We start from the raw sequence: 455,619 nt of genomic DNA, 5'->3' as shown, positions 1-455,619 counted from the left end.
AGAAGGTCGTCCCGGGTCTGACCGAGAAGTTCGGCTACAAGTCCGTGATGGAAGTGCCGCGCATCACCAAAATCACGCTGAACATGGGCGTGAGCGAGGCGGTCGCCGACAAGAAGGTCATGGACCACGCCGTGGGCGACCTGACCAAGATCGCCGGCCAGAAGCCTGTCGTCACCAAGTCGAAGAAGGCGATCGCCGGCTTCAAGATCCGTGACGGCGTGCCCATCGGCTGCATGGTGACCCTGCGTGGCGCCACGATGTACGAATTCCTGGACCGTTTCGTCACCGTGGCCCTGCCGCGCGTGCGTGACTTCCGCGGTATCTCCGGTCGTTCGTTCGACGGTCGCGGCAACTACAACATCGGCGTCAAGGAACAGATCATCTTCCCCGAAATCGAATACGACAAGGTGGATGCTCTGCGTGGTCTGAACATCAGCATCACGACGACGGCCAAGACGGACGACGAAGCCAAGGCTCTGCTGGCTGCGTTCAAGTTCCCGTTCAAGAACTGAGGTGACCCGTGGCAAAACTCTCGATCAAGCAACGTGAGCTGAAGCGCGCCCAACTGGTCGCCAAGTACGCCAAGAAGTACGCGGAACTGAAGGCCATCATCGACGACAGCAAGAAGTCGGACGAAGAGCGCTATCTGGCCCGCCTGGAGCTGCAGAAGCTGCCCCGGAACGCCAACCCGACCCGCCAGCGCAACCGCTGCGAACTGACCGGCCGCCCCCGTGGCACGTTCCGCAAGTTCGGCTTGGCTCGTAACAAGATTCGTGAGCTGGCCTTCAAGGGCGACATCCCCGGTGTCGTCAAGGCCAGCTGGTAATCGGCAGGTTTAGGAGATTTCGTATGAGCATGAGTGATCCTATCGCCGATATGCTGACCCGCATTCGCAACGCCCAGAGCGTTGAGAAGGCCAGCGTCGTGATGCCTTCGTCGAAGCTGAAGGTCGCGATCGCCAAGGTCCTGAAGGATGAAGGCTATATCGACGATTTCGCGGTGCGTGGCGATGCTGCCCGCCCCGAGCTCGAGATCGCGCTGAAGTATTACGCCGGTCGTCCGGTGATCGAGCGCATCGAGCGCGTGAGCCGTCCCGGCCTGCGCATCTACAAGGGCCGCCACGACATTCCCCAGGTCATGAATGGCCTGGGCGTGGCGATCGTCACGACCCCGAAGGGCGTGATGACCGACCGCAAGGCACGTCAAGCCGGTGTCGGCGGCGAAGTGCTTTGCTACGTCGCCTAAGCCAAGGAGAGACAGACAATGTCCCGCGTTGGAAAAATGCCGGTCGTCCTCCCGCAAGGCGTGGAAGCGACGATCGCCGCTGAGAAGATCAGCGTCAAGGGCGCCCAGGGCACCCTGTTCGTGGCCGCGAATCCTCTGGTCACGGTCAAGCTGGAAGGCGGCAAGCTGACTTTCGTCCCGGTCAACGAATCGGCTGAAGCCGATGCGATGAGCGGCACGATGCGCGCGCTGCTGAACAACATGGTCAACGGCGTCAGCAAGGGCTTCGAGAAGAAGCTGAACCTGGTTGGCGTGGGCTTCCGTGCCCAGGCTCAAGGCCAGAAGCTGAACCTGCAGATCGGTTTCTCGCATCCCGTGGTCAAGGACATGCCGGCTGGTATCAAGGTCGAGTGCCCGACCCAGACGGAAATCCTGATCAAGGGTGCAGATCGCCAGGTCGTCGGCCAGATCGCTGCCGAAGTGCGCGCGATCCGTCCGCCGGAGCCCTACAAGGGCAAGGGCATCCGTTACGCCGACGAGAAGGTCTCCCTCAAAGAGACCAAGAAGAAGTAAGGAGCCGCGCCATGCTGAACAAGAAGGAACAACGCCTGCGTCGTTCGCGTCAAACGCGTGCCCGCATCGCCCTGCAGCGTGTGGCCCGTCTGACGGTCTTCCGCTCGAACCTGCACATCTACGCCTCGGTCATCTCCGAAGACGGTCAGCGCGTGCTGGCTTCCGCTTCGACCGCCGAGAAGGAAGTGCGCACGCAGCTGTCCGGCAAGGGTGGCAACGTGGCCGCCGCGAGCCTGATCGGCAAGCGCATCGCCGAGAAGGCGAAGGCCGCTGGCGTCGAGAAGGTGGCTTTCGACCGTTCGGGCTTCGCCTACCACGGCCGTGTCAAGGCCCTGGCTGAAGCCGCTCGCGAAGCCGGCCTGCAGTTCTGACGCTCAAAGGATTAGGAAATGGCAAAGTTTCAACCCCGCGCTCAGACCGAAGGCAACGACGACGGCCTGAAGGAAAAGATGATCGCGGTCAACCGCGTCACGAAGGTTGTGAAGGGCGGCCGCACGCTGTCCTTCGCTGCGCTGACCGTGGTCGGTGACGGCGACGGCCGCATCGGCATGGGCAAGGGCAAGGCCAAGGAAGTGCCCGTCGCCGTGCAGAAGGCGATGGAATCGGCCCGCCGCAACATGATCAAGGTCGCCCTGAAGAACGGCACCATCCAGCACAACGTGGTGGGTGAGCACGGCGCGGCGCACGTGATCATGGCTCCGGCTCCCGCCGGTACCGGCGTGATCGCTGGCGGCCCGATGCGCGCTGTCTTCGAAGTGATGGGCGTGACCGACATCGTGACCAAGAGCCACGGTTCGACCAACCCCTACAACATGGTTCGTGCCACGCTGGACGCGCTCAAGCGCTGCTCCACGCCCGCCCAAGTGGCGGCCAAGCGCGGCAAGACGGTTGAAGAAATCTTCAACTGAGCGCCAGGAGATCGAGATGTCTGACAAGAAAACGCTCACGGTCAAGCTGGTCCGCAGCCCGATCGGCTGCCGCGCCGACCATCGCGCGACGGTCGTCGGCCTGGGTCTTCGCAAGCTGAACAGCACGAAGACGCTGGAAGACACGCCCGCGGTGCGCGGCATGATCAACAAGATCGCCTACCTGGTGCAGGTGCTGTAAGCACAGCATCGACGAGGAATAGAAGATGCAACTCAATACCATCAAGCCCGCCGCTGGTGCCAAGCACGCCAAGCGTCGCGTGGGCCGTGGCATCGGCTCGGGTCTGGGTAAGACCGCCGGCCGTGGTCACAAGGGTCAGAAGTCGCGCGCCGGTGGCTTCCACAAGGTCGGCTTCGAAGGCGGCCAGATGCCGCTGCAGCGTCGCCTGCCCAAGCGTGGTTTCAAGTCCCTGGCTCGTCCGTTCAACGCGGAAGTGACGCTGTCGGAACTGAACCAGCTGACCGGCGATGAAATCGACCTGCTGACGCTGAAGGCTGTCGGCCTGGTGTCGGAGCTGGCGAAGTCGGTGAAGGTCATCAAGTCCGGCGAGATCACCCGCAAGGTGTCGATCAAGGGTCTGGGCGTGACGGCCGGCGCGAAGGCGGCAATCGAAGCCGCCGGCGGCTCCGTCGCTTAATCAGCCAAGCACAGGACTAGGCGGCAGTGGCAAGCAACGCATCCCAGTTGGCCAAGAGCGGCAAGTTCGGCGACCTGCGTCGCCGGCTGGTGTTCCTGGTCCTCGCGCTGGTGGTTTACCGCATCGGGGCGCACATCCCCGTGCCCGGTATCGATCCGGCGCAGCTTCAGCAGCTGTTCAAGGGCCAGCAGGGCGGGATCCTGAGCCTGTTCAACATGTTCTCGGGCGGTGCGTTGTCGCGCTTCACCGTCTTCGCGCTGGGCATCATGCCCTACATCTCGGCCTCGATCGTCATGCAGCTCATGACCTACGTGGTGCCGAGCCTGGAAGCGCTGAAGAAGGAAGGCGAGGCGGGGCGTCGCAAGATCACGCAGTACACGCGCTATGGCACGCTGGGCTTGGCGATCTTCCAGAGCCTGAGCATCGCGTTCGCGCTGGAGAGCTCTCCGGGGCTGGTGTTGAGCCCGGGCTTCGGGTTCCGCATCACTGCGGTGACCAGTCTGGTGGCCGGCACGATGTTCCTGATGTGGCTGGGTGAGCAGATCACCGAACGCGGTCTGGGCAACGGCATCTCGATCCTGATCTTCGGCGGCATCGCCGCTGGTCTGCCGGGAGCGATCGGTGGCCTGCTCGAGCTGGTTCGTACCGGTGCGATGAGCGTGTTCTCGTGCCTGATCGTGATCGTGATCGTGGCCGCGGTGACTTACCTGGTTGTGTTCGTCGAACGTGGCCAGCGCAAGATCCTGGTGAACTACGCGAAGCGTCAGGTCGGGAACAAGGTCTACGGTGGCCAGAGCTCGCATCTGCCGCTGAAGCTGAACATGTCGGGTGTGATTCCGCCGATCTTCGCGTCGTCGATCATCTTGCTGCCCACCACGCTGGTGAGCTGGTTCGCGACTGGCGACAGCATGCGCTGGCTGAAGGACATCGCCGATGCGCTGCGTCCGGGACAACCGATCTATGTGCTGCTGTATTCGGCTGCGATCGTGTTCTTCTGCTTCTTCTACACGGCGCTGGTGTTCAACAGCCGTGAGACCGCAGACAACCTGAAGAAGAGCGGTGCGTTCATCCCCGGGATCCGTCCCGGTGACCAGACGGCTCGGCACATCGACAAGATCCTGTCCCGGCTGACGCTGGCCGGGGCGGTGTACATCACCGGCGTGTGCCTGCTGCCTGAGTTCCTGACGCTGAAGTACAACGTCCCGTTCTATTTCGGTGGCACGTCGCTGTTGATCATCGTGGTCGTCACGATGGACTTCTGGGCCCAGGTCCAGTCCTATGTGATGAGCCAGCAGTATGAGTCCCTGCTGAAGAAGGCCAGCTTCAAGGCCAACTGATGCACCAGGCTAGGTAAATATTCAGACCCAATTCGGCAAGTATCGAAGGTATGGCGAAAGACGACGTCATTCAGATGCAAGGCGAGATTCTCGAGAACCTCCCGAATGCAACCTTCCGAGTCAAGCTGGAGAACGGTCACGTCGTTCTCGGTCACATTTCCGGGAAGATGCGGATGCACTACATCCGAATCCTCCCGGGCGACAAGGTGACTGTGGAATTGACGCCGTACGATTTGAGTCGTGCTCGCATCGTGTTCCGGGCGAAGTGAGCTTTTTAGCAACCCCCGGATTAACGCTGATTGAGCGAACAGAGTAGGTCAAGGAGCAGACCATGAAAGTTTCGGCATCCGTCAAGAAGATGTGCCGCAATTGCAAGATCATCCGTCGTAATGGCGTGGTGCGTGTGATCTGTACCGATCCCCGCCACAAGCAGCGCCAAGGCTGATTGGCCTCACGACTGCAAGCGAATTAGAGGACGCACATGGCACGTATTGCTGGTATCAACATTCCGCCGCACAAGCACACCGAGATCGGTCTGACCTCGATCTACGGCATTGGCCGTACGACCGCGCAGAAGATCTGCAACAGCTGCGGCATTCCGCTGGACAAGAAGGTCAAGGACCTGACCGACTCCGATCTGGAAAAGATCCGTGAGGAAGTGGGCCGCCTGACCATCGAAGGCGACCTGCGTCGCGAGATGTCCATCAACATCAAGCGCCTGATGGACCTGGGTTGCTATCGTGGCTTCCGCCATCGCCGTGGCCTGCCGGTGCGCGGCCAGCGTACCCGCACGAATGCCCGTACCCGCAAGGGTCCGCGCAAGTCGGCGGCGACCGGCAAGAAGTAATCGGCGGCATCTGAAGAAAGCAAACCATGGCAAAAGCACCCAATAACTCGGCTGCCCAGCGCGTTCGCAAGAAGGTTCGGAAGAACGTTGCCGACGGCATCGCCCACGTGCACGCGTCGTTCAACAACACCATCATCACGATCACCGATCGTCAAGGTGGTGCGCTGTCCTGGGCCTCCTCGGGCGGCCAGGGCTTCAAGGGCTCGCGCAAGTCGACCCCCTTCGCGGCTCAGGTGGCTGCTGAAGTGGCCGGCCGTGCCGCTCAGGAGCAAGGCATCAAGAACCTGGACGTCAAGATCAAGGGCCCCGGCCCGGGTCGCGAATCCTCGGTGCGTGCCTTGGCCGCGCTGGGCATCCGCATCAACTCGATCTCCGACGTGACGCCGGTGCCGCACAACGGCTGCCGTCCGCAGAAGCGTCGTCGCATCTAAGCGCTTGCGCAGAGCGGTCGGAATCAGTGCGATAATCGCTGATTCGATCAGATCCAGCCGGCTGGCGCGTCAGTGCCAGCCGGCCGTTTTGCTGAGGATGGTGGAAACGCCCCTCAGCCGAAGTCTTCGACTTCTTGAAGCCCACCGTCCGAGCCTACAAAAACACTGGCCGGACTCGCGCGCAGCCTGGAATGTCTCCGGGCGCGCGTCAGATTGATGAAGGACACGCAAAGTGGCACGTTACCTCGGCCCGAAGGCCAAACTTTCCCGCCGTGAAGGCACCGACCTGTTCCTGAAGAGCGCCCGCCGCGCCATCAGCGACAAAGCGAAGTTCGACACCAAGCCCGGCCAGCACGGCCGTACTTCGGGCCAGCGCACCTCCGACTTCGGTCTGCAGCTGCGCGAGAAGCAGAAGGTCAAGCGCATGTACGGCGTGCTTGAGCGCCAGTTCCGCCGCTATTTCGCCGAAGCCGAGCGCCGCAAGGGCTCGACCGGTGTGAACCTGCTGGTCCTGCTGGAATCGCGCCTGGACAACGTCGTCTATCGCATGGGCTTCGGCTCGACGCGCGCGGAAGCCCGCCAGCTGGTCTCGCACAAGAGCATCACGGTGAACGGCGAGGTCGTGAACATCGCTTCCTACCTGGTGAAGGCCGGCGACGTCGTCGCCGTGCGCGAGAAGGCCAAGAAGCAGCTGCGCATCGCCGACAGCCTGAAGCTGGCCGAGTCGATCGGCCTGCCGGCCTGGGTGGCCGTCGACGCCACCAAGATGGAAGGCGTCTTCAAGAAGACGCCGGATCGCGACGAGTTCGGCGCCGAGATCAACGAATCGCTGATCGTTGAGTTGTACTCGCGTTAATTCTTTCGTGCCTGCCGAGCGGCCCCGCAGGGGCCTGCTCGGCTTTTCCTCGTCCGGGCGTCGTCAGCTGTATTGGGCGCGCCTGGTTGGTCCCTCAGCCTTATCGGTGTAACGAACCGAGGGTATTGAAAGAAAGACCTCATGCAAACGAATCTGCTCAAACCCAAATCCATCACTGTGGAGCCCCTGGGCGGTCATCGCGCCAAGGTGATCCTGGAGCCGTTCGAACGCGGCTATGGCCACACCCTGGGCAACGCCCTGCGCCGTGTGCTGCTGTCCTCGATGGTGGGTTATGCGCCGACGGAAGTGACGATCGCGGGCGTGCTGCACGAGTACTCCGCCATCGACGGCGTTCAGGAAGATGTGGTCCACATCATGCTGAACCTGAAGGGCGTGGTGTTCCGCCTGCACAACCGTGAGGAAGTGACGCTGGTCCTGCGCAAGGAAGGCGAAGGCCCCGTCACCGCCGCTGACATCCAGACCCCGCACGACGTCGAGATCATCAACCCCGAGCACGTCATCGCCCACCTGTCGCAAGGCGGCAAGCTGGACATGCAGATCAAGGTCGAGAAGGGCCGCGGCTACGTGCCTGGCAACATGCGCCGCTATGGCGACGAGCCGACCAAGGCCATCGGTCGCATCGTGCTGGACGCCTCGTTCAGCCCGGTGAAGCGCGTCAGCTATGCCGTCGAGAACGCCCGCGTCGAGCAGCGTACCGACCTGGACAAGCTGGTCATGGAGATCGAGACCAACGGCGCGATCAGCCCGGAAGAAGCGATCCGTGCCTCGGCCAAGATCCTGGTCGAGCAGATGGCCGTCTTCGCCCAGCTGCAAGGCACCGATCTGGTCGACGTCTTCGACCAAGCCCCGGCCGCCCGTTCCAGCAGCTTCGATCCGATCCTGCTGCGTCCGGTCGACGAGCTCGAACTGACCGTGCGCTCGGCCAACTGCCTGAAGGCCGAGAACATCTATTACATCGGTGACCTGATCCAGCGCACCGAGACCGAGCTGCTGAAGACCCCGAACCTGGGTCGCAAGTCGCTCAACGAGATCAAGGAAGTGCTCGCCTCGCGCGGCCTGACCCTGGGCTCGCGTCTCGAGAACTGGCCGCCCCAAGGTCTCGACAAGCGTTGATTTTTTGAAAGAGGGCGGGTCTGAAGACCCGTCCGGTGCCCCCGGCAGTACCTGATCCGGCTGCCGGCAATAACTGAAGGAAAGGAAAGCACCATGCGCCACCGTAACGGCCTCCGCAAACTGAACCGCACCAGCGAACACCGCGCCGCGATGTTCCGCAACATGGCGGTCTCGCTGCTGCAACACGAAGCGATCAAGACCACGCTGCCCAAGGCGAAGGAACTGCGTCGCATCGTCGAGCCGCTGATCACCTTGGCCAAGGAGCCGACCGTCGCCAACCGTCGCCTGGCGTTCAACCGCCTGCGTGACCGCGACATCGTCGTCAAGCTGTTCAACGAACTGGGCCCCCGTTTCGCCACCCGTCCGGGCGGCTACACCCGCATCCTGAAGATGGGCTTCCGTGTCGGCGACAACGCTCCGATGGCGTACGTCGAACTGGTTGATCGTCCGGAAGCGGCTGAAGGCGACGCCGCTGAATAATCAGCGACCCGCTCAAGCGCATGAAGGCCAGCAGCAATGCTGGCCTTTTTTCTTGTGTATCCGCGATACGCGCAGCGCAGACCGGGCATGGCGCCAGTCCAACGACAGGCCGTGCCGCTTGGCGCTAAGCTTCGCGCCTTTCCGATCTCTCGACGACGCGGTCCACGAAGCCGCACGCGTCCCGCGTTCATGACCCCTCTTGCCTTGATGCGACGCCTGATGCCGGCGCTGGTCCTGTTGCTGACCCTGGCCTCGGCGCTGCTGGCCGTCCCGGCTCGCGCCGACGATTTCCTCGACCCGGACCAGGCCTTCAAGGTCGACGTGCAGTTGACCGGCGATCGCGAGTTCCAGCTGAACTTCACGATCGCGCCCGGCTATTACATGTACCGCGACCAGTTCAAGCTGGAACCGGCGGGCGCGACGCTGGGCGACATCGCCTGGCCGACGCCCAAGCGCAAGTTCGACGAGACCTTCCAGAAGGAAGTCGAGACCTACCGCGACCGGCTGAGCATCAAGGTGCCGGTGACGGCGCTGCAGGCGGCGCCGCTGAAGCTGGTGCTGACCGGCCAAGGCTGCGCGGACAAGGGCTTGTGCTATCCGCCGATGAAGAGCGAGCTGACGCTGGGCCTGAAGGGCTTCGGCGGCGATGGCGGGGTGAAGATCGGTGCGGCGCCGGACGCGCTGAGCGGTTTCGGCGTATCGAACGCGGTGGCGTCGACGCCGGCAGCCGCGGCGACCGGCAACGCCGAAGGCGCGGTCGCAGGCGCCGCGGCGTCTCGTTCGAGCTCGCCGCTGGACGAGGTGCTGGCTTCCGGCCGCCTGTGGCTGGTCATCGGCGCGTTCTTCGCGGCCGGCGTGCTGTTGTCGCTGACGCCGTGCGTGCTGCCGATGCTCCCCATCCTGTCGTCGATCATCGTCGGCCAGGGCGGCACGCCGTCGCGGGCGCGCGGCTTCTTCCTGGCCTTCAGCTACTCGCTGGGCATGGCGCTGCTGTACACGGCGCTGGGCGTCGCGGCGGGTCTCGCGGGCGGCGGCCTGGCGGCCTACCTCCAGAAGCCCTGGGTGCTGGCGCTGTTCGCGCTGCTCCTGATCGGCTTCTCGCTGTCGATGTTCGGCGTCTACGAGATCCAGTTGCCGAGCCGCTTCACCGGCGGCGTGTCCGATGCGACCCAGCGCTTGCCCGCCGGTAAGTTCTTCAGCGTCTTCGTGATGGGGGCGCTGTCCGCGCTGATCGTGAGCCCCTGCGTCGCGGCGCCGCTGGCCGGCGCGCTGCTCTACATCAGCCAGACCGGCAATGTGGCGGTCGGCGGCCTGGCGCTGTTCGCGCTGGCCTGGGGCATGAGCGTCCCGCTGCTGCTGCTCGGCCTGTCGGCGGGCACGCTCCTGCCGCGCGCCGGGCCCTGGATGGAGACGGTCAAGTATTTCTTCGGGCTGCTGCTGCTGTCGGTCGCGCTGTGGATCGTGCAACCGGTGCTGCCGGCGGTCGTCGCGCAGCTGCTCTGGGGGGCGCTGTTGATCGCGCTGGCCGCGCTGCTGGGGCTTTTCCAGCGCGTCGAGGCCAACACGCCTCGCGTGTGGCTGCGCAAGAGCGCCGCCGTCGCGGCGATGGTGTTCGGCGTGTCGCAGTTCATTGGCGTCGCCGCTGGAGGCACCGACACGCTGAAGCCCTTGGCGGGTGTCGTTGGCGCGGGCAAGGGCCCAGCGGCGGCGGTGTCCGCTGGCGAGCCGGTCGCGGTGAACTTCCGCAAGGTCAAGAGCGTCGCCGAGCTCGACGAGGCGCTGCGCACCGCCGGCAAGCCGGTGATGCTGGACTTCTACGCCGACTGGTGTGTGTCCTGCAAGGAGATGGAGCGCTTCACCTTCACCGATGCGCGCGTGCAGGCGAAGCTCGCCGGCGCGCTGTTGCTGAAGGCTGATGTCACGGCGAACAACGCCGAAGACCGCGAACTGCTCAAGCGCTTCAAGCTGTTCGGCCCTCCCGGCACGATCTTTTTCGACCCCAAGGGGGCGGAACTGGCTGGCGCGCGAGTCATCGGCTTCCAGGACGCTGATCGCTTTCTCCAGTCGTTGCAGGCGGCCGGCCTTTGAATCTTGCGAAGACCGTCGCCAGAAGTTGAGACGACGGTAGATTCCGTGCTACACTCTCTTTCTTCGATCGCGGGGTGGAGCAGTCTGGTAGCTCGTTGGGCTCATAACCCAAAGGTCGTAGGTTCAAATCCTGCCCCCGCAACCAGCACATCGAATGCTGTCCATGGACAGTGTTGTTGAGCGGATCGACACGAAGACCACGAGGTCGCGTGCGATGCGATCAACCAAATGGTGATTCGGCGCCCGCCGATCACCGCACATCACAGCCGCGGGGTGGAGCAGTCTGGTAGCTCGTTGGGCTCATAACCCAAAGGTCGTAGGTTCAAATCCTGCCCCCGCAACCAATCGAACAAGGGCCCTCATGCGAGGGCCCTTTGTTCTTTTCAGCGCCGCTCAGATCACGCGCAGCTTCGGACCTTCTCCCGATGCCGTGACGCGGCCGATGACCGCCGCCGCGTCGAACCCGTGACGCGTGAAGATGGCGAGTACCGCGTCCACCGCAGCCGGCGCGCACGACACGAGCAGGCCACCGCTGGTCTGCGGATCGCTCAGGAGCGCTTGGGCCTGCGAGGGCAGCGAGCCGGCCAAGGCCACCTCCGCGCCGTAGGCGGCCCAATTGCGGCCCGATGCGCCGGTCACGAAGCCATCGCGCGCCAGCGATGGCACGCCTTCGAGCAGCGGTACCGCCCGCCAATCGATCTCCACCGCGCAGCCCGATCCGCGCGCGATCTCCAAGGCATGCCCTGCCAGACCAAAGCCGGTGACGTCGGTGAGCGCATGGACGCCGTCGAGCGCAGCCAGCTCCGGACCGGGCGTGTTCAGCTTGGTCGTGGTCGCGAGCATCCGCTGATAGGCCGCGTCGTCGAGCTTCCCCTTCTTGAGCGCCGCCGACATCACACCAACGCCCAGTGCCTTGCCCAGTACCAGCACATCGCCGGCGCGGGCATCCGCGTTGCGCTTCACCCGGGAGGGATGCACCAGTCCCAAAGCCACCAAGCCATAGATCGGTTCGACCGAATCGATCGTGTGTCCGCCCGCGATCGGGATGCCCGCCTCGCGACAGACCGACGCGCCGCCTTCGAGGATCCTGCCGATGGTCGCCGTGCTCAGGACCGCCACCGGCATGCCGACCAGGGCCAGCGCCATGATGGGCTTGCCGCCCATGGCATAGACGTCGCTGATCGCGTTGGTCGCGGCGATGCGGCCGAAGTCATGCGGGTCGTCGACGATCGGCATGAAGAAGTCGGTCGTGGCGATCAGCGCCTGTTCGTCGTTGAGCCGATAGACGGCGGCGTCATCCGCCGTCTCTATCCCGACGAGCAGTTCGCGGGGGACGGGGAGGGCACTCGTCCCCTGGAGGATTTCCGAGAGCACACCGGGCGCGATCTTGCAGCCGCAGCCGCCGCCGTGCGACAGCGAGGTGAGTCGGGGCTCGGAAGGGGGATTGGCGGGGGAGGAAGGATTCATGGCCGGGCAGCTTACCGCGCGCCGGCTCCACCGACCGAGGGAGCGCGGTCAGCCAGACCCTGCTGAAGGGCGATGAACGCGTCCATGGCTGCCCAGAGGGGCGCGTAGCGCGACTCGTCGCCCTCGAGCTGTGCCAGCGCGAGGGCGCAGGCCTCGAGCGTGCTGCGTTGCGACTCCGCGTGCGCGCGCCGGATCGCGTAGCGGGAAGGCGGCGGCGCATCGAGCGCCATCCGCGGGAGCGCCTGCAGCCAGGGGTTCTCATGCAGCAACCGTCGACTGCGGCGCCAGGTCCCGTCCAGGACAACCAGGGTGGTGAGCGGCGGCGTACCAGCGAGCGGATTCCCATGGCGCGCTTCACCGCGGCGCGCCGGCGCTGGTTCCGCGGTCGCGGCGTTGCCGGGCGTCGCCGGATAAAGCAACACGAGCCCGGCGGTCGAGGCCGGCGGATCGAATCGTTCGCCGATACGCAGCTCGACGCGAGCGAGGCAGCGCGCCAGCAGGCCGGCCGTGCCCTTGGCCTGTCCGGCCTCGTCGCGGTCTTGGAGGATCAGCAGCGGGGTGAGGTTGTCGACCGGCCGCACGCAAGCGCACCAGCAGCCGACCGACGGTCGGCCGCAGCCATCGCAATGCGCGCGGCGCCCGGCGCGTTCACTGCGCGGCGGGCGCTCGTCGGCAACCATGGTGGGAGCGCGTCGGCGCGCGGTCAGCCGATCAGCGCGGCTGGCGCGGCGGCTTGCGGCCTTCGTTCGGACGGCCATCACGGCGGGGTCCATCGCCGCGCGGTGCCTGGCCGGGACCGCCAGGTCGTCCTTCGCCACGAGGGGCACCACGACGATGCTCCTGGCCTCTGGGCGGCCGGTCATGGCGCTCCTGACGCGGCGGCTGTTGCGCCTCCTCCTCGCGCGCCAGCTTCAGCTGGGCATCGAGCTGTTCCTGCGTCAGGCCCTTGAGCGCGCAGAAGTTGGCCGGCGTCAGCGTGGTGCGCGAGAAGTCGCGCAGCAATTGCGCGCGTTCCTGGCGTCCGCGGTCTTCCTCGGCGCGACGCGCCTCGGTGATGCCACGTCGGCGAGTCAGCTCTTCCTGGGCGGCGTTGCGGTGCTCGTCGCTCAGCTCGCCGGCGGGCTGGCCGTCCAGGTCGAAGCGGGTCTTGGCCCGCGTCAGCGCGATCAGATAGCCGGTGCCGCCGGTATAGCGGCGCAGGAAGGCCGAGAGCTGGGCCTTCGTGAACTGGCCCGGGGCGCGCTGCTGGATGTCGGACTGGACCCGCAACTTCAGCGGCTTCGCACCGCCGCCGAACAGGGCCGGGAAGAGCTCCTTCAGCTTGGCGGCGACCGCCTGGACGTCGACGCGTCCGCCCTCGGCCGGCTTGGCCGGATTCGGCGCGGTGCTCGCGTCGGGCGGGCTGGCCTCGCCGGCGGCATCTCCCGCTTCCGGGGCGGGCGCGGCGTCGGCTTGCGGCGCCGTCAGCGCGGCGTCAGTCGTCTCGGCGACGGGGGCCTTCGGGTCCGGGACTTCGGGGGAGGTCACTTCGCCTTGCGGCGGGGTGCTGGAGGACATGCATCAAGCGGCGCGGGGCCGGCCTTCGGGAAAAAGGGGGATTGTGCCCATAGCCGCGCGGGCGTGGCAATTCGCGCCGATCGACGGCGGCCGTCCGTCCTGCCTGAAGACGGCCGCCGGGAAGGGGGATCAGGTCTTGGGTTCGCAGGCGGGCTTGCAGACCAGTTCGGTCCGGCCCAGGATGCGCTTGGACTGCAGGCTGCTCGGAGGACGGTGCCGACCGCACTTGAAGCAGGAACGGGTCTGGCCGCTGCCCTGGAACGGCGACCCGCCCAGCTTGGAGGCGTAGCGCAGGCCGTCTTCCCGAACGGCGGTGCTGGTGTCTTTGCTCATGGTCTCGCTTCGCTTGGCGCTCTTGTTCGCACCGGCGGGGTCGTGTCCCGGCGGTGCATCGATTCCCTCGCAATCCATATTAGGTGGGGCGTATGACGCCCCGCTACATCGCTTGCCCGGGGGTGAAAGCACCGGCCGACGAACGGTCGCAATTACGCCGACAATCGCCCGCTGCCCGGCAGGACCGGGCGTGCAAGGACCATGGCCAAACTGTTTTTTCGCTACGCCGCGATGAATGCCGGCAAGTCCACCGCATTGCTGCAGGTGGCGCACAACTACGAGGAGCGCGGCCATGCGGTGCGCCTGTTCACCTCCGGGGTCGACGACCGCTATGGCAAGGGATTCATCACCTCGCGGCTGGGGCCGCAGCGCGTGGCGGAGGTGTTCACCGCCGAGACGGACTTCCGCGCGCTGATCACGCAGTCGCCGGGCATCGCCTGCATCCTGCTGGACGAGGCGCAGTTCCTCACGCAGGACCAGGTCTGGTCGCTCCACGAGATTGCGCACATGCGCCATGTGCCCGTGATCTGCTACGGGCTGCGGACCGACTTCCGCGGCGCCTTGTTCACCGGTTCGGCGGCGCTGCTGGCGCTGGCCGACGAGATGGACGAGATGAAGACCATCTGCGACTGCGGCCGCAAGGCGACGATGAACATGCGCGTCGACGCCGCCGGCCGAAAGCTGACCGAAGGCGCGCAGGTCGAGATCGGCGGCAACTCCCGTTACCGCGCGGTCTGTGGACGCTGCTTCAGGGCGTCGTGAGGACGCCCGGTAAGCCTGGGCTTACTTCTTGGTTGCCAGCTGCTCCTCCAGTTCCTTGCAGGACGGAGCGCAGACGGGTTGGGACTTGCCCAGCAGCTTGCGGGACTTCAGCAGCGCGCGGGGGCGATGCTTGCCGCAAAGGAAGCACGACATGGTTGCCGCGCCAAACGAAGAGGTCGCCGCGAAGGGCGAGCCGGGAGCTTTAGAGCGATAGCGCAGACCATCGGCTTCGATGGTCGTCTTGGTCGTATCCTTGGCCACGCTGATCCTGATCCTGATAAGAGTTTGAAATGCCGCGCCGACCACCCCAAGTTCCCCCCAGGGGCGGACGGCGAAACCCGTATTTTCCTATAAGCCGGACCCTCCCCGTACCGGGGCATCGCTAATGACCTCGCGCGAAGGTCGCCCGAATCGGTTGCAAGAGACATTCGTCGCACGGATGGGCCGGTAACACAGCCTCCCGGCGGCTTGGCAGCGTTTAGGGAAAACACCTAGAATGCCGCCCGCGCCGTTCACCGTGGCGTCAATGACAAGGACACATGAGGGAGCGAGCGCAACGATGGAAAGGATCGAGGGCCTGTTCGCCGCCATGCGGGCGGCCAGTCAGGAACTGGAATGGCCGGCGACCGAGGCCCGCGACAGCGGCCTGGACACCGCCGGCGAACTGGCCGAGCGCTACGCGCAGGCCATCAGCGAGGCCCTGTGCGGCCACTTCCGCAGTTCGCACGCCAGCCTGTGGCTGCTGGACGGCGAACCGGGCGCCTACCGCCTGCGCTGCCTCGGCGCCCATGCGGTCGACGGACCGAGCCGCCAACCGCCGGTTTGCGAGCAGCGCGCCTATCCCGGTTATTTCGACGCCTTGCTGTCCGAAGGCGTCTTCAACTGCGCCGATGCGCGCACCGATCCCCGCCTGAGCACCCTGCAGCCGCCGCCCACCTGGCGCGCGATGCTGGACGTCAGCGGCCAGATCAATGGCAGGACCTTTGGCGTGATCGCGCTGGGAGAGCGTGACCAGGCCCGCGTGTGGACCAAACGCGAGGAACTCGACCTGCGCCGCGCCACCGCGAAGGCTTGTCTGCACCTGCATGCCTGGCGCCACGAGCTGGAAGCCGTCTGACCACCGCCTGACCTCGCCGGCGGCGGCCGTCCCCCTCATTCCCCGTTATTTCCCCCGTCGTTCCCCCTTCAGGGTGCGGATCAGCGGCCGTTGAACCTGGGCGCGCGTTTTTCCTGCCAGGCGCGAACGCCCTCCGCCAGATCCTCCGACGCGTTCGACACCGCGATGTCCGCGCGCAGCGCCTCGATGTCGAGCCGGCCGTTGGCGATCGCGTTCAGATGGCGCTTCATGCCGGCGAGCGCCAGCGGCGCGAAACCGCAGAGCCGCTCGCACAGGGCCTGCGCCGCCGCCTGGAGCGCCTCGCTGTCGTCGAGCAGGTGATCCAGGAAGCCGCTGGCGTGCATCGCGTCGGCGTCCAGGGTCTCGCCGGCCAGCAGCACCCGCTTGGCCATCGACAGCCCCAGCCGGTTCACGTACCGCTCCATGCCGCCGCGATAGAAGTGCAGCCCCAATCGCGCGGCGGGCACGAACATCTCGCACTGCCGAACGCCGAGCCGGAAATCGCAGGCCAGCGCGAGGTCGGTGGCGCCGCCGTAGACGCCGCCCTGAAGGGCCGCGACCGTCACCGGCCGGGCCTGTTCCCAGGCGTCGGTGAGCGACTCGAACAAGGCGCCCGCGTCCACGCCGGGCACCGCGTCGATGTTGAAGCCGCTGCAGAAATGTCGGCCCTCGGCGCGGAGCAACAGCACGCGGACCGAGGTCGTGGCCTCGACCTCGCGCAGGTGCGCCTGCAGCGTCTGCAGGTCGATCAGCTCGAGGCGGTTGGCGACATGTGGCCGCCGCAGCGTCACGCGGGCGAGCGGTCCGTCGATCTCCAGCGCGGGGATGTATTGAGGCATGGCGGCGCAGTCTAGCGAAGCGGCGCGTAGCACAAACCGTCCCACCGAGCCTCAACTTCGACCGACCGGTCGGATTAATCAATTGAGAAATGTCAATGCGGCATCCACTGACGGAGCGCCGAGGGCTTCCCGCTAGAGTCGGTCGCCACACGTCGCATGAACGACCAACCCCGGGCGATGGCCTTCGGAGCGTTCGCGACGCCGCCGGCACGCATCGGCGGCGCGCGATCAACGGCCCCGCCCGGCACCACGACAGGAGACAAGGTGGACGGGGCGATTGCAAGCATCCTGGTGCTGGACGGGGTGACCAACGGCGCGATCTACGCGCTGCTGGCACTGGCCCTGGTCCTCGTGTTCGCGGTCACGCGGGTGATCTTCATTCCTCAGGGGGAGTTCGTCGCTTTCGGCGCGCTGACGCTGGCGGGGCTGCAGCTCGGCCACACGCCGCTGACGATCCACTTCCTGATCGCGATGGCGTTGCTGGCCGCGGTGCTGGACCTGATCGCCGCCGCGCGCGCCGGACGCCTCGCGGCGGAACTGGCGCCGATCGCGCTGCGCGCCTTGCCCGGCGTCGCGATCGGGCTGTGCGCGCTCTGGCTGGCGCCGATGAAGCTGCCGCTGGTGGCGCAGGCGCTGCTGACGCTGGCGGTGGTCACGCCGATGGGCGGGCTGCTGTACCGCCTGGCCTACCAGTCACTGGCCGACGCCTCGGTGCTGGTGCTGCTGATCGTCTCGGTCGGCGTGCACTTCGCGCTGACCGGGCTGGGCCTGGTGTTCTTCGGCGCGGAGGGCTCGCGCAATCCGAGCTTCTGGGACGCGAGCTACACGGCCGGGCCGCTGATGTTCTCGGGCCAGACGCTGATCATCGTGATGGCCTCGGCCGCGCTGATCGTGGCGCTCTGGCTGTTCTTCGAGAAAAGCCTCTACGGCAAGGCGCTGCGCGCGACCGCGGTGAACCGGCTCGGCGCGCGGCTGATGGGCATCTCCAGCACCTCGGCCGGGCGGCTCTCGTTCACGCTGGCGGCCTTCATCGGCGCGCTGTCCGGCATCCTGATCAGCCCGACCACGACGATCTTCTACGACAGCGGCTTCCTCATCGGCCTGAAGGGTTTCGTGGCCGCGGTCTTCGCCGGGCTCTCCAGCTACCCCGGCGCGGCGCTGGGCGCGCTGCTCGTCGGCCTGATCGAGTCCTTCAGCTCCTTCTGGGCCAGCGCCTTCAAGGAGGTCATCGTCTTCACCACCATCCTGCCGGTGCTGCTGTGGCGCAGCTGGCGCGACCCGCACCATGAAGAGCATTGACGTGAGCTCCGACCGAGCCGCCATGAAGGCCTCGCCCCCCGTGCCCGCCGCGGCGCGCCCATGGTCGCGCCGCCTCGCGCCGGTGCTGCTGCTGGCGGTGCTCGCGGTACTGCCGCTGCTGCCGGTGCCCGAGTTCTGGATCACGCAGCTGAACTACATCGGCATGTTCGCGCTGGTCGCGCTCGGCCTGGTGCTGCTGACCGGCGTCGGTGGCCTGACGTCCTTCGGCCAGGCCGCCTTCGTCGGGGTGGGGGCGTACACGACGGCGCTGCTCAGCGCGCGCTACGGCCTGTCGCCGTGGCTGGGCCTGGCCGCGGGCCTGGCGATCACGCTGGCGATCGCGCTGGTGCTGGCGCTGATCACGCTGCGCATGTCCGGCCATTACCTGCCGCTGGCCACCATCGCCTGGGCGCTGAGCCTGAATTTCTCGATCGCCAACATGGAGTCGCTGGGCAAGTACGACGGCCTGCTCGGCGTGCCGGCCATCGAGCTTTTCGGCATCAGCCTGGCCGACGGCCGCGCCATCTACTACCTGATCTGGCTGTTCGCGATCGTCGGCGCGATCGCCGTGCGCAACCTGCTGGACTCGAGGCCCGGGCGGGCGATCCGGGCGCTCGGCGGCGCGACGGTGATGGCCGAGGCCATGGGCGTCTCCACCTTCCGCTACAAGGTCGTGATCTTCCTGATCGCGGCGCTGCTGGCCTCGGTGTCGGGCTGGCTGTTCGCGCATGTCCAGCGCACGGTGAACCCCAGTCCCTTCGGCCTGAAGATGGGCATCGAATACCTGTTCATGGCCGTCGTCGGCGGGGTGTCCAGCGTCTGGGGCGCCTTCGTGGGCGCCGGGGTGTTCAAGATCATCGAGGACCAGCTCAAGGAGCTGCTGCCCGCGCTGCTGGGCAGCAACGGCAACTTCGAGATCATCGTGCTCGGCATCGTGCTGGTGCTCATGCTGAAGTACGCGCCCAAGGGGCTGTGGCCGTCGCTGCAGGGGCTGCTGTCGCGCTGGTGGCCGGCGGCCCCTCGGGAATGGGACTGGGAGGGCGCGGCCGCGCTCGCGTCGCGTCCCAAGCCGCCGGCCGGCTCGGTGCTGCTGCGGGTCGACAGGCTGCGCAAGCAGTTCGGCGGCCTGGTGGCGGTGAACGACGTCAGCTTCGAACTGCGCGCCGGCGAGATCATGGGCTTGATCGGCCCCAACGGCGCCGGCAAGTCCACGACCTTCAACCTGGTCTCCGGCGTGCTGCCGGCGACCAGCGGCGAGCTGCGTTTCGCCGGCGAATCCATCACCGGGCTGCCTGCGCGCCAGATCGCGCGTCGCGGCCTCTCGCGCACCTTCCAGCACGTGAAGATGATCGCGGACATGACGGTGCTGGAGAACGTCGCGCTGGGCGGCTACCTTCGCTCGCACAGCGGCACGGCGAAGGCGATGCTGCGGCTGGACCGCGCCGAGGAGCGGCGCCTGTTCGCCGAGGCCGAATCGCAGCTGCGCCGCATCGGCATGCAGGACCACCTGCACGAGCTGGCCGGCAACCTGGCGCTGGGGCCGCAGCGGCTGATGGAGATCGCCCGGGCGCTGTGTGCCGACCCGTCGCTGCTGCTGCTCGACGAGCCGGCCGCCGGGCTGCGCCACAAGGAGAAGCAGGCGCTGGCCGCGGTGCTGCGGCAGTTGCGGGCCGAGGGCATGAGCATCCTGCTGGTCGAGCACGACATGGACTTCGTGATGGGCCTGACCGACCGCATCGTCGTGATGGAGTTCGGCACCAAGCTGATCGAGGGCACGCCCGCCGAGGTGCAGGCCAGCCCCGAGGTGCGCGCGGCCTACCTGGGAACGGAACACTGACATGAGCGAGTTGTTGAAGGTCAGCGGCCTGCACGCCGGCTACGGGCGCGCGGAGGTGCTCACCGGGCTGGACCTGCGGCTGCGCCAGGGCGAGGTGGTCACGGTGATCGGTCCCAACGGCGCCGGCAAGAGCACCACGCTCAATGCGCTGATGGGCGTGCTGCCCGCGCGCGGCCAGGTGCTGTTCGATGGCGAGGACGTCAACGGCCTGGGCCTGGAGGAGCGCGTGATGAAGGGCCTCGCGCTGGTGCCGGAGAAGCGCGAGCTGTTCACGACGATGTCGGTCGAGGACAACCTGGTGCTCGGTGGCTTCCGGCCGATGCGCCTGGGCCTGAAGGACTGGCGCGATGAACTGGAGCGCGTCTACGCGCTGTTCCCCCGCCTGAAGGAACGCCGCGCGCAGCTGGCGGGCACGCTGTCCGGCGGCGAGCGGCAGATGCTGGCCGTCGGGCGCGCGCTGATGGCGCGGCCCAAGCTGCTGATGCTCGACGAGCCCAGCCTCGGCCTGGCGCCGCTGATCGTCAAGGAGGTGTTCCGCATCGTCGCGCAGCTGCGCGAGGCCGGCGTGTCCATCCTCCTCATCGAGCAGAACGCCCGCGCGGCGCTCGAGGTCGCCGACTACGGGTACGTGCTGGAGACCGGCGAGATCGCGCTCGAAGGCAAGGCCGCGGACCTGGCCAAGGATCCGCGGGTCATCGAGACCTACCTGGGCGCGAGCCGCCAGGCGCACTGAGCCAGTTGAACCGAGCCAGCCGCATTGGGCCGGCACCGCGCGAGGCCGGTCGCGGCGCACGCCGGCGGGGCGTCAGCCCGGCTGGCCCTCGGCGAACATCCGGGCCATGCGCGCCTTGAGCTCGGCCTCGGAGACATCCTCCTTGTGGGTGGCCAGCATCCACTTGTGGCCGAACGGATCCGCGATCACCCCCATGCGGTCGCCCCAGAACTGGTCGGCCACCGGCATCTCCACCTTGGCGCCGGCGCCCTCGGCGGTCTTCACCGTCGCGTCGACGTCGGGCACGTAGATCACCACCGTCGTGGCGCTGCCGTTCAGGCTCAAGGGGCTGAGCGCGCCGCAGTGCGAGCGCTCCTCGGTCAACATGAACTTCGCGCCGCCCACGCTCAGTTCGGCATGCATCACGCCGTCCGGCGCGTCGAGCCGCAACTCGAGCTTGGCGCCGAAGGCGCGCTGGTAGAAATCGATCGCCGCGGCGGCGCCACGGATGGTGAGGTAGGGCGTCGCGCCGGTCGCGGCGGGGACGGCGGGTACGGAAGCGGTCATCGCAATCTCCTTCGGTCAAGGGTGGGTCACCTGCAGACGACGAACGGCGCCAGCCGGAATCGACACGCGTCGCGAAGCCGTCGTCACCGCCGCGCCCACCCCGAATCGGGGGAGTGACGCCGGCTGGCCGGAACGCGCGCGGGCGGTGCCCACCATAATCCGCCGACTTCCCACCATGGCGCTGCTGTCCTCCCTCCGCAAACTGCTGTCCGGCTCCGGCGATGCCCCGTCGGCCGGCCGGCCTGCTTCCTCCGCCGACCCGACCGCGCGGCCGGCGGCCCCGTCCGCCGCACCGGCGGGACCGGGCGCGGCCGCCTCACCGCCGTCGCAGCCGTTCGCGTCGGCACACTCGCACGGGCCCAGCCAGGTGTCGACCCAGACGGCGGTCTACACCGGCGGCGAGATCGTCTTCCCCGCGCTCGAGGCCTCGCCGGAGTGGTTGCAGTTCAGCGCGCGGCTGCTGGGGCTGTCGCGGCTCAAGGACGTGCCGCCGTCCGCCGGCGAGCAGGGGCTGATGCAGCGCCTGCAGGGGCAGCGCGGCTCGCAGTGGGCCGACCAGCTGCCGCGCCTGCCGGCGGTGCTGCCGCAGCTGATGCGGCTGGCGCGCCGGCCGGATGTCGGGCGGGCGGAGCTGGTGCAGCTGCTGTCGCGCGATCCCAGCCTGGTCGGCGAGCTGATGCGGCTGGCCAACTCGCCGCGCTACCGGCCCGAGCGCGAGATCACCGACCTGTCGGGCGCGGTGACGGTGCTGGGTCAGCAGGGTCTGGATCAACTGGTGATGGGCGCCGCGATGCGGCCCATCTTCCATCAGGGCAAGGGCCGCTACGGCAGTCGGGCCGGCACGCTGCTCTGGGACCTGAGCGAACGCACCGCCTTCGCCACGCGGCGGCTGGCCAACGCCGGGGACGACGAGTTCGCCGCCTACCTGGCCGGGCTCAGCTCGCAGCTCGGCCTGATGGCCCTGCTGCGCGTGCTGGATGCGATGTCGGCGCCCTCGGTGCCGCCGCTGGATCGGGAGGGTCTGCATCGCCAGCTGCTGCCGCTGACGGCCACCTGGTCGGCGCAGATCGTCGAGCACTGGGGCTTCCCGCCGCAGGTCGCCGAGGCGCTCGCGCCTCGCCCCGGGCGCGGCGCGGCGTCGGCGGTCCTGGCGGTGCTGGTGCGGCAGGCTCAGGCCGTCGCGCTGCGCCAGCTGATGCAGCCGGGGCTGCAGCCCGCGCAGCTGGGCGACTGGTCCGCCGCGCAGCAGCGCTGTTATGCGGCCATGGACAGCGAATTCGGCGCCGGCTCACCCGCCTGAGCGCTCGGCCTCCAGGCCATGCCGCCGACGGCGTCAGCCGCGCCGGCGTCTCGCCAGCCACCAGCCCATCAGGCCGAACGCGGCCTCGAGCGCCAGCGCCAGTGCCGCCGCGGGCAGCGCGCCGGCGAGCAGCAGCGCCTGGTCGTTCAGCGCCAGGCCGGTGACGATGCGCTCGCCGTAGCCGCCGGCGCCGATGAAGGCCGCCATCGTTGCGGTACCGACGGAGAGGCTGGTGGCAGTGCGCAGGCCCGCCAGCATGACGGGCAGCGCGAGCGGCAGCTGGATCGAGCGCAGCACCTGGCCGCGCGTGAGGCCCAGCGCCCGCCCCGCGGTGGTGAGCCCCTGCGGCACCTCGCTGAGCCCGACGGTGCAGTTGCGCAGCACCGGCAGCAGCGCGTAGAGCGTCAGCGCGACCAGCGCCGGCACCGGCCCGACCCGGTCCATCGCCCAGATCAGCAGCGCGAGCATCGCCAGCGACGGCACCGTCTGCAGCAGCGCGCAGGCGGCCAGCAGCGCCTCGCGCCAGCGCGGCCACGGATGCAGCGCGACGGCGAGCGGCACGCCGACCAGCGCCGCCAGTCCGACCGCGCCCAGCACCAGCGTCAGATGCTGCGCGGTGAGCCGGCCGAGGTCGGGTCCCGCGATGCGAGCCCACAGGCCGGACGTCGAGCGCCCGACGCCCGGCTCGAGCCTGGGCGAGGACGCCGATGCGGGCGTTGATGCCGATGCCGACGCAGCGGCAAGCGCGCCGCCCGCCTGACTGCGCGGCTTGGCGAGGAAAGCTCGCGCGATCGCGTCGAACGGCTGCCGCTGGATCTCCGCCTGCGCGTTCATCGCGATCATCGCGGCCTCGTCGATGCGCCCGCGCAGCGTCTGCAGCGCTGCCCAGGCGCGCGGGTGCCGGCGCGGCAGGTCGACGCGATACAGCAGCACGGCGTCGTAGCGCGGGAAGAAACCGGCATCGTCGGCGAGCACCGTCAGGTCGAGCGCCGCGATCTGCGCATCGGTCGTGTAGACGTCCGTGACATCGATCTGGTCGTCGGCGAGCGCGCGGTACGCCAGGCCGTGATCGAGTCCGGTCGGCGTCTGCGGCAACGCATAGCGCCGCGAGAGCCCCGGCCAGCCGTCGGCACGCCCCAGGAACTCGTTGCTGAGCCCCAGCCGCAGCGCCGGCTGCCCCTTCAGCTGCGACACCGCCGTGAGCCCGAGCGCACGCGCCCGCGCCGACCGCATCGCCAGCGCGTAGCCGTTGTTGAAGCCCAGCGGCACGTCGATCGCCAACCCCAGCGGCCGCAGCTCGGCCTGCAGCTGCGCCAGCGGCGCGCCGGTCGTCGCATGACCGAGGATCTCGCGCTCGATCGTGCCGAGGTATTCGGCGTAGACATCGATGCTGCCGGCCTTCAGCGCCGCATGGACGATGGCCGTGTTGCCCAGCCCCTGCTTCAGCTCGACCGCGGCGGCGGGGTCGCCGGCCCGCGCCGTCTGCGCGAGGATCTCGGCCAGGATGTAGCTTTCGGTGAAGCGCTTCGAGCCGATCCTCAGCGGCTCGGCGGCCCAGGCCTGAGTCCCGGTCGCCAGCGCGACGCCGGCCAGCAGCAGGAAGAGGAGCGGCCGCAGCCCGCGGAGCAGCATCATCGGCGCAGCATAGTCGAGCCGCTGCGGCTGCGCGCCAGCGTGCGCAAGACCTGGCCCGCGAAGGCGTCCGCCGCCGCCGACCCGGCCGAGGCCTTGCTCCGCATCAGCACCACCGACATCGCCGGCAGCGAGGTGGCCGGCGGCATGCCATGGCGCTCGTCCAGCAGCTCCATGCCGTCCGGCACGCTGCAGCGCGTGAACAGCGCGATCGCCAGGCCGCTTTCGACCGCCGCCAGCATGCCGGCGGGGCTCGCGCTGTCGCAGACGATGCGGTAGGGCCGCTTCAACGCGGCCAGCGCCGCCAGGGCCGCCTTGCGCGCGAGGCTGCCCGATTCGTAGACGGCCACCGGCAGCGGCGTCTGGCGCCAGGCCTCGAAGCGCGGTGCGCCGAACCATGCGAGCGGCTCCTCGAACAGCGGCTGCCCGCGTCCGGCGCGATCGCGCGTGACCACGGCGACATCGACTTCGCCGCGCGTGAGCCGCGGGATCAGCACCGTCGACTGCTGGCAGACCAGCGTCAGTTCCACCGCGGTGTGGCGCCCGGCGAAGTCGCGTAGCACCGGCGTGAGGTAGGGCACCGCGTAGTCCTCCGGCACGCCGATGGTGAGCCGTCCGTGCAGCGTCTCGCGCCGCAGCGCCTGCACCGCCTCGTCGTGCTGCGCGATCAGGCGCCGTGCATGGCCCAGCAGCTCGCGGCCTGCGGGCGTGAGGTCGAGCCGGCGCGGCGTGCGCACCAGCACGGGCTGTCCGACCGCGCGCTCCAGCTTCGCGATCTGCATGCTGAGCGCCGACTGCGAGCGATGCACCCACTGCCCGGCCGCCGTCAGCGAGCCCGCATCCACCGCGGCGACGAAGGCGCGCAGCCAGTCCAGTTGAAGGTCGGTCGACGACATCCCATCCTCCGCCGCCCGGGCGAGCATTCGAATCCGTGATGCTAAGCGTGAAAAGGATTCGCTTTGCTGCCGGTCGTCCTAGCCGCAGACTCGCCGCATGACTTCATTCGTCCCATCCCGTGTCGCCGTGACACCGGCCGGTGCCGACGCCGCCAGGCCCCTGTACGACTCCACGCCCGGCGTGACGCCGACGCCTACCGTGGCGTCCGCGATGGCACCTGCGATGACGCCTGCGATGGCGCTCGCAATGGAGTCCGCGATGACGCCCGGCACTGTCGCGAACCCCGGACTGGGCGCGCCCGTCAGACGGTTGCGCGAAGGCCAACTGCTCATGATCGGCGGCGGCCTGCTGCTCGGCACCATCGGCGTCTTCGTCGAAGAGGCGGCGCAGGACCCGGCCACGACCGTGTGGTTCCGCTGCGTGTTCGGGCTGGCCGCGTTGCTGCTCTGGGGCGCCGCGCGCGGCCGGCTGGGGGAGCTCTTCCGGCTGCGGGGGCGGCCGCTGGTCGCGGTGATCGCCGTCGGCGCGCTGACGGTGCTGAACTGGGGCTTGTTCTTCGCGGCCATTCCGCGCTGCTCGATCGCCGTGTCCACCGTGGTCTTCCACGTGCAGCCCTTCTGGCTGATGGCGATGGGCGCGTTCTGGCTGCGCGAGCGCGTGGACCGCGCCCAGTGGCTCGCCGCGGCGGTGGCGCTGTGCGGGCTGGCGTTGGCCACCGGCATCGCGGACGAGGCCTTCGGCGCCACCGCCGGCGGGCGCGCGAGCGAGCTGCCCGGCTACCTCTCCGGCGTGCTGATGTGCCTGCTCGGATCGATCAGCTATGCGGCCGCCAGCTTCATCGCCAAGGTCGAGGCCGATCGCGCCGGCTCGTTCGCCTTGTCGGCGGGGCAGTGCGTCGTCGGCGCGCTGGTGGTGCTGCCGTGGCCGCTGATGCACGGCTGGCCGGCCTGGGGCGCCGCCTGGGGGTGGCTGGCGGGGCTGGGCGTGCTGCACACCGGGCTGGCCTATGTCGTGCTCTATGCCGGCATGGCGCGCCTGGGCACGGGCCGCATCGCGGTGCTGCAGTTCGTCTATCCGGGCACGGCGGTGCTGGTCGACTGGCTCGTCTACGGCCGCGCGCTGGGGCCGGCGCAGCTGGCGGGCGTCGGACTCATCGCCGCGGCGCTGTGGACGCTGCGCCGGCGCGGCTGAGTTCCGGCTGAGTTCCGGCGGCGTGATGCGGGCCTCGCGTGGGCCTCACGTGGACCCTCATGTGAACTTCATGCGGGCTTTCCTTCAGGGCTGCGCTTCGTCCCGCCGGTCATGCAGTCCGTCGCCGCGGGGACGCCGCGCGTCGCGTCGATTCGTAGAGTGCGCCGCATTCAGCGAACCACGGAGCGCCCGATGTCCACCTCTTCCGACCGCCACGCCGCGCCCGGCCCCGCCGGCCGGCATCGTCGCAACGCGCTGCTGCTGTCGGCGATCACGCTGGCGCTCGGCGCCTGCGCCCAACCGGCGCCGCCACCGCCGCCGCCCTCGGAGGGCTTCAGCGCCGGCATCACCTTCGACGCGAAGGCCGATGGCGTCGACCTCGAGACGCCGCTGTATCCGGGCGCCGTGCCCTACAAGGATCGCGACGAGGACAAGTCCGGCGTGCGGATGAGCCTGTGGGGCGGCCTCTTCGGCATGCGCCTGGCAGCGGGCAAGTTCCAGAGCCAGGACGACGTCGACCGCGTCGGCCGCTTCTACCGCCGCGCGCTCGCGCGCTACGGCACGCCACTCGACTGCGGCGCGGCCGATGCGCCTCGCGGCAAGCCCAGGGACGGCGGTCCGCTCACCTGCGACGACGACAAGCCCGACGCCGGCGGCCGGCTCTACAAGGTCGGCCTGCCGAAGGACTTCCGCGTCGTGGCGGTGAAGCCGCTGCCCGATGGCACGACGCAGATCAGCGTCGCCCGGTTGAGCCTGCGATGAGCCGCCCCGGCAAGACCGCCATCCGTCGCGGCCCGGGCCAGCTGTCCCACCGGGTCCGGCCGCGGCCGGTTCAATCGCCGCCGACCGCGGCCGCGCCCGGCGACGCCGCCGCCGGCGCGCCCCAGGCCAGCGGGTCGTCCGGCTCCGCGACCAGGGTGCCGTCGATGAGGATGTGACCGCGGCCCTCGGGCGCCTCGAGCGCCGGATCGTCGAAGCGCACGCTGCCGTCCAGCGCGAAGCTCGCGGCGATCGTGCCCTCGGGCGTGTCCAGCCGCACCGGGCCCGGCCGCAGGCGTCCCACATGCGCCAGCGCGGCGAGCACCGCGACCAGGCCATCGGGCGTCGGCGCCACCGGGCCGGTGGCCGCCAGGAACAGCACGCCCACTAGGCTGCCGGGCCGCTCGGGCTCGGTCAGCAACGCGGCCTGCGTGCCGGGCGCGCTGCGCGGCGCACCGGTCAGCGCGCGCCGCCAGGCATCGTGGCCGGCGTTGAAGGTCGCCAGCCGCTCGGTCATCGACGTGCCGGCCAGCGCGGGACCGCCGCTGACGACGATGCGGGTCAGCACGCCGCCGACATGCGCGTCGACGAGCCGGGCCGGGGTGGGCAGGACATTCATGCGATCACCTGTTGCGTGAAGTTGCGCAAGTGCGCCATCAGGGCGTCGGAGGCCTCGGCGGCCGCCTCGCCGTCCCCGCTGGCGATGGTCTCGGCCAGGCGCTGGTGGGCCCGGGCGCCGCTGGCGACGTCACCCAGGTGCCGGTACGCGTACCAGAAGCGCCGGCACTGGATGATCATGGGCAGCACCGCCGCCACCGCGTAGCGGTTGCGGCAGGCCGCATGGTTGACGCGGTCGAGCTGCTGGTCGACCCGCATGTAGGCCTCCAGGTCCTGGCGCTCGGCCGCCTCGGCCATGCGCCCGGCGCAGGCCAGCAGCGCCGAGCGCTGTGCCGGCGAGGCCCGTCGCGCCGAACAGCACGCGATCAGCCGCTCCAGCGGCCGGCGTGCCTCCAGCAGGTCCAGGTGCTCGGCCAGCGGGATGTCGCTCACCAGCAGGCCGCGGCGCGGCTGCTGCGCGATCAGGCCGCTGGCGACCAGCCGCATCAGCGCCTCGCGCGTGGGCGTGCGCCCCAGGCCGATGCGGGAGATCAGCTCCGACTCCACCACCGGCGCCCCCGGGCGCAACTGCAGCGTCGCGATCAGGGTCTCGATCGCGTCATAGGCCTGGTCCGCCTGGCGGCGTTTCTCGACGTCCTGCAGTTCGAGGGTGTCCGAAGTCATGGGTGCGGATCATCGCAGGTCCACCCGGCGGGCTTCCCGGGACGGTATTGGATTGACTTTGCGCAGGTCAACCCCAGTTAAATCCGCGTCCGGCGGGCGCCGGGCCGGCCGGACGGGCCGCATACAATCACCGGTTCTTCCGTACGTCCGGGCCTCGCGCCCGGCGGCGCTCCGGCTTCCGGGCTCGCGCCAACGCCTTTCCTGAGGGATATCGACGTGTTTATTTCCAACGCTTTTGCCCAGACCGCGGGCGCCGCCTCGGCCGACCCGACCAGCGGCTTCCTGCAGATGCTGCCCCTGGTGGCCGTGTTCGTCGTCATGTACTTCGTGATGATCCGTCCCCAGATGAAGCGCCAGAAGGAGCACAAGGCGATGGTCGAGGCCCTGTCCAAGGGCGACGAGGTCATCACCGCCGGCGGCATGCTCGGCAAGGTCAGCAAGATCGGCGAGCAGTACCTGAGCGTCGAGATCGCCTCCGGCGTCGAGATCCAGGTCCAGCGCACCTCGGTCGTGCAGGTCCTGCCCAAGGGCACCGTCTCGAAGTAATCCGACAACCCGACCCGGGGCGGCCCGCGCGATCCGCTCGATCCGCGTGACCGCTCCCTGACGACCCGGCCCGTGCCCCGCACCGGCCGGGTCCGCTTTCAGTGGCGCCCGCCGGCCCGACGCCGAGCGCGGAAGGGCGAGGCGCCTGGTTTTCAGAGGATCTCCTCATGAACCGTTATCCGCTGTGGAAGTACGCGCTGCTCGTCGTGGCGCTGCTCGTGGGCCTGATCTACACGCTGCCCAACCTGTTCGGCGAAGCGCCGGCGGTGCAGGTGTCCAGCGCCAAGGTCACCGTCAAGGTCGACGACGCCGTCCGGCAGCGCGTCGAGCAGGCGATCCAGCAGGTCGGCGTCACGCCCGACTTCGTGCATCTGGAAGCCGGCTCCGTGCGCGCCCGCTTCCATGACACCGACGCCCAGATCAAGGCCAAGGACGCGATCGCCAAGGCCCTCAACGGCAACGAGACCTCCGACCCGACCTTCATCGTCGCGCTCAACCTGGTCTCGCGCAGCCCCGACTGGCTGACCTCGCTGCATGCGTTCCCGATGTACCTGGGCCTGGACCTGCGCGGCGGCGTGCACTTCCTGATGCAGGTCGACATGAAGGCCGCGCTGACGAAGAAGGCCGAGTCGATGGCCTCCGACGTCCGCACCATGCTGCGCGACAAGAACATCCGCCACGCCGGCATCACCCGCGAAGGCAACGACGTCGCCATCAACTTCCGCGACGAGGCCACCCGCACGCAGGCGCTGAACCTGCTGCGCGAGCAGGTGCCCGACTTCGCCTGGACCGCCACCGGCGCCGGCACCGAGCTGCGCCTGAGCGGCTCGCTCACGCCCAAGGCCGAGATCGCCGTCCAGGACGCCGCGATCAAGCAGAACATCACCACGCTGCACAACCGGGTCAACGAACTAGGCGTGGCCGAGCCGGTGATCCTGCAGCAGGGCCGCGACCGCGTCGTCGTGCAGCTGCCGGGCGTGCAGGACACGGCCAAGGCCAAGGACATCATCGGCCGCACCGCGACGCTGGAGCTGCGCATGGTCGACGACAGCGCCGAGGCGCAGGCCGCGCTGGCCGGCACCGGCCCGGTGCCCTTCGGCACCGAGCGCTTCACCGAAAGAGATGGCGCCCCGATCATCGTCAAGCGCCAGGTGGTGCTGACCGGCGACAACCTCAACGACGCCCAGCCCGGCTTCGACGAGAACCACCAGCCCTCCGTCAATCTGAAGGTGGACGCCAAGGGCGCCCGCATCATGAAGGACGTGTCGCGCGAGAGCATCGGCAAGCGCATGGCCATCATCCTGTTCGAGAAGGGCAAGGGCCAGGTCGTGACCGCGCCGGTCATCCGCGGCGAGCTGGGCAACAGCTTCTCGATCACCGGCGGCAACATGTCCGCGCAGGAAGCCAGCGACAGCGCGCTGCTGCTGCGCGCCGGCTCGCTGGCCGCGCCGATGGAGATCATCGAGGAACGCACCATCGGCCCGTCGCTGGGCAAGGACAACATCGACAAGGGCATCGCGTCGGTCACCTGGGGCTTCGTCGCCGTGGCGATCTTCATGTGCCTGTACTACATGATGTTCGGCGTGTTCTCGGCGGTGGCGCTGGGCTTCAACCTGCTGCTGCTGCTGGCGGTGCTGTCGATGCTGCAGGCCACGCTGAGCCTGCCCGGCATCGCCGCCATCGCGCTGGTGCTGGGCATGGCCATCGACGCCAACGTGCTGATCAACGAGCGGGTGCGCGAGGAACTGCGCGCCGGCATGGCGCCGCAGCAGGCGATCCACGCCGGCTACGAGCGCGCCTGGGCCACCATCCTGGACTCCAACGTCACGACGCTGATCGCGGGCCTGGCGCTGCTGGCCTTCGGCTCCGGCCCGATCAAGGGCTTCGCGGTCGTGCACTGCCTGGGCATCATCACCTCGATGATCTCGTCGGTGATGTTCTCGCGTGCGCTGGTCAACCTCTGGTACGGGCGTCGCAAGCGCCTGAAGTCCGTGTCCATCGGCACCGTCTGGAAGCCGGACGCCACCCCCGGCACGCCGGACGGCGACGCCCCGGCCGCCGAGGCGCGCTGAGCGCCGGCCCCCCGCAGAGAAGAGAGCGCACAACGCCATGGAATTCTTCCGAATCAAACGGGACATCCCGTTCATGAAGCACGCGTTGATCCTCAACGCCGTGTCCTTCCTCACCTTCGTCGCCGCGGTGTTCTTCCTGGTCACCAAGGGCCTGCACTTCTCGATCGAGTTCACCGGCGGCACGGTGATCCAGGTCCAGTACGCGCAGGCGGCGGACGTCAACCGGACCCGTCACATCGTCGAGCAGATGGGCTTCGGCGAGATCCAGGTGACCAACTTCGGCACCTCGCGCGATGTGCTGATCCGCCTGCCGGTGAAGCCCGACGTCAAGCAGACCGAGCTGGTCGACCGCGTCTTCGGCGAGCTGTGCAAGGCGGAGCAGGGCAAGGTCGTGGCCCACCAGGAAGTCACCCCGCAAGGGGAGTCGGTGAGCAAGCAGGCCTGCGCGGTCAACGGCGCCGAGCCGCTGAAGCTGACCAGCAGCGAGGTCGTCGGCCCGTCCGTCGGCGCGGAGCTGGCCCACGACGCCGCGATGGCGCTGGGCTTCACCGTGATCGGCATCATGCTGTACCTGGCCTTCCGCTTCGAGTGGAAGTTCGCCGTGGCCGGCATCATCGCCAACCTGCACGACGTGGTGATCATCCTGGGCTTCTTCGCCTACTTCCAGTGGGAGTTCTCGCTGGCGGTGCTGGCGGCGATCCTGGCGGTGCTGGGGTACTCGGTGAACGAGTCGGTGGTCATCTTCGACCGGATCCGCGAGGCCTTCCGCAAGTACCGCAAGCTCAACACGCACGAGGTCATCGACCACGCGATCACGTCCACGATCAGCCGCACGATCATCACGCACGGCTCGACGCAGATGATGGTGCTGTCGATGCTGCTGTTCGGCGGCCCGACGCTGCACTACTTCGCGGTCGCGCTGACCATCGGCATCCTGTTCGGCATCTACTCGTCGGTCTTCGTCGCGGCGGCGATCGCGATGTGGCTGGGCGTCAAGCGTGAGGACCTGGTCAAGGCCGGCCCCGCCAAGCAGGGCGATCCGGACGACCCCAACGCCGGCGCGGTCGTGTAGTAGAGTCGTCCGCACTCCTCAACCTCACGCTCGATGACCGCCGCCGACGCAAGATCCCAGGCCCTGGCTTCGCAAGCGCGGCGCGTCCACACGGAGGTGCTGCTGCGAGGGCTGCCCGCCATGGTGGCGGTCCTGACCACGGCGGTGCAGGACCTGCTCTCGCAGCCGGCCGAGCACTCGCTGCAGATGGCCCGCCGCGATGCCTACGACGCCTGGCAGCGCGCCTCGACGCCCTGGCATGCGCGGCTGGGCAAGTCGCTGCGGCATGCCTACCACCACGGCGCCGGCGATTCGCGCTCGGCGTCGCTCTCCTCCCGCCCCCAGAACCTGTCCCTGGTCAGCGACGACACGATCGAGCGCGAGATCATCGCCTCGCGGCTCGCGCTGGCCATGATGGACAAGGCCAGCTGGGAATTCAGCGATCTGCGCAATCGCATGCAGTCGCTGGAGCGCGTCGAGGACCTGGCCCAGCAGGACCTGCTGCGCGCGCAGGTGCTGTCGCGGCTGGTGCTCGACGCCTGGTTCGAGGCGGGGCTGAGCAGTTCCGTCTGGCAGATGCTGCAGCGCTGGCTGCACCACGAGTTCTCCCAGCTGCTGAACGAGGCCTATCACGAAGCCAACCACTGGCTGATCCAGCAGGGCGTGATGCCCGAGGTGGACCTGCGCCCCTTCATCCGGCGCAACGCGCCGGCCGGCGGGATGACGCAGGCCGCGCCGCTGGGGCCGGCCACCGCGCATGGCGGCATCGCGCCGCAGGCGACGGCCCATGGCGCCCCGCTGGGCGCGCAGGCCGGCGGCCCGGCGGTGCCTGTCGGCACCCCGGCCAGCCAGTCGGCCCAGCAGGTGATGGCGCAGCTGCAGCGGGTGCTGGCGCGCCATGTGCCGGAGCTCGCGCAGGCGCCGGCGCGGTCCGGCATGCCCATGCCCGGACCGGCGACCCGCAGCGGCCTGCCGGCGGCGCCGGTCGGTGCGTCGGGCATGTCGGGCGCCGGCCCGGTCACTCGGGGCGGTTCACCGCGCCTGAGCGCCGCAATCAATCATGCCCAGGAAGCGGTGCAGCGCCGCGCCGACCAGGTCGCCACGGTGGACCAGCAACTGACGGCGCCGCAGGCGCTCGACGAGATCCGCCATCGCAACCAGGCGCTGAAGCAGGTCCTCAAGAGCGCCGCCGACACGCCGGCCGAGCGCGCGACCATCGAGCTGGTCGCCTTGCTCTTCCAGGCCATCCTGCAGGAAGAGCGCATCCCGCCGGCGATCCGGGTCTGGTTCGCGCGGCTGCAGATGCCGGTGCTGCGCGTGGCCGTGGGCGAGCCGGACTTCTTCGCTACCGACGACCATCCCGCGCGGCGCCTGATCGACCGGATGGGCTCCTGCGTCATGGGCTTCAGCACGTCCACCGCCGAGATCGGCGACGCGCTGGAGCGCGAGATCAAGCGCGTCGTGCAGGTCGTCGAGGCCTATCCCGACACCGGCCGGCGCGTGTTCCAGACGGTGCTGACCGAGTTCGAGAAATTCCTCGACCACTACTTCGAGCAGGAGAACGAGGTCTCGAAGAAGGGCGTGTCGCTGGCGCAGCAGGTCGAGCAGCGCGAAACGCTGGCGATCCAGTACACGATCGAGCTGCGCAAGATGCTGTCCGAGGTGCCGGTGCAGGACGGCGTGCGCGACTTCCTGTTCCAGGTCTGGGCCGACGTGCTGGCGGTGACCGGCGTGCGCTACGGGCCGCAGGCCGAGCAGACCAAGGCGATGAAGCGCGCCGCGGCTGACCTGATCTGGTCGGCCAGCGCGAAGGTGTCGCGCGAGGACCGGGCCGAGGTGATCCGGCGCCTGCCGCCGCTGCTCAAGACGCTGCGCGACGGCATGGGCCACGCGGGCATGGGCCATGAGCGGCAGGATGAGCACATCCGTTCGCTGAACAATGCGCTGGCGGCGGCCTTCACCGCCAAGACCGCGGCGATCCCGCGCGAGCGCCTGGACGACCTGATGAGCCAGCTCGAGACGCTGGAGGCGATGCTGCCGTCGCCCGAGGCGGGCGAGATCAACGAGACGCTGGTGCGCGACCTGTCCAGCCACGAGTGCGACGGACTGGAAGTGGTGGCCGAAGGCGGCGCCGCGCCGACGCCGGCGATGCTGGCCTGGGCGCGCGAGCTGCAGGTGGGCAGCTGGTACATGCTGGACTACCGGGGCCGGGTGGAGCCGGTCCAGCTGGTCTGGCGCGGGCTGCGGCACCACTTGATCCTGTTCGTATCGCCGCAGGGGCGGGGCGTGCTGTTCCAGCTGAGCCGCCTGGCGGCTTTCCTGCAGGCCGGGCTGATGCTGCCCGCCCAGGACGAATCGCTGACCGTCAAGGCGACGCGCAACGCGCTGGCCAAGCTCGAGGTCGATCCGAGCCGGCTGCTCGCCTGAGGGCGGGTGAGGGCGGGGTGGGGGCGGGGCGCTGTTGCCGGCGCCCTAATGAAAAAAACCGGCGCCGCGAGATGCGGGGCCGGTTTCTTTTTGAGCGCTGGCGCCCGGTTCAGTGGATCAGGCGCTCTTCGGGCGCGACGAACAGTTCGTCGAGGATCAGCGCGTCGGGCTCCTCGCCCAGGCTCCAGAACACCATCAGCACGATGATCTTCAGGTCCTCGAGGTCCAGCGGGCCGCCGGGGATCGCCATCGCGCGGTCGATCACCATTTCCCGCATCGCGGTCGGCAGCACGCCGGCCGAGGCCAGGAAGCTGATGAAGCCGACGGAGCTTTCGCCCAGGTGCTCCTGCTCCTCGCGGGTGTAGATGCGCAGGCTGCGCTCGCCGGGCTCGCCGTGGTGCGACTGGGCCGAGGCGGCCAGGCCGTCCAGCCAGGACAGCGCGTCGCGGATTTCGTCATCCTCGAAGCCGACTGCCGACAATTTCCGGGTCAGCTGGGCGTGATCCGGGCAGGCGTCGGGCCGCCAGTAGGTTTCGTACAGATAGACGAGCACGTCGAACATGGCGGGCACTATAACCGACCGCCCGAAAGCCCTTCCGGCCGAAATGAGCCCCGGCGGAGGTCGACATCCACGGATGCTTCAGGCCCGGCGACGGCGCTGGAACAGCGCGCCGGGGAGGCGGGCGACGAGGCCGTCGAGCTCCAGGTCCAGCAGGGTGGCGTTCAGCTCGTCCTGCGGCCAGCCGCTGCGCTGCGACAGCTGCTCGAGCGAGACGGTGTCCCGGCCGATGGCCCGGAGCAGCGGGTGGTCGTCCTGGGCTGCGGAGGATTCGGGCGTTGCCTCGGCGTCCACTTCGGGCTCGGGATCAATCGCTGCCTCCCGTAGCGAACCCCGCGCCGGCAGCTCGGCGAGCAGGTCGTCCAGTTCCTGGACCAGGCAGGCGCCCTGCTTGAGCAGGTGGTGGCAGCCCTTGGACTGGGGAGCATGGATCGGTCCGGGGATCGCGAACACCTCGCGGCCCGCTTCCGAGGCCTGCCGCGCGGTGATCAGCGAGCCGGACTTCAGCGCCGCCTCCACGACCAGGCAGCCTTCCGACAGGCCCGCGATGATGCGATTGCGTTGCGGGAAATTCGGCGCCATTGGCGGCGTGCCGACGAAATACTCGCTGACCAGCAGTCCGCGGCGGGCAATGTGGCGGGAAAGTTCAGCGTGACCGAGCGGGTAGACCTGGTCCGGACCGGTGCCGAGCACGGCGATCGTGCCGCCGGGCGTGTGCAGCGCCGCCTCATGGGCCGCGCCATCGATGCCCTGCGCGAGGCCGGACACGACGCAGAACCCGGCTTCTCCCAGGCCCGCGGCGAAGTGGCGTGCGTTCTCGTCGCCCTGGGGGCTGGGCCGGCGGCTCCCGACCACGGCGACGCAGCGCTGCCCCAGCAGCTCGCGTCGGCCGTCGAGGTACAGCATCAGCGGCGGATCCGCCGTGTTCAGCAGCGCGAAGGGGTAATCGGTGTCGCTGAGCAGCAGGATCGAGCGCCGCTCGCCGCCGGAGAGCCACGCCTGGGTCCGGCGCACGAGGCGGTCCAACTCGGTGGGCGGGCTGCGTAGCCGCTCAGCTTCCTCGGCCGAGAGCGCCTGCCCCCAGCCGGCTTGACCGGCCGCCAGGGCGGCACCGGGACCGCCATGGCGCGCCAGCAGCCGGCGAGCGGCGCCGCGCGAGACGCAGGACAGCAGCCGGAGCCAGTCGCGCAGATCGTCTGGGCTCATCCGTTCGGTCCTGACTGCGACCTGGTCCGGAGAGCCGCTCGATCACGGCTGGGTGAAGCGGTCGCCCGGGACGACCGGTTCCTGGACCGACAGGATCAGCGCGTACGACACCCGGTCGAAGACCTGGAAGACGAACAGCTGGCCGTGACGCTCGTCAGGGAGCTTCACTTCCTCGCGGCGGGGCGTCGTCGGGTCGCGCACGACACGGCCGCTGTGCCAGAGCGCCAGCACATGGCCGCGCTCCAGGCCGTCGCGGCTGCCCTTGTTGAGCGCGACGATCTGGTTCTGGCCCGCGGTGATCGCGTCGCCGTAGATGGAAACGATGTAGCCATCGATCGCCCCAGCGGGCGCGTGCGGCACATAGCTCGTGTAGGAGCGCGGCGGAATCGGCGCGATCCGGTCGCCGGGCTGCGCTTCCAGGCGGTTCAGCGTCAGCGTGAGCGTCGCGGGGACTTCCTTGGTGCTGGCCGTCGCGGGCGTGCCGGCGCGGGTCAGGTCAGCGGTGCCGACATAGACGGCCTCGTAGCCCAGCACTTCCTTGGACACCGGGTCGCGCAGCGGGCGCGGCTCGCGGAACACGCGGTAGGCATCGATATCGGGCGTCAGGTTGCCTCGCACATAGGCCCGGTCGCCCTTGGTCATCCAGACGCGGTTTTCCTGCGCCGAGACGATGCGGGGGGCCGTCGCCAGTTCGTTGCCGTTCAGGACGACCGCCTCGTTGAGGAAGGGCTCGATCAGGTGCTGCGGGATCGCGGCGATGGAGCCGTCGTACAGCGACTCGGCGCGCACGCGCGGCGAGAGCTTGACCGTGCCGCCGGCCGCGCCGCCGACATCGCGACCCACCTGCAGCCGCGCGCGGCCGTCGGACTTGATCAGCATCAGCACCTGACCCGGGTAGATCAGGTGGGGGTTGCGGATCTGGTCGGTGTTCATGCCCCAGAGCTCGGGCCAGCGCCACGGGCTCTTCAGGAACAGGCCGGAGATGGCCCACAGCGTGTCGCCCGACTTGACGGTGTAGGTGTCGGGCGCGTTGGGCGCCAGCTCCGACAACGGCACACCGGCCTGCGCGACCTGCTGGGCGGTCTGGCGCTGGTCGGGCGTGATGGGGTAGTTGCCTGCCGCGAAGGACGTCGTGGCGGCAGAGGCCGCCAGCAGGGCTGCAGAAATTGTCGTCAAGCCCAGCGGCCGCCTTTGCGTCATTACTTGTTCTCCCGCGCCGAGATCGAAGGCCCCTCGTGGCCAATGGCGCTTTTGTGACGAGGGCCGTGCAGTCCGCCAAATCGGCGAAAATCGACCTTCTCGCTGGCGGCGATTCTGCCCCGGTTCAGGGGCACCCGCAATGAAGGTGCCCGCCGTCCCTTGCAAGCCCTTACAAACAGGCGTTGTGCGCCGTCCACAGCGGTCCACCACCCTCCGCGTCCCCACCATGGCGAAACTTTCCATTCTTCGATACCCCGATCCGCGCCTGCACACCGTCGCCAAGCCGATCACCGCCGTCGACGACCGCATCCGCGCGCTGGCTGACGACATGCTGGAGACGATGTACGACGCTGACGGCGTCGGCCTCGCCGCCACGCAGGTGGACGTGCACGAGCGCCTGCTGGTGATGGACGTCTCCGAGGAACGCAACCAGCCGCTGGTGCTGATCAACCCGGAACTGGTCGCGCGCAGCGAGGAAATGATGGAAGGCGAGGAGGGCTGCCTCTCGGTGCCGACCATCTACGACAAGGTCATGCGTCACAAGAAGGTCACCGTGCAGGCGCTGGACCGCGACGGCCACACCTTCCAGTTCGACGCCGAGGGCCTGCTGGCCGTCTGCGTGCAGCACGAGATGGACCACCTGGCCGGCAAGGTGTTCGTCGAATACCTGAGCCCGCTCAAGCGCGAGCGCATCAAGACCAAGCTGGTGAAGAAGGCCCGCGAGGACGCCAAGCGCTGATGGCCGACGCCCCGACTCCCGGCGGCCTGCGCGTCGCCTTCGCCGGCACGCCCGAGTTCGCGGCCGTCGCGCTGCAGGCGCTGCTCGACGCCCGCTTCGAGGTGCCGCTGGTGCTGAGCCAGCCCGACCGCCCCGCCGGTCGCGGCATGAAGCTGCAGGCCTCGCCGGTGAAGCAGCTGGCGGTGGCGCACGGCCTGGCGGTCGCGCAGCCGCGCAGCCTGCGGCTGGACGGCAAGTTTCCCGACGAAGCTCAGGCCGGCCGCGAGGCCTTGCTGGCGGCCCGGCCCGACGTGCTGGTGGTGGCCGCCTACGGGCTCATCCTGCCGCGGTGGGTGCTGGACCTGCCGCGCCTGGGCTGCCTGAACATCCACGGCTCGATCCTGCCGCGCTGGCGCGGCGCGGCGCCCATCCACCGCGCGATCGAGGCCGGCGACACCGAGACCGGCATCACCATCATGCAGATGGACGAGGGCCTGGATACCGGCGACATGCTGCTGATCGAGCGGCTGCCGATCGCCGCGGCGGACACGACCGCCACGCTGCACGACAAGCTGGCGACGCTCGGCGGCCGCATGATCGTCGAGGCGCTGGAACTCGCCGCCTGCGGCGGTTTCCACCCGGTGAAGCAGCCCGAGGCCGGCGTCACCTACGCCCACAAGATCGAGAAGGCCGAGAGCCAGATCCGCTGGTCCGACGACGCCGCGCAGATCGCGCGGCGGCTGCGCGCCTTCGATCCGTTCCCCGGCGGCGTCGCCCAGCTGGACAGTGAGCCGCTCAAGGTCTGGCGCGCCGAGGTCGTCGACACCGACGGCGTGCGCGGCGAACCGGGGCGGGTGCTGGCGGTGTCGGTCGATGGGCCGGTCGTGGCGTGTGGGCGCGGCAGCGTTCGCTTGACGGAGCTCCAGCGCGCCGGCGGCAAGCGGCTGCCCGCGGCAGCCTTCCTCCAGGCGCGACCGCTCCAGGTGGGTGAATCGCTCGGGTGAGCTTCGCCCCTGCGGCGACCGAGCAACTCGCGGGCAATGCCCATGCCCCTTTCCGCTCAATCGCCTCCGCACGCTCGGCATTCGCTTCAAGGGGCATGGGCATCGCCCGCGAGCGAGACACCGAGCCGGGGCTGGCGGTGGGGCGGGGCGGTTCGCTTATTTCTGGCTGAAGGCGTGGGGAAACCGGCTTGAATGCGCCGACCCCGCCGTCAGGTGGGACGACCTGGACGGTGTACCGTTCAGACTGATTTCCGATCGCGGCTCCGGCCGCAGTTCTCCGAGGAGTGATTGCATGTTCAACCTGATGAAGACCGCCATCCTGATGGCCGCCATCACCGCGCTGTTCATGGCGATCGGCTCCGTGCTGGGCGGCCAGACGGGCATGCTGATCGCGCTGGTGGTCGCGGTGGGCATGAATTTCTTCAGCTACTGGTTCTCCGACAAGCTGGTGCTGAAGATGTACAACGCCCAGGAAGTCGACGAGCGCAGCGCGCCGCAGTTCTACAACATGGTCAAGGAGCTGGCCCAGCGCGCCCAGCTGCCCATGCCCAAGGTCTACCTGATCCAGGAAGACGCACCCAACGCCTTCGCCACCGGCCGCAACCCGGACCACGCCGCGGTCGCCGCGACGACCGGCATCCTGCGCGTGCTGTCGGAACGCGAGCTGCGCGGCGTGATGGCCCACGAGCTGGCCCACGTGAAGCACCGCGACATCCTGATCTCCACGATCAGCGCGACGATGGCCGGCGCGATCTCGATGCTGGCCAACTTCGCGATGTTCTTCAGCCCGCGCGACAGCGAAGGCCGGCCCGCCAACCCGATCGTCGGACTGCTGGTGGCGATCCTGGCGCCGATCGCGGCCTCGCTGATCCAGATGGCGATCAGCCGCGCCCGTGAATTCGAGGCGGACCGCGGCGGCGCGGAGATCTCCGGCGACCCGCAGGCGCTGGCCTCGGCGCTGGACAAGATCCACCGCTACGCCCAGGGCATCCCGCTGGAGACGGCGGAGCGCCATCCGGAGACGGCCCAGATGATGATCATGAACCCGCTGTCCGGCGGTGGCCTGCGCGGCCTGTTCAGCACCCATCCGTCGACCGAGGAACGCATTGAGCGCCTGATGGCGATGTCCCGCCGCTGAACGCGGGACCCGCGGCCCGGCCGGGCGATCCGGCGCGCCGGCCAGACGAAACACCGCCTCCGGGCGGTGTTTTTCATTCGACCGGGGCGGGCGGAGGCGACGGCACAATGGCCCGTTCCGCCGGCCTGCCTGATTCAAGCGTTCGCCCCGGCGGCCGATAAAGGACAGCATGAAGGCTTCCCTCCGCTCCCTGACCGCCTCGGCGGCGCTGCTCGGCGCCGTCGCGCTGCTGGCCGGCTGCGACCAGCTCGGCATCGAGGACCCCGCCAAGGTGGCGGCGGCCAAGCAGGCCGAGGGCAAGGCCATCGGCGGCGCCTGCCGCAACGCGCTGCGCGCCATCGAGGACTGCTACGCCCTGAACCCCAAGGCCCAGAAGGCCGCGGTGTACGACGGCTGGCGCGAGATGGACGAGTACATGCGCGAGAACAAGCTCGAGGGCACCCGCCCGCTGGTGGCGAATCCGCAGGCCAGCCGGCCGGCCGCCGCCGAGGAGGAGGAGCCGTCGCCGCGCTCCGCGAAGGGGCAGGTGGGCTCGTCGGACAAGGCGGCGGAGAAGGGCGCCGAGAAGGGCTCGGACAAGGACAAGGCCGGCGAGAAGGGTGGCCACTGAGCCTGGCTCGGTTCGGTCGGGCCATCGGACCGCCGCGCAGTTGATCCCCCGGAGGGGGCAGTTCGTCTTGCGCCGGTCGCCGGCGCGGGTCGTCGCGACGAAGATGCGATCATCCGAAAGATCAGGAGATCGTCCATGACCACTTCGTCCTTCCGTGCTTCCCGTCGTCTGTTTGCCGTCGCCGCGCTGGGCCTGGCCGCCGCCGCGACGGTCGGCACCGCCCACGCCTGGTCGCTGAGCTTCGGCAGCTCGCAGCGCATCGAGGGCAACGGCGAGGTCGCCGCCGAGGCGCGCGACGTCGGCGCCTTCGACGCGGTGGCGCTGTCGGGCGATTTCAAGGTCTTCGTGCGGTCGGGCGCGTCCGACAAGGTCGAGGTGAAGACCGACCGCAACCTGCTCGCCTACATCGAGACCAAGGTGGTCGACGGCAGCAAGGGCCGCACGCTGGAGATCTCGCCCAAGCGCGGCTACAGCCTGAACGCCAAGGGCTCGCCGGTGATCACGCTGGACATGCGCCAGCTGCGCGGCCTGTCGATCGCCGGCTCCGGCGACATCCGCGTCGAGCCGATGAAGACGAGCAACCTGGAGGCCAGCATCGCCGGCAGCGGTGACCTGCGCATGCAGGGACTGGAGGCCGACCATGTGACGCTGCGCGTGGCCGGCAGCGGCGACATGCAGGTGCAAGGCAAGGCCAATGCGCTGTCCGTGTCGGTGGCCGGCAGCGGCGACGTCAAGACGCGTGAGCTGGTCGTCGACGAGGCCAAGGTCAGCATCTCCGGCAGCGGCGACGTCACCGTGGCGCCGACCCGCAAGCTGGACGTGCGGATCGCCGGCTCCGGCGACGTCGGCTACGTCGGCAGCCCCGAGATCAGCCTGTCCAACGCCGGATCGGGCTCGGTCCGCAAGCTGAAGTAAGCCCCCCGGGCGCCGGCTGCGCCGGGCGCTCTGTGGACGCCCCTCGCCGCGACAGCGGCCGAGGGGCGCTTCGTTTCCGGACCACGCCGACGACAATTGCGGCCATGGTGGAAGGACTCGCGGCGCTGGTGCGCCATCCGGAATTCAAACGCGGCTCGCGCGACATGCTCGGCATCACGCTGGGCATCTCGGCCTGGGGGCTGGTGACCGGCGTGGCCATGGTCAAGAGCGGCTTGGGCGTGGGGCTGTCGCTGCTGATGAGCCTGGTGGTCTTCGCCGGCAGCTCGCAGCTGGCGTCGCTGCCGCTGCTGGCCAGCGGCGCGCCGCTGTGGGTGCTGTGGGCCACCGCCTTCTGCGTGAACCTGCGCTTCGTCATCTTCAGCGCCCAGTGGCGCCTGTACTTCGAGCCGCTGCCGCGCGCGCAGCGGCTGTTCATCGGCTACTTCGCCGCCGACCTGAACTACGTCGCCTTCCTCAAGCGCTTCCCGGACCTGAAACCCGATCCCGCGAACCAGCTGCCGTACTTCTGGGGCGGCGTCGCGACCAACTGGGTCGCCTGGCAGGCGCCGGCCATCGCCGGCATCCTGCTGGCCGACACCATTCCCACCACCTGGGGCCTGGGTTTCGCCGGCGTGCTGGCGCTGCTGGGGCTGAGCTACTCGCTGCTGAAGGACCGCAACACCTGGGTCTCGGGCGCGGTGGCCGGCTGCGCGGCCGTGGCCGCGTATGCGCTGCCGCTGCGGCTCAACATCCTGGTGGCGATCGCCGCCGCGGTGGCCGTGGGCCTGCTGATGGAGAAATGGCTGCCGCCTCCGACCCCGGCCGCCGGCGGGAGGTCGGCATGAGCCTCTGGGAAGCGGTGCTGGGCATCCTTGGCATGGGCGCGATCACGGTGATCACGCGCAGCTTCTTCATGATCCCGGACCGCGAGATCCCGCTGCCCCAGTGGGTGCGCGACGGCCTGCGCTACGCGCCGCTGGCCGCGCTCGCGGCGGTGATCGCGCCGGAGATCGTCATGACGCAGGGCGAGCTGATCCACACCTGGAAGGACGCCCGGCTGTATGCGACGGCCGTCGGCACCGCCTATTTCTTCTGGCGGCGCGGCATCCTGGGCACCATCGTCAGCGGCACGGCGGTGATGCTGGCGCTGCGGGTCGGCCTGGGCTGGTAGGCCCGGCCGGGCCCGTCCTGACGCCGGTTCCAGCGGCGTTTCGTAACCGTCCCGGACAGGGCCGCGCCCGGCCGGCTGGTAAGCTGCGCCCCGATTCGCCGGGCCCGTCCGCCGTGCCCGGACCACCGCTTTCCAACTACTCGAAGCTCATCCCATGAACGTCCTGCGATTCGCCGATCTGATCGCCGCCGGCAAGGTGGCCGACCAGCGCGTGTTCATCCGCGCCGACCTGAACGTGCCGCTCAACGACGCCGGCCAGATCACCGAGGACACGCGCGTGCGCGCCTCGATCCCCGCGATCGAGATGGCGCTGAAGGCCGGCGCCGCGGTGATGGTGACCTCGCACCTGGGCCGCCCGACCGAGGGCGAGTTCAAGCCCGAGGACTCGCTGGCCCCGGTGGCCCGGCGCATGGGCGAGCTGCTGGGCCGCGAGGTGCCGCTGGTCGCGAACTGGGTCGACGGCGTCGACGTGAAGCCGGGCCAGGTGGTGCTGCTCGAGAACTGCCGCGTCAACAAGGGCGAGAAGAAGAACAGCGAGGAGCTGGCGAAGAAGATGGCCGCGCTGTGCGACATCTTCGTGCACGACGCCTTCGGCACCGCGCACCGGGCCGAGGCCTCGACCTATGGCATCGCGCAGTTCGCCAAGGTCGCCTGCGCCGGTCCGCTGCTGGCGGCCGAGATCGATGCCATCAGCAAGGCGCTGGCCAACCCGAAGCGCCCGCTGGTGGCGATCGTGGCGGGCTCCAAGGTGTCGACCAAGCTGACCATCCTGCAGTCGCTGTCCAGGAACGTCGATGGCCTGATCGTCGGCGGCGGCATTGCCAACACCTTCATGCTGGCGGCCGGCCTGAAGATCGGCAAGTCGCTGGCGGAGCCGGACCTGCTCGGCGAAGCCAAGGCGGTGATCGAGTCGATGAAGGCGCGCGGCGCCGCGGTGCCGATCCCGGTGGACGTGGTAACGGCCAAGGCCTTCGCGGCCGACTCGCCGGCGACGGTGAAGGCCGCCACCGAGGTGGCCGATGACGACCTGATCCTGGACATCGGCCCGAAGACCGCGGCGCTGCTGGCCGAGCAGCTGAAGGCGGCCGGCACCATCGTCTGGAACGGCCCGGTGGGCGTGTTCGAGTTCGACGCCTTCGCGCACGGCACCGAGACCATCGCCCGCGCGATCGCCGCGTCGGACGCGTTCTCGATCGCCGGCGGCGGCGACACGCTGGCCGCGATCGCCAAGTACGGCATCGAGCAGGACGTGGGCTACATCTCCACCGGCGGCGGCGCCTTCCTGGAAGTGCTGGAAGGCAAGACCCTGCCGGCCTTCGAGATCCTGTCCAAGCGCGCGCAGGGCTGAACGCCGCGCCTCAAGAAAGAAACGCGCCCTCGGGCGCGTTTTTTGTTGCAGGCGAGAGGTCGCTAGTGAGCGCGTTCCTCGCACGCCGCGAGCGCGGCGGCCTGAAGTGCAATTGGGCACGGTTCTCGGATGAAGGCTCTAACTTGCGGGCAAATCCCGATGCGGACCCTCATCGCGCGCATGAGCGATTGCCATCTTTGCATGGCAGTTAAAGCTGAATTCATCACGCCGCGCGAGCCGGAGGATTAAGCTTTGCGCCCCCCGGGCCCCTGTTACCGGGCGATTACGGCACCGGTTCGTCGCCGCGATCGCATGCCGGAAATGGCGCCGGGCCCCCTTCATCGCGACGGAGATTTGCATGACCGACAAGAACGACGGCCTCGGCCTGAGCCCCGCCGAAGCCGCCCTGCGCGAGGCGGCGCTGGACTATCACCGCACCCCGACGCGCGGCAAGATCGCCGTCACCCCGACCAAGCCGCTGGCCAACCAGCGCGACCTGTCGCTCGCCTACTCGCCGGGCGTGGCCTATCCCTGCCTCGACATCGAGAAGGACCCGACGCTGGCCGCCGAGTACACCTCGCGCGGCAATCTGGTCGGCGTGGTCACGAACGGTACCGCGGTGCTGGGCCTGGGCGACATCGGCCCGCTGGCCGCCAAGCCGGTGATGGAAGGCAAGGGCTGCCTGTTCAAGAAGTTCGCCGGCATCGACGTCTTCGACATCGAGCTGGCCGAGCGCGATCCCGACAAGCTGGTCGAGATCATCGCGGCGATGGAGCCCACGCTGGGCGGCGTGAACCTCGAGGACATCAAGGCGCCCGAGTGCTTCTACATCGAGAAGCAGCTGAGCGCGCGGATGAACATCCCCGTCTTCCACGACGACCAGCACGGCACCGCGATCATCTCCAGCGCCGCGCTGCTCAACGGGCTGGAACTGGTCGGCAAGGACATCGGCGCGGTGAAGGTCGCCGTGTCGGGCGCCGGCGCCGCCGCCATCGCCTGCCTGGACGTGATGGTCGGCCTGGGCGTGAAGCGCGAGAACGTCTTCGTCGTCGACTCCAAGGGCGTGGTCCAGAGCGAGCGCGCCGATGCCGCCAAGCTCGACGAGTCCAAGCGCCGCTACTGCCAGATCACCCCGGCCCGCACGCTGGCCGACGTGGTCAAGGACGCGGACGTGTTCTTGGGTTGCTCCGCCGCCGGCGTGCTGACCGGTGAGATGGTCAAGACCATGGCGCGCCAGCCCATCATCCTGGCGCTGGCCAACCCCGAGCCGGAGATCCGTCCCGAGCTCGCCAAGGAAGCGCGCCCGGACTGCATCGTCGCCACCGGCCGCTCGGACTATCCGAACCAGGTCAACAACGTCCTGTGCTTCCCCTACATCTTCCGCGGCGCGCTGGACTGCGGCGCGACCAAGATCACCGAGGCGATGAAGCTGGCCTGCGTGCGCGAGATCGCCGCGCTGGCCAAGGCCGAGACGCCGCCGGAAGTCGCCGCGGCCTATCCGGGCCAGGACCTGGCCTTCGGCCCGGACTACCTGATCCCCAAGCCCTTCGACAACCGGCTGATCCTGCGCATCGCGCCCGCGGTCGCAAAGGCGGCGGAGGACTCCGGCGTCGCGACGCGTCCGATCACCGACATGGCCGCGTACCGCGAGCAGCTCTCGCGTTTCGTCTACCAGACCGGCATGTTCATGCGCCCGGTCTTCGCCGAGGCCAAGGCCCATCCGGCCCGCGTGATCTACGCCGAGGGCGAGGACGAGCGCGTGCTGCGCGCGGTGCAGGTGGCGCTCGATGAAGGCCTGGCCAAGCCCACGCTGATCGGCCGCCCCGAGGTCATCGCGATGCGCCTGAAGCGCGCCGGCCTGCGGCTGAAGCTGGGCGAGGACGTGGCCGTCATCGACCCCGAGAACGACCACCGCTTCCGCCAGTACTGGGAGGCCTACCACCAGGCGATGGGCCGCAACGGCTTCACGCCGGAGATGGCCAAGTCGGCGGTGCGCCGCTCCAACACGACGATCGGCGCGCTCGCGATCCAGCTCGGCGACGCCGACGCGATGATCTGCGGCATGGTCGGCCGCTTCGACTCCCACCTGGAGCACATCCAGAACCTCATCGGCCTGAAGGCGAACGTCTCCAACTTCGCGACGATGAACGCGCTGATGCTGGAGCAGCGCACGCTGTTCATCGCCGACACCTTCGTCAACGAAGACCCCAGCGCCGAACAGCTCGCCGACATCGCCTGGCAGGCCGCCGAGGAACTGCAGCGCTTCGGCCTGCCGCCGAAGGTGGCCTTCCTCTCGCACTCGATGTTCGGCAGCAGCAAGCGGGCCTCGGCGGTCAAGATGCGCAAGGCGCGCGACCTGTTCGCGGCCGCCCATCCCGAGGTCGAATGCGACGGCGAGATGCATGGCGACGCGGCGCTGTCGGAGGACGTGCGCAACAACTTCCTGCCCGACTCGACGCTGTCCGGCTCCGCCAACCTGCTGGTGCTGCCGACGCTGGATGCCGCCAACATCCTGTTCAACGTGCTGAAGGTCGTGGGCGGGCAGGGCGTGACCGTGGGGCCGATCCTGCTGGGCGCCCAGCGGCCGGTGCACATCCTCACGCCGTCGGCGACCGTGCGCCGTATCGTCAACATGACCGCGCTCGCCAGCGCGGACGTGAAGGCCTCGCAAGGCTGATCGGACGCTCCGGGAGTCGCGGCGTTGGAAACTTCGCCGTAACTCCCGGAAACTGTGCCGAGGCCCCGAGAGCCCCTCATAATCGACGGCTGTAACTAAATTTCAGACAGAGACAAGTCATGTCCCGTGCCACCAAGATCGTCGCCACCCTCGGTCCCGCTTCTTCGTCGCCGGAGGTGCTGGAGCAGATGATCCAGGCCGGCGTCGACGTGGTGCGGTTGAACTTCTCGCACGGCAAGGCGCAGGATCACATCGACCGGGCCCGCATGGTCCGCGAGGCCGCGGCCCGCGCCGGCAAGCAGGTGGCCATCATGGCCGACCTGCAGGGCCCCAAGATCCGCGTCGGCAAGTTCGAGAACGGCAAGATCGAACTGGTGAACGGCACGCCCTTCGTGCTGGACGCCGACCGCACCGAGCCCGGCAACGAGATGGTCGTGGGCCTGGACTACAAGGAACTGCCCCGTGACGTGAAGCCCGGCGACACGCTGCTGCTCAACGACGGCCTGCTGGTGCTGACGGTCGAGGCGGTGCGCGGCTCGCAGGTCCACACGATCGTGAAGCAGGGCGGCGAGCTGTCCAACAACAAGGGCATCAACAAGCAGGGCGGTGGCCTGACCGCCCCCGCGCTGACCGGCAAGGACATGGAGGACATCAAGACGGCGATGTCCTTCCAGTGCGAATACCTGGCGGTGAGCTTCCCCAAGAACGCCACCGACATGGAAATGGCCCGCCAGCTGGCCAACGTCGCCGGCGAGCCCTACCGTCACAAGCCGGGGATGATCGCCAAGATCGAGCGCTACGAGGCCATCCCCCACCTGGAGGCGATCCTCAAGGCCTCCGACGGCATCATGGTCGCCCGCGGTGACCTGGCCGTCGAAGTCGGCAACGCGGCGGTGCCCGCGCTGCAGAAGCGCATGATCAAGATGGCGCTGGAGCTCGACAAGGTCTGCATCACCGCGACGCAGATGATGGAGTCGATGATCGTGAACCCGGTGCCGACCCGCGCCGAGGTGTCGGACGTCGCCAACGCGGTGCTCGACGGCACCGACGCGGTGATGCTGAGCGCCGAGACCGCCGCGGGCCGCTTCCCGGTCGAGACCATCCAGCAGATGGCCGCGATCGCGCGGGAGGCCGAGAACGCCGAGTTCGTGACGCTGGACACCGACTTCGCCAACCGCCAGTTCGGCCGCATCGACCAGTCGATCGCGATGGGCGCGCTGTTCACCGCGCACCACCTGGGCTGCAAGGCGATCGTGGCGCTGACCGAGTCCGGCTCGACCGCGCTGTGGATGAGCCGCCACCGCATCCATGTGCCGATCTTCGCGCTGACCTCGCAGACGCTGACGCACCGCAAGATGGCGCTGTACCGCAACGTGACGCCGCTGCTGATGCCCAACTTCAGCGATCGCGACCAGGCGCTGCAGGCCGCCGAGGACCTGTTGATCGAGCGCGGCGTGCTGATGCCGGGCGACACCTATGCCATCACCTGCGGCGAGCCGATGGGCTACCCGGGCGGCACCAACATGCTGAAGGTCTGCCGGGTCGCCTGAACCCCGGTCCGTTCGCATGAAGCCGCTGCGCCGCCGTGAGCTGCTGATGGGCGTGACGGGCGGCGTGGGCCTGGCGACGGTCGCCGGCGGCGCGCTGGCCGAGCCCGACGCTGCCGCGGTCGGTGCACCGGGGCCGATCCGGCTGGCCATCAGCGAACAGACGCACAAGCCCTTCATCCTGCCGCTGCTGCGGCTGATCGCTGAGGCAGCCGGCCTGCAGTGGCAACTGCAGCTGCTGCCCTGGCCGCGCGCGCTGCTGGGCGCGGAACTCGGCCAGCACCTGACCTTCGGACTGTCGCGCAACCCGGCGCGGGACAAGGTCTTCGCCTACAGCCAGCCGGCCTTCGTCAGCCGCGGCTGGCTGGTCGTGCCCAAGGCGCGGCCGATCGCCTTCGAGCGGCTCGAGGACCTGCGCGGCCTGACGTTGTGCGTGTCGCGCGGTGCGACCTATGGCGCCGCCTTCGAGGACGCCCGCCGGCGGCTGTTCCGCGTCGAGCACGGCGGCAATGACCTCGAGGGCCGCGCGCGCATGCTGGTGGCGGGACGCTGCGATGCGATGCTCGCCACCCACCGCGGCAGCGCGGCCGCCCTGGAGCGGCGCCTGCGCCCGCTGCGGGATGGCGCCCAGCTGCAGGTGCTGCCCCGGCCGCTGGTGGAGGAGGGCATCCTGTTCGCCGCCGCCAAGGGCAGCGAGCCCGCCTTGCTGCTGCCGCGGCTGGACGAAGCCATCCAGCGCAGCCGCGCCGCGATCCAGGCGCTGGTCGACAGCGATCTCTGACGGGGCCAGCGACGGGCCGGGCCTCAGGCGTTGCGCGCGGCCTGCACCAGCGCGGCGATGCGCGGCGTCATGTTCAGGGGCACGAGTTCCACGTCCTGGTGCGCGCGCGCGAAGACCCGGAACAGCTCGTCGGCAAAGGCGTGGCCGACATCGGTGACGCCGGCGAAGTCGACTTCCGCCCGCTTGAACTGCGGCAGGCGCGCCGCCACCCGACGCGCCTGCGCCCGCGAGTCCAGCATCTGCCCCGCGCCGACGACCAGGTTGAGCATCACCCGCGTCTGGTCGAAGGCAATGCCGCTGCCGTCCACGCTCCACTGCTCCAGCACCTGCTCCAGCGTGCGGGTGCTTTCCAGCGCCATGGCCATGTAGATCGAGCTGCCCTGGCGCGGCAGGCCCTTGCCGTCCTTCCACGCATTGCCTTCCCAGGCCCGGCGCTGGAAGGCCTTGCCGTTGGCGTGGATGTCGAACACGTCCGCCAGCTGCGAGCTGAAGAACAGCCCGCGTCCGGTATGCGCCTGCGGCTGCGTCGTCAGCCGGCCCTTGCTCAGCTCCAGCATCGCGTGGCGGGCGTCGGTCAGCTCGTAGGTGTCGCAGATCTTGTCGAAGACGCCGCAGCCGTCGTCGGAGACCAGCAACTGCGCGTGGGTCGGCGTCTGGCGCAGCGACACGGTGACGCTGGTGCCGCCGCTGTGGTCGATGGCGTTGTTCACCAGCTCGGTGAAGCCGTGCTGGACCATGCGCGCGACATGCCGCGGCAGCTGGAAGTGGGGCGCGAAGTCGCGTTGCCAGACCACGTCCTCCATCAGCCCGTGCAGCGTGTAGCTGCGCGCCACCTGCCGCAGCGCGCCCGGCCCGAAGACCGGCCGGCGCGTGGTGCCCGACCGGGTCAGCCACTGGGCGTCGACCAGTCGGCGCAGCGCCGCCAGCGTCGCGCGATGGCTGGCGCCGGTGCGTTCCTCGACGTAGGCGGGCAGGTCCAGCGAATGCTCGTTGGCGGCGGCGGTGATCCACAGCGTCAGCTGGTCGATCGCGAGACGGGTCATGAAGGTCCTGGCGGGCGCGACGCGTCGCGCGAAGGGAAGTCGCGGGCGATCCGCGCCGGTGGCGACCGGACAAGGCACGAGGCTTGCTCCCACCGGAGCCGGGCCGCCCGGGCAAGAGCCTACCGGCCGCTTCCGCCGCCGCGCAAGCGCATTCACCCCTGTCCGAGGGGGCGAGGCGGCCTGCCCGGGTTCCGGCGGGGACGTCCCTCCGACGGGTGCTGGTATGGCACCAGTTCGGGGGGAGCCCCAGGTTGGTTACAGAGCCGGTCATGGGGGCTGGCTAGAATCCCGCCCAGTTACGGCGCGGTTACGGCATGGTGTTGGCGCCGGTCCGCGGCCCAAGGATTTTTCACTTCCTCGGAGAACTCTCATGGCACTCGTCTCGATGCGCCAGCTGCTGGACCACGCGGCCGAACAGGGCTACGGCATTCCAGCGTTCAACGTCAACAACCTGGAGCAGGTGCAGGCCGTGATGGCCGCGGCCGACGAGGTCGGCGCCCCGGTCATCCTGCAGGCCAGCGCCGGCGCCCGGAAATACGCCGGCGAGCCCTTCATCAAGCACCTGATCCAGGCCGCGGTCGAGGCCTACCCGCACATCCCGCTGGTGATGCACCAGGACCACGGCACCAGCCCCAAGGTCTGCGAGGGCGCGATCAACCTGGGCTTCGGCTCGGTGATGATGGACGGCTCGCTGATGGACGACGGCAAGACGCCCGCCAGCTTCGACTACAACGTGGACGTGACCCGCCGCGTCGTCGAGATGGCGCACAAGGTCGGCGTCACCGTCGAGGGCGAACTGGGTTGCCTGGGCAACCTGGAAACCGGTGACGCGGGCGAGGAGGACGGCATCGGCGCCGCCGGCAAGCTGGACCACAGCCAGATGCTGACCGACCCCGAGGAAGCCGCGGTCTTCGTGAAGGCCACGCAGCTGGACGCGCTGGCCATCGCCATCGGCACCAGCCACGGCGCCTACAAGTTCTCGCGCAAGCCCACCGGCGACATCCTGGCGATCTCCCGCGTCAAGGAGATCCACAAGCGCATCCCCAACACCCACCTGGTGATGCACGGTTCGTCGAGCGTGCCGCAGGAACTGCTGGCGATCATCAACCAGTACGGCGGCAAGATGAAGGAGACCTTCGGCGTGCCGGTCGAGGAGATCCAGGAAGCCATCAAGCACGGCGTGCGCAAGATCAACATCGACACCGACATCCGCCTGGCGATGACCGGCGCGGTGCGCAAGTTCCTGGCCGAGAACCCCGACAAGTTCGATGCCCGCGAATGGCTCAAGCCGGCGCGTGAAGCGGCCAAGCTGGTCTGCAAGGCGCGTTACCTGGAATTCGGCTGCGAAGGTCAGGCCTCGAAGATCAAGCCGCGTCCGCTGACCGAGGTGGCCGCCGCCTACGCGCGCGGCGAGCTGGCGCAAGTCGTCCAGTGATCGATCCGGACCGGCCTCGCGCCGGTCCTTTTCCGTCCGCTTTCCCATCCGGATGCCATGGCCCATCTCTTCACCTACGGCACGCTGATGTGGCCCGACATCATGGCCCGCGTCTGCGGTCCGGCCCGCGCGCCGCTGGCGACGCCGGAGGCTGCGACGCTGGCCGGCCATGCGCGCCGTCCGGTGCGCGGGCAGGACTACCCGGCGATGGTGCCGGCGGATGGGCATCAGGTCGTCGGCCGCCTCTACCTCGACCTGCCCGAGGCCGCCTGGGCGCGGCTCGACCTGTTCGAGGGCGACGAGTACGAGCGCCACGAGGTGCTGGTCACCCTGGCCGACGGTCGCTGGGAGCGGGCCTGGACCTACCTGCTCAAGCCGGGCCTGGCGGGGCGTCTCGACGCCGGTGACTGGGACGAGGCCGCCTTCGAGCGCGAAGGCAAGGCGCGTTTCGTGGCGCGCTACGTCGGGTTCGACGCGATCTGAAGCGACCGGCGCCGCGCCGGCACGGCGTGAAGCGGATCGCGGGGGCGCTCCTGGAGGGGTGATTTCCCCTGCCGCCTCTAGAATCCCCGCTTTGCCGTTCCGTCCGACCGCACGCCCATGACCGCCGCCCTGCACACCTCGTCGATCACCTCCCTTCCCCTCATCGCGCGCGGCAAGGTGCGCGAGAACTACGCGGTCGGCGAGGATCGCATCCTGATGATCGCCTCGGACCGCATCTCGGCCTTCGACGTCATCATGAGCGAGCCGATTCCGGGCAAGGGCGCGCTGCTGACGAAGATGGCGCTGTTCTGGTTCGACAAGCTCGACGGCATCGTCCCCAACCACCTGACCGGCGACGATCCGTTGTCCGTGGTGAGCGATGCGGAGAAGGACCAGGTGCGCGACCGCGCGATGCTGGTCAAGCGCCTGAAGCCGCTGCCGATCGAGGCGGTGGTGCGCGGTTACCTGGCCGGCAGTGGCTGGTCCGAGTACAAGGCCGGCGGCAAGGTCTGCGGCGTGGAACTGCCGGCGGGCCTGCAGAACGCCAGCAAGCTGCCGCAGCCGATCTTCACGCCCGCCACCAAGGCCGAGATGGGCGACCACGACGAGAACATCGACTTCGAGCGCTGCGCGCAGATCATTGGCCGCGAGCTGGCCGAACAGGTCCGCGACATCGCCATCCGCCTCTATCAGCGCGCGGCGGACTATGCGCTGACCAAGGGCATCATCATCGCGGACACCAAGTTCGAGTTCGGCCTCGATGCCGACGGCACGCTGACGCTGATGGACGAGGTGCTGACGCCCGATTCCTCGCGCTACTGGCCGGCCGAGAGCTACGCGGTCGGCAGCAATCCGCCGAGCTATGACAAGCAGTTCCTGCGCGACTGGCTGGAGCAGGCCACCGTCGACGGCCAGCCCTGGGGCAAGGTCGCGCCGGCGCCGACGCTGCCTGCGGACGTGATCGCCAACACGGCGGCGAAGTACCAGGAAGCGCTGGACCGCCTGACGCGCTGAGGCCGGCATGCAGGACGCCTCGCCCGACGCGACGCCTTCCCCGGCAATCAAGTCGCGTCTGCTCAAGCAGCTCGAGAAGGAGATCGCCGCCGCCGCGTCGCCGATGGCCTCCGCCGGCGCGCGGGCCAAGCGCGCGATGCTGCTGGCGCGGCACGGCGCGGTGGGCGAGGCCCGCGAGGCGCTGACCGCGCTGCACCAGCTCTCCTTCCAGCATCCGCATCCGGAGATCGGTGCCTGGCTGCACATGGCCGAAGGCCTGATGAGCTACTACAACGGCTTCGTCGCGCAGCAGGCCTGGGACCGCATCCAGCGCGCGCAGGCGATCGCTGGCAGCGCGCCCGCGCTGGTCGAGGTGCGCGTGCTGGCCGCGGCCTGGCTGGCGCAACTGGCTTTCATCCGGCACGACCCGGCGGCGCTGGTCGAGCACGCGCGGCGCTGCCTCGACGAAGCGCGACCCGACCAACACGTCGCGCTGGCGCGCGTGGCGATGGCGATGGGCGTGGGCTGGCACTACGCCGGCGATGTCGAATCCGCGCAGCGCTGGTACATCCGCGCGCGGCACCATGCCGCGGTGGAGGGCGACGATGCGTCGCTGTCGGCGCTGATGTTCAACATGGCGGGGATGCGCGCGTCGCAGCTGCGGCGCGAGAGCCTGTGGGCCCATGCGGCCCGCGGGCCCGAGCTGCTGCTGACCGTCGACTCGATGCATCACTTCGACGAGGCCGTCGGCGCGCAGATGATGGGCGAGCTGAGGCCGGTGCTGCGCGCGCAGGTGCTGACGATGCAGGGCGGCTTCGACGAGGCGCGCCAGCTCTACGAGGAGCACCTGCCGCAGGCGATGTCGCTCGGGCTGGAGCGGCTGGGGAGCAGCCTGCTGTCGGACCTGGCCTGGTGCCGGGCCAACCTCGGCCAGCACGAGCATGCGCTGCATCAGGCGCGCGAGGCCGAGATCGAGCTCGATCCCGATTGCGAGCTCGACGACCGGGCGATCACCCACAGCCGGCTGGCGCAGACCTTCCGCCTGCTGGGCGAGATCGCCGACGCCGACCGTCACCAGGCTCTGGCCGACGAGGCCTGGCAACAGTTCGCCGACCAGCAGCGCCAGTGGCGCGATCTGCTGGGGGCCAGCGGGCTCACGCCTTGAGGGCCAGGCGCTTCGCGACGAAGCGCCAGATCATCGCCGTCGCGTCCGGCCCGGCCGGGTCGCTGAAGGGTTCCTTCGCCGCGCCGCCGCTCCAGGCATGCGCCAGGCCGTCGATCTCGACAAGCGTGGCCGCGACCGCGCGGCCACGCTTGAAGTCGACGATCGTCATCGGCCAGCGACGGCCGCGTTGCACGACGCGCGCGGGCGCCGCCTTGGCGCCTGCCGCCTCGGCCCATTGCCGCGCCGCCTCGTAGGCATTCGACGCGCCGACCACGCGATCCCGCGTGCCGTGGATCACCAGCAGCGGTGGCCAGGCGCCGGTCGGGTTTGGCGTTGACGTCGATGTCGGCGCCGATGCCGATGCCGATGCCGAGGGCAGCGCCGAGCCGCGCATCGCGCGCAGGGCATTCGTCGCCGACGTGGCCATGCCCGGCGGGACGCCGGAATGCATCGCGATGGCCTTGAAGCGCGAGGGGTGCATCGTCGCGAGCAGCGCGGCCATGCCCGCGCCCGCGGAGAGTCCGACCAGGGCGACGCGTTCGCGGTCGGCGCCGTGGAGCAGGCAGACTTGATCGACGGCGGCGAGGATCAGCGCGGCCTCCGCCTGCGCGCGACCGGACTCGGTGTCGAACCAGTTCCAGCAGCGCTGCGGGTTGGCCAGGCGGCTCTGTTCCGGATAAAGCACCAGGAAGCCCTCGCGCGCGGCGAGCCGGTTCATCCGCGTGCTGCGCGCGAAGCCGGCGGGATCCTGCCCGCAGCCGTGCAGCATCACCACCAGCGGCAGGCGCTCGCCCACCGCAAGCCCCGACGGACGGAAGAGCCGGAATCGACGCATGCCCGCGCGGCCCGAGGCGATCCCCGCGACCCAGTCGCCGAGTCCGGGCGAGGGATGCGCCGGCGTCTTGCGCATCCCGTGCACCAGGCCGGGCATCAGATCGGAGGAACCGGTGCGCCTGGCTTGGTGCGCCGCGTCGCGGGCGCTGCGCAAGACCTGGCCCGTGACGGCGCTCAGGCCCTTGCGCCAGGCCCGGCGCAAGGAGGCGGCAGCGGACGGACGTTTCGGCATCACGCCAGCCTAACGGGCTTTGATGGCAGGCGTACGACCGCGTGTCCATCGTGTGTTTTACGCGTGAAGGACACCGACGAGGGGGCAGACGACGAACCTCCCTCCGCACACCGATTGCCGCGACTCGCGGCATGATCGCCACCATGTCCCCGACGCCCTGGTCGCTCTCCGACCTCCAGCTGTCCCGCATCGACACCAAGCTCGTGCGCGAGCACGACGCGCTGTTCCTGCTCGTGTGCAGTGCCTCCTTCATCGAAAGCGGCAGCGACACCTACACCCGCAACCTGATCGAGCGTTTCGACGATGACCCCGAGGTCGCCGCCTGGCTGCGCGACCACTGGGAGCCGGAGGAACTGCAGCATGGCGCCGCGCTGCGGGCCTACGTGGAGGCGGTGTGGCCGGGCTTCGACTGGGCGAGCGCCTACGCCGGCTTCTTCGAGGAGTATTCGCGGCTGTGCACGATGGACCAGCTGGAGCCGACGCGCGGCCAGGAGATGGTGGCGCGCTGCATCGTCGAGATGGGGACGACGACGTACTACCAGGCGCTGCACGAGGCCTGCGACGAGCCGGTGCTGCGCGACCTGTTCTGGCGCATCCGCTGCGACGAGGTGCGGCATTACAAGCACTTCCTGTCCTACTTCATGAAGTACCGCGGGATCGAGGGCCTGCATCGCGGCCGCGTGCTCACCGCGCTGGTGCGGCGCGCGCTCGAGCTGCGCAAGGAGGACGCGTCGATCGCGCTGCGGCACGCGGTGAACGGACGCCTGCGCAGCGGCGCGCCGGATGGCGGCCCGGCACCGATCGCGCAGGCCGATGCGCTCGCGCGCGAAGCGATCGCACTGGTCGGCGCGCACCTGCCGATGGACCTCGCGGTGCGCATGACGCTCAAGCCGCTGATGCTGGGACCGGCGCTGCAGCGCGCGGTGGAGCGGCCGCTCGCCGCGCTCGGGCGGCGCGTGCTGCTGACCTGAGGCGGCGTCGCGCGGGGCGATTCAGATCTCCGAATCCCACGGCCGCGAGAGCCGCATCGCGCCGTTGATGATCCCCACCATCGAGTAGGTCTGCGGGAAGTTGCCCCACAGCTCGCCGGTGACCGGATGGGTGTCCTCGGACAGCAGGCCCAGATGGTTGCGCGAGGCGAGCAGCGCCTCGAAGAGCTCGCGCGCCTGGCCGTAGCGGCCGATGCGGGCGAGGGCATCGATGCGCCAGAACGCGCAGATGTTGAACGAGGTCTCGGGCTTGCCGAAATCGTCGGGCGCCTCGTAGCGGCGCATGTAGGGGCCGTCGCACAGCGAGGCCTCGAGCGCGTCGACGGTCTTCACGAAGCGCGGGTCGCGCGGGTCGATGAAGCCCACCTCCGTCATCAGCAGCACGCTGGCGTCCAGGTCCTTGCCGCCGAAGCTCTCGACGAAGGCCTGGCGGTGCTCGCTCCAGGCGTGGTCCAGGATCTTGCGCTTGATCAGGTCGGCCCGCTCCTGCCAGAGCGCCACGCGCTGCGGCAGGCCGAGCACGCGCGCGATCTTGGCCAGGCGGTCGCAGGCGGCCCAGTTCATCAGCACCGACGAGGTGTGGACGCGGGCGCGCGTGCGCAGCTCCCACATGCTGGCATCGGGCTTGTCGTGGATCGCGAAGGCCTGCTCGCCGGCGCGCTCGAGCAGCGCGAACTCGTCGATGCCGGCGCGCTGGTGCAGGCGGTGATCGAAGAAGGCCTGCGCCGAGCCCAGCACGATGTTGCCGTAGACGTCGTGCTGGAAGTGCTCGAAGGCCTGGTTGCCCGCGCGCACCGGGCCCATGCCGCGGTAGCCGCGCAGGTGCGGCACCAGGTACTCGGTGAGCTTGGCCTCCAGCCCGATGCCGTAGAGCGGCTGCACGTGGCCGTCCTGGGACTGGCCGATGATGTTGCGCATCCAGCGCAGGTAGTCCTCCATCGTGCCGGTTTCGGACAGGCTGTTGAGCGCGCGCACGACGAAGAAGGCATCGCGCAGCCAGCAGTAGCGGTAGTCCCAGTTGCGCTGCGTGTGGGGCGCCTCCGGCACGCTGGTCGTCATCGCGGCGACGATGGCGCCGGTCTCCTCGTAAAGGCACATTTTCAGCGTGATCGCTGCGCGGATCACCGCCTCCTGCCACTCGAGCGGGATGGCCAGGCGGCGCGTCCAGTCGCGCCAGTAGCTGATGGTCTTTTCCTCGAGCAGCCGCGCGGTGTCCTCGACGGCGCGGTCCAGCGTCTCGTCGGGGCCGAAGATGAAGCTCATCGGCATGTCCAGCGCGAAGGCGGTCTCTTGCTGGACGTAGGTGAGCGGCGCGTTGGTCGTCAGGCGGATGGTGCCTTCCGGGCCGACGAAGCGCAGGTGGTTGCTGCCGCGCGTGCGCGCCGGATGCGCCGAGCCCCACTGGATGACCGGCCGCAGGACGACGCGGATGCGCGGATGGCCCTGCAGCGGCCGCATCCGGCGCACCAGCATCATCGGCCGGTAGGGTCGGTCGTTGAGGAAGAAGCGCGGCATGAAATCGGTGATCTCGATCGCATTGCCGTGGGTGTCGTACAGCCGGGTGCGCAGGACCGCGGTGCCATGGTCGTAGGCCTGCTCGCTGCGGGCGAAGTCCTCGAGCACGACCTGGAAGGTGCCGTCCAGGCCGATGCCGTCGGGCGAGTCGATCAGTGCATGGAACACCGGATCGCCGTCAAAGCGTGGTGCGCAGCACCACACGACGCGGGCGCGGTCGTCGATCAGCGCGCTGACGGCGCAATTGCCGACGAGACCGAGTTTGAGCGAGGCGGCGTCCATCGAGTCCTCCTTCTTCGTCGTTCTGGCGATGTTGCTCGGGACGGGGTCAGGGCTCAAGGCAAAACCCGTTCCCGAGGCGGGGTGCTCGCGGGGGCGAACCGCTTCGTTGCGATGGGACGAGATGGCAACAGAATGTGGGTCTGCTCACTGCACCGCCTTCGCTCCATATGACCGCATCGGACCTGCGCGCCCACGCGCTCGATCAACTGAACCGCTACCTGGAGGTGCATCCGCAGGAGCGTGAGGCGAGTCGCACGCGATCCGCGCCAACCCCGCGAAGGGCGAGGGCGACCATGTCCACCACGACTTCATCTATCTTTTCGCGGCCGATTCCACGCAGCCGGTGCAGCCGGAATTGGCGGAGGTGAAGGGCGTGCGGTGGATGCCGCGCGCGGAATTCGCGGCGCTGCCGAGCGCGCGTTTCGCGCGGATGGGCGAGAAGCTGCTGGCTTTGGCACCGGCCCGGACTCCGGCGGACCTGGCGCCGTCAAGCTGATCTCCAGGCGCCCGTCCGTGGCCGACGGCGGGAGCGAATCGCAAAGGGCGGCCGCCTGTCCAGGCGCTTGCGAGGTGAGGCGAATGCCCGCCGACTAGTCGTCGATCCAGCGCAGCGCCGCCTCGGCGATGGTGAGCCGGACTTCGCCGCCGGGCGCGAGGTCGGGGTCCTCATGCCGGCGCCACAGCGTCAGCCCCTGGCCGCCCGGGCCTTCGAGCTCGCAGGTGACACGCTGCTGCCCCGGGTAACTCGCGCGCACGGACGCGCGCAAGTGCAGCCCATCGCGGCGCGGATCCTCGGGATGGGCATTGGTCGCTTCCGACAACATGAGCGCGTCCACCGGCGCGATCCAGTGGCCGCTGTCGCGCCGCCAGGCGCCATCGAGCGTCCGCGCGTCCAGGCGGTTGAACAAGCCGAGGAAATCGGCGACGCGCCGATTGACCGGCGCGCGGCGCAGCTCGCGCGGCGATGCGCATTGCGCGATGACGCCGTCGACCATGACCGCGACGCGGTCGGCGATCTCGAACGCTTCCTCGCGGTCGTGGGTCACGATCACGCAGCTCTGGCCGAGCGTCCGCTGCAGCTGCCGGAACTGCCGCCGCAGCGGCAGGCGGAAATGCTCGTCGAGCGCGGAGAAGGGCTCGTCCATCAGCAGCAGCATGGGCTGCGTCGCCAGCGCCCGCGCCAGGGCCACGCGTTGCCGCTGGCCGCCCGAGAGGGCCGGCGGCAGCCGGTCGGCGAGCGCCTGCAGCTCGACCAGCGCCAGCAGTTCCTCGGCGCGGGCATCGGCCACCGCGGGCTCCTCGCCCCGGGCGAGCGGACCGAAGCGGATGTTCTCGCGCACCGTCAGGTTGGGGAACAGCGCGTAATGCTGGAAGACCATGCCGATGTCGCGTTGCTGCGGCGGCAGCGACTGCACCTGCTGCCCGCTCATCGTGAGCGTGCCGGCATCGAGTCGCTGCAGCCCGGCGATCGCGCGCAGCAGCGTCGTCTTGCCGCAGCCCGAGGCGCCCAGCAGCGCGACCACCTCGCCGCGCGCCAGCGACAGATCGATGCCGCGCAGCACCGGCCGGCCGCCCAGGGCCAGGCGCGCATCACGAATGGAAAGTTGGGGCATCAGGTCCATCGGCGAGAGAGTCTTGAAATGGCCACCACGACCGCGCCGACGCCGGCGAAGGTCATCACCATCAGCGCCGCGGCCTGATGACCGTTGGCATTGCGCAGGCTGTTCATCAGGGGCTGCAGCAGTTCCAGCTGACCGCCCAGCAGCAGGTTGGCGATCGCGAATTCCATCGCGGCCGTCACCCAGGCCAGCAGGAAGGCGGCCAGCAGCGCGGGCGCCAGCATCGGCAGCAGCACGCGGCGCAGCGTGTGGCCGTCGCTGGCGCCGAGCGTGCGGCCGGCCTCGATCAGCGCCGCGGCCTGGAGCTGCGCGAGCGCCGATTGCAAGGTCTTGTGCACCAGCGGAAACAGCGTCGGCGCCACGACCGCGACGTACACCAGCGGCAGCGGCAGCCAGCCGCCCCATTGACCGACGAACAGTTCCAGCGCGCTGATCGCGATCACCACCGGCGCGATCGCGAAGGGCAGCAGCGCGAGCAGGTCCAGCAGCTGCGTCAGCCGGGCCGTGCGCGCGGCGCCGTCGACGGCGTCGAGCTTGTCGAGTTGCGCGGCGATGGCCGTCGGGATCGTCGCCATCGCGCCGCAGACCAGGGCGAGCGCGGCGCTGGCCAGCGCGAGCACCGCGGTCCGCAGCAGCGCGGCCTGCACGCGAGGGTCGAGAGCCGCCTCGGCCATCCAGCGCAGCGTAGGCCCCTCCGGCCACCAGTGACGATCCCAGCGCGTGCTCGCGCCGTAGAGCAGCAGCGCGAGGATCGGCATCAGCACCACGACGAGCAGCGCCGCGAGTGCGAGGCCCGGGAAGGTCGGGCGAAGCGATCGTAGCCGTGAGCGTGAGGGCACGCGGTCCGGCGAGTGCCCTGGTCTCGCGGCGCTCATGCCGATCCTCCGGGCACGGCTGGACGTGAGGGATCGCCGGGCGCGCGGCGCAGGTGGGCGGCGATGCCGCGCGTGAGCCCGATCACGACGGCGAGCATTGCGAAGAGCAGCAGCGCGAGCAGCGCGGACAACTCCGGCTGCGCGAAGATGTCGCCGCTGACCAGCGCGGCGATGCGCACCGCCAGCACATGCGCCGCCGTGCCGCTGAGCGCGAAGGGCGTGGCGAAGGCCGCGGCCGCGTTGGCGAAGAGCAGGCCGAAGACCTCGACCAGGCTGGGGAGCAGCAACGGCAGGCCGACACGCCGCCAGTACAGCGCCGGGCTGGCGCCCAGGGTGGCCGCCGCGTCGGCCAGTGTCGCGTCGAGCATCCGCACCGGCGCGACGAGCAGCAGGGCCGCCAGCGGTGCCTGGAAGCAGACGTAGGCGAGCAGCAGCCCGCCCAGTCCCTGCAGGTCGATCCAGGGCGACAGCCCCAGCGCCTGCAACGAGCCGGTCACCACGCCCTGCGCGCCGAAGAGCAGCAGCAAGGCCACCGACAGCGGCACGCCCGAGAAGTTGGAGCCCAGGCTGGCCAGCAGCGTCACGGGGCGCTCCAGCCGCGGCAGGCGCAGCAGCGCGATCGCCGCGCCCGTGCCGATGACCAGCCCGATCAACGCCGACGCGCTGCTCAGCCACCAGGTGTTCCAGGCGGCCTCGAGGTAATAGCTGTCGGCGGTCAGCTCGCCGAGGGCGCAGCCGTCGCCGCGGCCCAGGCAGGCACCGAGCACCGACACCGCGCGCCAGCCGAAGGGCAGCACCAGCGCCGCGGCGGTCAACAGCAGCAGCGGCAGGGCCGAGCGCCAGGCGGTGCGCGCGTTCAGCGCCATGCGTCCACGTTGAGGCGCGGCGAAGCCCGCCGCACAACGCGCTTGCGCCGCGCGAGGACTCGTGTCGCTCCGTGCGTGCCGCCCTTTACTGCGGTCGGTGCCGTGCCACCCCGCACGTCGGCGGCGGCGATCGTCATCGGCCCGCTCCGAGCACGTCGCGCTGCCAGGCGCGAGGCAGCTTCTTGACCTCCTCGGTCCACACCGCCGGCTTGAGCGCGCGGGCCTTGGCGTACTGCGCCTCGGGCACCAGGCGGTCCTTCAGCTCTGGCGGCAGCGGCAGCCTGGCGATGCGGATCGGCCGCGCATGGCCGCGCGCGAGGTTCATCTGGCCGGCGTCGCTGAAGATGTATTCGCGCGCCAGCATCGCCGCGTTCGGATGCGGCGCCCAGCGGTTGAGGATGGTCGTGTAGCCGCTGGTGATCGAGCCATCGGACGGGATCAGCACCTCGTAGTCCGACGCGTTGGGCAGCTTCGCGCGGTAGGACAGCGCGTTGAAGTCCCACAGCAGGAAGACGTCGGCCTCGGCGCGCTCCATCAGCGCGGGCGTCGCGTTGGTAGCGATGAGGCGCTTGTCCCTGGCCAGGCGCGCGAAGGCCGCCAGCGCCGGCTGCAGTCGCGTCTCGTCGCCGCCCAGTGCCACCGCCGCCGCGAGCACCGCCGCGTTGGACTGCGCCGCGCGGCCGACCTCGCCGATCATCACGCGGGCCGGCGACGCGAACAGCGCCTGCCAGCTGCGCGGCACCTCCTTCAGGCGCTTGCGGTTCACCGCGAACGCGATCGTGCCGGTGTAGGCCAGCGCCCAATGCCCCTCGGCATCCTTGGCCCAGTCGGGCACGTCGGCCCAGGTCGTCGGCCGGTAGGGCTGCGTGATGCCGCGCGCCTTGGCGATCGCGCCGAACTCGAAACCCACGTCGCCGATGTCGGCGCTGGCGTTGGATTTTTCGGCCTCGATCTTGGCGATCTCCTCGGCGCTGCTCATGTCGGTGTCGACATGCGCCAGCCCGTAGAGCCGCTGCAGGTCGGCCCAGGTCGCGCGCCAGTTGGCCCAGTCGTCGGGCATGCCCAGACTGTGCACGCGGCCTTCCTTGCGCGCGGCGGTCATCAGCGCGTCCAGCGCCACCGACGCCGGCTGGCCGCCCTGCGCGGCGGCCGGGAACGGAGCGAGCCCGCCGACGGCGGGCAGGGTGAGCGGCACGGCCTGGAGCAGCGTGCGTCGGGTCAGCGTCATCAGGTGTTCTCCTCGGCGGCGGGCCTTGCCATCGAGGCGGCCGCGGCCTTCGCGCGGTCCGGCCAGCGCAGGTCGGACAGGCGCAGTTCCTTCGTGATCCTCGCGCGGCCGTTCACGTCGCACAGCGCGAAGCGCAGGCGCAGATCATGCTCTCCTTCGCCGTCGACGGGCGCGGGGTTGGCCATCGCGCCGTCGGGCGCGACGACGTGCATCGCGCCGTCGGCCGTGGCGGCGGGCATCGCGCCGTGGCGAGCGACGGGCTCGATGTCCAGCAGGCCGAAGTTGAGTTCCGCCATCACTGCCGAACGCCGGTTGCGGTTGGGCGTGGGGATGTCCCAGACCTCGGTCAGCCCGCTGGAGGTCGCGTCCCAGAGCGGGTAGCCGCCGTCGACATCCACCGAGGACAGCTCCGCGTAGTGCATGTCGCCGCTGAGGAACACGACGCCCTCGGCGCGCGTCGTGCGCAGCAGCTCGACCAGGCGGGTCCGCTCGCGCGGGAAGTTGGCCCAGCATTCCCAGCCGCTGCCGTCGGCCGCGAACTGCACGCTGGAGCCGATCAGCCGCACGTCCGCCGGCACGCGCAGCTGCGCTTCCAGCCATTGCCATTGCGCCTCGCCGAGGATCGTCGCCTCCGGCCGCGGGTCGGGCACGTACCAGCCGGTCATCGGCTGGCCGCTGAGCTTGGCCCGCAGCACCATCGCGGCGTAGCTCGACTTCAGCGAGGGATCGGCCGTCAGCATCGTGCGGTTGAAGCGCAGGTCCGGCAGGATCACCTGGATGCGCCGGCCGAAGGCCTCGAAGACCTGGCTCGTGTAGATGCCGTCGGCGCGCCGGCGCGGCGAGTCCGCCGGCTCGCCCCAGGCATCGCAGAACAGCTGCTGCGACAGCTGCTTGAGCGGATAGTCGGCGCCTTCGTCGTCATCGCCGAAGTCGTGGTCGTCCCAGATCGCCAGGTGCGGCGTCGAGCGCCGGAAGGCCTGCAGCGGCTCCACCGCCATGAACTCGGCGTAGCGCTGGCGCAGCGTGGCCTCGTCGCGGGCGTCGGCATAGAGGTTGTCGCCGAGGAAGACGAACAGGTCGGGCCTCGCCTCGCCGATGGCGCGCCAGATCGGTTGCGGCTTGGACTGCTTCGCGCAGGAGCCGAAGGCGACGCGAAAACGCGGCGGCGTCGTCGCATCGGCTGGGGCGCCCGCGGAGGCGGAGGCCTGCGGGCGCGCGACCTCGGTCGCGCAGCCGGCCAGCGGACCGCTCACCAGCGGCGCCGCGATCGGCGCCGCCAGCGAGCCCGCCAGCGACCTCGCGAGCAGGCGGCGGCGCGTCAGCCGCGCGGCGCCGGCCGCGCCGGCCTTCAGCACATCGTCGTCATGCGGCATGGCGTCAGAACTTGCCGGTCAGCGTCAGGGAGAACTGCCGCGGCGCGCCCGGCAGCAGCGTGGCGTAGGTGCCGGTCGGGTCGCTGTTGGTGAAGCCGTTGGAGCCGATGGTCGAGATGTAGTGCTTGTCGAAGACGTTGCTCACGCTGGCCTGCAGGCTCAGTTCGCGCAGCATCGGGACGTTCTTCATCTTGTAGCCGGCGCTGACGTTGACCAGCGTGCGGTCCGGCACCGAGGCGTCGTTGGTGTACGAGTAGTAGCGCTTGGACATGTAGTCCACGCCGATCGTGCCGAACAGCGCGCCGTCGTCGTAGCCGAGCTGCGACTTGAGCATCGTGTCCGGCGCATCGGCCACGCGCTTGCCGCGGGTCGGCACGACGACCTGCGTCGCGCCGGCGCCGGTGACGACGTCGTCGCGATAGGTCGACTTGGACAGGCTGACGCTGTTGTACCAAGTCAGCGCCGACGCGATCCGGAAGGAGATCGCGCCTTCGATGCCGGTGGCGCGCACGTCGCCGACGTTGGACAGCACCACCGGGTTGCCCTGGATGCCGCTGCCCTGCTGCACGCTCAGCAGGCGGTCCTTGAAGTTGACGAGGTAGGCGCTGACCGAGCCCTCGTAGCCGCGCCCGCTGGTGCGCCAGCCCGCTTCGAGGGTGTCGGAGGTCTCCGGCTTCAGGCTGCCCTTGATGGCGTCGAAACCGGCGGCCGAGGTCGCGAACGGCGAGGTGCCGGTGGCGGCGCCCTGGTAGGCGCGCATGTTGCGCGCGAGCGTGCCGTAGAGCTCGTTGTTGGCCGAGAGCCGGTAGTTGATGCCCAGCTGCGGCAGGAAGCCCTTCTCGGCGGTGATCGAGCCGGACGGCATGTCGTTGCCGACCTCGCGCTGGCCGTCGATCTTGACCTTCAGCGCCTTGAAGCCGGCGCCGACGGTGAGGTCCTTGCTCAGCGACCAGGTGTCCGACAGCGAGAACTGCGACGTCTTGGTGTTGAACGCGTACTGCCACTGGGTCAGGAAGGGGTTGCTGGGGAAGCGGTAGACGCTGGTCGACGGCGATGCGGCGTAGAAGCGGCGGGCCTGGTCGAAGTCGTTGTCCTCGAACCAGACGCCGGCCTTGACCAGGTGGTCGCCGAGGTCGAATTCGGCGTTGGAGACCACGCCCCAGCGATGGATGCCGTATTCGGTGGTGCGCACCGAGATCGGCGTGCCGTCCGGCGAGGCCTGGTAGGGCGTGAACCACAGGCCCATGCCCTTGTTGCGGTGGTAGTAGGCGGTGGTCTTCCAGGTGATGTTGCCGGCCAGGCGCAGGTCGGCCGTCGCGCCGGCGAGGTCGTCGTTGCGCAGGCCGGCGCCGGCGTAGTACTGGTCGTCGCAGGCGGCGACGTAGGTGCTGCCGTTGGCGCCGCACAGCGTGTTGGCCGCGTTGACCGCAGCGGCGAAGTCCGGATAGAAGTTGTCCAGCGTGTCGCCGCGGCGCTTGATCAGGTCCAGCGACAGGTCCTGGTAGTCCACCTCCTTGCGGCGCGAGGTGTTGACGAAGGCCGACAGCCGGCTGTCGCCGATGGCCTTGACCCACTTGAGGTTCCACTGTTCCTGCTTCTGCTGGCCGTGGCCCTTCCACTTGTCGGCGTCCTGGTCGGCATAGCTGATGGCGAACTCGCCCAGCGCCGAGCGGCCGCTGTCCACGCGCAGGAAGCTGCGGGCGGCGGAGTCGCTGCCGATCGTCTGCGAGGCGCGCAAGCCGAAGCGCTCCAGCGGATCGCTCGAGTAGAACTGCAGCGTGCCGCCCAGGTTGCTCGACGAGGCCGCTTCCAGCGCGCCGGCGCCCTGCGACAGCGAGGCGCGGCCGACGTTCTCGCTGGCGATCGCGCGGCTGATGTGCAGGCCGTTGAAATTGCCGTAGGACATGTCGCCCAGCGGCACGTCGTCGAGGGTGAAGCCGAGCTGGTTCTGCGAGAAGCCGCGCACGGTGAAGCGCGTGGACCACTCGTAGTTGCCCAGGCCGTCGGCGGACTGGAAGTTCACGCCCGGCAGACGCGCGACCGTCGCCAGCGGGCTGCTGCCGGCCAGGGCGTTGTCGAACTCGGCCTGGGTCAGGCTCTGCACGGAGCGCAGCTGGCCGCGGCCGACCGAGACGGTGACGCGTTCGAGCTCGGAGCGCTCGCCGCCGGTGGAGGTGGTGGTGGCGGTGGCGGTGGCCTCGGTCCTGGCGGTGTCGGCCGGCAGCGGGGCGGGGGTGGACGTCGCGGTCTGGGCGGCGGCGGGGACGGCATGGGCCAGGCTCAGGGCCAGGACCAGGGCGGTGGGCATCGGGTGCTTCATCGGTCGCGTGCGGTGAGGGGAGGAATCGGGAAATCCGAAAGCCCCGCACTGTCACCAGCAAGCGCGACAGAACGACGACAAGCAGCGACCACCCGCAGCGCCGGCACGCGCGCCGCAGGCGATCCGCCACATCACAAATGAATCTTCAAACCGTCATAAAAAAAACGCCCCGGACTTCTCCGGGGCGTTGTCGCGGACGGGCGGGTCGCTGCTCAGAACAGCGCCATGCTCAGCTTGCGGCGGTACTGGTCCACCAGCGGATCCGCCGGCGCCACGACGCTCGGGCCGGACAGCTGCAGGCCGCCCGCGCCGGCCTGCGGGGCCGCGGCGCCATGCGCCGGCTGGGCGGGCTTGGTCATGATCTCGAGGATCGCGACATAGGTCTTGCGCGCGAGCTGCTCGTTCCAGGTCTTGTCGCGCATGATGATTTCCAGCAGCTCGTCCATCGCGCCGGTGAAGTCGCGGCCGGCGAAGAGCCCCTGGGCCAGCGCGAAGCGCGCCTCGAAATCGCGCTTGTTGGCGGCGATGGCCGACTGCAGCGCCGCCGGGTCCAGGCCCTGCTCGGCGCGTTCCGCTGCCGCGATCCAGGCGGCCAGCGCCTGGAAGCGCGCATGCGGAGTGATCGTGTCCGCGGCCAGGTGCGCCACCGGCGCGAAGGCGGCCTTGGCGTGGGCCAACTGGTCGTCCTCGAGCAGCGCGCGGATCAGGTCGAAACGCGCCACCTCGTTCGAGGGATCGGCCTGCACCGCCGCCTGCAGCTTCTGCAGCGCGCCGTCGGCATCGCCTTCCTCCAGCAGCGCCTGCGCCTCGGCCAGGTCCTCCTCGGCCTCGAGGGCCTCGCCGGTGGGCACGTGGCGGTCCAGGAACTCGCGGATCTGCGCCTCGGGGATCGCGCCGACGAAACCGTCCACCGGCTGGCCGCCGACGAACATCACGCAGAACGGGATCGAGCGCACGCCGAAGGCCTGGCTCAGCTGCGTCGCGATCTCGGGCTGGTCGTCGCTGTTGAGCTTGGCCAGCTTCCAGCGGCCGGCATAGGCCACCTCCAGCTTCTCCAGCATCGGGCCGAGCGTGCGGCAGGGGCCGCACCACGGCGCCCAGATGTCCAGCAGCACCGGTTGCTGCATGGACGCCTGCAGCAGGTCGGCTTCGAAGTTTTGGAGGGTGATGTCGGTCATGGTGGGGGAGGACGGGACAGGCCGGCGACGCTCGCCAGGCGGCAAGAACGGCACCTGAGGCTGCCCGCCTACAATTCAAGGTTTCACGATTTGACAGATCGAGGACCGACCCGTGAGCAGCGCCACCACTCCCGACATCGCCCCCGTCATCGGCGTGGTCATGGGCTCCAGCAGTGACTGGGAGACCATGAAACACGCCGCCGACATTCTCACCGAGTTCGGCGTGCCGTTCGAGGCGCGGGTGGTTTCGGCCCATCGCATGCCCGACGAGATGTTCCGCTATGCCGAGCAGGCCGAGGCCCGCGGCCTGAAGGCCATCATCGCGGGCGCCGGCGGCGCCGCCCACCTGCCGGGCATGCTGGCGGCCAAGACGCTGGTGCCGGTGCTGGGCGTGCCGGTGGCGAGCCGCCACCTGCAGGGCGTGGACTCGCTGCATTCGATCGTGCAGATGCCCAAGGGCATCCCGGTGGCGACCTTCGCGATCGGCACCGCGGGCGCCGGCAACGCGGCCCTGTTCGCCGTGGCCGTGCTGGCCCGGGACAACCCCGCGCTGCGCGACCGGCTCGACGCGTTCCGCCAGCGGCAGACCGCCGCCGCGACCGCGATGACCGAGGAGCTGCGCTGATGCCGCTGCTGCCGGGCGCCGCCACGCTGGGCGTGCTGGGAGGCGGCCAGCTGGGCCGCATGTTCGTCCATGCCGCGCAGGCGCTGGGCTACCGCTGCGTCGTGCTGGACCCGGACGCGGCCAGCCCCGCTGGCGCGGTCGCGCAGGACCATCTGAAGGCGGACTACCTGGACGCCGCCGCGCTCGAGGAACTGGCCCGCCGCTGCGACGCGATCACCACGGAATTCGAGAACGTCCCGGCCCGCGCGCTGGAGCAGCTGGCGCGCACCCGCGTGGTCGCGCCGGGCGCTGCGGCGGTGGCGATCTGCCAGGACCGGGCGCGCGAAAAGGCCCACTTCGACGCCAGCGGCGTCGCCTGCGCGCCCTATGCGGTGCTGCGCGCGCCGGCCGACCTGGCCGCCGTGCCGGACGCGCTGCTGCCGGGCATCCTGAAGACCGCCCGCCTGGGCTACGACGGCAAGGGCCAGCGCCGCGTGGCCGACCGCGCGCAACTGGCCGCCGCCTTCGACGAGCTCGGCCGCGTCGACTGCGTGCTGGAGCAGATGCTGCCGCTGGCGCTGGAGCTGAGCGTGCTGGTCGTGCGCGGCGCGGGTGGCGAGGTCGTCACCTATCCGGTCCAGCAGAACCTGCACCGCGACGGCATCCTGGCGGTGACCGAGGTGCCGGCGCCGGACGTCGATGCCGCGCTGCAGGCGCAGGCGCGCCGCTCCGCCGCCGCGATCGCGACCGGCATGGGCTACGTCGGCGTGCTGTGCGTCGAGTTCTTCGTCTTGAAGGACGGTCGCTTGGTAGTCAACGAGATGGCGCCGCGGCCGCACAACTCCGGCCATTACACGATGAACGCCTGCGACCTGTCGCAGTTCGAGATGCAGGTCCGCGCGATGGCCGGCCTGCCGCTGCGCGAGCCGCGCCTGCATTCGCCGGTGGTCATGCTGAACCTGCTGGGCGACCTGTGGTTCGACGCCGCCGGCCGTGAACGCGCGCCCGACTGGGCCGGCGTGCTGGCGCTGCCCGGCGCCGAGCTGCACCTGTACGGCAAGGCGCAGGCGCGCCCGGGCCGCAAGATGGGCCACCTCAATGTGATCGGCGCCACCGCCGAGGAAGCGCGCGAGCACGCGCGCCGCGCCTGCGCGCTCCTCGGCCTGCCGGACACGTGGTGACGGAGGCCGGCGTGACGGTGCTCGACGGCCAGTCGCCCGAGGCGGTGCGCGAGACGGCGCGGGTGCTCACTGCCGGCGAGCTGGCCGGCGTGCCGACCGAGACCGTCTACGGCCTGGCCGCGCGCGCTGACCGCGACGAGGCGGTGGCGAAGATCTTCGCGGCCAAGGGCCGTCCCAGCGACCATCCGCTGATCGTCCATGTGCTCGACGAGCAGGGCGCCCGCGTGTTCGCGCAGGACCTGCCCCCGGTCGCGCACCGGCTGATCGAGGCCTTCTGGCCCGGTCCGCTGACGCTGATCGTGCGGCGCGTCCCCGGCATCGCCGCGGCGGCGGCCGGCGGGCAGGAGTCGGTCGGGCTGCGCTGCCCGTCGCATCCGGTCTTCCGCGCGCTGATGGCGCAGTGCCGCGCGCTGGGCGTCGAAGGCCTGGCCGCGCCCAGCGCCAACCGTTTCGGCCGCGTCAGCCCCACCACCGCCGCGCATGTCGCCGGTGAATTCGAGCCGGGCCTGACCGTGCTCGACGGCGGGCCCTGCGAGGTCGGCATCGAATCGACCATCGTCGACGTCAGCCGTGGCGGCCTGGTGCTGCTGCGGCCCGGCGTGCTGACGCCGGCGCAGCTGGAGACCGCGGCCGGCATGGCTTTACACGCGCCCGACGCCCAGGCGCCACGGGCCTCGGGCACACTCGCGGCGCACTATGCGCCGCACGCGACGGTGCGGCTGATGTCGACCGACGCGCTGCGCGACGCGCTGGCGGGCGGGTGTCCGGCGGGGCTGGCGGTATATTCCCGCACGTCCTTCGCAGGGACGGACGTGGCGCCGGCGCTGCAGCGGGCGATGCCCGCGCAGGCGCGGGCCGCGGCGCGGCAGCTGTTCGCCATCCTGCGCGAGCTGGACGCGGCCGGCGCGACCGAGATCTGGATCGAGGCGCCTCCGCAGGAGGCTGCCTGGGATGGGGTGCGGGACCGCTTGTCCCGCGCGGCGGCGGCTTTTTCGCCCCGCTGAGTTTTCGAGATTTGGAGAGTTCATGAAGAGTCTGAAGCGCCACCTGGCCGTGCTGCTGGGTGCGACCGCGATGCTGGCGGCCTGCGGCGGCGGCGGCCAGCAGATCGACCCCTTCCGTCCGACGCGGATCATTGCCTTCGGTGACGAGGCCAGCGCGCTGCGCAGCGATGGCAGCAAGTACTCCATCAACGGCACCGACACGACCACCGGCGCGGTCACCTGCGGCCTGAATCCGGTCTGGACCCAGTCGCTGGCCACCTTCTTCGGCCTGGTGTTCGGCGAGTGCAACGCCGACAAGCTCGCCACGCCGACCGGCCGCATGTATGCCGCGGCGGGCGCCAAGGTCGCCGACGTCGCCGCGCAGATCGATCGCCAGTTCGCGCTCGATGGCTTCAACAGCAAGGACCTGGTGACCGTGCTGGCCGGCGCCAACGACGTGCTGGAGCTCTACGCGCAGTACCCGGCGCAGGACGCCGGCACGCTGGGCAACGCGGCGCAGGCCCGCGGCGAGCAACTGGCCGCGCAGGTCAACCGCATCGTCGACGCCAACGGCCGCATCATCCTGTCGACCACGCAGGACATGGGGCTGTCGCCGTTCGCGCTCAAGGAGAAGGCCGCCAACGCCGACACCGACCGCGCCGCGCTGCTGACCGAGCTCTCGCGCCGCTTCAACGCCGGCCTGCGCCTGAAGATCCGCAACGACGGGCACTACATCGGCCTCATCCTGACCGACGAGCTGATGGGCACGATGAGCCGGTTCCCGTCGATCTACGGTGCGTCCAACTCGACCGACGCCGCCTGCCTGGCGACCTCGCTGCCGCCGGTGTGCACCGACAAGACGCTGGTCGCCAACGCCACGGCCACCTCCCACATGTGGGCGAGCGACCGGCTGATCGGGCCGCTGATGCATTCGCAGATGGGCTCGCAGGCCGCCACGCGCGCGTCGAACAACCCGTTCTGACGCCGTGCCGCGCCGGCGGGATGCCGGCGCTTTCCATGCTTCACGCCACGTTCACCCGGCCCTGACGCGCGATTCGCGCGGAGCGCCGGGTGATCCTCGGCCAGGGCGCCGATGGCGACCGGCTCCAACGCCGGCCATCCGACCCAGTGCGTCGTACCGCGCCGCGCACGCACCCTTCGACAGCCGCCTCAAGACCTGGCCCCACGCCAGCGCCGCGCACGGTTCGCATCGCGTCGACCTCGGCAATTCCGATGCCTGTTGCCCTGCGTGAACAGGCGGCCACGCTTTCGCACAGCCATGACACAAGTGTTGCGGCCGCGCCGCGCCCAGGGGCAGGTTGTGCGTCCCGCAGCGTCGTGACGCTGGCATGCTGGCACCTGTCAGGGTTTTCCTTTTGCGTTCGCCTCGTATCGAGCGCTTACAGTGATCCCTGAGAAAAACGAACGACCGTTCGATTTAATGCCGACCGCGATCGCCGGGACGGTGTGAACGACGGAGACAACCCCTGGAGAAGTCCGAATGAACAGCCAATTCAAACTGGCCAGCCTGACCCTGGCCGCCGCGGCCATGCTGAGCGCCTGCGGTGGCGGCAGCTCCGCTGCGAGCGACGATCCCCCGCCCGCGCGCGGCGCGGTGCAACTGGGCGTCGTTGCCTCGACGACCCCGGTGACCAAGGCGCAGATCGACGCGGGCACCGCGGCCAAGGGCATCGGCGCGCTGGCCGGCGCGGCGCAGTGCGACGTCGAGATCCGCTACGTCTACTACTCGACGCGTGATCCGCAGGGCGTGATCGCGATGGCCTCGACCGCCGTGTTCGTGCCGACCGGCAGCGGCGCCGCCTGCTCGGGCAACCGCCCGGTGGTGCTGTATGCCCACGGCACGACGACCGACCAGACCTTCAACATGGCCCAGGTCGACAAGAACGCCGAGGGCTCGCTGGTGATGGCCTTCTACGCCGCCCAGGGCTTCATCGTCGTGGCGCCGAACTACCTCGGCTACGACCGCTCCGGCCTGCAGTACACGACCTACCTGAACGCCGAGCAGTCGGCGATCGAGATGGTCGACGGCCTGCGCGCCGCCAAGACCTACCTGAACGCCGACAGCGCGGTGAAGCCGTCGGCCAAGCTGCTGATCGCCGGCTACTCGCAGGGCGGCCACGTGGCGATGGCCACGCAGAAGGCGATCGAGCGCGACTACGCGTCCGAGTTCACCGTCACCGCCGCGGCGCCGATGTCCGGCCCGTACAACCTGGTGAAGTTCGGCGACGTGATCACCACCACCGGCCCGATCAACGCCGGCGCGACGCTGTTCCTGCCGCTGATGCTGACCAGCTACCAGAAGGCCTACGGCAACATCTACGCGTCGCCGTCCGACGTGTACCAGTCGCCGTATGACAAGACCGCGGAGACGCTGTTCCCGACGAAGTCGACCCTCACGCAGCTGATCCAGGACGGCAAGCTGCCGAACGACCCGACCTTCACCAAGCTGTTCGGCACCGGCGGCCTGCTGACGGACTCGTTCCGCGCCGGCTACGCGACCTCCAACTACCGCAAGGCGCTGCAGACCAACACGCTGCTGGGCTGGACGCCGAAGGCGCCGGTGGCGCTGTGCGGTGGCGCCAACGACCCGACGGTGTTCTTCTTCAACACCACCGACGCGCAGGCCGACTTCGCCTCGCGCGGCAAGGCTGTCCCGGCCTCCAACCTGGAGAGCGCGGCCTCGATGCAGTGGGCCGGCGCCACGACGGCGGCCACGATCGCCGGTGGCTTCGCGCAGGCCAAGGCGGCGACGTCCGCCGCTGCCGGCGGCGGTGCGGCTGGCGCGGCCGCGGTCCAGGGCGCCTACCACGGCACGCTGGTCCCGCCGTTCTGCAATGCGCTGGCACGCGGCTTCTTCCAATCGGTCCTGGCTGCCCAGCCGTAATTCCCGGCGACCAGAACGGAGACACCATCCATGAACAAGAAAATCACCCTGATCCTGGCCGCCTCGCTGATGGCGCTGGCGGGCGCCGCGAGCGCCGAGACGGCCGTGGGCACCCACACGGTCTACCTGGGCCTGGCCCACATCGACGTGAACAGCAAGGCCGCTCCGCTGGAAGGCGGTACCAAGCAGTTCCCCGCTCCGGGCGCGCAGATCCGCGTCGGTGACGCCACCACCACCGGCTTCGGCTACACCTACCGCTTCGCGCCGCGCTGGAGCGGCGAGATCGCGCTGGGCATCCCGCCCTCGCACAAGATCTACGGCAACGGCGTCATCAAGAACGCCGGCCAGATCGCGGTCGTGCGCCAGATGCCGCCGACGGTGTTCATCAACTACCACCTGGGCGAGTACTTCACCAAGGTGGAGCCCTTCGTCGGCGTGGGCGTGAACTACACCTACTTCGAGAAGAAGCGCAGCACCCCGACCGGCGACGCGATCAGCGGCGGCCCGACCCGGATCACGCTGGAGAACTCCTGGGGCGCCGCGGCGCACGTGGGTTTCACCGTGCACTACACCAAGCAGTGGTCGCTGACCGCGACCGCGGCCTACGCGGACGTGCGCAGCCAGATGCGCTCGTACACGACGACGAACAACGGCACGGAAGAGCTTCACACGAAGATCAACTTCCGCCCGATGGTCTACACGATGTCGCTGGGCTACTCGTTCTGACGGCCGGCCGCTCGACCGCGTGCACCCACGCGGTCGGGGGCTTGCCCCGCCCCGGGCGGTCCGGGGCCGATACACTTGCCGCATGAGCGTGTTGCTGGCCCTGGATAGCTCGACCGAACACATGGCTCTGGCCCTCATGGGCCAGGGCCATGCTGCTTTTGTGGACGCCGATGGCGGGGCGCTGGCCTCCCAGCGGATGGTCCCCGAGGCGATGGCGCTGCTGAAGCAGGCCGGCGTCGCGCTGGCCCAGGTCGACGCGATCGGCTTCGGGCGCGGCCCCGGCGCCTTCACCGGGCTGCGCACCGCGTGCTCGGTGGCGCAGGGCCTGGCCTTCGGCGCCGGCAAGCCGGTGCTGGCCCTGGACAGCCTGATGCTGGTGGCCGAGGACGCGCGCCAGCAGCTCGCCGCCCGCCCGCAGGTCGGCGACGCGGCCGCGCTCGAGATGTGGGTCGCGATGGATGCCCGCATGAACCAGATCTACCTCGGACGTTATCGCTGGGAGGGCGCGCGCTGGTCGGTGCAGCTCGAGCCGGCGTTGGTCGACCTCGAACCGCTGCGCGCGCTCTGGCGCGAGACGCCGCCGGCGATCGTCGCCGGCACCGCACTGGAAGCCTTCGAACTCGACACCGGCGCGGCGCTGCGCGTGCCGGGGACCGTCTCGCGGGCTCGCGCGCTGGGCGCGCTGGCGCAACAGGCCTTCGAGGCCGGGTTGGCCGAGGACGCCGACCACGCGCTGCCGCTCTACGTGCGCGACAAGGTCGCGCTGACGACCGCCGAGCGCGAGGCCGCCAAGGCCGAGGCGCAGGGACTGGTGCCGCGATGAGCGCCCAGCCCAAGGACCTGGCCTGGCCGCCGTCGCTGCAATCGCTGCAGCCGCTGCGCGCGGTCGACCTGGACGAGGTGATGGCCATCGAGGCCGTCGCCTACAGCCACCCGTGGACGCGGGGCAACTTCATCGATTCGATGGCCGCGGGCTATGCCGGCTTCGTCATGCGCGACGAGCAGGCGCGGCTGTGCGGCTATTTCCTCGCGATGCAGGTGATCGACGAGATGCACCTGCTCAACATCACCGTGCCGCCGGAACGCCAGGGCCAGGGCTTGGCGCGCCGCATGCTCGACGCGCTGGGGCTGCTGGCGCGGGCGCGCGGCTGCCACCAGGTCTGGCTGGAAGTGCGCGAGAGCAATGTCCGCGCGCGCCGGCTGTACGAACGCTACGGCTTCGTGCAGAGCGGCCTGCGCCGAGGCTATTACCCGAGCGCCGACGGCCGCGAGGACGCGCTGCTGATGACGCTGCGCCTGACGGAGCACCCCGCATGAGCTGGACCGATCGTCAACGCGCGATGCTGGAGGCGATGGGCCTCAAGCTGTGGACGCCGCCAGCGGCCGAGGCAGGCTCGCCGGCCAAGGTAGCGGCTGATGCGACAGCGGCTCCTGCTGCCGCCGCGCCGCCGCGCGCCGTGCCGGTCAGCGCACCCGTCGCCGGTCCGGCGACGCGCGTGCCGCCTGCGGACGCCGAGGTCGCGGTCGCGGAACCGCCAGCGCGCCGTGCGCCGGAGCCGTCGCCTCGCACCGCGCCGGTGGCCGCCCCCGTGCTGGCCGCGGCCGCCGCCGACGCGGCGCTGGCGCGGGCCCGCGGCCTGGCGCGCGAGACGATCGCCCGGCTTGACTGGCCCGGCCTGCGCGACGAGGTCGCGCAATGCCGCGCCTGCGCGCTGTGCGAGTCCCGCAAGCACACCGTCTTCGGCGTCGGCAACGAGCGCGCGCACTGGATGGTGGTCGGCGAGGCGCCCGGCGAGAAGGAGGACCTGCAAGGCGAGCCCTTCGTCGGCGCGGCCGGCCAGCTGCTGGACAGCATGCTGCGCGCGGTCGGCCTGGGGCGCGGCGAGGGCCCGCCGGAGCGGCAGGTCTACATCGCCAACACGTTGAAGTGCCGGCCGCCGCGCAACCGCAATCCGGACCCCGCGGAGCTGGCGCAGTGCGAGCCCTTCCTGCAGCGGCAGATCGAGCTGATCCAGCCGCGCATCATCCTGGCGATGGGGCGCTTCGCGGTGCAGCAGCTGCTGCGCAGCCAGGAGCCGATCGGGCGCCTGCGCGGCCGCGTCCATCGCTACCAGGGCGTGCCGCTGATCGTCACCTACCACCCGGCCTACCTGCTGCGCAACCTGCCCGACAAGGCGCGCGCCTGGGAAGACCTCTGCCTGGCGCTGAAGACGCTGGACGAGTCACCGGCTCGTCCGGAGGCCGGCGGCGGGAGCGCCTGAATGGTCGCGCCGGTGCCGCCCGTGCCGCCGGCAGGCCCGGCTTCCTCCGCCGAGGACCAGGCGGCGCAGTTCCGGCTGCTCGCCGACAACGTGCCGGTGCTGATCGCGGTCTTCGACGCCGCCACGCGCACCTGCCGTTTCGCCAACCGCCAGTACGCGCGCAGCTTCGGGCTGGACGAGGGCAGCGTGCTGGGCCGCACCTTCGCGCAGATCATCGGCGAGGACGCGGCGCAGGAGATCGAGCCCCACGTGCGCCGGGTGCTCGACGAGCGCGTCAGCGTCAGCTACGAACGGCGCCTGGAGCGCCGCGACGGCCGGCCGCACTGGATCGAGGTCAATCTGATCCCCTACCTGCCGCCCGGCGCGGAAGCGGTGCAGTCGACCTTCGTGCTGATCTCCGACATCACCCGCTTCCGCGAGGCCGAACTGGCGGTGCGCGAATCCGAGGACCGGCTGGCCAAGTTCATGGAAGCCTCGATGGAGGGCATCGTCTTCCACCGCGATGGCGTCATGACCGACGTGAACCCGCCGCTGTGCGAGCTGGTGGGTTACTCGCTCGACGAACTGGTCGGGCGGCCGGCGCTGTCGATGATCGCCGGCGACCAGATCGACACGGTGCGCGCGGTCATGGCGGCCGGCCAGGAGACCCGCTATCCGACCGCGATCCTGCATCGCAGCGGCGCGCGCATCGACGTCGAATTCATCGTCCGCACGCTGTGGCGCAACGGCGAGCGGCTGCGCATGACGATCGTGCGCGACCTGCGTCCCCACCTCGAGGCGCTGGCGCGCATCCAGCACCTGGCGCAGCACGACCCGCTGACCGGCCTGCTGAACCGCTCGACCTTCATGGAACGGCTGCGCGAGCGCCTGTCGCAGGGCTCGGCGCGGCGGGCGGCGCTGCTGTTCATCGACCTGGACAACTTCAAGCGGGTCAACGACTCGCTCGGCCACCTGGAGGGCGACCGCGTGCTGCGCACCGTGTCCGAGCGCCTGCGCGGCGGGCTGCGCGGCAGCGACCTGGTGGCGCGCTTCGGCGGCGACGAGTTCGTCGTGCTGCTGGAGGACGTGCATCAGCGCAAGGACGTGCAGACGGTGCTGAACGCCTTGCTGAGCGTCGTCGAGGTGCCGGTGCAGGCGGACGGCCGCGACCTGTCGGTGACGCCGTCGATCGGCGTGGCGATGTATCCGGAGCACGGCGAGTCGCCCGAGGACCTGCTGCAGCATGCCGACACCGCGATGTACCTGGCCAAGACCGCCGGCCGCGCGACCTACCGCTTCTTCGAGCCGGCGATGGCCGAGAACGCCTATGCCGACCTGGTGCTGGAGAGCGAGCTCGCCCAGGCGCTGACGGCCGACGAGTTCGTGCTCTTCTACCAACCGCAGGTCGACGCGCGCAGCGGAGAACTGGTGGGCGCCGAGGCGCTGCTGCGCTGGCGGCATCCGCAACGCGGGCTGCTGACGCCGGACGCCTTCATCGTCGTGGCCGAGCGGCATCGGCTGATGCTGCCGCTGGGCGAGTGGGTGATGTACGAGGCCGCCCGGCAGGCGCGCGCCTGGCACGAGCGCGGCGTCGCGCCGGTGCCCATCGCCGTCAACCTGTCCAGCATGCAGTTCCGGCTGGCCAGCTTCTCCAAGTCGGTCGCCCATGTCCTGAAGACGGCCGGCGTGCCCGGCGAGTGGCTGGAGCTCGAGCTGACCGAGCGCATGCTGACCGACGAGATCGACCGCCTGCCCGAACTGCTGCAGACGCTGCGCTCGCAGGGGCTGGCGATCTCGATCGACGACTTCGGCACCGGCTACACCGCGCTCAACCAGCTGACGCGGCTGCCGCTGGACAAGCTGAAGATCGACCAGAGCTTCGTCGCCGTGCTGCCGGACGACGCCGGCGCGGCGGCGATCACCCGCGCGGTGGTGCAGATGGCCAAGGGCCTGGGCCTGCGCATCGGCGCCGAGGGCGTGCGCAACGCGCGGCAATGGCATCTGCTGGCCGAATGGGGCTGCGACGAGCTGCAGGGCGAGGTCATCGCCACCGCGATGCCGGCCGACGAATTCGAAGCATGGCTGGCCCAGCGCGGCGAACCCCGGCTTCCCAGGATCGACACATGACTTCCAAGACTCCCGACTCCGCCGGCCTGAATGGCGCGGCGTCCGCGGCGCATGGCGCGCCGGCGTCCCCGGCGGCCCCGGCGTCCCACGCAACGGATCCGGACATGACCGCCCTGCTGCGCGACGAGATCGCCGCCGCCGGCGGCTGGCTGCCCTTCGACCGCTACATGAGCCTGGCGCTGTACGCGCCAGGGCTGGGCTACTACGCCAACGCGCGCCGCAAGTTCGGCACGATGCCGCAGCAGGGCTCGGACTTCGTGACGGCGCCGGAGCTGTCGCCGCTGTTCGGCCGCGCGCTGGCGCGGCAGGTCGCGCAGGCGCTGGCGGTCAGCGGCACCGACACGGTGATCGAGTTCGGCGCCGGCAGCGGCGCGCTGGCCGAGCAACTGCTGGAGGCGCTGGACGCCCTGGGGCAGCCGGTGACGAAGTACTTCATCGTCGACCTGTCCGGCAGCCTGCGCGAGCGCCAGGCCGAGCGGCTGGCGCGCTTCGCGCCGTGGGTCGAATGGCTGGACCGCTGGCCCGACGAGATCCACGGCGTGATGGTGGCCAACGAGCTGCTGGACGCGATCCCGGTCGACCTGGTGCGCTGGGACGGCCGGCAGTGGCTGCGGCGCGGCGTGGGCCTGGACGGGCAGGGCGGGCTGGTGTTCGTCGACCGTGCCGGCGACGCGCGCCCGCCGCTCCCGCCCGAGGAGGATGCCGGCTTCCTGCCGGACACGGTCACCGAGATCCACCCGCAGGCCGAGGCCTTCGTGCGCACGCTGGCGGAGCGCCTCAAGCGCGGCGCGGCGTTCTTCATCGACTACGGTTTCCCGGAGTCGGAGTACTACCACCCGCAGCGCACCGGCGGCACGCTGATGTGCCACCACCTGCACCGGGCCGATCCCGATCCGCTGGCGCTGCCGGGGCAGAAGGACATCACCGCGCATGTGAACTTCACCGGCATCGCGCTGGCGGGCCAGGACGCGGGGCTGACGGTGCTGGGCTACACGAGCCAGGCCAACTTCCTGATCAACTGCGGCCTGGTCGACCTGATGGGCCAGGCCACGCTGGCGCAGCGCGGCATGGCCCACCGGCTGATCGCCGAGCACGAGATGGGCGAGCTGTTCAAGGTGATCGGCTTCGCGCCGGGCGACGGCTTCGACGCGCTGGGGTTCAGCGCGGGCGATCGGTCTCACACGCTCTGAGCGCGGGTCGCCTGCGAACCGCGCCTGCCTTGACGCTCAGGCAGGCGTCGGCGCCAGGTGCTCGCCGAGGAAGGCCAGCAAGCGCTGGTAGTAGTTGCGCCGCACGCTGGAGCCCGCCGCAGGGAATCCATGGCCGGTCGCCAACGGCATCCACTCGACGGACTTGCCGCGCTGTTTCATGGCGCGCACCATCGCCTCGCTCTGATCCGGCAGCACCCGCTGGTCGTAGCGCCCATGCGCCAGCAGCAGCGGCACCTCGATGCGGTCGACATGCCGGATCGGCGACACGGCCTCGAGCTGTGCCTTCGCCGTCGCCGGATCGCCGACCAGCCGTCGCCGCAGCCGCCGCGATTCGGCGGTGCTGTCGTCGGTCCAACTCGTGGTGAGGAAGTCGGCGAGGTCGCTGATGCCCGCGAAGCTCACACCGCAGCGGTACAGCCGTGGCGTTTTCACCAGGCCCCACATCGCGGCGTAACCGCCATAGCTGGCGCCGACGATCGCGACCCGCGTCGGGTCCGCGATGCCCCGGGCGACGAGGTCCTGGACGCCGTCGGTGATGTCGTCCTGCATGGCGAGGCCCCATTGACGGTAGCCGGCCTCCAGGTACGCCTGGCCAAACCCATAGGAGCCGCGGAATTGCGGCTGGAAAACGGCATACCCCTGTGCCGCCAGCAACTGGACCTCCGGATCCCAGGCCCAGTCGTCGCGCGCCCACGGACCGCCGTGGATCAGCACGATCGTCGGCGCCGGACCCGGGGTCGCCGGACGGGTCAGATAGGCCGGCACGCGCAGGCCATCGCGCGCCGCGTAGCGGTAGGCCGCCATCGGGCGCATCTTCGCCGGATCGATGTTCGGCCTCGCGACGCCGACCTCGGCCATGCGCATCGTCGCGGTGTCCAGCGCGTACCAACGGCCGGGGTCCACGTCGCTGCGGCTGTGGACCAGTACGTGGCCCTCGGGCTTGGCGCCGGACAAGCTGTTCAGGCTGTCGGGCAGCGACGCGTCGACGGCGCTTTGCAGTCGCGCCCACCGAGCGTCGAACCAGTACTCCTTGCGCTTGAGGCCTCCGGTCACGACGGATTCGAAGAACGCCGCGTCCAGGCCCGCCGCGCCGACGATGTCGTCGGTTTCGTGGCCGGCCATCAGTTCGCCGAACTGGCGCTTGGCCGGGTCGTAGCGGAATACCGCCAGCGTGTCCCGCCCGGCCCGGGCACGAACGGCGATCTGCCCGTCCGCCAGCACCCGCAGCGGCTGCCAGACCTGGTCGGCGTCTTCGGTCTTCTCCAGCGCCTGCCACCGGGACCCCGGCGCGGCGGCCCGATGCCATTGCGTCCAGACCGTGCGTCCGGTCCAGCGCGACGTGTCCTTGGTGGTCGCCGCGCGCAGGCGGCCCTGGGCGTCGAAGGCCCAGTACACCCCGTCGTCGGGCAGGTCGACCGATTCCTTGACCCGCTCGCCGGTGCGCAGGTTCACCACATGGAGCGCGTTCTCCGACGCCAGCAGCACACGTTCCGCACCGTCCGCGGCGTCGGGCAGTTGCTCGAGGAAGCTGCCGTCCAGGCGGCGCAGCAGCGTGCCGTCGGGGCGCATGACCATCGAGACGGCCCCGGTCATCCGGAGGATCAGCAGCTCGGGGCTGATCCACCGCATGTCCAAGACCTGACCGTCGATTCCTTCGCGCCAGCGGTCGGCCGCCGTCAGGTTGGGTGTCACCGAACGCGCTTCCTGGGTCGTCAAGTCCACGATCAGCGCGATGGGCCGGCCGCGCGCGTCCCCCACCGCGGCCAGATGGCGTCCATCCGGCGACAGGCTGGCGCGCGCGAGCATCGGCGCGGCCAGCAGATGCTCGATGGGCGTCGCGGTCGAGCTCGCGGCGGCATCGGACGCCGGTGGAGACGCAGCGGAGGCGGCTTCCGCGGGCGCGTCCGCCGCGTCGGCGATCGACGGCAGCCCGGGCAGCGCGAAGCCGAGGGTCGCGGCCAGGCACCAGCGGCGGCGCTCCCGTGACGAGAGATCCGCAGCGGCGGCGACGCCCGCATCGGAGTCGGAACCGGCGAGCGGACCAGATGGGCCGAGTGGACCGGACGGGCTGCGACGGCCCTGGAAAGCATGCTTCGCGTGTGACATGGGCGCGCACTGTAGGGCGCCGATCCAGCGGTCCAGGCGCGCGGCCCTTGTCGTTTTCCCGGGCCTCCCTCTTCAGAGCGAGTGCGGCTCGCTCAGCGCAAGGGACGCAACGCAGCCAGCCGCGCGGCGTGGATCGCCTGCCCGATCGCCGGCCCTTGCTTGCCGGCCGCCAGCGCCGCCGCTGAAATCGCCGACTGGTCGACCGACTGCACCGCCTTCAGGTCGTGCAGCAGCGCGGTGCGCTGCGGGTAGGCGCGGTCCTGCAGGCCGGCACGGCCGCGCGCGTCGCACTCGCAGGCCAGCAGCAGCTGCGCGAAGCGCTCCGGCCGGCGCAGCGCATCGCAGCGCTCGATCAGGCGCAGGCGCGCCTCGGCGCTGAAGTCCAGGCTCTGGTGGACATGCGTGTGCTCGCGCGCCACCAGCTCGGCCAGTTCCTTGCAGTCCGACGGCACGCGCCAGCGCTGCGAGAGCGCGGCCGCCAGGGCCACGCCGCGCGCCTCGTGCTTCAGGTGGCGGGGCCACTCGGCCTCGGGCGTCGTGCCCTTGCCCAGGTCGTGGCACAGCGAGGCGTAACGCACCGGCAGCGGTGCGTCGACGCGCGCGCATTCCGCCAGCACCAGCAGCAGGTGGGCGCCGGTGTCGATCTCCGGGTGATGCGCCTCGGGCTGCGGGACCCCGAACAGCCGCGCCAGCTCCGGCGCGATGCGCGCCAGCGCGCCGCAATCGCGCAGGATCTCGATCATCCGCGCTGGATGCCGCTCCATCAGCCCCCGGGAGACTTCCTGCCAGACGCGTTCGGCGACCAGCGCGTCGGCCTCGCCGGCGTCCACCATGCGGCGCATCAGCGCCATGGTTTCAGGCGCGACCGAGAAGTCTCCGAAGCGCGCCGCGAAGCGGGCCAGGCGCAGGATCCGCACCGGATCCTCGGCGAAGGCCGGCGACACGTGGCGCAGGATCCGCGCCGCCAGATCCCGCTGGCCGCCATAGGGGTCGATGAGCGAACCGTCCTCGGCCCGGGCCATCGCGTTGATGGTCAGGTCCCGGCGCGCCAGGTCCTGTTCGAGGGTGACGTCGGGGTCGGTGTGGAACTGGAAACCGTGGTATCCGGATCCGGTCTTGCGCTCGGTCCGGGCCAGTGCCACCTCTTCATGGGTCACGGGGTGCAGGAACACCGGGAAATCCTTGCCGACGGGCTGAAATCCCTTGTCGATCAAGGACTTGGGTGTGGCTCCGACCACTACCCAATCACGGTCCTGGACCGGCAGGCCCAGCAGGGCGTCCCGGACGGCACCCCCGACGAGATACATCTGATCACTCATGTTGCGGCGCAGCATCCCCAAGGTGTGGGGTGCTCATTTAGGCTGTGTCTCCGTATATTCACCAATGCCACCTGCACACCAGTGTCTGTTCAAACAGACCAGCTACCGAGAGAGACAGTTGTAGCCAGGCAGGTCGGGCAAGCAGTCGGGAGTTTATGAATGAAGTCTGTTCTCCTCCTCTTGCTGGGCGGAATTGGTCTGGCCGCTCAAGCGCAGGAATCCCCAGTCACGGACGCGAAGGCCGTCCATGTGGCCGCCGAGACGAGTTTCGTCTCGCAAAGCCAGTCGGCACCGGCCCAGCTGCCGGATGTCAATGAACAGGACGGCGCGGACCAGGTGCTGCCGTCGTTCGTGTCCGAGTCCCAGAACCAGGCCATGATGCTCGGCGGCTTGCTGGCCGCCGGCTTCCTGGTCCGCCGCCGCCGCGATCACTGACCCCGGCGGTCCACCTCGCCGCTTCCCGCCGCCTGCCCGCACAGGTGACCGGAAGCGGTTTTTCATGGGGCGGGCGGGTCGGCGGGCGTCTCAGCCCTTGAGCACCGGCACCGGCCCGCTGACGTCGCGATAGGGCTCCTCGAAGTCCAGGAAATCCTTCTCCGCGATCGCGTCGGCGATCCACTCGCGCACGCCGGGGGCCGCTTCCACGCGCGCCAGGTAGCCCTTGAGCGCCTCGGGCACCGGCAAGGCGTAGCGCGTCACCCGCATCACGACCGGCGCGAAGAACGCATCCGCCGCGCCGAACGCGCCGAACAGGAAGGGCCCGCCGCTTTGCGCGAGCGCTTCCGTCCACAGCTCGACGATGCGCGCCAGATCCTTGCGCAGGCCGGCCTCGGAGGCCAGCAGCCGCGGCCCCACCGAGCTCAGGTCGGCGTCGATGTTCATCACGCACAGGCCGCGCAGCTGGCCGAAGCCGCTGTGCATCTCGGCGCAGAGGCTCCGCGCGCGGGCGCGCTGGCGGGGATCGCTCGGCCAGATGCCTTTGTCGGGGAAGCGCTCGGCCAGGTACTCGACGATGGCCAGCGAATCCCACACCGCCAAACCTTCGTCGACCAGCACCGGCACCTTGCCGGTCGGCGTCGCCGCGCCGACCTCGCGGTAGAAGGCCGAATCCGGCGTGAAGTCGAAGCGCAGCACGCGCTCCTGGAAATCGATGCCCAGGCCCTTCATCAGCACCCAGGGGCGCATCGACCAGGACGAGTAGTTCTTGTTGCCGACGATCAATTGCATGCGGGAGTCCCTTCGCGTGGAGGAGGACGGCGCCGGCGGGGAGCCGGCGCCGCGGGGTCAGTTGGTGCCGGCGGGCGCGCCCGCCGTGGTGCCGTTGGCCGGGATGTCCGGCGCCGACGCCGCCGCCGGGCCGATGACGCGCCCGAGCCGGTCGCGCAGTTGCGTGCCGCCCTCGCGGCCCATCAGCTGGGCATAGATCGTCGCGTTGGACAGCACCTTGCGCACATAGTCACGGGTCTCCCAGATGGGAATGTTCTCGGTCCAGATGGCGGCGTCGAGCTGCGGCCCCTCGCGCCAGCGCCGGGGGCGGTTCGGTCCGGCGTTGTAGGCGGCGGCCGCCATCGCCTGCGAACCGTCGAAGCTGTCCATCACCAGCTTGAGGTAGCCGGTGCCCAGGCGCAGGTTGGTGTCGCGGTCGTGCAGCATGTCGGGCCGGAATTCGACGCCCAGTTTCCTGGCCGTCCACTTGGCGGTCGCCGGCATCACCTGCATCAGGCCGCCGGCGCCGACATGCGAGCGCGCGTCCATCATGAAGCGCGACTCCTGGCGGATCAGCCCGTAGACATAGGCCGGGTCCAGGCCCACCGCGGTGGACTGCCGGAGCACGTCGGCGCGATAGGGCATGGGGAAGCGCTGGGCGAGGTCGATCTCGGTGCGCGTGCGTTCGCTGGTCTGGATGCAGCGTTCCCAGAGCTCGCGCTCGCAGGCGGTCTGCGCGACGGCGAGCAGTTCGCGGTCGGACAGGCCGCGCAGGCTGAAGTTCCACTCGCGCTGGCCCTCGCTGCGCAGGCCCACCGCCAGCAGCTGCAGCGCGCGCTGGATGCCGGGATTGGCCAGCGCCTGCGCCCGCTCCTGCGCGCTCAGCTCGGCCGGCGAGGGCGGCAGCGGCAGGCGCAGCTTGAGCTCGTCCGCGGCGAGCTTGCCGTAGAAGCTCAGCGGCGACGCGATCGCGCGCAGCGCCTCCAGGGCCTCGCGACGCTGGGCGTCGCCAGCGGGGCCGTTCGCCGCGAGCTGCTGCTGGGCCTTGGCGCGCCAGTACTGCCAGGTGATGTCCTTCTGGTCCGACGGCTTCATCAGCGCGATCGCCGCCACCAGCTGCTCCGGCCGGCTGGCGCCGGCATCGCCGCGCAGCGCGGCGCGGGCGATCCAGTTCACCGTGTCGTCGCTCCATTCGAGCGGCCCGCCCAGCCGCGCCTGCAGCTTCAGCGCGCGTTCGAAGTGGTCGTTGGCCTCGTCCTTCAGCCGCAGCGCGGCCTGCCGGCCGTACTGGGCCCACAGCCAGGCGGACAGGTCATTGGGCAGCTTCGGCGCCCAGCGGCGAACGTCGTCTTCGGCCTTGTCGTAGTCGGTGGCGAGCAGCCGCATCAGCGCCAGCAGCGTCAGCTCCGCTTTGGCGCGCGGGGACGCGGCGGCCTTGCGCTGGAGGTAGCGGTCGGGCTTGTCCATCAGCTCGGCGATCGCGTCCTGGTCCGCCTTGGACAGCAGCGCCGCGGCCTGCTTCACGGCGCGCGGCTTGTTGGTCTCGACGACCAGCCGCAGCTTGCGCCAGACATCCGAGTCCTTGAACTGGCCGTTCTCGTGCAGCGTCGCGGCCAGCATGTTGCAGCCCTCGTCCGCATCGCGCTGCGCCAGCCAGGCGGTGCGCGCCGCCTCGCGGAGCTCGCGCGCCGGCGGGTCGGCCAGCAGCGTGTAGCAGACGACCTCGCGGTCGTCCTGCATCTTGTAGCCGGCCAGGTCGCGACGGAAGTTGGCCCAGTCGCGCCGGTGGCCCAGTTCGAGCAGCCAGTCGTTGCGCAGGCGGTCCTCGACGTAGCTGCCGGGCCAGCGGGCGTAGAAGGCGGTGATCTCGGGTTGCTGCGCGTCGGCCAGCCGGGCGTTCAGCTCCCAGTAGTCGAACCAGGGCGCGAGCGGGTGCTGCTGGTCGAAGGCGACCTGCCGCATCGCGGCCAGCCGCGAGCGGTCGCGGGTGCGCCAGGCCTCGCGGGCGTCGGTCACCAGGTCCGGCAGCGGCGGTGGCGGATTGGGCACGACGGCGAAGGGCATCGTCGACTGGGCGGCGGCGGGGAGCGCCGTCCAGGCGCAGAGCGCGCCCAGGGCGGCGGCGGCGAGGGCGGTTACAGTGATTCGAGCGAACTTCATGACCGACTGCGATGAATGATTCCCCCACGGCCCCCGACGCCGCCGGCATCGCCGGCAAGACCTGGCCCCATGAGCGAAGCGAATTGCGCCGCGCCTTGCTGGCGCGCCGCCGCGAATGGTCGGCCGGCGCCGAGGCCCGTCTCGCCGCCGACAAGCTGGGCGAGCAGCTGCTTCCGCTGCTGCGCCAGCTCGAGCCGCTGAGCCTCGGCCTGTACTGGCCGCTGGAGGGTGAATTTAACGCAGCGGCCTGGGCCGCGACGCACAAGCTCGGCGGGGCGATGCAACTGGCGTTGCCGTTCGCCCGCAAGGCCGGCGACCGCGGGCCGGCGGCGATGGAGTTCCGGCGCTGGGACGGCACCCCGCCCACGCTCAAGGACGAATGCGGCATCCCCAGCGCCACCGGCCCGGTGCTGGTGCCCGAAGTACTGCTGGTGCCCTGTCTGGGCTACACGCGCGAGGGGTTCCGGCTCGGCTATGGCGGCGGTTATTTCGACCGCTGGCTGGAAGCGCATCTCGGCGTCACAACGATCGGCCTGGCCTGGAGCTGCTGCGAAGCCAGCTTCGAGGTCCAGCCGCACGACCAGGCGATGACCGTCGTGGTGACCGAGCGCGAGGTGCTCGCGCCCTGAGGCGGCGAGGCGCTCAGCCCGAGTGCTCGTCCACGGGAGGATCGGGCTCGCCGATCGCGCGCCGGGTGAGCGCCGACTGCTCGCCGATCCAGCGCGCGAACTCGACGACCTCGGGCCGCTGCCGCCCGTGCGCCGACATCATGAGCCAGTAGACCGTCGGGCAGTCGGTCCGGCCGGCCGCGCCGAAAGGCTCCACCAGCTCACCGCGCTCCAGCGCCTCGTAGATCAGCGGCAGCCGCGCCAGCGCGACGGCCTGGCCCGAGACCGCCGCCTGGATCTGCTGGTAGGTGAAGTTCAGGTACATCCAGCGCCGCGGCTGCAGGTCGGGCGCGCCGTGCAGCGCCAGCCAGCGCCGCCAGCTCAGGAACAGGCCGCTGGGGCGCTGGTCGTCCTCCTCGGCCAGCGTGTACTGGCGCAGGTCGGCCGCCTCGCCCAGCGGCGGGCCCTGGCCCTCCTGCGCCTGCTTCGCGACCCAGGGGTTGACCACCGGCGTGAGCATCTCGCCGAACATCCGCTGCGCCGACGGCGCCACCCGGTTGGGCGCGGCATAACGCAGCGCGACGTCGAACTCGCTGTCGTCGATCTCGACCAGCTGGTCGAGCGCGGACACGCGGATGTCCATGTCCGGATGCTCGCGCTGGAAGGCCTCCAGGCGCGGGATCAGCCACAGCGACGCGAACGAGGCGAAAGTGGTGACGTTGACCACGCGTCGGCCGCGCGTCGAGCGGATCTGGCGCACGGTGCTGTCCAGCCGTTCCAGCATCGGCTCGACCGCCGCCAGCAGCAGCTTGCCGTCCGGCGCCAGCTCGACGTGGCGGGTGCCGCGCAGGAAGAGCGTCGCCCCGAGTTCCTCCTCCAGCGACCGGATCTGGCGGCTGATGGCGGACTGGGTCAGGTAGAGCTCGTCGGCGGCGGCGCTGAAGCTCAGGCGCCGGGCCACCGCCTCGAAGGCGCGCAGCGGACCGACGGCGAGCGGGCGATGGCGAGGCGGATTCATGCGCGGATGGTATCAATCGACGCGCGAAGACTCATTGGACCGGCATGCGGGGCAACCCTAATATCCCTCCATGTCCACGAGGAACGCCGCCAAGTGCGCGGGCCGCCCGGCGGACGGGGAGCCGATCATGAACGTCATGCAAAAGTCATCAATCCAGGTCAGCCGCGACGATGCCGCGTGGGCCTTGTCCGCGGGCGAGGCGATGAGCCTGCCGATCGGCCCGGGCCGCCGCGAGCTGCATGTGCTCGACGGGCGCGTCTGGGTGACGCAGCGCGGCGACCTGAACCTGCCGGCCCAGGACTTCTGGCTGTCGGCCGGGGAGACCCTGGAAGTGGCCAGCGGCACCGAACTGGTCGTGGAAGCCTGGCCGACCGCCCGCTTCCAGCTGATGGTGCCGCCGCAGGCCTGCGCCGCCCAGCGCGCGCGGCGCGTCAGCCGGCTGCCTTCTTTCGGGCAGCTGTTCGGCCAGCGCCTGGCGAACGCTTGAGCGCCGGAGCCGTGGCCTTGACTGGTTTCAGCTTCCTGTCGGTGCTGGGCTCGGCGGTGGTGCCGGCGCTCTTCTTCGGCGTGCTGGCCTTCGGCTTCGCATTGGCCGAGCGCAAGGCCGACTCCATCGCCAGCCGCCCCCAGGGCAGCATCAGCGCCGGCGACTCCAGCGTCTCCTCCGGCGGCCGGAAGTAATTCAGGCTGGCGACCTCCTGTCGCCCGTCCTTGCCGGTCTTCGCGTACCGGAAGGGCTCGCAGCCGGCCTCGAGGTAGCGCGGCTGGCTGACGGCGTCCGCCTTCAGGTAGAGCTCGTCGCGGCTGATGATGGCCAGGAACAGGTCGTCGACATACAGCCCGAAGCCCCCGAACATCCGCCGCGCCAGCACCGGCCCGAGCGGCGCCAGCAGCTCCATGCAGTGGTTGGCGAAATCGCTGCCCGCGCCGGCGACGCGCCGGACGGTTCCCGTGGTGGTGGTGCCTCGTGCCATGGCGGCGACTCTAGCAACCCGCGTCCGGCGCGGCCACAATGGCCGGCTCCGGGGCCCGTCGGTCCCGCTGGGCAACGTGAAGGGGCCGGATGGATCCGAACGACAAGCTGCCGATTTCCGAAGACCGCCAGGCGCTGCGCGAGCGCCTGATCCGCGAGCGCCTGGACTTGCCGGGCCGCCTGGAACTCGCGGACCTGGTGCAGGGCGTGCTGCGCGTGTGGCTGGTGGGACGCAAGGAAAAGCGCATCGCGGCGTACTGGCCGATCAAGGGCGAATTCGATCCGCTGCCGGCGCTGTACCGCTGGAGCGAGGTCGATCCCGAACGTCGCATCGGCCTACCCGTCGTCGATCGCGAGCAGGGGCGCCTGCGCTTCCACGTCTGGTATCCCGGCTGCCCGATGGAAGAGGACGCGACCGGCATCACCAAGCCCAAGGACACCGAGGCCTTCGAGCCTGAACTCCTGCTGCTGCCCTGCCTGGGCTACGGCCCGGGCGGCATCCGCATGGGCTACGGCGGCGGCTTCATGCTGCGCACCATCGCGCAGATCCAGCCCCGGCCGCAGGCCGTGGGCGTCGGTTTCAGCCACGGCTTCCAGCCGACGCTGACCGCCCAGCCGAACGACGTGCGGCTGGACGCGATGCTGACCGAGATGGGGGTGGTCTGGGAGAATCCGCGCGCATGAATGCCGTCGATTCCCCCGTCCGCCCGACCGCCGACACGCTGGATGCGCTGTATGTGGCCCACCTCGCCGAGCAGCAGCGTCGCACCGAACACGCGCTCCAGCGCGGTGGCTACGACGCGCTGCTGATCGCGTCCGGTGTCGAGAAGTTCGCCTTCCTCGACGACCGGCCCTACGTCTTTCAGCCCAACCCCCACTTCAAACTGTGGGTGCCGCTGATCCGCCATCCGGACAGCTGGCTGGTGATCCGCCCCGGCCACCGGCCCCGACTGGTCTACGTCCAGCCCGAGGACTACTGGCATGTGCCGCCCGAGGCGCCGAGCGGCTTCTGGGTGGAGCACTTCGAACTGATCGTGGTGCGCACCCCGGGTGAGGCGCTGCCCTACCTGCAGCTGCCGGGCGAGCTGGCGATCGTCGGCGAGGCCGACGCGGCGCTGGGCGACATCGTCCCGAACAACCCGCCCGAGGTGCTGAACCCGCTGCACCACGCGCGCGCGGTGAAGACCGGCTACGAGCTGCTGCGCCTGCGCGAGGCATCGGCGCTGGGCGCGACGGCGCACCTGGCCGCGCAGCGCGCCTTCCGCGACGGCCGGTCGGAGGCGGCGATCCATGCCGCCTACCTCCAGGCCTGCGGCCTGGCCGAGCGCGACCTGCCCTACGGCAACATCGTCGCCCTGAACGAGCACGCCGCGGTGCTGCATTACCAGTATCAGGACCAGCAAGCGCCGGCGCAGTCGCTGTCGCTGCTGATCGACGCGGGCGCGCACAGCTGCGGTTATGCCTCGGACATCACCCGCACCACCGGCAACGGCGACGCCAGCTTCCAGGCGCTGGTCGACGCGATGGAGGCCGCGCAGCTGCGCCTGGTCGATCGCGTGCGCGCGGGCGTCGACTACCGCGACATCCACCTGGCCTCGCACCGCGAGATCGCCGGCGTGCTGCGGCAGCTGGGCATCGTGCGGATGGACGAGGACGCGATGCTCGCGCAGGGCGTGACCTCGACCTTCCTGCCGCATGGCATCGGCCACCTGCTCGGCCTGCAGGTGCACGACATCGGCGGCTTCATGGCCGGCGAGGACGGCGGCACGATCCCCAAGCCCGACGGTCACCCCTACTTGCGGCTGACGCGCGTGCTGCAGCCCGGCATGGTGGTGACGATCGAGCCGGGGCTGTACTTCATCCCGATGCTGCTGGACAAGCTGCGCGCGACGCCCGCGGCGGCGCAGGTGGACTGGGCGCTGGTCAAGCACCTCAGCGCCTTCGGCGGCGTGCGCATCGAAGACGATGTCGCCTGCCGCGACAGCGGCGCGCCGGAGAACCTGACGCGGGACGCGTTCGCGGCGCTGGGCTGAGCGCTGGCGCCCTCGGCGCCCACCCCGTCACGCATTCATCGTTCCGGTCGTCGAGCGGCGCCCGATGACGGTCGCTGGCGGGCGCTCGCCCGCCGGCCTCAGGCCTTGCGGCGGCGCGCCATGCCCAGGCCGACCAGCGCCAGCCCGGCCAGCGCCAGCGAACCCGGCTCCGGCACGGTCGTCAGCTGCACGTTCCAGTTGTTGATCACGCCGACGTCGGCGCCGGCCAGGTCGGCCACGCGCAGCGTCCAGGTGCCGAAGGCGTCCTGGCCGTTGAAGGCCGACAGCAGTTCTTCCGCGCGGAAGCTGCCGGTGAACGGCGCGGCGCCATTGGCGACGGCGGTGGTCGCCGCATCGTCGAAGACGGTGTTGAAGAAGTTGTCGGCCGATCCGCCGCGGCGGTTGAACAGCTGGACGGTGGTGCCGGTCGGCGCGATCAGCCAGATCGCCAGGTCGGCGTCATAGGTGTGGCGCAGGTCGACGATCGAGACGTTCACGTCGCTCAGCGTGCCGCGGGTGTCGACGTTCAGCGTGGAGGTCACGACGCAGCGGTCGCAGATGGCGGTCGGCGTGGTGCTGGAGGCGGTCACGACCGCGGCTTGGGCGGTGAAGGCGGTGGTCAGGGAGGCGGCGCAGACGGCCAGCAGACGCTTGAAGTTCATGGAGTCAGGGTCACAAAAAAGGTGGCTTGTGACTCCATGTAAGCAGTGTTCATGCCAATGAATTAGGGATGGCGTTCGAATCCCTTCTGGCATAGGCACTTGGCGCTGTTTCCGTGAACAATTCCCGGCGCTCCGCGCGTGCGGTTTTAACGAACTGTCAAGAATCCCGACGTTTGGCTGCTTGCGCCGTCCCCTCAGCCGATGCGAGGGCCGAGGGGATGAAACGGATTTCTGGGACTCAGAACCGATAGCCGGCGCCGACGCCGATCAGCAGCGGATCGATCTTGAACTTGCCGACCGACGCGCCCTTGGAGCGCACCTCGGTGTCCATCTTGAGCTTCTTGATGTCGAGGTTGATCGACCACCTCGGATCCAGCATCACGTCGAAACCGGCCTGCAGGGCCAGGCCGACGCTCTGCTTCTCGATGCTGGGCGTCAGCGCCGCCTGCACGGCCGGCTCGAAGCGGGCGCTGGAGAAGCGCGTGTAGTTGAGGCCGGCGCCAAGGTAGGGGCGGAACTGCCCGTCCGGGTTGAAGTGGTACTGCAGCGTCAGCGTCGGCGGCAGGTGCTTCACGGTCCCGATGCGCACGCCGTTGCTGCGCAGCGTGTGCCGTTGCGGCACGGTGAGGACCAGCTCGGTCGCCAGGTTCGGCGTGATGAAGTAGCTGATGTCGACTTCGGGAATCGTCTTGCGGCTCAGCGACAGGCCGAGGCCGGTCCGGTCCTTGTCCGCCGGGTCGATGTTCACCGCGCGGGCGCGGATCACCCAGGGGCCGCCCTGCGCGTGCGCGGGCAGCGCGGTGGTCGTCATCAGCGCCGTGAGCGCCATGAGCGCCGCGGCGCCGAGGGACAAGCGGGATCGGGTGGGGATGCGGGACATGCGTTCACTCCTGGTCAATGGGTGACCGGCATTGAACGTGGGCCTCGGGCCGCTGGCCTTGACCGTTCACAAGGAACGGCGGCGCGGCATGAAGACCGCCCGCGGCGGCGCGGACCGCTTGCGCGGTGTCAAGCTTGGGCGGCGAGACCGAGGCGTTTGCACAACTCCAGCGTCAGCGCGCTCTGGTTGAGCGTGTAGAAGTGCAGCCCCGGCACGCCGCCGGCGATCAGGCGCTCGCACAGTCGCGTGACGACGTCCAGGCCGAAGGCGCGCACGGAGGCGGCGTCATCCATGTAGCCCTCCATCTTTAGCGCGACCCAGCGCGGGATCTCGATGCCGTCGCGCTGCGCGAACTGCGCGATGCGCGCGTAGTTGTTGATCGGCATGACGCCCGGCACGATCGGCACCTCCACGCCCAGGGCGCGGGAGGCCTCGACGAAGTGGAAGTAGGCATCGGGGTTGTAGAAGAACTGCGTGATCGCGCCGCTGGCGCCGGCGCGCACCTTGTCGGCGAAGAACTGCAGGTCGCGCGCCGCGTAGCGCTGCTGCGGGTGGTACTCGGGATAGGCGGCGACCTCGATGTCCCAGTCCTCGCCCTGTGTCTCGCGGATGAAGCGCACCAGCTCGGCGGCGTAGCGGAACTCGCCCGCCGTGGCCGTGCCGCTGGGCAGGTCGCCGCGCAGCGCGACGACGCGGCGGATGTCCTGCGCGCGGTAGGTCGCCAGGATCTCGGCGATGTTCTCGCGCGTGGAGCCGACGCAGGACAGGTGCGGCGCGGCATCGAAGCCTTGCGACGCGATGTCGGCGACGGTCGACAGCGTCTTCTCGCGCGTGGAGCCGCCGGCGCCGTAGGTGACGCTGAAGTACTGCGGATTCACCGCGCGCAGTTCCTGCACGACGGTCTTGAGCTTCTCGGTGCCGACGGGCGTGTTGGGCGGGAAGAATTCGATGCTGACCGGCGTCGTCATGGTTGTTGGATCCAGATGAAGAATTCGGTGTTGCCGTCGCCACCGGTGACGGGGCTTTCGAACCAGCCCTTGACGACGAGGTCGCGCTTCTCGGCGGCGGCCACGGCCTGTTCCTTGACCACGGCGTACTGCGACTTGTCCTTGACGATGCCGTTCTTGTTCAAGGCCTTGGGGCCGAGCTCGAACTGCGGCTTGATCAGCAGCAGCGCCTGGCCTTGCGGCTTGAGCCAGCCGGCCACGTGCTTGATCGTGCCGATCATCGAGATGAAGCTCAGGTCGCCCACGACGAGGTCGAAAGGCTCGGCGGGCACATAGTCCTTCACGTGCATGCCTTCGAGGGCCGTCACGCGCGGGTCGGCCTTCAAGGTCTCGTGCAGCTGGCCGTGGCCGACGTCGATGCCGGTCACGTGCGCCGCGCCGGCCTTGAGCAGCACGTCGGTGAAGCCGCCCGCGCTCTGGCCCATGTCCAGGGCCGAGAAGCCGGTCACCGACACGCCGACCTTGGCCAGCGCACCCTCGAGCTTGAGCCCGCCGCGCGAGACGTAACGCAGTTCGGCGTCGTTCGTCACGCGCATGGGGGTGGTCTCGGGCAGGTCCTCGCCGCACTTGCGCACGACGGTCCAGCCCTTGGGGCCTTCCCACTCGACCGCGCGTGCGTCGATCAGCCGCTGGGCAGCCGAGCGCGTGGGCGCCAGGCCAAGGGAAAGAAGCCGCTGATCAGCACGCATGGTCGGGTCTCGGTTCAGTCGACGGTCAGTCGATCAATAGCGGTAGGTGTCGGGCTTGTAGGGGCCGGACTTGGACACGCCGATGTAGGCGGCCTGCTCGTCGGTCAGCTCGCTCAGCTGCGCGTTCAGCGTCTTGAGTTGCAGGCGCGCGACGTGCTCGTCCAGGTGCTTGGGCAGCACGTAGACCTGGCCCACGGCATACGCGTCCTTGTGCGCGAACAGCTCGATCTGCGCGATGGTCTGGTTGGCGAAGCTCGACGACATCACGTAGCTCGGGTGGCCGGTGCCGCAGCCCAGGTTCACGAGGCGGCCCTTGGCCAGCAGGATGATGCGCTTGCCGTCCGGGAAGATCACGTGGTCCACCTGCGGCTTGATCTCTTCCCACTCGTACTTCTCGAGCGAAGCGACGTCGATCTCGTTGTCGAAGTGGCCGATGTTGCAGACGATCGCGTTGTGCTTCATCGCGGCCATGTGCTCGTGGCGGATCACGTTCTTGTTGCCGGTCGTGGTCACGAAGATGTCGGCCTTGTCGGCGGCGTATTCCATCGTCACGACGCGGAAGCCCTCCATCGCGGCCTGCAGCGCGCAGATCGGATCGATCTCGGTGACCCAGACCTGGGCCGACAGCGCGCGCATCGCCTGCGCCGAGCCCTTGCCCACGTCGCCGTAGCCGGCGATCACGGCGATCTTGCCGGCGACCATGACGTCGGTGGCGCGCTTGATGCCGTCCACCAGCGACTCGCGGCAGCCGTAGAGGTTGTCGAACTTGCTCTTGGTGACCGAGTCGTTGACGTTGATCGCGCGGAACAGCAGCGTGCCCTTGGCCGACATCTCCTTCAGGCGATGCACGCCGGTGGTCGTTTCCTCGGTCACGCCGATGATCTCGGCGCTCTTGCGGGTGTACCAGGTCGCGTCTTCGGCGATCTTCTTCCTGATCGCGGCGAACAGGATGCGCTCTTCCTCGCTACCCGGATTGGCCAGGACCGACAGGTCCTTCTCGGCCTTCTGGCCCAGGTGCATCAGCAGCGTCGCGTCGCCGCCGTCGTCCAGGATCATGTTGGGGCCTTCGCCCGCCTGGCCCTTGGCGCCGAACTCGAAGATGCGGTGGGTGTAGTCCCAGTAGTCTTCCAGCGTCTCGCCCTTGTAGGCGAAGACGGGGGTGCCGACGGCGACCAGCGCGGCGGCGGCGTGGTCCTGCGTCGAGAAGATGTTGCACGAGGCCCAGCGGACTTCGGCGCCCAGCGCCTGCAGCGTCTCGACCAGCACGGCGGTCTGGATCGTCATGTGCAGCGAGCCGGTGATGCGCGCGCCCTTGAGCGGCTGGGCCGCGGCGTATTCCTCACGGATCGCCATCAGCGCGGGCATCTCGCTCTCGGCGATCTTGATCTCCTTGCGGCCCCAGTCGGCCAGCGACAGGTCTTTGATCAGGTACTGGTCTTGGGCCAGCGGCTTCAGTTGGGCGTTCATGCGGACTCCTGCGAGGAAGGGCCGTCGACGCCAGCGATCAGGACATGGGGAGAAGTGGGGAGGGCACTTGCCGCTCGGTCCTCACCCGGCCTGCGAAGGGTCGACGGGTGAGCGCGGTTGCCATGGCCGCGGGCACGTCGCCGCGCGGCGGTTCCGAGCCTGGCCTCGATGGGATGGGAGGTCGCAACGCTCCTCGGAACAGGGCGCGATTGTAGACATGTTCCGTTCGACGGCTCGATGACAGCGTCACGGTCGGGGCCACAATCGCCCCCCATGCGAACGATCCCCCCGCTCAGCGACTGTCCCCGCGCGGCCTGGCTCCCCCTGCGCGGGGTGCTGACCGACATCGACGACACCCTGACGGCCGAGGGCGACATCGCCCCCGCCGCGCTGGCGGCCCTGCATCGGCTGCAGGGCGCCGGCGTCCCCGTCATCGCGATCACCGGCCGGCCCGCGGGCTGGAGCGCGCCCTTCGCGTTGGACTGGCCCTTGCGGGGGATCGTGGCGGAGAACGGCGGGGTGCTGCTGCACCGGGAGAACGACGCGCTGGTCACCGAGTTCGCCCAGGACGACGCGACGCGACGGGAGAACTTCGCGCGTCTGCAGGCCTGCGCGGGGGCGATCGTGGCGACGGTGCCGGGCGCCCAGCTGGCGCGCGACAGCGCGGGGCGGCTGACCGACATCGCGGTCGACCACAGCGAATTCACGCGGCTGGACGACGACGCGATCGCCGCCGTCTGCGACCTGATGCGCGCCCATGGGCTGGTGGCGACGGTGAGCTCGATCCACGTCAACGGCTGGATCGGGGAACACAGCAAGTGGACCGCCGCGCAGTGGGCGGTGAGGCGGCTGACCGGGCGAGCGTTCGATCCGCGGGAGTGGGTCTATGTCGGCGACTCGACGAATGACCAGCTGATGTTCGAGCGGGTGCCCCTGTCGGTGGGGGTGGCCAACATCGCGCGTTTCCTGCCGATGCTGGATCACCCGCCGGCCTACGTCACCGCCAGCGAGCGCGGCGACGGTTTCGCGGAAGTGGCCCGCGCCTTGCTGGCCGCAGCCGCCTGAGGGCGGGCCGGCGCGTCCTCGAGGACCGGGACGCGCGGCCGGGGCTGGCGCCCTTCGACCGGATCCCAGGCATGCCGCCCGACCAGCGCCGACACCCCCGGCCAGTCATGCCCGCGCGGCAGCACCCGCGCCAGGCTCGCATGGCTGACGCGTCCGCCGACGGCCACCAGCCGCTCCGCCACCTCGATGCGCCGGCGACGCAGCCGCGGCAGCAGCCAGCGGTTGGTCGGGCGCTCGCGCAGCACGCTGGGATGCGGCATGCAGCGGTGCTCCGCCATCAGCAGGTGGCGCAGCAGCACCTCCAGTCCGAACGGGTCGAGGTGGCGCCAGTCGGTGCTCAGCCGCGCCAGCGCGAAGCGCAGGTTGGCCTGGGCGTCGGAACGCGCGACATGGAAACGGTTCTGGCCGGTCATGAACATCGGGGCCTCCGATCGAGGGAGATCGATGCGCCCGCGCGGCAAGCGCGGCGCCTGTCCAGGATGTCGGCGGGCGCGCGGGGGTTCTGAAGCCCGAGGATGTCCCCAAAAACGTCACGAAACGCAAACGCCCCTCGACCTGAGGGGGGGGCCTCGTCGGAGGGAGGCGAGACCCCCGAACGTGGACGGGGCCGCCGGAAAAAGCGAAGGGCCGCGCGAGGCGGCCCTTCCGGGTGGGGGTGAGGCGTCAGCCGGCCTCGGGGTGGCGGGCCTTCCAGGCGCGCATCGCTTGCCGGTAGCGGTCCATCGCCAGGTCGTGCAGGTCGAAGATGCACGGGTCGCAGCCGTTGCCGCAGCAGGCGTCGATGTCCGGCTGCACAGGCGGCTGGGGCATCGGGTCGTCGGCCTCGAGCGAGGCCGGCGCCGCGGCGGGGTCGGGCAGGGCGGTGGTCATGACCGGGAGGCTCCGCGAGGGTTTCGGCCCCCGCGGCGCACGCTCAGCGACGGACCGGCGGCGGTCCCGAGTGGGCCGAGCGCTGCAGGTGACGGAAGGTGATCCGGCCCTTGGTCAGGTCGTAGGGCGACATCTCCAGGGAGACGGCGTCGCCAGCCAGGATGCGGATGTGATGCTTGCGCATCTTGCCGCCCGTGTAGGCGATGACCTGGTGGCCGTTCTCCAGCGTCACGCGAAAGCGCGAGTCCGGCAGGATTTCGTTGACGACACCCTGCATTTCAATCAGTTCTTCCTTGGCCATACGGGAGGCTCCTTTCTTGAAATCGATAAGGGCGCCGGCCGCGGTCTGCCGCGGGCCTTCGCCTCGGGAATCACGGGCGCGCCGTCAATGGCAGCGCGCCCAGGCCGTGCCTTCGGTCTCCGCGTAGCGCAACGCGGCGCGGCGGGTCTCGAAGGTCGGCACGAATCGCATGACGCGATCGATGCTGGCCATGCCGCGTCCCGATCGGATCGAGACGGCCGCGGCGAATCCGCCGTCGGCATGGGGTTTGGTCATCGGTGAGACAAGGAATCGCCCCACCTCAATGCTTTTGGTTCGCATAGTTTTCATGAGGTGTGCGCCTTGACAGGCAATCGCAATAAGCAACCGTCTTGGCGCGGTTTGGGAATGTGCCCTTTCCCTGTTTCGATGGCGCGAAGCCGGGGCGGGACACGAAGAGGTGCTCCAGCAGCCGTTCGCCCAAGGACGATCGAACCGGCCGAAGCCAGAAACGCGCAAGCGCACGAACCGGGGGTTGATGCTGGTGCGAGCCGCTCGCAGAAAGGTCCGTGAGAGGGACCGGAGGGGCTGCAGAAGAAGACCTGAAGAGGGTGGTCTTGTGCGAATCAAGCTGCGGATTGTAGCGCAAGCGCGCGAATTGCGCAGCGTCGCTTGCGAGTCAGGACGAGGGGATCGTGCGGAAGGGCCGGCGGTTGGCGGGCGGCACAAGCGGCACAAGCGGCACAAGCGCGACTAGCACCGCCTGCCGGTCGCGGCGGATCGTGCAAGCGGTCCGCCGGAACGGGCATGCGGCCCCGGGGGCTGCTGCCTACGATGAATCCATCCCTCGCGAGGTCCGCCGGCAAGCGCCCCCGTCGAGGGGAAATCCCTCCACCCTGTCATCCCTCCAAGGACTGAATCCCATGAGCAAGATCTGGTTCATCACCGGCGCCAACCGCGGCTTCGGGCTGGAGATCGCCAAGGCGGCGCTGGTCGCCGGCGATCGCGTCGTCGCCACCGGCCGCGATGTCGCGGCGCTCCAGGACGCCTATGCGGCGCACGCCGACGCCGTGCTGTGCCTGCCGCTGGACGTCAGCCGCGAGGCCGACGCGGTCCACGCGGTCGAGCAGGCCGTCGCGCGCTTCGGTCGCATCGACGTGCTGGTCAACAACGCGGGGTATGGCCAGCTGGGCCTGTTCGAGGCCATCGGCGCCGACGACATCGAGCGCCAGTTCGCCACCAACGTCTTCGGCCTGATGCACGTCACCCGGGCGGTGCTGCCGGTCATGCGCCGGCAGCGCGACGGTCACGTGATCAACATCGCCTCGGTCGGCGGTTTCCGCGGCTTCGATGGCGCGGCGGTCTACTGCGCGACGAAGTTCGCCGTCGATGGCTTCAGCGCCTCGCTGGCGCCGGAGCTGGCCGGCTTCAACATCCGGGTGACGGTGGTCGAGCCCGGCTTCTTCCGGACCGACTTCCTGGACGCCAGCTCGGTGCGCTACGGCACCCGGACGATCGCGGACTACGCCGCGCTGCCGCGGCCGCCGCTGTCCACCTACGAGGCCTACAACCACCGGCAGCCGGGAGATCCGGCCAAGCTGGGCCGGGCCTTCGTCGAGCTGGCCGCGATGCCGACGCCGCCGCTGCATTTCGTGGCGGGCTCCGATGCGCTGGGCATGGCGCGGGAGACCTTCAGCCAGCGTCTGGCGGAGGTCGAGGCGCATGCCGCGCTGTCGGCCTCGCTGGATCGCGACGACGCCTGATCGACGGCCGCCGCCGGGCGCTCAGGCCAGCGCCCGCGCGGGCGGCGTGTCCCGGCGCCTGGCGGCGTCGCGCGAGGGCGGGCTGCCGTAGAGCCGGCTGTACTCGCGGCTGAACTGGGACGGGCTCTCGTAGCCGACCGCGTGGCCGGCGCGCGCGACCTCCAGTCCCTCCGCGATCAGCAGCCGGCGCGCTTCCTGCAGCCGCAGCTGCTTCTGGTATTGCAGCGGGCTCATCGAGGTCAGCGCGCGGAAGTGGTGGTGCAGCGAGGACGCGCTCATGTGCGCTTCTCTGGCGAGCGCCTCGATGCGCAGCGGCTGGGCGTAGTTCGCCTTCAGCCAGCGGATGGCGCGGTGCACGCGCTGCGTCTGGCTGTCGGCGCGCGCGACCTGCGCCAGCCGCTCGCCCTGCTCGCTGCGCAGCACGCGGTAGACGAGCTCGCGCATCGCCATCGGCGCCAGCGCGGCATGGTCCTCGGGATGGTCCAGCAGCCGCACCAGCCGACCGGCCGCGTCAAGCATGTCGGGGGTCACCGCGCTGACGAAGAGGCCGCGGCCCGTGTCCTCGGCGCCGCGGGCGGTCGCCGCTGCCGGCGCCGGGGACGGACGGGAGAGCGCCCCTGGCGGTGGCGACGCCGGGCCGCGCGGCGGGCCGCTGCGCGCGACCAGCTCGGCGACCTCCTCCGGATCGAAGTCCAGGCGCAGGCAGAGGTAGGGCCGCTCCGGCGTGGCATCGATGACGCGGCCGCTGACCGGCAGGTCGGTGGTGAAGACCATGAAGCGCGCCGCGTCGTAGACGTAGCGCTCGTCGCCCAGGTGGACTTCCTTGGCGCCCTGCGCGATCACGCACAGCGAGGCCGGCTGCACCGCATGCGCCATTTCGCCGCCCGGCGCGTCCAGCCGGATCGCCCAGACCCGCGGCAGCGCCGTCGGCCACAGGCCCTCGCGCGGCGCATGGCGGCGCAGCATCGCGCCGAGCTCGGCGATCGCATCGGTCGCGGCCATCGCCGCGTCGGTGTCGGTGTGGGTCAAGGTCGTGTCCATGGCGCCGCTCATCCCGCGCGCAGCAGCTGCTCGATGTCGGTGCGCGGCGGCGTGCCGAAGAGGCGCCTGTATTCGCGGCTGAACTGCGAGGCGCTCTCATACCCGACCTGGTGCGCCGCCGCGGCAGCGTCGAGCCCGTGGCCCAGCATCAGCCGCCGCGCATGCTGCAGCCGCAGCTGCTTCTGGTACTGCATCGGCGACATGCTGGTCAGCTGCTTGAAGCGCTGGTGCAGCGTCGAGGCGCTCATGTGCGCCACGGCGGCCAGTTCGTCGATGCTGATCGCCTCGCTGAAGCGGCGGTTCAGTTCGTCGAGCGCGCGGGACAGGCGGCGCGTGGCGCTGTCCTGCTGCGCCAGCGCGCGCAGGCGCGGTCCGAGCGGGCCGGTCAGCACCCGGTAGAAGATCTCCCGCTGCAACAGCGGGCCCAGCACGCGCTGGTCCTGTGGCGAGTCCAGCAGCTGCATCAGCCGCAGCGCCGCGCCCAGCAGCGACTCGGACACCGGCGCGACGTTCAGTCCCGACTGCGCCCCCGGCGGCGCATCGGTGCCGGCCGGGCCGACCTCCAGCATCAGCTCCGCCAGCGTCGCGGTGTCGCAGCCGATGCGCACGCACAGGTAGGGCTTGTCCGGCGTCGCCTCGATCACGCCGCCCTTGGGCAGCATCGGCATCGAGACCAGCAGGAAATGCAGCGGGTCGTAATACAGCGTCTCGGTGCCGAGCTCCACCTTCTTGCGGCCCTGCAGCACGATCGCCAGGCCCGGCTCGTAGAGCGCCGGCGCGGTCTTGGGGGTGCTGCAGCTGGCCTTGATCAGCTGCAGGCAGGGGATCGCCGTGGCGGACGTGCCGTCGCCATCGACATGCCGGAGCGTCAGATCCACCATCTGCGCGCGCAGCGCCTGCAGCGCGTCGGGGAAGCCGTCGGCGAGAGGAATCGGAGTGGGTGCGACCATGCGGCGGATTGTGCAAGGCCGTCGCGCGCGCCGCCAGCGCCCGCGCGCGTGGGGAAGCGGGTTCCGGAGGATTGGGCAAGGACGGGCGAGCTTTGCGCTGGTCCCGGGTGGGGGCGGATTCCTAAGCTGACAGGCATCGCGGCGGTCATGCCGGCCGCCGCGCAGACCTTGTCTTCGAAGGAGCCGCACCATGACCATCATGTCCAGGGAACCGATCAACAACCTGCCGCAGTTGCCGCGCCGCCGGCTCGGCGCCCACGGGCCGGAGGTCTCCGCGCTCGGACTCGGCTGCATGGGGATGTCCGATTTCTACGGCCCCACCGACGAGGCTACCTCGATGGCCGTCCTGCACCGGGCGCTGGACCTCGGGATGAATTTCCTCGACACCTCCGACATCTACGGCAACGGCGCCAACGAGCGCCTGCTGTCGGGCCTGCTGGCCAACCGCCGGCGCGAGGTCGTGCTGGCGACCAAGTTCGGCATCGTCCGCAATGCCAACGGGCTGTCGGCCGGCGTCAACGGCAAGCCCTCGCACGTCCACGCGTCCTGCGACGCCAGCCTGCGCCGGCTGGGCGTCAACCACATCGACCTGTACTACCTGCACCGCGTCGACCGGTCGGTGCCGATCGAGGAGACCGTCGGCGCCATGGCCGAGCTGGTGCGCGCCGGCAAGGTGCGCCATCTCGGGCTGTCGGAGGCCTCGGCCGAGACCATCCGCCGCGCCCATCGCGTGCATCCGATCGCGGCGGTGCAGTCGGAGTACTCGCTGTGGACGCGCGACGTCGAGGCCGAGGTGCTGCCCACCTGCCGCGAGCTCGGCATCGCGCTGGTGCCGTACAGCCCGCTGGGGCGCGGCTTCCTGACCGGCGCGATCCGCAGCGCCGATCAACTGGCCGCGAATGACTGGCGCCGCGTCAATCCGCGTTTCCAGGGCGACTCGATGGCGCAGAACCTGGCGCTGGCCGATGCGATCGTCGCGCTGGCCCGCGACCACGGCCTGACGCCGGCGCAGCTGGCGCTGGCCTGGCTGCTGGACCGCGGTCCGGACATCATGCCGATCCCGGGCACGCGCTCGATCGTGCGGCTGGAGGAGAACGCGATGGCCGCGCGCATCCGCCTCAACGACGTGCTGCGCGAGGAGCTGCGCGACCTGATCGACGCGCATCCGGTTGCCGGCGCGCGTTATCCGGAGGTGTCGATGGCGCTGGTCAATGCCTGAGCGACGCCTGAGCGCAGGCGCCCGCCGCCGGCCCGTCCTTCACTCCGCCAGGCCGAGGAAGACCGACATCTCCTGATAGGCCTCGTCCAGCGCGGCGCGGAAGGCCGCGTCGCGCGGACGCTTGCCGATGAAGCCGAGGTCCGGGACCAGCGTCTCGGCCTCGACCTTCAGGTTGGCCCAGCCGATCACCTGGTCGCCCCACAGCATCGGCAGCGCGTAGTGGCCCATGGTCCGTTTCGCGGCTGGGGTGTAGGCCTCGAAGCGGTAGGCCCAGCCCCACAGCCGCTCGAAGCGGCGGCGGTCCCAGACCAGCGGATCGAAGGGCGCGAGGAAGCGCAGGCGCTCCGGCTCGACCCGGTGGGCGCGCGAGGCAGGGTTCTCGTCCGAGGGCCAGTACCAGACCTCGCCGTCCACCTTCGCATGGGCCCAGCGCGACTTCGCGTGCTTGAGCACCTCGCGGGCCTCGGTCTTGAGGTGCGGCGCGCCGTAGCCCAGCAGCGTCGTCAGGTAGCCCAGGCTCGGCGAGGGCAGCGGCGCGTAGAGCGACACGATCATGTCGAGCAGCGCGCCGGCGCGCTCGCGGCGGGCCTGCGGGCTGTCGTCCTGCGTCGCGTGCTCGATCGCCTCGTAGACCCGCGTGCCGGAGTCGCGCCGTGCCACGCGCAGCAGGCCGCGGTAGTGCATGCCGTCCAGCAGATGCGTGCTGGCGTTGAGCTCGCCGCCCCAGTAACCCGCGACACGGCCGTGGCTGAAAGCCTGTTGCACCTGCTGCGGATGCGTGCGGCCGCGCGCACGGATGAACTCGAGCACTTCCGCCGCGCGCGCGTTCATGGCTTCGTCCCAGGCGCGCCGGGCCACCCGTGGATGCAGCAGCGCCAGCGTCTCGCGCGCAAGGAAGCCGTAGTTGACGAGACAGTCCTCCTCGACGGCCAGGCGCGCGTAACGCGCCTCGAGCTGGCCGGCGCGGTAGTCCTTCACCCGGTGCATCAGGATCAAGTCCTGCGCGCGCGCCGGCGCGCGGATCGGATCGGCCTGCACGAAGCCCAGGCGCTGGATCGCGCGCAGCAGCGTGGTCGGCTTGAAGAAGGTGCGGGCGATGGCGTGACGCCGCAACGCGTCGTGGTCGATCACAGGCATTCGGAAGCAGCGGTCATCGAAAGGCGTGACGGTAACCGCGACGGGGCATGGGTTCTGTCAGGAGAGCGGCGCGAAGCCGCTGGGCGCCTGCTCGACGGTGTCCATCTGCATCTCGAAGCTGAAGAAGCGGTTGCGGCCTCGCGACTTGGCCGTGTAGAGCGCATCGTCGGAGCGGCGAAGCAGGCCTTCGACGCTGGTGTCGGCATCGGGCACGCAGGTGGTGATGCCGCCGGAGAGGGTGACGTAGGACTCGACCGAATCGGGGTGGCGCATGTCGCAGTTGCGCAGCGTGCGCATCACCGCCCGCGCGAAGGTCATCGCGCCGGAACGCGGCGTGCCGGGCAGGATGAGGGCGAACTCCTCGCCGCCGTAGCGCGCGGCGCAGTCGCGCGGGCGCCGGCAGGTCTGCTGCAGCAACTGCGCGACCCGCCGCAGGCAGGCGTCGCCCTCGAGGTGGCCGTAGCTGTCGTTGTAGCGCTTGAAGTGGTCGATGTCGCACAGCACCAGCGTCAGCGGTTGCTGGTCGCGCCGGGCGCAGGCGATCTCCTGCGCGAGCCGGGCATCGAAGGCGCGCCGGTTCATCAGGCGCGTCAGCGCATCCTCGCCGGAAAGCTTCTCCAGCCGCTCGTTGCTGTTGCGCAGTTCATCGGACACCTCCTGCAGCCGTGCCTGCATCCGCCGCAGCCGCTGCATCGCGCGCAGCTTGGCCTGCAGCACGGTGTTGGACACCGGCTTGACGAGGTAGTCGTCCCCGCCCGATTCGATGCCCTGCCAGAGATCCTGGTCGCGGTCGCGGCTGGACAGGAAGATGATCGGCGTCCAGCCGCCGCGCTCGTGCGCCCGCATCTGGCTGGCGACCCAGTAGCCGTCGTGACCGGGCATCTCGACGTCCAGCAGCACCAGGTCCGGGCGCTCGCCGTCGAAGCGGGCCAGCGCGCTGTCGCCGCCGTCCGCCTCGAGGGTGTGATGGCCGATCGCCTGAAGCTGGCGGCACAGGAAGCCGCGCGTGCTGGCCTGGTCGTCCACGACCAGGATGCGAAGAGGCGGCAGCGAGGCGGAAGCGTCCATGGCCGGGCGTCGTCGACAGGCGGCAGCGAAACGTGCCGAGGCCGATTATGCGGGGCCGCTCCGCCGCGAGGCGGTCCGGACATGCCTCAAGTGGGGGTGGCGGGGGGCGGCGAGGCGGGCCCCGCCGATGGGACGACCGCGCGCCGCTGCTCGGCCGTGTCCATCTGCATCTCGTAGCTGAAGAAGCGGTTCCGACCGGTGGACTTGGCGTTGTAGAGCGCGTCGTCGGCGCGGATGATCAGCCCCTCGGCGCTGGTGCTCTCGTCCGGCAGGCAGGTGGTGATGCCGCCCGAGAGGGTGATGGTGCCGCCGGTGGGGGAATCCGGATGGGGGATGGCCGCCAGCTCCACCGTGCGCATCAGCGCCCGGGCATAGGTCATCGCCCCCGAGCGCGGCGTGTTGGGCAGGACCAGCGCGAATTCCTCTCCGCCGTAGCGCCCGGCGCAGTCGCTCGGGCGGCGGCAGGTTTCCTTGAGCAGCTGGCCGATGCGACGCAGGCAGGCATCGCCGGCGACGTGGCCGGCCGCGTCGTTGTAGCGCTTGAAGTGGTCGACATCGCACAGCATCAACGTCAGCGGCTTGCCTTCGCGCCGGGCCAGGTCCAGCTCCTGCTGCAGGCGGGCATCCAGGGCGCGGCGGTTCATCAGCCCGGTCAGCGCGTCGACGCTGGAGAGCTCCTCCAGCTGCGCATTGGCCGCGCGCAGGTCCTCGGACATCTGCACCAGCCTGGCCCGCATCTGGGCCAGGCGCTGCATCGCGCGCAGCTTGGCGTGCAGGATCATCGCGGACACCGGCTTGACCAGGTAGTCGTCGCCGCCGGCCTCGATGCCCTTCCACACGTCCTCGTCCTGCTTGAACTGGCTCAGGAAGATGATCGGCGTCCAGCCGCCGGGTTCGGCGGCGCGCATCTCGCGGCAGGTCCAGTAGCCGTCGTGGCCCGGCATCTCGACGTCCATCAGCACCAGGTCGGGCCGGTAGCGACGGAACAGCTCCAGCGCCCAGGCGGCGCTGTCGGCCTCCAGCACGCGGTGGCCGGCGCGGTCGAGCTCGGCGGTCAGCGCGACGCGCGTCGCGCTCTGGTCGTCGACGATCAGGATGGTCAGCGGGGTCGGCGCGGCGGGCAGGGGATGCATCCGGCGATTCTGCCGCGCGAAGCGGCTGCCGGAAACGCTCAGGGCCGCGCGAGGCGGCCCTGACTTCGGGGGTCAAGCGCGCATCAATCGATGAATGCGCGGCAAATGACCGGGGGAGTGGGGAGGGCTTACAGCCCCGCCGCGGCGCGCAGCGCCTTGGCCTTGTCGGTCCGCTCCCAGCTGAACTCCGGCTCCTCGCGGCCGAAGTGGCCGTAGGCCGCCGTCTTGCCATAGATCGGACGCAGCAGGTCCAGCATCTGGATGATGCCCTTGGGACGCAGGTCGAAATGCTCGTTGACCAGCGCCGCGATCTTCTCGTCGGAGATCACGCCGGTGCCTTCGGTGTAGACGGTGACGTTCATCGGCCGGGCCACGCCGATCGCATACGCGACCTGGATCTGGCACTGCTTGGCCAGGCCCGCGGCCACGATGTTCTTGGCCACGTAGCGGGCCGCGTAGGCGGCCGAGCGGTCCACCTTCGTCGGGTCCTTGCCCGAGAACGCGCCGCCGCCGTGCGGGCAGGCGCCGCCGTAGGTGTCGACGATGATCTTGCGGCCCGTCAGGCCGCAGTCGCCCTGCGGACCGCCGATGACGAAGCGGCCGGTCGGGTTGACCAGGTACTTCGTGTCCTGCAGCCACTCCTTGGGCAGCACCGGCTTGATGATCTCCTCGATGACCGCCTCGTAGAACTCGGGCTTCATCTTGTCGCCCAGCGACATCTCGGGCGCGTGCTGCGTGGACAGCACCACGGTGTCGATGCTGTGCGGCTTGCCGTCGACGTAGCGCATCGTGACCTGGCTCTTGGCGTCCGGGCGCAGGAAGGGCAGGCGGCCGTCCTTGCGCAGCTGGGCCTGGCGCTCGACCAGGCGGTGCGCGTAGTAGATCGGCGCGGGCATCAGCTCGGGCGTCTCGTCGCAGGCGTAGCCGAACATCAGGCCCTGGTCGCCGGCACCGGTGTTCAGGTGGTCGTCGGACGCCTGGTCCACGCCCTGGGCGATGTCGTTGCTCTGCTTGTCGTAGGCCACGAGCACGGCGCAGCCCTTGTAGTCGATGCCGTATTCGGTGTTGTCGTAGCCGATGCGCTTGATCGTGTCGCGGGCGACCTGGATGTAGTCGACGTGGGCGTTGGTCGTGATCTCGCCGGCCAGCACCACCAGACCGGTGTTGCACAGCGTCTCGGCGGCGACGCGCGAGCGCGGGTCCTGGGCGAGGATCGCGTCGAGGATGGCATCGGAGATCTGGTCCGCCACCTTGTCCGGGTGGCCTTCAGATACGGATTCCGAGGTGAAGAGGAAATCGCTCGCCAATTTAAACTCCTGTGATTCAGTCTTCGGGCGTTGCCGAGACCTGGGAGTCAGGCGGCGAACGCTTTAGCGGGATTTATGAGTCGCCCCGCAAGTTGTCCAGATTAACTCGGCGACATGGGCGCGCATTATAGGAAAGGCCCGAAAGGGCCCACGGATGGGTGGATGGGAAAACTGGGTACATATGCGCTGATCGCGCTGCTTTGGCTGCTGCACTGGCTGCCGCTGCGCTGGCTGGCCGCGCTCGGGTGGGGACTGGGCGCGCTGCTGCACCGGGTCGCGGGATCGCGCCGGCGCGTCGCGCTGCGCAACGTGGAACTCTGCTTCCCCGAGAAATCCCTCGCCGAGCGCCAGGCCCTGGTGCGCGAGCACTTCGGCTGGCTGGGCCGCAGCCTGCTGGAGCGCGGCCTGCTCTGGTACGCGTCCGACCGGCGCCTGCTGCGCCTGATGCGCATCGAGGGCAACATCAAGCTCTCCGAGCAGGTCGACCGGCCGGTGATGTGGCTGATGCCGCATTTCGTGGGCCTGGACTGGATCGGCCCGGCGCTGATGCTGAACCAGTCGCGCCCGGGCGCCAGCATCTACCAGCGCCAGAGCAACGCGCTGTTCGACGAGGCGCTGCGCAAGGCGCGCTCGCGCTTCGGGACGACCAAGCTGGTCGACCGCCAGGAGGGCGTGCGCAGCATCCTGCGGGCGATCCGCGACGGCTACTCCTTCCTGAACCTGCCGGACATGGACTTCGGGCCGAAGGATTCGGCCTTCGTGCCCTTCTTCGGCGTGCCGGCCAACACGTTGCTGGCGCCGGCCAAGATCGCCGAGACGATGAAGATGGTGGTGCAGCCGGTCATCGTCACGATGCTGCCCAAGGGGGAGGGCATCGTCATCCACGCCCATGAGCCGCTGGTCGGCTACCCCAGCGGCGATGTGGAGGCGGACGCGCTGCGCTTCCACCGCTGGCTCGAGGACCGCATCCGCGAACACCCGGCCCAGTATTTCTGGGTCCACAAGCGATTCAAGACGCGGCCGCCCGGCGAGGCTTCGCTGTATTCCCGATAATCCGCCCCCATGAAACTGCGCTTCACCAAGATGCAGGGCGCCGGCAACGACTTCGTCGTGCTGGACGCCACGCGCCACCCGATGCCGCTGAGCGCCGATCAGCTGCGGCGCGTCGCCGACCGCCGCTTCGGCGTGGGCTGCGACCAGGTGCTGGTGATCGAGGCGCCGAAGACGCCCGACGTGGACTTCGGCTACCGCATCTTCAACTCGGACGGTTCCGAGGTGGAGCAGTGCGGCAATGGCGCGCGCTGCTTCGTGCGCTTCGTCGTCGACAAGGGGCTGACCGACAAGCGCACCATCCGCGTCCAGACGATCAACGCGCTGCTCGAGCTGCGCCTGCGCGACGATGGCCGCGTCACGGTGGACATGGGCGCGCCGGTCTTCGACCTGCCCGCGATCCCGTTCGATCCGGCGCGCGCGACGGCCCGGCCGGCGAAAGGTGTGGATGGCGACTTCGCGCGCTGGCCGCTGGACCTGGGCGACGGCATGACGGCCGACGTCGCGGTGCTGTCGATGGGCAATCCGCACGCGGTACAGCGGGTCGAGGACGTCGACCAGGCGCCGGTGGCCATCGTGGGCCCGTTGGTCGAGAACCATGAGGCGTTCCCGCGGCGCGTGAATGCCGGCTTCCTGCAGGTGATCAGCCGACGCGAGGTGAAGCTGCGCGTGTACGAGCGCGGCGCTGGCGAGACGCTGGCCTGCGGCACCGGCGCGTGCGCGGCGGTGGTCGCCGGCATCCGGCTCGGCTGGCTGGACGAGGCGGTGGAAGTGCACACCCGCGGCGGCGACCTGCGCATCGAATGGGCCGGCATGACGCCGGGCGGCCCGGGGCTCGACGCCCCGGTCTACATGACAGGGCCGGCACAGACGGTCTTTGAAGGAGAAATCGAACTGTGAGCGGCATCGAAGGCATCACCGAACAAGACATCGCCGACTACCTGGCGAATGACCCGGCGTTCTTCGAACGTCACGCCGAGCTGCTGGCCAACGTCCGGATCTCGCATCCGCACGGGCAGCACGCGGTCTCGCTGCAGGAGCGCCAGGCGGAGCTGCTGCGCGACAAGATCCGCGGCCTGGAGCACAAGATCATCGAGATGATCCGCAACGGGCAGGAGAACGTCGCGATCGCCGACCGGCTGCACCGCTGGACGCTGGCGCTGATGCTCACCCGCGACGACAGCCAGCTGCCCGAGGTGCTGCTGCGCGAGCTGCGCCACCAGTTCCTGATCCCGCAGGCCGGGCTGCGGCTGTGGAACGTCGGCGCGGGCCACGCGCTGGCACCGTTCGCGGCCGAGGTCAACCCGGACGTGAAGACCTTCGTCGGCAGCCTGAACCAGCCCTACTGCGGCATCAATTCGGGCTTCGAGGCGGCGCGCTGGCTCGAGGACGACGTCGCGTCGCTGGCGCTGGTGCCGCTGACGGCGGGCGCGCCGGCGCAGCCTTTCGGCCTGCTGGTGCTGGGCTCGCCGGATCCGACGCGCTACACGGCCGAGATGGGCACCGAGTTCCTGTCCCGCGTCGGCGAGATCGCGAGCGCCGCGCTGTCGCGCCTGCTGCACGCCGACCCTCATGCCGCCGGCCATGTCGACCGTCAGCCTGACTGACGAGCAGCGCCGCTACCTGGACCATCTGCGCGTGCAGCGCCGCCTGGCGGAGCGCACGCTGACGCTGTACACGGAAGCGCTGCAGCGGTTGACCGGCTTCGCCTCGGCGCAGGGGCTGGACCTGCTGCGCCTGAGCGCGCACCAGGCGCGGCGCGGCCTGGCCCAGCTGCACGCCGAGAAGCTCAAGCCGCGCACGCTGGCGCTGATCCTGTCCGCCTGGCGCGGCTGGTACCGCTGGCTGGGGCAGCAGGGGCTGGTCGATGCCAACCCGATCGCCGACCTGCACGCGCCCAAGCAGGGCCGGCCCCTGCCGAAGGCGCTGGGCGTGGACGACGCGGTGCGGCTGGCCGAGCACCATCAGGACGTCGCCGATCCCGTCATGGAAGCGCTCGAGCGCTGCCTCGTCGAGCTGCTCTACGGCAGCGGCCTGCGGGTGTCGGAGCTGGTGGGCCTGGACCTGCGGCATCACGCGGGCTCGGCCGGCTGGATCGTGCCCGACGCCGCCGAGGCGCAGGTGCTGGGCAAGGGCGCCAAGCGCCGCGCGGTGCCGCTGGGCGGGCCGTCGCTGGCGGCCCTGCAGCAATGGCTGGCGGTGCGCGGCCAATGGGCCGCGGCCGACGAGCCGGCGCTGCTGGTGGGCCCGCGCGGCCGCCGGCTGAGCGCCGACCAGGTCCGCAAGCGCCTGAAGCAGCGGGCGCTGGCCGCTGGCATGCCCACGCATGTCCATCCGCACATGCTGCGCCACTCGTTCGCATCGCACCTGCTGCAGAGCAGCGGCGACCTGCGCGCGGTCCAGGAACTGCTGGGCCACGCCAACATCAGCACCACGCAGGTCTACACCCGGCTGGACTTCCAGCACCTGGCCAAGGTCTACGACGCGGCGCACCCGCGCGCCCGCAAGAAATAACCGATTGATCCCGATGCCCCGCACCGCCCTGATCGCCTCGAAGGCCCCGTTCCCGTCCCGTCCGCTGCTGCTGTGCTCGGCGCTGCTCGCGGCCCAAGCGCAGGCGCAGACGCAAGCGCCCGGGGCCGAGCCGCCGGTGGTCTCGGCGCCGTCCGTGACACCGGAGCTGAAGGAGCCGCCGCGGGTCGTGACCGCGACCGACAGCCGGCCCGCCGCGTTCGAGCTGAACTGGTCGCCGATCAAGATGCCCACCGGGCAGAAGACCGCGCTGCTCGGGGCGCACTACATGGTCGCCATCAACGAGGACTGGGGCATCGGCCCGGCCGCCTACGGCGCCGCCAAAGGCGAGTTCGGCGGGCTGTTCACCGTCGGCTTCAACCTGCAGCGGCGCTTTCGCGTCGGCCCCAATCTGCACCTGGCGGCCAGCGTCTATGCGGGCGCGGGCGGCGGCGTGAGCTCCGACAAGGTGCGTCCGGGCGGCGGCCTGATGCTGCGGCCCGAGCTGTCGCTGCGCGGCGAGTTCGGCAACTGGTACGCCGGCGTGGGCGTGTCGCACGTCACCTTCCCGAACGGCAACGGCAACATCAAGGACACCGGCGTCGCGTTCACCATCGGCCGGATGGACCGCTTCCTGAGCTTCAGCCCGAGCGACTCGGGCTCGCCGGGCCGCGCGGGCGACCGCACCGGCATGGGCTTCGACGAAATCGCGCTGAGCGCCGGCGTCGAGAAACCGCGCAGCGGCAGTCGCACGCGCGGCGGCGTGCCGCTCACCGGCCGCAAGGGCAAGGCCGGCGGCGACCTGCGTCAGTACTTCGGCGACGGTTCCTCGTGGTGGGGCCTGGAGGCTTCGGGCGCCGCGTCCGGCGGTCACGACGGCTACATGGAGATCCTCGCCAACGCGGGCCAGGACTGGGGCATCGGCAGCCAGCGCCTGCGGGTGGGCGGGCAACTGTCCTTCGGCCTGGGCGGCGGCGGCGACATGGACACCGGCAACGGCTGGCTGGTGCGGGTCGGGCCGACGCTGCGCTGGATCACGCCCTGGGGCCCGACGCTGCGGCTGGACGCCGGCTACATGAAGGCGCCGTGGGGCCATTACGACTCCTTCCAGGTGCGCGGGTCGCTGGCGCTGCCGCTGGAGAAGGTCTCGCGCATCCTGAACACGCCGCCGCTCGAGTCAGGCACAGTGCGCGCGCAGACGCTGTACCTGAGCACGCCCTACTTCAAGGACTTCAAGTTCAAGGACGGCTCCCGCGACAACGTGACCGGCCTGGGCATCGGCATGACGCGCGACTTCGGCGGCCCGTGGTACGGCGTGGCACACGCCGGCAGCGCGGCGCTGGGCAAGGCGGGCGCGTTCTCCTACGGCATGTTCGGCCTGGGCGCGCAGTCGCCCAAGTGGAACGGCATGCGTGTCGGCGCGGAAGCGCTGGTCGGCGCGGCGGGCGGCGGCGGCGTGTCGGTCGGCGGCGGCGCGGTGACGCAGGGCGAGGTCTGGACGCAATGGGAAGGCACCGGCCGTGACCGCCTGCGGGTGAAGGTCGGCGTCGGCCAGTGGAAGGCGCTGGGCGGCGAGAAGCACAGCACCCCGATGGTCAGCCTGAACATCGGCTGGGCCTTCGGGACCTTGGGGCCGGCGGCGAAGCGCTGATTGGGGCCGGGGCGCAGCGGATTCCGGCCGCCGCGCCACGCGGTCCGCCAGCGGGCCGCGGCGCCGATTATTGAGTTTTATCGGGCGGACCGATAAATTATCGCCTTCCCGATAATTTGCCGATAAAACGATGATCTCCTTCCCCCGGACCGACTTGGCGCGGCAGATGGTGCCGGCGCTGATGGGCCGGACGCTGTTCGGCGACGCCCACAACGGCCTGTTCCTGTCCGGGCCCCGGCGGACCGGCAAATCCACCTTCCTGCAGGCCGACCTCAAGCCGGCCCTCGAGGCCGAAGGCGTGGTGGTCGTCTACACGGACCTGTGGGAAGACACCGGCCGCGATCCGGCCACCGTCATCGCGGACGCCATCGGCAAGGCGCTGGAGCCTCAACTCGGGCTGGTCGCGCGTGCCGCGAAGAAGGCGGGCCTGGACAAGCTCAGCCTGGCGGGCTGGCTGCAGGTGGACACGAGCAGGATCGGCCGGGTGGACGGGCTCACCCTCGTCGACGCGCTGCGGGCGCTCAACGAGACCGCCGGCAAACCGGTGGCGCTGATCATCGACGAGGCGCAGCAGGCGCTGACCAGCGAGCGCGGCGAGGTGGCGATGACCTCGCTGAAGTCGGCGCGCGATCAGCTGAACCGGCGCGACGAGGTCAACTTGATGCTGGTGATGTCCGGCTCCGATCGCGACAAGCTCATGCGGCTGGTCAATTCGAACGCGGCGCCGTTCTTCGGATCGCAGGTGCAACGCATGCCGCCGCTGGGGGCCGATTTCATCGCGCATGTGGCCGGCCTGATCGAAGCGCAACGTCCGTCGCTGGCGCCGGTGGATCAAGCGGCGCTCCAGCAGGCCTTCGAGGCCATCGGCCATCGGCCACAGCTGTTCATGTCGACGCTGGACGGCGTGCTGAGTCCCTTTTCCGGCATCCGCGGGCGCTTCGAGAAGGCCCTGCTGGAGGCCTCCTCGGAGCATTCGCGCCGGGACGAGGAGGAGATGGAATCCACCTTCCTGGGCCTCAAGCCCATCGAGCAGGTGGTGCTGTGGCGGATGCTGGAGATGGGCGGGCGCTTCCGCGCCTTCGATGCCGAGGCGCTGCGCTTTTATGGCGAACTGCTGGCCCAGCCAGTCAGCGTGGGGATGGCGCAGCGGGCGCTGGAGTCGCTGCGCGAGCGCTCGCCGGTGCTGGTCTGGAAGTCCGCGCGCGGCGAGTACGCGGTGCAGGACGCCGCGATGCATCGCTGGTTCGATGAGCGCCGCAGGAACGGCACCTGGCCGCCGGTGCCGCGGCAGGTGCAGGGGCTGGGCGACGACTAGCGCCGTCGTCAAGGACAATCCGCCCCCATGAAAGCAATACGTCTGCGCGAGGGCAAGGACCGCTCGCTGCTGCGCCGCCACCCGTGGGTGTTCGAAGGCTCCATCGCCAAGGGCAAGGCCGACGCCGGCGAGACCGTGCGGGTCGAGGCCGCCGATGGCCGCTTCCTGTGCTGGGCGTCGTTCAGTCCGGAATCGCTGATCCGCGTGCGCGCCTGGAGCTTCGATGAGCGCGAGCGCATCGACGCCGCCTTCTTCGAGCGCCGCATCGCCGCCGCGATCGCGCTGCGGGCGCGCATGCCGATCGACTCCGACGCCGTGCGTTTGATCCACGGCGAGGCCGACGGCCTGCCCGGGCTGATCGTCGACCGCTACGGCGACACGCTCAGCGCGCAGTTCCTGTCCGCCGGCACCGAGCGCTGGAAGCAGACCATCGCCGATCAGCTGCTCGCGCAGACCGGGCTGACGCGGCTGTACGAGCGCTCCGACGCCAACGTGCGCACCCTCGAGGGCCTGGCGCCGGTCACCGGCTGGCTGCGCGGCGAGGGCCCGACCGAGATCGTCATCTCGGAGAACACCTGGAAGCTCAGCCTGGACGTGGCCGAGGGCCACAAGACCGGCTATTACCTCGACCAGCGCGACAACCGCCGCAAGTTCGCCGAGGCGGTGCGGCAGTACGGGTGCCAGTCGGTGCTGAACTGCTTCAGCTACACCGGCGGCTTCTCCGTCGCGGCGCTGGCCGGTGGTGCGAGCGAGGTCATCAGCGTGGACTCGTCCGGGCCCGCGCTCGAGCGCGCCACCGCGCACGTCGCGCTCAACGGCTTCGATCCGGCGCGGCACACGGCGCTGGATGCCGACGTGAACCACACGCTGCGCGACCTGCTCCGTCAGGGGCGGCGCTTCGATGCGATCGTGCTGGACCCGCCCAAGTTCGCGCCGACGGCGGCCCACGCGGAGCGCGCCGCGCGCGCCTACAAGGACATCAACCGGCTCGGGCTGATGCTGCTGAATCCGGGCGGACTGCTCTTCACCTTCTCGTGCTCGGGCGGCGTGGGGCCGGAGCTGTTCCACAAGATCGTGGCCGGCGCCGGCATCGACGCGGGCGCGGACGGGCTCATCCTGGACCGCGTCGGCGCGACGCCGGATCATCCGCAGACCATCTACTTCCCGGAGGGCGAGTACCTCAAGGGGTTGCTCATCCTCAAGCGCTGACGGCGCAAGCGCTGGCCTTCCCCCGAGCCTCACCCGCAAGCGGGAGAGTGGGGGGCCTCAAGGGCGCGCCGCCGGGAGGGCCAGGCGCGGCTCGAACTTCGCGCGCTTGACGCTGAAGAAGGCCTTCACGTTGCGGACGTTGGCCTGCTGGGTGAAGAGCCGCTGCACCAGCGCGTGATAGGCCGGCATGTCCGGCACCTGCAGCACCAGCACGAAGTCCGGCCCCGGCGCGACGCGCCAGCACTGCTGGACCTCGGGCGCCGCGACGGCGATGGCCTCGAAGGCGTCCAGGTGCTCGGCGCCCTGGCGGTCGAGCGTGATCTCGACCAGTGCCGACAGGCCCGCGCCCAGCTTGTCCGGCGAGAGGATGGCCACCTGTTTCTCGATCACGCCGGTCTCCACCAGCCGTCGCACGCGGCGCAGGCAGGTGGCGGGCGAGACATGCGCGCGTTCCGCCAAGGCTTGGTTGGAAAGCGACGCATCCTGCTGGAGGAGGTCCAACACCCTCAGATCGATGGTGTCCAGCTCGATGGAAGATTTCATGATTTATTTGTCGATGAAAGAATATGGCGCGGTGCGTCGAGAGCGAGCGATTCTTTCATTGGTGGCATAAATTTGAAAGCATCCACCTGATCGGCGTGCCTAGGATGGCGCCCATTCGCAATTCATCCGGGACACCCGGGGAGACACACCATGTGCGGCATCGTCGGCGCGGTCAGCCAGAAAGACATCGTTCCCATCCTGATCGAGGGCCTGAAGCGGCTCGAGTACCGCGGCTATGACTCCTGCGGCGTGGCGGTGCACCAGGACGGCATGCTGCGCCGGGCGCGCAGCACCTCGCGAGTGGCGGAGCTGCAGGCGCTGGCCGCGCAGGACGGCGTGGCGGCAGGCACTGGCATCGCGCACACGCGCTGGGCGACGCATGGCGCGCCGGCGGTCCACAACGCGCATCCGCACTTTTCGCACGGCCCGGGCGCCGAGGCGCATCGCCAGCCTGGACGCGTGGCGCTGGTCCACAACGGGATCATCGAGAACCACGACGAACTGCGCGCCGAGCTGAAGGGCCGCGGTTATGTCTTCCACAGCCAGACCGACACCGAGGTCATCGCCCATTTGGTGGACTTCCATTACCACGGCGACCTGCTGGAGGCGGTGCAGACCGCGGTGGGGCAACTGCGCGGCGCGTATGCGATCGCGGTGTTCCACAAGGACGAGCCGCATCGGGTGATCGGCGCGCGCGAGGGCTCGCCGATGGTGCTGGGCGTGGGCAGGGACGAATACGCGGGCGCCAATTTCGTCGCCTCGGACGCGATGGCATTGGCCGGCGTGACCGACCAGATCGTCTACCTGGAAGAGGGTGACGTCGTCGACCTGCAGTTGGGCCGTTACTGGATCAGCCGCAAGGATGCGGCGACGGGGCGTTTCGTCAATGTCGAGCGCGAGGTGAAGACGGTGCACGCGCACAGCGGCGCCGCGGAGCTCGGGCCGTACCGGCACTACATGCAGAAGGAGATCTTCGAGCAGCCGGTGGCGATCGCCAACACGCTGGACGCGGTGACGGGCATCAGCCCGGAGCTCTTCGGCGACGGCGCGTACCGGGTGTTCAAGGAGGTCGACTCGGTGCTGATCCTGGCGTGCGGGACCAGCTATTACGCGGGTTCGACGGCCAAGTACTGGCTGGAGAGCATCGCGAAGATCCCGACCAGCGTGGAGATCGCCAGCGAGTACCGCTACCGCGAGAGCGTGCCGAATCCGCGCACGCTGGTGGTGACGATCAGCCAGAGCGGCGAGACGGCGGACACGCTGGCGGCGCTCAAGCATGCGCGCTCGCTGGGCATGCTGCACACGCTGACGGTGTGCAATGTGCCCACGAGCGCGATGGTGCGCGAATGCGCGCTGGCCTACATCACGCGCGCCGGCGCCGAGATCGGCGTGGCGTCGACGAAGGCCTTCACGACGCAGCTGGTGGGCCTGTTCCTGCTGACGCTGGCGCTGGCGCAGACGCGGGGCCACCTGACGGACGAGCAGGAGGCCGAGCACCTGAAGGCGCTGCGCCACCTGCCGGTGGCGGTGCAGGCGGCGCTGGCGCTGGAGCCGCAGGTGATCGCGTGGAGCGAGGAATTCGCGCGCAAGGAGAACGCGCTGTTCCTGGGTCGCGGGCTGCATTACCCGATCGCGCTGGAAGGCGCGCTGAAGCTCAAGGAGATCAGCTACATCCACGCCGAGGCCTACCCGGCGGGTGAGCTGAAGCACGGCCCGCTGGCGCTGGTGACGGCGCAGATGCCGGTGGTGACGGTGGCGCCGAACGACACGCTGCTGGAGAAGCTCAAGAGCAACATGCAGGAAGTGCGGGCGCGCGGTGGCGAGCTGTTCGTCTTCGCGGACGGCGACACGCGGATCGAGAGCGAGCCCGGGCTGCATGTGATCCGGCTGCCGGAGCATTACGGCGCGCTGAGCCCGATCCTGCATACGGTGCCGCTGCAGCTGCTGGCGTATCACACGGCGTGCGCGCGCGGCACGGACGTGGATAAGCCGAGGAATCTGGCGAAGAGTGTGACGGTGGAGTGAGGAGGCGGCGTGCGGGGGAGGGGGCGCCGGCCCCCGCCTACAAGGCCCTGATGTGAAAGCACGGCCGCCGTTTGAAGGCGATTGGCCTGACCAAAAGTTTCAAAATACGAAGTCCTGGTTGCAAAAGTCTTGTATTTATTGGCACAAACCCCGTATTTCACACCGTAAGTTAACGATGAACATGCCTCTGTTCCGTTTTGGTATGACCAAATGGCGGCGCGGCGCTTGTCCAACCTGAAGCGAGGCAGCCAACGCGGAATGTCCTCTCAACACGCCGGCGCCTGGACCGGCACATGGAGACAATCCGCATGAAGACCTGGATCCTCGCGCCCTTGGTGGCGTCCGTTCTGGCGCTCACGGCCGCCCCCCACGCCCAAGCCCAGTCCTACCGCTGGGGCAACGTCGCCATTGGCGGTGGCGGCTACGTGACCGCTGTCATTCCCAGCAAGACGCAGCGCAATCTGTTTTACGCCCGCACCGACGTGGGCGGCGCCTACCGCTGGGACGCCGCGAACTCGAAGTGGATTCCGCTGCTGGACGGCTTCTCCCAGGACGACGTCGGCCTCTACCACGTGGAGTCGCTGGCGCTGGACCCGAACAACAGCGCGGTCGTCTATGCCGTCGCCGGCGTGCCTTACTTCAGCAATGGCAAGACGGTGGTGATGCGCTCCACCGACTATGGCGCCACCTGGAGTCGCATCACGGACGTGAGCAACCTGTGGCGTGCCAATGGCAATGGCATGGGGCGCGGCAACGGTGAGCGGCTGCAAGTGGACCCCGGCAACGGCAACGTGGTCTACGCGGGCTCGCGCGCCAACGGCCTCTTCAAGAGCACAGACGCTGGCGCCACTTTCTCGCGCGTGACGTCGCTGCCCGTGACGAGCACGCCCAACGGCGCGGGCGTCGCTTTCGTCTTGATGGACCCCACCAGCGTCGTCAACGGTGCTGCCCAGCGCATCTTCGTGGGCGTGTCGCGCTACGGCTCGGTGGGCACCAATTTCTACCGCAGCGACAACGGCGGCACCAGCTTCACGGCGGTGCCCAACGCGCCGACCGCCTACCTGCCGCAGCGCGCCGCGCTGGCCAGCGACGGCAATCTCTTCGTCACCTACGCCAACGGCGCCGGTCCGAGTCCCGACGGCAACGGCGGCACGAACGTGAACCCGGCCGAGCCGCTGGATGCCGGCCAGGTGTGGAAGTACAACGTGGCCAGCGGCAGCTGGACCAACGTGACGCCGAGCGGCACCACCCGTCCGTTCTCCGGCATCTCGGTGGACCCGGCCAACGCCCAGCGCGTCATCATTTCCACGAGCAACACGTGGATGCAACAGAACCCCAACGTCTGGGGCGACCATTTCTTCCTCTCCACCAACGGCGGCGCCACCTGGACCGACCTGGTCGCCAAGGGCTACAGCCTGGACCCTAACGGTGTGAGCTGGATCTCGACCGAGTCCATCCACTGGGCCACCGACATCGAGTTCGATCCCTTCGACAGCAAGGCCGCCTGGGTCACGTCCGGCAACGGGATCTTCCGCTCCGCCAACGTCGACGCCGCCGCCCCGGCCTGGGCCTTCACGGTCAAAGGCCTGGAGGAGACTGTGCCGCTGGGCGTGGTGAGCGTGCCGGGCGGGCCGCTGGTCTCCGTCATCGGCGACTTCGACGGTTTCCGCCACACCGGCAGCATCGACAGCTACGGCCAGGTGCACAACCCGCGCATCGGCACCACCTCGGGTCTGGCCGTCGCAGCGGGCGCGACCGCGACGATGGTGCGCGTGGGCAACTCGATGAAGCGCTCCAGCGACACCGGCGCCACCTGGACGGACGTTCCCGGCATCAGGGGCACGTTTGGCACCGTCGCGCTGGCCGCCAACGGCGGCGCTCTGCTGCACACCTTCAGGAACTCCGACGGCACCTACGCCACCTACCGGTCCACCAACTTCACGTCCGGCTCGCCGACCTGGACTGCCGTTGGCGGCCTGGGCACCGGGAGCATCGCTCCCGTGGCGGATCCCGTGAACTCGAACAAGTTCTACGTCTACGACAACGGCACCATCCGCGTCAGCACCAACGGCGGCGTCAGCTTCAGCCCCACCGCCACCATCGCCCAATGGGGATCGACATTGCTGCGCACCGCCCCGGGCCGCGAGGGCGACGTTTGGGTGGCACTGAACGGCAGCGGCCTGGCGCGCTCGACGAACTCCGGCAGCTCGTTCACCAACATCGCCAACGTCAGCTATGCCGGCGCCGTCGGCTTCGGCAAGGCGATGAGCGGCTCCAGCTATCCCACCGTCTTCATCTGGGGCACGGTGGGCACGGGCAAGCGGGGCATCTACCGTTCCACCGACGCCGGCGCAAACTGGGTGCGCATCAATGACGACACCCACCAGTTCGGCGGCCCGGGCAATGGCAGCCTGATCACCGGTGACATGAACACCGAAGGCCGCGTCTACATGAGCAGCGTCGGCCGCGGCCTCATCTATGGCTCCCCGGCAGGCGGCATGCTGCAGGCCCGCCACAGCAGCAAGTGCCTGGACGTGCAAGGCGCCAGCACGAGCGCCGGCACCGCGCTGATCCAGTGGGCCTGCAGCGGCAGCGGCAACCAGCAGTGGAACTTCGAGAACGCTGGCGGCGGCTGGTCGCGCCTCAAGGTCAGCCATAGCGGCCAATGCCTGGATCTCGCCAGCCAGAGCACGGCCAACGGCACCGCCATCGTGCAGGCTGCCTGCAACGGCAGCACCAGCCAGCAGTGGGTCACTGAGGACATGGGCAGCGGCTACTTCCGGCTCAAGTCGCGGTTCAGCGGTCTGTGCATGGACGTCAATGCGGCCAGCACGGCGGACAGCACCAGCGTGATCCAGTGGGCCTGCGGCACGGGCACCAACCAGCAGTGGAAGAACCTCTGATTGGTGGGGGAACCTTGTTCCCCACTTGGGGAGCAGGGCAGGCCAACCCCAGAGGTGGTAGTGGCCTGACCCCGGCTCACTGCCGCGCCGGTGCGTCGGCGCGCCGACGCAAAACCTGCCCCGGGTATCTGACTTGCCAGATCGTTGTCGGGTTCCACTCCGACAAGGTCCACAGGGCCGCCACCCTGCCGATGTACCGCTTGTTGACCAGACTGGACGCGATGGCCCGTGCGCTCGTCTACTGCGAGGGCTCGGCCTGCGTGATGGTCCCGACGGTGTGTCGCAATGTCAGCCGCATCACGCGCTTGCCGGGAAGTGGAGGCAGCGGCGCCAAGCCGCCCGGTGACGAGGAACTGGTCTTCGATCCACCGGGGGCGGGTGCGCCCGACCCGATGCCTGCAGACGCGCCAGCGCCGCTGTCAACCTTGCCGCCATCTCCGCTGACCGGCGTGCCGGCGATGCCGCCGGGCTCGTTCGTGAGCCCGCCGCGGGTGTCCATCGGGCCGCCGCCAACGGGCTTACCGCCGACAGCGATTCCCCCGCCGCTGCTCTTCGTGCTGCCGCCGGCCGTGACGGAGCTGCCACCCACCGTCGCGCCGCCGTTGGCGGTCCCGCCCGTGGAGCCGGTGCCGGAGCCATCGACATCGGCCATGGTCATCGCGGGTCTTGGTCTGCTCATCGCGTCGCTCAGGCGCTCATGCAGGGCGCGGTCGCGTTGCCGAGCTCCGCGCGGAGTCGACGAGCGCGTCGGGCTGCGTAAGATGCCGACCGCGCACGACGTCCTGTCGCGCCCCATTCGGTGTTGAGCGCTGCGTTGAGCGCTGCGTTGAACGCCGATTCCCCGCACGGAGCACACATGCAGGCACTCGATCAGGGGCCCTTCTTCCATGGCACCAAAGCCGACCTCCGGTCCGGCGATCTGCTCAAGCCAGGCTTCACCTCCAACTACAAGCCGAGCCTGGTGATGAACCACATCTACTTCACGGCGATCGCCAAAGGCGCCGGACTCGCTGCCGAGATCGCCAAGGGGAACGGCCGACCGCGGGTCTACATCGTCGAGCCCCTCGGCGACTTCGAGAACGATCCGAACGTGACGGACAAGAAGTTTCCCGGCAATCCGACGCGCTCGTATCGGAGCACGCACGCCCTGAAAGTCGTGGGCGAGCTGGAGGACTGGGAGAAGTACGACACCGAGTTCATCGAGACGCTTCGCGCTCGCGTTGAAGCCGGCATGGGCGAGATCATCAACTGACTGGCCGCGCGCTCGCCGCCGTGGCCGCGAGCGCGATGAGCCCGTGACCGAAGCGCGCTTAGGCGCGGGAGGGCGGACTGGTGGGTTCCGCGGCGTCGGCTGGCAGTCGCGCGAGTTGTGCCTGAGCCAGGCGGTGATAGATCGGCACGCTGATCCAGCGCGACACCAGACTCGCCAGCAAGGCGGCTGCCATCAGGCTCAGCACCATGGAGTGGCCGTCGACCATCTCCATCACGATGATGAAGGCGGTGACCGGCGCCTGGGTCACGGCGGCGAGAAACGCCGTCATGCCGATGGCGATCAATGCGGCAGCGCCTTCGGTGGTGGCGGTGAGTTGAGCGATGTCGCTGCCGATGCCGGCGCCAATGGCCAGTGACGGCGCGAAGATGCCACCCGGCACCCCCGACCAGACCGCCAACCAGGTGGCCACGATCCGCAAGGTCACGTAGAGCACCGGCAGGTCGAGATGCCCTTCGACCAGCCCGCGGGTGTACTCATAGCCGCTGCCGTCAGTGGCGCCATGGCTCACCAGACCCAGCAGTGCAATTGCCAGCCCGCAGGCGAAGGCGAAACGCACCGGGAACCGGGCGCGCCATCGGCTGAATCGATCGTTGCCGCCAAGCAGGCTGCGCTGCAACAAGCGCGAGAACACGCCGCCCGCCAGGCCACAGCCGATCGCGGTCAGCAAGCCTGGAAGCAGATGCGACCAGGTCAGGTGGTCCACACGGAGGCGGCCAAAATAACTCGCGTTGCCGAAGACCGAGACCGCCATCAGGCCCGACAGCACGATGGCCGCGATGATGAGGCCGCTGCTGCGCTGTTCGAGCTTGCGCGTCAGTTCTTCGATCGCGAACATCACGCCAGCCAGCGGGGCATTGAAGGCGGCCGCTATCCCCGCAGCCCCGCCGGCCACCAGAAGGCCGTCATGGTTCAGCGCGGAGCGTCGCGGCAGCCACCGCTGCGCGTGTTGCATCACGCCCGCGGCAATCTGCACCGAAGGGCCTTCCCGGCCAATCGCCAGGCCGCCGAGCAAGCCGCCAGAGACGAGCAGGAGCTTGGCGATGCTCAGGCGCAGCGACACGAAGAGTCCCCGCTGACTCGCCGGCACGCGGGTCGACAGTGCGGCCATCACCTGAGGGATGCCCGAGCCGGCGGCGCCAGGCGCGAAACGGCGGGTCACCCAGACGAGCGCCGCCGTGCAACAAGGCGTCCAGATCAGTGGTGCCCAAGGCGACCAGCTGCGCATCGCGGCGAACGCCGAGATGGCCTGGTCGCTGACCCACGTGAACAGCACCACCGCAAGGCCCGCGGCGATGGCGAGGGCGAGCACCACAGCGCGGGACAGCCACTGGCGCCAGTCGGAGAGATCCTCACGCACGGCCGAGATGAAATCCGGCTCGTGATGCTCGTGGGACAGTGGCCGCGCATCATGCTGGCCTTCCAGTGGCTTCGGCTCGGGTCCGGGCGAGGAAGAAGGGCGTGTCGGTTCGTCGGCCATCGGGCGAGTATCTCGCGCGTCCCGTTGACGCCTGCGATTTAGCCATCGGCGCATCGAAAGAGCTGCCTCTGCCTCTCGCGGGACATTGGTCTGATCCCAGAGACCCGTTCCTTGCTGGTTCTGGACATCTCTGCAAACGCAGCTGAGCGCCGGCGGGTTCGCGACCGGTAAGTGCCTTAAGCCAAGGTGCGCTCCCAGCCTGAAGCCGCGGTGGCATCGAAAGGCGAAAGCGGACACCGGCGCCACAATGCGCTGATGAATCAAGAAGAGATGTCTTCACCGATCCCTTGGATCTACAAAGCATTCGGCGATTTCCGTCAGCCGAGCCGGTACATCGTTGATGACCTTTACGAGCCGGAGCGGATTGAATATGAGGAGATGCTTGGAGGGAAGCCCCGTGAAGCCATCGAAGCGGTGGATTTCGGGTTGGTCTCCTGGGGGCCACTGGGCTTCCTCGTGCCTGAGGCCGCCGCATACCTGCTGCCGAGATTGATGGAACTCGCCGAGGTCGGCAGCAGGGATAGATCCGGAGATCTGTTTCTGATGCGCCTCATCAACTACATCTCCCTCGGTCCTTCGTCGGAGGAGTTCTCATTGCTCGGCAGTCAACAACGCCTTGCGGTCGCAGAGTACCTTGACCATGTCGCTCTGCACCACATGGCGGTCGTGCAAGAGGAGTGCTGGGACGACGTTCTGAAAAAGGCCATTCAGTTGTGGTCGTGCGGATAGAGATCGGCGCCATCGTGAATGGGGTCGTCCGTACCGCATCAGAATTGCGGATCAGTCCTTGCAGCAGAACATCGTCCTCCGCATGGAAGACCTCCGGACAGCCTGCTAGCTCATTTCATTCGAATTCTGCTGGCTCGAGAGTGGCTGGCTTTGTCCCCAACCAGCCATCCTATTTCCGCTCGATGAAGTGGACGAAGAACGAGGGAGGAGCCACGCCAAGGAGGCGAGGGCGGGAGCTACTGCGAGCGCGCGTGCCCCAAGATTCCCCCTCGCAAACATCGTCCGAAAATCGGTGAGGCCGGACAGCATCCCGGGCAGTTCTCCTGCGAGGCCGCCAAGTTGGGTCAGCATAGGAATCCAGCCCCCGGTAGCAAGCGACCTCGTAGCACCGAAGTACCCCGCCAAACCTCCGGCAGCCCACCTTCTCGCGGTCAAGCCGCTCGACGTGGAGGGGGCCGTTTCCTCCCCTTGCCCCTTGTCGCCATCGTTCAGCTGAACTGGCTGTCCGCAGAGGGCCTTCAACGTTCGGCGCTGAGCCATCAGCCGCGGGCTGCTCGCGAGCACATCCGCAAGACCCTGATCCGCCGAGCCGACACGCCTCAGTTGCACATGGGCGGCCGGACGGTGATTGCGCTGTTCACCTCGCGTGAACTCATCTGAATGCGGACGAACGCTATCCATGGCGGTTGCTCCTGCTCCGGAGGGTTGTCCAGTGGCTGAGCGTCGGAACTACAACGGCTTCGCCTTGGCCATTGCGTCTGGATCCAATGCCCAAGCGCACTGTCCTGCCGGGCGTGGCCGTTGACCATCGGTGAACTTCCGAGACCTCACTTCCGGAATACGGAGTCGACGGGGGCGTCGGGAGGACGCCGCGGTTCACTCGCGCCGCAGTTCCCGCTCCAGCCAGCACGCCGCCCCCAGCACGCCCAGGTCGCCGTGGTCGATCAGGTGGACCGGCACGCGCTCGAGGAACGGCGCCAGCACGCCCTTGTTGAGGAAGCGCTTCTTGAAATCGCTCTGCTGCAGGAAGGGCTCGATCCGCGGAAGGATGCCGCCCGCGAGCAGGATCCCGCCGTGCGCGCCGTAAAGCGCCGCCAGGTCCGCCGCGAAGCTGCCCAGCAGGGCGCAGAAGGTGCTCAGCGCCTCGATCGCGGCCTCCGAGCGCTGCTCCAGCGCCGCGCCCGTCACCGCGGCCGGCGTGTCCAGCACGGGTGACTCGCCGCGCAGCGTCGAGATCGCTCGGTACAGCTTGAGCAACCCCGGTCCCGACAGCGCGTTCTCCACCGGCACGTGGTCGCGGTCGCCCGCGAGCAGACGCAGGATGTCGATCTCGCGCGCGGTGCCCGGCGCGAGCGACACATGCGCCGCCTCCGTCGGCAGCACCTGCGGCCCGGCGCTGCCCGGCAGCACCGCGGCACAGCCCAGGCCCGTGCCCGGCCCCATGACGACGATCGTGCCGGAGGCCAATCCCCCCGCGCTGCCGTCGCCCGTCATCAGCGGCCGCATGTCCCACGGCTTGACGTAGGGCACTGCGTGCGCCAGCGCCTCGAAATCGTTGATCACGGTGAGCCGCTCGATGCCCAGCCGCTGCCGCAGCGCGGAGATCGACACCGGCCACGGCAGGTTTCGGTTCACGACCTGGTCCTCCTGCACGTAGCCGGCGCAGGCCAGCACGCAGGCCTGGATCGACACCTCGGCCCCCCAGGGCGTATCGGCCAGCCGGGCGACGAAGTCCGCCAGCAGCTCCCCCAGCCCCGGCCATTGCGCGCAGGAGAAGACCTCGCCGTGCAGCAGTTCCACCGGACTGTCGCCGGATGCGGCCTGCACGGTGCGGCCCAGCCCGACGCGCGCGTGGGTGCCCCCCACGTCGGCCGCGAGAAAGAAGACGTCAGGGCCGGACGCGCCGGGTTCGAACGAAGGCAGGGAAGAGCGCATTCGAAAGAGTTTCAAGCGCAAATGACACTGTTGTCAATCAATGTCTGAATTGGACAGATTGATCCCTCCAGGCTCGGTGTTTTCCCTCGTCGATCAGCGCTTGAAGCTCAGCGGGAATCGACTTTCCCCTGTGGTGGAGCCCTGTTTAGCGCGAGTGCGCAACTGAGACAGTGCCGGGACTCGATTGACAACAGTGTCATCAAGAAAGATAAACAAGTCTGCTCACCTCGGAGGCCTGCATGTCCATCGCCGGAACCGTTTCCCCGCCCGCCCATCGAGCGCCGCTCGGTCCGGTGGCGATCATTGGCCTGCTGTTCTTCATCATGGGCTTCTTCACCTGGATCAACGGACCGTTGATCGCCTTCGTGAAGCTGGCCTTCGATCTGGACGACGTGAACGCCTTCCTCGTGCCGATGGCGTTCTACCTGTCCTACTTCTTCCTGGCCCTGCCGTCGGCGGCGGTGTTCAGGCGCACCGGCATGAAGCGCGGCATGGCCATCGGCCTGCTGGTCATCGCCGCGGGCGCGGTGGTCTTCGGCCAGTTCGTGTCGATGCGCCTGTATCCCGGCGCGCTGACCGGGCTGTTCGTGATCGGCGCGGGCCTGTCGCTGCTGCAGACGGCGGCCAATCCCTACATCAGCATCGTCGGCCCGATCGAAAGCGCCGCCCAGCGCATCGCCTGGATGGGCATCTGCAACAAGGTGGCCGGCATCCTCGCGCCGCTGCTGCTGGGCGCGGTGGTGCTGTCCGACGTCGGCGGCCTGGCGGAGAGCCTCAAGACGGCCGACGCCACCACCCGCGACATCCTGCTGAACACCTTCGCGCAGAAGATCCACACGCCCTACATGATCATGGCCGGCGTGCTGGCCGTGCTGGCCGTGGGCATCCTGCGCTCGCCACTGCCGGACATCCGCGCGGCCGAGGCCAACCGCGGCGAGTCCGCGGCCACCGGCGCGAAGCGAGGCGTGCTTGCCTTCCCGCACCTGTGGCTGGGCGTGCTGTGCCTCTTCGTCTACGTCGGCGTGGAAGTGATGGCCGGCGACGCGATCGGCACCTACGGCGCGGGCTTCAACCTGCCGGCCGACCAGACCAAGTTCTTCACCTCGTTCACGCTGGTGGCGATGCTGCTGGGCTACGTGGCCGGCCTGGTCCTGATCCCGAAGTACATCTCGCAGCAGCGCTACCTGGCGGTGTCCGCGTCGCTGGGCGTCGTGCTCTCGCTGTGCGCGTGGACCACGCAGGGCTATGTGTCGGTGGCCTTCGTCGCTGCGCTGGGATTCGCCAACGCGATGATGTGGCCCGCCATCTTCCCGCTCGCGATCCGCGCGCTGGGCGAGGCCACCGAGCGCGGCGCCGCGCTGCTGATCATGGGCATCGCCGGGGGCGCGATCATTCCGCAGGCCTTCGCGGTGCTCAAGCAGCACTACGACTTCCAGTTCGTGTTCCTGGCCCTGATGGCGCCCTGCTATCTGTACATCCTCTACTACGGTCTGGCCGGCTATCGCGTCGGCCTGCGCGAGGGGGAGGCCGAATGAAGCCGTCTCCCAAGACCAAGGCCGCCGCGACCCCGCCGGCCAAGGCCGTCAAGGCAACCCGGACCGTCAAGGCGCCCCGGACCGGCAAGGCCGCCGAAATCACCGAAGCCGCCGACCCCGCGCCCGAGCGCATCGATGCCCCCGAGGAGCCGCGGGCCGTCGCGCCCGCGCGCGCCTCGATCCGCGACGTGGCCGAGGCCGCGGGCGTGTCGCTCAAGACCGTGTCCCGCGTGATCAACGAGGACGCGGCCGTGCGTCCCGAGATGCGCGAGCGGGTGCGCCAAGCCATCGCCGCGCTGAACTACCAGTCCGATCCGCTGGCGCGCAGCCTGCGCGGCACGCATTCGTTCGCCCTGGGCCTGGTCTACAGCAACCCGAACGCGCATTACCTGGTCAGCCTGCAGAACGGCGTGCTGTCCGCCTGCCGCGAGCAGGGCTACGGCCTGCAGATCCATCCCTGCAGCACGCCGGCCCACGGCTCCATCGAGGAGCTGCTGGCCCTGGTGCGGCGCTCTCGCCTGGCTGGCCTGGTGCTGGCGCCGCCGATGTCGGAGCAGCGCGATCTGGTCCAGGCGCTGGCGGCGCATGGCGTGGCGGTGATCCGCATCGTCTCGGCCGGCGACGACCCGCGCGACATGCAGGACTGCGTGCGCGTGGATGACCGCCGCGCCGCCCATGCCGTCACCGAGCACCTCATCCAACTGGGCCACAGCCGCATCAGCTTCCTCTGGGGCGAGGGCTACTACGAGTCCAGCGTCCAGCGTTATGCCGGCTACATGGACGCGATGCGCGACTACGGCGTGGAGGTCGATCCGCAGCTGGTGCTGGAAGGCGAGTTCAACTTCAACTCCGGCTTCCGCCGCGCGCGCAAGCTGCTGGCGATGAGCGCGCCGCCGACGGCCGTGTTCGGCAGCAACGACGAGATCGCGGCCGGCGTGCTGGCCGCGGCTCGCTCGGTCGGCTTCGACGTGCCCAGCGACCTGGCCATCGCCGGCTTCGAGGACAGTCCGTTCTCGCAGCTCACCTGGCCGCCGCTGACGACCGCGCGGCAGGACACGGTCGAGATCGGCCGCCGCGCCGCGCTGCGCCTGATCGAGCGCGTGCGCCACGCCCAGTCCGGCCGGCCGCTGGACCTGGGCGCCGAGCAGTTCACGCCCGAGCTCGTGGTGCGGGGCTCCGCCGCGCCGCCGCGCCGCCGCTGAGGCCGCCATGAAGCTCCTCACGCTCCTTCGCGCGATGTCGGTCCAATCGGTCCGCCTGGTCCGCCAGGCCTGTCCGGCACGCTTGACCCGGCTCGTCCCGCTGGCCCTGCTGGCGAGCCTCGCGCTGCCGCTGGCCATGCTGCCGGCGCTGGTCGAAGCCGCCACGCGCATCGACGTCAACGACGGCTGGCAGTTCCGCACCGATCCGAAGGACGAGGGCGTGACCGCCGGCTGGACCGGCGCCGTGCCGGCGAACACGCGCAGCGTGGCCGTGCCGCACACCTGGAATGCCGATTCCGAGCCGGACGTCGACTTCGAGGGCACCGGCTGGTACTTCCGCCGGCTCGACCTGACGCTGCCGCTCGCGCCGGATGCGCATGTCGAGCTGAACTTCGGCGCCGCGTTCTATCGCAGCCGCGTCTGGCTCAACGGCGTGGAGGTCGGCCAGCACGAGGGCGGCCACACGGCCCATGCCTTCGACATCACCGGGCTGCTGCGGCGCGGCCAGCCGAATCTGCTGGTGGTCGCCGTGGACAACCGGCCGACCGCGAGCAGCATTCCCGGCCACGCGATGCGCCTGGCGGGCAGCGGCAGCGTCTGGTACGACTGGTGGCATTTCGGCGGCCTGGTGCGCGACGTGTGGCTGAGCGTCGGTGATGGCGCGCTGGTGCGCCGTCAGACCCTGCGCGCCACGCTGAGCGGCGCCCTGGCCGGCCGCATCATCGGCGAGGCACCCGCCCAGGTCGATGCCCGCGTCGAACTGGAGAACGCGAGCCCCCGCGCGCGCCGCCTGCAGGTGGTCACCGCCGCCTTCGCGCCGGACGGCGCGACAGCCGCCACCGCGCGCCAGCCGCTGCAACTGCCGGCCGGCGGCAAGGGCAGCGCGGACCTGCACCTGGCCATCGCGCGGCCTCGGCTGTGGAACATCGGCGACGGCCAGCTCTACCGCGTGGTCACCGAGCTGCAGGACGAGCAAGGCCAGGTGCTGGACATGCGCACCGACACGCTGGGCCTGCGCCGCATCGAGCTGCGCGACCGCAAGCTCTGGGTCAACGATCGTCCGGTGCGGCTGACTGGCCTGACGCGCCACGAGGACACGCCCTGGGAAGGCCTGGCCGAGACCCGCGGCAGCATCCTGCATGACTGGGACGACCTGCGCGCGCTGCACACGACGCTGACGCGGCCGGTCCACTATCCGCAGCCGCCCGCGGTGCTCGACTACGCCGATCGCCACGGCATCCTGCTGGTGCCGGAGATCCCGGTGTGGCAGTTCAGCGAGGCGCAGCTGAAGGACCCGCGCGTGCAGGCCCTGGCCGAGCGGATGCTGGGCGAGATGATCGCCGCGGACGGCAACCACGCCAGCATCTTCGCGTGGAGCGTCTGCAACGAAAGCGACACGCGCCTGCCCGGCGGCCTGGACTACGTGCGGCGCATGAAGGCGGCGGTCCGCCGGCTCGACCCCACACGCTTCTTCACCTTCGCGGACTCCGACGTGAGCATCGCGCCCTGGCGCGACAACGCCGCGCTGCACGAGGCCGACTTCCTCTTGGCCAACGCCTACTTCGGCAGCTGGAGCGGCGCCGCCGAGCAGGTCGAGCCCTGGCTGGACTTCATCCAGAAGACCTATCCGGACAAGGCGCTGGTCATCTCCGAGTACGGCTTCGTCGGCCCCTTCGCGCCGAACGCCGCCGAGGCCGACCGCCAGCGCATCGCCAACCTGCGCCAGCAGCTCGATGCCTTCGCCCGGCGCGACTTCGTCGCGGGCGCGATCTTCTGGATCTACCAGGACTACAAGTCGCATCGCAACCTGGCCGCCGGCGAGACCGCCGGCTACGTGGACCACGGCGTGGTCGACGAGCACCGCCAGCGCAAGCCCTCGTATGCCGCCTACCAGCAGCGCAACGCGCCGCTGACGGCGCATCTGGGCTGGGCCTGGGAAGGCGAGGGGCTGTCGGGCTTCCAGGCCGTGCTGCAGGCCAATGGCGCGGCACAGCTGCCTTCCTATCCGCTGCTGGGCTACCGGGCCGAGTGGCGCATGACGGACCGCGACGGCCGGCTGATCGGGCAGGGCGCGCAAGGCCTGCCGGACCTCGCCGCCCCGTTCACGCTGCAAGGCCGGTGGCCGGCGGAGAAGGGCCTGCCGGCCGCGACGCTGCGACTGCGCGTGGTCGCGCCCGATGGCGCGCTCGCGCTCGAGAGCCGGCTGGAACAGGCCGCGTTGCGCCTGGGCGCCGCGCCGTTCCCCGCCGAGGTCAAGCCTGCCCCCGCCAGCCGCGCCCCCGCTCCCATCCCCGATGCCGCCGCGCCGGTGGATCGCTGAATTCCCACAGGAAGTCCTCGCCGTATGTCCACCTTCCGCCACCGCTGCCTGAGCGCCATGACCGTCGCGAGCGTCCTGACCACGGTGGCCGCCTTCGGGCCGGCCTGCGTGCACGCGCAGACGGCCACGGTGGCGCCGGCCGCCGACCCGACCGCGCCCACCGCGGCCACGCTGTCGCCGGCCGAGATCGACGCCATCTGGCGCCAGTCGGTGAGCAAGTTCGATGGCGAGCGCGCTCGCGTGCTGCGCCAGGTGCAGGCCGGTGTCGCGGCCGGCCCCTTCCGTGCGGACTGGACGTCGCTGCAGGGCTACAAGACGCCGCAATGGTACGCGGACGCGAAGTTCGGCATCTTCGTGCACTGGGGCGTGTTCTCGCTGCCGGCCTTCGGCAACGAGTGGTACTCGCGGGAGATGTACCAGGCGGGCAGCAAGCCCCATGAGCACCACCTGGCGACCTACGGCTCGCCGGCCGTGTTCGGCTACAAGGACCTGATCGCCCGCTTCAAGGCCGAGCGCTTCGATCCCAAGGCCTGGGCGCGGCTGTTCGCGCAGGCCGGCGCCCGCTACGTGGTCCCGGTGGCGGAGCACCACGACGGCTTCGCGATGTACCGCTCGCGCCTGAGCGACTGGACGGCCGCCACCATGGGCCCCAAGCGCGACGTGCTGGGCGAGTTGGCCCAGGCCATCCGCGCCGAAGGCATGCGCTTCGGCACCTCGTCGCACCGCGCCGAGCACGACTGGTTCTTCGACGGCGGCCGCCGCATCGCCTCCGACGTCAACGATCCGCGCTACGCCGCGCTCTATGGCCCGGCGCAGCTGCGCGAGCTGCACGGCAAGGACGACGGCGACCTGCCGCATGACTGGACCTATGTGTCCCAGGCCTGGCTGGACGACTGGCTCGCCCGTACCGCCGAACTGGTCGATACCTACAAGCCGGACCTGATGTATTTCGACTGGTGGATCGGCCACGCGAGCATGCGCGCCCACACCATGCCCAGCTTCGCCGCGTACTACTACAACCAGGGCGCGCGCCGCGGCGAGGCCACCGTCATCGACTTCAAGCTCGACGCCTTCCCGCAGGGCGCGGGCACCTACGACGTCGAGCGCGGTCAGATGGTCGGCATCCAGCCGCAGACCTGGCAGACCGACACCTCCATCAGCAACGCCTCCTGGGGCTACATCGACGGCGACACCTACAAGCCGGCCGGCCAGCTGCTGCATCAGTTGATCGACGTGGTGTCCAAGAACGGCAACCTGCTGCTCAACATCGGCCCGCGCGGCGACGGCAGCATCCCGGAGCAGGCGCGCGACATCCTGCTGGAGATGGGCGACTGGCTCAAGCTCAATGGCGAGGCCATCTACGGCAGCCGGCCGTGGACCCGCTTCGGCGAAGGCCCCACGGAAGTGGTCGGCGGCACCTTCCAGGACCGCAACGCCAAGCCCTACACGCCCGAGGATTTCCGCTTCACCACGCAAGGCCCGGTGCTCTACGCCATCGGCCTGGGCTGGCCCGCCGCGCGCGACGACGGACGGCAGGAGCTGCTGATCCGCTCGCTGGCGCCCAGCGCGCTGGCGGCGCCGGTCAAGCGCGTCACGCTGCTCGCGGACCGCAGCGATATCCCCTTCACGCAAGACGCCGCGGGCCTGCATCTGCGCGTGCCCAAGGACCCCGTGGGCCGCCATGCCTACGTCTTCAAGATCGAGTCGCGCTGAGCAGCGCCTGCCCGCGACATCTCCAGACACCCAACCACCGATCCCTCCATGTCTGATTCCCCCTTCCTCCGGTGCCTGCGGCTGTGTGCCGCGCCCTTGCTGCTGCTCCTGGCGGGCCTCGCGCAGCAGGCCCTGGCCGCGCCGCGCGCGCTCTTCTACATGATGGAGACCCAGAAGTCGGTCAACGCCTTCGTCGCCCACGCCGACAAGGTCGACCTGCTGGTGCCGACCTGGTACGGCGTCGACGCGGCCGGCCTGGTCAACGGCGCGCCCAATCCCTTCGTGCTGTCGCTCGCGAAGAGCAAGGGCGTGCCGGTGATGCCCATCGTGTCGATGACGACCACCCGCGAGGGCTTCCACAAGCTGCTGCACGACGAGCAGGCGCAGGCGCGCATGAACGCGTCGCTGCTGCGTGCTGCCAAGGAGCACGGCTTCATCGGCTTCCAGTACGACTTCGAGAACATCGCCTGGACCGATCGCGACGCCTTCACGCGCATGGCCAAGGGCACGGCCGACGCGCTGCACAAGGCCGGCCTGCAGCTGAGCGTCGCCGTGGTGCCGAACGCGCCGGGCGCGTCGGGCCGCGGTCCCTTCTCCAAGTGGATGTGGGAGTTCTGGCGCGGCGCCTACGACCTGGAGGCGCTGGGCAAGGTCACCGACCTGGTGTCGCTGATGACCTATGACCAGCACACCCGCTGGACAGCGCCCGGACCGGTGGACGGCTATCCCTGGATGAAGGAGCACCTGGACTACGCGCTCAAGGTCGTGCCCAAGCACAAGCTCTCGCTGGGCATCGCGCTGTACGGCTACCGCTGGTCGACCGGCAACCCGGTGCGCGAGGACGGCAAGGAGGCGCCCAACATCGTCGGCGACTACATCGATGCCGACGAGTCCATCCCGCTGGCCGCCGCCTATGGCGCCACGATTCGCTGGGACGAGGTCGATCGCACGTCCTACTACTGGTTCGAGCGCGACCAGATGCGCGAATGGGTGTTCATGCCCGACGCGCGCGGCTTCCGCGAGCGTTATGCGCTGGTCAAGGCCGCGGGCATCGACGGCTTCAGCGCCTGGGTGATCGGCGCGGAAGACCCGGCCGTCTGGGACGAACTGCCGCTGTCGCGGCGCTGAGGACCCGGTCGATGCGATCCCGCCGTCCCGCCAACGCGACCGTGCCGCGCACGCCGCCGCTGTCGTCCGCGCCGCGCCTGCTGCGTGCGCTGCGGCTGGTGCTCGCGCTCGCCGCCGCCGGTGCCGGTGCCGCGCATGCCGGCACCGAGGCGCCCGCCGCGTCCTTGCCGATGACGGCGGACGTGCTGCCGTTGGTGCCGCTGCCAGCGCAGCTCACGCGCGGCCAGGGCGCGTTGCGCCTGGCGCCGGGCGCGGTCATCGCAGTGCCGGCCGGCGACCGCGGTGCACAGCGCGCGGCACGCTTCCTCGCCGCCATGGCCTGGCGGGACCACCACCTGCGCCTGCAGGTGCGGGAGGGTTCCAGCGGCGCGATCGTGCTGCGCCGCGACGCCCGCATCGACGCCGATCCCAAGGGCGCCTACGAGCTGGCGGTGACGCCTGCCGGCGTCACGCTGCAAGCGCGCGACGATGCCGGTCTCCTGTATGCGGGCGTGAGCCTGTGGCAGCTGTTCGATGCCAACGCCAACGCCAACGCCAACGCCAGCGCCAGCGCCAACGCCAGCGCTAAGGCTGATGACGCGCGCGCCGGTGTCGACGTGCCGGTGCTGCGCATCGTCGATCAGCCGCGCTTCGGCTGGCGCGGCCTGATGCTGGACGTCGTGCGCCACTTCGCGCCGCTGGACGAACTGAAGGCCCTGGTCGATCAGATGGCGCTGCACAAGCTCAACGTGCTGCACCTGCACCTGAGCGACGACCAGGGCTGGCGCCTGGAGATCAAGCGCTATCCCGACCTGACCCGCATCGGCGGCTGGCGCACGCCGCCCGGCGGCGAGCCGGCCCGCTATGGCGGCTTCTACACGCAGGCGCAGATGCGCGAGCTGGTGGCCTATGCCGCCGAGCGCCAGATCACCGTCGTGCCGGAGCTGGACATGCCCGGCCACGCGCAGGCCGCGGTCGCCGCGTATCCGCGCCTGGGCGTGGACATCGGCGACGGCCCGGGCCGCCATCCACGGCCCGCCGTGGCGGTCGACTACGGCGTGAACCCCTATCTCTACAACGCCGATGAATCCACCCTGCGCTTCATCCAACAGGTGATGGACGAGGTGATGGCGGTGTTCCCGTCGCCCTTCATCCACGTCGGCGGCGACGAGGCGATCAAGGACCAGTGGAAGGCCTCGCCGAGCGTGCAGGCCCGCATCCGCGCGCTGGGCCTGGCCAACGAGGAAGCGCTGCAGAGCTGGTTCATCGGCCGCATCGGGCGCTACCTGGACAGCCGCGGCCGCCGGCTGATCGGCTGGGACGAGATCCTGGAAGGCGGCCTGCCCGCGGGCGCGTCCGTCATGTCCTGGCGCGGCACCGAGGGCGCCGTCGCGGCCGCCAACCTGGGCCACGACGTGGTGCTGGCGCCGGCGGGCTCGCTCTACCTCGACAACCTGCAGAGCGCGGGTGACGACGAGCCGGAAGGGCGCCTGGCCCAGTTGCCCATCGAGAAGGTCCATGCCTTCGAGGCCATGCCCGCTGGCCTGGACGCCGACCGCGCCCGGCACGTGCTGGGCCTGGAGGCCGCGCTGTGGACCGAGTACATGCCGTCGCGCCGGCACCGCGAGCACGCGATCTTCCCCCGTCTGGCCGCCGTGGCGGAGGTGGCCTGGTCGCCGGCCGCGCTGCGCGACTGGCGCGGCTTCGTGCCGCGTCTGGCGCTGCAGCGGGCACGCTATCTGCGCCAGGGCGTGAACGCCGCCGACAGCGCCTTCGCGGTGCAGTTCGACATCGACGGCGGCGCGGCCGCGATGCTCGCCGCCGGCCAGGCGCCGGTGCGGCTGGGCAATCAACTCGGCTATGGACAGATCCGCTACACGCTGGACGGCTCCGACCCGGGCCCGGCGTCGCCGGGCCTGGGCGCCGATGGTCAGCCGCTGATCGTCACGCTGCCCGCGCGGCTGCGCGCGGTGGCCTTCGATGCCGCGGGCCGGCCGCTCGCCGCCGTGCGCGAGCAGCGCTTCGACACCGCGACGTTGCTGACCCGCTCCAGCAACCAGCTGCAGGCCTGCCCGTCCGGCGAGATGGGCCTGCGCGTGCCGCTGCGGACCGAGGCGACCGATTGGGCCCCCGTCTTCAACGTCAATCTGCTCGATGCCTGCTGGATCTATCCGCGCGCGCGCCTGGACGGCGTGCAGGGCATCGCGGTCGATGCCGGCCGGCTGGCCCGCAACTACGGCCTGGCGCAGGACGCGGTCAAGGTCGTCCAGCACCCGGCGCGCACGCCGGCGGGCGAGCTCGAGGTGCGGCAGGGCGATTGCGCCGGGCCGCTGCTCGCGTCGCTGCCGCTGCCTGCCGGCAGCGCGCCGCAGGCCTTCACGCTGAAGGCGCCGCTGCCACCGCTGACCGGCGTGCAGGACCTGTGCCTGCGCTTCACCGCGCCCATCCACGGCCCGCTGTACGCGATCGACGCGGCGCGCCTGCTGGCCGCCGAACCCGCCCGGCCCTGATCGAGGACGCCCCCAAGATGCCTCCCATCTCCTTCCTGACCGGCTGCCGCCGCGCGCTGCGCGGACTGGGCCTGGCCGCGCTGCTGGGCAGCGCGGCGCCCTGGGCGCTGGCGCAGCTGCACACGCAGCCGCTGAACAGCGGCTGGCAGTTCCGCCTCGCGGATCCCGAGGCTGCCAAGGCGCACCCCGAGGCCGCGGACTGGCGCGGCGCCACCGTGCCCGGCACGGTGCAGACGGACCTGCTGGACGCGCGCCTGATCCCCGATCCCTTCCACGGCGAGAACGAAGCCCGGCTGCAATGGATCGGCCTGTCGGACTGGGAGTACCGGCTGGCCTTCGACGTCGACGCCGCGACGCTGTCGCGCGAGCAGGTGGAGCTGGTCTTCGACGGCCTGGACACCTTCGCGCAGGTCAGCCTCAACGGGCAGGCCCTAGCCGCCACGGACAACATGTTCCGCCGCTGGCGTCTGCCGGCCAAGGCGCTGCTCAAGCCGGGCCGCAACACGCTGCTCGTGCGGCTGCAATCGCCGATCAGGAAGATGCAGCCTTGGCTGCTGAAGCAGCCCTACGCGCTGCCGGGCGCCTATGACTCGCAGTTCGGCGACGAGCCCAAGGGCGTGGCCACCGCCACCTACGTCCGCAAGGCGCAGTACCAGTACGGCTGGGACTGGGGCCCGCGTTTCGTGACGCTGGGCATCTGGCAGCCGGTGCGTCTGGAGAGCTGGGATCACCTGCGCATCGAGGACTTCCACGTGCGCCAGCCGCGTGTGGATGAAGGCGTGGCGCAGCTCGCGGCCGAGCTGGAGGTGCAGGCCGGCCGCCGCGGGAGCGCCCGGCTGCAGGTCGAGGTGACGCCGCCCGAGGGCGCGCCCTTCACGCTGACCCGCGACGTGGTGCTGGACCCGGGCCGCAACGCGTTGAGCGTGCCGGTGCGCATCGAGCAGCCCCGGCGCTGGTTCCCGGCCGGCTATGGCGAGCAGCCGATGTATCGCTTCCGCGCCAGCCTGACGCAGGACGGCGTCGAGCGGGCCCATGCCGAGCGCCGCACCGGCCTGCGCAGCGTCGAGCTGCGGCGCGAGAAGGACGCCTGGGGCCGGAGCTTCGCCTTCGTCATCAACGGCATTCCCGTGTTCGCCAAGGGCGCGAACATGATCCCGCTGGACAGCTTCCCCAACCGCGTCACGCGCGAGCGCCAGCGGGCGCTGCTGCTCAGCGCCAGGCGCGCCAACATGAACATGCTGCGCCTGTGGGGCGGCGGCTATTACGAGAGCGACGCGTTCTATGAAGAGGCCGATGCGCTGGGTCTGCTGATCTGGCAGGACTTCATGTTCGGCGGCGCCATCCTGCCGGCCGACACCGCCTTCCAGGAGAACGTCCGCCAGGAGGCCATCGAGCAGGTGCGCCGGCTGCGCGACCACCCGAGCATCGTGCTCTGGTGCGGCGGCAACGAGGTGCAGGCCGACTGGGAGACCTGGGACGCCACGCTGGCCTTCAAGAACAAGCTGTCCCCCGACGAGCGCGAGCGCCTGTGGAGCGCCAACCTCAAGCTCTTCGGCGAGGTGCTGCGCGGCGTCGTCCAGCGCGAGGCGCCCGACGTGCCCTACTGGGCCACCTCGCCGGGCGTCGACCTGGAGGGACCGTCCGGCCAGATGGACGATGGCGACGTGCATTTCTGGCGCGTGTGGGGCGGCTCCGCGCCGGTCGAGACCTTCCTCGACACCACGCCGCGCTTCATGTCCGAGTACGGCCTGCAGTCCTATCCCGAGATGCGCACCATCGCCCGCTTCGCCGGTCCGCAGGACCTGCGGCTGGACTCGCCGGTGATGCGCGCGCATCAGAAATTCGGCGTGGCCGCGGGACCCGACGTGGGCAACGACCGCCTGCTCTTCTACATCCGCAAGGGCTATGGCGAGCCCAAGGACTTCGCGTCCTTCGTCTACCTCAGCCAGGTCATGCAGGCCGAGGGCATCGAGCTGGCGGCCAGCCATCTGCGCAGCCGGCGCCCGCGGTCCATGGGCTCGCTCTACTGGCAGCTCAACGACGTGTGGCCGGGCGCGTCCTGGTCCAGCGTCGATGTCTCCGGTCGCTGGAAGGCGCTGCAGTTCCACGCGCGCCGCTTCTACGCGGACACGACGGTGACGGCGCTGCGCCGCGCCGATGGGACCGAGATCGCGGTGGTGTCCGACAGGACCCAGCCCCAGGACGCCGAACTGCGCCTGCGCGTGTCGGACCTGGACGGCCGCGTGCTGCGCACCGAGCGCACGACTCTGGTCGCGCGGCCGCTGGCCGTCACGCCGGTCTGGCACCGCGCCGATGCCGAGCTGCTGCAAGGCGCGGATCCGGCGCGCACCGTGGCCGAGGTCGAACTGCTGGTGCAAGGCCGCGCGGTGGCCCGCCAGACCGTGTACTTCGTGCCCGCCCGCGAGCTGAAGCTGGCCGATCCGGGCTTCCAGACGCGCCTGGAGCGGGATCCCGCTGGCGGCCCCGACGCGTGGCGGCTCGCGATCAAGACCCGGTCCTTCGCCCGCGCGGTGTGGATCGATTTCGGACCGCTGGAGGTCGAGCTGGCGGACAACGCGCTCGACATCCGCGCCGGCGAGGAAGTGCTGATTCCGTTGCGCGCCACGGCCTCGCCGGGCGACTTGCAGGCCCACCTGAATCTTCGTTCCCTGGCGGATTCGACAGTCCGCTGAATGGACCGCGGCGGCGCACGGCTGTGCCGCCACGGGACCGACGCCAGGAAACAGATCGTCCGCCCAAAAAGCGGATCGACCTCGATGTGCAGTAGCTAATTTGAAACCCAGGGACAAGAGCAATTCCAAGACGCGGTATCGACCGCCCCTCCATTCACGGCCCTCACCAAGAAGACTGCGACCATGAAACCGAATCGACTCCTCCTGAAATCCACCCTGGTCACCGCCATCGCCGCGATCTACGGACCGGCCGCGTTCGCGCAGGCGGCCCCGCCGCCGAGCCCCGCCGCCTCCGCCCCGGACGCCGCGCCGGACGCCTCGCGCGATGCCAAGGCCAAGGCGCTCGACACGGTCAACGTGACCGGCTACCGCGCCAGCCTGCAGCGCGCGATGAACATCAAGCGCAACGCCGACGCCATCGTCGACGCGATCAGCGCCGAGGACATCGGCAAGTTCCCCGACACCAATGCGGCGGAATCGCTCGCCCACCTGCCCGGCGTGGCGGTGGACCGGCTGTACGGCGAAGGCGAGAAGGTCAGCATCAACGGCACCGACCCGGCGCTCAACCGCGTGCTGGTGAATGGCCAGACCATCGCTTCGGGCGACTGGGGCGGCAACCCCAGCGACACCAGCGGCCGCACCTTCAACTACACGCTGCTGTCGCCCGAGATCATCGGGACGATGGAGGTCTACAAGTCGCCCGAGGCCCGCATCGACGAGGGCAGCATCGGCGGCACCGTGATCATCCACACCCGCAAGCCGCTGGACCTGCCGGCCAACACGCTGCGCGGCTCGCTGGGCTACAGCTACAACGACCGCTCCAAGGACGGCAATCCGCGCGGCTCGGTGCTGTACAGCTGGAAGAACGAGAGCAACGACTTCGGCGCGCTGATCGCCGCCTCGCATGACAAGCAGACGCTGTCGCAGGCCGGCATCGAGTTCTTCGGCTACACCACCGGCAACGGCATCAGCCCGACGGCGCAGATCTCCGGCAGCGGCGATCCGCAAACCGCGCGCATGCCGGTGGCCATCGACAGCGATTTCTTCCAGCAGACGCGCCAGCGCGACAGTCTGCAGGGCGCGTTGCAATGGAAGCCCGATACCCGCAACGAGTTCAACCTGACCGGCATCTATGTCCACGGCCAGTACAACAACTACAGCGAGGCGCGCTATGCCTGCCCCGGCTGCGGCGACATCGACAAGATCACCAAGGCCACGGTCAACAACGGCCTGATCACCGCGGCGACCGTGACGGCCGGCGCCGGCAATGGCAACCAGCCCTATGCCGAGCTGGACGCGAACTACCGCGAGTCCACCGTCGTCACCAAGAGCCTGAACCTGCAGCACGAGTACAAGGCCGACGACTGGAAGCTTTCCAGCCAGGTCGGCTACACCTCGGCTTCCGGCGGCAAGTCGCCGGAATACCTGATGAAGTATTTGCTGAAGTCGGGCGGCTACTCCTTCAACTACGGTCCCAAGCAGGCCGGCATCGTCTACGACGACGGCAGCCGTTCCAACTGGGGCCTGCCGGGCGCGCCGGCGGGGTCCGCGCCGGGCGCGCAGATCGACGGCAAGTACCAGGCCGGCGGCATCTACTACGCCGAGAGCAGCGACCGCGAACGCTATGGCCAGGTCGACCTGTCCCACAAGCTGGACCTGGGACCCATCAACGAAGTGATGGTCGGCGCCAAGTTCATCAAGCACGACAACGGTGTCAACGCGCGCGGCAATCGCATCAACACCACCAGCGACATCACGCTGGACCAGTTCGGCAACTCGAATGCGCCGTCCGGGCTGTACGACGGCCTGGACGTCAGCGGCGACATCCGCAACTGGCCCACCGCCGATCTGGGACAGGTCAAGAGCTATCTGCTGAATCAGCCGCAAGGGCCGTTCAACATCGACTACGGCTCGACCTTCAGCGTGCGCGAGACCACGTCGAATCTCTACACCCAGTTCAACTACGACGTCGGCGGCCTGCGCGGCAACTTCGGCCTGCGCTACGTGCACACCAAGGACGACTCGAACTACTACCTCTCCAACGACGGCGGCACGACCTACGCGCCGACCACGACGGACACCAGCTACAACAAGCTGCTGCCCAGCTTCAACGCCGCCTACGACCTGGATTCGAGCAAGGTGCTGCGCTTCTCGGTCGCGAAGGTGCTGGCGCGGCCGCGCTACTCGGATCTCGCGGGCGCGACCAACCTGGACCTGGTCAAGGGCACCGGCAGCGGCGGCAATCCCGGCCTGAAGCCCTACGAGTCGACCAACTTCGACCTGGCCGGCGAGTGGTACTTCGCGCCGCAGAGCATGGTGGGCGCCGAGTTCTTCTACCGCGATGTCAGCAACTACGTCGTGAACGTGACGAACGACCGCGTCATCAACAACCGGACCTTCTCGATCAGCTCGCCGGTGAACGCCAGCTCGGCCAAGGTCAAGGGCCTGTCGCTGATGTACCAGCAGAACCTGGGCTACGGCTTCGGCCTGCAGGGCAACTACACCTATGCCAAGGCGGACACCGGCGAAGGCCTGAACCTGCCCTACCTGTCGAAGAACACGGTCAACATCATTCCGTACTTCGAATACGCGGGCTTCACCGCGCGCCTGGTCTACAGCTGGCGCTCGCAGTACTTCACGCAGATCGGCCGCCTGAACTCGCAGGACTTCACCGACCAGTACAAGCAGCTGGACCTGTCGGCCTCCTACGAGATCACGAAGAAGATCGGCATCAGCCTGAGCGCGACCAACCTGCTGGACCAGACCTACTACCAGTTCAGCGGCAACAAGGACGCGCCCACCGGCTTCTACAAGAACGGCCGGACCATCATGCTGGGCATGAACTTCAAGCTCTGAGCGTGACGTGAGCGGGGCCGGCCGGCTCGCGCGAGCCGGCCGGCCCCTTCTTGTGACCTGTGATGGATCTCAGATGTACCGATCGTTGATCAAGAGGTTGCCGGCGCTTGGCGCGGCGCTGGGCATGGCCACGATGGCGGCGCCCTGGACGGCCGCATGCGCCGCGGACTCGTTCTCGGCGACGACCCCGTCGCCGCAGCAGGTGGCCTGGCAGAACCGCGGCTTCGGCGTGCTGGTGCACTTCGGCACCAACACCTTCCTGGACCGCGAATGGGGCGACGGCAAGGCGCCGGCCGCCGTGTTCAATCCCGACCGCGTCGATCCCGGCCAGTGGGCGCGCGCGGCGAAGTCGGCGGGTGCCAATTATCTGGTGCTGGTGGCCAAGCACCATGACGGCTTCGCGCTGTGGCCGACGCAGCAGAGCGAGTACTCGGTCAGGTCCAGCCCGTGGCTGAACGGGCAGGGTGACCTGGTCCGCATGACCGCGGAGGCGGTGAAGCGCGAAGGCATGGGCATGGGCGTCTATCTGTCGCCCTGGGACCGGCACGAGCCCCGCTACGCCGATTCCAAGGCTTATGACGTCTTCTACACCGGCCAGTTGGTCGAGCTGGCCTCCGGCTACGGCCCGCTGGTCGAGTGGTGGCTGGACGGCGCGGGCAGCGACGGCCACGTCTACGACTTCGAGCATTACGTGGCGAAGCTGCGCACCTATCAGCCCAACGCCATGGTGTTCGCCGACACCGCGCTGTTCGAGTACGGCGACATCCGCTGGGTCGGCAACGAGGTGGGCGTCATCGAGGGCGAGAACTGGAACGTCATCGACCGCCACGGCCAGCTGCGCTGGCGACCGGTGGAGGTCGACACGCCGCTGCACAAGGACTTCTGGTTCTGGAATTCGAAGCCGGAATTCGCCGCGTCGCTGAAGACGGTGGACGAGCTGATGCGCAACTACGAGGACAGCGTGGGCCGCGGTGGTCAGCTGGTGCTGGGCATCGCGCCCGACCGGCACGGCCTGCTGCCCGACGCGGACGTGACGCGCCTGGCCGAGTTCGGACAGGCCCTGGAGCGGCGCTACGGGAACGCCGCCAATGTGGCGGCGACGCACGTCAAGACCGATGCGCGCGCGCAGGCCGCGCTGGACAACGACGACGACACCTTCTGGACCGTCACCGAGGCCAACCGCGGCGTGCTGGAGGTGGACCTCGGCAAGACCGTGACGATCGACCGCGCGCTGACCATGGAGCGCCTGGAGGACGGCCAGCATGTGCGCGGCTACCGGATCGAGGCCTGGGCGGGCGGCCAGTGGATCACGCTGACCCAGGCGCAGGCGGTCGGTCACATGAAGATCGACCGCTTCCCGCCGGTGAGCGCACGCCGCGTGCGGCTGCGCATCACCAACAGCGTCGGCGTCGCGGCCATCCGCGAGTTCAAGCTGTTCGCCGCCCCATGAGCGACGCGCCCCTTTGCATCGAGGTCATCGCCTTGACGGCGCGGGACGCCTGCGAGGCCGAGGCCGCCGGCGCGGACCGCATCGAGCTGGTCTCCGACATGGCGCAGGGCGGGCTCACGCCCAGTGCGCAGGTGGTGGACGAGGTGGTGCGGCAGTGCCGTCTGCCGGTGATGGTCATGGTGCGGCCCCACGCCCGGTCCTTCTGCTACGACGAGGCCGACATGCGCCAGGTGCGCGAGGGCGTGGCGATGGTGCGCGACGCCGGCGCGCATGGCCTGGTCTTCGGCGCGCTGACGGCCAACGGCGACATCGATCGTGCGGCCCTGGATCAGGTGCTCGGATGGGCCGATGGTCTGCCGATGACTTTCCATCGGGCCTTTGACGACGCACGCGATCCGGTGCGCGCGTTCAGCGAGCTGAGCGCTTATCGCGGCGCGGTGACGCAGCTGCTGAGCTCGGGCGCCGCGCCGACCGCGGAGGAGGGCGCCGAGCTGCTCGCGCAACTCGTGACGCGCTGGCGTCTGGGCGAGGGCGTCGAGCCGCTGGTGGGCGCGGGCGTGCACGCGGGCAACCTGGCCGCGCTGCATCGCCGCATCGGCGCGCGGCAGTACCACGTGGGCAGCGGCGCGCGAGCGGGCGGCAGTTTCGCGTCCGGCATCGACGCCGCGCGCATCGCCGCGCTGCGGCAGGCGCTATGACGCGGCGAGTGCCCGGTCTGTCCCGAAGGCAGCTGCTGGGCGCGGCGCTGGCGGGCGCGGCCGGGCCGCGCGCCTGGAGCGCGGAGCTCGAACTCCACAAGCGTTTCATCGACGAGCGGCCGGCCACGCCGCAGGTGCATGCGTCCACGCTCGTGGAACTGCCGGACGGCAGCCTGATGGCCGCCTGGTTCGGCGGCACCGCGGAGCGCGCGCCCGATGTGCGCATCTGGTGCTCGCGCCTGCGGGCCGGTGCCTGGAGCGCGCCTCGCGCGATCGCGGACGGCGTGCAGCCGGACGGCAGTCCGCTGCCCACCTGGAACCCGGTCCTGTTCCAGGCCAGCGCCGCGCGCGGCGGCACGCTGCTGCTCTTCTACAAGGTCGGCCCCGATCCACGGCAGTGGTGGGGCGAGCTGATCACCTCGGACGATGGCGGCGGCCACTGGTCCTCGCCGCGCCGGCTGCCCGACGGCGTGCTGGGCCCGATCCGCAGCAAGCCGCTGATGCTCGCGGACGGCACGCTGCTGGGCCCGTCCAGCACCGAGGACGAAGCGGGCCGCTGGCGCCTTCACATGGAGCGCAGCCGGGACCTGGGCCGGAGCTGGCTGCCCAACGTGCCAGTGGCCGATCCGAAGGGCTACGGGCTGATCCAGCCCAGCCTTGCCGCCCGGCCCGATGGCAGTGTGCTGGCCTTCGCGCGCAGCCGGGCGAACCGCATCGCCGTCACGCGCTCGCGCGATGGCGGACGCAGCTGGTCGGCCGCTGCGCTGACCTCGCTGCCCAATCCCAATGCGGGCATCGAGGCGCTGGGCCTGACCGATGGCCGCATCCTGATGGTCTTCAACCCGCGCGAGCAGGGAAACGACTGGTGGGTCGGCCGCGACCGGCTGGACCTGGCGCTGTCCGGCGACGGCGGACACACGTGGCGCACCGTCGCGACGCTGGAGGACGAGCCGGGCCAGGAGTTCTCCTACCCGGCCGCGATCCAGACACGCGATGGTCTCGTGCATCTCACCTACACCTACCAACGGAGCCACATCCGGCATGTGCAACTGGACCCGCGCCGCATGGGCTGACGCCGTCAGGCGGGCGCTTTCCCTTTCACCGGCGGCGCCGAAGCGCCGCGGGGGGTGCGGCATGCACGTGATGCCGTGGCTGTGTTTCGCGGCCTTGCTGCCGGCATCGATGGCATCGATGGCAACGGCCGCCGAGCCGGCGCCGTCGGCGCGGACATCGGCGACGGTGCCGCCCTATCTCGACGCCCGCCTGGGCGACGCCGAGCGCGCCGCCGATCTGGTGAGCCGGCTCAGCCTGGCCGAGAAGATCGCCCAGCTGCAGGACGGCGCGCCCGCCATCGAGCGTCTGGGCGTGCCGGCCTATGGCTGGTGGAGCGAGGGCCTGCATGGCTTGGCGCGCAACGGCCGGGCCACCGTCTTTCCGCAGGCCATCGGTCTGGCCGCGAGCTGGGACGCGCCGCTGCTGCACGCGGTGGGCGGCGTGATCGCCGCGCAGGCGCGGGCCAAGTCCGCGCCGCCGCCGCCGGGCGTGTCGCGCGATTCCGCCCGCTACGGCGGCCTGACGATCTGGTCGCCCAACATCAACCTGTTCCGCGATCCGCGCTGGGGCCGCGGGCAGGAGACCTATGGCGAGGATCCGGTCCTCACCGCGCGCCTGGGCGTGGCCTTCGTGCAAGGGCTGCAAGGCCCCGACGAGCGCCGCCCGCTGGTCATCGCCACGCCCAAGCATTTCGCCGTGCACAGCGGGCCGGAGAAGGAGCGCCACGCGTTCAACGTCAACCCGTCGGCCCACGATCTGGAGGACAGCTATCTGCCGGCGTTCCGGGCCGCGGTGACGCAGGCGCACGCCGGCTCGGTCATGTGCGCCTACAACGCGCTGGACGGCACACCCGCCTGCGCGAACACGGCTCTGCTGCAGGACCGGCTGCGCCGCGACTGGGGCTTCCGGGGCTTCGTCGTGACCGACTGCGACGCGGTCGAGGACATGACGCTCTTCCACAAGACCACGCCCGATGACGCGGAGGCCTCGGCGCGCGCGCTGCAGGCGGGCACCGACCTGAACTGCGGCCGCAGCTTCGCCGCGCTGGGCCGGGCGGTGGCGAGTGGCCGTGTCAGCGAAGCCGAACTGGATCGCGCGCTGCAGCGGCTCTTCGAGGCCCGCCTGCGGCTGGGCCTGTTCTCGCCCGCGAGCGCCGCGCCGTCCATCGACTGGGCCGCGGGTCGCGCGCTGGCGCTGCGCGCCGCGCGCGAGTCCATGGTCCTGTTGAAGAACAACGGCGTGCTGCCGCTGTCGCCGCGCGGCCGCGTGGCCGTCGTTGGTCCGACCGCCGAGCTGCTCGAGGACCTGCACGCCAACTACCACGGCGTGGCGGCCGATCCGATCACGCCGCTGGCCGGTCTGCGCCAGGCGCTTGGGGCCGCGCGCGTGGTCGAGGCGCAGGGCTCTCCGCTCGCCGAGGGCGTGCCGGTGGCAGTGCCGCAGGCGGCGCTGCGCACGCCGCAGGGCCGGCCCGGCCTGCGCCGCGAGGTCTTCGCCAACGCGACCCTCGCCGGCCCCCCCGTCGCAGCCAGCGACGATGCGAGCTTGAACCTCGACTTCAACCGGGCGCCGCCTGCGGCGGGCCTGCCACCGCGCGGGTACTCGGTGCGCTGGTCGGGGCAGTTCCTGCCGCCGGCGCCCGGCGAGTACCGGCTGGGCCTGCGCGTGGAGCGCTGCTTCGATTGCGACGGGCATGACCGCGTCCGTCTCTACCTCGACGGCAAGCTGCTGCAGGACGGCGACGGCGACGGCGACCAGGCCCCCGTCACCGTCAAGGTCACGGACCATCGCCCGCGGACCTTGCGCGTGGAATGGCTGCACACAGGCGAGGACCAGGGCCTGTCGCTGCGATGGCAGGCGCCCGCCGATGCGCAACTGGCGCAGGCGGTGGCGGCCGCGCGCCAGGCCGATGCCATCGTGGCCTTCGTCGGCCTGTCGCCCGATCTGGAAGGCGAGCAGCTGCAGCTGGAGGTGCCCGGCTTCGATGGCGGGGACCGCAGCTCGCTGGACCTGCCGGCGGCGCAGGAGCGTCTGCTCCAGGCGGTGCAGGCGACCGGCAAGCCGCTGGTCGTGGTGCTGCAGTCGGGCAGCGCGGTGGCGCTGCGCTGGGCCGCCGAGCACGCGGACGCGGTGCTGGCCGCCTGGTATCCGGGCGAGGCCGGCGGGCAGGCGATCGCGGAGACGCTGCTGGGGATCAACAACCCGGCGGGGCGGCTGCCGGTGACCTTCTACCGCTCGGCGCAGGACCTGCCGCCCTTCGCCGACTACGGCATGCAGGGCCGCACCTATCGCTACTTCAAGGGCTCGCCGCTGTGGGCCTTCGGGCATGGGCTGAGCTACACCCGGTTCGCCTACCAGGCGCCGCGCGTGTCGAGCGCGGTGCCGAACGCGGGTGAGGCGCTCACGGTCGAGGTCGAGGTGGCCAACGCCGGCGATCGCGATGGCGACGAAGTGGCGCAGGTCTACCTCGAGCCCGAGACGCCGCTGGCCGTGGCGCCGGCGCACGCGCTGGTGGCCTTCCAGCGCGTGCCGCTGAAGGCTGGCGAGCGCCGAACGCTGCGCTTCGAGCTCGATGCCCGCGCGCTCAGCCAGGTCGACGCGTCGGGCGTGCGCGCGGTGCTTCCGGGCCGCTACCGCCTCGCGGTGGGCGGCGGCCAGCCCGGCCATGCCGAGGTGCTGCGCGCCAGCTTCGAGATCCAGGGCCGGCAGGAGCTGCCGCGATGAAGGGAGGCGGCATGATCGATTCGCCGGCGCGGCGCGCGCTGCTCGGGCTGGGACTGGCCGGTGGACTGAGCGGTCTGGGCATGGCCCGCGTGCTGGCGGCCGATCGTCCCCCTGGTTCGGATGCGCGCTTCGCCAGCTCGCGGCCTCCGCCCGCTCAGCGCCGCTTCATCAGCCCCGCTGTCGATGCCGCCATCGCGGACCTCCAGCGCCGCATCGGCGATCCGGAGCTGGCCTGGATGTTCGGCAACTGCCTGCCCAACACGCTGGACACCACGGTGACCGAGGGCATCGTCGACGGCAAGCCCGACACCTTCGTCATCACCGGTGACATCGATGCGATGTGGCTGCGCGACTCGTCGGCCCAGGTCTGGCCCTACCTGCCCTTCGCGCGCGAGGACGGCGCGTTGCGCCGTCTGATCCGCGGCGTCATCCATCGCCACGCGCGCTGCCTGCTGATCGATCCCTACGCCAATGCCTTCCTCGAGGATCCCCAGGCCCGCACGCAGCTCAAGTGGGCCATCGGCGACCTGACCGACATGCGCCCCGGCGTGTCCGAGCGCAAGTGGGAACTGGATTCGCTGTGCTGGCCCATCCGCCTGGCCCATGGCTACTGGCGCGCTACCGGCGACACCGCGCCCTTCGACGCGCAATGGACCGAGGCGATGCGCGCGGTGCTGCGCACGATGCGCGAGCAGCAGCGCAAGACCGGCCCTGGTCCCTACCGCTTCCAGCGCAAGGCCGAGGCGGCCACCGAGACCCTGGTTCTCGATGGCTACGGCCATCCGGGCCGGCCGGTGGGGCTGATCCATTCGATGTTCCGGCCGTCGGACGACGCCTGCGTCTTCCCGTTCCTGGTGCCGGCCAACCTGTTCGCCGTCGTGTCGCTGCGCCAGCTCGCGGCGATGGCGGACACAGTGCTGCACGACGCCGCGCTGGCGGGCGAGGCCAAGAGCCTGGCCGACGAGGTCGCGGCCGCGCTGCGCCGCCACGCGCGGCTGCGCACGCCGGCGGGCGAGGTCTGGGCCTATGAGGTCGACGGCTTCGGTAACCAGTTCTTCATGGACGACGCCAACGCGCCCAGCCTGCTGAGCCTGCCCTACCTGGGCGTCTGCGCGGTCGACGACGCGCTCTACCGCCGCACGCGCGCGCGGTCCTGGAGCCCGGACAACCCGTACTTCTTCCGCGGCCGCGTGGCCGAGGGCACCGGCGGGCCGCACGAGGGCCTGCGCATGATCTGGCCGATGTCCCTCACCATGAAGGCGCTGACCGCGCCCGCCACGGCCGCCGGTGACGCGGAGATCCGCCAGTGCCTGCGCTGGCTCCAGGCCAGCCATGCGGGTACCGGCTTCATGCACGAGGCCTTCGACCAGGACGACGCCACGCACTTCACCCGCCCCTGGTTTGCCTGGGCCAACGGCCTGTTCGGCGAACTGATCCTGAACCTGGCGCGGCATCGGCCCGCGCTGCTGCAATCGAGCTGATCCATGACCTCACGCCGCGACCTGCTCAAGATGGCGCTCGCCACCGGCCTGCCGCTGACCGGCTGCGCCGGCCCCTCGCGCCAGGCCGCGTCCCCGGGCGCCGCCGCGCAAGACCGCCTCACCCGCCATGTCGACGTGTTCATCGGCACCGGCGATCACGGCCACACCACGCCGGCCGCCACGCGGCCCTTCGGCATGGTGCAGCTGGGCCCCGACACCTACAACGCGGACTGGGACGCCTGCTCGGGCTATCACGACAAGGACCGCTCGATCATGGGCTTCTCCCACACGCACCTCAGCGGCACCGGCATCGGTGACCTGCTGGACGTGCTGGTGATGCCCTGCGTCGGCGAGGTGCGGCGGCAGCCCGGACCGCCAGGCAATCCGGAGCTGGGCTGGCGCGCGCCGTTCACGCATCAGGACCAGTCCGCCGAGCCCGGCTTCTACCGCGTCGCGCTGCGCGATCGCGATGTCACTGTCGAGCTCACCGCCACCGAGCGCGTCGGTCTACATCGCTACCGCTTCGGCCAGCACACGCGCAGCCATCTGATGGTGGACCTGCGTCATGGCATGCAGGACAAGCCGGGCGTTCCCACGCGCGTGCCATGGGCCGAGCTGGAGGTGGTCGGCGACGACATGCTGCTCGGCGGCCGCGCGGTCGACCAGTGGGCGCAGGGCCGGCAGGTCTACTTCGCGATGCAGTTCTCGCGTCCCTTCGAGCGCTTCGAGGTGTTCAACGGCAACGGCGCGGACGGCGCGGCCACGCGTGTCTCGCGCGGCACGCAGCTGCTGGCGGCGCTGCACTGGCGCTCGGAAGCGGGCGAGCCGCTGCTGGTCAAGTGCGGCATCTCCTACGTCAGCGCGGAGGGCGCGCTGCGCAATCTGCGCGAGGAGCTGCCCGGCTGGGATTTCGAGCAGGTGCGCGCGTCAGCCAGCGCGGCCTGGGAGCGCGAGCTCGCCGCGCTGCGGCTGCGGACCTTCGACGAGCGGCATCAGCGCATGCTCTACACCGCGCTGTATCACTCCCTGCTCGCGCCGACCCTGTTCAGCGACGTGGACGGCCAGTACCGCGGCATGGACCTGCGCGTGCATCAGCTGTCGCCGGGCGAGCGCAACTACACGCAGTACTCGCTGTGGGACACCTACCGCAGCCTGCATCCGCTGCTGACGATGCTCACGCCGGCGCGCGTGCCGGACCTGGTCAACAGCCTCATCCGCATGGCGGAGCAGAGCGATCAAGGCGTGCCGGTGTGGCCGCTGCACGGCCGCGAGACCGGCTGCATGATCGGCTACCACTCGGCGGTGGTGCTGGCCGAGGCCCAGGCCAAGGGCTTCGCCGGCATCGACTTCCAGCGCGCCTGGCCGCTGTGGCGCCAGCGCGCGATGGACGACGCGTACCGCGGTCTGCCCGATTACCGCCGGCTGGGTTTCATCCCGTCCGACCGCGAGGAGGAGGCGGCCAGCAAGACCCTCGAGTACGCCTACGACGACTGGGCGCTGGCCCGCCTCGCGCGGGGCGTCGGCGCCGAGGCGGACGCGGAGTTGCTGCGCCAGCGCTCGCTGAACTATCGCCATGTCTTCGATCCGGCGCTTCGTTTCGTGCGGCCTCGCCTGGCCGACGGCCGCTGGACCGAGCCCTTCGATCCGCGAGCGCTGGGCCATTCGGATCGCTGGCGCGACTTCACCGAGTCCAATGCCTGGCAGGCCACTTTCCTCAACCAGCACGACGTGGCCGGCTACATGGCGCTCTTCGGCGGCGAGGCGGCCTTCGTCGCCCAGCTCGATGCGCTGTTCACCACGAGCTCGGAGCAACTGCCGGGCGCGCCGCCCGACATCTCGGGGCTGATCGGCCAGTACGCCCATGGCAACGAGCCCAGCCACCACATCGCGTATCTCTATGCCTACGCCGGCCAGCCTTGGAAGACGCAGGCGCGCGTGCGGCAGATCATGGACACGCTCTACAGCGACCGGCCCGACGGCCTGTCCGGCAACGAGGACTGCGGGCAGATGTCGGCCTGGCTGGTGCTCAGCGCGCTGGGGCTATACCCGGTGGATCCGGTCAGCGCGCGTTATGTCTTCGGCAGTCCACTGGTGGAGCGCGCCGAACTGGCCCTGCCGGGCGGCAGGACGCTGGAGATCGAGGCGCGCGGCAACGGCCCCGACCGGATCTACGTGCAGTCGGTGACCTGGCGGGGGCAGCCGCACACGCGCAGCTGGATCGACCACGCCACCCTGATGCAGGGCGGCCGGCTGGTGTTCACGATGGGCGCCGAGCCCAATCCCGGCTTCGGCGCGGCGCCGGCCTCGCGGCCGCCCGCGGCCGTCTGAGCTTCACTGCTTCACATACATCGAGGCGTAGCGCGCCCCGAAGTAGAGGATGAACGCATAGCAGGCGGCGGGCAGCAGGAAGGACAGCTGCACGCCCAGGTGGTCGGCCAGCGCGCCCTGCGCGAAGGGCACGATGGCGCCGCCGACGATGGCCATGCACAGGATGCCGGAGCCCTGGCCGGTGTGCCGGCCCAGGCCGTGGATGGCCATGCTGAAGACGGTGGGGAACATGATGGAGTTGCACAGGCCCACGGCCAGGATGGCCCACATCGCCACGCTGCCGTGGCCGAAGGTGGCGGTCAGCACCAGCGCGATCGCCACCAGGGCGTTGAAGGCCAGCGTCCGGCCCGGGCTCACCGAGCGCATCACGACGAAGCCGATGAAGCGTCCGACCATGGCGCCGGCCCAGTACAGGCTGACGTAGCGCGCGGCGTCGGCATGCGCCAGGCCGGCGATGTTGCCTTCGCCCAGGAAGTTGATGAGGAAGCTGCCGATGCTCACCTCCGCGCCCACGTACAGGAAGATGCCGATCGCCCCCAGCACCAGATGGCGGTGCGCCCAGGCCGAGCCGTGGCCTTCGCCGTCCAGGGCGAGGTCCTCGCCGTCCTCGATGCGCGGCAGCCTGGCCTTCAGGAAGAACAGCGCGAGCAGCGCGAGCGCGGCGGCCAGCGCGAGATAGGGGCCGCGCACGGTGGATGCCGCGCCGGCGGCGGCGCCCGAGATGGACAGGATCAGCAGGCCGCCGGCGGCGGGACCGATGGTGGTGCCCAGCGAGTTGAAGGCCTGGGTGAGGTTGAGGCGGCTCGAGGCCGTGCGGGCCGGACCGAGCACGGTCACGTACGGATTGGCGGCGACCTGCAGGACCGTGATGCCCGAGGCCAGCACGAAGAACGCCAGCAGGAACAGGCCGTAGCCGCCGAAGGAGGCCGGGTAGAACAGCGCGCAGCCGACGGCCGCGATCAGCAGGCCGGCCACCGCGCCCCGCTGGTAGCCCAGGCGCCGGATCAGCGCGCCCGCGGGCAGCGAGACGATGAAGTAGGCGCCGAAGAAGCAGAACTGCACCATCATCGCCTGCACGTAGCTGAGCGTGTAGATGGCCTTGAGGTGAGGGATGAGGATGTCGTTCAGCGAGGTGATCAGCCCCCACATGAAGAACAGCACCGTGACGATGACCAGCGCGCCGCTGTGGCCGCTGTCACTGGTGGCGGGGCCGGCGGCCGCGCCCGATGCGGCCGCGGCGGGGCGGGGGGATACGTGTTCCATGTTGTCTCCGTCTCGTGATGGGATCGCCGTGACGCCTTCGCTGCGTCACTGCGTCGATGCGCAGGGGTTCAAGGCCTTGCGGCGTCACGCCGCGATGCCGGCCCGCAGTGGCTCGGGGGACGCGGGAGGCAGGGCGCTAGTCGTCGCAGCTGCTTTCACGCACGACCAGGTCGACCGGCAGGACGAGTTCCTCGATGGGGTCCTCGGGCTTGAGCCGCAGCAGCAGGTCGACGCCGGCGGCGCCGAGCGCCTCCTTGTCCACCCGCAGCGTGCTGAGCGGCGGCACGCTGGTGGCGGCGCCGCTGATGTCGTCGAAGCCGACGATGGCGATGTCCTGCGGCACCTTGATGCCCTGGCCGCGGCAATGGGCCATCGCCACGAGGGCCGTGCTGTCGTTGTAGCAAAGCACGGCGTCGGGCGGCCTGGGCAGGCTGAGCAGGCGCTGCATCGCCTCGACGACGCCGCTGTCGCCGTCGCCCAGTTGGGGAACGATGACCTCGAGGTCGGGATCGGCCAGCGTCCTGGACTCGAAGAGCGCACGACGGAAGCCGCGGTTGCGCTGCTCGATGCTGAAGTGCGCCAGCGACCCGGACAGCATCGCGATGCGCCGCCGGCCGCTGCGCAGCAGATGCCGGGTGGCGAGGTAGCCGCCCATCGCGTTGTCCGGATTGACCGAGGTGAAGCCCCGCTGCTGCATGTCGATCAGCACCATGGGCTTGCCGGTCTGCTTCAGCGCGGCGAGCACCTCGGGCTCGAAGAAGCCGGCGCACAGCAGCGCGTCGGGCTGATGCAGCCGGATCTGCTCCATCACCGGCGCGGCGGGACCGACCACGTTGAAGGACAGGGCGATGCCCTCGCGCCGGCAGGCTTCCTCGGCGCCATGCAGGACCGGCGAGAAGAAGGGGCTGGAGGCCAGCGTGTTGTGCTGGCTGTGCAGCAGGAAGGCGATGCGCCGGATGCGCACCTTGCGCAGCTGGGAGAAGTCGTAGCCCATCCGCTGGGCGGCGTCCTGGACCTTGAGGCGGGTGGCATCGGTCATGCCCGCCTGGTTCTTGAGCGCGCGCGAAATGGTGCCGGACGACAGACCGGTCGCCTGCGCGATGTCTCGGATCGTGACTTGGCTCATGGACGCGTGAACATTTACTAAACACCTCGTGAAGAACGATCTTCAAGACGAGCTTGCCCGCCAGTCGTTCTGTCATCGGGGTTTCGTTATAGATCGGCCCTGCCGTGAGGGTCAATCGGAACGGTTGTCCAGCGCTGTCTTTATCTCGATTTACTAAACAAGTCCAACGCGTCTAAACGGAACCGGGAGGGCGCGGAGCCAGTCCCGGCCTCGGCCGAACTCGAGGGAAGACCTGCGGCTAGCTTCGCGATGCCGCGTCTTCCAGGCCCTTCGCGAAACCCAGGATGGTGCGAGCAAGTTGCTCCGGCTGTTCCTCCGCGATGTGGTGGCCGCAGTCGAAGACCTGTTCGGTCACCGCGTCGTCGCACCACTCCCGCCAGATCTCGACGGGATCGCCGTACAGCCTGCCGAGGTCGTCGCCGGAGGCCCATCCGAACAGGAGCGGGCATTGCACCTTCCTCCCGGCGGCTCGATCGGCCTCTTCGTGCTCGCGATCGATGCCCAGTCCCGCGCGATAGTCCTCCAGCATGGCGAAGACCGTGGACGGATCGTGGATGGCCCGCTGGTAGTCCTCGAAAGCGCGGTCCCCCATCAGGCGGCGCTTCTGCTCGGGATCACCGTACCAACCATTGGGATCGCGATTGATGGCCGCCTCGGGCTTGTCCGGCTGAGCGAAGAAGAACCAGTGCCACCAGGCTTGAGCGAATTCGGCACCGCAGCGACGCAAGGCCTCGGAGATCGGCACGGCGTCCAGGATGACAAGGCCGCGGACCAGGTCCGGATGGTCCAACGCCAATCGCAGGGCGACGTAGGCGCCGCGGTCGTGGCCGGCAACGATGAATCGACGATGCCCCAGCTGCGCCATCAACTCCACCAGGTCCGAGGCCATCGACCGTTTGCTGTACGGCGCGTGGCGCGCGTCGCTCGGTGGTTTGCTCGATTCCCCATAACCCCGCAGATCCGGACACACCACCGAATGACGCTCCGCAAGCATCGGCGCGACGCCGTGCCAGGTGGCGTGCGTGCGCGGATGCCCATGAAGCAGGAGCACCGCGGGATCACCGGATCCGCCCTGTCGATAGCGGAGCGTTGCTTGCGACAACGTGGCGCGGGCCAGGGAAAAGCCTTCGAAGTACATGTGAATCGGTGGGCAACCGGTGGGCCTGCGCGCGGCCGCGTATCAGAATGGCGCTCGCCTCCGATGGTCGGACGTGATCGGCCCGGAAGTCCCCGCCAACGCACACTGCGACGCACGACATGGAAGCCACCCGCGAACCCCACTTCACCGGCACCGGCCCGGGCAGCCAGACCCACGACGGCTGCTCCGTCGAGCTCTACCGCCGCGCCAGGTACGCCGGCGAGATCGATCACCTCCGCTCGCACTTCCTCCCTGGCGCCTCCGTCCTCGATCTCGGTTGCGGCACGGGTCTGCTCGCCCATCGACTCCTGGACTTCGGCTGCAACGTGACCGGGGTCGACAACTCCGCGGAGATGCTGGCCCACGTCTCCGACCGCGTGCGCCGCATCCACGCCGACATCGGGCAACTCGATCTCGCCGAGCGCTTCGATGTCGTGCTCCTGCCCAGCGGCCTCATCAATCACGCCGATGCCACCGTCCGGTGCGCCTTCGTCGCCGCCGCCGGCCGGCATGTCGCGCCGCACGGCCAACTGATCCTTCAATGCCAGGACGCCCACTGGCTGCGGACCGCCGCCCTCGGGCCGCTGAGCCGTTCGAGCGAACTGTCGATCGACGTGGCTGCATTGGCGCGCGCCACCGTCGACGGAATCGAGCAAGTCCGCATGACGCTGCGCTACGTCATGGGCGATGACGCGTGGACGCATGCCTTCGCGTTGGTGCCGCTCGACGAATCGGCGATCGCGGCACTGCTGCGCGACCACGGGTTCGACGCACCGAGGGCCCTCGACGACGCGCGTCGCTGGTTCGTGGCGAAGCCGCGGCGCTGAGGGCGCTGGTGTCAGCCGCGGCTGTCCCAGCCGGCGCTCGACGCATGCGCGGGCTCGGCGTCGCTCATCCCGCGTCGCGTCGCTCACCGCGACGCAAGGCGCCGTCGGCGAGGCGGTCGCGATAGTCCTCGATCGCCATCGAGCCGCAGCGGTCCTGGCCGTCCTCGGTCCAGCGCAGCACCGCGCGGTGCTCGCTCTGCTCGATCGTGCAGGGGCCGCGAGGCACCTGCACCGCGTCCTCGACCGTGGCCTGCAGGGTCATCGGGCGCTCGACGAAACCCTCGCAGGGCGCGGACAGCTCCGGCCCGCCGGCCGATGCGGTCGGGGCCGCATCGCCGCCCGGCGGCATTTCGCTGCCTGGCTTCAGCGTCCAGTCCTTCGCGTCGCGCAGGGTCGTGTGCGGCTCGGCGATCTTGGTCGCCCCGCCGACAGCGATGGGATCGCTCGCCGGGAAGGTGTCCTCGATGGCGCTGTCCAGCAGCTCCTGGTAGGTCGGCAGCTTCTCGCTGGGGTGCTTGGCTTCACCGGCGAGGCGCTGGGCTTCCTTCTTCAACTGATCGTCTTGCGGCATGGCGTGCAGGGGAGAGTCGTTGCGGGGAGCGGCGCGTCCTCGGGACGCGCCGCCGGGCGGCTGGCGCTCGCCGCCCCTGGCCCTGCGGCAAGCGGGATTCCCATGCGTAGGCAAGTGGAAGCGCCGCCGCGCGCACCCTCACTTCGCCGCGTCGACGATGCCGCTCACGATCGACGGATAGACCACCGCGCCGGTGTTGCGGTCGAACAGCCCCATGCTGTGGTTGTCGTTCGGATAACCCGCGTCCCAGTAGACCGGCACCGCGCCACGCGTCCACGCCGCGCGCGCCACGTAGCGGTCCCACGCCGTGCGATACGTCTCCGCGCCGGCGTACTCGGTGCGGCGGATCGCGCCGAACTCACCCAGGATCACCGGGATGCCCTGGTCGACGAAGCGCGTCTTCATCTTCTGGAACTGGCCGTCGATGTAGGCCTCGTTCGCCCAGGTCTCCGTGTTGGCCGCGCTGGTCGCACCCGCGCCCCATTGCCAGATGCTGCTGTTCTGGTTCAACGTGAAGTTGTAGGGGTCGTAGAAGTGCACTTCCATCATCAACCGGCGGCCCACCGAGTCACTCGGCATCGTCGCGAAATTCACCGTGTGGTCGATGTTGGTGTTGAAGCCCTGCACGATCAGGTGGCGCGCCAGGTTGTTGCCGCCGGTCGCACGCACCGCGTTCACGAAGGTCTGGTTGAAGCTGTTCTGCACCGTGTAGTACTCGACCGTCGGCGTGCCGTAGTCGCCGTCGACCATCACCTCGTTGGTGCCCGCGAACAGCAGCGTGTCGTCGTAGCCCTTGAAGTTGTTGGCGATCTGCGTCCAGAACTTGGTGATGCGCGCATTGACCGCCGACTGCTGGGCATAGGTCGGCTGCATCCAGCCGCCATCCCAGTGGATGTTGATCATCGTGTACAGGCCGGCATTGCGCGCGTAGTTGACGACCTGCGTCACGCGCGCCATCCAGGTCGCGCTGATGTTGTCGTTGGCATCGGCGTACTGCTTCCAGGACACCGGGATCCGCACCGTCTTGAAGCCGGCCGCCTTCACCGCGTTGAACATCGACTGCGTCACCGCCGGATTGCCCCATGCGGTCTCGCCGCCAATGGCCTCCAGCGAGTTGCCCAGGTTCCAGCCCGCGCCCATCAGCTTGGACAGTTGCAGGCTGGTCAGGTCCCGCATGCCGGGCACGGTGAGCACGAAGTTCTGCGTCGACTTGGCGCCGCAGCTGTTGGTGTACGTCGCCACCGCGGTGCAACTGGCCTTGGCGGTCAGGCCCAGCTCGCGCGTGTTGGCCGATGCGCCGCAGCCGGTCCAGGACCACGACCCGCCGCTGGTCGGCTGCGGTCCGAGCGTCAGCGTGCCGCCGGCGGCCACCGTCGCCGACGAGGTGTTGCTCCAGGCGCCGCTGCCGACCCTGACGTAGGGCTTGATCGCCGTCGGCGAGCAGCTCTGCGCGCCCGCCTCCAGTCCGCTCGTCAGGCCGGTCGCCGCCATCAGCAGCGCGGCCAGGGTTTTTGCCTTCATCGTCTTGTCTCCGTGAGTTTGTGATGGGCATGCGCGCGGTCGCGCGCATGGTCCGGTGAGGACTCTGGAAAACTCGATAGACAGCAGAGGGACAGCGGGCGCCGGCACCGGCCGGCGCGCCTCAGACGGCGCCGCGTTGGGCCTCGAGGCGGGCGCGGATCTCGGCCATGCCGCGCTCGGTCAGCTCGAAGCGCGACACCGAGATCAGCGCCAGCAGCAGGCCCAGCACCGGGATGGCCGACAGCAGGATGCGGATCATGAAGATCGCGTGGTCGCTCTGCACCGGCAGCTTCGAATCGAAGCCGGTGAACTGCAGGATCCAGCCCGACGCGCCCACGCCCAGCGCGATGCCGACCTTGGAGATCCACGACTGGCAGGCCGCGAACGAGCCCTCGCGGCGCTGGCCGGTCTGCAGCTCGTCGTAGTCGATGACGTCGGCCACCGTCGAGCCGTAGAGCGTCCAGAAGCCCGCGCCGGTGAAGGCGACGAAGCCACAGGCCAGCAGCTGCAGCGCGGGGCGCTCGGGGTCGTAGAGCCACCAGTCGCCGATGAAGGCGCAGATCGCCAGCGACAGCACCAGCGCCAGCGCCGCGCGCTTGCCGTGGCGCCGCGCGATGTAGTTGAAGAACGGGATGCCGAGGAAGCCGAACACCATGCCCGCCACGCCCATCGCGGTGTTCCACTTGGTCGCCAGCGCGATGTCGCCCTTGCAGACGTAGTAGACGGTGGCGTAGTAGCCCAGCGCCGACACCATCGCCGTGCCGATGCCGTAGGCCAGCATCATGCCCAGGATGTGCCGGAACGGCCGGCAGCGCAGCGTGCGCCACAGCGTGTCGGCGAAGGGGATGTGCGTCTGCGAATGCGCCACCAGCTTCTCGTAGTAGCGCTCGCGTACCGTCATGAACATCACGATGGACACCGCCACCATCACCGCGCCCAGCAGCGCGCAGTAGGTCTGCGCGCCGCGCAGGATGTCGGGCTTGCCGTCGGCGTCGTGGAACCAGGCCAGCGTCGTGAACTGCGCGGCGAAGAACATCGCCAGCTCGGGCGCCTTCTGGATCGCGTTCTTGATCGACATCACGTTGGTGCGCTCGTGATAGTCGGGCGTCATCTCCGAGCCCAGGCTCAGCCAGGGCATGTTGAAGCAGCTCATCACCGGCACGTAGATGGCGGTGGAGATGACCATGAACATGAAGTACTGCATGTCCGTCCAGCCGCGGCCGACGGCGAACATCAGCGGCAGGCCGATGCCCGCCAGCACGCCGCCGACCAGGATGAAGGGCCGGCGCCGGCCGTAGCGGGTGCGGGTGTTGTCGGAGATCCAGCCGAAGATCGCATCCGACGCGGCGTCGATGAAGATCTTGATCATCTGCGCCGTGGAGATCAGGCCCGGCGCGACGCCCAGGAACACGTTGAAGACGTGGAAGGCGAGCGACGCATAGAGCCAGTGGCCCCACAGGTCGATCATCGAGCCGAGCCCGTAGCCGACCTTCTGCGGCATTGGCACGCGGTCGGCGGGACGGATCACGTGCGGCGCCGGCGCGGTGCCGGAGTCGGAGGAGGTCAGGCTGGTGGCGCTCATGGCGGGCCTCAGAGGATGCGGCGTTCCTGGACGATGCGGGCGTAATACCGCGCCGAGAGCTTGGGCGTGCGGACCTGCGTGCCGTAGTCGCAATGCACGATGCCGAAGCGCCGCTGGTAGCCGTCCTCCCATTCGAAGTTGTCGATGAAGGACCAGAGGAAATAACCGTTCACCGGCACGCCGTCGCCGATCGCGCGATGCAGCTCGCGCAGGTGGCCGCGCACGAAGTCGCGCCGGTGCAGGTCGTGGCATTCGCCGTCGGTCACCGGCTCGTCGTCGTAGCCGCAGCCGTTCTCGGTGATGTAGATCGAGCGGTGGCCGTAGAGCTGCACCGCCATCCGCGGCGCCCAGTACATCGACTGCGGCACCAGGTGCAGCCAGGGCGGATCGGCGCGCGGATAGTTCTTCGGCAGCGCGAGCTGCTCGTAACCCTGTTCGTTGTCGGCCGCTCGCACGTAGTGGCCGGTGTAGATGTTCAGGCCCAGGAAGTCGGTGGGCTGGCTGATCAGGTCGAAGTCGCCGGGCAGCACCTTGGGCGCGGCGGCGCCGACGCGCTTCAGGTAGGACTCGGGATAGTGGCCGGCGTGGATCGCGCCCAGGATGTGGGCATTGCGGTCGCGGAACCAGGCCGTCGCGGCGGCGATGTCCTCGGGACTTTCGCTGACCGGCACGCTGACGTCGCAGTTGTCGGTCAGGCCGACCTGGGCACCCGGGCCGCCATGCTGGCGCACCGCGCGCACCGCGTGGCCATGGGCCACGATCGCGTGGTGGTAGGTCTGGTTGACGACCGCCTCGGGCTCGCGGCGGCCCGGCGCCTTGGTGCCGAAGCCGTAGGCCAGCATCGTGAAGCAGCGGATCTCATTGAGCGTGATCCAGTGCTTCACATCATCGGCGAAGGCCTTCACGACGACCTCCGCATAACGCGCGAAGGCGTCGACGGTCTCGCGCGAGGTCCAGCCGCCGCGCTCCTCCAGCGCCATCGGCAGGTCCCAGTGGAACAGCGTGACCCAGGGCGTGATGCCGTGCTTGCGCATGCTCGCGAAGAGGCGGCGGTAGAAGGCGATGCCTTCCTCGTTCACCGCGCCGGTGCCGTCGGGAATGATGCGCGGCCAGGCGATGGACATGCGGTAGTCCTTCAGGCCCAGCGAGGCCATCAGCGCGAAGTCCTCGTCGAAGCGGTGGTAGTGGTCGACGGCCACGTCCAGCGTGTCGCCGCCATGGACGGCGCCGGGCTGGCGGCTGAAGCGGTCCCAGTTGGACTCGCCCTTGCCGCCTTCGAAGGCGGCGCCCTCGATCTGCGGCGCGGAGGCGGAGACGCCGAACACGAAGCTGGCCGGGAAGGGCGAGGCGTAACCGAAGGCCGGCAGCGGCGTCAGCGGGAACAGCGGCGAGGGAGCGGTGGTGGAACTCAAGGGACTGCTCATGGGTCAGGGTGGATCGGGGCCGGCGCGGACAGGGCCGGCTCAGCGGGAGACTTCAAGGAGACGCAGCAGCGTCGGATTCATCGCTTCCGCCCAGAGGCGGTAGCCGCGTTCGGAGGGGTGCAGCCAATCGGGCATCACCTCGGCCGACAGCGTGCCGTCGGGATTCGTCAGTGATGCGCCGATGTCGAGGAAGTGGACGACCTCGCCGTCCGCGAAGCCGCGGATCAGCGCATTGATCTCGTTGTTGAGGCGGCGGCCGCGGCCGTCGGGCTTGGGATCGCGCGGGAAGATCGCCAGCAGCAGGATCTTGCTGGCGGGCTGGCGCATGCGGATCTCGTCGATCAGGCGGCGGATGCCGGCGGCCGTGGCCGTCGGCTCGTCCTGCCGGTCGCCGGTGTTGTTGGTGCCGATCATCAGCACGGTGACCTTGGGCGCGATGCCGTCGATCTCGCCATGCTGCAGGCGCCACAGCACGTTCTCGGTGTGGTCGCCGCCGAAGCCCAGGTCCAGCGCGTCGTAGCGCGCGTAGTGCTCGGCCCAGACCGCCTTGCCGGCATCCTCCCAGCCCTGGGTGATGGAGTCGCCGATGAACACCACCGATGGGTTCTTGCCCGCCTCGCGCATCGCGCGGATCGCGGCCAGCTTCTGCTCGTGGCGCGGCATCCACCAGTCCAGCGACCAGGACTGCAGCAGCGGCGAGGGCGTGACCGACTCGGTGCGGTAGTTCGGGCAGACCGCGTTGGGCTGGCCGCGTCGCAGCACGCGCACGTTGGCGATCGACAGCTCGCCGCGGCCGCCGGTCTCGACCGAGAACGGCAGCGTGACGCGGCTGAAGTCGTCGCCGTCGCGATGGAAGCACGACAGCGCGAAGGACAGCCGCTGCCACCCCTGGCCTTCGAGCGCGCGGCCCGGCAGCAGGAAGTTGAGCTTGCGCTCGCAGCCGTCGCCGCAGGCCAGCTTGAACGAGAGCCCGCCCTGGCTCAGGTCCTTGACGTTGATGTCGAACTCCAGCGTGCCGTGCGCGAGGTAAGGCCGCAGGTCGACGGGCGTGTCGCCGGTCACGCGCAGGCTCGCATACCAGGCGTCCTGCCAGCTCATCGTGACCGCGTCGCGCGCGCCGTCCTTGCCGCTGCGCCGGGCCGAGATCCGGGTGTTCGGGGACTCGGGCTTGGGCGCCGGGGGCGAGTCGGCGCGATCGCCGGTCAGCGGCGCGCTGCGCTCGAAGTCGCCGATCGTCAGCTGGTAGCCCTTCATCGGCTGGCCGACGAAGACGCGCAGTTCGTCGGCGGGCGCGGGCGGCGCGTCGGAGGCCTGCGCGCCGGTGGTCGCGCAGGTGAGGGCGGCGGACGCGGACAGGAGGATCGGGCTCAACTTCATGGTCTCGGGGGGCGGGAGGGGCGAAACGATCGAGGACATCGGGTTCATCGCACCGGCCGGAGCCGGGCGTCGAGGCGGCGCGTCGCGCCGGGTTCGAGCTGCAGCGTGGTGCGGTGCGTGCCGGCGCGCACGGTCACGCGCCGCGTGCCGGTGAAGCCATCCGCCGAGGCCGCCGGCGCGCGCAGCGTGACCGCGCTGAGCCGGCCCTTGGACCAGGCGAGGTCGACCTCGACGCCACCGCGCGCGCGCAGTCCGCTGACGCGGCCTTCCGGCCAGGCCGCGGGCAGCGCGGGCAGCAACTGGAGCTCGCCGGCATGCGACTGCAGCAGCATCTCGATGACCGCGGCGGTGTAGCCGAAGTTGCCGTCGATCTGGAACGGCGGATGCGCGTCGAGCAGGTTGGGATAGGTGCCGCCGGCGTTGTTGGACTCGGTGCCCGGACCGGCCTGCTGCGCGGCGCGCGCGCCCGGCGTGGCCAGCAGGCCGCGCAGCATGCGGTAGGCGTGGTCGCCGTCGCCCAGGCGCGCCCAGAAGGCCATCTTCCAGGCCATCGACCAGCCGGTGCCCGCATCGCCGCGCGCCTGCAGCGTGCGACGCGCCGCGGCGGCCAGCGCGGGCGTGCGCGCCGGCGAGATCTGCCGTCCCGGGAAGAGCGCGAACAGGTGCGACACATGGCGGTGGGTGTCCCCCGGCGTGTCGAGCACGGGATCGCACTTCTCGTCCAGCCACTCGAGCAACTGGCCCCAGCTGCCGACCTTCGGCCCGGCGAGGCGGTCGCGCAGCGCGGCGACGTGATCGCGCCAGGCGCGCTCGGTGCCGAGCGCATCCGCGGCGGCCACTGCGTTGTTGAACAGGTCCCACAGGATCTGCTGGTCGTAGCTGACGCCGTCCTCGACCGGGCCGTGCTCCGGCGACCAGCCCATCGGCGCGACCAGCCGGCCATCGGGCAGCGGCTTGAGCTGGTCTTCCCAGAACGCGACGACTTCCTTCATCAGCGGCAGCGTGACCTCGCGCAGCTGGCGCTGGTCGCCGCCGAAGGCGTAATGCTCCCAGAAGTGCTGCAGGTACCAGGCGTTGCCGGTCTTGTTCCAGAGGTAGCCCATGCCGCCGAACGGGTTGGATTCGGTGCGCACGGTCCAGCCGCGCACCGGGCGGCCCTGCGCGGTGAGGAAGCGTTCCTCGGGCGGCCGGGCCTCGCCGGCGAAGGCGCCGATGGGAATCGGCTCGCTGGAAGCGGCGGCGCTTGCCGCCCCGCTGGCGCTCGCCGCGTCACGGGCCTGCGCGAGCGCGGCGGCCTCGGCCACCGCGCGCCGGTACATCGGGATCTGGCTCTGGACGAAGGCGAGGAAGGGCCGCGCCATCTCCGCCAGGTTGGCCGTCTCCGCCGGCCAGTAGTTCATCTGGACATTGATGTTGGTGTGGTAGTCCGAGCTCCACGGCGGCGTGAGGCTGTCGTTCCACAGGCCCTGCAGGTTGGCCGGCAGCGAATCCCGCGAACTGGCGATCAGCAGGTAGCGACCGTACTGCGCGTGCAGCGCCTCGAGCTCCGGATCGCCGCCTTCGGCGGTGTAGCGCCGCAGGCGCTCGCCGGTCGGCAGCGCGCGGCGCTCGTTGTCGCTGCGGCCGAGGTCGAGCGCGACCCGCGCGAAGAAGCGCTGGTGGTCGGCGACATGGCGCGCGCGCAGCGTCGTCCAGGGCTGCGCGGACGCGGCCGTCACCTGCGCGGCGACGCGCGGCAGCGGATCGACGCCGCTGTCGAAGGCCTTGGCCGCGTCGGGCAGGTAGCTGGTGCCGGCGCCGAGCACGATCGTCAAGGCGTCACAGCCTTGGAAGACCAGCCGGCCGCCCTCGACGCGCAGCAGGCCGCCCTCGGCGATGACGCGCGCCTGCGCCGCGTAGCGCATGCCATTGGGGAGCGCGCCGGTGGCGGTCAGGCGCGCGCCGTCCTCGGTGCCGGCGCCGTGCGCGAGCACGCGCGCGCCATGGCGATCGGTCAAGGCGAGGCTGCCGCTGTACTGACCGCCGCGATCGGCGCTCAGGCGCAGCACGATGGCCTGCGCCGGATGACTGGCGAGCACCTCGCGCGTGAAGCGCGTGCCGCCGTGGGTGTAGCTGACGCGGTGCAGCGCGTCACCGATGTCGAGCTCGCGCCGGTAGCCGCTGGCCGCCGCGGGCTCGGCGTCGTGACCGGGCAGCGTCAGCACCAGGTCGCCGAAGGGCTGGTAGGCACCCATGGTGCGGCTGTCGCCGACCCACAGGGTGTTCTCGTTGAACTGGATCCGGTCGCGCGCCAGCCCGCCGAACAACATCGCGCCGAGGCGACCGTTGCCGATGGGCAGCGCCTGGCGCTCCCAGCCTTCCGGCGTGTCCGGCGCGGGCGCGCGCTCGAACAGGCGAAGCTCCGAGGCCATTGCCTCGGCGGGGGCGAGCGCGCCCAGGAGCATCACGCCCGCGGCGCCGCCTGCCGCGCCACCCAGCGCGCCGGCCAGCACACCACCCAAAGGCGCTGCGATCGCGGCGAGGGTCGTCGCCGCGATCACCAGCAGCCGGGCGAGCGGGCCCGTGGCCGGCGCGATCCGATGGGCGGCGCTCGGGCCGTGCATGCTCATGAGCCCGTCCTCGGCTTGCCGACGACGATGCCGCGTCCATGCGGCGCGAGGAAGACGGTGCCGTGCTCCAGCGGATCGGCGGCCATCGACAGCAGGCGGCCGTAGCGGTGCAGGTCGTCACCGATGCGGATGAAGCTCCGGCCTTCGTCGTCGCTGCGGAACAGCCCCTCGACCGGCGATGCGCCGCCGACCGACACGCGGCCCCACACATAGATCGCGTGGTAGGAGGCGCCCGTGGCCGCCTTGCCCAGCGCCATCATCCAGGCCTCGGCGACCGGCTTGACCGGCTGCAAGGGCTGGTCGGCCGCGGGCAGGTGGAAGAGGCCGTTGGGCAGTGCGAACCACAGGTCGCGCCCGCGGCCCGGCGCGCACAGCATCTGCGCGTACTGCCAGTCGCCGAGCTGAGGCAGGCCGTTGACGGCGGGCTGGAAACGCTGGCCGCCATCGACGCTCATCAGCACGCGTCCCTGCGCGCGGTCGAGCAGGTAGAAGACGCCTTCCACCGCGCGGTCCGCGACCGGCGCGAGCAGCGGGCTGCGCTCCGCGGGCCAGCCCTCGCAGAGCGACCAACTGCGGCCCTTGTCCTTGGACCACATCGCCGGTTGGCGCTCCGGCGCCCACACCAGGAAGCCGCCCTTGGCGCTGACGGCCACGAGACCGGTCGGCGCGCGATGGCCTTGCGCGTTCTTCGCGTCGCGCGGCGAGGGGCCGAAGGCGCGCCAGTTCACGCCGCCATCGACGGAGACGTAGCCGCCGGTCGGCGCATGGTCCGAGGTGCGCGCCAGCACGCGCGGCTCCAGCTCGGCCGCGTCGACGGAGCGGTTGGTTTCGTTGCTCGGCGCGAACAGGCCGGTCGACGGGTTCTTCGCCAGGTCGTCCCAGGCCGCGCCGGACACGTCGCCCATCGCCGCCAGCAGCGTCGCGCCGCCGGACGGGCTCTTGATCTCCAGCGTCGCCGTCTCCTCGAGGTTCTCGACCTCGAAGCGCCACGCCACCGTGCCGGCCGGAGAACGCGTCGCCGCGGCCAGCGAGTCGGTCATCCACACGCCGTAGCCGGTGCCGTAGACCGCGCGGCCGCCGTCCTGCGGATCGAGCTTCACATCGGCGATCCAGTGGCCCATCGGATCGGGCCGGCGCGTCGCGCGCTTGTAGTTGGCGAGCCAGGGGCGGGACTCGATGTCGTGCTTGGAGCGGGCGCCGATCGCGGTCCAACTCCTGCCGCCGTCCTCGCTGAGGAAGAGGTCGTCGCCGTCGCCCCAGCGCTCGATCGTCGACACGATCAGGCGACCGGGCCGCTGGCGGTCGACGTCCAGCCCGGAGTAGCCGAAGCCCTTCAGCCCTTCGCCGGGCTTGACGGGCGTGATCTCGGTCCAGACAGCCTTGCCGCCGCGCGGCTCGCGTTTCCACACGGCGCCGCGCGACGCGTAGCTCGGATTGACCGCCTGCGGCGCGTCGCTGCCGGCGAAGCTCACGTAGAGCACGCCATCGGGCCCGATGGCCGCGCGCTGCGGCGCCATCGCGGGCGTGCCGGGCTCGCGGGCGAAGCTGCGGCCGCCGTCCTCGGAGACATACAGCCCCGCTTGATCGTGGCTGCCGACGTAGAGCCGCGAGGCCGCCTTGTCCGCCGCGCCGCTCGCCGGATCGACGAGCACCAGCGAGACATGCCTGGCCGGGAAGGCCAGCGGCTGGAAGCTGCGACCGCGGTCGGTGCTCTTGAGCAGGCCGTCCTGCGAGCTGCCGAGGTAGAGCACCTCGCCCACCCAGGGGTCGACCTGCAGCCGCTCGCCGCTGCCGCGGCCGGGCGAGTTGCCGCCGATCTTCAGTTTCAGTTCGTGCTGGGTCCAGGTGCGGCCGCGGTCGCTGGACGCGAGCAGCGCGCCATCGCGCACGTCCTTGCCCAGGTAGAGCCCGCAGGCGAGGTAGACGCGGTCGGCATCGTTGGGATCGACCGCGACGCTCAGCACGCCCATCAGGTCGGCGTCGGCCTTGTCGAGGTGGTCCAGCAGCGGCCACCAGCGCCGCGCCTTCGGATCGAAGCGGTAGGCGCCGCCGATGTCGGTGCGGCAGTACAGCAGGCCGGCCTCGCGCGGATGGAAGACGAAGCCGTCGACGAAACCACCACCGCCGAAGGGCACGCTGCGCCAGTCGTAGGGCACGGCGCCGGTGCCGCCGGCGACGGTCGCGGCGAGCGCGCCCGACAGCGCGGGCACGGCGGGCAGGGCCCCGCTGACAGCGGCCAGGCCGGCGGTGCGGGCGATGAAGCGGCGGCGTTGCATGCGCGGTTCCTCGAGGATCAGTAGCGACCGAGCTTGACGCGCAGCACCGTGGGCGTCGCCGGCAGGTTGAGGCCCCAGTCGACCTGGTCGCCGTTCCAGTTGCGCGTGGTGGTCCAGCGGCCGTCCGGGCCGAAGCGGCCTTCCTGCGCGTGGATCAGCATCGTGCCCAGTCCCTTGAACGACGCATCGCCCTCGAAGCGCACGCGGGCGCGCTGGCCGGTCACGATGAATTCGTCGTCGCCGATCTGCGCGATGGCGACGCCGCCGGACGGCTTCGCGGCCGAGGGCGGGACCTCGTCCTTCAGCTGCGGCCAGCTGCGCTCGCCGAATTGCCATTCGCCGAAGCTGACCTTGGCGGTCCAGCCCTTGAGCGCGACCGTCTGCGGCTGGCGGTCGTCGCCTTCGGCCACGCCGTGCGTGCGGCCTTCCAGCGACCATTGCGCCCACTGCGAGGCCATCGGCGCGAAGCTGCCGTAGACGGCGGCGATCGGCGCGGTCATGCGGCGGTCGGTGTAGGGCGAGCCCAGCGGGTAGTTGCTGTAGTCGGCGTAGTCGACGCCGAAGGGCGCGACGCCGATCGCGCCCCGACCCAGGATCGCGTAGTGGTAGCGGGCGTAGGTCTCGGCGTTGCCGATCTCCGGCACCCACAGCGCGTTGTCGCGCCGCTGGAACTGGCCCAGGATGGCCTCGACCTTGGCCGACTCCGGCATGTAGATGTCGGGGCCGACGATGTCGATCTTCGGCGCGGCGGCCTTGTAGATGCCGATCACGTCGTGGGTCGGGCCGCCGCTGGCGAAGTCCGACTTCCACGGCGCCATCGGTGCCAGCGGGTCGCGCAGCGCGTTGTTGACGAACATCGGCAGGTCGTAGGCCTGGCGGCCGGCCGCGGCGATCTCGCCGATGTAGCGCGCGATCGCCCAGCTGTGGAAATACTGCTCGGCGTAGTCGCCATAGACGGCGGACCAGGTGCCCCTGGCCTTGTCAGCCTTGGTGGCCTTGCCGTGGAGCGCGGGGTCGGGCTTCTGCAGCCGCAGCACCTCGGCCGGCACCTCGGCGGCGAAGGCGCGATTCGCGGCGGCGCCATGGTCGCGCGCCAGGCCGTAGGTGCCGACCTCGTTCTGCACCTGCACCATGATCACGGTGCGCTGCGCTTCGTCCACCTGCTTCAGGTGGGTCATCAGCGCGACGAAGGCGCGCTTGTCCGCCGCCAGCGTCTCGGCACCGAAGGGCGACAGGCAGTAGCTCGGCTTGCCCTGCGCATCGAGCATGCGCGGGAAGCGGGTGTTGTTCAGCTTGACCCAGGCCGGCGCGTACTGCGGGCTGGTGTTCTTCCAGGTCGCGAACCACAGCAGCGCGACCCGCACACCGCGTTCGCGCGCCTGCGCGAGCAGGGCGTCCACGAAGGAGAAATCGAAACGGCCCTCGACGGGCTCGACCTGCTCCCAGGCCACCGGCACGACGACGGTGTTGGCCTTGGCATCGGCCATCGCCGGCCACACCTGCTGCAGCGCCTCGACCGAGTTGCTCGAGTTGTGCACCTGCGCGCCCAGCACCAGGAAGGGCTTGCCGTCCACCAGCAGCGCATGACGCCCGTCGCGCTCGACCAGCCGCGGCAGCTCCGCGGCGGCGGCGGTGCCGGCGAGGGCGGCGGTCAGGGCCGCGAGCGTCGCCAGCACGGCGGCGCGGACACGGTGGGCGGGGCGGGAGCGGGGCGTCATCCGGGACAGTCCTTTCCTTGACGGCCCCGGCCGGGCGCGCGGGCGCCGCAGCCGGGGCGGAGGGAACGAGGCGTCAGGGCCTCAGAAGCTCATCCGGGCGGTGAGCGTGTAGCGGCGGCCGGTGTCGAACCAGGCGCGGCCCATGGTGCCGATGTGCTGCTGCATCAGCTGCTTGTAGGTCGCGTTGGTCAGGTTCTGCGCCTCGAGACCGAAGGTCACGTGGTCGTTGAACTTGTAGTACACGCCCGCATCCAGCTGGCCGTAGGCATCGGCCCACACCGGCAGGCCCCAGGCGACGTTGCGCTGGCCGTTGGTGCTGCTGTCGGGGTTGGTGTCGGTGCCGTCGCCGCCCTGCGTGCCGTTGACGTTGACCGCCTGCAGGTACTTCGAGCGCCAGCTGTAGGCCAGGCGCGCGGAGATGTCGCCGCGGTCGTACAGCAGCGCCAGGTTGTAGGCGTTCTTCGACAGGTTCTGCAGCGGCAGGTTGCCGAAGGTGCGGCCGTCGGTGTCGCAACCGTTCAGGTTGAGGTTGAGGTTGGCCGCCGAGTTGCCGCCCGAGCAGTAGGCGCTGTTCACCGGGTTGTACAGCTTGGTCTTGCTGTCGACGTAGGTGTAGTTGGCCTGGATGCCGAAGCCGGCCAGCCAGCCCGGCAGACTGTCGAAGTAGGTCTGGAACGCGAGCTCGAAGCCGGTGGCGCGACCGCGGGCGCCGTTGATCGGGCCGGTGACGGTGAAGTCCTGGAGCTGGCCCGTCGCGTCGGGGATCTGCTTCAGGTAGGTCTGGTTGATGATGATGTCGCTCAGCCGCTTGTGGAACGCGGCGAAGGTCAGCGAGCCGGTGCGGCTGAAGTACCACTCGGCCGTCGCGTCACCCTGCGTCGACTTGATCGGCTTGAGCATCGGGTTGCCCGAGGCCGTGCCGGTCTGCGTCACGTTGCTCACCACCGTCTGGCCGTTCGTCGTCGTCGAGGTGAAGTCCTGCGACATCGTCGTGTAGGCCTGCAGCTGGCTGAAGTCGGGCCGCGAGATGCCCTTGCCCAGCGCGAAGCGGAACTGCAGCTTCTCGCTGGCCTTCATGCGCAGGTTCAGGCTGGGCAGCGCATTGGTGTAGGTGTTGTTGAAGGTGCCCGCTTCCGAGAAGTTGGGGATCACCGGCACCGGCACGCCGGTCGCGCCATCCGGCACCTGCTTGCCGGTGAACACGGTGTAGCCGTTGGCGCGCGACTGGGTGCGCACCAGGCGCAGGCCGATGTTGCCGTCGACCGGGAAGCGCCAATCGTCCATCGCGAAGCGCAGCTGCGCGAACGCGGCCTGGGTCTTCTCATGCTGGTCGTTGGTGCCGGACGGGTCGGTGCCGAAGGAGGCCGGCGCCCACGGCGTGCAGGACGAGGTGTCGCCACCGTGCTGCTCGGCGCACAGGATGTCGTGGTACTTGTGCAGCGCGGCGTAGCTGTCCGGATACCCCGAGGTGGTGGAGACCGTCGGGAAGATCAGCGACGGCACCGAGGCCTTGCCGCTGAAGAAGTTGTTGAAGTTGTGGACGTAGGTATCGGCGCTGAAGCGCGGATCGTTCAGGAAGGCCAGGTGGTTGATGTCCCAGCCGATCTGCCAGGGCTGGGAGATCGGCGACCAGTTGTAGCCCGGCACCGTGTTGGTGGTGGTGGCGTCGCGCTCGGTGAAGCGCACGCCGAAGCGCAGGTCCTGCAGGAAGCCCTCGTCCTTGAACTTGTAGCGGGCATCGCCCTTCCAGGCCTTCTCGGTGGCCTTGGACTTGTCCTTGTGCTCCATCGTGAAGGCCCAGTAGTAGTTGGCCGGATCGACCAGCGCCGCGCGTTGCGCGTCGCTGAAGATCAGTTGCGGCCGACCGCTGCGCATGTCGATGGTCTCCTCGGGCATCTGCACGCCGGTGGCGACGGTGGAGTCGAAGCTGTCGGTGGTCGCGCGGATGTACTGCAGGTCCGACGAGAAGGACCACTGTTCATTGGCGCGCCAGTTCAGCTTCCAGGCCAGGTCCTGGGTCTCGGAGTTGCGGTAGGCGCTGCGGGTGTCGGCGCCGAAGTTGATGCCCGAGCCATCGTTGTTGGTCAGCGTGCCGTAGAGCAGCTGGCCGTTCTTGCCGAACTCGCCGTTGGCGACCTGCAGCTTGTAGGGGTCGGACTGGGCGAAGATGGCGCGCTCGTCCCACTGCATCCGGTACTTGCTGCGGAAGTAGGTCAGGCTGGAGTCGACGTCGTCCTTCTTCCACTGCAGCGCGCCGTACAGGCCCTGGCGCTTGCGGTCGAATTCCAGCGTGCGCCACTGCGAGCCCTTGGGGATCCACAGCGTCGTGTTGGGATCCTGGCCGACCACCGCGTCGGTGCGCGGGTAGTAGGGCTCGACCTGGAAGGCGTCGGTGCGGGTGCCGCTGCGCGAGCTGGCGATGTTGACCAGCGCGCCGAACTCGCCCAGGTCGGTCTTCCAGCGGTTGCTCACCATGCCGGAGACGCTTGGCGAGGATTTCTCCTTCAGGTCCGAGTAGGTGGTCTGCAGCGACAACGCTGTCTTGAGGCCGTCAAAGTCGAACGGCATCGCGGTGCGCAAGTTGACCAGGCCACCGATCGAACCTTCGATCTGCTCGGCGGAGGGGTTCTTGTAGACGTCGACCGCGGCCATCAGTTCGGGCGGCACGTCCTCGAAGTTGAGCGAGCGGCCGCCGTTGGCGGAGAACGAATCGCGGCCGTTCATCTCGGAGCGGACGTAGGTCAGGCCGCGGATGCTGATGCCGGAGCCTTCGACCGAGAAGTGCTCCGGGTCGCCCTTGGCCATGGTGCGGTCCATGGTGACGCCGACGATGCGCTGCAGCACCTCGGTGACCGAGCGGTCGGGCAGCTTGCCGATGTCGTCGGCGACGATGGAATCGACGATCTCGTCGGAGTTCTGCTTGATCTTCTGGGCCGAGCTCAGCGCGGCGCGCTTGCCCGAGACGACCACGGTCTCGATCTGCGCTTCGGGCTTGGGGTCCGGCTTGGGGGCGGGCGCGGGCGCCGTCTGGGCGAAGGCGATGCCGGCGGCCAGGCCACCGAGGAGGACGGCCGCCTGCGCGGCGGCGACGGATACGGCGGTCCGTTGGCGATTGCTCATGATGTCTCCAGTCTGTTAGGTGCGGGTCCGCTCTGACGGCGCGACCTCGGGCGGGGAGGTGGACTGCTTGGGCTCGGGAACGGGGAAGGACGGTCGGGATCGGGGATCGGCGGGGACCGCTGGACGACGCGGTCCGCCGCGGCCGGCGCTCAGCCGGCGAAACGGTTGACGAGGTTCTCCAGGTACTCCTGCCGGCCGGATCGCGGCGCGACATCGGTGTTGCGGGCCAGCACGCGATCGGCGAGCTGGTCCAGGGGCACGCGGCCATCGAGGATCTCGCGCGCCGCCGGCGTGTCCCAGCCGGCATAACGCTGCGAGACATGGGCGGCCAGGCGGCCGTCGACGATCATCTGCTCGGCCACCAGCAGCGCGCGGGCGCAGACGTCCATGCCGCCGACGTGGCCGTGGAAGAGGTCCTCGGCGTCGATGGACTGGCGGCGCACCTTGGCGTCGAAGTTGAAGCCGCCGCTGCCCAGGCCGCCGGCCTGCAGGATGTGATAGATCGCCAGCGCCAGCTCGGGCACGTTGTTGGGGAACTGGTCGGTGTCCCAGCCCAGCTGCGGGTCGCCGCGGTTCATGTCGATGCTGCCCAGGATGCCCAGCGCCGCGGCGGTGGCGATCTCGTGCTCGAAGCTGTGGCCCGAGAGCGTGGCGTGGTTGGCCTCGATGTTGACCTTGACTTCCTTCTCCAGGCCGTAGCGGGTCAGGAAGCCGTAGACGGTGGCGCTGTCGAAGTCGTACTGGTGCTTGGAGGGCTCGCGCGGCTTGGGCTCGAGCAGGATGGTGCCCTTGAAGCCCTTGCGGTGCTTGTACTCGACGACCATGTTGAGGAAACGACCCATCTGGTCGAGCTCGCGGCCCATGTCGGTGTTGAGCAGGGTTTCATAGCCTTCGCGGCCGCCCCACAGCACGTAGTTCTCGCCGCCCAGGCGCATCGTCGCGTCCATCGCGTCGCGCACCTGCAGCGCGGCCAGACCGAAGAGCTCCGGATCCGGGTTGGTCGCGGCGCCGGCCATGAAGCGGCGGTGGCTGAACAGGTTGGCGGTGCCCCAGAGCAACTTCATGCCGGTGCGCTGCTGGTGCTCGCCCAGCACGTCGACCAGGCGCAGCAGGTTGTCGTGGCTTTCCTTGGGCGTGGCGCCCTCGGGGGCGACGTCGCGGTCGTGGAAGCAGTAGTAGGGCGCGCCCAGCTTCTCGAAGAATTCGAAGGCGGCATCGGCCTTCTGGCGGGCCAGCTCCATCGGCGAGCCGCCCTGGAACCAGGGGCGCTCGAAGGTGCCGCCGCCGAACGGATCCAGGCCGTTCCAGCAGAAGCTGTGCCAGTAGCAGACCGCGAAGCGCAGGTGCTCGGCCATGGTCTTGCCCAGGACGATGCGGTCCTTGTCGTAGTGGCGGAAGGCCAGGGCCTCGTCGGTGGCGGGGCCTTGGTAGCGGATCGGCGCGATGTGGGAGAAGTAGCTGTTCATGGGACTGACTGCGGAGCGGTTCGTTGCGGGGCCGGGGCCGGGCCATGGCTGGCCGGGCGCGCGGGCGGATTCATTGATTCAAGGCGACGGCGCGTCCGGACTCAAGGCCGGAGCGACGGCAGGGCGCGCAAGGGCGCGTAGAGCGATCGGAAGACGGCGAGCCGTCGGGCGAGCACGTCCCGCCGCGCGGGCGAGGGCGTGCAACGGTCGGTGATGGGGGGTGGCGGGCAGGATTCGTCGACGCCGGCGCCCGCGGCCATGCGGCCCAGGCGCGCGGCGCCGAGCGCGCCACCGGCGTCGGCGTCGGCATGGCGGACGATCTCGACGCCCAGTGCGTCGGCCATCAGCTGCGCCCAGAAGCGGCTGCGCGCGCCGCCGCCGACGATGGAGAGCTGCGCCACGTCGGTGCCGGCCGCGCGCAGCGCCGCCAGCCCATCGGCCATGCCGAAGGCCACGCCCTCGAGCACCGCGTAGCCGGCATGCGCGCGGCGCGTCTCGTGCGTCAGGCCGTGGAAGGCGCCGGTCGCGAACGGGTCGTTGTGGGGCGTACGCTCGCCTGCCAGGTAGGGCAGGAAGACCGGCGCGGCGGCGAGTTCGTCCTCGCCCAGCGCTTCGATCTCCTCGAGCAGTTCAGCCTCCGTCGTGCCGCTGAGCTGGCAGAACCAGCGCAGCGCGCTGGCGGCCGTCAGCATCACGCTCATCTGGTGCCAGCGCTGCGGCAGCGCGTGGCAGAAGGCATGCACCGCGGAGGCGGGGTTCGGGCGGAAGCGGTCGTTGACGACGAACAGCACGCCCGAGGTGCCCATCGACACGAAGCCGCTGCCCGGCGCGGTGGCGCCGATGCCGATCGCGCTGGCCGCGTTGTCGCCGGCGCCGCCCGCCACGACCACGTCGCGGGCGACGCCCCAGGCGTCGGCCAGCTCGGCGCGCAGCACGCCGGAGGGCGCGTTGCTCTCGACCAGGCGCGGCATGTGCGCGCGCGTCAGGCCGGTGGCGGCCAGCAGTTCATCGGACCAGTCGCGGCGCGCCACGTCCAGCCACAGCGTGCCGGCGGCGTCGGACGGATCGCTGACCTTCTCGCCGGTCAGCAGCAGCCGCAGGTAGTCCTTGGGCAGCAGCACGCTGCGGACGCGGTCGAAGCGTTCCGGCTCATGCTTGCGCACCCACAGCAGCTTGGGCGCGGTGAAGCCGGGCATCGCGAGATTGCCGGCGATGGCGTGCAGGTTGGGCGCGGCGGCGGTGAGTTCGTCGCACTCGGCGTGGCTGCGGCCGTCGTTCCAGAGGATGGCCGGGCGCAGCACCCGGTCCTGGCCGTCGAGCAGCACGGCGCCGTGCATCTGGCCCGACAGGCCGATGCCGCGCAGCCGCGCGAAGGCGGCCGGCGCGCTGCCGCGCAGCTGCTCGATCGCGCGGGTGGTGGCGGTGGACCAGTCGGCCGGGTCCTGTTCCGACCACAGCGGCGCGGGCCGCGACACGGTCAGCGGTGCGGCCGCGCGGCCCACCACGGCGCCGCTGCCGTCGATCAGCAGCAGCTTGAGCTCGGAGGTGCCGAGGTCGATGCCGAGGAAGGTGTCGTCGCGGCTCACAGTGCGGCTTCCTGGTCCTGGCCTTCGCTGTCGGCCGGGGCCGTGGCGTTGGCGCGCCCGACGCCGATGGTCGGCAGCTGCGGGCGGGTGACGCGATGACGGGCCAGCGCCGCGGCGCCGGCGGCCACCGCGTCGGCACCGAAGCGCGAAGTGCGGACCGGCGTCGGCGAGAGGCCGGCGGCGGTGGCGTAGTCGTTGAGCGTGGTCAGCGCCGGATCGAGGAAGGCGTCGCCCAGCTCGACGACGCTGCCGCCGAGCACGATGCAGGCCGGGTCGTAGGCGGTCGCCAGGTTCTGGAGCAGCACGCCCAGGTAGCGGCCGGCCGATTCGACCGCCTTGGCGGTCTTGCGGTCGCCGTCGACCAGGCGGCCGCGGATGTCCGGCAGGGAGTGCGGGCCCAGTTCGGCCGCTTCGTCCGGACGCAGCATCGCGCGCATGCCGATCAGCGCCTCGGCGCAGCCGCGCCGGCCGCAGGAGCAGAGCGGGCCGTCGATCTGCAGGATCATGTGGCCGATCTCGCCGGCAAAGCCGCGCGCGCCGGTCAGCAGCCGGTCGCCGACGATCACGCCGGCGCCGACGCCCTGGTTGATCGAGAGGTACAGCAGCGGATCGGCGGGCGCGCCGGCGTTGAATTCCATCTCGCCGAGCGCGGCGACGTCGGCCTCGTTCTGCAGGTAGAGCGGGATGCCGGAGAGCGGGCCGCCGTCGAGCTTCTCGCTGAGCAGCTGGCCGACGGCCAGGTCGTGCCAGCCCAGGTTGGGCGCGAAGTTCAGCACGCCGCGCGCTTCGTCGACGCCGCCGGGCAGGCCGACGCCGATGCCGATGATGCGCTGCGACGGATCGAGCTGCGCCCGCACCTTCAGCAACACCGTGGCCAGCACGCCAAGGCAGGCCTTGGCGCTGCGGCTGGCGCCGTAGGCGGACACCGCGCGGGCGCGCACCTCGCCGGTCAGCGTGGTGGCGACCACGCGCACGCCGTCGATGCCGACCTCGGCGCCCAGCATCAGCAGGCGGTCCGGGCTGATGAACAGCGGGGTGGGGCGCCGGCCCAGGTCACCGGTGGCCACGACGCTGCTTTCCATCAGCCAGCCCTCGGCGATCAGCTCGCGCACCAGGCTGGTGATCGTCGACTTGGTCAGGCCCACCTCGAGCGCCAGGTCCGCCCGGGACAGGCCGGGATGCACGCACAGGTGGCGCACCAGGGCCATCCGGTTGATGGACTTCAACAGCTGTTGGCCACCACTGGCGTCGGGTTGCATGCGCGTCGTCTCCTTGTCTGTCTTGTAGAGGTCCACGCGTATCGCGTATCGCGTGTCCATGGCATTGATATTAGTTGGGGCGCCGAACGAATAAAGAGCAGGAAAACACCTAGGGCCCGAAAACATCGACGCGGCGGGGCGACGAGCCCCTCCGCATCGGCCCCTCAGCGTGGCGCGCCCAGGACCGCCGCCACGTAGACCAGTGGCGCATTCCAGTTGATGGCCACTTCGTTGCTGGCGTAGCTGCAGAAGTGGTCCAGGTAGGACAACGCCGGCAGCGGCGAGGGGTACGGCACCGGGCAGCCCTTGAGGTCCTGCTGGCCGGCATTGGCCCCGCCGACGACGAAGCCCGGCACCGGCGCGACCACGCCGTCGGCCTCCGAGGGCCGGTGATGCGGATGCATCGGCGAGCGGGTGCCGAAGCCGGTCACCATCGACAGGCCCGTCGGATTGCGGCCCATCACGTAGTCGAGCAGGCCCTGCGCCGCCTGGCGGTAGGCGCTGACGGCCGGTCCGGCGCGCCGGCCGGCGCGCGCATCGCTGTCGGCCGCGGGCGGGCGGGCGGCGTCCAGGCGATCGGCCTGCAGCAGCACCATGGCCTGGTTCAGCGCATTGGAGTTGCTGCCCCAGTTGAAGTCCTTCTCCTCCAGCGCCACGCCCCAGGCGGAGGCCTTGCCCTTGGCGACCAGCGCGTCGGCCAGCTCGCGAACGCGGCGCTCGATCAGCGCGCGGTCCGCGGCGGGGCCCAACTGGTCGCGGTGGGCCGCGAGCGACATCCAGGCCAGACCGCGCACGTCGCCCCAGGACGGCACCGTCATCGTGGTCTGCGCCGGCTTCATCGCGGCGTAGAAGGCCTCGTCGCCGGTGGCGATGTAGAGCTCGGCAGCGGCCCAGGCGAACTCGTCGTCCAGCGTCGGATCGCCGTAGTCGCCGGTGTGGATGTCCGGCGGCTGGCGGTAGATGGCGTCGGGATGCGCCTGCGCCCAGCCCCAGGCGGCGCGCGCGGCGGCCAGCATGCGCGCGGACAGGCCCGGGCGCTCCCGCTCGAAGTCCTTGAACACGCGGCTGCCGACGGCCATCACCGCGGCGAAGTCCAGCGCCGCGGCGGTGCTCTTCTGCACGACGACGCGATCGCCGGACGTCGTGGCCGCGTCCGGCATCACGACGCCGTCGAAGCCCGGATTGGTCAGCTTGTGATAGACGCCGCCATCGTCCGGATCCTGCATGGTCAGCATCCAGTCGAGGTTCCAGAGCGCCTCGTTGAGCACGTCAGGCAGCCCGTTGCCGCTTTCAGGCAGGCCCACCTTCAGCGCCCGCATCCGGTCGGGCATCTGCTCGTAGCTGGCCAGCAGCGTGTAGACGGTGATGCCGGAGTTGACGATGTACTTGTTGTAGTCGCCGGCGTCGTACCAGCCCTTGGGGCTGCTGATGACGTCGCCGGTCTTGCGCTTCGGTCCGGCGGCCGAGGCATGGATCAACACGCGCGTGTCCGGATGGCCGGCGGGGCGGGCGAAGGGGCCGGCCAGGTCTGGCGTCAGCGCGATGCCGGCCCGGTTGAAGTAGAACGCGCGGATCGCGCCGGCGGCCAGGGCGTCGTAGGCGCCGGGGGCGATGGTGAACGGATCCGAGTCGGGCAGGCCCGCGACCCGCAGCCGGTAGCGACCGGGCTTGGTCACCGCGCTGAAGTCGGCGATCCGGACCTGGCTGCGCGACGGCGCCCACAGCGCGGCGGCGCCCAGCGGCCCGGTCCAGGCGGACCGGCCGCTGTCGTCATCGATCAGCTGGAAGCGCTTGGCCGCGCCGGCGGGCACGGTGGCCCGCTTGGCGGCGGTCGGCAGGTAGCCGACCTGGTTCACCTCGATGCGAGGCGTGGCGGCGGCCTTGCTCGTCTCCGTCGCGGCCGGCGTCTTCGTGGCGTCGCCGGCCTGCGCGTACACGGCGGTGGCGCCCATGCCGACGATCGCCAGGCCCGCCAGCACGGCCAAGGTCCGGGTGCGCATCACTGCGCGCTCCAGTCGAGCGAAGAGCCGGCCTGCACCGGGCTGCGCACGCCGTCGACCTCGATCGCCCAGTCGTGCAGCGCGCCCTCGACAATACGGACGCGATAGCCCTCGCCGTCGCGGGTCACCGTGCCGCGGGCCGCGATCGTGCCGTCCACCGCGGCGACCACGAAGGGCGCGGTCGCGCCCTTGTCCAGCGCGAAGACCCGCAGCACCACGCCGCGCGCGTAGTCGTAGTCCGGGCGTTCGGTCTCCTGGCCCCAGGGCAGCACGGTGTTCGGCGCGACGTAGAGCGGCAGGCTCATGAAGTCGTGCGTCTCCCGGCGCCAGCGGCCGCCGTCGACGACCTCGCCGCTGAGCAGGTGGGTCCAGCGGCCCGCCGGCAGGTAGACGTCGACCTCGCCGCTGTCGGTGAACACCGGCGCCACCAGCAGCGCGTCGCCCAGGTGGAACTGGCGGTCCAGGGTCGCGCAGGCCGGATCGTCCGGGAACTCCAGCACCGGCGCGCGCATCGTCGGCACGCCGGTCTCGCTCGCGGCGATCGCGGTCGCATAGAGGTAGGGCATCAGCTGGTGCTTCAGGCGGGTGAAGCGTTGCAGCACCACGCAGCTTTCCTCGTCGACCAGCCACGGCACGCGGTAGAAGCTGCTGCCGTGCAGCCGGCTGTGCGAGGACAGCAGCCCGAACTGGATCCAGCGCTTGTAGACGGCCGGCGGCGGATTGCCCTCGAAGCCGCCGATGTCGTGGCTCCAGAACGCGAAGCCGCAGGACGTCAGCGAGAGGCCGCCGCGCAGGCTCTCCGCCATCGATTCGAAGTTGGACCAGCAGTCGCCGCCCCAGTGCACCGGGAAGCGCTGGCCCGAGGCGTAGGTCGAGCGCGCGAAGACGACCGCGTCGCTGCCCTGCACCTCCTGCAGCAGCTCGAAGACGGCCTCGTTGTATTGCAGCGCGTAGAGGTTGTGCATCTCGACCGGATCGGAGCCGTCGAAGTAGACGACGTCCTTGTCGGGGATGCGCTCGCCGAAGTCGGTCTTGAAGCAGTCCACGCCCATCGCCAGCAGCCGGCGCAGGTGGCCCTGGTACCAGGCCTTGGCGGCGGGGTTGGTGAAGTCGACGATGGCCATGCCGGGCTGCCAGAGGTCGGTCTGCCAGGTCAGGCCGTTGGCGCGCTTGATGAAGTAGCCCTCGCGCACGCCCTCGGCGAAGAGCGGCGAGCGCTGCGCGACGTAGGGGTTGATCCAGAGGCTGATCTTCAGCCCCTTGGCGCGCAGCCGCGCGAGCATGCCCTCGGGATCGGGGAAGCCGCGACGGTCCCATTCGAAGTCGCACCACTGGAACTCGCGCATCCAGAAGCAATCGAAGTGGAAGACGCTGAGCGGCAGCTCGCGGCGCGCCATCTCGTCGATGAAGTGCGTGGCGGTGGCCTCGTCGTACTGGGTCGTGAACGAGGTCGTCATCCACAGCCCGAAGGTCCAGGCCGGCGGCAGCGGCGCGCGGCCGGTCAGCTCGGTCAGGCGCGCGACGGCGGCCTTGGGCGTGGGGCCGGCGACGACGCAGTAGTCCAGGGTCTCGCCCTCGCGGCTGAACTGCACGCGCGAGGTCTTCTCCGACGCGACCTCGAAGGACACCGGGCCGGCCTCGTTGACCAGCACGCCGTAGCCGCGGCTGCTCAGGTAGAAGGGCACGCTCTTGTAAGCCTGCTCGCAGGCGGTGCCGCCGTCCTTGTTGGTGTTCTCGACGGTCTGGCCGTTCTTGACCCAGGGCGTGAAGCGCTCGCCCAGGCCGTAGACGTACTCGCCCACCGCCAGCGTCAGCTGCTCATGGACGTAGTTGGCCTTGCCGGCCCATTGCAGGTAGCCGAGCGAGCGCCAGTCGCTGCGCGTGAGCACCTTGTCGCCCTCGCGGAAGGTCAGGCCGTAGCCCTCGCCCTTCTTGACGTCGACCGACAGCGGACCGGAGGTCACGGTGACGAGCTTGTCGGTCTCGGTGACCTGCAGCGCCGGCGAGGTCGCGCCGACCATGGGCACGTGCAGCCGCGGCGGCTGCGAGGCGCTGAAATGCTCGACGCTGACGCGGATCACGCCCGGCAGCGGCGAGCGCAGCGTGACGGTCAGCGTCGGGCCCTGCAGCGTGTCGCCGCGGTGCTTGATGGGGCGCGTGGTGACCAGCAGCACGACGCGGTCGTCGTGGACGTCCACGGCATAGGTCTCGGTGGCGTAATGGGCCGAGACGCCAGGCTGCAGCAGCCATTGCCCGTCGGTGAACTTCATGGGGATCCTTCTCGTCTTCCTGTCGGTGACTCGTCATGGCGGCCGTTGGCGGCCGCCGGTCTGCATGCGAGCGGCGCCGGCGCGGCGCCGCTTCATCGTTTCATCGCGCGGCCGGCTCCAGCGTCACCAGCACCACGTCATGCGAGCGCATCGGCACCGTCTCGCGATGGCGGCCGTCGCGCCCGACGCGCACGGTGCGCTCGCGCTCCGGCTTGTCGGTGGTCAGCGCCTGCAGCTTCGCCAGTTGCTCGGCGGACAGGTTGCCCGGTTTGCCGAGTTTCAGCCAGGCGGTGTACGCGTCGTTGGCCTCGAAGCCGACGCGGTACTGGCGCAGCGTGTAGACGCCGGGCTTGAGGCCCTGCCAGCGCAGCGTGGCGGGGGCGAGCTTCGTGGCCGGGAGCACCTGGGTGAAATAAGGCCGGTTGCTGGTCTGCTGGTCCGGCAGCCGCCAGTCCCAGACCAGCGCGGCGACCTTGCCATCGTCGACCGCGGCAAGCGCGCTGCTGTCCTTGAGCGGCACGTCGCGGCCGGTCAGCTGCTTCAGGTACTTGTAGGCGAAGTAGGCCGGCTTGCGCACGCCTTCGCGCGTCAGCAGGCCGAAGCCGCCGTGGAAGGGGGTGGGCGGCGGACCGGGCTCCTCGAACAGGTCGCTGTAGGTCCAGTAGCTCATCGCCTGGGCGTAGCCCCGCGTCAGGCGCAGCTTCTCCAGGATGTAGGGCGCGCTGAGGTAGGCGTCGTGGACGGGATCGCGCGGGTTGTAGCTGGCGCTCCACTCGGTGATGTAGAGCGGCAGGCCGGGGAAGGGCGAGGCTTCGATCTCGCCGCGCACGCGTTTCACGTCGCCGATGATCGTGTCCGGCGAGCGCGACAGCTTGTTGTCGTCCTGGCCGAATTCGTCGAGGAAGCCGCCGTCCACGCCATAGGTGTGGGTGGTGACGAAGTCGACGGGGACGTTCTTCTCCTTGCAGAAGGCCAGGAAGGGCACGACCCAGGCGGCGCCCGCGGTCGCCGGACCGCCGACCTTCAGCTGCGGATCGACCGCCTTCAGCGCCCGGGCGCTGCGGGCGTAGAGGTCGAAGTAGGCGGTCTGGTCGGCGCGTTCCCAGAAGCCATCGAGGTTGGGCTCGTTCCAGACCTCGAAGGGCCATTGGCGCACTTCCTCGGCGCCGTAGCGCGCGATCAGGTGGCGCGCGAAGGCGTCGACCAGCGCGACCCAGGGCTCAGCCTGCGGATGCGAGGTGTTGCCCTTCCAGTAGAAGATGGTCTGCGGCGAGGTGGCCATCGCGTCCGGCGTGAAGCCGAGTTCGACGAAGGGCTTGATGCCCTTGGCCAGCAGCGCGTCGTAGAGCGTGTCGATGCGGCCGAAGTCGAATTGGAGACGGCCGTCGGCGCCTTTGGTCACGGTCTTCAGCGCGTCGTGGAAGATCGCGTGGAAGCGGATGGTGCGGAAGCCGAGCTCGTCCACGGCGGTCTTCAGCTGGGCCTGGCTGTCGTCGCGGATCAGGGTGCCGGGGAAGTCGGCGCCGACGGCGTAGTCGAAGCTGCGGTCCACCGGGCCGGCGGCCTGGCGCAGGTCGACTTCGATGGCGCGGCCGGGCTTGGCGGCCGGTCCGGCGCTCCAGGCGGCCATCGGGGCCAGCGCGAGCGTCAGCGCGGCCATCTTGCGTCTCGAGAGGGTGAGCGACATGGGTTGAAGTCCGGAAGAAGGTTCAGGCGGGAAGCCCGCGGTAGCGGAAGCGGCGGAAGCGCACCTCGCCCTGGCCGGCGCTGAACAGCGCCAGCTTCAGGCTCAGGAAGCCGCCGAAGACGTTGTGATGGAAGCCCGAGACCTCCATCTGCCAGGGGTGTTGCGTCCAGTCCTTGCCGTCGGGCGAGGTGTGGAAGGTGACGACGTTCTCGCGGTTGGTGAGCCGCAGGTGCAGCACGCGCGGCCCGGTCGTCGCCGGCAGCTTGTGCCGCATCCAGCCGATCTCCTGGCTGTAGTTGTAGGTCAGCATTTCCTGCGCGTTCGCGCCGATGCCGGCGAAGCCGCGGCCGTCGTAGAAGAGCGCCAGGCCGCCGTGGGCGTCGCCGGGGATCTCCATCTCGACGCTGGCCTCGTAGCTGCGGTCGCCGACCAGGCAGGTCAGCGGCGAGCAGTCGGCCAGCGAGGTCCCCTTGGCCTTCAGGACCAGGCTGCGGTCGCGTCGCGAGACGCGTTCGCCGTCCTTCGCGTCGGGCGCGAAGAGCGTCCATTGGACGCCCATGCGGTCGGTGCTGAAGTCGTCGGAGAGGTCGAAGCCGGCCGGCGAGGGCCGACCGCCGCGCGGCTTGGGCAGCGGCCGCGCGAGCGTGCCGCCGCGGGCCTTGAGCCAGCCGTCCTTCGTCCATTCGACCGGCTCGAGCAGCGTCTGGCGGCCCAGCGTGCGCATGCCGTTCTCGTAGCCGTGATAGACCATCCACCAGTCGCCGGCGGGGCCTTCGACCACGCTGGCGTGGCCGCGCGACCACCAGGGTTCGTCGGCGCTCTGGGTGCGGACGATGGGGTTGTGGGGCGAGTCCTCCCACGGCCCGTGGATCGAGCGCGAGCGGGCCAGCGTCACCATGTGGCTGGTCGGCGCGCCGGAGGTGCCGCCGACGGCGGCGATCAGGTAGAACCACTCGCCGCGGCGGAAGATCTTCGGGCCCTCGGGGGCGAACATCTCCACCACCCAGTCCTTGGGGTACTGCCAGGGCGTGTAGGCCGGCTCGAGCTGGCCGATGGTGGACAGGCCATCGTCGCTGAGGCGGATGCGGCGCACGCCGTTGACGAACAGGTAGCGCTTGCCGTCCTCGCCGACGGCGTGGCCGGGGTCGATGCAGTCGCCCAGGTGGAGGTCCACCGGATCGCTCCAGGGGCCGCGGATGTTGTCGGCGTGGATGACGTAGATCTTGGAGCCGTTCTCCTGCATCGCGGGGATGTAGATGAAGTAGCGGCCGTCGTGCTTGACCAGGTCCATCGCCCAGACGGCGCCGATCGGCTGTTTCAGCGCGGCGGTGATGGGGGTCCAGTTCACCAGGTCGGTCGAGTGCCAGATCACGACGCCCGGGTAGGAGGTGAACGAGGAGAAGGTCAGGTAGTAGTCGCTGCCGTCCTTGAGCAGCGTGGGGTCGGGGCGGTCGCCCGGCACGATGGGGTTGCGGTAGGTGCCGTTGCCCAGATCGGCCTTGCGCTGGCCTTCGCGGCCGATGCCGAAGGACGGCGGGCGCGAAGAGGCGGTGGGGGGCGCGGAGCCGGTCGCGGCGGGGGCCGAGGCCGCGAGTCCGGCGCCAGCGACCGACGCGAGCGCCGCACGGACGGCGCCGCGCCTGGTGAGAGTCGACATTCTTTTTGTCTCCTTGCCGGCGGTCGCCCTGCGGGGCGATCTGGTTCAGGCCAGCTTGGATAAGGATGTTAGTTCGCGCGCTGCACTAATTAACTAGAGCTAACCCTGTGCCGGGGTGGCATCGCTCGAGGCCAGCGGCCGCAGCAGGAAAGGGCTCTGCCGGGCAACTGCGTTGGCCTGATCACTGCACCGTGACGAAGAAACCTGTGCCGTCCTGCCCGCCGACCACGTTCGCACCGTTGCTGACGATGGCGCTGAACGCACCGCTGATACCGCCAGCAGCGCTGATCAGCACGAGCTTCTGTCCCTTCGCGACGTTGCCGCTGAAGTTCAACGTCAGCGTGCCACCCAGCACGGCCGCGCCGGCGACGCCGAGGTGGTCATGGTCGACGCCCGGCGTGGCACCGGCCACCGCGAGCGTCAGTTGACCCGCCGCGCCCTGCTGGAAGCTGCCGCCCACCGTGAGTTCGCGTTGCCCGCTGACCAGCGCCAGCGCCGCGTTGTTGACGACATTGCCGGTACCCATCGCATTCGCGCTCCCGGCCAGCGTGGTCCCGCCGCTGAGCGTCGTCGCGCCGCTGTAGCTGTTGTTGCGCAGCGTGAGCGCCGCGGCGCCGCTGTGCGTGAGGCTGCCGCCACCGCTGATGTTGGACAGCGTGATCGCGGTCGTCGTGTTCTGGACGATGAGCTGGCCGTCGTTGACGATGGCGTTGCTCGCCGCGCCGTTCGGCGACTCGGCCGTCAGCAGGCTGGCGTCGCCGCTGTAGGTGGCCTGCAGCACCGTCGACTTGCCGCTGGTCGCATTGACGGTGATGTAGCGCAGCGGCACCGGCGTGCCGGTGCCCAGGCGCAGGATCGCGTTGGCACCGATGGTCGTGGTGCCGTTGTAGTTCTGCGGCTGCGCGAAGGTCACGTCGTTGCCCGGCGTGGCCATGATCCGGACGTTGCCCGAGCCCACCGAGCCATCCCGGTGCGGGCCGCCCCCGCCGCCGGTGATGCCGACATGCAGCGTCACCGGCCCGTTGTAGTTGAACGCCAGCGTGCCGCCCCGCAGGTTGATGTAGGCGTTCTTCTTGCCCAGCGGCGGGTCGACCTCCGCGGGCGAAGGCGCCGACGGCAGGAAGAAGTTGGCATGCGTGCCGTCGCCCCACTGGACCGTGCCGGCGCCGCGTTCGATATTGATGCCGCGGTAGCTGGCGTCGTTGCCGTTGGGCGAATTGGCGCCGCCGCGGTAGATCGTCTTGGCGAAGTTCAGCTCAGGGTCGCTCAGGCCCGGATTGACCAGGTTGGGCACGTTGTGCGGGCTGTTGTCGGTGTGGCTGTAGACGCCGGACATCACGATCGTCGACGGACCGATCGCATGGAAGTTGATGTCGTTGCCGAAGGCCGCCTCGTAGATGTTCTGCGTCACCGTGACGACGCTGCCCGGCGGGCTCCAGACCAGCCAGGAGCCCTCGTTCAGGACCGCCTTCGCATTCGACAGCGAGGCGGCGACATGGTTGCTGCCGAAGTCCTGCCCCGCGGCCAGCGACAGCACGCCCGAATACGAACTCACGCCGCCCGACGAGTTGCCGCCCCAGACGCCGGGCGCCTGCACGATGCTGCCGCTGCCGCTCACCTGGCCCAGCAGCACGAACTGCGCGCTGCTGATGACGAGGGTCCCGTTGTTGAGGATGTTGTTGAGGTTGATCTCGCCGTTGATGGTGCTCGCGCTGTTCTTGCTGTCCGAGGTGGCGATGACGTTGGGCGAGCTGTCGGCGCTGGTGTTGGTGCCGATCTGGAAGGTGACGCCCGGATCGATGGTCAGCACCGGCGGGTTGGTGCCGGCGATGGTGAGCGCGTAGCCGGCGCCGGGGTAGGTGGTCTTGGTGACGACCTGGACCTGCCGCGCGACGGGCAGCGTGAAGGTGCTGGTCCGCGTGATCACCAGCGTGCTGGTGGCGGCGGTGGACAGGCGCAGCGTGCCTTGGCCGCTGATGACGCCGGTGTAGGTCGTCGTGCCCGAAGGCAGCTTGATCACCGAATCGCCGGTGAGCGTGATGTCGCGGTTGGCGAGCACGTCCGCGGTGATGTCGGCCGCTGCGCCCACGGCACTGGTGTCGTCCACCGCCGACGGTCCGCCGTCGGAGCCGCCGCCGCCGCAGGCGGATGTGAGGACGGCGCAGCCGACGATCAGGAATTCGCGCCGGCTGGCGCCTTGGAGGACTGAACTCAAGCGGGCTCCCGGGTCGGCGCTGCGAAGTGCTGGGCATTCTGTCGCAAGGCCGCCGCGGAGATATCACCAATCCGTCACGAGTGGCAACCGGCCCGCGAAAACCCGATCCGCACCGTGACGTGGCCGACGCGCGGCGCCGTCGAGAGAGTGCCGAGGGGGCGCCGAGAAACCTCAATCGGCGCGCTCAGTCGGCGCGGCCCGTGCCGCCGGGGGCACCGCCGTGATGCGGCTTCGCCGTCGACGCCCGCACGACCAGCCGCGGCGTCTCGGTCACCCGCATCGGCGGCGCATGGTCCGGCGACGCATCGATCTCCGACTGCAGCAGCTGCACCGCCAGCGTCGCCGCTTCCGCCGTGGGCATCGCCACGGTGCTCAGGGCCGGGCGCATCTGGTGCGCCAGCTGGATGTCGGTGACGCCGATCACCGACAGGTCCCGCGGCACCTCCAGGCTCAACTCCGCCGCCGCCTGCAGCACGCCCAGCGCGGGCAGGTCGTTGGTCGCGAACACCGCCGTCAGCCCGGGCTCGCCCGCCAGCAGGCTGTGCGCGGCGTTGCGACCGTCGTCGATGGTGTCGTGGCCGTAGCGCAGGCAGCTCGCCGGCAAGGCGGCGCCGGCCTGCGCCATCGTGTCGAGGAAGCCGCGCAGCCGCCAGCGGTGGTTGCCGGTGGGCTCGCTGCCGCAGACCGCGCCGATGCGCCGGTGGCCCAGTCGCAGCAGGTGCTCCGCCGCGAGCACGCCGGCCTGGTACAGGTCCACCGCCACGCAGGGCAGCGGCGGCGGCTCCTGCGGCCGCTCCCACATGCACAGCACCACCGGCACGCCGCGGCGGCGCAGGTTCTGCAGCGCATCGAGCTGCACGAAGTCCGCGTTCATGACGATCACGCCCTGCGCCAGCGCGCCGCCGATCGCGTCGAGGTAGGCCCGTTCCTGCGCGGGGTCCTCGTTGGTGTTGCACACCAGCAGGAAGTAGCCCAGCTTGCGCGCCGCGCGCTCGACCTCGAGCGCGAACTCCGGATAGAAGGGGTTGGCGATGCTGCTGACGAGCAGCGCCATCGTGTGGGGCTTGCCCTCCACCAGCGCGCGCGCCATCAGGTTGGGGCGGTAGCCCAGCTGCTCGACCGCGGCGAGCACGCGCCGGCGCGTCTCCTCGCCGACCTTGCCGCGGTTGCGCAGCACGTTGGAGACGGTGGCCGCGGTGACGCCCGCGGCCCGCGCCACTTCGACGAGGGTGGTCATCCCGCGACTGTAGCCGCAGCCGCCTCGGCGCCCGGGCCCGCCTCGCACAGGTAGACCAGCGCCGGTTCCCCCTCGGGCGAGCGGTAGCCGTCCTCCAGCGCCCGGACCGCCGCGGGCACCAGCGCCTGGGGCAGCAGCGCGATCACGCAGCCGCCGAAACCGCCGCCGGTCATGCGCGCGCCGCCCGCGTCGCCGATGACGTCCTGCAGCAGCGCCGCGAGCTGGTCGACGGCGGGCACGGTGATCTCGAAGTCGTCGCGCATCGAGGCGTGCGAGGCCTTCATCAGCTGGCCCAGCTGCCGCATGTCGCCCGCGCGCAGCGCGCGGGTGGCGGCGATCACGCGCTCGTTCTCGGTGACGATGTGGCGGCCGCGGCGGAAGGTCTTGTCGTCCAGGCCCGCGGCCTCCAGCTGCGCCAGCGTCGCATCGCGCAGCGCCTTCGCGCCGACGCCCGCGGCCGCCGCCTCGCACTGGCGGCGGCGCTCGTTGTAGGCGCTGTCGACCAGGCCGCGGCGCACCCGCGAGTGCGCGATCAGCAGCGCCGTGCCTGCGGGCAGCGGCACCGGCTCGGTGTCGAGCGAGCGGCAGTCGATCAGCAGCGCATGCCCGGCGCGGCCTTCCGCGCTGGCGAGCTGGTCCATGATCCCGCACTGGCAGCCGACGAAGCGGTTCTCGGCCTGCTGCGCCAGGCGCGCCAGGCGCTTGCCGTCGAGCGTCGTGTCGCCCGCCAGGCGCTGCGCGGCGCGCAGCAGCCCCAGCGCCAGCGAGGCGGAGCTGCTGAGCCCCGCGCCCATCGGCACGTCACCGGCGATGACGAGGTTCATGCCGGCCAGCGCCGGCAGCTCGGCCGCGAGCTGCGCCAGCGTGCCGCGCACATGGTCGCGCCAGCCGCCGCCGGGGAAATGCGGCGGCTCGGCGCTGAGCGCGAAGCGGTCCTCGGCCTGTTGCTCGTCGAGCGCCAGCGCGTCCACCTGGCCGTCATCGCGCGGTCCGGCGGCGACCCAGGTGTCGCGGTCGATGGCCACCGGCAGCACGAAGCCGTCGTTGTAATCGGTGTGTTCGCCGATCAGGTTGACCCGGCCCGGCGCGCGCGCGAGCACCGTCGGCGCGGCGCCGTGGCGCTCGGTGAAGGCACGCACGACGGCGAGCGCGGTGGGCGGGAGGTCGGTCGGGGCAGAGGTCATGGCAGGCGGTGGCAAGCGGGGACGCCGATCGATCGAGGGGACTCGGTCATCAGCGCCAGGTTGAAAGGGGCGGTCGTCGCGGCGCCGGGCAGGCTCAGCGCTGGCGGTAGTGGGTGGACGGCTGCTCGCGCAGCCGCGCGGCGGCCTGCTCGGGCGTGAGGTCGCGCTGCGCCTCCGCCAGCAGCTCGAAGCCGACCATGAACTTGCGCACCGTCGCACTGCGCAGCAGCGGCGGATGGAAGTGCGCATGCAGCTGCCAGTGCGGCGACGCCTCGGCCTGGGCGCCGGTGGGCGCGCCATGCCAGCCCATCGAGTACGGGAAGCTGCACTGGAACAGGTTGTCGTAGCGGATGGTCAGCGCGCGCACGATGGCCGCCAGGCTGGCCTGCTGCGACGCGCTCAGCTGGTCCATCCGCTGCACGGCGAAACGCGGCAGCAGCAGCGTTTCGAACGGCCATTCCGCCCAATACGGCACCAGCGCGAGCCAGTCGTCGTTCTGCACGACCACGCGCTCGCCGCCGGCCTCCGCGCGCGCCACCGCCAGCAGCATCGGCTCGCCCTGGGCGGCCAGCCAGTCGCGCTGCAGGCGGTCCTCGCGCGCCGGCAGGTCGGGCACGAAGTCGCTGGCCCAGACCTGACCATGCGGATGCGGGTTGGAGCAGCCCATCATCGCGCCCTTGTTCTCGAAGACCTGCACCCAGCGCCAGCGCTCGCCCAGCTCGCGCGTCTGCGCGGCCCAGCAGGCGACGACCTCGCGCAGCGCGGCCTCGTCGAGCTCGGGCAGGCTGCGGCCATGGTCCGGCGAGAAGCAGATCACCCGGCTCGTGCCGCGGGCCGGTTCGGCCTGGAACAGGCCCGCCGCCGCCGCCGGGGCGCCGCCCGCGTCCGGCGCCGGCACATCGGCCATCAGCGCGGGGAAGTCGTTCTCGAAGACGAAGGTGCCGGTGTAGGACGGGTTGACCTCGCCGTTGATGCGGGTGTTGCCGGCGCACAGGTAGCAGCCCGGGTCATGCGAGGCGCGGAGTTCCAGGTCGGGGCTTTCGGTCTGGCCCTGCCACGGGCGCAGGCTGCGCTGTGGCGACACCAGCACCCATTTGCCGGCCAGCGGATTGAAACGGCGATGCGAGTGGCGGTTGCGGTCGAAGGCCGCGGAGACTTCGGAAGAGGTGACCATCTGGGAGCGGGCGAGGGCAGTGGGACGTGGATCGGAGGGGCGTGGGACCGGTGCGCCGGGTGCGCGAAGGGACGGACGATAGCGCGACCGGGCTCAATCGGACAGATGCCAGATGCCGACACCGCCGGGCGGCAGCGTCGCGCCGCCGAGCAAGGGGATCGCGCCCTGCGGCACGGGCACCACGGCCGGCTGCGGCCCGCGGTGGATCGCGAAGAGCCATTGGCCGCGGCGGCGCAGGCGCAGCCCGGGCGCCAGCGCCTCGGGGGCGAGCGGCGACAGGCCGGCCTCGCGGGCCGCGGCATCGACCCAGCGCAGCAGCAGTTCCGTGTCGACGTGACCGGCGTGCAGGTGGAAGCGCCCGCGCGCGAGCCAGGCCGGCGCGCCGTCCTCGTAGCGGGCCAGGACCCGGACCTCCTGCGCACCCGCGGCGTCGCCCGCATCGAGTTCGATCAGGTCGCGCCATTGCAATCCGACGCCGTGGCCGTGCGCGCCGGCATCGATCGCCAGCGTGCGGCCGGGGCGCATCGATTCCACGGCGCGCACGCGCACCGGCAGCCATTCGCGCAGCGGACCCGGCGGCAGCGGCTCGGCGATGGCGAGCCGGTCGGTCTTGCTGCCGGTGCGCGGCCCGGCGATGACGACCGCCGTGCTCGCGCGCAGCCGCTCGACCAGCGCCTCGTCCAGGTGCAGCGTGCCCGGCAGCACGACGAGGGGGTAGCCCGCGAGCGACGCGTCGGGCGCGACGATGTCGACGTCCAGGCCGAGCCGGCGCAGCGCGCCGTAGTACGCCAGCATCGGGCCGAAGCCCGCCATGTCCTTGCCCTGCGGCTGGATCTGCGCCATCCACAGCGACGGGTAGTCCATCACCAGCGCGACCGCCGCCGGCCGCATCGCCAGCGACGCCGCATCGCCGGCGGCGAGCAGCCGCCCGATCTCGGCGCCGACCTGCGCGGCTTCGCGGCCGCCGTCGTCCAGCGCGCCGTCCGGGCGGTTCAGTCCCGAATGCATCTGCTCCTGGCCGAAGGGCAGCTGGCGCCAGCGGAAGTAGGACACCAGCTCCGCGCCGTGCGCGAAGGCCTCCCAGGTCCACGCGCGGACCATGCCGGGCAGCGGCAGCGCGTTCCAGTCGGCCCAGTTCACCGGCCCGGCCTGCTGTTCCATCACCCACATCCGGCCGCGGCCGATGCCGCGGTACAGGTCGTGATGGAAGGCGGTCAGGTCCGGATGGCCGGTGCGCGCCCATTGCTGGCGCTCGGCCTCGGTGAGGAAGGTCGCGGCCGTGTCGACGTGGCCGAGCGGATAGCTGTCCCAGGCGGCGATGTCCAGGTCGGCGCCGCAGGCGTGGTGGTCGAACTCGGCGAACAGGCCCATGAAGTTGTGCAGCACCGGCCGGCCGGGCGCGTGTGCGCGGATCAGCTCGACCTGCAGCCGGTTGTAGCGCACCACCTCGTCGGAGGCGAAGCGGCGGAAGTCCAGCGCATGCGCGGGCAGCGGGCTCGTCGGCTGGCCGACCGGGAAGCTGACCTGCTCGAAGCTCAGGAACTGCAGGCCCCAGAAGGCGGTGCCCCAGGCCTCGTTCATGCGCTCGACGGTCTCGTAGCGCGCCCGCAGCCAGCGCCGGAACGCGGCCAGCGCGGCCGGCGAGTAGGACAGGGTGGTGTCGTGGCAGCCGTACTCGTTGTCGGTCTGCCAGGCGACGACGGCCGGATGCCCGCCGTAGCGACGGGCCATCGCGGTGACGATGCGCCGCGTGGCCTCGGTCAGCGACGGGCTCGAGAAGCAGTAATGCCGGCGCGCGCCGAAGGGCTTCACGCGGCCGTCGGCGCCCACGGGCAGCACGTCGGGATGGGCCTCGACCAGCCACTGCGGCGGCGCCGCGGTCGGCGTGCCCAGCACCACCGACAGGCCCTCGCCGGCGAGCACGTCGATCGCCTCATCCAGCCAGGCCCAGTCGAACTGCCCCGGGGCCGGCTCCATGCGGGACCAGGCGAATTCGGCGATGCGGACCGTGCCCAGGCCGAGCGCGCGCATCGCGCGGGCGTCCTCGCGCCAGCGCGCCTTCGGCCACTGCTCGGGGTAGTAGCACACGCCCAGGCGCAGCGGCGCCGGCGGATCGGACGGGAAGGAGATCGGGGGCATGAAGCGGGCGGGTGTCGGCCGAACGATCACGAGGATGCGTCAGCGTCGGTTAATCGATTAATCTGATTGGAGCAACCTGCGGGGGCGATGTCAATCGGAATGCCCAGCATCGGCGCCGAAGCGAGCGCGGCCGCGCGCGCGATGGCGTTCCGACAGCGTCGAAGCCAAGGGCGCTCCGCGTAGAATGCGGCCGCTTCTGCGGACTTACCCGTATTGCCCCCTGGGGTCGCCCTTGGTCTACTGACTCGGATTAAACGATTAACTGCCACTTTGGGCAGCACAACGACGTGAGCGAGACAACCCCGCCGGCGCCGGTGGCGCTACAGGTGCCCCCGACGGTGCCGACGCCCGAGACCGGCTTCCTGAACCTGGGCCTGTACCCGCATCCCACCCGCAGCCTCGAGGTCAACAGCCGGTACCTGGTGCTGGACGGCCGGCCCTGGATGCCGGTGATGGGCGAGTTCCACTACAGCCGCTATCCCGAGAACGAATGGGAGGCCGAGCTCGCCAAGATCAAGGCGGGCGGGGTGGACGTCGTCGCCAGCTACGTGATCTGGAACCACCACGAGGCGGTGCAAGGGCGCTGGCGCTGGGACGGCCAGCGCGACCTGGCGCGCTTCATCGACCTCGCGGCCGAGGCCGGCCTGTTCGTCTACCTGCGCCCCGGTCCGTGGGTGCATGCCGAAGTGAGGCTGGGCGGCTTTCCCGACTGGCTCGCCGCGACCTGCGAGCCGCGCAGCAACGATCCCGCCTACCTCGCCCACGTGCGCCGGCTCTACGGCGAGATCGCGGCGCAGGCGCGCGGCCGGTTGTGGTGCGACGGCGGGCCGGTGATCGGGCTGCAGCTGGAGAACGAATACGGCGGCACCGGTCCGGGTCGCGGCGCCGAGCACATCGCCGCGCTGAAGCAGCTGGCGATCGACGTCGGCCTCACCGTGCCGATCTACACCGTCACCGGCTGGCCGACGCTGGACATCCCGCCGCGCGAGGTGCTGCCGGTGTCGGGCGCCTACGCCGACGGATTCTGGCAGGGCTCGCGCGAAGCGCTGCCGCCATCGGGCGTGTTCCTGTTCAACACCCGTCGCGTGATCGGCGAAATGGGCAATGTCGACGGCACGCCGGCCGCGGGGTTGATCGATACGGCGCATTACCCGTTCTGCCTGGCCGAGGCCGGCGGCGGCATGGCGCAGAGCTACCACCGCCGACCGGTCGTGGGCGCCGACGACGTGCATGCGACGACGCTGGTCCAGCTGGGGTCGGGTGCCAACCTGTACGGCTATTACATGTATCACGGCGGCACCAACCCGGTCTGCGAGACGGGACCGCTCAACGAGACCCAGGCGACCGGTTATCCCAACGACGTGCCGCAGTGGGGCTACGACTTCCAGGCGCCGCTGGGCCAGTACGGCCAGGTGCGGCCGTCGTGGGGGCGGCTGCGCGCGCTGCATCAGCTGATGCGCGACTTCGGCGCGACCCTGGCGCCGTGCGAGGCGGTGCTGCCGGTGGACGGGCCCTTCGATCCGGCCGATCGCGCGTTGCCGCGCATCGCGCTGCGGGCGGCCGGTGCGTCGGTGGCGGAGGTGGAGGGCTTCGTGTTCGTCAACCACCATGTGCGCCATCACCCGCTGCCGGCGCGGCGGGACCTGGCCATCGAGCTGCGCACGGCCGACGGCGGGGCGCTGCGCCTGCCCAGCGAGGGCGGCGTGGCGCTGCGTCCCGGCGCGGCCTTCATCTGGCCGGTCGGACATCGCTTGGGCGCGGCGCGCCTGCGTCAGGCGACGGTGCAGCCGATGGCGCGCTGGACCGGGGCCGATGGCGACGTGGTGTGGACCGGCTTCAGCCTCGAGGGCATCGCGGCGGAACTGGTGTTCGATGCCCAGGGCCTGGCCACGATCGAGGTGCGCGGCGGGCATGTCGAGCGCCGCGGCGAGGTCTGGGTCGTGCGGCTGGATTCGCGCGAAGGGCCTCGGTTGGTGTCGGTGCGCGATACAGCGGGACGGATGCATCGCGTGCTGGTGCTGTCCGAGGCCGCCGCGGCGGCGACGGCGAAGGTCCGGATCGGCGGGCGCGAGCGGTTGATGTGGTCCAGCCATCCGGCGACGGTGGGCGTGGGCGCGGACGGGGAATTCATCGGCATGGACGCCGGCGTCGAGGAAGCGGCCTGGGTGCGCGTGTTCCCGGCGGAGGGGCTCGGCGGCGGGCGCGAGGAACTGGCGGTCGAATGGGCGGTGTGGTCGATCGCGGCAGGGTTGAGCGGGGCGGGAGGGCGCTGGCCCTCACCCTCGCCCTCTCCCGCGATCGCGGGAGAGGGAATGACCGAGGCGGCTTCCGGCAATGGCAATGGCAGCGGCAACCGCAATGGCAACGGCGATGGCGATCGGTACCGTGGCGAGGCGCGTCTCGCGGTCGCGTTGATGCAGGCCGCGGGCGAGCCGCCGGTGCTGCGCTGGGGGCCGCATGTGCCTTGGCGCGACGGGCCGGTGCCGCTGGTGCCCGACGAGGCCGCGCAGGCGGCCGAGGCCCACTGGGCGATCGTGCCGTCGGACGGGCTGCCGCGCGGCCGGGTCTGGCTGACGCTGGAGCTGGTCGGCGACGTCGCGCGGATCGAGGTGGACGGCGTCGTCGTCGACGACCGCTTCTGCGATGGTAGTCCGTGGACGATCGCGATCGATCGCTGGCGCCGCGCCGACGGCGCGTGGCCGTCGATCACGCTGGCGGTGCTGCCCATCGCGGCGGACCTGCCGGTGTTCCTCGAGCCGGAGGCCCGCGCGCTCGGCGCTGGTGCGGCGCTGCGCCGGGCCACGCTGGGCGTCGAACGCCGGCTCGTCATCGACCTGGGCGTCGGGGAGCGCTGAACCATGGCCTCGGTGCAACTGGAGCAGGTCGGCAAGACCTACATCGACGGCGGCGTGCCCACGGTGCACGACGTGACGCTGGACATCGCCGAAGGTGAGTTCTGCGTGTTCGTCGGCCCGTCGGGCTGCGGCAAGTCCACGCTGCTGCGCATGATCGCGGGGCTGGAGACGATCAGCAGCGGCGAGCTGCGTATCGGCGGCCGCCGCGTCAACGAGAAGGCGCCCGGCGAGCGCGACGTCGCCATGGTGTTCCAGAGCTACGCGCTCTATCCGCATCTGGACGTCGGGGAGAACCTCGGCTTCGGCCTGCGCCTGGCGCGCGTGCCCAAGGCCGACGCGCAGCGCCGCATCGAGGAGGTCGCGAAGCTGCTGCAGATCGACCACCTGCTGCGGCGCAAGCCGCGTGAACTGTCCGGCGGCCAGCGCCAGCGCGTCGCCATCGGTCGCGCGCTGGTGCGCCAGCCCGGCGTGTTCCTGTTCGACGAGCCGCTGTCCAACCTGGATGCCGCGCTGCGCCAGCAGACGCGGCTGGAGATCGCGCGGCTGCATCGCAGCCAGGGCCGGGCCAGCTCGATCTACGTGACCCACGACCAGGTCGAGGCGATGACGCTCGCGGACCGCATGGTGCTGCTGCAACCGCCGCCGCCCGGGGCCTTGCTGCCGCAGCCCAGCGTCGCGCAATGCGGCGCGCCGCTGACGCTGTACCGGCGGCCGCGCAACCTGTTCGTCGCGGGTTTCCTGGGCTCGCCGCGGATGAACTTCCTGCCCGCGACCCTGGTCGAGCGCCGCGACGACGGCGTGGTGGCCGCGCTCGCCGACGGCACGCGCCTGACGCTGCCGGTGCGCGCCGACGGCGTGAACGACGGCGACACCGTCACACTGGGCGTGCGGGCCGAGCACCTGCGCCCGGTCCCGGACGCGCGTGCTGGTGGCGCCTCGCCGGGCGCGCGCCTGAGCGAGCCGATCCGCACGCAGGTCCAGTGGCTGGAACACCTGGGCGACCAGAGCCTGGCCTACCTGGCGGGGCCCGGCGGCGCGCTGGTGTCCCGGCTGCCCGAGGGCCACGGCGCGCCCGCGATCGGCGAGGCCTTCCCGGTGGCGGCCTTGCGCGACGAGGTCCATGTCTTCGATCCGCGCGGCGAAGCGCTGCCGCGGCTGCACGAGGAGGCGGACGCATGCGCGGCCCGATGAATCCGCGGCGGCGCCAGGCGCTGCTGGCCGGTGCCGGCCTCGGTGCGTGCGGCCTGGCGACGTGGAGCGGCGCGGCGCGTGCGGCGCTGTTGCCGGACCGCGAGCCGCTGCGGGTCTGGATCAACGGCGACAAGGGCTACGAGGGCGTGGCCCGGATCGGCGAGCGCTTCACGCGCGACACCGGCGTGGCGCTGCGCGTCGAGCATCCGGAGAACGGCGTCTCCAAGTTCGAGCAGGCCGCCGCCGCCGGCAAGGGCCCCGACGTGTGGATCTGGCCGCATGACCGCGCCGGCGGCTGGGCCGCGTCCGGGCTGATCCGGCCGGTGGCGCCGTCGCGCCAGCTGCGCGAAGCGGTCGCGCCGATGGCGTGGTCGCCATGGCGCATGGGCGGCCGCACCTGGGGCTATCCGATCGCGATCGAATCGGTCGCGCTGATCGTCAACCTGGATCTCGTGACGCGCGCGCCGCGCAGCTGGGACGAGGTCTTCGAGATCGACCGCCGCCTGCGCCCGCAGGGCCGGCGCGCGATCATGTGGCCCTACAACGAGTTCTATTACACCTACGCGCTGATGTCGGCCGGCGGCGGTTATGCCTTCCGCCGTCGCGAGGACGGCAGCTGGGACGCGAGCGACAACGGCATCGACACCGAGGGCACGCGCGCCGGGATGTCGCTGCTCAAGCGCCTGGTCGACGAGGGCCTGGTGCCGCGCACCGCCACCTACGCCGAGAGCGAAGCCGCGATCAACGAGGGCCGCGTGGCCATGACCATCAACGGCCCCTGGGGCTGGAACAACCTCCAGAAGAGCGGCCTGCGCGTCGCGGCGGCACCGCTGCCGTCGCTGCGCGGGCGGCCCGGACGGCCGATGACCGGCGTGCTGGGCGCGATGCTGTGCGCATCGAGCCGGCAGCCGCTGCTGGCCACCGAGTTCATCGAGCGCTACCTGCTCAGCCTCGACGGGCTGCGCGCGATGCAGGCCCATGTGCCGCTGGGCGTGCCGGCCAACACGGCGCTGCTGGGCGAGTTGCGCGGCGACGCACTGGTCGAGGGCACCGCCGCGGCCGCCGCCTTGGGCGAGCCCATGCCCAACGTGCCCGAGATGGCGCGCTTCTGGACCGCGATGAACGCCGCGGTGCAGAGCATCACGCAAGGCCGCGAGACGGTGGCCGACGGCCTCGCCCGCGCCTCGCGGCGCGTGGCGGGGCAGGCGTCGAAGGAGGCGTCGTGATGCGCGCGCTCGCCCTCGGGCTGCATGTCCTGAATCTCGCCGCGGTGGCCGGGCTGCTGTTCCTGTGCCAGCAGCTGCTGCGCGCGCACGACGCGCTCGCCGCGATGGCGGTGCTCGGCGTCGCGGGCCTGCTGGTGCTGCTGCAGTTCAGCAAGCGCCTGCAGGCCTGGCGCTACGTGATGCCCGGCGTGTCGGCGGTGCTCGTCTTCATCGTGCTGCCGATGGCCTTCACGCTGGGCATCGCCTTCACCAACTACAGCTCGGCCCACCTGCTGTCCTTCGAGCGCGCGACCGACGCGCTGCTGCAGCGCACCGACAGCGAGGGCCTGGGCATGGACCTGAGCCTGCTGCGCGAGGGCGAGGGCGCCGCGGCCCGCTACCAGGCGCGCCTGCGCGACGATGACGGCAAGGACTGGCTCAGCGCGCGCTTCACGCTGCCCGCGCCTGGCGCGCCGGCCACCGGAACGACGGTGATGCTCGGCGCGCTCGAGGACGGCCAGCCGCTGCCCGGCGAACCGCTGCCGCCGCGCGCGCTCGTCGAGCTGCTGCCGCAACTGCGCACGCTGGTCCTGCGCACGCCGGACGACCGCCCATGGCGCCTGTCCAGCCTGCATCGCATTACCGACCAGGCGCAACGCTACGCGCCGATTGACGCCGACCGGCTGCGCGACCTGCGCGACGGCAGCATCGTCACGGCCGACCACGCCGCGGGCGTGTGGCGCGATGCGGCCGGCCAGGCGCTGGAGCCGGGCTTCCGCACGACGGTGGGATTCGCCAATTACGCCCGCATCTTCGGCGACAGCAGCTTCTTCGAGCCCTTCGTGCGCGTGTTCGTCTGGACCGTCAGCTTCGCGTCGCTGAACACGCTGCTGACCTTCGCGCTGGGCCTGTTCTTCGCCGTGGCGCTGAGCTGGCCCGCGCTCAAGGGCCGGGGCGCGTACCGCGTGGCGCTGTTCCTGCCCTACGCGGTGCCGGCCTTCATCTCGATCCCGGTCTTCCGCGGCCTGTTCAACGAGAACCTGGGCGAGATCAACCTGGTGCTGGACCTGCTCTTCGGCGTGCGACCGGGCTGGTTCAGCGACGCGACGCTGGCGCGCGCGATGGTGCTGACGGTCAACACCTGGCTGGGCTACCCGTACATGATGATCCTGGCGATGGGCCTGCTGAAGGCCATCCCCGAGGACCTGTACGAGGCCTCGGCGCTGGCCGGCGCGGGCCCGGTGACCAATCTGCTGCGGATCACGCTCCCGCTGATCGCGCGGCCGATGGCGCCGCTGCTGGTGGCCTCGTTCGCGGCCAACTTCAACAACCTCACGCTGATCGCACTGCTGACCGAAGGCGCGCCGGACTACCTCGACACCCAGGTCCCCGTCGGCGCGACCGACCTGCTGGCGTCCTACACCTACCGCATCGCGTTCAACGACGGCGGTCAGAACTACGCGCTCGCCTGCGCCATCTCCTCGATCGTGTTCGTGATCGTGGCGCTGCTGGCCTACGTCAACCTGCGCTGCTTCGGCGGCGCGAAAGCGACCCGGCGCTGAGCCGGGCGGGAGCTTCGTCATGGCGATGGTGATGACCTCTTCGCAGCGCTGGCGCGTCTGGGCGCTGCATGCGGTGCTGATCGCCTTCGTGGTGCTCAGCCTGCTGCCGCTGCTGATGATCGTGTCGATCTCGCTGCGGCCTGGCAACTTCGCCGGCGGCAGCCTGATCCCGAAGGCCATCAGCTTCGAGCACTGGCGCCTGGCGCTGGGGCTGCCGGTGGTCGACGCCCAGGGCCAGGTGACGCCGCCGCCGTTCCCGGTGCTGCAGTGGATCTTCAACTCGCTGAAGGTGGCGCTGGTGAGCGCGGCGGCCTGCCTGGCGCTGTCGGTCACCAGCGCCTATGCGTTCGCTCGGATGCGCTTCCGCGGCCGGGACGGCACGCTGACGGCGATGCTGCTGCTGCAGATGTTCCCGTCGGTGCTGGCGCTGGTGGCGATCTACGCGATCTTCGACCGGCTCGGCGACTGGGTGCCGTGGCTGGGGCTCAACAGCCACTGGAGCCTGGCGCTGGCCTACACCGGCGCGGTGGCGCAGCACATCTGGCTGGTCAAGGGCTACTTCGAGAGCATCCCGCCCGACCTCGAGGAAGCCGCCGCGGTCGACGGCGCGAGCCGCTGGCAGTCCTTCGTGCTGGTGCTGCTGCCGCTGGCCAAGCCGGTGCTGGCGGTCGTGTTCGTGCTGGCCTTCCTGGGCGCGATGATCGAATACCCGGTCGCCTCGGTGCTGCTGCACGACGAGCAGCAGCTGACGCTGGCGGTGGGATCGCGGCTGTTCCTGTTCAACCAGCGCTACCTCTGGGGCGACTTCGCCGCCACGGCCCTGCTCGCGGGCTTGCCACTGACGCTGATGTTCCTGCTGATGCAGCGCTGGCTCGTCGCGGGCCTGACCGCGGGGGGCGTCAAGTCATGAGGCGGGGGATCAGAAGGGATCCATCGCGCTGGTGAAGCGCCCGGAGCCATCGAGCGCGCCCCAGGTGTAGCCCTGCCAGCCGGGATAGGCCTGCGGCTCCCAATACAGGACGCCCAGGCCGTTGGCGCCCAGCGCGGACACGCGCGTGAGCAGGTCCGCGATCATGGCCTTGGACGCGGCGGCCTGCTGCCAGTCCATGCCGGTCTCCGCCACGATCACCGGCTTGCCGTAGCGCGACACCATGTCGGCCATGTTGGTCGACAGCGCCGCGTTGCGGCTGCTCCAGTTGCTGGACGTCGGATAGTGGGACATGCCGATCACGTCGTAGCGCGCGCCGTTGGCCTTCATGCCGTCGAAGAACCAGCGGAACACCGCGTTGTCGTGGCCGTTGGCCAGGTGCAGGATCACCTTGGCCGAGGGGAACACCGCCTTCACCGCGTCGTTGCCGTTGTTGATCAGCTTGACCAGGTTGGCGAAGCTCGATCCCGAGGCTTGCCCGTCGGGCCACAGCATGCCGCTGTTGATCTCGTTGCCGACCTGCACGTAGTCGACGGTCACGCCGTTGGTCTTGAGGTAGCTCAGGATGCCCTGCGTGTGCGCGTAGACGTCGCTCATCAACTGCGTGAACGAGTGGCTGGCCCAGCTGGCGGGCTTGGTCTGCTGGCCGGGGTCGGCCCACGAGTCGCTGTAGTGGAAGGTCAGCATGACCTTCTGCCCCTGGGCGATCGCGCGTTTGGCCTTGTAGAGCGTGTCGGCGCCGTCGCACCAGCCGCCGTTCGGGTTGACCCAGACGCGCAGCCGGATCGTGTTGATGCCCAGGTCCTTGAGCAGCTTGAACGGATCGGTCCTGGTGCCGGCGGCGTTGTAGAAGCTGTAGCCGGCCGATTCCTGCTGGCTGACCCAGCTCACGTCGGCGCCCTTGACCAGCGTCGCCGCCGCCGCGGGCAACGCGGTGAGCGCGGCGGCCAGGCCCAGTCCGGCGCCGATGGCTGCCCGGCGCGTGAGGCCTCCCGTGGCGCGGGCGGCCGCCGTCATCGTGGTCTTCATCGTCTTCGTCGTCATTCCCCTGTCTCCTTGGTGGTTGTGGTGGAGGGAACTCGGAGCGGTCCGGCCCGGCGTCACCGCTGACGCGCCGGGTGGGCAGGCGCGGATCGGGCCGCAAATGAAAAGGCCCGGCGCTCAGGCCGGGCCGGGGGCGGGGCTTACAGCTCCGCGCGCAGGCTGATCGCGAAGCGGCGATCGTCGGTGTAGGTGCCGCGCGGCAGGCCGTAGTCGCTGAACACGCTGCGGCGCACCGTCCGCGTCAGGTTGTTGCCTTCTAGGGCAATGCGCAGCCGGGGCGTGATCGCGTAGCTCAGGTAGGCGTCGACCATGCCGTAGCCCTTCATCGTCACCGGCGTCAGCGCGGTCACGCCGTCGTTGCTGGGGAAGCTCAGCCGCGAGCCGACGGTGTAGTCGCTGCGCCAGTTGTAGGCCAGCCGCGCGGAGAAGTCGCCCAGGTCGTACATCGCCACCAGGTTGGCGCTGCGCTTGGACAGCCCCTCCAGCGGTGCGCTGCGGCCGTCGATCGGGCTCGGGGCGGCGCTGTCCACCAGCGTGAAGTTGGCCTGCAGGCCCAGCCCGCGCAGCAGTCCGGGCAGCTTGTTGAAGAAGCCGGTGTAGCCGACCTCCAGGCCGCGGATGCGGCCGTCGCGGCCGTTGCTCGGCGTCGTGAGCGTGTAGCTGGTGCCGTTGATCGTGGTCTGCGTGCTGGTGGTCTGGATGAAGCCCGACACGTCTTTGTAGAAGGCCGCGCCGTAGACCGAATCGCTCTTGGACAGGTAGTACTCCAGCGTCGCGTCGACCTGGCTGGCGCGCAGCTTGTCGAGCTCCGGATTGCCCTGGTAGCCGGTCCGGTCGTTGACGTTGAGGCTCAGGCTGGGCGTGAGCTGGTCGAAGTTGGGTCGCGTGACCACGCGTGACAGCGCCAGCCGCGCCAGCAGGTCCGGCGTGAGCTCGAGCTTGAGGTTGAGCGAGGGCAGGAAGTCGGTGTCGGTCTTGGACAGGTCCACGCGACCGCCGCTGGTGGCGGTGTAGCCGCGCTGGGTGCGCGTGGTGACGGCGCGCACGCCGACGTTGCCGGTCAGCGGCAGGCCCGCGAGCGTGGTGTCCAGGTCGCCGGCGACGTAGACGGCCGCGGCGCGCTCGCGGAACTCGAAGCTCTGCGCCGGATCGAGCTCGGGCACCGTCAGGTTGAAGGTGCTGCGCACGGCTTGCGCGTCGCGCAGCCAGCGCGTGTCGGTGACGGTCAGCCACTGGCGCGGGATGTTGCCGCCGCCGGCGTCCTTGAGCAGGTTGTCGTAGGGCAGCAGGCCCACCGCCGGGATCTGCGACAGGTTGAACATCCAGATGTCGTCGATCGTGTTGATCTCGGCGCTGCTGGCGCGGCGGTCGTTGAGCCGCACGCCGGCGTGCAGCGTGGTCAGCGCGCCGAAGTCGACCGGCTTGTCGCCGTCCAGGCGCCAGGCGGTTTCCTTGCCGGTGTTGCGGGTGCGGAAGTACAGCGCCTTGTCAGCCCAGTAGTTGGCCGGGTTGTCGAGCTGCGCGGTGGGCGAGAACGCCGACGGCAGCTTGGTGCCCAGGTCGAAGCTGTAGCTGACCGGGTCGTTGGCGAAGGTGCCCAGGCGCACCTCCTGGTAGAAGCGGTCGAAGGTGCTGCGGGTGTGGCTGAGGTCGCTGCGCAGCGTGGCGTCGCCGACCTTCCACTTGCCGGCCAGCGCGAGCTGGTCGATCTTGGTGTTCTCGTCGGCCACCGAGCCCGAAGTGCTCATGCTCGCGCCCCAGAAACTGCCCGAGACGAACCGGCCGTTGGCGTCGGTCTGGATCGCGCCGTTCGGCCAGAGCTGGCCCTGGTTGGCGGTGTTGCTCCAGTTGGCCCAGAACGGCGAGGCGTAATGGCCGTAGACGTCGGTGCGGCTCTTGAGCTGCGTGTGGTTGAAGTCCAGCGTGTATTCGCTGCGGCCGTCGGGGCGCCATTGCAGCGAGGCGCTGGCGGCCTTGCGGTCGCGCTCGCCGAATTCATAGGCCAGCCACTGGCCCAGCGGCACGACGGTGCCCGAGCCATCGGCCAGTTGCGCCGGATTGTCGAGCTCCTGCGTGTCGGAGCGGTAATCGCGCTTCTGCGCCGACACGCTGAGCAGCGCGCCGAACTCGCCGGCGTCGGTGCGCCAGCGGTTGGACACCAGCAGCGAGCCTTCGCCGTTGTTCTTGTCGGCGAGCTCGGCCCGCGTGGCCTTGACCGAGCCGGCCAGCTTGAAGCCGGCGAAGTCGAACGGGCGACGGGTGCGCAGGTCGATGACGCCGCCGATGCCGCCCTCGATCAGGCTGGCGGTCGGGGTCTTGTAGACGTCGGCGCCGGCGAGCAGTTCGGCGGGCACGTCCTGGAAGGCCAGTCCGCGCTCCTTGCCGGCGGTGAAGATGACGCGGCCGTTGAGCAGCGTCTGCGTCTGCTGCAGGCCGCGCACCTGGACGCGGTCGCCCTCGCCGCGGTTGCGCGAGATCTGCACGCCGGTGATGCGCTGCAGCGCCTCGGCGACGTTGGCGTCGGGCAGCTTGCCGATGTCGTCCGCGACGATGGAGTCGACGACCTGGTCCGCGTTGCGCTTGATGTCCTGGGCCTTGATCAGGCTGGAGCGCTGGCCCTGCACGACCACGGTGTCGAGCGCGCTGCCGGCGGCGGACGCCGCGGCGGCCGGCGGCGCGGCCTGCGCGCGGGCGTCGGCCGGCAGCAGCAGCGCGGCACAGGCCAGCGCGACGGGCGCCAGCAGGAAGACGGAGGTGCTGGCGGCGCGGAGGGCGGGACGGGCGGCGGGGCGGATGCCGCGGGCGCGGGCGTCAGGCGTGGCGAGGGTGGACAGGGTCATGGTGTCTCCGTCGTTGGACGTGTCGTGTTGTTGTCGAGGGCCGCGTCGGGCGCTGCCTCGTGGCGTCGTGGGTCTCGGGATCGTGGGACGTCGGTCAGGGGAGGGCGTCAGCGACAGGGCGCCGCGTCGCGCATCGCGGTCAGCGAGGGCAGCGCGCGGCCCCGGTCGTCGAACAGCGTCTGGTTGGCCCAGCCGTTGCCGTCGCCGGTGCGCCAACCCGCGCCGGGCACCGCGAGCCAGGCGGGCTCCCAGTAGAAGACGCCCAGGCCCTGCGGCACCGCGGCCACCGCGCGGACCACGTCGCGCAGCATCCGCGCCTGGCCCTCGGGCGTGGCGGGATAACCGGAGCGGCGTGCGCCCTCCTCGTTGAAGACCGCGCCGCCGCCGCCGGGGTTGTCCAGCTGGTGGCCGTACGCGGTTTCGACCACCACCAGCGGTTTGCGGTAGCGGTCCGACAGCAGGCGCAGGTTGTCGCGCAGCGCGTCGTAGGGGTCGTGGTGATACGGGTACCAGCTCAGGCCGATGACGTCGTAGTCGAGCTTGGCGGCCTCGAACCCGTCGTAGACCCGGCGGAAGGTCTCGGCGCTCTTGCCGTCGCCCTGGTGCGCCAGGTGCAGCATCACCGGCAGGCGACCGCCGCGCAGCGCGTCGGTGGCCCGGACGCCGCGGATGCCGGCCCGCAGCAGCGCGATGAAGGCCGCGTCGCCGCCGACCTGCTCGTCGGGCGTCTGCTGCCAGGTCTTGCCGTCGGGCCAGAGCATGCCGCCGTTGATCTCGTTGCCGACCTGGATCATGTCCGGGTCGGTCCCCTGGTCGTGGAGGGCCTTCAGCACCTCGGAGGTATAACGTTCAACCTCCTGCGCCAGCGCCGCGCCATGCAGGCGGGTCCAGGCCGCGGGTTTCGCCTGTTTGCCGGGGTCGGTCCAGTGGTCGCTGTAGTGGATGTCCAGCAGCCATTTCATGCCTTGCGCCTTCAGCCGCCGGGCCAGCCGGAGCGTGACGGCCAGGCCGTTGTCGCCGCCGCCGACGGGCTCGCCGTGGCGCGAGACGATGCGGCCGTCCTCGATCACGTCGTGGGCGTTGACCGGCGTGTGCCACAGCCGCAAGCGGCCCCAGTTCATGCCGGCCGCGCGCAGGATCTGCAGCGCGGAGCCCGGCCGGCCGTCGGCCGTCGAGAACTTCCCGCCGCCACGCTCGACGGTCTCCAGCGTGGAGATGTCGACGCCGAGGATGAAGTCCTTGCGGTGGGAGGTCTGGATCGCGCCGTCCGCGCCAGTGTCGCAGCGGGGAACGGACGGAGCCGCCGGCGCAGACGCTGGCTCGGCGGTAGACGCGCCAGCAGACGCGGCCGCGGAGGCGACGGCTGATCCGGCGGCGCAGAGCGCGGCACCGGAGAGCACCAGGTTGCGTCGGGTGACGCCAGGACGGGGCAACGGGCGCGGCAGGATCACGGCTGTCTCACTCGCCGGGACGCCTGGCGGCGCCTCGGCCTTGTTGTCGGTGCCAGCTATCTTGCTGGTTAGGTTAATCGATTAACCTTGCGGCTAGTGTCGTCGATTGCCGCAGGGCGGGGGTGAGGGGTTTCCCGATCCCGCGCGGGCCTGACGCGCCGGCGTCACACACCAGCGTCACACACCGGCGTCACACACCGGCCTAACGCATCGGCCTCAGGTGCCGCGCTTCACCGTGGCCGCCGCCGCGGCGGCCCGGAGCTTGTCCTTCTTGCTCGGCCGCCGGCCCTTGACGCCGCCGGTCGCCGCGTCCGGCGGCGCGGTCTCGGTCGGCTCGAAGCCGGCGATGCGCTCGCGGGCGACGCGCCGTCCCTGGCGCTTCTCGATCAGGCGGAAGTGCGCTTCCGTCGCGGCGCTGATGAAGCTCACTGCCAGGCCGTTCTCGCCGGCGCGCGCGGTGCGGCCGATGCGGTGCGTGTAGTCCGCGGCGGCGCGCGGCAGGTCGTAGTTCACGACGACCGGCAGCCGCGCGATGTCGATGCCTCGCGCGCCGAGGTCGGTCGCCACCAGCACCCGCAGCCGGCCCGCCTTGAAGTCGGCCAGCGTGCGCGTGCGCGCGCCCTGGCTCGCGTCGCCATGGAAGGCGGCGGCCTCCAGGCCGGCCCGGCGCAGCTTGTCGGCCACGTGGTCGCAGGCATAACGCGTGGCGACGAAGACCAGCACGCGCGACCAGTCGCCGCGTTCGATCATGTGGCGCAGCAGCGGCGTGCGCCGCGCGGCATCGACCTCGACGGCATGCTCCTCGATCTGCCCCTCGGTGGCCGGCTCGCCGCTGACCTCGACGCGCACCGGGTCGTGCAGCAGCTGGGTCGTCAGCGCCTGCACCGCGTCCGGGAAGGTGGCGGAGAACAGCAGGTTCTGCCGCCGGCGCGGCAGCAGCGCCAGCACCTGCGCCAGTTCGTCGGCGAAGCCGGCGTCGAGCAGGCGGTCGGCCTCGTCGAGCACCAGGCAGTCGACGTCGCCCAGCTTCAGCGCGTTCTTCGCGACCACGTCGAGCAGCCGGCCCGGCGTCGCCACGACGATGTCCGCGCCGCCGCGCAGCGCCATCATCTGCGGATTGATCGACACGCCGCCATACAGCACCGAGACCTTGACCGGCTCGCGCAGGAAGCGCCCGACCTGGATCAGGGTCTCGCCGACCTGCGCGGCGAGCTCGCGCGTGGGCACGAGCACCAGCACCTGCGCGCGGCGCAGCGCCGGCCGCACGCCGGCATCGAGGCGCTGCAGCACCGGGAAGACATACGCGGCCGTCTTGCCGGAGCCGGTGGCGGCGCTGCCCAGCAGGTCGCGGCCGGCCAGGATCGGCGCGATGGCCGCGGCCTGGATGGGGGTGGGGCGGTCGAAGCCCAGTTCGTCGGCGGCGCGCAGCAGCGCGGGCGACAGTCCGAGGTCGGCGAAGTCGCTCACAGGCGCCTCACCTTCACCGACTTGCCCTTCACCTTGCCGGCATTGAGCCCGCGCAGTGCCTGGTCCGCCAGCTCGGGCGCGATGGCCACGTAGGTGGAGAACTCGTTGACGTTGATCTTGCCGATGCTGGCGCCGTCCAGGCCGAGGTCCTTGGTCAGCGCGCCCAGCACGTCGCCGGGGCGGATCTTCTCCTTGCGGCCGCCGAGGATCTGCAGCGTCACCATCGGGGGCCGCAGCGGCGGGCCGCCGGCCGTGGCGGTCAGCTCGGACAGCGGGTACCAGGGACTGACGCTGCCCTGCATCTGGTCGATGCGGCCGACGCGGCCCATCTCGTCCAGGCTGGCGAGGCTGAAGGCCCAGCCCGCTTCGTCGGCGCGGCCGGTGCGGCCGATGCGATGCACATGCACCTCGGGATCGGGTGTGATGTCGACGTTGATCACTGCCTCGAGCTGCGCGATGTCCAGTCCGCGCGCGGCCACGTCGGTGGCGACCAGCACGCTGCAGCTGCGGTTGGCGAAGCGCACCAGCACCTGGTCGCGCTCGCGCTGTTCCAGGTCCCCATGCAGCTCCAGCGCCACGATGCCCTGCGCCTGCAGCACGGCGACGAGGTCGCGGCACTGCTGCTTGGTGTTGCAGAAGGCCAGCGTGCTGGCCGGGCGGAAGTGGTTGAGCAGCAGGCCGACGGCATGCAGCCGCTCGGCCTCGGTCACCTCGTAGAAGCGCTGGCGGATCTTGTTGGCCGCATGGCGCTCGGTCAGCGTCACCGTCTTGGGGTCGCGCATGAAGCGGCCCGCCAGTGCGGCCACGTCGTCGGGATAGGTGGCCGAGAACAGCAGCGTCTGGCGCTGCTTCGGGCAATGGGCGACGACCTGGGCGATGTCCTCGGCGAAGCCCATGTCCAGCATGCGGTCGGCTTCGTCCAGCACCAGCGTGTTCAGCGCCTCCAGCGACAGCGTCTCGCGCTGCAGGTGGTCGAGGATGCGGCCCGGCGTGCCCACGACGATGTGGGCGCCATGCGCCAGGCTGGCGAGCTGCGTGCGGATCGGCACGCCGCCGCACAGGGTCAGCGTCTTGATGTTGTCCTCGGCACGGGCCAGGCGGCGGATCTCCTGCGTGACCTGGTCGGCGAGTTCGCGCGTCGGGCACAGCACCAGGGCCTGGACGGCGAAGCGGCGCGGATTCAGGTTGGCCAGCAGCGGCAGCGAGAACGCCGCGGTCTTGCCGCTGCCGGTCTTGGCCTGCGCGATCAGGTCGTGGCCACCCAGCGTCAGCGGCAGGCTCTCCGCCTGGATCGGCGTCATCGAGAGGTAGCCCAGCTGGCGCAGGTTGGCCAGCATGGCGGGGGGCAGGGGGAGGCGGTCGAAGGCGGTCGCGTCGGACGCGGGCGTCGGCGCCGCCGGGGCGGCGGAGCCGGTGGGATCGGTGCGGGTCATGCGCGATTGTCGGCGATCCGCGCCGCCGGCCCCGGGCCCGCCTGCCGGCGAATCGACGATGAAGTCGCGTTTCGGGCCTGCTCGGCGGGGCCGTCCGCCGTCAGGGCGCGGGCTTGGCCGCCTCGCAGGCCACGCGCCGCATCGGGAAGTCGATGCCGCGCGTCGTGCCGTTGCGCTGGCCCTCGATGCGGGCGGCGAGGCCGCTCTCGCCGACGGCGCGGTAGATCACGCGCTGGGGGAAATCGTGGGCCGGGTTCTCGAAGGTCACGGCGCGTTCGCCGATCGAGGTGGCCACGAAGGTCGCCTCCTTCTGCCGCGACGGCTGCGCGATGAAGACCGGCTGGCCCTCGGCGTTGAGCCGGATCTGCATGAACTCGTGCTCGACGGTGCGGCCGTTCCTGACCGTGCGGCCGATGCCCAGCATCGTGCCGCCGGCCAGCGGCAGCCAGTGCTCCACCGAGCCCGCTTCGCCCTTCTCTGCGGCCCAACAGCCGGCCAGCCAGCCGAGCCGCTCCAGCTGGACGTCCTCGGCATGGGCGTTGGCGGGGGCGAGGGCGGAGGCAAGGGCGGCAATCGGCAAGGCAATCACGGCGGCGAGGCGAGGGCACATGGCGTGGGCTCCGGGGGACGATGCGCGAATCTACCGCCGGCGCCGCGCTGGCGCCAGCCGGCGGCGAAAGAGAATGCGCCCGATCTCGCCAACAGCAATCAAGGTGACTCGACGATGGACCGATTCGATGCGCTGCTCGCCTTCGCCCGCGTGGTGGAGGCCGGCAGCTTCACCAAGGCGGCGCAGACGCTGCACCTGAGCAAGACCACCGTGACGCAGCTGGTGCAGCAGCTCGAGGCGCGCCTGCGGGTGAAGCTGCTGCACCGCACGACGCGGCAGGTCCGGGTGACGCCGGACGGCGCCGCGTATTACGAGCGCGTGGTGCGCGTGCTGGCCGACCTGGACGACGCGGACACGGCGCTGTCCAGCGCCACCACGTCGCCGCGCGGCCGGCTGCGGGTCGACGTGCCGACGCCCTTCGCGCGGCTGGTCCTGATGCCGGCGCTGCCGGAGTTCCATGCGCGTCATCCGGAGATCCAGCTCGACATGGGCGTCAGCGACCGCATCGTCGATGTCATCAGCGACAACGTCGACGCGGTGCTGCGCGGCGGCGAGGTCACGGTGCCGTCGCTGATCGCGCGACGCATCGGCGAGCTGCCGCTGGGCGTGTATGCCGCGCCGTCCTACCTGGACGCGACCGGCGTGCCCGCGCATCCCCGCGACATCGAAACGGACCCGCAGCGCATCGTCGGTTTCCTGCGCGCGAGCACGGGACGCATCGCGCCGATCCAGATGCGGCGCGGGGAGGAATCGGTGGAGGTGCGCGGCCGCTACGTCGTCGCGGCCGACGATGGCAATGCCTACCTGGCGGCCGGGCTTGCGGGCATGGGCGTGCTCTGGCTGCCGCGCTACATGGCCGGGCCGCATGCGGCGCGCGGCGAGCTCGTGCCGCTGCTCGAGGACTGGACGATGGACCCGATGCCGATGTACCTCGCCTATCCGCCCAACCGCAACGTCAGCGCCAAGCTGCGCGTGTTCATCGACTGGGTCGACGAGTTGATGCGACGGCATGCGCCGGCGATCGTGCCGGCGGCGTCAGGGCCAGGCGAAGGTTGATCTGCGCGTCGGGAGTCAGGGCGCCGCGGTGGCCGTGGAGCTCCCGGCCACGCGGCGCGCGCCGACCCAGTCGTCGACCACCTGCTCGAGCACGGTCAGCGGCACGTCGCCGGTCAGCAGCACCGTGTTGTGGAACTGCTTGATGTCGAAGCGGTCGCCGAGCTGCTGGCGGGCACGCTCGCGCAGCGCCTCGATGCGCAGCCGGCCCAGCATGTAGGCGCAGGCCTGGCCCGGCCAGGTGACGTAGCGGTCGACCTCCTGCGGGGTGATGCCGTAGTCGATGGCCTGCTGGCGGGTCCACTTCATCGCATGCAGGCCGGTGTCGACCACCAGCCGGCGGGCGCGGAACAGCGCCCCGTACAGCTGGCCGAGGTGGCCGACCGGATCGCCGTCATACCAGCCGTTCTCGACAGCGAGCTGCTCGGCGTACAGCGCCCAGCCCTCGACGTAGGCCGAGCCGGCCGAGAACGCGGCGCGGCGGCGGAAGTAGGGCAGGTCCCTGGCTTCCATCTGGATCGCGAGCTGGAAGTGGTGGCCCGGGATGGCCTCGTGGTGCACGAGGGTCCGCATGTCCGCGATGTCGTAGGTGGGGCCGGCCAGCGGCGCCCAGAACACGCCCGGCTGGGAGCCGTCCGGCGCCGGGGTCGTGTAGTGGGCGGCGGCGGTGGGCTCGGTCAGCGCGGGCTCGCGGCGCACCTCGACGGGCGCCTTCGGCATGACGTCGAACAGCAGCCGCGCGCGCGCCTGCGCGTCGCGCAGGTAGGTGGTGTAGCGGTCCAGCAGCTGGACCTGCGGGGCGGCGTCCTTGGGCTGGCGGTCGGCGTCCATCTTGCGATAGCGCTGCTCGATGCTGCCCTCGGCGTAGCCCAGCTGGCGCAGCAGGCCGTCCATCTCGGCTTCGATGCGGGCGACCTGCTTCAGGCCGATCGCGTGGATCTCGGCCGGCGAGAGCTCGGTGGTGGTGTTGGCGCGCAGCCGCGCGGCGTAGAACCGGTCGCCATCGGGCAGGCGCCAGACACCGGCGTCGTCGGTGGTCCGCGGCAGCTGCGCGCGCAGCAGCGCGAGGCCGCGGCGCCATGCCGGCACGATGGAGTTCGCGACGATGGCCTCGGCCCGCGCGCGGGCGCGCTGGCGGGCGGCGTCGTCCATGTCGGGCAGGGTCGCCATGCGCTCCGCCAGCGACACCACCAGCGGGTTGTCCGCCGGCTTCGGCGCGACGAACTGCTCGATCTGGCCGACGGCGGTCGCGGTGATGAAGCGCGGCATCAGCATGCCCTTGGCCTGCGCGGCGCGGGCGCGGACGATGCCCTGGTCCATCAGCGCGGCCAGGCCGTCCATGCGCTGCAGGTAGCTGCGCACGTCGGCCGCGTTGCGCATCGGGTGTTCCTGCACGAGGAAGGTGATCGGGCCGACATGCACGCCGGCCATGTGCTCGAAGACGTAAGGGTGGTCAAGGAACTCGCCCTCGGCGACGTTCTGCCGCATCGTCCAGGCCATCAGCGCGGCGGAGGTGCGCTGCGTCGGCGACAGCGCGTCGCGCGGGAAGCGCGCCAGCTCGGCCAGGGCGCGGCGGTCGCGGGCGATGTCCGCGAGCTCGTCCTCGCGCGAGAGCGAGTCCCATTGCCCGTCGAGGCGGGCCTGGACCTCGCCCTGGAAGTACTGCATGCGGGTGGCGTGCTCCGGCGCATGCCGCATGCGCTCGGCGGCGACGCGTTCGGCCCAGGCGTCGAAGCCGGCGGCGCTGAAGTCGTTCGAGGCGCTCGAGGCGGCGGCCGGTGCGGCCAGGGCCTGCATCGCCGGCGCGGTCAGCACGCCGCCCAGTCCGGCCGCCAGCAAGGTGCGGCGGCGCACGGCGGGCGCGGCGCCGGATCGGATCGTCTTGGTCATGTGATCTCCCTGGTCGACGAAGCGTCGATTGGAACGGCCGGCAGGGTAACCGGCTATTCGTCACTCCCGGGTGTCAGGGCGTGTCTCTAAACGTACTGCGCCGCCGCATGCGCCGAGGCCCAGGCCCACTGGAAGTTGAAGCCGCCCAGGTGGCCGGTGACGTCCAGGACCTCGCCGATGAAGTACAGCCCCGGCGACTTGAGCGATTCCATGGTCTTGGACGACACCTCCTTGGTGTCGACGCCGCCCAGCGTCACCTCCGCGGTGCGGTAGCCCTCGGTGCCCGCCGGCACCACCTGCCAGGCCGACAGGCGCTGCGCGATCTGCTCCAGCTCCGCGTGGGCGTACTGCTTGATCGGCTTGGAGACGAACCACTGCTCCGCGATCAGCGTGGCCATCTTCTTGGTGAACAGCTCGGCCAGCAGCGTCCTGAGCTCGGCATTGGGCCGGTCGTTGCGCTGCTGCGCCAGCCAGGCCGGCACGTCCAGGTCGGGCAGCAGGTTGATCTCCACCGCCTGGCCCGGCAGCCAGTAGGACGAGATCTGCAGGATCGCCGGGCCGCTCAGGCCGCGGTGCGTGAAGAGGATGTTCTCGCGGAAGCTCTTGCCGTTGCAGCTCACCAGGCAGTCGACCGAGGTGCCGCTGAGCTCGTTGCACAGGTCCTTGAGCTGGTCGGTGATGGTGAACGGCACCAGCCCGGCCCGCGTCGGCAGCAGCTGGTGACCGAACTGGCGGGCCACCTGATAGCCGAAGCCGGTGGCGCCCATGGTCGGGATCGACAGGCCGCCGGTGGCGATCACCAGCGACTGGCATTGCATCGGCCCCGCCGAGGTCTCGAGCCGGTAGCCGCCTTCCGTCTTCTCGATCCGGTCGACCGAGGTCTCCAGCATCGGCGTGATGCCGACGGCCTCGCACTCGGCCAGCAGCATGCGCAGGATGTCGATCGACTTGTTGTCGCAGAACAGCTGGCCCAGCTTCTTCTCGTGGTGCGGGATCTGATGCTTGTTGACCAGCGCGATGAAATCCCACTGGGTGTAGCGCGCCAGCGCCGACTTGCAGAAATGGGGGTTCTGCGAAAGGAAATTGGCCGGCTCGGTGTACAGGTTGGTGAAGTTGCAGTTGCCGCCGCCGGACATCAGGATCTTCTTGCCGGCCTTGTTGGCGTGATCCACCAGCAGCACGCGGCGGCCGCGCTGCCCGGCCAGCGCAGCGCACATCAACCCCGCGGCACCCGCGCCAATGATCACGACATCGGTGTCCCGCACGTCCTGCACACACTTCCCTTCGACCTGTGAATCGCTGCCCGGCGGCGCGCGGAGGGCGCATCGCGGCGGGCGCGGGAGCTTAACGCATCCGGCTCCCCGCCCTCGCGCCGCCATGCCGGATCTGAATAGCAGCTAGTCCTTGCCATACCTAGGACGATGGGGCCGGGCTGTCCACAATCCGCCGCAGCCGATAGAAAGACCCCCATGATCATCGACGTCCACGGACACTACACGACGGCCCCGGCGGCGCTGGGCGCCTGGCGCGACCTGCAGGTCGCCGCGCTCAAGGACCCGGCGAAGGCGCCGAGCCCGAGCGCGCTGAAGATCTCCGACGACGAGTTGCGCGAGTCCATCGAGACCAACCAGCTCAAGAAGATGAAGGAGCGCGGCTCGGACCTGACCATCTTCAGCCCGCGCGCCAGCTTCATGGCGCACCACATCGGCGACTTCCAGACCTCGTCCACCTGGGCGGCGATCTGCAACGAGCTCTGCGCGCGGGTGGCGGCGATGTTCCCGGATCACTTCGTCGGCGCCGCGATGCTGCCGCAGAGTCCCGGCGTCGTTCCCGCGAGCTGCCTGCCGGAGCTGGAGAAATGCGTCCGCGACTACGGCTTCGTCGGCCTCAACCTGAATCCCGATCCCTCCGGCGGCCACTGGACCAGCCCGCCGCTCACCGATCGCCATTGGTATCCGCTCTACGAGAAGATGGTCGAGCTGGACGTCCCCGCGATGATCCACGTCAGCACCAGCTGCAATGCCTGCTTCCACACGACCGGCGCCCATTACCTGAACGCCGACACGACCGCCTTCATGCAGTGCCTGACCGGCGACCTGTTCAAGGACTTCCCCACGCTGAAATTCCTGATCCCCCACGGCGGCGGCGCGGTGCCCTACCACTGGGGGCGCTTCCGCGGGCTGGCGCAGGAGCTCAAGAAGCCGCTGCTCGACGAGCACCTCCTGGACAACATCTTTTTCGACACCTGCGTCTATCACCAGCCCGGCATCGACCTGCTGACGAAAGTGATCCCGGTGAAGAACGTGCTCTTTGCGTCCGAGATGATTGGCGCGGTGCGCGGCATCGATCCCGAGACCGGGCACTCCTACGACGACACCAAGCGCTACATCGAGGCCACGCCGCACCTGAGCGACGCCGAGCGGCACCTGGTCTACGAGGGCAATGCGCGCCGCGTGTTCCCGCGGCTGGACGCGCGGCTGAAGGCGCAGGGGCGCTGAGACGCGCCCAGGGACAAGCGCCAGCCGCCCCGCCTGCTGCGACACTCCCGGGCATGCTTTCTGCTTCGTGCCTGGGATGAGCGCCACGCCCAACGACCCCACCCCGCCGTCCGCCGCCGCATCCGCCGCCGCACCCGCCGCCGCACCCGCCGCCGCACCCGCCGCCGTCGAGCCGCTCGCCGACCTGGCGATCCGCTCGCACACGCCTTTCGAGGATGCGCAGGCGATCTTCACCGGGACGCTGTTCGTGTCGCTGGCGCTGATCCTGTTCGCGCAGGTCGGCTTGCTGACCGGCGGCACCGCGGGCGCGGCCTTCGTACTGCACTACGCGACCGGCGTCAGCCTGGGCAAGCTGTTCTTCCTGATCAACCTGCCGTTCTACTGGTTCGCCTGGACCCGCATGGGACGCGAGTTCACGCTCAAGACCTTCGTCTCGATCGCGCTGCTGTCGGTGATGACCGAGTTCTCGCCCAAGCTCTTCGCCATCGACCGCATCCATCCGGCCTATGCCGCCATCCTGGGCGGCGCGCTGCTGGGCTCGGGCTGCCTGTTCCTGGCGCGACATCGCGCCAGCCTCGGCGGCGCGACCATCGTGTCGCTCTACCTGCAGAAGGCCAAGGGCTGGCGCGCCGGCAAGGTGCAGATGGCCATGGACTGCGCCATCGTGCTGCTCGCGCTGACGGTGGTCGATCCGGAGCGCGTCGCCTACTCGGTGCTCGCGGCGGTGGTGATGAATCTCTTCATCGCGGTCAACCACAAGCCCGGCCGCTATGCCGTGCTGTGATCCCCGCGCTCAGCGCCGGAAAAGCAGCGCGTTGACCAGCACCAGCAGGCCGATGCCGAGCCAGAACTCCCACCAGCCGCGGTCGCGCGACTTGATGCGCAGCAGCAGGTGGATGACGCCGGCGTACAGGATCAGCTCCGACTTGAGCCCGGCGGCGATGCCGAGCAGCAGCGCGAACTGCTTGACGTAGAGGAGCCAGGGCCGATCAGCCCCGGCCGCGCCCGGCGCGGCGCCTGCCGAGCGACGGGCGGCGCGTTGGGCCTCGTGGTCCGCCAGGCGCTGCGCCTGCTCGGCCCGGCGCTGATCGGCGCGGCTCGGCGCGGGCGGCTTGCCGCCACGGCGCGCGGTGCGCTCGTCATTGAGGCGCGCCTGCCGCGCCGCCTTGATCTGGCCGGCGGTCTGCTGCAGCACCGGTTCCGGAGGCTCCGCCGGTTGCCACCAGGCGCCACGCGCGAGCACGGGCGCCTCGCCGGCCGCGGCCTTCTGGCGGAACAGCGCGCCGAAGGCGGAGCGCCGCTTCGCCGCGCCGCCGGGCAAGGCCAGGGCCTGCTTCAGCAGCGGCGCGCCTTGCTCGCGGTCCACCATCGCGACGAAGCGCCCGTAGCCGACGAGCACCTCGCGCGTGGCCGGCTGCCCCTGCCAGGTCGCCGCCTCGACGCCCTCCCGCGACGCCTTGTGCAGCGCCGCGCGCAGCTTGCGGCGTTCCTCGCGCGAGACGGAGGGCTTGTCGTTGACGACCACGCCGGTGACCTCCTGCCGGGAGCCGGCGCGCATCACGCGCTGCTTGTCCGGATGCGGCGTGAAGCCTTCGTCCTTCAGCACGTGGCGCACCTGCCGCAGCAGCGTGCCGACCTGGCCCGCCCCCTCGCCGGAGGCCGAGAACGTCAGGTCGTCGGCGTAGCGGGTGTAGGCGAAGCCCAGCTTGTCGGCGATGCCCTGCAGCCGGCGGTCCATCTTGCGGCACAGCACGTTGGTGAGCATCGGGCTGGTCGGCGCGCCCTGCGGCAGCACGCGGTCGCGGCCCTTGCCGCCGACGAAGAAGCGCTCGCCGTCGACCTCCAGTTCGTCGCAGGGGTTCTCGCTGCACAGCAGCGCCAGCATCGTGGCGACCCGCTCGTCGTAGCCCAGGCCGCGGAACACGCCCTTGATGCGCGGGAAGGTGATGGTCGGGAAGAAGTCCTGGATGTCGAGGTTGATCACCACCTCGCGCCCGGCATGCGGCGTGGCGTTGGTGACGATGCTGCGCCCCGGCAGGAAGCCGTGCGCGGCGGCATGGCTGGGCACCTTGGCGAGCACCTGGTCCAGCACCCAGTACTGCGCGCGCTTGAGCCGCGGCATCGGCGCCGAGATGGTCCGCTGCCCGCCGGTCTTCTTCGGCAACAGGAAGCGGCGGTAGTGGGACGTGCGTGCGACCTCGCGATGGAAGCACAGGAACTTGAGCTCGGGCAGCGTCAGGCCCATCGCGCGGGCCAGCTCGAGCGGCGTGGCGAGGGTGGGCAGGCCGTCGGCCAGCGGCCGGGCCGGCGCACCGGCGGCAGCGGGCCGCAGGCCGCCGGACACGCCCTCGCCCAGGTAGCCGGCGTCGGTCTTGCGCGCCTCGTGCCAGCGCAGCGCGCGCTCGTGGCGGCGCTGCTCGCGGGCCTGCGCGGTCGCCTCGCGCTTCGCGCGGGCCTGCGCCAGGCGCTCCTCGCGCATCCGCTTGAGCGCCGCTTCGGGATCGCTGTGGCTGCGCAGCTCCTGCTGCATGTCCTCCAGCGCCTTCATCAGCTCGAGCTCGCGCTGGATCAGCGCGGCCTCGATCGAGGGCTTGCCTTCGCCCGCGGGCCAGAAGCCCAGGCGCTGCATTTCCTCGAGGACGAAGGCGTCCTTGGACGAGGCGCGGATGCGCTCGACGATCTCGGCGCGGGTGGGGACGCGGTCGCTCATGCGGCGCCTCCTGGGAGCGACGCCGGCGACGCGGCAGACAAGCGGTGGAAGGGGAGTGCAGCGCGCTTCTCGTCGAAGAGCCTGGAAGGCTTGAGGGACGGGCGCTGTCCACTCGACGCCGCGCGCACCACCGTCGCACGATTCGCTTCAGGGAAGCCCCATGGGAATCTGCGACGGTGGTGCTGCGCGGCACAGTGAAGACGGCGCCCGTGACGCATGGAACGGCAGGAGGCAAGGACGGCGAAACACCGTCCGGGTTGCAAGAGCCTGCGCGCTGCACTCGAAATCAGTTTAACCACAAGCCTCGTCATGCCGCCTCCGGACGGGTGCCAGGTGTTGCGGCCGCGGCGGCGTCCGGCGCCGCCGGCGACCATTCGGCCAGCCGCGGCTGCGCGAGCTGGCGCAGGGCCAGCAGGTGCGCGCAGGGGCCGCGACGCAGGCGGTTCTGACGATGGAAATTGCAATCGCATTGCCCGTCGACCAGTTGCTGGTCGGCGTTCAGGACCAGGCGCGGCGCGTGGCTGCGGTCCTTGAGCCGGACCTCGCCGTCGATGACCAGGCGCTGTCCCTGCGGCGTGATGTCGCGCAGCTTGACGCGCTTCTCGTGGATCAGCGCCAGCGCGGTCGATTCCTCGGGGCTGGAGAAACGCAGCGTCGCCAGCGGCAGCGGCTCGCGCGTCAGTTCGCGCCAGGCGTAGCGGCCGCTGGACAGGTCGAAGACGGCGCGGCCGGCCTGCACCCACAGGCCGAGCGCCGCGTCGACATCGCCGCGGGGCAGCTGCGTCCGCGAGGCCAGCTCGGCCGACGAGGCCATCCATTGCGACTGCAGCGCCGCGGCCACCGACAGCGTCGTCGCCTCGGCGACCTCGTGCCGCGGCTGCAGCAGGTGGAAGCGGCCGGCATCGGACCAGTCGTTGGCGGTCCAGCCGGACAGGCCCAGCGTGACGGTGATGTCGCCCAGCTCGATGACCCAGAAGCTGGGCATGCCCGATCCCAGCAGGTGCACGCGCACCCGTGTGGCCAGCGCGATCAGCCGCTCCAGCGTCAGCAGCCGGCGGCGGCCCCAGACGCGGATCGTCTGCGGCGCGGTCAGCGGCGCGCCGACGATGGCGCTGCGGCGCGCGGTGAAGACCTGGTGCCAGGGCTCGAGCACCATCCGCGCCGGCCCGCCCGGCGACAGCTCGAAGCGCAGCGAGCGCGGCCCCGCGCGCTCCTTGCGCTGGCGCAGCGCGGCGCACAGGTTGTGCAGGTCCATCGGATGGAGCTCGACGACGGTGGCCGGCAGCGTCATCGCGCTGGACACCTGCAGGAAGCCGCGGACCCAGCTGTCGGGCAGGTCGATCTTCTCCTCGCGGAAGGCCGGGTCGTCGCCGGTGGCGACGGTGAAGCCGGCGGGATCGAGCTGCAGCCGCGTCGCCTTGTAGTCGCGGATCTTCTGGAACTCGTCGTGCAGGCTGGCCGAGTAGTCGATGTTGGTCGTGCCGCAGGCCATCTCGCCGGTGCGGTCGAACACGTCATGCCGCACGCTGACCGCGCAGTAGGTCGATTCGTCCTGGCTGAAGGCCTCGAACAGCAGGCGCTCCGGATGCACGGTGATGACCGGGTCCAGCACGTACCAGGCGTCGCGGTGGTTCCAGAACAGCCAGTTGAAATAGGCCTGCTGCGCCTTGTAGAAGGGCGCGAGCACGCGTTGCTTGCTCGCGCGCAGCGTGCGCAGCTCGGTGTTCAGCGCCTCGCTGGACTGCTTGAGCTCGGCCGAGCGCGACATGAAGCGCGCCAGCAGCGATTGCTCGTTCTCCGCCAGCCACTGCCGGTAGACGGACTTGTCGCGGCCGCGGTAGCGCTGGTCGCTGACGACGACGGCATGCAGGGCCGACAGCGCCTCCCGGAACGCCAGGTGCGCGTGCGACGCGCTGCGCAGCAGGCCGTCGAAGGCGGTCGGCGGCCGCAGCGTGTCCGGCGCGAAGTGGAAGGACTGCGACGCCGCGGTGTCGTCGACGGTCGTGCTGCCGTAGTACTTGTAGCGGAACTGCATCGTCGTCAGGCCGGGTCGGCGGTGGTCGTGGTGGCGCCGGCGGGCGAGTGCCACCTCAGGAAGGGCAGCGCGATGCCGGGATGCCGCGCGGCGATGTCGCGCAGGCCGGCGATGTACTGCGGCTTGTCGGTGAGGCTGGCGGTCACCACCTGGCGCGCGAAGATCTCCGCCACCACCTCGGCGGTCTCCGGCGCCGCGATCTGCGCGCGCAGGAAGGCGGTGACGCGGGACTTGGCGGCGCGGCCGCGATGGACCTGGCTCAGCACCGTGAGGAAGTAGGGCGTCAGCGCGCGCAGCTGCCTCGCCAGCCGGGGCGCGTCATCGGTCGGCAGCTCCAGCAGCCATTGCGTCACGAAGAGCTGCACCTGCGTGCCGGGGTGCTGGCTCAGGCGCGTAAGGCACAGCGACGCGTCGGCGGCGCTCATGCGGCGCACCAGTCGCGCGCGGCCCAGCGCCTGCACCCAGGCCTGCGGATGGTCCACCCACGCGATCAGCAGTTCGACGGCGAGGGACTCGTCCGGCAGGCGCTCGCCGAAGAGCGTCCGCGTGTACGCGATCGCATCGTCGAAGCTCGATTCGGCCAGCGGCAGCAGCTGCTCGGACTGCTCGTGCGAGGGCACCGGCGGCAGGCGGGTGTCGAGCGCCCGCATGGCCCAGGTGCGCACGCCGGCATCGGCATGGCGGACCAGCGTGGCGAGCTGGCGCAGCGAGAAGTCGTCCGGGGTCAGCGTGGTGAGCGCCCAGGCACCGTAGCGCTGTGCGCCGGTGCTGCGGGCCTGCAGCGCGCGCCAGCTGCCGGCGGCGTCGCGGGCCGGCGCGTGCGGCGCGAGATCCTGCGTCAGCCAGCGCAGCGCATCGGCATGGGCGCCTTCGCCGCTTTCCGTCTGGAACAGCGAGCGATGCAGGCGGTCGGCGACCTGGCGGGCGAAGTCGGCGTCCTCGCGCGCCACGCGCAGCAGCGCCGATCCGATCGCGGCGCGGATGCCGGCATGGGCATGGGTCGCGAGGTCGCCGATCAGATCGACCTGGCGGCGCAGCACCTCGTCGGGCAGCGCCGCCAGCAGGCGCACGCCACCGGCGCGACGCTCGGGATCCTCCGCGGTGATCAGCCGCGTCATCAGCGCCGCCGGCAGCAGCGCGACGCCCGCGGGATGCAGCAGCAGCCAGCTCACGCCCACGCGCACGACGGCCGCCGACGGATGGTCCAGCAGCGGCAGCAGCGCGCCGAGCCGCGGCATCACCGCTTCCGACGCGGCCGGCGCCAGCGGGCCGGCCAGCAGTTGCTCGATGAGCGTCGCGCCATCGTCCAGGCCGGGGTCGGCGGCATCGACCGCCAGCAGCGCGGCCAGCAGCTCCTCGATCAGCGGCTGCGGCGGCGCGAGCAGCGCCAGGCCGTGGCCCTGCTTGCGGGCGCGCTCCTGCCCGCTGAGCAGCAGCGCGACGACCAGGTCGGCATGGCCGGCGAAGCGGCCCGGATCGCCGGCGATGTGCAGCAGCGCGTAGTCCCGCGCGCCGGCATGGGCGCTCGCGGCCAGCAGCTTCAGCCAGGGCACCTGCGCGGCGGCGTCACCGGATTCGATGTGCGCGCGCGCCGCCGCGAAGCCGGTCTCCGCGGCGGTCGCATAAGGGCTGCGCAGCAGGATTTCCAGCACCGCCGGCGCTTGCTGGCGCATGAATTCGGCATGGTCCTGCAGCGCCCGCGCGACGATGGCCTGCACCAGCGCGCTGCGGCTCGCCATCGCCAGGCGCAGCAGCGCCTCGGGATGCGCGTCCCACATCGCGCGCAGGCCCTCGGGCCGCTGCGGGAGCGCGCGCGTCACGTCGAGGAGCTCCCGTGTCCACAGGCGCCGCGTGCGCGCGCCGGTGCCCAGCGTCGGCAGCGCCGGCAGCAGCAGGCGCGACACCAGCAGCCAGTGCGCGCCGGCGGGGAAGTGGCGCTCGGTGCGCGCCGTCTGCAGGCGATGCCATTCGATGTGGGTCTCGGTGACCGCGGCGGGCACCTCGTCGTCGCGCAGGCCCAGCAGCAGTTCGACCGCCAGCACCGGCGCATGCGGATGCCCGATCGCCGCCAGCCGCCGCAGGCCGCGCCAGCCGCGCAGGCGCAGGTATTCGCGCGTGCGCCGGCCGTAGGCGCGCGCCGGCTTGCGCTTGCTGCCGGCGCTGCGGACGATCCACTCGCCGGTGGACGGGTCCAGGTAGTGGCGCGTCGTCAGGCCGCCCTGGGCGGGGCGGGTGTTCTCGAAGCGCGCATGCAGCAGGCCGACGACCTCGGCGTCGCGGCGCAGCTCCGCAGTCTTGTAGACGTAGCGCAGCGCCTGGAAGGCCTCGGCCTGCAGGGGCAGCGCGCGCAGCAGGCTCAACACCTTCGCGCGCACGTCGGGGCGGACCAGGGCGAGGTCGTACCAGTCCTGCAGCAGGTCGGGCCAGTCGAGGCGGCGGGCCTCGAGCGCGTCGAGCAGCGCGAGCACCAGCGCCGGGCCTTCGGTCGGCAGCGCGAGTTCCGCGGACCACTGGCTCGCGGCGACCTCGAGGTGCGACTGCAGCGCGTCGGGCGCCAGCAGCATCAGCCGCGCCTGGTGGGCATACCGTTTCGTGGCCGGGCTGCGGCCGCGCTCGGACAGCACGGCCATGGCCTCGGCCGCACCGGGATCGCCGAGCCGGCCGATCGCGGCGGCCAGGCAGAGGTCGAGCAGGTCGGAGCCGCTCTCCAGCAGCTCGACCAGCCGCGGCACCAGTGACTGGAGCGCGTGTTGCGCGGCGGGATCGGCGTCGCCGCGGTCGCTGCATTCGGCGACGCGCCAGGCGGCGCGAGCGCGGCGATCGTCGGGTTCGAGCGTCCAGCGCGCCGGCGCGAAACGGGCCACCAGCGCGGCGATGGCCGGCGGGACCGGGCCGGCAGGGGCGCCCGAAGGTGTGGAGGCCGTGGGAACGGAGGGGGTGGAAAGCGGGGCTGCGGCGATCTCCGGCTCGACACCGAGCGCCTCGAAGCCGTCGCGCCGCAGCAGCGTCTCGCCCGCGGCGAGCCGGCGGCGCAGGAAGTCCAGCGCGCGGCGCTGCGCCTCGGCCAGGGTGCAGGGCGTGGCGGTCAGCGACGACTCGCCGCTGTCCTGGCGGACGTTGACGACGTAGCGGGCCGCGTCATCGCTGGCAGTGCGGCCGGCGGGCCGGTCGAGCTCGACCAGTTCCACCGTGCAACGGCGCTCGCGCGGATGGACGCGGATCAGCGTCGCGGATGCGATCTTCCTCAAGTGCTTCTCCCCCTGCGACGGGCGATTCTAGGGGGGCGATGCCGACCTAGGGATGGGCCCTTTCGGGGGGGCTGCCTAGTCTGGCTCACGGCTTCTTCACGGCCCGATCCCGGGCGGTGGCCGCGATGCGGGATGCGCAGGGAGACGACCATGCCGACACGCCAGCTGATGGTGACGCAGATCAAGTGCCTGGACGACACGAGCGAGGGCGACGGCGGCGACTCGCCCTATGTGCTGGTGTTCATGGCCCACCGCAACGTGCCGGGCGGCAAGCTGATCCGCGTGCGCGATCCCGATTGGGACAACCACTTCCTGAAGGGCCGCATCGTCAACACGCGGCAGATCGTCGACGAGGCCGAGGCCGGCGGCGCCTTCGTCTTCGCCTGGCTGCTGGAGGAGGACTGGGACCCGGACCTGGGCAGCGGCGGCGTGCTGCAACTGATGCTGCAGTCGATCTGGAACGTCTATGGCCAGAGCGGCTGGTCCAACCTGACGGCGGCGCAGCTGCGCTCGATCGTGGGGCCCAAGCTGTCCAGTCTCGTGTCCAGTTCCCTGTCCAACGACGAGTACCTCGGCTGGCACAGCTTCGTCGTGCCGACGGTGACGACGGAAACCGCGCTGTCACCGCTGAACTACGGCGGCGACGGCGGCAGCTACAAGCTGACCTTCACGGTGAGGATCAAGGGCGGCTGAGCGCCCGATCCTCCCGTGCGGGCGCCGCGTTTTCCAGGGCCTCCCTAGCCCGGCGTCCCGGACTGCCGCCGGCGGAACTGCGCCGTCGGCAGTCCGCCGACGCCCCAGTTCTCGAGCTCCACCTCGTCGATGACGACGAAGGTCATGTGGCGCGGCTTGCCCATCACCTCGAAGAGCAGGTCGCTGACGCCCTGGATCAGGGCGGCCTTCTGCTCGGGCGTGGTGGCGCTGGCGCCGGGGGCGGTGCCCTCGCGGGTCACCTTGATGTTGACGTAGGGCATGGGGGCTCCTTTCAGCGGCCGGCGTGCTGGCCGCCGTCGACGTTGAGCAGCTCGCCGGTGACGAAGCCCGCGCGCTCCAGGTACATCACCGCGTCGACGACCTCGCTGATCTCGCCCATGCGGCCCATCGGGTGCAGGGCGGCCAGGAACTCATGGGTCTGCGGTGCATGCATGGGGGTCTTGATGACGCCGGGACGCACCGCGTTCACGCGCACGCCGCTCTTCGCGTATTCGATCGCGAGCGAGCGCGTCACGGCATCCAGGCCGCCCTTGGTCAGGCTGGCCAGGCCGGCCGGCACGCCGGCGATCGGCTGGTCGACCAGCGTCGTCGTTATCTGCACGATGTGGCCGTGCCGCTGCAACAGCATCTGCGGCAGCGCCAGCTGCGTGAGGTGGAAGAAGCCGGCCACGTTGACGTCGAACGCGGCCTGGTAGTCCGCGAGCGTGTATTCGGTGAAGGGCTTGGCCAGGAAGATGCCGGCGTTGTTGATCAGCGTGTCGATGCGGCCGAAGCGGTCGAGCGCCGTCTGGACGATGCGCTGGGCGACGGCGCGGTCGCCGATGTGGCCGGGCACGGCGATCACGCCGGCGTCGTCGCCCGGCTGGATGTTGCGGGAGTTGGCGATGACCGCATAACCCTGGGCGCGGTAGGCGGCGACGAGGCCGGCGCCGATGCCTTGCGAGGCGCCCGTGATGAGGGCGACCCGCTGCGTGGTGGTCGTGGTGGTCGTGGCGGTGGCGGTGCTGGAAGCGGTGGACATGGAAGGCTCCTGTTCATGCGGGATCCGGAGGATCCGGGGTCGTCGGGGACGCCGCGGCGATCGGGGATCGGGAGGCGTTGGACGAAGCGTAGGAGCCGGCCTGCGCCAGCGGTAGCCGCTATCCTGTCTCAATGGCTGATCAAAAACGCACAGGGCCTCGCCGGGGCGTGGACTGGGAGGACATGCGGGTGTTCCTCGCGCTCGGGCGGCACGGCAGCCTGTCGGCGGCGGCGCGGGCGCTCTCGGTCAATCACGCGACGATCGCGCGCCGCATCCAGTCGCTGGAGGATCGCCTCGGCGACAAGCTCGTCGACCGCCGGCCCGACGGTTATGCGCTGACGCCGGCGGGCCGGCTGGCGCTGGCTGCCGCGAGCGAGATGGAAGCCGCCGCGTTGACGCTCGCCCGCGAAGGCGACGAGGACGAAGCGGTGCGCGGGCTGGTGCGGGTCAATGCGCCACCGGCGCTGTCGCAGGGCTTCCTGATCGATCGGCTCGCGCGGCTCTCCGCGGTGCATCCGGGGCTGGACCTGGACCTCGCCACCGACCTGCGCCCGGTCAGCCTGGACCGTCACCGCGCCGACATCGCGGTGCGCCTGATGCGACCGCGCGACGGCGACTTCATCGCCAAGCCGCTGGGCACCATGGGTTTCGGCTTCTACGGCACGCCGGCGATCTGCGCGGCGGTCGAGGGCGGCGCGGCGCCGGTGTTCGTCGGCTTCGACGAGGAGAACGCGGACATGCCCGACGCCACCTGGCTCGCGCAGCACTTCCCGCGCAGGCGGGTGGCCTTCCGCGCCAACAACCACATGTCGCAGGCGATCGCGGCGCGGACCGGCGCCGGCCTGGCGCTGCTGCCGCACTACATCGGACGCCAGGTGCCGGGCTTGCGCGAATGCGCGCTGACGCCGACCCGCGAGGCGCGCGAGATGTGGCTGCTGATCCGCGGCCAGGACCGCAAGGCCCGTGCGATCCGGACGGTCGCCGACCATCTGCAGCAGGTCTTCGAGGAAGAGCGGGCGCTGTTCGTGCCTTGAGGGCGCGGCCTTGGACGGCCTGCGATCGACCTCAGGTCGTGAAGACGAAGCGGCTGCCCTTGCGCATCGGGCCGAGGAAGTTCATGTCCGGGAAGATCCGCCGCTGGATCCAGAAGACGTAGCAGATCATGGCGATCGAGAGCGCCACGCCGACCAGGCCGCCGGTGGTGATCGGGAACAGCTGGGCCACGTTGCGGCCCACCGTGACGATCGACAGGAACAGGTAGCCGGTGTAGGCGCCGGCGTAGGGCTTGCGGAAGCCCCAGGCGAACAGCAGCGGGATGCTGGTCAACGCGAGGCCGAGCCACATCGAGACCTGCCAGCCGACCGCCAGCACGATCAGCGCCTGCAGCACCATCAGCCCAACCAGGATGTTGACGTGCAGGCTCATCTCGGCGCGCGCCTGCGGGTCATGCCGGGCGGCCAGCCAGGCCGCGAGCCGGCGGTCCTTCATGCCCTGTCCGGACAGCTGCCGGAACACCTCGGACTTGCCCACGCCCTGCGCGAGCAGCGCTTCGGCCCGCGCCTGGATCTCCTTCTTGTCCGCCATGTCTTCTCCTTGTTCGAATCGCTCCCGACGCGCGGGATTCTGGCTCAGCCGGATCGGCCCACGCGCCGGCCGGTGCGTGGCCGCTTCATCTCGCGCTTGTACTGCTCCTTGAGCTCGGCGGCCTGGCGCAGCTGCGCGTCAGTCAGGCGCTCCTGCTCGCGGTTCCGGCTGAACTTGCCCGGCGCGATGAGTTGGGGGTTGAGGTCCTCGGCCAGCAGCGCGTAGGCCCGCGCCTCGACCGGAGACAAACCCAGGTCTTCGCCGCGCGTGGCGAGCACGAGCGTGGGGAAGCGGTCGCCGGCGCGGACGTCGCCGCGCAGGCCCTCGAGCAGCGGGGCGCGCATGTCCTGTGGCGGGTCGAAATCGACCAGGCGGAAGTAGGCCATCGAGACACCTCGCTCGCCGCCCCGCAGCGCGCGCTCGGCCAGCGGCAGGCGCTGGGCCCGCATCTCGTCGGTGATGGACTGGCAGCGGCGCACGCGGTCGTCGAAATGCGCGATCGCGTGGGCGACGTCCGCCGGGTTGGACTTGGGATCGGCGCGAACGGTCTCCAGGGTCTCCCGCACCTGGGTCGCGCCCTCGCAGCGGGACAACACCTCCGTCGCATCGCCGGCTTGCGCGGCGGAGCCGCCCTGCAGCGCGGCAAGCACGATCTGGCCGTAGTCCTCGATGACGGCGGAGGCGCCGACAGCGGGCCCGATCGCGGCTGGCCGCGTCGTGCCGGCCGCTGGTGGTCCCGAGGCGTCGGGTGAGAACGGTGGGAACGCCTGGGGCGGGGAGGCGGACGAGGCCGTCAGCCCGGCGGAGGCAGCCGTCGACGAGGGGTCGGCAAGCGCGACACGATCATCGTCGGCGGGATGAAGCCCGAAGGCCACGAGGGTCGCCGCGCCTGTGAGCACGGCAGCAACGAGGATCCAGCGCAGGAAGGGCATCGGGGAATGTCGTCTAGCCGTGACGGTGTCCGTGCTGCGGCTTCATGTCCTTGGCCCACGTCGCGGCCAGCGTTTCGGCCTGACGCTGTTCCTCGTCGGTCAGCGGCTTGCCAGCCCCGCTGGCGCGATCCGGGTCGAAGAAACCGATCGCGTCCATCTTGTCGAAAGCGATCTCATAGGCCCGCGACTCGACCCTGGACAGGCCGAAGAGCTCCCTGTGCTGCGCCAGCATCAGCGCCGCGACGCCATCTCCGTCGAGGAAGTCCGCGCGCAAGGCCGCGGCCAGCGGTTGGCGCATGGCCTCCGGCGGGGCGTAGTGGACGGCGGCGCCATAGATCGTCGCGACGCCCTTCACGCCCCCCAGCACGGCGCGCGCCGAGAGTTCCAGCTCCCGGCCCATCAGGTCGGGCGGGATCGACTGGCATGAGCGCTCCTGTCTGTCGAGCGCGGCGATGGTGCGGTCGGCGCCTTCAGCGGCCACGCGTCCTTCCTGCTTCAGCTCCTCGAGTGCATCGCGCGTCTGCGGGACGGTGCTGCACAGGACGAGCAGCTTCGCGGCCTCGCCGGCCTGCTGCGGCGTGCCGCCATTGAGCGCGGTGATCACGATCTGGCCGTAGTCGCGCAGGGCGGCGGAGGCACCGATGGCGGCCTCCCTCGCCGCGCCGGCCACGGCCGGCGTGCCGGGGGCCGGTGCAGTTCCACGGGATGGGGTGGCGATCGGCGGCGGCGCGGCGGACGTCCGCTCCGCCTGCGCGGGGACGGACAGGGTCACGCGCTCGCCCTCCGGCGCGAGGGACCAGGCCAACACGGCGGCGGCGAGCACCAGCCCGGCGATGGCCGAGGCACGGCGGGTGAACAACATCAAGGACTCCATGGGCCATGCGGTCGCGCGCCGCATGAAGCCGCGCATGTTATCGACGCCTCCATGGAAAAAGGCCGGTTCTCCCCCATCGGAGGGTCCGGCCTTCACTCGAGCGCAACGCGCGGCGTGGTGTCGTCACGCGCGCCGGTCGCGCTGCCTCACTTGGGCTGCTTGACGATGCGCAGGTAGGGCTTGGGCGCCTTCCAGCCTTCGGGGTAGATCGTCTTGGCTTCGTCGTCGGACACCGAGCCCGCGATGATCACGTCGTCCCCGTGCTTCCAGTTCACCGGCGTGGCGACGCGGTGCTTGGCGGTGAGCTGGATGGAATCGAGCACGCGCAGGATCTCGTCGAAGTTGCGGCCCGTGGTCATCGGGTAGGTCAGCGTCAGCTTGATCTTCTTGTCCGGGCCGACGATGAAGACCGAGCGCACCGTCGCGTTGGTCGCCGCGGTGCGGCCCTCCGAGGTGCCCGGCTCCTCGGCCGGCAGCATGTTGTAGAGCTTGGCCACCGCCAGGTCGGTGTCGCCGATCATCGGGTACTTCACCGCGGCGCCCTGCGTCTCCTCGATGTCGGCGGCCCACTTCGAGTGGTTCTCGACCGGATCGATCGACAGCCCGATCAGCTTGGCGTTGCGCTTGGTGAATTCGGGCTCGATCTTCGCCATGTAGCCCAGCTCGGTCGTGCACACCGGCGTGAAGTCCTTCGGGTGCGAGAACAGGATGGCCCAGCTGTCGCCGATCCAGTCGTGGAAGTTGATCTCCCCGTGCGTGGTCTTGGCGGTGAAGTTCGGGGCGGTGTCGTTGATGCGCAGAGACATGATGGGCTCCAAGGTGAAGGGTCCATCGCCGCGGACGGCGACGGTCGATCGTGCGGGACCGGGCGATTCTCGTCGTCCCACCGGCACCGGCCGGCGGCAGGGCGACATTCTTGTCCTCCCTTTCGACGACGGGGAGAGTCTGCCCAATGGCCTTGCTCGGCCAGCGACTTTACTCATGCGCGGACCGGATGAGGGTCCGCGCCGCCAGCCGGCCACGCCGAAAAAGCTATCGGCCCGATAAACACCGGCTGTTGCCGCCGTCGCCGGCCGAGTCCTAGACTCGTCCGCGCTCGCACTCTGCGGACAAGCGGACGGTTCCCCAAGGCTCAACTCAGGAGGCAGACATGTCAGGCGATTCCAAGTGCCCATTCTCGAGCGGCACCCACCACCATGCGGTGGCCGGGACCAAAGGCAACCGCGACTGGTGGCCCGAGCAACTCAACCTCTCCATCCTTTCCCTGCATTCGCCCAAGTCCAATCCGATGGGCGAGGAATTCAAGTACGCGCGGGAGTTCCAGACCCTGGACCTCGACGCGGTGGTCCAGGACCTGCATGCGCTGATGACCGACTCGCAGGACTGGTGGCCCGCCGACTACGGCCACTACGGCCCCTTCTTCATCCGCATGGCCTGGCACTCGGCCGGCACCTACCGCGTGCAGGACGGCCGCGGCGGCGCGGGCACCGGCGCGCAGCGCTTCGCGCCGCTGAACAGCTGGCCCGACAACGGCAACCTCGACAAGGCCCGGCGCCTGCTCTGGCCGGTCAAGCAGAAGTACGGCCGCAAGCTGTCGTGGGCCGACCTGATGATCCTGGCGGGCAACGTCGCGCTGGAGTCGATGGGCTTCAAGACCTTCGGTTTCGCGGGCGGCCGCGCCGACATCTGGGAGCCGGAGACCGACACCTTCTGGGGCCCGGAGACCACCTGGCTCGGCGACGAGCGTTATGCCGGCGACCGCGACCTGGCCAATCCGCTGGCGGCGGTGCAGATGGGCCTGATCTACGTGAATCCGGAAGGGCCGAACGGCAAGCCCGATCCGGCAGCCTCCGCGCGCGACATCCGCGAGACCTTCCGCCGCATGGCGATGAACGACGAGGAGACGGTCGCGCTGGTCGCCGGCGGGCATACCTTCGGCAAGGCGCACGGCGCGGGCGAGGCGCATCACGTCGGCGCGATGCCGGAGGGCGCCGGGCTCGAGGAGCAGGGCCTGGGCTGGAAGAACCAGCTGGGCGAGGGCATGGGCGTCTACACGATCACCAGCGGCATCGAGGGCGCCTGGACGCCGACGCCGACGACCTGGGACAACAGCTACTTCGAGACCTTGTTCGGCTACGAATGGGAGCTGACGAAGAGCCCGGCCGGGGCGCACCAGTGGACGCCCAAGGGCGGCGCCGGCGCCGGCACCGTGCCCGACGCGCATGACAAGACCAAGCGCCACGCGCCGATGATGACGACGGCCGACCTGGCGCTGCGCGTCGATCCGGCCTACGAGAAGATCTCGCGCCGCTTCATGCAGAACCCGGCCGAGTTGGCCGACGCCTTCGCGCGCGCCTGGTTCAAGCTGACGCACCGCGACATGGGGCCGGTGTCTCGCTACCTCGGCAAGCTGGTGCCGCAGGAGCAACTGATCTGGCAGGACCCGGTGCCCCCGGTCAGCCATCCGCTGGTGGACGACCAGGACGTCATCGCGCTCAAGGCCAAGCTGCTGGCCAGCGGCCTGAGCATCTCGCAGCTGGTGACGACGGCCTGGGCCTCGGCCTCGACCTTCCGTGGCGGCGACAAGCGCGGCGGCGCCAATGGCGCGCGGATCCGGCTCGCGCCGCAGAAGGAATGGCCGGTGAACCAGCCCAGCGAGCTCGAGAAGGTGCTGTCCAAGCTGGAAGCGGTGCGCAAGGAGTTCAACAGCTCGGCGGCCGGCGGCAAGCAGATCTCGCTGGCCGACCTGATCGTGCTGGGCGGATCGGCTGGTGTCGAGGCGGCGGCGAAGCAGGCGGGGCATGCGGTCGTCGTGCCCTTCTCGCCGGGGCGCACCGATGCGTCGCAGGACCAGACGGACGTCGAGTCCTTCGGCGTGCTGGAGCCGGCGGCCGACGCCTTCCGCAACTACATCCGCAAGGACCTGGTGCCGCATGCGGCCGAGCTGCTGGTCGACAAGGCCCAGCTGCTCACGCTGAGCGCGCCGGAGATGACCGCGCTGATCGGCGGCATGCGGGTGCTGGGCACCAACTTCGGCCACGCCCGGCATGGGGTCTTCACGACGCGTCCGGAAACGCTGAGCAACGACTTCTTCGTCAACCTGCTGGACATGCGGACGAAATGGCAGAAGTCGACCAGCGACGAAGGCGTGCTGGAGGGCCGCGACCGCGGGACCGGCGCGCTGAAGTGGACCGGCACGGCGGCGGACCTGGTGTTCGGCTCGAACTCCCAGCTGCGCGCGCTGGCCGAGGTGTACGCGTCCAGTGACGGCGAGAAGGTCTTCGTCAACGACTTCGTCAAGGCCTGGACCAAGGTGATGAACCTGGACCGCTACGACCTGCTGTGAGCGCTCCCGGGCGCCGCTCGCGCAGCGGCGCCCGGAGATCGCGGCGCAATGACCACGCTGGCCCGGCCCGGTACGTTTCGTTCCAGCTTTCTTTCCGGCTGTTTCATAAGATGCCGCGATGGACGTCCATGAGAAGCCGGTCCGCCGGCCATTGCCCCTTTCGATGATTGCCGCCGCCTTGCTGGCGCTGGGACTGAGCGCCTGCGGCGGTGGCGGCGGTGACGCCGATACCGGCACGCCGGGCTCGACCCCCACGCCCACCCCGTCGACGCCGACGCCCACCCCCGTGGCCGGCACCTGCGACCTGCCCAACTTCAAGCAGGACCTGCTCGACCGCATCAACGCGCTGCGCGCCTCGGGCGCCAGCTGCGGCACGTCGGGGAACTTCCCCGCCGTCGCGCCGGTCGTCTGGAACGACAAGCTGACGCAGGCCGCCGACGCGCACGCGCTGGACATGGCCAACAAGAACTACTTCAGCCACGACAGCCAGGACGGCCGCAAGTTCTCCGACCGGATCACCGCCGCCGGCTACACCTGGGTCGCGGCCGGCGAGAACATCGCCGCCGGCCAGGCGACGGTCGAGGCGGTCATGAGCTCCTGGCGCAACAGCCCGGGCCACTGCGCCAACCTGATGTCGGCCAACTTCGCCGACATGGGCGTCGCCTGCCGGCCGGCGGCTTCCTCGGCCAACACCTACAGCAAGTACTGGGTCATGGACCTGGGCAAGGCACGCTGAGGCGACAGCCCGGGCGCCGCGCCTGTCAGGCGCGCGGCGGACGCCGCACGGCGCGCAGCTTGCCGCTGCCGCCGCCACCGCAATAGAACAGGCCGGCGCCGTCGGACTCCAGGCCGCTGACGCCCTGGTGGGCGGGCATCGCGAGCCGCTCCTTCACCGTGCCGTCGACGGGATCGACGCGTCGAAGCTCGCTCTCGTCGCCTTCCCAGGTGGCATGCCAGAGTTCGCCATCGACCCAGGTGACGCCGGTGACGAAGCGGTTGGACTCGATCCTGCGCCGCACCGCGCCGGTCTCGGGATCGATCTGCACGATCGTGCGGTCGCGGTACTGGCCCACCCACAGGCTGCCTTCGGCCCAGGTGAGTCCGGAATCGCTGCCTTGACCCGATGGCGCCGGGATCGACCCGAGCACGCGGCCGCTGGCGGGATCGATCTTGTGGATGCGCGCATCGGCGATCTGGTACAGGTGGCGGCCATCGAAGGCCGTGCCGGCGTCGGCGGCACAGGGCAGCGTGCGCTGGACCTCCCCGCTGGCCGGATCGATCGCCAGCAGCCCAAGCGCCGTCGCGGCCCAGACGCGGTCGCCGTCGTGGCTGGGACACCGTGGACGGCGGGCGCGCCGGGGTAGGGGCCGTACTCGCGCACGACCTCGGCGGGACGGGCCTCGGGCAGGCCGTGGTTGGAGGCCATGCGGGCCTCGGCATGGGGATCGCAGGCCGTGGAAGCGGTCGAGGACATCGGGTTCTCCTTCGCGGCGACCGTCGCCGCATGGACCGCAATCTATCCAGACGGCGGCAACGCGGGGAGTAACAAGATCGTCGCGAATCCGCTCATCGGCGGCGCCAGCCAGCGCCGGGCACGCGTGAGGCCGAGCGCCCGCACCCGTCCGTCGGCCTCCAGGTCCGCCAGCGCGCGCTGCACCGTCCGCTGGCTCGCGCCCAGGGCCAGCGCGAGGGCCGAGGTCGACCAGGCGTTGCCGTCGGCGAGCAGCGCCAGCAAGGCGGCGGACTCGCCTTCGATCGGCGGCACCAGCACCGTCACCGACCGGCCCGCCTCGGCGCGCAGCGCGAAGCCATCGGGGGTCGCTTCGATGTGGGCCGCCGGCGCGAGCAGCGCCCGCAGCCGGCCGAGTTCCACGCGCAGGCGCGCGCGATGGGTCTCGTCCGGATGGCGCGCCCGGAAGGCGCGCAGGATCAGCGCGGCGCGCGAGGCGCCTGCCGGGCCGGCCTCGGCCAGCGCGCGCGCCAGGCTGAACAGCACTGGCCGGCGCGCCAGGTCCACAGCCAGGCCGGCACCGCGGATCGCTCGCCGGCAGGCGTCGACGACGAACGCGGGCGACTGCAGCAGCGCCTCGACCTCGGCGAGCCGCAAGGGACGTTCCGTGCCCGCGTCGATGCGCCGGGCCACCGGCTGGTCGAGCAGGGCCCGCATCGCGTCGGCCTCCGCCATCAGCGCCGGCACGCCGGAGCGCCGCGCGGCGATCGCAGCCGCGTCGAGTGCCGCCACGGCCTCCCCGCTGCGCAGCGAGCGCAGCGCGAGCTCGGCGGTCGTCAATCCCGCCATGGCCGCCAGCAGTGGCGGCGATCGCGTGGGTTCCTCGATGGGCAGCGCGCGCCTGGCCTCGTCGAGCCGTCCCAGCAGGATCAGGCGCCGCGCCGCGATCCATCGGCCCAGCAAGGCGTTGGCGCGGTCATCGTGGGCCTCGAGGACCTCGGCCGCCTGCAGCAGCGCTCGCGCGGGCTCGCCCAGGTCGCGCATCGCGAGGGCGACTTCCGCTTCGGCCACGACGCATCGCGCGCGGGCCACGGCCTCCTTCGGACCGAAGCCCTTGGCGGCGCGCCGCAGCAGGTCGCGGGCGCGCGGATGCTCGCCGAGCTGCGCCATCGCGATGCCGCGCAGCGCGAGCGCGGGCGGGTCCTCGCGCAAGGCCACCCGCTGCAGCGCGCCGAGCGCATCCCCGGCGGCGAGACAGCGCGCGGCGGCGTTGATCAGGGCGTCCATGGGCGCGGAGCTTAAGCGCGACGGCGCATACACTCCGGCCCCATGGAACTCAAGATCGTCGTCTACTCCAAGTCCGCCTGCCCGCAATGCGACACGGCGAAGATGCTGCTCAAGTCGCGCGGGATGGCCTTCCAGGAAATCCTGATCGACGACGAGGCCGAGCGCATGGCCTTCTACGAGAAGTGCGGCCCGTCGGTGCGGCAGATGCCGCAGGTCTTCATCAACGACCAGCGCGTCGGCGGTGTCACCGGCCTGCAGGCGGCGCTGAAGCAGCTCGGCCGCTGAGCGCGCTACGCCAGCGCTGAAACACGACGACGGGCCAGAGGCCCGTCGTCATCGGGGTTCCCGCCCGGCGCTCACTTCGCCGGCGCGATGCCTAGCAGTCCGTCCCGCGTGCTGCCGCGCACCTTCGGGCCGATCCAGACCTTCATCATCATCGGGAAGAAGCTCTCGCCCTGGATGGTGTCGCCGACCTTCTGGCCGTTGACGTTGAACTCGGTGGTCTGCTTCGCCGGGTCGTAGTCGATCGTGACCAGGTCGCCCTTGAGCAGCTTGGCGCGATTGCCGAAGACCACGCCCAGCTGCGAGGTCTGGATGATGTTCTTCGCGAACTCGTCCGCCGCGTTCTGGCGGATGCGGTCGAGCATCGCGTTGGCCAGGTCGCGCGAGGACACGTCCCGCATCATGTAGAAGGTGATGCGCTTGGCCCCCTTCTCGGCCACAGCCGCTTCCATCGTGGTCTGCTTGCGCGGCAGGTAGAAGGCCACCGCCGTCGACCGCGTCGACAGGATGCTCGACGTGGCCGCGCCGTTGAGCTGCAGCACCTGGTTGTGCAGCGTGGCCGTGTCCTGGAACTTGTAGCCTTCCACCTCGACCTCCGCGGCGGCGGCCCAGGTCGATGCCGCGATCAGGCCGATGAACAGGGCGTTCCGGGCGGAACGGGCAAGAGCGGTACGAAGCATGGGAAGTCTCCTCCAGGCGTGGCGCGTCGTGTTGTCAGGGGAATCCGCGAGCCGGCCGGACGCGGTGGCGAAACGGGCCCGCACTCGGGGCGTCGCGAGTTTGAGCCGATGGTGACGGCGATCGCGGGCGCTGTGCGGACCGGATTAAAGCGCGCGACGGTGTGGCGCGTCAGCCCCGGAAACTGGGGCCGTGCCTCTAATCCGGTGGTCCACGTGACGTTTGGCACGCGAGCCGCCGGCATCCGCTGGCACGATGCGCGCCGCTTCATCGACGCCGCCACGCGCGGGCACGGCACCAGTTGCAGTCCGCCTGAAGACCGGTGGTCCGACACGATGCAGGCGCCCGAACACCGCAGACCTTATTCCAAGCACCCCGGAGGGATCCCCGTGTCCATCGACCGTCTTTGCCTGATGCCGCGCGCGCTCGTCGCCGTGGCCGTCGCCTCGCTCGCCGCCGCGGGCGCCGCCCACGCCACCGAGAACAGCCAGGTGCGTGCCCTGCTGGGCGCGCCGTCGTACGAGATCTCGACGCCGCAGTTCCCCGGTCTCTATGCGCAGTTCTGGTACCAGCACTACGAGGCCGACAAGCTGCGCGACGCCGATGGCAAGACGCCGACCCAGGCGCTGACGATCCCGGGTGTCGGCACGCTGCCGCTGACGGTGAACGGCTCGATCAAGGCCGACGTCTTCGTGCCGCGACTGACCTGGGTCACCGAGAAGATCGTGATGGACGGCCGCCTGGGCTTCTCCGCCGCCTTCCCGCTGGTCCGCCAGACCAATGACTTCACGCTGACCACGGTGCTGCCGGCCGGCGTGCCGGCCAATGTCGCCGCGGCCGTCAACCAGCAGCTGGCCGCCGCGGGCGGCGCGCTCTCGGGCAAGCGCAGCGGCATGGCCGATCCGGAGCTGGCGGCCTACCTCGACTGGCAGCAGGACGAATCGCGCGTGGCGCTGGGCGTCGCGTTCAACCCGCCGATGGGCTCTTACGACGCGGACCGTCCGGTCAATCCGGGCGCCGGCAAGTACTGGACCTTCAAGCCGCTGCTGGTGGCCTCGCGCGTGTGGGAGAACGGCTTCGCCGTCGGCCTGCGCGCGACCTACTCCTTCAACACCCGCAATGACGACACCGGCGTTCGCTCCGGCCAGTACCTGCATGCGGACTGGTCCGGCACCTACCAGCTGAACGACCAGTGGAAGTTCGGCGTGCAGGGCTACGTGCTCAAGCAGTTCACCGCCGACCGCGGCGGCGACGCCGGCGCCAACAAGGTCCAGGCGCTGTCCGCCGGCCCGCTGATCGCCTACCTGGCGGAAAGCGGCGACTGGGGCGTCGACTTCAAGGTGATGAAGGAGTTCTCGGTGCGCAATCGCCCCGAGGGCACGGTCACCTGGCTGCGACTGAACTACCGGCTGAACTGAGCGCCATGGGTCCGCGCCGCGATGGCGCGGATGGCGCTCAGCGCTCGTAAAGCTCGAGCGGCAACCCGTCCGGGTCGGCGAAGAAGGTGAAGCGCTTGCCGGTGAGCTCGTCGACGCGCACCGCCTCGACGCTCACGCCGCGCGCCTCGAGCTCGGCCTTGCCGCGCTCGACGTCGTCCACCTCGAAGGCCAGATGGCGCAGCCCCTGCGCCTCCGGATAGGACGGCCGTGGCGGCGCGTCGGGAAAGCTGAACAGCTCGATCTGCGAGCCGTCCGGCAGCGCCAGGTCCAGCTTGTGGGAGCGCCGCGCCTCGCGGTAGGTCTCCGTGATCACGCGCAGGCCCAGGACCTCGGTGTAGAAGCGGCGCGAGCGCTCGTAGTCGGCGCAGATGATCGCGGCGTGGTGGATGCGCAGCAGCATGGGTGGGCTCATCGCGGATCGGCGCTCGCGACCGTGTCGCGGGAACCCGCGACGAAGCGGTAGTCCACCGCCGGCGTCGCGGGGGCGTCGCCGGCCTCCAGCGCGTAGGCGTGCAGGTGCACGGATTCTCCACCGGCATCGAACTGGCAGTGGCCCGCGAAGCGCGCGCCCTTGGCGACCCGGCGCTCGACGTCGTCCGCGTCGTCATGCACCTCGGCATTGATCCACACGTAGTCCAGCCCGTTCGGGCCGCGCTCGATCGAGGTCGAACGCACCGGCTGCCCATGCAGCATCGGACGCAGCAACGCGATGCAGCGATCGTGCTGGGTGGCTTCATGGGCGCTCATCGCCGGCTTGCCCGGGACGCGGTCAGCACCGCAGGCGCTCAGCAGGGCGCCCAGGACCGCCACCGCGATCGCGGCGCGGACCGCGGTCGCAGGGCGCTGGATCGAGGAAAGGTCAGTCACGGCAACTCCTGGTTCGCCTCGCAGGACGAAGTCGACAGCCTAGCCCTGTCACGTCAAGCGCGTGTGAATGGGGTTTATGCGCGCGATGCGCACCGCCCCTGATCTCGGGGACGACGGAACTCACACCCCGACAGCGCCGGTCCCATCGGCGATGTGCGACGGGTCCTGTGTCCACATGCATCAGTTCTGACATCGCGATTTACCGCCGCGTAAATCCGCGCGCCGGTCGCTGATGCATGATGCGCGGCACCGTTGACGCCACCGGCCCGCGCCCCTCGCGCCGGCGGCCGTCCCCGTTCCGTCCCGTCCGTCCGCTTGCCGATGACCCGACTCCCGTCTCCGGGGCCACGATCCGCCCGCCCGTCTGCCTCACGCCGTCCTTCATCCCGCTCTCCGTCCCTGGCGCCGATCGCCGTGCTGGCCGCCGCGCTGATGCTGGCCGGCTGCGTCAACCTCGCGCCGGACTACCGCCGGCCCGACGCCGCCGTGCCGTCGCGGGGCACCGCCGCCACACCGGCTGCGACCGACGCCGCCGCGCTCGACTGGCATGCGGTGTTCCTGGACGAGCGCCTGCGCGGCGTCGTCGACCTGGCCGTGCGCGAGAACCGCGACCTGCGCGTGGCCGCGCTGCAGGTCGACCAGGCGCGCGCCGCCTTCCGCCAGACCGAGGCGCAGCGGCTGCCGACGCTGACCGCCTCGGCCGGCGCCAGCCGCGGCGGCAGCGCTGGGCAGGTGACGCAGCAGGTGTCGCTGCAACTGGCGCTGGCCAGCTATGAACTCGATGTCTTCAGCCGCGTCCGCAACCTGAGCGCGTCGGCGGAGCAGTCGCTGCTGGCCGCCGACGAGACGCGGCGCAGCGTGCAGATCAGCCTGGTGGCCGAAAGCGCGAGCGCCTGGCTCACCTGGGCCGCGGACCTCGAGCGCCAGCGGCTGGCTCAGCAGACGCTGGAGAGCCAGGAGCGCTCCTTCGCGCTGACGCAGCGCCGGCATGCGGCCGGCGCCGTCTCGGGCCTGGTGCTCGCGCAGGCGCGCACGGCGCTGGGCAGCGCGCGGGCCGACGTGGCCGCCTGGCCGGCGACGATCGCCCAGGACCGGCACGCGCTGGAACTGCTGCTCGGCGCGAGCTTGCCCGCAGCGCTCGAGCCGCAAGCGACCGATGCGCTCGCCACGGTCAGCCTGCTGGTGGACCTGCCCGGCGGCGTGCCGTCGTCGGTGCTGCAGCGCCGGCCCGACGTGCAGGCCGCCGAGCACGCGCTGATCGCCCGCCATGCCGACATCGGCGCCGCGCGCGCCGCGCTGTTCCCGACCATCAGCCTGACCGCGAGCGCCGGCACCGGCAGCAGCGCCTTGTCGGGCCTGTTCAAGGCGGGCAGCGGGAGCTGGAGCCTCGGCCCGTCGGCCTCGCTGCCGATCTTCGACGGCGGCGCGCGCGATGCGGCGCTGCGCCAGGCCGAGGTGGGCCGCGACATCGCGCTGGCCAGCTACGACAAGGCCATCCAGACCGCGTTCCGCGAGGTGGCGGACGCGCTCGCCGTGCGCGCGACGCTGGCCGACCGGCTCGCGCTGCAGCAGTCGCTGCTCGCGTCCTCCGAGCGGCAACTGCGCCTGGCGGAAACCCAGTACCGCGCCGGCAGCACGACGCAGCTGGACCTGCTCGACGCGCAGCGCTCGCTGGTGAGCGCGCAGCAGGCGCTGGTGACGCTGCGGCTGAGCGAGCAGCTCAACCGCCTCACGCTCTACAAGGTGCTGGGTGGTGGCTGGCAGCGCCCGTGAATGACCAGGGATTGAGGGAGATCCGATGAAGCAGTGGATGAAGCCGGGCCGGCTGGTGGCGGTCGCGGCGGGCGTGGTGGTGATGGCGCTGATCGTGAAGGCGGTCTGGTTCAGCCCGCCGCCCCCGCCGCAGGTGACCTCGGCGGCGGTCGAGCGCGGCGACCTGGAGGTCAGCGTGCTGGCCACCGGCACGATCAATGCGTACAAGCTGGTGAGCGTCGGCGCGCGCGCGACCGGCGAGGTCAAGCGGCTGGCGGTGGCGCTGGGCGACAAGGTCAAGGAAGGCCAACTGATCGCCGAGATCGACGCGCTGACGCAGCAGAACGCGCTGCGCGACGCGCAGGCCTCGCTGCGCAGCGCGGAGGCGCTGCTCGGCGCCCGGCAGGCGACGCTGGTCCAGGCGGAGCTGGCCGCGAAACGGCAGCGCGAACTGGCCGCCGGTGACGCCGGCGCCCGCGCCGACCTCGAGGCCGCCGAGGCCACGCTGAACACCGCGCGCGCCGATGTCGAGTCGCAGCGCGCGATGGTGGCGCAGGCGCGGATCAACGTCGACACCGCGCAGCTGAACCTCGGCTACGCCCGCGTGCTGGCGCCGATGGACGGCACCGTCGTCGCGATCGTGACGGAACAGGGCCAGACGGTGAACGCGGCGCAGACGGCGCCCACGATCATCAAGCTCGCGCGCCTGGACACGATGACGATCAAGGCCCGCATCTCCGAAGCCGACGTGCCGCGCGTGAAGCCCGGCATGCCGGTCCACTTCTCGCTGCTGGGCGAGCCGGATCGCCGCATCCAGGCGACGCTGCGCGCGGTCGAGCCCGGCGACACCACGCTGGCGGACAGCTCGGCGACCACCTCCACTTCCAGTTCCACGTCGGGCACGACCAACGCGATCTACTACAACGGCATCTTCGACGTGCCCAATCCGGACGGCACGCTGCGCATCAACATGACCGCGCAGGCGACCATCGTGCTGGCGCAGGCGAAGGCGGCGCTGACGATCCCGGTGGCGGCGCTCGGCGCGCGCGAGGGCAGCAGCGGCGATCGCCACAAGGTCCGCGTGCTCGGCGCCGACGGCCGCATCGAGGATCGCGTCGTCCGCGTCGGTCTGAACAACCGGGTGCGCGCGCAGGTGCTGGACGGCCTGAAGGAAGGCGAGCGTGTCGTGACCGCCGAGGCGGCGCCCCCCGGCGCGGCGAGCGACGGTCGTCGTCCGCCGCCGCGGATGTGAGCATGGCGGCCCTGCTCGAACTGCGCGGCCTGGTCCGCGAATACCCGGCCGGCGAAGGCACCGTCGCCGTCCTGCGCGATGTGGACCTGACGATCGAGGCCGGCGAGATGGTGGCCATCATCGGTCCGTCGGGCTCCGGCAAATCGACGCTGATGAACATCCTCGGCTGCCTGGACCGGCCCACGCGCGGCAGCTACCGCGTCGCGGGCCAGGAGACCGGCGCGATGGGACCGGACGAGCTCGCCCGCCTGCGGCGCGAGCACTTCGGCTTCATCTTCCAGCGCTACCAGCTGCTGGGCGACCTGGACGCGGTCGGCAACGTCGAGATCCCGTCGATCTACGCCGGCGCGGGCACCGCGCATCGGCATGCGCGCGCCCGCTCGCTGCTGGCGCGGCTGGGCCTGGCGGAGCGCCTGCATCACCGGCCCGGCCAGCTGTCCGGCGGCCAGCAGCAGCGGGTGTCGATCGCGCGGGCGCTGATGAACGGCGGCGACGTGATCCTGGCCGACGAACCCACCGGCGCGCTCGACCAGGCCAGCGGGCGCGAGGTCATGACCATCCTCGAGGAACTGCATGCCGACGGCCACACGGTCATCCTGGTGACGCACGACGCGCAGGTGGCGGCGCATGCGCAGCGGGTGATCGAGATCAGCGACGGCGTCATCGTCGCCGACCGGCGCCGGCCGGATGCGGCGCCGCCGGCGGTGCTGGCCAAGCCCGATCCGGCGCCGCCCGGCGCGGCCTGGGCGGCGGTGCTGGGGCGCGTGGCGGAGGCCACCGGCATGGCGCTCAAGGCGATGCTGGCGCACCGCCTGCGCACGCTGCTGACGATGCTGGGGATCATCATCGGCATCGCCTCGGTGGTGTCGGTCGTCGGGCTGGGGCAGGGCACACGCGAGAAGGTGCTGGCCGACATCAGCGCGATGGGCACCAACACCATCGACGTCATGCCGGGCGAGGGTTTCGGCGACCGGCGGGCCGGCGCCATCCGGACGCTGCGGGCCGGCGACGCCGACGCGCTGGCGCAGCTCGACTACGTGGACAGCGTGACGCCGTCGGTCGCCGTGGCCGCGGGGCTGCGCTACCGCAGCGTCGACGTGAGCGCGAGCGTCACCGGCGTCGGCGAGCAGTTCTTCCGCGTGCGCGGCTACACGATGGCGCAGGGCCGGGCCTTCGACGCGGCGGCGGTGCGCGCCCGGGCGCAGGACGCGGTGATCGACGAGAACGCGCGCAAGACGCTGTTCCCGAATGGCGAGCCGGCGCTGGGCGAGGTCATCCTGCTGGGCAACGTGCCGGTGCGCATCGTCGGCGTGACGGCGAAGAAGGCCAGCGCCTTCGGCAACGACGACGCGATCAACGTCTGGGTGCCCTACACGACGGCGATGAGCCGCATGACCGGCCAGGACTACCTGCGCAGCATCACCGTGCGGGTCAGCGACGCGGTGCCCAACGCGGCGGCGGAGCAGGGCATCCGCACCCTGCTGGCGCAGCGCCATGGCGCGACCGACTTCTTCCTGTTCAACACCGACAGCATCCGGCAGACGGTGGAGCAGACGACGGCGACGATCACGCTGCTGATCTCGTCGATCGCGCTGATCTCGCTGCTGGTCGGCGGCATCGGGGTGATGAACATCATGCTGGTGTCGGTGACCGAGCGCACCGGCGAGATCGGCGTGCGCATGGCCGTCGGCGCGCGCCAGAGCGACATCCTGCGCCAGTTCCTGATCGAGGCCGTGCTGGTCTGCCTGATCGGCGGCGGGCTGGGCGTGTCGCTGGCGGTCGGCGCCAGCCTGCTGTTCAACCACTTCGCCGCGGGGATGGGGTTCCGGATGATCGTCTCGATGACGGCGATCGCCGGCGCCTTCGCGGTGTCCTCGCTGATCGGGGTGATCTTCGGTTTCCTGCCCGCGCGCAGCGCCGCGCGGCTGGATCCGGTGGAGGCGCTGGCGCGACCCTGAGAGGGGTTCCCCGGGCTGTCGCGCGACAGCCCCGTCTCCTGACAGGACTTGACGCGCGGCCCATCGAGGGCCGCGTATCGTTTCCGCTCACAGCAACGGGAGACGACATGAGCACTGAACGGATCGATCGGCCGCTGGCCGGCCGCGTGGCCGTGGTGACCGGCGGGAGCCGGGGCGCGGGCCGGGGCATCGCGCTGGAACTGGGCGCCGCCGGCGCGACGGTCTACGTCACCGGCCGCAGCACCCGCGCGGAACCGGCGACGCAATACGGCCGCATCCAGGCGCTGTCGGGCCTGGACCGCATTCCCGGCACCGTCGATGACACCGCCGACGAGCTCACCGCGCTGGGCGGGCGCGGCATCGCCGCCCGCTGCGACCACACCGACGAAGCGCAGGTGCACGCGCTGTTCGAGCGGGTGCAGACAGAGCAGGGCCGGCTGGACCTGCTGGTCAACAACGCGTGGGGCGGCCACGAGGTCTTCAGCGGCGTCTTCGACGCGCCGTTCTGGGAGCGCTCGATGGACGAGTGGGACGCGATGCTGGACCGCGGCGCGCGCAACCACCTGCTGGCCAGCCGCGCCGCGGCGCCGCTGATGATCGCGCGCGGCAGCGGCCTGATCGTCACCACCACCTTCTGGGATCGGGACCGCTTCCTCAAGGGCAACCTGGTCTACGACCTGGCCAAGGCGACGATGACGCGGATGGCGGGCGCGATGGCGCAGGACCTGAAGCCGCATGGCGTGGCGTCGGTGGCGGTGTCGCCGGGCTGGATGCGGACCGAGTTCGTGCTCGCCGGCCATCACACCGACGAGGCGCACTGGCGCGAGCGCCCCGAGCTCGCGGGCACCGAGTCGCCGCGGTATGTCGGCCGCGCGGTCGTCGCGCTGGCCGCGGACCCGGCGGTGATGGCGCGCAGCGGCCGGGTCTGGCGCGTCGGCGACCTGGCCGCCGAGTACGGCTTCACCGACATCGACGGCCGCCGCATTCCGCCCTTCGAGTTGGACGCGGGCTGACAGGGGCATTGCGCTTGCGCGATCATCGCGGCTCGTTCCGTCGAGTCCAGGATCCGCCGCCATGCCCACCTCCAGCGCGCCCTTCGCCCCCTTCTTCCTCGGCACCCGCCTGCCGCTGATCCAGGCGCCGATGGCCGGCGTGCAGGACGCGCGGCTGGCGATCGCGGTCAGCAACGCCGGCGGGCTGGGCTCGCTGCCCGCGGCGATGCTGGCGCCGGATGCCCTGCGCAAGGAACTGCAGGCGCTGCGCGACGGCACCGACAAGCCGTTCAACGTCAACTTCTTCGCCCACACGCCGCCGTCGCCGGACGAGGCCCGCGAGACGCGCTGGCGCGATCGCCTCGGCCCGTATTACGCCGAGTTCGGCATCGATGCCGCGCAGATCCCGGCAGGACCGGGTCGTCAGCCCTTCACCGCGGAGATCGCCGACCTGGTCGAGCCCTTCAAGCCGCCGGTCGTGAGCTTCCATTTCGGCTTGCCGTCGCAGGAACTGGTCGCGCGGGTGAAGGGGTGGGGCAGCCTGGTGCTGGGCAGCGCCACCACCGTCGACGAGGCGCGCTGGCTCGAGGCCCACGGCGTGGACGGCGTGATCGCGCAGGGCTGGGAGGCCGGTGGCCATCGCGGCCATTTCCTCAGCGACGACCTGACGCGCCAGCCCGGCACGATGGCGCTGCTGCCGCAGATCGTGCGCGCGGTGCAGGTGCCGGTCATCGCGGCGGGCGGCATCGCCGAGGCCCGCGGCATCCGCGCCGCGCTGGCGCTGGGGGCGTCGGCGGTGCAGTTGGGCACGGCCTTCCTGCTGTGCGAGGAGGCGACCACCAGCGCCGTCCACCGCGCGGTGCTGCGCGATCCCGCGCATCACCACACGGCGGTCACCAACCTCTTCACCGGCCGTCCGGCGCGCGGCGTCGTCAACCGCGTGATGCGCGAGGTCGGGCCGCTGAACGAAGCGGCGCCGCGTTTCCCGCTGGCCACCGCGAGCATCGCGCCGCTGCGCGCGAAGGCGGAGGCGCAGGGCAGTGGCGACTTCTCGCCGCTGTGGGCGGGACAGAACTTCGCGGCGCTGCGCGAGATCGGCGCCGCCGCGCTGGTGACCGAGCTCAGCGCGGCCTTCTGACCGTCGCCGCGCTCAAGGCAGCGGCGCGCCGCGGGCCGCTTCGTAGAGCGCGTACCACTCGCCGCGGCTGAGTTGCACCCGCAGCGCATCGCCGCAGGCGCGGATGCGATCCGGGTTGGCGCTGCCGATCACGGGCTGGATGCGCGCCGGGTGCTTCATCAGCCAGGCGAGCAGGATGCCTTCGGTGCTGACCTCGTGCCGCAGGGCCAGTTGCCGCACGAGCGCGCGTGCCGCTTCGTCGGCGGGGTCCTGCGCGGTGTCGCCGCTGAAGCGGCCGCGGGCCAGCGCGCTCCAGGCCTGCAGCTGGATGCCGTGCTGCTGGCAATGCTCCATCGTGCCGGCCCAGGCCAGCGCGCCGGGGCGGCTGCCAGCCTGGCGGTCGTTGAAACAGGTGGCCGCGTCCAGCGGCTCCAGGTGGCCCAGGCCGAGTTCGAGTTGGTTGACGACCAGCGGTTGCGCCAGCGCGTGACCCAGCCAGGCCATCTGGCCGCCGTTCATGTTGGACACGCCGAAATGCGCGACCTTGCCCGCCGCGCGCAGGCGCTGGAAGGCCTCGGCGATCTCGTCGGGCTGCATCAGCGGATCGGGGCGGTGCAGCAGCAGGATGTCCAGGCGCTCGGTGCCCAGGCGCTGCAGGCTCGCCTCGACCGCCTCGACGATGTAGCCGCCGGACAGGTCGTAGCGCTTGGGGCCCTCGTCGTCGGCGAAGCGGATGCCGCACTTGCTCTGCAGCACGAGGCGGTCGCGCAGCGAAGGCTGGCGCTTGAACAGCGCGCCGAAGACCGACTCGGCCTTGCCGAAGGTGTAGATGTCGGCGTGGTCGAACAGGGTGACGCCGATCTCCATCGCCGCCTCGACGGCGGCCTGCGCATGGTCGACATCCGCGTCGCTCCACGGCTGCCGGTCCCAGCCGCCGCCCAGGCCCATGCAGCCGTAGGCGAGCGGGCTGGCGGTCGGGAGGTGCTGCTGCAGCGGAAGGGCGGGGATCACGGAGCTCATGGGGGGGAAGATAGCGGGGCGGCTTCGGTCTAGCGTCAATCAGCACCTGCCAGAAAGGCAGGCGCAGCCAAAAAGTGTTGTGACGAGTCCGAGTGCTACTCGGTGGCACGGCTCGCTCAAAGTTTTATGGGTGGCTTAGCACTGTCTTGATTCGTTCAAGCTGCGTCTTGTGCCGGCGCGGGCGGGTAAAGCGAATTCGACAGGAATAGCAACTCATTCGCGCGTCGTTTCGTCTGTGCGTAATAGATCAAGCTGTTTCTGTACTGGGGGAACCCCGCATACAGAGCTTCAATCTCCGGCGCGTCATCGTAGGTCACCATCCATGGACGCTTTAGGCCGGACACCACCTTAGCCAGTCGCTCATGGTCGCGCGCTTGGTAATAGTTCAAGTAGAGAGCTTTTCCCTGAGTGAAATACGGAGGATCTAGGTTGATCAACGAACGGGTGGGAAGTGATTTGTCCCAGCGGCGAATGCAAGCAATTGCGTCGAGTCGCGAGAGTCGAATTACACTCCGATAATTGGCAATTCGTTGAATCTTTCGAATCAGCTCGGCGGCGTTGTAGCGACAGCCGATCTTGTAGTTGCCATCCTGCTTGAGTCCGCCAATGACCCCTCCTTTCAGGATTCCAGAACGATTGGTTCGATTCAGGAAAAGCGTCGCGAAGCCAAGTTCCAAGGGGGACTGCGAGCCCTTGGAAAGGATGTCGCGCTGCTCGTGCCATACCGGCAATGTGACTGGTGTGGTTTGGATGAGCTCACACAAGTCATCGCAATGGTTCAGAACGCAAAACCAGAATGCGTGGATCGCCGGGTCCAAGTCATTGATCCACACCTCTGATACATGGCCATTCAGTAGCAGATGCCAAGCGATGCCCGCTCCTCCCGCGAACGGCTCGGCATAGATGCCCTTGTACAAGTCGTTTGCCTGCATCAGGCCTACAACGAAGGGCCAGAGTTGAGTTTTTCCGCCCGGGTAACGCAGAGGTGAATTGGTGATCGGCATGTCGTCAGGAAATGCGGTGCTTTTCGCGGGAGGCAACGCTTGGCGGGACTGCAATCACAATGAGTCGAGCATGAATCGAAGGGCGGGCAGCCAAGTGTCAGCGTGGCTCACGAGATCGCGTTGTGTGGGGAAGTGCCCCCCATGCACGGCTGATCCCAAGCTAGTCAGGTTGTACGGAGTTGCGTCGTTAGCCCCCGCATTATTGACGACAGTAACGACCGGACGCGGTGCGTTCAAGCGCGTCAGTTCTTCGGTACAAAGCTGTGTTAGGCGGCGGTCGGAGAGATTCGGACCGTGTCTGCCGCGTGCCGTGAGGAACAGCACCATGATTCGTTCTACAAAGGCTCGCAGAAGGTAATTGGCCGCAAACTCGTGATGCTCAATGTTGAGGTGGAGCATCTCGGTCCTCAATCTCAGCAGCGCACTGTCGCTGGTTTCGACTACAAAGGAACTGGTAATCAGCCTTTGACGCAGCGAGGGATTGTTCGCGCTTCTCCGGCGGGTAGATCGACCTCCGGCCTCCACCAGCGGAGGCGGGGACGGAGCTGCAAGGGCAGTTGTGGGTGCTACTCCGGCGGAAGCTAACTGCCGGGCGTATGCCGTCCGGTCGTCTGAGTCAGCACGCGAATGAACCAATGGCCGGATGCCGTCCTGACGAGGCAAGCTGTCGAGCACGAAGCGAGCCAGGGCCGCGTCTACTTCGTCTGCGTCGTGCGTGTAGATCAGTCGGGAGCGGTCTCCTAGCCCTAATAGAGTTCGAACCGAGGGCGTCCCTAAGTAACGAGTGATCGTCGTGAGGCTCACTTGGTCACGCTGCTCTGGTGAGACAAGTCCACGCACTGTCAAACGATCGAGAACGGCGAGAGCCAAGAGATTGGGCTGCGCCGCTGCTCGAGACGGGCGCGTCTCACCGGGGCTTCGACGAGCGAGGGCGGCCGCCTGTTGTGAAGGGGTCCAGCCTCTGGTGCCGATGCCACCCTGTTCTCCCATGTGTCTCAGATCGATCCATTGGTCAGCTGCTGATTGATCTGGAAACTCATATACGTGCACTTCTCGCGGCGCATTGCCTTGTTCGGCTAGCGCTTGCACTTGCCGCCGAATCGCGGGCGTAGGAGCTCGGTTGGGATCGGCGAGGAGGATGAGCGCACACGTACGGCGATTTCCTTCTAACGCGATGTAGTGCCCTGGGTTGCCTGCCATTGGTATAACGCCAATGACGTCTAAGGGACTCAATTCGCCGCGCAGAGCGATGTCTCGTGCCAAGACATCGACGTACTCGTGGTTGAAGAGCTGCTGAATTATTGCAGGCTCGTCATCCAGCGGCTCATGGCGCGGATTCAGACTATTGAGATGAAGTCTAGTGACGTCAATGGTGCGATAGCGTCCCTCGCCATTGGTCTGAGACGCGCGCGGGCGGATTCTTCGCGCCCCTAAGTTGGTAGCCATACATTCTCTCCCTGCAAGCCCTGCTCCCCTCGGAACAAGGGTCCCACCAATAGGATCACTACGTTGGCGCCCCATTGAGATTCAGAACAGCGATCACTGTAAGCGAACGAAACCGGAATGCTGACTAGGGACAGTGCTCATATTGGCGGCCCGGTGCACACGTGTTGAGCGGATTGGCGCTTCGTTCGTATCCATGATCGCCCGACGCTCATAAGCGCTAGCCTCTTAGCTGCGCGTCGCCGAAGCGGTACTAAGAAGCACTTGGTCATCCTCGACCAGATCGGAAAGAGATCGTTCTGGCTAGCAAAGCTTCACGCGAACCGCCTTGTGGCTTGTACGCCCACGGAGGCGAATGGTAGGGACCAGTCACAATCTGCGATTCCGCCCATGACAGCCGACCGGTCCGCCCCCATCGCCTTCGCCGAGCGCGCGCTTGCCGCGCGTGCTGCGTCCATCACGCCTGCCGCGTTCTTGCGACGCGCGTTCGCGGCGATGGCCATGCTGTTGGCGGCCGCCTTGATCCCGGCGACGGCGGCACCGGTTGCGGCGGCGCGTGGCGCGAGCGCGCCGGCCGGCGCCGCCAGCGCGATCACCCCCGGCGACCTGGCGGATCCGGTCCGCGAGGTGAGCCAGTACAAGGTCGACCTCTGGCAGACCGAGCAGGGCCTGCCGCTCAACACCGTCCAGGCGCTGCTGCAATCGCGCGACGGCGGCCTGTGGATCGGCACCGCCGGCGGCCTGGCCCGTTTCGACGGCCGGCGCTTCATCAGCTTCGACGCCGCGCAGGCGCCCGACGTCGCCTCGCAGCCCGTCTTCGCGCTGCTGGAGGACCGCCAGGGCCGGTTGTGGATCGGGCATCCCGGCGGCGTCACGGTCTACGCGCAGGGGCGCTTCAGCGCGGCGATCTCGAAGGCACAGGCCGGCGGCCGGCGGATCTGGTCGCTCGCCGAAGACAAGTCCGGCGCGATCTGGGCCGCCGGCGACGGCGCGCTGGTCCGCTGGAAGGACGGCGCGGTCAAGACCTTCGGCGCCGCCGATGGCCTGCCCGCCGCGCGGCTGCGCACCGTCGTCTTCGACACGGCGGGCACGCTCTGGATCGCGACCACCGGCGCCGGCCTGTTCGCGATGACGACGGACGGCAAGTTCCACGTCTTCGACGCGTCGACCGGCTTCCCGCATCCGCAGGTGCGCTTCGTGCTGCCGGATCCGGCCGGCGGCGTCTGGGCCGCGACCGCTGGCGGCGGGCTGGTGCGCCTGCATGCGGTCGACCGCCCGGACATGCGCGTCTACACCACCGCCGACGGCCTGCCCAGCGACCACCTCACCGCGCTGGCCCGCGACCTCCGCGGCGACCTGTGGATCGGCAGCTGGGGCGCCGGCGTCAGCCGCCTCCATGACGGACGCTTCAGCACGATCTCCGCCGGGCCGGGGCCGGCCGGCGGGCTCGCTGGCGGCCAGGTCTGGTCGCTGATGGCGGACCGCGAGGGCAGCATTTGGGTCGGCACCTGGGTCGACGGCCTGAACCGGCTGCGCAACCGCGCCTTCACCGCGATCGGCACGCCGGAGGGCCTGAGCCACGACAACGTCCGCTCCGTCGTCGCCGCGCGCGACGGCGCGATCTGGGCCGCGACCGCCGGCGGCGGCATCAACCGCCTGCGGGACGGCCGCATCACGACGTTGCGCCAGGCCGACGGCCTACCCACCGACGAGGTCTCGACCATGCACGAGGCGCGCGACGGCACGCTGTGGATCGGCACCTACACCGCCGGCGTCGCGCGGCGGCTGCCCGACGGCCGCATCGAGCGCTTCGGCCCGGACAGCGGCCTGCCCGGCGTCGAGGTGCGCGCCCTCTACGAGGACCGCGACGGCACCGTGTGGGTCGGCACGCGCTCGGCGCTGGCGCGCTTCAACGGCCGCGGCTTCGAGCAGGTCCGCGCGCCCGGACTGCCCGACGAGGGCGTCGCCGCGATCCTGCAGGACCGCGCCGGCACGCTCTGGTTCGGCACCACCGGCCAGGGCCTGGTGCGCTGGCGCGACGGCAAGGCGCGGCACTTCAGCACCGCCGACGGCCTGCTGTCCGACTGGGTCATCGCGCTCACGGAGGACGCGCGCGGCGCGCTCTGGATCGGCACGAACGGCGAGGGCATCAACCGCCTCAAGGACGGGAAGATCGGCGCGGTGCGCCCGGCCGACGGCCTGTGGGACGGGCTGTCGCAGGTGCTCCTGGAGGACCGCGCCGGCAACTTCTGGATCACCTGCAACCGCGGTTTCTACCGCGTCGCCCGCGACGACCTGGACGGCCTGATCGACGGCCGGCTCAAGCAGGTCCGCTCGCTCGGCTTCGGCCCGGGCGACGCGCTGCGCGCCACCAGCTTCGCCGGCAACCTGCAGGCCGCCGGCGCGATCGACGCGGCCGGACGCGCCTGGCTGCCCTCGTCGTCGGGGCTGGTCGTCGTGGATCCGGCGCGCCTGCCCGGTGGCGGCGAGCCCCCGGCCGTGCGCATCGAGCAGATCAAGGTCGACGGCGCGCCGGTGCCGCTGGACGGCCGCCCGCTGGACCTGCCTCCCGGGCCGGTGGCGCTGTCGGTGAGCCTGGCCGCCTCCACGCTGCGCGAGGCCGACCGGGTGCGCTTCCGCTTCTGGATGGAAGGCCTGTCGCGCGGCTGGACCGACGTGGGCCAGGACCGCGAACTGACCTTCCCCGCGCTGTCGCACGGCGAGTACCGGCTGCGGCTGGCCGCCTCGGCGGATGGCCAGCGCTGGCGCGAGGCGCAGGCGCCGCTGCCCGTCACCGTGCGGCCGCGCTTCCACGAGACCGGCTGGTTCCATCTTCTGGTCGGCCTGGCGGCGATCGGCGGCTTCGCCGGCGCCGTGATGCTGCGGATGCGCCAGCTGCGCCGCCGCCAGGTCGAGATGGAACGCCTGGTGGCCCAGCGCACCGAGGAACTGCGCCAGGCCAATGAGCATCTGAAGCAGCTGTCCTTCCTCGACGCCGTCACCGGCCTGCCCAACCGCCGCCGCTTCAACGAGGCGGCCGACGAGGAATGGCGCCGCGCGCGCCGCGCCGGCACCTCCCTGGCGCTGGTGCTGGCGGATGTCGACGCCTTCAAGCCCTACAACGACCAGCTGGGCCACCTCAAGGGCGACGAGTGCCTGGCGGCGGTCGGCGCGGTGCTGGGGGCCTCGATCGGGCGGGCGGGCGACCTCGCGGCGCGTTATGGCGGCGAGGAATTCGTCGTGCTGCTGCCCGGCGCCGACCGCGACGCGGCGCAGCGGGTGGCCGAGCACATCCGCGCCGCCATCGAGTCGCTGGCGATCGCGCACCCGGCCTCGCCGGTGGGGCCGGTGATCACCGTCAGCCTGGGCGTCGCCGCCTGCGTGCCGGACGACGAGCGTGGGCTGGAGAGCCTCATCGCCGAGGCCGACGACGCGCTCTACGCCGCCAAGCGCGACGGGCGCAACTGCGTGCGCTGAGGCGTCCGCGGGGGCGGCGCCGGGGCAACGACTGGCGCCCGGGCCGGCGCGTCGACAGCCGATGCGTCCTCTGCCAGGGGGATGCGGCCCTGTTCGGCCGCAAGGATTTCATTCCCGTGAAGCGAGCAAGGGTGTACAACCACGGACACCGCGTCACCCGTGTCCGTGCGCGCCTCCCCTCGCGCCCGTCGACCCGGCATCCCAGCGTCCGTCCGACCGTTGCCGACCATGACGACCACGCCTTCCGTCCGCCAGCACAGAGGCCGCACCTATGTTCTCGACGCGCTCGGGCAGGGCGCCGGGCCTTGGCGGGGACGCTTCGTCGTCAAGGGCGAAGAGGACGGCCGGCCGGGCGTCACCGCCTGGCATGAGCTGGAGGACGAATTTCCGTCCCCCGACGAGGCCGTCGCCCACGCCGACCGGGTGGCCTGCCAGTACATCGCCACCTTTGCGGAACAAGCGTGAGCAAACACGCGAGTCGCCCACACCGCCAAGCCGCGTGCCCGGCCCCGATTCGGCGCGTGCGGCGCCTGTGGCGCGGGCATGCACGCCGCGCCGGCCCTTCCTGACGAATCGAAGCGCGCAATGACGCGGGCCGCCGGCCCGTGGGCATCCTGCTTGCCCACGCCGCTCCGCCCATGGGTCCGGGGCCGGTTCATCCGGTCGCTTGCCGGCCCGCGCATTGCCCCGTCCAGGACTGACCGTGGGCTTTCAGGGAGAAAAGAACATGCCGACGTTGTCCAACTTCAAGATCGGAACGCGGCTGGCCGCCGCGTTCGCGATCGTGATCGCCTTGCTGCTGCTGGTGCTGGCCGTCGCCGTTTCGGTGCTCAATCGCACCAGCGGCACCATGGACCGGGTGGTCGATGACCGCTACGCCCAGATCGCCGTGAGCGACGACATCAAGAATGTCGGCGACCGCGGCGTGATAGTGATCGGCCGGCTGCTGATGGCCACCGATCCCGCGCAGGCCAAGCGCTACATGGACGAGTACGCCCTCGTCCGCGCCGCCAACACCGAGAACTTCGCGCGCTTCGAGAAGATGCTCAACACCGACGAGGCCAAGGCGATCTTCGCCGAGCAGTCGGAGGCCCGCAAAGCCTACGGGGCGGCGGTGCGCAAGCTCTTCGACCTGATCGCCGCGGGCCAGCGCGAGGAGGCCATGGCCGTCTACCAGGGCGACATGGCGCAGCTGCAGGTGCGCTATTACGCGCTGATCGACAAGATGGTCGAGTACCAGTCCAAGGCCATGGCCGACGACGTCGCCCGGGCCAAGGCGGACGCGCAGCGCTCCAAGCTCTGGATGAGCGTGGTGGCCGCGATCGCCGTGCTGCTGGGCGTGGTCACCGCCTACAGCATCACCCGCTCGATCACGCAGCGCATCCACGGCGCCATCGCGCTGGCGGAGGACGTCGCCAAGGGCGATCTCACGCCCCGCGAGCTGCCGCAGAGCAGCGACGAGATCGGCCGCCTGATCGCCGCGCTGCAGCACATGGTGCGCAGCCTGCACCGGATCGTCTCCGAGGTGCGACAGGGCGCGGACACGATCTCGGCCGCCGCCCGCGAGGTGGCGCAGGGCAACGCCGACCTGTCGGCGCGCACCGAGGCCCAGGCCAGCGCGCTGCAGCAGACGGCGTCCGCGATGGAGCAGCTCACCGCCGCGGTGCGCATGAGCGCCGACAACGCCGACCAGGCCAATGCCAGCGCCGCGTCCGCGTCGCAGGTGGCGAGCGCGGGCGGCAAGGCGGTGGGCGAGGTGGTCGCGACGATGAGCTCGATCTCCGCGTCCTCGCAGCGCATCGGCGAGATCATCGGCACGATCGACGGCATCGCCTTCCAGACCAACATCCTGGCGCTGAACGCCGCGGTCGAGGCCGCCCGGGCCGGCGAGCACGGCCGCGGCTTCGCCGTCGTCGCCTCGGAGGTCCGGGCGCTGGCGCAGCGCTCGGCCGGTGCCGCGCGCGAGATCAAGGACCTGATCGTCGCGTCCACCGAGCAGGTCGGCGCCGGCAGCCGGCTGGTCGAGCAGGCCGGCGCCACCATGACCCAGGTCGTCACCGGCATCCAGCAGGTCAGCGGCGTCGTCGCCGAGATCAGCGCCTCCAGCCGCGAGCAGAGCATGGGCATCGAGCAGGTCAACATGGCCATCATGCAGATGGACGACACCACGCAGAAGAACGCGGCGATGGTCGAGCAGAGCACCGCCTCGGCCAAGGCGCTGGAGGACGAGGCCGCCCATCTGAACAACGCGGTCCGCGCCTTCGTGCTGTAGCGCCGGCGCGCCCCGTGCCCGCGGCGCTGTCATCGCCGCGCCGTCTTCGTCGACTCACCAGGGAGCGACCCGCATGAACGACAGGATCCAGGAGGGCGCGACGGCGCCCGCATCCCTTTCCCCCGCACCGTCCGCTTCGTCGCCGGTCTCGCCGCCCGCCTCGGCGCGCTGGCGCCCCGAGGTGCTGGCCTTCATCGAAGCGCACCGCCGCGACGGCCACCGCAGCGCGCGGCTCGACCCGCTGGGCGTGTCGCGGCCCGCCGATCCGGGGCTGCTCGATCCGCAGTGCTTCGGTCTGCAGCCCGGCGAATGGCTGTCGCCGGCCGGCGCGCCGCTGTGGAGCGCGCGCACCGTCGGCGACCTGGACCGCGCGCTCAAGGCCATCTACTGCGGCGGCCTGGCCCTGGACGCCAGCGCGGTGCGCGACGCGTCGCGGCGAGACTGGCTGCATCACGAGATGGAGGCCTCGCCGCCGGTGCCGGGCGGCGCGGCGGAGCGGCTCGCGCTGCTCGACCGGCTGATCCGCGCGCAGGGCTGGGAGGAGCATGTCGCCCAGGCCTTCCCGCATGCGAAGCGCTTCTCGCTGGAAGGCAACGAGACGCTGATTCCGCTGCTGGACGCGCTCTGCGCCGAGGCGGCCGGCCACGGCGTGCGGCGGATCTTCCTGGGCATGCCGCACCGCGGGCGGGTCAACGTGCTGGTCAACCTGATGGGTTTCCCGCCGGCGCAGGTGCTGGACCACTTCGATCCGAAGTCGCCGCATCCGGAGCGCCACACCGACCTGGTCTATCACCTGGGCGGCGAGCGCGAGCTGGACACGCCGCGCGGCCGCCTGACGCTGACGCTGGCGCACAACCCGTCCCACCTGCAGAGCGTGCATCCGGTGCTGACCGGCCTGGCGCGCGCCTGCCAGGACGCGCTCAGCCGCGAGCGCGCCGACCAGGACGGCCGGCGCCTGGTGTTGCCGCTGATGCTGCATGGCGACGCCGCCTTCGCGGGGCAGGGCGTGGTGATGGAGACGCTGATGCTGGGCGGCAAGCCGGGCTACACGGTCGGCGGCACGGTGCACGTGATCATCAACAACCAGGTCGGCTTCACCGAGCCCAACCCGATGAGCGCCTGGCCCGCGCAGTACTGCACCGACGTCACCCGCATGATCGACGCGCCGGTCCTGCGCGTGAACGCGGACGAGCCCGAGCAGGCGCTGCGGGCCGCCGCGATCGCGATGGCCTGGCGCGCGCGCTTCGGCTCCGACATCGTCATCGACCTGATCGGCTACCGCCGGCTCGGCCATTCGGAAAGCGACGTGCCGGCGCTGACGCGACCGCGCATCCATGCGCTGACGCAGTCGCACCCGACCATCGTCGATCGCTACGCCGCGGCGCTGCGCGCTGACCGCGTGGTGCCGCCCGACACCGACCTGGCCTCGCACGTGACGCGTAGCCGGGTGCGGGCCCACCAGGCCTTCTCCGATCCCGCGCTGCCGGCCGAGGACGAGACGCCGTCGCCGCTGCGCCGGCCGGGCGCGGTGCCGGCCCTGGACGCGGCCGGCGTGCAGGCGCTGATCGACCCGATGACGACGCTGCCCGACGGCTTCGAGCCGCATGCGATGGTGCGCACGCTGGTCGACCACTGGCGCCGCATGGCCGGGCTGGCCGAGCCGCCGCTGCGGGCCGACTGGTGCTTCGCCGAGAACCTGGCCTACGCCACCATCCTGCGCGGCGGACTGAACGTGCGGGTCTCCGGCATGGATGTGCGCCGCGGCACCTTCCTGCACCGCCAGGCGGTCTGGACCTCGCAGGAGGCTGGCGGCGCGGGCGGCGCGCGCGACGGCACGGCCGCGGAGTTCGTGCCGCTGCGCCAGGTGGCGGCCGGCGACGGCCCCAGCGGCCGCTTCGACATCCACAACTCGCCGCTGTCCGAGGAGGCGGTGCTGGGCTTCGAGTACGGCTACAGCGTCGGCGCCGCACGCACGCTGACGGTGTGGGAAGCGCAGTTCGGCGACTTCGTCAACGGCGCGCAGGTCTTCGTCGACCAGTACATCAGCTCGGGCGAGGAGAAGTGGGGCGACACCTCCTCGCTGGCGGTGCTGCTGCCGCATGGCAACGAGGGCATCGGGCCGGACCACTCGAGCGGCTACCTGAGCCGCTTCCTGCAGCTGTGCGGCGAGGACAACCTGCGCGTGGCCTGCCCGTCGACGGCGGCGCAGTGGTTCCACCTGCTGCGCCGGCAGGCCTTCGACACGCTGCGCAAGCCGCTGATCGTGATGACGCCCAAGGGCACGCTCTATTGGGAGAAGGCGTCGCACGCCGGGATCGAGGAACTCACCGGGGGCAGCTTCCAGACGGTCATCGACGACACGACGGTCGAGGACCCGCGCCAGGTCGAGCGCCTGCTGCTGTGCAGCGGCAAGGTCTATTACGACCTGGACCGCGGGCGGCGTTCGGTCGCGCGGGCGGACCTGGCGGTGGCGCGGATCGAGCAGTTCTATCCGTTCCCGGCGCAGGCGCTGGAGGCCTTGCTGGCGCGGTATCCGGCGCTGGTGGAAATCACCTGGGTGCAGGAGGAGCACCGGCAGCAGGGCGCCTGGTCCTTCATCCGCGAGCAGATGGATGAGCTGCTGCCGCCGCATGCGCGGCTGCGCTGCGTGGCGCGGCGGCCGAACGGCTCGGGCGCCACCTCCTCGCATGCCATCCATCAGCTGGAGCAGGTGGAACTGGTCGCCCGCGCGCTCGGCGAAGCCTAGGCGCGCCGCGCCCGCGACCGGCGCGCTTCAGCGCAGGCGCTTGATCAGGCTGGAGGTGTCGAGGCGGCCGCCGCCCTCGGCCTGCACGTCGGCATAGAACTGGTCCACCAGGGCGGTCAGCGGCAGGCGCGCACCGTTGCGGCGCGCCTCGTCGAGCACCAGCCCGAGGTCCTTGCGCATCCAGTCCACGGCGAAGCCGAAGTCGAACTTGTCCTCGACCATGGTCTTGCCGCGGTTGTCCATCTGCCAGCTCTGGGCGGCGCCCTTGCCGATGACCTCGAGCACCAGCGGCATCGGCAGGCCGCTCTTCTGGCCGAAGGCGATCGCCTCGGACAGGCCCTGGACGATGCCGGCGATGCAGATCTGGTTGACCATCTTCGCGAGCTGCCCGGCGCCGGCCTCGCCCACGCGGGTCACGGCCTTGGCGAAGTGCATCGCGACCGGCTGGATGCGTCCGAAGACGGCCTCGTCACCGCCGCACATGACGGTCAGCGCGCCGTTCACCGCGCCGGCCTGGCCGCCGGAGACCGGGGCGTCGATGAAGTGCAGGCCCTGTCGCATCGCTTCGGCCGCGAGCTCGCGGGCGACTTCGGCCGAGGCGGTGGTGTGGTCGACGAGGACCGCGCCGGGCTTCATGCCGGCGAAGGCGCCGTCGGCGCCCAGCACGACGGAGCGCAGGTCGGCGTCGTTGCCGACGCAGCAGAAGACGATGTCGGCGCCCTGGGCCGCCTCACGCGGCGTCGCGGCCGACTGCCCGCCGAACTCGGCGACCCAGGCCTGTGCCTTGGCGGGCGTCCGGTTGTAGGCGACGACCCCATGCCCGGCCTTGGCGAGATGGCCCGCCATCGGGAAGCCCATGACGCCGAGGCCGAGGAAGGCGACGCGCAGGGGAGGGAGGGAGTCGTAGGAACGCTGGCCGATGCTGCTCATGGAGGAACCTGTCGGTGGGTGGATGAAGACCCGCCGATTGTGTCCCTCCCGCGCGCTCAGACGATGGTCAGGTGTTCGGTGCCCGACGCCAGGTCGCCGCTGCGCGCCCGCTCGCTGTTGAGCTTGATCTGCAGCCGCAGGTCGTTGACCGAGTCGGCATTGCGCAGCGCGTCCTCGTAGGTGACCTTGCCGAATTCATAGAGGTCGAACAGCGCCTGGTCGAAGGTCTGCATGCCGAGCTCGCGCGAGCGCTTCATGATTTCCTTGATCTCGCCCACCTCGCCCTTGAAGATCAGGTCGCTGATCAGCGGCGTGTTCAGCAGGATCTCGACCGCGGCGATCCGGCCCTTGCCCTCCTGGCGCGGCAGCAGCCGCTGCGAGACCAGCGCCTTCAGGTTGAGCGACAGGTCCATCAGCAGCTGGGCGCGGCGCTCTTCGGGGAAGAAGTTGATGATCCGGTCCAGCGCCTGGTTGGCGCTGTTGGCGTGCAGCGTGGCCATGCACAGGTGGCCGGTCTCGGCGAAGGCGACGGCGTGCTCCATCGTCTCGCGGTCACGGATCTCGCCCATCAGGATCACGTCCGGCGCCTGGCGCAGCGTGTTCTTCAGCGCCTGCTCCCAGCCTTCGGTGTCCAGGCCGACCTCGCGCTGGCTGACGATGCAGTTCTTGTGTGGGTGGACGAACTCGACCGGGTCCTCGATCGTGATGATGTGGCCGTAGGTGGTCTCGTTGCGGTGGTCGACCATCGCCGCCAGCGTCGTGCTCTTGCCCGAGCCGGTGGCGCCCACCAGGATCACCAGGCCGCGCTTGGTCTGGGTGACGTCCTTCAGGACCACGGGCAGGTCCAGCGACTCGATCGTCGGCAGGGTCTGGGGGATGGTCCGCAGCACCAGCGCCACGTGGCCCTGCTGGATGTAGGCGTTGACGCGGAAGCGGCCGATGCCCTGCGGCGAGATCGCGAAGTTGCACTCCTTGGTGCGCTCGAAATCGGCCGCCTGCTTGTCGTTCATGATGGCCCGCGCCAGCTGCAGCGTGTGCTGGCCAGTCAGCGGCTGGGGCGACACCTTGGTCACCTTGCCGTCGACCTTGACCGCGGGCGGGAAGTCCGCCGTCAGGAACAGGTCGGAGCCCTTGCGCGACACCATCAGGCGCAGCAGGTCGTTGATGAACTTGGTGGCCTGATCGCGTTCCATGGCGAAGTCCTGTCCTTATGCCGGGGCGCCGTCGCTCAGTCGCCCGGGTCCCGGTCGTGTTTGTCGTTGGGGGCGGGTCAGCCGGGGAAGTTCTCGGGGAACTTGGCCTTCTGCCGGGCCTCGGCCGGGCTGATCATGTTGCGGCGGACCAGGTCGGTGAGGTTCTGGTCCAGCGTCTGCATGCCCAGGTTGTTGCCGGTCTGGATCGAGGAGTACATCTGCGCGATCTTGTTCTCGCGGATCAGGTTCCGGATCGCCGAGGTGCCCAGCATGATCTCGTGCGCCGCCAGCCGGCCGTTGCCGTCCTTGGTCTTGCACAGCGTCTGCGAGATCACCGCCTGCAGCGATTCCGACAGCATCGCGCGGACCATTTCCTTCTCCGCCGCGGGGAACACGTCCACGATCCGGTCCACCGTCTTGGCGGCCGAGGAGGTGTGCAGCGTGCCGAAGACCAGGTGGCCCGTTTCCGCGGCGGTCAGCGCCAGGCGGATGGTTTCCAGGTCGCGCATTTCGCCCACCAGGATGCAGTCCGGGTCCTCACGCAGCGCCGAGCGCAGCGCGTTGGAGAAGCTCATCGTGTGCGGGCCCACCTCGCGCTGGTTGACCAGGCACTTCTTGGACTCGTGCACGAACTCGATCGGGTCCTCGACGGTCAGGATGTGGCCGTACTCGTTCTCGTTGAGGTGGTTGATCATCGCGGCCAGCGTCGTCGACTTGCCCGAGCCGGTCGGGCCGGTGACCAGCACCATGCCGCGCGGCTTCATCGCCAGGTCCGCGAAGACCTTGGGGCAGTTGAGCTGCTCCAGCGTCAGGATCTTGCTCGGGATGGTCCGGAACACGGCGCCGGCGCCGCGGTTCTGGTTGAACGCGTTGACGCGGAAGCGCGCCAGGCCCTGGATCTCGAACGAGAAGTCGCACTCCAGCGTCTCCTCGTAGGTCTTGCGCTGGGCGTCGCTCATGATGTCGTAGACCATGTCGTGCACCTGGCGGTGCTCGAGGGCCTCGACGTTGATGCGGCGCACGTCGCCATGGACGCGGATCATGGGGGGCAGACCGGCGGACAAGTGAAGGTCGGAGGCCTTGTTCTTGACCGAGAATGCCAGCAGTTGGGTGATGTCCATGGGATAGGAAAAAGCGTTGGCGATTATGGCGACGATCTCCGAGAACATACAACAGCTCCATGGCCGCATTGAGAGGGCTTGCCTGCAGGCGTCGCGGCCCGTGCACAGCGTCACGCTGCTGGTGGTAACAAAGACTTTCCCGGCTTCGGATGTGAGAGAAGCGTTCGAGGCTGGCGAGTGCCGCTTCGGTGAGAACTACGTGCAGGAGGCCGTCGACAAGATCGACGCGCTGGCCGACCTGCGCGAGCGCGTCGAGTGGCACCTGATCGGGCCGCTGCAGAGCAACAAGACGCGGGTGGTGGCGGAGCGCTTCGACTGGGTGCACAGCGTCGACCGGCTCAAGATCGCCCAGCGGCTGGCCGAGCAGCGACCGGCGGCGCTCCCGCCGCTGGACGTCTGCCTGCAGGTCAACATCAGCGGCGAGGCGTCCAAGAGCGGCCTGGCGCCGGGTGAAGTGGCCGAGGTGGCGCGCGCGGTCGCCGCGCTGCCGAGGCTGCGGCTGCGCGGCCTGATGGCGATCCCGGAGCCGGCCGCCACGCTGGAGGCGCAGCGGGTTCCGCACCGGGCGCTGGCCGGGCTGCTGGCCGCGCTCAACCGGGACCTCGGGCTGAGCCTGGACACCCTGAGCATGGGCATGAGCGCCGACATGGACGCCGCGATCCTGGAAGGCGCCACGATGGTGCGCGTGGGCTCGGCGATCTTCGGCGCGCGGACCCGTCCGACCCCTCCCGGGGGCTGAATGGAGCCGCTGCAGCGCCTGGCCGACCTGATGCCCGACACCCCGGGCAGCCTGTCGGTCCGGGCGCTGTGGCGCGAGGGGAGGGCGGTTGAACGACGCTGGTTGCTCGGCGGCTGGCTGGCGACCGTCATCGCCTGCGTCGTGCTGGGCCTGCTCACGGTGCGCGAGGGCTGGTCCGGGATTCCCGTCGACCTGGGCGGCGCGGTCGCCTTCCTGACCTTCTACCCGCCGATCCCGCTGTGCCTGTGGTGGACGCTGTGCTTCGGCTGGCGCTGGGGTGCGGTGCCCGCCTGGGCGGCGACCTTCGTGCTGGCGGTCGACGCCGGCATGGCGCCGGGCTGGGCGGCGGTCTTCGCCTGCGCCAATCCGCTCGGGCTGGGCGTGCTGGCGCTGGGCTACCGGGCCGTCGGCGCGGCGCGCGGGCTGCGCAGCCTCAGAGCCTGGCTGTTCTTCGTGCCGCTGTGTTTCGTCGGCGCGGTGTTCAGCTCCGCCGGCGCGCTGATCTGGAATTTCAACCACGATCTCGCCGCCGAGCGCCAGTTGCCGATCTGGCAGGGCTGGTGGCTGGGCGCCTTCCTGCAGAGCGTGCTGCTCGGCGGGCCACTGATGGCGCTGAGCTGGCCGCGGCTTTCGCGCTGGATCGCGCGCCGGCCGGCGCTGTTCACGCCGCCGCCCAGCGGCCGCCGCGCGATGGGCCTGGGCCTGCTGTTCGCGATCGTGCTGGCGGTGCAGGGGTATGGGCTGGTGAGCCTGGGCCTGGGCTCGCTGCAGCTGCGCGCCGCGCTGGCGAGCGGCGACTGGAGCCGGCTGGAGGAAGCGTCGCGGGTGATGCTCAGCACCGCCTGGGTGTTCTTCTGGGTGTTCACGCTGATCGTGCTGTTCGTGGCGCAGTTCGGGTACCAGGCGCTGTCGCGCTGGCTGCGCTCGACCGAGGCGCTGGTGACCCAGCTCGCCAAGGTCAACGCGGAACTCGAGCAGCGCTCGCGCACCGACGGCCTCACCGGGCTGGCCAACCGGATGGCGACCGAGGAGGGCCTGCGCGCGCTGCTGCGCACGGTGCGGCGCTACCGCACGCCGTCCGCGCTGCTGATGCTGGACATCGACCACTTCAAGCAGGTCAACGACCACCACGGCCATGCCGCCGGCGACGCGGTGATCCGCGCCCTGGCGCAGGTGCTGAAGGACGCCTCGCGGGAGGTCGACCTGCCGGGGCGCTTCGGCGGCGAGGAGTTCGTCATCGGGCTCGCCCACACCGACCTGGCCGGCGCGCGCCGCTTCGCCGAGCGCCTGCGCGAGCGCATCGCCGCGACGCCGGTGGCGCTCGACGCGAAGGACGGCGGCGCGGCGTCGATCTCGTACACCGTCAGCATCGGGGTGACCTTGCTGCGGGGCGACGACGCCGGCGTCGAGGACCCGCTGCGTCGCGCCGACGCCGCGATGTACCGCGCCAAGCAGGGCGGGCGCAACCGTGTCGAGCTGGATGGCGAGGACGTGGCGGCCATGCCGTCGACGTCCTCCGCGCCCGACAAGCCCTGACCCTCATGCCGCTGCCGGAGAGCGGCAAGCCCTGACCCTCGATGCGACGAGGCGCGCTGGCCGCGAGGCGGTTACGGCGCGGATACGGGCGCGACGCGGGCGACTCGCGAAGGAATGTGCAGGAATCATGAAACCGCGCCGAGCGCCGCATTAGGGCTTCTACCGAGCCGGTGAAAACGCCGTTTGCATTCAGTTGCAAGTGCCGCGTCAGAATTCACGGGCCCTCGGAACCGGCATCGATGCCCCGGATCAAGTCCAACGATGATCGCGCCGAATCCGATGGTCGGACCGCAGCGACGACGCCACAAGCGCCGACGTGCCCGCGCTGTCCGGCCAATCAACAACAACTGAATCGTTGCGAGGGAATCGATGTCGTTTCTATCCCGCCTGCGCATCGGCCAGCGCCTGACGCTGAGCTATGCGCTGCTGATCCTGCTGCTGATCGTGATCGGCGCTTTCGGCGCCCACAACGCCAGCCGCCTCTCCCATGACCTGAGCACGACGGCCGACTCCAGCCTCGTGAAGATCGCCCTGGCCAACACGCTGGAGAGCGACGTCAACATCATCGCGCGCGCCTCCCGCGACCTGCTGCTGCTGGACACGGCCAATGCGATCAAGCGCCAGAAGAACGACATCGCCGCCGCGCTCGAGGAGGGCCAGAAGCAGTTGGCCGAGCTCGAGGCCAAGGTCGCCGATGTCAAGGAAGACAAGGAAGTCGTGGCCAAGGTGCGCGAGCACCAGACCCGGTTCGCCGCCGCGGTGTCCAAGTTCCTGGCGGTGCAGCAGGACGGCAGCCCGGACGAGGCCCGCGAGGCCCTGATCAAGGACGTGCGTCCGGCGCAGAAGGATTACCAGGACACGCTCAAGAGCCTGGTCGAGCTGCAGTTCGCCGGGGGCCGCGCGCTGGCCGAAGGCGGCGCGAAGCTGGCCAACCAGTCCATCGTCATCACTGGCCTGCTGGTCGTGATCGCCGTGGTCATCGGGGGTGTCGGCGGCCTGACGATCGCGCGCTCGATCATCGTGCCGGCGCGCAAGGCCAAGGACGCGGCGCAGGCGATCAGCTCGGGCGACCTGTCGCAGCACATCGACGTGCAGGGTTCCGACGAGCTGGCGCAGATGCTGCACGCGATGCGCGACATGCAGACCGCGCTGTCGGGCGTGGTGGCCAGCGTGAGCGCCGCGGCGGGCGAGGTCGCCCAGAACTCCAACGAGATCGCCGGCAGCAACGTCGACCTGTCGGACCGCACCGCGCGTTCCGCCGAGAGCCTGCAGAACACCGCCGCGTCGGTGGAGCAGATCGCCTCCAACCTGAACGGCGCCAGCGAGCTGACCCGCAAGGCCGCCAGCATCGCCAGCAAGGCGCGCCAGTCGGCTTCGGCCGGCGGCACGGTGGTGAGCCAGGTCGTCTCGACGATGGAAGAGATCAGCGCGAGCTCGCGCAAGATCGGCGACATCATCGGCGTCATCGACGGCATCGCCTTCCAGACCAACATCCTGGCGCTGAACGCCGCGGTGGAAGCGGCCCGTGCCGGCGAGCACGGCAAGGGCTTCGCGGTGGTCGCGTCGGAAGTGCGGGCGCTGGCCTCGCGCTCGGCGCAGGCGGCCAAGGAGATCAAGGTCCTGATCCAGGAATCGTCCGTCAAGGTCGAGAACGGCACGGCGCTGGTCAACAACGCCGGCGCGACGATCCGCTCGGTCGTGGACGAGGTCAACAACATGGGCCAGCTGATCGAGGAGATCTCGCATTCGGCCCAGGAGCAGGCGGCCGGCGTCGGCGTCGTGAACAACGCGATGAACGAGCTGGACCGCGCGACGCAGCAGAACACCACGCTGGTCGACGAACTGACCCGCTCCACCGACTCGCTGCGCGACAGCAGCTCGCGCCTGGTGCAGGCCGTGGGCTTCTTCAGCACGGCCCGCTCCGCGACCTGACGTCCCGGCTGCGCGAGTCGCCCCCGTTCCTACCGGAAATCCCGCTTTCCTCACCCAAGACGTACGAGGTCCCAAGATGAGCAAGAACCTGATCCCCACCGTTTCCCGCAGCCTGCTGGGCCTGGCCGCCGCGCTGGTGCTGGCCGCCGGCGCCCATGCCACGCCGAAGATCGTCAAGAAGGTGCCGCCGGAGTTTCCGGCCGAAGCCGCCCGCCAGTCGATCTCGCAGGGCTCGGTGCGCGCCAAGATGAACATCGAGCCGGACGGCAAGGTCTCGGGCGTCGAGATCCTGGAGGCCGAGCCGCGCAAGGTCTTCGACAAGGCCGTCACCCGCGCGCTGATGGACTGGAAGTTCGAGCCCAGCGGCCAGAAGGAGACGCACGAGGTCAAGCTGGTCTTCAAGAACGAGGACTGAGCCGGGAGGTCGGGAGGCCCTGTGGCGGCCAGGGCCGAGGTGAGTGTCCGGGCGCTGCCTCGCCTACACTCCGGCCCCATGTCCCGCTTGAACGCCACCGGTCCGCGCCGGCTCCTCTGGAGCCGCTGGCTGGTGCTGGCCGTGCTGGCCCTGACCCTGCCGCTGCAGGGGGCGCTCGCGGCCACGATGGGCATCGGCATGGCGCTGATGTCCGCGCACGGCGGCGGCGCCGTCGCGACGATGCCCACCGATTGCCATGAGATGGCCGGCATGGACATGGGCGCCATGCACATGGGCGCGATGAGCCACGACGGGACCGGCATGGGCGGCATGACGCACGGCGGCCATGACGGGGCCTCAACGGACCTGTCGCCGACGGACGCCGCGGCGCCGCATGACGACGGCGGGGACGCCGCCACCGATCACCACTGCGGCATCTGCCTGCAGTGCTGCATCGGCGCCGCGATGCCGATCGCGCCGCTGATGCTCGCCGCGCAGGACCTGCGCGACGCCACCCCCACGCTCCGCGCCATCGACGCGCCCGAGCAGACGCCGCAGCCGCTCGAGCGGCCGCCAAAAACCTTCCTCGCCTGAACGCCGGCGCTCGTCCTGGACGAGCCGCCGTGAGCGTCGCCATCGTGCCGGGTTCCGTCTGATGACGGCCCGGCCGGCGGCCTGCACCGACCCTCACCCCCACCCTCTCCCGCAAGCGGGAGAGGGAGTCCGATCCGATCCCTCGCCCCGCTGGTGGCGCTGGAGATCGGTCTGACTGACTCCCTCTCCCCGCTGGCGGGGAGAGGGCAGGGGTGTGGGGTCTGGGCAGTCCTCCCTGCTCCCGATCCTTTGCGAGGAAGCCATGTCTTCTCGATTGCTCTGCCTGCTGGCCGTGGCCGCGACCCTCGGGTCTGCCGCGGCCGCGCCTCCCAATCCCGCCGACCCTCGGGCGACCACGCCCGCGCCGATCGTCAAGCCGCCCGCGCCCGCCTCCGGCGCCGCTGTCGCCGACCCCGGTGTCGGCGACTGGCGCCAGGCCAACCGCCGTGTCCACGAGGCCGGCGGCTGGCGCGCGCTGCTGCGCGAAAGCCAAGCCGCGAACGCACCCGCCCGCGCCGCTTCTGCCCCCGCGAGCGCCGCCTCGGCCCCGGCCGGCGGCCATCACCACCATTGAGGAGCCCCCGATGTCCTCGACGATGACTTCCCTGCGCCTGACCCTGCCCGTGCTGCTGGCGCTGGGCCTTTCGGCCTGCGCGTCGCTCTCGCCGGAGCAGGCGGCCGAGCCGGTCCAGCGGCAGAGCCGCGACTGGCTGGGCAGCGACCTGCCGCTGCAGCGCACCGACGACCAGCGCGCCGCCGCCCGCGCGCGCACCGACGCCCTGCTGGCCCGGCCGCTCGACGCCCAGGGCGCGGTGCAGCTCGCGCTGCTGAACCACCGCGGCCTGCAGGCCGGCCTCTACGGCCTGGGCATGGCCGACGCCGAGCGCGTGCAGACGCTGCTCTGGCCGAACCCGGTCCTGAGCCTGGGCCGCCTCGTGCGCGGCGACGAGCGCGAGATCGAGCGCGGCCTCGAGTTCAACCTGCTGAGCCTGCTCGGCCGCGGCGCCCGCCAGGACGCCGCCGCCCAGGCCCTGGCCCGCGAGCAGGCGCGCGTCGGGCAGCAGCTGCTCGACGTCGCCTCCCAGGCCCGTCGCAGCTGGGTCCAGGCCGTCGCCGCGCAGGAACGCCTGCGGCAGGCGCGCACGGTCCTGGACTCCGCGTCCGCCGGCGCGGAACTCGCGCTGCGGATGCGCCAGGCCGGCAATGTCAGCGCCCTGCGGCTCGCCCGCGAGCGCGCGGTGCTGGCCGAGGCCCAGCTCGCGCTGGAGCAGGCCGAGCTGCAGGCGACCGGCGACCGCGAGGCGCTGATCCGCGCGATCGGCCTGTGGGGCGACGACGTGACGACGCTGACGCTGCCGGAGCGCCTGCCCGACGTGCCGACCGACTTCCGCGCCGCCGACGACCTCGAGCGGCAGGCGGTGACGCAGCGGCTCGACATCCAGGCCGCGAAGCGCGACTCGGAGCAGCTCGCCGCGCAGCTGGGCCTGACGCGCCGGACCGGCCGGATCAACGTGCTCGAACTTGGCCTGCAGCGCAACAGCAGCAACGAGGAGCCCACCCAGCGGGGTGTCGAGCTCAGCGTCGAGCTGCCGCTCTTCGACTGGGGCCAGGCGCGCGTGGCCGGGGCCCGCGAGGCCTACGGTCAGTCGCTCGAGCGGACCGCGCAGGTGGCGATCGACGCGCGCTCCGAAGTCCGCGTCGCGCGGGCGCGCGCGGAGACCGCCTGGCGCATCGCCCGGCGTCATCACGACGAGGTGCTGCCGCTGGCCCGTCAGGTCTCCGACGAAACCCTGCTGCGCTACAACGGCATGCTGGTCGGCGTCATGGACCTGCTCGCCGACGCGCGGGCCCAGGCCCGTGCCGTCGCCGCCGCGCTCGAGGCGCGGCGCGACTACTGGCTCGCCGAATCGATGCTGTCGCAGAGCCTGCTCGGCCCCGTGCGCGACGGCGCCACGGCCGCTTCCCCGACTCCGACCGCCGCGGCGCCCGAAGCCGCCGGCGCCGCCGCGCATTGAGCGCGCGGTCCTGAAAGGATTCCCGATGATTTCCCGACGCAACCTGTTCGCCCGCGCCGCCGCGGGTGCGGCGCTCGGCGCGGCCGGCGCGGTCAACGCGAGCGGTGTCTCGCGCGTCGCGATGGCGGCGCTGCCCGAGCCCGCCCAGCGCGACACGCCCGACACCGCGCCGCCGCTGACGCCGCCGGACGGCCGGCCCTACAACCCCGTCGTCACCCTCAACGGCTGGACGCTGCCCTGGCGCATGCGCGACGGCGTCAAGGAATTCCACCTCGTCGCCGAGCCGGTCCTGCGCGAACTCGCGCCGGGCTGCACCGCCCACCTGTGGGGCTACAACGGCCAGTCGCCCGGTCCCACCATCGAGGTCGTCGAAGGCGACCGCGTGCGCATCTACGTCACCAACAAACTGCCCGAGCACACCAGCGTCCACTGGCATGGCCAGCGCCTGCCCAACGGCATGGACGGCGTCTCCGGGCTCACGCAGCCGGCGATCAAGCCGGGCGAGACCTTCGTCTACGAGTTCATCGCCCGCCGGCCCGGCACCTTCATGTACCACCCGCATGCGGACGAAATGACGCAGATGGCGATGGGCATGATGGGCTTCTGGGTCACCCATCCGAAGGCGCGGCACCCGCAGATCGCCGAGGTGCAGCGCGACTTCTGCTTCCTGCTCTCGAGCTACGACATCGATCCCGGCAGCTACACGCCGCGCACGATGACGATGACCGACTTCAACCTGTGGACCTGGAACAGCCGCGTCTTCCCGGGCATCGACACGCTCAACGTGCGCCAGGGCGACCGCGTGCGGGTGCGGATCGGCAACCTCACCATGACCAACCACCCCATCCACCTGCACGGGCACGAGTTCGAGGTCACCGGCACCGATGGCGGTCCGGTGCCCAGGTCCGCGCGCTGGCCCGAAGTCACCACCGACGTCGCGGTGGGCCAGATGCGGCAGATCGAGTTCCTCGCCGACGAGCCCGGCGACTGGGCCATCCACTGCCACAAGAGCCACCACACGATGAACGCCATGGGCCATGAGGTCGATACGCTGATCGGTGTCGACCACCGCGGGCTGGCCGCGCGCATCAACAAGGTCATCCCCGACTACATGGCGATGGGCGAGCGCGGCATGGCCGACATGGCCGAGATGGAGATGCCGCTGCCGGAGAACACCGTCCCGATGATGGCCGGGCGGGGGCCGCATGGCGCGCTCGAGATGGGCGGCATGTTCAGCGTGCTCAAGGTCCGCAAGGACCAGAAGCCCGGCGACTACCGCGATCCGGGCTGGTACGCCGCGCCGCGCGGCACGGTCGCTCGCGCGGTCGATGCGCCACCCGGGGCCCCGCCGGCCCCAGCGCCGAGGACCGCTGCGCCCTCGTCGGCGCCCGCGCCCGAACCGCTGCGCGTGCGCAAGCCCGATGGCCACGGCCATCAGGGCCATTGACCCTCCGCCCATCACAACATCGACGCGCGATCCGCAATCCGCAATCCGCGCGCCGTCGACCTCGATTCAAACGCTCATCAGGAGATCACCATGAACCGTTTTCCCACCCTCCTTGCCGCCATCGCGCTGACCTTGATCGCTGCGGCCTCGCCGGCGCGCGCCCAGCATCAGGGGCACGAGGGCCATGAAGGCCACGGCCAGCCGGCGGCTGCTGCTGCTGCGCCGGCCGCAAGTGCCGACGCCACCGCGTCGTCGCAGGACTGGATTGCTGCCGAGGTCCGTCGTGTCGACGCGGCGCAGCAGAAGTTGACGCTCAAGCATGGCGAGATCCGTCATCTGGACATGCCGGGCATGACGATGCCATTCAAGCTGGCGCCTGGTGTGCTGAGCGCTGCGCAGCTGACGGCGATGAAGGCTGGCGACAAGGTCGAGGTGCGCATCGAGTCGCGCGACGGTGCCCCGACGATCGTTGAGCTTCGCCCGGCGCCGGCCCCGAACTGAGGCACGACTTCGGCGCCCGCCTCGGTGGTTCGGGGACGGCAGGGCGCGGGGTCTTGGCGCTTGCCGCCAAGGCCCTGCGCTCTGGCGGCCAAGCGCTCGCCCGCGGCAGGTGGAACACACCCCCCACCAGATCACCGACAATCCCGCCCCATGGCGATTCAATGGTTTCCCGGGCACATGCACAAGACCCGGGGCGCGATCCGCGAGCGCATGAAGAGCGGCATCGACGTGGTCATCGAGATGCTCGATGCCCGCGTGCCCGCGAGCAGTGCCAATCCGCTGATCGCGCAGCTGACGGCCGGCCGGCCGGCGCTGAAGCTGCTCAACAAGCAGGATCTGGCGGATCCCGCCCGCACGGCGGAGTGGCTGGCCTTCTACCGCTCCCGTCCGGACACGCAGGCGGTGGCGATCCACCAGGGTCAGCCCGGCCTGGCCAAGCTGATGGCGGCCGAGTGCCGCGCGCTGGCGCCGCACCGGGGCGGGCTGGACAAGCCGCTGCGGGTGCTGATCTGCGGCATTCCCAACGTCGGCAAGTCGACGCTGATCAACACGATCGTGGGCAAGCGTGCCGCCGCCACCGGCGACGAACCGGGCATCACCAAGATCGAGCAGAAGATCCTGCTCGACAAGGGTGTCTACCTCTTCGACACCCCGGGCATGCTGTGGCCCAAGATCCGCGTGCCCGAGGCTGGCATCAACCTGGCCGCCAGCGGCGCGGTCGGCCGCAATGCCTTCGAGGAGGAAGTCGTCGCGCTGGACCTGTTGGGTTATCTGCGCCGGCACTATCCGCAGTCGCTCAAGAGCCGTTACCAGCTCGAGCCGGACGCCAGCCTGCTGGACGGCGAGGTGCTGGCCTTGATCGGCAAGCGGCGCGGCGCGGTGCTGTCGGGGGGGCGCATCAACACGCAGAAGGCGGCCGAGATCCTGCTGTACGACCTGCGCCAGGGGCAGCTCGGCCGGATCACGCTGGAGACGCCGGCCGAATTCGCCGAATGGACCGCGGCGGCCGAGGCCGCCGAAGCGGCCAAGCTGGCGGAGAAGGAAGCCCGCGCCGCGCTGGCCAAGCGCGGCACGCGTGACGCGGACGCGTCCGGCGACGAGGACGAGGACGAGGACCCGGACGACGACCTCGACGAAGACGACGGCGGCGACCGCCGTCAGTGAAGCTGCAGCATCTGCAGCGCCGGCAGCTGCCAACCGAAGTACAGCGCCGCCAGGCGTAGCGCGGCCACCCCGACCATCCCCAGCACGAAGGCCCAGCGCATCGGCAAGCCCATCGCCTTGAGCGCGAAGTACAGCGCGATGCCGCCGATCGCCGCCGTCGCATAGATGTCCTTGCGCAGCAGCAGCGGCGCCTGGCCGCTCAGCAGGTCGCGCAGCACGCCGCCCCCGCAGGCGGTCAGCGTGCCCATCAGCAGCGCGGGCATCGGCCTCACGCCGTGTTCCTCGGCGATCTCCGTGCCGCAGAGCGCGAACAGCGCCAGGCCCAAGGCGTCCGCGATCTTGAGCACCGCGATCGCATGCCCCGGGAAGGGGCCGACCACCAGCGCCGCCAGCGCGCTGGCCACGATCACCAGCAGGTAGCGGGTGTCCTTCATCCAGAACACCGGATGCCGGTTCAGCAGCAGGTCGCGCAGCGTGCCGCCGCCGACCGCCGTCATCGCCGCGATGACCAGCAGCCCGAACAGGTCCAGCCCGGCCTGCATCGCGGCCAGCGCTCCGCTCACGGCAAACACCGCCACGCCCAGCAAATCGAACCAGTAGATCATCGGCATAGGGCCGGGAGTGTAGAGGCGGCCCCTTGAAATCGGCGCCGCCGCGCCCATGTGCCCCGCCGCGATAATCCGCCCCCAATCGGGGTGGCGCTCCCACCCGTTTCTCTCATCCACCCTTCTTTCGAACGATGGACAAGCAAACTCATTCCTTCCAGGCCGAGGTCAAGCAGATCCTGCATCTGGTGACGCACTCGCTCTACTCGAACAAGGAAATTTTCCTGCGCGAGCTGGTCAGCAACGCCTCCGACGCCTGCGACAAGCTGCGCTTCGAGGCCCTGGATCATCCCCAGTTCCTGGAAGACCAGCCCAACCTCGAGGTCCGCGTCTCCTTCGACGCCGAGGCCCGCACCGTCACCATCAGCGACAACGGCATCGGCCTGTCCGCGGAAGAAGCGATCGCGCACCTGGGCACGATCGCCAAGAGCGGCACCCGTGAGTTCATGGCCAAGCTCGAGGGCGACCAGAAGAAGGATGCGCACTTGATCGGCCAGTTTGGCGTGGGGTTCTACTCCGGCTTCATCGTCGCGGACCGCATCACCGTCGAGTCGCGCCGTGCCGGCCTGCCGGCCGACCAGGGCGTGCGCTGGAGCTCCGAAGGCACCGGCGATTTCGAGGTCGAGACCATCGTCAAGCCCGGCCGCGGCACCGATGTGATCCTCCATCTACGCGAGGGCGAGGATGAATTCCTCAAGACCTGGCGCCTGAAGTCGACGATCGCGAAGTATTCCGACCACATCTCGCTGCCCATCCTGATGCGCAAGGAGGAGTGGGACGCGGAGAAGGCGACGCAGGTCCTCAAGGACGAGTGGGAGCCGGTGAACAAGGCCTCCGCGCTGTGGACGCGCTCCAAGAGCGACATCACCCAGGCCGAGTACGACGCGTTCTACCAGCAGATCAGCTACGACACCGAGCCGCCGCTGGCCTTCACCCACAACCGCGTCGAGGGCCGCAGCGAATACACGCAGCTGCTCTACATCCCGGCCAAGGCCCCCTTCGACCTGTGGAACCGCGACAAGCGCGGCGGTGTGAAGCTGTACGTCAAGCGCGTCTTCATCATGGACGACGCCGAGGCGCTGATGCCGGTCTACCTGCGCTTCGTCAAGGGCGTGATCGACTCGGCCGACCTGCCGCTGAACGTCAGCCGCGAACTGCTGCAGGAAAGCCGCGACGTGAAGGCGATCCGCGAGGGCTCGACCAAGCGCGTGCTGTCGATGCTGGAGTCGCTGGCGGGCAGCGAGGACGCCGCCGAGCGCGACAAGTACGCCCGTTTCTGGACGGACTTCGGCCAGGTGCTGAAGGAAGGCGTCGGCGAGGACCATGCCAACCAGGAGCGCCTGATCAAGCTGCTGCGCTTCGCCTCGACGCATGCCGACCAGAACGTCTCCTTCGCCGACTATGTGTCGCGCATGAAGGAGGGCCAGGAGGCCATCTACTACATCACCGCCGACAGCCTGGCCGCCGCGAAGAACAGCCCGCAGCTGGAGATCTTCCGCAAGAAGGGCATCGAGGTGCTGCTGCTGACCGAGCGGGTCGACGAGTGGATGCTGTCCCACCTCTACGAGTTCGAGGGCAAGTCGCTGCAGTCGGTCGCCAAGGGCGCGGTCGACCTGGGCCAGCTCCAGGACGAGGAAGAGAAGAAGAAGGCCGAGGAAGCCGCCGAGCAGTTCAAGCCGGTGCTGGACCGCCTGAAGACCGCGCTCGAGGGCCGCGCCAAGGACGTGCGCGTGACCACCCGCCTGGTGGACTCGCCGGCCTGCGTGGTCGTCGAGGAGGGCGACATCAGCGGCCATCTGGCCCGCATGCTCAAGCAGGCTGGCCAGACCGCGCCGACCGCGCTGCCGACGCTGGAGATCAACCCCGACCACGCGCTGGTGAAGAAGCTCGGCGCGATCGAGGGCGACGAGCCGCGCTTCGGCGACCTGGCGCAGGTGCTGTTCGACCAGGCGCTGCTGGCCGAGGGTGGCGTGCTGGAGGACCCGGCCGCCTACGTGCGCCGCGTCAACGCGCTGTTGCTGGGCTGAGCGCCGTCAGCAGCGGTCAGCAGCGGTCAGAAGCGCTCGGCGGCCACCTGCATGGCCTCGAGCTGCTCGCGCAGCTTGACGACCTGGTCGCTCCAGTAGTTGGGCGTCCCGAACCACGGGAAGGCCAGCGGGAAGGCCGGGTCGTCCCAGCGCCGCGCGAGCCAGGCGCTGTGGTGGATCATGCGCTGCGTGCGCAGCGCCTCCACCAGGCGCAGTTCGCGCCAGTCGAATTCGCGCACGCTCTCGTAGCCGTCCAACAGCGCGTCGCGCTGGATCCGCGCCGCTTCCGGATCGCCGGACAGCAGCATCCACAGGTCCTGCACCGCCGGCCCCTGGGCGGCGTCGTCGAGGTCGACGAAGTGCGGGCCGCGGTCCGGCGTCCACAGGATGTTGCCGGGATGGCAATCGCCGTGCAGCCGCAGCGAGCGCCGGTCCGGCAGGCTGTCGAAGGCGGCGTCGATCGCGTCGATGCAGCGCGCCGCGGCATCGTGCCAGTTGGCCGAGAGCTCCGGCGGCAGGGTGTCCTGGGCGCGCAGCCAGTCGCGGGCATCGCGCGCCGGCGCGGCGCTGTTCCAGGCGAGCCGCGCGTGGAAGGGCTGGGCCTGGCCGACGTCGTGCATGCGCGCGAGGAAACGGCCGATCCAGCGCAGCACTTCCGGGTCCTCGAGTTCCGGCGCACGGCCGCCCTGGCGCGGCGTGACCGCGAAGCGCTGGCCCTGGAAATGGCCCAGGGTGCCGGTGGCGCCGTCGATGGTCAGCGTCAGCGGCGCGACCACCGGGACCTCGGCCGCGGCCAGCGCCTGCGCGAAGGCGTGCTCCTCCAGGATCTGCGCATCGGTCCAGCGGCCGGGCCGGTAGAACTTCGCGACCACCGCCGCGCCGTCCTCCAGGTGCGCCAGCAGCACGCGGTTCTCGTAGGAGTTCAGCTGCAGCAGGCGGCCGTCAGGGCGCAGGCCCGCGTGCTCGAGGGCATCGAGCATCAGCTCGGGCGTCAGGAGGCCGAACCCGGCCGTCGTGTCAGTCATGGAGTCGCGGAGGCAACGAAAACGGCGCCGGAGCGCCGTCGTGTGTCCTCGAGGAAGCGGAGCAGGCGCGTAGCTTAGCGCCGCCCGTAACGCGGTGAATCGACGACCACGCCGCCGATGTCGGCGTCCGGCGATTCGCCGGGCAGGGGCGGGAAGTCGTGGCCGAACTGGGACTCCCGGCCGAGCTGGGAGTCGCGGAAGCCGCTGGCCTCGTGCGCGCCGGCGCGCGGCCGGTAGCCGCGGGTGCGGGGTTCGGCGGGCGGCAGCGGGGCCATGGCGGCGGACATCGGGGCGGCCATCGGCGGCAGGGGCGCGTGCATCGACTCGCCGCCGCCGAAGGCGTCATAGCGGCTGTCGGGCGCGAAGAAGGAATCGCTGAAGACGGGCGAGTCGTTCCACAGCGTGTTGCGCGCGGCCGGGGCCACCGGTGCCGCGCGCCGCGCCGCGGCGGCGCTCGCGACCGGCGCATGCGCGCTGGTGCGCGGCATCGGCGCCATGCTGGCGCGGCTGCCCTGGTTGCTGTAAGGCACGAGCAGCTGCAGCTCGGTCGCGCTGGGGAGCTGGTCGACCGAGGTGCGGAGGTAGCGGATCCGGCACGCGGCCAGCACGGCCTGCTTGATCTGCAGGCTGCGGGACGAGCCGGGGCGGTCGGTCTCCAGGTCGATGGCGGCCAGCACGCGGCCGTTGGGGCTGCAGATGGCGAAGTTCACGCTGATGCCGCCCAGCAGCTCATACCAGTAGCGGACGTCGCGGGCCTCGGTCGGCTGGCAGAAGCGCACCACCGGCAGCTTGCACATCACGACGTGGTGGGGGAGCGCTTCGCGCAGCAGGCGGAAGACGCGGCGTTCATCCGCGCTGAAGACCGGGCGCGGGCTCAGCGACCACTCGGTGGGCAGCGGCTTGCGCTCGCGCCGGGGGCGCCGCAGCAGCAGCGCGGCGAGCAGTCCCAGGACCGCCAGCGCCGACAGTCCCGCGATGATCCACGGAAGCAGGTTCTGCATATCCCAACGAACTGGACGGACCGGACGGATGGCGCGACGAGGCGCCGAGGGTCGCTCGGAGGTGGCAAGGACAGCGCGCAACGGACCGGCGAATCGGGCGAATGTAGCGGAAAGGCGTTACAAAATGCATCCGGATTCCCCCCTGGAATCGGGTGGGGCGCCGTGGAATGCCGTCGTCGTCCGTGCGATCAGCGTTTCGATCCGGGGCCGGCGGGGCGGTCGTCCGACCGGTCCCGGACCTTGCGGATGCGGGATTTCACCTCGGCCACGCCATCCAGGAAATCGCCGACGGTGCGCATGTGGCGCTTGAACTGGAAGTCCCATTCGGCCATGTGGCGCTCCAGGGCCTCGTCCACGTGCGAGGACACCGAGTCCGGCGGCAGCCGAAGCCAGGCTTCGGATTCGCCGCCGTCGCGCTCGACGGTCGCGCCGGCGTTGCGGGCGATCTTCAGCATCGGGGCGTTTTCGCTGAGGGCGTGGATGAACAGGGTGTCGATGCCGCGGTTGCGGGCGTGCAGCGCGGCGCGCTCGAACAGCCGGCCGCCGAAACCCTTGCCTCGCGCCGTGGTGGCGACCGAGACGCCGAACTCGGCCATCGCCGGCCGGCCCTTGATCTGCGGCGCCGGGGCGTAGGCCAGGTGGGCCACCGCGATCAGCTGCAGCCGGCGGTTGAAGATGCCCAGGACCTCGTCCCGGACGAAATCCAGCCCGGCCACGTACTTCTGGATCTGCTCGTCGCGCGCCGGGTAGCCGAAGCGCAGGTAGCGGTCGCGTTCCCCCAGCGACAGCAGGTGCTGCAGGATGCGCTTGCGGTGGCGCCGCCCCAGCGAGCGGATCGGCACCCAGCTGGTCCAGCGCGCCAGCATCGCGCGAGGGTGCCAGCGCGAGCGCGGTGCCTCGTCCGGCACGGGGCCGGGCGTCGGGGTGGGCCGGGGATCGGGCGGGGTGGTCATGGCGCGCTGGGAGATGGGGTCGGATGCTAGCGGGGAAAGCGGGCGGCGGGTCGTTCCCTGCCGAATGCGTGTCGGAACCGGCATGGCGGGGCGCCGTCGCGGCGCTTGCGCCGGACCGGCGGGCGCGTGGATTTGGCCTTTCGGGCGTGTTCTGCTAGACTCGCCGGCTTTCCCGTTTCCAAGGCAGCGGGGGAACGTCCGTGAGAGGCCGCGCGATTCACATCGCCGACAAGCGTGCACCGAACGTACGGGGGCAGATCGCCCGAAGTTTCGCCTTTTGAAAGAATCTCATGAAGACCTTCAGCGCCAAGCCGGCCGAAGTGACGCACGAGTGGTTTGTGATTGACGCCACCGACAAGGTGCTCGGACGTGTTGCCAGCGAAGTGGCACTCCGTTTGCGCGGCAAGCACAAGGCCATCTACACGCCTCACGTCGACACCGGTGACTTCATCGTCATCATCAACGCCGAGAAGCTGCGTGTCACCGGCAGCAAGGCCACGGACAAGGTGTACTACCGTCACTCGGGCTTCCCGGGCGGCATCTACGCCACCAAGTTCAAGGACATGCAAGCCAAGCATCCGGGCCGCGCCCTGGAGAAGGCCGTCAAGGGCATGCTGCCCAAGGGTCCGCTGGGCTACGCGATGATCAAGAAGCTGAAGGTGTACGCGGGCGACACGCATCCGCACACCGCCCAGCAGCCCAAGGCGCTGGAAATCTAAGGAGCCGTGATGATCGGAAACTGGAACTACGGTACCGGCCGTCGCAAGTCGTCGGTGGCGCGTGTCTTCATCAAGAAGGGCACCGGCCAAATCACGGTGAACGGCCGCTCGATCGAGCAGTACTTCGGCCGTCAGACCTCGATCATGATTTCGCGCCAGCCCCTGCTGCTGACGAACAATGGCGAGGCCTTCGACATCAAGATCAACGTGCACGGCGGCGGCGAGTCCGGCCAGGCCGGTGCTGTCCGTCTGGGCATCACCCGCGCGCTGATCGACTACGACGCGGCCCTGAAGCCCGAACTGAGCCGCGCCGGCTTCGTCACGCGCGACGCGCGTGAAGTCGAGCGTAAGAAGGTCGGTCTGCACGGCGCCCGTCGCCGGAAGCAGTTCAGCAAGCGCTGATTGACTTCCGTTCGCTGGTGGAATCCGGGTTGGGATTTCGTCAGCGACGCAAGCTCCAGAACAAGGCCGCTGTTTCCAGCGGCCTTGTTTTTTTATCCGGTGGGCTGCACCTCCCGCCGAAGGGGCTATCTCCAAGTGCCTGCCCATGCAGCGGGTGCTTTGAGATAATTCCCGCCATTCCTCCGACACAACAGGATCCACGATGAGCGCAGTCCTCGAAACCCAAACCACAGGCATGGGCGACATGCCGGCTCCGCTGGTCTTCACCGACAGCGCGGCCGAGAAGGTGCGCGAGCTGGTGCTGGAAGAAGGCAACCCCGACCTGAAGCTGCGGGTGTTCGTCCAGGGGGGCGGCTGCTCCGGCTTCCAGTACGGCTTCACCTTCGACGAGGCCGTCAACGACGACGACACGCAGATGGCCAAGAACGGCGTGACGCTGCTGATCGACGCGATGAGCCTGCAGTACCTGGTCGGCGCCGAGATCGACTACAAGGAAGATCTGCAAGGCGCCCAGTTCGTGATCAAGAACCCGAACGCGCAGACGACCTGCGGTTGCGGTTCGAGCTTCTCGGTCTGATCGGCCGGCGCGACCCGACTGCCCCGACGCGTGTCGGGCGCCATGACCAAGACCGCCTTCGGGCGGTCTTGTCGTTTCTGGCTCACGCCGGGGTGTAGCTGCCCAGGACGCGGAGTCCGGTGCCGCCGGTCGCGGCGGGCAGGTTGCCCGGGAGCCCGCGCACATGGCGCATCGCCAGCCAGGCGAACGCGGCGCCTTCGACCTGCATCGGCGGCAGGCCGCGACGATCGGTGGTGGTCACCTTCATGCTGGGCAGCAGCGCACGCAGCCGTGCAAGCAGCGCATCGTTGAACGCGCCGCCGCCGCAGACCAGCAATTCGCGCCAAGCGCCCGGGGCGTGAGCCGCCAAGCTGTCGGTCACGCAGCGCGCGCTCAACTCGAGCAGCGTGGCCTGCACGTCCACCGCGGAGACCTGCGGCGCATGCGCCGCGATGCGTTCATCCAACCATCCGAGGTGGAAAAGGTCCCGTCCCGTGCTGCGTGGTGGCGCCTGACGGAAGTAGGGCTCCGCGAGCAGCGCGGCGAGCAGTCCGGCATGCACCTGTCCCTGGGCCGCCCATTGGCCGCCCGCGTCATAGCTCGCGCCTTGATCCCGATGGATCCAGCCGTCCATCAGGCAGTTGCCGGGACCGCAATCGAACCCGCCACTGCGACCGTCGGCCCACAGCAGGCTGACATTGCTGATGCCGCCGACGTTCAGCACGGCGACGTCCTCACCCGGCTGCGCCAATGCCGCACGGTGGAAGGCCGGCACCAGCGGCGCGCCCTGGCCGCCGACGGCCAGGTCTCGGCTGCGCAGGTCGTGGACCACGGCGATGCCGGTGAGCTCGGCCAGCAATGACGCATTCAGCACCTGCAGGGTGAAGCCGGTGCCGTCGAATTCGCCGGGGCGATGCCGGACGGTCTGGCCATGCGCGCCGAGCGCGCGAATGTCCTGCGGGACCCGACGCTGCGCATTCAGCAGCGCGCGGCACACCTGCGCATAGGCGCGAGCGACGGCATTGCCGGCGAGGGCGGCGCGTTGCAGTTCGTTGTCGCCGGGGCTGTTCAGCGCCAGCAATTCGGCACGCAATTCGGCGCCGAAGGGCTGGTATTCATGGGCCAGGGCCTGGACGCTGCCGTCGGCCTCGGCGCGCAACAGGACGGCGTCGACGCCGTCCAGCGAGGTGCCGGACATCAGTCCGATGTAGAGCTCGGCGCCGGCCATCGTCATCGCCGCGGCGTGGAGGTCGCGAGCGACCGCCGGCTTATTCGCCGACGACGCCCTCGTGGATGGATGAGGCCGCGTCGAGCGCGATCTTGGCGCTGGCAACCTGGGCCTTGAACGCGGCCTTGGCGGTCGCGGGCAGCGTGACGGCTTCCGACGAGCGCGCGATCACGCGCGGATCCTGCTGCTTGCCGTTCACGCGGAATTCGAAGTGCAGGTGCGGGCCGGTGGCCCAGCCGGTCGAGCCGACGGCGCCGATCTTCTGGCCCTGGTCGACCTTCTGGCCCTTCTTGACGTCGATGCGGCTCAGGTGCGCGTAGACCGTCATGCGGTTGCCGCTGTGCTTGAGCTGCACCACGTTGCCGAAGCCGTTCTGCCAGCCGGCGAACTCGACATTGCCGTCGCCGACGCTGCGCACCGGGGTGCCGGTGGGGGCGCCGTAATCGATGCCCTGGTGCTGGCGCCAGGTCTGCAGGATCGGATGGAAGCGCATCGCGAAACCGGAGGTCACGCGGGAGAACTCCATCGGGCTCGCCAGGAACGAGCGGCGCTTGCTCTCGCCGTCGAAGCCGTAGTAGTTGCTTTTGCCGCTGGCCGGATCCCGGAACAGCACCGACTGGTAGCTCTTGCCGTTGTTGACGAACTCCGCGGCCAGCAGACGGCCGGCGCGGTTGCCCCAGGTGATGGGTTCGCCGTCGGCGGTCAGGGTTTCGTAGACCAGCGAGAAGCGGTCGCCCTTGCGCAGTTCGCGGTGGAAGTCGATGTCGCCGGAGAACATGTCCGCCAGCTGGGTGGCGATCGCGTCGGGCACGTTGGCCTCGTCGGTCGCCGCGAACAGCGAGGACTGGATCGAGCCGCTGCCCAGGCGGGTCTGGGTCTCGAACGGCACGGTCTCCAGCTTCGAGACGAACTTGTCGCCCTCGCGGGTGATGCTGAGGCGGGTGAAGTGGGTGTCCTGCTGCTCGCTGGCCTCGGCGGCGTAGCGGGCGACGAGGGACTGCACTTCGCCGCTGGCGGTCGCGACGACCTGCACGCGCTTGCCGACGCGACCGGTCAGCAGCTTTTTGGCGGTCTCGTCGCTGCGCAGGAAGGCGGCGGCGGCGACGTCGGCCGCGCCCATGCGCTTGAGCAGCGAGTCGGCGGTGTCGGCGGCGCGGGTGAGGTCGCTGCGGGACAGGCCCGGATCGAACGCGGCCAGTTCGGCCAGTTGCTCGTCCAGCGACTGGAGCGGGATGGATTCGGAAACGATGCGCTGCGGCAGGTCGGCCGCGTCAGGGGCCATCGGGGCGACGCCGAAGGCGGTCACCGCGAAGCAGCTCAGGGCTCCGACGACGGTGCCGGTCAGGGTGCGCGGGTGCTTGGCCGCGAAGGATTCGGCGCGAGCGAGCGTGCGCTGCACGCGCTGCCATTCGTCAGTCCAATTCATCACGCGCCGAAGACCTTCTTTCTGGAGCCTGAGGAGTGCCGCCCGTCGCCACGCCGCGGGGCGTGGCCCGGAGGGCCCGGGCCGGCGATTCCACGTGCCGGCCAGCGAAGGACGCCGGGGGCGTCCTGATGCTGCGGGGAGCGTCCACTAGAATCGCCGTCTTGCGTTGCAGCGTCCCATCGGGCATGAGATTTGCCCTCTTGGCGCCCCCGCAAAAACAGCCGGCAGTATACCGGCGCGTCCGGGTTGCAAGTGCTAGAAAACCCGATAAATCAAGACTTTACGTAAGCCCGTGCGGGCTCCGAAGTGCCATGTCTGACATTCGAACCCAGTCCTCGCCGGCCGCTGAATTTCCGATCACCGACCGGGTCCGTCATGCGATGCAGCAATCGCTGCGGGGCTGCGAGGAACTGCTGCCGCAGGACGAATGGCTGAAGAAGCTGGCCCGTTCCGAGGCCACCGGCCAGCCGCTGCGGATCAAGCTGGGCCTGGACCCGACCGCGCCGGACATCCACGTCGGCCACACCGTGGTGCTGAACAAGATGCGCCAGCTGCAGGACCTGGGGCACCAGGTGATCTTCCTGATCGGTGACTTCACCTCGATGATCGGCGACCCGTCGGGCCGCAACGCCACGCGCCCGCCGCTGACGCCGGAGCAGATCAAGCACAACGCCGAGACCTATTACAAGCAGGCCAGCCTGGTGCTGGATCCGGCGCGCACCGAGATCCGCTACAACAGCGAATGGTCCGACCCGCTGGGCGCGCGCGGCCTGATCCAGCTGGCGGCCAAGTACACGGTGGCCCGCATGATGGAGCGCGACGACTTCACCAAGCGCTACGCGGCCGGCACGCCGATCTCGGTGCATGAATTCCTCTACCCGCTGATGCAGGGTTACGACTCGGTGGCGCTGAAGGCCGACCTGGAACTGGGCGGCACCGACCAGAAGTTCAACCTGCTGATGGGCCGGCACCTGCAGGCCGAGTATGGCCAGGAGCCGCAGTGCATCCTCACCATGCCGCTGCTGGAGGGCCTGGACGGCGTCGAGAAGATGTCCAAGTCCAAGAACAACTACGTGGGCATCACCGAGCCGGCCAACAGCATGTTCGCCAAGATCCTGTCGATCAGCGACCTGCAGATGTGGAAGTGGTTCGACCTGCTGAGCTTCAAGTCGATCGAGGAGATCGCGGCGCTGAAGCGCGAGATCGAGGGCGGCCGCAACCCGAAGGAAGCGAAGGTGATGCTCGCCAAGGAGATCACCGCGCGTTTCCACAGCGCGCAGGCCGCGGAGGACGCGGAGGCGGACTTCAACAACCGGGCCCGCGGTGGCATTCCGGACGACATCCCTGAGCTGACGCTGAGCGGCGCGCCGATGGGCATTGCCGCGCTGCTGAAGGCGGCCAACCTGGTGCCGTCCAACGGCGAGGGCAACCGCAAGATCGAGCAGGGTGGCGTCAAGATCGATGGCGTCACCATCAGCGACAAGGCCCTGAAGGTCGAGGCCGGCACGATGGTGCTGCAGGTCGGCAAGCGCCAGTTCGCGCGCGTGACGCTGACCTGATCTGACCGACTCACGCCATGCAAAACGGGAGGCCGAGGCCTCCCGTTTTGCTTGCAGTCAGCGAGTGTCCCCGGGGCCCGGAACAGGGTGGGAGGTTCGCGGACGCGAGGCCTCCTACCCTGTGATGGGCCGCGCTGGCTGCCGGGCAGTCGCGCAGCGCCGGTGCCCCGCAGCGCTCACTGCTTGATCGGCCGCAGATAAGGCCCCGGCTTCGGCATCTTGACGGGATCCTTCGCGATCGCATCCTTGAGCCAGGCGATCGCCGCATCCAGCTGCGCATCCTGCCCATTGGCGGTCGCGCGCGGCGGGTTGTCGACCTCGATGTCGGGCGTCACGCCCTTGCCCTCGACGAGGAACTGGCCGTCGACGGTGATCTGTCCGTTCTCCGCGGCGCGCATCAGCCCGTTGTCCATCAACCGGTTCTGGTCGGACAGCCACACCCCGGCGCCCGAGGTCGTCTTGCCGATGACCGGTCCCAGGCCCAGGCGCTTGAAGCCTTCGGAGAAGGTTTCGCCGTCGGAGTAGGTTTCCTCGTTGGCCAGCACGACGACCTTGCCGCGGAACACCTGCTGCATGTTGGGATAGGGCTTGCTGCCGTAAGGCGAGCGCGGTTGCCAGAAGGCCCAGGCGCGGCGCAGCAGCGTCTGCAGGATCCAGCTGTCGATGTTGCCGCCGTTGTTGTGGCGGACGTCGATGATGAGCCCCTCGCGCTCGCTCTGCGCGTAGAACTCGCGGGCGAAGTCGCCGATGTCGTCGCGGGTCATCGCGCGCAGGTGCAGGTAGCCGATCTTGCCGTTGCTGGCGGTGTCGACGATCCGGGCGCGGCCGTAGCGCCAGTCGTTGACGCGCAGCTGGCCTTCGCGGCGCAGGTCGACCGGCGTGACGACGACGGGGCGCTCCTTGCCGGAGGGCTCGCGCACCTGCAGCAGCACCTGCTTGCCGGCCTGGCCGCGCATCAGTTCGCTGGGATCGGGGGCCTGGGTCGCGTCGCGGCCGTTGATCTGCGTGATCACGCTGCCCACCGGGATGTTCAGCCCCGGCGCGGCCAGCGGGCCGGCGTCGGCCGGCAGTTCCGGATCGCCGCTGAAGATGCGGGCGATCTTCCAGCCCTTGGCGTCGCGTTCGAGTTGCGCGCCCAGCCCGGCGAAACCGGGTTCCTCGGCACCCTTGCGCAGCTCGCCCGGCGCCACCTGGCTGTGCAGCAGGCTGAGCTCGCCCACCATCTGCGCCATGACCTCGGCCAGCTCGCTGCGCTCGGTGACGCGTTCCACCAACGGCGCGTACTTGGCGCGCATCGCGGTCCAGTCCACGCCGTGCATGTCCTTGTCGTAGAAGAAGTCGCGCTGCATGCGCCAGGCGTCATTGAACATCTGGCGCCATTCGGCCTTGGGATCGACGGCGATCTGCCAGTCGGTCCAGCGCACGCGCGACTTGTCCAGGTCGCCGGGGATCTTCGGTCCGGCGTCGACGATCAGGATCTCCGGCGCGGCGCCCGGCGCCGCGGGGCGGCGGATCAGCAGCTTCTTGCCGTCGGCGCTCAGGTCGAAGGCGCCGACCTGTTCGGCGAAGGTCTCGACCTTGGTTTCGCCGGGACCGATCGGCAGCTGGCGCAGCGTGGTGCCCTCGTGCAGGTACAGGCGCTTGGAGTCCACGGCCAGGCCGCTGTAGTTGCCGGCGGCGATGGGCACTTCGAACAGGCGCAGCGACAGCCCGGGGATCTGGATCTCGGGCTTGCCCTTGGCCGCGGGCTTCTCTTCCTTCACCGCGGCGGCCTTGGCCTGGTCGACCTTCTGCTTCGATTCCTTGTTGTCGGGCTTGTCCTTCTCCTGCTCGCGGACCTCGGCCTCCTCCTTGGCCTTCAAGCCCTGGAGTTCATCCGGCTGCGCGAACGGGAAGCGCAGGCCCGGCTGCAGCGCCAGCGCGTAGACCTTCCAGCCCTTGTCGAAGAACGGGCCCATGTTGCGATCGCCCCAGGGGCCGGGGTTGCCGGTCACGTCGAAGCTGCGGCGCGACAGGAAGTAGAGCCACTGGCCATCGGGGCTGAAGGCCGGCGCGGTCGCGGCGTAGCGGTCGCTGCCGAGCTGGTGGACCTTGCCGTCGGCGACGGTCAGCAGCATCAGCTGCTCGCGATAGGGGTTGCTGGTGGCGCGGACGAAGGCCAGCGCCTTGCCGTCGGCGGACCAGGACAGCGAGGCCGCGCCGTCGCCGAGCGTGTCGTGGTCGACCTCGCGGGTCGCGGCGGCGCGGCTGGGGTTCTTGAGGTCGGTGAGGAAGAGGCGGCCTTCCTTGTCGGTGTGGGCGATCCAGCGGCCGTCGGGCGAGGGCGACAGGCTGCGGCGCATCGCGGTGGCGCCTTCGGTGACCTGCCGCAGCTGGCCGGCGCCGTTGGCGGCCAGGCGCCAGATCTCGAGTTCGCCGCTGTAGTCGCAGAGCGCGAAGACGTCGCGACTGTCGCTGCTGAAGGCGGTGTCGCGGCAGCGGCCGGCGTCGCCGAGGCTCGCCGGCACCGGCAGTTCGGCGCGGCGCAGCGGGCCGACGCCTTGCGTGGCCAGGCGACCGCGCGCGGTCAGCACGACCTGCTCGCCATTGGGCGACAGCGAGACCGCGGTCAGGAAGTCCTGCGGGCGGCTGACCCAGCGCTTGCGCTGCTGGTCGAAGTCGCCGCCCAGGGCGATGGACAGCTTCTGCTCGGCGGCGCTGCCGTTCAGGTCGAGGCGGTAGAGGTCCGCGCCGACGGCGAAGACCGCCTGCGCGCCGTCCAGGCTCGCATGGCGGATGTCCCATCCCTTGAGGCGGGTGTGCTGGCGCGGGTCGGAGCCGTCGGCCTTGACCGACCAGAGGTTGAAGGTGCCGTCGCGGTCGGACAGGAACGCGATGCGGGCGTTGCCGCCGGCGTCGACGTAGGGCATCGGCCGGCGGTCGTTGGCGCCTTCGGGGACCAGCGGCCGGGCCTCGGCGCTGCCGGCGAGGTCCATCACCCACAGCCGGGCCAGGGCGCCGCCGCGGTACTGGCGGGCGTTGTCGCCGCGCAGGCCGTTGCGGGTGAAGTACAGGGTCTTGCCGTCGGCGCTGAGCGCGCCGTCGCTGGCTTGGCCGACCGGCAGCGCGCGGTGCTTGCCGGTGGCGATGTCGACCAGGTGCAACTGGGTGCCGGGCTCGCCGCGCTCGGTGTTGCCGGTGTAGAGCACCTCGTTCTGCGCGGTGATGCCCCAGACGCGCACCGCGCCGGTGTCCCAGGTCAGGCGGCGGGGCACGCCGCCGGCGGCCGGCATGACGAAGACGTCGCTCGCGCTTTCCTGCTGGCCGGTGAACGCGATCCAGCGGCCATCGGCGGACAGGGCGGGATAGGTCTCGACGCCGCCATGGGTGGTCAGGCGCTGGGCGGTGCCGCCGGCGGCGGAGGCCTGCCACAGGTCGCCCTCGGCGACAAAGACCAGCCGGTCGCCGCGCAGCGCGGGCTGGCGGTAGAAGCCCAGCGCCGGATCGACGAGCGCCGCACGGGCGGCCGCGCCGCGGGCGACGGCGTCGGCGGCGCCGAGGGCGGCAGCCGAGGTCGCGGCCGAGGTGGCGGTGGATTCTGCGGCGATGGCCAGGGTGGCCATCGAGCAGGCCGAGGCGATGGCCAGGCGGCGGAGCGTGATGCGCATCGAGGTCTTCCTTGTGGAGTCCGGGGACGGAGCGTTGGAACGAGAAGGGAACCGGCCGGACGGCAGCCGGAAGTCATGCGGCGCGGATTCTGGCGCCGGGCGGGGCGTCAGCGGTTCGTCACCCCCATGGCCACATGCCCGGCCGGCACGTGGGGCACGGCGTTCTGGACGTGGCCGTGCTGGTCGTCGAAGAAGAAGTCGGGCTCGAACTCGCGCAGGAATTCGCCCTTGGGCAGGCCGCCGAGGAACATGGCTTCGTCGACCTCGACCTCCCAGTCCATCAGCGTGCGGATGGCGCGCTCGTGGGCGGGCGCGCTGCGGGCGGTGACCAGCGCGGTGCGCAGCCGCATCGGCGCGGCGCCGGCCTGCAGCCGCTGCAGCGCGTGCAGGACTTCCTTGAACGGACCGGCGGGCAAGGGCGTCAGCTTGCGTTCGCGTTCATGGGCCTGGAAGGCGTCCAGGCCATCGCGCTGGTAGATCTGTTCGGCCTCGTCGGAGAACAGCACGGCATCGCCGTCGAAGGCGATGCGCAGCTCATCGGGATAGGCGGCCGAGGCGCGCGCCGACTGCGGGAAGACGCGTGCCGCGGCCACGCCGGCGGCGAGGGCGGAGCGCACGTCGTCCTCGTTGGCGGAGAGGAACAGGTCGGCCTTGAGCGGGCGCAGGTAGCGCCAGGGGCTCTGCCCGCGGGTGAAGACGCCGCGCTCGATGGTCAGTCCGTAATGCTGCGCGGAGCGGAACACGCGCATGCCGGAGATCGGATCGTTGCGGGACAGGACAACGACCTCGACGCGGGGCGTCTCGCCCAGGGCATTGAAGGCGAGCAGCTTGCGCGCCAGCGAGAAGGCGGTGCCGGGCTTGGCCGGCTCGTCCAGGCGCTGCTGCTGCAGCCGCATGTAGGCGCGGTCGTCGCTGTTCTCGAAGAGCTGGTTCTCCTCTTCGAAGTCGAACAGCGCGCGGGAGGAAAGGGCCACCACCAGGCGGCCGTCGAGGGAGGCGGGCATGGGTGGGGATGATAGGGGTCCCGGGGTCCGCCGCCGGATCGGACATGGCGGCGTGAGGCCTTCGTGATCAGGCGTTGACGCGGCATTGAGGGCGCAATGAACCAGACACTTCTTGTCGATTTGGTGATCCGAGACAGCCGCCCGACTGTCATCGACCGGACATCCGGGCGCCCCAGCATCGCCGGCTTTTCATCCGCCAGACGCTCTCCATGCCGCTCGTCCGCCCCGCCCGCCTGTCCGCCCGCCTGTCTGCGCGCCGATTGATCGCCGCCGCCGCGGTGCTGAGTTGCCTGCCGTCCGCCCATGCCGACGACGACAAGCGCGTGCAGACGCTGGACGTCGTCAGCGTCACCGGCAATTCGGTGAACACGCTCGCACCCAGCGCCGCGCCGCTCAATGCCAGCCAGCCGACCTCGGTGATCGATGAGCGCTTCATCCGCGACGCGCTGCGCTTCAACGCCAACTTCGACGACATCGTCAAGTACGCGCCCAGCATGACGGTGAGCTCGCCGGAAGGCCCCGGCCTGGGCAAGAGCGAAGGCATCAGCCTGCGCGGCTTCCAGGACGGCCAGTTCAACATCACCTTCGACGGCATCCCGTTCGGCGACGCGAGCGACCTGCATCACACCACCTCGGCCTACTTCAGCAACCACGTGCTGGGCCAGGCGCAGATCGACCGCGGTCCGGGCGGCGGCGCGTCGATTGGCAACGCCACCTTCGGCGGCACCATCGCGCTGCGCACGCGCGATCCGGCCAGCGTCGACGGCATCACGCCGTACTTCACCCTGGGCAGCTGGAACACCCGCGCGGCCGGGCTGTCGGTGGACCACAACTTCGGCGATACCGGCGTCTTCGCGGAGGTCTCCAAGGAGTCCAGCGACACATTCCTGTCGCACACGCGCGATGACCGCAAGCACCTCTTCCTGAAGACCGTCAGCGCGCTGGGCGACGACACGACCTTGACCTTCGTCACCAGCGTCAACCGCGAACGCCAGAACACGGTGCAAGGCGCGACGCTCGACCAGATCGCGCAGCACGGCTGGCGCTTCGGCCTGGGCGACGACCCGTCGCTGCAGACCTATGCCGGCTACAACGGCGCGAGCTACCGGTCCAGCTTCACCTACCTCGGCGTGACCTCGACGCTGGGCGGCTGGACGGTCGACAACAAGGTCTACTTCAACGACTTCGACCACGCGTCGGACAAGACCAGCGATCCCACCGACACCGATCCGTCCCACAACGGCGTGCAGTTCTACGACGCGGCGGGAAAGAAGACCACCAAGGTCGCGACCGACGTCCCCGGCAAGCGGGCCGACAACGGCTTCCATGCCTATGGCGACGTGCTGCGCCTGGCGCGCGAAGCGGGGCCGGGGCGCTTGCAGGTCGGCGCCTGGGTGGAGCGCAACGACGACGCGCGCTGGCAGACGCCGGTCGACTTCACCACGGGCGCGGCCACCGGCACGAAGTACGGCTATGCCGACAACTACCGGCTGAAGGACACGACCGACACCTTCCAGCCCTACGTGCAGTACGACTGGAAGGCGGCCGAGGGCGTGACGGTGAGCCCGGGCCTGCGCTACTCGAGCGTGCGCCGCGGCATCGATGCCGAGCTCAACAAGTCGACGCCGCCGGCGCCGCTCAAGGCCAGCGCGACCTACGACGCCTGGCTGCCCTCGATCAGCGTGCACGACCAACTGAGCCACGACTGGTCCGCCTACGCGCAGGTCGCCAAGGGCTTCCTGGCGCCGCCGGTCAACGTGATCCAGCTCAACGGGGCGCGCGGGCTGGATCCGGAGCTGACGACGAACTACCAGCTGGGCACCGCCTATGCGACGCGCGAGTTCAACTTCGGCGCCGACGTCTATCGCGTCGACTTCGGCAACTACATCAGCCAGACGATGATCGACAGCGGCGCGGGCAGCGAGAGCGTGTACGTCAACGCGGGCGGCGCGGTCTACAAGGGCATCGAGGTCGAGGGCACCTATGCCTTCACGCGCCAGCTCAGCCTGTACGCCAACGCCAGCCTCAACCACGCGACCTACAAGGGCGGGTCGGTGCGCGTCGCCGGCACGCCGCGGGCGACCGCGGCCGTCGGCCTGATCTACGGCGACAAGCAAGGGCTGTTCGGTTCGCTGATGACCAAGATGGTCGGCGCGCAATACGGCGTCGACAACACGACCGATGCCAAGGGCACCACCGTCTTCGCCAACAGCCAGCGCCTGGGGGGCTACAGCAGCGTGGACGCCGCGCTCGGCTATCGCGCGGACCAGGGGCCCTGGGGCACGAAGGGCTTCTCCGTCAGCCTCGACGTCAACAACCTGTTCAACGCGAGGAAGCTCACCGCGTTCGCCGGCAACCAGTCGGTGAGCGGCGCGCCGCTGTACTTCGGCCTGCCGGGCCGGGGCGCGTTCGTCGACATGGCGGTGAAGTTCTGATGGGCGCGCGCGTCGCGAGCGCGGTCGCCGCCGCGGTGGCGGCCTTGATGCTGACGATGCCGACGGCGCAGGCGCAGGACGCCGGAACGCCGGTCTCGCGGCCCGCGCAGGCGCCGGTGCTGCGCATCGTGCTGATGCGGCACGGCGTGCGCTCGCCGACGAAGTCGCCCGAGGCGCTCGCGCCCTTCGCCACCGAGCCCTGGGCGCGGTGGCCGGTCGCGCCGGGACAGCTGACGCCGCATGGCATCGCGGCGATGAAGGCCCTGGGCGGCTGGTGGCGAAACCAGCTCGGCCTCGATCGGCTCGCGGCGAGATGTCCGGCATCGGCCGGTGCCGGGGCGCCGCTGCTCGTGATTTCGGATAGCACGCCCAGGAACCACGCGAGCGCGAAGGCGCTGATGGAGGGGCTGCTGCCCGGTTGCCCGGAGGCTGGCCACTTCGGCCTGCCGGCGGGGCAGCACGATCCGCTCTTCCAGGGCAGCGCCGGGTCGGACGAGGAGGTCTCCCCCGACGCGGTCAAGCGCCGGGACCGCATTCCCAAGGACGGGCTGGACGAGCTCCAGGCCGTGCTCATCGGCGGCGCTGGCGAAGCGGATCGGCAAGCGGCCCGCGCGTCGGGGCACCAACTGCTGGTCGACCAGGCGGATCCACGCAAGCCGATGGGGACGCTGGCGGAGAACCTGATGCTGGAGTACGTCGAGGGCCTGCCGGCGCCGGCCTGGGGGCGCCTGGACGAGTCCGGCATCGGTCGGATCGTCGAACTGCACAACGCGGCGTTCGCGCAGCAGTGGAAGGACGATCCGGTCGCGGCGCGGCGGCGCGCCTCCGATCTGCTGGCGCGGATCTCCGCGGCGCTGCGCGCGGGCAACGCGCGACCGCTCGCGGGCGATGCGCAGGGGGTGGGCGCCGGCACGGTGTTCTTGGTCGGGCACGACACCAACCTGGCGGCGGTGGCCGGACTGCTGGGCCTGGACTGGCACGACCCGGCACGGCCGGATGACTATCCGCCAGGCGGCGCGCTGGTCTTCGATCTCGTCGCCGGGGCGGCCAGTGCCGAGGTGCGGCTGGGCATCGCGATGCCGACCTTGAGCGCGCTGCGCCGCGGCCGCTTCGATGCGCCGGGCGACATGGCCGTGAAGCCGGTGGCGGTACCTGGGTGTGGCGGCGCCTCGGCGTGCCCGCTGGATCGATTCGCCGATCTCGTCGATCAGGTGATCGACACGGCGGCGGTCCCGGCGGCCGAGCCGGTCCGGCCGTTCGTCCGTTAGCGGTCGGAAGCGGCCGACGCGGCAAAGCAGCCGAAGCAGCAGAAGCAGCAGAAGCGGCCGAGGCCGCTGCTTGCCGCTGGACGAAGCGCCGCGCCGCGCCCGGCTACTGCGCCGCCAGCTTGTTCATGTCCATGATCGGCAGCAGCACCGACAGCACGATCAGCATGACCACGCCGCCCATGGCCACGATCAGCAGCGGCTCCAGCAGCGTGGCCAGCGTCATCGCGCGGCGCTTGACCTCGTTGCCCAGCTGGCGCGCGGCGCGCTGCAGCATGTCGGGCAACTGCCCTGTCTGCTCGCCCAGCCGCGCGAACATCGACAGCAGCCCCGGGAAGCGCTTCTTGCCGGCGAGCGCCGCGCCCAGCGGCGCGCCCTCGCGGACCTGCGCCAGCGCGTCCAGCGCGTCGGCGCGCATCGCCTGGTTGGACAGCGTCTCGGCCGCCGCCTGAAGCGCCTTCAGGATGGGCACGCCGGCGCCGGCCAGCATCGCCAGCGTTCCCGAAAACCGCGCCGCGTTGTAGCCGCGCGAGAGCCGGCCCAGCAGCGGCAGGTTCAGCCATGCGGCGTCGAAACGCTGCCGCGGACCTTCGCGCTTGAGGATCTGACGCGCGCCGAAGAACACCGCCGCCAGCACCGCCACGATCGCCAGGCCCCAGGTCCGCATCAGGTCGGACAGGCCCATCATGATCCGCGTCAGCAGCGGCAGCGTCTGCTTGGTCTGCGTGAAGACCGCCGCCACCTGCGGCACGACGTAGGTCAGCAGGAAGCTCACCGCCAGCACCGCGATGATGCAGACGATCACCGGATAGGCCAGCGCGCCGAACAGCTCCGAGCGCAGCCGCTGCTGCTCCTCGAGGTCGTCCGCCAGGCTCTCCAGCACCGGGCCCAGCGCGCCGCTCTGCTCGCCGGCGGCGACCACCGCGCGGTAGACGTCGTCGAACTCGCGCGGCGCGATCGCCAGCGCCCGTGCGAAGGACGAGCCCGCATTGACCTCGGACTTCAGCTGCGACATCAGCTCGCGCTGGCGCGGATCCTCGGCCTCGTCGGCCAGCGCCGACAGCGAGCGCTCCAGCGGCAGGCCCGCCGAGACCAAGCCCGCCAGCTGCCGCGTCCACACCGTCAGCCCTGCCGCCTTGAAGGCGCGCCGCGCGAAGCGCGACTGCTTGCCGGCCGGTGCCGCCACCGGCTTCACGTCCATCGGCACCAGCCCCTGCGCGCGCAGCTGCGTGCGCGCGGCTTTCGCGGTGTCGGCCTCCAGCAGGCCCTGCTGGGACTTGCCGGACGCGTCGAGGGCGTCGTACTTGAAGGCGGGCATCGCTGGGAACCTCGTGATTGACTGCGTCGTGCGGCGTCGGGGGTAGCGTCAGGGCGCGCGGTCTTGATCGGCCGCGCTCACTCGCGCGTGACTCGCAGTACTTCCTCTTCGGACGTCACGCCCGCGGCCACCAGCCGATCGCCGTCCTCGCGCATCGAGCGCAGGCCGTTGGCGCGCGCCGCGGCCAGCAGCTCGGACTCGGGCGCCTGGTTGTGGATCAGGCCGCGGATGGTGTCGTCGCAGACCATCAGCTCGTACACGCCGGTGCGGCCCTTGTAGCCGCTGCTGGCGCAGGCCGGGCAGCCGACCGGGTGGTAGCGCGCGCCGCCCTCGGGCAGCGGCTCCGGCGACTTGCACACCGGGCAGAGCTTGCGCACCAGCCGCTGCGCCAGCACGCCCAGCAGCGACGAGCTCAGCAGGAAGGGCTCCACGCCCATGTCGGTCAGGCGCGTCACCGCGCTGACCGCGTCGTTGGTGTGCAGCGTCGCCAGCACCAGGTGACCGGTCAGCGAGGCCTGGATCGCGATCTGCGCCGTCTCGTAATCGCGGATCTCGCCGATCATGATCACGTCCGGGTCCTGGCGCAGGATCGCCCGCAGCGCCTTGGCGAAGGTCAGGTCGATGCGCGCGTTGACCTGCGTCTGGCCGATGCCGGGCAACTCGTATTCGATCGGGTCCTCGACGGTCAGCACGTTGGTCGTCGATGTGTCCACCGTCTGCAGCGCCGCGTACAGCGTCGTCGTCTTGCCCGAGCCCGTCGGGCCGGTGACGAGCACGATGCCGTGCGGCTGCTGCGCCAGGCGCTGGAAGCGCTCCAGCCGCTCGCCGTCCATGCCCAGCGCCGCCAGCGTGAAGCGCGACTCCGACTTGTCCAGCAGGCGCAGCACCGCGCGCTCGCCGTGCGCCGACGGCAGCGTGCTCACCCGCACGTCGATCGCGCGGCCGCCGATGCGCAGCGAGATGCGGCCGTCCTGCGGCAGGCGCTTCTCGGCGATGTCGAGCTCCGCCATGATCTTCAGCCGCGAGATCAGCGCCGCATGCAGCGCGCGGTTCGGGCGCACCACCTCGCGCAGCGTGCCGTCGACGCGGAAGCGCACCGAGCTCTCGCGCTCGTAGGGCTCGATGTGGATGTCGCTGGCGCCGTTGTTGGCGGCCTGCGTCAGCAGCGCATTGAGCATGCGGATGATGGGCGCGTCGTCGGCGGTCTCGAGCAGGTCCTCGACCGCGGGCAGGTCCTGCATCAGGCGCGACAGGTCGACGGCGCTCTCGACCTCGCCCACCACCAGCGCGGCGCTGTCCTCGCCGCCCGCGTAGGCCGCCTGGACGCGCTGCGACAGCTCGGCCACGCTCAGGCATTCGATGCGCGAGGGCGCGTACACGCGCTGCAGTTCCGACAGCACCGGCAGCGACAGCGCCGGCGTGGCCCACAGGGTGCGCTGCTGGCCGTCGTCCTCGAGCAGCACCTGCTGCGACTTCGCGACGGCGTAGGGAAGGGGATGGCGGCTGGCCATGGCGGCTCCCGGCTCAGCGGCCCTGCGGCGCGCTGGCCGGCGCGGCGGGGCCCGGCACCGGCGACGAGGCCGGATAGACCGGCAGCGGCAACTGGGCCGGTGGCGTTGATCCCGGTGCCGAGGCCGGCTTCTCCGGCAGGATCGGCGCGCCGGTGTCGGGCAGCACCATGGACGCCTTGGGCTGCGACTCCTGCTGGTAGGCGCGGATCGCGTCGTAGCGGTCCATCGTCAGCGCCAGCGCGCTCTCCGGCGTGCGCAGCAGCACCGGCCGCAGGAAGATCATCTGGTTGGACTTGGTCCGCTTGCGGGTCTGGTTCTTGAACAGGTTGCCCAGCAGCGGGATGTCGCCCAGGCCCGGCACCTTGTCCTCGCCGTCGACGTACTCGTCCTTGAGCAGGCCGCCCAGCACCAGCACCTGGCCGTCCTCCAGCGTCACCGAGGTCTCCACCGCGCTCTTGTCGAAGGTCGGGCCCTGGGTGGCCGAGTTGGCCGAGGCGACGACGCTGGAATTCTCCTGGTAGACCTTCATGCGCACCGTGCCGTTCTCGCCGACGGTCGCGCGCACCTTCAGCCGCAGGCCGACGTCGCGGCGCTCGAAGGTCTGGAAGGGACTGGTGGTGGTGCCCGAGGTGGTCGTCGAGTTGCCGGTCAGCACCGGCACGTTGCTGCCGATCAGCAGGTCGGCTTCCTCGTTGTCCTGGACGATCATCGACGGCGTCGACAGCACGTTGGTGCCGCTGACCGAGCCCAGCACGTTGGCGATGGCGCCCAGCGTGTAGAGGCTGCCGACCTTCTTGATGATGCCCACGTTCAGGCCGGTCGGGATCTGGCCGCTCTGGATCGCGGTGCTGACGCCCGAGGTGCCGCCGGCGGTGGCCGCGGTCAGGTTGAGGATGTTGGCGTAGCCGGCGCCGAAGTTGGTGCCGATCGCGCCTTCGCCGAAGAGCTGCTGGAACTGCACGCCGAACTGGCCGGCCTTGGAGGCGTCGACCTTGACGATCAGCGCCTCGACGTAGATCTGCGCGCGGCGCGTGTCGAGCTGCTCGACGACGGCGCGGATCTGGCGGTACATCGGCTCGGGCGCCGTGATGATCAGCGAGTTGGTCGCCGGGTCCGCCTGCACGAAGCCGCCGGTGTTGACCTGCGCCGTCTGGCTGACCTGCGTCGACGCGCCGCCGCTGCCCGAGGAGCCGCTGCTGCTGCCGGAGCTCGTCGAGCTGCCGCCGAAGGACGAGCTGTTGCCCGCGAAGCCGCCGCTGGTGCCGGCGCTGCCGGTCTGCGCGCCGGCGAAGCTGCCGGTGCCGCTGCCCGAGTTGCTGTTCGATCCGCCGCCCGCGCCCGGGCCGGCGTTGTTCGTATAGGCCGCGCGCAGCACCGTGGCCAGGCGCACCGCGTCCGCGTTCTTCAGGTAGATCACCCGGATGCTGCCGCCGGTGTCGGTGCTGGGCTGGTCGAGCTTGGCGATCATCGCGCGCAGCTGCATCAGCTTGGCCGGGTTGGACGCGCGCACGATCAGCGCGTTGCTGCGCGGATCGGCCATGACGCTGCTGCTGCCACCGCCGGCCGCGCCCTGCGGCGTCACCACGCCCTGGGCGCCGCCGACGCCGTCGGAGAGCCGCTGCACCAGTTGCACGATGTCCGAGGCCACCGCGTTGCGCAGCGGGATCACCTCGATGTCGGTGTTGGAGGGCTGGTCCAGCGCCGCGACGATGCGGCTGATGCGCTGCAGGTTCTCTGCGTAATCGGTGATCACCAGGCTGTTGTTGCCCGGGTTGGCGTTGATCGTGTTGTTGGGCGTGATCAGCGGACGCAGCACCGCCACGAGGTTGTTGGCGTTCTCGTGGTTGAGCTTGAAGATCTGCGTCATGACTTGGTCGCCGCGGGCGCGCGACTCGCCGGCGATGGTCACCGCGCCGGTCTGCAGCTTGGCCTCGGCCTCGGGCACGAGTTTGAGCAGCCCGCCGGACTCCACCATCGAGAAGCCCATGCCGCGCAGCGCCGCCAGGTAGCTCAGGTAGGCCTCCTGCACCGGCACCGGCTGCTCGGCGGTCAGCGTCATCGTGCCCTTGACCCGGGGATCGACCAGGATCGGCTTGCCCAGCGCGGCGGACATCGCGCGCGAGACCGCCTCGATGTCGGTGTTGACGAAGTTCAGCGTGACCGGCGTGCTCGCGCGCACGGCCGGCTGTCGGCGGTTCTGCTGCTGATTCGACTGTGCGCCGGCCTGCAGGGGCAGGCTGCCCGCGATCAGGCTGATCGCCATGCCCAGCGCCGTCGGTCGCATCATGTGCTTGTTCATGCTCATCCCACCGAGATGATCGAGCGCGCGCCTTCGCGGCGCCCGATGATGTTCAACAAATTGGCCAAGGCGGCCTCGCTGCCCGGGGCGGCCGTCGCCTCGCCCCGGAACTGCGCCCGCTTCGCGCCCAGGCTGCCCTGGCCGCTCAGTTGCAGCGGCCCCTGGATCGTCGTGAGGATCAGCTGCGGCGTCTGCCCGCCGCCCACCAGCCCCATCCGGTAGCTGCCCAGCGGCGCCACCTGCGCCAGGCGCGAGGAGAAGTCGCGCAGCTCGACCTGGGCCACGCCGCTCACGTTGACCGCGGCCCCGCGCCCCTCGAAGACGAAGCCCTGCGCGCTGATGGCGATGACGCCGTCCGGCGCCAGCGTGTTCCAGGGCGTGCCCAGGCCCGACAGCCAGCCGGCCGGCCAGCGGATCCACGGCTGCTCCGGCGTCGCGTCGGGCAGCCGCACGGTGAGGCGGTCCAGGCCGAAGCTCGCCGTCAGCGGCGCGGCCGGCTTGATGCAGCAGGACTGGTCCAGCGTCAGGCGCAGGCCCGGTCCGCCGTCGATCCAGCCCGGCCGCATCGTCCAGCCCAGGCGCTGCGGCAGCTCGCTGGCGTCGCGGCTGCCGGGACCGGGGCTCAGGATCAGCCGGGCGCTGCCGTTCCACAGCGTGCCGCGGGCGTCGGCCAGCACCAGGCGCTGATGGGTCGCCGAGGACACGGCCGAGGCCAGCCAGGCCGCCGGCGCCCAGGCGACGACCGCCGTCACCAGGCCCAGCACCGCGCCGAACTCGGCCCAGCGGAAGGCGCGGACGAAACTGGTGGTCGAGGCGGCGTTGGCCGTCGAGGTCGTGAGCCGGGCGCTCGATCGTCGGGCCATCGCTCAGTTCCCCGCCGCGGCGGGCAGCAGCAGCGTCAGGCGACCGCTGTAGCCCTGCGGCCCGGATTGCAGCTCGGCCTCCTGCGGTCTGGCGCGCGCGCCCTGGCGCGCCTCGCCGATCCACATCGCCAGCGCGCCGCCGGGCACGCCGCGCAGGCGCAGCTGCGCCTGGGTGCCGGTGATCGTCAATTCGGCGGCCGGGCCCAGCCGCGCGGTCGCGGCGCGCAGAGCCGCCACCGACTGCTCGGCCGAGACCGGCACCGCCTGCTTCAGCGCCTGCGTCTGCATCGCCATCGCGCGCATCTGCTGCAGCTCGCGGTCGAGCCGGTCCAGCTCGCCAGGCGCCTTGCGCAGCGTGCCCCAGGCCGGCGCGAGCGCGACCAGCCACAGCAGCAGCAGGCCGATGAAGGCCGCGGCCAGGCGCGCGATCAGGCGCTCGCGCGGCGCGGCCGCCTGCCAGCGGGCCTCGAGGTCGCGGCGCATCGTCGTGAAGCTGTTCATCGGTTCTCGGGTCGCAGGCTGAGTCGGAGCGCGTCGCCGTCCTCGGCGACCCGCAGCGCGGGATCGCGGCCGAGCCGCTCGCGCAGCTGCGCGCGCTGCGGCGCGCCCAGGCCGGTCAACTGCAGCCGGCCGGGTTCGAAGCGCAGGCCCGGCAGCGGCGGCTCGCCCGGCGGCGTGGCGCGGGCCACGGCGGCGAGGAGGTCCTCCAGGTCGCCCGGGCCGACCTGCCCGGCGCCGCCGCGCAGCGCCTCGGTCTCGCGCACCATCTGGGCGCGGGCGTCGCGGACCACGCGCACCTGCGGGAAGCTCTGCCGCAGCAGCGCCTCCTGTTCGGCCTTGCGCGCGTCGATGGCGCGGCCCTGTTGCCAGGCCATCGCGTTCAGGCCGATGACCTGCACCGCGACCAGGCCGACGACGCCCCAGCGGAAGGGCCGCCAGGCCGGTGTCTGCAGCGTCTGCCAGGCCTGGTACAGGCGCTGCCAGCCGCGCTGGCGCGGCGTGAGGTCGAACTGCAGCAGGTTGACCGGCGCCTGGCGCGCAGCCCAGGCGCGGTCGGTGTCGCTCAGCACCCGCACCGGACGGCCCAGCCACTGCTCGGCCTCGGCCGCGGCGGCGGGGCTGGCGCTGACCGGGGCCTGCTGCCACCAGTCCTCGCCCAGCCAGTTGCGCAGGCCGCCGCTGTCGAGCGGGAAGGTCGCCACGCCGTCGGCACGCGAGACCCGCAGCCGCGCGCGCCCGTCGGCACCAGCGTGGACGTAGCCGCCATCGGCGCTGCCCGAGGCCGGCTGCGGCCAGGACAGCGGCAGCAGCGACTCGACCAGCAGCCCGGCCGCCTCGATCGCCTGCAGGTGCGCGCGCAGCGGCTCGCGGGCGGTCACGGCGACCCAGTGGGTGCGGCCGTCGGCGTCGGGACTGTCCAGCAGCGCGAAGTGCAGCCGCTCTGGATCCTCGAGCAACTGGTCCTCCATCACGCCGACGACGGCGCCGCGCAGCTTCGCGCCCTTGACCTTGGGCAGTTGCGCCGGCAGCCAGCTGAGCTGGTCGTCGCCGATCAGCGCCATCACGCGGTCGGCGCGCGGCAAGGCGGACAGCGGCGCGCGCTCGCCGTGCCCCCGGGCGTGGGCGGGCGCTTGCGCGTCGTGGCTGAACCAGTATTCGTAGTCTTGCGCGGGGCCGCCCTGGGGCGGGTGGGCCGGCAGCAGGATGAGCAGGGTACTCATGAGATCGCGGATTCTAGGAGGGCTTGCATGACGCTTCGGCGCCGCCGGCCCCCGAAGAAGCCCGTAGTTGAGCCTTTACATGTCCGTGCATCCCGTCCCTCGTGTGTCCAGTCGTGTCGGCGTCGACGCCGGAGGCCCTGCGGCCGCGCCGCGTGTCGACGGGTTCAAGGCGTGGCCCCGTAGCCGGCGGCGGTGCCGGGCAGCGTGGACAGCCGTTGCAGGCGTTCGCGGTCGAGCACGACCATCTCGAGGTTGCGGCGCTCGACCAGCGAGCGCTGCGCCAGCACGCGGTCGTCCATGCGCAGCTGGCCCTCGACGAAGAAGAAGTCGCTGGTGAAGGCGGTGCGCTCGGCGCTGAGCGCCGGCTCCTGCGGCACGAAGGGCTTGAGGTCCTCGAAGCTCCGGAAGGGCTTGACCTGGCGCTGGCGCACGATGCGGTCCGCCGAGCCGGTGTCGGTGAACAGCACCGCGGCGAGCACCTCGCGCGGCGCGGTGTTCACGTTGACCGGGGTGCGCTTGGGCAGGATCACCACCAGCGTGCTCAGGCGCCGGATCTGCTCCTCGTTCAGGCCGAGCCAGCGCAGCTGCGCCAGCCGCGTGGGCAGCAGCGGCACCTCGCCGGACGGCGCGCTGGCGGGCACCGCCGCGTAGTTCATGCTGAGCCGCAGTTGCTCGACCAGGTTGGTGCTCAGCCCGGCGGCCTGGAAGAGTTGGGCCGCGGCGCGCACCTCCTCGGGCTTGTTGTCAACCAGGTTGCGCAGGTTGAAGCGCGATTGCGCGTCCTCGATGTGGCCGGACAGAAAGGCGTCCGGCCCGGCGTCGGCGGAGTTGTTCTCGTCCTGCGACAGGAAGCTGGACAGGCGCGCCTCGGCCAGCGGCACCGACCAGACCTCGGTGAGGTCGTCCGAGGCCGGCTTGCCGTCGCGCGCGTTCATGTTGTTGCGCTTGTCCTCGCGCAGGATCAGCCGCGCCCAGTCCAGCGCGCCCTGCAGCACCCAGTCCGCCTGGGCGCGGCCGCGGTCGGCGGCTTCGATCTGGATGCTGCGCGCCTGCCGCCACAGCATCGCGGCCGACAGCGTCGTCACCAGCACCACGATCAGCAGCGCGGTCAGCAGCGCGGCGCCGCGAGGCGGTTGTGCCGGACGCGATGGGGAACGGGGCCTGCTCATGAACCGTTGCTTTCCACCGCGACCTCGCGGACCAGTTCGCCGCGATAGCCGCTGCCCTCGCCGAACTGCAGCCGCATGCGCACGCCCTGCGGCACGGCCACGCGCTGCTTCGGCGCATTCGGGCCGGTCGGCGACGAGGCGGCCGGGTCCTGCGGCACCAGCTCGCCGCTGGACTGCGCGTTGGACCAGGCGTTGCCGCGGAAGAAGAACATCTGCCAGCCGAGCACGCCGTCCAGGCCCGGCATCGCGCGCAGTTCCTCGGCGCTGAGCTGCTGGCTGCGGAACCAGGCGTCCTGCAGGTCGTCCCGGTTCACCACCGGCGCCGATTCCCAGCGCGACAGCCGGCCATCCCGCAACTGCCACGCCACCAGCTGCAGGCCGGTCTCGCGGCGGCGCGTCATGCGCAGCGTCGCGCCGTCGAAGGCCAGCGCCGACGGCACCACGCCGCTGTCCTGCACCTCGCGCAGGTCCAGTTCCCACTGCCGCATCAGCGTCTGCAGTGTCTCGGCGCGCTCCATCGCGGCCTCGTTGTGCTCGCGGCTGATGGTCAGCGCGCTCACCGCGCGCCAGGCCATCACCGACATCACCGCCATCACGACCAGCGCGACCACGACCTCGATCAGCGTGAACCCGCGCGCCGCGCGCCGGAGGGAGGAACCGCCCGGGCGCCGCATCAGTTGCGCCCCACGATGGTGGTCAGGGTCAGCAGCGGGCGGTCGCGGTCGTCGAAGACCTGCGCCTCGACGCGCCGGAAATTGGGATTGGGGGTCGAGCGGACCGCCAGTTTGACGTTGAAGTCCCGACCCATCTGCGTGCAGCTGGCGCTGTTGTCGCCGACGCCGGGGAAGGTCTTGGTCAGGCGCATCTCGGTCAGCTCGTTCTCGGCGCACCACTGCGCCAGCGAGTTGATGGCGAGCCGGTCCGAATTCGAGGTCATCGCGCCCGCGGCCCGCAGGCCGGCCGCCAGGCACAGCGCGACGATGGTCAGCGCCACCAGGACCTCGATGAGGGTGAAGCCGGCGGCACGCGACGCGCGCCCGAGGGCGCCGCTCATGCGCCTCCCTTCGTGATCGCGAAGGGACGCAGGCCGTCCGTGGCAAGGGTGATCCGGTGATCGCCGCGGATCAGCGTGACGCGCTGCGCGCCGATGAGCGGCTCCGGTCCCAGGCGCAGCGTGCGGCCGTTGGCGGCGGCGCCCTGGATCTCGACGATGGGCGTGTCGCCCAGCCAGGGGCGCTCCAGGCCCAGTCGCCTGACCAGCGGGGCGGGCAGGCCGGTGAGGTGGTAGCGGCCGCCATCGTTGCCCGCGTCCGGCACCCAGCGCACGTCCAGCGACGCGGCGCGGGCCTCGGCCCGGGCGGTCTCGAGCACCGAGGCCAGCTGCAGCGCCTCGCGCTCGAGCTGCACGTCGGCGCGGTCCCGCACGGCGACCGCGACGGTCGCGCTGGCGATCGCCACGATGGTGATCGCCACCATCAGCTCGATCAGCGTGAAGCCGCGCTGGGACGGACGGCCGGACGGACGCGCGCGCACGGCTCGGAGCGGTCGATGAAGGAGCGGGACGGTGGGGAGGTGGAACGCGCGGCGGGCCGTGCGCTCACTCCCAGGAGCCGACGTCGGCGTCGTTGCCTTCGCCGCCGGGCTTGCCGTCCGCGCCCAGGCTGTAGACGTCGACCTCGCCCTTCAGGCCGGGGTTGTCATACTGGTACGCATTGCCCCAGGGGTCCTTGGGCAGCTTCTCGATGTAGACCTTCCAGTTGGGCGCGGCCGGGCCGTTGGTCGGCTTGGCCACCAGGGCGCTCAGGCCCTGCTCGCCGCTCGGGTAGCGGCCGTTGTCCATCTTGTAGAGCTTGAGCGCCTGCATCAGCGTGTTCACGTCGGACCGGGCCGCGGTGCGGCGGGCTTCGGAGACGTGGTTCATCACCGCGGGAACGACCACCGCGCCCATGACGGCGACGATGGTGATGGCGACGATCAGTTCGATCAGCGTGAAGCCGCGCGCGCGGCGCGGAGACAGGGGTCGGCGCATGGTGTGGCAATCCTCGCGGAGCCGCCCTCGGCGGCTCATCGCGCTGCATCATAATCGTCGGATGCATGCACGATGGTTAAGCTTCGTCGTCTGGGCGCTGCTGGCGGCCAGCCTCGCGTATTGGGCGCTGATGCTCATGGCCAACGGCCCCCAGGCGCCGGCGATGACGCGCCCCGCGATCGCCGACGGCGCGCCGGCCGACTGGACCCGCCTGTTCACCGCCGCCAAGGCCGCGGAAGCGCCGGTCGAAGCCGCTTCCTCGCGCTACCAGCTGCTGGGCGTCGTGGCGCCCTCGATGAATGCCCGCCATCCGGGCGAGGGCGTCGCGCTGATTGCCGTCGCCGGCGGCCTGCCCAAGCCGGTGCGCGTGGGGCAGGTCGTCGACGGCGACCTCAAGCTGATCGAGATCAACCGGCGGGATGTCGGGCTCGGCGCGGGGGACGCGGTCTCGGTGAGATTGAGCCTCGCGCCGGGCGCCGGCGGCGCCGAAGCCGTGCCTGGCCAGATGCTGCCGGGTCAACTGCCGCCGGGCGCGATGCCGCCGCCGCAGTTCGGCGCCCACCCGGGGCAGCCTCAGACCGGCGGACCGGGGCCCGAAGGCATCGTGCCGCCGACGGCCATCGGCGGGGCCTTGCCTCAGCCGGTACCGGGCGACGGAAGCGCCAACCCGACCAAGTAGGACGGGACACCGGCGGCTGCCGGGGTCAGTACTTGCTGCCCAGGGTCGATCGACCGGCGCCCGAGGGCAGGGCGCCCGGCGCGCTCGAACCGGTCTCGCGCAGGTCGGACGGCCGGCTGTGGATCGAGCCTTCGGGCAGGTCCTGCACTTCCGTCAGCAGCGCCGCCGCGCAGCGCACCAGCGGCCAGGCCAGCGTCGCACCGGTGCCATCGCCGCATTCCATGCCCAGTTCGAGCAGCGCCGCGGCGTGGAAGAGCTGCAGCGCCTCGTCCAGGCCGCGATGGGTGGTGCTGCGGCAGAAGACGGCGTAGTCGGTCACCGGCGGGGCGATCATCGAGGCCACCTTCAGCGCCGCGCAAGCCGGAATGCCGTCGACCAGGATCAGTTGGCGCTTGGAGGCCGCGACCAGCATCGCGCCGACCATGACCGCCAGTTCGAAACCGCCGAACGCCGCCAGCACCGCCATCGGCTCCTGCACGTCGCGGTGACGCGTCTGCGCGCCCTGCAGCACCAGCATCAAGTGGGACAGCTCCTCGTGCGGCATGTCCGGGCCGGTGATGACGAAGTCCTGCACCGGCATGTCCATCAGGCGGGACAGCACCAGCGCCGAGGCCTCCAGCGATCCCTGCCCCAGGCCCGCGCACGCGATCACGTTGCCGGCCAGGTTGTCGGAGATCTCCATGCCGACGCGCACGCCCGCATGGGCCTGGTCCAGCGTCATCGCCGGGCCGGCGCGCGAATTGCGGGTGCCGTGCGCGATCTTGCGTGCGAGCAGCCGCTGCTGCGGGCTCAGCGGTTCGGCGATGCCGCAGTCGACGACCGTGACATGCATGCCCTGGTTGCGCGCGAAGACGGTGGCGGGCAACCGGTGCTGCAGCGCGAGCAGCGCCTGCTCGCGCGTGCTGCGGCCGTTGGGCAATGCGATGCCGTCGACGGCCAGGCCGTGGTCGGCGGCGAAGAGCACCAGCGTCGGATCACGGAACTTGGGCGTCTGCGTGGCCTGGATCAGGCCCAGCCGCACCGCGAGCGGCTCGAGTTCGCCCAGGCGGCCGGCCAGCGCACAGCGGCGCTCGAGGCGCTGGCGCAGGGCGCGCTCCAGTTCCGGATTGGCCGTCGGCGAGATGAGGGACTGATGAATCGACATGGGGACCGCCATTCTCGTGCCGCGTCGCGGGGCGGCCATCGGCAATTGCCCAGCCGCGCCGCGCCTGCCCCCTGTCCGTGGGGCAGCGGGTGGCGTTGAGCCATCACCGCCGCGAGCCGAGCGCCCGGTCGATCACGGCCGCTTCACGCGCGAGCCGATCAGCGCAGGAAGAGGCGGTAGACCGGGTTGTCGGTTTCCTCGGTGTACGGATAGTTCAGCTGGTCGAGGAAGGTCTTGAACGCCTTGCCGTCGCCCTTGGGCACCTGCAGGCCGACGAGGATGCGGCCGTAGTCGGCACCCTGGTTGCGGTAATGGAAGAGGCTGATGTTCCAGTCCGGGCTCATGCTGGACAGGAAACGCATCAGCGCGCCGGGCCGCTCGGGGAAGATGAAGCGGAACAGGCGCTCGTTCTCGGCCAGCTCGGTCCGGCCGCCGACCATGTGGCGCACATGTTGTTTCGCCAGTTCGTCGTCGGTGAGGTCGACCGTCGGGAAGCGGTGCTTCTCGAAGCTGCGGGCCAGCTTGTCGGCTTCCTCGCGCTTGGCGATGGAGACGCCAACGAACACGTGCGCCTCGTTCCGGTCCGAGATGCGGTAGTTGAACTCGGTGACGCTGCGGCCACCGACCAGTTCGCAGAACCGGCGGAAGCTGCCGCGCTCCTCGGGGATGGTGACGGCGAACAGCGCCTCGCGCTCCTCGCCGACCTCGGCGCGCTCGGCCACGAAGCGCAGCCGGTCGAAGTTCATGTTCGCGCCGCAGGTGATGGCGATGTAGGTTTCGCCCTTGGTCCCGTGCTGCGCCGCGTACTGCTTGATCGCGGCGACGCCCAGACCGCCGGCCGGCTCCAGGATGCTGCGCGTGTCGACGAAGACGTCCTTGATCGCGGCGCAGACGGCGTCGGTGTCGACCAGCACGTAGTCGTCGACCAGCTCGCGGCAGATGCGGAAGGTTTCCTCGCCCACCAGCTTCACCGCGGTGCCGTCGGAAAACAGCCCGACGTCGCTGAGCGCGACGCGCTTGCCGGCGCGCACCGAACGCACCATCGCGTCGGAATCCTTGGTCTGGACGCCGATGATCTTGATCTCCGGCCGCACTGCCTTGATGTAGGCCGACACGCCGGCGATCAGGCCGCCACCGCCGATGGCCACGAAGATGGCGTCGATGGGTCCCGGGTGCTGGCGCAGCAGCTCCATCGCGATGGTGCCCTGGCCGGCGATGACGTCGGGGTCGTCGAAGGGATGGACGAAGCTCAGGCCTTGCTCGCGCTCCAGTTCGAGCGCGTGGCCGTAGGCGTCGGTGAAGGATTCGCCAGCCAGCACTACCTCGCCGCCCAGGGCCTGGACGGCGTCGATCTTGACCTTGGGCGTGGTCACCGGCATCACGATCACGGCCCGGCAGCCGAGTTTCTTCGCGGACAGGGCCACGCCCTGCGCGTGATTCCCGGCGGACGCGCAAATCACCCCCCGGGCCAATTGCCCAGGCGCGAGATTTGCCATCTTGTTATAGGCGCCCCGCAGTTTGAAGCTGAATACCGGCTGCTGATCCTCACGTTTCAGCCAGACCTTGTTGCCGATGCGCTTGGAGAGATTGCGGGCGGCGTCGAGGGAGGTTTCCTGCGCGACCTCATACACCTTCGCGTTAAGAATCCGTTGCAGATAACTCTGATCCGCGGGGAGTAACGCCGGGTGCTGCGCCGCTGGGCGCTTCGAAGCGGTCTTGCGCGATGCGCGGCGGGTGCCGGCCATGGAATTCCCTCCAGTTCCCCTTGACCGCGCGGGACGCGCCGACCATCGGGCGGACGATGATAGCGAGGGTTTGTCCGGGGCGCGGCGGCTCGCCAGCGGTGCGGCGCGGGCGCGCTTTCGCGATTGGAGGAGCAAGCCTTGCGGCTGGGAGGGGCTCCCAAGGGACGAAAAAAAGCCCGAGGCTTGTGGCCTCGGGCTGAATCCACCATGGAGGCGGTGGAGGAGACAATCGGTGCGGGGCAGACCCCACGAGTGGGGTAGCGCTGTCGCATGCCTAGAATTCTAGGGCGATGCATGTTGCGCTGCAATATTTTTCGAGGGCTTCGACCATGGAGTCGGGCCTCTAAATGCGCAAAATCACCGCCAGAGTCGATCGCTGCAACACGGCGGGGATCGAAAAAATGGGGTCAGGGTGCCGAAGGCGCCCGACCTGGCCCATCGAACCAAGGAACGACGAATGGAATGCACGATCAACTGGATGGGCGCCGATGGCATGAGCTTCATCGCGGAAACCGGCAGCGGCCACATGATCAACATGGACGGCTCTCCGGACGGCGGTGGCCGCAATCTGGCGCCGAGGCCGATGGAAACGGTGCTGGCCGGGACGGGAGGCTGCACCGCCTATGACGTCGTGCTGATCCTGAAGCGCGGCCGCCACGACGTGCGGGGATGCCAGGTCAAGCTGAGCGCCGATCGCGCCGAGTCGGATCCCAAGGTGTTCACCAAGATCCACATGCACTTCGTCGTCACCGGCAAGGGGCTGCCCGAAGGGGCGGTCGAACGTGCCGTCCAGCTGTCCCACGAGAAATACTGCTCCGCCAGCATCATGCTGGCGAAGACGGCGGAAATCACGACATCGGTGGAGATCGTCGAGGCGTGAGCCGCAGGAGGAGCGCCTCGAGCGCCCTTGCTCCCGCCCTCTCTACTACTCTCTACTATCTAGAGAGGCGCGTCAAAGGTGGTGGGCGGTCCGCGTCATCACCTTGGCGGCCATGCGCATCAGGCCCCGCACCGGGCGCGGCAGGTCGATGCCGCCGCGGTCACGCGCCTCTTCGGCGTGGCGCGCCTCCTCTTCCTTCATCCGCGCAACGATCGCCCGGGAACTGCGGTCGCCGTCCGGCAGGCGTTCCAGGTGGCTGGCGAGGTGGGCTTCCACCTGCCGTTCGGTCTCGATGACGAAGCCCAGGCTGACCTTGTCTCCGACCAACCCCGCGACCGTCCCGATCGCGAAAGCGCCGCCGTACCAGAGCGGATTCAGCAGGCTGGGTCGATCATTGAGCGCGCGCAGTCGGTCCGCACACCAGGCGAGATGGTCGATCTCCTCCTGGGCGGCGTGCTGGAGATGCTCCCGAAGTTGCTCGTCGCGGGTGCTCAGCGCCTGGGCGCGATAGAGCGCCTGGGCGCAGACCTCGCCGACATGGTTGACCCGCATCAGCGAAGCCGACAACCGGCGCTGACCTTCGTCGAGCGGCTCGTCGGCGGCGGTCGCCTGCGGCGCCGGGCGCGACATCGGCGCGACGCCCACCAGCGTCTTCAGGCTTTGGTCCAGCGTGGATATCCACGCGTCCATGCGGGTGAAACTGCGCGCCGGGTGTCGGGTCTGAAATTGCATCGTGAGCGCATACCGTGGCAAATGAGCCTTCAGTTTAGAAGGGCAGCGTCAAGCGATTCCCCGGCGCTGTCTGATCCTTTGTGCGAATGCGTGATGACACATTTTTTTAACCTCATACGCGTTGCTTCGGACCAACGAAATCAGGACTTTTACGGGGTGGCTGCTGGTCAGGCGGGATCGGACCTGTTGCAATACACCACAGCTTCATTGCAGGAGCTTGGTTTGCGGACGATCTACCGACCGCGACCTCATTGAAGATCTAGGAGTCTCTAATGAAGAAATCTCTCGTCGCGCTGGCTGTGCTGGCTGGTTTCGCCGGTGCCGCTGCCGCTCAATCGTCCGTCACCCTGTTCGGCGTGATCGACGTCGCAGCCCGTTACACGAAGGCCAACGGCCAGGACACGAAGCAGCTGTCGAACGACGGCAGCAGCTCCAGCCGTATCGGCGTCCGTGGCGTCGAGGACCTGGGTGGCGGCCTGAAGGCCGGCTTCTGGCTGGAAGGCGCCCTGGCTGCCGACACCGGCACCGCCGACAGCTCGCGCTTCTGGGGCCGTCGCGCCTCGGTGAGCCTGATGGGCGACTTCGGTGAAGTTCGTCTGGGCCGTGGCAAGACCTCGACCCGCCTGGTCGTCGATGACTTCGACGTCTACACCACGACCGGTCTGGGCGACGTGACCCGCACGTACACGACCTTCGGCCTGAACAGCGCCACCGTCACGAACTACGACACGAACAACCGTGCCGACAACCTCGTGCAGTACTTCCTGCCGAGCGATCTGGGCGGCGTGTACGGCTCGTTCGACGTGGCCGCTGGTGAAGGCGCCCAAGGCAAGAAGATGTACGGCGGCCGTCTGGGCTACAAGGTTGCGGACCTGAACGTTGCAGCCGGCTACCAGACCACCGACGTTCTGCTGTCGAAGGTCAAGCAACTGTCGCTGGGCGGCAGCTATGACTTCAAGGTCGTGAAGATCTCGGCCCTGTGGACCCAGTTGAAGTACGCTTCGTACAAGCAAAACGTGTACACCGTCGGCGCCGTGGTGCCGGTGACGGCCGCTGGCTCGTTGACCGCCCAGTACACGAAGGCTGAGACGAACAACGCCGCTGACCGCGCCGCCGCCGTTGGCCTGCATGGCGACGCCCAAGCGTTCACGATCGGCTACCAGCACAACCTGTCCAAGCGCACCGCGCTGTACACGACGGCTTCGATCATCGACAACGACAACTCGAACTTCCGCGTTGCCAACAACGCCGTTGCCGCGGCTACTGGCGGCAAGTCGGGCGGCCTGGACGTCGGTATCAAGCACAGCTTCTGATCCCCCGGATCAGCGCGCTGCGCAACGAAAGCCGCCCCTCGGGGCGGCTTTTTTTCGTCTGTGCCGTCCCTCCTGTACCCGGGCGCGGGGCCAGGCCTTGCGTCCGGTGATCAAGCTCTGTCGCCGCAACGCACCGTTGTTGATTTTGTGAATAGTGATCGCGGGTTTTCCCTCTGTCTGGTCGTCACAAACTTGACAGGGTTTGCTCGCGTGGGCGATGTGCAACACAGCGCGTCTCCGTTTGAAGGCTTCGCTGAGAATCAATCACGGCGACCAAACCAAATCAAAGGAGACATCACATGAAGAAAGCCGCCTTGGCGCTGAGCATCCTGGCAGCCAGCACCAGCGCCGCCTGGGCCCAGTCGAGCGTCACGCTCTACGGCATCGTGGACGTCGGTCTGCGCTGGACCAGCAATGCGAACGTGGGATCTTCCGAGAAGCAGGTGATCCCCGGCGGCATGTCGCAGAGCCGCCTCGGGGTGAACGTCACCGAGGACATGGGTGGTGGCCTGAAGGCGATCGCCAACCTGGAACACCGTCTGAACTCCGACACGGGCACCGTCGCCGCAGCGGACTTCTGGCGCCAGTCGTGGGTGGGCATCCAGTCGAGCGATTTCGGCCGCCTCACCCTGGGTCGCCAATACAACATCCTGTTCGACATCTACACGTCGACCTACGCCTCGTTCAAGTACTCGCCCTACATCGAGGCTTACAAGCCCGAGATCGGCCTGTCCATGGGCGCCCGTCAGGACAACATGGTGAAGTACCTGTTCGAGACCGGCCCGGTGCGCGGCGAAATCCAGGTCTCGGCCGGTGAAGGTAACTCGCAGAACAAGTCCTACGGCGGCATGCTGCGCTACTCGCAGGGCCCGATCGCCTTCGGCGGCGCGTACCTGCAGGTCGAAGACACCCTCGGCAAGAAGGTCAAGGGTTACACCGCGGGCGGCGGCTACACGGCCGGTCCCTGGTACGTCAACCTGTCCTGGGCGACCAACAAGTTCGATCGGGGCGGCCTGCTCGGCGCGGCCTACACCTCGGGCCTGCTGGGCAACGTGCTGAATGCGGCGGCGAACGATGTGCGCAAGCGCGACATGATCTCCGTCGGCGCGACCTATCAGCTGACTCCGCAGCTGAACCTGGGCGGCCACTACTGGTACGCGACGCAAACGCACTACAGTGCAGCGCTCGCCAACACGAAGAGCAAGGGCCACTACCTGGCTTTCGTGGCGGACTACGCCTTCTCCAAGCGCACCGACGCCTATGTCGAGCTGGACTACACCAAGCATGACGGTGCGGTCCGCTTCGCCAACGGCGCCGAAAAGCGCGGCGGCGCCATCGTCGGCATGCGCCATCGCTTCTGATCCTGGCATGCGGGCGCGCGCCGCGCTCGCTGGCCGCTTGCAAAACCGCCTTCGGGCGGTTTTTTCGTTGGTGCGCGCCGATGGGACGACGTCGCGTTCATGCTGCGTTAAGGAGTAACCCACTTGCCGGGCGCAGGACGCTCCTCGATGATCGTTGACTTCTGAAGCGTCTTGCCTCCGGGGTCAGGTCGTGCCAGGGCAGGCCACGAGCCGACTCGCCCAAGCCGTCGCCGGAGGCCATCGTCCATGCTGGTTTTCATTCTTCGCCGCCTGGCGCAGGCCGTTGTCGTCATGCTGACGGTGGCCTTCATCGCCTTCATGCTGTTCCAGTACGTCGGCGATCCGGTCAACAACCTGCTCGGACAGGACGCTACGCCGGAGCAGCGCGAGCAACTGCGCAAGGACCTGGGCCTCGATCAATCCTTCGCCGTGCAGTTCGCGCATTTCGCCGGCAATGCGGTGCAGGGCGAGTTCGGCGTGAGCCTGAAGCAGGGCCGCAAGGTCTCGGCGCTGATTGCCGAGCGGTTCCCCGCGACGCTCGAGCTGTCCGCCACGGCTGCGGTGATCGCACTGGTGTTCGGCATCCCGCTGGGCGTCTACGCCGCGCTGCGGCGCGGCAGCTTCGGCTCGCAGGTGCTGATGACGCTGTCGCTGCTGGGCGTGGCCCTGCCGACCTTCCTCATCGGCATCCTGCTGATCCTGATCTTCGCGGTGCAACTGGCCTGGTTGCCAAGCTACGGCCGGGGCGAGGTCGTCATGTTCGGCGCCTGGAGCACCGGGCTGCTGACGACCGATGGCCTGCGCCACCTGTTGCTGCCGGGCATCACGCTGGCGGTGTTCCAGCTGACGCTCATCATGCGCATCGTGCGCGCCGAGATGCTGGAAGTGCTGCGCGCCGACTACATCAAGTTCGCGCGGGCCCGCGGCCTGAGCGACCGCACCATCTACTTCGGTCATGCGCTGAAGAACACGTTGGTGCCGGTGATCACGATCACCGGGCTGCAGCTGGGATCGCTGATTGCCTTTGCGATCATTACCGAGACCGTGTTTCAATGGCCCGGCATGGGCCTGCTGTTCATCCAGGCGGTGCAGTTTGCCGACATCCCGGTGATGGCGGCCTATCTGTGCCTGATCTCGCTGATCTTCGTCGTGATCAACCTTGTCGTCGATCTGCTGTACTTCGCCGTCGATCCGCGCTTGCGCGTGAGCGGCGGCGCGCATTGACATGAACGCTCCGGAGCACCTGACCGCCACCGCGGCGGGCACCTACCAGCGGCTGTTCGAGGCGCGCGGCGAGCTCGTGGCCTTGCGCCGCGAGCTGCACACGATGCCGGAACTCGGCTTCGAGGAGCACCGCACGGCGGCCCGCATCGTGCAGGCGCTCAAGGCCTGTGGCGTCGACGAGATCCACCAGGGCCTGGGCCGCACCGGCATCGTCGCGACCATCCATGGCCAGCCGGTGCCCGGCGCGGCGCCCGATGCGAAGCCGCGCCTCTTCGGCCTGCGCGCCGACATGGACGCGCTGCCGCTGCGCGAGCAGAACGACTTCGCCTGGCGCTCGTCGACACCCGGCCTGATGCATGCCTGCGGGCACGACGGCCACTGCGCGATGCTGGTCGGCACGGCGCGCTACCTGGCGCAGACCCGGCGCTTCGCAGGCACCGCGGTGCTGGTGTTCCAGCCCGGCGAGGAGGGCTACGGCGGCGCGCGCGAGATGATCGCCGACGGTCTGTTCGAGCGCTTCCCGGTCGAGGCCATCTATGCGATGCACAACTGGCCGCATCTGCCGCCGGGCAAGATCGGCCTGAACCGCGGCGCGATGATGGCCGCGGCGGATCGGGTGACCATCACCATCCAGGGCCGCGGCGGCCATGGCGCGCATCCGCACCTGAGCGTCGATCCGGTGCTGATCGCCGGCCACGTGATCACCGCGGTGCAAAGCCTCGTGTCGCGCAACATCGCGCCGATCGAGCAGGCGGTGGTCAGCCTGTGCTCGATGCAGGCCGGCGAATCGAGCGCCTTCAGCGTGATCCCCGAGATGGCCCAGATCACCGGCACGGTCCGCAGCTTCAAGCCCGAGGTGCAGCAACTGCTCGAGGAGCGCATGACGCGGCTGGTCGAATCGGTGGCGCTGGGTTTCGGCGCGAGCGCGAAGGTCGACTACCAACGCCTGTATCCCGCCACCATCAACAGCGCGGCCGAAGCCGACTTCGCCGTGCGTGTGGCCCAGTCGCTGGTCGGTGCCGAGAACGTCGACGACAAGCTGGTGCCGAGCATGGGCTCCGAGGACTTCGCCTTCATGCTGCAGGCCCGGCCCGGCGCCTACCTGCGACTGGGGCAGGGCGGTCCTTGCGGTCTGCACCAGCCGCGCTACGACTTCAACGACGAGATCCTGCCGCTGGGCTCCGCGCTGTTCGCGGCGCTGGTGGAGCAGGGCCTGCCTCTCCCGCCGCATTGAGCGGACGCCGCGCGTTCCGCTCGCCATCGATCCGACAGCCCGCTGCCCGCATTCCCGAATGACCGCCTCACTTCCCCCTTCGCCGGCCTCCGGCGCGCCGGCCGCCCGGCCACCCAACGCGCTCAGCCGCTTCTTGGACGGCGACGTCTGGCACTCCTTCACCCACTCGCCGACGGCGATGGTCGCCGCCTTCGTCGCCCTGTGCTGCGTGGTCTGCGCGCTCTTCGCGACCTGGATCGCGCCGCACGATCCCTTCGACCTGTCCGCGCTGGAGCTGATGGACTCGCGCCTGCCGCCGGCCTGGATCGAGGGCGGTTCCAGCAAGTACCTTCTGGGAACTGACGACCAGGGCCGCGACCTGCTCTCCGCGATCATGTACGGCGCCCGCATCTCGCTGCTGGTGGGCGTGGCGTCGGTGATCCTGTCGATGATCATCGGCGTCGGGCTGGGACTGCTGGCCGGCTTCGTCGGTGGCAAGGTCGACGCCTTCATCATGCGCATCTGCGACGTGATGCTGTCCTTCCCGTCCATCCTGATCGCGCTGCTGATCGACGGCATCGGCCGCGTGGTCTTCAAGGACGCGCACGACACGCTGGCCTTCGCCGTGCTGATCCTGGCGATCGCGCTGACCGGCTGGGTGCAGTACGCGCGCACGGTGCGGGGCTCGACGCTGGTCGAGCGCAACAAGGAATACGTGCAGGCCGCGCGCGTGATCGGCGTCAAGCCGCTGGCCATCATGTGGCGGCACGTGCTGCCCAACGTCACCGGGCCGGTGCTGGTGCTGGCGACGCTGCAGGTGGCGTCCGCGATCCTGACCGAGGCGACGCTGTCCTTCCTCGGCGTCGGCGTGCCGCCGACCAGTCCGTCGCTGGGCACGCTGATCCGCATCGGCAACGACTTCCTGTTCTCCGGCGAATGGTGGATCACCATCTGGCCGAGCGCGATGCTGGTGTTGATCGCGCTGTCGGTGAACCTGCTCGGCGATTGGCTGCGCGACGCGCTCAATCCCCGCCTGCGCTGATGCTTCGATGGACGTTCCCATGACCGCAGCTCTCCTGCAAGTCCGCCACCTGCGCGTGGAATTTCCGACCCGCCGCGGCACGCTGCTGGCGCTGGACGACGTGTCCTTCGACATCGCGCCGGGCGAGGTGCTCGGCGTCGTCGGCGAGTCCGGCGCCGGGAAGTCGCTGACCGGCTCCGCGATCATCGGTTTGCTCGAACCGCCCGGGCGCATCGCCGGCGGCGAGATCCTCCTCGAGGGCAAGCGCATCGACAACCTGCCCGCCGACCAGATGCGGCGCATCCGAGGGCGACAGATCGGCGCGATCTTCCAGGACCCGCTCACTTCGCTGAACCCGCTGTACACCGTGGGTCGCCAGTTGGTGGAGACCATCACGACCCACCTGGGGCTGACGGCCAAACAGGCACGCGCCCGCGCGATCGAGTTGCTGGCCGCGACCGGCATTCCGGCGCCCGAGGCTCGGGTGGACCAGTACCCGCACCAGTTCTCCGGCGGCATGCGGCAGCGCGTGGTGATCGCCCTGGCGCTGGCGGCGGATCCGAAGCTGATCGTGGCGGACGAGCCGACGACCGCGCTGGACGTGTCCATCCAGGCGCAGATCATCGCCTTGCTCAAGCGGGTATGCCGCGAGCAGGGCGCGGCGGTGATGCTGGTCACCCACGACATGGGCGTCATCGCCGAGACCTGCGATCGCGTGGCGGTGATGTACGCCGGGCGCGTGGCCGAGATCGGTCCGGTGCAGGAGGTGATCCATCGCCCCGGCCATCCCTACACCTCGGGCCTGATGGGCTCGATCCCGGCGATGGACGAGGACCGCGAGCGGCTGGTGCAGATCGACGGCGCGATGCCTCGCCTCAATGCGATCCCGACCGGCTGTGCCTTCCATCCGCGCTGCCCGAAAGCCTTCGATCGCTGCCATCAGCAGCGCCCTGAACTGATGAAGGCCGCCGCCACCGACGCGGCCTGCTGGCTGCACGCGGCTGACCTGGCCACCGTGCAGGGAGGTGTTGCATGACCGTGATGACGGAGACGTCCCACTTGATGGATGCCAATGCGGCGGCGACGACGCCCGGTACCGCGCTTGTCGAGGTGCGCGAGCTGGCCAAGACCTTCGACGTGTCGGCCCCGTGGCTGAACCGCGTGGTCGAGCGCAAGCCGCGGCAGTTCGTGCATGCGGTGGACGGCGTCAGCTTCACGATCGAAAAAGGCCGCACGCTCGCACTGGTCGGCGAGTCCGGATGCGGCAAGAGCACCGTCGCCCGCCTGCTGGTGGGCCTGTACACCCCGACCCAGGGCGAAGTGCGCTTCGACGGCGAGGACATCGCGACCACGCTGAAAGGCCCGAAGGCACTGGCCTTGCGACGCCGGATGCAGATGATCTTCCAGGACCCCTATGCGAGCCTGAACCCGCGCTGGAAAGTGCAGGACATCGTCGCGGAGCCGCTGCGCGAGCACGGCCTGGTACGCGATGCCGATGGACTCAAACGCCGCGTCGGCGAGTTGCTGCAGTCCGTAGGCCTCTCGCCAGCCGACGCGGAGAAGTTCCCGCATCAGTTCTCCGGCGGGCAGCGGCAACGCATCTCGATCGCCCGGGCACTGGCCACGGAACCAGAGTTCCTCGTCTGCGACGAGCCCACCTCGGCGCTCGACGTCTCAGTCCAGGCGCAAGTCCTCAACATCATGAAAGACCTGCAGCGCAAGCAGGGACTGACCTACCTCTTCATCTCCCACAATCTCGCCGTGGTACGGCATGTCGCAGACCAGGTCGGCGTCATGTACCTCGGGCGGCTGGTTGAACAGGCAGACAAGCGCGCACTGTTCGCCACGCCGCGCCATCCGTATACCCGCATGCTGCTGGACGCGATTCCCGACATCCACATGTCAGGACGGGCGCGGACACCCGTTCAGGGAGAAGTGCCGAATCCGCTCAATCCCCCCAGCGGGTGCAGCTTCCATCCGCGGTGCCCGCATGCGAATGCGCGCTGCAGTGCGGAGCGGCCCAAGCTGCTGGCACTCAACAGCGTTCGGGTCGCTTGCCATGCGGTGGAGGAGGGGAGGATCTGATGACCGGGGCCTACTTCGGCTGGTGAGCGGCGTGGGCAGGGCCGGGGCCGGCGACTCCCGTCGTGCCTCAGGCGCTCAACTCCCGCCGCTCGCCTGCGGCTCGCTTTGGTCAGACAGAACGCGCCCAGTCAGTCTGGACGGCACGACTTCGTCGCCGGCCCCGGCCCTGCCCACGAAGTGAGAACGAGGACTTCGGTGAGGACGGCGAGGACTTCGAGAGGGTGTGGGCGGGGCGGGGTGAGATGGCGTCAGTTCGGGGCGCTGGCGGCCGAGGCGGCTGGCTGCGCGGGAGCGGCGGCGGCCGCGGGCGGGTGCTTGGCGTGCTGGGGGAGCTGCAGCGGGCGCTTCTGGCCGCAGGCCGTGAGGGCCAGCGCGGCGCACAACATCAAGGTCGTCAGGGCCTTGGAGGCGCCACGACGAGCGGGCCGGCAGGCTGCGCCTACACTTCGCGTCTTCACGTTCTTCATGGGCTCGCAGTCTAGCGAGTCCGCCTCCCGCTGCACATGACCGCTACCCCGCTGACCGACGCCGAATACGACGCACGCACCGACGCCGTGCTGGCCAGCATCGAATCCACGATCGACGCCTGGCTCGACGACGACGTCATCGACGTCGACCAGCATCGGACCGGCGGACTTCTGGAACTGCAGTTCCCGGATCGCAGCAAGATCGTCGTGAACACGCAGCCACCGCTGCACGAGCTCTGGCTCGCGTCGCGTCGCGGCGGCTACCACTTCAAATTCGTCGACGGCCACTGGCGCGATACCAAGGACGGCCAGGAATTCTTCGCCCGGCTGTCCGAGGAAGCCTCCCACCACGGCGCCAAGGCGCTGAAGTTCATCGGCGTCTGATTGCCCACCTCGGGATGCCTGCGCCGCAAGGCCCGGCATGAGCACAGCATGAAAAAGGCGCCCCGCGGGGCGCCTTCGCATTTGGGGGCGGCCAGGCCGCTCAGCGCTTGAAGAGGTCGAGGATGCTCTTCTTCTCTTCCTCGGTGCCGGACGTCGGCACATGCTCCTCGTTGCCAAGCGCCTTCACCCCGTTGTTGTTGGTGAACTCGTCGTAGAACCACTCGCCATTGACGTTGACCACCCCTTCGGGTGGCTGGATCTCCTGCACCGGGGTGTTGCGCAACGCGTACTGCATGAACTCGATCCACACCGGCAGCGCGAGACCGCCGCCGGTCTCGCGGTCGCCCAGCTTGCGAGGCTGGTCGTAGCCGATCCAGACGACCGAGACGAGGTCCGGCTGGAAGCCCGCGAACCAGGCGTCCATCGAATCATTGGTGGTGCCGGTCTTGCCGTAGATGTCGGGCCGCTTGAGCGTGGCCTGCGTGCGTGCCGCCGTCCCGCTGCGCGCCACCTCCTGCAGCAGGCTGTCCATCAGGAAGGCGTTGCGCGGCTCGATTGCGCGCTGCGAATCCTCGAAGGGCTTCGCTTGCTGCTGATACAGCACGCGTCCGGCGTGGTCGGTGATGCGCTGCACCAGTTGCGGCGCGATCCGGTAGCCGCCGTTGGCGAACACTGAATACGCCTGCGCCATCTGCATCGGCGTCACCGAGCCGGCGCCCAGTGCCATCGTGAGGTAGGCCGGGTGCTTGTCCGCATCGAAACCGAAGCGCGTGATCCAGTCCTGCGCGTACTTGACGCCCACCGACTGCAGCACCCGGATCGACACCATGTTCTTGGACTTCGCCAACGCTCGCCGCAGCGGCATCGGGCCATCGAACTGGCCGTCGTAGTTCTTCGGCTCCCAAGGCTGGCTGCCCGTGGTCGTGGCGTCGAAGAACAGCGGGCCGTCATTGACGATGGTGGCGCCGTTGAAGCCCTTTTCCAGCGCCGCCGAATAGATGAACGGCTTGAAGCTCGAGCCGGGTTGTCGCCACGCCTGCGTGACGTGGTTGAACTTGTTCTTGTTGTAGTCGAAGCCACCCACCAGCGCGCGCACGCTGCCGTCCTTCGGACTGAGCGCCACCATCGCGCCTTCGACTTCCGGCAACTGGGTGATCGTCCACTCGTCCTTGTTGTTCTTGACCAGCTTGATCACACGGATCACTGCGCCGCGTCGGATGCGCGTCTTGGGATTGCCCTTCTCGGACAGGCCGGAGGTCGCCGGCTTGAGGCCATCGCCGGTGATCGTCACCGACTCACCGCTCTGCAGCGCCGCCACGACCTGCTTGGGGCTGGCTTCCAGCACCACGGCCGCCAGCAACTCGTCATTGGCGGGGTGGTCGGAAAGCGCCTCGGCAATCCGGGTGTCCAACTCCTTGGGGTCGGCCGGCAGGTCCACGTAAGCCTCGGGACCGCGATACACCTGCCGCCGCTCGTAATCCATGATCCCGCGGCGCAGCGCCCGGTAGGCGCGCTCCTGTTCGTCGGCGTGCAGCGTCAGGTAGACGTTCAGGCCGCGGGTGTAGGCCTCGTCGCCGTATTGGCTGAAGATCAGTTGGCGCGCCAGCTCGGCCACGTACTCGGCGTGGCTGGCCGCTTCCTGCGGCGGGCGGATGCGCAGCTTTTCAGCCTTCGCCTGGGCGTGCTGCTCGGGCGTGATGAAGCCCATTTCCAGCATCCGGTCGATGATGTATTGCTGGCGCAACACTGCCCGGCGCGGATTGTTGATCGGGTTGTAAGCAGATGGTGCTTTCGGCAACCCGGCCAGCATCGCGGCCTCGGCGATGGACAGATCCTTGAGCGGCTTGCCGAAATAGACCTCGCTGGCCGCCGCGAACCCGTAGGCCCGGTGTCCCAGGAAGATCTGGTTCATGTAGATCTCGAGGATCTTCTCCTTGGGCAGCGCGCTCTCGATCTTCAGCGCCAGCAGGATCTCGTAGATCTTGCGGGTGAAGGTCTTCTCGGTGGAGAGATAGAAGTTGCGGGCCACCTGCATCGTGATGGTGGACGCCCCCTGGCTCTTGGACTCGCTGACGTTGGCCAGGCCGGCACGGATCACGCCCAGGTAATCCACGCCACCGTGCTGGTAGAAGCGCGCGTCCTCGATGGCCAGGATCGCGTCCTGCATCACCTTGGGGATCTCGCGGATGTCGGAGTAGCTGCGGCGCTCCTCGCCGTACTCGGCCAGCAACTGACCCTCGCTGGAGAGCACGCGCAGCGGGAGCTTGGGGCGGTAGTCCGTCAGCCCGCTGATGTCGGGCAGTTGCGGATAGGCAATCGCCAGGGCCATGCCCACCAGCAGCACCACCGCGCCCGCGCCGGCCAGGATCAGCCCGACCAGCCATCCCAGCGCTCGAACGAACCAGGGACGCCGGGCTTTGTCTCCCCCCTTGGCCTTCTTGCGGGGGGAGTCGCCCTTGTCTGGCTTGGAAGCGGCGCCCTTGCCGGCATCGGAGGGGGCGTCGAAGGAGGGTTCGTTGTCGGAGGAATGCTTCGAGGGCATGGGCCGGAGTGTGCAATCTTGCGTGCCTGGCCGCGCCCTATCAGGGCCTCTACGGGTGACGATGCGGGCCGCGAGCGGCGATTATAGGAACGGCCTCGGAGCCGGCCCGACGCGTCCCGGACCACCACCCTTGACTGTTACAGGAGTTGTCGGGACTTTCGCGGACACTGCGCGGCTGCCTTTTCCTCCCCGCGAGACATCCCTCACAAGGTGGTCGAAAGGGGAATTGGGCAAAGCGGAAATCTGCCGCGAAACCGTACGGAATGGGGTGTCGAAAGCGCATTTTTCGACGCTTTACCACCCCTCGGTGGCGTGTATGTTACGCAACGCTGCGTTACTTGCTGTGACCGCTTTGCCTTGGGCTGACAAAGGCTTTGCTGATAGCATTCAAGTAACTTATTAACAAACCGGCGCATGAGCGGCGCGTTGGGGGAACGCATCATGGGGCTGTTGGATCTACTGCGCGGACGTGCGCATCCACCCATGATTGGCCTGGACATCTCATCGTCCAGTGTCAAGCTTGTGGAATTGAGTCAAAACTCGAGTGGCGAATACGTTTTGGAACGTTTCGCGACCGAGCCATTTGAAAAGGGCTGGATTACCGACGGCCAGATCGAGAAATTCGACGAGGTCGCGGACGCGGTTCGGCGGGTGGTCACCCGAAGCGGCAGCCGTACGCGGCAGGCCGCGCTGGCGATGCCGCAGAGCTCGGTGATCACCAAGAAGATCATGCTTCCCGCGGGGCTCCGCGAGGAAGAACTCGAGCTGCAGGTCGAGGCCGAAGCCAACCAGTACATCCCGTTCTCGCTGGACGAGGTGTCGCTGGACTTCTGCGTCATCGGCCCCAGCCCCACGTCGGTGGGCGACGTCGAGGTGCTGATCGCCGCGTCCCGCAAGGACCGCGTGCAGGATCGGCAGGCGCTCGCGGAGGCCGCCGGCCTCAAGCCCGTCGTGCTGGACATCGAGTCGCATGCTTCCCGCATGGCGGTGGGTCGGCTGGTCGAGACGCTGCCCAACGAGGGCAAGGACGCGCTCGTCGCGCTGTTCGAGATCGGCGCCGACACCACCTCGCTGAAGGTGCTGCGCGACGACGAAATGCTCTACGACCGTGACCAAGCCTTCGGCGGTTCGCAGCTGACGCAGCTGATCTCGCGCCAGTACGGCTTCTCGTTCGAGGAGGCCGAGCAGAAGAAGCTCAGCGGCGAAATGCCTGATGACTATGAGCCCCAGGTGCTGACGCCGTTCGTCGATTCCCTGTCCCAGGAGATCGGCCGGGCGCTGCAGTACTTCTTCACCAGCACCCCGCACCACAAGGTCCACTACGTGATGCTGGCCGGCGGCACCGCCACGCTGCCGGGCCTGAAGGAACGGGTGACCGAACTGACCGGCTTTGCCTGCATGGTGGTGAACCCGTTCGAGAACATGGTGCTCGGGTCCGCGGTGCGCGAGTCCAAGCTGCGCCGTGAAGCCCCTGCGTACCTGACGGCCTGCGGCCTCGCCATGCGGAGGTTCTTTCAGTGATTCTGATCAACCTGCTCCCGCACCGCGAGGAGAAGCGCAAGCGCCGCAAGGCCGCGTTCTTCGTCGGGCTGGGAATGTCCTTCGTCGTCGGTCTGCTGATCGCCGCGTTCATCTACCTGCTGCTGCAGCAACTGACCGCCGCCCAGGCGGAGCGCAATGACTATCTGAAGGCCGAGATCACCAAGCTCGACACGCAGATCAAGGACATCGCGACGCTGCGCGCCGAGATCGAGGCACTGCGTGCCCGCCAGCGCGCGGTGGAAAACCTGCAAAGCGATCGCAACACGCCGGTCCACCTGCTCAACGAGCTGGCCCAGTTCACGCCGGAAGGGGTGTTCCTGCAGTCGGTGCGTCAGACCAACAAGGTCGTCGTGATCGCCGGCGTGGCGGCGTCCAATGAGCGCGTGTCCGAGATGCTGCGCAATCTCAGCCGTGCTGAATGGGTCGAAGCTCCGGATCTCGTCGAGATCAAGGCCGCGCCGGTGAACCCGCGCGATCCCCGCCGCCTCTACGATTTCTCGATCAAGGTCGGCATCAAGAGCGCGAATCCCGAAGCCGCCGCGGGCGCGGCCAGCGGCGCCGGCGCTGCGCCGAAGAAGTCGTGAGGACCCCATGGCAACGTTGAAAAACCTGGACCTCAACGCCTGGTTCGCGGACTTCTCCAGCCAGTTCCAGAACCTGAACATGCAGGAGCCCGGCCAGTGGCCGCCGGCGCCGCGTTACGTGTCGTTCATCGTGGTGGCGCTGCTCACCGTCGTGCTGAGCTGGTTCGCGGTGCTGTCGGATGAGCAGTCGGCGCTCGACGCCGAGCGCGAGAAGGAACCGCAGCTCAAGGAAGACTTCAACAGCAAGCTGACGCAGGCCGTGAACCTGCCGGAGTTGCGCAAGCAGAAGAGCCAGGTCGAGGAGTACGTCCTGCAGCTCGAGAAGCAGCTGCCCGGCAAGGCCGAGATGGATGCGCTGCTGTCGGACATCAACCAGGCGGGCCTGGGCCGCGGGCTCCAGTTCGAGCTGTTCCGCCCGGGCGGCATCGTCATGCGCGACTACTACGCCGAGCAGCCGATCGCGATCAAGGTGACGGGTCGCTATCACGACATCGGTTCGTTCACCGCGGACGTGTCCAACCTGTCCCGGATCGTGACGCTGCACGACATGTCGATCCTCGCGCCCGGAGCGACCGGCGGACAGAACGCGCCGCCGCGCACCGACACCAACGCGACCCTGACGATGGAAGCCACCGCGCGGACCTATCGCTACCTCGACCCCAACGAGGTCGCGGAGCAGAAGAAGGCTGCGGCGGCCGCGGAGAAGAAGAAATGATGCGCCTCGTTCGCTCTTCCGACCGCACGCGAGGCCTGCTGGGTCTCGTCCTGGTCGGTGCCGCCCTGGCGGGCTGCTCCGCTGGAACCGACGAACTGCAGCAGTGGATGGACGAGCAGCGCCAGCAGACGCGCCCGACCGTCAAGCCGCTGACGCCGCCCAAGACCTTCCAGCCGCAGCGCTATGAGGCGCTGGCGGTGGTCGACCCCTTCAGCACCCAGAAGCTGACGGTCGCGCTGCGGCGCGAGGCGGCGCAGCCCAGCTCGCTGCTGGCGGCCGAGATGAAGCGCCGTCGCGAGCCGCTGGAAGCCTTCCCGCTGGACAGCATGGCCATGGTCGGCAGCGTCTCGCGCGAGGGTCGTCCTTACGCACTGCTGCGGGTCGACAACCTGCTGTATCAAGCCCGGGTCGGTGACTACCTGGGCCAGAACTTCGGCCGCATCACCAAGATCAGCGAGACCGAAATCACGTTGCGAGAAGTCGTCCAGGACGCTGCGGGCGAATGGATTGAACGCACCAGTACTCTCCAGCTTCAGGAGCAGGGACGATGAAGAACACTGTTGTGGAGAACGCTTCGATGAGCGTCCAGACGAGGGAACGAGCCGGGCGCGCCAAGCGCTGGCAAGCATTGGCCTGCGCGATGAGCCTGGCGGTGCTGATGCCGGTGCAGGCCTGGGCCCAGAACATGATCCGGTCGATCAGTTCGACCCAGCAGGGCGGCGCCGACATCGTGCGCATCGAGCTCGCGAAACCCCTGACCGAACTGCCGCGCGGCTTCGCCGTGCAAGCGCCGCCGCGCATCGCGCTGGACCTGCCGGGCGTTTCCAACGGCATGGGCCGCAATGCGGTCGAGATCAACTCCGGCAACATGCGTTCCGCCAATGTGGCGCAAGCGGGCGATCGCAGCCGCGTCGTGCTGAACCTGCGTCAGGCGAGCACCTACCGCGCGCAGCTGCAGGACAACTCGCTGCTGATCTTCCTGGACGCCGCGCCGTCGGCCGCGACGGTCGCCGCCGCGGGCCCCGCCACGGCGACCACCGAGCCGGTGCATTTCGCGCCGAGCCAGAACTCGACCACGCAGGCGCTGCAGGACATCGACTTTCGTCGCGGCAATGATGGCGCGGGCCGCGTCGTGGTGAACCTGCCGAGCAGCCAGGTCGGCGTGGACATCCAGCAGCAAGGCCAGAACCTGGTGGTCGAGTTCCTGCGCAGCGCGCTGCCGGAACGCCTGCGCCGCAAGCTGGATGTGACCGATTTCGGCACGCCGGTGCAGACGGTGACGGCAACCCAGCAGGGTGACCGCGTGCGCCTGGTCGTCACGCCCAAGGGCGTGTGGGAGCACAGCGCCTACCAGAGCGACAACCAGTTCGTGCTGGAAGTGCGGCCGCAGAAGGTCGACCCGAACAAGCTGACGCAAGGCCCGGGCTACAGCGGCGACAAGCTGAGCCTGAACTTCCAGAACATCGATGTGCGCGCGCTGCTGCAGGTCATCGCCGACTTCACCAACTTCAACGTGGTGACCAGCGACACCGTCACCGGCAACGTGACCCTGCGACTCAAGGACGTGCCTTGGGACCAGGCGCTGGACATCATCCTGCAGGCCAAGGGCCTGGGACTGCGCAAGTCCGGCAACGTGCTGTGGATCGCCCCGAAGGAAGAGCTGGCCAACAAGGAGAAGGCCGAGCTCGAGGCCAAGCAGGCCGTGGCCCAGCTGGAACCGCTGCGCACGCAGTCCTTCCAGATGAACTACACCAAGGCCGAGGAAGTGGCCAAGGGCCTGACCGGGCAGAACAACCAGGGCGGCAGCAGCAGCGCGAACGCGTCGCGCATCCTGTCGCCGCGTGGCAGCGTGATCTGGGAGACCCGCACGAACCAGCTGTTCGTCAGCGACATCCCGTCCAAGCTGGAAGAGATCCAGGCGCTGATCGCCAAGATCGACGTGCCGGTGCGTCAGGTGCTGATCGAGGCCCGCATCGTCGAGGCCGACGACAAGTTCGGCCGTGCGCTGGGTGTGAAGCTGGGCGCCTCGGACCTGCGGGGCCGCCAGGGCGGCATCCCGGGCTACAACGTCGGTGGCAGCAACTACGTGACGATTGGCGGCAATTACTCCGCGGTCGGATCGCAGACCAACCAGCAGACGAGCTACAACTACAACGACTCGCAGTTCGTCAACCTGCCGGCGAATGTCTCGGGTGACGCCTTCGGTGGTGCGACGGCGGCCAACTTCGCGCTGTCGCTGTTCAGCGCCACGGCGAACCGGTTCCTGAACCTGGAAATCTCCGCGCTGGAGGCTGATGGCCGCGGCAAGGTGGTGTCGAGCCCGCGCGTTGTGACTGCGGACCAGACCAAGGCGCTGATCGAGCAGGGCGAGGAGATCCCGTACCAGCAGTCAACGTCCAGTGGCGCGACTTCGATCACCTTCAAGAAGGCCGTGCTGAAGCTGGAAGTCACGCCGCAGATCACGCCGGAAGGGAACGTCATCCTGACGGTGGACGTGAACAAGGACAGCCGCGGCACGCTGACCCCCCAAGGCTACGCGATCAACAACAAGCATGTGCAGACGCTGGTGCTGGTGGAGAACGGCGGCACGGTGGTGATCGGCGGCATCTACACGCAGGAAGACCTCGAGACCGAGAACAAGGTCCCGTACCTGGGCGATATCCCGCTGCTGGGCAACCTGTTCAAGAACAAGTCGCGCAGCTCGGCGAAGACGGAACTGCTGATCTTCATCACGCCGAAGGTGGTGAGCGATCGCGTCACGGCCACGCGCTGATCGCGGCGGCGCCTCGGGCGCCGCTTCGCTGCAACGGCCGTCATGAACCAAAGGGCGTTCGCGTGAGAAATGCCGCCACAAGAGCCGGAAAGGGCCGGCGGCGCGAGCGCATATCAGAGAGGATGCCGCGGCCAGAACAAATGCTGCGGACGCAGGAGTAGCAAGACATGAAGCGAATCGAACGAGTGGCCGGCGCCGGCAACGGGATGACGCGCGGCGCCGCCCGCCTGATGCTGACGGCCACGATGGTGGCCGTGCTGGCCGCTTGCGGCGGCGGTGGTGGCGGCGGTGATGCCGGCACCCCGGTGGTGGGCGGTGGCGGCACGGGCGGCGGTGGCACCACGCCGGTCACCACGCCGACGATGACCTTGGCTTTGTCCTCGTCGACGGTGACCGCGAACGCGCCGGCCACGGTGACCGCTTCGCTGCGGACCGCCACTGGCGCTCCGATCCCGGGTACGGTCGTGACGTTCGCCACCACCGGCAATCTGGGCAAGTTCGAGCCGGCCTCGGCACTGACCAATGACAGCGGCGACGCGACGGTGACCCTGTCTCCGGCCAGCGCCACCAGCACCGGTGCCGACACGATTACCGCGACGGCAAGCGTCAACGCGGCCAGTGTGACGGCGAGCGCCGGCTTCCAGTTGGCGGCGACCAACGTCACGATCACCTCGCTGACGTCGGACTTGGCCTTGCCTGCGCTCCCGCCCAATGGGGAAACCACGCTGACCGTGGCGCTGTCCTCCTCCGCCATCGGCACGCCGGTGAATGTGGCGCTGACATCGGCCTGCGTCATCGCCGGTCGCGGCACCTTGACGCCTGCCAGCAACGTGACGACGAGCACCGGCGTGGCGACCTTCCGCTTCCGCGACAACAGCTGCGGCAGTTTCCAGAACACTGACACCTATCAAGCGACCATCGCCGGCAGTGCTGCCACGCAGTCCTTGTCGCTGAATCTGGGCAAGCCCTCGGCCCAGAGCATCCAGTCCACCAGCAACGCGACCCAGACGATCTACCTGAAGGGGTCGGGCTACACCGAGTTCGCGAACGTGACCTTCCGACTGGTGGACGCGAGCGGCAACGGCGTGCCGAACCAGCCGATCGACCTGACCGCCAACATCTGGTCCGGTGGTCTGACGCTGGATGGTGCAACGCAGACGACGATCACCAAGAACACCGACAACAACGGCGACGTGGTGGTCCGGGTCAATTCCGGCACGGTGCCGACGCCGGTCCGGGTGTCCGCGACCCTCAAGGGCACGTCGATCTCCACCGTGTCCAGCGCCCTGTCCATCGCGGTCGGTCTGCCTTCGCAACTGAACTTCTCGCTGGCTCAGGGGACGATCAACATCGAAGGCGGCAGCCGTGACGGCACGGCAAACACCTATTCGATCATCGCGTCCGACCGCCTGGGCAACCCGGTGCCGGACGGCACGGCGATCAACTTCGTGTCGGAAGCCGGCCAGGTGGTGAACACGGTGTTCACCGCCAAGGACGCCAGCGGCATCTCTCGCGCCACGTCGAACTTTGTCTCATCTGAACCGCGTCCGGCTGACGGACGGGTCACAGTGCTGGCCTACGCGCTGGGTGAAGAGTCCTTCATCGACCAGAACGGCAACAACGTCTACGACGCCGGCGAGCAGTTCCAGAACCTCGGCTCGGTGTTCCTGGACCGCCTGTACAACAACCACTACAGCAATACCGATCAGTTCATCAAGCAGAACGACAGCACCGGAACCAACGTCTGCTCGAATGATCCGAACAACGTGCTGACGCAGCCGGCCACCTCGCTGTTCAAGTTCTCCGCCTACACGCCGTATGTGCCGAACACCTGCGATGCCGTCCAGGGCAAGGCTTATGTCCGTCGTGCGGTGGAGACGGTCTTCTCGTCCTCGACGGCTGGCATCGTCTGGGGTCTGAAGGCGCCGGACAACCTGCGCGGTACCTGCCCGGACAAGCGTGAACTGATCGACTTCGGCGCCTTTGGAGAGGAGCCCAAGGGCAGTGGTCTGTACGGCTACTACCGCGACGCGAATAACGTCGTGCAGCGTTCGACCTGGCTGGGCTATTCCCAGGACGAAGCGGCTCGCCCCAACCTCCGTCAGGTGGCTCCGGTGGGTACGGGCGTCGTCTATTCGGGCGGCGCGTCGAGCCTGTCGCTGTTCTTCTTTGTCAGCGACAACAATCCGGTGGCCTTCAATCCGATGCCGGCAGGCACCAAGGTCACGGCGACCGGCAGCGATGGTCTGACGGTCACGGTCCAGGCCGGTGCCACCACGCCGAGCACGTCGTATCCCACGGGCGCATCGATCGATGTCAAGTTCGCGGACACCACTGCCTCCGGCACTGTGTACATCACGGTCACCTCGCCCAGCGGTTCTGGGGTGACGTTTGCGCAGAACGTGGCCAAGGCCGCCGTTCCTGGGACTCCCGCGGCGTGCGACTGACGTTGAGCCTGGTCGGCATGCCCGGCGGTGGCAAATCCACCGTCGGCCGACTGCTGGCCAGACAGCTCGACATGCCTTTCGTCGATTCCGACGCCGAGATCGAAAAGGATCTCGGCGGCGAGTCGATCAAGGACTACTTCGCCCGTCAGGGCGAAGCGTCGTTTCGGGACCTCGAATCGCGTGTGATCGCGCGCTTGCTCGAAGGCGCGGGAGCGGACCGCGAAATGATCCTGGCCACCGGCGGCGGCGCGGTGCTGCGCGAGATCAATCGCGAACGGCTCAAGGCGCATTCGACAGTCGTGTACCTTCGCTCGTCGCCTGAAGAACTCTTCCGGCGGCTGAAGCACGACACCCAGCGGCCGCTGCTGCAAGTGGCCAATCCGCTGGCGAAGCTGCGCGACCTCTATGGCCAGCGCGATCCCCTCTACCGCCGCTGCGCGCACTTCGTGCTCGAGTCGAGCCGCCCTTCGGTGCATGGGCTGGCCAACATGATCCTGATGCAGCTGGAACTCGCGGGTCTGATCGATCCGGCCCGGGTGGCGGCGACCGTGGGGGCGAGCGAGGCCCCGTACACTTCCGGGAATGACCGCTCCGCTTCCTGATTCCACGTCTTCCGCGGCGGCGTTGGCCGCCGGCGCGACCACGGTCGCCATCGATCTCGGCGATCGCCGCTACGACATCCAGATCGGCCCCGGACTCTTCGACGACGCGTCGACCTGGTCCGGCCTGCCGCGCGCGGCCGTCGCGCTGATCGTCACCAATGACACCGTCGCGCCGCTCTACCTCGAACGCCTGAAGCGCCAGCTGGCGCCGCATTACAAGCAGGTCGAGTCGGTCATCCTGCCGGATGGGGAGCAGCACAAGAACTGGGCCTCGCTGGACCGGGTCATCGATCACCTGCTCGCCGGCGCGGCCGATCGCAAGACGGTGCTGTACGCGCTGGGCGGCGGCGTGATCGGTGACCTGACCGGCTTCGCGGCTGCCATCTACATGCGCGGCGTGCCCTTCGTGCAGGTGCCGACCACCTTGCTGGCGCAGGTCGATTCGTCGGTGGGCGGCAAGACCGCGATCAACCACCCGCGCGGCAAGAACATGGTCGGTGCGTTCTACCAGCCGGTGCGTGTCGTGGCCGATCTCGACACACTGGATACGCTGCCCGATCGCGAGTTGTCCGCCGGGTTGGCGGAGATCATCAAGTACGGACCGATCGCCGATGCGACCTTCCTCGACTGGATCGAGCGCCACCTCGACGACCTGCTCGCACGCGACAAGTCAGCGCTGGCTCACGCGGTCAAGCGCAGCTGCGAGATCAAGGCCTGGGTCGTTGGCCAGGATGAGCGCGAGAGCGGCCTGCGCGCGATCTTGAACTTCGGCCACACCTTCGGCCATGCGATCGAGACCGGCCTCGGCTACGGCGAGTGGCTCCACGGCGAAGGGGTGGGCTGCGGCATGGTGCTGGCGTCCGAGTTGTCGGCACGACTGGGCTTGATGCCGCCAGCATTCGTCGACCGGATGACGCGCCTGCTCGAGCGCGCCCGGCTGCCGGTGAAGGCGCCGCGGATGCCGATCGAGCGCTGGCTCGAACTGATGCGCGTCGACAAGAAGAACGAGGGCGGCGAGATCCGTTTCGTCGTCATCGAGTCCCTGGGCAAGGCCGGCCTGCGGGGCGCCCCCGATGCGCTGGTGGCCGAGGTGATCGAGGCCCACACCGAGCCCGGACAACGCTGAGAAGCTCAACCCACGATGACGATGCTGCGCGCGCCCTATGCCTCCGATCCCGCGCGCAGCCGCGGTCGCCGTCATCCCGAGGCGCCGGCGCCCACCCGCAGCGAATTCCAGCGCGATCGCGACCGCATCGTCCACAGCACCGCCTTCCGTCGGCTGGTCTACAAGACGCAGGTCTTCCTCAACCATGAAGGCGACCTGTTCCGCACCCGGCTGACCCATTCGCTCGAGGTGGCGCAGCTGGGGCGTTCGATCGGGCGCAGCCTGGGCCTGGACGAGGACCTCATCGAGACCATCGCCCTGGCGCACGACCTGGGCCACACGCCCTTCGGTCACGCGGGCCAGGACGTGCTGAACGACTGCATGAAGGCGCATGGCGGCTTCGAGCACAACCTGCAGTCGCTGCGCGTGGTCGACAAGCTGGAGCAGCGGTATCCCGCTTTCGACGGGCTGAACCTCAGCTTCGAGAGCCGCGAGGGCATCCTCAAGCATTGCAGCCGCCGCGACGCGGAACGGATCGAGCAGCGTGAACCTGGCGGTGTCGCCGCGCGCTTCCTCCATGGCGGCCAGCCGAGCCTGGAGGCGCAACTCTGCAACCTGGCCGACGAAGTCGCCTACAACGCGCACGATGTCGACGACGGCGTGCGCTCGGGGCTGGTGACCCTGGAGCAACTCGAAGAGGTGGCGCTGGTACATCGCTATCTGCGGGAGACGCTGTCGGCTTATCCGGACCTGACCGGCAAGCGACTGCTCGCCGAGACCATCCGCCGGATGCTGTCCCAGCAGGTCTACGACGTCATCGACGCCACGCGCAGCGCCATCGAGGCCGCCGCGCCGGCCGACGCCGAGGACGCCCGCACCAAGGGCCCGCTGGTGCGCTTCAGCCCCGACATGCGGCAGGCCAGCACCGAGCTCAAGCGTTTCCTCTTCAAGAACCTCTATCGCCATCCGGCGGTCCAGGCGCAGCGCGACCGCGCCGAGCAGGTGCTGCGAGAGCTGTTCCAGATCTACCTCACCGATCCCGGCCGGCTGCCGGCGGACTTCGCGGATGGCGAGGACCACGCCCGCGCCTGCGCCGACTACATCGCCGGCATGACCGACCGGTTCGCGCTCAGGGAGCATGAGCGGCTCACCGGCAAGCGCCTCATCGCGGCCTGATCCACGTCGGCGAACGCCGCCTCGGGCGGCTGCGAATGCTCGATCGACAGCCAGCGCCATAATTGGGGACAGACTTCCGTTCCCACCATGGCAAGACTTCCTCGGCTGGCGCTCGCCGGCCATCTGCATCACCTGATCCATCGCGGTCACAACCTGCAGCCGATCGTCGTTGACGACGAAGACCGCAAGGCCTTGCTCGCGGCGCTGCAGGACAGCGCCGCGACGCACAAGGTGGCGATCCACGCCTACGTCGTGATGCCGAATCACCTGCACCTGTTGGCCACGCCCTCCACGACGGACGGCCTGAGCCGCATGATGCAGGCGCTCGGGCGACGTTACGTGAGCGCCTTCAACCTCCGCCACGGCCGTGTGGGCACCTTGTGGGAGGGCCGTTTCCGCGCGGCGCCGCTGGAGGCGGACACCCACCTGCTCGCAGTCATGCGCAGCATTGAACTGAACCCGGGGCGCGCGGGGCTGGGCGATCCCGGCGACTACCCGTGGTCCTCCGCTGCGCACCATCTCGGCCACCGGCGCGACCCTCTGATCAGCGACCCGCCCGGCTTCTGGGCCCTGGGCAACACCCCATTCGAGCGCGAACTGGCTTGGCGTCGGTGGTTGGAGGAGGGCGAAACCGAAACCGAGCGCCAGAAGCTGATCGACTCCGCGCTGAAAGGGTGGCCGCTCGGATCGGCACGCTTCCTGCAACTGCTGGGCGAATTGAGCGAGCGCCCGATGAGTCCGCGCCCCCGCGGTCGGCCTCGCAAGGTGAAGCCGGAGGAGGCAATATGATCATTGCCTATCTGTCCCCATTTAATAGGCTCACGCCCGCAACGCATCCTGTAATTCGAGACTGACCCCATTTAGTTGTGCTTGTGCCATGCCGGCACGCGCCTTAACCTGCGCGGGTTTCGTTTTCGAGAGTTCAGGAGGCCACCGATGTCGGCAGCTCAAGATCCGCGCGCAGCGCAATCGTCGTCCCCCGCCACGACCGCCGACGCGGTTTCCGCCACGCTGCCGACGGCCGGCCCGTCCGCGACCGAGATCCGCGAGCTGGCCGCCCATGGTCTGTACAACGGCGCCAACGAGAAGGACGCCTGCGGCCTGGGCTTCGTGGCCCACATCAAGGGCCAGAAAGCCCACCACATCGTCCAGCAGGGCCTGAAGATCCTGGAGAACCTGGACCATCGCGGTGCCGTCGGTGCGGACAAGCTGATGGGTGACGGCGCCGGCATCCTGATCCAGATCCCCGACGAGTTCTATCGCGCCGAGATGGCCCAGCAGGGCGTCACGCTGCCCCCTCCGGGCGAATACGGCGTCGGCATGATCTTCCTGCCCAAGGAGCACGCCTCGCGCCTCGCTTGCGAGCAGGAACTTGCCCGTGCGATCAAGGCAGAGGGCCAGGTGCTGCTGGGCTGGCGGGATGTGCCGGTGGACCGCGACATGCCGATGTCGCCGACCGTGCGCGAGAAGGAACCGATCATTCGCCAGATCTTCATCGGCCGTGGCCCGGACATCATCGTCCCCGACGCGCTCGAGCGGAAGCTGTACGTGATCCGCAAGACGGCCTCCAGCGCGATCCAGGCGCTCCATCTGACGCACAGCCGCGAGTACTACGTGCCGTCGATGAGCTGCCGCACCGTCATCTACAAGGGTCTGCTGCTGGCCGACCAGGTGGGCAAGTACTACCGCGACCTGGCCGACCCGCGCGTGGTTTCCGCGATCGCGCTGGTGCACCAGCGCTTCTCGACCAACACCTTCCCCGAGTGGCCGCTGGCCCACCCGTACCGGATGGTGGCCCACAACGGCGAGATCAACACCGTCAAGGGCAACTTCAACTGGATGCGCGCCCGCGAAGGCGTCATGAAGTCGCCGGTGCTGGGCGACGACCTGAAGAAGCTGTACCCGATCAGCTTCGAGCACCAGTCCGACACGGCCACCTTCGACAACGCCATCGAGCTGCTGACGATGTCGGGCTACCCGCTCGCGCACGCCGCGATGATGATGATTCCCGAGGCCTGGGAGCAGCACGAGTGGATGGACGAACGCCGCCGCGCGTTCTACGAGTACCACGCCGCGATGATGGAGCCGTGGGACGGCCCCGCCGCCATGGTCTTCACCGACGGTCGCCAGGTCTGCGCCGCGCTGGACCGCAACGGCCTGCGTCCGGCCCGCTACTGGGTCACCGATGACGACCTCGTCGTGCTGGCCTCCGAATCCGGCGTGCTCCCCATTCCGGAATCGCGGGTGGTCCAGAAGTGGCGCCTGCAGCCCGGCAAGATGTTCCTGATCGACCTGGAGCAGGGTCGCATCATCGACGACGAGGAACTGAAGACGCAGTACGCGAACGCGCGTCCCTACCGCCAGTGGATCGAGAACGTGCGGGTCAAGCTCGACGAGATCCCCGCGCCGGAAGCGGCCGCGCCGGTGTTCCCCGCTTCGCTGCTGGACCGACAGCAGGCCTTCGGCTTCACCCAGGAAGACGTGAAGTTCCTGCTCGCGCCGATGGCCGCGAACGGCGAGGAAGGCATCGGCTCGATGGGCAACGACAGCCCGCTGGCCGTGCTGTCCGACAAGAACAAGCCGCTCTACAACTACTTCAAGCAGCTGTTCGCGCAGGTCACCAACCCGCCGATCGACCCGATCCGCGAGGCGATCGTGATGTCGCTGAACAGCTTCATCGGTCCCAAACCCAACCTGCTGGACATCAACGCGGTGAACCCGCCGATGCGCCTGGAGGTGACGCAGCCGGTGCTGGACTTCGCATCGATGGCCCGCCTGCGTGCGATCGAGCACCACACCAACGGCAAGTTCAAGCCTTACGAGCTCGACATCACCTACCCGCTGGACTGGGGCCGCGAGGGCGTGGAGGCGCAGCTGGCCTCGCTGTGCGCTGAAACCGTGGACGCCATCAAGGGCGGCCACAACATCCTCATCATCACGGACCGGCACCTGAGCGCGAACCGGGTCGCCATCCCGGCGCTGCTGGCGCTGTCGGCGGTGCACCACCACCTGGTCCGCGAAGGACTGCGCACCACCTGCGGCCTGGTCGTCGAGACCGGCACGGCACGCGAGGTCCACCATTTCGCGGTGCTCGCGGGCTTCGGCGCCGAAGCGGTCCATCCCTACCTCGCGCTGGAGACGCTGCAGGCGATGAGCGCGGAGCTGCCGGCGGCGCTGTCGGCCGACAAGGCGATCTACAACTACATCAAGGCGGTGGGCAAGGGGCTGTCGAAGATCATGTCCAAGATGGGCATCTCGACCTACATGTCCTATTGCGGCGCGCAGATCTTCGAGGCCATCGGCCTGAAGTCCGACTTCGTCGCGAAGTACTTCCGCGGCACGCCGACGCAGGTCGGCGGCATCGGCGTGTTCGAGGTCGCCGAGGAAGCGCTGCGGCTGCATCGCGCCGCGTTCGGCGACGACCCGGTGCTGGAGCACATGCTGGACGCCGGCGGCGAATACGCGTGGCGCACCCGCGGCGAGGAGCACATGTGGACCCCCGACGCGATCGCCAAGCTGCAGCACAGCACGCGATCGGGCAAGTTCGACACGTACAAGGAATACGCCCAGCTGATCAACGACCAGAGCCGCCGCCACATGACGCTGCGCGGCCTGTTCGAGTTCAAGTTCGACCCGACCCAGGCGATCCCGCTGGAGGAGGTCGAGCCGGCCGCCGAGATCGTCAAGCGCTTCGCCACCGGCGCGATGTCGCTGGGCTCGATCTCGACCGAGGCGCATGCGACGCTGGCCGTCGCGATGAACCGCATCGGCGGCAAGAGCAACACCGGCGAGGGCGGCGAAGACCCGGCGCGGTATCGCAATGAGCTCAAGGGCATCAAGATCACGGCCGGCACGAAGATGTCGGACGTCGTCGGCAGCAAGGTCGTCGAGGTCGATTACGAACTGCAGGACGGCGACTCGATGCGCTCGCGCATCAAGCAGGTCGCCTCGGGCCGCTTCGGCGTCACGACCGAGTACCTGGTCAGCGCCGACCAGATCCAGATCAAGATGGCTCAGGGCGCCAAGCCCGGCGAGGGCGGTCAACTGCCCGGCGGCAAGGTCACCGACTACATCGGCTTCCTGCGCCATTCGGTGCCGGGCGTGGGCCTGATCTCGCCGCCGCCGCACCACGACATCTATTCGATCGAGGACCTGGCGCAGCTGATCCACGACCTGAAGAACGTCAACCAGCGCGCCGACGTCTCGGTCAAGCTGGTGTCGGAAGTCGGCGTGGGCACGATCGCGGCGGGCGTGGCCAAGGCCAAGGCCGACCACATCGTGATCGCCGGCCATGACGGCGGCACCGGCGCCTCGCCGTGGTCGTCGATCAAGCATGCCGGCACGCCGTGGGAGCTGGGCCTGGCCGAAGCGCAGCAGACGCTGGTGCTGAACCGCCTGCGTGGCCGCGTCCGCGTGCAGGCTGACGGCCAGATGAAGACCGGCCGCGACGTCGTCATCGGCGCGCTGCTGGGCGCCGACGAGTTCGGCTTCGCGACCGCGCCGCTGGTGGTCGAGGGCTGCATCATGATGCGCAAGTGCCACCTGAACACCTGCCCGGTCGGTGTCGCGACGCAGGACCCGGTGCTGCGCAAGAAGTTCAGCGGCAAGCCCGAGCATGTCGTCAACTACTTCTTCTTCGTGGCCGAGGAAGCGCGCCAGATCATGGCGCAGCTGGGCATCCGCAAGTTCGATGAGCTGATCGGCCGCGCCGACCTGCTCGACACGAAGAAGGGCATCAGCCACTGGAAGGCCAAGGGCCTGGACTTCACCCGCGTCTTCCATCGCCCGGAACTGCCGGCCGACGTGGCCCGCCTGCACAACGATCACCAGGACCACGGCCTGGACCGCGCGCTGGACGTCAAGCTGATCGAGAAGTGCCTGCCCGCCTTCGAGAAAGGCGAGAAGGTGCGCTTCATGCAGGAAGTGACCAACGTTCGCCGCACGGTGGGCGCGATGCTGTCGGGCGAACTGATCCGCCGTCGTCCGGAAGGGCTGGAGGACCAGACCATCTTCATCCAGATGGAAGGCACGGGCGGCCAGAGCTTCGGTGCCTTCCTGGCGCCGGGCATCACCTTCTACCTGATCGGCGACGCCAACGACTACACCGGCAAGGGCCTGTCCGGCGGCCGTGTGGTGGTGCGCCCGTCGATCGACTTCCGGGGTGACGCGACGAAGAACATCATCGTCGGCAACACCGTGCTGTACGGCGCGACCAAGGGCGAGGCCTTCTTCCGCGGCGTCGCGGGCGAGCGCTTCGCGGTGCGGCTGTCCGGCGCGACCGCGGTCGTCGAGGGCACGGGCGACCACGGCTGCGAGTACATGACCGGCGGCACCGTCGCCGTTCTCGGCAAGACCGGTCGCAACTTCGCCGCCGGCATGAGCGGCGGTGTCGCGTACGTCTACGACGAGGATGGCCAGTTCGCCAAGCGCTGCAACACGGCGATGGTCTCGCTGGACAAGCTGCTGCCCGCGCACGAGCAGGAAGCCACGATGGACAGGGCGATCTGGCACAAGCTCGGCGATGGCGAGGCCCGCACCGACGAGGCGATCCTCAAGAAGCTGATCGAGGATCACCACCGCTGGACCGGCAGCCAGCGCGCCCGCGACATCCTGGACCACTGGGCCGAGTCGCGCGCCAAGTTCGTGAAGGTGTTCCCGACGGAGTACCGCCGCGCGCTGGGCGAGCTCGGAGCCGCCAAGGAAGCCGCCGCCACCATCGCCCACGCCAAGGCGCCCGCCGCCAAGGTCAAGGTCTGATCCGTCGCATCGAAGTCGCAAGAGATTCAGGAATTCAGGAGCGAGCCGCCATGGGAAAAGTCACCGGCTTCATGGAGTACGAACGTCTGGAAGAGGGCTATGAGCCCGTCGAGGCGCGTCTCAAGAACTACAAGGAATTCGTCATCGGCCTGAACGTCGAGCAGGCGAAGCAGCAGGGCGCCAGATGCATGGACTGCGGGACGCCGTTCTGCAACAGCGGCTGCCCGGTCAACAACATCATTCCGGACTTCAACGACCTGGTGTACCGGGGAGGCGATGCCGACTGGAAGAGCGCCATCGCGGTGCTGCACTCGACCAACAACTTCCCCGAGTTCACCGGCCGCATCTGCCCCGCCCCCTGCGAGGCCGCCTGCACGCTCAACGTCAATGACGACGCGGTCGGCATCAAGTCGATCGAGCACGCGATCATCGACCGCGCCTGGGTCGAGGGCTGGGTACCGCCCAGACCTGCGAAGGTCAAGACCGGCAAGACGGTGGCGGTCGTGGGTTCCGGCCCGGCCGGCTTGGCCGCGGCGCAGCAGTTGGCGCGCGCGGGCCACAGCGTCACCGTGTTCGAGAAGAACGATCGCGTCGGCGGCCTGCTGCGCTACGGCATCCCCGACTTCAAGATGGAGAAGAGCCACATCGACCGTCGCGTCCAGCAGATGGAAGAGGAGGGCGTGGTGTTCCGCACCGGCGTGATGGTCGCTCACCTGCCCGAGGGATCCAAGGTCACCAACTGGGCCAAGGATGTGGTCACGGCCGATGAACTGACCGAGAAGTTCGATGCCGTGCTGCTCGCCGGCGGTGCCGAGCAATCGCGCGACTTGCCGGTGCCGGGCCGCGACCTGGCTGGCGTGCATTTCGCGATGGAGTTCCTGCCGCAGCAGAACAAGGTGAATGCCGGCGACAAGCTCAAGAACCAGCTGCGCGCCGACGGCAAGCACGTCATCGTGATCGGCGGTGGCGACACCGGCAGCGACTGCGTCGGCACCAGCAACCGCCACGGCGCCAAGAGCGTCACCCAGTTCGAGCTGATGCCGCAGCCGCCGGAGGTCGAGGATCGGCCGCTGACCTGGCCCTACTGGCCGATCAAGCTGCGCACCTCGTCCAGCCACGAGGAAGGATGCGAGCGCGAATTCGCGATCGCGACCAAGGAATTCCTCGGCGAGAAGGGCAAGGTCACCGGCGTGAAGACGGTGCGCGTGGAGTGGTCCAACGGCAAGATGGTCGAGGTTCCGGGCAGCGAGCAGGTCCTGAAGGCGGACCTGGTGCTGCTGGCGATGGGTTTCGTCAGCCCGGTCGCGTCGATCATCGACGCCTTTGGCGTCACCAAGGATGCCCGCGGCAACGCCAAGGCGACCACCGATTTCAACGGCGGCTACAAGACGAACGCGGCGAAGGTGTTCGTGGCCGGCGACATGCGCCGCGGCCAGTCGCTGGTGGTCTGGGCCATCCGCGAAGGCCGGCAGGCGGCACGCTCGGTCGATGAGTTCCTGATGGGGGACAGCGCGTTGCCGCGTTGATCAGCCGGATCCAGAAAGCGAAAACCCGCTGTCGTGAGACAGCGGGTTTTTTCATGCCCACGGAGCCGTAGCGAGCGGCTGGCAAGACGAAAAAAAGCCCGGCGGGTGCCGGGCTTCGGTTGTGGAGCGGGCGATCAGAGCGCGCCGTTCGTGCTGTTGCGCAGCGGGATCTCGCGCCAGTTCAGGATCTTGGCGCCGACCGCCGAGCCCTGGTTGGGCTTGCTTCGGCACAGCGGATCGCCCGGGGGGCAGACGTTGCACGTCGGATCCTTCGCATCGCAGGTCGTCTTGGGCGACGAGGGAGTCGACCCGCTGAGGACCAGGTCCACGCCCTCGTCCGTCTTCACGAACAGCATGTCCGTGACGGCGAAGCCCGGATCCAGGTAGGCCGCGTTGTTGGCGAACTGCGTCTGACCGCTGGAAAGATCGATCAGGTAGACACGGCTGACACCACCGGGGTTGCAGGCATCGGCCGTCGACGGCAGCGTCGCGGAGAAGGCGGCGAAGCTCAGGTAGTAGGTCGGGTCATTCAGCACGCGGTAGCCCGAAGGCAGATCGAAGTACCAGCCCGATTTCACCTTGTAGTCGATGCTCGCCTTCTGCGTCAGGTCCGTGAGCTGCACCAGGTTGGCCGAGGTGATCGGGAACACGTTGTTGGTCGGCGCGTCGCCCGAATTGCTGAACTTGGCGACCGTGCCGTCGACGACGCCGTACAGACGCTGCAGCTGCGTGCTGTTGATGTCGTTGGCATTGAGCATCTTGCCGGTGCCGAAGGCCAGGAACCGACGGTAGGTGTTGGTATCGCCGATGGGCACGACCGCCGTGGTGATCGGCTGCGGCGTGTTGTTCGGACCGACCGCGCGAGCCACCTTCACCAGGTTGGGATAGCCATTGCTGCCGGAGCGCAGGTCCGCACGCCAGACATTGCCGCGCAGGTCGCCGCCGTAGACCGACTCGACCACCAGCGTCGACAGGTCGGGATAGAACGGCGTCAGCTGGTTCAGACCGGCTGGATCGCCGGCAGAGGCGTCGTCGGACAGCGCGTCCGCGCTGATCGTCGTGATGATCGCGCCGGTCTTCGGGTTGAGCACGTAGATGCGGGCCTTGCCGGAAGCATTGTTGTGGCCGGTCGGAACCAGCACCACCCAGCCGTGCGTGGCCGTCTTGGTGATCACGGGTTCGCCGAACAGCATGCCCATGTCCGGCGCGGTGAACTCCCACAGCACCTTGCGCACCGCATCGTCTTCGCTGGTGACGTCCGACAGGTCGGTCAGGTCCAGCGCGTAGACGCTGCGCCCGCCCTTGCCCAGGCCGCCGACGACGATCGTGTGCCAATCGGCGGCACCGCGCTGGCCATCGACATAGCCGAAGTCCACATCCATCGCCGTCGGACGGGCGTCGACGAAGAAGCGGTGGTTGAAGTTGGGATTGCCCAGGATGGCCAGGCCGTCGGTGCCCGGTGTGGCCGGGTTGCTGGGGCCGGCGAACAGCGCGCCGGGGATGTAGGCGAAGATCTCGCGGCCGGCGGTGCTGCCCGTCAGCGAGCCATCAATCACGTGCACCATGCCCGCGTTCGTGCCCACCACCAGGTAGTTCGGACGCTTCTTGGTGGCGACAGCCGCCTTGTACGCCGCGTAGCCAGGGTTGGCACCTTCCGACAGGTTCATCGACGGTTGAGCGACCACGGTGACCTTGGAGTTGACGATGTCGCCCACCAGCGACGAGCGGGTGCGGTACTTGCCGGTGCCCTCGTTCGACTGGTCCCCGCGCAGGTAGTTCACATACTCGTCGGTGGTGTCGGTGGTGTTGTAGCTGGTGACCAGGCCGGCCTGCTGAGCGGAGCCCACGCTGGAGGTCTTCTGGAAGCGCACCGCCCTCTTGGTGTCGGTGTTGTAGGTCACCACTCGACGATCGTCCTTCCAGCCCGTGCCGGCGAGTTGAGCTGCCAGCTTGGTGGAGAAGCGCCAGGCCTCGACCTGCGTGGTGGCGGTGCTGCCGTTGGCGGCGCTGAGCGTGCTGGCAATGACCTCGCCGGTCCACTGCTTGGCGTCGTACTGCGTGGCGTAGCTGGCCACGCCGGCGGCCGTGATCTGCTGCGAGGCGGTGCTGAAGGCGGTCGAGTACGCCTTCATCCGCGAGGCGATGCTCGCGAATGCGTTGGACAGGCCACTCACCATCTGGTCCGCCTTGGCGGCCGTGAAGTAGGTGTCGGGGCGCAGTTGACCGCCGACGGTGTCGCTGCTGTCGCCGGTGTGCCACCAGCCTTGCGTCAGGTCCGTCGTGCGGGTCAGCGGGTTGAAGTCCGTCGGCAGGTTGGCGCCACCGTAGCGCGTGGCCAGGTAGTACTGGTTGTTGGACTTGTAGGCGCCGAACTCGAGCACGTCCAGCCAGTACGTCTGCACGGTCTGCATGCCGGCCGAGTTCTTGTCCGATTCCGCGTCCGGGCGGATGTCGGTCGAGTTGGCCCAGTACGCCATGCCCGCGATCAGCGCGCCGTTGTTGTTGCAGCAGCCGTTATAGCCCTGGACATTGCCCAGCGAGGCATTGACGCCGCTGAGCTTGCCCACGCGGTTGGTCCATTCGACGGCATCGAAGGCCTTGTCGTCGGTCACTTCGGTCGGCTTGGTCGGCTCTGAGGAGCCGGTCGCGCCCGGCAGGTTGCGGTCCGCGTGGGTGTTGACGTCGCCGATGCCCAGGATGAAGTTCTTCTGGCAGGAATACTCCATCGGGTCGCCCCAGTTGGAGATCACCGGGAAACCGTCGGCCTGCGCGGCCCGCGTGGTCTTGCTGCTGGGGGCTGAGTAGCTGGCGACGTTGCCGAGATTGCGGTAGTAGCGCAACGCGGCGTAATAGAGTTCGCCGACCGGGTCGTAGGTCTTGTACGAACCCGAGGCGCCGAACTTGTTCAGGTAGTTCATCACCCCGCTGTAACTGACGTTGACCCCGTAGTAGGCGGCCATGTCCGCCACATCGTTGATGTTCGCGCTCGCGTCGACGTTGGGGTTGTCCACCATGATGCCGGTGTTCGGATCCCATTCGCGCTGTGCGTTCGTGACGGGATCGCCACCCGGCACCGGCTTCGTCGGACCGACGTACTTCTGGCGCGAGCGCAGAACGCCGCCATCGCGGCTCAGGGTGGCGTCATTGAGATAGCCGAACGCGCTGAACCGGATCTGGCTGGCGTAGTCCTGAATCAGACCCTCCGGCTTGTAGATCGTGTTGTTGGCGTAAGGCTTGCAGTTCTGTTCCAGGTAGCTGTTGTTCGCTGAGCTCAGCGTGTTGTCGCAGACGCGGACGCGGATGTCGATCAAATACGACACGCCGCCATTCCACGAGGACGACGTGGGATCGAAGGCCGTGGGGTTGCCGCTGTTGTTGTCTCCGCTGTTGGAGATGCGCATGCTCACGCCAAGGCCCTGGATGCGCATCTTCAGGCCGTTCCAGGCGTTGCCGTTCTGATCCACCAGTGGTGTGGCGCCGGCGACGATGGTCTGCGAGGTGATGGAGCGGTCGGGGAAGTTGCCGGTGTTGCCCTGGCCGCTGGCATAAGCCTTCTGCAGGACGGTGGCCGTGGTCGTGTCGACCACCCGCGACCCACCGGTCAGCGCCCACCGGAACGGGTCGATGGTCTGCATGGTGGCGTAGTTCAGGAAGTTGCCGCTCCACTTCTTGCTGCAGACGTGGCTTGCCGCCTTGGCCGTCGGCGCGAAGTGGTCCACCGGGATCGCGGTCGTGGACTTCCTGTAGTCGTAACACTTGTTGGGGTCGAAGTACCCGAGGTAGGTCGACGCCGGGTTGTAGGTCGCGTCGGTGTGGGCGTTGCTCACGGCGGTCGGATATTCCACCGACAGTGCCAGGGCCAGGTTGCCCGGCACCGCGACGGAGGCGAACACCGGTTTGTCGGCCAGCACGGTCTGCGCATTGGCGATCGACATCGCGGCCAACAAGGCCGCGGCGCCGCTCAGGCGCAAGGAAAGACGAGAGGGGAACATCGAGGGCCTCTGATCAGTTCAAGGTGGTGAACGTACTCTGATAGAACGAGTACGCGTTGTGCGGGCCGGTGACGCGCACGGTGATGCGATAGGTCGGTTGGGGCTGCGGCTTCGGATTGCCGGGCTTGGCCCCGAAGTTGTTGGCCCGGCCCAGCATCTGGCAGTTGGCCGGATCGAAGGCGCCGGTGTTCAAGCACAGCCGGTCGATCAGGTAATGGACGGTGACGTTGTCGCCGGCCAGCTTGATCTCGTTGGCCGAGCTGCCCAGGCCGGACAGCCCGCCGCCGGTGGTCGTGTCCAGCAGCGCCAGCGGAATGCCGGAAGCGTCGCTCGGGAGCATCGTTGCGCTGTAGTTCTGTGCCGCGTTGCTGGTCCAGCGCGCCGAGGTCAGCGCCAGGGCGCCGCCAGGGGACAGGGCCGTGCTGGCGAGGCGGATGGCGCGTTCGCTCTGGTTGGTCATCTCGCGCTTGAAGCCGAAGTAACCGACGCTGGCCAGCGTCACGTTCATCGATTTCATCGCGGCGGCGGCGCCGATCAGAAGCACGGCGAGGGTGATCAGCGCGATCACCATGATCACGCCGCGCTGGCGCTTGGGGAGGGTCGGGGCGGTGGAACGCATGGGAGGCCTCGGGATGGGGACGGCGGCGGACGGGGACGGTCCGCTCAAGGCGGCACCGGACGCGCGGGAGCCGTCAGGATGGCGTTGCGCACCGGCACCGTCAGTTCGATGAGGCGGTAATGGCGAAGCTGCTCGGCCTCGGGGAGCTTGATCGTCGTCTGCATCGCCGCCGGCAAGGCGGAGAACATGGTGAAGGTTCCGGGCGAGACGTATTCCTTGTCGCGCTCGATCCGGTCCCCGCGCACCAGCATCGAGATGCTCACGGCCACGATGTCGGCGCCCAGTGCCGGGGTCGCGGTCAGTCCGGCGGCGTTGTAGGGAGCGGCGGACGGATTGACCCAGCTCGTGATCACGCCGTTGCCCGCGGGCGCCACCCCGAAGCGCACGCGGAAGTCGATCACGTTGTCGGCCAGCGGCACCGGGAGGTCGGCATTGGGGATGTTGTTCATCTGCAGCATGTCGTAGGCGACCAGCTGCCGCTTGTCATTGATGCCGATCAGCTGGAAATGGGGCTGGTTGCCATTGACGTTGCCGAGGTTGGTCACGCTCAAGGGGCTGGACACGCCGTAGCTGACCAGGTTGTTGGTCCCGACCGCGGCCGCGTAGTAGGGGCCGTCGAGCGGCACGCCCGGGGCGGCGGAGCCGACGAAGTTCGGCGCCACCTGGGTGATCAGGCAGCGGCGCGAGAGCTCGGTGAGCATCAGCAGGTCGCCGCCGCGAAGGCCCAGCGTGTTGTTCATGTTGAAGGCGTTCACCTGCACGGTGCCGGTGACCACTTCCTGGGGCGCTTCGCTCATGCCCGCGGAGGTGGTCATGATCTGGATGACGTCGGACGGACCGTTGCCGAACTTCGCGTCGAATCCGAGTCCCGCATAGACAACGATGGGCATCGCCGCCACGGCCCCCGGAACGTTCTGGAACGGGGCGGGGAAAGCCGACTGGCGCGGCAGGATCGGCGCGCCATTGCGCGCGACATCGAGCGGGCAGCCGAAGCTCAGGGCCTGGTTCTGGAACAGGCCGGAACCGATGCTGCGCAGCTGGCGGTCCAGGTCGTAGGACAGGTAGCCGCTGTTCTGGGCCAGGTCGGAGGTGGTGGCGCTCTGGCGCTTCGACTTGTCGAAGGCGTTCATCATGATGCCGAGCGCGGCCATGAGCACCAGGCCGATCGTCATCGAGATCAGCAGCTCGACCAGGGTGAAGCCGAAGGCCGCGCGCATGGCGCCACGGCGGAGGAGGGGACGGCGATGCATCGTCATGGTCAGTTCAGTCGCACGTCGGTGTAGTACGTACGCGCATCGCCGGCAGGCGTCTTCCACGTGATCGTGATGCGCTTGGTGTTCGCGAGCGTCCCGACCGGCGCATCGGCAACATCGCCCTTCGCGCCGACGAGGCCGGAGGCCGAGACGCGCGCCTGCCATGCAGCGATGGTGGGAGGCAGGCTCGTGTTGTAGAGCCACATGTCGTTGGCCATTTCCGAGGCCAGGGTGGCCGCACGCTGGTTTTCATCGGCGCCGGAACTGGCCTGCGAGGCACGGGCCATCAGCGCGACCAGGCCCACGATGCCGATCGTCATGACCAGCATCGCGACCATCAATTCGATCAGCGTCATGCCTCGGGCGCGCGCCCGGGAAGGGCGCCGCGCGCGACTTGGTGAGAAGGTGTTCATTCGGTGGCCGCCTTGTTGACGGCTTCACAGCCGTCGGGTTCGGAGTCCGACAGCAGACGCTCGCGGTCGCACAGACGCACCGTCCCGCCCAGGGTCACCCAGACGGACAGCTTCTTCTGATTGGCGGCTGTCGAACTGGAGTCGATCCAGTAGATCGAGTTGCCATCGGCATTGACGTTGCAGGAGGCGCCGGCCACCGGGGCGTTGAGCATCACGGGCCGCCCGTTGGGGCCGAAGCAGACTGCCGTCGGTCCGGTGATGGTGATGTTGGAGGTCGCATCCGTCACCGAACCGCACTGGAGCGGCTGCGTGGGCGCGGGTTGGGTGATCAACGGGTTCGCGATCAGCTGGACCACCCAGAATCGGCCCGTGGCCGACGCAGCCGAGTTCAGCGCGCAGCTGGAATCGTCGGTGCGGTAGAAGACCACCGGCTGGTAGGAGTTGATCGCCTGGGCCTGCGCGTTGCGCAAGCTGGTGGAGAGCGAGCTGCCGGCTGTCCGGATCTGGGCATTGGTGGCCCAGGATCTCATCGTCGGCGCGGCCAGGGCCGTCGTCAGGCCGATGATCGCCAGCACGATCATCAGCTCGATCAACGAGAACCCGCGTGACGCGCGGCCCTTCGTCCTCAGCATGCTTCACCCTTCACCATCACCCACCGGCTGGTGCAGGTGTTCCAGCCCGTGGGCGCGCCGGTGGTCTGGCGCTTGTCCGCCTGGTCGACGGTGAAGACGAAATCCTTCAGCAGCGTTTCGGTGCTGGTGGCCTTCAGCGTGTAGGAGCTGGCGCCTGGCGCGTCGCAGCCGATCGTGAACTTGCCGTTCTTGCGAGGCGTCGAGCACGGCGGCGTGGCCGAACCGCTGGCCGCATAGGTGCGGAAGTTCTGGTAGTAGGCTTCCATGTCGGCCCGCATCATCGTCAAGCCGGTGGCCGCGTCGGCGAGGGCGCCGCGCATGTAGTACGACCGGTAGCTCGGCAGCGCGATCGCCGCCAGGATGCCCACGATCGCCACCACGATCATCAACTCGATCAGCGTGAAGCCACGCGACGTGGACCGGCGAGCCGGCGACGAAAAGTTCTCGAACATAAGCGCTCCTGTTTGCTGAAATTATCGGCAGCCGCCCCTGGAAGGCGAGGCCGCTCGTCGTGCCTCGGATTCCGCCCGTCTCGCGGCGGCCTTGGACTGTGACGTCCGTCACGGTTTGGCGCCCGTCGACGCCTTGTGCAAGCGTCGCCGGGCGTCTCGCGCACCGGCCCCGCCCACCGGCAAGCCACGCACGCGGGCCCATTGTGACCAGCGGTTACGCGTCGCGAAGCCCTCGATCCCGGCGTCAATCCCCCTTCATCGGGCTGTCGCATATCGCCACCCCGCCCCAGGTGTCCTCCGGCATCAATTCGGGCTTTACCCTATGATCCCGGCTCCCGGACGCCTGCCGCCCGGCATCGTCCCGGATCTATTCCAAGAAATGGCATTCACCGATCCCTCTTCCTCCCCTGACGCCCGCCCGCTGATCGAGGTGAAGGGCGTGACTGTCGGTTATGGCGACCGGGTCATCCTGAAGGACGTCAACGTCACCCTGCCGCGCGGCAAGGTGATGGCGCTGATCGGATCCTCCGGCGGCGGCAAGACGACGCTGCTGCGGCTGCTGACCCGGCAACTGCGCCCGCAGTCCGGGCAAGTGCTGTTCGACGGGCAGGACCTGGCGCCGATGGACCAGACCCACCTCTACGCCCAGCGCCGGCGCATGGGCATGCTGTTCCAGTTCGGCGCTCTGTTCACCGACCTCAGCGTGTTCGAGAACGTCGCCTTCCCGTTGCGCGAGCACACCCGCCTGCCCGAGCCGATGATCCGCGACCTGGTCCTGATGAAGCTCAACGCGGTCGGCCTGCGCGGCGCCCGTGACCTGATGCCCAACGAGGTCTCCGGCGGCATGGCGCGCCGGGTCGCGCTGGCGCGTGCCATCGCGCTGGATCCCGACCTGGTGCTCTACGACGAGCCCTTCGCGGGCCTGGATCCGATCTCGCTGGGCGTCACCGCCCGCCTGATCCGCGACCTGAACGACGCGCTCGGCCTGACCAGCGTCATCGTCTCGCACGACATCCATGAAACCTTCGGCATCGCCGACCACGTGGTGATGGTCGCCAACGGCGGCGTCGTCGCCCAGGGCACGCCGGAGGAGCTGCGTCACAGCCAGGATCCGCTGGTGCACCAGTTCGTCAACGCCGAGTCCGACGGTCCGGTGCGCTTCCATCAGCCCGCCAAGCCGGTGCGCGAAGACTTCGGGCTGCCCCAGGAGATCTCCGCATGATCGGCCTCGCGACCTCCATCGGGCGCGGCCTGCGCCTGAAGCTCGGCGACTGGGGCTGGTCGGCGCGGCTGCTCGGCGCCCTGCTGCTGCACCTGGGCGCCTGCCTGCGCCGCTTCGCGCTGGTGCGCGAGCAGATCTATTTCCTCGGCAACCGCTCGCTGTCCATCATCGGCGTGTCCGGGCTGTTCGTCGGTTTCGTGCTGGCGCTGCAGGGCTACTACACCCTGCAGCGTTACGGCTCGGCCGAGGCCGTCGGCCTGCTGGTCGCCCTCAGCCTGGTGCGCGAACTGGGACCGGTGGTGGCGGCCCTGCTGTTCGCCGGCCGCGCTGGCACCTCGCTGACCGCCGAGATCGGCCTGATGAAGGCCGGTGAGCAGCTCAGCGCCATGGAGATGATGGCGGTCGACCCGGTGCAGCGCGTGCTGGCGCCGCGCTTCTGGGCCGGCTTCATCGCGATGCCCTTGCTGGCGGCGGTGTTCTCGGCCGTCGGCATCATCGGCGGCTGGCTGGTTGCCGTGCCGCTGATCGGCATCGATGCCGGTTCGTTCTGGTCGCAGATGCAAGGCGGCGTCGACGTGTTCAAGGACGTCGGCAACGGCTTCGTGAAGAGTGTCGTGTTCGGCGTGACCGTCAGCTTCGTCGCGCTGCTGCAGGGGTATGCCTGCAAACCCACCCCCGAAGGCGTGTCGCAGGCGACGACGCGCACCGTGGTGTTGTCCTCGCTGGCCGTGCTGGGCCTGGACTTCATCCTGACCGCCATGATGTTCTCGATCTGACGCGCGGCGCGCGGACCATCGAACCGACAACTGAAATCAAGAGTTCTTCTGGAGTTGCCTGATGCAATCCTCTCGTTATGACGCGCTGGTCGGGTTCTTCGTGCTGCTGGGCGGCGCGGCCCTGCTGTTCCTGGCCCTGAAGGCGGGCAACCTGCTGACGCTCAACTTCCAGGACACCTACACCGTCACCGCCAAGTTCGACAACATCGGCGGCCTCAAGCCGGGCGCGGCGGTCAAGAGCGCCGGCGTCGTGGTCGGCCGCGTGGGCAGCATCGCCTTCGACGACAAGAGCTTCCAGGCCCGCGTGATCCTGAACATGAACCAGGGCGTCGCGTTCCCCAAGGACAGCTCGGCCAAGATCCTCACCTCCGGCCTGCTGGGCGAGCAGTACATCGGACTGGAGCCGGGTGCGGAAGAAAAGAACCTCGCCGCGGGCGACATCATCACGCAGACGCAGTCGGCGGTGGTGCTGGAGAACCTGATCGGCCAGTTCCTCTATAACAAGGCGGCCGATGCCTCCGCGGCGCCGGCCTCGGGAGAGAAACAATGACCACCACCACGACCGGTCCCGCGCTCGGAGCGCGACGGACCGACCTCGCGGCCGCGCTGCTGAGCGCGGCGCTCCTGGGCGCCGCGGCGCCCGCGATGGCCCAGTTCCAGGCCGACCCGGCGATCGCGCCGCCACTGGACGTGACGCTGGCGACGCCGCTGGCCCTGTCGGCCCCCGTGCCGGCCGAACTGAGACAAGCCGCCGCCGACGTCGATGCCGCGGACAAGGCGGCGGTGAGCGCCGCGGACGAAGCATCGGCGCAAGGCCAGGATCAAGCCGCCTCGGCCTCGTCGGGTTCGGCCGCCGAGCCGGCCGCGGCGGGGCAGGCCGGTGCGGCCGCAGCCGCGGCGGATGCGCCGGCGCCGGGTCCGCGCGTGCGCAACCGCCTGGATCCCTGGGAAAGCTGGAACCGCAAGGTCTTCAACTTCAACGAGAAGCTGGACGAGCACGTGCTGCGCCCGGTCGCCACGGCCTATTCGGATCTCGTGCCGCAACCCGCGCGCCAGGCGGTCGACAACTTCTTCGGCAACTTCTCGGACGCCTGGTCGGCGGTCAACCTGTTCCTGCAGGGGCGCTTCAAGAACGGCGCGTCGCAGACGATGCGTGTCGCGGTGAACTCGGTGTTCGGCATCGCCGGCCTGATCGACATCGCCACGCCGGCGGGCCTGGAGAAGACCTCCGAGGACCTCGGTCGCACGCTCGGCTACTGGGGCGTCAAGACCGGGCCCTACATCGTGTGGCCGCTGCTGGGCCCGTCCTCGCTGCGGGACTCGGTGGCGCTGCCGGTCAACGCCTACTATTCGCCGGCCTATCTCTTCGATGACGGCGAATACAAGTTCGCGATCACCGCGCTGCAGGTGATCAACACCCGTGCCAACCTGCTGCGGGTGACCGACATGCTGGATGGCATCGCGCTGGACAAGTACACCTTCGTCCGCGACGCCTACCTGCAGCGTCGCAACATCAAGTCCCACAAGGAACAGCAGGAAGACGATGACGACGACTACGAAGTCATCACCCCGGACGAGAAGCCGGTCAACCCGCAGGGCGACCGCTGATCCTGGCAACAACCGGTAACGCCCGCGGGGGTGGCCGGTGAACCGGCACCGGACCTGCCACGTTGTGGGCCGGTCCGTGTCATGAAGAGAGAGAAAGGACAAGCATGAATGCCACCAAACGACTGCTGCTGAACGCGATCGTGTCGATCGCCGCGCTGAGCCCGCTGGCCTCGTTCGCCGCGGACAACTCGACGCCGGATCAACTGATCCGCCAGCTGTCCATCGAGACGCTGGACGCCGTCAAGAGCGACAAGGCGATCCAGGCCGGCGACGTCAACAAGGTCATGGAGCTGGTCAACACCAAGGTGATGCCGCACGTGGATTTCCAGCGCATCACCTCCTCGGCCGTGGGCCGCTTCTGGCGCCAGGCTACGCCCGAGCAGAAGCAGCGCCTGCAGGACGAGTTCAAGACCCTGCTGGTGCGCACCTATGCCGGCGCGCTGACCCAGGTGAAGGACCAGACCATCGCGATGAAGCCGATGCGCGCCGCGCCGGAGGACACCGAGGTGGTCGTGCGCACCGAGATCCGGGGCAAGGGCGATCCCATCCAGCTCGACTACCGCGTCGAGAAGACCGACGGCGGCTGGAAGATCTATGACGTGAACGTCCTGGGCATCTGGCTGGCCGACCAGTACCGCAACAGCTTCGCGCAGGAGATCAATGCCAAGGGCATCGATGGCCTGATCAAGTCGCTGGCCGAGCGCAACGCCCGCCCCGCGCCGGCCGCCTCCGCCGCCAAGAAGGGCTGAGGCGATGCTCAAGCTGCCGTCGCGGCTGCGCCTGGACAACGCGCCCGAGGAATGGGCGCGGCTCGAGGGCGCGCTGCGTGCCGAGCTGGCGCAGGTCGGCAACGCGGCCGGCCGCGGCATCACGCTGGACGCAAGCGGGCTGAACGACTTCGACTCCGCCGCGCTCAGCCTGCTGCTCAGCGCGCTGCGCTTGTGCGGCCAGGACGGCTGGCAGCTGACGCTGCAGCAGGCGCCGCGCGAGTTGCGTGAGCTGGCTCGGGTCTATGCGCTGGAGCATCTGTTCTGGCCGGACGTGGCGGTGCCCGCCGAGATGGCATGACGAGCCAGCACCAATGACGACGGGCCGCGATCAGCGGCCCGTCGGCTTTCTGGGTGGCCGCTTTCGGCGCCGGGCGCCGGGCGCCGGGTGCGGACCGGCCGCCTACTGCGCGTAGCGCTTGGTCCGCAGGTTGCGCTTGATCTCCTGCAGCATCGGCCGCAGGTTCTCGCCCAGGCGCAGCGCGACGCCGGTGGTCAGCACGTCCACCACGATCAGGTGCAGCAGCCGCGACACCATCGGGCTGTAGCGGTCGTAGTCCTCGGGGTGGTCGACGGCCAGCAGCACCTGACCGGGCAGCTGTCCCATCTGCGCCAGCGGGGAGCCACTGGCGGTGATGATGATGGTCGTCGCGCCCTTCTTGCGGGCGATCTCGGCGGCGTCCATCAGGTCGCGGCTGCGGCCCGAGTTGGAGATGACTACCGCGCAGTCGCCGCTGTCCAGCATGGTCGCGCTCATCAGCTGGACGTGGCCGTCACTGCACGCGAAGGTGTTCACCCCCAGGCGGAAGAACTTGTGCTGCGCGTCCTGCGCCACGATGCCGGAGTTGCCGACGCCATAGAACTCGATGCGGCGGTGCTGGCGCGCCGCCTCCGACAGCGCCGTGATGGCGCGCTCGAAGGCATGGCTCGCCGCGTCGTTGCGGTAATGGAGCAGCGCCGCCACCGCGTTGTCCACCACCTTGACGATCAGGTCGCCGGGCTTGTCGTCCTCGTCGACGGCGCGGTGCACGAAGGGCACGCCCTCGTTGACGCTGCCGGCCAGCTTCAGCTTGAAGTCGGCCAGCCCGTCGTAGCCCACGCTGCGGCAGAAGCGCACGACGGTGGGCTTGCTCACGTGCGAGCGGTCGGCGAGCTCGCTGACGGGCAGGTTCGCGAACGAGCGCGGATCCGCCAGCAGCAGCTTGGCGACCCGCTGCTCCGCCGGCGGCAGTGCCGGCAGCGCGGCCTTGATGCGTTCGAGCATGCTCATCGCGTCAGCATTCCTCGATCCACGAGTGGCCGTCGCGCGCCACCAGCGCGCTCGAGGCCGGCGGGCCCCAGCTGCCGGCGACGTAGGTGCGCGGGCCGGTGCTGTCCTGCTTCCAGAAGTTGAGGATGGGCTCGACCCAGCGCCAGGCCTGCTCCTGCTCGTCGCTGCGCACGAACAGGTTCAGGCGCCCGGCGATCGCGTCCAGCAGCAGCCGCTCGTAGGCGCCCACGCGGGTGTGGGCGAAGGCCTTGTCGAAGTCCAGGTCCAGCGATACCGGGCTCAGCGCCTCGTTGCTGGAGCCGCCCTTGTTGGCCATCAGCTGCAGCTCCAGGCCGTCCTCGGGCTGCAGCTTGATGATCAGCCGGTTGGGGCAGCTGCCGCCCGGGAAGATCGGATGCGGCACCGGACGGAAGTTGATGACGATCTGCGCGTCGCGCGCCGCCAGGCGCTTGCCGGTGCGCAGGTAGAAGGGCACGCCGGCCCAGCGCCAGTTCTGGATCTCGGTCTTGAGCGCGACGAAGGTCTCGGTGTGGCTGTCGGCGGGGATCTTGCCCTCGTCGAGGTAGCCCGGCACCTGCCTGCCATCGACATTGCCGGCGCGGTACTGGCCGCGCACCACGTCGCGTGCGACGCTCTCGGCGGTGAAGGGCTTGAGCGCGCGCAGCACCTTGAGCTTCTCGTCGCGGATGGCGTCGGCGTCGTTGGAGGAGGGCGCCTCCATCGCGATCATCGTCAGCAGCTGCAGCGCGTGGTTCTGGATCATGTCGCGCAGCGCGCCGGTGCCGTCGTAGAACGGCCCGCGGGTGCCGACGCCCAGGCCTTCGGCCAGCGTGATCTGGATGTTGGCGATGCTCTCGCGGCGCCACAGCGGCTCGAACAGCGCGTTGCCGAAGCGCAGCGCCATCAGGTTCTGCACCGAGGGCTTGCCCAGGTAGTGGTCGATGCGGAAGGCCTGCGTCTCGGTGAACACCGACCGCACCACGCGGTTGATCTCCTGCGCGCTCGCCAGGTCATGGCCCAGCGGCTTTTCCAGCACGACGCGCACCTTGTCGCCGTTCAGGCCGGCGGCGCCGAGCTGCTGGCAGATCTGGGTGAACAGGTGCGGGCTGGTGGCCAGGTAGAAGACCACGGTGTCGGCATTGCGCTCGCCCAGCCACTCCTTGAGGCGCGCGTAATGGTCCGGCTGCGAGAGGTCCATGCGGCGGTAATGCACCAGCTCGGAGAAGCGGGCGAACTCCTCGTCGTTGGGCCGCTTGCCGGCCTCGACCTCCTGGAAGCGCTCCTTGAGCCACTCGCGGTAGCGCTCATCGGACTGGTCGTCGCGCGCGACGGCCAGGATGCGGCCGCCCTCGGGCAGCTTGCCGTGCCGGAACGCCTGGAAGAGCGCGGGCATCAGCTTGCGCCAGGTCAGGTCACCGGTGCCACCAAAAAAGACGAGATCGAAGGACATGAGCGCGGCGCCCGCATCCGGGCGTAAGAGTTGTTGGCGATGTCTTGATGTAACGGAGTTACCGGAATTATGATGCCCCAGTTTCTTGGGCCGGTCAACGTGCGCGGAGCCTCCGGGCAGCGGACCACAAGCAGTTCTAATAGGGGGTTTCCCCGTCTGCGTCGAGGGGCAAAGCCCATACCCCGACGCGCTCCGTCCCGTTCCCGACCCTCCCAGGCGTCCACGCACATGAACCAGCTCGAACAACTCAAGGCTTTCACCACCGTCGTCGCCGATACCGGCAACTTCAAGCAACTGGCCCAGTTCACTCCGCGTGACGCGACGACCAATCCGTCGCTGATCCTCAAGGCGGTGCAGTCGCCCGACTATGCCCACCTGCTCGAGGACACCGTCGCCGCCAACAAGACCGATGCGCTGGACCTGGTGGTCGACAAGGTGCTGGTCGCCTTCGGCCTGGAGATCCTGAAGGTCGTGCCGGGCCGTGTGTCGACCGAGGTGGACGCGCGCCTGAGCTTCGACACCGTCGCGACGCTGGCCCGCGCGCGCCGCCTGATCCAGATGTATGAGGACGCCGGCATCGGCCGCGAGCGCGTGCTGATCAAGATCGCCTCGACATGGGAAGGCATCCAGGCCGCGCGCGAGCTCGAACTCGAAGGCATCCGCACCAACCTGACGCTGCTGTTCTCCTTCTGCCAGGCGGTGGCCTGCGGCGAGAACGGCATCCAGCTGATCTCGCCTTTCGTCGGCCGGATCTACGACTGGTACAAGAAGTCCGCCGGCGCGAACTGGGACGAGGCCGCCAACGCCGGCGCGAACGACCCCGGCGTGAAGTCGGTGACGGCGATCTACAACTACTTCAAGAAGCAGGACATCAAGACCGAGGTCATGGGCGCGAGCTTCCGCAACGTCGGCCAGATCCAGGCGCTGGCCGGCTGCGACCTGCTGACCATCAGCCCCGACCTGCTGGCCCAGCTGCAGGCCAGCGAGGCCCCGCTGACGCACGCGCTGGACGCGGACGCGGCCAAGGCGCTGGATTTGCCCAAGGTCTCCTTCAACGAAGCGGCGTTCCGCTTCGCCCTCAACCAGGACGCCATGGCCACCGAGAAGCTGGCCGAAGGCATCCGCCTGTTTGCCGCCGACGCCGGCAAGCTGGACCAGATGATCGAAAGCCTGCGATGACCGAGTCCCCGCGTTGCGACCGCAGCCCGACCTGGGCAGCCCTGCAAAGCCATTTCCAGCAATCCGGCCGCGCGTTCGACGTGCGCCAGGCCTTCGCGGCCGACCCGGGCCGTTTCGCGGCCTGGTCGCTGCAGGCGCCGGAGGTGTTCGCGGACCTGTCGAAGAACCGCATCGACGCCCGCACGCTGGAACTGCTGCTGCAGCTGGCCCGGGACGTGCAGCTCGAGTCGCAGCGCGAGGCGCTCTTCAACGGCGACCCCATCAATGCGACCGAGGGTCGCGCGGTGCTGCACACGGCGCTGCGCGCGCCGGCCGGCCAGGGACCGTTCTCGGATGAGGTGCAGGCCTCGCTCGATCGCATGCTCGCCTTTGCCGATCGCGTCCGTGACCAAGCCACCAGCGGCATCACCGATGTCGTGCACATCGGCATCGGCGGCTCGGACCTCGGTCCGGCGATGGTGGTGCAAGCCTTGCAGTCGTATGTGCCGGCGGGCCTGAAGCTGCATTTCGTCTCCAACGTCGACGGGCACGACCTGGCCCCAGTGCTGCGCGGCCTGGATCCGAAGACGACGCAGTTCATCGTCGCGTCCAAGACCTTCACGACGCAAGAGACGCTGGCCAACGCGATGGCCGCCAAGGCCTGGTTCCTGAACAGCGGCGGCACCGACATCGCGCGGCATTTCGCCGCGACGACCAGCAACGCCAAGGCCGCGGCCGAGTTCGGCATCGACACGACCTTTGGTTTCTGGGACTGGGTGGGCGGCCGCTACTCGCTGTGGTCGGTGATCGGCCTGCCGATCGCGATCGCAGTGGGCTCTGCGAACTTCCGCGCGCTGCTGGCCGGCGCGCATGCGATGGACCAGCACTTCCGCAGCGCGCCGCTGGAGAAGAATCTCCCCGTGCTGCTGGGCCTGCTGGACGTCTGGTACCGCAATTTCCATGGCTTCAGCAGCCGCTCGGTGGCGCCGTATCACCAGGGCCTGCGCCGGCTGCCGGCCTATCTGCAGCAGCTGGAGATGGAGAGCAACGGCAAGGGCGTCGACCGCGCCGGCGATCCGCTGAGCTTCGGCACCAGCCCGGTGGTCTGGGGCGAGGCCGGCACCAATGGCCAGCATGCCTACTTCCAGATGCTGCACCAGGGCACCGACGTGATCCCAGTCGAGTTCATCGCGGTGAAGACGCCCAACTTCGGTGACCACGTGCGGGGTGAACTGCTGGACAAGCTCAAGGACCAGCACGTCAAGCTGCTCGCGAACTGCCTGGCGCAGTCGCAGGCGCTGATGCAGGGCAAGACCGCCGAGGCCGCGCGCGCCGAGTCGGCACCCACCGCATCCAAGGATCTGGATCCCGAGGTGCTCGCCCGCCATCGCAGCTTCCCGGGCAACCGTCCGAGCACGACGCTGCTGCTGGACGCGCTGACGCCGTCGTCGCTGGGCGCGCTGATCGCGCTGTACGAGCACCGCGTGTTCGTCAGCGGCGCGATCTGGAACATCAACAGCTTCGACCAATGGGGCGTCGAACTCGGCAAGGCGCTGTGCAACAGCCTGCTGCCGCGCTTGAGCTCCGGCGACGCGACGGGCCTGGACGGCTCGACCGCCGGGCTGCTCGCCAAGGTGCGCGCCTGATCCCCTTCTCCCTCAGCAGTAGAGATCCTCACAGATGAAGATCGTGTTCGACTTCGGCGCGGTGCTGTTCCACTGGCATCCGCCGAGCTTCCTGGCCCGCGTCTGGGCCCATCGCGTTCCCGACGAGATCGAGGGCGCCGAGATCGCCAAGCACTTCTTCCAGGCCTACAGCGGCGACTGGGGCGCGTTCGACCAGGGGCTGATCGACGCGCCGACGACCGCCGATCGCATCCATGCCCGCACCGGCTGGCCGCGCGAGGAGATCGTGGCGGTGATGGACGCCGTGCCGTCGGAACTCAAGCTGATCGAGGGCACGGCCGCGTTGATCCGCGACCTGAAGGCGCAGGGGCACACGCTGCACTTCCTGTCCAACATGCCGGAGCCGTACGCGGACTATCTCGAGCAGACCTTCCCGCTGAAGGACTGGTTCGTGTCGGGCGTGTTCTCGGGCCGGGTGAAGGAGTCCAAACCGTCGAAGGCCATCTTCGATCTGGCGCTCGAGCAGTTCGGCGCGAAGGCGGACGAGGTGCTCTTCCTCGACGACCATCCGGCCAACATCGCGGCGGCGAAGGCACTCGGGTGGCACACCCACCTGTTCACGACGCCTGAGCTCGCTCGCCAGGATCTCGTGCGGCGGGAGTTGCTCCCCGCTTGAGACGCGCAATGAAGAACCGGCCCGAGGGCCGGTTCTTTCATTTGGAGGCGTCGTCCTCGTCAACGGTCGTCGGGGGCGCAGCCACCCGGAAGGACTCGTCGGACCAGTGGCCCAGGTCGATCTGCCGGCAGCGCTCGCTGCAGAACGGGCGCCAGAGGTTGTCCGGCGAGAACAGGCTGTCGCCGCCACAGGTCGGGCAGGGGACGATGCGCGGCGCCGGCGTGGCGGGAATGAATCGCTCGGTCATGACGGTACGGCTGTCAGGAACACAGGGTGAGTTCGAAGGTGGCGTCGACGGGTGCCGGTTTCAAGCGCCCGTCCTCGTCCTGGCGCATCAGGCGGATCGAGACCATCAGGCGGTGGCCGCTGATCTCCGGAATCAGCCCCAGGCTCGGATCGATGCGCATGCGCAGCAGCTGGAAGCTGCGACCCGGCGGCAGGCTCTGCTGGTACTGGCCGCCATGCGCCGCCACCTTGTGCGGCGAGCCACTGTCCCGCAGCAAGCCCAGCAGGACGTTGAGCGCCTCGGCCATCGGCATCAGCGTCTGGGCCCACTGCATGAGGTCATTGCGCCGGCGCACCGGCAGCAGTTGCTGCCAGGCGTAGTAGGCCGGCAGGTCGAATTCGCAGGTGCCGCCCGGGATGGAGATCCGGCTCCGGATGCTCATCAGCCATTCGTTCGTGGTGAGCGCATGGCCCGCCTTGCCCGGCAACTGGTTGAGCTTGTCGAACGCGGCGTCGATCCGGCCGACCACCTCGTCCAGCACCGCTTCCGAGACCGCGGGATTGCCGCGGTAGCCGTTGAACTGCGTGCGGTGGCGTTCCAGCTCCTTGAGCAGGTCGGCCTTCAGGTCGGCGCGCGAGGCGACATCCATGACCTCGAAGATGGTGGCCAACGCGAAGTGGTGATCCATCGCGGTGTCGCGCGCCATCAGCTGACCGAGCCGATCGAACAGGTGTTCGAGTCTGAGCATCGTGCGGATGCTCTCGTTGAACGGATATTCGTAGAGGACCAAGTCGACCATCCCTTTGCGGCAAGGGGCCATTGTTCCACAGTGCGCCGATGCATCACCCTGGCCGGGTGAGGGGTGGTCAGAACAGGGGACTGGTCAGCAGTTGGCCGACTTCTTCTCGCAGTTGCGACAGAGTCAGGCCGTCGTTGTGGATCACCGCATCGGCGGCGGCGCGACGCTGCGCCCGCGTCGCCTGCTGGGCGAGGATGGCCCGCACGGCGCCCTCGCTCAGGCCGGACCGGGCCATCACCCGGGCGATCTGGGTGGACTCGTCGCAGTCGACCACCAGCACGCGGTCCACGAGGCGTCGCCAGCGGCCCGACTCGACCAGCAAGGGCACGTCGAAGACGACCCGCTGGCCGGGCACGGCGAGCGCGGCCTGCCGCGCCGTCTCGGCGCCGATCATCGGATGCAGGATGCCTTCGAGCGCCTGTTTCGCAGCGGGATCGCGGAAGGCCAGGTCGCGCATCGCGGCGCGGTCCAGCGCGCCATCGCTGGCAACGAACGGTCGGCCGAACCAGGCTTCGATCGCCGCCATCGCGCCCCCGCCCGGGGCCGTCAATGCGCGCGAGATGGCGTCGGTGTCGACGAGCAGCGCGCCGCCAAGTTCCACCAGCGCGGCCGCGACGGTGCTTTTGCCGCTGCCGATGCCGCCGGTGAGTCCGATGCGCATGGGAGGCCCGGCGGACGGGATCAGATCGCCTGCAGACCGAGCCAGGCGGTGACTTCGGCGGTGCCGATCAGCAGCACCGCGAGCGCGCCGCCCGCCAGGAACGGGCCGAACGGGACATAGCGGCCCTCGCGCAAGCCGCCGCGCAGCTTGAGCGCGATGCCGACCACCGCACCGATCAGCGAGGCGAACAGCGCGACCGGCAGCACCATCTGCCAACCCAGCCACGCGCCCAGGGCGGCCAGCAGCTTGAAGTCGCCGTAGCCCATGCCTTCCTTGCCGGTGGCCAGCTTGAAGATCCAGTAGATCGACCAGAGCGACAGGTAGCCGGCCAGCGCGCCGATCAGCGCGTTCGGCAAGGACACCGGGATCCAGCCCGCATGCGCGGCGACCAGTCCGGCCCACAGCAAGGGCTGGTTGATGCTGTCCGGCAGCAGCGTCGTGTCCCAGTCGATCCCCGCCAGCGCCACCAGCGCCGCCGCGAAGCCGCAATAGAGCAAGGCGCTCGGTTGCGGGCCCAGGCGCCAGGCGATACCGGCGAACAGCAGGCCGGTCAGCAGTTCGACGAAGGGATACCGCGGCGAGATCGGCGCCTTGCAGGCGGCGCACTTCCCGCCCAGACGCAGCCAGCCCAGCAGCGGCAGGTTCTCGTGCCAGCGCAGGGCGTGACCGCAATGCGGGCAACGGGAGGCCGGCCGGATCAACGAGAACGCGGGCTGGCCGTCCAGGGCTTCCCGCAAGGGGGCGACGGAGGCGGCCAGTTGCCTGGCCTTGGCCTCATCCAGCCCCGCGTGAGTGCGCAGGTCGTCTTCCTGGGCCAGTTGGTCCGCGCAATCGGACAGCCAGGTCCGATGCAGCATCACCGGCGTCCGGTAGATGACCACGTTCAGGAAGCTGCCGACGCACAGGCCGATCAGGCCGAGATAAGCGGGCGACAGCAGCGCTTCCAGCAGGCTCTGGTCCAGCACTTACACCACCGCTCCGAGCTTGAAGATCGGCAGGTACATCGAGATCACGATGCCGCCGATCAGCGTGCCCAGGAACACGATGATGATGGGTTCCATCAGGCTGGACAGCGCCTTCACCGCGTCGTCCACTTCTTCTTCGTAGAAGTCGGCGGCCTTGCCGAGCATGTGGTCCAGCGAGCCGGACTCCTCGCCGATCGAGGACATCTGCAGGACCATGATCGGGAAGATGCCGGTCGTCTGCATCGAGGTCGTCAGCGACGCGCCGGTGGACACGTCACGCTGGATCTTCTCGGTCGCCTCGACGAACACCGCGTTGCCGGAGGCGCCGCCCACCGAGTCCAGCGCTTCCACCAGCGGCACGCCGGCGGCGAACATCGTTGCCAGCGTGCGCGTCCATCGCGCCACCGCCGACTTGTAGATCAGTTGGCCGAAGACGGGGATCTTCAGCAGCAGCCGGTCCATGAACTTCTGCATCTTCTCCGAGCGTTTCCAGCTCTGGAAGAAGAAGTAAAGGCCGCCGCCGATGACGCCGAAGATCAGCCACCAGTAGGCGACGAAGATCTCGGACATGGCCATCACGAACAGCGTCGGCGCGGGCAGGTCGGCGCCGAAGGACTTGAACACGTCCTTGAAGGCCGGGATCACGAAGATCATGATGACTGCCGTCACGACGAAGGCCACCACCAGCACCGCGATCGGATAGGTCAACGCCGACTTGATCTTGCCCTTCAGCGCGACGGTCTTTTCCTGGTAGATGGCCAGGCGGTCCAGCAGCGCTTCGAGAATACCGCCCTGCTCGCCGGCCTCGACCAGGTTGCAGTACAGCGCGTCGAAGTAGAGCGGATGCTTGCGGAAGGCCGCCGACAGCGAGGTGCCGGTCTCGACGTCCTGGCGGATGTCGGTCAGCAGCTTGGTCAGGCGGGGGTTGGGACTGCCCCGGGCGACGATGTCGAAGGCCTGCAGCAGCGGCACGCCGGCGCGCATCATCGTCGCCAGCTGGCGCGTGAAGACGGCGATGTCCTTCTGCTTGATGGACTTGCCGCCCGAGCTGCGCCGCTTCTTGACCTTGGTGACCAGGATGCCCTGGCGCCGCAACGAGGCGCTGATGACGGCTTCGCCGCCAGCGCGCATCTCGCCGCGCACGATCTTGCCGTTGCGGTCCTTGCCTTCCCACTCGAAGACGAATTCCTTGATGTTCTTGCTGGTCGCGCTCTTGCCGCTTGCGGTGGTCGTCGCCATATCACCTCCTGCCGTCGCGCCAGGGGACTGGCGCTCCCAATCTTTGATTCGTTCGAACGGTCCCGGTGGCCAGACGCCAGACGCGCGAACGCGGCGTCCGAGGACGCCGCGTCAGGTCGCCGGTGTCATTCGTTGGTGGCCGCCAGCACCTCTTCCAGTGTCGTGACGCCCGCCCGGACCTTGACCAGCCCGGACTGCCGCAAGTCCCGCACGCCGTCCGTGCGGGCCTGCTCGGCGATGTCCATGGCCGTTCCCTCGGACAGGATGATCCGCTGAATCGCCTCGCTGATGGGCATCACTTGGTAAAGACCGACACGGCCCCGATAACCATTGTTGCAATTCGAGCAGCCAACGGCGCGATAGGGCTTCCAGCTGCCGTCGAGTTCCTCCTCCGCGAACCCGGCACGGACCAGCGCCTCGCGCGGGTACTCGGCCGGCGCCTTGCAGTTTTCGCACAGCCGGCGGGCCAGGCGCTGGGCGGTGATCAGCAGGACGCTGGAGGCGATGTTGAACGGGGCCACGCCCATGTTCAGCAGACGCGTGAGGGTGGTGGGCGCGTCGTTCGTGTGCAGCGTCGACATCACCATGTGGCCGGTCTGCGCCGCCTTGATGGCGATGTCGGCCGTTTCCAGGTCGCGGATCTCACCGACCATGATGATGTCGGGATCCTGCCGCAGGAAGGCCTTGAGCGCCGCGGAGAAGGTCAGTCCCGCCTTGTCGTTGACGTTGACCTGGTTGATGCCGGGCAGGTTGATTTCCGCCGGGTCCTCGACGGTCGAGATGTTGGTGCCGGGCTGGTTCAGGATGTTCAGGCAGGTGTACAGCGACACCGTCTTGCCGGAGCCGGTCGGCCCGGTGACCAGGATCATCCCGTAGGGGCGGTGGATGCACTGCAGCAACCGCTCCTTCTCGATCTTCTCGTAGCCCAGGGCCTCGATGCCCAGCTTCGCCGACGACGGGTCCAGGATCCGGATCACGATCTTTTCACCGAACAGCGTCGGCAGTGTCGAGACCCGGAAGTCGATGGCCTTGGAGCCGAACTTCAGCTTCATCCGGCCGTCCTGCGGGACACGGCGTTCGGAGATGTCCAGCCGCGAGATGACCTTGATGCGCGAGGACAGCTTGTCCTTGATCGCGATCGGCGGCTGGGTGATCTCGCGCAGTTCGCCGTCGACGCGGAAGCGCACGCGGTAGTGGTATTCGAACGGTTCGAAGTGGAGGTCCGATGCCCGCATGTTGATGGCGTCGACCAGCATCTTCTGCAGGAAGCGCACGACCGGCGCGTCCTCCACGTCGGTGATGTCCTGCGACTCTTCCGGCGGCGGGGCGTCTTCCTCGGCGATGTCGAAGTCGAAGTCCTCGCCGGAGATCGCCTCCAGCGCCTCGGCCGTCGACGCGGCCGTGATGCCCAGCAGTTTCGCGAGCTTGTCGTGCTCGACGATGATCCATTCGGGGGTCAGCTGGGTCGCGAACTTGATGCGTTCGACCGCCTCCTGCTCCGTCGGATCGGCGCCGCCGATGAAGAGCCGGTTGCCCCGCCGTGCCAGCACGACGACCTGGTACTGGGTGGCCAGCTTGGCGTCGATGATGTTCTGCGGGAGCTTGTGCGCGTCGACCGCGTTCAGGTCCAGCAGCGGCAGCGCCAGCGCGTGCGAGAGCGTATGGGCCAGGTCCGAGGGCGACACGGTCCCCGATGCCATGACCGCGTTGACGAAGCTGGTCTTCTTCTCCCGCGCCAGCTTGACCAGGTCCTCGGCGGCCTGCGGCTTGAGCTTGCCGGCATGCACCAGCACGCGGGCAACGCCGGACAGGGCGGACTGAGGGGGTTCGGCCAATGTGGTGTCCACGGATATCGCCATCGGTTGGGTCTTGCCTGATGCCCGGCGCTGGCGCCGGAACGACCTCTCACTTTACCCCCTTGAACGAAGGGGTGACGCCGGGGATGCCCCGGGCATTCACTGAAGTCAGACGCTCCGTGCAATTTCGGCGTTGGGCACTGGAAATTGAGCGGGAAATGTGCGAAGGCGGGAAGGCTACCAGCGGAGTTTCAGCCCCACGCTGCCCTGCAGCGACGAGCTGAAACGCGACTCGCCGCCGATCGCCGCCACGTGGCCCATTTCGCCGTAGGCGCTGGCCGTCGGCGAAAGGGTCAGCGTGAAGCCGGCCGCGAGCTCTGCAGCGCTGGCGCTGGTGCCGGTGGCGAGGTCGGTCGTCCATGCCGGTCCGACGAACCGCGTGAGGTCGTGTCCGCCGCTCGTGCGGTACAGGTTGAGGCGCGCGTAGGGTTGCAGGCGGCCGGCGCCGGTGGCGACGTCGCCCTTGAGGCGCAGGCCCAGCCGGCCCGTCCATCGGCCCTGCGGTTGTTGCTGCACGGTGGCGCCGCTGATTTGTGCGTCGTCGAAGCGGCTCGCCTGATAGATCACCTGCGCTTGGGGCTCGAGGCTCCATCCGGCAGCGACGAGTTGCGACTTGCCGGCTTCGAGGGAGACCGTGACGCCACGGGCGCGGGCGGTCGAGTTCGTGTCGTCCTCCGGACGCACGCTGTAGCGATGGCGGCCGAACTGGAGCACGCCATCGGCATAGAAGCCATCCGGATCGCTCCAGGTCGCGTAGCCGCCGAGATGGCGCGACTGCAGGTCGGTGCTGCCGGCCCGCGCCTGGAGGCCGCCGAATCGGCCGTCCACGTCGGTCCGACCGTCCATCAGGCCGAGGAAGACGCCCGCGCGCCAGGCGCCGTTCACCAGCAGGTCAGTGCCGGCCTGCAGGCCGGAGACGTGTCCCTGACTCCGCGGGGTGATGTCGCCGGCCTGGCGGATGTCGAGGTCGCTGTAGACGGCGCGAGCCCAGGCGCGACGACCGGCGTCGCCGGTGTCGTCGCCCATGCGCCGGTGCAGGTTGCCCAACATGGCCAGGTCCGCCTGGCGCAGTTGCGCCGGCAATGCGGCAAAGAGCGCTGCATCGGTCCGGTAGGTCGAGCGCAGATACCAGTCTTCGCCGGCGCCAGTCGCATCGGCCGCCTGGAGCCTGTACCTGTACGCGCCGGCGTCCACATGGTCGCCGTCCAGCCTGAAGGCGTCCTTGCTGGTCTGGGCCGTCGTCGTGGCCCCGTTGATCGCCTCGACGATCCGGATGCCGTCTCCGGTGGTCGGGGCGCCCAGGCCGCCGACGTTGGTGATCCGCAGCGTGGTGCTGCCGCTCACCGTGCCGCCATCGGCCACGATGCGGTCGGTCTGCGAGTCAGAGCCGCCCAGCGCGGTGTGCAGCTGCACCGTGCCGCCCTGGCCGGCCCAGTTGCCCGCGACGGTCAGGGTGCGGGGGGTGAAGACCTGCTCGGGGTCGGGGGTGGCGATGTGGCCGGCGAGCTCGAGTCCGCTCAACGTGGAGTTGGCGGTCATCGTCCATTGGCTGGTGCCGTCGACGGTGAGATGGGCTCCCGCGATGCTGCCGGCGAGACGCGACGACTCGAGCAGGCGGGCGTTCAGGACACTGGAGGCATCGGCGGCGAGGTTGCCGTTCAAGGTGCTGCGACTTGCCGTTGCGGTGAACGTGCTGCCGTTGACGGCGCTGATCACGTTGCTTCCCGCGATGGCGGTGGCCGTGCTGTCGTTCAGGGTCAGCGCGCCGCCGGCGGCGCCCTCGGCGCGAACGAGGTCGCCCGACGCGTTGGTGATGACGAAGCGGTCGAAGCGGGCCTGCTGGGAAGCGCCCGGCGCGAAACCGATGGCGGTGCCCGCCGCGCTGATCGTGCCACCGCCGGTGGCTGCGATCGCGGCGTTGTCAGCGACGAGCAGCGCGCCGAAGCTGGTGGCGTCGTTCGTGGCGACATGCAGCGCTCCCGTCGCGTTGATGGCGCCGCCCAGGTCGGCCAGCAGGCCGGCCGCGTAGGACTCCGGGTTGCCGGCCGGAACATCCGCCCGCGTGACGCCGGTGACATGGATCGTCACCGCGCCGGCCAGGTTCACCTGCGACCCGATGTCTCTTGCCGAGACGCCTTGCCCATTGACGCCGCTGACATCGATCGTGGTGGTCGAGGAAGCGCCGGCATTCACGATGCCCGCGGTCACCGTCCGGATGCCGGATCCATTGAGGCTGCTGACGGTGATCGTGGTCGGGCCGTTGTAGGTGATGGTTCCCGCCGTCTTCACTTTCAGGCCCGAGGCCTGGAGGCCACTGGTGCTGAGGTTCGCTGCGCCGTTCAGCGTGACGGTTCCGCCGGTGTCGGCGACAACGGCGTCGGACCTCGAATCGCCCGCGGTGCTGACGGTCACATCGCCGTTGACGATCAATGTCCCGCCAATGGCGCGCAGGCCCGGCGAGTAGGCGCTGCCGCGGCCCATGGTGATCTGGGTCATGCCATTGAGCGCGATCGTGCTGCCGGCGTCCTGGACCAGGGCGCCGTGGTTGCCCGAACCGTTGGGCAGCGTGATCGTCAACGGCCCGTCGACCGTGATGGTCGCGCCGCCATCGGCGACGAGACCCTGATTGCCGCTGCCGGTGGGCGCGCGGCTGATGGTGGCGCCTCCCCGCAAGTTGACCTGCGAGCCGGCGCCGGTCGCGTAGGCGCCGGAACGGCCGTTGCTCGACAGGGTCACGGTGGTGGCCGTCGCGACATTGATCACGCCGCCGCCAACCGAGGACAGGGCGCCCATGCCGGAAGCGGCGCCGGCGCTCGAGTAGCTACCGCTGGCGGTGCAAGTCGTGCCGTCGCTCGCTTGCAGCCAGGCGCCGGCCGTGCCGGTGCATGCCGCGAAGGCCTCGTGGGGGGTGAATGCCGCGGCGATCAGCGCTGCGACAAGCATGCGGGAGGGGGCGCTGGCATCGGGGCCGGGCAACGAGAAGGAAGGGCGAGAGCCTTGCATGATCAGATCCTTGGCAGTGCGGACGGCGCTGCCGGCTGACCCTGGATATGCGCCCGTCGCAGGCCGTTGCCGCAGGGCGAATGTAGGGAGCGGACGGGGGCGTGTCCTGTCCGATTCCCAACGGTGCGATGTTGGTGCTGTCTTCGGTAGCAGGGGGCCGGGATCTGCCGCGGAACCCGGTGCGAGGCGGCGCAAGGTGCTGAATGCGTCGACGCGGAGCGCCGAAAAGGAAAAAGCCCAAGTGGTCGATCCACTTGGGCTTTTTTGAATCCTGGTCGGGGTGAGAGGATTCGAACCCCTCAGAATCGTCCCGATTTCTAAGTGGATCAACGACTTATCGCTGTCCAGTCAACGAGCCGATCCGGCGTTGGTTGACAAGGTTTGGACTTTAGCATGGCCGGATGCTTCAAGCCCTGATCGTCCTCGCTCTGATCCCTTTCGCCCTCATCGGGGCCTGTATCGCCATCCGCCTGGCCTGGGCCCTGGTGCCCTACGCTGCGGCGGGGATAGCTGGGCTGGTCACGGCCATCCTGATGGAGGGTACCCCCCAGCAGCGCAACGTCGCCTGGGTCGGGGCGCTCGTGACCCTCATAGCCCTCGCCTGGATCGTTCAGCGGTGGTCGGGTCGTCTGGGGCGTTGGTGATAGACCTAGATTTCTCCTAGGTTACTGCGGCTACCCCGCCCACTAAGGAGCTTTGGCAGCCGGTTGGACGCTTCATTCGCAACCTAAGCGGAGGCGTTGAGCGTGGAGGGCTGTAGTTACGGCGCAGTGCACTAGCGCCTTGAACATCAGTCCTTGTGCCGCTTGAGCAAGTCTGTGAAGAGTTTGGTGAACTCTTTCGCGAACTCAAGGTTCGGCAGAACAAGGTCGGAAGACCCTTTGCCGCCCTTGTCGCTATCCGGACCCGCCTTGGACTCGTCTGTGAGTCTGTGCGGGGTCATGGCGAACACCACCTTTGCGATCCCAAGCGTGATGATGCAGATCGCGACCACCAGGATGGAGATGACGGCAACGGTCGAGTACGCCAGCGACTTCAGACCAGTCGCAAGCAGTTCGTGAAGCGACTTGCGTTCCGTCGCAGCCAACTCAAGTGATGCGGAGGTCGCTTCAGAGGCGCTTGCCGCAGGGGCCGAGGCAGCATTCCCACGGGCGGGGATCCCGCGCTTCTCTACATTCGGCAGGGTGAAGGTGTCAGCCTGGGCAGGAGTTGAGGAAGACCACGGGCGTTCGGCCACCTTGATGAGCATTTCCTCAGCCTTGCCCAAGTGATTCTCGAAGCCCACCTTCACAACGCAGAACAGCAACAGCAGGAGCAGCAGTGCGACACCTCCCGCAAGGCCCAGCGCCATGAGTTGCAGGTAGCGGACTCGCTTGGATTCAGCAATGAACGCCGCCGCGAGGTTTAAAACCTTGCTCTCGGCTGCTTCATCGGCTGCAGTTGGTCCCTGGGGGAAGGGCCAACGCGGATCAGGCGCGTCTGCCGGTGGAGGCGGCGGAGGGGTGTTGCCACCCTGTTCAGATCCAGGCGGCGGAGGAACGTTCATTGGCTTAAGCCGAGATTGATCATCCGATAGCCCATTGCAGCCTGAGAGACGCCAAACAGAGTCGCTAGTTGCGGCACCGTGCTGTAGCCACGGCTCAGCGCCAGTCGGATCACATCAGCGGGCATCAGGATCTCCGCCGCGAACTGATTCGCAGCGCGTTCCTTCCAGTTGCCTGTAGAGGAACTCAGCATGTTCGATGTGTCGCGGGGAGAGGTCCCGTGGCCAAGAACATGATGGCCCAACTCATGGGCGATGGTGAACCGCTGCCGAGGCGCAGAATCGTTCACGTTGAAGATGATCCAAGGACGACCGGTGGTGTTCTTCGGGTCGTCAGTCGCAAAGTAGTGACCACTCCAGCCCATGTTTTGCTGTGGCTGAAGTCCCAAGCCCATCTGGGTAGCGATGGTGTCAACCCGAACCGGAAGTTGATGGTCCCAGTAGGTCCGCAGCACTTCGGCGGCGGCCGTGGACGGGGTCGCGAATGCTTGGTTGGACATAGGGGCCTCGGGGGTTAGTCGTCAGACTTCGACAGTGATTGTAGTGCGATGAAGCTGTTCGGCGGATAGCGATTCGGTTTTACAACGCCGTTCACGACACGTTGGCGCTCTTTGGTGAAGTTCAAGCGTGTGACCGGATACGGCGAGGGGCAGGTCCTTCGCCCCCCTCACCGAGGTGACCGCATTGGCAAAACGTGGCCCCCTGTTCGGGCTGAGGCCCCCCAGGGAGGGGTGGGCGTCGTTTTTCCGGCCGACGCACTCACCGCGAAGGTCGAACAACAAGAACAGCGGTCGAGGCTTTAGCGGGATTTTGGAAGTGGTCGGGGTGCCGGGGGGGCTACGAGAAACGGATAGAGCGTGACGGGCACTGCCGGTGCCCTATCCTCCGAGACCGGTAGCCTGGCGCTCTAGATGGCTTGCCGAGCTCACGCCCTCCGAATTTCGAGACTCCCTCCAAGGCATTGGTCCTGGCATATGCCTACGAGGCGCCTCGCCCAGATTCCTCCGCTTGGCCGGTGGTGGTCTGAAACTGAATGCCCTTTTGAAAGTAGTCGCGGTGATAGGCAACGAAGGCCGCCGTCGTGTCCATATCTCCTCCTTCTAACCGGGACAGCAAGTACGCCGCGAAGTCCTCCGTGTTAGTCATGGCCGCCAGCTTGTCCGGACGGATCTCGAAGAGGGCGTCGTGCGTCTTGCTATAGGGCGTGGGCGCGGTCTCAGCCAAGAACGCAGCCGTGTGCTTCCAAATATCGACGCAGAACCGTACGCAGTTCGCCGCAACCTCAGGACGAACGACGTCAGATGGTTTGTGGACCCCGCTGCCGTCGAATCTGATGTCCGAATACATCGAGGGCTCACGGCCATTCTGAAGAGCGACGATCACTTCCACCAGCGGCAGGATCTGATCCCTGGGATTTGCCATGCGGCGTATCCAAGGGAGAGTGGCGGCGTTCAGCTTCTGCTGGTGATCCGCGATGCTCTTCTGAAGCCGATTGGCAATCGCCGGGTTCGTGAGGTCCCTTCCTCGCCCTTCATGAGTGGTGTACGCCTTCCCGCACTCCTCAATCGCGGCTACGGCCAGGAAGTACGCACGGGCATGGTGGCCGTGGGCCAGAAGTAACTGAGCTTCCTGAGTCAGCTGCTCCGCATTCGAAAGCGCCGCCGCCGTGTAGTCCCTCAGTAGTTCGTCGGTGAGTCGGTGAACAGGACTTGATTTCTTCATGACCGTAGAGGAAGTCTTTGCTGGATTCTTGTGTCGATCTCGGGAGCTGACGGACTAGCTAGGAGCATGCTGTCGGAAAGGGGTCACTTGTTGACAGCGGGCATCCTGATCTTCCTCGGCCGGCTCCTGCCGCCCTACGCAGCCTTGTTCTACTCGCTGGTCATTGCGACGCTGATGATGAGCGGTCCGTACCGGGCTCACGTATGGATTTCTGTTTCCGCGACCCTGTGGTCGGTCGCGTGGATCAGGTGGCAATGGTGCGCGTCCACCAGACGCTGACGCTGCACTCAGGAACTCTTGATCCCGTATTTGGCGAGCACGAATCCAGCGAGTATCGCTATGACCGCCGTCACGCTTGCCTTCAGCCATTCGTTTTTCAGGCCGACCGCTGACCGCACTAGATCATATTTGGCACGTAGCTCAAATGTGTATGTCCACTGATAGAGCAGCCAATCCGAGCAGCCTAGCGAATCGCCTCCAATGCTGGATGTGGCCTTGAGTAGCACAAGGTAGCGTCGGGTTGCCTTCCGAACTACTCCAGGGGTCACATCGTTCGGATCGAGCGGCCCCATCAGGATCAGCTCGGTCTCGCTCGGGGTGCTTCGCTCGGATCGTCTCGGGGTCACCAGGAAGAATACGTGTCCCGTTGAGGATTGCGAAGCCACCAGTTCGCCGCCTTCTTCGAGTACCTTTCGGTCTGTGTGGGGATAGGCTGGTTCCCAGGGCGCATGCTCCTTGCGATTCACGACGCCGACATACGTTTTTGATGCCCGAAGCTGAATAACTTCCTCATTTGGCGTCTGGACGTGGTCCAACTGGAACTGAAAGGGAAACCCGATTTCCCGCGCTACCCTGAATACGGCATTGAAGCCTTCGTAAATCCTCGGGGCGGCAACATGTCGCCAGTTGATTCGGCGATAGTCCAACAGCAGTTCAGACCTTTTCAGTTGCCGGTCCGCGCGGTCGAGCATCTGCCTCAACTTTCCCTCTTCTGCCGTGTCTCGCATCTTGGCTCCGCTGACCCTATTCGAATGCTGCATCATGCCGCTACCAGTGCTGGCGACCTCTTTGAACCCGATCACCGCCGGTCATCGCGAGACTGCCTGAGACACCTTCCCCACGCCCGGGCCCGCCCCTCCCGGGGCGCCGCTATAGCAAAACAGGCCCCCCCCTTTTTCGTGGCCACACCCCTGCCACCCCGGGGGGGGCTACCTCGGATTCGTTTCGATTTCTCCAGGCGACGCACTCACCGTGAAGGTCGAACAACAACAACAGCGGTCGAGGCTTTACCTGCCTTTTTGAAGTCGGGAGGGTGCCGGGGGGTAGGGGGTTACATGGCGAACCGAATCGAAATTCCCACAGAACCGGCCCGGAGGTCCAGCCCCGACGACCGGCCGGCGACGACCGAGAGCCAGCACGTCCAGACCCCCAGCGGAACTCGGTAAATCGAATCGGGGCATTTGCTCCAAGACATTCGCCGAGCAAGGGGTCCGACTCGTAACTACAGGCCGAGTTGCTTCGTCACCCAAGCCTTCCCAGCTTCCGCCTGCATCGATGCCCAATCGGGGAATGACGAAACCGAACGAATGTACTCATCCCATTTATCGTCGGGGATCGCTTTGAAGTCCTCGGTTGTCTTGATGTCGAAGCCGCTACCGTCGAACAACTCGTCCGCATTGGCAAAGCGCGTGTGCTTGGCGACGAACGCAGGCGTGAGCAACTCGTTCAACGCGACTGAGTGAGTGCCGTCTAGCTTCTTCGCGTTGTCGGCCAGCGTATTCAGGCGCTTCGTAAGTGCATCCAGGCCGGTTACCTTGAGCATTTGATGATCTCCCCGTGACTTGGTACAGGAAGAATACCTCTACGGAACGGTTCAGTGTCTGCGGTTGAATTGCGCCTCGTGCCTTTCGACGTGCGTGATCTTGGCTCAAACGGCCAAGTACCGCTTCACTGTTGCCGTGGACAGCTTGAAGTGGTCCGCAGTGGCCGCGATGCTGGCGCCGTTCGCCTCCCTCCAGGTTTTCACCTCGACCGGATCACCACCCATCGGACGCCCCAAGGACGCCTTACCCCTGTGGGTCTTGCCCGTCGCGGCCAGCGATGCCTTCGCAGTTGCCCGACCGGCCGCAGTGCGCTCGTTGATCCGGTTGCGCTCCATGTCGGCCACCTGAGCCAGGACCGCCAGGATCAGTTCTCCGACACCCCTAGCGATGGTCCCCAGGCCGTGGACCTCCACGGTGACCCCACGCGCCAGCAGCGCCCGCACGGTCGCCTGGACATCCAGGGCATCCCGGCCCAGGCGGTCCACAGCGTAGACGTGGAGCGAGTCGCCTTCGCGGACGTAGGTCAGCAGTTGTGAGAAGCCGGGGCGCTGGGCCGCTGGAATGGCGCCGCTGACGCCCTCGTCGCGGAATTCCTTGTCAAAGCTCTGGCCCTGGCTCAGGGCATGCCGTTGAGCCTCGGTGCTCTGGTCATTGCTGGACACTCGGTAGTAAGCGATGCGGGCCATGCCTCGGTATCAAAAGTTGATTGTGAATTATGAGCCAGGCTCAAAAATGGTGTCAACTATGAATGAGCCAACCAGAAGAGGCTTAGCTGCCCCTGGCTCAGAACGTACAAGTTCTGGCCTACGGTGACTGTTATCTGAGCCCTGGATCCAAGCGGTTAGGGGCGAACGCAAGACGGCTCCTGCCAGTTTGCCGAGCTAGAGTTCCTGCTTATGAGTGAGCCCTCTTCCCCCGAAGACCTGAAACTACCCGGCGTGTTCCGCTATGGAGCCTTCTACGACCTGTTGGCCGACGCGGCCTTCCAGCACAAGCACGCGGCGAACGCAGCCGAAGCGGCAGACGGCTATTCCAGTCAACGGTTCGCGCGAGCGTCGATCCTGGCGTCCGCACTTGGTGTCGAGTGCGCGGCGAACTGCCTGATGGCGACCCTGGACATTCCCAAGGCGCTGTTGGAAGAGCTGGACCGCATGCCGCCGCTCGCGAAGATCGACGCATGCCTGCGTCTGCGCGGCCTACCCTCAATCGCATACGGAATGAGAGAGGTCCAGGCAATTCGGGAACTCGTGACGATCCGGAATCAACACGTCCATCCCAGGGCGACGAATCTCCCTGCCGAACTAAGCACGCCGCAAGACGCGGACACGCACTGGATGCTGCCAATGTCCTTGGAAGGCGAGTACTGGCCGATCCTGAAGATCCCCAAACAGCCAATGTTCTGGTCTAACGAGAGTTCTCAGGCTGTCCTCCAGGCGGTCACGAGCTTCCATCGCTACCTATTCCAGACGTTGATGGCAATCAACGACGACGATCTCCAGAAGATGCTGAGTTCTCGCCTTGAAGTGGGTGAGATGCACATGATGGCGGTCTTCGATGAGATCCGTCTTGAACTGGAAGGCGCGAAGCAATGGGGTGCGGATCTGGAGTTCCTGGGGGTGTTTCTCCCCCCCGGGTCAGCGCCGCTCCCGCCTTTCCACCCACGAAAGTCGGATTAACACGTCCGTGCGATAGAGCGACGGCGCTCGACAGAAGAATGAGTTGCGCCTGGAGTACGCCGATGAAGGGAAAGACGGCCCCTTACGCCCCTCCATCGAGTCCTTCACCGGCCATGCCGCGTGTCCCTGGCATCCAACGCGGGTCGGGGCATGCCATCTCTCAGCGAACTTCGGGCGGAGCGAAAGGCGAGCAGAAACCTAAGTTGTCCTGGCGGCGTCGCTTCATGTGAAAGATGAGCCTGTGGGGCCTCGAAACATGGTGTCCGAGAGTGTCTACGTATCGCCGTTCCCACAGTGAGGCGGGACTTAGGTCGCCGGAGGCGTGTATCTGGCAGTCGTCATACGGTGCCACTCTGGCGAGTCCATGTAGGCGAGGAGCGAGTGAGACCACACGGTTGCCGTCGCAAGAAGAGCAAACGACGCGATGATGAAGTCGATGCGCGGCCCCTCAGATCCGAAGGCGATCTTCACGCCGGGCCTTTTCTGTTCAAGCGTGATGTACCGGCTGGACAGGGGGGCAAAGTCAGGAGCGAGTGGACTGAGCTTGTTCACCTGACGCGCAAACTCTTCGACCTGCGAAGAGTCAAGAGCATCCAGTCGGTGCGCGAGCCCATTGCGGATGACGTTGATCTGGTGGATGGCGCCAGCAAACGGAAGCGGCAACGCTAAGGCCACGGCCAAGCTCAACTTGGCTCTGAAGTCACGCGGCTCCTTGACGAACGTGCTCATCTCTCCTTCGGTGCGGACCCTGATGAACCAGTTGAGAAACTGTTCGGTGCACAGATGTGCCCTAAGGACAGCACCGATTTCATCTTCGGTTTCGGCAGCGGCGATGAGGACGTGGGGGTCCATCTCGAAGGGTTTGCGCATCGTTCTAATTCTAGGGTGGGCCAAAACTAATCGAGCTTCACCACTCCGGCGTGGCCCGTCACGGCTTCAAAGGCTCTGAGCATGGCCTTCTCGGCTGCAGCGGCCCGAGACTCGGCCACAAGCAGGCCGTCATGGATGGGGAGGGCAGTGATGCCCTGGTTGATCAGGTCGAGGAGCACCCGAACCATGATGTCGCTCTCCTGTCGCATCCCGCGAAGTGCCATGCCCTGGTGAAAGAGGTGGGCCACCGGATGATGGAAATCGGTGACCAGCTTCGTGAGCGACTTGATGTGACCGCCGCCGATGTCGTGACCGTTGACCACGATCCGGACAGGCAACAGTTCCCTGATGTCCGACGGAGTCTTTGCCAGCGGCTTGGACACGTTCAGCATTGCGTTGATTAGCTTCTTGGTGCCCTCGCGGTGCTGCTCCAGGCCGGGGATTGCGTAGGCGTCTTCGAAGTGGGGCGCGACGCCAGCGTGGGCGTACATGAGTCGCACCCCCATCTGTCCATAGTCCAGGGCCGTTACGGCCTCTCCGTCGATCAGGATGCAGTCCTTGCGGTCTTGGGACCTCAGGTTCTCCCAGAAACCGCCGTAGAGGCGCCCATGCTGGTCGAAGACGCCGTTAATGAACACGCGGCGTAGGGCACGGTCCTGGGCGTCTACGGCGGCATGCCGTGGGTGTGTATCAAGCGGGGCGTACTCGATGTCCGCGTCGGCCAGCCACCTGTTGATCCGTCGCACCTCCTCCCGCAATGCATCACGTTCCGGCGTGTCCTCGTAGTCGAGGCGTTCACCGGACTCGCCTCTACGGGCTTTGGGTGCCTTCAGGACGATCACCTCTTGGCCTGGATGGCGGCCCAGGTCGTGTAGTGACACCGGCAAGCGAGCGAGGAGCGCCAGAAGGGCTGGACCGGGCCTGATGGTCGTAGTTGTGCTCCCGACGCCACCAGACACGCGCCGATGGGCTCCAAGCCGGATGGTGCAGATGCCAACAGCCACGAGGGCGTCAACCACGTCGATCAGCTTCTCCGACACGAAAGGGGCCTGATAGCGGTCACGACGGCTAAGGGCTCGTTTGTTCCTGGTCACGCAGAGGCCGCGTCCAGGCAAGCGCCGATGGATTGAGATGAGGTCACACAGCACGGCCTCAACTTGCTGCTCGTACAGGCGCTGATCAACAAGCCTGCGAGCACGTAGGCGAGGCGTGATGGTTCCGTCTTCTGAGCCGTTGCTGTCCAGGCCCGACAGGAGCGTCAAAACCTCGGACACAAGCTGCTTGGCGATGGTGCTACGGGCGGTTCGGTGACCGTCGAAAAAGGAGTCCTTGGTGCGCTCCTGGATCGCCTGCTGGCGGGGGGACTTGGTCAACTTCGGCGTGGGAATCATGGAGGGCCTACGGCTCCCCAAGGTGCTATCCATTGGGTGATCTACATGGATGATCATCAAGGTGATGACCAGGGGTGAGAAGGAGCAGCGAGAGGAACTCAGCTACTCCTAAGGGCTCCCAGGCCTCTCCATAAGGAAGTGGCGTAAGAGCCTGGGGACCAGGTCTTGCTGGCGTCAGAGGGCCTTGGCGGCTCGCCAATGAGTCGGATCGAAGGTGAGTTCTTCCATCTCGTCCTCATCGGCCCAGACGCACACCGGCATGCCGTCGGCCTCCGAGCGCTGCCACGATTCCACGAGGCGAGCGGTGATGTGGATGGCGTCGGCGTGAGTCGGATCCGGCGCGGCGCCAGAGACCAGTACGGACTGGCCCAAAGGTGGGAAGGCGTCTTCGATGGAGATCCAGGCGGTGGTGTTCATGTTGTGTTCCCTCGTGGTCATGGCTGACCTGTGGCCCTGTTGGGCGTCTTCGTTGTTTGGTGATGTCGTCGGGTTGCGCAGAGGCGCCCAGCGGCGCTGGAAGGCTTAGGACGTGCGCGGGGCAGGCCAGGGCCATGCGAGGCGCTCTACGGCCTCCAGAACCTTCGCAAGCGGGAACTGGTCCGCGTGGGTGTAGCTCTTGCGCCCAGCGCTGCCTCCAGTCGCGAGGTGGCCGGTCACGGCGTCCAGCAGCGCCTCCCCCAGCCCTTCGCCTGCCAGCTTGGTGCGGACCGTGTGACGCCACTTGTGGGATCCGTTCAGGTGCCCAGAGGGCAGGCCCAGAGCCTCACGGTGAAGGCGGAACCAGCGTCCCGCCATGTCGCCTGCGGACGTACCGGCTCGACGGTGGAACGACGGGAACAAAGCGGTGCTGCCATCATCCTTGCGGCGGTCGCAGTGGGCCTGGACCTTCTCGCGTAGCGCGGACGCGATGGGGAGCCAGCGGACGGATTGATCGTTCTTGGTGGTCGCGCGGCGGATGTAGGCCGCGAGGATGCCGTCCCGCTCCTCGACGTCTTGAACGCGGAGCCCCGCGATCTCACTGATCCGGGCGCCGGACCAAAGCAACATGCTGATGAGCAGGTCAGCGTCTGCCGGGTCCGCCTCTGTCGGCTGCTCCCCTCGGACCGGTTGAGCGTGCAACTTGACCAACTCCTCGCGGGTCCACGGCACGCGCTTGGCGCTGTCGTCAATTGTGAACTTGAGGTCAAGTGGGTTGGCGGACATCAGGCCCTGCTTCACCGCGACGTTGGTCAAAGCGTTGATGTTGGAGGCATGATTCGCGGCCGTCTTGCGTCCGAACTCCCGGTCGTCGTCGAGTAGGTACAGCACGAACTCCCCACCGATCTCTCGGGTGATTTGGTCAAGCGATAGGGCGCCGACTGCGTCTTCCCATAGGTCGAGCGCCCGGTCCATGCGTTGGATCGCGTTGTCCTTGGCGTTGGTCAGGCGTTTCCAGTGCGGCACGGCATCGCGGAGGGTCTTCGCCGGAGCCTTCGGTGTCTGCGGGCTTTCCGTGACGGCTTCGGGCGCGTATAGCGGAGGGGCCGGAGGAGTGTCGATGAGGTCGCCAGACGCGCGATCCGCAACGGCCTGGAACGTCGCAGCCATAGCGCGGCCAGCCTGTGACAGGTACGACGGATGTAGCTGCCAGTTCGCTGGCGGCAGTCCGATGCGGCTCAGCAGCCAATCAAGCAGGTTGACGGTCAACTCGAAGTCGCCTTGGGCCTGCAGCACCCGTAACTCGCGGCTCAGTACCTGAAGGCGCTCAGCGTTGTTCAGCGTGTCCGAGGTCGAGCGCACTTCGCCGCTGTAGACGCCCACATAGGAGACCTCACCCAAGGGCCGCATGACGTCATCGCCCTGCAGCAGCGTGTGCTTGATCTGATCCAGCAGGTAGGCCATCAGCTTCGGCGTCAGCCGGGTGAACTGCGGGCGGTGCTGGTCCCTGAGGGCCGCGAACTGACGCTGGTAATCAGCGATCAGCGTGTGTGCTTTGGTGACCGCCTCAGCGCGATCACGTGTCTTGAGCGAACGACGATAGGCGTCCACGGCCATCTTGCCGTTTGGCAGCCGAGGCCAGAACGGACGGATGTCGTCAGGGACGCCAATACGTAGTTGGAAGATGCCGCCGCTGTCACGGCGAAGTCCAGTCGGGAGGGGCACGTCAGGCTCCGAAGAGGAGCCGGATTGACATGGTGACTGGACGGGTTCACGGGACTCGGACCCGCATGGTTGCTGGGTCTCTGCAGTCTTCACTCGTGAACCACCTAAGAATCCTGGTCGGGGTGAGAGGATTCGAACCTCCGGCCTCTACGTCCCGAACGTAGCGCTCTACCAGGCTAAGCTACACCCCGTTTTGGTCATTCGATCGAGAGTTTGTTCAAGAACTTCTCTCCACCGACTGAGCCGCAAATTCTAGCAGGCTTTCTTTCCACTTGGAAAGAGGGAGCGCCGACAAATGTTGTCGCGCCTGTGCGACTTCCGCGCGGGCGGCCTCGCGGGTCGCCTCCAGTGCGCCGGTGCGGCGCACGATCGCGACGATGTCCTGCAGCCGTTCCACCTCGCCATGCTCGATCGCGTGGCGGATCAGGGCGCGGTCGTCGTCGGTCCCGCGTTCCATGGCGATCAGCAGCGGCAGCGTGGGCTTGCCTTCACGCAGGTCGTCCCCGACGTTCTTGCCCAGCGAATCGCTGGTGCCCTCATAGTCCAGCGCATCGTCGATCAGCTGGAAGGCGGTGCCCAGCGAGCGGCCGTATCCGGCGCAGGCGTCCTCCAGGGTGGGGGGCGCATCGGCGAGCACCGCGCCCAGGCGCGCGCTGGCCTCGAACAGCTTGGCCGTCTTGTAGCGGATGACGCGCAGATAGCTGTCGACCGCGACGTCCGGGTCATGCATGTTCATGAGCTGCAGGACTTCGCCTTCGGCGATGACGTTGGTCGCGTCGGCCAGCACCTCGAGCACGCGCATGCGATTCACCGACACCATCATCTGGAAGGCGCGCGAATACAGGAAGTCGCCCACCAGCACGCTGGCCGCGTTGCCGAACAGCGCGTTGGCCGTCTGCTTGCCGCGGCGCAGCGCGGACTCGTCGACGACATCGTCGTGAAGCAGGGTCGCGGTGTGGATGAATTCGACGACCGCCGCGAGCTCGCGGCTGGCGGGGGAGTCGGCGCCCAGCGCGTTGGCGAACATCAGCACCAGCTTGGGCCGCATCCGCTTGCCGCCAGCGTGAATGATGTACGCGGAAATCTGGTTGATCAGCGCGACGTCCGATCGAAGCCGCTGCGCGATCACGGCATCGACTTCGTTCATCTGCGCATTCAGCGCCTCGAGGACCTCGGCAACAGGGGTAGAGGCAATGGGTTGCACTCTGGACTCACGGTGAGGGGAAGCGCGGATTATAGGAAGGCCCGCGCGAGGCGCCGGCTGAGCCACGCGCTCTTGCGCACCCGCGCGGCTGGGCAGCGCCGTGACGACCCGTGGCGGAGTGCGCATCCGGATGCTCCGCCGGTCGCGAAGGCCGATGGCTGCGGGCCTGGGCGCGTCTCAGGGTTTGCATCAGCAGGGGTGCCTGTGCTACATTCTCGGGCTCCGCATCTCCATGCGGTGTTTTTTCTTGGGCGGTCGGCAGGGTGCCTCGTGGCGCTTCGTGGATCGCTCGCATGTGAAAGGGCTGATATGTACGCGGTCATAAAAACCGGTGGCAAGCAATACAAGGTTGCTGCTGGCGAAAAGATCAAGGTAGAACAGATTGCTGCGGAAGTTGGCCAAGAGATCGTGATTGACCAGGTGCTGGCCGTCGGAAACGGCGCGGACCTCAAGATCGGGACTCCCTTGGTTGCTGGCGCCAGCGTCAAGGCCACCGTGGTGGCTCATGGCAAGCACGACAAGGTGCGCATCTTCAAGCTGCGTCGTCGCAAGCACTACAAGAAGAGCCAAGGCCATCGCCAGACGTTCACCGAGCTGGAAATCAGCGCGGTCAACGGCTGATCCTCGACTCACTCGCAATCTGATCAAGGAGTAATCCATGGCACAGAAAAAGGGCGGCGGCTCGACACGAAACGGCCGCGACTCGAAGCCGAAGATGCTTGGCGTCAAGGTGTACGGCGGCCAGACCGTCTCGGCAGGCTCGATCATCGTCCGCCAGCGCGGCACGAAGTTCCACGCCGGCACCAACGTGGGCATGGGCAAGGACCACACGCTGTTCGCGCTGATCGACGGCACGGTGTCCTTCACCGTCAAGGGCGAAAACAGCCGCTCCACCGTCGTCGTCACGGCGGCCTGAGCGCGTTGATGTCCTGACGCCGCGGGCGGAAGACCTGGTCTTCCGCTTCCGGCGGACCCAGAGCCCCGGCTTCGTCCGGGGCTTTGTTTTTTCGGGGCCTGTGACTTAGGGTTCCCGCGCCGACCGCGAGTTCCGGCGAAACCTGACTCGCTCCGATTCAAAGCATGTCCTCGCGCGGGAGCGTGGGGGCCTGAATTACGATAGCCCCGCTCCGGGACTGAAGGCCATCCATGAAGTTCGTTGACGAAGCTACCATCGATATCGCCGCCGGCAACGGCGGTGCGGGCTGCGCCAGTTTCCGCCGCGAGAAGTTCATTCCCTTCGGCGGTCCGGACGGGGGCGACGGCGGCCGCGGCGGCAGCGTCTATGCGGTGGCCGATCGCAACCTCAATACGTTGATCGACTACCGCTATGCGCGGCGCCACGAGGCGCGCAACGGCGAAGCGGGCCGGGGTTCGGACCAGTTCGGCGCCGCCGCCGAGGACATCATGCTGAAGGTGCCGGTCGGCACCATCGTGCGGGACCTCGAGACCGACGAGATCATCGCCGAGCTGCTCGAGCCCGATGTGCCGGTGCTGCTGGCCAAGGGCGGCGATGGCGGCTTCGGCAACCTGCATTTCAAGACCTCGACCAACCGCGCGCCGCGTCAGAAGACGCCGGGCTGGCCGGGCGAGGTCAAGAAGATCAAGATGGAACTGCGCGTGCTGGCCGACGTCGGCCTGCTCGGCCAGCCCAACGCCGGCAAGTCGACGCTGATCGCGGCCGTCTCGAATGCCCGCCCCAAGATTGCCGATTACCCCTTCACCACGCTGTATCCCAACCTGGGCGTGGTGCGCGTCGGGCCGGAGAAGAGCTTCGTCATCGCCGACATCCCGGGCCTGATCGAGGGCGCCGCCGAAGGCGCCGGCCTGGGTCACCAGTTCCTGCGCCACCTGCAGCGCACGCGCGTGCTGCTGCACGTGGTCGACCTGGCGCCGTTCAATCCCGACGTGGATCCGGTCGCGGAGGCCAAGGCCATCGTCAAGGAACTGAAGAAGTACGACGAGGCGTTGTACGAGAAGCCGCGGTGGCTGGTGCTCAACAAGCTGGACATGGTGCCGGCCGAGGAGCGCGCCGCCCGCGTGAAGGATTTCGTCAAGCGCTACAAGTGGAAGGGACCGGTGTTCGAGATCTCCGCGCTGACGCGCGAGGGCTGCGAGCCGTTGATCCGCGCCATCTACGATCACGTCGCCTCGATCCAGGCGCCGCCGGTCGAGGATCCGGATGCGCGCTTCGACGAGCCGACGATCGATCCGCCCAAGGCCTTCCAGGAAACGCGCAAGACGCGCGCCGCCAAGGCCAAGGTGATCAAGGCGGCGAAGGCTGAGTCCGCCGGGGCGACGCCCGCGAAGACGCCGCGCGGCAAGAAGGCCGGCAAGGCGGAGAAGGCGGAGAAGGCGGAGAAGCCGCCCGAACGCGATCCGCGCTTCGACCCGCTGCCCTGAACGCGTCTCCGGCATCGCCCTGACTTCCGGCTTCGGTCCACGACTCCCTCATCCTCCCATCGCATGAGCAACGGCAACCTGAACGGCGAATTGACTGGTGTCCTGCGGGACGCGCGACGGATCGTCGTGAAGGTGGGTTCCAGCCTGGTGACCAACGAGGGGCGGGGCGTGGACGCCGAGGCCATCGGCAACTGGTGCCGCCAATTGGCGGAACTGGCCCGCGAGGGCCGCGAGGTGGTGATGGTCTCCAGCGGCGCGATCGCCGAAGGCATGAAGCGCCTGGGCTGGGCCAGCCGGCCGAAGGAGCTGCACGAGTTGCAGGCCGCCGCCGCCGTCGGCCAGATGGGCCTGGCGCAGATGTACGAGACCAAGCTGCGCGAACAGGGCCTCACCAGCGCGCAGGTGCTGCTGACGCATGCCGACCTGGCCGATCGCGAGCGCTACCTGAACGCGCGCTCGACCTTGCTGGCGCTGCTGCAGCATCGTGTGCTGCCGGTCATCAACGAGAACGATACGGTCGTCAACGACGAGATCAAGTTCGGTGACAACGACACGCTGGGCGCGCTGGTGGCCAACCTGGTCGAGGCGGACGCCCTGGTGATCCTGACGGACCAGAAGGGCCTGTATTCCGCCGACCCGCGCAAGGACCCGAACGCGCGCTTCATCGATCGCGCGACCGCTGGCAGACCCGAGCTGGAAGAGATGGCCGGCGGCGCGGGATCGAGCATCGGGCGGGGCGGGATGATCACCAAGATCCTGGCGGCCAAGCGGGCGGCGAGCAGCGGCGCCAACACCGTGATCGCCTGGGGACGGGAGCCCGACGTGCTGCTGCGACTGGCGCACGGCGAGTCGATCGGCACGGCCCTGATGGCGTCGACCGCCAAGCTGGCGGCGCGCAAGCAGTGGATGGTCGACCACCTGCAGTTGCGAGGGAAGGTGGTCGTCGATGCCGGCGCGGCGATCAAGCTGCGCGACGAAGGCAAGAGCCTGCTGCCGATCGGCGTGCAGGAGGTGTCCGGCGATTTCCATCGCGGCGACGTCATCGCGGTCATCGACCTGGCGGGCAAGGAATTGGCGCGCGGCCTGACCAACTACGGCAGCGCCGAGGCGCGGCTGATCGCGCGCAAGCCGTCCTTCGACATCGAGCGGGTGCTGGGTTACGCCGCCGAGCCCGAGCTGATCCACCGCGACAACCTCGTGCTGCGCTGATCGATCGGCGCGAGCATCCAACCACGACCCAGAAGAAAGGCGCCCGAGGGCGCCTTTGTCTTGCCCGGTCCGCCGCCTCCAGGGCGGCGCCGGTCCGATCAGTCCTTCGCCGGCTCCACCGAACCGGTTTTGGGGGCGGCAACCGGCGAGGCGGCATCGCCCCGCTCGCGGGCTTCCTGGGAATGACCATCCGCGGCGTGAGCGACGACTTCCTGCTCGTGAGGCCGAGGGTCGACGCGGTCGTGCCGGTGATGATCCTGCTCGTTGGGCCCGCCATGCCGATCACCGCGCGGTGGCGGCCGCATGCCCGCCCGCAGATAGCGATTGTGATGATTGAGCCGCGGCAGGAAGCGCGCGAGTTCGGTCAACGCCATCTGGTAGACGCCACGCTTGAACTCGATCACCGCTTCCAGTGGCACCCAGTACTCGTTCCAGCGCCAGGCATCGAACTCGGGGTGGTCGGTCGCGCGCAGATTCATGTCGCTGTCGCGACCGGTCATCTGGAGCAGGAACCAGATCTGTTTCTGCCCGCGATAGTGGCCGCGCGCGTCGCGCCGGATGAAGTGATCGGGAACCTCGTAGCGCAGCCAGTCGCGGGTGCGCGCGATGATGCGCACGTGGTCTGCGGTGAGGCCCACTTCCTCATGCAGCTCTCTGAACATCGCCTGCTCGGGCGTTTCGCCATGCTTGATGCCCCCTTGGGGGAACTGCCAAGAATGGGTGCGTATGCGCTTGCCCCAGAACACCTCGTTCTTGTGGTTGAGCAGGATGATGCCGACGTTGGGCCGGAAGCCTTCACGGTCGAGCATAATCAACCTCAAATCATTCGTTGGATTGATTATTGCACCGGGCCCGAGCCCCGGCGCGATCATCGCTAACCCTCGGTGGTGAACGGTTTTTCCGCGGCGGCACGGCTGACCGCGGACTTTTATTTTCTGCGCCCATGAAAGCCTCCCAGTTCTTCGTCTCCACGCTCAAGGAAGCCCCCGCCGACGCGGAAATCGTCAGCCACAAGCTCATGATGCGGGCCGGCATGATCAAGCGCCTGGGCGCCGGCATCTACAACTACATGCCGATGGGCCTGCGGGTGATCCGCAAGGTCGAGCACATCATCCGCACCGAGATGAATCGCGCTGGCGCGGTCGAGCTGCTGATGCCGGTCGTGCAGCCGGCGGAGCTCTGGCAGGAGACCGGCCGCTTCGACAAGATGGGCCCCGAGCTGCTGCGGGTGAAGGATCGCCACGGCCGTGACTTCATCATCCAGCCGACGTCGGAGGAGGTCATCACCGACATCGCCCGCCAGGAGCTGCGCAGCTACAAGCAGCTGCCGAAGAACTTCTATCACATCCAGACGAAGTTCCGCGACGAGCGCCGGCCCCGCTTCGGCATCATGCGCGGGCGCGAGTTCACGATGAAGGACGCGTACTCGTTCGACCGCGACAAGGACGCGGCCGGTCGCAGCTACGACAACATGTACGCGGCCTACTGCCGGATCTTCGATCGCCTGGGCCTGCAATACCGCGCCGTGGCGGCGGACACCGGCGCGATCGGCGGCGACCGCTCGCATGAATTCCAGGTCATCGCCGAGACCGGCGAGGACGCGATCATCTACTGCCCGACCAGCGATTACGCCGCCAACATCGAGCTGGCCGAGGCGCTGTCGCTGATCGCGACGCGGGGTGCCGCGACGCAGGCGCTGACGAAGACGCCGACGCCCGGCAAGGCGACCTGCGCGGATGTGGCCGAGCTGCTGAAGCTGCCGCTGTCGCAGACGGTGAAGTCGCTGGTGCTGGCGACCGACGAACTCGATGAGCACGGCACGATCATCAAGTCGCAGGTCTGGCTGCTGCTGGTGCGCGGCGACCACGACCTGAACGAAGTGAAGGCCGGCAAGCTCGAAGGCCTGAAGGGCGGCTTCCGCTTCGCGACCGCCGCGGAAATCGACGCCCACTTCGGCTGCAAGCCCGGTTACCTGGGCCCGATCGGCCCGAAGCAGCCGGTCAAGGTCATCGCCGACCGCACGGTCGCGAACATGTCCGATTTCGTCTGCGGCGCCAACGAGGCCGACTTCCACTTCACCGGCGCCAACTGGGGCCGCGACCTGCCCGAACCCGACCTGGTCGCCGACATCCGCAACGTCGTCGAAGGCGACCCGTCGCCGGACGGCAAGGGCGTGCTGGCGATCCAGCGCGGCATCGAGGTCGGCCACGTCTTCTATCTGGGCACGAAGTACTCGGCCGCGATGAACGCGACCTACCTGGACGAGAACGGCAAGCCGCAGCTGATGGAGATGGGCTGCTACGGCATCGGCGTGACCCGCATCCTGGGCGCGGCGATCGAGCAGAACCACGACGAGCGCGGCATCGTCTGGCCGGCGTCGATCGCCCCCTTCACCGTGGTGATCTGCCCGATCGGCATGGACCGCAACGAGGATGTGAAGGCCGCCGCGACGAAGCTCTACGACGAGTTGCTGGACCTGGGCATCGATGTGCTGCTGGACGATCGCGGCGAGCGCCCCGGCGCGATGTTCGCCGACTGGGAACTCGTCGGCGTGCCGCACCGGGTCGTGATTTCCGATCGCGGCCTGAAGGAAGGCCAGGTCGAGGTGCAGGGCCGTCGCGATGCCGCCGCCACCAAGCTGGCGCTGGCTGAGGTGGTCGCCCACCTGAAGCAACGCCTGGCGTGAGTCCGGCTCGTCCGCCGCAGCGCGTCGCGGCGGTGGACGCGCTCCGCGCGCTGGCGCTGCTGCCGGTGGTCGCGGTCAACTGGGTCGGTTATCCGGCGCTGCCCGACGCCGGCCCGCTGAGCCCGCCCGCCAGCGACGAAGGCCTGGTGGCCCAGGCGCTGTCCTGGCTGCTGCATGCGCTGGTGGCGGGCAAGGGCATTGCGCTGCTGGCGTTCCTCTTCGGCTACAGCCAGGGGCTGTCGCAGACGCGCGGGCTGGACGCCCTGGTCAAGCGCCGCCGCCGGCTGGCCAAGATGCTGACGCTGGGCCTGCTGCACGGCAGCCTGCTCTACATGGGCGACATCCTGACCCTGTATGCCGTGGCCGGGTCGCTGCTCGCGATCTGGGCCGGCCACTCGATGACGCAGCTGAAACTGCGGATCCGGGTGTTGATTGCCGTGGAACTGGTGGTGATCGGGTTCACGATGGTGCTGGCGAATCTGCCGCTGGCCGGCGAACCCTCGGTGCCGTTGATGGCGCCGGCGCCTTGGGCGGAGTGGACGCTGCGCAATGCCGGCCACTTCACCGCGACGACGATCGCCTTCATGACGCTGGGCATCCCGGTGCCGCTGCTGCTGATGACGGGCGGCTTGATGGCGGCGCGGCTGCGCCTGTTCTCCCACCCGCGCTGGGAACCCGCGCTGCGGCGCTGGTCGCGTCGCTGGCTGTGGCCGGCGGTGGTGGTGAACATCGCGTTCACCTCGCTGCTCTGGCCGGGCCTGCGCGATGGCGACAGCTTCGTCACCGGGCGCTACGCGATCTTCTATCTCTATCCGACGATGCTGCTGCTCAGTGCCGCAGTACCGGCCCTGGTCTTGCGGATGCGGCGCGATCCTCGCCTGCTGGAAGCGCTCGCGCCGCTGGGCCGGCACACGCTGACGCTTTATCTGTGCAGCTCGGTGCTGAGCTTTGCGCTGTTCAGCGGCGCGGGGCTGTCATGGCAACCAGGCACCTTGGTCACCACGGGCCTGGCGCTGGCGTACTGGGTGGGCGGACTGCTGCTCGCGCGGGCGCGCGGACCGCGACCTTTGCCGCTGGAACGCTGGCTGTCGCGCTGACGGCGCCGGCCAGCGCCGTTACGATGCCGCGCCTCCCCTTTCCGATGTCGATCGCCGCCGATCCTCTTTCCGTTGACGTGACCGCTTTCCGCTCCCCGACGATCTCCCCGAGTTCCCGCCGCGCGCTGCTGCTTGCGGGCGCGGCCGCCTGCCTGCCGCGACCGGCGTTCGCCGGTGCCCAGCAGGAAGAGCCGCTGGCCGATGCCGTGCGCTCGGCGCTGTCGGCGGCGATTGCCTCGGACGCTCCGCCCAAGCCCCGCTTCGACGCCATCGAGCCGCGCCTGGCCTACCTGCGCTGGCTGGGGGAGATGAGCGAGCGCATGAAGCGCAAGAAGAGCGAAGCGCAGACGCGGATCGAGTTCCTGGAGACGCTCTGGTACGAGAGCGCGCGGGCGGGCCTGGAGCCGGCGCTGGTGCTGGGCCTGGTGCAGGTGGAGAGCGGCTTCCGCAAGTACGCGATCAGCGTGGCGGGCGCGCGCGGCTACATGCAGGTGATGCCGTTCTGGACGCGCTCGATCGGTGACGGGCAGGTGTCCCGGCTGTTCCACATGCAGACCAACCTGCGCTTCGGCTGCGTGATCCTGCGCCACTACCTCGACATCGAGAAGGGCAACCTGTTCCTCGCGCTGGGGCGCTACAACGGCAGCCGCGGTCGGGCCGAGTATCCGAACCTGGTGATGGGCGCGCGCAAGGCCTGGCTGATGCCGGGACAGAGCTGAGGCCCCGGCGCGGGAGCGCGCTCACGGGTGATCGCGAGCGCTCAGGTCGGACCACCGGCGGGCGCGCTCGACGTCCGGCCGCATCGGGTTCAGGCGTGGGAACGCAAGCCCTGCCAGGCCTGCGGCGCGGCGCCCGGCAACTGGGCCAGTTCAAGCACGCGTTCGACCGTTTCCGCGACCATCTCTTCGATCGAGGTCGGCTTCAGGTAAAGCGCCGGCAGCGGCGGGAAGACGATGCCGCCCATCTCGGTCACCGCCGTCATGTTGCGCAGGTGGGCAAGGTTCAGCGGCGTCTCGCGCACCATCAGGATCAGCCGGCGGCGCTCCTTGAGCGTGACGTCGGCGGCGCGGCTCATGAGGTTGTCCGACAGCCCGTGCGCGACCGCGGCGAGCGTGCGCATCGAGCAGGGCGCGATCACCATCGCGGCGGTCGGGAAGCTGCCGCTGGCGACGCAGGCGCCGATGTCGCCGGGCGCGTAGGCGACGTCCGCCTCGCGCTCGAGCGCATCGCGCGCGAGCCCCAGTTCATGGTGGGCGTTCAGCACGCCGGCGGGGCTCAGGATCAGGTGGGTTTCCGCCCCGATCGCGCGGGCGCGGCGCAGCAGCTGCAGCCCGTAGGCCGCGCCCGTCGCGCCGGTGATGCCGACGATCAGGCGCGGACGCGGAGCCGCGGCGGCCGTCATCAGGCCTTGGCCAGCAGCTGCTGCAGCTCGCCGCTCTCGTACATCTCCATCATGATGTCGGAGCCGCCGACGAACTCGCCGTCGATGTAGAGCTGCGGGATGGTGGGCCAGTTCGCGTATTCCTTGATGCCCTGGCGCACGCCCTCGTCCTCGAGGACGTTGAAGGTCTTCAGCTCGCTGGCGCCGCTGGCCTTCAGGATCTGGATCGCGCGGCCGGAGAAGCCGCACATCGGGAACTGGGCGGTGCCCTTCATGAAGAGCATGACCCGGTTGCCTTTGACCAGGTCGTCGATGCGTTGCTGAACGTCGCTCATGGCGGAATCCTCTGAAAGCTGATGCGGGAAGACGTGTGCGGGAGCGCGCCGGGACGGCACGGCGGGCCGCGCGATCCGGCGATTATCGGGCAGCGGACATGCCCGCGCTCGGCGGAGCCCAAGGGCCGTCGATCCGCCGGCGGTGACGCTCAGAAGCTGTAGCTGACGCCGAACTGGACGACCGGCCGGTAGCGCAGGTCCTGCGACAGGTCGGCTTGCGGCGCGCTGTTGCCCAGGCGCAGCGCCGAGGCGCCGCCACCGACCACGCCCAGGTCGGCGCTGAAGCCCCAACCTCCCCGCAGCGAGTAGCTGGTATAGCCGACGCCGACATAGGACAGCGAGAGGTTGGGTTCGCGATCCGGGCCGGTGAGCAGGCTGAGGCTGCGGCTGCCCGCCGACAGCGACGGCGTCAAGGCCGCGCCGCGGCCGAGCGCCAGGCCGGAACTGCTCTGCAGCAGCGACATCGGGCCCAGCATCAGCCCCCCGGTGGCCCGCAGGCCGCCACGCGTGCCGGCGCCCAGGCCGGAACCGGTCAGGTAATAGTCCGCCAGCAGGTTGGCGCTCAGCAGGCGGCTGCCGCGGCGGGCGTCGAAGGAGAGGGCGTCGTCGTCCTGGCTCTGGCTCACCTGCAGGCGGGCCTGCCAATGGGTGAAGGCCTGGCGGTCGGGCTTCAACTGCAGGCCTTGTTGGGCCCAGGCGGCACCGGCCATGCAGACACTGCCGGCCAGGACCACGGCAAGGCGCAAGAGCAAGGGGGCGGCGCGCATGACAGGTCTCCCAGACTGACGACAACACCCGTTTCGAAATGGTTCAAAACGGGCACCAAGTCAGACCATGCTACGCCCCACCGAGTTACCGCGCCAGATCGAGTTGCGGGGGTTTCCAGGCACTGTTGCGGATTCCCGGCGCGGGTTCCCGCAGTGTGGAAACAGCGTGTGAAGTTGGGTGCAAATGGTTGAGATCCGAACGCGGCGCGCGCTCAGCCGGGCCAGCGACCGCCGGTGGCGCGGGGCTGGCCGCAAAGGTCGCGGCGGCTCTCGACCTCGAGGAAGCCGCGCCCGCGCAGCATCGCGGCGACGGCGTCGGCCTGGTCGAAGCCATGCTCCAGCAGCAGCCAACCGTCGGGCCGCAGCCACGCGGGGGCCCCCTCGATCAGGTGGCGAAGGTCGGCCAGGCCATCCCCTTCGGGGGTGAGCGCGGTGCGGGGTTCGTGCTTCAGGGCGTCCAGGTGGTGGTCGTCCCCCGCCACGTAGGGCGGGTTGCTGACGATCAGGTCGAAGGGGGGCTGACCCGCCAGGGGCTCGAACCAGCTTCCCAAGTGACCGTCGACCTGCAAGCCCAGTCGCTGCGCGTTATCCAGCGCCACCGCCAGCGCGCCCGGGCTGAAGTCGACCATGCGGACATCCGCGTCCGGCCGCTGCGACTTGATCGACAGCGCGATCGCGCCGGTACCGGTGCCCAGGTCCACGACGCGCAGGGGACGCGGCCCCTCCAGGCGCTCCAGCGCCCACTGCACCAGCAGCTCGGTGTCGGGCCGGGGGATCAGGGTGTCCGGCGTGACGCGCAGCGTCAGGCCGAAGAACTCCTTCTCGCCGGTGAGATACGCCAGCGGCACGCCATCCAGGCGGCGCGCCAGCCAGTGGTGGAAGCGCTCCGCCGCCACGGCGTCGAGCAGGTCCGTGTCATGGCCGATCAGCCAGGCCCGCGAGACCCCGAGCAGCGCTTGCAGCAGGTACTGCGCCTCGGCGCGCGGCAGACCGGCGGCGATCGCGGCCCGCTCGGCGTCGACGACGGTCAGCGCGGGGCCGCTACCCGATCGAGCGTCCGGGCCGCCGTCGGCGTGGCCATCACGGATGCTCATGTCGCCCCGCCTTCCAGCGCGGCAAGCTGCTCGGCCGCCTGCGCCTGCTGCAGGCCCTGGAGGATGTCGCGAAGGTCGCCATCCATGATCGCGCCCAGCTTGTACAGCGTCAGGTTGATCCGGTGGTCGGTCAGGCGTCCCTGCGGGAAGTTGTAGGTGCGGATGCGATCGCTGCGGTCGCCGCTGCCGATCAGGCTCTTGCGCTGGGCCGCCTCCTTGGCGGCGCGCTCGCTGCGGTCCTTCTCGCGCAGCCGCGCGGCGAGCACCGCCATCGCCTTGGCCTTGTTGCGGTGCTGGCTGCGGTCGTCCTGGCATTCGGCGACCAGGCCGGTGGGCAGATGGGTGATGCGGATCGCGCTGTCGGTCTTGTTGACGTGCTGCCCGCCGGCGCCGCTGGCGCGGAAGGTGTCGATGCGCAGGTCGGCGGGATTGAGCTGGATTTCCTCCGCCTCGTCGGGCTCGGCCATGACGGCGACCGTGCAGGCGCTGGTGTGGATGCGGCCCTGCGACTCGGTCGCCGGCACGCGCTGCACGCGATGGCCGCCGGATTCGAACTTCAGCTGCCCGTAGACGCCGTCGCCATCGAGCCGCAGCACGATTTCCTTGTAGCCGCCCAGGTCCGATTCATTGGCCGACAGCACCTCGCAGCGCCAGCCCTGGGCTTCGGCGAAGCGCGTGTACATGCGGGTCAGGTCGCCGGCGAAGAGCGCCGATTCGTCGCCACCGGTACCGGCGCGGATCTCCAGGAAGGCGGGCCGATCGTCGTCGGGGTCCTTGGGGATCAGTGCCAGCTGCAGCTCCTGGTCGAGCTGCTCGAGGTCCGCCTGCGCCGCGTCGATCTCCTCGCGCGCCATCTCGGCCATGTCCGCGTCGCCGCTGTCGAGCAACTCGCGCGCCGCGGCCAGGTCCTGTTCGCGCTGGACGTAGCGGCGGTAGCGCTCGACGAGCGAGGACACCTCCGACTGCTCGCGCGTCAGCGCGCGGTAGCGCTTCATGTCCGCGGCGACGCTGCCGTCGGCGAGGGTGGTGTCGAGTTCCGCCAGCCGGTAGCCGAGGCGGTCGAACTGCTGGCGCAGGGCGTCTTTCATGGGGAATCCGGAGGGGGCGGCCTCTCGAAGGGGGAGCGGACGGAGCGGGCGGCGGGGGAAACACTGCGCGGCGGTGGCCGCGGGCGGAACGGGCACCGGGCGCATCGTCGGTGCCGGCGGCGATCGCCGCTACGAGTCCGCTTCGTCGCCGAGCGCGTCGGCGCGCAGGCCGGGCGTCTTCGCGCTGCCGCGCAGGAACAGCCGCGACACGGTCTGCGCCATCTGCAGGCGCTGCTCACCGTCGCTGCCGTTGAGCTCGGCCATCGCGCCGTGCAGCATCTTCTGCGTCAGGCCGCGCGCGAGCGCGTCCAGCACGCTGTCGATGTCCTCGCCTCTGGCCAGCAGCTTGCGGGCGCGCTGGAGTTCGGCCTGGCGCCAGCTGTCGGCCTGCTGATGCAGGGCCTGGATCAGCGGCACCGTGTGGCGCTGGCCCAGCCAGTGGACGAAGCTCTGCACGCCGGTCTCGATGATGGCCTCGGCCTGCTGGACGGCGGCTTGGCGCTTCTCGCCGGCGGTCTGGACCAGCTTGGACAGGTCGTCGACGGTGTAGAGATAGACGTCGTCCAGTTGAGCGACTTCCTGCTCGATGTCGCGCGGCACGGCCAGGTCGACCATGAACATCGGCTTGTGGCGGCGCTTCTTCAGCGCGCGCTCGACGGCGCCCAGCCCGATCAGCGGCAGGCTGGAGGCGGTGCAGGAGATCACCGCGTCGAATTCGTGCAGGCGGTCGGGCAGGTCGGCGAGGCGGAAGGCTTCGGCGCCCAGGTGGCTGGCGAGCTTCTCGCCGCGCTCCAGCGTCCGGTTCGCGACCGAGATCGACTTCGGGCCCTTGGCCGCGAAATGGGTGCCGACCAGCTCGATCATCTCGCCCGCGCCGACCAGCAGCACGCGGATGTCGGCGAGGTGCTCGAACAACTGGGCGGCCAGCCGGACCGACGCGGCGGCCATGCTGATCGAGTGGCTGCCGATCTCGGTGGAGCTGCGCACTTCCTTGGCGACCGAGAAGCTGCGCTGGAAGAGCTGGTGCAGCGTCGTGCCGAGGGTGCCGGCCTGGTCGGCCTCGCGCACGGCCTGCTTGAGCTGGCCCAGGATCTGCGGCTCGCCCAGCACCATCGAGTCCAGCCCGCTGGCGACCCGGAAGGCGTGCCGGGCCGCGGCGCCGTCCTCGACGACATAGGCGTGGTCCATCAGCGTCGCGCTGCCGACGCCGCCCACCTGCGCCAGCCAGTCCACCGCGGGGCGGACCATGTCGGCGTCGCCGGCGACGTAGAGCTCGGTGCGGTTGCAGGTGGAGAGGATGGCGGCTTCCGCCGCGGTGGTCCGGCGGCGCTGCGGTGCGCCGATCTGGTCCTGGAAGCGCAGCAGCGTCGGCGCCAGTTGCTCGAGCGTGAACGCGAAACGTCCGCGCAGGTCGAGGGGCGCGGACGTGTGGTTCAGGCCGAGGGCGAAGACGGACATGGCGGCGATTATAAAATTCCGCCCCGACCCGTGCATCGCACGGGCCTTGGCGGCGCGCTCATCGCCCCGGGATGCGTCAAGAATGGCGCTTTCGTCACACCTTTTCCCCTCGCCCGGAGCGAACCGACCCGTGGACCCACTCGACGCCGTCTGGCATTTCGGCAACCTGTTCCTGCCCGCCTGGGGCGTGGCCGCGCTGATGGCGCTGGCGCTCAAGCTGATCTGGCGGGAGACCGTCGCCGGCATGCGCTGGCGCACGCTGGCCGTCTGGGGCGGACTGGGCGGGACGATGGGCATCGCCGCCGCCCTGATGCTGACCGGGCGCGACGGCACCATGGCCGGCTACGGCCTGATGCTGCTGGGCGTCACCGCCGCCCAGTGGGGCGTCAGCTACAAGCGCTGAGGCTGAGCGGGCCGCTCAGCCGGCCAGGTCGGGGTGATCGGCACCTCGCCGCGCAGCGAGTGCGCGAAGGCCTCGGTGATGCGCATCGGGATGATCTGGTGCATCAGCCGCTCATGGCCTTTGAAGTTGACGATGCGGTTGCACTCGGTGCGGCCCATCAGCTCGGTGGCGTCCTTGCGGGCATGGCCCGACACCAGCACCGGCACCGTCTTGCCCACCAGGCTGTCGTTGTAGCGGATCGCGGTGGCCTCGATCTCGGCCTGCAGTTCCTGCAGGCGGCGCACCTTCACCTCGTGGGGCGTGTCGTCCGCCAGGTTGGCGGCCGGCGTGCCGGGGCGCGGGCTGAAGATGAAGCTGAACGAGGCGTCGAAACCGATGTCGCGCACCAGCTGCATGGTCTTGGCGTGGTCCTCGTCGGTTTCGCCGGGGAAGCCGACGATGAAGTCCGAGGCGACGCGGATGTCCGGCCGCACCGCGCGCAGCTTGCGCACGATGCTCTTGAACTGCAGCGTGGTGTAGCCGCGCTTCATCGCCATCAGGATGCGGTCCGAGCCGTGCTGCACCGGCAGGTGGACGTGGTTCACCAGCTGCGGGATCTTGCCGTAGGCGTCGATCAGACGCTGGCTGAACTCGTTGGGATGGCTGGTCGTGTAGCGGATGCGCTCGATACCGGGAATCTCGGCCACGTACTCCAGCAGCAGCGCGAAGTCGGCGATCTCGTCGGAATCGCCCATCTTCCCGCGGTACGCGTTGACGTTCTGCCCCAGCAGCGTCACTTCCTTGACGCCCTGGTCCGCCAGGCCGGCGACTTCCTCCAGCACGTCCTCGAAGGGCCGGCTGACCTCCTCGCCGCGGGTGTAGGGCACCACGCAGTACGAGCAGTACTTGGAGCAGCCTTCCATGATGGACACGAAGGCGGAGGCGCCCTCCACGCGGGCCGGCGGCAGGTGGTCGAACTTCTCGATCTCGGGGAAGGAAATGTCCACCTGCGGGCGGAGCTGCTCCTGGCGCTGAGCCAGCATCTGCGGCAGGCGGTGCAGGGTCTGCGGGCCGAAGACGACGTCGACATAGGGCGCGCGCTCGATGATTGCCGCGCCCTCCTGGCTGGCGACGCAGCCGCCGACGCCGATCATCACGCCCTTGGCTTTCAGGTGCTTGATGCGGCCCAGGTCGGAGAACACCTTCTCCTGCGCCTTCTCGCGGACCGAGCAGGTGTTGAACAACACCAGGTCGGCCTGCTCGACGTCGGTGGTGGGCTCGTAGCCCTCGGCGGCGCGCAGCACGTCGGCCATCTTGTCCGAGTCGTACTCGTTCATCTGGCAGCCGAAGGTCTTGATGAAGACTTTCTTGCTCATGGGGGAGCTCCGGGAGACATCGACGCGACCCGGGGGGGCGGGCCGGCGTTCAGGGGATCAGGGCTTGCGCCAGACCTGGCTGGCCTGGTCGAAGACCAGCTGGGAGGCTTGCTGCGGGGAGGTCGGCCAGGACTTGTTGGCCAGCTCGACCTCGTTCAGCACCCAGACGTCCATGAGCAGGCCATTGATGTCGGTGGTGTAGAGGACGGTCAGCTTCTGGTCGTACAGCGAGCCCGGCGTGGCGACCTGGTCGACCGCGTTGCGGATGCGGGCGCCGGGCGCGAGCCGGGCGGCCTTGCCGTTGAGCTTGACGTCCGGCGTGACGCCGATGACCAGTTCGCCGCGCAGCGCGCGCTGCGGGAAATAGCGGTGGCCGGGGACGATCTGCGCGTGGGCGGTCGACGGCGCGGTGAACGCGCCGATGCCGGCGACGGTCGAGAGGACCGCGAAGGCGGCGGCAGTTGCGGCGGCGGCGGCGGTGCTGGCGGCCGACGTCGTCAGCAGGCGACGACGGGGCAGGGCGGGCGGGGCACAGCGGTACATGGTGTAGATCCAGTGGCTGCGGAAAATTCGCAAGGGCGCGAGTTTAACGGTACGAGCGCGGCGGGGTGCGCCGCCGCCCGCGCGGCCTCGGGCCCGGGCGTCAGAGCTGGCGGGTGGCGTCACCCTGCGCCAGCGGTGCCGGCGCGGGCTCGGGCAGCACGTAGACGACACCGGCGCCATGGCCAAGCACCGGCGCGACGACGCGGTCGAAGAACTCGCCGGTGACGACCACGCAGCCCAGCGAGATCCGGTTGTCGTCCGGCGAGGGCGAGGCCAGGCGCTCGGCGCGGCGCTCGCGCGCCGGGCTGGGGCGCAGGCGATGGATGGCGAAGGCGGCGTCGTAGTCGACCCAGATGACGGTCTCGCCCTTGAGGTTGGGGCCGGGCTGGCTGTCGTAGCGGCCGGCGGGCGTGGTGCGCAGGTCCGCGGGGATGCCGGTGGCGACCATGTCGCCGACACCCGGGGCGACGCGATCGCCGCGGGCCAGGCCCAGCAGCGCCGGCGCGGCGCCGGCCAGGCGGCCATCGGCGAGGAAGACGAAAAGCTTGGCGGCCTTCTTGTCGACCACCGCGAAGGGCAGCCCCTTCGCGTCGGCGCGCTCGAAGGCGGCCCGTGCCATGGCGCGGGCCTCGGGCGAAGCGGGCTCGCCGCGGAAGTCGACGACGAGCGCCGAGGAAGGCCGGGCGACCGTCGGCGCCGGGACGGGCGTGGCCGGGGACAGCGGTGCCAGCGTCACGGAGGTGGTCGTCGCCACGGCGGGTGTCGGCGCCGCGAGGGCCCCGCCGAGCGTGGGTTCGGCCCGCGCCGCGGGAGCGCTGACCATCAAGGTGATCGCCACGGCGGACATTGCCAGCAGCGAGGCGGCAGCGACCACCCGCTCGCGCGCGGCGCTTCCCCAGTGACCCAACGACCCGATCGACTTCATACCACCCCGTTGTGCTTCTGGCGGACCGTCTGGTCGGCGCCGGCGAAGGGCCGGGCGGGTCCGCTGGGGGCGGATATTAAGGAGCCGTCGGCGGTTTCAACTGTCGATCCCTGCGCGGAAACGCCGGGACTTTCCCGGGAATTTGTAAGACGGGCGAAGAGCGGCAGGAATTGGCGTACGACAAGGGCGCCAAAGGAACTTCGGCTTATCCGTAACGCCGGCTTGGTAAATGTAAAACGCCTTTCCGAAAACCGGCGATCTCGTTAGTCTGCGCCCGTTGTCGACATGGCCGCGCCTGCGCGCTGGCGTGTCGGCGCTGGCCGCTGCCCACGGTCACCGTCCCCGAAGCGGACCCTGCTGGTCTGCGGCGCGCGAGGCGGGCGAATCGGCAGTTGGGTTTCCCGAGCAATTTTTCGATTCACCGGTGACCGGTGAGGGCGGAGCCATGCCCGCGCCGGATCGCTCCAACGATCTCGGAGACATTCATGAAGAACATCCGTACTGACGCGTCCGTCGAACTGGTCGCGCCCCAGCCGCCATTGCCTGGCGTTTTGCGCGCGCCGCGCCCGCGCCAGGGGCTGGCCGCCATGGCCGTCGTGGTGGGGGCCGTGGCCCCGATGGGCGCCGCGCACGCCGTGGACTGGCCCTCCGGCTTCTCCAAGTGCGCCGACGAGGGCGGCAGCTGCAAGGTCGGCACGACCGCGCGCCAGGTCTCCTTCGGCGTGAAGGACAAGTGGGTCATCAAGACGCTCAGCGGCACGGTGCCTTGCACCTCGGCCACCTTCGGCGGCGCCGACCCGAACCCGGGCATTGCCGAGAAATGCGCCGTCGGCCCCGCCGCCTCGCCCGCGCCGGCGCCTTCACCAGCGCCTTCCCCCGCCCCGGCGCCATCGCCGGCACCGGCCCCCGCGCCCGCACCCGCAGGCCACAGCGGTGGCTATGCCGGGACGGTGACCGGCGGCGGCTCGGCGACACCGGTGACGGTCACCACCGCGGCCCAGATGCAGGCGGCCATCAACGCCTACAGCGGCAGCGGCGGGCTGGTGATCCGGTATGCCGGGACCTTCGACTTCGGCACGATCACCGATACCTGCGCGCAATGGCAGAAGCCGGCCGGCGCGATCGTCGAGATCAAGAACAAGAGCAACGTCACGATCGAGGGCGTCAACGGCTCGGCCGCGAACTTCGGGCTTGCGATCAAGGCGGCGGCCAGCAACATCATCATCCGCAACATGACGATCGGCCTGTTGCCCGGGAAGATCGACGCGATCGGCATCGAGGGCCAGGGCGGCGGGGTGCCGAGCAACATCTGGATCGACCACAACACGCTCTTCAGCTCGACGAAGGACTGCGCCGGCGCCGGTGACCTCGAGTTCGACGGCCTGATCGACAGCAAGGCGGGCGCGCATCACATCACCTACTCGTACAACTACATCCACGACCACCAGAAGGTCGGGCTGATCGGCTCCAGCGACAGCGATGCCAGCGACCGCTACATCACCTTCCACCACAACGTGTACAGCAACGTGGTGTCGCGGCTGCCGCTGCAGCGCGCGGGCTACACCCACCTCTACAACAACCTGTATTCGAACGTGCTCACCTCGGGGGCCAACATCCGGATGGGCGGTTACTCGCTGATCGAGGGCAACTACTTCGAGAACGCGCAGAACCCGGTGACCTCGCGGGACAGCTCGTCCATCGGCTACTGGGAGCTGCGCAACAACAACGTGAAGAGCCCGGCGGACTTCGCGACCTACGGCATCAAGTGGGTGGCGAGCGGCTCCAGCCCCTCGCGCGACGCGACCGACTGGACGACGACCGCGAACTTCCCGGTCGGCATCCCGTATGCGTACACGGTGCAGGACCCGGCCTGCGTGAAGCAGCGGCTGCTCAATGTGGCGGGGGCCGGGAAGGGGCTGGCGACGCTGAGCTGCAACTGATAACCACACCCCGCGGGACTTTTGCCTCGCGGGGTGTTGTTCGTTGGTGGCGATCCTCATGCCGTCGCGGAAGTGATCCCCTATGCTTGCGGCCGGCCAAATTCCGCCAGCCACGGCATCGTTGCCGCTGTATTTCCACTTCGATGCCGTCTTTCAGAGTTCGCCACTGGGCCGCCTGGGCCCCAGGACTGCCGACCCGCGCGCTCTGGCACGCTTGGCTGGCAAGCCCTGACCTGACGCAACTGGCGGGGGACGCCAGTCCGCCGCTCGCCGAGCTGCCGTCCATGACGCGTCGGCGCATCGATCCGCTGGGACGCGCGGCCTTGCAGACCGCCTTCTGGGCCCAGGGCGAATCGCTCACCGGGCCGGTCGTCTTCGCGTCGCGCTGGGGCGAGATCGCCCGCTCCGTGTCACTGCTGCGACAGCTCGCCGGCGGCGAGCCGCTGTCGCCGACCGCCTTCAGCCTGTCGGTGCACAACGCCAGCAGCGCGCTGTACTCGATCGCCCGCGGCGACCAGGCCAATTACGCCGCCGTGTCCGCGGGGCCTTGCAGCGCCGCCGCCGGCGTCTGCGAGGCGCTGGGCCTGCTGGCCGACGGCGCCTCCCAGGTGCTGGTGGTCAGCGTGGAGAGCTCGCTGCCCGAGCCCTATCAGGCGTTCGAGGCCGAGCCGCATCCGATGCGCGCCTGGGCCGCGCTGATCGAGGCCGGTGACGAGGTCCGCCTGGAGGCTGCGCCGTCCCCGGCGTCAGTGTCGGTGTCGGCTGCGACTCCCCCTTCCTCGTCACTGCCCCCGGACCTGGCCGCCCTCCAGGTCCTCGCGGGCGCGGCTTCCGAGCTCCGCCAGGGCCACTGGCACTGGAGTCGCCATGCGTGAGCTGGCGGCGTGGCCTGGCCGGCTCTGGCGCATCGCGGCGACCGCGATCGCCTTCGGCTGCTTCGGCATCGGCGGCCTCCTGCTGGGGGTTGTTGTTTTTCCGCTGCTGCGCCTGACGGTCCGTTCGGCCGAGCGCCGCGGTCGCTGGGCGCGGGCGCTGATCGGGTGGGTGTTCCGGCTTTTCGTCCGGTGGATGCGCTTCCTGGGACTGATCACCTACGAGTGGCGCGGCATCGAACGCCTGCAGCGCCGCGGCCTGCTGGTGCTGGCCAATCATCCGACCCTGATCGACGTCGTCTTCCTGATCGGCCATGTGCCGGACGCGCTTTGCGTGGTGAAGTCAACACTTGCGAACCACCCCAGTACGAGGGGTCCCGTGCTGGCAACGGGCTACATCTGCAACAATTCGGGCGCCGACCTGCTGCAAGCCTGCGTGGACAAGCTCAGGGCCGGCGGTAACCTGATCATCTTTCCCGAAGGCACGCGAACGCGCCCCGGGCAGCCCCTGAAAATGCAACGAGGCGCCGCGCAGATCGCTCTGCGCGGCGGCTTGGCCATCACCCCGGTTCACATCCGCTGCGAACCGCTGGGACTTTTCAAGGGGCAGCCCTGGTGGCAGGTCGCCGAGCGTCCGCTGCATTTCAGCCTCGAGGTGGCCGACGATCTGTCGCCGGCCCCGTTCCTGGAAGCCGCTGGTGGCGAGGCCTCATTGGCGGCGCGCCATCTGACGGAACACCTGATCCAGTATTTCAGTCCATCGACAAGACACGACACGGTCCCCGGGAGCCATGCAAGCGTTGCAGCAAGAAATCAAGGAGTTGCTGATCTCGGCACTCCAACTGGAAGACCTCAGCCCTGAGGACATCGACGCGGAGCAGCCGCTGTTCGTCGAGGGCCTGGGCCTGGACTCCATTGACGCGCTCGAACTCGGCCTGGCGCTGCAGAAGCGTTACGGCGTGAGCATGAGCGCGGACTCCGCGGAGACCCGCCGCCACTTCGCCAGCATCCGCGCGCTGGCCGAGTTCGTCGCCGCGCACCGCAAGCTCCCCGCCTGAGCGCGCCCCGCCGCCCCGAGAGAACCGGCCATGACCGACCAAGACATCTTCGAACGCCTGCGCACCATCCTCATCGAGACGTTCGACATCGACGCCGAGCGCATCACGCCCCAGGCGCGCCTGTATGAGGACCTCGACATCGACAGCATCGACGCCGTCGACCTCATCGTCCGGCTCAAGCCGCTGGTGGGCAAGCGCCTGCAGCCCGAGGCCTTCAAGACGGTGCGCACGCTGCAGGATGTGATCAACGCGCTGCAGGGCCTGCTGCAGGCCGAGTCCGGCACCCACGCGAAAACCGGGTTCGAGGGCGCCGTCGCCCCCACGAACTCCTGATTGGGTTCCTCCATGCGATGGGCCCTCGTGGTGGCCCTGACGGCCGCCTATCCGCTGCTGGTCTTCGCCGGCCTGGGCCATGTCGAGCCGCGCACCATGGCGCTGCTGCTGCTGGTGCTGGGCCTGCTGCGCATGACCGTCGGCGGCCAGGGCCGGGCCCAGGTGCGCTGGGTCGTCGTGGCCGCGCTGCTGCTGGCGGGCCTGACGGTGCTGGTCAACCGCAGCCTGCCGCTGAAGCTGTATCCGGTGCTCGTGAACGCCGCCATGTTCGCTGTCTTCGCCTTGAGCCTGTGGCGCGGGCCCACCGTCATCGAGCGCCTCGCGCGCCTGACTGATCCCGAGCTGCCGCCCGAAGCCATCCGCTACACCCGCCGCGTGACCCAGGTCTGGTGCGGCTTCTTCGTGCTGAACGGCCTGATCGCGCTGGGCACGGCGCTGTGGGCCAGCGAGCGTGTCTGGGCCCTGTACAGCGGCCTGATCGCGTATCTCCTGATGGGGCTGCTGATGGGCGGCGAATGGCTGCTGCGCCGCCGCGTGCGCGCGAGGATGGGCGCATGACCCCCAGCCAGCGACTGGCCGCGCTGCTCGCCCAGCCGATCGAGCCGACCCGCCGCATGGGCTGGCGGGGCGCGACGCCGGTGTCGGGCGAGGCCTTCAACGATCGTGCGCGCCGCTGGCAGGCGGCATTCGAGCAGGCCGACGGCCAGCGCTTCGCCCTGTTCTTCGCCGATGGCATCGAGTTCTCGGCGGCGCTCTTCGGCCTGTGGCAAGCCGGCAAGCAGGCCTGGCTGCCCGGCGACCTGACGCCGGCGACGCAAGCCGCGCTGCGCGCGCAGGTCGCGGGCTGGGCGGGCGACAGCGGCGACCTGGCCGACCTGCCGCGCGTGCGGCCGCTCGAGGCCATCGAGGCGCTCGCGCCCGCCGCGAGCGCTCCCCTGGATCCCGACGCCGACGGCCTGGTCGTTTTCACCTCCGGGTCCACCGGCGCGCCCGAGGCCTGCCACAAGCGGCTGCGCCAGCTCTTCGACGAGATCGACGCGCTCGAACAGGCCTTCGGCGCCGTTTGCCCCGACGCCACGGTGATCGCGAGCGTCTCGGCGCAGCATGTCTACGGACTGCTGTTCCGCGTGCTGTGGCCGCTGGCCACCGGTCGCGCGCTGCAGGCGCGCAGCCTGGTCTATCTGGAGGACCTGGCCGAATTGCTGCCCGCGGGCGAGCGGGCCATCCTGATCGCCAGTCCGACGCACCTGGGCCGACTGCCGGCCGAGGCGCCGGCGGCGGCGGCGCGGGTGGGCCAGGTGTTCAGCTCCGGCGCGCCGCTGCCCGATGCCGCGGTGCCGGACGCGCTGCGCGTCTTCGGCCGTGCGCCGATCGAGGTCTACGGCAGCACCGAGACCGGCGGCGTCGCCTGGCGCCAGCGCGATCCCGGCGCCGCCGTGCACTGGCAGGCGCTGCCGCAGGTGCAATGGCGGCTGGAGGACGGGTTGCTGGCGATCCGGTCGCCGCATCTGCCCGGCGCGGACTGGATGCTGGGCGCGGACCGGGCGATCGCGGTCGACGGTGGCTTCGAGCTGCGCGGCCGGGCCGATCGCGTCGTCAAGATCGCGGAGAAGCGGGTCTCGCTGCAGGCCGTCGAGGACTGCCTGTTGAAGGGCGGGCTGCTGACGGCGCTGCGGCTGGTCCTGCTGGACGAGCCGCGTCCGCAGATCGGCGTGGTGGCGGTGCCGAGCGCGCAGGGCTGGGCCCTGCATGACGCCCAGGGCCGTCGCGCGCTGTCCGAGGCCCTGCGCGCGCAGTTGCTCGGCGTGGTCGAGCGTCTGGCGCTGCCGCGCCGTTGGCGCTTCCTGCCGGAGTTGCCGCGCAATGCGCAGGGCAAGTCCACGCAGGCCCGGCTGATGGCCGAGTTCGATCCGCGCCGCCCGCCGGTGCGCGCGTTCAAGCGTGAAGGCGATCATGTCGAGCTGGCGCTGTTGATCGAGGCCACGCTCCCCCAGTTCGATGGCCATTTCCCCGGGCACCCGGTGCTGCCCGGCGTGGCGCAGCTCGATTGGGTGCTGCTGTTCGGTCGCGAGCTCTTCGACATCGCCGGCGAGTTCACCGGCGTGGAGGCTCTCAAGTTCCAGCGCGTGGTCGTGCCAGGCACGCGGCTGATGCTGACGCTGGACTGGCAGGCGCCGGGCCGCTTGAGCTTCCGCTACCAGTCGGAGGCGGGCGGCCAGCATGCCAGCGGCCGGGTGCAGTTCGCCGAGGTCGCCACGTCATGACGCTGGGCGCCGTCATTCCGGTCTACAACCACGCGGTCCCCGTCGCCCGCGTGGCGCGCGCGCTGCGCGCCCATGGCCTGCCGGTGCTGCTGGTCGACGACGGCAGCGAACCGGGCTGCGCCCGCGCGCTCGACGCGCTGGCGAAGGAGGAGGGCATCACGCTGTTGCGCCTGCCTGAAAACCAGGGCAAGGGCGGCGCGGTGATGGCCGGCCTGCGCCAGGCGCAGGCCTCGGGCTGGACCCACGCGCTGCAGATCGACGCCGACGGCCAGCACGACACGGCGGACGTGCCGGTCTTCGTCGCGCAGTCGCGCCAGCATCCCTCGCATTTCATCTGCGGCTGTCCGGTCTACGACGCCAGCGTGCCCAAGGGCCGGCTCTACGGCCGCTACGCGACGCACATCTGGGTCTGGATCAACACGCTGTCGATGGCCGTGCGCGACTCCATGTGCGGCTTCCGCGTCTATCCGCTGGCGCCGACGGTCGAGTTGCTGGCGCGCGCCCGGATCGGCCGGCGCATGGACTTCGACGTCGAGATCGCGGTGCGCCTGGTCTGGGCCGGCGTGCCGGTGATCAACCAGCCGACGCGGGTGCGTTATCCCGAGGACGGTGTCTCCCACTTCCGCGTCTGGCGCGACAACGTGCTGATCTCGGCCATGCACACGCGGCTGTTCTTCGGCATGTTGTGGCGCGCGCCCGTGCTGCTGTGGCGGCGGTGGTCGGCATGACGGCCCGGCACTGGGCCGCGATGGGCGAAAGCACCTTCGTGGGCGGCATCTGGCTGCTTTTCGGCGTGCATCGCGTGCTCGGCCGCACGGCGTTCCGCGTGCTGCTGTGGCCGGTGGTCCTGAGCTACTGGCTGGCGCGACCGACGCTGCGCGCGCACAGCCTGGGCTACCTGCGTCGCATGCGACCCGACGCCGGCTGGCGCGAGGGCCTGGCCCACGTTCGCCTGTTCGCCGAGACCCTGCTGGACAAGCTGCTCGCCATGGCCGGCCGCTATCCGATGGAGCGCGTGCATGAGCGCGGCGCCGAGGCCCTGCACCAGCTCGCGCGCGAGGGCCGGGGCGGCGTGCTCGTCACCGCGCACATGGGCTGCCTGGAGCTGTGCCAGGCGCTGGCCGAGCAGCGTCCCGACTTCAAGGTCAACGTGCTGGTCCACACCCGGCATGCCGAGTCCTTCAACCGCATCCTGCGCCGGCTGCGGCCCGAGACCCGGGTGAACCTGATCGAGGTGACCGACCTGGACATGGCGCTGACGCTCAAGCTCGCGGCCAAGGTCCAGGCGGGGGAGTTCCTGGCCATCGCCGGCGACCGCGTGCCGGTGCGCGGCAGCAAGACGGTGCGCGTGCCCTTCCTGGGCGACGAGGCCGATTTCCCCGTCGGTCCCTACCTGATCGCCGGCCTGCTGAACTGCCCGCTCTTCCTGATGCTCAGCCTGCACGAGGCCGACGGTTATGCGCTCGAGTTCGAGCAACTGGCCGAGACCGTCCACCTGCCGCGTCGCGCCCGCGAGGCCGCCATGACCGGCTACGCCCAACGATTCGCCGATGCGCTGGCCCAGCGCCTGCACCGCTCGCCCTATGACTGGTTCAACTTCTATGCCTTCTGGGACCGCGCCCAGCTCGACCCCCATGCCGCCCATCCTGTTTGACGGCCGCCGCCTGCGCATCGAGGACATCTGCGCCCTGGCGCGGCGCGAGGCCTCGGCCGAGCTGGGCCGCGATGGCGCCTTCGAGGCGCGCATCGAGGCCGGCGCCGACTTCGTCGCCCGGCTGCTGGCCGAGGACGGTGTGATCTACGGCGTCACCACCGGCTACGGCGATTCCTGCACCGTGGCCGTGCCCCCGGCGCTGGTGCCGGAACTGCCGCATCACCTCTACACCTACCACGGCATCGGCGCCGGCGCGCTGCTGACGCCGACCCAGACGCGCGCCGTGCTGGGCGCGCGCCTGGCCTCGCTGTGCCAGGGCCTGTCGGGCGTGAGCCTGGACCTGCTGCGCCAGATCGAGTGCCTGCTGCGCCACGACATCCTGCCGCTGATTCCGAGCGAAGGCTCGGTCGGCGCCAGCGGCGACCTGACCCCGCTGTCCTACCTGGCCGCCGTGCTGTGCGGCGAGCGCGAGGTCAGCGTCGGCGGTGAGACCCTGCCGGCCGCCGACGCGCTGCGGGCCGTGGGCGCGACGCCGCTGCGGCTGCGCCCCAAGGAAGGCCTGGCGATCATGAACGGCACGGCCGTCATGACCGGACTGGCCTGCCTGGCCTTCGAGCGCGCCGAGTACCTGGCCCACCTGGCCACCCGCATCACCGCGATGAATGTCGTCGCCAGCGCGGGCAACGCGCACCACTTCGACGAGACGCTCTTCGCCGCCAAGCCGCATGCCGGCCAGCAACGCGTGGCGCAGCGCCTGCGCGGCGACCTGGCGAGCGACCGCCCCTCGCGCAACGAGGAGCGGCTGCAGGATCGCTACTCGCTGCGCTGCGCGCCGCACGTCATCGGCGTCGTGGAGGACGCGCTGCCCTGGCTGCGGCAGCTGATCGAGAACGAGCTCAACAGCGCCAACGACAACCCGCTGATCGATCCGGTCGGCGAGCGCGTGCTGCATGGCGGCCATTTCTACGGCGGCCATATCGCGATGGCGATGGACACGCTGAAGACGGCCGTCGCCAACCTGGCCGACCTGCTGGACCGCCAGCTGGCGCTGCTGGTGGACGCGCGCTACAACCACGGCCTGCCGGCCAACCTGACCGGCGCCAGCGGCGAGCGCGCGCCGATCAATCACGGCCTGAAGGCGCTGCAGATCAGCGTGTCCGCCTGGACCGCGGAGGCGCTCAAGCAGACCATGCCGGCCTCGGTCTTCAGCCGCTCCACCGAGTGCCACAACCAGGACAAGGTCAGCATGGGCACCATCGCCGCGCGCGATGCGCTGCGGGTGCTGGACCTGACCGAGCAGGTCGCCGCCGGCCTGCTCATCGCCTGCCGCCAGGGCCTGGGCCTGCGCGAGCGGCTCGCGCCGCTGACGCTGAGCCCCGCGCTTGCCGCGATGCAGTCGGACCTGGCCGCGCGCCTGCCGCTGATCGTCGAGGACCGCGCCCTGGACCGCGAACTGCACGCGCTGATCGAGGCCATCCGCGCCCGGGACTGGAGTCTGTATGGCTGAGCTCTGGCATGAGATCGAGCTGAGTCCGGCCTTCCATGACCTGGACCCGATGGACATCGTCTGGCACGGCCACTACGTCAAGTACCTGGAGCTGGCGCGCGAGGCGCTGCTGGCCCGCTTCGACTACGACTACCCGCGCATGCGCGAGTCGGGTTACGCCTGGCCCGTCGTGGACATGCGGCTCAAGTACGTGGACATGCTGCCCTACGGACGTCGCGTCATCGTGCGCGCCGAGATCGTCGAGTGGGAGAACCGCCTGAAGATCGAGTACGAGATCCGTGACGCGGCCAGCGGCAAGCGCATCAACCAGGCCTACACCATCCAGGTCGCCTACGACACCGACAAGCGCGAGATGCGTTACGTCTGCCCGCCGGTGCTGTGGGAAAAGCTGGGCGTGGAGCCGGCATGAAGCGGCGCCTCGCGTTGAACGGCCTGGTCGGCCTCGTGGGCGTGGCGGCCGCGCAGGCGCCGCTGCGCCTGGCGATGGCCGCGACTTCTGCGACGACCGCGGCAGCCACCGCGCCTGACCTGGCGCAAGCGGTGCGCGAGCGCCTGCAGCAGCCCGAGTGGCTGCGCGGCGAGTTCACCCAGACCAAGAAGGTGGCCGGATTCGCCAAGCCCTTGCTGTCGCGCGGCGACTTCGTGCTGGCGCGCGGGCGCGGCGTGCTGTGGCGCACCCTCAAGCCTTTCGCGAGCGAACTGCGCCTGACCCGCGACGAGATCCGCGCCACGCAGGGCGGCCAGACCTCGATGCGGCTGGAAGCCTCGCGCGAGCCCGTGGTGCGAGTGATCAATTCGCTGATGTTCTCGCTCCTCAACGGCGACGTCGGCGGCCTGACCGAGCTCTTCGAACTGAGCGGCACGGTCAAGGGCGCGGGTTGGCAGCTGTCGCTGACGCCCAAGCCGGGCGCGCTGCGCCAAGTGCTCAAGCAGGCGGAGCTGGAGGGCGATGCCTTCGTCCGCCGCATCCAGCTCCACGAGGCCAACGGCGACGAGAGCCTGATCCAGCTCCTCAACCTGCGGCCCGACGCCGCACCGGAACCGGGCCTGTTCCAGTGAGCCTGGAGCGCGTCACCCGGCGGCTGGCGGGCCTGTGGCTCGTGCTGGTGCTCGCCTGCGCGGCGCACAACCTGTGGCACTGGGGCTTCGCACATCGGGCGCCGGTGACCGACATGCTGGCCATGCTGCCGCGCGACGAGCAGCGTCCCGTGGCCGCGCAGGCCACGCAGGCGCTGGCGGACGCCGGCTCGCGGCGCGTGAGCGTGCTGATCGGCGGGGGCGACTGGGGCGCGGCGCAGGCGGCTGCCGATGCCTTCCTCCAGGCCCTGGGCGACGTGCCTGCGCGTCATCGTGTTGGCGACGCGGACCAGCAGCGCTGGCTCGACCTCTATGCCCCGGTGCGCCAGGGCCTGATGACATCGCAAGCGCGCGAGCGGCTGACGACGGCCTCGACCGCGACGCTCGCCGATCAGGCGCTGGCGACGCTGCATCAGCCCGTGGCGGGCCCGCGCGTGGGTTCCTGGGCCGAGGATCCGCTCGGCCTCTTCGGCCAGTGGCTGGCCGAGCGCGGCCAGGGCAGCCGGGTGCGCGTCCAGGACGGTCGGTTGATGCTGACGGACGGCAGCGACCCTGGGCGCCACTTCGCGCTGGTGCTGATCGAGTTGCCGGGTTCCGGCTTCGAGATCGGCGCCGTGCGCGCGCTGATGCCCCGCCTGGACGCGGCGACGCGGGCTGCCGAAGCGCGCGGCGCGACCGTGCTCCAGGCCGGCGTGCCGTTGTTCGCCGCGGCTGCCTCGGATCAAGCCGAACGCGAGATCCACACCATCGGCCTGGGCTCGCTGCTGGGCATCGTGGCCTTGACGCTGATGGCCTTCCGCTCGCTGCGACCGCGTCTGCTGGTGATGCTGTCGATGGCGGTCGGGCTGCTGGTCGCGACCTCGGTGACGCTGCTGTGCTTCGGCGAGCTGCACCTGGTGACGCTGGTCTTCGGCGTCAGCCTGCTGGGCGTGGCCGAGAACTACGGCACCAACTACTTCAGCGCCCGGCAGGGCCTGCCGCCCGTAGAGCGCTGGACCATGCTGGCGCGCCAGATCCCGGTGGTCAGCCTGGCGATGGCGACCACGGTGATCGGCTACGCGATGCTGGCGCTCCCGCCGTTCCCGGGGCTGCGCCAGGTGGCGGTGTTCTCCGCGACCGGCCTGGTCGCGGCCTTCGTGACCGTGCTGTGGTGGTTTCCGCTGCTGGACGGCCAGGGCCGCATGGCCCCGACGCGCTTCGCCGAGTGGCTGGGCTCGCGCCGCGCGCGGTGGCCCAGCCTGGGCCCTCGGGGACTGACGCTGCTGGGCCTGGGCACGCTGCTGCTGGCCGCGGCCGGCGCGAGCCGACTGCGCGTCGACGACGACATCCGCCAGCTGCAGTCCGCGCCGCCGGCGCTGGTCGCGCAGCAGCGCGAATTCGCCCGCTTGATGCAGGCGCCCGGCGTGGCGCAGTTCTTCGTCGTCCAGGGCGAGACCGAGCAGGCCCTGCTGGAACACGAGGAAGCCCTGACCGCCCGACTGCGTGCCATGGGTCTGGGCGTGCAGGCGGTCAGCGACTGGCTGCCCTCGCTGCGCCGCCAGCGCGAGGACCAGGCCCTGGCCGCGCGCCGCATGACGGAGCTCCAGCCGGTGATCGAGGAACGGCTCGGACAGCCGGTGTCGCTCGGGCGAGGCGCAGCTGGCGAGCTGACGCCGCGGGCCTGGCTGGACAGCCCCGCCAGCGAGCCGATGCGCGCGCAGTGGCTGGGCTGGCTGGGCGACGGACCCGCGTCGGCGGTGCTGCTGCGCGGCGCGGAGTCGCGCGAGACGCGCGACGCGCTGGCTGCCCTGCGCCTGCCGGGCGTGAGCTGGGTCGACAAGGTCGGCGAGGTCAGCGACCTGCTCGGCCGCTACCGCGTGCTGATGATCGCCGTGCTGCTGCTGGGTCATGCGCTCACCTGGGCCGCGCTGGCCTGGCGTTTCGGCCGCACGTCCTGGCGCGCGCTGGCGCCCACCGCGCTGGCCAGCGTGCTCACCGTGGCCCTGCTGGCGCTGTCGGGCCAGGTGCTGCAGCTCTTCCACATCCTGCCGCTGCTCATCCTGTTGGGGCTGGGCGTGGACTACGGCATCTTCATGCTGGAGCAGCCAGGCCGGCGGGAGACGCGACCCTTCCTGTCGGTGACGCTCGCGGCGGCGTCCACGCTCCTGTCCTTCGGCTTGCTGGCGCTGTCCGGCACGCCCGCCCTGCGCGCCTTCGGCCTGACCCTGCTGTTCGGGGTCTTCCTGGCCTGGTGCCTCACCCCGTTCTTCGTGCCCGACCATGATTGAGACCAAGAAGTTCTCGCCCCCCAAGCAGCGTGCCTTCGATGCGCGCTTCGAGGCCCAGAAGATCGCCTTCGGTCCGGTGGTGTTCCACTGCGTGCGCTACGCGTGGAAGCGCGGGATGCTGCAGGCGCTGGCGGACGCGGGCGAGCGCGGCGTCACGCTGGACGAGCTCGAGGCCACCGGCCGCTGGAACGGCTACGCGCTGAAGCTTGCGCTGGAGTCCTGCCTGTCGGCGGGCGTGGTGCTGATCGAGGACGGGCGCTGGCAACTGGACAAGATCGGTTTCTGCCTGATCTCCGACGAGATCACCCGCATCAATTTCAACTTCGTGCACGACGTCTGCTACCAGGGGCTGTTCGAGCTGGAGCGCTCGCTGGATGCCGGCAAGCCGCTGGGCCTGGCGCATCTGGGCGAGTGGCCCAGCATCTATCCCGCGCTGTCGGAGCTGCCCGAGCCGGCGAAGTCGAGCTGGTTCGCCTTCGACCACCATTACTCCGACACCTCCTTCCCCGACATCCTCCCCGACGTCTTCGCCACTGGGCCGCGTCGGCTGATGGACATCGGCGCCAACACCGGCAAGTTCAGCCTGGCGGCGCTGGCGCACGATCCGCGCGCCGAGCTGCACCTGGTCGACCTGGCGCCGCAGCTGGAGATGGCCTCGGCCAACCTCACGGCCGCCGGCGTGCGCGAGCGCGCCCAGCTGCATGCGCGCGACCTGCTCGACGACGGCGCGACGCTGCCGGCGGGCATGGACCTGGTCTGGATGAGCCAGTTCCTCAGCTGCTTCAGCGAGGCGCAGATCGCCAGCATCTTCCGGCGCGTGCACGACTGTCTCGCGGACAACGGCCACGTGCTGGTGATGGACACCTTCTGGGATCGCCAGCGCTACGACATCGCGGCCTACTGCCTGATCAACACCTCGCCGTATTTCGCGGCGATGGCCAGCGGCAACAGCAAGGTCTACCAGAGCACCGACTACATCCGCCTGGCCGAGTCCGCCGGCCTGCGCCTGCAGACGGTGCGCGACGGCATCGGCTACTGCCACAGCCTGCTGAGGCTGGTGCGCGCATGAAGCGTCGGGCGCTCCTCGGAGGCGGCCTGTGCGCGCTGATCGGCGCGGCGACGACGGGCTGCGTTTCGTCGCGCCCCCTGGCGCCCAGCGCGCTGCCGCCGCTGCGCCTGCCGCCGTCGGCGCTGGGTACGGCGCGCTACGCGCTGAGCCAGCGGCTGTCGGTGTTCCGGCTGGACCGTCCCGGCGAGCGTCCGCAGCAGGTGGAGGTGCAACTGCAGCTCGACGCCTCCGGCCTGCTGCTGGCGGGTTTCGCCTTCGGGCAGCGGGTGCTGCTGATGCAGTGGGACGGCGAATCCCTGCAGGTCCAGCGCTCGCCCTATCTGCCGGCGGAGGTCGACACCGATCGCATGCTGCGCGACCTCTGCCTGGTCCTGTGGCCGGCCGGGGCGGTCCGCGCCGCGTTGCCGCCCGGGTGGACCTGGGACGAGGACGGCCCCGAGGGCGTGGGCCGGTCCCTGTCGGCGGTGCAGGCCCTGCGCGAGGGCGAGGTCACGCGGCTCAGCGTGCGTCGGCCGGCCGAGGGCGTGGTCGAGATCCTCAATCCCACCGAGGGCTATCGCTTGCTGATCGAATCGCAGCCGTTGGAGGCCTCATGAGCATCGCCCTCGACCCGCTCTACTTGCAGGCGCCTGGCGTGGTCTGCGCCGCCGGCCGCGACCTGGACGAGTTGCGCGACGCGGTCTTCGCGGCCGCCCCCAGCGGCGTGGCCGTGAACGACGCGGTCTGGCCCGGTCATGCGTTGCACCTGGGCGCGGTCCGCGCCGCACTGCCGTCGGTGGCGCATCTGCCGGTGCAGGCGCGCAGCCGCAACAACGCGCTGCTGCTCGCGGCCCTGAGCCAGACGCGCGCGGCCGTGGACGCGGCGATCGACCGCCACGGCCCGCACCGCATCGGTGTCGTGCTGGGGACCAGCACCTCGGGCATCGCGGAGAGCGAAGCCGCGGTCATCGCGCTCGAGCGCGACGGCGCCTTTCCCGCCGACTTCCATGTCGAGCAGCAGGAGCTGGGATCGCCCGCGCTGATGCTGTCGACGCTGCTGGGTTTGAGCGGACCGTCCTATGTCGTGTCGACGGCCTGCTCGTCGGGCGCGAAGGCGCTGGCCAGCGGTGCGCGCCTCCTGCGCGCGGGCCTGTGCGACGCGGTGCTCGTCGGCGGCGTGGACGCGCTGTGCGGCATGACGGTGGCCGGCTTCACCGCCCTGGACTCCGTGGACGCGGCGCGCTGCCGCCCGATGAGCGCGACCCGCGCCGGCATCAACATCGGCGAGGGCGCGGCGCTGTTCGTGCTCAGCCGCGAGCCGTCGCCGGTGCGCCTCGCCGGCTACGGGGAGAGTTCCGACGCCCATCACATCTCGGCGCCGGAACCCGGCGGTCGCGGCGCGCTGGCGGCCATGCGCGAGGCGCTGGCCCGTGCCGGCCTGGCGCCCGCGGACATCGGCTACCTGAACCTGCACGGCACCGCCACGCCGCAGAACGACGCGATGGAGAGCCGGGCCGTGGCGGAGCTGTTCGGCCTGGCGCTGCCGTGCTCCTCGACCAAGCCGCTGACCGGCCATGCGCTGGGCGCGGCCGGCGCCATCGAGGCGGCGATCGCCTGGCTGACCGTGGCCGGTGACGGTCGGCTGCCGGTGCATCATTTCGACGGCGTGCGCGATGCCGCGCTGCCGGCCATCGCCTTGGTCGCGCCGCACCAGCGCCTGCCCGGCGCGCCGCGCCACGTGATGAGCAATTCCTTCGCCTTCGGCGGCAACAATGCGTCGCTGGTGCTGAGCCATGACTGATTCCCTGCCTCCCATCGCCGACCTCATGCCCCACGAGGGGCCGATGTGCCTGCTCGACCGCCTGGTCGAGGCCCGGGACGAACGCCTGGTGGCCGAGGTCCTGGTCCCCGCCGACGGCATCTTCAGCCGCGACGGCGCGGTGGGCGCCTGGGTGGGCGTCGAATACATGGCGCAGGCGGTGGCCGCCTGGGCCGGATGGCAGGGGCGGCAGCAGGGAAAGCCGCCGCGCATCGGTTTCCTGCTGGGCACGCGCCGCTACCGCAGCGTGGCGCGCTTCAGCGCGGGGCAGCGGCTGCGCGTCGAGATCCAGCGCAGCTACCAGGCCGACAACGGCATCGGGCAGTTCGACTGCAGCATCCGTTGCGGCGAGGCCGAGTTGGCCAGCGCGCAGATCACGGTTTTCGGGCCGGAGGATCCAAGTGAGTTCTTGAAGGGAGAGACGCCGTGAGCACAGTGCTCGTTACCGGATCGAGCCGGGGTATCGGCCGCGCCATCGCGCTGCGGCTGGCGCGCGACGGCCATGACGTGGTGCTGCATTGCCGCCGCGAGCGCGAGCAGGCCGAGGCCGCCGCCGCCGAGGTCCGCGCGCTGGGACGCGTGGCCCGGGTGCTCCAGTTCGACGTGTCGGATCGCGAGGCCACCGCCAGCGCGCTGCTGGCCGACGTCGACGCGCATGGCTGCTACTACGGCGTCGTCTGCAACGCCGGCATCGCGCGCGACGGCGCCTTCCCGGCGCTCAGCGGCGAGGACTGGGACCAGGTCATCCACACCAACCTGGATGCCTTCTACAACGTGCTGCAGCCGCTCACCATGCCGCTGGTGCGGCGCAAGGCGCCGGGGCGCATCGTGACGCTGGCCTCGGTCTCGGCGCTGATGGGCAACCGCGGCCAGGTCAACTACAGCGCGGCGAAGGCGGGCATCATCGGCGCGACCAAGGCGCTCGCGGTCGAGCTGGCCAGCCGGCAGATCACCGTCAATTGCGTCGCGCCGGGCCTGATCGACACCGACATGGTCGACCCGCAGCTGCTGGAGGAGGCGCTCAAGCTGATCCCGGCCAAGCGGGTGGGCAAGCCGGAGGAGGTGGCGGCGATCGTGAGCTTCCTGATGGGCAGCGATGCCGCCTACATCACGCGGCAGGTGATTTCGGTGAATGGGGGGATGGTGGGATGAGCAAGAAGCGGGTCGTGATCACCGGCGTGGGGGCGTTGTCGCCGCTGGGCCATGACGTCGAGACCATGATGGACAGCCTGCGGGCGGAGGCCAACAAGGTCCAGCGCATGCCCGGCTGGGCCGACTATGAAGGCCTGAACACGCAGGTCGGCGTGCCCTGCGCGCCCTTCGAGCTGCCGGCCGACCGCTACAACCGCAAGAGCATGCGCAGCATGGGGCGTGTCGCGCAGATGGCCACCCGCGCCAGCGAGATGGCCCTGGAACAGGCCGGCCTGCTGGGCGATCCGCTGGTGACCAGCGGCCGGCTGGGCGTGAGCTTCGGCAGCTCCAGCGGCACGCCCAGTGCCGTCGGCGACTTCGGCCGCATGATGACCGCCAAGAGCATCGAGGGCATCAACGCCAACACCTACGTGAAGATGATGTCGCACACGGCGACGGTCAACATCGCCGTGTTCTTCGGCATCACCGGCCGCATCATCACGACCAGCAGCGCCTGCACCTCGGGCAGCCAGGGCATCGGCTATGCCTACGAGGCCATCCTCAGCGGCCGCCAGGTCGCGATGCTGGCCGGTGGCGCCGAGGAGCTGGATCCCACGCAGGCGGCGGTCTTCGACACGCTCTTCGCCACCAGCACCCGCCACAACGACCAGCCGCGCCTCACGCCGCGGCCGTTCGACGCCGACCGCGATGGCCTGGTGCTGGGCGAGGGCGCCTGCACCTTCGTGCTCGAGGAGTACGAACACGCCAAGGCCCGAGGCGCCCGGATCCTGGGCGAGATCGTGGGCTACGGCACCAACTGCGACGGCACGCACGTCACGCAGCCGCAGTCCGCGACGATGGCCCAGGCGATGCGCCTGGCGCTGGAGGACGCGGGCCTGCCGCCCGGCGCGATTCCCTACGTCAACGCCCATGGCACCAGCACCGACCAGGGCGACGTGGCGGAGAGCCAGGGCACGCAGGCGGTCTTCGGGTCCGATGTCGCGATGTCCTCGCTCAAGAGCTACATGGGCCACACCCTGGGTGCCTGCGGCGCGCTCGAGACCTGGATGACGCTCGAGATGATGCGGGCCGGCTGGTTTGCGCCGACACTCAACCTCGAGCGCGTGGACCCGCGCTGCGGCGACCTGGATTACGTGCGGACCGGCGGACGCGCCCTGCAGACCGAGTTCGCGATGACCAACAACTTCGCGTTCGGCGGCATCAACACCTCGCTGATCCTGCGCCGGCTCGATTGATCCGTTCGACTTCCTTCGACTTCGTTTGACCTTGTTTGACTTCGCTTGACTGGAGACCGTTCATGAAGCTTCGCCATTCCGCCGCGATCCTGCTGGCCTCGATGTTGGCGGCCACCGCTGCCTCGGCGCGCGACACCGTGCTGCACATCCCGCTGGCCGACGTGCTGTCCATGCCCGAGGCCAAGGACAAGCTGGATGCCAACATGAAGTTCTTCCTCGCCGGACAGACGACGCCCAAGGTGCTGCAACGCTTCTCGACCGACGTCAGCAACCCCAAGACCAATGGCGTGGGCAAGACCGACGAGTTCGGCTGCAAGTGGGCCGCGCTCAGCGCGCTCATCAGCCTGCAGAACAGCGCCAAGCGCGAGGGCGCCAACGCGGTGATCGACATCGTCAGCTACTACAAGAAGAACGAGTACCGGAGCGCGACCGATTTCGAATGCCATGCGGGCGCCATCATCATCGGCGTGGCGCTCAAGGGCACCTACGCCAAGATCGCCGAGTGATTCATTCCGTTCATTGACCTGAGGGAGATTGCAGATGAAGAAGATGGTTGTGGGCCTGATCCTGGCCAGCCTGGTGGGCGTGTCGCAGGCGCGCAGCGCGGTGCCGCTGGTCGAGCCGGATCGCGTGGTACTGGTGGCGGGGCAGTCCGCGCTGACGCCGGACCAGGTGAAGCAGGCGATCGTGCGCGGCAGCGCCAAGCTGGGCTGGACCGTCGCCTCCGACGAGCCGGGCAAGCTGCGCCTCAAGTACAACAAGCAGAACAAGCATGAGGTCGTGGTGGACGTCAGCTATGACAACGCCGGCTTCCAGGTCCGGTACGTCAACAGCGTCAACATGAAGTACGAGCAGGTCAACGGCGTGGCCCACATCCACCCGTTCTACAACACCTGGGTCAGCAACCTGAGCCGTGCCATCTCGTCCGAGGTCAGCGGCACTCCTGCCGCGCAATGACCGCGCGGCGGGTCCCCGCGATCCGATGAGCCTGCTGTGCCTGCTCGCGACGCGGTCCGCGCTGCGGGCCGGCATGGCGGATCCGGCGTCGTGGCTGACGGCCACTGAGCGGGCGAGGTTCGCGGCCTTCGGGACCGGGGCCAGGCGGGACGTGTTCCTCGCCGGGCGATGGCTGGCGCGTCAGGCGGTGCGCCAGTGGCGCGGCGATGACGGCGCGGTCGAGCTGGAGGTCGCCGACAGCGGCGCGTGTCGTGTCGCGCGGCCGGACGGGGTGTTCGTCTCCATCAGCCACAGCGGTGACCTGGTCGCGTGCGCGGTCGCGGCGGTGCCGGTGGGCGTGGACATCGAGCGCTTGGGCGTGCGCGCTCGCGATCACCTCGCGTTGGCGCGCGCGGTGCATGGCCCAGCGCAGCAGGAGCAACTGCGGCAATTGCCGCCGGAGGCGCGGGAGCGTCATTTCCTCCAGCTGTGGACGCTCAAGGAGGCATGGCTGAAGGCGCGTGAGCAGGGCCTGGATTTCGCGCTGATGCGGGCCATGGCCTTCGACGAATCCGCCGATGGCGATGGGGGCGACGTGGCCGTCACCGAGGACGGCGCGACGATCGTCGCGATCGCGACCTGCGCCGACTTGCCGGCGGTGATCACGCCCTTGAACGCGGCACAAATGCAAACGGCGCCGGAGTGGCGCCGTTATCGCTCGCGCTGCTGAGCGCGCGGTCCGCGTCGATCTCAGCCCGGCTTGCGGGCGACGCAGTTGAGCAGCGTCTCCTCGCGTTGCTCGGGCACGCGGAACCCCAGCCATTCGAGCGCGCCGAGGTCCTTGCGGCTCCACCAGAGGTAGGGCGTGCTGATGTGCTTGTCGTCGACCTGGAAACCGGCCTGGCGGAGCATGGCCAGGAATTCCGGCGCGCTGCGCTGCACGTGCATCGGGTGGCGGAACAGCAGCCGGATGATCCAGCTGTGGATGTAGGCGCGGGTGCTCTCGGCCAGCAGCAGCACGCCGCCCGGCTTGAGCACGCGGAAGACCTCGGACAGCGCGGTCGCCTGATCGACGATGTGATGCAGGGTCTGGTGGCACAGCACGACGTCGACGGAGGCGTCGGGCAGCGGGATGGCTTCGGCATGCGCGTCGTGCAGCGTCACCGGCACCGGCGTGGCCTGGCGCATCGCGGCGCAGCGGGCGGCGAAGTCCGGCTCCGGATCGAGCGCGTGGATCTGGCTGGGCTGGAAGCGCTGGGCCAGCTCGGGCAGCGAATGGCCCTGCCCGGTGCCGATGTCCAGCATCACGCCGCCCTTGGGGATGTCAGGCGCCAGGCGCTGGAGGTCGTCCAGCGCGCGGCCCAGCACGTGGACACGCCAGGTCGGCGTCGAGAGGAACCAGAGGCCGAAGCGGGTCTCGGGCACGAAGGCGGGCTTGCGGGTGGGCAGGGACGTGAGGGGTGTGTTCATGAGGCGTCGTTCGTGCCGGGGTGTGCCGCGCTCGTGTGCTGGTCTGCGTCGAGCGGCGGCAGATGATAGCGGCGGCGGCCTGCGGCGCGCCGAGGCCCGGAGGGGCAAACGATGAACAATGCCCGCAATGGGGGGAGCCGGCGCAATGAGGCGGGCTGGAAAGGACAAAGCCCGCAAGACTTGCGTCTTGCGGGCTTTGGGATCTGGTGGCGCTTCAGGGATTCGAACCCCGGACCTGCGGATTATGATTCCGTCGCTCTAACCGGCTGAGCTAAAGCGCCTTGCGAAGAACGCGACTATAGCAAAGTTTTCGAAGACAATGCAAGCCCCCGCCGAGCACGGCGACAAACGTTCGGCGCGCGAGTCCTCTCGACCCCTCCATGTTCAGCTTCCTCAAGAAAAAACTGGGCTTCGGATCCTCCGAACCCACGCCAGCGCCCGCTCCCGAAGCGGTCCCTGCGCCCCCTCCCGCCATCCCGGCCCCGCCGGTCGCCGTCGAGCCCGTTTCGGCTCCGGCTCCGCAAATCCCGTCCCCGGCTTCGCAGACCGCGCCCGTCCTCGCTCCGCCTTCGACGACCGCACCCGCGCCGGTACCCACTCCTAGCCCGAACGCTTCCGTCGCGGCCCCTTCGACTGTCGTCGTGCCCGCGCCGGTTGCGTCGCCGCCCGTCGTGCATGCGCCAGCGCCGGTCGTCGCAGTGCCCACGCCTGTGCCGGCCACCGCCCCCGTCGCAGCCGCGGCACCAGTGCCCGTGGCCGAGCCCGCGCCGCGCAAGTCCTGGATGGACAAGCTGCGCCAGGGCCTGCGCAAGACCGGCTCGAGCATCGCCCAGGTCTTCACCGGCACGCAGATCGACGACGCGCTTTATGAAGAACTCGAGGCCGCGCTGCTGATGGCGGACGCCGGCGTCAAGGCGACCGAGTTCCTGCTCGAGGACCTGAAGCGTCGCGTCAAGGACGCCAAGGCCACCGAGCCCGCCGTCGTGCGTCAACTGCTCGTCGACGCGCTGACCGAGCTGCTGCAGCCGCTGCAGCGCCAGTTGGTGATCGGTGAGCAGTCGCCGATGGTGATGATGGTGGTGGGCGTCAACGGCGCCGGCAAGACGACCAGCATCGGCAAGTTGACGCGCCATCTGGCCGATGCCGAGGCCAATGTGTTGCTGGCCGCCGCGGACACCTTCCGTGCCGCCGCGCGCGAGCAGCTGGCGGTCTGGGCGGATCGCAACCGGGTGCAGATCGTCAGCCAGGAGGGGGGGGATCCGTCGGCGGTCACGTATGACGCGGTGGTCGCGGGCAAGGCGCGCGGCTGTGACGTCGTCATCGCCGACACCGCCGGCCGTCTGCCGACGCAGCTCCATCTGATGGAGGAGCTGAAGAAGATCAAGCGCGTGATCGGCAAGGCGCAGGAGACCGCGCCGCACGAGGTCCTGCTGGTCGTGGACGGCAACACCGGCCAGAACGCGCTCACGCAGGTGAAGGCCTTCGACGACGCGCTGGGCCTCACCGGCCTGATCGTCACCAAGCTGGACGGCACGGCCAAGGGTGGGGTGCTCGCGGCGATCGCGCGGGAGCGCCCGATCCCGGTCTACTTCATCGGCGTCGGCGAGAAGCTCGAGGACCTGCAGACCTTCGACGCGCGCGAGTTCGCGCAGGCCCTGCTCGAATAAAACCCGAAGCCCTCGGTCGCAGGTCCGTCGAAGGACGAAGTGCGACCCCCGGAATGCAAAAGAGCTCCCAAGGGAGCTCTTTTGCATTTACATCGGGAAGCCGCCGCCCCCGCCGCCCATGAGGTTCTTGAGGCCGCCCATCTTCTTCATCATCTTCATCAGGCCGCCGCCCTTCATCTTCTTCATCATCCCCTGCATCTGATCGAATTGATTGAGCAGGCGGTTGACCTCCTGGATCTGCACGCCGGCGCCCGCGGCGATGCGGCGCTTGCGGCTGGCCTTGGACTTGCCGTCCATCAGCAGCGACGGCTGGCGGCGCTCCTTGGCGGTCATCGCGTTGAGGATGCCCTCCATGCGCTTCATGTCGCGTTCGGCCTTGTCCATGTCGGGCTGGCCGGCCTTGGCGGTCATCTGGGTGGGCAGCTTGTCCATGAGCCCCGACAGCCCGCCCATCTTCTTCATCTGCGAGATCTGGGCGAGGAAGTCGTTCAGGTCGAAGCCGTCGCCGGACTTGAGCTTCTCGGCCAGCTTCTGCGCGGCCTCGACGTCCACGCCCTTCTGCACTTCCTCGACCAGCGCGACGATGTCGCCCATGCCGAGCACGCGGCCCGCATGGCGGTCGGCGTCGAAGACCTCGAGCCCGTCGATCTTCTCGGACACGCCGGCGAACTTGATCGGCGCGCCGGTGATCTGCCGCACCGACAGCGCCGCGCCGCCGCGCGAGTCGCCATCCAGCTTGGTCAGCACGATGCCGGTCAGCGGCAGCGCCTCCTTGAAGGCCTTGGCCGTGTTGATCGCGTCCTGCCCCTGCATCGCGTCGACCACGAACAGCGTCTCCACCGGCTTGAGCGTCGCGTGCAGGTCGCGGATCTCGGCCATCAGCGCTTCGTCGATCGCCAGGCGGCCGGCGGTGTCGACCAGCAGCACATCGAAGAAGTGGCGCTTCGCATGGTCCAGCGCCGCCAGGGCGATGTCATGCGGCTTCTGGTCCGGCGCCGACGGGAACCATTCGGCGCCCGCCTGCTTCGTCACCGTCTTGAGCTGCTCGATCGCGGCGGGGCGGTACACGTCCGCCGAGACCGTCAGCACCTTCTTCTTGCGCTTCTCGGTCAGGTGCTTGGCGAGCTTGGCGGTGGTCGTCGTCTTGCCGGCGCCCTGCAGGCCGGCCATCAGGATGATGGCGGGCGGCTGCGCGGCCAGGTTGATGTCGGCGACACCTTCCCCCATCGTCGCGGCCAGCTCCTTGTGGACGACCGAGACCAGCACCTGCCCCGGATTCAGCGAGGCGACCACCTCCTGGCCGAGCGCCTTCTCCTTCACGCGGGCGATGAAGTCGCGCACCACGGGCAGCGCGACGTCGGCCTCCAGCAGCGCCATGCGCACCTCGCGCAGCATGTCCTGCACATTGGACTCGGTGATGCGGGCCTGGCCGCGCATCGTCTTCACGAGCCGGCTCAGTCGATCGGTCAGGGTGGAAGCCATCGTATTGGCGCCCGCGGAAGCGGGCGCTCGTCATTACACTTTGCGGATGATTTTATCGTCCGCCTCCGCCGAGCCCAGCGGCCTGCTCCTGGCCGCCCTCAGCGCCGCCGGCGCGGTGGCCTATGCCGTTGCCGCCGCCTTCGCGCATCTGCGGCCCCGCACCTGGCGCTCGGTGCTGGTGCTGGCGTGGCTGCTGCACCTGGCCGCGCTGGTCGTGGACATCGGCGGCATCGGCGCCGCGCCGGTCAACGGCAGCCACGCGGCGCGCTTCGGCTTCGCGCCCTCGCTGTCGATGACGATCTGGCTGGTGACCGGCGTCTATCTGATCGAGAGCCGCTTCCTGCCGCTGCCCTCGGCCCAGCGCCTGCTCAGCGTGCTGGGCCTGCTGGTGATGCTGGTGGCCTGGATGTTCCCGGGCGAATACCGACCGCAGGCGGGCTCGCCGCTGGCGCCGCTGCACTGGGCGATGGGCCTGGCGTCCTACGGCCTGTGCGGCGTCGCGGTGATGCATGCGGTCATGCTGAACCGCGCCGAGCGCCAGATGCGCGCCCAGAAGGGGCAGGGCGCGCCAGCGCTCGGCACGCCGCTGCTGCGCCTGGAGCGCCTGACCTTCCAGTTCGTCGGCGCCGGCGTGGTCGTGCTGTCGATCGCGCTGCTGCTGGGCGTGGCCTTCACGCCGCAATGGCGCTGGGATCACAAGACGCTGTTCGCCGTGATGGGCTGGGTCGTGCTGACCGGCCTGCTGACGGGACGCCGCGTGTTCGGCTGGCGCGGCCGGCGTGCGACGCGCTGGCTCTACTTCGGCGCCGCGCTGTTGCTGCTGTCCTATGCCGGCTCGCGCTTCGTGCTCGAGGTCGTGCTGCAGCGTCCGCCCGTCTGATGCCGACCCCGTCGACCTCCTCCCCGAAGCTTCCACCGCGCCCATCGTGATCAAGCTGCTTTTCTGGATCGTCCTGCTGGCGGTGATCGCCTTCGTGATCGGCTTCAAGCGCGGCCGGCCGACGCCGCGCGACAACGCCCGGCCCGCGCCGCCGCCTGCGCCGCGCCTGCCCGAGCACATGGTGAGCTGCGCCGAGTGCGGCATGCATCTCCCGGCCAGCGATGCGCTGCCCGGTCGCGGCGGGCAGTTCTGCGGCGCCGCCCATCGCGCCGCGCACGAGCAGCGCCTGGAAGCCGCCGAGGCGGCGCGCGGCCGGCGCGACGACGCCGCCACCTGAGCGCCGGACCACATGGCCACCTCCGAGACCGTCGGCGCCATCAGCGCCAGCACCATCCAGCGCCTGTATCGCGCTTTCATGGGTGCGCGCGCGGCGCTGGGGCTGGCGCTGCTGGCGACGCAGTCGCTGGCCGGCCTGATGGGGGCCAAGCCCACCGGCTGGACGACGCTGATCTCGCTGATCTACGGCACGCAGGCGGTGCTGGCGTGGATGCTGCCGCGCTGGTTCGGCGGCGGCGAGACGCCGCCGAAGGAGCGCGCCGGCCTGAGCACGCGGCAGTTCATGGTCAGCATCGGCGCCGACCTGGTGCTGTTCACGCTGCTGCAGGTGCGCGATCCCAGCGGCCCCTATGGCGCGCTGTTCTTCATGCCGGCGTTGATGGCCGGCGCGCTGCAGCCGCGGTTGCGCGCGCTGGGCTGCGCCGCCTTGCCCAGCCTGGTGCTGCTGTCGATGTCGGGCTGGGCGGTGCTGAACGAGCAGGATGGCGCGCTGCGCATCAGCCAGGCCGGGCTGCTGGGCTGCGGCCTGTTCGTGGTCACGCTGCTGGCCAACGAGATCGCGTCGCGCCTGGCGCGCGAGGAGCGCGCCGCACGCGGCAGCCTCGAGTACGCGCGGCAGCAGGCCGACCTGAACCGCCTCGTCATCGAGGAGATGGAGGAGGGTGTCGCCGTCGTCGACCGCCGCGGCCTGGTGCGCACCGCCAATCCGGCGGCGCGGGCGCTGCTCGCGGAAGGCGCCTCGCTGCGCTCGGGGGCGTTCCGGCTGGACACCACGCCAGCCTGGAAGCCGCTGCTGCGGGCGATCGAGAAGGCCTTCGCCGGCGAGCTCTGGCCGGAGGCCGGCCGGGACCTGCTGCTGGACTTCGGCCGCGGCTCGCAGCGCTCGTTGCGGGTGCGCATGCGCTTCACGCTGCGGCCGCTGGACGGCGACGACCTGTGCGTGCTCTTCCTCGAGGACAACCGGCTGCTCGAGGCCCGCAATCGCCAGGAGAAGCTGGCGGCGATGGGGCGCGTGTCGGCCGGCATCGCGCACGAGATCCGCAACCCGCTGACCGCGATCGCGCAGGCCAACGCGCTGCTGTCGGAGGACCTCGCGCAGGACCCCAAGGGCGAGCAGCTCACCCGCATGGTGGCGTCCAACGTCGAGCGGCTCAAGCGCCTGGTCGACGACGTGATGGAGGTCGCGCCCGGCATCGCGCCGGTGGCGCTGACGCTGGCCGTCGCGCCGCTGGTGCGCGAGTACTGCGCCGACTGGGCCACCACCCAGCGGCTGCCCGGCGGCGAGGCCAGCCCGCTGCGCGTCGAGATCGAGCGCGACGGCCTGCTCGTCAGCTTCGAGCCCGAGCACTTGCGCCGCGTCCTGATCAACCTGCTGGACAACGGCCTGCGCCACGCGCGCCCCGGTCCGGGCGCGCTGCGCGTGCAGCTGGGCGAGGACCGCGAGTGGGTGCGGCTGTCGGTGTTCAGCCGCGCCGAGCCCATCCCGGCCGAGGTCGAAAGACATTTGTTCGAGCCCTTCTTCTCCACGCGCAGCCGGGGCTCGGGCCTGGGCCTGTACATTTGCCGCGAGTTGTGCGAACGCTACGGCGCCCGCATCGAATATCACCGCCGCGACACCGGGCCGAACGCCGAGGCGAACGAGTTCCGCGTGCTGCTGTCGCGGCCGGCTTCGCCAGGCGCCGCGCTTGCCTCGGTCCCGTCCGCGGGACCGGATTCCCATTTCCCCGATACCGAACTCCATGAGCGCTGATCCCCGCCTGCTGGTCGTCGACGACGAGCCCGACCTGCGCACCCTCTACGAGATGACGCTGCTGCGCGAGGGCTTCTCGCTGGACAGCGCCGGCACCGTCGAGGACGCGCTGGAGCTGCTGGGCACGCGCCGCTACGACGCGGTCATCACCGACATGCGGCTGCCCGACGGCAGCGGCCTGGACATCCTGCGCTGGCTGGAGCAGCAGGGGCGCAGCGAGCGCGCGCTGGTCATCACCGCCTACGGCTCGGCCGAGAACGCGGTCGAGGCGCTCAAGGCCGGGGCCTACGACTACCTGACCAAGCCGGTGGACCTGCGCCAGTTCCGGATGGTGGTCGCATCGGCGCTCGGCCGGACGCCGAAGATGGAAGGGCCTGTGCCCAAGCCGTTCTCGTCCGCGCCGGCGGCCGCGTCGAGCACGGGGTGGAGTGCGCCCTCGAACGCGTCGTCGAACCCGGCATTCAACCCGGCATCGAACGCGGCATCGAACGCGGCCTCGAGCGCGATGTCCGTCGCCGCCGCGCCGGATGCCTTCGCGCCGACCGCTCCGGGCGCCTTCGATGTGCTGGGCTCGGTCGAGGCCCCCCGGCCCGCGCCGACCGAAGCGCGCAAGCCGGCCCGCGCCGCGCCGCCGTTGACCGGCTCGACCACGGCGCTGGAGCGCCTGGTCGGCGACTCGGCGCCGATGCGCCAGGTGCGCGAGCTGATCGAGAAGGTCGCGCGCAGCATGGCGCCGGTGCTGCTCAACGGCGAGTCCGGCACCGGCAAGGAGCTCGTGGCGCGCGCGATCCATGACGTCAGCGCGCGCCGTCCCCAGCCCTTCATCGCGGTGAACTGCGGCGCGATCCCGGAGCAGTTGCTGGAAGCCGAGTTCTTCGGTTATCGCAAGGGCGCCTTCACCGGCGCGAGCGAGGACCGCGAGGGCTTCTTCCAGGCGGCGCAGGGCGGCACGCTGTTCCTCGACGAGATCGGCGACCTGCCGCTGGCGATGCAGTCCAAGCTGCTGCGCGCGTTGCAGGAGCGCTCGGTGCGGCCGGTGGGCGCGGTGGCGGAAATGCCGGTCAACGTCCGGCTGCTCAGCGCGACCCACAAGGACCTGGCCGCGGAGGTGGCCGGCGGCCGCTTCCGCCAGGACTTGTATTACCGGCTCAACGTGATCCAGATCCGCGTGCCGCCACTGCGCGAGCGCATGGAGGACCTGGCGCCGATCAGCGCGCGCATCCTGCAGCGCATCGCCGCCGACGCCGGCGTGGCGCCGGTGCCCGCGCTGACGCCGGCGGCGCTGGCGACGCTGTCGCGCTACAGCTTCCCGGGCAACGTGCGCGAGCTCGAGAACCTGCTGCATCGCGCGCTCGCGCTGTCCAGCGGCGACGGCATCGACCTGGCCGACCTCGGCTTGCCCGACAGCGTGCTGGGCCTGGATGACGCGCCGGCGGAGACCGCCGAGGTGGCCGCGGAGCCGCCGCTGGGCGCCGCCTTGCCCGCCGAGGCGCGTGGCGGTGCGCCGCTGCCGGCGGACCTCGCCACCTATCTGGACGAGGTCGAGAAGCAGATCCTGCTGCGGGCGCTCGAGCAGCACCGCAACAACCGCACCGCGGCCGGCGCCAGCCTGGGCCTGTCGCTGCGGCAGATGCGCTACCGCATGGCGCGGCTGGAAATCTCGGTCGGCGGCGACGAGTCCTGACCGGTTCGCATCCCAGCGGAACTGCGCGCAATGCGACCATGACCCCACCGCCGGTGGCCCCTCCGGGAAGGTCCTAGGGCGGGGTTGTCCTAACGGGTGGGGACAGCGGCGCGGCGTGTCATCGAGACGCCATCGGCGCCTGCTCAGCAACCATCGGCCCTCGCGTCCGATTCCCGGCTGCAACCCGCGCCAATCCTGGCGTCGCGGCCACGATGCGCGAATCCATCGGGGCTGTGCGGGGCCAGGTCTTACGGCTAGACCAGCGCATGGCGGACGTCAAGGGCGATGACGCTACCGCTAGTTCCTTGAAGGTGCTGCGACCACTAGATATAGTGTTTTGCATGCTATCCTGCTGACTTCGCAAACACGGCGATGAATGCTCCCTCAGACGTCTTGCCCGCGCTGCCGACCCCTTGGTCGGAGGACCGGGAATCCCAAGTCCGGGCGCATCAGCAGCACCGCCGACATCACCTGACCCCCTGATCGCCGGGCCCTTCGGACAAGCCGGGCCGGGCGAAGCTTTTTTGTTTTTCCAGACACCAGAACAGACGAGGATCCCATGCAGACTGTCGCCGCCACACCGACCGCTGAAACGGGCCTGGCCCAGGCTCCGCGCGAGTCCGCCGCCGCTTCGGCCAGCTTCCCGCAGCACCAGATCATCCGCCGCAACGGCGCGGTGGTGCACTTCGAGCCGAGCAAGGTGGCCGTGGCGATGATGAAGGCCTTCCTCGCGGTGCACGGCACCAGCGGTGCGGCGTCCGCCAGCGTGCGCGAGACCGTCGACGCGCTGACCGATTCGGTGACGCGCGCGCTGCTGCGCTCGCGCCCGGCCGGCGGCACCTTCCACATCGAGGACGTGCAGGACCACGTCGAGCTGGCGCTGATGCGCGGCGGCCACCATGAAGTGGCGCGCGCCTACGTGCTGTACCGCGAGCGCCGCACCCAGGAGCGCGCCGCCCAGGGCGAGCAGCGCCAGGCCGCGGTGCTGGAGTCCGGCATCTCGGTGATCGAGAACGGCGTGCGGGTGCCGCTCGACCTGAACAAGCTGGCGGCGCTGATCTCGTCGAGCTGCGAGAACCTGGGTGTGGACGTCAAGCCCGAGCCCATCCTGGCCGAGACCAAGCGCAACCTGTACGACGGTGTCCCGATGGACGAGGTCTACAAGGCCGCCATCCTGGCCGCGCGCACGCTGATTGAGAAGGACCCGGGCTACACCCGCGCCACCGCCCGCCTGCTGCTGCACACGATCCGCAAGGAGATCCTGGGCCGCGAGGTCACGCAGGCCGAGATGGCCACCGCGTACGCCGACTACTTCCCCGGCTTCATCAAGAAGGGCGTGCAGGCTGAGCTGCTGGACGAGAAGCTGCAGCAGTACGACCTGGCCAAGCTGGGCGCCGCGCTGAAGGCCGAGCGTGACCTGCAGTTCGACTACCTGGGCCTGCAGACGCTGTTCGACCGCTACTTCCTGCATGTGGACGGCACCCGCATCGAAATGCCGCAGGCCTTCTTCATGCGCGTCGCGATGGGCCTGGCGCTGGGCGAAATCGACCGCGAAGCCCGTGCCATCGAGTTCTACGAAGTCCTGTCGACCTTCGACTTCATGAGCTCCACGCCGACGCTGTTCAACTCGGGCACGCGCCGCTCGCAGCTGTCCAGCTGCTACCTGACGACGGTGGCCGACGACCTGGACGGCATCTATGAAGCGCTGAAGGAAAACGCGCTGCTGTCCAAGTTCGCTGGCGGTCTGGGCAACGATTGGACGCCGGTGCGCGCGCTGGGCTCGCACATCAAGGGCACGAACGGCAAGTCGCAAGGCGTCGTCCCCTTCCTGAAGGTGGTCAACGACACCGCCGTCGCGGTGAACCAGGGCGGCAAGCGCAAGGGCGCCGTCTGCGCCTACCTGGAGACGTGGCACCTGGACATCGAGGAATTCCTCGAGCTGCGCAAGAACACCGGTGACGACCGGCGCCGCACCCACGACATGAACACGGCGAACTGGATTCCCGACCTGTTCATGAAGCGCGTCATCGAAGGCGGCGACTGGACGCTGTTCAGCCCGTCCACCTGCCCGGACCTGCACGACCTGTTCGGCAAGGAATTCGAGGTCGCCTACACGGCCTATGAAGCCAAGGTCGACCGCGGCGAGCTCAAGCTGCACAAGCGCATGCCGGCCCGCGACCTCTGGCGCAAGATGCTGACGATGCTGTTCGAGACGGGCCATCCCTGGATCACGTTCAAGGACGCCTGCAACGTGCGCTCGCCGCAGCAGCATGTCGGCGTCGTGCACTCGTCCAACCTGTGCACCGAGATCACGCTGAACACCAACGACAACGAGATCGCGGTCTGCAACCTGGGCTCGGTCAACCTGTCGCAGCATCTGAAGGACGGCAAGATCGACCAGGAGAAGCTGAAGAAGACGGTGTCGACGGCGATGCGCATGCTCGACAACGTCATCGACATCAACTACTACGCGGTCAAGAAGGCGCGCGACTCCAACCTGCGCCACCGTCCGGTGGGCCTGGGCATCATGGGCTTCCAGGATGCGCTGTACCAGCTGCGCGTGCCCTACGCCTCCGACGCCGCGGTCGAGTTCGCCGACCGCTCGATGGAAGCCGTCTGCTATCACGCCTACTGGGCTTCGACCGAACTGGCCGCCGAGCGTGGCCGCTACAGCAGCTACCGCGGCTCGCTGTGGGACCGCGGCATCCTGCCGATCGACTCGCTGAACCTGCTGGCCGAAGCCCGCGGCGGCTACGTCGACGTGGACCGCTCGTCGTCGCTGGACTGGGACGCGCTGCGCGCCAAGATCGCCCGTGACGGCATGCGCAACAGCAACTGCGTGGCGATCGCGCCGACCGCGACGATCTCCAACATCATCGGCGTCGACGCGTCGATCGAGCCCTGCTTCGGCAACCTGTCGGTGAAGTCCAACCTGTCGGGCGAGTTCACCGTGGTGAACGAGCACCTGGTCCGCGACCTCAAGAAGCTGGGCCTGTGGGACGACGTGATGGTCATGGACCTCAAGCACTTCGACGGCTCGCTGCGCCGCATCGACCGCGTGCCCGAGGAACTCAAGCACCTGTACGCCACCGCGTTCGAAGTGGATCCGGTGTGGCTGGTGGAAGCCGCCGCGCGCCGCCAGAAGTGGATCGACCAGGCGCAGAGCCTGAACATCTACATGGCCGGCGCCTCGGGCAAGCGCCTGGACGAGACCTACAAGCTGGCGTGGCAGCGTGGCCTGAAGACCACCTACTACCTCCGCACGATGGGCGCGACGCATGCCGAGAAGAGCACCGTGCAGAACGCCGGCCAGCTCAACGCGGTGAGCAGCGGCATCGGTGGCCTGAGCGCCGCGCCGGTCGCGGCGGCACCGGTTGCGGTCGCGCCGATCGAGACTTCGGTCTCGCCGGATCTGGGCGACGTGTCGCCGGCGACGGACGTCAAGTTCTGCGCCATCGACGACCCCGGTTGCGAGGCCTGCCAGTAATCGAAACAGGAGGTGTCGGCGTCATGCGTCGACACCTCCGACGCTCGCGATGCGAGTGTTCATCGATGTTCGCGGCGATCGGCGATTTTTCCGCCCGGCCTCGCGAGCGATCGATGAACGCTTGATCGGACGTCCGCTCCGGCTCCTGCCGCGTGTCGAGATCGCGCGGCATCGCACTCATCAAGAGATGCGACGCACGTGGTCCGACGCGTCGAATGCGATGCGGACCAGCAACAGCGAAGCGGCGTCAAAGTCAAGAAGTCCTTTGTGTTTGAACACAACACTCCGATAATCCGCGACCATAGGAAGACCACCATGCTGGTTTGGGAAGAAGACCGTCAACCTTCGAGCAACGCGCCGCAGTCGGGCGCATCGATCCACGCAGCGACGCAAGCCGTCGCGCGTGATGCCGCCGCCTCCGCGGCGGGTTCGGTGTCCTCTTCTGCCTCGTCGATCGCCAACGCGAGCGAGCGCCGTGTGAACGTCGCCGACAAGCGCATCATCAACGGCCAGACCGACGTCAACCAGCTGGTCCCGTTCAAGTACAAGTGGGCGTGGGAGAAGTACCTCGCCACCTGCGCGAATCACTGGATGCCGCAGGAAGTGAACATGTCCCGCGACATCGCGCTGTGGAAGGACCCGAACGGTCTGACCGACGATGAACGCAGAATCATCAAGCGCAACCTCGGCTTCTTCGTGACCGCCGATTCGCTGGCCGCCAACAACATCGTGCTGGGCACCTACCGCCACATCACGGCCCCCGAAGCCCGCCAGTTCCTGCTGCGCCAGGCCTTCGAGGAAGCGATCCACACCCACGCCTACCAATACATCGTCGAGTCGCTGGGCCTGGACGAGAGCGAGATCTTCAACGCCTATCACGAGGTGCAGTCGATCCGCGACAAGGACGAATTCCTGATCCCGTTCATCGACGCGATCATGGATCCCAACTTCGTCACCGGCACCCCGGAGAACGACCAGACGCTGCTCAAGTCGCTGATCGTCTTCGCCTGCCTGATGGAAGGCCTGTTCTTCTACGTCGGCTTCACGCAGATCCTGGCGCTGGGGCGTCAGAACAAGATGACCGGCGCCGCCGAGCAGTACCAGTACATCCTGCGCGACGAGTCGATGCACTGCAACTTCGGCATCGACCTGATCAACCAGATCAAGCTCGAGAACCCGCACCTGTGGACGCCTGAATTCCGCGCGGAGATCAAGGCGCTGTTCCAGAAGGCCGTGGAGCTCGAGTACCGCTACGCCGAGGACACGATGCCGCGCGGCGTGCTGGGCCTGAACGCGGCCATGTTCAAGGGCTACCTGCGCTACATCGCGAATCGTCGCGCGACGCAGATCGGCCTGGAAGCGCTCTTCCCGAACGAGGAAAACCCGTTCCCCTGGATGAGCGAAATGATTGACCTGAAGAAGGAACGCAACTTCTTCGAAACGCGAGTGATCGAATACCAATCGGGCGGCGCGCTGTCCTGGGACTGATGAAGTCCGAGGCGGAGTGACCCTCGAGCATTGTTTGTTGAAGAAGAGATCAAGCTTGGCGATGCGCCGACCGACCGACATAGAAGCGGCGGAGGCGCACCGCAACCCGATTCACCGCACCGCGGAGCGCAACTCCCGCGCGTCGTGGGCGGTGAATACCTGCACCGGCATCAACCGGTTGATGACGGGCAGGGCTATTTCCACTTGATCAAGGAGAACTGAAATGGCAACTGCGAAGAAGGCCGCTCCGGCCAAGAAGGCGGCTCCGGCCAAGAAGGCCGCTGCGAAGAAGGCTCCGGCCGCGAAGAAGGCGGCTCCGGCCAAGAAGGCGGCGCCGGCGAAGAAGGCCGCTCCGGCCAAGAAGGCTGCGCCGGCGAAGAAGGCCGCTGCTGCGAAGAAGGCGGCGCCGGCGAAGAAGGCCGCTCCGGCCAAGAAGGCGGCTGCTGCGAAGAAGGCGGCACCGGCGAAGAAGGTTGCGGCCAAGAAGGTCGCTGCCAAGAAGGCTGCGCCGGCCAAGAAGGCCTCCGCCGCCAAGAAGCCGCCGATCAAGGCCACTGCCAAGGCTGCGAAGCCCGCCGCGAAGAAGGCTGCGCCTGCCAAGAAGGCCGCTGCTGCGAAGAAGGCTGCCCCCAAGGCCGCCGCCAAGCCTGCTGCGAAGCCGGCCGCCAAGAAGGCTGCTGCTCCGAAGAAGGCCGCTGCACCGAAGAAGGCTGCTGCCAAGCCTGCCGCTGCCCCCGCTGCCAAGCCTGCCGCTGCGCCGGCCCCGGCTGCGAAGACCGCGCTGAGCCCGCAAGCCGCCTGGCCCTTCCCGACCGGCAACAAGCCCTGAGCTTGAACGATGACCGGACCTTCGGGTCCGGTTCGTCGAGCCCTCCGAACCCGGCGCAAGCCGGGTTTTTTCTTTGCGGCCTCCCATTGGGGTCGCCAAAGAAGAAGGGCGCCTGCGCGGCGCCCATCAGAGGGAGAAGGATCGTTCGGGCAGTGGCCCGTGTCCCCGGTCAGGGATAGAAGAGCTCGACCGAGTAGCCGCTGATCTTCTGCGCGCCGCTGTCGAAGACCAGCTGCAGCTGCTGGTCGGCGCCGGCCGGCAGCGCGACGCGGCCGGCCTGCATCTCGGCCGGCGAGAGCATGCGGCGCACGACCAGCACGCCACTCGCGTCGGTCAGGCTCAGGTCCACCCACGGCTGCGCCACTTCCCAATTGCTGCGATTGCGCAGGCTGATGCTGAAGCGGTAGTGGTTGGCGGCGCCGGCCGGATTGAGGCTGCTGCTCTCGACGCTCAAGGCTTCGATGTGCTGCCAGGGCTTGATCTCCTGGCCCAGCGCCTGCGCCACCGAAACCAGCGCCGGCTTGGCCGTCGGGTACTGCGCCGCGATCGCCTCGCGGGCATGCCAGAGCAACTGGCCCATCAGCCCGAGCGCCAGGATCGTCGCGGCGCTGCCCAGCGCCAGGCGCACGCCGGGGCGATTCCAGCGTCGTGCCGACTCGGCCTGGCGCATGAAGCTCGGCAACTGGTCCGGCATCACGCTCGGTGAGCCCTGCGCGGACATCGCGTCCGCACTGGCGGTCGACGCGGCCGCGCGGGCGGCCAGGAGTTCGGACTCCGCCGCCAGCACCGTCATCGTGGTTTCGGGGCTCTCCGTCGATCGGGGCGTGGCGGCCCGGCGCCGCTTGAACGGATTCCAGAACCGGCGCTTCCTCGTGGCCTTGGCCGCGCGCTTGGCCTCGGCGATGGCGTCCTCGTCGGGCGCCATCATCGACGACGAAGGTTCGAGCGACGGCCCCAGGTCCGGCTCCGGTGCCGGTTCATTCGCGCGCAGCTGCGCCGCGGTGGCCGGGCTCAGCGCCAGGGTCACATCAGGGCGCTCGTCGTCGTCGATCATCGGCGGCGGCAGCTCATCCTCCTCGAACCGCATGCCCTTGGGTTCGGGCAAATGCGATCGCGGATCGGGCGCGGCGGGCGCCTCGAGGAAGGGTTCCCGACGGGCTTCGTGCGGACGCTCGTCGACGCCGGTCGCGTTGAAGCGCGCGTCGACGATGTCGTCCATCGGCTCGTCGTCGGCCATGCGGCGCGGCGGCGCGAAGGGATTGAGCGACTCGTCGTCGGCGGCGATCCAGCCGCTGTCGCGCGGTGGTTGGTGGTGAGCCGGCGGCTCCGGTGCGAAGACGGGCTCCGGCGCGAAGATCGACGCGGGCGGGGCCACTGGCCTCGACGGTGGCAAGGGTGCGGGCTGGCTCGGCGGGAAGTCGTCGCGATAGGCTGGCGCGGTCGGTGTCGGCGCGGGCTGTGGCGGGCGCCGGTCGACCGGCGCGGGCTCTGCCGGGGGGCTCAGCGGCGGCCAGGGCGGCGGGCTGTCGCGCTCGAGATCGAACAGCTGCTCGCGGGCATCGAAGACCTCGGCGCAGCGGCCGCAGCGGACCCAGCCTTCGGAGACGCGCAGCTGGTCCTGCACCACCCGGAAGATGGTGCCGCAGGTCGTGCAGCGGGTCGCGAGATTCATGGGCGCGATGATGCCACGAAGCAGGGTCAGTCCTTGACGCGAACACCCCCCGGTTGACACACCGTCACCACGGGCGCGCGACCCGCGATGTGGCTGTTCATCGGCCCGGGCGAGGCAATGGAAGTGCCCGCGGACGATGGGTCGGGAGGGCTGGCGTGCGTGCGGCGAGTGGTCCTTCGAGCGATGGATCAGGCAGGGCGACGCGCCGTCATCAGAATCCAGCCGTCCTCGCTGTCGGCGACCTCGAGGGCCACGTGCGGCGCGTAAGCGGCCTTCAATTCATCGGCCTGGCGCTCGAGGATGCCGGCCAGCACCAGGTGCGCGCCCGGGCGCAGGTGGTTGCACAGCAGCGGCGCCAGCAGTTTCAGCGGCGTGGCCAGGATGTTGGCCAGCACCACCGGGTACTCGCCGTTCGCGGCATCGGGCATCGCGGCGTTCAGCGTCACGCCGTTGTCCTTGGCGTTGTGCGTCGAGGCGATCAGCGCGGCCGGGTCGATGTCGACGGCGTCGATGGACTTCGCGCCGAACAAGCCGGCCGCGATGGCCAGGATGCCGGAGCCGCAGCCGTAGTCGAGCACGCGATCCCAGTGGGCGGCCTCGGCGCCGTGGCGTGCGATCCAGCGCAGGCACATGCGTGTCGTCGGATGGGTGCCGGTGCCGAATGCCAAGCCCGGGTCGAGCCGCATGACCTGCCGCGCCTGCGCCGGCGCCTCGTGCCAGGACGGGACGATCCAGAACTCCGGCGTGATCTCCACCGGCGCGAATTGCGATTGCGTCAGCCGCACCCAGTCCTGCTGCGCGACGGTCTGGATCGCCTGCACGTGGACGTCGGTGGCCCAGTCCTGCGCCAGGATCAGCGTCGCGGCTTCGGTGGCCTCGGCTTCCTCGGCGAACAGCGCCTTCACCACCGAGCGCTCCCAGCCCGCGCGCGGCGCCGGCATGCCGGGCTCGCCGAACAGCGCGCGCTCCGCGGGCGTGTCGGCATCGGCATCCTCGACGGAGACGGCCAGCGAATCGATCTCCATCAGCGCGTCGCTGACGGTCTCGACATCCTCCTCGCGGCAGATCAGCACGAGCTCGTGCAGCAGGGGATCGTTGGCGTGGTCTTCGCCGTGGTTTTCGCTCATGGCGGCTCCGGGACTTCGGGGGACTTCTGAAATGGAGAAGCCCTCAAGGCGGACCAGCGTCCACGCTTGAGGGCCTGCGCATTGTCGCTCAGCGGCGGTCGGCGCTGATCGGGCAGCGCCTTCGGGTCAGCGCTTGTGGGCGGCCATCCACTGCTCGAGGTAGTGGATGTCGGTACCGCCTTCGATGAACTTGGCATCGGCCATCAACTCGCGGTGCAGCGGGATGTTGGTCTGGATGCCTTCGACGACGGTCTCCGACAGCGCGATGCGCATGCGGGCCAGGGCCTGCTCGCGGGTGTCGCCGTGGACGATGATCTTGCCGATCATCGAGTCGTAGTTCGGCGGCACGAAGTAGTTGGTGTACGCATGCGAGTCCACGCGCACGCCGGGACCGCCGGGCGGGTGCCACATCGTGATGCGGCCGGGGGACGGGATGAACTTCACCGGATCCTCGGCGTTGATGCGGCACTCGATCGAATGACCGCGCATCGTGATGTTGCGCTGGGTGAAGGGCAGCTTCTCGCCGGCGGCGATGCGGATCTGCATCTGCACGATGTCGACGCCGGTCACCAGTTCGGTCACCGGGTGCTCGACCTGCACGCGGGTGTTCATCTCGATGAAGTAGAACTCGCCGTTCTCGTACAGGAACTCGAAGGTGCCCGCGCCGCGGTAGCCCATCTTCTTGCAGGCCGCGGCGCAGCGGTCGCCGACGCGCTCGATCAGGCGGCGCGGAATGCCCGGCGCTGGCGCTTCCTCGATGATCTTCTGGTGGCGGCGCTGCATCGAGCAGTCGCGCTCGCCCAGCCAGACGGCGTTCTTGTGGCCGTCGGCCAGCACCTGGATCTCCACGTGACGCGGATGCTCCAGGAACTTCTCCATGTAGACCTGCGGATTGCCGAAGGCCGCGGCCGCCTCGGCCTTGGTCATCTGCACCGCGTTGACCAGCGCGGCCTCGGTGTGGACGACCCGCATGCCGCGGCCGCCACCGCCGCCGGCGGCCTTGATGATCACCGGATAGCCGATCGCGCGGGCGATGCGGACGATCTCCTTGGGATCGTCGGGCAGGGCGCCCTCGGAGCCGGGCACGCAGGGCACGCCGGCCTTGATCATGGCCTGCTTGGCCGAGACCTTGTCGCCCATGGTCCGGATGTTGTCCGGGGTCGGGCCGATGAAGGTGAAGCCGCTGCGCTCGACGCGCTCGGCGAAGTCCGCGTTCTCGGACAGGAAGCCGTAGCCGGGGTGGATCGCTTCGGCGTCGGTGACCTCGGCCGTCGCGATGATGGCCGGCATCGACAGGTAGCTCTGCGCGGACGGCGCGGGGCCGATGCAGACGGCCTCGTCGGCCAGCTTCACGTACTTCGCGTCGCGGTCCGCTTCCGAATACACGACGACCGACTTCACGCCCAGTTCGCGGCAAGCGCGCTGGATACGCAAGGCGATCTCGCCGCGATTCGCGATGAGGATCTTCTTGAACATCTCGGACCGCCTTACTCGATGACGATCAGCGATTGGCCGAATTCCACCGGCTGGCCGTTCTCGATCAGGATCTTCGTGATCGTGCCGGTCTTGTCGGCTTCGATCTCGTTCATGATCTTCATGGCCTCGATGATGCAGATCGGGTCGCCTTCCTTGACCTGCTGGCCGACCTCGGCGAACGGCTTGGCGTTCGGGCTGGAGGCGCGGTAGAAGGTGCCGACCATCGGCGACTTGACGATGTGGCCGGTTTCCGCGGCCGGGGCCGGCGCGGCCACAGGTGCGGCGGCGACCGGGGCGGCGGCCTGCGCTGCCGGCGCGGCGACCATCTGCGGCGCCTGCATCATGGGCATGGCCGCCACGACGGGCTGGCCATCGGACTTGACGATGCGCACCTTGCCATCGGCCTCGGTGATTTCAAGTTCAGAGATGTTCGACTCGGAGACGAGGTCGATCAGGGTCTTGAGCTTGCGCAAATCCATATGAACTCTCCAACGGGGATCGGTTGTGATCTTCGGGTTGTCTTCCGGTCCGACGGCAGGCGGACCGCGGCGCTCAGGGGGACGAGGCCGGCCGGCTCAATTGCTGGATCGCGAACTGCAGCGCCAACCGGTAGCCGGCCGGACCCAGTCCGCAGATCACGCCTTCCGCGACCGGCGACACGTAGCTGTGGTGACGGAACGGTTCGCGCTTGTGGATGTTGGACAGATGCACTTCAATCACCGGCAGCGCCACCGCCGCAAGCGCATCGCGGATCGCGACGCTGGTGTGGGTGTAGGCCGCCGGATTGATGATGATGAAGCGCGTGCCGTCGCGTCCGGCTGCTTGAATGCGGTCTACCAAGCCACCTTCGTGGTTGCTTTGATAGCTCTCCAGAGCTACGCCGGCTTCCTGCGCGATCCGGCGAAGATCTGCGTCGATCTCCGCCAAAGTGGTCGCGCCGTAGACCCCAGGCTCTCGGGTGCCGAGCAGGTTGAGGTTGGGGCCGTGTAGTACCAGGACTTGCATTCAGCGACCGGTCCCGCCAATTAGAGCGAAGACACTAGAAGCGTAAAAGGGTGGACTTTACGCCTTTTGGGTTCAGATCCCGGCAGCAAGCCAAAAATAAAAGGCTTGACCAGCTTCAGGCCGCCCGCTATGGCCGAGCAGGCCTTGACGGGGCTTCGGTCGAGGCTTCAGGACTTCATCGCGCGGGCCATCTCGCGCAGTTCTTCCAGGTGGGTGGCGCCCAACTTGCGCCAGATCGGCTCGCCTTTCGCGCTGAAGGCGACGGTAAACGGCAGGCCTCCCTTGGCATTGCCCAGGGTCTTGGACAGATCGGTGCCGGTGAGCCCGGCGAGGGCGACCGGGAACTTCAACGGAAGTTTCTCGAGGAAGCCCCGCACGGGCGTCGGCGCGTCGACGGCCAGACCGAGCACCTGCCACCCCTTGGAGGAGAACTCGTCGTGAAACTGATTGATTTCCGGCAATTCCTTGACGCAAGGCGCGCACCAGGTGGCCCAGAAGTTCAGCAGCAGCGGCTTGCCGCGCAGGTGGGCGCCGGGCTCGTAGGTCTGCTGGTCGAGCGTGTCGAAGCTGGCGTTCCAGAACGCCGCGGCTTCCGCCGAGAGCGGTCCCGACGGCGCTGCGCCGCCCCCACCGCCGGCCTGCCTTTCATGATGAAGCGCGAGGTAGGCCCCCGCGCCGGCAGCCACCACGCCAGCGGCGCCCAGCCCCAGAACAGCGCGTCGTTGCATTCAATCTTCCTTCCCGTTCAGCAGTTGGCGCAGCGCGGCGAGGTCGCCGCGTTCGGTCCGGCCGCGCGCGTCGGGCTTGAGCGCGCCGCGCAGGTCGTCGTGATCCAGGATGGTCAGCGCGATCGCCACCCGCTCGTTCAGCGCGCGGCAAGGCACATCCAGGACGAGCTGGTCGACGGTTTCGCCCTTGGCATTGCGGGATTGGCCGACGTCATAGTCCACGCCCTGGTTCAGCAGCGCGATCTCCGCCGATTTGCTGTCATCGCAATACAACTGCAGATGGATGTGGGACAGCCGGGTGGCGGTGCCGCGCCAGACGGCGCCGCTCAGGTGGGGGCGGAACTCGGCCAGCCGCTCCATCCAGGTGGCGGCCAGTTCGCGCAGGGCCAGCAGCTCGGCCGGCTGCGTGTCGGCGCAGAAGATGTCCAGATACTCGCGTACCTGGTCTTCCAGTTCATCGTTGCTGGGCAGCGCGGTGCGCGGCGGCAGGCCGAGCACCTTCAGCGCGCGCGACTTGGCGGGGCCGTATTCCAGGCCTTCCTCCACCACCAGGCGGGCGGCGGCGGCGGCGATCTCGGTCGTCAATTCGGGTGTCATGGCGCCCTTTCGGCGGCTCGGCCCTGGGCGGGCGATCCCTGGCCCAAGCGTCAGGGGATGTCGACCGCGCCCATCCGGGCCTCGATGGTGCCAGCCCGGCCGATCACATACGGCGAACCTGGGCGTTTCTCGAACCGCTTCGGCGCCGGCAGCATCACCGCCAGGCGCGCCGCCTGGTTGGGGCCCAGCCGGGCGGCGTCGACGCGGTAGTAGTGACGGGCGGCGGCCTGGGCGCCGAACACGCCCTCGCCCCACTCGACGTTGTTCAGGTAGATCTCCAGGATGCGCTGCTTGTCCAGCAGCGCTTCCAGCATCAGCGTCAGCACCAGTTCCTGGCCCTTGCGCAGCAAGTTGCGCTCCGAGTTCAGGAACAGGTTCTTGGCCAACTGCTGCGAGATCGTCGAGCCGCCGATGACCTTGGGGACCGGCGCCGGCTTGTTCGGATTCGTCTTGGCCAGGCGGGCGGCGCGCTGGTCGGCCAGCTCCTGCGCGCGCTGGTTCTTGTCCCAGGCCTTTTCGAGCGCGTCCCAATCCACGCCGCCGTGTTCGTTGAAACCGGCGTCCTCGCTGGCGATCACGGCGCGCTTGAGGTGCTTGCTGATCAAGGAGCCGTCGACCCATTGCTGGGCCCAGAGGATCTGGTGCTTCTCGCGCAGCAGGCGCAGCGCTTCGGAGCGCTGGAAGGTCGTCGACTGCGGCGACACCACCGTCATCAGCGCGATGCGGGCGGCGAAGAACAGCTGCAGGCACAGGACGCTGACGAGCAGCATGCCGGCGAATCGCCAGAACTGTTTCATGGAGCGGTCCTCAATGGATCCTCGATCGGGTCTCAAGGGGCGGCGAGTCGACGGCGCAGGTCAGCCAGCACCGCCGCGCTGTCCGGCCGCACGCCGCGCCAGAGGAGGAAGGCCTCGGCCGCCTGCTCGACCAGCATGCCCAGGCCATCGCGGGCCGCGCCGCCGGCGCCCGCCTGGCCCGCAGCCCAGTTCAGGAAGGGGGCGGCGGACGCGCCATACATCATGTCGACGGCCAGGCCGCCGGCGGCCAGCACCAGCGCGTCCGGATCCGGCAAGGGCAGGCCGGCGCCGCTGAGCGAGGCGCTGGTGCCGTTGATCAGCACGTCGTGCCGACCGTCCGGTGCGGGGGTGTCGAGTCCGCCCGCGTTCAGGCGCACGCCGTGGTCGTCGGCCCAGGCGCGGTGGCTGGCCGCGAGGGCCAGCGCCTTGTCGGCGCTGCGGTTGACGATGCGGATCTCCGCGGGTCGGCCGCCGATCAGGCTGCCGAGCACGCCGGCGGAAGCCCCGCCGGCGCCGATCAGCAGCACGCGCAGGCCGCGCAGCGGGCGCGCGGCGTTGCGCTCGATGTCGGCCACCAGGCCGGCGCCGTCCGTGTTGTCGCCGAGCCAGCCGCCGTCTGTGTCGAAGCGCAGCGTGTTGACCGCGCCGGCAAGCGCGGCGCGCGGCGTGCGGCGGGCCGCGAGCCGGAAGGCGTCGAACTTGAAGGGCACCGTCACGTTGCAGCCGCGCGCGCCGCTGGCGACGAAGTCGCGGATCGCGGCCTCGAACCCGTCGAGCGGGCAGAGCAGGCGCTCGTAGACCAGCGACTGGCCGGTCTGCGCGGCGAAGGCGGCGTGGATCTCCGGCGAACGGCTGTGCGCCACCGGATTGCCGGCGACGGCGTACCGGTCGGGCCCGGCGGTGGTGGCAGTCGTGGTGGTCGCGGCGGCGGAAGTCGGATCTGCGCTCATGACGTCTATATAAGAAGGGGCGCGGCCACGCGATCCGGCCGCGGCGGGCGCCGTCAGGACGGCTGCCCGCTGAGGGTCGTTTCCAGGTTCTCGTCGCGGGTGAAGCGGAAGCGCGAGGTGATCACCAGCAGTTCCGCGCCTTGGCGCATTTGCGTCGTGAAGTTGCCGAACGGCGCGCTGGCCCGGACGATGGCCACCGCCCGACGGTCCAGCACCGCGTTGCCGGAGCTCTGCACGATGTCGGTCTCCACCACGCGGCCACGGGCGTCCACATGGATGTTCATCGTCAGCTCGCCGTAGAGCTTGCGGCCCTGGTAGGTCGGGAAGTCGCGGGTGCCGCGGCTCTCGATGCGGCGGCGCAGCTGGTCGTAGTACTGGGCGTAGACGACCTCGCGCGTGGCCGGGCTGACGTAGCGCTTCTTCGGCCGCGCGTTCTCCTCGTTGACGCGCTTCTCGATCTCGGCAAGCAGGTGCACCAGCTGGCGGCGACGCTCGGCCTGCTCGCGCGCCTCGGGCGTGCCCTTGTCGCGCTGCGGGTCGGGCGGCGGCAGCAGCGCGAGCTCGCGTCGCACCCGGGTGAGCAGCTGTTCCTGGGCCACCTGCAGCTGCTGGATCTGGCTGTGCTGGACCTCGGTGCTGTCGCCGGTCTCGGCCTTGGGCGAGGGCGGCAGCGGCGACGTGGCGCGCAGGTCCGCCGCCATCTCGCCGCCGCCGGCCAGGTTGGCCTGTGCCAGCGCCTGCGCCTTGACCGGCGCCTCCTGGCCGCGGGCGTTGACCAGCACCACCTCCAGCGGCGTGTCCTGGAACAGGCGGTCGAACTGGTCGGGCGCGACGAACTTGAGCGTCCCCAGGCCCAGGTGCACCCCGGCCGAGACGATCAGCGCGTACTGCAGGAGGCTGAGCTTGGGCATCGTGAACATGCGGAAGCGGATCAGGAGGCGGCGGGGGCGGGCGTCGCCGCGCCGTCCGTGCCCTTGGTCGTGTCGGCGCTATCCGCGCCTTCGTCGTTGACGTCGATCGCCAGCGTCAGCACGCCGCTGGGCTCTTCGTCCTCCTCGGCTTCCGCGTCGCCGGACGGGGCGGCCTCGGCATCCAGGCGCTCGACCAGGTTGGCGTGCACCTCCAGCGTCAGCTCATCCAGGCCGGTGATGCGGACCTTGACGTGGCTGTTGCGCGGCAGCGATTCGCAGCCCAGCGCGCGGAACACCAGCGGCAGCTCGTCGGCGCGGACCAGGCCGTCCTTGAGGACCGCGGCGGTCAGCTCGGTGATGCCCTGCTGCTGCAGATAGCGCAGCGTCCAGTAGCGCTCGATGCCGGACTGGAAGCCGTTGTAGGCGCTGTAGGCGGCGTCGAAGCCCGAGATGATCGAGAACAGCGCCGCGTCCTTGGGCTTGAACGGCGCCGCCAGCGCGGCGGTCTTGCCGTGGCGGGCGCAGGCGATGATCTGCCACTGGTTCACGAGGTCGACATAACGGCGCAGCGGCGACGTCGCCCAGGTGTACTGCGCCACGCCCATGCCGGCGTGCGGCGCGGGCTTGGTGCCCATGCGGACCTTCATGCCCGGCGCCAGGCTGGCCTGGCTGCGGTAGATGCCGGGCACGCCGCAGTCGGCGAGGATGCCGCCCCAACTGGAGTTGGCCAGGATCATGGCCTCGGCCACGATCAGGTCCAGCGCAGTGCCGCGCTGGCGCACCGAGATGCTGACCTGCTCGGCGCCCACCGGTTCGTGCTCGCCGTTGCCCTCCAGGCGGAAGTTGTAGTCGGGCCGGTTGAAGGTCTCGGGCTTGCCGCGCACCACCTCGCGCTTGGCCTTGAGGTCCTTGGCCAGGCGGTAGGCGAAGGCCAGTTCCGGCGCGAAGTCGTAGTCGGCCGGCGCCGCGCCGGTCAGCGTGGCGTCGGTGATGACGTGGTCCAGCTTGTCGTGGCGCAGGTTGGCGGCGATGGGCACGCGCTCGAGCCGGGTCTCGCGGGCGGTGATCTCCAGCGTCGCCTCGTCCATCGTCAGGTAGATGCTGACGGCGGGGCAGTCGCGGCCTTCGATCAGCGTGTAGGCCTGGACCACGTCGTCGGGCAGCATGGTCAGCTTCCAGCCCGGCATGTAGACGGTGGAGAAGCGCTCGCGGGCGACCTTGTCCACCGGCGAGTCCGGCTGGATCGCCAGGCCCGGCGCGGCGATGTGCACGCCGAAGACCACCGTGCCGGTGCCCAGGCCCTGGACGGACAGCGCGTCGTCGATCTCGGTGGTGGCGGAGTCGTCGATCGAGAACGCGCGCACGCCGGCCAGCGGCAGCTCGTCCTTGATCTGCGGCGCGGACAGCGCGGGGAAGCTGGTGCCTTTGGGGAAGTGCTCGAAGAGGAAGCGCTTCCAGTGGAACTGGTAGGGGCTGGCGATCGCGCCGGCGTCCTTGAGCAGGTCCAGCGGCGCCTTGTGGCTGCGCCTGGCGGCCTCGACGACGGCCTTGTACTCCGGGCCGTTCTTGTCCGGGCGGAAGAGGATCTTGTAGATCTGGTCGCCGATCGGCGCCGGGCATTGGCCCGCGGCGAGCTCGTCGGCCCACTGCTCGATCTGCGCCGCGACCTGCTTCTTGCGTTCGATGCCCAGCAACGCGGCCTTGACGATCTCGGCCGGCGCCTTCTTGAACAGGCCCTTGCCCATCCGGCGGAAATAGTGCGGCGCCTCGAACAGGCGGAACAGCGCGCCGGTCTGCTGGCCGAGCGTCGCTTTCTCGTCGAAGTAGTCGCGGGCCAGGTCGGCGAAGCCGAATTCGCCCTCGGGCGCGAACTCCCAGGCCAGGTCGAGGTCGATCTCGGCGGCCAGGCGCTGGCCCTCCGCGATCAGCTCGGCCGGCGCGGGCTTGTCGAACTTGAGCAGCACATGGGCGGTCTTCACTTTGACGCGCTTGCCCGAATCGAGCTCGATCTGCATCGAGGATTCGGCTTCGGACAGGATGCGGCCGGCGAGGAATTTTCCGGCGTCTTCGAACAGGGCAAACATAGCGGCGGGATTGTCGCTGATCGTGGAGGGGGTGCCGGACGGGTCCGCGCGGCGGGCGTGTCAATTCGTTCCGCGTGGCGACCCGGCGGATGCGGACGCGCCGCGGGGGCTGTCCGCGGGCTGTCGCGGCGATGTCAATCGCGTGTCAACGGTCGGTCACGGCGCCTTCGCATACTCGCCGCGCACTGGCCACCCCACATGCCCCCGCGATTCCATACCCTCATTGCCGCGCAGTTCCTTTCCGCGCTCGCCGACAACGCGCTCCTCATCGTCGGCATCGCGCTGCTGCGCGAGATGGGGCAGCCGGCCTGGTGGGCGCCGCTGCTGAAGCTGTGCTTTACGCTCGCCTACGTCGGGCTGGCGCCGGTGGTGGGATTGATCGCCGATGCCTGGCCCAAGGTGGCGCTGATGAGCTGGATGAATGGGCTGAAGGCGCTGGGGGTCGGCGCGATGGCGCTGGGCCTGGATCCGCTGCTGGCATTCGGCATCGTCGGCACGGCCGCGGCTTGCTATGCGCCGGCCAAGTACGGCCTCATCACGGAGATCGTTCCGCCGACGCGCCTGGTGGCGGCCAACGGGTGGATCGAGGTGTCGGTGGTGTGCTCGGTGCTGCTGGGCACGCTGGTCGGCGGCCTGCTGGTCAGTCCGTGGTGGATGGCGGCGATGGGGGGATGGGGCGTGGCGCGTCCGGTGATCGCGTCGTTGTACGCGCTGCTGGGCGTCTATGCGCTGGCGGCGCTGCTGCAGCTGCGCGTGCCCGAGAGCGGCATCGTCTATCCCCGACCGCCGCGCCGCGCGCTGGACATCGTGCGTGATTTCCGGATCTCCAACCGCGCCCTGTGGCGCGACCGGCTGGGTGGTCGCTTGTCGCTGTCGATGACGACGCTGTTCTGGGGTGCGGGTGCGACCTTGCAGCTGGCGGTCCTGCAATGGGCGCAGGACGTGCTGGGTCTGCGCTTGAACCAGGGGGCGTACCTGCAGGCCACGGTGGCGATTGGGGTTGTGGTGGGTGCGGGCTTGGCGGGCCGATGGATTGCGTTGCAGCACTCGTTGCGGGTGATGCCGCTGGGTCTGATGCTGGGTGGTTTGATGCTGGGCACGCCGTGGGTGACGTCGCTGGGTTGGGCGTTGCCGGCGATGGTGCTGGTGGGTGCGGTGGGCGGTGCGATGGTCGTCCCGATGAATGCCTTGCTGCAGCATCGTGGCGTGCAGATCCTGAGCGCGGGCCGTTCGATTGCGGTGCAGGGCTTCAACGAGAACCTGAGCATCCTGCTGATGCTGGGTTGCTACACCGCGCTGCAGGCGATGGGAGTTCCGCTGGTCTGGTTGATGAGCGCGCTGGGCGCTTTCGTCTTCGCCTGCGTGCTGATCCTGATGATCCGCCGTCGCGTCCGTGATGGTGTGGCGCCGACCTCTTCGAACCGCTCTCTGGTGTGAGGTGAAGGGAGCCCGGGGCCGGCAGCGGCGCCCGCTTCCAAAAACTGACCAGGCACGTTCTGTCTGACCAAAGCGAGCCGAAGGTGAGCGGCGGGAGTTGAGTGCCCAAAGCGGGCGCCGCTGCCGGCCCCGGGCTTCCTTCACCTGCGCTTGGCCTCCGCAGTCAATGGGCCCTAGCCTCGATCCCCGACAGCTGCGACCCTGCCCGCAGCGCGACCGAGGTGCCGTCGATGGCGGAGGCGTAGACCTGTTCGATCCCTTGCACGATGCCTTCCCAGTCGAGGGATTCCGCGCTGGCTCGCGCTGCGATGCGCATTGCACGCAGGCGAGGCAGGTCATCGAGCAGTGCCAGCGTCCGAGCCTGGAATGCCGCTGGTTCATTGAACGGCGCGAGTCCGCCGTTCACGCCGTCGCGCACGAGCAGGGCTGCTGCGGCGTACTGGTAGGCCATGACGGGCAAGCCGCTGGCGAGTGCTTCGGGCGTGACGTTGCCGTAGGTTTCGGTGATGCTGGGGAAGGCGAAGAGGTCGCCGCTGGCGTAGCAGGCGGCGAGCTGTTCCCCATGCTGCATGCCGGCGAACACGACGTTGGAGGAGGGTGGCAGCGCGTGTTCGAAGTCGGCGCGCGCGGGTCCATCGCCGACGAGCACGAGCCTGGCGCGCGGATGGCGCTGGCGGATGGTGGGCCAGAGGTCGACCAGGAGCTGGAGGTTCTTCTCGGCGGCCAGCCGGCCGACGTGGAGCAGGACCGGGTCGCCAGGCGCTGCGCCCCAGTGCTCCCGCAGCGCTTCGCTGCGGCGCGAGGGATGGAAGAGGTGGGTGTCGACGCCGCGGGCGATGACGCTCACGTGCCGGAATCCCTGCGCCATGAGTTCGCCCGCGAGCGCCGCGTTCGGCACCATCGTCGCGTGGCAGCGGTTGTGGAACTTGCGGAGATAGGCCAGCAGCGGCCGCCGCAGCCAGCCGATGCCGTAATGCTGGGCATAGGCGTGGAAGTTGGTGCGGAACTCCGACACCACCGGCAGTTTGAGATGGCGGGCGGCCTGCAGCGCGGACCAGCCCATCGGGCCTTCGGTGGCGATGTGGACGACGTCGGGCCGCTTGCTGGCCCAGAGGTTGACCAGGGTGCGCTTGGACACCACGCCCATGCGCAGGTGCGGGTAGCGCGGCACGGCCAGACCGCGCATGAGGATCTCGTCGACCGGCGACTCGCCGGCCGCGGGCGCACCAGCTGGCGCCTGACGCGGCCGCAGCAGCTGCACCGCGTGATCGCGCGCCTGCAGCCCGCCGACGACGCAGGCGATGCTGCGCGCCACGCCGTTGACCTCGGGCGGATAGGTCTCCGTCACCACCGCGACGCGGAAATGCCGCTGGCGCGTGGGCAGCTCGTCGACTTCGAGTTCGATCGGCGGGGTCGTCATGGCGCGGATGATGGGCGGCCAACGCAACAGTTCTGTGACGGCGCCGATCGTCACGCGCCTGACACGCCCGATGGACACAGTCGCCACGCGTCCGTCATCGACGCGCCATCGTGCCATCACGGCACTGCCATCGAGTGACGGCACGCTCCACGGCTCATCTCATGGTCATCTCACGGACGAGGCCCGCATGAAGGACTTTCTGGCACTTCTGAATGAACAGCGCTGGGACGACCACCGCTACTACCACCACTGCCGCATCAACCAGTCGCTGCATCTGCTCAGCGCCTGCTGCTTCGTGGTCGCCTACGGGCTGCTGCTGGTCGATCCGGCCTGGTCGGCGCTGCTGGCCTGGGGCGTCTCGATGACCAGCCGCCAGGCCGGGCACTTCTTCTTCGAGCCCAAGGGCTACGACCACGTGAACCAGGCGACGCACGAGCACAAGGAAGAGATCAAGGTCGGCTACAACCTGCGCCGCAAGGTCGTGCTGATGGGGCTGTGGGCGCTGTCGCCAGTCGCGCTGTGGCTGCAGCCGGGCCTGTTCGGGCTGTTTGAGCCGGCCACCGGCTTCGGCGACTACCTGCACCAGCTGGGCCTGCTCTGGTTCTGGCTGGGCGTGGGCGGCCTGCTGTTCCGCGTGCTGCAGCTGGCGGTGATCCGCGACCTGCGCACCGGCCTGGCCTGGGCGACGAAGATCATCACCGACCCCTTCCACGACATCCAGCTCTACCACCGCGCCCCGTTGCAATTGCTGCGCGGAGAGCGGCTCGATCCCGCGCTGTGGCCGCGCGCCGATGGGCACAATGCCGGCAACGGCGAGCAGACGGCCTGATCCGACGGGATGGCGCGACGCGATCCCGGGCGACGGGATCGCGATCGACGCGGGGACAGGCGGCCGCCGGCCAGATGGAGTGTTCCGCATGTCCGCAGTTGAACGGCGCCTTCGGGCGCCGAAGTCATTGGCGTGGGTCGTCACGGTCGCCGCCGTGCTGGCCGGCTGCGCCAGCCCGATGCCCAACACCGGCAACCAGCGCGTCACCGGGGGGCCGATCGTGTTCACCCATGTCGGCCATGGCGAGCCGACGGTCGTCCTGCAATCGGGACTGGGCGACGGCCGCGATCCCTGGGCGGCGGTGCTGAACGCGCTGCGCGCCGACTACAGCGTCTTCGCCTACGACCGCCCCGGCTACGGCGACAGCACCGCCACGCCGCCGACGCCGCGCAACCCCTGCGGCATCGCGACCGAGCTGCATGGCCTGCTCCAGAGCGCCGGCATCAAGCCGCCCTATGTGCTGGTGGGCCACTCGATCGGCGGGCTTTACCAGTACGCGTTCTCGAGGCTGTATCCGGACGAGGTCGCCGGCATCGTGCTGGTCGACGCGACCCATCCGCTGCACCTGCGCAAGATGCAGGTGGAGGTGCCGGTGATGGCCAACATGCTGGACAGCATGAGCCGGCGGGTCTTCCGCGGGATGATGCAGGCCGAATTCCTGCAGCAGCAGGACTGCATCGACACGCTGTGGCAGAAGCCGCGGCCGGATGTGCCGGTGCGGGTGCTGACGCGCACGGTGTATTCGCCGATGGAGGTGGCGAGCGGGTTCGAGTCCATGGTGCATGGCCTGGAGCCGAACTGGCTGCCGCTGGTCGGCGGCAAGGAGATCCAGCCGGTGGCGGGGTCAGGGCATTACATCCAGCGCGACAAGCCCGAGGTGGTGGCTGAGGCGATCGAGGCGGTCGTCCGGGAAGCGCGTGAGCGCGGTCATCCGTCGCCACCGGGCATGGCCCTGCGTTCCCCCGCAGCGGCGGCGTCCCGCTGAACGTGGCGCGCGCGGGCCTCAGCCGCGCAGGCCCAGCGTCTCCATCAGCAGGCGCCGCTTGATCGCCCGGTTGCTCGGCAGCGCCGGGCTGCTCCACCAGCCGCCGTCGCGCATCGCGCGGGCGGCGGCCAGGATGCGGCGCTGGACTTCGTCGAAGTCCGCGTCGCTGAAGTCCAGGCTGAAGATCATCCGCCCCGTGCCCACCCAGCTCAGCGCCAGGCCCTGCTCGCGCAGGAAGTACTGCAGCATCCAGTTGTAGCGCGAGGGCTCGGTGTAATAGAGCGTCCAGACCGAGGACATGTTGGCCGCGCGCAGCGGCAGCCCCTCGGCCTCGAGCGCCGCGTTGAGCCGCTCGCGCCGCGCGTCCTGCTGCGTCTCCTGCGCGTCGATCTGGCGCAGGCGCTCGGGGTCCTCGAGCGCGTCCAGGAACACCGACATCGCGCCCATCACATGCGGATGCGTGTTGAAGGTGCCGCGGGCGAAGCAGATGTCGGCCGGGCGCTCGTCGCGATAGCGCTTCATCCACGCCGCGCGGCCGCAGACCACGCCCACCGGCAGCCCGCCGCCCAGCGTCTTGCCGTAGGTGACCAGGTCGGCCTGCACGCCGAAGTAGCTCTGCGCGCCGCCCGCGCCGAGGCGGAAACCCATGAACACCTCGTCGAAGATCAGCGCGATGCCGCGCTCGGTGCAGACCTCGCGCAGCTCGCGCAGCCAGGCGGCGTAGGCGGCCTTGTCGTAGGACGCGCGGCGGGAGCTGTCGACCAGCGAGCCGTCGCCCGGCGCCGGCTTGTTCGGATGCAGCGCTTGCAGCGGATTCACCAGCACGCAGGCGATGTCGCGCCGGGTGCGCAGCACCTGCAGGCTGCGCGCGTGCATGTCGCGCAGCGTGTAGGTGCGCTCGGCCGGCAGCGGGTTGCCGGGACCGGGCTGGGCTTCGTCCCACCAGCCGTGGTACGCGCCGCAGAAGCGCACCAGGTGCGTCTTCCCCGTGTGATAACGGGCCAGCCGCACCGCCTGCATCACGGCCTCGGTGCCCGACATGTGGAAGGACAACTGGTCCATGCGCGCATGCGCGAGGATGCGCCGCACGTTGTCCTCGACCAGCGGGTGGTAGACGCCCAGCACCGGGCCGAGCGCTTCCACCCGCCGCGCGCCTTCGGCGATGCAGCGCTGGTAGAACGCGTAGCCGAAGAGGTTGACCCCGTAGCTGCCGGCCAGGTCGATGAAGCGTTCGCCGTCGAGGTCGGTGAGCCAATGGCCGTCGCTCGCGACCATCACCGGCCCGAGCAGCAGCTCGCGCTGCACCAGCGGGCTGAACGGCGGCGGCACGCGGTAGTTGCTGGTGAACTGGAGGTCCGGCAGCGAGGGCTTCATCGCCTGCGTCGCGGCGATGCTGCGCGCATGGCGGGTCTTGAGCGTGCGCGACAGCGCCGTGAAGCTGGCGCGTCGCGTCGCGACGATGGCGTCCGGCGCGTCGTCGGCGTTGAAGAAGCGCTGGTCGTCGAAGCGCCGCGTCGGCATCAGCCGCGCCAGCCGCACGGCCATCCGCGAATGACCCGCCAGCGACGGGTGCTTCGCCCGCGAGAGCTGCAGCCGGCGCCAGCCGGTCGGCGCGTAGTACAGGGCCACGAGCCCGGCCGCGGCGGCGGCGACCGGCAGCAGGTCGAAGGTGAAGAACGTCGTGGACATGGGCATGGACCTCCGGAGCCTCGTTCTGCTGTCACACAGCATTGGCAAATTGCGGAGATATGTATCCGACGGAATTGACATGTCCATGAAATCGGCGCGCTGGATCGACCGTCTGACCCAGCAGGAAGACCTCAATTTCCTCCTGACCAACCGCGTGCCGCGCCTGGCGCTGACGCGCTTCATGGGCTGGTACAGCCGGATCGAGTCGCCGGCGCTGACGCGCCTGAGCGTCGCGGTGTGGCGGCTGTTCACCGACCTGGACCTGAGCGAGGCGCAGGCGCCCGTTCGCGGCTACCGCTCGCTGCGCGAGGTCTTCACGCGGCGGCTCCAGCCGGGGCGCCGGCCGATCGATCCGGCGCCGGGCACCATCGTCAGCCCCTGCGACGCGATCGTCGGCGCGCACGGGCCGGTCGAGCGCGGCATGGCGCTGCAGGCCAAGGGCATGGACTACCGCATCGCCGAGCTGTTCGGCGACGCCACCCGGGCCGCGCCCTACCTCCACGGCACCTACCTGACGCTGCGGCTGACCTCGGCGATGTACCACCGCTTCCATGCGCCGGCCGACCTGCGCATCCATCGCGTCACCCACATCGCCGGCGACACCTGGAACGTCAACCCGATCGCGCTCAAGCGCGTCGAGCGGCTGTTCTGCCGCAACGTGCGCGCAGCCATCGAGTGCACGCTGCCGGACGGCACGCCGATCGCGCTGGTGCCGGTGGCGGCCATCCTCGTGGCCAGCCTGCGCCTGCATGCGCTGGACCTGACGCTGCGGCCGGACCATCCGGGCCCGCACCGATTCGAGCTCGGCCACGATCACGCCCGCGGCGAGGAGATGGGCTGGTTCGAGCAGGGCTCGACCATCCTCGTGTTCCTCCCGCCGGGCGTGAAGCTGTCGCCCAGCTTGCAGCCGGGCCAGCGGATCCGCATGGGCGAGGCGATCGCGCGTCTACCATCCGCCGATGGCGATGAATGAGACGATGCCGTCCCCGCTGGGACTGGCGGCCCCGTATGGCGGCGATGAACACGGGCTGATCTGCGGCTTCTGGATCCATCCCGAGCGCCCCACCGAGGCGCTGCCCACGCTGGCCCAGGCGCAGGCCCGGCTGGCGCGGCCCGAGGGCGGCTTCCTGTGGTTGCACCTGAACCTCGCGCATGCGGGCGCGCTGCCCTGGCTGCGCCGCAACGCGGCGCTGGCCGAGAGCTTCGACGAGGCCCAGCAGCAGGGCTCGCGCTCGTCGCGCATCGAGCGCGTCGGCGAGCACCTGTTCGCGGTGCTCAACGACGTGACCTTCGATTTCGCCTTCGACGTGGGCGACGTGTCGACGCTGTGGATGCAGGCCAGCGAGCACCTGGTGCTGAGCGTGCGCCGCGCGCCGCTGCGCTCGGTGGACCGGCTGCGCATGGCGATCAAGCGCGGCGACCGGCCGCGATCGAGCGTGGCGCTGCTCGACCACCTGCTACGCGACCAGGCCGACGAGCTGCAGCGCATCGTGCGCCAGGCCACCGAGCGGGTCGACGACATCGAGGATGCGCTGCTCGCCGGCCGGCATGCGGGTCATGAATCCGAAGTGGCGGCGCTGCGCCGGCTGATGGTGCGGCTGCAGCGGCTGCTCGCGCCGGAGCCGAGCGCGCTGCTGCGGATGCTGTCCAACCCACCGGACTGGGTCGCCGAGCAGGACAAGCAGCAGCTGCAGCAGGCGAGCGAGGAATTCGCGCTGGTGCTGCGCGACATCCAGGCGCTGCAGGAGCGCATCCGCGCGGTGCAGGACGAAACCTCGGCGCGGGTCGCCCAGGAGAACAACCAGACGCTGTACGTGCTGACGATGGTCACCGTGCTGGCCTTGCCGATCAACCTGATCAGCGGGCTGTTCGGCATGAACGTCGGCGGGTTGCCGCTGCTGGAACACAAGCACGGCTTCTGGGTCGTGGTCGGGCTGATCGTCGTGCTGACGGGGCTCGTGACGGTGCTGCTGCTGAAGGCGACCGGACGGCGGAAGTAGGCGGAAGTAGGCGGAAGTCGGCGGAGGTCGGCGGGCCGACGGCGCGGCCGCGTCAGAGGCCGAGGAACTCGGCCAGTTCGTCGAGGTGGTCGTCGAAGTCGGCCAGGCCGTGGTCGCTGCCCTCCAGCAGCTTGATCCGGCAGCCCTGGTAGCGCGCGTGCATCTCGCGCCAGTCGAGCACCTCGTCGCCCTTGGCGATCACCGCCATCAGACGCTCCGGATGCGCCAGCGCGCCGGCGTCGAGCTCGCGCAGCTCATCGACGAACTCGCGGCGGAAGAAGAAATGCTCGTCCGGGTCCTGCCAGCAGGTCTGCTCGCCGATGTGGTTGGCGAGGTCGCGGGCCGGGTCCACCGCCGGGTTCAGCAGCGCCGTGCGGGCGCCGGTGCGTTGCGCCACCCAGGTCGCGTAGAAGCCGCCCAGCGAGCTCCCCATCACCGCCATCGTGTCGCGCGGCCAGTCGCGGATCAGCGCGTCCACCAACGCCATCGCCTCGCGCGGCGAGGGCGGCAGTTGGGGGCAGGCGAACACCAGGTCCGGTCGATGGGTGGCGGTCCACTCGGCCATGCGGCGCGCCTTCGCCGAGCGCGGCGACGAGCGGAAGCCGTGCAGGTAGAGCAGGTGGGTGCGGCGCGCCGGCGCGGGGGCCTCCGGCGGAGGGGAGGGGAGGGTCATGGGCGGGCAGTGTAGGGGTGTCCCTCTCCGTCGGGTGGGCGGGTCACTTCCGGCACGGGGGGATGGCTGGGCGATCATCGCCACCGTCGCGGCCGGCGAGGGCCGCGCGCTCGTTAGTGCGCATTGACGCAGGGGCTCCGGCCCCGGCACATTGCCCGTTCCGTCGGGGCGACTGCGGCCAGAAGACCGCAGCGCCCGAATTTCTCTCAACAGGGCCCGGCCGGCCGACCCCGGACGGACCCCCGACCACACAGATCCATGATCCACAGGGACACGATCCAGCTGACGGCCATCGCGGCCGCGGCGCTGCTGCTGACCGCCTGCGCCACGACCGGCACGACCGGCTCCTCCTCGTCCTCCGCCGCGCCGGCCGCCCAGGCCGCGTCCGCGCCGGCGGGCGCCGCCTCGGGCGCGCCCGGCCAGCCCGGCGCCAGCTCGCCGATGACGGCACCGCGTCCCGCCGCCGATCCCACCGCACCCAAGCCCTTCGCCGAGGTCAGCCGCGACGCCAAGCGCGACGACGGCCTGTTCCCGATCCTGCGCAAGGACGAGAAGGTCTGGCTCGAGATCCCGCGCGCGATGCTGAACAAGCCCTTCCTGTTCACCATCAACATCTCCAGCTCCATCGGCGAGCGCGGCTTCTACGCCAGCCAGATGGGCCCGGAGATCATGGCCGAGTGGCGCCGCATCGGGAACACGATCCAGCTGGTGGCGCTGAACACCGAGTTCCGCGCCGAAGGCGGCGGCAAGCGCGCCGGCGAGGAGGCGTTCTCGCCCAGCCTGCTGGCCGCGGGGCCGGTCGCCAGCGCGGATCATCCCGAGCGCAAGGCCTTCCTGGTCGACGCCGGCCTGCTGCTGAGCGACATCCCCGGCATGTCCACCCGGCTGGAGATGGCCTACCGGCTGCCCTACAACGTCGATCGCGGCAACTCCTACTTCGAACTGACCCGCGCCGACGAGAAGCTGACGACGCTGAACGCCAAGGTCCACTACTTCACGCCGCGCATCCCGGCGCCGCCGCTGGTGGCCCCGCCGGTGCCGGTGCCGACGCCGCCGCAGGCGACGCCGGATCCGCGCTCGATGTTCATGGGCTTTGTCTACAACTTCCGCGCGCTGCCGGAGGAGAAGATGTCGCCGCGTCGCGCCGACGGCCGGCTGGGTCACTTCACCGAGACCTTCACCGACCTGAGCGACGACCTCAAGGCCAACCCGCGCGTGCACTACATCAATCGCTGGCGCCTGGAGAAGAAGGACCCGGCGGCCGCGCTGTCCGAGCCGGTGGAGCCGATCACCTACTGGATGGACAAGAACATCCCGCCGAAGTACCGCGCGGCGGTCGAGGCCGGCATCCTGGAATGGAACAAGGCCTTCGAGAAGATCGGCTTCAAGGACGCGGTCGTGGCCAAGCAGCAGCCCGATGACGCGGACTGGGACAACATGGACGCCTCGCATGCGTCGATCCGCTGGTTCGTCGGCTCGGACGTGGGCTTCGCCATCGGGCCGAGCCATGTCGATCCGCGCACCGGCGAGATCCTGGACGCCGACATCGGCATGAGCGACGTCTTCGCCCGTGGCGGCCGGGCCTTCATCAGCGAGGACGCGCCGCGCGGCCTGGCCGGTGCGCCGGTGTCGACGCTGGCCGAGGAAGCGCAGGCGCTGGCCGCGCTGAACCACGGCTGGCGCGAAGGCCGCAACGCGACCTACTGCACCTACGCGCACGACGCCGCGGCCGAGATGGACTTCGCGCTGGACGTGCTGGAAGCGCGCGGCGACATCGCGCCCGACAGCCCCGAGGCCGACGCCTTCATCCAGGCGCGGATCAAGGACGTGATCATGCACGAGGTGGGTCACACGCTCGGCCTGAAGCACAACTTCAAGGCCTCGACGCAGGTCACGCAGGCGCAGCTCAAGGACAAGGCCTGGACCGATGCGCACGGGCTGTCGGCCTCGGTCATGGACTACAACGCCTACAACATCCCGCTGCAGGGCGAGGCGCCCACCACGTACAACAACACGACGCTGGGCGCCTACGACTACTGGGCGATCGAGTACGCCTACAAGCAGGTGCCCAAGGAGCAGGAGGAGAGCGAGCTCAAGCGCATCGCCTCGCAGAACACGCAGCCTGGCCACGCCTACGCGGACGACACCGATGCCGGCGGCTTCGGCCCGTTCGACGGCATGGATCCGACGATCAACCGCTTCGACCTCGGCGACGACCCGATGGCCTACTTCCGCAAGCGGCTGAAGCTGACGCAGGAGCTGTGGGCCCGGGTGCAGAACCGCGCGCCCGAGGCGACCGATGATCCGCTGCGCCAGCGCCGTCAACTGGCCAACGGCTTCAGCCAGCTGGCGCGCGCGTCGGACCTGGTGGGCAAGTACGTCGGCGGCATGTACACGCACCGCGACGTGCCGGGGGCTTCGGTCGCGGCGATGCGTCCGGTCGATCCGGCCAAGCAGCGCGAGGCGCTGCGTTTCTTGGCGCAAGGCATCTTCAGCGCCGACAGCTTCCGCTTCAAGCCGGAGTTCCTGACCTCGATCACGACGGACTACGTCGAGTTCAACCGGGCGGGATTCGTCAACATCCCGGCGGCGGTGGCGCGCGTGCAGCTGGGTTCGCTGGACCGCCTGCTGCAGGCGCAGACGGCGATCCGCCTGATGGAGCTGCCGGCCTACGTGCCGGTGTCGCAGCGCAAGGGGCTGATCTCGATCGGCGAGGTCTACGGCACGTTGCAGTCCTCGATCTGGAGCGAGCTCAAGACCGGCGGCGACATCGACCCGCTGCGCCGCAACCTGCAGCGCGAGTACCTGCGCCGCATCCAGGCGAACCTGACGAAGAGCGGCGCGGCCTCGGGCCAGTTCGCCGATGCCTACGCGGTGCTGCGCCTGCACGCGGTGCAGCTGCAGAGCGAGCTGCGCGCGGCGCAGGGCAAGGGCTCGCTCGAGACCCGCGCCCACCTGGCCGAGAGCCTGGACTTCCTCAGCACGGTGCTGAAGGCGACGATGGTGCGCACCTGAGCGCCGGCGCGGTCCATTGACCGCGCCTGTCCATCAGCGCGAAGGCCGGCGAAAGCCGGCCTTTTTCATGGCGATGCGCTGCAGCGCTCGTGGGCGCAGGCCAGGTTTGTCAGGGCTCAGCCTCGCTGATGCGTGTGCGGGGCGTCGCCGTGCTCAGTGCTGATCCCCGACCGGATACCGTCGCTCCGCCGCGACGATGTCCCAGACCGCGATGAACATCGCCGCGATCAGCGGGCCGATGACGAAGCCGTTGATGCCGAACACCGCCATGCCGCCCAGCGTCGACAGCAGCACGACGTAGTCTGGCATCTTCGTGTCCTTGCCCACCAGCAGCGGCCGCAGCAGGTTGTCCACCAGGCCGATCACGATGGTGCCGAACAGCAGCAGGCCGACCCCCGACGCGATGTGGCCGGTCGCCAGCAGGTAAATCGCCACCGGCGCCCACACCAGCGCCGCCCCCACCGCCGGCAGCAGCGACAGGAAGGCCATCAGCACCGCCCACAGCACCGGCGCGTGGATGCCCAGCGCCCAGAACGCGAAACCGCCCAGCGCGCCCTGCAGCGCCGCGACCGCGATGTTGCCCTTGACCGTCGCGCGGATCACCGTCCGGAACTTCTCGCCGAGCTGGCGCTTGTAGGAGTCCTGCAGCGGCAGCGCGTCGCGGATGCGCGCCGACAGCTGCTCGCCGTCGCGCAGCAGGAAATAGAGCAGGTAGAGCATCACGAAGAAGCTCACCAGGAAGTCGAAGGTGTCCTGGCCGAAACCCAGCGCCTTGGTCGCCATGAACTGGCTGCCCTGGTTCAGCGCGCTGCCCAGCTTCTCCTGCAGGTTGGCCAGGTCGTGCAGCCCCAGCCGCTCCAGCACGTCCAGCAGCCACGACGGCAGCGCCGCGTAGATCTGCGCCACGTAGGTGTTGAAGTTGAACTGGCCCGACTTGACCATCTCGAAGACCACCGCCGCCTCGCGCACCAGCGCGCCCATCACGTAGGTCAGCGGCAGCACCACCAGCAGCAGGATCACCAGGATGGTCAGCCCCGAGGACAGCCCCGGCCGGCGCGTCTTGCGCAGCAACTTGCGATAGAGCGGCTGGAACACGATGGCCAGCGCCACCCCCCACAGCAGCGCGCTCAGCATCGGCCACAGGATCCAGCCGAACGCCACCGTCACCAGCGCCAGCAGGCACAGGAAGGATCGGTTCTGCAGCGCGGGCACCAGCTTGCCAGGACCACTCATCGTGTCGTCGCTCCTCGCGTGAATTGAGGTCAATCGGGACTGTCGGTCGATCGGGGTCCGCTCCGAACCCCGGGATCGGCGGCGGATCGAACCGTTGTCGATCGCTCGCCAGGGCGCGCGTCGCCGCGCGCGGCGCAGGATCGCCGGTTTACTTCAGCGCGTCCAGCAGCTTTTCGTGGATACCCCCGAAGCCGCCGTTGCTCATGCACAGCACATGGTCGCCGGGCCGCGCCGCGCGCCGGACCATCGCCACCAGTTCCTCGACGTCCGCGCCCACCAGGCCCTGCTCGCCCAGCGGCGCCAGCGCCTCGCGCGCGTCCCAGCTCAGGCCGTCCTGGTTGCAGAAGCTCAGGTCCGCTTCCTCCAGCGCCCAGGGCAGCTGCGCCTTCATCGTGCCCAGCTTCATCGTGTTGGAGCGCGGCTCGAAGACCGCCAGGATGCGCTCCTGCGGTGCGATGCGCCGGCGCAGGCCGTCGATGGTGGTGTGGATCGCCGTCGGATGGTGCGCGAAGTCGTCGTAGACCTTCACCCCGCTGGCTTCGCCGCGCAGCTCCAGCCGGCGCCGCACGTTCCTGAAACCGCCCAGCGCCTCGGCGGCCCGCTCGGGATCAACGCCGACATGTTCCGCCGCGGCGATCGCCGCCAGCGCGTTGAGTTGGTTGTGCTCGCCCAGCAGCTCCCAGGTGACGTGGCCCACCTTCAGGCTGCCGCGCAGCACGTCGAAGGACTGCGGCTCGCCACGGGCGCGCAGCGCGCCGGGTTCCTCCTTGCGCGCGCCGAAGCGCTGGACCTCGCTCCAGCAGCCGCGCGACAGCACCCGCTGCAGCGCGTCCTCGCGCGCGTTCACCACCAGCCGGCCCGACGGCGGCACCGTGCGCACCAGGTGGTGGAACTGGGTCTCGATGGCGGCCAGGTCCGGGAAGATGTCCGCGTGGTCGTGCTCGAGGTTGTTCAGGATCGCCGTGCGCGGCCGGTAATGGACGAACTTGCTGCGCTTGTCGAAGAAGGCGGTGTCGTACTCGTCGGCCTCGATCACGAAGTACTTCCCGCCCCCCAGGCGAGCCGACACGCCGAAGTTCTGCGGCACGCCGCCGATCAGGAAGCCGGGCGCCAGGCCCGCGGATTCCAGGATCCAGGTCAGCATCGAGGTCGTGGACGTCTTGCCGTGCGTCCCGGCCACCGCCATCACATGCTTGCCTTGCAGCACGTGCTCAGCCAGCCACTGCGGCCCGCTGGTGTAGGGCAGCCCGGCATCGAGGATCGCCTCCATCAGCGGGAAGCGCCCCTCGGAGGAGCGCGTCACCACGTTGCCGATGACGAACAGGTCCGGCTTGAGCGCCAGTTGCTCCGCGCCGAAGCCTTGGATCAGCTCGATGCCCAAGGCTTCCAGCTGCGTCGACATCGGCGGATAGACATTGGCGTCGCAGCCGGTCACCGTATGGCCCGCCTCGCGCGCGAGCGCCGCCAGGCCGCCCATGAAGGTGCCGCAGATGCCCAGGATGTGGATATGCATGTCTGTCTCTCAGCTGCTGTACCAACCGGTAAGCAAGCGTAATGCCTGTCGCGGATTGAAAAGAGTGCGACAAACCGGGCCCGGGAATTGCCACGCCGGCCTCACCGGGGCATCGCCGCCCCTCAACGCAGCGCGCGGCGGGCGGCCTCCAGCGTCGCATCGATGTCCGCGTCGGTGTGCGCGGCGGACACGAAACCGGCTTCGTACAGCGCCGGCGCCAGGTACACGCCGGCGTCCAGCATCGCGTGGAAGAAGCGGTTGAAGCGCTCCTTGTCCGTCGTCATCACGGTCGTGTAGTTCTGCGGCAGCTCCGCGAGCAGGAAGAAGCCGAACATGCCGCCCTCGCTGTCGGCGCTGAAGGGCACGCCGTTTTCGGTCGCCACCATCTTCAGGCCGTCCACCAGCCGGCGCGTGCGCGTCGACAGGGCCTCGAAGAAACCGGGCTTCTTGATCTCGCGCAGCGTCGCCAGGCCGCAGGCCGTGGCCACCGGGTTGCCCGACAGCGTGCCCGCCTGATAGACGCCGCCCAGCGGGGCCAGGTGGCGCATGATCTCGCGGCTCGCGCCGAAGGCCGCCAGCGGCATGCCGCCGCCGATCACCTTGCCGAACACGCTGATGTCGGGCACGAAGCCGGGGATCAGGTCGGCATAGACGCCCTGCGCGCTGCGCAGGCCGACGCGGAAGCCGGTCATCACCTCGTCCAGCACCAGCAGGGCGCCGTGCTGGCGGCACAGCTCGCGCATCCGGGTCATGAAGGGCACGCTGGCGCGCACGAAATTCATGTTGCCGGCGATCGGCTCGACGATCACGCAGGCCAGCTCCGCGCCGTGCAGCGCGAACGCTTCCTCGAGTTGCGCGACGTTGTTGTATTCCAGCACGATGGTGTGCTGCGCCGTGGCCTCGGGCACGCCGGCCGAGGTCGGATGGCCGAAGGTCGCCAGGCCGGAGCCCGCCTTCACCAGCAGCGCGTCGGTGTGGCCGTGGTAGCAACCCTCGAACTTGATGAACTTGCTGCGCTGCGTCGCGCCGCGCGCCAGCCGGATGGCGCTCATCGTTGCCTCGGTGCCCGAGCTCACCAGCCGGATCTGCTCGCAGCTGGGCACCAGCGCCAGGATCTCCTCGGCCAGCTCGACCTCGCGCTCGGTCGGCGCGCCGAAGGAGAAGCCCTCCAGCACGGCCTTCTGGACCGCCTCGACGACCGCTGGATGGCCATGGCCCAGGATCATCGGGCCCCAGGAGCCGATGTAGTCGATGTAACGCCTGCCATCGGCGTCCACGATGTGGGCGCCTTCGCCGCGGGTGATGAAGCGCGGCGTGCCGCCGACCGCGCGGAAGGCGCGCACCGGCGAGTTCACCCCGCCGGGAATGACGCGCTGGGCGCGGGCGAACAGGGTCTCGTTCTGGCTCATATCGGAATTCCGGTACTGCTGAGGCGCATCAATGCAGGAAAAGACGGAGGGCGCCGCGCGGGCGCCCTCGGGGGACTCAATGGATCCGGCGGGGGCCGCGGCTGGGCGGCTCGTCGATCGTCATCTCGTCGGTGGCGGGCACGGTCTCGGCGCCTTCCTCGCCCTCCTCGCCGGGTGGCAGCGCCCAGAAGAAGCGGTCGGGCACCACGTTGCCCATGCCGGGGCGGAAGCCCGCCTCCAGCGACTGGTCGAGGAAGGCGAGCGCCTCGCCGACCGCGTCGTGCGGCTCCGAGCCGACCGACAGCAGGGCGGCCAGCGCGGCGGACAAGGTGTCCCCGGCGCCGACGAAGCTGGCCTCGAAACGCTCGAACTTCTCGCCGGTGATCGCGCCCTGGGAATTCGCCAGGACGTTGTCGATGTACTGGTTGGGCAGCTGGATGCCGGTCACCAGCACATGCGCGGCGCCGTGCTGCTGCGCCGCGACCGCCAGTTCGCGCGGCGAGGCCGGGCGGTCCGCGTCCCAGTCCGGCAACAGGCAGTCGATCAGCGTCTTCTGGTTGCCCACCAGCACCAGCGTCTGCGGCAGCACCAGTTCGCGGAATGCGTCCAGGTAGCTCTGCTGCTGTTCCTCGTCCAGCCAGGAGATGCTCGGCAGGTAGGCCACCAGGGGCACGTCGGGGTAGTCGGAGAGGACCTCGGCGACCGAGGAGACGCCCTCGGCGCTGCCCAGGAAGCCGACCTTCCAGGCGGCGACCGGCACGTCCTCGAGGATCGAGCGGGCCTGCTCGACGATGCAGTCGCCGTCCAGCGTCTGGTGGTCGAAGACCTCGGCCGTGTCGCGCATCACGATGGCGGTCACCACCGGCAGCGCATGCGCGCCCATGGCGGCGATCGTCGCCACGTCGCCGGCGCTGCCGCCCGCGCCGCTGGGGTCCGACGCATTGAAGCTCATCACGCAGGCCGGCGGCGGCGAGTCCTGGTCATCGATCGCGGCGGCGTCCTGGGGGTCTGGTTGGTGCGGGTCTGGGCGGCTCATGGATGGTTGGCGCGAAGCCGTGAACTGATGCGCATAACGTGAAGAAGGACCGCTATCGACTGTTGTTTCATCGGTACTTCCGCCCCCCGGGTCAGCCCGGGGGCGTGGCTACAATCTTTCGATCATTGTAGTGATGCAAAGTCAACCCATCGTGAGCGAAGCAAGGACCTGGATGTGCCTGATCTGCGGCTGGATCTACGACGAGGCCGCGGGCGACCCTGAGCACGGCATCGCCGCCGGCACGCGCTGGGAGGATGTCGACATGAACTGGACCTGTCCCGAATGCGGTGCCCGCAAGGAGGACTTTGAAATGGTCCAGATCTGACCCGCGCATCGCCCTTCGATGAAGCCATCCGGTCGCGCCTGTCGCGCGCCTGAAATTTCCCTGACAACCATCGTCTGAACAATACGGAGAAGAGCTTGGATTCCAGCGCAAGCCCCCGCACGGCGACCAAGGTGCTGGTCATCGACGACAGCAACACGATCCGCCGCAGCGCCGAGATCTTCCTGAAACAGGGCGGGCACGAAGTCGTGCTGGCCGAGGACGGCTTCGATGCGCTGGCCAAGCTGAGCGATTACCAGCCCGACCTCGTGTTCTGCGACATCCTGATGCCGCGCCTGGATGGCTACCAGACCTGCGCCATCATCAAGCGCAATCCGCAGTTCGCGTCGGTGCCGGTGATCATGCTGTCGTCCAAGGACGGCCTGTTCGACAAGGCGCGAGGCCGCATGGTGGGCTCGCAGGACTACCTGACGAAGCCCTTCACGAAGGACCAGCTGCTGCAGGCGGTGCAACAGCACTGCCGGGCGGGCTGACCGGCCGGACGGCGCCCCGCATTCCACGACCCATTCCACCGACATCCAACGACGCTCACCCCAGGCTCGACCGACGCACTGCCCGAAGCGAATCGACGCGAGCCGAGAGAGAGGGAGATCCCATGCCCATCCACAAGATCCTGCTGGTCGACGATTCGAAGACCGAACTGCACGCGCTGAGCGACCTGCTGACCAAGCGCGGCTTCACCGTCCGCACCGCCGAGAACGGCGAGGAGGCGATGAAGCGCCTGGCCGAGGAAAAGCCCGACCTGATCCTCATGGACGTGGTGATGCCCGGCCAGAACGGTTTCCAGCTGACCCGCGCCATCACCCGCGACGAGCGCTACGCCGACGTGCCGGTGATCATGTGCACCAGCAAGAACCAGGAGACCGACAAGGTCTGGGGCATGCGCCAGGGCGCGCGTGACTACGTCGTCAAGCCGGTCAAGGCGGACGAGCTGCTGGCCAAGATCAAGGCGCTGGGCTGACACCATGGCCAACAAGCAAGCGCTGCGCGAACTTCAACAACGGCTGGCGCAGCGCATGCAGGCGGCGCGCGAGGCGCCCCAGGCCGCGAACTGGCTGGCGGTCGAGTGCGCGGGCCTGGGCCTGCTGCTTCCGCTCAAGCAATCCGGCGAAATTTTCACGCCAGTCCCACTTCAGGCGGTGCCGTACACGCAGCCTTGGATGCTGGGTGTGGCCAACTTGCGCGGCGGGCTGCACACGGTGGTGGACCTGGCGGCCTTCCTGGGTCTGCGCGGTCCGATCCCGATGACGTCGGCCCACCGGCTGGTGTCGATCAATCCCGACCTGGGCATCAACTGCGCGCTGCTGGTGGACCAGCTGCTGGGGCTGCGCGGCGACGAACAACTGCAGGCCGAGCCCGATGCGCCCGGCCATCCCGATTTCGCTCCTGCCCGCATGCGCGACGGGCAGGGCCGGCGCTGGCAAGTGCTGGACCTGGATGCGCTGACGCAGCATCCGCAATTCCTGCGCATTGTTTTGAACTGATAGCCAGACGACGGTCCCGTCACAGGCGCCGATTCGACGAACGAGATCAAACGAGGGTGAGATGAGCTTCCTGGACAAGATCAAGAACAAGGGCAAGAACGAGGGCAACGACGACTTCGACGACGGTCCGCGGACCGACGCGTCGGGCTCGTCGGCGCCGGAGGACACGACGGACTTCCAGCCTTC

Annotated in this window: 395 protein-coding genes, 4 tRNA genes, 1 pseudogene and 1 riboswitch (2 of these 401 cut by a window edge); of the genes and pseudogenes, 217 read left to right on the top strand and 183 right to left on the bottom strand. The window is 69.5% G+C overall.

Features of this window, described 5'->3' with window-relative positions; translation table 11 throughout:
- From rplE to FHT38_RS20260, 19 genes are all read left to right on the top strand, one after another.
- Window positions 1-512, top strand: partial view of a 50S ribosomal protein L5 gene (gene rplE / locus FHT38_RS20350; RefSeq protein ID WP_067278833.1) — the 3' portion only. The gene continues 28 nt to the left of window position 1, outside the view; only the last 512 of its 540 coding nucleotides appear in the window; the start codon falls outside the window, past its left edge; it ends in the stop codon at window positions 510-512.
- 8 nt (window positions 513-520) lie between these two features.
- Window positions 521-826 carry a 30S ribosomal protein S14 gene (rpsN, locus tag FHT38_RS20345; RefSeq protein ID WP_067065192.1) on the top strand — a complete coding sequence of 102 codons (306 nt, stop codon included), beginning with the start codon at window positions 521-523 and terminating at the stop codon, window positions 824-826.
- Between the two features lie 23 nt (window positions 827-849).
- The gene (gene rpsH / locus FHT38_RS20340; protein ID WP_058933609.1) at window positions 850-1,245 is read left to right on the top strand and encodes a 30S ribosomal protein S8; all 396 of its coding nucleotides are present in this window, start codon (window positions 850-852) and stop codon (window positions 1,243-1,245) included.
- Between the two features lie 18 nt (window positions 1,246-1,263).
- A complete protein-coding gene (gene rplF / locus FHT38_RS20335; RefSeq protein WP_091728059.1) occupies window positions 1,264-1,797 on the top strand; it encodes a 50S ribosomal protein L6 in 534 nt (177 codons plus the stop codon).
- An 11-nt stretch (window positions 1,798-1,808) separates the two neighbouring features.
- Window positions 1,809-2,168, top strand: coding sequence for a 50S ribosomal protein L18 (gene rplR, locus FHT38_RS20330; protein WP_067278827.1), 360 nt, complete (start codon window positions 1,809-1,811; stop codon window positions 2,166-2,168).
- Window positions 2,169-2,186: 18 nt separating this feature from the next.
- On the top strand, window positions 2,187-2,705 hold the full coding sequence (rpsE, locus tag FHT38_RS20325; RefSeq protein ID WP_091728057.1) for a 30S ribosomal protein S5: 519 nt from the start codon (window positions 2,187-2,189) through the stop codon (window positions 2,703-2,705).
- A gap of 16 nt (window positions 2,706-2,721) precedes the next feature.
- Window positions 2,722-2,904: a 50S ribosomal protein L30 gene (rpmD, locus tag FHT38_RS20320; RefSeq protein WP_067065198.1), complete on the top strand. Its 183-nt coding sequence runs from the start codon at window positions 2,722-2,724 to the stop codon at window positions 2,902-2,904.
- A 25-nt stretch (window positions 2,905-2,929) separates the two neighbouring features.
- Window positions 2,930-3,361: a 50S ribosomal protein L15 gene (rplO, locus tag FHT38_RS20315; protein ID WP_091728055.1), complete on the top strand. Its 432-nt coding sequence runs from the start codon at window positions 2,930-2,932 to the stop codon at window positions 3,359-3,361.
- A 26-nt stretch (window positions 3,362-3,387) separates the two neighbouring features.
- Window positions 3,388-4,698: a preprotein translocase subunit SecY gene (gene secY, locus FHT38_RS20310; RefSeq protein WP_091728053.1), complete on the top strand. Its 1,311-nt coding sequence runs from the start codon at window positions 3,388-3,390 to the stop codon at window positions 4,696-4,698.
- 50 nt (window positions 4,699-4,748) lie between these two features.
- Window positions 4,749-4,967 (top strand): translation initiation factor IF-1, encoded by a 219-nt coding sequence (gene infA, locus FHT38_RS20305; protein WP_009855680.1) that lies wholly within the window; start codon window positions 4,749-4,751, stop codon window positions 4,965-4,967.
- A gap of 62 nt (window positions 4,968-5,029) precedes the next feature.
- Entirely contained in the window at window positions 5,030-5,143 is a 114-nt protein-coding gene (gene rpmJ / locus FHT38_RS20300; protein WP_058933616.1) for a 50S ribosomal protein L36, read from the top strand.
- 36 nt (window positions 5,144-5,179) lie between these two features.
- On the top strand, window positions 5,180-5,545 hold the full coding sequence (gene rpsM, locus FHT38_RS20295; protein ID WP_091728051.1) for a 30S ribosomal protein S13: 366 nt from the start codon (window positions 5,180-5,182) through the stop codon (window positions 5,543-5,545).
- A 26-nt stretch (window positions 5,546-5,571) separates the two neighbouring features.
- A complete protein-coding gene (gene rpsK / locus FHT38_RS20290; protein WP_056194196.1) occupies window positions 5,572-5,976 on the top strand; it encodes a 30S ribosomal protein S11 in 405 nt (134 codons plus the stop codon).
- 232 nt (window positions 5,977-6,208) lie between these two features.
- Window positions 6,209-6,832: a 30S ribosomal protein S4 gene (gene rpsD / locus FHT38_RS20285; protein ID WP_147240226.1), complete on the top strand. Its 624-nt coding sequence runs from the start codon at window positions 6,209-6,211 to the stop codon at window positions 6,830-6,832.
- Window positions 6,833-6,973: 141 nt separating this feature from the next.
- Window positions 6,974-7,966 (top strand): DNA-directed RNA polymerase subunit alpha, encoded by a 993-nt coding sequence (locus FHT38_RS20280; RefSeq protein WP_067065206.1) that lies wholly within the window; start codon window positions 6,974-6,976, stop codon window positions 7,964-7,966.
- A 93-nt stretch (window positions 7,967-8,059) separates the two neighbouring features.
- Window positions 8,060-8,446, top strand: a complete 387-nt coding sequence (gene rplQ / locus FHT38_RS20275) for a 50S ribosomal protein L17 (protein ID WP_091728047.1) — start codon at window positions 8,060-8,062, stop codon at window positions 8,444-8,446.
- Window positions 8,447-8,635: 189 nt separating this feature from the next.
- A complete protein-coding gene (gene dsbD / locus FHT38_RS20270) occupies window positions 8,636-10,534 on the top strand; it encodes a protein-disulfide reductase DsbD (RefSeq protein WP_183493044.1) in 1,899 nt (632 codons plus the stop codon).
- A 68-nt stretch (window positions 10,535-10,602) separates the two neighbouring features.
- Window positions 10,603-10,679: transfer RNA gene (locus FHT38_RS20265), tRNA-Met, on the top strand.
- A gap of 122 nt (window positions 10,680-10,801) precedes the next feature.
- Window positions 10,802-10,878, top strand: a tRNA-Met gene (locus FHT38_RS20260).
- Between the two features lie 49 nt (window positions 10,879-10,927).
- Here the strand turns inward: FHT38_RS20260 and selD are convergent.
- The 4 genes from selD to FHT38_RS20240 all read right to left on the bottom strand — a co-directional run bounded on the left by selD (window position 10,928) and on the right by FHT38_RS20240 (window position 13,891).
- A complete protein-coding gene (gene selD / locus FHT38_RS20255; protein WP_183493043.1) occupies window positions 10,928-12,001 on the bottom strand; it encodes a selenide, water dikinase SelD in 1,074 nt (357 codons plus the stop codon).
- Between the two features lie 11 nt (window positions 12,002-12,012).
- Window positions 12,013-12,681, bottom strand: coding sequence for a tRNA-uridine aminocarboxypropyltransferase (locus FHT38_RS20250; protein ID WP_183493042.1), 669 nt, complete (start codon window positions 12,679-12,681; stop codon window positions 12,013-12,015).
- A gap of 31 nt (window positions 12,682-12,712) precedes the next feature.
- Window positions 12,713-13,558: a ProQ/FINO family protein gene (locus tag FHT38_RS20245; protein WP_183493041.1), complete on the bottom strand. Its 846-nt coding sequence runs from the start codon at window positions 13,556-13,558 to the stop codon at window positions 12,713-12,715.
- A gap of 129 nt (window positions 13,559-13,687) precedes the next feature.
- Complete coding sequence (locus FHT38_RS20240; protein WP_091728034.1) at window positions 13,688-13,891, bottom strand: hypothetical protein; 204 nt, start codon at window positions 13,889-13,891, stop codon at window positions 13,688-13,690.
- Window positions 13,892-14,092: 201 nt separating this feature from the next.
- Here FHT38_RS20240 and FHT38_RS20235 point away from each other — a divergent pair, with 201 nt between their 5' ends.
- Complete coding sequence (locus FHT38_RS20235; protein ID WP_183493040.1) at window positions 14,093-14,653, top strand: thymidine kinase; 561 nt, start codon at window positions 14,093-14,095, stop codon at window positions 14,651-14,653.
- 21 nt (window positions 14,654-14,674) lie between these two features.
- Here the strand turns inward: FHT38_RS20235 and FHT38_RS20230 are convergent, their stop codons facing one another.
- A complete protein-coding gene (locus tag FHT38_RS20230) occupies window positions 14,675-14,914 on the bottom strand; it encodes a hypothetical protein (protein WP_091728029.1) in 240 nt (79 codons plus the stop codon).
- A 298-nt stretch (window positions 14,915-15,212) separates the two neighbouring features.
- Between FHT38_RS20230 and FHT38_RS20225 the strand changes: the two genes are divergently transcribed.
- Window positions 15,213-15,770, top strand: a complete 558-nt coding sequence (locus FHT38_RS20225) for a GAF domain-containing protein (RefSeq protein ID WP_183493039.1) — start codon at window positions 15,213-15,215, stop codon at window positions 15,768-15,770.
- Window positions 15,771-15,850: 80 nt separating this feature from the next.
- Here FHT38_RS20225 and FHT38_RS20220 read toward each other — a convergent pair whose 3' ends face one another.
- Entirely contained in the window at window positions 15,851-16,609 is a 759-nt protein-coding gene (locus FHT38_RS20220) for an enoyl-CoA hydratase/isomerase family protein (protein ID WP_183493038.1), read from the bottom strand.
- Between the two features lie 264 nt (window positions 16,610-16,873).
- Between FHT38_RS20220 and FHT38_RS20215 the strand changes: the two genes are divergently transcribed.
- The 3 genes from FHT38_RS20215 to FHT38_RS20205 are packed head-to-tail and all read left to right on the top strand — an operon-like array spanning window position 16,874 to window position 20,478.
- Window positions 16,874-17,908, top strand: a complete 1,035-nt coding sequence (locus tag FHT38_RS20215; protein ID WP_091728017.1) for a branched-chain amino acid ABC transporter permease — start codon at window positions 16,874-16,876, stop codon at window positions 17,906-17,908.
- 22 nt (window positions 17,909-17,930) lie between these two features.
- Window positions 17,931-19,745, top strand: a complete 1,815-nt coding sequence (locus FHT38_RS20210; RefSeq protein ID WP_183493037.1) for an ABC transporter permease subunit — start codon at window positions 17,931-17,933, stop codon at window positions 19,743-19,745.
- Between the two features lies 1 nt (window position 19,746).
- Window positions 19,747-20,478 (top strand): ABC transporter ATP-binding protein, encoded by a 732-nt coding sequence (locus tag FHT38_RS20205; RefSeq protein WP_183493036.1) that lies wholly within the window; start codon window positions 19,747-19,749, stop codon window positions 20,476-20,478.
- A 72-nt stretch (window positions 20,479-20,550) separates the two neighbouring features.
- Here FHT38_RS20205 and FHT38_RS20200 read toward each other — a convergent pair whose 3' ends face one another.
- Entirely contained in the window at window positions 20,551-21,024 is a 474-nt protein-coding gene (locus FHT38_RS20200; RefSeq protein ID WP_183493035.1) for a VOC family protein, read from the bottom strand.
- Between the two features lie 175 nt (window positions 21,025-21,199).
- On the opposite strand from FHT38_RS20200, the gene FHT38_RS20195 reads away from it, so the two are divergent.
- Window positions 21,200-22,324, top strand: a complete 1,125-nt coding sequence (locus FHT38_RS20195) for an HDOD domain-containing protein (RefSeq protein WP_183493034.1) — start codon at window positions 21,200-21,202, stop codon at window positions 22,322-22,324.
- A 33-nt stretch (window positions 22,325-22,357) separates the two neighbouring features.
- Here the strand turns inward: FHT38_RS20195 and FHT38_RS20190 are convergent, their stop codons facing one another.
- Together FHT38_RS20190 and FHT38_RS20185 are read right to left on the bottom strand one after the other, a co-directional pair.
- Window positions 22,358-23,959: a glycine betaine ABC transporter substrate-binding protein gene (locus tag FHT38_RS20190; protein ID WP_255488873.1), complete on the bottom strand. Its 1,602-nt coding sequence runs from the start codon at window positions 23,957-23,959 to the stop codon at window positions 22,358-22,360.
- The gene (locus tag FHT38_RS20185) at window positions 23,956-24,852 is read right to left on the bottom strand and encodes a LysR family transcriptional regulator (RefSeq protein WP_091727999.1); all 897 of its coding nucleotides are present in this window, start codon (window positions 24,850-24,852) and stop codon (window positions 23,956-23,958) included. The genes FHT38_RS20190 and FHT38_RS20185 overlap by 4 nt, the downstream gene beginning before the upstream one ends.
- 259 nt (window positions 24,853-25,111) lie before the next feature.
- Between FHT38_RS20185 and FHT38_RS20180 the strand changes: the two genes are divergently transcribed.
- Both FHT38_RS20180 and FHT38_RS20175 read left to right on the top strand, forming a co-directional pair.
- Window positions 25,112-26,044, top strand: a complete 933-nt coding sequence (locus tag FHT38_RS20180) for a DMT family transporter (protein ID WP_255488872.1) — start codon at window positions 25,112-25,114, stop codon at window positions 26,042-26,044.
- A 192-nt stretch (window positions 26,045-26,236) separates the two neighbouring features.
- Window positions 26,237-26,806, top strand: coding sequence for a hypothetical protein (locus tag FHT38_RS20175; protein ID WP_183493033.1), 570 nt, complete (start codon window positions 26,237-26,239; stop codon window positions 26,804-26,806).
- Between the two features lie 70 nt (window positions 26,807-26,876).
- On the opposite strand, the gene FHT38_RS20170 is transcribed toward FHT38_RS20175, so the two are convergent.
- Together FHT38_RS20170 and FHT38_RS20165 are read right to left on the bottom strand one after the other, a co-directional pair.
- Window positions 26,877-27,422 carry a proline racemase family protein gene (locus FHT38_RS20170; protein WP_183493032.1) on the bottom strand — a complete coding sequence of 182 codons (546 nt, stop codon included), beginning with the start codon at window positions 27,420-27,422 and terminating at the stop codon, window positions 26,877-26,879.
- A complete protein-coding gene (locus FHT38_RS20165; RefSeq protein WP_183493031.1) occupies window positions 27,419-28,084 on the bottom strand; it encodes a GntR family transcriptional regulator in 666 nt (221 codons plus the stop codon). The genes FHT38_RS20170 and FHT38_RS20165 overlap by 4 nt, the downstream gene beginning before the upstream one ends.
- A gap of 216 nt (window positions 28,085-28,300) precedes the next feature.
- Between FHT38_RS20165 and yajC the strand changes: the two genes are divergently transcribed.
- The 4 genes from yajC (at window position 28,301) to FHT38_RS20145 (ending at window position 34,180) form a co-directional block, all read left to right on the top strand.
- Complete coding sequence (gene yajC, locus FHT38_RS20160) at window positions 28,301-28,630, top strand: preprotein translocase subunit YajC (RefSeq protein ID WP_091727982.1); 330 nt, start codon at window positions 28,301-28,303, stop codon at window positions 28,628-28,630.
- 167 nt (window positions 28,631-28,797) lie between these two features.
- Window positions 28,798-30,702, top strand: a complete 1,905-nt coding sequence (gene secD / locus FHT38_RS20155) for a protein translocase subunit SecD (RefSeq protein ID WP_183493030.1) — start codon at window positions 28,798-28,800, stop codon at window positions 30,700-30,702.
- A gap of 37 nt (window positions 30,703-30,739) precedes the next feature.
- On the top strand, window positions 30,740-31,774 hold the full coding sequence (gene secF, locus FHT38_RS20150; RefSeq protein ID WP_091727976.1) for a protein translocase subunit SecF: 1,035 nt from the start codon (window positions 30,740-30,742) through the stop codon (window positions 31,772-31,774).
- A 33-nt stretch (window positions 31,775-31,807) separates the two neighbouring features.
- On the top strand, window positions 31,808-34,180 hold the full coding sequence (locus FHT38_RS20145; RefSeq protein ID WP_183493029.1) for a DUF1631 family protein: 2,373 nt from the start codon (window positions 31,808-31,810) through the stop codon (window positions 34,178-34,180).
- A 109-nt stretch (window positions 34,181-34,289) separates the two neighbouring features.
- On the opposite strand, the gene FHT38_RS20140 is transcribed toward FHT38_RS20145, so the two are convergent.
- The 3 genes from FHT38_RS20140 to FHT38_RS20130 all read right to left on the bottom strand — a co-directional run bounded on the left by FHT38_RS20140 (window position 34,290) and on the right by FHT38_RS20130 (window position 37,121).
- The gene (locus FHT38_RS20140; RefSeq protein WP_091727970.1) at window positions 34,290-34,742 is read right to left on the bottom strand and encodes a DUF494 family protein; all 453 of its coding nucleotides are present in this window, start codon (window positions 34,740-34,742) and stop codon (window positions 34,290-34,292) included.
- 78 nt (window positions 34,743-34,820) lie between these two features.
- Complete coding sequence (dprA, locus tag FHT38_RS20135) at window positions 34,821-35,945, bottom strand: DNA-processing protein DprA (RefSeq protein WP_183493028.1); 1,125 nt, start codon at window positions 35,943-35,945, stop codon at window positions 34,821-34,823.
- Between the two features lie 42 nt (window positions 35,946-35,987).
- Window positions 35,988-37,121 carry a LysM domain-containing protein gene (locus FHT38_RS20130; RefSeq protein WP_310737406.1) on the bottom strand — a complete coding sequence of 378 codons (1,134 nt, stop codon included), beginning with the start codon at window positions 37,119-37,121 and terminating at the stop codon, window positions 35,988-35,990.
- 250 nt (window positions 37,122-37,371) lie between these two features.
- On the opposite strand from FHT38_RS20130, the gene def reads away from it, so the two are divergent.
- The 11 genes from def to FHT38_RS20075 all read left to right on the top strand — a co-directional run bounded on the left by def (window position 37,372) and on the right by FHT38_RS20075 (window position 49,054).
- Window positions 37,372-37,884, top strand: a complete 513-nt coding sequence (gene def, locus FHT38_RS20125) for a peptide deformylase (RefSeq protein ID WP_091727960.1) — start codon at window positions 37,372-37,374, stop codon at window positions 37,882-37,884.
- Window positions 37,885-37,910: 26 nt separating this feature from the next.
- Window positions 37,911-38,867: a methionyl-tRNA formyltransferase gene (fmt, locus tag FHT38_RS20120; protein WP_183493618.1), complete on the top strand. Its 957-nt coding sequence runs from the start codon at window positions 37,911-37,913 to the stop codon at window positions 38,865-38,867.
- Window positions 38,868-39,159: 292 nt separating this feature from the next.
- Complete coding sequence (gene htpX / locus FHT38_RS20115; RefSeq protein WP_183493026.1) at window positions 39,160-40,005, top strand: zinc metalloprotease HtpX; 846 nt, start codon at window positions 39,160-39,162, stop codon at window positions 40,003-40,005.
- Between the two features lie 169 nt (window positions 40,006-40,174).
- Complete coding sequence (locus FHT38_RS20110; protein ID WP_183493025.1) at window positions 40,175-40,615, top strand: hypothetical protein; 441 nt, start codon at window positions 40,175-40,177, stop codon at window positions 40,613-40,615.
- A 135-nt stretch (window positions 40,616-40,750) separates the two neighbouring features.
- A complete protein-coding gene (locus FHT38_RS20105) occupies window positions 40,751-41,530 on the top strand; it encodes a head GIN domain-containing protein (protein WP_091727952.1) in 780 nt (259 codons plus the stop codon).
- 104 nt (window positions 41,531-41,634) lie between these two features.
- A complete protein-coding gene (locus FHT38_RS20100; RefSeq protein ID WP_091727947.1) occupies window positions 41,635-42,375 on the top strand; it encodes an AzlC family ABC transporter permease in 741 nt (246 codons plus the stop codon).
- Window positions 42,372-42,701, top strand: a complete 330-nt coding sequence (locus FHT38_RS20095; protein ID WP_183493024.1) for an AzlD domain-containing protein — start codon at window positions 42,372-42,374, stop codon at window positions 42,699-42,701. The genes FHT38_RS20100 and FHT38_RS20095 overlap by 4 nt, the downstream gene beginning before the upstream one ends.
- A 154-nt stretch (window positions 42,702-42,855) precedes the next feature.
- A complete protein-coding gene (locus FHT38_RS20090) occupies window positions 42,856-44,049 on the top strand; it encodes a phosphoglycerate kinase (protein ID WP_183493023.1) in 1,194 nt (397 codons plus the stop codon).
- Between the two features lie 358 nt (window positions 44,050-44,407).
- Window positions 44,408-46,726, top strand: a complete 2,319-nt coding sequence (locus FHT38_RS20085) for an NADP-dependent malic enzyme (RefSeq protein WP_091727937.1) — start codon at window positions 44,408-44,410, stop codon at window positions 46,724-46,726.
- A gap of 119 nt (window positions 46,727-46,845) precedes the next feature.
- On the top strand, window positions 46,846-48,276 hold the full coding sequence (gene pyk, locus FHT38_RS20080) for a pyruvate kinase (protein ID WP_091727933.1): 1,431 nt from the start codon (window positions 46,846-46,848) through the stop codon (window positions 48,274-48,276).
- A gap of 16 nt (window positions 48,277-48,292) precedes the next feature.
- Window positions 48,293-49,054: an ABC transporter substrate-binding protein gene (locus FHT38_RS20075; protein ID WP_183493022.1), complete on the top strand. Its 762-nt coding sequence runs from the start codon at window positions 48,293-48,295 to the stop codon at window positions 49,052-49,054.
- A gap of 23 nt (window positions 49,055-49,077) precedes the next feature.
- Here FHT38_RS20075 and FHT38_RS20070 read toward each other — a convergent pair whose 3' ends face one another.
- Window positions 49,078-50,097, bottom strand: a complete 1,020-nt coding sequence (locus FHT38_RS20070) for an STAS-like domain-containing protein (protein ID WP_091727924.1) — start codon at window positions 50,095-50,097, stop codon at window positions 49,078-49,080.
- 370 nt (window positions 50,098-50,467) lie between these two features.
- Here FHT38_RS20070 and fba point away from each other — a divergent pair, with 370 nt between their 5' ends.
- The 4 genes from fba (at window position 50,468) to FHT38_RS20050 (ending at window position 54,173) form a co-directional block, all read left to right on the top strand.
- A complete protein-coding gene (gene fba, locus FHT38_RS20065) occupies window positions 50,468-51,532 on the top strand; it encodes a class II fructose-bisphosphate aldolase (RefSeq protein WP_091727920.1) in 1,065 nt (354 codons plus the stop codon).
- A 57-nt stretch (window positions 51,533-51,589) separates the two neighbouring features.
- A complete protein-coding gene (locus tag FHT38_RS20060; protein ID WP_183493021.1) occupies window positions 51,590-52,015 on the top strand; it encodes a gamma-glutamylcyclotransferase family protein in 426 nt (141 codons plus the stop codon).
- Window positions 52,016-52,132: 117 nt separating this feature from the next.
- Window positions 52,133-53,029: a phosphoribosylaminoimidazolesuccinocarboxamide synthase gene (locus FHT38_RS20055; RefSeq protein ID WP_091727911.1), complete on the top strand. Its 897-nt coding sequence runs from the start codon at window positions 52,133-52,135 to the stop codon at window positions 53,027-53,029.
- Window positions 53,030-53,036: 7 nt separating this feature from the next.
- Entirely contained in the window at window positions 53,037-54,173 is a 1,137-nt protein-coding gene (locus FHT38_RS20050; protein WP_183493020.1) for a hypothetical protein, read from the top strand.
- Here the strand turns inward: FHT38_RS20050 and FHT38_RS20045 are convergent.
- Window positions 54,163-55,239, bottom strand: a complete 1,077-nt coding sequence (locus FHT38_RS20045; protein ID WP_183493019.1) for a PHB depolymerase family esterase — start codon at window positions 55,237-55,239, stop codon at window positions 54,163-54,165. The genes FHT38_RS20050 and FHT38_RS20045 overlap by 11 nt on opposite strands.
- A 143-nt stretch (window positions 55,240-55,382) precedes the next feature.
- Between FHT38_RS20045 and FHT38_RS20040 the strand changes: the two genes are divergently transcribed.
- Entirely contained in the window at window positions 55,383-56,210 is an 828-nt protein-coding gene (locus tag FHT38_RS20040) for a ferritin-like domain-containing protein (RefSeq protein WP_183493018.1), read from the top strand.
- 21 nt (window positions 56,211-56,231) lie between these two features.
- Here the strand turns inward: FHT38_RS20040 and FHT38_RS20035 are convergent, their stop codons facing one another.
- From FHT38_RS20035 to FHT38_RS20000, 8 genes are all read right to left on the bottom strand, one after another.
- A complete protein-coding gene (locus tag FHT38_RS20035; RefSeq protein WP_183493017.1) occupies window positions 56,232-58,025 on the bottom strand; it encodes a glycoside hydrolase family 15 protein in 1,794 nt (597 codons plus the stop codon).
- Between the two features lie 590 nt (window positions 58,026-58,615).
- Window positions 58,616-59,638, bottom strand: coding sequence for an ABC transporter ATP-binding protein (locus FHT38_RS20030; RefSeq protein ID WP_183493016.1), 1,023 nt, complete (start codon window positions 59,636-59,638; stop codon window positions 58,616-58,618).
- Window positions 59,638-60,519, bottom strand: a complete 882-nt coding sequence (locus FHT38_RS20025; protein ID WP_183493015.1) for an ABC transporter permease subunit — start codon at window positions 60,517-60,519, stop codon at window positions 59,638-59,640. The genes FHT38_RS20030 and FHT38_RS20025 overlap by 1 nt, the downstream gene beginning before the upstream one ends.
- Window positions 60,516-61,385, bottom strand: a complete 870-nt coding sequence (locus FHT38_RS20020; protein WP_183493014.1) for an ABC transporter permease — start codon at window positions 61,383-61,385, stop codon at window positions 60,516-60,518. The genes FHT38_RS20025 and FHT38_RS20020 overlap by 4 nt, the downstream gene beginning before the upstream one ends.
- A gap of 133 nt (window positions 61,386-61,518) precedes the next feature.
- Complete coding sequence (locus FHT38_RS20015) at window positions 61,519-62,613, bottom strand: ABC transporter substrate-binding protein (protein ID WP_183493013.1); 1,095 nt, start codon at window positions 62,611-62,613, stop codon at window positions 61,519-61,521.
- Entirely contained in the window at window positions 62,613-63,986 is a 1,374-nt protein-coding gene (locus FHT38_RS20010) for an alkaline phosphatase D family protein (protein ID WP_183493012.1), read from the bottom strand. The genes FHT38_RS20015 and FHT38_RS20010 overlap by 1 nt, the downstream gene beginning before the upstream one ends.
- Window positions 63,987-63,990: 4 nt before the next feature.
- The gene (locus FHT38_RS20005; protein WP_183493011.1) at window positions 63,991-66,294 is read right to left on the bottom strand and encodes a TonB-dependent receptor; all 2,304 of its coding nucleotides are present in this window, start codon (window positions 66,292-66,294) and stop codon (window positions 63,991-63,993) included.
- 224 nt (window positions 66,295-66,518) lie between these two features.
- Complete coding sequence (locus tag FHT38_RS20000; protein WP_183493010.1) at window positions 66,519-67,484, bottom strand: tetratricopeptide repeat protein; 966 nt, start codon at window positions 67,482-67,484, stop codon at window positions 66,519-66,521.
- 136 nt (window positions 67,485-67,620) lie between these two features.
- Here FHT38_RS20000 and purE point away from each other — a divergent pair, with 136 nt between their 5' ends.
- The 11 genes from purE to FHT38_RS19945 all read left to right on the top strand — a co-directional run bounded on the left by purE (window position 67,621) and on the right by FHT38_RS19945 (window position 79,440).
- Window positions 67,621-68,109, top strand: a complete 489-nt coding sequence (purE, locus tag FHT38_RS19995; RefSeq protein ID WP_091731619.1) for a 5-(carboxyamino)imidazole ribonucleotide mutase — start codon at window positions 67,621-67,623, stop codon at window positions 68,107-68,109.
- Entirely contained in the window at window positions 68,109-69,269 is a 1,161-nt protein-coding gene (locus FHT38_RS19990; RefSeq protein ID WP_183493009.1) for a 5-(carboxyamino)imidazole ribonucleotide synthase, read from the top strand. The genes purE and FHT38_RS19990 overlap by 1 nt, the downstream gene beginning before the upstream one ends.
- A gap of 11 nt (window positions 69,270-69,280) precedes the next feature.
- Complete coding sequence (locus FHT38_RS19985; protein ID WP_183493008.1) at window positions 69,281-70,273, top strand: L-threonylcarbamoyladenylate synthase; 993 nt, start codon at window positions 69,281-69,283, stop codon at window positions 70,271-70,273.
- 22 nt (window positions 70,274-70,295) lie between these two features.
- Window positions 70,296-71,234, top strand: coding sequence for an SGNH/GDSL hydrolase family protein (locus tag FHT38_RS19980; protein ID WP_091727856.1), 939 nt, complete (start codon window positions 70,296-70,298; stop codon window positions 71,232-71,234).
- Window positions 71,235-71,753: 519 nt separating this feature from the next.
- Window positions 71,754-73,157 (top strand): lipase family protein, encoded by a 1,404-nt coding sequence (locus FHT38_RS19975; RefSeq protein WP_183482891.1) that lies wholly within the window; start codon window positions 71,754-71,756, stop codon window positions 73,155-73,157.
- 30 nt (window positions 73,158-73,187) lie between these two features.
- A complete protein-coding gene (locus FHT38_RS19970) occupies window positions 73,188-73,883 on the top strand; it encodes an OmpW family protein (protein WP_091727849.1) in 696 nt (231 codons plus the stop codon).
- An 82-nt stretch (window positions 73,884-73,965) separates the two neighbouring features.
- Window positions 73,966-74,706 carry a tRNA (adenosine(37)-N6)-threonylcarbamoyltransferase complex dimerization subunit type 1 TsaB gene (gene tsaB, locus FHT38_RS19965; protein ID WP_183493007.1) on the top strand — a complete coding sequence of 247 codons (741 nt, stop codon included), beginning with the start codon at window positions 73,966-73,968 and terminating at the stop codon, window positions 74,704-74,706.
- The gene (gene rimI / locus FHT38_RS19960; RefSeq protein WP_091727842.1) at window positions 74,703-75,200 is read left to right on the top strand and encodes a ribosomal protein S18-alanine N-acetyltransferase; all 498 of its coding nucleotides are present in this window, start codon (window positions 74,703-74,705) and stop codon (window positions 75,198-75,200) included. Before tsaB ends, rimI begins: the two co-directional genes overlap by 4 nt.
- Window positions 75,197-76,144 (top strand): uracil-DNA glycosylase family protein, encoded by a 948-nt coding sequence (locus tag FHT38_RS19955; protein ID WP_183493006.1) that lies wholly within the window; start codon window positions 75,197-75,199, stop codon window positions 76,142-76,144. The genes rimI and FHT38_RS19955 overlap by 4 nt, the downstream gene beginning before the upstream one ends.
- Window positions 76,145-78,250: a bifunctional diguanylate cyclase/phosphodiesterase gene (locus FHT38_RS19950; RefSeq protein ID WP_183493005.1), complete on the top strand. Its 2,106-nt coding sequence runs from the start codon at window positions 76,145-76,147 to the stop codon at window positions 78,248-78,250.
- Between the two features lie 104 nt (window positions 78,251-78,354).
- Window positions 78,355-79,440, top strand: coding sequence for a class I SAM-dependent methyltransferase (locus tag FHT38_RS19945; RefSeq protein ID WP_183493617.1), 1,086 nt, complete (start codon window positions 78,355-78,357; stop codon window positions 79,438-79,440).
- Window positions 79,441-79,476: 36 nt separating this feature from the next.
- Here the strand turns inward: FHT38_RS19945 and FHT38_RS19940 are convergent, their stop codons facing one another.
- Both FHT38_RS19940 and FHT38_RS19935 read right to left on the bottom strand, forming a co-directional pair.
- A complete protein-coding gene (locus FHT38_RS19940; protein ID WP_183493004.1) occupies window positions 79,477-81,567 on the bottom strand; it encodes a S9 family peptidase in 2,091 nt (696 codons plus the stop codon).
- A 92-nt stretch (window positions 81,568-81,659) separates the two neighbouring features.
- Window positions 81,660-82,886 (bottom strand): multifunctional CCA addition/repair protein, encoded by a 1,227-nt coding sequence (locus FHT38_RS19935; protein WP_183493003.1) that lies wholly within the window; start codon window positions 82,884-82,886, stop codon window positions 81,660-81,662.
- Between the two features lie 159 nt (window positions 82,887-83,045).
- On the opposite strand from FHT38_RS19935, the gene FHT38_RS19930 reads away from it, so the two are divergent.
- Window positions 83,046-83,321 (top strand): hypothetical protein, encoded by a 276-nt coding sequence (locus FHT38_RS19930; RefSeq protein WP_147239771.1) that lies wholly within the window; start codon window positions 83,046-83,048, stop codon window positions 83,319-83,321.
- 90 nt (window positions 83,322-83,411) lie between these two features.
- On the opposite strand, the gene FHT38_RS19925 is transcribed toward FHT38_RS19930, so the two are convergent.
- Both FHT38_RS19925 and FHT38_RS19920 read right to left on the bottom strand, forming a co-directional pair.
- Window positions 83,412-84,113 (bottom strand): glutathione S-transferase family protein, encoded by a 702-nt coding sequence (locus tag FHT38_RS19925; protein WP_183493002.1) that lies wholly within the window; start codon window positions 84,111-84,113, stop codon window positions 83,412-83,414.
- Between the two features lie 57 nt (window positions 84,114-84,170).
- Window positions 84,171-86,252, bottom strand: coding sequence for a lytic transglycosylase domain-containing protein (locus tag FHT38_RS19920; RefSeq protein ID WP_183493001.1), 2,082 nt, complete (start codon window positions 86,250-86,252; stop codon window positions 84,171-84,173).
- 11 nt (window positions 86,253-86,263) lie between these two features.
- Here FHT38_RS19920 and FHT38_RS19915 point away from each other — a divergent pair, with 11 nt between their 5' ends.
- On the top strand, window positions 86,264-86,881 hold the full coding sequence (locus FHT38_RS19915) for a 5-formyltetrahydrofolate cyclo-ligase (RefSeq protein ID WP_183493000.1): 618 nt from the start codon (window positions 86,264-86,266) through the stop codon (window positions 86,879-86,881).
- 13 nt (window positions 86,882-86,894) lie between these two features.
- Here FHT38_RS19915 and FHT38_RS19910 read toward each other — a convergent pair whose 3' ends face one another.
- Complete coding sequence (locus FHT38_RS19910) at window positions 86,895-87,878, bottom strand: LysR family transcriptional regulator (RefSeq protein ID WP_183492999.1); 984 nt, start codon at window positions 87,876-87,878, stop codon at window positions 86,895-86,897.
- A 127-nt stretch (window positions 87,879-88,005) separates the two neighbouring features.
- Between FHT38_RS19910 and FHT38_RS19905 the strand changes: the two genes are divergently transcribed.
- Entirely contained in the window at window positions 88,006-88,365 is a 360-nt protein-coding gene (locus FHT38_RS19905) for a DUF2917 domain-containing protein (protein WP_175538354.1), read from the top strand.
- Here the strand turns inward: FHT38_RS19905 and FHT38_RS19900 are convergent.
- Complete coding sequence (locus tag FHT38_RS19900; protein ID WP_255488871.1) at window positions 88,310-88,852, bottom strand: TfoX/Sxy family protein; 543 nt, start codon at window positions 88,850-88,852, stop codon at window positions 88,310-88,312. The two genes, FHT38_RS19905 and FHT38_RS19900, sit on opposite strands and share 56 nt — an antisense overlap.
- An 89-nt stretch (window positions 88,853-88,941) precedes the next feature.
- On the opposite strand from FHT38_RS19900, the gene FHT38_RS19895 reads away from it, so the two are divergent.
- Both FHT38_RS19895 and pepQ read left to right on the top strand, forming a co-directional pair.
- Entirely contained in the window at window positions 88,942-89,535 is a 594-nt protein-coding gene (locus tag FHT38_RS19895) for a 5-formyltetrahydrofolate cyclo-ligase (protein ID WP_091727809.1), read from the top strand.
- On the top strand, window positions 89,532-90,884 hold the full coding sequence (pepQ, locus tag FHT38_RS19890) for a Xaa-Pro dipeptidase (protein ID WP_183492998.1): 1,353 nt from the start codon (window positions 89,532-89,534) through the stop codon (window positions 90,882-90,884). The genes FHT38_RS19895 and pepQ overlap by 4 nt, the downstream gene beginning before the upstream one ends.
- 98 nt (window positions 90,885-90,982) lie before the next feature.
- Here pepQ and FHT38_RS19885 read toward each other — a convergent pair whose 3' ends face one another.
- The 5 genes from FHT38_RS19885 to ahcY form a co-directional block, all read right to left on the bottom strand.
- Complete coding sequence (locus tag FHT38_RS19885) at window positions 90,983-91,546, bottom strand: proprotein convertase P-domain-containing protein (RefSeq protein WP_183492997.1); 564 nt, start codon at window positions 91,544-91,546, stop codon at window positions 90,983-90,985.
- A gap of 238 nt (window positions 91,547-91,784) precedes the next feature.
- Entirely contained in the window at window positions 91,785-92,426 is a 642-nt protein-coding gene (locus FHT38_RS19880; RefSeq protein ID WP_404935736.1) for an OmpW/AlkL family protein, read from the bottom strand.
- A gap of 128 nt (window positions 92,427-92,554) precedes the next feature.
- The gene (gene metF / locus FHT38_RS19875; protein ID WP_091727800.1) at window positions 92,555-93,394 is read right to left on the bottom strand and encodes a methylenetetrahydrofolate reductase [NAD(P)H]; all 840 of its coding nucleotides are present in this window, start codon (window positions 93,392-93,394) and stop codon (window positions 92,555-92,557) included.
- A complete protein-coding gene (locus tag FHT38_RS19870) occupies window positions 93,391-94,122 on the bottom strand; it encodes a TlyA family RNA methyltransferase (protein WP_183492996.1) in 732 nt (243 codons plus the stop codon). Before FHT38_RS19870 ends, metF begins: the two co-directional genes overlap by 4 nt.
- 33 nt (window positions 94,123-94,155) lie before the next feature.
- A complete protein-coding gene (ahcY, locus tag FHT38_RS19865) occupies window positions 94,156-95,589 on the bottom strand; it encodes an adenosylhomocysteinase (protein WP_183492995.1) in 1,434 nt (477 codons plus the stop codon).
- A gap of 102 nt (window positions 95,590-95,691) precedes the next feature.
- A riboswitch (S-adenosyl-L-homocysteine riboswitch) is annotated at window positions 95,692-95,790 on the bottom strand.
- A 72-nt stretch (window positions 95,791-95,862) separates the two neighbouring features.
- Here ahcY and FHT38_RS19860 point away from each other — a divergent pair.
- A complete protein-coding gene (locus FHT38_RS19860; RefSeq protein WP_183492994.1) occupies window positions 95,863-96,654 on the top strand; it encodes an HAD family hydrolase in 792 nt (263 codons plus the stop codon).
- Here FHT38_RS19860 and FHT38_RS19855 read toward each other — a convergent pair.
- From FHT38_RS19855 to FHT38_RS19840, 4 genes are all read right to left on the bottom strand, one after another.
- The gene (locus FHT38_RS19855; RefSeq protein WP_183492993.1) at window positions 96,582-97,073 is read right to left on the bottom strand and encodes a hypothetical protein; all 492 of its coding nucleotides are present in this window, start codon (window positions 97,071-97,073) and stop codon (window positions 96,582-96,584) included. The two genes, FHT38_RS19860 and FHT38_RS19855, sit on opposite strands and share 73 nt — an antisense overlap.
- A 244-nt stretch (window positions 97,074-97,317) precedes the next feature.
- Entirely contained in the window at window positions 97,318-97,524 is a 207-nt protein-coding gene (locus tag FHT38_RS19850; RefSeq protein ID WP_091727779.1) for an oxidoreductase-like domain-containing protein, read from the bottom strand.
- A 43-nt stretch (window positions 97,525-97,567) separates the two neighbouring features.
- Window positions 97,568-97,825 (bottom strand): translation initiation factor IF-1, encoded by a 258-nt coding sequence (gene infA, locus FHT38_RS19845; RefSeq protein ID WP_091727775.1) that lies wholly within the window; start codon window positions 97,823-97,825, stop codon window positions 97,568-97,570.
- Window positions 97,826-97,909: 84 nt separating this feature from the next.
- The gene (locus tag FHT38_RS19840) at window positions 97,910-98,080 is read right to left on the bottom strand and encodes a hypothetical protein (RefSeq protein WP_175538353.1); all 171 of its coding nucleotides are present in this window, start codon (window positions 98,078-98,080) and stop codon (window positions 97,910-97,912) included.
- 626 nt (window positions 98,081-98,706) lie between these two features.
- Between FHT38_RS19840 and FHT38_RS19835 the strand changes: the two genes are divergently transcribed.
- Window positions 98,707-99,546, top strand: a complete 840-nt coding sequence (locus tag FHT38_RS19835; protein ID WP_183492992.1) for an SDR family NAD(P)-dependent oxidoreductase — start codon at window positions 98,707-98,709, stop codon at window positions 99,544-99,546.
- Between the two features lie 21 nt (window positions 99,547-99,567).
- On the opposite strand, the gene FHT38_RS19830 is transcribed toward FHT38_RS19835, so the two are convergent.
- Together FHT38_RS19830 and FHT38_RS25480 are read right to left on the bottom strand one after the other, a co-directional pair.
- On the bottom strand, window positions 99,568-100,587 hold the full coding sequence (locus FHT38_RS19830; RefSeq protein WP_183492991.1) for an AraC family transcriptional regulator: 1,020 nt from the start codon (window positions 100,585-100,587) through the stop codon (window positions 99,568-99,570).
- Window positions 100,588-100,595: 8 nt separating this feature from the next.
- Complete coding sequence (locus FHT38_RS25480) at window positions 100,596-101,537, bottom strand: AraC family transcriptional regulator (protein ID WP_183482859.1); 942 nt, start codon at window positions 101,535-101,537, stop codon at window positions 100,596-100,598.
- Between the two features lie 190 nt (window positions 101,538-101,727).
- Here FHT38_RS25480 and FHT38_RS19820 point away from each other — a divergent pair, with 190 nt between their 5' ends.
- Window positions 101,728-102,756, top strand: a complete 1,029-nt coding sequence (locus FHT38_RS19820; protein WP_255488870.1) for an aldo/keto reductase — start codon at window positions 101,728-101,730, stop codon at window positions 102,754-102,756.
- Window positions 102,757-102,795: 39 nt separating this feature from the next.
- Here the strand turns inward: FHT38_RS19820 and FHT38_RS19815 are convergent, their stop codons facing one another.
- The 4 genes from FHT38_RS19815 to metK form a co-directional block, all read right to left on the bottom strand.
- A complete protein-coding gene (locus tag FHT38_RS19815) occupies window positions 102,796-103,893 on the bottom strand; it encodes a DNA glycosylase AlkZ-like family protein (RefSeq protein WP_183492990.1) in 1,098 nt (365 codons plus the stop codon).
- Window positions 103,894-103,950: 57 nt separating this feature from the next.
- Window positions 103,951-104,961, bottom strand: a complete 1,011-nt coding sequence (locus FHT38_RS19810; RefSeq protein ID WP_091727757.1) for a diguanylate cyclase — start codon at window positions 104,959-104,961, stop codon at window positions 103,951-103,953.
- 86 nt (window positions 104,962-105,047) lie between these two features.
- Window positions 105,048-106,094: a diguanylate cyclase domain-containing protein gene (locus FHT38_RS19805; protein ID WP_183492989.1), complete on the bottom strand. Its 1,047-nt coding sequence runs from the start codon at window positions 106,092-106,094 to the stop codon at window positions 105,048-105,050.
- Between the two features lie 128 nt (window positions 106,095-106,222).
- Window positions 106,223-107,401: a methionine adenosyltransferase gene (metK, locus tag FHT38_RS19800; RefSeq protein WP_091727749.1), complete on the bottom strand. Its 1,179-nt coding sequence runs from the start codon at window positions 107,399-107,401 to the stop codon at window positions 106,223-106,225.
- 162 nt (window positions 107,402-107,563) lie between these two features.
- Between metK and FHT38_RS19795 the strand changes: the two genes are divergently transcribed.
- The 7 genes from FHT38_RS19795 (at window position 107,564) to FHT38_RS19765 (ending at window position 115,137) form a co-directional block, all read left to right on the top strand.
- The gene (locus FHT38_RS19795; protein ID WP_183492988.1) at window positions 107,564-108,454 is read left to right on the top strand and encodes a lipid A biosynthesis acyltransferase; all 891 of its coding nucleotides are present in this window, start codon (window positions 107,564-107,566) and stop codon (window positions 108,452-108,454) included.
- A gap of 9 nt (window positions 108,455-108,463) precedes the next feature.
- On the top strand, window positions 108,464-109,351 hold the full coding sequence (dapF, locus tag FHT38_RS19790) for a diaminopimelate epimerase (protein WP_183492987.1): 888 nt from the start codon (window positions 108,464-108,466) through the stop codon (window positions 109,349-109,351).
- Window positions 109,348-110,058, top strand: a complete 711-nt coding sequence (locus FHT38_RS19785) for a DUF484 family protein (protein WP_183492986.1) — start codon at window positions 109,348-109,350, stop codon at window positions 110,056-110,058. Before dapF ends, FHT38_RS19785 begins: the two co-directional genes overlap by 4 nt.
- Window positions 110,036-110,965: a tyrosine recombinase XerC gene (locus tag FHT38_RS19780; protein WP_255488869.1), complete on the top strand. Its 930-nt coding sequence runs from the start codon at window positions 110,036-110,038 to the stop codon at window positions 110,963-110,965. The genes FHT38_RS19785 and FHT38_RS19780 overlap by 23 nt, the downstream gene beginning before the upstream one ends.
- A gap of 13 nt (window positions 110,966-110,978) precedes the next feature.
- The gene (locus tag FHT38_RS19775) at window positions 110,979-112,613 is read left to right on the top strand and encodes a hypothetical protein (protein WP_183492984.1); all 1,635 of its coding nucleotides are present in this window, start codon (window positions 110,979-110,981) and stop codon (window positions 112,611-112,613) included.
- A gap of 130 nt (window positions 112,614-112,743) precedes the next feature.
- A complete protein-coding gene (locus FHT38_RS19770; protein ID WP_183492983.1) occupies window positions 112,744-113,928 on the top strand; it encodes an AAA family ATPase in 1,185 nt (394 codons plus the stop codon).
- Between the two features lie 27 nt (window positions 113,929-113,955).
- Entirely contained in the window at window positions 113,956-115,137 is a 1,182-nt protein-coding gene (locus FHT38_RS19765) for a class I SAM-dependent rRNA methyltransferase (RefSeq protein ID WP_183482837.1), read from the top strand.
- A 57-nt stretch (window positions 115,138-115,194) separates the two neighbouring features.
- Here the strand turns inward: FHT38_RS19765 and FHT38_RS19760 are convergent, their stop codons facing one another.
- A complete protein-coding gene (locus tag FHT38_RS19760; protein ID WP_183492982.1) occupies window positions 115,195-115,680 on the bottom strand; it encodes an Lrp/AsnC family transcriptional regulator in 486 nt (161 codons plus the stop codon).
- A 150-nt stretch (window positions 115,681-115,830) separates the two neighbouring features.
- Here FHT38_RS19760 and glmS point away from each other — a divergent pair, with 150 nt between their 5' ends.
- On the top strand, window positions 115,831-117,705 hold the full coding sequence (gene glmS, locus FHT38_RS19755) for a glutamine--fructose-6-phosphate transaminase (isomerizing) (RefSeq protein ID WP_183492981.1): 1,875 nt from the start codon (window positions 115,831-115,833) through the stop codon (window positions 117,703-117,705).
- 308 nt (window positions 117,706-118,013) lie between these two features.
- Complete coding sequence (locus FHT38_RS19750) at window positions 118,014-120,608, top strand: RICIN domain-containing protein (RefSeq protein ID WP_183492980.1); 2,595 nt, start codon at window positions 118,014-118,016, stop codon at window positions 120,606-120,608.
- 238 nt (window positions 120,609-120,846) lie between these two features.
- Here the strand turns inward: FHT38_RS19750 and FHT38_RS25475 are convergent, their stop codons facing one another.
- Window positions 120,847-121,266: a hypothetical protein gene (locus tag FHT38_RS25475; RefSeq protein WP_255488868.1), complete on the bottom strand. Its 420-nt coding sequence runs from the start codon at window positions 121,264-121,266 to the stop codon at window positions 120,847-120,849.
- Between FHT38_RS25475 and FHT38_RS25755 the strand changes: the two genes are divergently transcribed.
- Window positions 121,259-121,414 carry a hypothetical protein gene (locus FHT38_RS25755; protein ID WP_404935745.1) on the top strand — a complete coding sequence of 52 codons (156 nt, stop codon included), beginning with the start codon at window positions 121,259-121,261 and terminating at the stop codon, window positions 121,412-121,414. The two genes, FHT38_RS25475 and FHT38_RS25755, sit on opposite strands and share 8 nt — an antisense overlap.
- Before the next feature lie 50 nt (window positions 121,415-121,464).
- Entirely contained in the window at window positions 121,465-121,860 is a 396-nt protein-coding gene (arr, locus tag FHT38_RS19740) for an NAD(+)--rifampin ADP-ribosyltransferase (protein ID WP_091727691.1), read from the top strand.
- Window positions 121,861-121,918: 58 nt separating this feature from the next.
- On the opposite strand, the gene FHT38_RS19735 is transcribed toward arr, so the two are convergent.
- Window positions 121,919-123,358, bottom strand: a complete 1,440-nt coding sequence (locus FHT38_RS19735) for a chloride channel protein (RefSeq protein ID WP_183492978.1) — start codon at window positions 123,356-123,358, stop codon at window positions 121,919-121,921.
- A gap of 255 nt (window positions 123,359-123,613) precedes the next feature.
- On the opposite strand from FHT38_RS19735, the gene FHT38_RS19730 reads away from it, so the two are divergent.
- Both FHT38_RS19730 and FHT38_RS19725 read left to right on the top strand, forming a co-directional pair.
- Window positions 123,614-124,087 (top strand): hypothetical protein, encoded by a 474-nt coding sequence (locus FHT38_RS19730; protein ID WP_183492977.1) that lies wholly within the window; start codon window positions 123,614-123,616, stop codon window positions 124,085-124,087.
- Between the two features lie 468 nt (window positions 124,088-124,555).
- Window positions 124,556-124,747 carry a hypothetical protein gene (locus tag FHT38_RS19725; RefSeq protein WP_091727678.1) on the top strand — a complete coding sequence of 64 codons (192 nt, stop codon included), beginning with the start codon at window positions 124,556-124,558 and terminating at the stop codon, window positions 124,745-124,747.
- A gap of 216 nt (window positions 124,748-124,963) precedes the next feature.
- Here the strand turns inward: FHT38_RS19725 and FHT38_RS19720 are convergent, their stop codons facing one another.
- Window positions 124,964-126,022 carry a glucokinase gene (locus FHT38_RS19720; RefSeq protein ID WP_183492976.1) on the bottom strand — a complete coding sequence of 353 codons (1,059 nt, stop codon included), beginning with the start codon at window positions 126,020-126,022 and terminating at the stop codon, window positions 124,964-124,966.
- A 239-nt stretch (window positions 126,023-126,261) separates the two neighbouring features.
- On the opposite strand from FHT38_RS19720, the gene FHT38_RS19715 reads away from it, so the two are divergent.
- From FHT38_RS19715 to FHT38_RS19650, 14 genes are all read left to right on the top strand, one after another.
- A complete protein-coding gene (locus tag FHT38_RS19715; protein ID WP_183492975.1) occupies window positions 126,262-127,557 on the top strand; it encodes a sugar MFS transporter in 1,296 nt (431 codons plus the stop codon).
- Window positions 127,554-128,759, top strand: coding sequence for a LacI family DNA-binding transcriptional regulator (locus FHT38_RS19710; RefSeq protein WP_221213864.1), 1,206 nt, complete (start codon window positions 127,554-127,556; stop codon window positions 128,757-128,759). Before FHT38_RS19715 ends, FHT38_RS19710 begins: the two co-directional genes overlap by 4 nt.
- A 7-nt stretch (window positions 128,760-128,766) precedes the next feature.
- A complete protein-coding gene (locus FHT38_RS19705; protein ID WP_183492974.1) occupies window positions 128,767-131,079 on the top strand; it encodes a glycoside hydrolase family 2 protein in 2,313 nt (770 codons plus the stop codon).
- Window positions 131,080-131,103: 24 nt separating this feature from the next.
- Entirely contained in the window at window positions 131,104-132,792 is a 1,689-nt protein-coding gene (locus FHT38_RS19700; RefSeq protein WP_221213863.1) for an alpha-L-fucosidase, read from the top strand.
- A gap of 48 nt (window positions 132,793-132,840) precedes the next feature.
- Complete coding sequence (locus FHT38_RS19695; protein ID WP_183492973.1) at window positions 132,841-133,920, top strand: glycosyl hydrolase family 18 protein; 1,080 nt, start codon at window positions 132,841-132,843, stop codon at window positions 133,918-133,920.
- Window positions 133,921-133,931: 11 nt separating this feature from the next.
- Window positions 133,932-136,409, top strand: coding sequence for a family 20 glycosylhydrolase (locus tag FHT38_RS19690; RefSeq protein WP_221213862.1), 2,478 nt, complete (start codon window positions 133,932-133,934; stop codon window positions 136,407-136,409).
- Window positions 136,410-136,426: 17 nt separating this feature from the next.
- The gene (locus FHT38_RS19685; RefSeq protein ID WP_221213861.1) at window positions 136,427-139,102 is read left to right on the top strand and encodes a glycosyl hydrolase 2 galactose-binding domain-containing protein; all 2,676 of its coding nucleotides are present in this window, start codon (window positions 136,427-136,429) and stop codon (window positions 139,100-139,102) included.
- A 183-nt stretch (window positions 139,103-139,285) separates the two neighbouring features.
- Complete coding sequence (locus FHT38_RS19680; protein ID WP_183492972.1) at window positions 139,286-141,958, top strand: TonB-dependent receptor; 2,673 nt, start codon at window positions 139,286-139,288, stop codon at window positions 141,956-141,958.
- A 73-nt stretch (window positions 141,959-142,031) separates the two neighbouring features.
- Window positions 142,032-143,408 carry an alpha-L-fucosidase gene (locus tag FHT38_RS19675; protein ID WP_183492971.1) on the top strand — a complete coding sequence of 459 codons (1,377 nt, stop codon included), beginning with the start codon at window positions 142,032-142,034 and terminating at the stop codon, window positions 143,406-143,408.
- Window positions 143,405-144,106, top strand: a complete 702-nt coding sequence (locus tag FHT38_RS19670) for a copper homeostasis protein CutC (protein WP_183492970.1) — start codon at window positions 143,405-143,407, stop codon at window positions 144,104-144,106. Before FHT38_RS19675 ends, FHT38_RS19670 begins: the two co-directional genes overlap by 4 nt.
- An 8-nt stretch (window positions 144,107-144,114) precedes the next feature.
- Entirely contained in the window at window positions 144,115-145,179 is a 1,065-nt protein-coding gene (locus FHT38_RS19665) for a sialidase family protein (protein WP_221213860.1), read from the top strand.
- 118 nt (window positions 145,180-145,297) lie between these two features.
- Window positions 145,298-147,883, top strand: coding sequence for a glycoside hydrolase family 3 C-terminal domain-containing protein (locus tag FHT38_RS19660; protein ID WP_221213859.1), 2,586 nt, complete (start codon window positions 145,298-145,300; stop codon window positions 147,881-147,883).
- A gap of 11 nt (window positions 147,884-147,894) precedes the next feature.
- A complete protein-coding gene (locus tag FHT38_RS19655; protein ID WP_183492968.1) occupies window positions 147,895-149,364 on the top strand; it encodes a glycoside hydrolase family 125 protein in 1,470 nt (489 codons plus the stop codon).
- A gap of 3 nt (window positions 149,365-149,367) precedes the next feature.
- Window positions 149,368-151,692, top strand: coding sequence for a GH92 family glycosyl hydrolase (locus tag FHT38_RS19650; protein ID WP_183492967.1), 2,325 nt, complete (start codon window positions 149,368-149,370; stop codon window positions 151,690-151,692).
- A gap of 3 nt (window positions 151,693-151,695) precedes the next feature.
- Here the strand turns inward: FHT38_RS19650 and FHT38_RS19645 are convergent, their stop codons facing one another.
- The 3 genes from FHT38_RS19645 to FHT38_RS19635 all read right to left on the bottom strand — a co-directional run bounded on the left by FHT38_RS19645 (window position 151,696) and on the right by FHT38_RS19635 (window position 155,219).
- Window positions 151,696-152,955 (bottom strand): sugar MFS transporter, encoded by a 1,260-nt coding sequence (locus tag FHT38_RS19645; protein ID WP_183482690.1) that lies wholly within the window; start codon window positions 152,953-152,955, stop codon window positions 151,696-151,698.
- Window positions 152,956-153,091: 136 nt separating this feature from the next.
- Window positions 153,092-154,081, bottom strand: a complete 990-nt coding sequence (locus FHT38_RS19640) for a LacI family DNA-binding transcriptional regulator (RefSeq protein ID WP_091727636.1) — start codon at window positions 154,079-154,081, stop codon at window positions 153,092-153,094.
- A gap of 238 nt (window positions 154,082-154,319) precedes the next feature.
- The gene (locus FHT38_RS19635) at window positions 154,320-155,219 is read right to left on the bottom strand and encodes an alpha/beta fold hydrolase (protein ID WP_183492966.1); all 900 of its coding nucleotides are present in this window, start codon (window positions 155,217-155,219) and stop codon (window positions 154,320-154,322) included.
- A gap of 119 nt (window positions 155,220-155,338) precedes the next feature.
- Between FHT38_RS19635 and FHT38_RS19630 the strand changes: the two genes are divergently transcribed.
- Entirely contained in the window at window positions 155,339-156,046 is a 708-nt protein-coding gene (locus FHT38_RS19630) for a bifunctional 2-polyprenyl-6-hydroxyphenol methylase/3-demethylubiquinol 3-O-methyltransferase UbiG (protein WP_183492965.1), read from the top strand.
- A gap of 64 nt (window positions 156,047-156,110) precedes the next feature.
- Here the strand turns inward: FHT38_RS19630 and FHT38_RS19625 are convergent, their stop codons facing one another.
- The 21 genes from FHT38_RS19625 to FHT38_RS19525 all read right to left on the bottom strand — a co-directional run bounded on the left by FHT38_RS19625 (window position 156,111) and on the right by FHT38_RS19525 (window position 192,118).
- Entirely contained in the window at window positions 156,111-156,617 is a 507-nt protein-coding gene (locus FHT38_RS19625) for a hypothetical protein (RefSeq protein WP_091727630.1), read from the bottom strand.
- A 138-nt stretch (window positions 156,618-156,755) separates the two neighbouring features.
- Entirely contained in the window at window positions 156,756-158,138 is a 1,383-nt protein-coding gene (locus FHT38_RS19620; protein WP_183492964.1) for a glycoside hydrolase family 5 protein, read from the bottom strand.
- Window positions 158,139-158,259: 121 nt separating this feature from the next.
- The gene (locus FHT38_RS19615; protein ID WP_091727621.1) at window positions 158,260-159,720 is read right to left on the bottom strand and encodes an MFS transporter; all 1,461 of its coding nucleotides are present in this window, start codon (window positions 159,718-159,720) and stop codon (window positions 158,260-158,262) included.
- 8 nt (window positions 159,721-159,728) lie between these two features.
- Window positions 159,729-161,132 (bottom strand): GH1 family beta-glucosidase, encoded by a 1,404-nt coding sequence (locus tag FHT38_RS19610; RefSeq protein ID WP_221213858.1) that lies wholly within the window; start codon window positions 161,130-161,132, stop codon window positions 159,729-159,731.
- A gap of 51 nt (window positions 161,133-161,183) precedes the next feature.
- Window positions 161,184-162,515, bottom strand: coding sequence for a GDSL-type esterase/lipase family protein (locus tag FHT38_RS19605; protein ID WP_183492962.1), 1,332 nt, complete (start codon window positions 162,513-162,515; stop codon window positions 161,184-161,186).
- Between the two features lie 50 nt (window positions 162,516-162,565).
- On the bottom strand, window positions 162,566-165,130 hold the full coding sequence (locus tag FHT38_RS19600) for a glycosyl hydrolase family 95 catalytic domain-containing protein (protein ID WP_255488866.1): 2,565 nt from the start codon (window positions 165,128-165,130) through the stop codon (window positions 162,566-162,568).
- The gene (locus FHT38_RS19595; protein ID WP_183492961.1) at window positions 165,127-167,406 is read right to left on the bottom strand and encodes an exo-alpha-sialidase; all 2,280 of its coding nucleotides are present in this window, start codon (window positions 167,404-167,406) and stop codon (window positions 165,127-165,129) included. Before FHT38_RS19595 ends, FHT38_RS19600 begins: the two co-directional genes overlap by 4 nt.
- Before the next feature lie 17 nt (window positions 167,407-167,423).
- Window positions 167,424-169,124, bottom strand: a complete 1,701-nt coding sequence (locus FHT38_RS19590; protein WP_183492960.1) for a DUF5597 domain-containing protein — start codon at window positions 169,122-169,124, stop codon at window positions 167,424-167,426.
- Between the two features lie 81 nt (window positions 169,125-169,205).
- Window positions 169,206-172,244: a TonB-dependent receptor gene (locus FHT38_RS19585; protein WP_183492959.1), complete on the bottom strand. Its 3,039-nt coding sequence runs from the start codon at window positions 172,242-172,244 to the stop codon at window positions 169,206-169,208.
- Window positions 172,245-172,393: 149 nt separating this feature from the next.
- A complete protein-coding gene (xylA, locus tag FHT38_RS19580; protein WP_091727597.1) occupies window positions 172,394-173,710 on the bottom strand; it encodes a xylose isomerase in 1,317 nt (438 codons plus the stop codon).
- Between the two features lie 101 nt (window positions 173,711-173,811).
- Window positions 173,812-175,296, bottom strand: a complete 1,485-nt coding sequence (gene xylB / locus FHT38_RS19575; RefSeq protein WP_183492958.1) for a xylulokinase — start codon at window positions 175,294-175,296, stop codon at window positions 173,812-173,814.
- Window positions 175,293-176,615, bottom strand: coding sequence for an ROK family transcriptional regulator (locus FHT38_RS19570; protein WP_175538349.1), 1,323 nt, complete (start codon window positions 176,613-176,615; stop codon window positions 175,293-175,295). Before FHT38_RS19570 ends, xylB begins: the two co-directional genes overlap by 4 nt.
- Before the next feature lie 104 nt (window positions 176,616-176,719).
- A complete protein-coding gene (locus FHT38_RS19565) occupies window positions 176,720-178,555 on the bottom strand; it encodes a glycoside hydrolase family 9 protein (protein ID WP_255488865.1) in 1,836 nt (611 codons plus the stop codon).
- Window positions 178,555-180,825, bottom strand: coding sequence for an alpha-xylosidase (yicI, locus tag FHT38_RS19560; RefSeq protein ID WP_183492957.1), 2,271 nt, complete (start codon window positions 180,823-180,825; stop codon window positions 178,555-178,557). The genes FHT38_RS19565 and yicI overlap by 1 nt, the downstream gene beginning before the upstream one ends.
- 100 nt (window positions 180,826-180,925) lie before the next feature.
- Window positions 180,926-182,512 carry a GH39 family glycosyl hydrolase gene (locus tag FHT38_RS19555; RefSeq protein WP_255488864.1) on the bottom strand — a complete coding sequence of 529 codons (1,587 nt, stop codon included), beginning with the start codon at window positions 182,510-182,512 and terminating at the stop codon, window positions 180,926-180,928.
- A gap of 22 nt (window positions 182,513-182,534) precedes the next feature.
- Complete coding sequence (locus tag FHT38_RS19550; RefSeq protein ID WP_183492956.1) at window positions 182,535-184,169, bottom strand: family 43 glycosylhydrolase; 1,635 nt, start codon at window positions 184,167-184,169, stop codon at window positions 182,535-182,537.
- Between the two features lie 181 nt (window positions 184,170-184,350).
- Complete coding sequence (locus FHT38_RS19545) at window positions 184,351-186,384, bottom strand: autotransporter (RefSeq protein ID WP_255488863.1); 2,034 nt, start codon at window positions 186,382-186,384, stop codon at window positions 184,351-184,353.
- A 184-nt stretch (window positions 186,385-186,568) separates the two neighbouring features.
- Window positions 186,569-187,621, bottom strand: a complete 1,053-nt coding sequence (locus FHT38_RS19540; RefSeq protein WP_183492955.1) for a LacI family DNA-binding transcriptional regulator — start codon at window positions 187,619-187,621, stop codon at window positions 186,569-186,571.
- Window positions 187,618-188,805, bottom strand: a complete 1,188-nt coding sequence (gene galK, locus FHT38_RS19535; RefSeq protein ID WP_183482661.1) for a galactokinase — start codon at window positions 188,803-188,805, stop codon at window positions 187,618-187,620. The genes FHT38_RS19540 and galK overlap by 4 nt, the downstream gene beginning before the upstream one ends.
- Window positions 188,806-188,899: 94 nt before the next feature.
- Complete coding sequence (locus FHT38_RS19530) at window positions 188,900-189,979, bottom strand: UDP-glucose--hexose-1-phosphate uridylyltransferase (protein WP_183492954.1); 1,080 nt, start codon at window positions 189,977-189,979, stop codon at window positions 188,900-188,902.
- Window positions 189,980-190,072: 93 nt separating this feature from the next.
- Window positions 190,073-192,118 carry a beta-galactosidase gene (locus tag FHT38_RS19525; protein WP_255488862.1) on the bottom strand — a complete coding sequence of 682 codons (2,046 nt, stop codon included), beginning with the start codon at window positions 192,116-192,118 and terminating at the stop codon, window positions 190,073-190,075.
- A 287-nt stretch (window positions 192,119-192,405) separates the two neighbouring features.
- Here FHT38_RS19525 and FHT38_RS19520 point away from each other — a divergent pair, with 287 nt between their 5' ends.
- Genes FHT38_RS19520 through malG form a run of 5 tightly spaced genes read left to right on the top strand, consistent with a single transcriptional unit; the run spans window position 192,406 to window position 199,841 of the window.
- Window positions 192,406-194,973, top strand: a complete 2,568-nt coding sequence (locus FHT38_RS19520; protein ID WP_183492953.1) for a beta-galactosidase — start codon at window positions 192,406-192,408, stop codon at window positions 194,971-194,973.
- Between the two features lie 3 nt (window positions 194,974-194,976).
- Complete coding sequence (locus tag FHT38_RS19515) at window positions 194,977-196,164, top strand: ABC transporter ATP-binding protein (protein WP_183492952.1); 1,188 nt, start codon at window positions 194,977-194,979, stop codon at window positions 196,162-196,164.
- Window positions 196,149-197,390, top strand: coding sequence for a maltose/maltodextrin ABC transporter substrate-binding protein MalE (gene malE, locus FHT38_RS19510; protein WP_183492951.1), 1,242 nt, complete (start codon window positions 196,149-196,151; stop codon window positions 197,388-197,390). Before FHT38_RS19515 ends, malE begins: the two co-directional genes overlap by 16 nt.
- Window positions 197,390-198,931: a maltose ABC transporter permease MalF gene (gene malF, locus FHT38_RS19505; protein ID WP_183492950.1), complete on the top strand. Its 1,542-nt coding sequence runs from the start codon at window positions 197,390-197,392 to the stop codon at window positions 198,929-198,931. Before malE ends, malF begins: the two co-directional genes overlap by 1 nt.
- A 31-nt stretch (window positions 198,932-198,962) precedes the next feature.
- On the top strand, window positions 198,963-199,841 hold the full coding sequence (gene malG, locus FHT38_RS19500; protein ID WP_254783458.1) for a maltose ABC transporter permease MalG: 879 nt from the start codon (window positions 198,963-198,965) through the stop codon (window positions 199,839-199,841).
- 9 nt (window positions 199,842-199,850) lie between these two features.
- On the opposite strand, the gene FHT38_RS19495 is transcribed toward malG, so the two are convergent.
- The 6 genes from FHT38_RS19495 to FHT38_RS19470 form a co-directional block, all read right to left on the bottom strand.
- On the bottom strand, window positions 199,851-200,903 hold the full coding sequence (locus FHT38_RS19495; protein ID WP_255488861.1) for a glycosyl hydrolase 53 family protein: 1,053 nt from the start codon (window positions 200,901-200,903) through the stop codon (window positions 199,851-199,853).
- Window positions 200,904-201,043: 140 nt separating this feature from the next.
- Window positions 201,044-203,743, bottom strand: coding sequence for a TonB-dependent receptor (locus FHT38_RS19490; protein WP_183492949.1), 2,700 nt, complete (start codon window positions 203,741-203,743; stop codon window positions 201,044-201,046).
- Between the two features lie 107 nt (window positions 203,744-203,850).
- Window positions 203,851-205,194, bottom strand: coding sequence for a glycosyl hydrolase 53 family protein (locus tag FHT38_RS19485; RefSeq protein ID WP_183492948.1), 1,344 nt, complete (start codon window positions 205,192-205,194; stop codon window positions 203,851-203,853).
- Window positions 205,195-205,410: 216 nt separating this feature from the next.
- On the bottom strand, window positions 205,411-206,661 hold the full coding sequence (locus FHT38_RS19480; RefSeq protein WP_091727541.1) for a DEAD/DEAH box helicase: 1,251 nt from the start codon (window positions 206,659-206,661) through the stop codon (window positions 205,411-205,413).
- Window positions 206,658-208,094 carry an ATP-dependent RNA helicase DbpA gene (gene dbpA, locus FHT38_RS19475; RefSeq protein WP_183492947.1) on the bottom strand — a complete coding sequence of 479 codons (1,437 nt, stop codon included), beginning with the start codon at window positions 208,092-208,094 and terminating at the stop codon, window positions 206,658-206,660. The genes FHT38_RS19480 and dbpA overlap by 4 nt, the downstream gene beginning before the upstream one ends.
- A gap of 100 nt (window positions 208,095-208,194) precedes the next feature.
- A complete protein-coding gene (locus FHT38_RS19470) occupies window positions 208,195-208,704 on the bottom strand; it encodes a DUF6265 family protein (RefSeq protein WP_183492946.1) in 510 nt (169 codons plus the stop codon).
- 114 nt (window positions 208,705-208,818) lie between these two features.
- Here FHT38_RS19470 and FHT38_RS19465 point away from each other — a divergent pair, with 114 nt between their 5' ends.
- A complete protein-coding gene (locus tag FHT38_RS19465) occupies window positions 208,819-209,760 on the top strand; it encodes a LysR family transcriptional regulator (RefSeq protein WP_183492945.1) in 942 nt (313 codons plus the stop codon).
- Window positions 209,761-209,775: 15 nt separating this feature from the next.
- On the opposite strand, the gene FHT38_RS19460 is transcribed toward FHT38_RS19465, so the two are convergent.
- Entirely contained in the window at window positions 209,776-211,647 is a 1,872-nt protein-coding gene (locus FHT38_RS19460; protein WP_255488860.1) for a DUF885 family protein, read from the bottom strand.
- Window positions 211,648-211,733: 86 nt separating this feature from the next.
- Complete coding sequence (locus tag FHT38_RS19455) at window positions 211,734-212,912, bottom strand: NAD(P)/FAD-dependent oxidoreductase (RefSeq protein WP_183492944.1); 1,179 nt, start codon at window positions 212,910-212,912, stop codon at window positions 211,734-211,736.
- Window positions 212,913-213,116: 204 nt separating this feature from the next.
- Here FHT38_RS19455 and FHT38_RS19450 point away from each other — a divergent pair, with 204 nt between their 5' ends.
- Window positions 213,117-214,145 carry an amidohydrolase family protein gene (locus tag FHT38_RS19450; RefSeq protein ID WP_183492943.1) on the top strand — a complete coding sequence of 343 codons (1,029 nt, stop codon included), beginning with the start codon at window positions 213,117-213,119 and terminating at the stop codon, window positions 214,143-214,145.
- Between the two features lie 76 nt (window positions 214,146-214,221).
- Entirely contained in the window at window positions 214,222-214,929 is a 708-nt protein-coding gene (locus FHT38_RS19445) for a YitT family protein (RefSeq protein WP_183492942.1), read from the top strand.
- A 9-nt stretch (window positions 214,930-214,938) separates the two neighbouring features.
- On the opposite strand, the gene FHT38_RS19440 is transcribed toward FHT38_RS19445, so the two are convergent.
- From FHT38_RS19440 to FHT38_RS19430, 3 genes are all read right to left on the bottom strand, one after another.
- Window positions 214,939-216,855 carry a reverse transcriptase family protein gene (locus FHT38_RS19440; RefSeq protein WP_183492941.1) on the bottom strand — a complete coding sequence of 639 codons (1,917 nt, stop codon included), beginning with the start codon at window positions 216,853-216,855 and terminating at the stop codon, window positions 214,939-214,941.
- 307 nt (window positions 216,856-217,162) lie between these two features.
- A complete protein-coding gene (locus tag FHT38_RS19435) occupies window positions 217,163-218,944 on the bottom strand; it encodes an SWIM zinc finger family protein (RefSeq protein ID WP_310737404.1) in 1,782 nt (593 codons plus the stop codon).
- Window positions 218,896-222,138 (bottom strand): hypothetical protein, encoded by a 3,243-nt coding sequence (locus FHT38_RS19430; protein ID WP_183492940.1) that lies wholly within the window; start codon window positions 222,136-222,138, stop codon window positions 218,896-218,898. The genes FHT38_RS19435 and FHT38_RS19430 overlap by 49 nt, the downstream gene beginning before the upstream one ends.
- 150 nt (window positions 222,139-222,288) lie before the next feature.
- Between FHT38_RS19430 and FHT38_RS19425 the strand changes: the two genes are divergently transcribed.
- Window positions 222,289-222,831, top strand: a complete 543-nt coding sequence (locus tag FHT38_RS19425) for a hypothetical protein (protein WP_091727512.1) — start codon at window positions 222,289-222,291, stop codon at window positions 222,829-222,831.
- Window positions 222,832-222,875: 44 nt separating this feature from the next.
- On the opposite strand, the gene FHT38_RS19420 is transcribed toward FHT38_RS19425, so the two are convergent.
- Both FHT38_RS19420 and FHT38_RS19415 read right to left on the bottom strand, forming a co-directional pair.
- Window positions 222,876-223,112, bottom strand: coding sequence for a 4-oxalocrotonate tautomerase family protein (locus FHT38_RS19420; RefSeq protein WP_183492939.1), 237 nt, complete (start codon window positions 223,110-223,112; stop codon window positions 222,876-222,878).
- An 11-nt stretch (window positions 223,113-223,123) separates the two neighbouring features.
- Window positions 223,124-223,873: an SDR family NAD(P)-dependent oxidoreductase gene (locus FHT38_RS19415; RefSeq protein ID WP_183492938.1), complete on the bottom strand. Its 750-nt coding sequence runs from the start codon at window positions 223,871-223,873 to the stop codon at window positions 223,124-223,126.
- Window positions 223,874-224,004: 131 nt separating this feature from the next.
- Between FHT38_RS19415 and FHT38_RS19410 the strand changes: the two genes are divergently transcribed.
- Window positions 224,005-224,907, top strand: a complete 903-nt coding sequence (locus FHT38_RS19410; RefSeq protein WP_183492937.1) for a LysR family transcriptional regulator — start codon at window positions 224,005-224,007, stop codon at window positions 224,905-224,907.
- Window positions 224,908-224,938: 31 nt separating this feature from the next.
- Here FHT38_RS19410 and FHT38_RS19405 read toward each other — a convergent pair whose 3' ends face one another.
- The 4 genes from FHT38_RS19405 to FHT38_RS19390 form a co-directional block, all read right to left on the bottom strand.
- Window positions 224,939-225,457 carry a hypothetical protein gene (locus FHT38_RS19405; RefSeq protein ID WP_183492936.1) on the bottom strand — a complete coding sequence of 173 codons (519 nt, stop codon included), beginning with the start codon at window positions 225,455-225,457 and terminating at the stop codon, window positions 224,939-224,941.
- Between the two features lie 44 nt (window positions 225,458-225,501).
- Window positions 225,502-226,389: a hypothetical protein gene (locus FHT38_RS19400; RefSeq protein WP_183492935.1), complete on the bottom strand. Its 888-nt coding sequence runs from the start codon at window positions 226,387-226,389 to the stop codon at window positions 225,502-225,504.
- 13 nt (window positions 226,390-226,402) lie between these two features.
- Window positions 226,403-227,299 carry a hypothetical protein gene (locus FHT38_RS19395; protein WP_183492934.1) on the bottom strand — a complete coding sequence of 299 codons (897 nt, stop codon included), beginning with the start codon at window positions 227,297-227,299 and terminating at the stop codon, window positions 226,403-226,405.
- A gap of 110 nt (window positions 227,300-227,409) precedes the next feature.
- Window positions 227,410-228,069, bottom strand: coding sequence for a peroxiredoxin (locus FHT38_RS19390; protein WP_091727483.1), 660 nt, complete (start codon window positions 228,067-228,069; stop codon window positions 227,410-227,412).
- Window positions 228,070-228,413: 344 nt separating this feature from the next.
- Between FHT38_RS19390 and katG the strand changes: the two genes are divergently transcribed.
- Together katG and FHT38_RS19380 are read left to right on the top strand one after the other, a co-directional pair.
- Complete coding sequence (gene katG, locus FHT38_RS19385) at window positions 228,414-230,609, top strand: catalase/peroxidase HPI (protein WP_183492933.1); 2,196 nt, start codon at window positions 228,414-228,416, stop codon at window positions 230,607-230,609.
- A gap of 163 nt (window positions 230,610-230,772) precedes the next feature.
- A complete protein-coding gene (locus FHT38_RS19380) occupies window positions 230,773-231,345 on the top strand; it encodes a CAP domain-containing protein (protein ID WP_183492932.1) in 573 nt (190 codons plus the stop codon).
- Window positions 231,346-231,370: 25 nt separating this feature from the next.
- Here FHT38_RS19380 and FHT38_RS19375 read toward each other — a convergent pair.
- A pseudogene (locus FHT38_RS19375) lies at window positions 231,371-232,035 on the bottom strand (hypothetical protein).
- Between the two features lie 90 nt (window positions 232,036-232,125).
- The gene (locus tag FHT38_RS19370; RefSeq protein WP_183492931.1) at window positions 232,126-233,346 is read right to left on the bottom strand and encodes a helix-turn-helix domain-containing protein; all 1,221 of its coding nucleotides are present in this window, start codon (window positions 233,344-233,346) and stop codon (window positions 232,126-232,128) included.
- 42 nt (window positions 233,347-233,388) lie between these two features.
- Here FHT38_RS19370 and FHT38_RS19365 point away from each other — a divergent pair, with 42 nt between their 5' ends.
- Window positions 233,389-233,631, top strand: a complete 243-nt coding sequence (locus tag FHT38_RS19365; RefSeq protein WP_091727472.1) for a glutaredoxin domain-containing protein — start codon at window positions 233,389-233,391, stop codon at window positions 233,629-233,631.
- 71 nt (window positions 233,632-233,702) lie between these two features.
- Here the strand turns inward: FHT38_RS19365 and FHT38_RS19360 are convergent, their stop codons facing one another.
- Window positions 233,703-234,308 (bottom strand): chalcone isomerase family protein, encoded by a 606-nt coding sequence (locus tag FHT38_RS19360; protein ID WP_147241678.1) that lies wholly within the window; start codon window positions 234,306-234,308, stop codon window positions 233,703-233,705.
- A gap of 387 nt (window positions 234,309-234,695) precedes the next feature.
- Between FHT38_RS19360 and FHT38_RS19355 the strand changes: the two genes are divergently transcribed.
- On the top strand, window positions 234,696-235,724 hold the full coding sequence (locus FHT38_RS19355; protein WP_141225340.1) for a transporter: 1,029 nt from the start codon (window positions 234,696-234,698) through the stop codon (window positions 235,722-235,724).
- A 37-nt stretch (window positions 235,725-235,761) separates the two neighbouring features.
- On the opposite strand, the gene FHT38_RS19350 is transcribed toward FHT38_RS19355, so the two are convergent.
- Window positions 235,762-236,145 (bottom strand): VOC family protein, encoded by a 384-nt coding sequence (locus FHT38_RS19350; protein ID WP_183493601.1) that lies wholly within the window; start codon window positions 236,143-236,145, stop codon window positions 235,762-235,764.
- A gap of 8 nt (window positions 236,146-236,153) precedes the next feature.
- Window positions 236,154-236,612: a hypothetical protein gene (locus FHT38_RS19345; RefSeq protein ID WP_183492930.1), complete on the bottom strand. Its 459-nt coding sequence runs from the start codon at window positions 236,610-236,612 to the stop codon at window positions 236,154-236,156.
- A 414-nt stretch (window positions 236,613-237,026) separates the two neighbouring features.
- Between FHT38_RS19345 and FHT38_RS19340 the strand changes: the two genes are divergently transcribed.
- From FHT38_RS19340 to FHT38_RS19320, 5 genes are all read left to right on the top strand, one after another.
- A complete protein-coding gene (locus tag FHT38_RS19340) occupies window positions 237,027-238,385 on the top strand; it encodes an efflux transporter outer membrane subunit (protein ID WP_310737403.1) in 1,359 nt (452 codons plus the stop codon).
- 25 nt (window positions 238,386-238,410) lie between these two features.
- Window positions 238,411-239,616 (top strand): efflux RND transporter periplasmic adaptor subunit, encoded by a 1,206-nt coding sequence (locus FHT38_RS19335; RefSeq protein ID WP_183492928.1) that lies wholly within the window; start codon window positions 238,411-238,413, stop codon window positions 239,614-239,616.
- A 2-nt stretch (window positions 239,617-239,618) separates the two neighbouring features.
- Window positions 239,619-241,574: a MacB family efflux pump subunit gene (locus FHT38_RS19330; protein ID WP_183482605.1), complete on the top strand. Its 1,956-nt coding sequence runs from the start codon at window positions 239,619-239,621 to the stop codon at window positions 241,572-241,574.
- 107 nt (window positions 241,575-241,681) lie between these two features.
- On the top strand, window positions 241,682-242,587 hold the full coding sequence (locus FHT38_RS19325; protein ID WP_183492927.1) for an SDR family NAD(P)-dependent oxidoreductase: 906 nt from the start codon (window positions 241,682-241,684) through the stop codon (window positions 242,585-242,587).
- A 61-nt stretch (window positions 242,588-242,648) separates the two neighbouring features.
- Window positions 242,649-243,704 (top strand): nitronate monooxygenase family protein, encoded by a 1,056-nt coding sequence (locus FHT38_RS19320; protein WP_183492926.1) that lies wholly within the window; start codon window positions 242,649-242,651, stop codon window positions 243,702-243,704.
- A gap of 12 nt (window positions 243,705-243,716) precedes the next feature.
- Here FHT38_RS19320 and FHT38_RS19315 read toward each other — a convergent pair whose 3' ends face one another.
- From FHT38_RS19315 to FHT38_RS19305, 3 genes are all read right to left on the bottom strand, one after another.
- The gene (locus FHT38_RS19315) at window positions 243,717-244,703 is read right to left on the bottom strand and encodes an aldo/keto reductase family oxidoreductase (RefSeq protein ID WP_183492925.1); all 987 of its coding nucleotides are present in this window, start codon (window positions 244,701-244,703) and stop codon (window positions 243,717-243,719) included.
- A 155-nt stretch (window positions 244,704-244,858) separates the two neighbouring features.
- Entirely contained in the window at window positions 244,859-245,707 is an 849-nt protein-coding gene (locus FHT38_RS19310) for a DNA adenine methylase (protein WP_183492924.1), read from the bottom strand.
- A 54-nt stretch (window positions 245,708-245,761) separates the two neighbouring features.
- On the bottom strand, window positions 245,762-247,153 hold the full coding sequence (locus FHT38_RS19305) for a hypothetical protein (protein ID WP_221213856.1): 1,392 nt from the start codon (window positions 247,151-247,153) through the stop codon (window positions 245,762-245,764).
- A 387-nt stretch (window positions 247,154-247,540) separates the two neighbouring features.
- On the opposite strand from FHT38_RS19305, the gene FHT38_RS19300 reads away from it, so the two are divergent.
- From FHT38_RS19300 to FHT38_RS19285, 4 genes are all read left to right on the top strand, one after another.
- Window positions 247,541-250,627 carry a two-component regulator propeller domain-containing protein gene (locus tag FHT38_RS19300; RefSeq protein ID WP_183492923.1) on the top strand — a complete coding sequence of 1,029 codons (3,087 nt, stop codon included), beginning with the start codon at window positions 247,541-247,543 and terminating at the stop codon, window positions 250,625-250,627.
- A 228-nt stretch (window positions 250,628-250,855) separates the two neighbouring features.
- Window positions 250,856-251,092, top strand: coding sequence for a hypothetical protein (locus FHT38_RS19295; RefSeq protein ID WP_183482594.1), 237 nt, complete (start codon window positions 250,856-250,858; stop codon window positions 251,090-251,092).
- 262 nt (window positions 251,093-251,354) lie between these two features.
- Complete coding sequence (locus tag FHT38_RS25700) at window positions 251,355-252,899, top strand: methyl-accepting chemotaxis protein (RefSeq protein WP_183482592.1); 1,545 nt, start codon at window positions 251,355-251,357, stop codon at window positions 252,897-252,899.
- 73 nt (window positions 252,900-252,972) lie between these two features.
- A complete protein-coding gene (locus tag FHT38_RS19285; protein WP_183492922.1) occupies window positions 252,973-255,645 on the top strand; it encodes a 2-oxoglutarate dehydrogenase E1 component in 2,673 nt (890 codons plus the stop codon).
- Window positions 255,646-255,672: 27 nt separating this feature from the next.
- Here the strand turns inward: FHT38_RS19285 and FHT38_RS19280 are convergent, their stop codons facing one another.
- The 3 genes from FHT38_RS19280 to FHT38_RS19270 all read right to left on the bottom strand — a co-directional run bounded on the left by FHT38_RS19280 (window position 255,673) and on the right by FHT38_RS19270 (window position 258,889).
- Complete coding sequence (locus FHT38_RS19280; RefSeq protein WP_183492921.1) at window positions 255,673-256,575, bottom strand: NAD(P)-dependent oxidoreductase; 903 nt, start codon at window positions 256,573-256,575, stop codon at window positions 255,673-255,675.
- Between the two features lie 56 nt (window positions 256,576-256,631).
- Window positions 256,632-257,768, bottom strand: a complete 1,137-nt coding sequence (locus tag FHT38_RS19275; RefSeq protein ID WP_091727406.1) for a PilT/PilU family type 4a pilus ATPase — start codon at window positions 257,766-257,768, stop codon at window positions 256,632-256,634.
- Between the two features lie 77 nt (window positions 257,769-257,845).
- A complete protein-coding gene (locus FHT38_RS19270; RefSeq protein WP_183492920.1) occupies window positions 257,846-258,889 on the bottom strand; it encodes a type IV pilus twitching motility protein PilT in 1,044 nt (347 codons plus the stop codon).
- Between the two features lie 25 nt (window positions 258,890-258,914).
- On the opposite strand from FHT38_RS19270, the gene FHT38_RS19265 reads away from it, so the two are divergent.
- From FHT38_RS19265 to ylqF, 10 genes are all read left to right on the top strand, one after another.
- Window positions 258,915-259,628: a YggS family pyridoxal phosphate-dependent enzyme gene (locus FHT38_RS19265; RefSeq protein WP_183482586.1), complete on the top strand. Its 714-nt coding sequence runs from the start codon at window positions 258,915-258,917 to the stop codon at window positions 259,626-259,628.
- Window positions 259,629-261,164 carry a diguanylate cyclase gene (locus FHT38_RS19260; RefSeq protein WP_183492919.1) on the top strand — a complete coding sequence of 512 codons (1,536 nt, stop codon included), beginning with the start codon at window positions 259,629-259,631 and terminating at the stop codon, window positions 261,162-261,164. It abuts the gene before it with no gap.
- Window positions 261,165-261,533: 369 nt separating this feature from the next.
- A complete protein-coding gene (locus FHT38_RS19255) occupies window positions 261,534-263,096 on the top strand; it encodes a methyl-accepting chemotaxis protein (protein WP_183492918.1) in 1,563 nt (520 codons plus the stop codon).
- 76 nt (window positions 263,097-263,172) lie between these two features.
- Window positions 263,173-263,511 carry an energy transducer TonB gene (locus FHT38_RS19250; RefSeq protein WP_091727391.1) on the top strand — a complete coding sequence of 113 codons (339 nt, stop codon included), beginning with the start codon at window positions 263,173-263,175 and terminating at the stop codon, window positions 263,509-263,511.
- Between the two features lie 78 nt (window positions 263,512-263,589).
- Entirely contained in the window at window positions 263,590-264,105 is a 516-nt protein-coding gene (locus tag FHT38_RS19245) for a hypothetical protein (protein ID WP_147242025.1), read from the top strand.
- 262 nt (window positions 264,106-264,367) lie between these two features.
- Window positions 264,368-264,679, top strand: a complete 312-nt coding sequence (locus FHT38_RS19240) for a hypothetical protein (RefSeq protein ID WP_183492917.1) — start codon at window positions 264,368-264,370, stop codon at window positions 264,677-264,679.
- A 10-nt stretch (window positions 264,680-264,689) separates the two neighbouring features.
- The gene (locus tag FHT38_RS19235) at window positions 264,690-266,120 is read left to right on the top strand and encodes a TolC family protein (RefSeq protein ID WP_183492916.1); all 1,431 of its coding nucleotides are present in this window, start codon (window positions 264,690-264,692) and stop codon (window positions 266,118-266,120) included.
- 25 nt (window positions 266,121-266,145) lie between these two features.
- Window positions 266,146-267,567 carry a multicopper oxidase family protein gene (locus FHT38_RS19230; protein WP_183492915.1) on the top strand — a complete coding sequence of 474 codons (1,422 nt, stop codon included), beginning with the start codon at window positions 266,146-266,148 and terminating at the stop codon, window positions 267,565-267,567.
- Between the two features lie 90 nt (window positions 267,568-267,657).
- A complete protein-coding gene (locus FHT38_RS19225) occupies window positions 267,658-268,068 on the top strand; it encodes a copper-binding protein (RefSeq protein ID WP_183492914.1) in 411 nt (136 codons plus the stop codon).
- A 150-nt stretch (window positions 268,069-268,218) separates the two neighbouring features.
- Window positions 268,219-269,232, top strand: a complete 1,014-nt coding sequence (gene ylqF, locus FHT38_RS19220) for a ribosome biogenesis GTPase YlqF (protein WP_091727375.1) — start codon at window positions 268,219-268,221, stop codon at window positions 269,230-269,232.
- Here the strand turns inward: ylqF and FHT38_RS19215 are convergent.
- On the bottom strand, window positions 269,226-269,843 hold the full coding sequence (locus FHT38_RS19215; protein WP_254783452.1) for a trimeric intracellular cation channel family protein: 618 nt from the start codon (window positions 269,841-269,843) through the stop codon (window positions 269,226-269,228). The two genes, ylqF and FHT38_RS19215, sit on opposite strands and share 7 nt — an antisense overlap.
- Window positions 269,844-269,971: 128 nt before the next feature.
- Between FHT38_RS19215 and htpG the strand changes: the two genes are divergently transcribed.
- A complete protein-coding gene (htpG, locus tag FHT38_RS19210) occupies window positions 269,972-271,864 on the top strand; it encodes a molecular chaperone HtpG (RefSeq protein ID WP_183492913.1) in 1,893 nt (630 codons plus the stop codon).
- Window positions 271,865-271,890: 26 nt separating this feature from the next.
- Here htpG and FHT38_RS19205 read toward each other — a convergent pair whose 3' ends face one another.
- The 3 genes from FHT38_RS19205 to FHT38_RS19195 all read right to left on the bottom strand — a co-directional run bounded on the left by FHT38_RS19205 (window position 271,891) and on the right by FHT38_RS19195 (window position 274,843).
- Window positions 271,891-272,889: a serine/threonine protein kinase gene (locus FHT38_RS19205; protein WP_183492912.1), complete on the bottom strand. Its 999-nt coding sequence runs from the start codon at window positions 272,887-272,889 to the stop codon at window positions 271,891-271,893.
- A 74-nt stretch (window positions 272,890-272,963) separates the two neighbouring features.
- Window positions 272,964-273,890 (bottom strand): DUF2726 domain-containing protein, encoded by a 927-nt coding sequence (locus FHT38_RS19200; protein WP_183492911.1) that lies wholly within the window; start codon window positions 273,888-273,890, stop codon window positions 272,964-272,966.
- A gap of 188 nt (window positions 273,891-274,078) precedes the next feature.
- Entirely contained in the window at window positions 274,079-274,843 is a 765-nt protein-coding gene (locus FHT38_RS19195) for a GNAT family N-acetyltransferase (RefSeq protein ID WP_255488858.1), read from the bottom strand.
- A 290-nt stretch (window positions 274,844-275,133) separates the two neighbouring features.
- Between FHT38_RS19195 and rplM the strand changes: the two genes are divergently transcribed.
- From rplM to erpA, 3 genes are all read left to right on the top strand, one after another.
- The gene (gene rplM / locus FHT38_RS19190; RefSeq protein ID WP_183492910.1) at window positions 275,134-275,562 is read left to right on the top strand and encodes a 50S ribosomal protein L13; all 429 of its coding nucleotides are present in this window, start codon (window positions 275,134-275,136) and stop codon (window positions 275,560-275,562) included.
- Window positions 275,563-275,571: 9 nt separating this feature from the next.
- Window positions 275,572-275,964 (top strand): 30S ribosomal protein S9, encoded by a 393-nt coding sequence (gene rpsI / locus FHT38_RS19185; protein WP_091727356.1) that lies wholly within the window; start codon window positions 275,572-275,574, stop codon window positions 275,962-275,964.
- 202 nt (window positions 275,965-276,166) lie between these two features.
- Complete coding sequence (erpA, locus tag FHT38_RS19180) at window positions 276,167-276,541, top strand: iron-sulfur cluster insertion protein ErpA (RefSeq protein ID WP_091727353.1); 375 nt, start codon at window positions 276,167-276,169, stop codon at window positions 276,539-276,541.
- Between the two features lie 82 nt (window positions 276,542-276,623).
- Here erpA and FHT38_RS19175 read toward each other — a convergent pair whose 3' ends face one another.
- Together FHT38_RS19175 and FHT38_RS19170 are read right to left on the bottom strand one after the other, a co-directional pair.
- On the bottom strand, window positions 276,624-277,754 hold the full coding sequence (locus tag FHT38_RS19175) for an anhydro-N-acetylmuramic acid kinase (RefSeq protein WP_183492909.1): 1,131 nt from the start codon (window positions 277,752-277,754) through the stop codon (window positions 276,624-276,626).
- A 34-nt stretch (window positions 277,755-277,788) separates the two neighbouring features.
- Entirely contained in the window at window positions 277,789-279,174 is a 1,386-nt protein-coding gene (locus FHT38_RS19170; protein ID WP_183492908.1) for a M23 family metallopeptidase, read from the bottom strand.
- Between the two features lie 380 nt (window positions 279,175-279,554).
- On the opposite strand from FHT38_RS19170, the gene tyrS reads away from it, so the two are divergent.
- Window positions 279,555-280,733, top strand: coding sequence for a tyrosine--tRNA ligase (gene tyrS, locus FHT38_RS19165; protein ID WP_404932665.1), 1,179 nt, complete (start codon window positions 279,555-279,557; stop codon window positions 280,731-280,733).
- A 176-nt stretch (window positions 280,734-280,909) separates the two neighbouring features.
- Here the strand turns inward: tyrS and FHT38_RS19160 are convergent, their stop codons facing one another.
- Complete coding sequence (locus FHT38_RS19160; protein ID WP_183492907.1) at window positions 280,910-284,380, bottom strand: S41 family peptidase; 3,471 nt, start codon at window positions 284,378-284,380, stop codon at window positions 280,910-280,912.
- A gap of 107 nt (window positions 284,381-284,487) precedes the next feature.
- Entirely contained in the window at window positions 284,488-285,384 is an 897-nt protein-coding gene (locus FHT38_RS19155; protein WP_183492906.1) for a 5'-nucleotidase, read from the bottom strand.
- Window positions 285,385-285,593: 209 nt separating this feature from the next.
- Here FHT38_RS19155 and FHT38_RS19150 point away from each other — a divergent pair, with 209 nt between their 5' ends.
- Both FHT38_RS19150 and FHT38_RS19145 read left to right on the top strand, forming a co-directional pair.
- Complete coding sequence (locus tag FHT38_RS19150; RefSeq protein ID WP_183492905.1) at window positions 285,594-287,819, top strand: TonB-dependent receptor; 2,226 nt, start codon at window positions 285,594-285,596, stop codon at window positions 287,817-287,819.
- Window positions 287,819-289,087: a histidine-type phosphatase gene (locus FHT38_RS19145; protein ID WP_183492904.1), complete on the top strand. Its 1,269-nt coding sequence runs from the start codon at window positions 287,819-287,821 to the stop codon at window positions 289,085-289,087. The genes FHT38_RS19150 and FHT38_RS19145 overlap by 1 nt, the downstream gene beginning before the upstream one ends.
- A gap of 103 nt (window positions 289,088-289,190) precedes the next feature.
- Here FHT38_RS19145 and gspF read toward each other — a convergent pair whose 3' ends face one another.
- From gspF to gspG, 11 genes are all read right to left on the bottom strand, one after another.
- Window positions 289,191-290,402, bottom strand: coding sequence for a type II secretion system inner membrane protein GspF (gene gspF / locus FHT38_RS19140; RefSeq protein ID WP_091727322.1), 1,212 nt, complete (start codon window positions 290,400-290,402; stop codon window positions 289,191-289,193).
- 77 nt (window positions 290,403-290,479) lie between these two features.
- On the bottom strand, window positions 290,480-291,913 hold the full coding sequence (gene gspE / locus FHT38_RS19135; protein ID WP_183492903.1) for a type II secretion system ATPase GspE: 1,434 nt from the start codon (window positions 291,911-291,913) through the stop codon (window positions 290,480-290,482).
- A 13-nt stretch (window positions 291,914-291,926) separates the two neighbouring features.
- On the bottom strand, window positions 291,927-294,218 hold the full coding sequence (gene gspD / locus FHT38_RS19130) for a type II secretion system secretin GspD (RefSeq protein ID WP_183492902.1): 2,292 nt from the start codon (window positions 294,216-294,218) through the stop codon (window positions 291,927-291,929).
- A complete protein-coding gene (gene gspN, locus FHT38_RS19125) occupies window positions 294,215-295,075 on the bottom strand; it encodes a type II secretion system protein N (protein WP_183492901.1) in 861 nt (286 codons plus the stop codon). The genes gspD and gspN overlap by 4 nt, the downstream gene beginning before the upstream one ends.
- 3 nt (window positions 295,076-295,078) lie before the next feature.
- Window positions 295,079-295,576, bottom strand: coding sequence for a type II secretion system protein GspM (gene gspM / locus FHT38_RS19120; protein ID WP_091727306.1), 498 nt, complete (start codon window positions 295,574-295,576; stop codon window positions 295,079-295,081).
- Window positions 295,573-296,796 carry a type II secretion system protein GspL gene (gspL, locus tag FHT38_RS19115; RefSeq protein WP_183492900.1) on the bottom strand — a complete coding sequence of 408 codons (1,224 nt, stop codon included), beginning with the start codon at window positions 296,794-296,796 and terminating at the stop codon, window positions 295,573-295,575. Before gspL ends, gspM begins: the two co-directional genes overlap by 4 nt.
- A gap of 164 nt (window positions 296,797-296,960) precedes the next feature.
- Window positions 296,961-297,965 (bottom strand): type II secretion system minor pseudopilin GspK, encoded by a 1,005-nt coding sequence (gspK, locus tag FHT38_RS19110; protein ID WP_091727298.1) that lies wholly within the window; start codon window positions 297,963-297,965, stop codon window positions 296,961-296,963.
- Window positions 297,962-298,639, bottom strand: coding sequence for a prepilin-type N-terminal cleavage/methylation domain-containing protein (locus FHT38_RS19105; RefSeq protein WP_183492899.1), 678 nt, complete (start codon window positions 298,637-298,639; stop codon window positions 297,962-297,964). Before FHT38_RS19105 ends, gspK begins: the two co-directional genes overlap by 4 nt.
- The gene (gene gspI, locus FHT38_RS19100) at window positions 298,639-299,019 is read right to left on the bottom strand and encodes a type II secretion system minor pseudopilin GspI (protein ID WP_183492898.1); all 381 of its coding nucleotides are present in this window, start codon (window positions 299,017-299,019) and stop codon (window positions 298,639-298,641) included. Before gspI ends, FHT38_RS19105 begins: the two co-directional genes overlap by 1 nt.
- Window positions 299,016-299,498, bottom strand: a complete 483-nt coding sequence (locus FHT38_RS19095; protein WP_310737402.1) for a prepilin-type N-terminal cleavage/methylation domain-containing protein — start codon at window positions 299,496-299,498, stop codon at window positions 299,016-299,018. The genes gspI and FHT38_RS19095 overlap by 4 nt, the downstream gene beginning before the upstream one ends.
- 64 nt (window positions 299,499-299,562) lie before the next feature.
- Entirely contained in the window at window positions 299,563-299,994 is a 432-nt protein-coding gene (gene gspG / locus FHT38_RS19090; RefSeq protein WP_255488857.1) for a type II secretion system major pseudopilin GspG, read from the bottom strand.
- 61 nt (window positions 299,995-300,055) lie between these two features.
- Between gspG and FHT38_RS19085 the strand changes: the two genes are divergently transcribed.
- Window positions 300,056-300,673 carry a hypothetical protein gene (locus FHT38_RS19085; protein ID WP_183492896.1) on the top strand — a complete coding sequence of 206 codons (618 nt, stop codon included), beginning with the start codon at window positions 300,056-300,058 and terminating at the stop codon, window positions 300,671-300,673.
- Between the two features lie 25 nt (window positions 300,674-300,698).
- On the opposite strand, the gene FHT38_RS19080 is transcribed toward FHT38_RS19085, so the two are convergent.
- Window positions 300,699-301,817 carry a nicotinate-nucleotide--dimethylbenzimidazole phosphoribosyltransferase gene (locus FHT38_RS19080; protein ID WP_091727278.1) on the bottom strand — a complete coding sequence of 373 codons (1,119 nt, stop codon included), beginning with the start codon at window positions 301,815-301,817 and terminating at the stop codon, window positions 300,699-300,701.
- Window positions 301,818-301,975: 158 nt separating this feature from the next.
- On the bottom strand, window positions 301,976-303,562 hold the full coding sequence (gene ilvA, locus FHT38_RS19075; protein WP_183492895.1) for a threonine ammonia-lyase, biosynthetic: 1,587 nt from the start codon (window positions 303,560-303,562) through the stop codon (window positions 301,976-301,978).
- A 457-nt stretch (window positions 303,563-304,019) separates the two neighbouring features.
- On the opposite strand from ilvA, the gene FHT38_RS19070 reads away from it, so the two are divergent.
- Window positions 304,020-304,442 (top strand): OsmC family protein, encoded by a 423-nt coding sequence (locus FHT38_RS19070; protein WP_091727272.1) that lies wholly within the window; start codon window positions 304,020-304,022, stop codon window positions 304,440-304,442.
- 72 nt (window positions 304,443-304,514) lie between these two features.
- Here FHT38_RS19070 and coq7 read toward each other — a convergent pair whose 3' ends face one another.
- Window positions 304,515-305,132, bottom strand: a complete 618-nt coding sequence (gene coq7, locus FHT38_RS19065; protein ID WP_183493598.1) for a 2-polyprenyl-3-methyl-6-methoxy-1,4-benzoquinone monooxygenase — start codon at window positions 305,130-305,132, stop codon at window positions 304,515-304,517.
- 314 nt (window positions 305,133-305,446) lie between these two features.
- Here coq7 and FHT38_RS19060 point away from each other — a divergent pair, with 314 nt between their 5' ends.
- The 7 genes from FHT38_RS19060 (at window position 305,447) to FHT38_RS19030 (ending at window position 313,391) form a co-directional block, all read left to right on the top strand.
- Window positions 305,447-306,487 (top strand): porin, encoded by a 1,041-nt coding sequence (locus FHT38_RS19060; RefSeq protein WP_183492894.1) that lies wholly within the window; start codon window positions 305,447-305,449, stop codon window positions 306,485-306,487.
- A 299-nt stretch (window positions 306,488-306,786) separates the two neighbouring features.
- Complete coding sequence (locus FHT38_RS19055; RefSeq protein ID WP_091727259.1) at window positions 306,787-307,848, top strand: porin; 1,062 nt, start codon at window positions 306,787-306,789, stop codon at window positions 307,846-307,848.
- A 246-nt stretch (window positions 307,849-308,094) separates the two neighbouring features.
- Window positions 308,095-309,072, top strand: a complete 978-nt coding sequence (locus FHT38_RS19050; protein ID WP_091727255.1) for an ABC transporter permease — start codon at window positions 308,095-308,097, stop codon at window positions 309,070-309,072.
- 1 nt (window position 309,073) lies between these two features.
- Entirely contained in the window at window positions 309,074-310,306 is a 1,233-nt protein-coding gene (locus tag FHT38_RS19045; protein WP_147239790.1) for a M20 aminoacylase family protein, read from the top strand.
- 58 nt (window positions 310,307-310,364) lie between these two features.
- The gene (locus FHT38_RS19040; protein WP_091727247.1) at window positions 310,365-311,327 is read left to right on the top strand and encodes an ABC transporter permease; all 963 of its coding nucleotides are present in this window, start codon (window positions 310,365-310,367) and stop codon (window positions 311,325-311,327) included.
- 19 nt (window positions 311,328-311,346) lie between these two features.
- Complete coding sequence (locus tag FHT38_RS19035) at window positions 311,347-312,342, top strand: ABC transporter ATP-binding protein (RefSeq protein WP_147239789.1); 996 nt, start codon at window positions 311,347-311,349, stop codon at window positions 312,340-312,342.
- 26 nt (window positions 312,343-312,368) lie between these two features.
- Window positions 312,369-313,391, top strand: a complete 1,023-nt coding sequence (locus tag FHT38_RS19030; protein ID WP_183493597.1) for an ABC transporter ATP-binding protein — start codon at window positions 312,369-312,371, stop codon at window positions 313,389-313,391.
- 248 nt (window positions 313,392-313,639) lie between these two features.
- On the opposite strand, the gene FHT38_RS25460 is transcribed toward FHT38_RS19030, so the two are convergent.
- Window positions 313,640-313,777 carry an LPS translocon maturation chaperone LptM gene (locus FHT38_RS25460; RefSeq protein ID WP_147239798.1) on the bottom strand — a complete coding sequence of 46 codons (138 nt, stop codon included), beginning with the start codon at window positions 313,775-313,777 and terminating at the stop codon, window positions 313,640-313,642.
- A gap of 117 nt (window positions 313,778-313,894) precedes the next feature.
- Here FHT38_RS25460 and cyaY point away from each other — a divergent pair, with 117 nt between their 5' ends.
- On the top strand, window positions 313,895-314,242 hold the full coding sequence (gene cyaY, locus FHT38_RS19025; protein ID WP_404932647.1) for an iron donor protein CyaY: 348 nt from the start codon (window positions 313,895-313,897) through the stop codon (window positions 314,240-314,242).
- A 100-nt stretch (window positions 314,243-314,342) separates the two neighbouring features.
- On the opposite strand, the gene FHT38_RS19020 is transcribed toward cyaY, so the two are convergent.
- The gene (locus tag FHT38_RS19020; RefSeq protein WP_183492893.1) at window positions 314,343-316,784 is read right to left on the bottom strand and encodes a penicillin-binding protein 1A; all 2,442 of its coding nucleotides are present in this window, start codon (window positions 316,782-316,784) and stop codon (window positions 314,343-314,345) included.
- A 441-nt stretch (window positions 316,785-317,225) separates the two neighbouring features.
- On the opposite strand from FHT38_RS19020, the gene FHT38_RS19015 reads away from it, so the two are divergent.
- The 12 genes from FHT38_RS19015 to FHT38_RS18960 all read left to right on the top strand — a co-directional run bounded on the left by FHT38_RS19015 (window position 317,226) and on the right by FHT38_RS18960 (window position 335,011).
- Window positions 317,226-318,305, top strand: coding sequence for a pilus assembly protein PilM (locus FHT38_RS19015; RefSeq protein ID WP_091731533.1), 1,080 nt, complete (start codon window positions 317,226-317,228; stop codon window positions 318,303-318,305).
- Complete coding sequence (locus FHT38_RS19010) at window positions 318,302-318,910, top strand: PilN domain-containing protein (RefSeq protein WP_183492892.1); 609 nt, start codon at window positions 318,302-318,304, stop codon at window positions 318,908-318,910. Before FHT38_RS19015 ends, FHT38_RS19010 begins: the two co-directional genes overlap by 4 nt.
- Window positions 318,911-318,917: 7 nt before the next feature.
- Window positions 318,918-319,625, top strand: coding sequence for a type 4a pilus biogenesis protein PilO (locus FHT38_RS19005; RefSeq protein WP_183492891.1), 708 nt, complete (start codon window positions 318,918-318,920; stop codon window positions 319,623-319,625).
- Window positions 319,625-320,176, top strand: coding sequence for a pilus assembly protein PilP (locus FHT38_RS19000; protein ID WP_147239785.1), 552 nt, complete (start codon window positions 319,625-319,627; stop codon window positions 320,174-320,176). Before FHT38_RS19005 ends, FHT38_RS19000 begins: the two co-directional genes overlap by 1 nt.
- A 26-nt stretch (window positions 320,177-320,202) precedes the next feature.
- On the top strand, window positions 320,203-322,398 hold the full coding sequence (gene pilQ / locus FHT38_RS18995) for a type IV pilus secretin PilQ (protein WP_183493596.1): 2,196 nt from the start codon (window positions 320,203-320,205) through the stop codon (window positions 322,396-322,398).
- Window positions 322,399-322,565: 167 nt separating this feature from the next.
- Window positions 322,566-324,845 (top strand): hypothetical protein, encoded by a 2,280-nt coding sequence (locus tag FHT38_RS18990; RefSeq protein WP_183492890.1) that lies wholly within the window; start codon window positions 322,566-322,568, stop codon window positions 324,843-324,845.
- Window positions 324,842-325,447 carry a shikimate kinase gene (locus FHT38_RS18985; protein WP_183493595.1) on the top strand — a complete coding sequence of 202 codons (606 nt, stop codon included), beginning with the start codon at window positions 324,842-324,844 and terminating at the stop codon, window positions 325,445-325,447. The genes FHT38_RS18990 and FHT38_RS18985 overlap by 4 nt, the downstream gene beginning before the upstream one ends.
- On the top strand, window positions 325,428-326,573 hold the full coding sequence (gene aroB / locus FHT38_RS18980) for a 3-dehydroquinate synthase (RefSeq protein ID WP_183492889.1): 1,146 nt from the start codon (window positions 325,428-325,430) through the stop codon (window positions 326,571-326,573). Before FHT38_RS18985 ends, aroB begins: the two co-directional genes overlap by 20 nt.
- 21 nt (window positions 326,574-326,594) lie before the next feature.
- Complete coding sequence (locus tag FHT38_RS18975) at window positions 326,595-327,728, top strand: deoxyguanosinetriphosphate triphosphohydrolase (protein WP_183493594.1); 1,134 nt, start codon at window positions 326,595-326,597, stop codon at window positions 327,726-327,728.
- An 87-nt stretch (window positions 327,729-327,815) separates the two neighbouring features.
- Window positions 327,816-328,517 (top strand): transposase, encoded by a 702-nt coding sequence (locus FHT38_RS18970; RefSeq protein WP_183492888.1) that lies wholly within the window; start codon window positions 327,816-327,818, stop codon window positions 328,515-328,517.
- 147 nt (window positions 328,518-328,664) lie between these two features.
- Window positions 328,665-333,485: a glutamate synthase-related protein gene (locus FHT38_RS18965; RefSeq protein WP_183492887.1), complete on the top strand. Its 4,821-nt coding sequence runs from the start codon at window positions 328,665-328,667 to the stop codon at window positions 333,483-333,485.
- A 50-nt stretch (window positions 333,486-333,535) separates the two neighbouring features.
- Window positions 333,536-335,011 carry a glutamate synthase subunit beta gene (locus tag FHT38_RS18960; protein WP_183492886.1) on the top strand — a complete coding sequence of 492 codons (1,476 nt, stop codon included), beginning with the start codon at window positions 333,536-333,538 and terminating at the stop codon, window positions 335,009-335,011.
- Between the two features lie 134 nt (window positions 335,012-335,145).
- Here FHT38_RS18960 and FHT38_RS18955 read toward each other — a convergent pair whose 3' ends face one another.
- Genes FHT38_RS18955 through FHT38_RS18930 form a run of 6 tightly spaced genes read right to left on the bottom strand, consistent with a single transcriptional unit; the run spans window position 335,146 to window position 342,372 of the window.
- Window positions 335,146-339,003, bottom strand: a complete 3,858-nt coding sequence (locus tag FHT38_RS18955; RefSeq protein ID WP_183492885.1) for a pilus assembly protein — start codon at window positions 339,001-339,003, stop codon at window positions 335,146-335,148.
- Between the two features lie 13 nt (window positions 339,004-339,016).
- On the bottom strand, window positions 339,017-339,622 hold the full coding sequence (locus FHT38_RS18950; RefSeq protein ID WP_183492884.1) for a hypothetical protein: 606 nt from the start codon (window positions 339,620-339,622) through the stop codon (window positions 339,017-339,019).
- A 44-nt stretch (window positions 339,623-339,666) separates the two neighbouring features.
- A complete protein-coding gene (locus FHT38_RS18945) occupies window positions 339,667-340,878 on the bottom strand; it encodes a PilW family protein (RefSeq protein ID WP_183492883.1) in 1,212 nt (403 codons plus the stop codon).
- A gap of 2 nt (window positions 340,879-340,880) precedes the next feature.
- Window positions 340,881-341,288 carry a prepilin-type N-terminal cleavage/methylation domain-containing protein gene (locus FHT38_RS18940; protein ID WP_091727198.1) on the bottom strand — a complete coding sequence of 136 codons (408 nt, stop codon included), beginning with the start codon at window positions 341,286-341,288 and terminating at the stop codon, window positions 340,881-340,883.
- On the bottom strand, window positions 341,285-341,920 hold the full coding sequence (locus FHT38_RS18935; RefSeq protein WP_147239778.1) for a GspH/FimT family pseudopilin: 636 nt from the start codon (window positions 341,918-341,920) through the stop codon (window positions 341,285-341,287). The genes FHT38_RS18940 and FHT38_RS18935 overlap by 4 nt, the downstream gene beginning before the upstream one ends.
- On the bottom strand, window positions 341,914-342,372 hold the full coding sequence (locus tag FHT38_RS18930; protein ID WP_183492882.1) for a type IV pilin protein: 459 nt from the start codon (window positions 342,370-342,372) through the stop codon (window positions 341,914-341,916). Before FHT38_RS18930 ends, FHT38_RS18935 begins: the two co-directional genes overlap by 7 nt.
- Window positions 342,373-342,751: 379 nt before the next feature.
- Between FHT38_RS18930 and FHT38_RS18925 the strand changes: the two genes are divergently transcribed.
- From FHT38_RS18925 to FHT38_RS18900, 6 genes are all read left to right on the top strand, one after another.
- Window positions 342,752-343,594: an ABC transporter ATP-binding protein gene (locus tag FHT38_RS18925; RefSeq protein WP_183492881.1), complete on the top strand. Its 843-nt coding sequence runs from the start codon at window positions 342,752-342,754 to the stop codon at window positions 343,592-343,594.
- A complete protein-coding gene (gene mlaE / locus FHT38_RS18920; protein ID WP_183482516.1) occupies window positions 343,591-344,370 on the top strand; it encodes a lipid asymmetry maintenance ABC transporter permease subunit MlaE in 780 nt (259 codons plus the stop codon). The genes FHT38_RS18925 and mlaE overlap by 4 nt, the downstream gene beginning before the upstream one ends.
- Before the next feature lie 61 nt (window positions 344,371-344,431).
- Entirely contained in the window at window positions 344,432-344,920 is a 489-nt protein-coding gene (gene mlaD, locus FHT38_RS18915; RefSeq protein WP_091727179.1) for an outer membrane lipid asymmetry maintenance protein MlaD, read from the top strand.
- Window positions 344,917-345,978: a VacJ family lipoprotein gene (locus tag FHT38_RS18910; protein WP_183492880.1), complete on the top strand. Its 1,062-nt coding sequence runs from the start codon at window positions 344,917-344,919 to the stop codon at window positions 345,976-345,978. The genes mlaD and FHT38_RS18910 overlap by 4 nt, the downstream gene beginning before the upstream one ends.
- A 104-nt stretch (window positions 345,979-346,082) precedes the next feature.
- Window positions 346,083-346,727: a phospholipid-binding protein MlaC gene (locus FHT38_RS18905; protein ID WP_091727170.1), complete on the top strand. Its 645-nt coding sequence runs from the start codon at window positions 346,083-346,085 to the stop codon at window positions 346,725-346,727.
- Window positions 346,728-346,731: 4 nt separating this feature from the next.
- Window positions 346,732-347,046, top strand: coding sequence for an STAS domain-containing protein (locus tag FHT38_RS18900; RefSeq protein ID WP_183492879.1), 315 nt, complete (start codon window positions 346,732-346,734; stop codon window positions 347,044-347,046).
- 102 nt (window positions 347,047-347,148) lie between these two features.
- Here FHT38_RS18900 and FHT38_RS18895 read toward each other — a convergent pair whose 3' ends face one another.
- Together FHT38_RS18895 and zwf are read right to left on the bottom strand one after the other, a co-directional pair.
- A complete protein-coding gene (locus FHT38_RS18895; protein ID WP_183483032.1) occupies window positions 347,149-348,009 on the bottom strand; it encodes a MurR/RpiR family transcriptional regulator in 861 nt (286 codons plus the stop codon).
- 10 nt (window positions 348,010-348,019) lie between these two features.
- The gene (gene zwf, locus FHT38_RS18890) at window positions 348,020-349,465 is read right to left on the bottom strand and encodes a glucose-6-phosphate dehydrogenase (RefSeq protein ID WP_183482512.1); all 1,446 of its coding nucleotides are present in this window, start codon (window positions 349,463-349,465) and stop codon (window positions 348,020-348,022) included.
- 228 nt (window positions 349,466-349,693) lie between these two features.
- On the opposite strand from zwf, the gene tal reads away from it, so the two are divergent.
- Genes tal through FHT38_RS18875 form a run of 3 tightly spaced genes read left to right on the top strand, consistent with a single transcriptional unit; the run spans window position 349,694 to window position 352,924 of the window.
- Complete coding sequence (tal, locus tag FHT38_RS18885) at window positions 349,694-350,644, top strand: transaldolase (protein WP_147240035.1); 951 nt, start codon at window positions 349,694-349,696, stop codon at window positions 350,642-350,644.
- Window positions 350,641-352,269 (top strand): glucose-6-phosphate isomerase, encoded by a 1,629-nt coding sequence (gene pgi / locus FHT38_RS18880; RefSeq protein ID WP_183492878.1) that lies wholly within the window; start codon window positions 350,641-350,643, stop codon window positions 352,267-352,269. Before tal ends, pgi begins: the two co-directional genes overlap by 4 nt.
- 34 nt (window positions 352,270-352,303) lie before the next feature.
- Window positions 352,304-352,924: an HAD family hydrolase gene (locus FHT38_RS18875; RefSeq protein WP_183492877.1), complete on the top strand. Its 621-nt coding sequence runs from the start codon at window positions 352,304-352,306 to the stop codon at window positions 352,922-352,924.
- 37 nt (window positions 352,925-352,961) lie between these two features.
- On the opposite strand, the gene FHT38_RS18870 is transcribed toward FHT38_RS18875, so the two are convergent.
- From FHT38_RS18870 to FHT38_RS18840, 7 genes are all read right to left on the bottom strand, one after another.
- Entirely contained in the window at window positions 352,962-353,171 is a 210-nt protein-coding gene (locus FHT38_RS18870) for a DNA gyrase inhibitor YacG (RefSeq protein WP_091727156.1), read from the bottom strand.
- 13 nt (window positions 353,172-353,184) lie between these two features.
- Entirely contained in the window at window positions 353,185-353,940 is a 756-nt protein-coding gene (gene zapD / locus FHT38_RS18865; protein WP_091731524.1) for a cell division protein ZapD, read from the bottom strand.
- Window positions 353,941-354,016: 76 nt separating this feature from the next.
- Window positions 354,017-354,610: a dephospho-CoA kinase gene (coaE, locus tag FHT38_RS18860; protein ID WP_091727154.1), complete on the bottom strand. Its 594-nt coding sequence runs from the start codon at window positions 354,608-354,610 to the stop codon at window positions 354,017-354,019.
- Window positions 354,611-354,630: 20 nt separating this feature from the next.
- Window positions 354,631-355,572, bottom strand: coding sequence for an A24 family peptidase (locus FHT38_RS18855; RefSeq protein WP_255488942.1), 942 nt, complete (start codon window positions 355,570-355,572; stop codon window positions 354,631-354,633).
- A gap of 3 nt (window positions 355,573-355,575) precedes the next feature.
- A complete protein-coding gene (locus FHT38_RS18850) occupies window positions 355,576-356,814 on the bottom strand; it encodes a type II secretion system F family protein (protein ID WP_147240031.1) in 1,239 nt (412 codons plus the stop codon).
- Window positions 356,815-356,939: 125 nt separating this feature from the next.
- Complete coding sequence (gene pilB, locus FHT38_RS18845; RefSeq protein WP_183492876.1) at window positions 356,940-358,673, bottom strand: type IV-A pilus assembly ATPase PilB; 1,734 nt, start codon at window positions 358,671-358,673, stop codon at window positions 356,940-356,942.
- A 174-nt stretch (window positions 358,674-358,847) separates the two neighbouring features.
- The gene (locus tag FHT38_RS18840) at window positions 358,848-361,868 is read right to left on the bottom strand and encodes an autotransporter outer membrane beta-barrel domain-containing protein (RefSeq protein WP_183492875.1); all 3,021 of its coding nucleotides are present in this window, start codon (window positions 361,866-361,868) and stop codon (window positions 358,848-358,850) included.
- Window positions 361,869-362,074: 206 nt separating this feature from the next.
- On the opposite strand from FHT38_RS18840, the gene FHT38_RS18835 reads away from it, so the two are divergent.
- Window positions 362,075-362,317: a hypothetical protein gene (locus FHT38_RS18835; RefSeq protein ID WP_183492874.1), complete on the top strand. Its 243-nt coding sequence runs from the start codon at window positions 362,075-362,077 to the stop codon at window positions 362,315-362,317.
- Between the two features lie 146 nt (window positions 362,318-362,463).
- Here the strand turns inward: FHT38_RS18835 and FHT38_RS18830 are convergent, their stop codons facing one another.
- The 6 genes from FHT38_RS18830 to FHT38_RS18805 form a co-directional block, all read right to left on the bottom strand.
- Window positions 362,464-363,219, bottom strand: coding sequence for a hypothetical protein (locus FHT38_RS18830; RefSeq protein WP_183492873.1), 756 nt, complete (start codon window positions 363,217-363,219; stop codon window positions 362,464-362,466).
- Window positions 363,216-363,716: an ImmA/IrrE family metallo-endopeptidase gene (locus tag FHT38_RS18825; protein WP_183492872.1), complete on the bottom strand. Its 501-nt coding sequence runs from the start codon at window positions 363,714-363,716 to the stop codon at window positions 363,216-363,218. Before FHT38_RS18825 ends, FHT38_RS18830 begins: the two co-directional genes overlap by 4 nt.
- Window positions 363,717-364,194: 478 nt before the next feature.
- On the bottom strand, window positions 364,195-364,938 hold the full coding sequence (locus tag FHT38_RS18820) for an AbiV family abortive infection protein (RefSeq protein ID WP_183492871.1): 744 nt from the start codon (window positions 364,936-364,938) through the stop codon (window positions 364,195-364,197).
- A 287-nt stretch (window positions 364,939-365,225) separates the two neighbouring features.
- Entirely contained in the window at window positions 365,226-365,918 is a 693-nt protein-coding gene (locus FHT38_RS18815; protein WP_221213994.1) for a hypothetical protein, read from the bottom strand.
- 521 nt (window positions 365,919-366,439) lie between these two features.
- Window positions 366,440-366,760: a hypothetical protein gene (locus FHT38_RS18810; protein WP_183492869.1), complete on the bottom strand. Its 321-nt coding sequence runs from the start codon at window positions 366,758-366,760 to the stop codon at window positions 366,440-366,442.
- Between the two features lie 105 nt (window positions 366,761-366,865).
- On the bottom strand, window positions 366,866-367,447 hold the full coding sequence (locus FHT38_RS18805; protein WP_183492868.1) for a recombinase family protein: 582 nt from the start codon (window positions 367,445-367,447) through the stop codon (window positions 366,866-366,868).
- A gap of 210 nt (window positions 367,448-367,657) precedes the next feature.
- On the opposite strand from FHT38_RS18805, the gene FHT38_RS18800 reads away from it, so the two are divergent.
- Window positions 367,658-368,437: a hypothetical protein gene (locus FHT38_RS18800; RefSeq protein WP_183492867.1), complete on the top strand. Its 780-nt coding sequence runs from the start codon at window positions 367,658-367,660 to the stop codon at window positions 368,435-368,437.
- Between the two features lie 306 nt (window positions 368,438-368,743).
- Here the strand turns inward: FHT38_RS18800 and FHT38_RS18795 are convergent, their stop codons facing one another.
- The 6 genes from FHT38_RS18795 to FHT38_RS18770 all read right to left on the bottom strand — a co-directional run bounded on the left by FHT38_RS18795 (window position 368,744) and on the right by FHT38_RS18770 (window position 373,987).
- Window positions 368,744-369,307 carry a hypothetical protein gene (locus tag FHT38_RS18795; protein WP_183492866.1) on the bottom strand — a complete coding sequence of 188 codons (564 nt, stop codon included), beginning with the start codon at window positions 369,305-369,307 and terminating at the stop codon, window positions 368,744-368,746.
- Window positions 369,308-369,333: 26 nt separating this feature from the next.
- A complete protein-coding gene (locus tag FHT38_RS18790; protein ID WP_183492865.1) occupies window positions 369,334-370,698 on the bottom strand; it encodes a hypothetical protein in 1,365 nt (454 codons plus the stop codon).
- A gap of 174 nt (window positions 370,699-370,872) precedes the next feature.
- Complete coding sequence (locus tag FHT38_RS18785; protein WP_183492864.1) at window positions 370,873-371,115, bottom strand: DUF551 domain-containing protein; 243 nt, start codon at window positions 371,113-371,115, stop codon at window positions 370,873-370,875.
- A gap of 105 nt (window positions 371,116-371,220) precedes the next feature.
- Window positions 371,221-372,840, bottom strand: a complete 1,620-nt coding sequence (locus tag FHT38_RS25695; protein ID WP_183492863.1) for a tyrosine-type recombinase/integrase — start codon at window positions 372,838-372,840, stop codon at window positions 371,221-371,223.
- 114 nt (window positions 372,841-372,954) lie between these two features.
- Window positions 372,955-373,031: transfer RNA gene (locus FHT38_RS18775), tRNA-Pro, on the bottom strand.
- A gap of 26 nt (window positions 373,032-373,057) precedes the next feature.
- The gene (locus tag FHT38_RS18770; protein WP_183492862.1) at window positions 373,058-373,987 is read right to left on the bottom strand and encodes a polyprenyl synthetase family protein; all 930 of its coding nucleotides are present in this window, start codon (window positions 373,985-373,987) and stop codon (window positions 373,058-373,060) included.
- A gap of 366 nt (window positions 373,988-374,353) precedes the next feature.
- Here FHT38_RS18770 and rplU point away from each other — a divergent pair, with 366 nt between their 5' ends.
- The 4 genes from rplU (at window position 374,354) to proB (ending at window position 377,653) form a co-directional block, all read left to right on the top strand.
- On the top strand, window positions 374,354-374,665 hold the full coding sequence (gene rplU, locus FHT38_RS18765; protein ID WP_067065598.1) for a 50S ribosomal protein L21: 312 nt from the start codon (window positions 374,354-374,356) through the stop codon (window positions 374,663-374,665).
- Window positions 374,666-374,702: 37 nt separating this feature from the next.
- On the top strand, window positions 374,703-374,960 hold the full coding sequence (rpmA, locus tag FHT38_RS18760; RefSeq protein WP_091727137.1) for a 50S ribosomal protein L27: 258 nt from the start codon (window positions 374,703-374,705) through the stop codon (window positions 374,958-374,960).
- 230 nt (window positions 374,961-375,190) lie between these two features.
- Entirely contained in the window at window positions 375,191-376,444 is a 1,254-nt protein-coding gene (gene cgtA, locus FHT38_RS18755; RefSeq protein ID WP_255488855.1) for an Obg family GTPase CgtA, read from the top strand.
- A gap of 63 nt (window positions 376,445-376,507) precedes the next feature.
- Complete coding sequence (proB, locus tag FHT38_RS18750; RefSeq protein ID WP_183492861.1) at window positions 376,508-377,653, top strand: glutamate 5-kinase; 1,146 nt, start codon at window positions 376,508-376,510, stop codon at window positions 377,651-377,653.
- 98 nt (window positions 377,654-377,751) lie between these two features.
- Here proB and FHT38_RS18745 read toward each other — a convergent pair whose 3' ends face one another.
- On the bottom strand, window positions 377,752-378,462 hold the full coding sequence (locus tag FHT38_RS18745; protein WP_255488854.1) for an RNA pyrophosphohydrolase: 711 nt from the start codon (window positions 378,460-378,462) through the stop codon (window positions 377,752-377,754).
- 134 nt (window positions 378,463-378,596) lie between these two features.
- On the opposite strand from FHT38_RS18745, the gene FHT38_RS18740 reads away from it, so the two are divergent.
- The 3 genes from FHT38_RS18740 (at window position 378,597) to FHT38_RS18730 (ending at window position 382,155) form a co-directional block, all read left to right on the top strand.
- Window positions 378,597-380,339 carry a proline--tRNA ligase gene (locus FHT38_RS18740; RefSeq protein WP_183492860.1) on the top strand — a complete coding sequence of 581 codons (1,743 nt, stop codon included), beginning with the start codon at window positions 378,597-378,599 and terminating at the stop codon, window positions 380,337-380,339.
- Complete coding sequence (locus FHT38_RS25690) at window positions 380,336-381,436, top strand: DUF418 domain-containing protein (RefSeq protein WP_183492859.1); 1,101 nt, start codon at window positions 380,336-380,338, stop codon at window positions 381,434-381,436. Before FHT38_RS18740 ends, FHT38_RS25690 begins: the two co-directional genes overlap by 4 nt.
- A gap of 77 nt (window positions 381,437-381,513) precedes the next feature.
- Window positions 381,514-382,155 carry a lytic transglycosylase domain-containing protein gene (locus FHT38_RS18730; protein ID WP_310737401.1) on the top strand — a complete coding sequence of 214 codons (642 nt, stop codon included), beginning with the start codon at window positions 381,514-381,516 and terminating at the stop codon, window positions 382,153-382,155.
- An 89-nt stretch (window positions 382,156-382,244) separates the two neighbouring features.
- On the opposite strand, the gene FHT38_RS18725 is transcribed toward FHT38_RS18730, so the two are convergent.
- The 6 genes from FHT38_RS18725 to hemA form a co-directional block, all read right to left on the bottom strand.
- The gene (locus tag FHT38_RS18725; RefSeq protein ID WP_183492858.1) at window positions 382,245-382,838 is read right to left on the bottom strand and encodes a UbiX family flavin prenyltransferase; all 594 of its coding nucleotides are present in this window, start codon (window positions 382,836-382,838) and stop codon (window positions 382,245-382,247) included.
- On the bottom strand, window positions 382,838-383,152 hold the full coding sequence (gene grxD / locus FHT38_RS18720; protein ID WP_091727119.1) for a Grx4 family monothiol glutaredoxin: 315 nt from the start codon (window positions 383,150-383,152) through the stop codon (window positions 382,838-382,840). The genes FHT38_RS18725 and grxD overlap by 1 nt, the downstream gene beginning before the upstream one ends.
- Before the next feature lie 149 nt (window positions 383,153-383,301).
- On the bottom strand, window positions 383,302-383,919 hold the full coding sequence (locus FHT38_RS18715) for a hypothetical protein (RefSeq protein WP_147240009.1): 618 nt from the start codon (window positions 383,917-383,919) through the stop codon (window positions 383,302-383,304).
- A 212-nt stretch (window positions 383,920-384,131) separates the two neighbouring features.
- The gene (prmC, locus tag FHT38_RS18710; protein WP_183492857.1) at window positions 384,132-385,013 is read right to left on the bottom strand and encodes a peptide chain release factor N(5)-glutamine methyltransferase; all 882 of its coding nucleotides are present in this window, start codon (window positions 385,011-385,013) and stop codon (window positions 384,132-384,134) included.
- On the bottom strand, window positions 385,010-386,101 hold the full coding sequence (gene prfA / locus FHT38_RS18705) for a peptide chain release factor 1 (RefSeq protein ID WP_091727112.1): 1,092 nt from the start codon (window positions 386,099-386,101) through the stop codon (window positions 385,010-385,012). The genes prmC and prfA overlap by 4 nt, the downstream gene beginning before the upstream one ends.
- Window positions 386,102-386,230: 129 nt before the next feature.
- On the bottom strand, window positions 386,231-387,559 hold the full coding sequence (hemA, locus tag FHT38_RS18700; RefSeq protein ID WP_183492856.1) for a glutamyl-tRNA reductase: 1,329 nt from the start codon (window positions 387,557-387,559) through the stop codon (window positions 386,231-386,233).
- Window positions 387,560-387,689: 130 nt separating this feature from the next.
- Between hemA and FHT38_RS18695 the strand changes: the two genes are divergently transcribed.
- Window positions 387,690-387,962 carry a hypothetical protein gene (locus FHT38_RS18695; RefSeq protein WP_091727104.1) on the top strand — a complete coding sequence of 91 codons (273 nt, stop codon included), beginning with the start codon at window positions 387,690-387,692 and terminating at the stop codon, window positions 387,960-387,962.
- On the opposite strand, the gene miaB is transcribed toward FHT38_RS18695, so the two are convergent.
- The 3 genes from miaB to FHT38_RS18680 form a co-directional block, all read right to left on the bottom strand.
- A complete protein-coding gene (miaB, locus tag FHT38_RS18690) occupies window positions 387,950-389,317 on the bottom strand; it encodes a tRNA (N6-isopentenyl adenosine(37)-C2)-methylthiotransferase MiaB (RefSeq protein WP_183492855.1) in 1,368 nt (455 codons plus the stop codon). The genes FHT38_RS18695 and miaB overlap by 13 nt on opposite strands.
- Before the next feature lie 57 nt (window positions 389,318-389,374).
- Window positions 389,375-389,860, bottom strand: a complete 486-nt coding sequence (locus FHT38_RS18685) for a hypothetical protein (protein ID WP_183492854.1) — start codon at window positions 389,858-389,860, stop codon at window positions 389,375-389,377.
- A 100-nt stretch (window positions 389,861-389,960) separates the two neighbouring features.
- Window positions 389,961-390,767 (bottom strand): hypothetical protein, encoded by an 807-nt coding sequence (locus FHT38_RS18680; protein WP_255488853.1) that lies wholly within the window; start codon window positions 390,765-390,767, stop codon window positions 389,961-389,963.
- A gap of 503 nt (window positions 390,768-391,270) precedes the next feature.
- On the opposite strand from FHT38_RS18680, the gene FHT38_RS25440 reads away from it, so the two are divergent.
- The 22 genes from FHT38_RS25440 to FHT38_RS18570 all read left to right on the top strand — a co-directional run bounded on the left by FHT38_RS25440 (window position 391,271) and on the right by FHT38_RS18570 (window position 410,677).
- The gene (locus FHT38_RS25440; RefSeq protein ID WP_255488852.1) at window positions 391,271-392,725 is read left to right on the top strand and encodes a polysaccharide lyase family 1 protein; all 1,455 of its coding nucleotides are present in this window, start codon (window positions 391,271-391,273) and stop codon (window positions 392,723-392,725) included.
- Window positions 392,726-392,868: 143 nt separating this feature from the next.
- Window positions 392,869-393,600 carry a beta-ketoacyl synthase chain length factor gene (locus FHT38_RS18670; RefSeq protein ID WP_183492853.1) on the top strand — a complete coding sequence of 244 codons (732 nt, stop codon included), beginning with the start codon at window positions 392,869-392,871 and terminating at the stop codon, window positions 393,598-393,600.
- Window positions 393,593-394,459, top strand: coding sequence for a 1-acyl-sn-glycerol-3-phosphate acyltransferase (locus FHT38_RS18665; protein WP_183492852.1), 867 nt, complete (start codon window positions 393,593-393,595; stop codon window positions 394,457-394,459). The genes FHT38_RS18670 and FHT38_RS18665 overlap by 8 nt, the downstream gene beginning before the upstream one ends.
- Complete coding sequence (locus FHT38_RS18660; protein ID WP_147241077.1) at window positions 394,389-394,655, top strand: phosphopantetheine-binding protein; 267 nt, start codon at window positions 394,389-394,391, stop codon at window positions 394,653-394,655. The genes FHT38_RS18665 and FHT38_RS18660 overlap by 71 nt, the downstream gene beginning before the upstream one ends.
- Window positions 394,656-394,685: 30 nt before the next feature.
- Window positions 394,686-394,988: an acyl carrier protein gene (locus tag FHT38_RS18655; RefSeq protein WP_147241078.1), complete on the top strand. Its 303-nt coding sequence runs from the start codon at window positions 394,686-394,688 to the stop codon at window positions 394,986-394,988.
- A 12-nt stretch (window positions 394,989-395,000) separates the two neighbouring features.
- Window positions 395,001-395,546 (top strand): hypothetical protein, encoded by a 546-nt coding sequence (locus FHT38_RS18650; RefSeq protein WP_147241079.1) that lies wholly within the window; start codon window positions 395,001-395,003, stop codon window positions 395,544-395,546.
- Window positions 395,543-397,252: an AMP-binding protein gene (locus FHT38_RS18645; protein ID WP_183492851.1), complete on the top strand. Its 1,710-nt coding sequence runs from the start codon at window positions 395,543-395,545 to the stop codon at window positions 397,250-397,252. Before FHT38_RS18650 ends, FHT38_RS18645 begins: the two co-directional genes overlap by 4 nt.
- Complete coding sequence (locus tag FHT38_RS18640) at window positions 397,249-397,980, top strand: glycosyltransferase family 2 protein (RefSeq protein WP_183492850.1); 732 nt, start codon at window positions 397,249-397,251, stop codon at window positions 397,978-397,980. The genes FHT38_RS18645 and FHT38_RS18640 overlap by 4 nt, the downstream gene beginning before the upstream one ends.
- A complete protein-coding gene (locus FHT38_RS18635; RefSeq protein ID WP_183492849.1) occupies window positions 397,977-398,906 on the top strand; it encodes an acyltransferase in 930 nt (309 codons plus the stop codon). Before FHT38_RS18640 ends, FHT38_RS18635 begins: the two co-directional genes overlap by 4 nt.
- On the top strand, window positions 398,854-400,413 hold the full coding sequence (gene hutH / locus FHT38_RS18630) for an aromatic amino acid ammonia-lyase (protein ID WP_221213854.1): 1,560 nt from the start codon (window positions 398,854-398,856) through the stop codon (window positions 400,411-400,413). The genes FHT38_RS18635 and hutH overlap by 53 nt, the downstream gene beginning before the upstream one ends.
- Window positions 400,406-400,822, top strand: coding sequence for a thioesterase family protein (locus FHT38_RS18625; RefSeq protein WP_183492847.1), 417 nt, complete (start codon window positions 400,406-400,408; stop codon window positions 400,820-400,822). Before hutH ends, FHT38_RS18625 begins: the two co-directional genes overlap by 8 nt.
- Window positions 400,819-401,472 (top strand): outer membrane lipoprotein carrier protein LolA, encoded by a 654-nt coding sequence (locus tag FHT38_RS18620; protein ID WP_183492846.1) that lies wholly within the window; start codon window positions 400,819-400,821, stop codon window positions 401,470-401,472. Before FHT38_RS18625 ends, FHT38_RS18620 begins: the two co-directional genes overlap by 4 nt.
- Window positions 401,469-403,757 carry an MMPL family transporter gene (locus tag FHT38_RS18615; protein WP_183492845.1) on the top strand — a complete coding sequence of 763 codons (2,289 nt, stop codon included), beginning with the start codon at window positions 401,469-401,471 and terminating at the stop codon, window positions 403,755-403,757. The genes FHT38_RS18620 and FHT38_RS18615 overlap by 4 nt, the downstream gene beginning before the upstream one ends.
- Window positions 403,750-404,826 (top strand): class I SAM-dependent methyltransferase, encoded by a 1,077-nt coding sequence (locus FHT38_RS18610; RefSeq protein WP_183492844.1) that lies wholly within the window; start codon window positions 403,750-403,752, stop codon window positions 404,824-404,826. The genes FHT38_RS18615 and FHT38_RS18610 overlap by 8 nt, the downstream gene beginning before the upstream one ends.
- Window positions 404,823-405,422 (top strand): DUF3261 domain-containing protein, encoded by a 600-nt coding sequence (locus FHT38_RS18605; protein ID WP_183492843.1) that lies wholly within the window; start codon window positions 404,823-404,825, stop codon window positions 405,420-405,422. Before FHT38_RS18610 ends, FHT38_RS18605 begins: the two co-directional genes overlap by 4 nt.
- Entirely contained in the window at window positions 405,419-406,606 is a 1,188-nt protein-coding gene (locus tag FHT38_RS18600) for a beta-ketoacyl-ACP synthase (RefSeq protein WP_183492842.1), read from the top strand. The genes FHT38_RS18605 and FHT38_RS18600 overlap by 4 nt, the downstream gene beginning before the upstream one ends.
- Window positions 406,599-407,054: a hotdog family protein gene (locus FHT38_RS18595; RefSeq protein ID WP_183492841.1), complete on the top strand. Its 456-nt coding sequence runs from the start codon at window positions 406,599-406,601 to the stop codon at window positions 407,052-407,054. Before FHT38_RS18600 ends, FHT38_RS18595 begins: the two co-directional genes overlap by 8 nt.
- Entirely contained in the window at window positions 407,051-407,776 is a 726-nt protein-coding gene (locus FHT38_RS18590; RefSeq protein ID WP_183492840.1) for a 3-ketoacyl-ACP reductase FabG2, read from the top strand. Before FHT38_RS18595 ends, FHT38_RS18590 begins: the two co-directional genes overlap by 4 nt.
- A complete protein-coding gene (locus FHT38_RS18585) occupies window positions 407,773-409,011 on the top strand; it encodes a beta-ketoacyl-ACP synthase (protein WP_183492839.1) in 1,239 nt (412 codons plus the stop codon). Before FHT38_RS18590 ends, FHT38_RS18585 begins: the two co-directional genes overlap by 4 nt.
- Before the next feature lie 62 nt (window positions 409,012-409,073).
- A complete protein-coding gene (locus FHT38_RS18580; protein WP_147242302.1) occupies window positions 409,074-409,517 on the top strand; it encodes an excinuclease ATPase subunit in 444 nt (147 codons plus the stop codon).
- 34 nt (window positions 409,518-409,551) lie between these two features.
- Window positions 409,552-409,968 (top strand): hypothetical protein, encoded by a 417-nt coding sequence (locus FHT38_RS18575; RefSeq protein ID WP_183492838.1) that lies wholly within the window; start codon window positions 409,552-409,554, stop codon window positions 409,966-409,968.
- 25 nt (window positions 409,969-409,993) lie between these two features.
- Complete coding sequence (locus FHT38_RS18570) at window positions 409,994-410,677, top strand: 4'-phosphopantetheinyl transferase superfamily protein (protein ID WP_183492837.1); 684 nt, start codon at window positions 409,994-409,996, stop codon at window positions 410,675-410,677.
- A gap of 20 nt (window positions 410,678-410,697) precedes the next feature.
- Here FHT38_RS18570 and FHT38_RS18565 read toward each other — a convergent pair whose 3' ends face one another.
- Both FHT38_RS18565 and FHT38_RS18560 read right to left on the bottom strand, forming a co-directional pair.
- A complete protein-coding gene (locus tag FHT38_RS18565; RefSeq protein ID WP_183492836.1) occupies window positions 410,698-411,417 on the bottom strand; it encodes a class I SAM-dependent methyltransferase in 720 nt (239 codons plus the stop codon).
- Window positions 411,418-411,621: 204 nt separating this feature from the next.
- Window positions 411,622-411,698: transfer RNA gene (locus tag FHT38_RS18560), tRNA-Met, on the bottom strand.
- A 99-nt stretch (window positions 411,699-411,797) separates the two neighbouring features.
- On the opposite strand from FHT38_RS18560, the gene ftsY reads away from it, so the two are divergent.
- The gene (ftsY, locus tag FHT38_RS18555; protein ID WP_183492835.1) at window positions 411,798-413,084 is read left to right on the top strand and encodes a signal recognition particle-docking protein FtsY; all 1,287 of its coding nucleotides are present in this window, start codon (window positions 411,798-411,800) and stop codon (window positions 413,082-413,084) included.
- A gap of 87 nt (window positions 413,085-413,171) precedes the next feature.
- Here ftsY and ffh read toward each other — a convergent pair whose 3' ends face one another.
- Window positions 413,172-414,566, bottom strand: coding sequence for a signal recognition particle protein (gene ffh, locus FHT38_RS18550; RefSeq protein ID WP_183482492.1), 1,395 nt, complete (start codon window positions 414,564-414,566; stop codon window positions 413,172-413,174).
- 46 nt (window positions 414,567-414,612) lie between these two features.
- Between ffh and FHT38_RS18545 the strand changes: the two genes are divergently transcribed.
- The 8 genes from FHT38_RS18545 (at window position 414,613) to FHT38_RS25430 (ending at window position 425,020) form a co-directional block, all read left to right on the top strand.
- Complete coding sequence (locus tag FHT38_RS18545; RefSeq protein ID WP_091727084.1) at window positions 414,613-415,446, top strand: inner membrane protein YpjD; 834 nt, start codon at window positions 414,613-414,615, stop codon at window positions 415,444-415,446.
- 46 nt (window positions 415,447-415,492) lie between these two features.
- On the top strand, window positions 415,493-415,783 hold the full coding sequence (locus FHT38_RS18540) for a PP0621 family protein (RefSeq protein ID WP_183492834.1): 291 nt from the start codon (window positions 415,493-415,495) through the stop codon (window positions 415,781-415,783).
- A gap of 12 nt (window positions 415,784-415,795) precedes the next feature.
- Window positions 415,796-417,532, top strand: coding sequence for a PAS domain-containing sensor histidine kinase (locus FHT38_RS18535; RefSeq protein WP_183492833.1), 1,737 nt, complete (start codon window positions 415,796-415,798; stop codon window positions 417,530-417,532).
- Complete coding sequence (locus FHT38_RS18530) at window positions 417,522-419,216, top strand: sigma-54 dependent transcriptional regulator (RefSeq protein WP_183492832.1); 1,695 nt, start codon at window positions 417,522-417,524, stop codon at window positions 419,214-419,216. The genes FHT38_RS18535 and FHT38_RS18530 overlap by 11 nt, the downstream gene beginning before the upstream one ends.
- A gap of 559 nt (window positions 419,217-419,775) precedes the next feature.
- Window positions 419,776-422,703 carry a ribonucleoside-diphosphate reductase subunit alpha gene (locus FHT38_RS18525; protein ID WP_183492831.1) on the top strand — a complete coding sequence of 976 codons (2,928 nt, stop codon included), beginning with the start codon at window positions 419,776-419,778 and terminating at the stop codon, window positions 422,701-422,703.
- Between the two features lie 315 nt (window positions 422,704-423,018).
- A complete protein-coding gene (locus FHT38_RS18520; RefSeq protein WP_091727066.1) occupies window positions 423,019-424,191 on the top strand; it encodes a ribonucleotide-diphosphate reductase subunit beta in 1,173 nt (390 codons plus the stop codon).
- 61 nt (window positions 424,192-424,252) lie between these two features.
- Window positions 424,253-424,399 carry a hypothetical protein gene (locus FHT38_RS25435; protein WP_175538342.1) on the top strand — a complete coding sequence of 49 codons (147 nt, stop codon included), beginning with the start codon at window positions 424,253-424,255 and terminating at the stop codon, window positions 424,397-424,399.
- Between the two features lie 15 nt (window positions 424,400-424,414).
- The gene (locus tag FHT38_RS25430) at window positions 424,415-425,020 is read left to right on the top strand and encodes a histone (protein ID WP_255488851.1); all 606 of its coding nucleotides are present in this window, start codon (window positions 424,415-424,417) and stop codon (window positions 425,018-425,020) included.
- A 169-nt stretch (window positions 425,021-425,189) separates the two neighbouring features.
- Here the strand turns inward: FHT38_RS25430 and FHT38_RS18510 are convergent, their stop codons facing one another.
- From FHT38_RS18510 to FHT38_RS18460, 11 genes are all read right to left on the bottom strand, one after another.
- Window positions 425,190-426,692: a zinc-ribbon and DUF3426 domain-containing protein gene (locus FHT38_RS18510; protein ID WP_183492829.1), complete on the bottom strand. Its 1,503-nt coding sequence runs from the start codon at window positions 426,690-426,692 to the stop codon at window positions 425,190-425,192.
- Window positions 426,693-426,880: 188 nt separating this feature from the next.
- Complete coding sequence (gene prmA / locus FHT38_RS18505) at window positions 426,881-427,777, bottom strand: 50S ribosomal protein L11 methyltransferase (RefSeq protein WP_091731503.1); 897 nt, start codon at window positions 427,775-427,777, stop codon at window positions 426,881-426,883.
- Between the two features lie 168 nt (window positions 427,778-427,945).
- On the bottom strand, window positions 427,946-429,295 hold the full coding sequence (accC, locus tag FHT38_RS18500; RefSeq protein ID WP_091727054.1) for an acetyl-CoA carboxylase biotin carboxylase subunit: 1,350 nt from the start codon (window positions 429,293-429,295) through the stop codon (window positions 427,946-427,948).
- A gap of 11 nt (window positions 429,296-429,306) precedes the next feature.
- Window positions 429,307-429,774 (bottom strand): acetyl-CoA carboxylase biotin carboxyl carrier protein, encoded by a 468-nt coding sequence (accB, locus tag FHT38_RS18495; protein WP_091727050.1) that lies wholly within the window; start codon window positions 429,772-429,774, stop codon window positions 429,307-429,309.
- Window positions 429,775-429,847: 73 nt separating this feature from the next.
- Window positions 429,848-430,300: a type II 3-dehydroquinate dehydratase gene (gene aroQ, locus FHT38_RS18490; RefSeq protein WP_091727046.1), complete on the bottom strand. Its 453-nt coding sequence runs from the start codon at window positions 430,298-430,300 to the stop codon at window positions 429,848-429,850.
- Between the two features lie 167 nt (window positions 430,301-430,467).
- Entirely contained in the window at window positions 430,468-431,028 is a 561-nt protein-coding gene (locus tag FHT38_RS18485) for a TlpA disulfide reductase family protein (RefSeq protein ID WP_183492828.1), read from the bottom strand.
- A complete protein-coding gene (locus tag FHT38_RS18480; protein ID WP_091727039.1) occupies window positions 431,029-431,625 on the bottom strand; it encodes a hypothetical protein in 597 nt (198 codons plus the stop codon).
- A gap of 50 nt (window positions 431,626-431,675) precedes the next feature.
- Window positions 431,676-432,422, bottom strand: a complete 747-nt coding sequence (locus FHT38_RS18475; RefSeq protein ID WP_091727034.1) for a transglycosylase domain-containing protein — start codon at window positions 432,420-432,422, stop codon at window positions 431,676-431,678.
- A 32-nt stretch (window positions 432,423-432,454) separates the two neighbouring features.
- The gene (gene aroE / locus FHT38_RS18470) at window positions 432,455-433,372 is read right to left on the bottom strand and encodes a shikimate dehydrogenase (RefSeq protein WP_183492827.1); all 918 of its coding nucleotides are present in this window, start codon (window positions 433,370-433,372) and stop codon (window positions 432,455-432,457) included.
- Between the two features lie 53 nt (window positions 433,373-433,425).
- The gene (locus FHT38_RS18465; RefSeq protein ID WP_091731498.1) at window positions 433,426-434,283 is read right to left on the bottom strand and encodes a TonB family protein; all 858 of its coding nucleotides are present in this window, start codon (window positions 434,281-434,283) and stop codon (window positions 433,426-433,428) included.
- Window positions 434,284-434,303: 20 nt separating this feature from the next.
- Window positions 434,304-436,367 (bottom strand): ribonuclease catalytic domain-containing protein, encoded by a 2,064-nt coding sequence (locus tag FHT38_RS18460; protein WP_183492826.1) that lies wholly within the window; start codon window positions 436,365-436,367, stop codon window positions 434,304-434,306.
- Between the two features lie 198 nt (window positions 436,368-436,565).
- Between FHT38_RS18460 and lplT the strand changes: the two genes are divergently transcribed.
- On the top strand, window positions 436,566-437,804 hold the full coding sequence (gene lplT, locus FHT38_RS18455) for a lysophospholipid transporter LplT (RefSeq protein WP_183492825.1): 1,239 nt from the start codon (window positions 436,566-436,568) through the stop codon (window positions 437,802-437,804).
- 163 nt (window positions 437,805-437,967) lie between these two features.
- On the opposite strand, the gene FHT38_RS18450 is transcribed toward lplT, so the two are convergent.
- Window positions 437,968-439,224 (bottom strand): glycosyltransferase family 1 protein, encoded by a 1,257-nt coding sequence (locus tag FHT38_RS18450; RefSeq protein ID WP_183492824.1) that lies wholly within the window; start codon window positions 439,222-439,224, stop codon window positions 437,968-437,970.
- 187 nt (window positions 439,225-439,411) lie between these two features.
- On the opposite strand from FHT38_RS18450, the gene FHT38_RS18445 reads away from it, so the two are divergent.
- Both FHT38_RS18445 and FHT38_RS18440 read left to right on the top strand, forming a co-directional pair.
- Entirely contained in the window at window positions 439,412-440,053 is a 642-nt protein-coding gene (locus FHT38_RS18445) for a hypothetical protein (RefSeq protein WP_183492823.1), read from the top strand.
- An 88-nt stretch (window positions 440,054-440,141) separates the two neighbouring features.
- Window positions 440,142-441,038 (top strand): alpha/beta fold hydrolase, encoded by an 897-nt coding sequence (locus tag FHT38_RS18440; protein ID WP_147239835.1) that lies wholly within the window; start codon window positions 440,142-440,144, stop codon window positions 441,036-441,038.
- 18 nt (window positions 441,039-441,056) lie between these two features.
- Here the strand turns inward: FHT38_RS18440 and FHT38_RS18435 are convergent, their stop codons facing one another.
- A complete protein-coding gene (locus FHT38_RS18435) occupies window positions 441,057-442,727 on the bottom strand; it encodes an aminotransferase class III-fold pyridoxal phosphate-dependent enzyme (protein WP_183492822.1) in 1,671 nt (556 codons plus the stop codon).
- A 79-nt stretch (window positions 442,728-442,806) separates the two neighbouring features.
- Here FHT38_RS18435 and asd point away from each other — a divergent pair, with 79 nt between their 5' ends.
- Both asd and FHT38_RS18425 read left to right on the top strand, forming a co-directional pair.
- Window positions 442,807-443,700 (top strand): archaetidylserine decarboxylase, encoded by an 894-nt coding sequence (gene asd / locus FHT38_RS18430; protein ID WP_183492821.1) that lies wholly within the window; start codon window positions 442,807-442,809, stop codon window positions 443,698-443,700.
- Between the two features lie 4 nt (window positions 443,701-443,704).
- On the top strand, window positions 443,705-444,727 hold the full coding sequence (locus FHT38_RS18425; protein WP_183492820.1) for a transporter: 1,023 nt from the start codon (window positions 443,705-443,707) through the stop codon (window positions 444,725-444,727).
- Between the two features lie 52 nt (window positions 444,728-444,779).
- On the opposite strand, the gene FHT38_RS18420 is transcribed toward FHT38_RS18425, so the two are convergent.
- Window positions 444,780-445,400: a YqiA/YcfP family alpha/beta fold hydrolase gene (locus FHT38_RS18420; protein ID WP_183492819.1), complete on the bottom strand. Its 621-nt coding sequence runs from the start codon at window positions 445,398-445,400 to the stop codon at window positions 444,780-444,782.
- A gap of 258 nt (window positions 445,401-445,658) precedes the next feature.
- Between FHT38_RS18420 and FHT38_RS18415 the strand changes: the two genes are divergently transcribed.
- The gene (locus FHT38_RS18415; protein WP_091726995.1) at window positions 445,659-448,415 is read left to right on the top strand and encodes a zinc-dependent metalloprotease; all 2,757 of its coding nucleotides are present in this window, start codon (window positions 445,659-445,661) and stop codon (window positions 448,413-448,415) included.
- Window positions 448,416-448,568: 153 nt separating this feature from the next.
- Here the strand turns inward: FHT38_RS18415 and FHT38_RS18410 are convergent, their stop codons facing one another.
- From FHT38_RS18410 to FHT38_RS18395, 4 genes are all read right to left on the bottom strand, one after another.
- Window positions 448,569-449,648 (bottom strand): AI-2E family transporter, encoded by a 1,080-nt coding sequence (locus FHT38_RS18410; protein ID WP_183492818.1) that lies wholly within the window; start codon window positions 449,646-449,648, stop codon window positions 448,569-448,571.
- Between the two features lie 148 nt (window positions 449,649-449,796).
- On the bottom strand, window positions 449,797-451,161 hold the full coding sequence (gene mpl / locus FHT38_RS18405; RefSeq protein WP_183492817.1) for a UDP-N-acetylmuramate:L-alanyl-gamma-D-glutamyl-meso-diaminopimelate ligase: 1,365 nt from the start codon (window positions 451,159-451,161) through the stop codon (window positions 449,797-449,799).
- Between the two features lie 122 nt (window positions 451,162-451,283).
- A complete protein-coding gene (gene hemL / locus FHT38_RS18400; protein ID WP_183492816.1) occupies window positions 451,284-452,570 on the bottom strand; it encodes a glutamate-1-semialdehyde 2,1-aminomutase in 1,287 nt (428 codons plus the stop codon).
- Between the two features lie 76 nt (window positions 452,571-452,646).
- The gene (locus FHT38_RS18395; protein WP_404932646.1) at window positions 452,647-453,606 is read right to left on the bottom strand and encodes a hydroxymethylpyrimidine/phosphomethylpyrimidine kinase; all 960 of its coding nucleotides are present in this window, start codon (window positions 453,604-453,606) and stop codon (window positions 452,647-452,649) included.
- Between the two features lie 133 nt (window positions 453,607-453,739).
- Here FHT38_RS18395 and FHT38_RS18390 point away from each other — a divergent pair, with 133 nt between their 5' ends.
- From FHT38_RS18390 to FHT38_RS18370, 5 genes are all read left to right on the top strand, one after another.
- Entirely contained in the window at window positions 453,740-453,931 is a 192-nt protein-coding gene (locus FHT38_RS18390) for a rubredoxin (RefSeq protein WP_084452486.1), read from the top strand.
- Window positions 453,932-454,026: 95 nt separating this feature from the next.
- A complete protein-coding gene (locus FHT38_RS18385) occupies window positions 454,027-454,422 on the top strand; it encodes a PleD family two-component system response regulator (RefSeq protein WP_091726969.1) in 396 nt (131 codons plus the stop codon).
- Between the two features lie 122 nt (window positions 454,423-454,544).
- Window positions 454,545-454,910 (top strand): response regulator transcription factor, encoded by a 366-nt coding sequence (locus FHT38_RS18380; RefSeq protein WP_088406380.1) that lies wholly within the window; start codon window positions 454,545-454,547, stop codon window positions 454,908-454,910.
- Between the two features lie 4 nt (window positions 454,911-454,914).
- Window positions 454,915-455,433, top strand: a complete 519-nt coding sequence (locus FHT38_RS18375) for a chemotaxis protein CheW (protein WP_091726964.1) — start codon at window positions 454,915-454,917, stop codon at window positions 455,431-455,433.
- A gap of 61 nt (window positions 455,434-455,494) precedes the next feature.
- Window positions 455,495-455,619: the beginning of a methyl-accepting chemotaxis protein gene (locus FHT38_RS18370; protein WP_183492815.1), read on the top strand. The gene runs 2,140 nt beyond the window's last position; only the first 125 of its 2,265 coding nucleotides appear in the window; it begins with the start codon at window positions 455,495-455,497; its stop codon lies beyond the right edge, outside the window.

It is taken from the genome of Mitsuaria sp. BK041 (assembly GCF_014193085.1).
Lineage (GTDB): Bacteria > Pseudomonadota > Gammaproteobacteria > Burkholderiales > Burkholderiaceae_C > Roseateles.
Note: the sequence above shows the minus strand (reverse complement) of the source record. Positions and strands in the feature narration are given on the sequence as shown.

Bases quoted from the DNA above. Each gene is read 5' to 3' on its own strand.
- rpsH (WP_058933609.1), top strand. From the start codon at position 850: ATGAGCATGAGTGATCCTATCGCCGATATGCTGACCCGCATTCGCAAC.
- rplF (WP_091728059.1), top strand. From the start codon at position 1,264: ATGTCCCGCGTTGGAAAAATGCCGGTCGTCCTCCCGCAAGGCGTGGAA.
- rplR (WP_067278827.1), top strand. From the start codon at position 1,809: ATGCTGAACAAGAAGGAACAACGCCTGCGTCGTTCGCGTCAAACGCGT.
- rpsE (WP_091728057.1), top strand. From the start codon at position 2,187: ATGGCAAAGTTTCAACCCCGCGCTCAGACCGAAGGCAACGACGACGGC.
- rpmD (WP_067065198.1), top strand. From the start codon at position 2,722: ATGTCTGACAAGAAAACGCTCACGGTCAAGCTGGTCCGCAGCCCGATC.
- rplO (WP_091728055.1), top strand. From the start codon at position 2,930: ATGCAACTCAATACCATCAAGCCCGCCGCTGGTGCCAAGCACGCCAAG.
- infA (WP_009855680.1), top strand. From the start codon at position 4,749: ATGGCGAAAGACGACGTCATTCAGATGCAAGGCGAGATTCTCGAGAAC.
- rpmJ (WP_058933616.1), top strand. From the start codon at position 5,030: ATGAAAGTTTCGGCATCCGTCAAGAAGATGTGCCGCAATTGCAAGATC.
- rpsM (WP_091728051.1), top strand. From the start codon at position 5,180: ATGGCACGTATTGCTGGTATCAACATTCCGCCGCACAAGCACACCGAG.
- rpsK (WP_056194196.1), top strand. From the start codon at position 5,572: ATGGCAAAAGCACCCAATAACTCGGCTGCCCAGCGCGTTCGCAAGAAG.
- FHT38_RS20280 (WP_067065206.1), top strand. From the start codon at position 6,974: ATGCAAACGAATCTGCTCAAACCCAAATCCATCACTGTGGAGCCCCTG.
- rplQ (WP_091728047.1), top strand. From the start codon at position 8,060: ATGCGCCACCGTAACGGCCTCCGCAAACTGAACCGCACCAGCGAACAC.
- dsbD (WP_183493044.1), top strand. From the start codon at position 8,636: ATGACCCCTCTTGCCTTGATGCGACGCCTGATGCCGGCGCTGGTCCTG.
- selD (WP_183493043.1), bottom strand. From the start codon at position 12,001: ATGAATCCTTCCTCCCCCGCCAATCCCCCTTCCGAGCCCCGACTCACC.
- FHT38_RS20250 (WP_183493042.1), bottom strand. From the start codon at position 12,681: ATGGTTGCCGACGAGCGCCCGCCGCGCAGTGAACGCGCCGGGCGCCGC.
- FHT38_RS20245 (WP_183493041.1), bottom strand. From the start codon at position 13,558: ATGTCCTCCAGCACCCCGCCGCAAGGCGAAGTGACCTCCCCCGAAGTC.
- FHT38_RS20240 (WP_091728034.1), bottom strand. From the start codon at position 13,891: ATGAGCAAAGACACCAGCACCGCCGTTCGGGAAGACGGCCTGCGCTAC.
- FHT38_RS20235 (WP_183493040.1), top strand. From the start codon at position 14,093: ATGGCCAAACTGTTTTTTCGCTACGCCGCGATGAATGCCGGCAAGTCC.
- FHT38_RS20225 (WP_183493039.1), top strand. From the start codon at position 15,213: ATGGAAAGGATCGAGGGCCTGTTCGCCGCCATGCGGGCGGCCAGTCAG.
- FHT38_RS20220 (WP_183493038.1), bottom strand. From the start codon at position 16,609: ATGCCTCAATACATCCCCGCGCTGGAGATCGACGGACCGCTCGCCCGC.
- FHT38_RS20210 (WP_183493037.1), top strand. From the start codon at position 17,931: ATGAAGGCCTCGCCCCCCGTGCCCGCCGCGGCGCGCCCATGGTCGCGC.
- FHT38_RS20205 (WP_183493036.1), top strand. From the start codon at position 19,747: ATGAGCGAGTTGTTGAAGGTCAGCGGCCTGCACGCCGGCTACGGGCGC.
- FHT38_RS20200 (WP_183493035.1), bottom strand. From the start codon at position 21,024: ATGACCGCTTCCGTACCCGCCGTCCCCGCCGCGACCGGCGCGACGCCC.
- FHT38_RS20195 (WP_183493034.1), top strand. From the start codon at position 21,200: ATGGCGCTGCTGTCCTCCCTCCGCAAACTGCTGTCCGGCTCCGGCGAT.
- FHT38_RS20190 (WP_255488873.1), bottom strand. From the start codon at position 23,959: ATGATGCTGCTCCGCGGGCTGCGGCCGCTCCTCTTCCTGCTGCTGGCC.
- FHT38_RS20185 (WP_091727999.1), bottom strand. From the start codon at position 24,852: ATGTCGTCGACCGACCTTCAACTGGACTGGCTGCGCGCCTTCGTCGCC.
- FHT38_RS20180 (WP_255488872.1), top strand. From the start codon at position 25,112: ATGACGCCCGGCACTGTCGCGAACCCCGGACTGGGCGCGCCCGTCAGA.
- FHT38_RS20175 (WP_183493033.1), top strand. From the start codon at position 26,237: ATGTCCACCTCTTCCGACCGCCACGCCGCGCCCGGCCCCGCCGGCCGG.
- FHT38_RS20170 (WP_183493032.1), bottom strand. From the start codon at position 27,422: ATGAATGTCCTGCCCACCCCGGCCCGGCTCGTCGACGCGCATGTCGGC.
- FHT38_RS20165 (WP_183493031.1), bottom strand. From the start codon at position 28,084: ATGACTTCGGACACCCTCGAACTGCAGGACGTCGAGAAACGCCGCCAG.
- secD (WP_183493030.1), top strand. From the start codon at position 28,798: ATGAACCGTTATCCGCTGTGGAAGTACGCGCTGCTCGTCGTGGCGCTG.
- secF (WP_091727976.1), top strand. From the start codon at position 30,740: ATGGAATTCTTCCGAATCAAACGGGACATCCCGTTCATGAAGCACGCG.
- FHT38_RS20145 (WP_183493029.1), top strand. From the start codon at position 31,808: ATGACCGCCGCCGACGCAAGATCCCAGGCCCTGGCTTCGCAAGCGCGG.
- FHT38_RS20140 (WP_091727970.1), bottom strand. From the start codon at position 34,742: ATGTTCGACGTGCTCGTCTATCTGTACGAAACCTACTGGCGGCCCGAC.
- dprA (WP_183493028.1), bottom strand. From the start codon at position 35,945: ATGAGCCCAGACGATCTGCGCGACTGGCTCCGGCTGCTGTCCTGCGTC.
- def (WP_091727960.1), top strand. From the start codon at position 37,372: ATGGCGAAACTTTCCATTCTTCGATACCCCGATCCGCGCCTGCACACC.
- htpX (WP_183493026.1), top strand. From the start codon at position 39,160: ATGTTCAACCTGATGAAGACCGCCATCCTGATGGCCGCCATCACCGCG.
- FHT38_RS20110 (WP_183493025.1), top strand. From the start codon at position 40,175: ATGAAGGCTTCCCTCCGCTCCCTGACCGCCTCGGCGGCGCTGCTCGGC.
- FHT38_RS20105 (WP_091727952.1), top strand. From the start codon at position 40,751: ATGACCACTTCGTCCTTCCGTGCTTCCCGTCGTCTGTTTGCCGTCGCC.
- FHT38_RS20100 (WP_091727947.1), top strand. From the start codon at position 41,635: ATGGTGGAAGGACTCGCGGCGCTGGTGCGCCATCCGGAATTCAAACGC.
- FHT38_RS20095 (WP_183493024.1), top strand. From the start codon at position 42,372: ATGAGCCTCTGGGAAGCGGTGCTGGGCATCCTTGGCATGGGCGCGATC.
- FHT38_RS20090 (WP_183493023.1), top strand. From the start codon at position 42,856: ATGAACGTCCTGCGATTCGCCGATCTGATCGCCGCCGGCAAGGTGGCC.
- FHT38_RS20085 (WP_091727937.1), top strand. From the start codon at position 44,408: ATGACCGACAAGAACGACGGCCTCGGCCTGAGCCCCGCCGAAGCCGCC.
- pyk (WP_091727933.1), top strand. From the start codon at position 46,846: ATGTCCCGTGCCACCAAGATCGTCGCCACCCTCGGTCCCGCTTCTTCG.
- FHT38_RS20075 (WP_183493022.1), top strand. From the start codon at position 48,293: ATGAAGCCGCTGCGCCGCCGTGAGCTGCTGATGGGCGTGACGGGCGGC.
- FHT38_RS20070 (WP_091727924.1), bottom strand. From the start codon at position 50,097: ATGACCCGTCTCGCGATCGACCAGCTGACGCTGTGGATCACCGCCGCC.
- fba (WP_091727920.1), top strand. From the start codon at position 50,468: ATGGCACTCGTCTCGATGCGCCAGCTGCTGGACCACGCGGCCGAACAG.
- FHT38_RS20060 (WP_183493021.1), top strand. From the start codon at position 51,590: ATGGCCCATCTCTTCACCTACGGCACGCTGATGTGGCCCGACATCATG.
- FHT38_RS20055 (WP_091727911.1), top strand. From the start codon at position 52,133: ATGACCGCCGCCCTGCACACCTCGTCGATCACCTCCCTTCCCCTCATC.
- FHT38_RS20050 (WP_183493020.1), top strand. From the start codon at position 53,037: ATGCAGGACGCCTCGCCCGACGCGACGCCTTCCCCGGCAATCAAGTCG.
- FHT38_RS20045 (WP_183493019.1), bottom strand. From the start codon at position 55,239: ATGCCGAAACGTCCGTCCGCTGCCGCCTCCTTGCGCCGGGCCTGGCGC.
- FHT38_RS20040 (WP_183493018.1), top strand. From the start codon at position 55,383: ATGTCCCCGACGCCCTGGTCGCTCTCCGACCTCCAGCTGTCCCGCATC.
- FHT38_RS20035 (WP_183493017.1), bottom strand. From the start codon at position 58,025: ATGGACGCCGCCTCGCTCAAACTCGGTCTCGTCGGCAATTGCGCCGTC.
- FHT38_RS20030 (WP_183493016.1), bottom strand. From the start codon at position 59,638: ATGCCCCAACTTTCCATTCGTGATGCGCGCCTGGCCCTGGGCGGCCGG.
- FHT38_RS20025 (WP_183493015.1), bottom strand. From the start codon at position 60,519: ATGAGCGCCGCGAGACCAGGGCACTCGCCGGACCGCGTGCCCTCACGC.
- FHT38_RS20020 (WP_183493014.1), bottom strand. From the start codon at position 61,385: ATGGCGCTGAACGCGCGCACCGCCTGGCGCTCGGCCCTGCCGCTGCTG.
- FHT38_RS20015 (WP_183493013.1), bottom strand. From the start codon at position 62,613: ATGACGCTGACCCGACGCACGCTGCTCCAGGCCGTGCCGCTCACCCTG.
- FHT38_RS20010 (WP_183493012.1), bottom strand. From the start codon at position 63,986: ATGCCGCATGACGACGATGTGCTGAAGGCCGGCGCGGCCGGCGCCGCG.
- FHT38_RS20005 (WP_183493011.1), bottom strand. From the start codon at position 66,294: ATGCCCACCGCCCTGGTCCTGGCCCTGAGCCTGGCCCATGCCGTCCCC.
- FHT38_RS20000 (WP_183493010.1), bottom strand. From the start codon at position 67,484: ATGACCGACATCACCCTCCAAAACTTCGAAGCCGACCTGCTGCAGGCG.
- FHT38_RS19990 (WP_183493009.1), top strand. From the start codon at position 68,109: ATGCCGCTGCTGCCGGGCGCCGCCACGCTGGGCGTGCTGGGAGGCGGC.
- FHT38_RS19980 (WP_091727856.1), top strand. From the start codon at position 70,296: ATGAAGAGTCTGAAGCGCCACCTGGCCGTGCTGCTGGGTGCGACCGCG.
- FHT38_RS19975 (WP_183482891.1), top strand. From the start codon at position 71,754: ATGAACAGCCAATTCAAACTGGCCAGCCTGACCCTGGCCGCCGCGGCC.
- FHT38_RS19970 (WP_091727849.1), top strand. From the start codon at position 73,188: ATGAACAAGAAAATCACCCTGATCCTGGCCGCCTCGCTGATGGCGCTG.
- tsaB (WP_183493007.1), top strand. From the start codon at position 73,966: ATGAGCGTGTTGCTGGCCCTGGATAGCTCGACCGAACACATGGCTCTG.
- rimI (WP_091727842.1), top strand. From the start codon at position 74,703: ATGAGCGCCCAGCCCAAGGACCTGGCCTGGCCGCCGTCGCTGCAATCG.
- FHT38_RS19955 (WP_183493006.1), top strand. From the start codon at position 75,197: ATGAGCTGGACCGATCGTCAACGCGCGATGCTGGAGGCGATGGGCCTC.
- FHT38_RS19950 (WP_183493005.1), top strand. From the start codon at position 76,145: ATGGTCGCGCCGGTGCCGCCCGTGCCGCCGGCAGGCCCGGCTTCCTCC.
- FHT38_RS19945 (WP_183493617.1), top strand. From the start codon at position 78,355: ATGACCGCCCTGCTGCGCGACGAGATCGCCGCCGCCGGCGGCTGGCTG.
- FHT38_RS19940 (WP_183493004.1), bottom strand. From the start codon at position 81,567: ATGTCACACGCGAAGCATGCTTTCCAGGGCCGTCGCAGCCCGTCCGGT.
- FHT38_RS19935 (WP_183493003.1), bottom strand. From the start codon at position 82,886: ATGAGTGATCAGATGTATCTCGTCGGGGGTGCCGTCCGGGACGCCCTG.
- FHT38_RS19930 (WP_147239771.1), top strand. From the start codon at position 83,046: ATGAAGTCTGTTCTCCTCCTCTTGCTGGGCGGAATTGGTCTGGCCGCT.
- FHT38_RS19925 (WP_183493002.1), bottom strand. From the start codon at position 84,113: ATGCAATTGATCGTCGGCAACAAGAACTACTCGTCCTGGTCGATGCGC.
- FHT38_RS19920 (WP_183493001.1), bottom strand. From the start codon at position 86,252: ATGAAGTTCGCTCGAATCACTGTAACCGCCCTCGCCGCCGCCGCCCTG.
- FHT38_RS19915 (WP_183493000.1), top strand. From the start codon at position 86,264: ATGAATGATTCCCCCACGGCCCCCGACGCCGCCGGCATCGCCGGCAAG.
- FHT38_RS19910 (WP_183492999.1), bottom strand. From the start codon at position 87,878: ATGAATCCGCCTCGCCATCGCCCGCTCGCCGTCGGTCCGCTGCGCGCC.
- FHT38_RS19905 (WP_175538354.1), top strand. From the start codon at position 88,006: ATGAACGTCATGCAAAAGTCATCAATCCAGGTCAGCCGCGACGATGCC.
- FHT38_RS19900 (WP_255488871.1), bottom strand. From the start codon at position 88,852: ATGGCACGAGGCACCACCACCACGGGAACCGTCCGGCGCGTCGCCGGC.
- FHT38_RS19895 (WP_091727809.1), top strand. From the start codon at position 88,942: ATGGATCCGAACGACAAGCTGCCGATTTCCGAAGACCGCCAGGCGCTG.
- pepQ (WP_183492998.1), top strand. From the start codon at position 89,532: ATGAATGCCGTCGATTCCCCCGTCCGCCCGACCGCCGACACGCTGGAT.
- FHT38_RS19885 (WP_183492997.1), bottom strand. From the start codon at position 91,546: ATGAACTTCAAGCGTCTGCTGGCCGTCTGCGCCGCCTCCCTGACCACC.
- FHT38_RS19880 (WP_404935736.1), bottom strand. From the start codon at position 92,426: ATGTCCCGCATCCCCACCCGATCCCGCTTGTCCCTCGGCGCCGCGGCG.
- metF (WP_091727800.1), bottom strand. From the start codon at position 93,394: ATGACGACGCCGGTCAGCATCGAATTCTTCCCGCCCAACACGCCCGTC.
- FHT38_RS19870 (WP_183492996.1), bottom strand. From the start codon at position 94,122: ATGCGTGCTGATCAGCGGCTTCTTTCCCTTGGCCTGGCGCCCACGCGC.
- ahcY (WP_183492995.1), bottom strand. From the start codon at position 95,589: ATGAACGCCCAACTGAAGCCGCTGGCCCAAGACCAGTACCTGATCAAA.
- FHT38_RS19860 (WP_183492994.1), top strand. From the start codon at position 95,863: ATGCGAACGATCCCCCCGCTCAGCGACTGTCCCCGCGCGGCCTGGCTC.
- FHT38_RS19855 (WP_183492993.1), bottom strand. From the start codon at position 97,073: ATGTTCATGACCGGCCAGAACCGTTTCCATGTCGCGCGTTCCGACGCC.
- FHT38_RS19850 (WP_091727779.1), bottom strand. From the start codon at position 97,524: ATGACCACCGCCCTGCCCGACCCCGCCGCGGCGCCGGCCTCGCTCGAG.
- infA (WP_091727775.1), bottom strand. From the start codon at position 97,825: ATGGCCAAGGAAGAACTGATTGAAATGCAGGGTGTCGTCAACGAAATC.
- FHT38_RS19840 (WP_175538353.1), bottom strand. From the start codon at position 98,080: ATGACCAAACCCCATGCCGACGGCGGATTCGCCGCGGCCGTCTCGATC.
- FHT38_RS19835 (WP_183492992.1), top strand. From the start codon at position 98,707: ATGAGCAAGATCTGGTTCATCACCGGCGCCAACCGCGGCTTCGGGCTG.
- FHT38_RS19830 (WP_183492991.1), bottom strand. From the start codon at position 100,587: ATGGACACGACCTTGACCCACACCGACACCGACGCGGCGATGGCCGCG.
- FHT38_RS25480 (WP_183482859.1), bottom strand. From the start codon at position 101,537: ATGGTCGCACCCACTCCGATTCCTCTCGCCGACGGCTTCCCCGACGCG.
- FHT38_RS19820 (WP_255488870.1), top strand. From the start codon at position 101,728: ATGACCATCATGTCCAGGGAACCGATCAACAACCTGCCGCAGTTGCCG.
- FHT38_RS19815 (WP_183492990.1), bottom strand. From the start codon at position 103,893: ATGCCTGTGATCGACCACGACGCGTTGCGGCGTCACGCCATCGCCCGC.
- FHT38_RS19810 (WP_091727757.1), bottom strand. From the start codon at position 104,961: ATGGACGCTTCCGCCTCGCTGCCGCCTCTTCGCATCCTGGTCGTGGAC.
- FHT38_RS19805 (WP_183492989.1), bottom strand. From the start codon at position 106,094: ATGCATCCCCTGCCCGCCGCGCCGACCCCGCTGACCATCCTGATCGTC.
- FHT38_RS19795 (WP_183492988.1), top strand. From the start codon at position 107,564: ATGGGAAAACTGGGTACATATGCGCTGATCGCGCTGCTTTGGCTGCTG.
- dapF (WP_183492987.1), top strand. From the start codon at position 108,464: ATGAAACTGCGCTTCACCAAGATGCAGGGCGCCGGCAACGACTTCGTC.
- FHT38_RS19780 (WP_255488869.1), top strand. From the start codon at position 110,036: ATGTCGACCGTCAGCCTGACTGACGAGCAGCGCCGCTACCTGGACCAT.
- FHT38_RS19775 (WP_183492984.1), top strand. From the start codon at position 110,979: ATGCCCCGCACCGCCCTGATCGCCTCGAAGGCCCCGTTCCCGTCCCGT.
- FHT38_RS19770 (WP_183492983.1), top strand. From the start codon at position 112,744: ATGATCTCCTTCCCCCGGACCGACTTGGCGCGGCAGATGGTGCCGGCG.
- FHT38_RS19765 (WP_183482837.1), top strand. From the start codon at position 113,956: ATGAAAGCAATACGTCTGCGCGAGGGCAAGGACCGCTCGCTGCTGCGC.
- FHT38_RS19760 (WP_183492982.1), bottom strand. From the start codon at position 115,680: ATGAAATCTTCCATCGAGCTGGACACCATCGATCTGAGGGTGTTGGAC.
- glmS (WP_183492981.1), top strand. From the start codon at position 115,831: ATGTGCGGCATCGTCGGCGCGGTCAGCCAGAAAGACATCGTTCCCATC.
- FHT38_RS19750 (WP_183492980.1), top strand. From the start codon at position 118,014: ATGAAGACCTGGATCCTCGCGCCCTTGGTGGCGTCCGTTCTGGCGCTC.
- FHT38_RS25755 (WP_404935745.1), top strand. From the start codon at position 121,259: ATGGTCATCGCGGGTCTTGGTCTGCTCATCGCGTCGCTCAGGCGCTCA.
- FHT38_RS25475 (WP_255488868.1), bottom strand. From the start codon at position 121,266: ATGACCATGGCCGATGTCGATGGCTCCGGCACCGGCTCCACGGGCGGG.
- arr (WP_091727691.1), top strand. From the start codon at position 121,465: ATGCAGGCACTCGATCAGGGGCCCTTCTTCCATGGCACCAAAGCCGAC.
- FHT38_RS19735 (WP_183492978.1), bottom strand. From the start codon at position 123,358: ATGGCCGACGAACCGACACGCCCTTCTTCCTCGCCCGGACCCGAGCCG.
- FHT38_RS19730 (WP_183492977.1), top strand. From the start codon at position 123,614: ATGAATCAAGAAGAGATGTCTTCACCGATCCCTTGGATCTACAAAGCA.
- FHT38_RS19720 (WP_183492976.1), bottom strand. From the start codon at position 126,022: ATGCGCTCTTCCCTGCCTTCGTTCGAACCCGGCGCGTCCGGCCCTGAC.
- FHT38_RS19715 (WP_183492975.1), top strand. From the start codon at position 126,262: ATGTCCATCGCCGGAACCGTTTCCCCGCCCGCCCATCGAGCGCCGCTC.
- FHT38_RS19710 (WP_221213864.1), top strand. From the start codon at position 127,554: ATGAAGCCGTCTCCCAAGACCAAGGCCGCCGCGACCCCGCCGGCCAAG.
- FHT38_RS19705 (WP_183492974.1), top strand. From the start codon at position 128,767: ATGAAGCTCCTCACGCTCCTTCGCGCGATGTCGGTCCAATCGGTCCGC.
- FHT38_RS19700 (WP_221213863.1), top strand. From the start codon at position 131,104: ATGTCCACCTTCCGCCACCGCTGCCTGAGCGCCATGACCGTCGCGAGC.
- FHT38_RS19695 (WP_183492973.1), top strand. From the start codon at position 132,841: ATGTCTGATTCCCCCTTCCTCCGGTGCCTGCGGCTGTGTGCCGCGCCC.
- FHT38_RS19690 (WP_221213862.1), top strand. From the start codon at position 133,932: ATGCGATCCCGCCGTCCCGCCAACGCGACCGTGCCGCGCACGCCGCCG.
- FHT38_RS19685 (WP_221213861.1), top strand. From the start codon at position 136,427: ATGCCTCCCATCTCCTTCCTGACCGGCTGCCGCCGCGCGCTGCGCGGA.
- FHT38_RS19680 (WP_183492972.1), top strand. From the start codon at position 139,286: ATGAAACCGAATCGACTCCTCCTGAAATCCACCCTGGTCACCGCCATC.
- FHT38_RS19675 (WP_183492971.1), top strand. From the start codon at position 142,032: ATGTACCGATCGTTGATCAAGAGGTTGCCGGCGCTTGGCGCGGCGCTG.
- FHT38_RS19670 (WP_183492970.1), top strand. From the start codon at position 143,405: ATGAGCGACGCGCCCCTTTGCATCGAGGTCATCGCCTTGACGGCGCGG.
- FHT38_RS19660 (WP_221213859.1), top strand. From the start codon at position 145,298: ATGGCAACGGCCGCCGAGCCGGCGCCGTCGGCGCGGACATCGGCGACG.
- FHT38_RS19655 (WP_183492968.1), top strand. From the start codon at position 147,895: ATGATCGATTCGCCGGCGCGGCGCGCGCTGCTCGGGCTGGGACTGGCC.
- FHT38_RS19650 (WP_183492967.1), top strand. From the start codon at position 149,368: ATGACCTCACGCCGCGACCTGCTCAAGATGGCGCTCGCCACCGGCCTG.
- FHT38_RS19645 (WP_183482690.1), bottom strand. From the start codon at position 152,955: ATGGAACACGTATCCCCCCGCCCCGCCGCGGCCGCATCGGGCGCGGCC.
- FHT38_RS19640 (WP_091727636.1), bottom strand. From the start codon at position 154,081: ATGAGCCAAGTCACGATCCGAGACATCGCGCAGGCGACCGGTCTGTCG.
- FHT38_RS19635 (WP_183492966.1), bottom strand. From the start codon at position 155,219: ATGTACTTCGAAGGCTTTTCCCTGGCCCGCGCCACGTTGTCGCAAGCA.
- FHT38_RS19630 (WP_183492965.1), top strand. From the start codon at position 155,339: ATGGAAGCCACCCGCGAACCCCACTTCACCGGCACCGGCCCGGGCAGC.
- FHT38_RS19625 (WP_091727630.1), bottom strand. From the start codon at position 156,617: ATGCCGCAAGACGATCAGTTGAAGAAGGAAGCCCAGCGCCTCGCCGGT.
- FHT38_RS19620 (WP_183492964.1), bottom strand. From the start codon at position 158,138: ATGAAGGCAAAAACCCTGGCCGCGCTGCTGATGGCGGCGACCGGCCTG.
- FHT38_RS19615 (WP_091727621.1), bottom strand. From the start codon at position 159,720: ATGAGCGCCACCAGCCTGACCTCCTCCGACTCCGGCACCGCGCCGGCG.
- FHT38_RS19600 (WP_255488866.1), bottom strand. From the start codon at position 165,130: ATGAGCATGCACGGCCCGAGCGCCGCCCATCGGATCGCGCCGGCCACG.
- FHT38_RS19595 (WP_183492961.1), bottom strand. From the start codon at position 167,406: ATGCAACGCCGCCGCTTCATCGCCCGCACCGCCGGCCTGGCCGCTGTC.
- FHT38_RS19590 (WP_183492960.1), bottom strand. From the start codon at position 169,124: ATGACGCCCCGCTCCCGCCCCGCCCACCGTGTCCGCGCCGCCGTGCTG.
- FHT38_RS19585 (WP_183492959.1), bottom strand. From the start codon at position 172,244: ATGAGCAATCGCCAACGGACCGCCGTATCCGTCGCCGCCGCGCAGGCG.
- xylA (WP_091727597.1), bottom strand. From the start codon at position 173,710: ATGAACAGCTACTTCTCCCACATCGCGCCGATCCGCTACCAAGGCCCC.
- FHT38_RS19570 (WP_175538349.1), bottom strand. From the start codon at position 176,615: ATGGACACGCGATACGCGATACGCGTGGACCTCTACAAGACAGACAAG.
- FHT38_RS19565 (WP_255488865.1), bottom strand. From the start codon at position 178,555: ATGCGCACCCGGACCTTGGCCGTGCTGGCGGGCCTGGCGATCGTCGGC.
- yicI (WP_183492957.1), bottom strand. From the start codon at position 180,825: ATGAAGTTCACCGACGGGCAATGGCTGCTGCAGCCTGGCGTCTCGGCC.
- FHT38_RS19555 (WP_255488864.1), bottom strand. From the start codon at position 182,512: ATGTCGCTCACCCTCTCGAGACGCAAGATGGCCGCGCTGACGCTCGCG.
- FHT38_RS19550 (WP_183492956.1), bottom strand. From the start codon at position 184,169: ATGTCGACTCTCACCAGGCGCGGCGCCGTCCGTGCGGCGCTCGCGTCG.
- FHT38_RS19540 (WP_183492955.1), bottom strand. From the start codon at position 187,621: ATGACCACCCTCGTCGAAGTGGCGCGGGCCGCGGGCGTCACCGCGGCC.
- galK (WP_183482661.1), bottom strand. From the start codon at position 188,805: ATGACCTCTGCCCCGACCGACCTCCCGCCCACCGCGCTCGCCGTCGTG.
- FHT38_RS19530 (WP_183492954.1), bottom strand. From the start codon at position 189,979: ATGGTCACCTCTTCCGAAGTCTCCGCGGCCTTCGACCGCAACCGCCAC.
- FHT38_RS19525 (WP_255488862.1), bottom strand. From the start codon at position 192,118: ATGCCCCCGATCTCCTTCCCGTCCGATCCGCCGGCGCCGCTGCGCCTG.
- FHT38_RS19515 (WP_183492952.1), top strand. From the start codon at position 194,977: ATGGCCTCGGTGCAACTGGAGCAGGTCGGCAAGACCTACATCGACGGC.
- malE (WP_183492951.1), top strand. From the start codon at position 196,149: ATGCGCGGCCCGATGAATCCGCGGCGGCGCCAGGCGCTGCTGGCCGGT.
- malF (WP_183492950.1), top strand. From the start codon at position 197,390: ATGCGCGCGCTCGCCCTCGGGCTGCATGTCCTGAATCTCGCCGCGGTG.
- malG (WP_254783458.1), top strand. From the start codon at position 198,963: ATGACCTCTTCGCAGCGCTGGCGCGTCTGGGCGCTGCATGCGGTGCTG.
- FHT38_RS19495 (WP_255488861.1), bottom strand. From the start codon at position 200,903: ATGACGACGAAGACGATGAAGACCACGATGACGGCGGCCGCCCGCGCC.
- FHT38_RS19490 (WP_183492949.1), bottom strand. From the start codon at position 203,743: ATGACCCTGTCCACCCTCGCCACGCCTGACGCCCGCGCCCGCGGCATC.
- dbpA (WP_183492947.1), bottom strand. From the start codon at position 208,094: ATGACCCGCACCGATCCCACCGGCTCCGCCGCCCCGGCGGCGCCGACG.
- FHT38_RS19470 (WP_183492946.1), bottom strand. From the start codon at position 208,704: ATGTGCCCTCGCCTCGCCGCCGTGATTGCCTTGCCGATTGCCGCCCTT.
- FHT38_RS19465 (WP_183492945.1), top strand. From the start codon at position 208,819: ATGGACCGATTCGATGCGCTGCTCGCCTTCGCCCGCGTGGTGGAGGCC.
- FHT38_RS19460 (WP_255488860.1), bottom strand. From the start codon at position 211,647: ATGACCAAGACGATCCGATCCGGCGCCGCGCCCGCCGTGCGCCGCCGC.
- FHT38_RS19450 (WP_183492943.1), top strand. From the start codon at position 213,117: ATGATCATCGACGTCCACGGACACTACACGACGGCCCCGGCGGCGCTG.
- FHT38_RS19445 (WP_183492942.1), top strand. From the start codon at position 214,222: ATGAGCGCCACGCCCAACGACCCCACCCCGCCGTCCGCCGCCGCATCC.
- FHT38_RS19440 (WP_183492941.1), bottom strand. From the start codon at position 216,855: ATGAGCGACCGCGTCCCCACCCGCGCCGAGATCGTCGAGCGCATCCGC.
- FHT38_RS19425 (WP_091727512.1), top strand. From the start codon at position 222,289: ATGCCGACACGCCAGCTGATGGTGACGCAGATCAAGTGCCTGGACGAC.
- FHT38_RS19420 (WP_183492939.1), bottom strand. From the start codon at position 223,112: ATGCCCTACGTCAACATCAAGGTGACCCGCGAGGGCACCGCCCCCGGC.
- FHT38_RS19415 (WP_183492938.1), bottom strand. From the start codon at position 223,873: ATGTCCACCGCTTCCAGCACCGCCACCGCCACGACCACCACGACCACC.
- FHT38_RS19410 (WP_183492937.1), top strand. From the start codon at position 224,005: ATGGCTGATCAAAAACGCACAGGGCCTCGCCGGGGCGTGGACTGGGAG.
- FHT38_RS19405 (WP_183492936.1), bottom strand. From the start codon at position 225,457: ATGGCGGACAAGAAGGAGATCCAGGCGCGGGCCGAAGCGCTGCTCGCG.
- FHT38_RS19400 (WP_183492935.1), bottom strand. From the start codon at position 226,389: ATGCCCTTCCTGCGCTGGATCCTCGTTGCTGCCGTGCTCACAGGCGCG.
- FHT38_RS19395 (WP_183492934.1), bottom strand. From the start codon at position 227,299: ATGCGCGGCTTCATGCGGCGCGCGACCGCATGGCCCATGGAGTCCTTG.
- FHT38_RS19390 (WP_091727483.1), bottom strand. From the start codon at position 228,069: ATGTCTCTGCGCATCAACGACACCGCCCCGAACTTCACCGCCAAGACC.
- katG (WP_183492933.1), top strand. From the start codon at position 228,414: ATGTCAGGCGATTCCAAGTGCCCATTCTCGAGCGGCACCCACCACCAT.
- FHT38_RS19380 (WP_183492932.1), top strand. From the start codon at position 230,773: ATGATTGCCGCCGCCTTGCTGGCGCTGGGACTGAGCGCCTGCGGCGGT.
- FHT38_RS19370 (WP_183492931.1), bottom strand. From the start codon at position 233,346: ATGGACGCCCTGATCAACGCCGCCGCGCGCTGTCTCGCCGCCGGGGAT.
- FHT38_RS19365 (WP_091727472.1), top strand. From the start codon at position 233,389: ATGGAACTCAAGATCGTCGTCTACTCCAAGTCCGCCTGCCCGCAATGC.
- FHT38_RS19360 (WP_147241678.1), bottom strand. From the start codon at position 234,308: ATGCTTCGTACCGCTCTTGCCCGTTCCGCCCGGAACGCCCTGTTCATC.
- FHT38_RS19350 (WP_183493601.1), bottom strand. From the start codon at position 236,145: ATGCTGCTGCGCATCCACCACGCCGCGATCATCTGCGCCGACTACGAG.
- FHT38_RS19335 (WP_183492928.1), top strand. From the start codon at position 238,411: ATGAAGCAGTGGATGAAGCCGGGCCGGCTGGTGGCGGTCGCGGCGGGC.
- FHT38_RS19330 (WP_183482605.1), top strand. From the start codon at position 239,619: ATGGCGGCCCTGCTCGAACTGCGCGGCCTGGTCCGCGAATACCCGGCC.
- FHT38_RS19325 (WP_183492927.1), top strand. From the start codon at position 241,682: ATGAGCACTGAACGGATCGATCGGCCGCTGGCCGGCCGCGTGGCCGTG.
- FHT38_RS19320 (WP_183492926.1), top strand. From the start codon at position 242,649: ATGCCCACCTCCAGCGCGCCCTTCGCCCCCTTCTTCCTCGGCACCCGC.
- FHT38_RS19315 (WP_183492925.1), bottom strand. From the start codon at position 244,703: ATGAGCTCCGTGATCCCCGCCCTTCCGCTGCAGCAGCACCTCCCGACC.
- FHT38_RS19310 (WP_183492924.1), bottom strand. From the start codon at position 245,707: ATGCCGATCACCAATTCACCTCTGCGTTACCCGGGCGGAAAAACTCAA.
- FHT38_RS19305 (WP_221213856.1), bottom strand. From the start codon at position 247,153: ATGGCTACCAACTTAGGGGCGCGAAGAATCCGCCCGCGCGCGTCTCAG.
- FHT38_RS19300 (WP_183492923.1), top strand. From the start codon at position 247,541: ATGACAGCCGACCGGTCCGCCCCCATCGCCTTCGCCGAGCGCGCGCTT.
- FHT38_RS19295 (WP_183482594.1), top strand. From the start codon at position 250,856: ATGACGACCACGCCTTCCGTCCGCCAGCACAGAGGCCGCACCTATGTT.
- FHT38_RS25700 (WP_183482592.1), top strand. From the start codon at position 251,355: ATGCCGACGTTGTCCAACTTCAAGATCGGAACGCGGCTGGCCGCCGCG.
- FHT38_RS19285 (WP_183492922.1), top strand. From the start codon at position 252,973: ATGAACGACAGGATCCAGGAGGGCGCGACGGCGCCCGCATCCCTTTCC.
- FHT38_RS19280 (WP_183492921.1), bottom strand. From the start codon at position 256,575: ATGAGCAGCATCGGCCAGCGTTCCTACGACTCCCTCCCTCCCCTGCGC.
- FHT38_RS19275 (WP_091727406.1), bottom strand. From the start codon at position 257,768: ATGGAACGCGATCAGGCCACCAAGTTCATCAACGACCTGCTGCGCCTG.
- FHT38_RS19270 (WP_183492920.1), bottom strand. From the start codon at position 258,889: ATGGACATCACCCAACTGCTGGCATTCTCGGTCAAGAACAAGGCCTCC.
- FHT38_RS19265 (WP_183482586.1), top strand. From the start codon at position 258,915: ATGGCGACGATCTCCGAGAACATACAACAGCTCCATGGCCGCATTGAG.
- FHT38_RS19260 (WP_183492919.1), top strand. From the start codon at position 259,629: ATGGAGCCGCTGCAGCGCCTGGCCGACCTGATGCCCGACACCCCGGGC.
- FHT38_RS19255 (WP_183492918.1), top strand. From the start codon at position 261,534: ATGTCGTTTCTATCCCGCCTGCGCATCGGCCAGCGCCTGACGCTGAGC.
- FHT38_RS19250 (WP_091727391.1), top strand. From the start codon at position 263,173: ATGAGCAAGAACCTGATCCCCACCGTTTCCCGCAGCCTGCTGGGCCTG.
- FHT38_RS19245 (WP_147242025.1), top strand. From the start codon at position 263,590: ATGTCCCGCTTGAACGCCACCGGTCCGCGCCGGCTCCTCTGGAGCCGC.
- FHT38_RS19240 (WP_183492917.1), top strand. From the start codon at position 264,368: ATGTCTTCTCGATTGCTCTGCCTGCTGGCCGTGGCCGCGACCCTCGGG.
- FHT38_RS19235 (WP_183492916.1), top strand. From the start codon at position 264,690: ATGTCCTCGACGATGACTTCCCTGCGCCTGACCCTGCCCGTGCTGCTG.
- FHT38_RS19230 (WP_183492915.1), top strand. From the start codon at position 266,146: ATGATTTCCCGACGCAACCTGTTCGCCCGCGCCGCCGCGGGTGCGGCG.
- FHT38_RS19225 (WP_183492914.1), top strand. From the start codon at position 267,658: ATGAACCGTTTTCCCACCCTCCTTGCCGCCATCGCGCTGACCTTGATC.
- ylqF (WP_091727375.1), top strand. From the start codon at position 268,219: ATGGCGATTCAATGGTTTCCCGGGCACATGCACAAGACCCGGGGCGCG.
- FHT38_RS19215 (WP_254783452.1), bottom strand. From the start codon at position 269,843: ATGCCGATGATCTACTGGTTCGATTTGCTGGGCGTGGCGGTGTTTGCC.
- htpG (WP_183492913.1), top strand. From the start codon at position 269,972: ATGGACAAGCAAACTCATTCCTTCCAGGCCGAGGTCAAGCAGATCCTG.
- FHT38_RS19205 (WP_183492912.1), bottom strand. From the start codon at position 272,889: ATGACTGACACGACGGCCGGGTTCGGCCTCCTGACGCCCGAGCTGATG.
- FHT38_RS19200 (WP_183492911.1), bottom strand. From the start codon at position 273,890: ATGCAGAACCTGCTTCCGTGGATCATCGCGGGACTGTCGGCGCTGGCG.
- FHT38_RS19195 (WP_255488858.1), bottom strand. From the start codon at position 274,843: ATGACCACCCCGCCCGATCCCCGGCCCACCCCGACGCCCGGCCCCGTG.
- rplM (WP_183492910.1), top strand. From the start codon at position 275,134: ATGAAGACCTTCAGCGCCAAGCCGGCCGAAGTGACGCACGAGTGGTTT.
- rpsI (WP_091727356.1), top strand. From the start codon at position 275,572: ATGATCGGAAACTGGAACTACGGTACCGGCCGTCGCAAGTCGTCGGTG.
- erpA (WP_091727353.1), top strand. From the start codon at position 276,167: ATGAGCGCAGTCCTCGAAACCCAAACCACAGGCATGGGCGACATGCCG.
- FHT38_RS19175 (WP_183492909.1), bottom strand. From the start codon at position 277,754: ATGACGATGGCCGGCGCCGAGCTCTACATCGGACTGATGTCCGGCACC.
- FHT38_RS19170 (WP_183492908.1), bottom strand. From the start codon at position 279,174: ATGAATTGGACTGACGAATGGCAGCGCGTGCAGCGCACGCTCGCTCGC.
- tyrS (WP_404932665.1), top strand. From the start codon at position 279,555: ATGCAGCAATCGCTGCGGGGCTGCGAGGAACTGCTGCCGCAGGACGAA.
- FHT38_RS19160 (WP_183492907.1), bottom strand. From the start codon at position 284,380: ATGCGCATCACGCTCCGCCGCCTGGCCATCGCCTCGGCCTGCTCGATG.
- FHT38_RS19155 (WP_183492906.1), bottom strand. From the start codon at position 285,384: ATGCCCGCCTCCCTCGACGGCCGCCTGGTGGTGGCCCTTTCCTCCCGC.
- FHT38_RS19150 (WP_183492905.1), top strand. From the start codon at position 285,594: ATGCCGCTCGTCCGCCCCGCCCGCCTGTCCGCCCGCCTGTCTGCGCGC.
- FHT38_RS19145 (WP_183492904.1), top strand. From the start codon at position 287,819: ATGGGCGCGCGCGTCGCGAGCGCGGTCGCCGCCGCGGTGGCGGCCTTG.
- gspF (WP_091727322.1), bottom strand. From the start codon at position 290,402: ATGCCCGCCTTCAAGTACGACGCCCTCGACGCGTCCGGCAAGTCCCAG.
- gspE (WP_183492903.1), bottom strand. From the start codon at position 291,913: ATGGCCAGCCGCCATCCCCTTCCCTACGCCGTCGCGAAGTCGCAGCAG.
- gspD (WP_183492902.1), bottom strand. From the start codon at position 294,218: ATGAGCATGAACAAGCACATGATGCGACCGACGGCGCTGGGCATGGCG.
- gspN (WP_183492901.1), bottom strand. From the start codon at position 295,075: ATGGCCCGACGATCGAGCGCCCGGCTCACGACCTCGACGGCCAACGCC.
- gspM (WP_091727306.1), bottom strand. From the start codon at position 295,576: ATGAACAGCTTCACGACGATGCGCCGCGACCTCGAGGCCCGCTGGCAG.
- gspL (WP_183492900.1), bottom strand. From the start codon at position 296,796: ATGAGTACCCTGCTCATCCTGCTGCCGGCCCACCCGCCCCAGGGCGGC.
- gspK (WP_091727298.1), bottom strand. From the start codon at position 297,965: ATGAGCAGGCCCCGTTCCCCATCGCGTCCGGCACAACCGCCTCGCGGC.
- FHT38_RS19105 (WP_183492899.1), bottom strand. From the start codon at position 298,639: ATGCGGCGCCCGGGCGGTTCCTCCCTCCGGCGCGCGGCGCGCGGGTTC.
- gspI (WP_183492898.1), bottom strand. From the start codon at position 299,019: ATGAGCGGCGCCCTCGGGCGCGCGTCGCGTGCCGCCGGCTTCACCCTC.
- gspG (WP_255488857.1), bottom strand. From the start codon at position 299,994: ATGCGCCGACCCCTGTCTCCGCGCCGCGCGCGCGGCTTCACGCTGATC.
- FHT38_RS19085 (WP_183492896.1), top strand. From the start codon at position 300,056: ATGCATGCACGATGGTTAAGCTTCGTCGTCTGGGCGCTGCTGGCGGCC.
- FHT38_RS19080 (WP_091727278.1), bottom strand. From the start codon at position 301,817: ATGTCGATTCATCAGTCCCTCATCTCGCCGACGGCCAATCCGGAACTG.
- ilvA (WP_183492895.1), bottom strand. From the start codon at position 303,562: ATGGCCGGCACCCGCCGCGCATCGCGCAAGACCGCTTCGAAGCGCCCA.
- FHT38_RS19070 (WP_091727272.1), top strand. From the start codon at position 304,020: ATGGAATGCACGATCAACTGGATGGGCGCCGATGGCATGAGCTTCATC.
- coq7 (WP_183493598.1), bottom strand. From the start codon at position 305,132: ATGGACGCGTGGATATCCACGCTGGACCAAAGCCTGAAGACGCTGGTG.
- FHT38_RS19060 (WP_183492894.1), top strand. From the start codon at position 305,447: ATGAAGAAATCTCTCGTCGCGCTGGCTGTGCTGGCTGGTTTCGCCGGT.
- FHT38_RS19055 (WP_091727259.1), top strand. From the start codon at position 306,787: ATGAAGAAAGCCGCCTTGGCGCTGAGCATCCTGGCAGCCAGCACCAGC.
- FHT38_RS19050 (WP_091727255.1), top strand. From the start codon at position 308,095: ATGCTGGTTTTCATTCTTCGCCGCCTGGCGCAGGCCGTTGTCGTCATG.
- FHT38_RS19045 (WP_147239790.1), top strand. From the start codon at position 309,074: ATGAACGCTCCGGAGCACCTGACCGCCACCGCGGCGGGCACCTACCAG.
- FHT38_RS19040 (WP_091727247.1), top strand. From the start codon at position 310,365: ATGACCGCCTCACTTCCCCCTTCGCCGGCCTCCGGCGCGCCGGCCGCC.
- FHT38_RS19035 (WP_147239789.1), top strand. From the start codon at position 311,347: ATGACCGCAGCTCTCCTGCAAGTCCGCCACCTGCGCGTGGAATTTCCG.
- FHT38_RS19030 (WP_183493597.1), top strand. From the start codon at position 312,369: ATGGATGCCAATGCGGCGGCGACGACGCCCGGTACCGCGCTTGTCGAG.
- FHT38_RS25460 (WP_147239798.1), bottom strand. From the start codon at position 313,777: ATGTTGTGCGCCGCGCTGGCCCTCACGGCCTGCGGCCAGAAGCGCCCG.
- cyaY (WP_404932647.1), top strand. From the start codon at position 313,895: ATGACCGCTACCCCGCTGACCGACGCCGAATACGACGCACGCACCGAC.
- FHT38_RS19020 (WP_183492893.1), bottom strand. From the start codon at position 316,784: ATGCCCTCGAAGCATTCCTCCGACAACGAACCCTCCTTCGACGCCCCC.
- FHT38_RS19015 (WP_091731533.1), top strand. From the start codon at position 317,226: ATGGGGCTGTTGGATCTACTGCGCGGACGTGCGCATCCACCCATGATT.
- FHT38_RS19005 (WP_183492891.1), top strand. From the start codon at position 318,918: ATGGCAACGTTGAAAAACCTGGACCTCAACGCCTGGTTCGCGGACTTC.
- FHT38_RS19000 (WP_147239785.1), top strand. From the start codon at position 319,625: ATGCGCCTCGTTCGCTCTTCCGACCGCACGCGAGGCCTGCTGGGTCTC.
- pilQ (WP_183493596.1), top strand. From the start codon at position 320,203: ATGAGCGTCCAGACGAGGGAACGAGCCGGGCGCGCCAAGCGCTGGCAA.
- FHT38_RS18990 (WP_183492890.1), top strand. From the start codon at position 322,566: ATGAAGCGAATCGAACGAGTGGCCGGCGCCGGCAACGGGATGACGCGC.
- aroB (WP_183492889.1), top strand. From the start codon at position 325,428: ATGACCGCTCCGCTTCCTGATTCCACGTCTTCCGCGGCGGCGTTGGCC.
- FHT38_RS18975 (WP_183493594.1), top strand. From the start codon at position 326,595: ATGCTGCGCGCGCCCTATGCCTCCGATCCCGCGCGCAGCCGCGGTCGC.
- FHT38_RS18970 (WP_183492888.1), top strand. From the start codon at position 327,816: ATGGCAAGACTTCCTCGGCTGGCGCTCGCCGGCCATCTGCATCACCTG.
- FHT38_RS18965 (WP_183492887.1), top strand. From the start codon at position 328,665: ATGTCGGCAGCTCAAGATCCGCGCGCAGCGCAATCGTCGTCCCCCGCC.
- FHT38_RS18960 (WP_183492886.1), top strand. From the start codon at position 333,536: ATGGGAAAAGTCACCGGCTTCATGGAGTACGAACGTCTGGAAGAGGGC.
- FHT38_RS18955 (WP_183492885.1), bottom strand. From the start codon at position 339,003: ATGTTCCCCTCTCGTCTTTCCTTGCGCCTGAGCGGCGCCGCGGCCTTG.
- FHT38_RS18950 (WP_183492884.1), bottom strand. From the start codon at position 339,622: ATGCGTTCCACCGCCCCGACCCTCCCCAAGCGCCAGCGCGGCGTGATC.
- FHT38_RS18945 (WP_183492883.1), bottom strand. From the start codon at position 340,878: ATGACGATGCATCGCCGTCCCCTCCTCCGCCGTGGCGCCATGCGCGCG.
- FHT38_RS18940 (WP_091727198.1), bottom strand. From the start codon at position 341,288: ATGAACACCTTCTCACCAAGTCGCGCGCGGCGCCCTTCCCGGGCGCGC.
- FHT38_RS18935 (WP_147239778.1), bottom strand. From the start codon at position 341,920: ATGCTGAGGACGAAGGGCCGCGCGTCACGCGGGTTCTCGTTGATCGAG.
- FHT38_RS18930 (WP_183492882.1), bottom strand. From the start codon at position 342,372: ATGTTCGAGAACTTTTCGTCGCCGGCTCGCCGGTCCACGTCGCGTGGC.
- FHT38_RS18925 (WP_183492881.1), top strand. From the start codon at position 342,752: ATGGCATTCACCGATCCCTCTTCCTCCCCTGACGCCCGCCCGCTGATC.
- mlaE (WP_183482516.1), top strand. From the start codon at position 343,591: ATGATCGGCCTCGCGACCTCCATCGGGCGCGGCCTGCGCCTGAAGCTC.
- mlaD (WP_091727179.1), top strand. From the start codon at position 344,432: ATGCAATCCTCTCGTTATGACGCGCTGGTCGGGTTCTTCGTGCTGCTG.
- FHT38_RS18910 (WP_183492880.1), top strand. From the start codon at position 344,917: ATGACCACCACCACGACCGGTCCCGCGCTCGGAGCGCGACGGACCGAC.
- FHT38_RS18905 (WP_091727170.1), top strand. From the start codon at position 346,083: ATGAATGCCACCAAACGACTGCTGCTGAACGCGATCGTGTCGATCGCC.
- FHT38_RS18900 (WP_183492879.1), top strand. From the start codon at position 346,732: ATGCTCAAGCTGCCGTCGCGGCTGCGCCTGGACAACGCGCCCGAGGAA.
- FHT38_RS18895 (WP_183483032.1), bottom strand. From the start codon at position 348,009: ATGCTCGAACGCATCAAGGCCGCGCTGCCGGCACTGCCGCCGGCGGAG.
- zwf (WP_183482512.1), bottom strand. From the start codon at position 349,465: ATGTCCTTCGATCTCGTCTTTTTTGGTGGCACCGGTGACCTGACCTGG.
- tal (WP_147240035.1), top strand. From the start codon at position 349,694: ATGAACCAGCTCGAACAACTCAAGGCTTTCACCACCGTCGTCGCCGAT.
- pgi (WP_183492878.1), top strand. From the start codon at position 350,641: ATGACCGAGTCCCCGCGTTGCGACCGCAGCCCGACCTGGGCAGCCCTG.
- FHT38_RS18875 (WP_183492877.1), top strand. From the start codon at position 352,304: ATGAAGATCGTGTTCGACTTCGGCGCGGTGCTGTTCCACTGGCATCCG.
- FHT38_RS18870 (WP_091727156.1), bottom strand. From the start codon at position 353,171: ATGACCGAGCGATTCATTCCCGCCACGCCGGCGCCGCGCATCGTCCCC.
- coaE (WP_091727154.1), bottom strand. From the start codon at position 354,610: ATGCGCATCGGACTCACCGGCGGCATCGGCAGCGGCAAAAGCACCGTC.
- FHT38_RS18850 (WP_147240031.1), bottom strand. From the start codon at position 356,814: ATGGCGACGACCACCGCAAGCGGCAAGAGCGCGACCAGCAAGAACATC.
- pilB (WP_183492876.1), bottom strand. From the start codon at position 358,673: ATGGCGATATCCGTGGACACCACATTGGCCGAACCCCCTCAGTCCGCC.
- FHT38_RS18835 (WP_183492874.1), top strand. From the start codon at position 362,075: ATGCTTCAAGCCCTGATCGTCCTCGCTCTGATCCCTTTCGCCCTCATC.
- FHT38_RS18830 (WP_183492873.1), bottom strand. From the start codon at position 363,219: ATGAACGTTCCTCCGCCGCCTGGATCTGAACAGGGTGGCAACACCCCT.
- FHT38_RS18825 (WP_183492872.1), bottom strand. From the start codon at position 363,716: ATGTCCAACCAAGCATTCGCGACCCCGTCCACGGCCGCCGCCGAAGTG.
- FHT38_RS18820 (WP_183492871.1), bottom strand. From the start codon at position 364,938: ATGAAGAAATCAAGTCCTGTTCACCGACTCACCGACGAACTACTGAGG.
- FHT38_RS18810 (WP_183492869.1), bottom strand. From the start codon at position 366,760: ATGCTCAAGGTAACCGGCCTGGATGCACTTACGAAGCGCCTGAATACG.
- FHT38_RS18805 (WP_183492868.1), bottom strand. From the start codon at position 367,447: ATGGCCCGCATCGCTTACTACCGAGTGTCCAGCAATGACCAGAGCACC.
- FHT38_RS18800 (WP_183492867.1), top strand. From the start codon at position 367,658: ATGAGTGAGCCCTCTTCCCCCGAAGACCTGAAACTACCCGGCGTGTTC.
- FHT38_RS18795 (WP_183492866.1), bottom strand. From the start codon at position 369,307: ATGCGCAAACCCTTCGAGATGGACCCCCACGTCCTCATCGCCGCTGCC.
- FHT38_RS18790 (WP_183492865.1), bottom strand. From the start codon at position 370,698: ATGATTCCCACGCCGAAGTTGACCAAGTCCCCCCGCCAGCAGGCGATC.
- FHT38_RS18785 (WP_183492864.1), bottom strand. From the start codon at position 371,115: ATGAACACCACCGCCTGGATCTCCATCGAAGACGCCTTCCCACCTTTG.
- FHT38_RS18770 (WP_183492862.1), bottom strand. From the start codon at position 373,987: ATGAACGAAGTCGATGCCGTGATCGCGCAGCGGCTTCGATCGGACGTC.
- rplU (WP_067065598.1), top strand. From the start codon at position 374,354: ATGTACGCGGTCATAAAAACCGGTGGCAAGCAATACAAGGTTGCTGCT.
- rpmA (WP_091727137.1), top strand. From the start codon at position 374,703: ATGGCACAGAAAAAGGGCGGCGGCTCGACACGAAACGGCCGCGACTCG.
- cgtA (WP_255488855.1), top strand. From the start codon at position 375,191: ATGAAGTTCGTTGACGAAGCTACCATCGATATCGCCGCCGGCAACGGC.
- proB (WP_183492861.1), top strand. From the start codon at position 376,508: ATGAGCAACGGCAACCTGAACGGCGAATTGACTGGTGTCCTGCGGGAC.
- FHT38_RS18745 (WP_255488854.1), bottom strand. From the start codon at position 378,462: ATGCTCGACCGTGAAGGCTTCCGGCCCAACGTCGGCATCATCCTGCTC.
- FHT38_RS18740 (WP_183492860.1), top strand. From the start codon at position 378,597: ATGAAAGCCTCCCAGTTCTTCGTCTCCACGCTCAAGGAAGCCCCCGCC.
- FHT38_RS18725 (WP_183492858.1), bottom strand. From the start codon at position 382,838: ATGACGGCCGCCGCGGCTCCGCGTCCGCGCCTGATCGTCGGCATCACC.
- grxD (WP_091727119.1), bottom strand. From the start codon at position 383,152: ATGAGCGACGTTCAGCAACGCATCGACGACCTGGTCAAAGGCAACCGG.
- FHT38_RS18715 (WP_147240009.1), bottom strand. From the start codon at position 383,919: ATGCGCGCCGCCCCCTTGCTCTTGCGCCTTGCCGTGGTCCTGGCCGGC.
- prmC (WP_183492857.1), bottom strand. From the start codon at position 385,013: ATGAGCATCCGTGATGGCCACGCCGACGGCGGCCCGGACGCTCGATCG.
- prfA (WP_091727112.1), bottom strand. From the start codon at position 386,101: ATGAAAGACGCCCTGCGCCAGCAGTTCGACCGCCTCGGCTACCGGCTG.
- hemA (WP_183492856.1), bottom strand. From the start codon at position 387,559: ATGTCCGTCTTCGCCCTCGGCCTGAACCACACGTCCGCGCCCCTCGAC.
- miaB (WP_183492855.1), bottom strand. From the start codon at position 389,317: ATGAGCAAGAAAGTCTTCATCAAGACCTTCGGCTGCCAGATGAACGAG.
- FHT38_RS18685 (WP_183492854.1), bottom strand. From the start codon at position 389,860: ATGTACCGCTGTGCCCCGCCCGCCCTGCCCCGTCGTCGCCTGCTGACG.
- FHT38_RS25440 (WP_255488852.1), top strand. From the start codon at position 391,271: ATGAAGAACATCCGTACTGACGCGTCCGTCGAACTGGTCGCGCCCCAG.
- FHT38_RS18670 (WP_183492853.1), top strand. From the start codon at position 392,869: ATGCCGTCTTTCAGAGTTCGCCACTGGGCCGCCTGGGCCCCAGGACTG.
- FHT38_RS18665 (WP_183492852.1), top strand. From the start codon at position 393,593: ATGCGTGAGCTGGCGGCGTGGCCTGGCCGGCTCTGGCGCATCGCGGCG.
- FHT38_RS18660 (WP_147241077.1), top strand. From the start codon at position 394,389: ATGCAAGCGTTGCAGCAAGAAATCAAGGAGTTGCTGATCTCGGCACTC.
- FHT38_RS18655 (WP_147241078.1), top strand. From the start codon at position 394,686: ATGACCGACCAAGACATCTTCGAACGCCTGCGCACCATCCTCATCGAG.
- FHT38_RS18650 (WP_147241079.1), top strand. From the start codon at position 395,001: ATGCGATGGGCCCTCGTGGTGGCCCTGACGGCCGCCTATCCGCTGCTG.
- FHT38_RS18645 (WP_183492851.1), top strand. From the start codon at position 395,543: ATGACCCCCAGCCAGCGACTGGCCGCGCTGCTCGCCCAGCCGATCGAG.
- FHT38_RS18640 (WP_183492850.1), top strand. From the start codon at position 397,249: ATGACGCTGGGCGCCGTCATTCCGGTCTACAACCACGCGGTCCCCGTC.
- FHT38_RS18635 (WP_183492849.1), top strand. From the start codon at position 397,977: ATGACGGCCCGGCACTGGGCCGCGATGGGCGAAAGCACCTTCGTGGGC.
- hutH (WP_221213854.1), top strand. From the start codon at position 398,854: ATGCCTTCTGGGACCGCGCCCAGCTCGACCCCCATGCCGCCCATCCTG.
- FHT38_RS18625 (WP_183492847.1), top strand. From the start codon at position 400,406: ATGGCTGAGCTCTGGCATGAGATCGAGCTGAGTCCGGCCTTCCATGAC.
- FHT38_RS18620 (WP_183492846.1), top strand. From the start codon at position 400,819: ATGAAGCGGCGCCTCGCGTTGAACGGCCTGGTCGGCCTCGTGGGCGTG.
- FHT38_RS18610 (WP_183492844.1), top strand. From the start codon at position 403,750: ATGATTGAGACCAAGAAGTTCTCGCCCCCCAAGCAGCGTGCCTTCGAT.
- FHT38_RS18605 (WP_183492843.1), top strand. From the start codon at position 404,823: ATGAAGCGTCGGGCGCTCCTCGGAGGCGGCCTGTGCGCGCTGATCGGC.
- FHT38_RS18600 (WP_183492842.1), top strand. From the start codon at position 405,419: ATGAGCATCGCCCTCGACCCGCTCTACTTGCAGGCGCCTGGCGTGGTC.
- FHT38_RS18595 (WP_183492841.1), top strand. From the start codon at position 406,599: ATGACTGATTCCCTGCCTCCCATCGCCGACCTCATGCCCCACGAGGGG.
- FHT38_RS18585 (WP_183492839.1), top strand. From the start codon at position 407,773: ATGAGCAAGAAGCGGGTCGTGATCACCGGCGTGGGGGCGTTGTCGCCG.
- FHT38_RS18580 (WP_147242302.1), top strand. From the start codon at position 409,074: ATGAAGCTTCGCCATTCCGCCGCGATCCTGCTGGCCTCGATGTTGGCG.
- FHT38_RS18575 (WP_183492838.1), top strand. From the start codon at position 409,552: ATGAAGAAGATGGTTGTGGGCCTGATCCTGGCCAGCCTGGTGGGCGTG.
- FHT38_RS18570 (WP_183492837.1), top strand. From the start codon at position 409,994: ATGAGCCTGCTGTGCCTGCTCGCGACGCGGTCCGCGCTGCGGGCCGGC.
- FHT38_RS18565 (WP_183492836.1), bottom strand. From the start codon at position 411,417: ATGAACACACCCCTCACGTCCCTGCCCACCCGCAAGCCCGCCTTCGTG.
- ftsY (WP_183492835.1), top strand. From the start codon at position 411,798: ATGTTCAGCTTCCTCAAGAAAAAACTGGGCTTCGGATCCTCCGAACCC.
- ffh (WP_183482492.1), bottom strand. From the start codon at position 414,566: ATGGCTTCCACCCTGACCGATCGACTGAGCCGGCTCGTGAAGACGATG.
- FHT38_RS18545 (WP_091727084.1), top strand. From the start codon at position 414,613: ATGATTTTATCGTCCGCCTCCGCCGAGCCCAGCGGCCTGCTCCTGGCC.
- FHT38_RS18535 (WP_183492833.1), top strand. From the start codon at position 415,796: ATGGCCACCTCCGAGACCGTCGGCGCCATCAGCGCCAGCACCATCCAG.
- FHT38_RS18530 (WP_183492832.1), top strand. From the start codon at position 417,522: ATGAGCGCTGATCCCCGCCTGCTGGTCGTCGACGACGAGCCCGACCTG.
- FHT38_RS18525 (WP_183492831.1), top strand. From the start codon at position 419,776: ATGCAGACTGTCGCCGCCACACCGACCGCTGAAACGGGCCTGGCCCAG.
- FHT38_RS18520 (WP_091727066.1), top strand. From the start codon at position 423,019: ATGCTGGTTTGGGAAGAAGACCGTCAACCTTCGAGCAACGCGCCGCAG.
- FHT38_RS25435 (WP_175538342.1), top strand. From the start codon at position 424,253: ATGCGCCGACCGACCGACATAGAAGCGGCGGAGGCGCACCGCAACCCG.
- FHT38_RS25430 (WP_255488851.1), top strand. From the start codon at position 424,415: ATGGCAACTGCGAAGAAGGCCGCTCCGGCCAAGAAGGCGGCTCCGGCC.
- FHT38_RS18510 (WP_183492829.1), bottom strand. From the start codon at position 426,692: ATGAATCTCGCGACCCGCTGCACGACCTGCGGCACCATCTTCCGGGTG.
- accC (WP_091727054.1), bottom strand. From the start codon at position 429,295: ATGTTCAAGAAGATCCTCATCGCGAATCGCGGCGAGATCGCCTTGCGT.
- accB (WP_091727050.1), bottom strand. From the start codon at position 429,774: ATGGATTTGCGCAAGCTCAAGACCCTGATCGACCTCGTCTCCGAGTCG.
- aroQ (WP_091727046.1), bottom strand. From the start codon at position 430,300: ATGCAAGTCCTGGTACTACACGGCCCCAACCTCAACCTGCTCGGCACC.
- FHT38_RS18485 (WP_183492828.1), bottom strand. From the start codon at position 431,028: ATGCAACGACGCGCTGTTCTGGGGCTGGGCGCCGCTGGCGTGGTGGCT.
- FHT38_RS18480 (WP_091727039.1), bottom strand. From the start codon at position 431,625: ATGACACCCGAATTGACGACCGAGATCGCCGCCGCCGCCGCCCGCCTG.
- FHT38_RS18475 (WP_091727034.1), bottom strand. From the start codon at position 432,422: ATGAAACAGTTCTGGCGATTCGCCGGCATGCTGCTCGTCAGCGTCCTG.
- aroE (WP_183492827.1), bottom strand. From the start codon at position 433,372: ATGAGCGCAGATCCGACTTCCGCCGCCGCGACCACCACGACTGCCACC.
- FHT38_RS18465 (WP_091731498.1), bottom strand. From the start codon at position 434,283: ATGCCCAAGCTCAGCCTCCTGCAGTACGCGCTGATCGTCTCGGCCGGG.
- FHT38_RS18460 (WP_183492826.1), bottom strand. From the start codon at position 436,367: ATGTTTGCCCTGTTCGAAGACGCCGGAAAATTCCTCGCCGGCCGCATC.
- lplT (WP_183492825.1), top strand. From the start codon at position 436,566: ATGCCCCCGCGATTCCATACCCTCATTGCCGCGCAGTTCCTTTCCGCG.
- FHT38_RS18450 (WP_183492824.1), bottom strand. From the start codon at position 439,224: ATGACGACCCCGCCGATCGAACTCGAAGTCGACGAGCTGCCCACGCGC.
- FHT38_RS18445 (WP_183492823.1), top strand. From the start codon at position 439,412: ATGAAGGACTTTCTGGCACTTCTGAATGAACAGCGCTGGGACGACCAC.
- FHT38_RS18440 (WP_147239835.1), top strand. From the start codon at position 440,142: ATGTCCGCAGTTGAACGGCGCCTTCGGGCGCCGAAGTCATTGGCGTGG.
- FHT38_RS18435 (WP_183492822.1), bottom strand. From the start codon at position 442,727: ATGTCCACGACGTTCTTCACCTTCGACCTGCTGCCGGTCGCCGCCGCC.
- asd (WP_183492821.1), top strand. From the start codon at position 442,807: ATGTCCATGAAATCGGCGCGCTGGATCGACCGTCTGACCCAGCAGGAA.
- FHT38_RS18425 (WP_183492820.1), top strand. From the start codon at position 443,705: ATGCCGTCCCCGCTGGGACTGGCGGCCCCGTATGGCGGCGATGAACAC.
- FHT38_RS18420 (WP_183492819.1), bottom strand. From the start codon at position 445,400: ATGACCCTCCCCTCCCCTCCGCCGGAGGCCCCCGCGCCGGCGCGCCGC.
- FHT38_RS18415 (WP_091726995.1), top strand. From the start codon at position 445,659: ATGATCCACAGGGACACGATCCAGCTGACGGCCATCGCGGCCGCGGCG.
- FHT38_RS18410 (WP_183492818.1), bottom strand. From the start codon at position 449,648: ATGAGTGGTCCTGGCAAGCTGGTGCCCGCGCTGCAGAACCGATCCTTC.
- mpl (WP_183492817.1), bottom strand. From the start codon at position 451,161: ATGCATATCCACATCCTGGGCATCTGCGGCACCTTCATGGGCGGCCTG.
- hemL (WP_183492816.1), bottom strand. From the start codon at position 452,570: ATGAGCCAGAACGAGACCCTGTTCGCCCGCGCCCAGCGCGTCATTCCC.
- FHT38_RS18395 (WP_404932646.1), bottom strand. From the start codon at position 453,606: ATGAGCCGCCCAGACCCGCACCAACCAGACCCCCAGGACGCCGCCGCG.
- FHT38_RS18390 (WP_084452486.1), top strand. From the start codon at position 453,740: ATGCAAAGTCAACCCATCGTGAGCGAAGCAAGGACCTGGATGTGCCTG.
- FHT38_RS18380 (WP_088406380.1), top strand. From the start codon at position 454,545: ATGCCCATCCACAAGATCCTGCTGGTCGACGATTCGAAGACCGAACTG.
- FHT38_RS18375 (WP_091726964.1), top strand. From the start codon at position 454,915: ATGGCCAACAAGCAAGCGCTGCGCGAACTTCAACAACGGCTGGCGCAG.